409 protein-coding genes, 6 tRNA genes, 1 pseudogene and 1 riboswitch (1 of these 417 cut by a window edge) are annotated in these 424,353 nt (G+C 56.9%); of the genes and pseudogenes, 242 read left to right on the top strand and 174 right to left on the bottom strand.

Annotated features, from left to right (window positions below; translation table 11 throughout):
- Window positions 1–96: 96 nt before the first annotated feature.
- Both SADFL11_RS11965 and SADFL11_RS11960 read right to left on the bottom strand, forming a co-directional pair.
- Complete coding sequence (locus SADFL11_RS11965; protein ID WP_050776056.1) at window positions 97–837, bottom strand: hypothetical protein; 741 nt, start codon at window positions 835–837, stop codon at window positions 97–99.
- 300 nt (window positions 838–1,137) lie between these two features.
- Window positions 1,138–1,211: transfer RNA gene (locus SADFL11_RS11960), tRNA-Gly, on the bottom strand.
- A 151-nt stretch (window positions 1,212–1,362) separates the two neighbouring features.
- Between SADFL11_RS11960 and SADFL11_RS11955 the strand changes: the two genes are divergently transcribed.
- On the top strand, window positions 1,363–2,157 hold the full coding sequence (locus tag SADFL11_RS11955; protein WP_040453009.1) for an ion transporter: 795 nt from the start codon (window positions 1,363–1,365) through the stop codon (window positions 2,155–2,157).
- On the opposite strand, the gene SADFL11_RS11950 is transcribed toward SADFL11_RS11955, so the two are convergent.
- The 3 genes from SADFL11_RS11950 to SADFL11_RS11940 all read right to left on the bottom strand — a co-directional run bounded on the left by SADFL11_RS11950 (window position 2,123) and on the right by SADFL11_RS11940 (window position 5,248).
- Window positions 2,123–3,391, bottom strand: coding sequence for a glycoside hydrolase family 3 N-terminal domain-containing protein (locus SADFL11_RS11950; RefSeq protein ID WP_167578984.1), 1,269 nt, complete (start codon window positions 3,389–3,391; stop codon window positions 2,123–2,125). The genes SADFL11_RS11955 and SADFL11_RS11950 overlap by 35 nt on opposite strands.
- A gap of 146 nt (window positions 3,392–3,537) precedes the next feature.
- Entirely contained in the window at window positions 3,538–4,104 is a 567-nt protein-coding gene (locus tag SADFL11_RS11945) for an IMPACT family protein (RefSeq protein WP_008195578.1), read from the bottom strand.
- A gap of 7 nt (window positions 4,105–4,111) precedes the next feature.
- On the bottom strand, window positions 4,112–5,248 hold the full coding sequence (locus SADFL11_RS11940) for a 2'-deoxycytidine 5'-triphosphate deaminase (protein WP_050776057.1): 1,137 nt from the start codon (window positions 5,246–5,248) through the stop codon (window positions 4,112–4,114).
- Window positions 5,249–5,374: 126 nt separating this feature from the next.
- Window positions 5,375–5,454, top strand: a riboswitch (SAM riboswitch).
- Between the two features lie 43 nt (window positions 5,455–5,497).
- On the opposite strand from SADFL11_RS11940, the gene SADFL11_RS11935 reads away from it, so the two are divergent.
- Both SADFL11_RS11935 and SADFL11_RS11930 read left to right on the top strand, forming a co-directional pair.
- Window positions 5,498–6,697 carry an O-succinylhomoserine sulfhydrylase gene (locus SADFL11_RS11935; protein ID WP_008192059.1) on the top strand — a complete coding sequence of 400 codons (1,200 nt, stop codon included), beginning with the start codon at window positions 5,498–5,500 and terminating at the stop codon, window positions 6,695–6,697.
- Window positions 6,698–6,820: 123 nt separating this feature from the next.
- A complete protein-coding gene (locus SADFL11_RS11930) occupies window positions 6,821–7,138 on the top strand; it encodes an ArsR/SmtB family transcription factor (RefSeq protein ID WP_040453014.1) in 318 nt (105 codons plus the stop codon).
- Window positions 7,139–7,147: 9 nt separating this feature from the next.
- Here SADFL11_RS11930 and SADFL11_RS11925 read toward each other — a convergent pair whose 3' ends face one another.
- The gene (locus SADFL11_RS11925; protein ID WP_008189829.1) at window positions 7,148–7,759 is read right to left on the bottom strand and encodes a LysE family translocator; all 612 of its coding nucleotides are present in this window, start codon (window positions 7,757–7,759) and stop codon (window positions 7,148–7,150) included.
- A 113-nt stretch (window positions 7,760–7,872) separates the two neighbouring features.
- On the opposite strand from SADFL11_RS11925, the gene SADFL11_RS11920 reads away from it, so the two are divergent.
- The gene (locus SADFL11_RS11920; RefSeq protein WP_008189582.1) at window positions 7,873–8,730 is read left to right on the top strand and encodes a LysR family transcriptional regulator; all 858 of its coding nucleotides are present in this window, start codon (window positions 7,873–7,875) and stop codon (window positions 8,728–8,730) included.
- A gap of 32 nt (window positions 8,731–8,762) precedes the next feature.
- Here SADFL11_RS11920 and SADFL11_RS11915 read toward each other — a convergent pair whose 3' ends face one another.
- Window positions 8,763–9,374 (bottom strand): CDP-alcohol phosphatidyltransferase family protein, encoded by a 612-nt coding sequence (locus tag SADFL11_RS11915; protein ID WP_040451634.1) that lies wholly within the window; start codon window positions 9,372–9,374, stop codon window positions 8,763–8,765.
- Between the two features lie 128 nt (window positions 9,375–9,502).
- Here SADFL11_RS11915 and apaG point away from each other — a divergent pair, with 128 nt between their 5' ends.
- Window positions 9,503–9,922, top strand: coding sequence for a Co2+/Mg2+ efflux protein ApaG (apaG, locus tag SADFL11_RS11910; protein ID WP_008193645.1), 420 nt, complete (start codon window positions 9,503–9,505; stop codon window positions 9,920–9,922).
- Window positions 9,923–9,939: 17 nt separating this feature from the next.
- Here the strand turns inward: apaG and SADFL11_RS11905 are convergent, their stop codons facing one another.
- The 3 genes from SADFL11_RS11905 to SADFL11_RS11895 all read right to left on the bottom strand — a co-directional run bounded on the left by SADFL11_RS11905 (window position 9,940) and on the right by SADFL11_RS11895 (window position 11,971).
- Window positions 9,940–10,350 carry a hypothetical protein gene (locus SADFL11_RS11905; RefSeq protein ID WP_133947933.1) on the bottom strand — a complete coding sequence of 137 codons (411 nt, stop codon included), beginning with the start codon at window positions 10,348–10,350 and terminating at the stop codon, window positions 9,940–9,942.
- Window positions 10,351–10,502: 152 nt separating this feature from the next.
- Window positions 10,503–11,573, bottom strand: coding sequence for an alpha/beta hydrolase family protein (locus tag SADFL11_RS11900; RefSeq protein ID WP_134853006.1), 1,071 nt, complete (start codon window positions 11,571–11,573; stop codon window positions 10,503–10,505).
- A gap of 26 nt (window positions 11,574–11,599) precedes the next feature.
- The gene (locus SADFL11_RS11895) at window positions 11,600–11,971 is read right to left on the bottom strand and encodes a tellurite resistance TerB family protein (RefSeq protein WP_008194819.1); all 372 of its coding nucleotides are present in this window, start codon (window positions 11,969–11,971) and stop codon (window positions 11,600–11,602) included.
- A 256-nt stretch (window positions 11,972–12,227) separates the two neighbouring features.
- Between SADFL11_RS11895 and SADFL11_RS11890 the strand changes: the two genes are divergently transcribed.
- Window positions 12,228–13,886, top strand: a complete 1,659-nt coding sequence (locus SADFL11_RS11890; RefSeq protein WP_008195258.1) for a lysine--tRNA ligase — start codon at window positions 12,228–12,230, stop codon at window positions 13,884–13,886.
- 60 nt (window positions 13,887–13,946) lie between these two features.
- On the opposite strand, the gene SADFL11_RS11885 is transcribed toward SADFL11_RS11890, so the two are convergent.
- From SADFL11_RS11885 to SADFL11_RS11870, 4 genes are all read right to left on the bottom strand, one after another.
- Window positions 13,947–14,450, bottom strand: a complete 504-nt coding sequence (locus SADFL11_RS11885) for a hypothetical protein (protein WP_040453018.1) — start codon at window positions 14,448–14,450, stop codon at window positions 13,947–13,949.
- A gap of 61 nt (window positions 14,451–14,511) precedes the next feature.
- On the bottom strand, window positions 14,512–16,488 hold the full coding sequence (locus SADFL11_RS11880; RefSeq protein ID WP_081450563.1) for a methyl-accepting chemotaxis protein: 1,977 nt from the start codon (window positions 16,486–16,488) through the stop codon (window positions 14,512–14,514).
- A gap of 149 nt (window positions 16,489–16,637) precedes the next feature.
- Complete coding sequence (locus SADFL11_RS11875; RefSeq protein ID WP_008189046.1) at window positions 16,638–17,522, bottom strand: thermonuclease family protein; 885 nt, start codon at window positions 17,520–17,522, stop codon at window positions 16,638–16,640.
- Window positions 17,523–17,540: 18 nt separating this feature from the next.
- Window positions 17,541–18,179: a S24 family peptidase gene (locus SADFL11_RS11870; protein ID WP_040451637.1), complete on the bottom strand. Its 639-nt coding sequence runs from the start codon at window positions 18,177–18,179 to the stop codon at window positions 17,541–17,543.
- Between the two features lie 219 nt (window positions 18,180–18,398).
- Here SADFL11_RS11870 and SADFL11_RS11865 point away from each other — a divergent pair, with 219 nt between their 5' ends.
- Together SADFL11_RS11865 and SADFL11_RS11860 are read left to right on the top strand one after the other, a co-directional pair.
- Window positions 18,399–18,743: a DUF952 domain-containing protein gene (locus tag SADFL11_RS11865; RefSeq protein WP_040453021.1), complete on the top strand. Its 345-nt coding sequence runs from the start codon at window positions 18,399–18,401 to the stop codon at window positions 18,741–18,743.
- Complete coding sequence (locus SADFL11_RS11860) at window positions 18,740–19,834, top strand: quinone-dependent dihydroorotate dehydrogenase (protein ID WP_008194084.1); 1,095 nt, start codon at window positions 18,740–18,742, stop codon at window positions 19,832–19,834. Before SADFL11_RS11865 ends, SADFL11_RS11860 begins: the two co-directional genes overlap by 4 nt.
- Before the next feature lie 133 nt (window positions 19,835–19,967).
- Here SADFL11_RS11860 and SADFL11_RS11855 read toward each other — a convergent pair whose 3' ends face one another.
- Window positions 19,968–21,317 (bottom strand): MATE family efflux transporter, encoded by a 1,350-nt coding sequence (locus SADFL11_RS11855; RefSeq protein WP_008193311.1) that lies wholly within the window; start codon window positions 21,315–21,317, stop codon window positions 19,968–19,970.
- Between the two features lie 119 nt (window positions 21,318–21,436).
- On the opposite strand from SADFL11_RS11855, the gene SADFL11_RS11850 reads away from it, so the two are divergent.
- On the top strand, window positions 21,437–22,378 hold the full coding sequence (locus SADFL11_RS11850) for a histone deacetylase family protein (protein WP_008193752.1): 942 nt from the start codon (window positions 21,437–21,439) through the stop codon (window positions 22,376–22,378).
- A 2-nt stretch (window positions 22,379–22,380) separates the two neighbouring features.
- On the opposite strand, the gene SADFL11_RS11845 is transcribed toward SADFL11_RS11850, so the two are convergent.
- The 4 genes from SADFL11_RS11845 to SADFL11_RS11830 form a co-directional block, all read right to left on the bottom strand.
- Entirely contained in the window at window positions 22,381–23,430 is a 1,050-nt protein-coding gene (locus SADFL11_RS11845) for a hypothetical protein (RefSeq protein WP_008194818.1), read from the bottom strand.
- Between the two features lie 88 nt (window positions 23,431–23,518).
- The gene (locus SADFL11_RS11840; RefSeq protein WP_008188590.1) at window positions 23,519–23,794 is read right to left on the bottom strand and encodes a DUF6460 domain-containing protein; all 276 of its coding nucleotides are present in this window, start codon (window positions 23,792–23,794) and stop codon (window positions 23,519–23,521) included.
- A 686-nt stretch (window positions 23,795–24,480) separates the two neighbouring features.
- Window positions 24,481–25,581 carry an AraC family transcriptional regulator gene (locus SADFL11_RS11835; RefSeq protein WP_134853005.1) on the bottom strand — a complete coding sequence of 367 codons (1,101 nt, stop codon included), beginning with the start codon at window positions 25,579–25,581 and terminating at the stop codon, window positions 24,481–24,483.
- Window positions 25,582–25,746: 165 nt separating this feature from the next.
- The gene (locus tag SADFL11_RS11830; RefSeq protein WP_008195968.1) at window positions 25,747–27,957 is read right to left on the bottom strand and encodes a 3-hydroxyacyl-CoA dehydrogenase NAD-binding domain-containing protein; all 2,211 of its coding nucleotides are present in this window, start codon (window positions 27,955–27,957) and stop codon (window positions 25,747–25,749) included.
- 161 nt (window positions 27,958–28,118) lie between these two features.
- Here SADFL11_RS11830 and SADFL11_RS11825 point away from each other — a divergent pair, with 161 nt between their 5' ends.
- Window positions 28,119–28,874 (top strand): EAL domain-containing protein, encoded by a 756-nt coding sequence (locus SADFL11_RS11825; protein ID WP_040453023.1) that lies wholly within the window; start codon window positions 28,119–28,121, stop codon window positions 28,872–28,874.
- 100 nt (window positions 28,875–28,974) lie between these two features.
- Here the strand turns inward: SADFL11_RS11825 and SADFL11_RS11820 are convergent, their stop codons facing one another.
- The 4 genes from SADFL11_RS11820 to SADFL11_RS11805 all read right to left on the bottom strand — a co-directional run bounded on the left by SADFL11_RS11820 (window position 28,975) and on the right by SADFL11_RS11805 (window position 33,559).
- Window positions 28,975–30,183, bottom strand: a complete 1,209-nt coding sequence (locus tag SADFL11_RS11820) for an acetyl-CoA C-acetyltransferase (protein WP_008189118.1) — start codon at window positions 30,181–30,183, stop codon at window positions 28,975–28,977.
- Between the two features lie 27 nt (window positions 30,184–30,210).
- Window positions 30,211–30,849, bottom strand: coding sequence for a glutathione S-transferase family protein (locus SADFL11_RS11815; RefSeq protein ID WP_040451638.1), 639 nt, complete (start codon window positions 30,847–30,849; stop codon window positions 30,211–30,213).
- Window positions 30,850–30,954: 105 nt separating this feature from the next.
- Window positions 30,955–32,751: an acyl-CoA dehydrogenase C-terminal domain-containing protein gene (locus SADFL11_RS11810; RefSeq protein ID WP_040451639.1), complete on the bottom strand. Its 1,797-nt coding sequence runs from the start codon at window positions 32,749–32,751 to the stop codon at window positions 30,955–30,957.
- A 343-nt stretch (window positions 32,752–33,094) separates the two neighbouring features.
- Window positions 33,095–33,559, bottom strand: a complete 465-nt coding sequence (locus SADFL11_RS11805; protein WP_008192637.1) for a MerR family transcriptional regulator — start codon at window positions 33,557–33,559, stop codon at window positions 33,095–33,097.
- 571 nt (window positions 33,560–34,130) lie between these two features.
- On the opposite strand from SADFL11_RS11805, the gene SADFL11_RS11800 reads away from it, so the two are divergent.
- From SADFL11_RS11800 to SADFL11_RS11790, 3 genes are all read left to right on the top strand, one after another.
- Window positions 34,131–38,042, top strand: a complete 3,912-nt coding sequence (locus SADFL11_RS11800) for a peptidoglycan-binding protein (RefSeq protein ID WP_209002802.1) — start codon at window positions 34,131–34,133, stop codon at window positions 38,040–38,042.
- Between the two features lie 232 nt (window positions 38,043–38,274).
- Entirely contained in the window at window positions 38,275–39,204 is a 930-nt protein-coding gene (locus tag SADFL11_RS11795; RefSeq protein ID WP_008197010.1) for a sulfite exporter TauE/SafE family protein, read from the top strand.
- Entirely contained in the window at window positions 39,201–39,980 is a 780-nt protein-coding gene (locus tag SADFL11_RS11790; RefSeq protein WP_008193509.1) for a TIGR02186 family protein, read from the top strand. The genes SADFL11_RS11795 and SADFL11_RS11790 overlap by 4 nt, the downstream gene beginning before the upstream one ends.
- 21 nt (window positions 39,981–40,001) lie before the next feature.
- On the opposite strand, the gene SADFL11_RS11785 is transcribed toward SADFL11_RS11790, so the two are convergent.
- Entirely contained in the window at window positions 40,002–40,592 is a 591-nt protein-coding gene (locus tag SADFL11_RS11785) for a histidine phosphatase family protein (RefSeq protein WP_134853004.1), read from the bottom strand.
- Between the two features lie 25 nt (window positions 40,593–40,617).
- Here SADFL11_RS11785 and SADFL11_RS11780 point away from each other — a divergent pair, with 25 nt between their 5' ends.
- Window positions 40,618–41,754 (top strand): AI-2E family transporter, encoded by a 1,137-nt coding sequence (locus tag SADFL11_RS11780; protein WP_209002801.1) that lies wholly within the window; start codon window positions 40,618–40,620, stop codon window positions 41,752–41,754.
- A gap of 448 nt (window positions 41,755–42,202) precedes the next feature.
- Here SADFL11_RS11780 and pdeM read toward each other — a convergent pair whose 3' ends face one another.
- Both pdeM and SADFL11_RS11770 read right to left on the bottom strand, forming a co-directional pair.
- Window positions 42,203–42,940, bottom strand: a complete 738-nt coding sequence (gene pdeM, locus SADFL11_RS11775; RefSeq protein ID WP_008194325.1) for a ligase-associated DNA damage response endonuclease PdeM — start codon at window positions 42,938–42,940, stop codon at window positions 42,203–42,205.
- Window positions 42,937–45,438, bottom strand: a complete 2,502-nt coding sequence (locus SADFL11_RS11770; protein ID WP_008192643.1) for a ligase-associated DNA damage response DEXH box helicase — start codon at window positions 45,436–45,438, stop codon at window positions 42,937–42,939. The genes pdeM and SADFL11_RS11770 overlap by 4 nt, the downstream gene beginning before the upstream one ends.
- Before the next feature lie 77 nt (window positions 45,439–45,515).
- Between SADFL11_RS11770 and SADFL11_RS11765 the strand changes: the two genes are divergently transcribed.
- The 6 genes from SADFL11_RS11765 to SADFL11_RS11740 all read left to right on the top strand — a co-directional run bounded on the left by SADFL11_RS11765 (window position 45,516) and on the right by SADFL11_RS11740 (window position 51,939).
- On the top strand, window positions 45,516–46,550 hold the full coding sequence (locus SADFL11_RS11765; protein ID WP_040451641.1) for a ligase-associated DNA damage response exonuclease: 1,035 nt from the start codon (window positions 45,516–45,518) through the stop codon (window positions 46,548–46,550).
- Between the two features lie 31 nt (window positions 46,551–46,581).
- On the top strand, window positions 46,582–47,019 hold the full coding sequence (locus SADFL11_RS11760) for a DUF4440 domain-containing protein (RefSeq protein ID WP_081450640.1): 438 nt from the start codon (window positions 46,582–46,584) through the stop codon (window positions 47,017–47,019).
- A 162-nt stretch (window positions 47,020–47,181) separates the two neighbouring features.
- A complete protein-coding gene (locus SADFL11_RS11755) occupies window positions 47,182–47,577 on the top strand; it encodes a VOC family protein (protein WP_040451642.1) in 396 nt (131 codons plus the stop codon).
- Window positions 47,578–47,923: 346 nt separating this feature from the next.
- Complete coding sequence (locus tag SADFL11_RS11750; protein ID WP_008190915.1) at window positions 47,924–49,162, top strand: HlyD family secretion protein; 1,239 nt, start codon at window positions 47,924–47,926, stop codon at window positions 49,160–49,162.
- On the top strand, window positions 49,162–51,279 hold the full coding sequence (locus tag SADFL11_RS11745) for a peptidase domain-containing ABC transporter (RefSeq protein WP_008195541.1): 2,118 nt from the start codon (window positions 49,162–49,164) through the stop codon (window positions 51,277–51,279). The genes SADFL11_RS11750 and SADFL11_RS11745 overlap by 1 nt, the downstream gene beginning before the upstream one ends.
- A 120-nt stretch (window positions 51,280–51,399) precedes the next feature.
- Window positions 51,400–51,939, top strand: coding sequence for a tail fiber domain-containing protein (locus SADFL11_RS11740; protein ID WP_134853003.1), 540 nt, complete (start codon window positions 51,400–51,402; stop codon window positions 51,937–51,939).
- An 80-nt stretch (window positions 51,940–52,019) separates the two neighbouring features.
- Here the strand turns inward: SADFL11_RS11740 and SADFL11_RS11735 are convergent, their stop codons facing one another.
- Window positions 52,020–52,670: a TetR/AcrR family transcriptional regulator gene (locus SADFL11_RS11735; RefSeq protein ID WP_050776060.1), complete on the bottom strand. Its 651-nt coding sequence runs from the start codon at window positions 52,668–52,670 to the stop codon at window positions 52,020–52,022.
- Between the two features lie 265 nt (window positions 52,671–52,935).
- On the opposite strand from SADFL11_RS11735, the gene SADFL11_RS11730 reads away from it, so the two are divergent.
- Window positions 52,936–53,781, top strand: a complete 846-nt coding sequence (locus tag SADFL11_RS11730) for a MipA/OmpV family protein (protein ID WP_167578983.1) — start codon at window positions 52,936–52,938, stop codon at window positions 53,779–53,781.
- Window positions 53,782–53,839: 58 nt separating this feature from the next.
- On the opposite strand, the gene SADFL11_RS11725 is transcribed toward SADFL11_RS11730, so the two are convergent.
- Window positions 53,840–55,939, bottom strand: coding sequence for a DEAD/DEAH box helicase (locus SADFL11_RS11725; RefSeq protein WP_040453032.1), 2,100 nt, complete (start codon window positions 55,937–55,939; stop codon window positions 53,840–53,842).
- 308 nt (window positions 55,940–56,247) lie between these two features.
- On the opposite strand from SADFL11_RS11725, the gene SADFL11_RS11720 reads away from it, so the two are divergent.
- The 5 genes from SADFL11_RS11720 (at window position 56,248) to SADFL11_RS11700 (ending at window position 60,976) form a co-directional block, all read left to right on the top strand.
- Window positions 56,248–56,490 carry a hypothetical protein gene (locus SADFL11_RS11720; RefSeq protein WP_008193437.1) on the top strand — a complete coding sequence of 81 codons (243 nt, stop codon included), beginning with the start codon at window positions 56,248–56,250 and terminating at the stop codon, window positions 56,488–56,490.
- Window positions 56,465–58,231 (top strand): methyl-accepting chemotaxis protein, encoded by a 1,767-nt coding sequence (locus SADFL11_RS11715; protein WP_008197358.1) that lies wholly within the window; start codon window positions 56,465–56,467, stop codon window positions 58,229–58,231. Before SADFL11_RS11720 ends, SADFL11_RS11715 begins: the two co-directional genes overlap by 26 nt.
- On the top strand, window positions 58,207–58,566 hold the full coding sequence (locus SADFL11_RS11710) for a hypothetical protein (RefSeq protein ID WP_167578982.1): 360 nt from the start codon (window positions 58,207–58,209) through the stop codon (window positions 58,564–58,566). The genes SADFL11_RS11715 and SADFL11_RS11710 overlap by 25 nt, the downstream gene beginning before the upstream one ends.
- Window positions 58,567–58,651: 85 nt before the next feature.
- The gene (locus SADFL11_RS11705; protein ID WP_008196210.1) at window positions 58,652–60,316 is read left to right on the top strand and encodes a cisplatin damage response ATP-dependent DNA ligase; all 1,665 of its coding nucleotides are present in this window, start codon (window positions 58,652–58,654) and stop codon (window positions 60,314–60,316) included.
- Window positions 60,317–60,436: 120 nt separating this feature from the next.
- Window positions 60,437–60,976 carry a hypothetical protein gene (locus SADFL11_RS11700; protein ID WP_008190519.1) on the top strand — a complete coding sequence of 180 codons (540 nt, stop codon included), beginning with the start codon at window positions 60,437–60,439 and terminating at the stop codon, window positions 60,974–60,976.
- 37 nt (window positions 60,977–61,013) lie between these two features.
- On the opposite strand, the gene SADFL11_RS11695 is transcribed toward SADFL11_RS11700, so the two are convergent.
- Window positions 61,014–61,883, bottom strand: a complete 870-nt coding sequence (locus SADFL11_RS11695; protein WP_008197218.1) for an acyl-CoA thioesterase — start codon at window positions 61,881–61,883, stop codon at window positions 61,014–61,016.
- Window positions 61,884–62,349: 466 nt separating this feature from the next.
- Here SADFL11_RS11695 and SADFL11_RS11690 point away from each other — a divergent pair, with 466 nt between their 5' ends.
- Window positions 62,350–63,030 carry a response regulator gene (locus SADFL11_RS11690; protein ID WP_040453034.1) on the top strand — a complete coding sequence of 227 codons (681 nt, stop codon included), beginning with the start codon at window positions 62,350–62,352 and terminating at the stop codon, window positions 63,028–63,030.
- A 216-nt stretch (window positions 63,031–63,246) separates the two neighbouring features.
- Window positions 63,247–65,742 carry a putative bifunctional diguanylate cyclase/phosphodiesterase gene (locus SADFL11_RS11685; RefSeq protein ID WP_008192574.1) on the top strand — a complete coding sequence of 832 codons (2,496 nt, stop codon included), beginning with the start codon at window positions 63,247–63,249 and terminating at the stop codon, window positions 65,740–65,742.
- Window positions 65,743–65,824: 82 nt separating this feature from the next.
- On the opposite strand, the gene SADFL11_RS11680 is transcribed toward SADFL11_RS11685, so the two are convergent.
- Window positions 65,825–69,352, bottom strand: a complete 3,528-nt coding sequence (locus tag SADFL11_RS11680; protein WP_008196057.1) for a PAS domain-containing hybrid sensor histidine kinase/response regulator — start codon at window positions 69,350–69,352, stop codon at window positions 65,825–65,827.
- Window positions 69,353–69,633: 281 nt separating this feature from the next.
- Between SADFL11_RS11680 and SADFL11_RS11675 the strand changes: the two genes are divergently transcribed.
- The 6 genes from SADFL11_RS11675 to SADFL11_RS11650 all read left to right on the top strand — a co-directional run bounded on the left by SADFL11_RS11675 (window position 69,634) and on the right by SADFL11_RS11650 (window position 75,318).
- Entirely contained in the window at window positions 69,634–70,806 is a 1,173-nt protein-coding gene (locus tag SADFL11_RS11675; protein WP_008196732.1) for a pyridoxal phosphate-dependent aminotransferase, read from the top strand.
- 74 nt (window positions 70,807–70,880) lie between these two features.
- On the top strand, window positions 70,881–71,771 hold the full coding sequence (locus tag SADFL11_RS11670; protein WP_209002800.1) for a PAS domain S-box protein: 891 nt from the start codon (window positions 70,881–70,883) through the stop codon (window positions 71,769–71,771).
- Between the two features lie 298 nt (window positions 71,772–72,069).
- Window positions 72,070–72,681 (top strand): response regulator transcription factor, encoded by a 612-nt coding sequence (locus tag SADFL11_RS11665; protein WP_008192950.1) that lies wholly within the window; start codon window positions 72,070–72,072, stop codon window positions 72,679–72,681.
- Between the two features lie 134 nt (window positions 72,682–72,815).
- Complete coding sequence (locus tag SADFL11_RS11660; protein ID WP_008196920.1) at window positions 72,816–73,157, top strand: response regulator; 342 nt, start codon at window positions 72,816–72,818, stop codon at window positions 73,155–73,157.
- A 223-nt stretch (window positions 73,158–73,380) separates the two neighbouring features.
- Window positions 73,381–74,094, top strand: a complete 714-nt coding sequence (locus SADFL11_RS11655; protein WP_209002798.1) for a Crp/Fnr family transcriptional regulator — start codon at window positions 73,381–73,383, stop codon at window positions 74,092–74,094.
- A gap of 135 nt (window positions 74,095–74,229) precedes the next feature.
- A complete protein-coding gene (locus SADFL11_RS11650) occupies window positions 74,230–75,318 on the top strand; it encodes a MerR family transcriptional regulator (RefSeq protein ID WP_008195485.1) in 1,089 nt (362 codons plus the stop codon).
- 63 nt (window positions 75,319–75,381) lie between these two features.
- Here the strand turns inward: SADFL11_RS11650 and hemN are convergent, their stop codons facing one another.
- Window positions 75,382–76,758: an oxygen-independent coproporphyrinogen III oxidase gene (gene hemN / locus SADFL11_RS11645; RefSeq protein ID WP_209002796.1), complete on the bottom strand. Its 1,377-nt coding sequence runs from the start codon at window positions 76,756–76,758 to the stop codon at window positions 75,382–75,384.
- A 259-nt stretch (window positions 76,759–77,017) separates the two neighbouring features.
- Between hemN and SADFL11_RS11640 the strand changes: the two genes are divergently transcribed.
- The 11 genes from SADFL11_RS11640 to aroQ all read left to right on the top strand — a co-directional run bounded on the left by SADFL11_RS11640 (window position 77,018) and on the right by aroQ (window position 88,496).
- A complete protein-coding gene (locus SADFL11_RS11640) occupies window positions 77,018–78,121 on the top strand; it encodes an AbrB family transcriptional regulator (protein ID WP_008192034.1) in 1,104 nt (367 codons plus the stop codon).
- A 204-nt stretch (window positions 78,122–78,325) separates the two neighbouring features.
- Window positions 78,326–79,981: a cytochrome-c oxidase, cbb3-type subunit I gene (gene ccoN / locus SADFL11_RS11635; RefSeq protein ID WP_008191015.1), complete on the top strand. Its 1,656-nt coding sequence runs from the start codon at window positions 78,326–78,328 to the stop codon at window positions 79,979–79,981.
- A 14-nt stretch (window positions 79,982–79,995) separates the two neighbouring features.
- Complete coding sequence (gene ccoO / locus SADFL11_RS11630) at window positions 79,996–80,730, top strand: cytochrome-c oxidase, cbb3-type subunit II (RefSeq protein WP_008195934.1); 735 nt, start codon at window positions 79,996–79,998, stop codon at window positions 80,728–80,730.
- Window positions 80,731–80,735: 5 nt separating this feature from the next.
- Window positions 80,736–80,891 carry a cbb3-type cytochrome c oxidase subunit 3 gene (locus tag SADFL11_RS11625; RefSeq protein WP_008189268.1) on the top strand — a complete coding sequence of 52 codons (156 nt, stop codon included), beginning with the start codon at window positions 80,736–80,738 and terminating at the stop codon, window positions 80,889–80,891.
- A gap of 3 nt (window positions 80,892–80,894) precedes the next feature.
- Entirely contained in the window at window positions 80,895–81,773 is an 879-nt protein-coding gene (ccoP, locus tag SADFL11_RS11620; RefSeq protein WP_008194386.1) for a cytochrome-c oxidase, cbb3-type subunit III, read from the top strand.
- 264 nt (window positions 81,774–82,037) lie between these two features.
- The gene (gene ccoG / locus SADFL11_RS11615; protein WP_209002794.1) at window positions 82,038–83,501 is read left to right on the top strand and encodes a cytochrome c oxidase accessory protein CcoG; all 1,464 of its coding nucleotides are present in this window, start codon (window positions 82,038–82,040) and stop codon (window positions 83,499–83,501) included.
- Between the two features lie 140 nt (window positions 83,502–83,641).
- Window positions 83,642–84,154, top strand: a complete 513-nt coding sequence (locus tag SADFL11_RS11610; RefSeq protein WP_008192530.1) for a FixH family protein — start codon at window positions 83,642–83,644, stop codon at window positions 84,152–84,154.
- Window positions 84,155–84,164: 10 nt separating this feature from the next.
- Window positions 84,165–86,417: a heavy metal translocating P-type ATPase gene (locus SADFL11_RS11605; RefSeq protein ID WP_008193746.1), complete on the top strand. Its 2,253-nt coding sequence runs from the start codon at window positions 84,165–84,167 to the stop codon at window positions 86,415–86,417.
- A 1-nt stretch (window position 86,418) separates the two neighbouring features.
- The gene (gene ccoS / locus SADFL11_RS11600; protein WP_008193235.1) at window positions 86,419–86,583 is read left to right on the top strand and encodes a cbb3-type cytochrome oxidase assembly protein CcoS; all 165 of its coding nucleotides are present in this window, start codon (window positions 86,419–86,421) and stop codon (window positions 86,581–86,583) included.
- Between the two features lie 499 nt (window positions 86,584–87,082).
- Window positions 87,083–87,619, top strand: coding sequence for a response regulator (locus SADFL11_RS11595; protein WP_040451649.1), 537 nt, complete (start codon window positions 87,083–87,085; stop codon window positions 87,617–87,619).
- Window positions 87,620–88,052: 433 nt separating this feature from the next.
- The gene (gene aroQ / locus SADFL11_RS11590) at window positions 88,053–88,496 is read left to right on the top strand and encodes a type II 3-dehydroquinate dehydratase (RefSeq protein ID WP_040453040.1); all 444 of its coding nucleotides are present in this window, start codon (window positions 88,053–88,055) and stop codon (window positions 88,494–88,496) included.
- A 33-nt stretch (window positions 88,497–88,529) separates the two neighbouring features.
- Here aroQ and SADFL11_RS11585 read toward each other — a convergent pair whose 3' ends face one another.
- The 7 genes from SADFL11_RS11585 to urtA all read right to left on the bottom strand — a co-directional run bounded on the left by SADFL11_RS11585 (window position 88,530) and on the right by urtA (window position 97,120).
- Window positions 88,530–89,351, bottom strand: coding sequence for a sugar transferase (locus SADFL11_RS11585; RefSeq protein ID WP_008191075.1), 822 nt, complete (start codon window positions 89,349–89,351; stop codon window positions 88,530–88,532).
- Window positions 89,352–89,623: 272 nt separating this feature from the next.
- Window positions 89,624–90,931, bottom strand: a complete 1,308-nt coding sequence (locus SADFL11_RS11580; RefSeq protein WP_008188786.1) for a UDP-glucose dehydrogenase family protein — start codon at window positions 90,929–90,931, stop codon at window positions 89,624–89,626.
- A 242-nt stretch (window positions 90,932–91,173) separates the two neighbouring features.
- A complete protein-coding gene (gene urtE / locus SADFL11_RS11575) occupies window positions 91,174–91,869 on the bottom strand; it encodes an urea ABC transporter ATP-binding subunit UrtE (RefSeq protein ID WP_008195312.1) in 696 nt (231 codons plus the stop codon).
- A gap of 190 nt (window positions 91,870–92,059) precedes the next feature.
- Entirely contained in the window at window positions 92,060–92,806 is a 747-nt protein-coding gene (gene urtD / locus SADFL11_RS11570; RefSeq protein WP_008197300.1) for an urea ABC transporter ATP-binding protein UrtD, read from the bottom strand.
- A 3-nt stretch (window positions 92,807–92,809) separates the two neighbouring features.
- Window positions 92,810–94,042, bottom strand: coding sequence for an urea ABC transporter permease subunit UrtC (urtC, locus tag SADFL11_RS11565; protein ID WP_008195045.1), 1,233 nt, complete (start codon window positions 94,040–94,042; stop codon window positions 92,810–92,812).
- Window positions 94,039–95,658, bottom strand: a complete 1,620-nt coding sequence (urtB, locus tag SADFL11_RS11560; RefSeq protein WP_008188995.1) for an urea ABC transporter permease subunit UrtB — start codon at window positions 95,656–95,658, stop codon at window positions 94,039–94,041. The genes urtC and urtB overlap by 4 nt, the downstream gene beginning before the upstream one ends.
- Before the next feature lie 178 nt (window positions 95,659–95,836).
- On the bottom strand, window positions 95,837–97,120 hold the full coding sequence (gene urtA, locus SADFL11_RS11555) for an urea ABC transporter substrate-binding protein (protein WP_040451651.1): 1,284 nt from the start codon (window positions 97,118–97,120) through the stop codon (window positions 95,837–95,839).
- Between the two features lie 387 nt (window positions 97,121–97,507).
- On the opposite strand from urtA, the gene SADFL11_RS11550 reads away from it, so the two are divergent.
- The 4 genes from SADFL11_RS11550 to SADFL11_RS11535 all read left to right on the top strand — a co-directional run bounded on the left by SADFL11_RS11550 (window position 97,508) and on the right by SADFL11_RS11535 (window position 104,173).
- Window positions 97,508–100,900, top strand: coding sequence for a hybrid sensor histidine kinase/response regulator (locus tag SADFL11_RS11550; RefSeq protein WP_008197187.1), 3,393 nt, complete (start codon window positions 97,508–97,510; stop codon window positions 100,898–100,900).
- A complete protein-coding gene (locus tag SADFL11_RS11545) occupies window positions 100,893–101,801 on the top strand; it encodes a response regulator transcription factor (RefSeq protein WP_134853001.1) in 909 nt (302 codons plus the stop codon). The genes SADFL11_RS11550 and SADFL11_RS11545 overlap by 8 nt, the downstream gene beginning before the upstream one ends.
- Window positions 101,802–101,917: 116 nt before the next feature.
- Window positions 101,918–102,946, top strand: a complete 1,029-nt coding sequence (locus SADFL11_RS11540) for an AraC family transcriptional regulator (protein WP_040451653.1) — start codon at window positions 101,918–101,920, stop codon at window positions 102,944–102,946.
- Between the two features lie 117 nt (window positions 102,947–103,063).
- On the top strand, window positions 103,064–104,173 hold the full coding sequence (locus tag SADFL11_RS11535) for an acyl-CoA dehydrogenase family protein (RefSeq protein WP_050776202.1): 1,110 nt from the start codon (window positions 103,064–103,066) through the stop codon (window positions 104,171–104,173).
- A 70-nt stretch (window positions 104,174–104,243) separates the two neighbouring features.
- Here the strand turns inward: SADFL11_RS11535 and SADFL11_RS11530 are convergent, their stop codons facing one another.
- Window positions 104,244–104,540, bottom strand: coding sequence for an AzlD family protein (locus SADFL11_RS11530; RefSeq protein ID WP_008190141.1), 297 nt, complete (start codon window positions 104,538–104,540; stop codon window positions 104,244–104,246).
- A complete protein-coding gene (locus SADFL11_RS11525; protein WP_008194918.1) occupies window positions 104,533–105,285 on the bottom strand; it encodes an AzlC family ABC transporter permease in 753 nt (250 codons plus the stop codon). Before SADFL11_RS11525 ends, SADFL11_RS11530 begins: the two co-directional genes overlap by 8 nt.
- Window positions 105,286–105,425: 140 nt before the next feature.
- Here SADFL11_RS11525 and SADFL11_RS11520 point away from each other — a divergent pair, with 140 nt between their 5' ends.
- Complete coding sequence (locus SADFL11_RS11520) at window positions 105,426–105,974, top strand: helix-turn-helix domain-containing protein (RefSeq protein WP_008193703.1); 549 nt, start codon at window positions 105,426–105,428, stop codon at window positions 105,972–105,974.
- Window positions 105,975–106,035: 61 nt separating this feature from the next.
- On the opposite strand, the gene SADFL11_RS11515 is transcribed toward SADFL11_RS11520, so the two are convergent.
- Both SADFL11_RS11515 and SADFL11_RS11510 read right to left on the bottom strand, forming a co-directional pair.
- A complete protein-coding gene (locus tag SADFL11_RS11515) occupies window positions 106,036–107,208 on the bottom strand; it encodes a trypsin-like peptidase domain-containing protein (RefSeq protein WP_008190856.1) in 1,173 nt (390 codons plus the stop codon).
- A 376-nt stretch (window positions 107,209–107,584) separates the two neighbouring features.
- Window positions 107,585–108,559, bottom strand: coding sequence for a hypothetical protein (locus tag SADFL11_RS11510; protein WP_134853000.1), 975 nt, complete (start codon window positions 108,557–108,559; stop codon window positions 107,585–107,587).
- Window positions 108,560–109,249: 690 nt separating this feature from the next.
- Between SADFL11_RS11510 and SADFL11_RS11505 the strand changes: the two genes are divergently transcribed.
- Window positions 109,250–109,603, top strand: a complete 354-nt coding sequence (locus SADFL11_RS11505; RefSeq protein WP_134852999.1) for a Rap1a/Tai family immunity protein — start codon at window positions 109,250–109,252, stop codon at window positions 109,601–109,603.
- Between the two features lie 83 nt (window positions 109,604–109,686).
- Here SADFL11_RS11505 and SADFL11_RS25455 read toward each other — a convergent pair whose 3' ends face one another.
- The 7 genes from SADFL11_RS25455 to SADFL11_RS11470 form a co-directional block, all read right to left on the bottom strand.
- Window positions 109,687–109,929, bottom strand: coding sequence for a hypothetical protein (locus tag SADFL11_RS25455; RefSeq protein WP_008196582.1), 243 nt, complete (start codon window positions 109,927–109,929; stop codon window positions 109,687–109,689).
- A 113-nt stretch (window positions 109,930–110,042) separates the two neighbouring features.
- Window positions 110,043–111,155 (bottom strand): hypothetical protein, encoded by a 1,113-nt coding sequence (locus SADFL11_RS11495; RefSeq protein WP_134852998.1) that lies wholly within the window; start codon window positions 111,153–111,155, stop codon window positions 110,043–110,045.
- A gap of 99 nt (window positions 111,156–111,254) precedes the next feature.
- On the bottom strand, window positions 111,255–111,494 hold the full coding sequence (locus SADFL11_RS11490) for a hypothetical protein (RefSeq protein ID WP_134852997.1): 240 nt from the start codon (window positions 111,492–111,494) through the stop codon (window positions 111,255–111,257).
- Window positions 111,495–111,918: 424 nt separating this feature from the next.
- Window positions 111,919–112,611 (bottom strand): recombinase family protein, encoded by a 693-nt coding sequence (locus SADFL11_RS11485; RefSeq protein ID WP_008188860.1) that lies wholly within the window; start codon window positions 112,609–112,611, stop codon window positions 111,919–111,921.
- A 127-nt stretch (window positions 112,612–112,738) separates the two neighbouring features.
- The gene (locus SADFL11_RS11480) at window positions 112,739–115,714 is read right to left on the bottom strand and encodes a TrlF family AAA-like ATPase (protein ID WP_040453045.1); all 2,976 of its coding nucleotides are present in this window, start codon (window positions 115,712–115,714) and stop codon (window positions 112,739–112,741) included.
- A gap of 120 nt (window positions 115,715–115,834) precedes the next feature.
- Entirely contained in the window at window positions 115,835–117,442 is a 1,608-nt protein-coding gene (locus tag SADFL11_RS11475; protein ID WP_008190531.1) for a DUF6538 domain-containing protein, read from the bottom strand.
- 89 nt (window positions 117,443–117,531) lie between these two features.
- Window positions 117,532–117,606, bottom strand: a tRNA-Thr gene (locus SADFL11_RS11470).
- Between the two features lie 396 nt (window positions 117,607–118,002).
- Here SADFL11_RS11470 and SADFL11_RS11465 point away from each other — a divergent pair.
- Window positions 118,003–118,182, top strand: a complete 180-nt coding sequence (locus tag SADFL11_RS11465; protein ID WP_008188929.1) for a hypothetical protein — start codon at window positions 118,003–118,005, stop codon at window positions 118,180–118,182.
- A gap of 8 nt (window positions 118,183–118,190) precedes the next feature.
- On the opposite strand, the gene SADFL11_RS25285 is transcribed toward SADFL11_RS11465, so the two are convergent.
- Window positions 118,191–118,343, bottom strand: coding sequence for a hypothetical protein (locus SADFL11_RS25285; RefSeq protein ID WP_167578981.1), 153 nt, complete (start codon window positions 118,341–118,343; stop codon window positions 118,191–118,193).
- On the opposite strand from SADFL11_RS25285, the gene murA reads away from it, so the two are divergent.
- Window positions 118,333–119,622, top strand: a complete 1,290-nt coding sequence (murA, locus tag SADFL11_RS11460; protein WP_008190961.1) for a UDP-N-acetylglucosamine 1-carboxyvinyltransferase — start codon at window positions 118,333–118,335, stop codon at window positions 119,620–119,622. The genes SADFL11_RS25285 and murA overlap by 11 nt on opposite strands.
- A gap of 12 nt (window positions 119,623–119,634) precedes the next feature.
- Here the strand turns inward: murA and SADFL11_RS11455 are convergent, their stop codons facing one another.
- Window positions 119,635–120,114 carry a DUF3124 domain-containing protein gene (locus SADFL11_RS11455; RefSeq protein ID WP_008190771.1) on the bottom strand — a complete coding sequence of 160 codons (480 nt, stop codon included), beginning with the start codon at window positions 120,112–120,114 and terminating at the stop codon, window positions 119,635–119,637.
- Window positions 120,115–120,374: 260 nt separating this feature from the next.
- Here SADFL11_RS11455 and SADFL11_RS11450 point away from each other — a divergent pair, with 260 nt between their 5' ends.
- From SADFL11_RS11450 to SADFL11_RS11395, 12 genes are all read left to right on the top strand, one after another.
- Window positions 120,375–120,815 (top strand): DUF2948 family protein, encoded by a 441-nt coding sequence (locus SADFL11_RS11450; RefSeq protein ID WP_008195940.1) that lies wholly within the window; start codon window positions 120,375–120,377, stop codon window positions 120,813–120,815.
- Window positions 120,816–120,865: 50 nt separating this feature from the next.
- The gene (hisD, locus tag SADFL11_RS11445) at window positions 120,866–122,161 is read left to right on the top strand and encodes a histidinol dehydrogenase (protein WP_040453047.1); all 1,296 of its coding nucleotides are present in this window, start codon (window positions 120,866–120,868) and stop codon (window positions 122,159–122,161) included.
- A 30-nt stretch (window positions 122,162–122,191) separates the two neighbouring features.
- Window positions 122,192–122,695, top strand: coding sequence for a UPF0262 family protein (locus SADFL11_RS11440; protein WP_008197378.1), 504 nt, complete (start codon window positions 122,192–122,194; stop codon window positions 122,693–122,695).
- Between the two features lie 5 nt (window positions 122,696–122,700).
- Window positions 122,701–123,153 (top strand): arsenate-mycothiol transferase ArsC, encoded by a 453-nt coding sequence (locus SADFL11_RS11435; protein WP_040451664.1) that lies wholly within the window; start codon window positions 122,701–122,703, stop codon window positions 123,151–123,153.
- Window positions 123,154–123,270: 117 nt separating this feature from the next.
- A complete protein-coding gene (infA, locus tag SADFL11_RS11430; protein ID WP_006939340.1) occupies window positions 123,271–123,489 on the top strand; it encodes a translation initiation factor IF-1 in 219 nt (72 codons plus the stop codon).
- Between the two features lie 41 nt (window positions 123,490–123,530).
- Window positions 123,531–124,157: a Maf-like protein gene (locus SADFL11_RS11425; RefSeq protein ID WP_008188647.1), complete on the top strand. Its 627-nt coding sequence runs from the start codon at window positions 123,531–123,533 to the stop codon at window positions 124,155–124,157.
- A 49-nt stretch (window positions 124,158–124,206) separates the two neighbouring features.
- On the top strand, window positions 124,207–124,410 hold the full coding sequence (yacG, locus tag SADFL11_RS11420) for a DNA gyrase inhibitor YacG (protein WP_008197057.1): 204 nt from the start codon (window positions 124,207–124,209) through the stop codon (window positions 124,408–124,410).
- A 278-nt stretch (window positions 124,411–124,688) separates the two neighbouring features.
- On the top strand, window positions 124,689–126,296 hold the full coding sequence (locus SADFL11_RS11415) for a bifunctional metallophosphatase/5'-nucleotidase (protein ID WP_040451666.1): 1,608 nt from the start codon (window positions 124,689–124,691) through the stop codon (window positions 126,294–126,296).
- 198 nt (window positions 126,297–126,494) lie between these two features.
- Window positions 126,495–127,862 carry a tetratricopeptide repeat protein gene (locus tag SADFL11_RS11410; protein WP_134852996.1) on the top strand — a complete coding sequence of 456 codons (1,368 nt, stop codon included), beginning with the start codon at window positions 126,495–126,497 and terminating at the stop codon, window positions 127,860–127,862.
- A gap of 15 nt (window positions 127,863–127,877) precedes the next feature.
- Window positions 127,878–131,075 carry a FecR family protein gene (locus tag SADFL11_RS11405; protein ID WP_081450566.1) on the top strand — a complete coding sequence of 1,066 codons (3,198 nt, stop codon included), beginning with the start codon at window positions 127,878–127,880 and terminating at the stop codon, window positions 131,073–131,075.
- 301 nt (window positions 131,076–131,376) lie between these two features.
- A tRNA-Phe gene (locus SADFL11_RS11400) sits at window positions 131,377–131,452 on the top strand.
- A 326-nt stretch (window positions 131,453–131,778) separates the two neighbouring features.
- On the top strand, window positions 131,779–132,663 hold the full coding sequence (locus tag SADFL11_RS11395) for a homocysteine S-methyltransferase family protein (protein WP_008192974.1): 885 nt from the start codon (window positions 131,779–131,781) through the stop codon (window positions 132,661–132,663).
- 22 nt (window positions 132,664–132,685) lie between these two features.
- Here the strand turns inward: SADFL11_RS11395 and hypF are convergent, their stop codons facing one another.
- From hypF to hypA, 6 genes are read right to left on the bottom strand one after another with little or no spacing between them, the layout of a single operon-like run.
- Window positions 132,686–135,007 carry a carbamoyltransferase HypF gene (hypF, locus tag SADFL11_RS11390; protein WP_008190135.1) on the bottom strand — a complete coding sequence of 774 codons (2,322 nt, stop codon included), beginning with the start codon at window positions 135,005–135,007 and terminating at the stop codon, window positions 132,686–132,688.
- Window positions 135,008–135,018: 11 nt separating this feature from the next.
- On the bottom strand, window positions 135,019–136,056 hold the full coding sequence (gene hypE / locus SADFL11_RS11385; RefSeq protein WP_008194697.1) for a hydrogenase expression/formation protein HypE: 1,038 nt from the start codon (window positions 136,054–136,056) through the stop codon (window positions 135,019–135,021).
- On the bottom strand, window positions 136,053–137,207 hold the full coding sequence (gene hypD / locus SADFL11_RS11380) for a hydrogenase formation protein HypD (RefSeq protein ID WP_008191068.1): 1,155 nt from the start codon (window positions 137,205–137,207) through the stop codon (window positions 136,053–136,055). Before hypD ends, hypE begins: the two co-directional genes overlap by 4 nt.
- Window positions 137,204–137,458: a HypC/HybG/HupF family hydrogenase formation chaperone gene (locus tag SADFL11_RS11375; protein WP_008191248.1), complete on the bottom strand. Its 255-nt coding sequence runs from the start codon at window positions 137,456–137,458 to the stop codon at window positions 137,204–137,206. Before SADFL11_RS11375 ends, hypD begins: the two co-directional genes overlap by 4 nt.
- Before the next feature lie 9 nt (window positions 137,459–137,467).
- On the bottom strand, window positions 137,468–138,292 hold the full coding sequence (hypB, locus tag SADFL11_RS11370) for a hydrogenase nickel incorporation protein HypB (protein WP_008194634.1): 825 nt from the start codon (window positions 138,290–138,292) through the stop codon (window positions 137,468–137,470).
- Window positions 138,292–138,633, bottom strand: a complete 342-nt coding sequence (hypA, locus tag SADFL11_RS11365; protein WP_008193943.1) for a hydrogenase maturation nickel metallochaperone HypA — start codon at window positions 138,631–138,633, stop codon at window positions 138,292–138,294. Before hypA ends, hypB begins: the two co-directional genes overlap by 1 nt.
- Before the next feature lie 351 nt (window positions 138,634–138,984).
- Between hypA and cysQ the strand changes: the two genes are divergently transcribed.
- Window positions 138,985–139,830: a 3'(2'),5'-bisphosphate nucleotidase CysQ gene (cysQ, locus tag SADFL11_RS11360; RefSeq protein ID WP_008188629.1), complete on the top strand. Its 846-nt coding sequence runs from the start codon at window positions 138,985–138,987 to the stop codon at window positions 139,828–139,830.
- Window positions 139,831–139,925: 95 nt separating this feature from the next.
- On the top strand, window positions 139,926–140,957 hold the full coding sequence (gene galE, locus SADFL11_RS11355) for a UDP-glucose 4-epimerase GalE (RefSeq protein ID WP_008192732.1): 1,032 nt from the start codon (window positions 139,926–139,928) through the stop codon (window positions 140,955–140,957).
- Between the two features lie 3 nt (window positions 140,958–140,960).
- On the opposite strand, the gene SADFL11_RS11350 is transcribed toward galE, so the two are convergent.
- Both SADFL11_RS11350 and purB read right to left on the bottom strand, forming a co-directional pair.
- Window positions 140,961–141,710 (bottom strand): metallophosphoesterase family protein, encoded by a 750-nt coding sequence (locus SADFL11_RS11350; protein WP_040453055.1) that lies wholly within the window; start codon window positions 141,708–141,710, stop codon window positions 140,961–140,963.
- A 139-nt stretch (window positions 141,711–141,849) separates the two neighbouring features.
- Window positions 141,850–143,178, bottom strand: a complete 1,329-nt coding sequence (gene purB, locus SADFL11_RS11345) for an adenylosuccinate lyase (protein WP_008192595.1) — start codon at window positions 143,176–143,178, stop codon at window positions 141,850–141,852.
- Window positions 143,179–143,331: 153 nt separating this feature from the next.
- Here purB and SADFL11_RS11340 point away from each other — a divergent pair, with 153 nt between their 5' ends.
- Window positions 143,332–143,814 carry an NUDIX hydrolase gene (locus SADFL11_RS11340; protein ID WP_040453057.1) on the top strand — a complete coding sequence of 161 codons (483 nt, stop codon included), beginning with the start codon at window positions 143,332–143,334 and terminating at the stop codon, window positions 143,812–143,814.
- Between the two features lie 89 nt (window positions 143,815–143,903).
- Complete coding sequence (locus tag SADFL11_RS11335; protein WP_040451669.1) at window positions 143,904–145,529, top strand: L,D-transpeptidase scaffold domain-containing protein; 1,626 nt, start codon at window positions 143,904–143,906, stop codon at window positions 145,527–145,529.
- Window positions 145,530–145,560: 31 nt separating this feature from the next.
- Here SADFL11_RS11335 and SADFL11_RS11330 read toward each other — a convergent pair whose 3' ends face one another.
- The 4 genes from SADFL11_RS11330 to SADFL11_RS11315 all read right to left on the bottom strand — a co-directional run bounded on the left by SADFL11_RS11330 (window position 145,561) and on the right by SADFL11_RS11315 (window position 149,815).
- Entirely contained in the window at window positions 145,561–147,171 is a 1,611-nt protein-coding gene (locus tag SADFL11_RS11330; protein WP_008190600.1) for an APC family permease, read from the bottom strand.
- Between the two features lie 94 nt (window positions 147,172–147,265).
- Entirely contained in the window at window positions 147,266–147,937 is a 672-nt protein-coding gene (rpe, locus tag SADFL11_RS11325) for a ribulose-phosphate 3-epimerase (RefSeq protein WP_008194528.1), read from the bottom strand.
- A gap of 113 nt (window positions 147,938–148,050) precedes the next feature.
- A complete protein-coding gene (locus SADFL11_RS11320) occupies window positions 148,051–148,788 on the bottom strand; it encodes a DUF2259 domain-containing protein (RefSeq protein ID WP_040451671.1) in 738 nt (245 codons plus the stop codon).
- Between the two features lie 52 nt (window positions 148,789–148,840).
- Window positions 148,841–149,815: a sodium:proton symporter gene (locus SADFL11_RS11315; protein WP_040451673.1), complete on the bottom strand. Its 975-nt coding sequence runs from the start codon at window positions 149,813–149,815 to the stop codon at window positions 148,841–148,843.
- A 111-nt stretch (window positions 149,816–149,926) separates the two neighbouring features.
- On the opposite strand from SADFL11_RS11315, the gene SADFL11_RS11310 reads away from it, so the two are divergent.
- Complete coding sequence (locus tag SADFL11_RS11310) at window positions 149,927–151,201, top strand: NAD(P)/FAD-dependent oxidoreductase (RefSeq protein WP_134852995.1); 1,275 nt, start codon at window positions 149,927–149,929, stop codon at window positions 151,199–151,201.
- A gap of 10 nt (window positions 151,202–151,211) precedes the next feature.
- Here SADFL11_RS11310 and SADFL11_RS11305 read toward each other — a convergent pair whose 3' ends face one another.
- Window positions 151,212–151,976, bottom strand: a complete 765-nt coding sequence (locus SADFL11_RS11305) for a substrate-binding periplasmic protein (protein ID WP_040451675.1) — start codon at window positions 151,974–151,976, stop codon at window positions 151,212–151,214.
- Window positions 151,977–152,087: 111 nt separating this feature from the next.
- On the bottom strand, window positions 152,088–152,567 hold the full coding sequence (locus SADFL11_RS11300; protein ID WP_008196258.1) for an Lrp/AsnC family transcriptional regulator: 480 nt from the start codon (window positions 152,565–152,567) through the stop codon (window positions 152,088–152,090).
- A 145-nt stretch (window positions 152,568–152,712) separates the two neighbouring features.
- Between SADFL11_RS11300 and SADFL11_RS11295 the strand changes: the two genes are divergently transcribed.
- The 3 genes from SADFL11_RS11295 (at window position 152,713) to SADFL11_RS11285 (ending at window position 160,383) form a co-directional block, all read left to right on the top strand.
- Window positions 152,713–156,234, top strand: coding sequence for an indolepyruvate ferredoxin oxidoreductase family protein (locus SADFL11_RS11295; RefSeq protein ID WP_008197320.1), 3,522 nt, complete (start codon window positions 152,713–152,715; stop codon window positions 156,232–156,234).
- Window positions 156,235–156,746: 512 nt separating this feature from the next.
- On the top strand, window positions 156,747–157,832 hold the full coding sequence (locus SADFL11_RS11290; RefSeq protein WP_040453059.1) for a DUF2336 domain-containing protein: 1,086 nt from the start codon (window positions 156,747–156,749) through the stop codon (window positions 157,830–157,832).
- A gap of 196 nt (window positions 157,833–158,028) precedes the next feature.
- Window positions 158,029–160,383 (top strand): mechanosensitive ion channel domain-containing protein, encoded by a 2,355-nt coding sequence (locus SADFL11_RS11285; protein ID WP_008194803.1) that lies wholly within the window; start codon window positions 158,029–158,031, stop codon window positions 160,381–160,383.
- 93 nt (window positions 160,384–160,476) lie between these two features.
- Here SADFL11_RS11285 and SADFL11_RS11280 read toward each other — a convergent pair whose 3' ends face one another.
- Together SADFL11_RS11280 and SADFL11_RS11275 are read right to left on the bottom strand one after the other, a co-directional pair.
- Window positions 160,477–162,588 (bottom strand): PQQ-dependent dehydrogenase, methanol/ethanol family, encoded by a 2,112-nt coding sequence (locus SADFL11_RS11280; protein ID WP_008190590.1) that lies wholly within the window; start codon window positions 162,586–162,588, stop codon window positions 160,477–160,479.
- 274 nt (window positions 162,589–162,862) lie between these two features.
- Window positions 162,863–163,231, bottom strand: a complete 369-nt coding sequence (locus SADFL11_RS11275; protein WP_134852993.1) for a hypothetical protein — start codon at window positions 163,229–163,231, stop codon at window positions 162,863–162,865.
- Window positions 163,232–163,354: 123 nt separating this feature from the next.
- Here SADFL11_RS11275 and SADFL11_RS11270 point away from each other — a divergent pair, with 123 nt between their 5' ends.
- From SADFL11_RS11270 to SADFL11_RS25710, 5 genes are all read left to right on the top strand, one after another.
- Window positions 163,355–164,233, top strand: a complete 879-nt coding sequence (locus SADFL11_RS11270; RefSeq protein WP_008193201.1) for a LysR substrate-binding domain-containing protein — start codon at window positions 163,355–163,357, stop codon at window positions 164,231–164,233.
- Window positions 164,234–164,365: 132 nt separating this feature from the next.
- Window positions 164,366–165,376, top strand: coding sequence for an ArsR/SmtB family transcription factor (locus tag SADFL11_RS11265; protein WP_008194636.1), 1,011 nt, complete (start codon window positions 164,366–164,368; stop codon window positions 165,374–165,376).
- 1 nt (window position 165,377) lies between these two features.
- Window positions 165,378–166,289, top strand: coding sequence for a methylenetetrahydrofolate reductase [NAD(P)H] (gene metF / locus SADFL11_RS11260; protein ID WP_040451680.1), 912 nt, complete (start codon window positions 165,378–165,380; stop codon window positions 166,287–166,289).
- 230 nt (window positions 166,290–166,519) lie between these two features.
- A complete protein-coding gene (metH, locus tag SADFL11_RS11255) occupies window positions 166,520–170,248 on the top strand; it encodes a methionine synthase (RefSeq protein WP_008197402.1) in 3,729 nt (1,242 codons plus the stop codon).
- 246 nt (window positions 170,249–170,494) lie between these two features.
- Window positions 170,495–170,626, top strand: coding sequence for a hypothetical protein (locus SADFL11_RS25710; protein ID WP_008193079.1), 132 nt, complete (start codon window positions 170,495–170,497; stop codon window positions 170,624–170,626).
- A 151-nt stretch (window positions 170,627–170,777) separates the two neighbouring features.
- On the opposite strand, the gene SADFL11_RS11250 is transcribed toward SADFL11_RS25710, so the two are convergent.
- Complete coding sequence (locus tag SADFL11_RS11250) at window positions 170,778–171,464, bottom strand: ArsR/SmtB family transcription factor (protein WP_008195211.1); 687 nt, start codon at window positions 171,462–171,464, stop codon at window positions 170,778–170,780.
- A gap of 144 nt (window positions 171,465–171,608) precedes the next feature.
- Here SADFL11_RS11250 and SADFL11_RS11245 point away from each other — a divergent pair, with 144 nt between their 5' ends.
- Genes SADFL11_RS11245 through SADFL11_RS11225 form a run of 5 tightly spaced genes read left to right on the top strand, consistent with a single transcriptional unit; the run spans window position 171,609 to window position 174,164 of the window.
- Window positions 171,609–171,953, top strand: a complete 345-nt coding sequence (locus SADFL11_RS11245; RefSeq protein WP_008189800.1) for an NIPSNAP family protein — start codon at window positions 171,609–171,611, stop codon at window positions 171,951–171,953.
- Window positions 171,950–172,306: an antibiotic biosynthesis monooxygenase family protein gene (locus SADFL11_RS11240; RefSeq protein WP_008190702.1), complete on the top strand. Its 357-nt coding sequence runs from the start codon at window positions 171,950–171,952 to the stop codon at window positions 172,304–172,306. The genes SADFL11_RS11245 and SADFL11_RS11240 overlap by 4 nt, the downstream gene beginning before the upstream one ends.
- A complete protein-coding gene (locus SADFL11_RS11235; protein ID WP_209002790.1) occupies window positions 172,306–173,223 on the top strand; it encodes a DMT family transporter in 918 nt (305 codons plus the stop codon). The genes SADFL11_RS11240 and SADFL11_RS11235 overlap by 1 nt, the downstream gene beginning before the upstream one ends.
- Window positions 173,220–173,642, top strand: a complete 423-nt coding sequence (locus SADFL11_RS11230; RefSeq protein ID WP_050776061.1) for a (R)-mandelonitrile lyase — start codon at window positions 173,220–173,222, stop codon at window positions 173,640–173,642. The genes SADFL11_RS11235 and SADFL11_RS11230 overlap by 4 nt, the downstream gene beginning before the upstream one ends.
- 9 nt (window positions 173,643–173,651) lie before the next feature.
- Entirely contained in the window at window positions 173,652–174,164 is a 513-nt protein-coding gene (locus SADFL11_RS11225; RefSeq protein WP_008191803.1) for a GNAT family N-acetyltransferase, read from the top strand.
- A 171-nt stretch (window positions 174,165–174,335) separates the two neighbouring features.
- Here SADFL11_RS11225 and SADFL11_RS11220 read toward each other — a convergent pair whose 3' ends face one another.
- The 6 genes from SADFL11_RS11220 to SADFL11_RS11195 form a co-directional block, all read right to left on the bottom strand.
- The gene (locus SADFL11_RS11220) at window positions 174,336–174,902 is read right to left on the bottom strand and encodes a DedA family protein (protein WP_008196111.1); all 567 of its coding nucleotides are present in this window, start codon (window positions 174,900–174,902) and stop codon (window positions 174,336–174,338) included.
- A 102-nt stretch (window positions 174,903–175,004) separates the two neighbouring features.
- Window positions 175,005–175,826 carry an ABC transporter permease gene (locus tag SADFL11_RS11215; RefSeq protein WP_008195771.1) on the bottom strand — a complete coding sequence of 274 codons (822 nt, stop codon included), beginning with the start codon at window positions 175,824–175,826 and terminating at the stop codon, window positions 175,005–175,007.
- Entirely contained in the window at window positions 175,819–176,586 is a 768-nt protein-coding gene (locus SADFL11_RS11210) for an ABC transporter ATP-binding protein (protein WP_008192666.1), read from the bottom strand. The genes SADFL11_RS11215 and SADFL11_RS11210 overlap by 8 nt, the downstream gene beginning before the upstream one ends.
- 47 nt (window positions 176,587–176,633) lie before the next feature.
- Entirely contained in the window at window positions 176,634–177,656 is a 1,023-nt protein-coding gene (locus SADFL11_RS11205) for an ABC transporter substrate-binding protein (RefSeq protein WP_008192068.1), read from the bottom strand.
- A gap of 152 nt (window positions 177,657–177,808) precedes the next feature.
- Window positions 177,809–179,248, bottom strand: a complete 1,440-nt coding sequence (locus SADFL11_RS11200) for an ATP-binding protein (RefSeq protein WP_008197069.1) — start codon at window positions 179,246–179,248, stop codon at window positions 177,809–177,811.
- A complete protein-coding gene (locus SADFL11_RS11195) occupies window positions 179,245–179,973 on the bottom strand; it encodes a response regulator (protein WP_040453067.1) in 729 nt (242 codons plus the stop codon). The genes SADFL11_RS11200 and SADFL11_RS11195 overlap by 4 nt, the downstream gene beginning before the upstream one ends.
- Before the next feature lie 236 nt (window positions 179,974–180,209).
- Between SADFL11_RS11195 and SADFL11_RS11190 the strand changes: the two genes are divergently transcribed.
- Window positions 180,210–181,172, top strand: coding sequence for an EF-hand domain-containing protein (locus SADFL11_RS11190; protein WP_008190350.1), 963 nt, complete (start codon window positions 180,210–180,212; stop codon window positions 181,170–181,172).
- A gap of 191 nt (window positions 181,173–181,363) precedes the next feature.
- Window positions 181,364–182,365: a hypothetical protein gene (locus SADFL11_RS11185; RefSeq protein WP_050776206.1), complete on the top strand. Its 1,002-nt coding sequence runs from the start codon at window positions 181,364–181,366 to the stop codon at window positions 182,363–182,365.
- A gap of 9 nt (window positions 182,366–182,374) precedes the next feature.
- On the opposite strand, the gene SADFL11_RS11180 is transcribed toward SADFL11_RS11185, so the two are convergent.
- Entirely contained in the window at window positions 182,375–182,983 is a 609-nt protein-coding gene (locus SADFL11_RS11180; RefSeq protein ID WP_008190245.1) for a YceI family protein, read from the bottom strand.
- 325 nt (window positions 182,984–183,308) lie between these two features.
- On the opposite strand from SADFL11_RS11180, the gene SADFL11_RS11175 reads away from it, so the two are divergent.
- The 5 genes from SADFL11_RS11175 (at window position 183,309) to SADFL11_RS11155 (ending at window position 189,365) form a co-directional block, all read left to right on the top strand.
- On the top strand, window positions 183,309–184,121 hold the full coding sequence (locus tag SADFL11_RS11175) for an alpha/beta fold hydrolase (protein WP_040453071.1): 813 nt from the start codon (window positions 183,309–183,311) through the stop codon (window positions 184,119–184,121).
- The gene (locus SADFL11_RS11170) at window positions 184,105–185,001 is read left to right on the top strand and encodes a GGDEF domain-containing protein (RefSeq protein ID WP_008197222.1); all 897 of its coding nucleotides are present in this window, start codon (window positions 184,105–184,107) and stop codon (window positions 184,999–185,001) included. The genes SADFL11_RS11175 and SADFL11_RS11170 overlap by 17 nt, the downstream gene beginning before the upstream one ends.
- A 510-nt stretch (window positions 185,002–185,511) precedes the next feature.
- Complete coding sequence (locus tag SADFL11_RS11165; RefSeq protein ID WP_008193218.1) at window positions 185,512–186,642, top strand: type III PLP-dependent enzyme; 1,131 nt, start codon at window positions 185,512–185,514, stop codon at window positions 186,640–186,642.
- A gap of 9 nt (window positions 186,643–186,651) precedes the next feature.
- On the top strand, window positions 186,652–187,203 hold the full coding sequence (locus SADFL11_RS11160; RefSeq protein ID WP_008196713.1) for a GNAT family N-acetyltransferase: 552 nt from the start codon (window positions 186,652–186,654) through the stop codon (window positions 187,201–187,203).
- 776 nt (window positions 187,204–187,979) lie between these two features.
- Window positions 187,980–189,365 (top strand): homospermidine synthase, encoded by a 1,386-nt coding sequence (locus tag SADFL11_RS11155; RefSeq protein ID WP_008196935.1) that lies wholly within the window; start codon window positions 187,980–187,982, stop codon window positions 189,363–189,365.
- A gap of 34 nt (window positions 189,366–189,399) precedes the next feature.
- Here SADFL11_RS11155 and SADFL11_RS11150 read toward each other — a convergent pair whose 3' ends face one another.
- The 5 genes from SADFL11_RS11150 to SADFL11_RS11130 all read right to left on the bottom strand — a co-directional run bounded on the left by SADFL11_RS11150 (window position 189,400) and on the right by SADFL11_RS11130 (window position 195,996).
- The gene (locus SADFL11_RS11150) at window positions 189,400–190,062 is read right to left on the bottom strand and encodes a hypothetical protein (RefSeq protein ID WP_008193447.1); all 663 of its coding nucleotides are present in this window, start codon (window positions 190,060–190,062) and stop codon (window positions 189,400–189,402) included.
- A 9-nt stretch (window positions 190,063–190,071) separates the two neighbouring features.
- Window positions 190,072–191,472 (bottom strand): selenium-binding protein SBP56-related protein, encoded by a 1,401-nt coding sequence (locus tag SADFL11_RS11145; protein ID WP_008189957.1) that lies wholly within the window; start codon window positions 191,470–191,472, stop codon window positions 190,072–190,074.
- 177 nt (window positions 191,473–191,649) lie between these two features.
- Window positions 191,650–192,414 (bottom strand): Stf0 family sulfotransferase, encoded by a 765-nt coding sequence (locus SADFL11_RS11140; RefSeq protein ID WP_050776062.1) that lies wholly within the window; start codon window positions 192,412–192,414, stop codon window positions 191,650–191,652.
- A gap of 30 nt (window positions 192,415–192,444) precedes the next feature.
- Window positions 192,445–194,259 carry an adenylate/guanylate cyclase domain-containing protein gene (locus SADFL11_RS11135; protein WP_040453073.1) on the bottom strand — a complete coding sequence of 605 codons (1,815 nt, stop codon included), beginning with the start codon at window positions 194,257–194,259 and terminating at the stop codon, window positions 192,445–192,447.
- A gap of 138 nt (window positions 194,260–194,397) precedes the next feature.
- Window positions 194,398–195,996, bottom strand: a complete 1,599-nt coding sequence (locus SADFL11_RS11130) for a SulP family inorganic anion transporter (RefSeq protein WP_008195142.1) — start codon at window positions 195,994–195,996, stop codon at window positions 194,398–194,400.
- A 370-nt stretch (window positions 195,997–196,366) separates the two neighbouring features.
- Here SADFL11_RS11130 and SADFL11_RS11125 point away from each other — a divergent pair, with 370 nt between their 5' ends.
- Window positions 196,367–197,026 (top strand): substrate-binding periplasmic protein, encoded by a 660-nt coding sequence (locus SADFL11_RS11125; protein ID WP_167578979.1) that lies wholly within the window; start codon window positions 196,367–196,369, stop codon window positions 197,024–197,026.
- A gap of 26 nt (window positions 197,027–197,052) precedes the next feature.
- On the opposite strand, the gene SADFL11_RS11120 is transcribed toward SADFL11_RS11125, so the two are convergent.
- A complete protein-coding gene (locus SADFL11_RS11120; RefSeq protein ID WP_008194627.1) occupies window positions 197,053–198,345 on the bottom strand; it encodes an adenylate/guanylate cyclase domain-containing protein in 1,293 nt (430 codons plus the stop codon).
- A 238-nt stretch (window positions 198,346–198,583) separates the two neighbouring features.
- Window positions 198,584–200,371, bottom strand: a complete 1,788-nt coding sequence (locus SADFL11_RS11115; protein ID WP_008190213.1) for an SPFH domain-containing protein — start codon at window positions 200,369–200,371, stop codon at window positions 198,584–198,586.
- 235 nt (window positions 200,372–200,606) lie between these two features.
- On the opposite strand from SADFL11_RS11115, the gene SADFL11_RS11110 reads away from it, so the two are divergent.
- The gene (locus tag SADFL11_RS11110; protein WP_008192123.1) at window positions 200,607–201,326 is read left to right on the top strand and encodes a hypothetical protein; all 720 of its coding nucleotides are present in this window, start codon (window positions 200,607–200,609) and stop codon (window positions 201,324–201,326) included.
- A gap of 279 nt (window positions 201,327–201,605) precedes the next feature.
- Here the strand turns inward: SADFL11_RS11110 and SADFL11_RS11105 are convergent, their stop codons facing one another.
- Complete coding sequence (locus SADFL11_RS11105; protein ID WP_050776063.1) at window positions 201,606–203,072, bottom strand: alpha/beta hydrolase; 1,467 nt, start codon at window positions 203,070–203,072, stop codon at window positions 201,606–201,608.
- Window positions 203,073–203,272: 200 nt separating this feature from the next.
- Here SADFL11_RS11105 and SADFL11_RS11100 point away from each other — a divergent pair, with 200 nt between their 5' ends.
- Together SADFL11_RS11100 and SADFL11_RS11095 are read left to right on the top strand one after the other, a co-directional pair.
- Window positions 203,273–204,451 (top strand): aminotransferase, encoded by a 1,179-nt coding sequence (locus SADFL11_RS11100; protein WP_040453079.1) that lies wholly within the window; start codon window positions 203,273–203,275, stop codon window positions 204,449–204,451.
- A 38-nt stretch (window positions 204,452–204,489) separates the two neighbouring features.
- Window positions 204,490–205,524 (top strand): asparaginase, encoded by a 1,035-nt coding sequence (locus SADFL11_RS11095; protein ID WP_008190072.1) that lies wholly within the window; start codon window positions 204,490–204,492, stop codon window positions 205,522–205,524.
- 17 nt (window positions 205,525–205,541) lie between these two features.
- On the opposite strand, the gene SADFL11_RS11090 is transcribed toward SADFL11_RS11095, so the two are convergent.
- Window positions 205,542–205,991, bottom strand: a complete 450-nt coding sequence (locus SADFL11_RS11090) for a GNAT family N-acetyltransferase (RefSeq protein ID WP_008193833.1) — start codon at window positions 205,989–205,991, stop codon at window positions 205,542–205,544.
- A gap of 12 nt (window positions 205,992–206,003) precedes the next feature.
- On the opposite strand from SADFL11_RS11090, the gene SADFL11_RS11085 reads away from it, so the two are divergent.
- Together SADFL11_RS11085 and SADFL11_RS11080 are read left to right on the top strand one after the other, a co-directional pair.
- Window positions 206,004–206,810 carry a dimethylarginine dimethylaminohydrolase family protein gene (locus SADFL11_RS11085; RefSeq protein ID WP_085955876.1) on the top strand — a complete coding sequence of 269 codons (807 nt, stop codon included), beginning with the start codon at window positions 206,004–206,006 and terminating at the stop codon, window positions 206,808–206,810.
- A gap of 224 nt (window positions 206,811–207,034) precedes the next feature.
- A complete protein-coding gene (locus SADFL11_RS11080) occupies window positions 207,035–208,567 on the top strand; it encodes a sensor domain-containing diguanylate cyclase (RefSeq protein WP_040451690.1) in 1,533 nt (510 codons plus the stop codon).
- 21 nt (window positions 208,568–208,588) lie between these two features.
- Here SADFL11_RS11080 and SADFL11_RS11075 read toward each other — a convergent pair whose 3' ends face one another.
- The gene (locus SADFL11_RS11075) at window positions 208,589–209,941 is read right to left on the bottom strand and encodes a TIGR03808 family TAT-translocated repetitive protein (protein WP_040453081.1); all 1,353 of its coding nucleotides are present in this window, start codon (window positions 209,939–209,941) and stop codon (window positions 208,589–208,591) included.
- Between the two features lie 175 nt (window positions 209,942–210,116).
- Between SADFL11_RS11075 and SADFL11_RS11070 the strand changes: the two genes are divergently transcribed.
- Window positions 210,117–210,404 (top strand): hypothetical protein, encoded by a 288-nt coding sequence (locus tag SADFL11_RS11070; protein ID WP_008195792.1) that lies wholly within the window; start codon window positions 210,117–210,119, stop codon window positions 210,402–210,404.
- An 89-nt stretch (window positions 210,405–210,493) separates the two neighbouring features.
- On the opposite strand, the gene SADFL11_RS11065 is transcribed toward SADFL11_RS11070, so the two are convergent.
- Window positions 210,494–210,967 (bottom strand): YHS domain-containing (seleno)protein, encoded by a 474-nt coding sequence (locus tag SADFL11_RS11065; protein WP_040453083.1) that lies wholly within the window; start codon window positions 210,965–210,967, stop codon window positions 210,494–210,496.
- Between the two features lie 288 nt (window positions 210,968–211,255).
- Between SADFL11_RS11065 and SADFL11_RS11060 the strand changes: the two genes are divergently transcribed.
- A complete protein-coding gene (locus SADFL11_RS11060) occupies window positions 211,256–211,879 on the top strand; it encodes a TetR/AcrR family transcriptional regulator (RefSeq protein WP_008188728.1) in 624 nt (207 codons plus the stop codon).
- Here the strand turns inward: SADFL11_RS11060 and SADFL11_RS11055 are convergent.
- The 7 genes from SADFL11_RS11055 to SADFL11_RS11025 form a co-directional block, all read right to left on the bottom strand.
- Window positions 211,842–212,450 carry a pyroglutamyl-peptidase I gene (locus SADFL11_RS11055; RefSeq protein ID WP_040451691.1) on the bottom strand — a complete coding sequence of 203 codons (609 nt, stop codon included), beginning with the start codon at window positions 212,448–212,450 and terminating at the stop codon, window positions 211,842–211,844. The genes SADFL11_RS11060 and SADFL11_RS11055 overlap by 38 nt on opposite strands.
- A gap of 8 nt (window positions 212,451–212,458) precedes the next feature.
- Window positions 212,459–213,454, bottom strand: a complete 996-nt coding sequence (gene meaB / locus SADFL11_RS11050; protein WP_008192175.1) for a methylmalonyl Co-A mutase-associated GTPase MeaB — start codon at window positions 213,452–213,454, stop codon at window positions 212,459–212,461.
- A gap of 113 nt (window positions 213,455–213,567) precedes the next feature.
- Window positions 213,568–214,155: a DUF1131 family protein gene (locus tag SADFL11_RS11045; protein ID WP_008196669.1), complete on the bottom strand. Its 588-nt coding sequence runs from the start codon at window positions 214,153–214,155 to the stop codon at window positions 213,568–213,570.
- 156 nt (window positions 214,156–214,311) lie between these two features.
- A complete protein-coding gene (locus SADFL11_RS11040) occupies window positions 214,312–214,893 on the bottom strand; it encodes an LOG family protein (RefSeq protein ID WP_008191776.1) in 582 nt (193 codons plus the stop codon).
- Window positions 214,894–214,953: 60 nt separating this feature from the next.
- Window positions 214,954–216,342, bottom strand: a complete 1,389-nt coding sequence (locus SADFL11_RS11035; protein ID WP_008194175.1) for a dipeptidase — start codon at window positions 216,340–216,342, stop codon at window positions 214,954–214,956.
- Between the two features lie 105 nt (window positions 216,343–216,447).
- Entirely contained in the window at window positions 216,448–217,398 is a 951-nt protein-coding gene (locus tag SADFL11_RS11030; RefSeq protein WP_008193465.1) for a cation transporter, read from the bottom strand.
- Window positions 217,399–217,417: 19 nt separating this feature from the next.
- Complete coding sequence (locus SADFL11_RS11025; protein ID WP_008197051.1) at window positions 217,418–218,977, bottom strand: helicase HerA-like domain-containing protein; 1,560 nt, start codon at window positions 218,975–218,977, stop codon at window positions 217,418–217,420.
- 104 nt (window positions 218,978–219,081) lie between these two features.
- Here SADFL11_RS11025 and SADFL11_RS11020 point away from each other — a divergent pair, with 104 nt between their 5' ends.
- The 4 genes from SADFL11_RS11020 (at window position 219,082) to SADFL11_RS11005 (ending at window position 222,467) form a co-directional block, all read left to right on the top strand.
- Window positions 219,082–219,531, top strand: a complete 450-nt coding sequence (locus SADFL11_RS11020) for a DUF2780 domain-containing protein (RefSeq protein WP_228198286.1) — start codon at window positions 219,082–219,084, stop codon at window positions 219,529–219,531.
- A gap of 44 nt (window positions 219,532–219,575) precedes the next feature.
- Window positions 219,576–219,983, top strand: a complete 408-nt coding sequence (locus SADFL11_RS11015) for a DUF4332 domain-containing protein (RefSeq protein WP_008193820.1) — start codon at window positions 219,576–219,578, stop codon at window positions 219,981–219,983.
- A 536-nt stretch (window positions 219,984–220,519) separates the two neighbouring features.
- Window positions 220,520–221,797 carry an amidase family protein gene (locus SADFL11_RS11010; RefSeq protein WP_040451692.1) on the top strand — a complete coding sequence of 426 codons (1,278 nt, stop codon included), beginning with the start codon at window positions 220,520–220,522 and terminating at the stop codon, window positions 221,795–221,797.
- Window positions 221,798–221,801: 4 nt separating this feature from the next.
- Window positions 221,802–222,467, top strand: coding sequence for a hypothetical protein (locus SADFL11_RS11005; RefSeq protein ID WP_008194710.1), 666 nt, complete (start codon window positions 221,802–221,804; stop codon window positions 222,465–222,467).
- A 311-nt stretch (window positions 222,468–222,778) separates the two neighbouring features.
- On the opposite strand, the gene SADFL11_RS11000 is transcribed toward SADFL11_RS11005, so the two are convergent.
- Together SADFL11_RS11000 and SADFL11_RS10995 are read right to left on the bottom strand one after the other, a co-directional pair.
- Window positions 222,779–223,741 (bottom strand): DMT family transporter, encoded by a 963-nt coding sequence (locus tag SADFL11_RS11000; protein ID WP_008195359.1) that lies wholly within the window; start codon window positions 223,739–223,741, stop codon window positions 222,779–222,781.
- 203 nt (window positions 223,742–223,944) lie between these two features.
- Window positions 223,945–224,277 carry a hypothetical protein gene (locus tag SADFL11_RS10995; protein ID WP_134852991.1) on the bottom strand — a complete coding sequence of 111 codons (333 nt, stop codon included), beginning with the start codon at window positions 224,275–224,277 and terminating at the stop codon, window positions 223,945–223,947.
- A 342-nt stretch (window positions 224,278–224,619) separates the two neighbouring features.
- Here SADFL11_RS10995 and minC point away from each other — a divergent pair, with 342 nt between their 5' ends.
- From minC to minE, 3 genes are read left to right on the top strand one after another with little or no spacing between them, the layout of a single operon-like run.
- Entirely contained in the window at window positions 224,620–225,453 is an 834-nt protein-coding gene (gene minC / locus SADFL11_RS10990; protein WP_008189116.1) for a septum site-determining protein MinC, read from the top strand.
- 54 nt (window positions 225,454–225,507) lie between these two features.
- Window positions 225,508–226,329 (top strand): septum site-determining protein MinD, encoded by an 822-nt coding sequence (gene minD, locus SADFL11_RS10985; protein ID WP_008195504.1) that lies wholly within the window; start codon window positions 225,508–225,510, stop codon window positions 226,327–226,329.
- Window positions 226,326–226,592 (top strand): cell division topological specificity factor MinE, encoded by a 267-nt coding sequence (gene minE, locus SADFL11_RS10980; protein WP_008195613.1) that lies wholly within the window; start codon window positions 226,326–226,328, stop codon window positions 226,590–226,592. Before minD ends, minE begins: the two co-directional genes overlap by 4 nt.
- A 55-nt stretch (window positions 226,593–226,647) precedes the next feature.
- Here the strand turns inward: minE and SADFL11_RS10975 are convergent, their stop codons facing one another.
- Window positions 226,648–226,887 carry a CDGSH iron-sulfur domain-containing protein gene (locus SADFL11_RS10975; protein ID WP_008191849.1) on the bottom strand — a complete coding sequence of 80 codons (240 nt, stop codon included), beginning with the start codon at window positions 226,885–226,887 and terminating at the stop codon, window positions 226,648–226,650.
- A gap of 227 nt (window positions 226,888–227,114) precedes the next feature.
- Here SADFL11_RS10975 and SADFL11_RS10970 point away from each other — a divergent pair, with 227 nt between their 5' ends.
- Together SADFL11_RS10970 and SADFL11_RS10965 are read left to right on the top strand one after the other, a co-directional pair.
- Window positions 227,115–227,876 carry a methyltransferase family protein gene (locus tag SADFL11_RS10970; RefSeq protein ID WP_134852990.1) on the top strand — a complete coding sequence of 254 codons (762 nt, stop codon included), beginning with the start codon at window positions 227,115–227,117 and terminating at the stop codon, window positions 227,874–227,876.
- Window positions 227,873–228,271 carry a DUF4149 domain-containing protein gene (locus tag SADFL11_RS10965; RefSeq protein ID WP_228198263.1) on the top strand — a complete coding sequence of 133 codons (399 nt, stop codon included), beginning with the start codon at window positions 227,873–227,875 and terminating at the stop codon, window positions 228,269–228,271. The genes SADFL11_RS10970 and SADFL11_RS10965 overlap by 4 nt, the downstream gene beginning before the upstream one ends.
- An 8-nt stretch (window positions 228,272–228,279) precedes the next feature.
- Here the strand turns inward: SADFL11_RS10965 and SADFL11_RS10960 are convergent, their stop codons facing one another.
- Entirely contained in the window at window positions 228,280–228,636 is a 357-nt protein-coding gene (locus tag SADFL11_RS10960) for a winged helix-turn-helix transcriptional regulator (RefSeq protein ID WP_008194949.1), read from the bottom strand.
- Between the two features lie 66 nt (window positions 228,637–228,702).
- Between SADFL11_RS10960 and SADFL11_RS10955 the strand changes: the two genes are divergently transcribed.
- Entirely contained in the window at window positions 228,703–229,617 is a 915-nt protein-coding gene (locus tag SADFL11_RS10955) for a DMT family transporter (protein WP_008196163.1), read from the top strand.
- A 4-nt stretch (window positions 229,618–229,621) separates the two neighbouring features.
- On the opposite strand, the gene SADFL11_RS10950 is transcribed toward SADFL11_RS10955, so the two are convergent.
- Window positions 229,622–231,118, bottom strand: coding sequence for a diguanylate cyclase domain-containing protein (locus SADFL11_RS10950; protein ID WP_008193591.1), 1,497 nt, complete (start codon window positions 231,116–231,118; stop codon window positions 229,622–229,624).
- Between the two features lie 339 nt (window positions 231,119–231,457).
- Here SADFL11_RS10950 and SADFL11_RS10945 point away from each other — a divergent pair, with 339 nt between their 5' ends.
- Window positions 231,458–232,024, top strand: a complete 567-nt coding sequence (locus SADFL11_RS10945) for a cadmium resistance transporter (protein ID WP_167578978.1) — start codon at window positions 231,458–231,460, stop codon at window positions 232,022–232,024.
- A 28-nt stretch (window positions 232,025–232,052) separates the two neighbouring features.
- Here the strand turns inward: SADFL11_RS10945 and SADFL11_RS10940 are convergent, their stop codons facing one another.
- Together SADFL11_RS10940 and SADFL11_RS10935 are read right to left on the bottom strand one after the other, a co-directional pair.
- Complete coding sequence (locus SADFL11_RS10940; protein ID WP_008192971.1) at window positions 232,053–232,514, bottom strand: GNAT family N-acetyltransferase; 462 nt, start codon at window positions 232,512–232,514, stop codon at window positions 232,053–232,055.
- 22 nt (window positions 232,515–232,536) lie between these two features.
- The gene (locus SADFL11_RS10935) at window positions 232,537–234,135 is read right to left on the bottom strand and encodes a peptide chain release factor 3 (protein ID WP_008191937.1); all 1,599 of its coding nucleotides are present in this window, start codon (window positions 234,133–234,135) and stop codon (window positions 232,537–232,539) included.
- A gap of 103 nt (window positions 234,136–234,238) precedes the next feature.
- On the opposite strand from SADFL11_RS10935, the gene SADFL11_RS25275 reads away from it, so the two are divergent.
- Together SADFL11_RS25275 and SADFL11_RS10930 are read left to right on the top strand one after the other, a co-directional pair.
- Window positions 234,239–234,394 carry a hypothetical protein gene (locus tag SADFL11_RS25275; RefSeq protein ID WP_167578977.1) on the top strand — a complete coding sequence of 52 codons (156 nt, stop codon included), beginning with the start codon at window positions 234,239–234,241 and terminating at the stop codon, window positions 234,392–234,394.
- A gap of 247 nt (window positions 234,395–234,641) precedes the next feature.
- Complete coding sequence (locus tag SADFL11_RS10930; RefSeq protein WP_008188766.1) at window positions 234,642–235,196, top strand: DUF2585 family protein; 555 nt, start codon at window positions 234,642–234,644, stop codon at window positions 235,194–235,196.
- Window positions 235,197–235,211: 15 nt separating this feature from the next.
- Here SADFL11_RS10930 and SADFL11_RS10925 read toward each other — a convergent pair whose 3' ends face one another.
- A complete protein-coding gene (locus tag SADFL11_RS10925; RefSeq protein WP_008196291.1) occupies window positions 235,212–235,553 on the bottom strand; it encodes a winged helix-turn-helix transcriptional regulator in 342 nt (113 codons plus the stop codon).
- Between the two features lie 112 nt (window positions 235,554–235,665).
- Here SADFL11_RS10925 and SADFL11_RS10920 point away from each other — a divergent pair, with 112 nt between their 5' ends.
- Window positions 235,666–236,790 (top strand): oxidoreductase, encoded by a 1,125-nt coding sequence (locus SADFL11_RS10920; RefSeq protein ID WP_134852989.1) that lies wholly within the window; start codon window positions 235,666–235,668, stop codon window positions 236,788–236,790.
- A 147-nt stretch (window positions 236,791–236,937) separates the two neighbouring features.
- Here SADFL11_RS10920 and SADFL11_RS10915 read toward each other — a convergent pair whose 3' ends face one another.
- Entirely contained in the window at window positions 236,938–238,566 is a 1,629-nt protein-coding gene (locus tag SADFL11_RS10915; RefSeq protein WP_008189420.1) for a di-heme oxidoredictase family protein, read from the bottom strand.
- Between the two features lie 422 nt (window positions 238,567–238,988).
- On the opposite strand from SADFL11_RS10915, the gene SADFL11_RS10910 reads away from it, so the two are divergent.
- Complete coding sequence (locus SADFL11_RS10910; protein ID WP_008195887.1) at window positions 238,989–239,852, top strand: c-type cytochrome; 864 nt, start codon at window positions 238,989–238,991, stop codon at window positions 239,850–239,852.
- Between the two features lie 9 nt (window positions 239,853–239,861).
- On the opposite strand, the gene SADFL11_RS10905 is transcribed toward SADFL11_RS10910, so the two are convergent.
- From SADFL11_RS10905 to SADFL11_RS10890, 4 genes are all read right to left on the bottom strand, one after another.
- Window positions 239,862–241,007 (bottom strand): ABC transporter permease, encoded by a 1,146-nt coding sequence (locus SADFL11_RS10905; RefSeq protein WP_008196361.1) that lies wholly within the window; start codon window positions 241,005–241,007, stop codon window positions 239,862–239,864.
- Entirely contained in the window at window positions 241,004–241,930 is a 927-nt protein-coding gene (locus SADFL11_RS10900; protein ID WP_008189737.1) for an ABC transporter ATP-binding protein, read from the bottom strand. The genes SADFL11_RS10905 and SADFL11_RS10900 overlap by 4 nt, the downstream gene beginning before the upstream one ends.
- Before the next feature lie 8 nt (window positions 241,931–241,938).
- A complete protein-coding gene (locus tag SADFL11_RS10895) occupies window positions 241,939–242,895 on the bottom strand; it encodes an HlyD family secretion protein (protein ID WP_008189016.1) in 957 nt (318 codons plus the stop codon).
- Between the two features lie 147 nt (window positions 242,896–243,042).
- Window positions 243,043–243,747 carry a ParA family protein gene (locus SADFL11_RS10890; protein WP_008195501.1) on the bottom strand — a complete coding sequence of 235 codons (705 nt, stop codon included), beginning with the start codon at window positions 243,745–243,747 and terminating at the stop codon, window positions 243,043–243,045.
- A gap of 371 nt (window positions 243,748–244,118) precedes the next feature.
- Between SADFL11_RS10890 and SADFL11_RS10885 the strand changes: the two genes are divergently transcribed.
- On the top strand, window positions 244,119–245,027 hold the full coding sequence (locus SADFL11_RS10885) for an alpha/beta hydrolase (protein WP_008193927.1): 909 nt from the start codon (window positions 244,119–244,121) through the stop codon (window positions 245,025–245,027).
- 18 nt (window positions 245,028–245,045) lie between these two features.
- Here SADFL11_RS10885 and SADFL11_RS10880 read toward each other — a convergent pair whose 3' ends face one another.
- Together SADFL11_RS10880 and SADFL11_RS10875 are read right to left on the bottom strand one after the other, a co-directional pair.
- Window positions 245,046–247,799, bottom strand: a complete 2,754-nt coding sequence (locus tag SADFL11_RS10880) for a sensor domain-containing protein (RefSeq protein ID WP_081450568.1) — start codon at window positions 247,797–247,799, stop codon at window positions 245,046–245,048.
- 121 nt (window positions 247,800–247,920) lie between these two features.
- Window positions 247,921–248,835 (bottom strand): LysR family transcriptional regulator, encoded by a 915-nt coding sequence (locus SADFL11_RS10875; RefSeq protein WP_008191513.1) that lies wholly within the window; start codon window positions 248,833–248,835, stop codon window positions 247,921–247,923.
- 84 nt (window positions 248,836–248,919) lie between these two features.
- On the opposite strand from SADFL11_RS10875, the gene SADFL11_RS25270 reads away from it, so the two are divergent.
- The 3 genes from SADFL11_RS25270 (at window position 248,920) to SADFL11_RS10865 (ending at window position 250,524) form a co-directional block, all read left to right on the top strand.
- On the top strand, window positions 248,920–249,066 hold the full coding sequence (locus SADFL11_RS25270) for a hypothetical protein (protein ID WP_167578976.1): 147 nt from the start codon (window positions 248,920–248,922) through the stop codon (window positions 249,064–249,066).
- Entirely contained in the window at window positions 249,063–249,788 is a 726-nt protein-coding gene (locus SADFL11_RS10870; RefSeq protein ID WP_008190487.1) for a class I SAM-dependent methyltransferase, read from the top strand. Before SADFL11_RS25270 ends, SADFL11_RS10870 begins: the two co-directional genes overlap by 4 nt.
- Window positions 249,789–249,852: 64 nt before the next feature.
- Window positions 249,853–250,524, top strand: coding sequence for a class I SAM-dependent methyltransferase (locus SADFL11_RS10865; protein WP_008190156.1), 672 nt, complete (start codon window positions 249,853–249,855; stop codon window positions 250,522–250,524).
- 18 nt (window positions 250,525–250,542) lie between these two features.
- On the opposite strand, the gene SADFL11_RS10860 is transcribed toward SADFL11_RS10865, so the two are convergent.
- The gene (locus tag SADFL11_RS10860) at window positions 250,543–251,448 is read right to left on the bottom strand and encodes a hydrogen peroxide-inducible genes activator (protein WP_008192010.1); all 906 of its coding nucleotides are present in this window, start codon (window positions 251,446–251,448) and stop codon (window positions 250,543–250,545) included.
- Between the two features lie 193 nt (window positions 251,449–251,641).
- On the opposite strand from SADFL11_RS10860, the gene katG reads away from it, so the two are divergent.
- From katG to SADFL11_RS10845, 3 genes are all read left to right on the top strand, one after another.
- Complete coding sequence (gene katG / locus SADFL11_RS10855) at window positions 251,642–253,813, top strand: catalase/peroxidase HPI (RefSeq protein ID WP_008192888.1); 2,172 nt, start codon at window positions 251,642–251,644, stop codon at window positions 253,811–253,813.
- A gap of 239 nt (window positions 253,814–254,052) precedes the next feature.
- Window positions 254,053–254,817 carry an enoyl-ACP reductase FabI gene (gene fabI, locus SADFL11_RS10850; protein ID WP_008197192.1) on the top strand — a complete coding sequence of 255 codons (765 nt, stop codon included), beginning with the start codon at window positions 254,053–254,055 and terminating at the stop codon, window positions 254,815–254,817.
- 9 nt (window positions 254,818–254,826) lie between these two features.
- A complete protein-coding gene (locus SADFL11_RS10845; RefSeq protein ID WP_008195081.1) occupies window positions 254,827–257,424 on the top strand; it encodes a DUF3141 domain-containing protein in 2,598 nt (865 codons plus the stop codon).
- A 65-nt stretch (window positions 257,425–257,489) separates the two neighbouring features.
- Here SADFL11_RS10845 and SADFL11_RS10840 read toward each other — a convergent pair whose 3' ends face one another.
- From SADFL11_RS10840 to SADFL11_RS10820, 5 genes are all read right to left on the bottom strand, one after another.
- Window positions 257,490–258,068, bottom strand: a complete 579-nt coding sequence (locus SADFL11_RS10840) for a GNAT family N-acetyltransferase (protein WP_008194816.1) — start codon at window positions 258,066–258,068, stop codon at window positions 257,490–257,492.
- Entirely contained in the window at window positions 258,065–258,616 is a 552-nt protein-coding gene (locus SADFL11_RS10835; protein WP_008189618.1) for a helix-turn-helix domain-containing protein, read from the bottom strand. Before SADFL11_RS10835 ends, SADFL11_RS10840 begins: the two co-directional genes overlap by 4 nt.
- Window positions 258,617–258,751: 135 nt before the next feature.
- Window positions 258,752–259,327 (bottom strand): rhodanese-like domain-containing protein, encoded by a 576-nt coding sequence (locus SADFL11_RS10830; RefSeq protein ID WP_040453096.1) that lies wholly within the window; start codon window positions 259,325–259,327, stop codon window positions 258,752–258,754.
- A gap of 398 nt (window positions 259,328–259,725) precedes the next feature.
- Window positions 259,726–260,988: a beta-ketoacyl-ACP synthase II gene (fabF, locus tag SADFL11_RS10825; RefSeq protein WP_040451695.1), complete on the bottom strand. Its 1,263-nt coding sequence runs from the start codon at window positions 260,986–260,988 to the stop codon at window positions 259,726–259,728.
- Window positions 260,989–261,077: 89 nt separating this feature from the next.
- Entirely contained in the window at window positions 261,078–261,497 is a 420-nt protein-coding gene (locus tag SADFL11_RS10820) for a MarR family winged helix-turn-helix transcriptional regulator (RefSeq protein ID WP_008196952.1), read from the bottom strand.
- 137 nt (window positions 261,498–261,634) lie between these two features.
- On the opposite strand from SADFL11_RS10820, the gene SADFL11_RS10815 reads away from it, so the two are divergent.
- Together SADFL11_RS10815 and SADFL11_RS10810 are read left to right on the top strand one after the other, a co-directional pair.
- A complete protein-coding gene (locus SADFL11_RS10815) occupies window positions 261,635–262,198 on the top strand; it encodes an HdeD family acid-resistance protein (RefSeq protein WP_040453098.1) in 564 nt (187 codons plus the stop codon).
- 265 nt (window positions 262,199–262,463) lie between these two features.
- Window positions 262,464–263,573, top strand: coding sequence for a TauD/TfdA family dioxygenase (locus SADFL11_RS10810; RefSeq protein ID WP_040451696.1), 1,110 nt, complete (start codon window positions 262,464–262,466; stop codon window positions 263,571–263,573).
- A gap of 82 nt (window positions 263,574–263,655) precedes the next feature.
- Here SADFL11_RS10810 and SADFL11_RS10805 read toward each other — a convergent pair whose 3' ends face one another.
- Genes SADFL11_RS10805 through SADFL11_RS10790 form a run of 4 tightly spaced genes read right to left on the bottom strand, consistent with a single transcriptional unit; the run spans window position 263,656 to window position 267,380 of the window.
- On the bottom strand, window positions 263,656–264,354 hold the full coding sequence (locus SADFL11_RS10805) for a pseudouridine synthase (protein ID WP_008189570.1): 699 nt from the start codon (window positions 264,352–264,354) through the stop codon (window positions 263,656–263,658).
- A gap of 1 nt (window position 264,355) precedes the next feature.
- Window positions 264,356–265,399 (bottom strand): class I SAM-dependent methyltransferase, encoded by a 1,044-nt coding sequence (locus SADFL11_RS10800; protein ID WP_008193696.1) that lies wholly within the window; start codon window positions 265,397–265,399, stop codon window positions 264,356–264,358.
- A gap of 56 nt (window positions 265,400–265,455) precedes the next feature.
- On the bottom strand, window positions 265,456–266,034 hold the full coding sequence (locus SADFL11_RS10795; protein ID WP_008195340.1) for a GDYXXLXY domain-containing protein: 579 nt from the start codon (window positions 266,032–266,034) through the stop codon (window positions 265,456–265,458).
- A complete protein-coding gene (locus SADFL11_RS10790) occupies window positions 266,031–267,380 on the bottom strand; it encodes a DUF2157 domain-containing protein (protein ID WP_008188726.1) in 1,350 nt (449 codons plus the stop codon). Before SADFL11_RS10790 ends, SADFL11_RS10795 begins: the two co-directional genes overlap by 4 nt.
- Window positions 267,381–267,735: 355 nt before the next feature.
- Here SADFL11_RS10790 and SADFL11_RS10785 point away from each other — a divergent pair, with 355 nt between their 5' ends.
- The 3 genes from SADFL11_RS10785 to SADFL11_RS10775 all read left to right on the top strand — a co-directional run bounded on the left by SADFL11_RS10785 (window position 267,736) and on the right by SADFL11_RS10775 (window position 270,372).
- The gene (locus SADFL11_RS10785) at window positions 267,736–268,746 is read left to right on the top strand and encodes an ABC transporter substrate-binding protein (protein ID WP_134852987.1); all 1,011 of its coding nucleotides are present in this window, start codon (window positions 267,736–267,738) and stop codon (window positions 268,744–268,746) included.
- Between the two features lie 73 nt (window positions 268,747–268,819).
- Window positions 268,820–269,611: an ABC transporter ATP-binding protein gene (locus SADFL11_RS10780; protein WP_008189247.1), complete on the top strand. Its 792-nt coding sequence runs from the start codon at window positions 268,820–268,822 to the stop codon at window positions 269,609–269,611.
- Window positions 269,608–270,372: an ABC transporter permease gene (locus SADFL11_RS10775; protein ID WP_008196038.1), complete on the top strand. Its 765-nt coding sequence runs from the start codon at window positions 269,608–269,610 to the stop codon at window positions 270,370–270,372. Before SADFL11_RS10780 ends, SADFL11_RS10775 begins: the two co-directional genes overlap by 4 nt.
- Before the next feature lie 392 nt (window positions 270,373–270,764).
- Here the strand turns inward: SADFL11_RS10775 and SADFL11_RS10770 are convergent, their stop codons facing one another.
- Window positions 270,765–272,576, bottom strand: coding sequence for an ABC-F family ATP-binding cassette domain-containing protein (locus SADFL11_RS10770; protein WP_008189798.1), 1,812 nt, complete (start codon window positions 272,574–272,576; stop codon window positions 270,765–270,767).
- Window positions 272,577–272,763: 187 nt separating this feature from the next.
- Between SADFL11_RS10770 and SADFL11_RS10765 the strand changes: the two genes are divergently transcribed.
- The 7 genes from SADFL11_RS10765 (at window position 272,764) to SADFL11_RS10735 (ending at window position 280,393) form a co-directional block, all read left to right on the top strand.
- Window positions 272,764–273,294 carry a BA14K family protein gene (locus SADFL11_RS10765; protein WP_209002788.1) on the top strand — a complete coding sequence of 177 codons (531 nt, stop codon included), beginning with the start codon at window positions 272,764–272,766 and terminating at the stop codon, window positions 273,292–273,294.
- Between the two features lie 285 nt (window positions 273,295–273,579).
- Window positions 273,580–274,353 (top strand): substrate-binding periplasmic protein, encoded by a 774-nt coding sequence (locus SADFL11_RS10760; RefSeq protein WP_040451697.1) that lies wholly within the window; start codon window positions 273,580–273,582, stop codon window positions 274,351–274,353.
- 385 nt (window positions 274,354–274,738) lie between these two features.
- Window positions 274,739–276,325, top strand: a complete 1,587-nt coding sequence (locus SADFL11_RS10755) for a peptide ABC transporter substrate-binding protein (protein WP_008193646.1) — start codon at window positions 274,739–274,741, stop codon at window positions 276,323–276,325.
- Between the two features lie 15 nt (window positions 276,326–276,340).
- Window positions 276,341–276,661: a hypothetical protein gene (locus SADFL11_RS10750; protein ID WP_008195449.1), complete on the top strand. Its 321-nt coding sequence runs from the start codon at window positions 276,341–276,343 to the stop codon at window positions 276,659–276,661.
- Window positions 276,662–276,696: 35 nt separating this feature from the next.
- Window positions 276,697–277,620: an oligopeptide ABC transporter permease OppB gene (gene oppB, locus SADFL11_RS10745; protein ID WP_040451699.1), complete on the top strand. Its 924-nt coding sequence runs from the start codon at window positions 276,697–276,699 to the stop codon at window positions 277,618–277,620.
- An 11-nt stretch (window positions 277,621–277,631) separates the two neighbouring features.
- A complete protein-coding gene (locus SADFL11_RS10740; protein ID WP_008196155.1) occupies window positions 277,632–278,759 on the top strand; it encodes an ABC transporter permease subunit in 1,128 nt (375 codons plus the stop codon).
- Window positions 278,760–278,770: 11 nt separating this feature from the next.
- Window positions 278,771–280,393: an ABC transporter ATP-binding protein gene (locus SADFL11_RS10735; protein WP_008190670.1), complete on the top strand. Its 1,623-nt coding sequence runs from the start codon at window positions 278,771–278,773 to the stop codon at window positions 280,391–280,393.
- Window positions 280,394–280,472: 79 nt separating this feature from the next.
- Here the strand turns inward: SADFL11_RS10735 and SADFL11_RS10730 are convergent, their stop codons facing one another.
- Entirely contained in the window at window positions 280,473–281,186 is a 714-nt protein-coding gene (locus SADFL11_RS10730) for a GntR family transcriptional regulator (protein WP_208981393.1), read from the bottom strand.
- Between the two features lie 364 nt (window positions 281,187–281,550).
- A complete protein-coding gene (locus SADFL11_RS10725) occupies window positions 281,551–282,603 on the bottom strand; it encodes a dipeptidase (RefSeq protein ID WP_008195998.1) in 1,053 nt (350 codons plus the stop codon).
- Between the two features lie 173 nt (window positions 282,604–282,776).
- On the opposite strand from SADFL11_RS10725, the gene SADFL11_RS10720 reads away from it, so the two are divergent.
- Entirely contained in the window at window positions 282,777–283,517 is a 741-nt protein-coding gene (locus tag SADFL11_RS10720; RefSeq protein ID WP_008190659.1) for a L,D-transpeptidase, read from the top strand.
- A gap of 29 nt (window positions 283,518–283,546) precedes the next feature.
- On the opposite strand, the gene trhA is transcribed toward SADFL11_RS10720, so the two are convergent.
- Window positions 283,547–284,215 carry a PAQR family membrane homeostasis protein TrhA gene (gene trhA / locus SADFL11_RS10715; protein WP_008196927.1) on the bottom strand — a complete coding sequence of 223 codons (669 nt, stop codon included), beginning with the start codon at window positions 284,213–284,215 and terminating at the stop codon, window positions 283,547–283,549.
- A 71-nt stretch (window positions 284,216–284,286) separates the two neighbouring features.
- On the bottom strand, window positions 284,287–285,669 hold the full coding sequence (locus SADFL11_RS10710; RefSeq protein ID WP_040451700.1) for a DHA2 family efflux MFS transporter permease subunit: 1,383 nt from the start codon (window positions 285,667–285,669) through the stop codon (window positions 284,287–284,289).
- Window positions 285,670–285,884: 215 nt separating this feature from the next.
- Here SADFL11_RS10710 and SADFL11_RS10705 point away from each other — a divergent pair, with 215 nt between their 5' ends.
- On the top strand, window positions 285,885–286,487 hold the full coding sequence (locus tag SADFL11_RS10705; protein ID WP_008191995.1) for a nitroreductase family protein: 603 nt from the start codon (window positions 285,885–285,887) through the stop codon (window positions 286,485–286,487).
- On the opposite strand, the gene SADFL11_RS10700 is transcribed toward SADFL11_RS10705, so the two are convergent.
- The 3 genes from SADFL11_RS10700 to SADFL11_RS10690 all read right to left on the bottom strand — a co-directional run bounded on the left by SADFL11_RS10700 (window position 286,484) and on the right by SADFL11_RS10690 (window position 289,001).
- Window positions 286,484–287,143, bottom strand: a complete 660-nt coding sequence (locus SADFL11_RS10700) for a cupin domain-containing protein (RefSeq protein ID WP_008196262.1) — start codon at window positions 287,141–287,143, stop codon at window positions 286,484–286,486. The two genes, SADFL11_RS10705 and SADFL11_RS10700, sit on opposite strands and share 4 nt — an antisense overlap.
- A gap of 67 nt (window positions 287,144–287,210) precedes the next feature.
- Window positions 287,211–288,029, bottom strand: a complete 819-nt coding sequence (locus SADFL11_RS10695) for a substrate-binding periplasmic protein (protein WP_040451701.1) — start codon at window positions 288,027–288,029, stop codon at window positions 287,211–287,213.
- Window positions 288,030–288,152: 123 nt separating this feature from the next.
- The gene (locus tag SADFL11_RS10690; protein WP_008189477.1) at window positions 288,153–289,001 is read right to left on the bottom strand and encodes a substrate-binding periplasmic protein; all 849 of its coding nucleotides are present in this window, start codon (window positions 288,999–289,001) and stop codon (window positions 288,153–288,155) included.
- Between the two features lie 431 nt (window positions 289,002–289,432).
- Here SADFL11_RS10690 and SADFL11_RS10685 point away from each other — a divergent pair, with 431 nt between their 5' ends.
- Both SADFL11_RS10685 and SADFL11_RS10680 read left to right on the top strand, forming a co-directional pair.
- Entirely contained in the window at window positions 289,433–290,905 is a 1,473-nt protein-coding gene (locus tag SADFL11_RS10685) for a helicase HerA domain-containing protein (protein WP_008191580.1), read from the top strand.
- A 98-nt stretch (window positions 290,906–291,003) separates the two neighbouring features.
- Entirely contained in the window at window positions 291,004–291,474 is a 471-nt protein-coding gene (locus SADFL11_RS10680; RefSeq protein WP_008194983.1) for a DM13 domain-containing protein, read from the top strand.
- Between the two features lie 53 nt (window positions 291,475–291,527).
- Here the strand turns inward: SADFL11_RS10680 and SADFL11_RS10675 are convergent, their stop codons facing one another.
- The 4 genes from SADFL11_RS10675 to SADFL11_RS25450 all read right to left on the bottom strand — a co-directional run bounded on the left by SADFL11_RS10675 (window position 291,528) and on the right by SADFL11_RS25450 (window position 294,056).
- Complete coding sequence (locus tag SADFL11_RS10675) at window positions 291,528–291,719, bottom strand: hypothetical protein (protein ID WP_008197224.1); 192 nt, start codon at window positions 291,717–291,719, stop codon at window positions 291,528–291,530.
- Between the two features lie 63 nt (window positions 291,720–291,782).
- Complete coding sequence (locus SADFL11_RS10670; protein WP_008195420.1) at window positions 291,783–292,346, bottom strand: hypothetical protein; 564 nt, start codon at window positions 292,344–292,346, stop codon at window positions 291,783–291,785.
- Window positions 292,347–292,441: 95 nt separating this feature from the next.
- A complete protein-coding gene (locus tag SADFL11_RS10665; RefSeq protein WP_008195009.1) occupies window positions 292,442–293,593 on the bottom strand; it encodes an adenylate/guanylate cyclase domain-containing protein in 1,152 nt (383 codons plus the stop codon).
- Window positions 293,594–293,714: 121 nt separating this feature from the next.
- Window positions 293,715–294,056, bottom strand: coding sequence for a hypothetical protein (locus SADFL11_RS25450; RefSeq protein WP_008193918.1), 342 nt, complete (start codon window positions 294,054–294,056; stop codon window positions 293,715–293,717).
- Window positions 294,057–294,298: 242 nt separating this feature from the next.
- Between SADFL11_RS25450 and hmgA the strand changes: the two genes are divergently transcribed.
- From hmgA to SADFL11_RS10625, 7 genes are all read left to right on the top strand, one after another.
- Window positions 294,299–295,675 carry a homogentisate 1,2-dioxygenase gene (gene hmgA, locus SADFL11_RS10655; protein ID WP_167579038.1) on the top strand — a complete coding sequence of 459 codons (1,377 nt, stop codon included), beginning with the start codon at window positions 294,299–294,301 and terminating at the stop codon, window positions 295,673–295,675.
- 134 nt (window positions 295,676–295,809) lie between these two features.
- Window positions 295,810–296,661: an MBL fold metallo-hydrolase gene (locus SADFL11_RS10650; RefSeq protein WP_040453107.1), complete on the top strand. Its 852-nt coding sequence runs from the start codon at window positions 295,810–295,812 to the stop codon at window positions 296,659–296,661.
- Window positions 296,662–296,679: 18 nt separating this feature from the next.
- Window positions 296,680–297,690: a fumarylacetoacetate hydrolase family protein gene (locus tag SADFL11_RS10645; protein WP_008190686.1), complete on the top strand. Its 1,011-nt coding sequence runs from the start codon at window positions 296,680–296,682 to the stop codon at window positions 297,688–297,690.
- Window positions 297,691–297,855: 165 nt separating this feature from the next.
- The gene (locus SADFL11_RS10640; protein WP_008189115.1) at window positions 297,856–298,815 is read left to right on the top strand and encodes an MBL fold metallo-hydrolase; all 960 of its coding nucleotides are present in this window, start codon (window positions 297,856–297,858) and stop codon (window positions 298,813–298,815) included.
- Window positions 298,816–298,818: 3 nt separating this feature from the next.
- A complete protein-coding gene (locus tag SADFL11_RS10635; protein ID WP_008192478.1) occupies window positions 298,819–299,370 on the top strand; it encodes a DinB family protein in 552 nt (183 codons plus the stop codon).
- On the top strand, window positions 299,367–300,983 hold the full coding sequence (locus SADFL11_RS10630) for an FAD-dependent oxidoreductase (RefSeq protein ID WP_040451703.1): 1,617 nt from the start codon (window positions 299,367–299,369) through the stop codon (window positions 300,981–300,983). Before SADFL11_RS10635 ends, SADFL11_RS10630 begins: the two co-directional genes overlap by 4 nt.
- A complete protein-coding gene (locus SADFL11_RS10625) occupies window positions 300,983–301,186 on the top strand; it encodes a DUF2783 domain-containing protein (RefSeq protein ID WP_008196633.1) in 204 nt (67 codons plus the stop codon). The genes SADFL11_RS10630 and SADFL11_RS10625 overlap by 1 nt, the downstream gene beginning before the upstream one ends.
- Window positions 301,187–301,316: 130 nt before the next feature.
- On the opposite strand, the gene SADFL11_RS10620 is transcribed toward SADFL11_RS10625, so the two are convergent.
- A complete protein-coding gene (locus SADFL11_RS10620) occupies window positions 301,317–302,756 on the bottom strand; it encodes a helix-turn-helix domain-containing protein (protein ID WP_050776064.1) in 1,440 nt (479 codons plus the stop codon).
- Window positions 302,757–302,879: 123 nt separating this feature from the next.
- Here SADFL11_RS10620 and SADFL11_RS10615 point away from each other — a divergent pair, with 123 nt between their 5' ends.
- Window positions 302,880–303,203 (top strand): helix-turn-helix domain-containing protein, encoded by a 324-nt coding sequence (locus SADFL11_RS10615; protein ID WP_050776065.1) that lies wholly within the window; start codon window positions 302,880–302,882, stop codon window positions 303,201–303,203.
- A 226-nt stretch (window positions 303,204–303,429) separates the two neighbouring features.
- On the opposite strand, the gene SADFL11_RS10610 is transcribed toward SADFL11_RS10615, so the two are convergent.
- The 5 genes from SADFL11_RS10610 to SADFL11_RS10590 all read right to left on the bottom strand — a co-directional run bounded on the left by SADFL11_RS10610 (window position 303,430) and on the right by SADFL11_RS10590 (window position 308,703).
- A complete protein-coding gene (locus SADFL11_RS10610; protein ID WP_008196712.1) occupies window positions 303,430–304,626 on the bottom strand; it encodes an OmpP1/FadL family transporter in 1,197 nt (398 codons plus the stop codon).
- Between the two features lie 108 nt (window positions 304,627–304,734).
- Entirely contained in the window at window positions 304,735–305,535 is an 801-nt protein-coding gene (locus SADFL11_RS10605; protein WP_040451704.1) for an SDR family NAD(P)-dependent oxidoreductase, read from the bottom strand.
- Window positions 305,532–306,461, bottom strand: a complete 930-nt coding sequence (locus tag SADFL11_RS10600) for an SDR family oxidoreductase (protein WP_008192798.1) — start codon at window positions 306,459–306,461, stop codon at window positions 305,532–305,534. The genes SADFL11_RS10605 and SADFL11_RS10600 overlap by 4 nt, the downstream gene beginning before the upstream one ends.
- Window positions 306,458–307,360 (bottom strand): bile acid:sodium symporter family protein, encoded by a 903-nt coding sequence (locus tag SADFL11_RS10595; protein ID WP_008190097.1) that lies wholly within the window; start codon window positions 307,358–307,360, stop codon window positions 306,458–306,460. The genes SADFL11_RS10600 and SADFL11_RS10595 overlap by 4 nt, the downstream gene beginning before the upstream one ends.
- Window positions 307,357–308,703, bottom strand: a complete 1,347-nt coding sequence (locus SADFL11_RS10590) for a flavin-containing monooxygenase (RefSeq protein ID WP_008193937.1) — start codon at window positions 308,701–308,703, stop codon at window positions 307,357–307,359. Before SADFL11_RS10590 ends, SADFL11_RS10595 begins: the two co-directional genes overlap by 4 nt.
- A gap of 75 nt (window positions 308,704–308,778) precedes the next feature.
- On the opposite strand from SADFL11_RS10590, the gene SADFL11_RS10585 reads away from it, so the two are divergent.
- The gene (locus tag SADFL11_RS10585) at window positions 308,779–309,447 is read left to right on the top strand and encodes a TetR/AcrR family transcriptional regulator (protein ID WP_008194901.1); all 669 of its coding nucleotides are present in this window, start codon (window positions 308,779–308,781) and stop codon (window positions 309,445–309,447) included.
- Between the two features lie 160 nt (window positions 309,448–309,607).
- Window positions 309,608–310,681 (top strand): CNNM domain-containing protein, encoded by a 1,074-nt coding sequence (locus SADFL11_RS10580; protein ID WP_040451705.1) that lies wholly within the window; start codon window positions 309,608–309,610, stop codon window positions 310,679–310,681.
- Between the two features lie 202 nt (window positions 310,682–310,883).
- On the opposite strand, the gene SADFL11_RS10575 is transcribed toward SADFL11_RS10580, so the two are convergent.
- A tRNA-Pro gene (locus SADFL11_RS10575) sits at window positions 310,884–310,960 on the bottom strand.
- A 337-nt stretch (window positions 310,961–311,297) separates the two neighbouring features.
- Between SADFL11_RS10575 and SADFL11_RS10570 the strand changes: the two genes are divergently transcribed.
- Window positions 311,298–311,372 (top strand) — tRNA-Gln (locus SADFL11_RS10570).
- Between the two features lie 181 nt (window positions 311,373–311,553).
- Here SADFL11_RS10570 and SADFL11_RS10565 read toward each other — a convergent pair.
- Window positions 311,554–313,800 carry an EAL domain-containing protein gene (locus SADFL11_RS10565; protein ID WP_008194004.1) on the bottom strand — a complete coding sequence of 749 codons (2,247 nt, stop codon included), beginning with the start codon at window positions 313,798–313,800 and terminating at the stop codon, window positions 311,554–311,556.
- Window positions 313,801–314,154: 354 nt separating this feature from the next.
- Window positions 314,155–314,700 carry a PAS and helix-turn-helix domain-containing protein gene (locus tag SADFL11_RS25600; RefSeq protein ID WP_008190376.1) on the bottom strand — a complete coding sequence of 182 codons (546 nt, stop codon included), beginning with the start codon at window positions 314,698–314,700 and terminating at the stop codon, window positions 314,155–314,157.
- A gap of 83 nt (window positions 314,701–314,783) precedes the next feature.
- On the opposite strand from SADFL11_RS25600, the gene SADFL11_RS10555 reads away from it, so the two are divergent.
- The 4 genes from SADFL11_RS10555 (at window position 314,784) to SADFL11_RS10540 (ending at window position 319,273) form a co-directional block, all read left to right on the top strand.
- Entirely contained in the window at window positions 314,784–316,319 is a 1,536-nt protein-coding gene (locus tag SADFL11_RS10555; RefSeq protein ID WP_040451706.1) for a class I adenylate-forming enzyme family protein, read from the top strand.
- Complete coding sequence (locus tag SADFL11_RS10550; RefSeq protein ID WP_040451707.1) at window positions 316,312–317,115, top strand: SDR family NAD(P)-dependent oxidoreductase; 804 nt, start codon at window positions 316,312–316,314, stop codon at window positions 317,113–317,115. Before SADFL11_RS10555 ends, SADFL11_RS10550 begins: the two co-directional genes overlap by 8 nt.
- Before the next feature lie 178 nt (window positions 317,116–317,293).
- A complete protein-coding gene (locus SADFL11_RS10545) occupies window positions 317,294–317,779 on the top strand; it encodes a GNAT family N-acetyltransferase (RefSeq protein ID WP_008195183.1) in 486 nt (161 codons plus the stop codon).
- A gap of 138 nt (window positions 317,780–317,917) precedes the next feature.
- A complete protein-coding gene (locus SADFL11_RS10540) occupies window positions 317,918–319,273 on the top strand; it encodes a PP2C family protein-serine/threonine phosphatase (protein ID WP_050776067.1) in 1,356 nt (451 codons plus the stop codon).
- A 45-nt stretch (window positions 319,274–319,318) separates the two neighbouring features.
- Here the strand turns inward: SADFL11_RS10540 and SADFL11_RS10535 are convergent, their stop codons facing one another.
- Window positions 319,319–319,867, bottom strand: a complete 549-nt coding sequence (locus SADFL11_RS10535; protein ID WP_008196344.1) for a PilZ domain-containing protein — start codon at window positions 319,865–319,867, stop codon at window positions 319,319–319,321.
- A 379-nt stretch (window positions 319,868–320,246) separates the two neighbouring features.
- Between SADFL11_RS10535 and cysD the strand changes: the two genes are divergently transcribed.
- Both cysD and cysN read left to right on the top strand, forming a co-directional pair.
- Window positions 320,247–321,167, top strand: coding sequence for a sulfate adenylyltransferase subunit CysD (cysD, locus tag SADFL11_RS10530; RefSeq protein WP_008196644.1), 921 nt, complete (start codon window positions 320,247–320,249; stop codon window positions 321,165–321,167).
- Window positions 321,167–323,101 (top strand): sulfate adenylyltransferase subunit CysN, encoded by a 1,935-nt coding sequence (gene cysN, locus SADFL11_RS10525; protein WP_008190436.1) that lies wholly within the window; start codon window positions 321,167–321,169, stop codon window positions 323,099–323,101. The genes cysD and cysN overlap by 1 nt, the downstream gene beginning before the upstream one ends.
- Window positions 323,102–323,300: 199 nt before the next feature.
- Here the strand turns inward: cysN and SADFL11_RS10520 are convergent, their stop codons facing one another.
- Together SADFL11_RS10520 and SADFL11_RS10515 are read right to left on the bottom strand one after the other, a co-directional pair.
- Window positions 323,301–323,777 carry a YbaK/EbsC family protein gene (locus SADFL11_RS10520; RefSeq protein ID WP_008189943.1) on the bottom strand — a complete coding sequence of 159 codons (477 nt, stop codon included), beginning with the start codon at window positions 323,775–323,777 and terminating at the stop codon, window positions 323,301–323,303.
- A gap of 522 nt (window positions 323,778–324,299) precedes the next feature.
- Window positions 324,300–325,466, bottom strand: a complete 1,167-nt coding sequence (locus SADFL11_RS10515) for an NAD(P)/FAD-dependent oxidoreductase (RefSeq protein ID WP_008192539.1) — start codon at window positions 325,464–325,466, stop codon at window positions 324,300–324,302.
- Window positions 325,467–325,540: 74 nt separating this feature from the next.
- Here SADFL11_RS10515 and mnmD point away from each other — a divergent pair, with 74 nt between their 5' ends.
- The gene (gene mnmD, locus SADFL11_RS10510; RefSeq protein ID WP_008193887.1) at window positions 325,541–326,305 is read left to right on the top strand and encodes a tRNA (5-methylaminomethyl-2-thiouridine)(34)-methyltransferase MnmC2; all 765 of its coding nucleotides are present in this window, start codon (window positions 325,541–325,543) and stop codon (window positions 326,303–326,305) included.
- Between the two features lie 6 nt (window positions 326,306–326,311).
- Here the strand turns inward: mnmD and SADFL11_RS10505 are convergent, their stop codons facing one another.
- Window positions 326,312–329,380, bottom strand: a complete 3,069-nt coding sequence (locus SADFL11_RS10505) for an EAL domain-containing protein (RefSeq protein WP_050776068.1) — start codon at window positions 329,378–329,380, stop codon at window positions 326,312–326,314.
- Between the two features lie 370 nt (window positions 329,381–329,750).
- On the opposite strand from SADFL11_RS10505, the gene SADFL11_RS10500 reads away from it, so the two are divergent.
- Complete coding sequence (locus SADFL11_RS10500; protein ID WP_040453119.1) at window positions 329,751–330,059, top strand: EthD family reductase; 309 nt, start codon at window positions 329,751–329,753, stop codon at window positions 330,057–330,059.
- A 6-nt stretch (window positions 330,060–330,065) separates the two neighbouring features.
- Here the strand turns inward: SADFL11_RS10500 and SADFL11_RS10495 are convergent, their stop codons facing one another.
- Window positions 330,066–331,022: a 2-hydroxyacid dehydrogenase gene (locus tag SADFL11_RS10495; protein WP_040451709.1), complete on the bottom strand. Its 957-nt coding sequence runs from the start codon at window positions 331,020–331,022 to the stop codon at window positions 330,066–330,068.
- Window positions 331,023–331,247: 225 nt separating this feature from the next.
- On the opposite strand from SADFL11_RS10495, the gene SADFL11_RS10490 reads away from it, so the two are divergent.
- The 3 genes from SADFL11_RS10490 (at window position 331,248) to SADFL11_RS10480 (ending at window position 335,777) form a co-directional block, all read left to right on the top strand.
- Window positions 331,248–332,426, top strand: a complete 1,179-nt coding sequence (locus SADFL11_RS10490; RefSeq protein ID WP_008196342.1) for a sirohydrochlorin chelatase — start codon at window positions 331,248–331,250, stop codon at window positions 332,424–332,426.
- A 283-nt stretch (window positions 332,427–332,709) separates the two neighbouring features.
- The gene (ettA, locus tag SADFL11_RS10485) at window positions 332,710–334,362 is read left to right on the top strand and encodes an energy-dependent translational throttle protein EttA (RefSeq protein ID WP_040451710.1); all 1,653 of its coding nucleotides are present in this window, start codon (window positions 332,710–332,712) and stop codon (window positions 334,360–334,362) included.
- Window positions 334,363–334,634: 272 nt separating this feature from the next.
- Complete coding sequence (locus tag SADFL11_RS10480; RefSeq protein WP_008190888.1) at window positions 334,635–335,777, top strand: glycine cleavage T C-terminal barrel domain-containing protein; 1,143 nt, start codon at window positions 334,635–334,637, stop codon at window positions 335,775–335,777.
- Window positions 335,778–335,874: 97 nt separating this feature from the next.
- Here SADFL11_RS10480 and SADFL11_RS10475 read toward each other — a convergent pair whose 3' ends face one another.
- Window positions 335,875–336,441, bottom strand: a complete 567-nt coding sequence (locus SADFL11_RS10475; protein WP_134852986.1) for a hypothetical protein — start codon at window positions 336,439–336,441, stop codon at window positions 335,875–335,877.
- Between the two features lie 130 nt (window positions 336,442–336,571).
- Between SADFL11_RS10475 and SADFL11_RS10470 the strand changes: the two genes are divergently transcribed.
- From SADFL11_RS10470 to SADFL11_RS10455, 4 genes are all read left to right on the top strand, one after another.
- Window positions 336,572–337,222, top strand: a complete 651-nt coding sequence (locus tag SADFL11_RS10470; protein WP_008192681.1) for a DUF6338 family protein — start codon at window positions 336,572–336,574, stop codon at window positions 337,220–337,222.
- 3 nt (window positions 337,223–337,225) lie between these two features.
- The gene (locus tag SADFL11_RS10465; RefSeq protein WP_134852985.1) at window positions 337,226–337,441 is read left to right on the top strand and encodes a hypothetical protein; all 216 of its coding nucleotides are present in this window, start codon (window positions 337,226–337,228) and stop codon (window positions 337,439–337,441) included.
- A 224-nt stretch (window positions 337,442–337,665) separates the two neighbouring features.
- Window positions 337,666–338,469 carry a hypothetical protein gene (locus SADFL11_RS10460; protein WP_008194393.1) on the top strand — a complete coding sequence of 268 codons (804 nt, stop codon included), beginning with the start codon at window positions 337,666–337,668 and terminating at the stop codon, window positions 338,467–338,469.
- Window positions 338,470–338,621: 152 nt separating this feature from the next.
- Window positions 338,622–339,818 (top strand): alpha/beta hydrolase family protein, encoded by a 1,197-nt coding sequence (locus SADFL11_RS10455; protein WP_008192667.1) that lies wholly within the window; start codon window positions 338,622–338,624, stop codon window positions 339,816–339,818.
- Between the two features lie 41 nt (window positions 339,819–339,859).
- On the opposite strand, the gene SADFL11_RS10450 is transcribed toward SADFL11_RS10455, so the two are convergent.
- Both SADFL11_RS10450 and SADFL11_RS10445 read right to left on the bottom strand, forming a co-directional pair.
- Window positions 339,860–340,654, bottom strand: a complete 795-nt coding sequence (locus SADFL11_RS10450; RefSeq protein WP_008191067.1) for a substrate-binding periplasmic protein — start codon at window positions 340,652–340,654, stop codon at window positions 339,860–339,862.
- A 224-nt stretch (window positions 340,655–340,878) separates the two neighbouring features.
- Entirely contained in the window at window positions 340,879–341,604 is a 726-nt protein-coding gene (locus tag SADFL11_RS10445) for a substrate-binding periplasmic protein (protein ID WP_134852984.1), read from the bottom strand.
- Window positions 341,605–341,884: 280 nt separating this feature from the next.
- Here SADFL11_RS10445 and SADFL11_RS10440 point away from each other — a divergent pair, with 280 nt between their 5' ends.
- Complete coding sequence (locus SADFL11_RS10440; RefSeq protein ID WP_008191785.1) at window positions 341,885–342,502, top strand: MOSC domain-containing protein; 618 nt, start codon at window positions 341,885–341,887, stop codon at window positions 342,500–342,502.
- A gap of 77 nt (window positions 342,503–342,579) precedes the next feature.
- Window positions 342,580–342,954: a RidA family protein gene (locus tag SADFL11_RS10435; RefSeq protein ID WP_008196513.1), complete on the top strand. Its 375-nt coding sequence runs from the start codon at window positions 342,580–342,582 to the stop codon at window positions 342,952–342,954.
- Between the two features lie 6 nt (window positions 342,955–342,960).
- Here the strand turns inward: SADFL11_RS10435 and SADFL11_RS10430 are convergent, their stop codons facing one another.
- A complete protein-coding gene (locus SADFL11_RS10430; RefSeq protein ID WP_050776071.1) occupies window positions 342,961–343,743 on the bottom strand; it encodes a substrate-binding periplasmic protein in 783 nt (260 codons plus the stop codon).
- Window positions 343,744–343,877: 134 nt separating this feature from the next.
- Complete coding sequence (locus tag SADFL11_RS10425) at window positions 343,878–345,128, bottom strand: alpha/beta hydrolase family protein (RefSeq protein WP_008193449.1); 1,251 nt, start codon at window positions 345,126–345,128, stop codon at window positions 343,878–343,880.
- A 304-nt stretch (window positions 345,129–345,432) separates the two neighbouring features.
- Between SADFL11_RS10425 and SADFL11_RS10420 the strand changes: the two genes are divergently transcribed.
- The gene (locus tag SADFL11_RS10420) at window positions 345,433–345,675 is read left to right on the top strand and encodes a hypothetical protein (RefSeq protein WP_008193003.1); all 243 of its coding nucleotides are present in this window, start codon (window positions 345,433–345,435) and stop codon (window positions 345,673–345,675) included.
- 3 nt (window positions 345,676–345,678) lie between these two features.
- Here SADFL11_RS10420 and SADFL11_RS10415 read toward each other — a convergent pair whose 3' ends face one another.
- On the bottom strand, window positions 345,679–345,996 hold the full coding sequence (locus tag SADFL11_RS10415; protein WP_008195673.1) for a DUF2293 domain-containing protein: 318 nt from the start codon (window positions 345,994–345,996) through the stop codon (window positions 345,679–345,681).
- Window positions 345,997–346,103: 107 nt separating this feature from the next.
- Between SADFL11_RS10415 and SADFL11_RS10410 the strand changes: the two genes are divergently transcribed.
- The 3 genes from SADFL11_RS10410 to SADFL11_RS10405 all read left to right on the top strand — a co-directional run bounded on the left by SADFL11_RS10410 (window position 346,104) and on the right by SADFL11_RS10405 (window position 349,316).
- Window positions 346,104–346,733, top strand: coding sequence for a helix-turn-helix transcriptional regulator (locus SADFL11_RS10410; RefSeq protein WP_008191397.1), 630 nt, complete (start codon window positions 346,104–346,106; stop codon window positions 346,731–346,733).
- 282 nt (window positions 346,734–347,015) lie between these two features.
- Window positions 347,016–347,192, top strand: coding sequence for a hypothetical protein (locus tag SADFL11_RS25265; protein ID WP_008191897.1), 177 nt, complete (start codon window positions 347,016–347,018; stop codon window positions 347,190–347,192).
- A 270-nt stretch (window positions 347,193–347,462) separates the two neighbouring features.
- A complete protein-coding gene (locus SADFL11_RS10405; protein ID WP_008194105.1) occupies window positions 347,463–349,316 on the top strand; it encodes an ABC transporter ATP-binding protein in 1,854 nt (617 codons plus the stop codon).
- Here SADFL11_RS10405 and SADFL11_RS10400 read toward each other — a convergent pair.
- The gene (locus tag SADFL11_RS10400; RefSeq protein ID WP_209002784.1) at window positions 349,313–351,280 is read right to left on the bottom strand and encodes a putative bifunctional diguanylate cyclase/phosphodiesterase; all 1,968 of its coding nucleotides are present in this window, start codon (window positions 351,278–351,280) and stop codon (window positions 349,313–349,315) included. The genes SADFL11_RS10405 and SADFL11_RS10400 overlap by 4 nt on opposite strands.
- Window positions 351,281–351,728: 448 nt before the next feature.
- On the opposite strand from SADFL11_RS10400, the gene cyoA reads away from it, so the two are divergent.
- The 7 genes from cyoA to SADFL11_RS10365 all read left to right on the top strand — a co-directional run bounded on the left by cyoA (window position 351,729) and on the right by SADFL11_RS10365 (window position 358,202).
- Entirely contained in the window at window positions 351,729–352,646 is a 918-nt protein-coding gene (cyoA, locus tag SADFL11_RS10395; RefSeq protein WP_228198261.1) for a ubiquinol oxidase subunit II, read from the top strand.
- Window positions 352,646–354,688: a cytochrome o ubiquinol oxidase subunit I gene (gene cyoB / locus SADFL11_RS10390; RefSeq protein WP_008189672.1), complete on the top strand. Its 2,043-nt coding sequence runs from the start codon at window positions 352,646–352,648 to the stop codon at window positions 354,686–354,688. The genes cyoA and cyoB overlap by 1 nt, the downstream gene beginning before the upstream one ends.
- Window positions 354,685–355,299 (top strand): cytochrome o ubiquinol oxidase subunit III, encoded by a 615-nt coding sequence (cyoC, locus tag SADFL11_RS10385; RefSeq protein ID WP_008195113.1) that lies wholly within the window; start codon window positions 354,685–354,687, stop codon window positions 355,297–355,299. The genes cyoB and cyoC overlap by 4 nt, the downstream gene beginning before the upstream one ends.
- Window positions 355,300–355,308: 9 nt before the next feature.
- Window positions 355,309–355,623 carry a cytochrome o ubiquinol oxidase subunit IV gene (cyoD, locus tag SADFL11_RS10380; RefSeq protein WP_008189660.1) on the top strand — a complete coding sequence of 105 codons (315 nt, stop codon included), beginning with the start codon at window positions 355,309–355,311 and terminating at the stop codon, window positions 355,621–355,623.
- Between the two features lie 98 nt (window positions 355,624–355,721).
- The gene (locus SADFL11_RS10375; RefSeq protein WP_008189822.1) at window positions 355,722–356,567 is read left to right on the top strand and encodes a helix-turn-helix domain-containing protein; all 846 of its coding nucleotides are present in this window, start codon (window positions 355,722–355,724) and stop codon (window positions 356,565–356,567) included.
- Between the two features lie 57 nt (window positions 356,568–356,624).
- Complete coding sequence (locus tag SADFL11_RS10370) at window positions 356,625–357,266, top strand: 2-hydroxychromene-2-carboxylate isomerase (RefSeq protein ID WP_008194871.1); 642 nt, start codon at window positions 356,625–356,627, stop codon at window positions 357,264–357,266.
- Window positions 357,267–357,389: 123 nt separating this feature from the next.
- Window positions 357,390–358,202: a substrate-binding periplasmic protein gene (locus tag SADFL11_RS10365; RefSeq protein ID WP_008196799.1), complete on the top strand. Its 813-nt coding sequence runs from the start codon at window positions 357,390–357,392 to the stop codon at window positions 358,200–358,202.
- 37 nt (window positions 358,203–358,239) lie between these two features.
- Here the strand turns inward: SADFL11_RS10365 and SADFL11_RS10360 are convergent, their stop codons facing one another.
- Entirely contained in the window at window positions 358,240–359,892 is a 1,653-nt protein-coding gene (locus SADFL11_RS10360) for an FMN-binding glutamate synthase family protein (RefSeq protein ID WP_050776073.1), read from the bottom strand.
- 282 nt (window positions 359,893–360,174) lie between these two features.
- Between SADFL11_RS10360 and SADFL11_RS10355 the strand changes: the two genes are divergently transcribed.
- Window positions 360,175–360,987 (top strand): substrate-binding periplasmic protein, encoded by an 813-nt coding sequence (locus tag SADFL11_RS10355; protein WP_008196544.1) that lies wholly within the window; start codon window positions 360,175–360,177, stop codon window positions 360,985–360,987.
- 17 nt (window positions 360,988–361,004) lie between these two features.
- Here the strand turns inward: SADFL11_RS10355 and SADFL11_RS10350 are convergent, their stop codons facing one another.
- Window positions 361,005–362,312 carry a glycosyltransferase gene (locus SADFL11_RS10350; RefSeq protein ID WP_008196525.1) on the bottom strand — a complete coding sequence of 436 codons (1,308 nt, stop codon included), beginning with the start codon at window positions 362,310–362,312 and terminating at the stop codon, window positions 361,005–361,007.
- Between the two features lie 211 nt (window positions 362,313–362,523).
- Here SADFL11_RS10350 and SADFL11_RS10345 point away from each other — a divergent pair, with 211 nt between their 5' ends.
- Complete coding sequence (locus SADFL11_RS10345; RefSeq protein WP_008189447.1) at window positions 362,524–363,300, top strand: substrate-binding periplasmic protein; 777 nt, start codon at window positions 362,524–362,526, stop codon at window positions 363,298–363,300.
- 51 nt (window positions 363,301–363,351) lie between these two features.
- On the top strand, window positions 363,352–363,777 hold the full coding sequence (locus tag SADFL11_RS10340) for a secondary thiamine-phosphate synthase enzyme YjbQ (protein WP_040451713.1): 426 nt from the start codon (window positions 363,352–363,354) through the stop codon (window positions 363,775–363,777).
- 9 nt (window positions 363,778–363,786) lie between these two features.
- On the opposite strand, the gene SADFL11_RS10335 is transcribed toward SADFL11_RS10340, so the two are convergent.
- Complete coding sequence (locus SADFL11_RS10335; protein WP_008194530.1) at window positions 363,787–364,539, bottom strand: SDR family NAD(P)-dependent oxidoreductase; 753 nt, start codon at window positions 364,537–364,539, stop codon at window positions 363,787–363,789.
- A gap of 413 nt (window positions 364,540–364,952) precedes the next feature.
- Window positions 364,953–365,123 carry a hypothetical protein gene (locus tag SADFL11_RS25260; protein ID WP_167578974.1) on the bottom strand — a complete coding sequence of 57 codons (171 nt, stop codon included), beginning with the start codon at window positions 365,121–365,123 and terminating at the stop codon, window positions 364,953–364,955.
- Between SADFL11_RS25260 and SADFL11_RS10330 the strand changes: the two genes are divergently transcribed.
- The 3 genes from SADFL11_RS10330 to SADFL11_RS10320 all read left to right on the top strand — a co-directional run bounded on the left by SADFL11_RS10330 (window position 365,122) and on the right by SADFL11_RS10320 (window position 368,250).
- The gene (locus SADFL11_RS10330; RefSeq protein WP_040451714.1) at window positions 365,122–365,679 is read left to right on the top strand and encodes a hypothetical protein; all 558 of its coding nucleotides are present in this window, start codon (window positions 365,122–365,124) and stop codon (window positions 365,677–365,679) included. The genes SADFL11_RS25260 and SADFL11_RS10330 overlap by 2 nt on opposite strands.
- Before the next feature lie 713 nt (window positions 365,680–366,392).
- A complete protein-coding gene (locus SADFL11_RS10325; protein WP_040451715.1) occupies window positions 366,393–366,977 on the top strand; it encodes a hypothetical protein in 585 nt (194 codons plus the stop codon).
- Entirely contained in the window at window positions 366,946–368,250 is a 1,305-nt protein-coding gene (locus SADFL11_RS10320; RefSeq protein ID WP_040451716.1) for a DNA-packaging protein, read from the top strand. Before SADFL11_RS10325 ends, SADFL11_RS10320 begins: the two co-directional genes overlap by 32 nt.
- Before the next feature lie 7 nt (window positions 368,251–368,257).
- Here SADFL11_RS10320 and SADFL11_RS10315 read toward each other — a convergent pair whose 3' ends face one another.
- The gene (locus SADFL11_RS10315) at window positions 368,258–368,695 is read right to left on the bottom strand and encodes an SRPBCC family protein (RefSeq protein ID WP_008190314.1); all 438 of its coding nucleotides are present in this window, start codon (window positions 368,693–368,695) and stop codon (window positions 368,258–368,260) included.
- A 148-nt stretch (window positions 368,696–368,843) separates the two neighbouring features.
- Here SADFL11_RS10315 and SADFL11_RS10310 point away from each other — a divergent pair, with 148 nt between their 5' ends.
- The 5 genes from SADFL11_RS10310 to SADFL11_RS10290 are packed head-to-tail and all read left to right on the top strand — an operon-like array spanning window position 368,844 to window position 372,299.
- A complete protein-coding gene (locus SADFL11_RS10310) occupies window positions 368,844–370,058 on the top strand; it encodes a phage portal protein (protein WP_008197210.1) in 1,215 nt (404 codons plus the stop codon).
- Complete coding sequence (locus SADFL11_RS10305) at window positions 370,051–370,248, top strand: hypothetical protein (protein WP_050776074.1); 198 nt, start codon at window positions 370,051–370,053, stop codon at window positions 370,246–370,248. The genes SADFL11_RS10310 and SADFL11_RS10305 overlap by 8 nt, the downstream gene beginning before the upstream one ends.
- Window positions 370,249–370,276: 28 nt before the next feature.
- Window positions 370,277–370,489 carry a hypothetical protein gene (locus SADFL11_RS10300; protein WP_008191308.1) on the top strand — a complete coding sequence of 71 codons (213 nt, stop codon included), beginning with the start codon at window positions 370,277–370,279 and terminating at the stop codon, window positions 370,487–370,489.
- Window positions 370,489–370,977: an HK97 family phage prohead protease gene (locus tag SADFL11_RS10295; RefSeq protein ID WP_008196579.1), complete on the top strand. Its 489-nt coding sequence runs from the start codon at window positions 370,489–370,491 to the stop codon at window positions 370,975–370,977. Before SADFL11_RS10300 ends, SADFL11_RS10295 begins: the two co-directional genes overlap by 1 nt.
- Entirely contained in the window at window positions 370,977–372,299 is a 1,323-nt protein-coding gene (locus SADFL11_RS10290) for a phage major capsid protein (RefSeq protein WP_008192399.1), read from the top strand. Before SADFL11_RS10295 ends, SADFL11_RS10290 begins: the two co-directional genes overlap by 1 nt.
- A gap of 182 nt (window positions 372,300–372,481) precedes the next feature.
- On the opposite strand, the gene SADFL11_RS10285 is transcribed toward SADFL11_RS10290, so the two are convergent.
- From SADFL11_RS10285 to SADFL11_RS10270, 5 genes are read right to left on the bottom strand one after another with little or no spacing between them, the layout of a single operon-like run.
- A complete protein-coding gene (locus SADFL11_RS10285) occupies window positions 372,482–373,534 on the bottom strand; it encodes a tyrosine-type recombinase/integrase (protein WP_209002779.1) in 1,053 nt (350 codons plus the stop codon).
- Window positions 373,534–373,701 (bottom strand): hypothetical protein, encoded by a 168-nt coding sequence (locus SADFL11_RS25255; RefSeq protein ID WP_008195157.1) that lies wholly within the window; start codon window positions 373,699–373,701, stop codon window positions 373,534–373,536. Before SADFL11_RS25255 ends, SADFL11_RS10285 begins: the two co-directional genes overlap by 1 nt.
- On the bottom strand, window positions 373,698–373,970 hold the full coding sequence (locus SADFL11_RS10280) for a hypothetical protein (RefSeq protein ID WP_040451717.1): 273 nt from the start codon (window positions 373,968–373,970) through the stop codon (window positions 373,698–373,700). Before SADFL11_RS10280 ends, SADFL11_RS25255 begins: the two co-directional genes overlap by 4 nt.
- Complete coding sequence (locus SADFL11_RS10275; protein ID WP_040451718.1) at window positions 373,967–374,269, bottom strand: hypothetical protein; 303 nt, start codon at window positions 374,267–374,269, stop codon at window positions 373,967–373,969. Before SADFL11_RS10275 ends, SADFL11_RS10280 begins: the two co-directional genes overlap by 4 nt.
- Window positions 374,254–374,514, bottom strand: a complete 261-nt coding sequence (locus tag SADFL11_RS10270) for a hypothetical protein (protein ID WP_040451719.1) — start codon at window positions 374,512–374,514, stop codon at window positions 374,254–374,256. Before SADFL11_RS10270 ends, SADFL11_RS10275 begins: the two co-directional genes overlap by 16 nt.
- Before the next feature lie 23 nt (window positions 374,515–374,537).
- Between SADFL11_RS10270 and SADFL11_RS10265 the strand changes: the two genes are divergently transcribed.
- Entirely contained in the window at window positions 374,538–375,269 is a 732-nt protein-coding gene (locus tag SADFL11_RS10265) for a DUF4145 domain-containing protein (RefSeq protein ID WP_050776075.1), read from the top strand.
- Between the two features lie 92 nt (window positions 375,270–375,361).
- On the opposite strand, the gene SADFL11_RS10260 is transcribed toward SADFL11_RS10265, so the two are convergent.
- The 5 genes from SADFL11_RS10260 to SADFL11_RS10245 form a co-directional block, all read right to left on the bottom strand.
- Window positions 375,362–375,823, bottom strand: a complete 462-nt coding sequence (locus tag SADFL11_RS10260; protein WP_008192278.1) for a hypothetical protein — start codon at window positions 375,821–375,823, stop codon at window positions 375,362–375,364.
- A complete protein-coding gene (locus tag SADFL11_RS25250; protein WP_167578973.1) occupies window positions 375,820–375,963 on the bottom strand; it encodes a hypothetical protein in 144 nt (47 codons plus the stop codon). The genes SADFL11_RS10260 and SADFL11_RS25250 overlap by 4 nt, the downstream gene beginning before the upstream one ends.
- Before the next feature lie 780 nt (window positions 375,964–376,743).
- The gene (locus tag SADFL11_RS10255; RefSeq protein WP_008189571.1) at window positions 376,744–377,349 is read right to left on the bottom strand and encodes a hypothetical protein; all 606 of its coding nucleotides are present in this window, start codon (window positions 377,347–377,349) and stop codon (window positions 376,744–376,746) included.
- A complete protein-coding gene (locus SADFL11_RS10250) occupies window positions 377,346–377,609 on the bottom strand; it encodes a hypothetical protein (RefSeq protein ID WP_040451720.1) in 264 nt (87 codons plus the stop codon). The genes SADFL11_RS10255 and SADFL11_RS10250 overlap by 4 nt, the downstream gene beginning before the upstream one ends.
- A 24-nt stretch (window positions 377,610–377,633) precedes the next feature.
- Window positions 377,634–378,173, bottom strand: a complete 540-nt coding sequence (locus SADFL11_RS10245) for a helix-turn-helix domain-containing protein (protein WP_134852983.1) — start codon at window positions 378,171–378,173, stop codon at window positions 377,634–377,636.
- 15 nt (window positions 378,174–378,188) lie between these two features.
- On the opposite strand from SADFL11_RS10245, the gene SADFL11_RS10240 reads away from it, so the two are divergent.
- Window positions 378,189–378,491, top strand: a complete 303-nt coding sequence (locus SADFL11_RS10240; protein ID WP_008194525.1) for a hypothetical protein — start codon at window positions 378,189–378,191, stop codon at window positions 378,489–378,491.
- On the top strand, window positions 378,488–378,985 hold the full coding sequence (locus SADFL11_RS10235) for a phage regulatory CII family protein (RefSeq protein ID WP_008191263.1): 498 nt from the start codon (window positions 378,488–378,490) through the stop codon (window positions 378,983–378,985). The genes SADFL11_RS10240 and SADFL11_RS10235 overlap by 4 nt, the downstream gene beginning before the upstream one ends.
- A gap of 2 nt (window positions 378,986–378,987) precedes the next feature.
- Here the strand turns inward: SADFL11_RS10235 and SADFL11_RS10230 are convergent, their stop codons facing one another.
- A complete protein-coding gene (locus SADFL11_RS10230; protein ID WP_134852982.1) occupies window positions 378,988–379,605 on the bottom strand; it encodes a hypothetical protein in 618 nt (205 codons plus the stop codon).
- A gap of 68 nt (window positions 379,606–379,673) precedes the next feature.
- On the opposite strand from SADFL11_RS10230, the gene SADFL11_RS10225 reads away from it, so the two are divergent.
- From SADFL11_RS10225 to SADFL11_RS10190, 8 genes are read left to right on the top strand one after another with little or no spacing between them, the layout of a single operon-like run.
- On the top strand, window positions 379,674–380,039 hold the full coding sequence (locus tag SADFL11_RS10225) for a hypothetical protein (protein WP_008193502.1): 366 nt from the start codon (window positions 379,674–379,676) through the stop codon (window positions 380,037–380,039).
- Entirely contained in the window at window positions 380,026–380,595 is a 570-nt protein-coding gene (locus tag SADFL11_RS10220; RefSeq protein WP_008195605.1) for a helix-turn-helix domain-containing protein, read from the top strand. Before SADFL11_RS10225 ends, SADFL11_RS10220 begins: the two co-directional genes overlap by 14 nt.
- On the top strand, window positions 380,595–381,005 hold the full coding sequence (locus SADFL11_RS10215; protein ID WP_040451723.1) for a hypothetical protein: 411 nt from the start codon (window positions 380,595–380,597) through the stop codon (window positions 381,003–381,005). Before SADFL11_RS10220 ends, SADFL11_RS10215 begins: the two co-directional genes overlap by 1 nt.
- A 19-nt stretch (window positions 381,006–381,024) precedes the next feature.
- On the top strand, window positions 381,025–381,252 hold the full coding sequence (locus SADFL11_RS10210; protein ID WP_008192131.1) for a hypothetical protein: 228 nt from the start codon (window positions 381,025–381,027) through the stop codon (window positions 381,250–381,252).
- Entirely contained in the window at window positions 381,239–381,505 is a 267-nt protein-coding gene (locus SADFL11_RS10205; protein WP_008193371.1) for a helix-turn-helix domain-containing protein, read from the top strand. The genes SADFL11_RS10210 and SADFL11_RS10205 overlap by 14 nt, the downstream gene beginning before the upstream one ends.
- Complete coding sequence (locus SADFL11_RS10200; RefSeq protein ID WP_040451724.1) at window positions 381,502–381,705, top strand: hypothetical protein; 204 nt, start codon at window positions 381,502–381,504, stop codon at window positions 381,703–381,705. Before SADFL11_RS10205 ends, SADFL11_RS10200 begins: the two co-directional genes overlap by 4 nt.
- A gap of 3 nt (window positions 381,706–381,708) precedes the next feature.
- Entirely contained in the window at window positions 381,709–382,545 is an 837-nt protein-coding gene (locus tag SADFL11_RS10195) for a hypothetical protein (RefSeq protein WP_134852981.1), read from the top strand.
- Entirely contained in the window at window positions 382,542–382,871 is a 330-nt protein-coding gene (locus SADFL11_RS10190) for a DUF4326 domain-containing protein (RefSeq protein ID WP_081450571.1), read from the top strand. The genes SADFL11_RS10195 and SADFL11_RS10190 overlap by 4 nt, the downstream gene beginning before the upstream one ends.
- Here SADFL11_RS10190 and SADFL11_RS25855 read toward each other — a convergent pair.
- Window positions 382,838–383,569 (bottom strand): hypothetical protein, encoded by a 732-nt coding sequence (locus SADFL11_RS25855; protein WP_134852980.1) that lies wholly within the window; start codon window positions 383,567–383,569, stop codon window positions 382,838–382,840. The two genes, SADFL11_RS10190 and SADFL11_RS25855, sit on opposite strands and share 34 nt — an antisense overlap.
- A gap of 126 nt (window positions 383,570–383,695) precedes the next feature.
- A complete protein-coding gene (locus SADFL11_RS25850) occupies window positions 383,696–384,580 on the bottom strand; it encodes a pentapeptide repeat-containing protein (RefSeq protein ID WP_407690690.1) in 885 nt (294 codons plus the stop codon).
- Between the two features lie 548 nt (window positions 384,581–385,128).
- Here SADFL11_RS25850 and SADFL11_RS25245 point away from each other — a divergent pair.
- The 5 genes and pseudogenes from SADFL11_RS25245 to SADFL11_RS10165 all read left to right on the top strand — a co-directional run bounded on the left by SADFL11_RS25245 (window position 385,129) and on the right by SADFL11_RS10165 (window position 387,609).
- A complete protein-coding gene (locus SADFL11_RS25245; RefSeq protein ID WP_008193132.1) occupies window positions 385,129–385,461 on the top strand; it encodes a hypothetical protein in 333 nt (110 codons plus the stop codon).
- Window positions 385,458–385,646: pseudogene (locus SADFL11_RS25845) on the top strand (helix-turn-helix domain-containing protein); the annotation flags it as partial. The gene SADFL11_RS25245 and the pseudogene SADFL11_RS25845, both read left to right, overlap by 4 nt.
- Before the next feature lie 354 nt (window positions 385,647–386,000).
- A complete protein-coding gene (locus SADFL11_RS25590) occupies window positions 386,001–386,768 on the top strand; it encodes a hypothetical protein (protein ID WP_228198259.1) in 768 nt (255 codons plus the stop codon).
- Window positions 386,765–387,373, top strand: a complete 609-nt coding sequence (locus SADFL11_RS10170) for a transcription termination/antitermination NusG family protein (RefSeq protein WP_008190910.1) — start codon at window positions 386,765–386,767, stop codon at window positions 387,371–387,373. The genes SADFL11_RS25590 and SADFL11_RS10170 overlap by 4 nt, the downstream gene beginning before the upstream one ends.
- A 158-nt stretch (window positions 387,374–387,531) precedes the next feature.
- Window positions 387,532–387,609 (top strand) — tRNA-Met (locus tag SADFL11_RS10165).
- A 193-nt stretch (window positions 387,610–387,802) separates the two neighbouring features.
- Here SADFL11_RS10165 and SADFL11_RS10160 read toward each other — a convergent pair.
- Together SADFL11_RS10160 and SADFL11_RS10155 are read right to left on the bottom strand one after the other, a co-directional pair.
- Window positions 387,803–388,015, bottom strand: coding sequence for a hypothetical protein (locus SADFL11_RS10160; RefSeq protein WP_008193013.1), 213 nt, complete (start codon window positions 388,013–388,015; stop codon window positions 387,803–387,805).
- A 58-nt stretch (window positions 388,016–388,073) separates the two neighbouring features.
- The gene (locus SADFL11_RS10155; protein ID WP_008193451.1) at window positions 388,074–389,063 is read right to left on the bottom strand and encodes a hypothetical protein; all 990 of its coding nucleotides are present in this window, start codon (window positions 389,061–389,063) and stop codon (window positions 388,074–388,076) included.
- Window positions 389,064–389,228: 165 nt separating this feature from the next.
- Between SADFL11_RS10155 and SADFL11_RS10150 the strand changes: the two genes are divergently transcribed.
- From SADFL11_RS10150 to SADFL11_RS09975, 35 genes are all read left to right on the top strand, one after another.
- Window positions 389,229–389,801 (top strand): phage tail protein, encoded by a 573-nt coding sequence (locus tag SADFL11_RS10150; RefSeq protein ID WP_008189168.1) that lies wholly within the window; start codon window positions 389,229–389,231, stop codon window positions 389,799–389,801.
- A 261-nt stretch (window positions 389,802–390,062) separates the two neighbouring features.
- Window positions 390,063–392,099, top strand: a complete 2,037-nt coding sequence (locus SADFL11_RS10145; protein ID WP_167578972.1) for a glycoside hydrolase family protein — start codon at window positions 390,063–390,065, stop codon at window positions 392,097–392,099.
- Between the two features lie 241 nt (window positions 392,100–392,340).
- Complete coding sequence (locus SADFL11_RS10140) at window positions 392,341–393,009, top strand: hypothetical protein (protein ID WP_008196261.1); 669 nt, start codon at window positions 392,341–392,343, stop codon at window positions 393,007–393,009.
- 6 nt (window positions 393,010–393,015) lie between these two features.
- Window positions 393,016–394,965, top strand: coding sequence for a phage terminase large subunit family protein (locus SADFL11_RS10135; RefSeq protein ID WP_040451730.1), 1,950 nt, complete (start codon window positions 393,016–393,018; stop codon window positions 394,963–394,965).
- The gene (locus SADFL11_RS10130; RefSeq protein WP_008193492.1) at window positions 394,944–396,560 is read left to right on the top strand and encodes a phage portal protein; all 1,617 of its coding nucleotides are present in this window, start codon (window positions 394,944–394,946) and stop codon (window positions 396,558–396,560) included. Before SADFL11_RS10135 ends, SADFL11_RS10130 begins: the two co-directional genes overlap by 22 nt.
- Window positions 396,557–396,823: a hypothetical protein gene (locus SADFL11_RS10125; RefSeq protein ID WP_134852978.1), complete on the top strand. Its 267-nt coding sequence runs from the start codon at window positions 396,557–396,559 to the stop codon at window positions 396,821–396,823. Before SADFL11_RS10130 ends, SADFL11_RS10125 begins: the two co-directional genes overlap by 4 nt.
- A gap of 16 nt (window positions 396,824–396,839) precedes the next feature.
- Window positions 396,840–397,868 carry a head maturation protease, ClpP-related gene (locus SADFL11_RS10120; protein WP_008195355.1) on the top strand — a complete coding sequence of 343 codons (1,029 nt, stop codon included), beginning with the start codon at window positions 396,840–396,842 and terminating at the stop codon, window positions 397,866–397,868.
- A gap of 12 nt (window positions 397,869–397,880) precedes the next feature.
- On the top strand, window positions 397,881–398,243 hold the full coding sequence (locus tag SADFL11_RS10115; RefSeq protein WP_008194456.1) for a head decoration protein: 363 nt from the start codon (window positions 397,881–397,883) through the stop codon (window positions 398,241–398,243).
- A 12-nt stretch (window positions 398,244–398,255) separates the two neighbouring features.
- Window positions 398,256–399,269 (top strand): major capsid protein, encoded by a 1,014-nt coding sequence (locus SADFL11_RS10110; protein WP_008193295.1) that lies wholly within the window; start codon window positions 398,256–398,258, stop codon window positions 399,267–399,269.
- 55 nt (window positions 399,270–399,324) lie between these two features.
- Window positions 399,325–399,705, top strand: a complete 381-nt coding sequence (locus SADFL11_RS10105; protein ID WP_134852977.1) for a hypothetical protein — start codon at window positions 399,325–399,327, stop codon at window positions 399,703–399,705.
- 7 nt (window positions 399,706–399,712) lie between these two features.
- A complete protein-coding gene (locus tag SADFL11_RS10100; protein WP_008196275.1) occupies window positions 399,713–400,090 on the top strand; it encodes a hypothetical protein in 378 nt (125 codons plus the stop codon).
- A complete protein-coding gene (locus SADFL11_RS10095) occupies window positions 400,087–400,917 on the top strand; it encodes a hypothetical protein (protein WP_134852976.1) in 831 nt (276 codons plus the stop codon). The genes SADFL11_RS10100 and SADFL11_RS10095 overlap by 4 nt, the downstream gene beginning before the upstream one ends.
- Window positions 400,910–401,416 carry a phage baseplate assembly protein V gene (locus tag SADFL11_RS10090; protein ID WP_050776209.1) on the top strand — a complete coding sequence of 169 codons (507 nt, stop codon included), beginning with the start codon at window positions 400,910–400,912 and terminating at the stop codon, window positions 401,414–401,416. The genes SADFL11_RS10095 and SADFL11_RS10090 overlap by 8 nt, the downstream gene beginning before the upstream one ends.
- 14 nt (window positions 401,417–401,430) lie before the next feature.
- Window positions 401,431–401,646 carry a hypothetical protein gene (locus SADFL11_RS10085; protein WP_008196611.1) on the top strand — a complete coding sequence of 72 codons (216 nt, stop codon included), beginning with the start codon at window positions 401,431–401,433 and terminating at the stop codon, window positions 401,644–401,646.
- On the top strand, window positions 401,639–402,034 hold the full coding sequence (locus tag SADFL11_RS10080) for a GPW/gp25 family protein (protein WP_008195418.1): 396 nt from the start codon (window positions 401,639–401,641) through the stop codon (window positions 402,032–402,034). The genes SADFL11_RS10085 and SADFL11_RS10080 overlap by 8 nt, the downstream gene beginning before the upstream one ends.
- Window positions 402,034–403,044 carry a baseplate assembly protein gene (locus SADFL11_RS10075; protein ID WP_050776080.1) on the top strand — a complete coding sequence of 337 codons (1,011 nt, stop codon included), beginning with the start codon at window positions 402,034–402,036 and terminating at the stop codon, window positions 403,042–403,044. Before SADFL11_RS10080 ends, SADFL11_RS10075 begins: the two co-directional genes overlap by 1 nt.
- Window positions 403,041–403,667, top strand: a complete 627-nt coding sequence (locus tag SADFL11_RS10070; protein ID WP_008197209.1) for a phage tail protein I — start codon at window positions 403,041–403,043, stop codon at window positions 403,665–403,667. Before SADFL11_RS10075 ends, SADFL11_RS10070 begins: the two co-directional genes overlap by 4 nt.
- Window positions 403,668–403,670: 3 nt before the next feature.
- Complete coding sequence (locus tag SADFL11_RS10065) at window positions 403,671–404,168, top strand: phage tail protein (protein WP_050776081.1); 498 nt, start codon at window positions 403,671–403,673, stop codon at window positions 404,166–404,168.
- A 7-nt stretch (window positions 404,169–404,175) separates the two neighbouring features.
- Window positions 404,176–404,502 carry a hypothetical protein gene (locus tag SADFL11_RS10060; RefSeq protein WP_008193537.1) on the top strand — a complete coding sequence of 109 codons (327 nt, stop codon included), beginning with the start codon at window positions 404,176–404,178 and terminating at the stop codon, window positions 404,500–404,502.
- 3 nt (window positions 404,503–404,505) lie between these two features.
- Complete coding sequence (locus SADFL11_RS25440; RefSeq protein WP_008188606.1) at window positions 404,506–405,483, top strand: glycine-rich domain-containing protein; 978 nt, start codon at window positions 404,506–404,508, stop codon at window positions 405,481–405,483.
- Between the two features lie 11 nt (window positions 405,484–405,494).
- Window positions 405,495–405,947 carry a hypothetical protein gene (locus SADFL11_RS10045; protein ID WP_008195459.1) on the top strand — a complete coding sequence of 151 codons (453 nt, stop codon included), beginning with the start codon at window positions 405,495–405,497 and terminating at the stop codon, window positions 405,945–405,947.
- On the top strand, window positions 405,944–406,195 hold the full coding sequence (locus tag SADFL11_RS10040) for a hypothetical protein (protein WP_134852975.1): 252 nt from the start codon (window positions 405,944–405,946) through the stop codon (window positions 406,193–406,195). Before SADFL11_RS10045 ends, SADFL11_RS10040 begins: the two co-directional genes overlap by 4 nt.
- Window positions 406,196–406,303: 108 nt before the next feature.
- Complete coding sequence (locus tag SADFL11_RS10035) at window positions 406,304–407,536, top strand: phage tail sheath protein (RefSeq protein ID WP_040451732.1); 1,233 nt, start codon at window positions 406,304–406,306, stop codon at window positions 407,534–407,536.
- A gap of 47 nt (window positions 407,537–407,583) precedes the next feature.
- The gene (locus tag SADFL11_RS10030) at window positions 407,584–408,102 is read left to right on the top strand and encodes a phage major tail tube protein (RefSeq protein WP_040451733.1); all 519 of its coding nucleotides are present in this window, start codon (window positions 407,584–407,586) and stop codon (window positions 408,100–408,102) included.
- Between the two features lie 74 nt (window positions 408,103–408,176).
- On the top strand, window positions 408,177–408,485 hold the full coding sequence (locus tag SADFL11_RS10025) for a phage tail assembly protein (RefSeq protein ID WP_008190295.1): 309 nt from the start codon (window positions 408,177–408,179) through the stop codon (window positions 408,483–408,485).
- A gap of 181 nt (window positions 408,486–408,666) precedes the next feature.
- Window positions 408,667–411,042 (top strand): phage tail tape measure protein, encoded by a 2,376-nt coding sequence (locus SADFL11_RS10020; RefSeq protein WP_008189157.1) that lies wholly within the window; start codon window positions 408,667–408,669, stop codon window positions 411,040–411,042.
- Window positions 411,042–411,482, top strand: coding sequence for a phage tail protein (locus SADFL11_RS10015; protein ID WP_008193060.1), 441 nt, complete (start codon window positions 411,042–411,044; stop codon window positions 411,480–411,482). Before SADFL11_RS10020 ends, SADFL11_RS10015 begins: the two co-directional genes overlap by 1 nt.
- Window positions 411,483–411,487: 5 nt before the next feature.
- Window positions 411,488–411,712, top strand: a complete 225-nt coding sequence (locus SADFL11_RS10010; RefSeq protein ID WP_008188581.1) for a tail protein X — start codon at window positions 411,488–411,490, stop codon at window positions 411,710–411,712.
- Window positions 411,713–411,723: 11 nt separating this feature from the next.
- On the top strand, window positions 411,724–412,878 hold the full coding sequence (locus SADFL11_RS10005) for a phage late control D family protein (protein WP_228198258.1): 1,155 nt from the start codon (window positions 411,724–411,726) through the stop codon (window positions 412,876–412,878).
- Between the two features lie 83 nt (window positions 412,879–412,961).
- Complete coding sequence (locus SADFL11_RS10000) at window positions 412,962–413,669, top strand: NlpC/P60 family protein (protein ID WP_134852974.1); 708 nt, start codon at window positions 412,962–412,964, stop codon at window positions 413,667–413,669.
- Window positions 413,670–413,681: 12 nt separating this feature from the next.
- Window positions 413,682–413,930 (top strand): hypothetical protein, encoded by a 249-nt coding sequence (locus SADFL11_RS09995; RefSeq protein ID WP_040451734.1) that lies wholly within the window; start codon window positions 413,682–413,684, stop codon window positions 413,928–413,930.
- Window positions 413,927–414,292 (top strand): hypothetical protein, encoded by a 366-nt coding sequence (locus SADFL11_RS09990; RefSeq protein ID WP_008194315.1) that lies wholly within the window; start codon window positions 413,927–413,929, stop codon window positions 414,290–414,292. The genes SADFL11_RS09995 and SADFL11_RS09990 overlap by 4 nt, the downstream gene beginning before the upstream one ends.
- Window positions 414,231–414,527: a hypothetical protein gene (locus SADFL11_RS09985; RefSeq protein WP_228198257.1), complete on the top strand. Its 297-nt coding sequence runs from the start codon at window positions 414,231–414,233 to the stop codon at window positions 414,525–414,527. The genes SADFL11_RS09990 and SADFL11_RS09985 overlap by 62 nt, the downstream gene beginning before the upstream one ends.
- A gap of 1 nt (window position 414,528) precedes the next feature.
- Entirely contained in the window at window positions 414,529–414,831 is a 303-nt protein-coding gene (locus SADFL11_RS09980; RefSeq protein ID WP_008194081.1) for a hypothetical protein, read from the top strand.
- A gap of 230 nt (window positions 414,832–415,061) precedes the next feature.
- Window positions 415,062–416,696, top strand: a complete 1,635-nt coding sequence (locus SADFL11_RS09975; protein ID WP_008191040.1) for an arylsulfatase — start codon at window positions 415,062–415,064, stop codon at window positions 416,694–416,696.
- Window positions 416,697–416,983: 287 nt separating this feature from the next.
- Here the strand turns inward: SADFL11_RS09975 and SADFL11_RS09970 are convergent, their stop codons facing one another.
- Window positions 416,984–418,087 (bottom strand): matrixin family metalloprotease, encoded by a 1,104-nt coding sequence (locus SADFL11_RS09970; protein ID WP_134852973.1) that lies wholly within the window; start codon window positions 418,085–418,087, stop codon window positions 416,984–416,986.
- Window positions 418,088–418,459: 372 nt separating this feature from the next.
- Between SADFL11_RS09970 and SADFL11_RS09965 the strand changes: the two genes are divergently transcribed.
- Window positions 418,460–419,167: a hypothetical protein gene (locus SADFL11_RS09965; protein ID WP_040451735.1), complete on the top strand. Its 708-nt coding sequence runs from the start codon at window positions 418,460–418,462 to the stop codon at window positions 419,165–419,167.
- A 36-nt stretch (window positions 419,168–419,203) separates the two neighbouring features.
- On the opposite strand, the gene SADFL11_RS09960 is transcribed toward SADFL11_RS09965, so the two are convergent.
- On the bottom strand, window positions 419,204–419,539 hold the full coding sequence (locus SADFL11_RS09960) for a hypothetical protein (protein ID WP_134852972.1): 336 nt from the start codon (window positions 419,537–419,539) through the stop codon (window positions 419,204–419,206).
- 436 nt (window positions 419,540–419,975) lie between these two features.
- Here SADFL11_RS09960 and SADFL11_RS09955 point away from each other — a divergent pair, with 436 nt between their 5' ends.
- The 4 genes from SADFL11_RS09955 to SADFL11_RS09940 all read left to right on the top strand — a co-directional run bounded on the left by SADFL11_RS09955 (window position 419,976) and on the right by SADFL11_RS09940 (window position 423,667).
- Window positions 419,976–420,569, top strand: coding sequence for a VOC family protein (locus SADFL11_RS09955; RefSeq protein ID WP_040451739.1), 594 nt, complete (start codon window positions 419,976–419,978; stop codon window positions 420,567–420,569).
- Window positions 420,570–420,600: 31 nt separating this feature from the next.
- A complete protein-coding gene (locus SADFL11_RS09950) occupies window positions 420,601–420,786 on the top strand; it encodes a hypothetical protein (RefSeq protein WP_008190125.1) in 186 nt (61 codons plus the stop codon).
- Window positions 420,787–420,813: 27 nt separating this feature from the next.
- Window positions 420,814–422,202, top strand: coding sequence for a radical SAM protein (locus tag SADFL11_RS09945; protein ID WP_081450574.1), 1,389 nt, complete (start codon window positions 420,814–420,816; stop codon window positions 422,200–422,202).
- 70 nt (window positions 422,203–422,272) lie between these two features.
- Window positions 422,273–423,667 (top strand): phytanoyl-CoA dioxygenase family protein, encoded by a 1,395-nt coding sequence (locus SADFL11_RS09940; RefSeq protein ID WP_008194044.1) that lies wholly within the window; start codon window positions 422,273–422,275, stop codon window positions 423,665–423,667.
- On the opposite strand, the gene SADFL11_RS09935 is transcribed toward SADFL11_RS09940, so the two are convergent.
- Window positions 423,664–424,353: the 3' portion of a hypothetical protein gene (locus SADFL11_RS09935; RefSeq protein ID WP_008191884.1), read on the bottom strand. It continues 603 nt past the right edge of the window; the window shows 690 of its 1,293 coding nt (coding positions 604–1,293); its start codon lies off the right edge, out of view — the gene reads right to left on this strand; the stop codon is at window positions 423,664–423,666. The two genes, SADFL11_RS09940 and SADFL11_RS09935, sit on opposite strands and share 4 nt — an antisense overlap.

Raw genomic sequence — 424,353 nt, 5'->3', positions numbered from 1 at the left:
CCCTGACCCAAACTCCTGTTTCGGGGATTTAGCGCTAGTTCTTAAAATTTAATTCTAACGTTAAGCCGCTTCCTTAATTTTAGAGCCGCTTAAATTCTAAGGCATCCCTCGAACACGCTGCTTGCGAGTTATTCGTTCCGGCTTCGATGCAACGTCCGACATCTTCAGGCCAGCTTCTTTGCCCGATGGCCGTTGTAGTTGTTTTTCGTGCAGCGGGTGTTGCTCAAACGTAGCTGCCGACGCTGGCACCAGTTCCACGTCCACCGAACCCGCTTCGGCAACCGGCCCCCGCCTGTCCTGTTCGTCTTCGTTGTTGCCTTCAATCAGTCCCGGCACCGGGTCGTCGGTCACAGCGTCCAGAACTTCGACAGGGATGTTTTCGATCGACTTTGCCCCGGCACTGGTTGCCCAACCCCTTGCGGTGTTGGTTTTCGGTTCGGCTGCGATAAGTTCGATTTGCGTCACGTTTTGGGTGTGAAGTGCGCCACCATCGGCGCCAGTCAGTTCCCGGCGTTCGGTGTAGTCGTCCTTGAACCGCGCAGACATCGACTTTGCCCACATAGGGACGGAAAAGGATTTGTTGTCGATGTTGTCCCGCCCGAGTTCTTCCCAATGTGCTTGAGCGCATGTGACAGCGAAGCTGAGCGCCTCTGCAAAGTCCGCGTGTTCGCGTCGCCAGTTTTCCATCGTCTTGCGACAGATGCCGCAAGCGACCGCGATCTGTGACAGGCTCTTACCCTCCCTGCCGAGTTCGACCGCCAACTCGCAGAATTCCGGATCGTACTTAGAAATCCCGCCCCAATTAGGCGAATACCGCCCGTCCTTCGTCACACCCATTTTCAATCTCCATTACGCCAGATTATGATCAGCATCTAAAAAGTGGTGAGATTGCTGGCATAGTTTCAAAGCTATGCTTTGCTATTCGCTCAATCTTCCGGCGCAGACCGTGATTGTTCGGAACATCAAATATATCACAGTACCCGATAAGTATCATCGAGAAGCATAAGTAATTCTTATGAAATATCAGCGCTAAATGAAACCGGCAGCGCCAAAATGGCTGCCCCCAGCTTGCCCCCAGCAAAAATTTGGCTCTGGAGATTTGCTTGTGGATTGTATTTAAGTAATTGAAAAGATTGATGGAGCGGGTGAAGGGAATCGAACCCTCGTCTTAAGCTTGGGAAGCTTCTGCTCTACCATTGAGCTACACCCGCTGAGCCCATTCTTAGTGCGCCCAGTCCGCCGAACTGTCAAGCGGTGGAATTGTGTTATCCCGCCTGCTGCCATCTTGCCAAGACCGGCCCGAACCTCCATGTTCCGCGCGGCGCAGCGCCATTGGAATTTCTTAAGGCTCCGGAACAGATTATGCGGGAAAAAATCAAAGCCCTGGTTACCTCACGCACGTGGGAATACTGGATCATTGCGATCATCGTCGTGAATGCGATCACGCTTGGACTGGAAACCAGCCCGTTGGTCATGGACCGGTTCGGTACAGTACTGATTGCGATCGACCAGACGATCCTCGGCATATTCGTGATCGAAATCGCGCTTCGTCTGTTTGCGCATGGCTTCCGCTTTTTCAAAGACCCCTGGAGCCTCTTTGATTTTTTCATCGTTGCAATCGCATTGTTGCCGTCCAGCGGCACGCTCTCAGTCCTCCGCTCACTCCGCATCCTGCGTGTTCTGCGCCTGATTTCCGTTGTTCCGTCTCTGCGGCGGGTGATTGGCGGCTTGATTGCTGCCTTGCCGGGCATGGGGTCCATCGTTGTTCTGATGGCGCTGGTGTTCTATGTGTTCGGGGTGATGGCGACCAAACTCTTTGGCGCGTCGTTTCCCGAATGGTTCGGTGATCTTGGCGCATCGCTCTATACGCTTTTCCAGATCATGACGCTGGAAAGCTGGTCCATGGGGATCGTCAGGCCGGTCATGGAAGTCTATCCGCTCTCCTGGATCTTCTTCGTGCCGTTCATCCTGTGCACTGCTTTCACGGTTCTAAACCTCTTCATCGGTATCATCGTGTCCGCCATGCAGGAGGAGCATGAAGCGGAAGCTGATGCCAACCGCCAGGCCATTCATGACGAGACAGGCCTCATTTTGGAAGAAGTCAAAGCCTTGCGGGCCGAGCTTAAGGAGCTGCGCGAGCAGACGATAAAACTGTAGTTGCAACGGTGCGAGAACGGGACCTGTTCTCCAGTTCAAGCCTGAAAGATGCCGTCTCTTGGTTTGGCACCAGGTTCACCCGAAACCGGTGGAGGCGATGTTTTAGGGCGGCAACCCGCGCAGCAGCCTGATCAACCTGTGTTTCACTGATCCGGCCGTCGGTAACGGCGGACATAATGGCAGCGTTGACCCGGTCACCGAGCTCAGGGTCGGTCCGCTCAAAACTGGAAAAGAGCACAACGTCATTTCCGGCTGCGATCGCTTGCACCGCTGCTTCCTCGATCGAATACCTGCCGGCGACCGCATCCATCTCCAGATCGTCCGTGATGATGACAACATCCTTGCCGGCGAGGGCTCTGGCCTCCGCGATCCCCTTTTTCGAAAGAGAGGCTGGTGTTTCTGGCGTGTCGGAAAAACGCGGGTGAACCAGGTGGCCCATCATCACCATGTCCACGCGGTCCTGCCGCTTGAGAACGCGATAAGGCTCCAGTTCGCGCTCGCGCCATGACTGACTGATCACCGGCAAACTGGTGTGGCTGTCCGTCGTTGAAGATCCGTGTCCTGGAAAGTGCTTCAGCGCTGTTGCAATTCCAGCGGCCTGATGGGCCGCGATGAAACCCGCAGCACAATTGGTAACGGTAGTCGGGTCAGCGGAAAAACTTCGCTTTTTCTTGCCAATAATCGGATTGCCCGGGTTGATGTCCACATCAACAACGGGACCGAAATTGACGTTGATATTGTAGGCACCAAGCTGGGCGGCTCTGCGGGCATAATAGGCGCGGACCTTCCGCGGCGCACAATTGCCTGTGGCAGCCGGAAGATCCTTCGCCGCGCTCCAGGTCATGGGATCGCCAAGAGGCGCCAGGCGCTGCACCTGGCCGCCCTCTTGATCAACGGCGATCAACACAGAAGATCCGGAATTTTGATCAGCAAGGTGGTGGGTCAATGTGGTCAGCTGGTCCGGCGTTTGAATGTTGCGGCCAAGCAGCATAACACCGCCGATCCGGCCGCTTGCGAGTTGGCCGCTGACGGCCATGACACCCGGATCCTTCGGGTTGGTGCCGTTAAAACCAACCATGATGAGTTGACCGACTTTCCGCTCCAATGCGCTGGCTTCTGGCCCACCGGAAATGTGCCGATTAGGTCCGGCTTGAAAGAGCGCAATCCACAGTGCCGTGAGGAGAAGAGGGAAGAGCAGCAGCACGGCAGCTAGGGAAAGGGATCGTTTCGTCACTGAAAACAAGCCTTTTACTCCACTCCGCAAAACGGATGCCGATCCCCTGTTCTTGCCAAGGTAGCGCGGCGGGCGAGAGAAAGCGATCTTATCGATCGTCGGGCGAAAGTCATCGTGGCAGCGGACTGCGGCGTGGGCTTGGAGTTCTAATCATCCGCGTTGCCGCCAAGGGCATTCAGGAGATCCTCCGGCCCTTCAACGATCAGGACGACACCGGTTTCTGTATAGTCACGCGAGACCACGTCCAGTCCGAGGCCAGTGATTTTCCGTTCCAACTCGGAACTCGATGCAAAGTTTGCGCTGACACTTTTCCGGGAGAGTTTCTGGAACGGCATCAATTCAGCATGCGCAATCGCGTCTTGGGCAGCGCCTGAATAGGCGCGTGCAAGGCCCCCGCCGCCCAGCTTTGTTCCGCCGAAATACCTTACGATCAGCACCGCACAATTGATCAGGTCTGCGCCCTGCAGGACCCGCAAGGTCGGCATTCCGGACGTGCCGGCCGGCTCGCCATCGTCCTTGCCGCTTTCCTCGATCCGGTCATCATCGAGAAGCCGCCGGTGCGCCGTCACGATATGATTGGCTTTGCGGTGTTCCTTGCGAAGCTCTTCCAGCCGGTTCTCGAACTGCTCAATGGGCACCAGAAAGGCCATAAACCTGGACTTCCGGTCCTCCAAAAAGCCTTCATATTCGCGGGTAATGGTTTTCAAGGACATTAAGGGTTCAGGCGGATGCCTTGAAATGCTTCGAGAGCTTCAAAGCCTGGCCCTGATAGTTGGAGCCGATGCCCTCGCCATAAAGTGTCGCGGGGCGCTCGGCCATGTGCTCATAGACAAGACGGCCAATGGTCTGGCCATGCTCCACGATAAAGGGCACGTCGTGCGACCGGACCTCCAGAACCGCGCGTGATCCGACACCACCGGCGCCCACATGGCCGAAGCCGGGATCGAAGAAACCGGCATAATGCACCCGGAATTCACCGACCAGTGGATCGAACGGCACCATTTCTGCGGCATAATCCGGCGGGACGTGGACGGCCTCCTGGCTGACGAGTATATAGAAAGCGTCTGGATCAAGGATCAGTTCAGCGTTGTGACGGCGGTAGATCGGTTCCCAGAAATCAAGCGGGTCTTGCGCGCCGACCAGATCAACATCAATCAGCCCGGAATGGTGCTTGGCGCGGTAACCGATCAGGCTGCCCGGACCCTCGCCCTCCAGATCAATGGACAGCTGCACGCCGCCGCCGATCCGTTCATTGCCACCGCTCATCAGGGTTTCTGATTTGTGGATGCCTTGAAGATCAGCGTCCGGGATCAGCGATTGCCCCCGCCGGAACCGGACCTGGCTGAGGCGTGAGCCGGAACGCACCAGGATCGGAAAGGTGAGCGGCGAAATTTCCGCATAAAGCGGCCCGGTGTAGCCCGCAGGTATGGTGTCGAATGCCTGGCCATTGTCAGTGATCACGCGGGTGAAAACATCAAGACGCCCAGTGGAACTTTTCGGGTTCGCTGTTGCCGAAATGTCGGGCCGCAGCGCCAGGCTTTCCTGTAACGGAACAATGTAGACGCACCCCGTTTCCAGAACAGCCCCGTCCTGAAGATCGATGGTGTGCAGTTTCAACTGCTCCAGACGGTCCGCCACCTTGATGTCCGGACCTGGCAGAAAACTTGCCCGCACCCGGTAAGCAAAGGTTCCAAGGCGCAGATCGAGGCTTGCAGGCTGAATTTGGCCTTTGACAGGGGGCTGTGCGGCGGAAATTTCCTGCGCTGCGAACATCGCCTGAATGACGCGCTCGGGCAAAATTCCGCTCGCTGCGATCAATGCGCTGCCTGTGGTGGTTTGGTCCGCTGATACGTTCATCAATTCATCCTGCAATCGTCGTCTAACGTCCTTAAAGGATGCGGCTGGTCCCGCCAACTCTCTTTCTGGTCAAACTCAGGAAAACGGCGAGGTAGATTGACCGAAAGCCCATTTTCGCTTAAGTGAAAGCCACCTCGTGGTGATTTGGGCCGGCCGGCTTGCAGCCACGTTAAACAAGTCGCTAAAAAGGCCGGAGGTGCAAACCCCGGTCTTAAGGCTGGGGTTTTTTCGTTTGGAGCGAACATCGACATGACTGACACCAAGAACACCGCCGGAACCAACTGGCGCCCTGCAACCGCGCTCGTTCATGGCGGCACCACCCGCTCACCGTTCGGCGAGACGTCCGAGGCAATGTTTCTGACACAGGGTTTCGTTTACGACAGCGCGGAAGCAGCCGAAGCGCGGTTCAATGGTGAAGATCCTGGATTTGTCTATTCGCGGTATGCCAACCCAACCGTCGCGATGTTCGAAGATCGCATCAAGATGCTGGAAGGCGCAGAAGCAGCGCGGGCAACCGCCAGCGGTATGGCCGCGGTCAACCTCGCCCTGATGGCGTCGGTTAAAGCCGGGGATCATGTGGTTGCGGCGAAGGCCCTTTTCGGCTCGTGCCGGTACATCTGCGAGACCCTGTTGCCGCGCTTTGGTGTTGAGAGCACACTCATCGATGGGACGGACATTGATCAGTGGAAAGCAGCCGTCAAGCCGAACACCAAGGCTCTGTTTCTGGAAAGCCCGACTAACCCGACGCTGGAAGTCATTGACATTGCCGCGGTTGCGGAAATTGCAAAGTCGGTTGGTGCCCGCCTGATCGTCGACAACGTGTTCGCAACGCCGATGTACCAGTCCCCGCTCAGCTTGGGCGCAGATGTGGTCATCTATTCCGCCACCAAACACATTGACGGACAGGGGCGCTGTCTGGGTGGTGTGGTGTTGTCAGATGAAGAGTGGATCACCGAAAAGGTGATGCCTTTTGTCAAGCACACCGGCCCGCACATGAGCCCGTTCAGTGCCTGGGTGCTCTTGAAGGGGCTTGAGACATTGCCGCTGCGTGTGGCGCAGCAGACGAACAGCGCCGGCCAGATTGCGGACTTCCTGGCAGGTCAGTCCAAGGTGAAACGACTGATTTACCCGGGGCGGGACGATCACCCGCAGGCCGAGATTGCCAAGCGCCAGATGCGCGGTGGTGCCACGATGGTGGCGCTTGAAATCGAGGGCGGCAAGGAGGCTGCATTCCGGTTCGTGAATGCGTTGGACCTGATCCGGATCTCCAACAATCTCGGCGATGCCAAAAGCCTGATCACCCACCCGGCAACAACCACCCACCAGTCGATTGGTGAGGAAGCCCGCGCTGAGCTCGGCATTACCGACGGCATGCTACGCCTTTCTGTTGGTCTGGAAGACCCGCAGGATCTTCTGGAAGACGTCGAAAAGGCACTGGCGGCGATATAACTGGGTGGGTCGGGAACTCAGGATTGGACATGGAGAGCACCATAGGTATGGTGGTTACCGTACCTAAGGAGTGATGGGTAAGATCCAAGCCTTGCCTTGTCGCTGCGATGGATGAAGGATGCCATGGCAGAAAAGGATCGTAAGTTGGAGCCGGTCGACCTGGACTTGGGAAAGGTCCTGACCGCCTTGGCGGATCCGTATCGGCGCCGGGTGATCCGGGAATTGGCCCGGGCGGGCATGGGGACGGAGCGGACCTGTGCCTCCTTCCAGCTTCCGGTCAGCAAGGCCACTGTCACACACCATTTTCGCGTGCTGCGCGAAGCCGGACTGATCCGGCAAGTTGATCGGGGCAATTCCAGAACCACCGCATTACGCAGGGAAGAAATCGACACTCGATTTCCCGGATTGTTGCCGCTGATTGCTGAAGAGACCAGCCCCTGACATTATGGTCTAACGCGTGGACGTCAGAATTCCGGCCGCCGTCAGCAAAGTGCCGCCTGCGGTCCGGTTCAGGAGTCTTGGGTGTTGTCTCAAGAAACCGAGACACTGTTTGGCTCCGGCCGCATAAAGCATCACAAAGGCGAAATCGAGTGCAGCCATGGTCGGGCACATGATGGACAACTGAGGCAGAACCGGCGCCGCAGGGTCAATGAATTGCGGAAAGAAGGCGGTGAAAAAGACCAGAGCCTTCGGGTTGCCGAACGCAACCGCAAAGCCGCTCGCATAAAGCCGCGCCGGGTGTGACGATCGATCCGGCGCCGCTGCGTCTATTAGAGTTGGCGCTGACCGCCACATTTTTACTGCCATGTAAATTAGCACGCCAACGCCTGTCCATTTGATCGCCTGAAATCCGACAGCTGAATTAGCAATGACGATGCCAAGGCCCGCTGCGACCAGCAGCATCTGGATCATGTTGGCGGAAATGTCTCCCAAGGCCGTGTAGAGCGTGCGTTTTGTCCCGAAGCGCAAGGCATGAACCATACCCAATAGAATACTGGGGCCAGGTGTCATGGTCAGGATGAGAGAGGCGGCGACGAAGGCGAGCCAGTTTTCAAGGGGCATGATGTTGTCCAGACGAGAATTGTGCTGGAAGGTCGAATAGAGATATATATTGGTATAAGAAAATAACTTGAGGTTATATTTTGCCGTCAGATTCTCAGGATCTTCCTCTCGCAATGGTCCGGGCTCTTCGGATCATCGGGGAAACGGGAAGTGTTTCGGAGGCTGCAAGGGCCCTGGGCATATCTCAACCGGCTGTTAGCAAGGGCATTGCCCAGCTGGAAAAACGGTTTGGATTGGATTTGCTCATTCGCGGGGCCCGGCCGCTCGGGTTGACCGAAGAAGGGCAAGCGTTGGCGGTATTTGCCCGTCAGGCCGATCTTCTGCAAGACAAGGCACTCCGCCATTTGCAGGATGTCCGGCGGGACAAGATCGGGACCGTCCGTCTCGGGTCTTTTGGATCGTCCGCCTCCTTTCATATTCTCCCACGGCTACTTGGGGCGTTTGGCCGGAAGTTTCCTTGTATTGACGTTGAGATCCTTGAATTCCCGGACGCAGATCTTGAAACGGTCTTGCGCAGTGGCGGTGTGGATGCGGCGATACTGGCGGATCCGCATAAGGAGGACCTGGACATTTTCCCGCTCGTGTCGGACGAATTGGTTGCCTTGGTTCAGGACGATCATCCGTTGGCGGTACGGTCAACGGTGCGGGCAGAGGATCTTTGCCGCGATCCCTTTATCCTGACCAAAGGCGGGAGTGCGCCGTTGGTCGAAAAGTGGTTCGCGGCAGCCGGACAGACGCCGAAGGTGGCGCACACCATATTGCAGGTGAATTCGATCCTGGCACTGGTCAACGCAGGCCTTGGAGTGTCGATCATTGCAAAACTGGCTCTTCCGTCTGAGCCGGCTGGCGTGAAAGTCCTGCCGCTCACCCCGACTGCGCCAAGGTCGATTATCTTGGCTCGGATCGACAAGGCTTCGCGGTCTCGCGCTGCGCAAACATTCTGGCAATTCTGCGAGAGCACCGGGCCCTGAATGGCATGGCCCTGAGGGGTATGGCCAAGCGATCAGCGATCCTTCAAGGCGCGGAGACCGATCAGGACGCGGGCCCCGGCGGACACAAGGCAAACGCAGGCAAAAACCCAGGCAAGGACAGGGAACCAGGCTGGCAGCAGCGCCATCAGCAAAAAGAGGCCGATCGTTTCGGTGCCTTCCGCGAGGCCGCCGATGTAGTAGAGAGACTTGGCCCCCTGGTGGCTGGTCGAAAGGTTACGTTTTTCCGCCATGATGGCAAAGGCGAGAAACGCCGAGCCATTGGCATAAAAACTTGCAAGCAGAGCCGCTGCGGGCAGCGCATTGGTCTCTGGAGCCTGGATCGCAAAGGCGAGTGGAATCGCGCCGTAGAAAAAGAAGTCGAGCGTGATGTCCAGATAGCCGCCAAGATCCGTTTTCTGGCTGGCGCGCGCAACCGCACCGTCCAATCCGTCAAATAGCCGATTGAGAGCGATCAGAGCAAAGCCGGCCAGGAAATATCCAAAAGCAATTGAAACGGCAGCCAGACACCCCAGGCAAAAACCGGACACTGTCACCATATTGGCGCTGATGCCGGCATTTGCCAGCCGCACCCCGATTGCATTCAAGGGAGGATCGATCATTGGTCGAAGGCGGGCATCAAACATGAAGAAGCGGCTTTACGAAGGATTGTTTGGGCGTTAATGCGAAATCCGGTCCGATTTCACAAGCCATACTCTTTCACGGTTGCGTCAATCGCCCTATAAGCCACATGCAACTCGGCCACCCGGCCGGAATGATAAAAGGAACAATCGTGTCTGGCAGTTACCGCGCCATAACCGACAATATCGAAGTCTCCGTAGAGCCCTATTATCTGGACGATGAGTCGAAGCCGGAAGACCAGGAGTTTATCTGGGCCTATCTTGTTGAGATCCACAATGGTGGTGACAAGCCGGTACAGCTTAAGAGCCGGTATTGGATGATCACGGACGCTCTCGGCCGTCTGGAAGAGGTGCGCGGCGAAGGTGTGGTTGGTGAGCAGCCTGTGATCGAGCCGGGTGAGACCTACGAGTATTCCTCCTATTGCCCGCTGGCGACCGATTCCGGCATCATGGCTGGTTCGTACGAAATGGCGCGTCCAGACGGCACAACCTTCCAGGTTGAAGTGCCGGCATTCTCGCTGGACCTTCCCGATACGATCCGTAGCCTCAACTAGGTCGGGCACTGGCACTTTCAGACACTGTAGAGGCCGCCGGCAAACCCGATCAAGACCCACAAGATCCATTTCCGGCGGTTGAACGCGGTAAGCAGAGCAACGGCCAGGATCGCCATGACAGCATAGATCGCATGTCCGGCAAAACCGGTTCCAAGGACGAGCGCAAAAAGATCCGGGTCGCGGTTTTTGGCCAGCGGATAATGATACTCGGCGAACATCACCAGCGAGACGGCAGTGACGCCAACGATCCAGCCAACAAAGGCGATCAGCATCCGCACACCCCAGTGGGCCTTCTTCTGGGCTTTGTTGCGGGAAACCTGCCGATTGGGGCGATGGGCTTGAGCGGGGTGCCTAAGGGCGACTTGCTGCTGATGGCGCCTTAACGGATAGCGCACAGTCGCCTGATAGCCTTGTGAAGGCTTGTTCATCCCCATCTCCGCATGATGCCCCTTGGCCTTTTCGGCTCTGATCGGGTCTTAGCGGCCTCCCGGTTAGGGGCGGGTAAAGCTATTAATTCAATTTGGAACGATTTGGGCAACCAGGCGGAGTTTGTTTAATACACCCTGAACCTTGATCCAAACTAGCGCACCGTCACACTAGCAGAATGCGACTGGTCATGGACCCAGTTGGCGATAAGGTCGAGTGTTCCCGGCGCAAAGGCCTCACGCCCCAAAGCCAAAAAGGCCCATTCCACCCAAAAAGGCATTTGGTCGGGGCGCTGATAATTGAACAAATCAGAGCGCAACAAGCCATGAGTGGCACCGTCGATGATCTCGAACCGATTGGCTGGGTGTTGGTTTTCCAAAATTTGCCGGTAGGTCTGAGAATTATAGTCGGGATCAACGTTCAGGTCGTCGCTGCCATGAATGATGAACATCGGTTTTTCGGAAGTCTTCAGCGTTTCTGTTGAATTTGAACGCCAGTTCCTTTTGACGAAGTTAAACCGATCCTCCAGCATCGGGCTGGATGTGTCTTGAGCGGTAAGATAATCGGCGTAAGCCGCCTCTGGGCCCAGATACTGCTCGTTCCGACCAGCTTGGCGATCCAGTTCGCTTTTGATTGCCTCTGCTGAAGCGCCGTCAGCAGCCAGTCTTTGCCGTGTGTAATATTGCCCTTGGCGTTGCCAATCGACGGCACCTCCAATGAGCACAAGAAAGTCTGTTGGTTCGCTTTCCTGGGCCAGGTGAGGCAGCACCCATCCGGCCTGAGAAAACCCCAGAAAGCCGAATGAAGACAGTGACAGGCCGGGAAGTGTTTTCAACTGAGAAAGGGCCGTCTTCGCAAGGTCAGCCCTGTCACTCATGGAATGGTCCAGCCAATTTCCTTGGCTAGCGCCGACCCCTGGCTTGTCCCAGGAGTAAACGGCAATGCCGCTCTCAAGAAAGACCTTTATGAGCGGTAGGTATCCGCCGCCCGAGTACCGGTCCTGCGGTCCGTCGCCATGGACCAGCAGTATGACAGGAGCGTCCTGCACGCCGGGCAGGTGCAGGGTCCCGGAGATTTGTGTGTCCTGATGGCTAAACAAAACCGACCTGGCCTCGTAAGCCGAAAGGTCAAAATCATCGAGACCCGATAATACCTGCAGGCCGAGAAGCAGCAACACAGCGCCAAAAACCGATCCGGTCAGCCAGTACACCCAGCGCCGCTGCATGAAACGCAATGATCAGATACCTTCGATCAAGCGGTGCGGTGGCGGGCAATGGCTGCGCGTTCGATGGCAGCGATTGTCAACTTGTCCAGGCTGAAACGATCGCGCAACAACTGCAAGATCCGCAGTTCTTCTTTTTCGACATGCAGGTCGGCCGCGGCCACCTCAACAGCCAGGGCATAGGCAGTGTCATAGAGCTTGGCCGGGAGAATGTCGCCAACCAGTTCTAGAACCAGCGACAAGCCATTTTCTTCCTGCAGGATGTCACCGCAGCGCTGGGCTGCCGGGATGACATTGTTCGGGTTGTAATCCTTGAAGACGGGCAGTGTCTTGATCATGTCGCCGATCGTTGCCAGTTCATTGTCGGTCATGGAATTGTCCGAGGCGGCGACAATCACCATCACGTAGATGAGAGCTTCCTCGATGCTGATCGGGTCTTGTCCTGACACTTTTCAATTCTCCTTGGCCACCAATGGGCATTTCTGTTGCCCCGATGTAGCTGCTCAAACCCGCTGCTTCAAGCATGTTCCCTTTGACAATTGATTGACGGCGGCCCCGCCGTTTTCTAGTGTCGCGCCGCATCAAGCTGATCAACCCCGGGTGTTGACCTGGTTTGGCGGCTATCCCCTCAAGAACAATTGAAACGACCTTAAGAACATGACCGACCAATCCCTGCCTCCGCTTGACCTTTCGCAAGAGTTTGTCGAGGCGGCCACCAAGTCCAAAGCGTGGCCGTTCGAAGAAGCGCGAAAACTGGTCAAACGGATCGAGAAGCGGGATCCGCTAAAACCGGTACTGTTCGAAACAGGATACGGCCCGTCGGGGCTGCCGCATATCGGTACTTTCGGTGAAGTTGCCCGCACGACCATGGTGCGCACTGCGTTCCGTCTGCTGACCGAAGACAAGATCCCGACCCGGTTGATCTGCTTCTCCGACGATATGGACGGCATGCGAAAAATCCCGGAAAACGTGCCGGACCGAGCCGCGCTGGAGCCGTATTTGCAGATGCCGCTCACTGTCGTGCCGAACCCGTTTGGCGCCGACTATGAGAGCTTTGGCCACCATAACAATGCCATGTTACGCCGGTTCCTCGACACTTTCGGCTTTGACTATGAGTTCGCGAGTGCGACAGAATACTACAAGTCTGGCAAGTTCGACGACATTCTGCTGCGGGCTGCAGAACGCTATCAGAAGCTGATGGACGTCATGCTGCCGACGCTGGGCGAAGAACGCCGGGCAACGTATTCGCCGTTCTTGCCGATTTCACCGGCCTCGGGCCGGGTTCTTTATGTCCCGATGAAAGAGGTCAATGCCAAGGACGGCACCATCACCTTTGAGGATGAAGACGGTCAGGACGTGACTGTGCCGGTCACTGGCGGCAACGTGAAGCTTCAGTGGAAGCCGGACTTTGGCGCGCGCTGGGCAGCGCTTGATGTCGATTTTGAAATGTTCGGCAAGGACCATGGCCCGAACATGGCGGTCTACGACAAGATCTGTAAGGTCCTCGGTGGAACACCGCCGGAGCACTATGTTTACGAGCTGTTTCTGGACGACAAAGGCGAGAAGATATCCAAATCGAAGGGCAATGGTTTGTCCATCGACGAATGGCTCACCTACGCTCCGACGGAAAGCCTGGCGCTATACATGTTCCAGAAACCGCGGACGGCAAAACGGATGTATTTCGATGTGATCCCGAAGGCGGTCGACGAATATTATACGTTCGCCCAGAAATACGAGCAGATGCCGGTTGAGCAGAAACTGCAAAACCCGGCATGGCACATTCACTCCGGCGACATCCCAAAGATCGACATGCCGGTGCCGTTTGCCATGTTGCTCAACCTGGTGTCTGCATCCAACGCCGACAGCAAAGATGTGCTTTGGGCATTCATTTCCCGTTATGCTCCGGGCGTAACTGCTGAGACACATCCTGAGCTTGACGCGCTGGTCGGCCACGCGATCCGTTACTTCGATGATTTCGTAAAGCCGAACAAGTCCTTCAAGACACCGGACGAAACTGAGCGTCAGGCACTTGAGCAACTGGATGCGAAACTCGCGGCGCTACCGGTCGATGCCGACGGCGCGACCATACAGGATGCGGTTCTGGATGTGGCCCGGGCGATTGAGCGCTACCAGGACCACAACAAGAAGGGGCCAGATGGTGGACCGGGCGTGTCCGTTGCCTGGTTCTCAGCGCTTTATCAGCTGCTGTTGGGACAGGAAAAAGGACCGCGTTTTGGATCTTTTGTCGCGCTCTACGGGATCTCCGAAACCCGCGACATGATCTCAAAGGCGCTCGCCGGGACGATCGCGGACTAAAGCTTAGCACCATTCAAGAAAATGCCGATGACCGTGTGGCGGTCATCGGCTTTTATGTTTTCAGGAGACACAGGCGTTCATTTTGACGCTCGCGACTGCATTCGGTCCGAAAACAGCCTCTGACCGTTGGCCGTCCTGGAGTGCAACGACCTTTGCGCCGGTGATTTCGGCATCTGACACCGTGATTTCGCGGTTTTGTACGGTGTCGTCAACGTCGATCGTGAAGGAAATCCTTTGAGATTTCCCAAGGCTGGCGACAGTCAGTTGAATGCTGTTGTCGCCGTCTTTCACGGAGGGAATTGCTGTCAGATGTTCTCGGCCATCCGTGATTTCGAAAGGCTGAAACACCTGAACGCCGGCGCCGCTTGATGTCGTGTCAAAGATGAGACCGAACGGGGAGGGCTGAAGGTCGATCGTCACGGTCATCGGGCCAAGGTCGCAGCCGCCAGCGGCAGAAATTGTAAATCGGTCTTTTGGCGCGCCCTCATCGAACCGGACATCGAGGTCCGCAAGTGCCGGGCTCGACAGCGCCAACGCTATCCCACATATCGTAAACATCCGCATGCTGGTCTCCTTCATTTTGTGACCAGCTTACGTTCCCGTCGTTCGGTTGGTTTATTTGAACTCAGTCCGCATCGTCAAAGAATTGAATGCCGGTCATCCCGGCATCAGTCCAGACAACATGTCCAAGGCGTTCCTGATCATCGATCATTACGCTCACAGTCATGCCTTTTTCAACGCCGATCAGTCCCTTCAGTGCTGCGCCTGTGCGGGAAACATTTTCAATTTCGACAGTCTGTGTTCTGCCATCGACCTGGGCTTGGGTAACCGCAGTCGTATCCTTTCGTGGAGATCGCCTAGCTTCGGCATCCTGGAGCTCATTTTCCATTGCTTTGGCCAGCAGAACCAACTTGTCCAACACAGCGTTACTCGCCGTATCCAAGTCTTTGAGCGCGTCAAATGCATCCTGCCTGCGGCCTTCCTCCGCCGCCAGAAGAGCCCGATGTCCAGCGTCATGAACTTCCTTGTGCGGAGCTACGAGGGCCTTGAAAGCTGGATGGTTGCGGACGCGGTCATTTTTGATGCCATCATACCATTTGCCAAGTCGGCAATGATGGTGATCAGGCATCACAGAAGATCCCCAATCGTCATGTCCGGTCACAGTATCGACGACCCGCTTTTTGAAGAGAACATGATCAATCCGTGCCATTTCAACCAATGACCGGTCACTGTCCGCGTCGAAGAAGCGCTTTGCATTGTCACTGAAGTGGGTGTTGCAATGCTGGAGCGTGGTTTGCATTTCGCCGAGTTGCAGGTCGGTGTTGCGATTGGATTCCGCGACATTCGATACGTTTCTTGCGATCTCGTGACTGGCTTCTTTTTGCTGACGCAAAATATCCGTGATCTGGATAGCCCGCTCAGAGACATTTCCAACCATCGTGTCAATCGACTGCATGATTTCATTGGCAGACGCGATTGCGCTTTCACCGTTTTGAACGGCGCCTTCTGATCCCTGAATTGCAGTTTGGATTGTTGCCATTCCTGCAGTCAGTGCATCAATGCGCTGTGCAATGTCTTCCGTTGCCTTGCCTGTTTGCGAAGCGAGTGTCTTCACCTCGGCGGCCACAACCGCGAAGCCCTTGCCGGACTCCCCCGCACGGGCGGCCTCAATTGTTGCATTGAGTGCTAGCAAGTTCGTCTGATCGGCGATCGATTGGATGACCGACAGGAACTCGCTGATCTGGTTTGCCGCTGTGTTGAGGTCTGACAGGCTTTGTGATGTTTCTCGCGAGGTTCGGGAAATGTCGCCGATCGCCTGGGACACCGCAGACATCTTGTTGAGACCATCTTTGGCCGCTTCATTGGTTTGGGAAGCTTCCTGTGCTGCGCCTTCACTGTTTTCCGAGATCTGTTCGATGGAGGCAACCAGCTGATCAGCCGCTGCCGAAATGGATTCCCCATTTACATTCGCTTCTTGTGTGTTGCGGGACAAGAGCGCCATCGCCATGACGATTTCATTCAGTTCGACGATATTGTCAGCCGTGATTTGAAGGTTGCGCAGACCTGTAGTTTCCCGCTCATGAATGCCGTCCAGCCGCTGTTTTTCGGTTTCGAAGGCGCGTTGCGCGAGGATCATGTCCAGAAAGAAACGGGTTACGAGTTCCTGGATGGACGAGGTCATGCCGCTCTGCGAGAAGCGGTGTTTGCGAATGAGCACCGGGATGGCTTCGTTCAACATCCGGCCAAAGGCCGACATCAACCATTCTGCTTCCAAGCCGATCCGCACATGAGCCTGACCGATGCGCGCGGCCTGACCGACGAACTCCAAGTCCGGGTCATTGTTAAAGATGTAATCCCAGTGTTTGCTCTGGGCGTTCTTTAACAACTTGGGATTGGCAGCGTTGGAGCCCATTTTTGCTCGCAGCTCCTCGTTTGCGAGCATGTCATTGTAGAACCGTTCCAGCATGTCGGGCATGGCAGATTGGAGATCCTTCCAGACCTTCTTCGACGCATGCGTGCTGCTGCCCTTTGGGGTCATAAAGTCGATGAACTTGCTGAGATTGGCTGTTTCGGAAGGCTTTACGGGCTTCGGCATCGACATTTTTGACGGGTCTTTCGCACTGCTAGTTAATTAACGTCGTTAACCTAGCGTGAGCCCCGTAAAAAAAATTCTAACAATCGAATGTGTGAACATTAGTTCAACTACCTATCGCCCAAGGTATAGGTGTTGTGTGGGTATAGGTTGGTTACTTACTCCACCTCTGGCTGTTCTTCTCCCGCACCAGAGTTCTCTGTCGTGCCGTCGGTAAGTGTCCGCAGGCTCCAGTCAACGACGTTAGGAGCGAGTTGCTCCAGATCGATTTCGTTGAGGGCGCTGGGTTCAGCCCAATCTGCTTGCGGAAGGTCTGTCAGCCACTCGGTCTGCCACTGGCCGATCTCCTTGGCTTTGGCTGCTTCTGCGAGTTCCTTGAATTCATCCGGGGCAGTTTCCAGCGGCGTTGCCCAGCCAAAGCGGACTAACTGCAAACTCAGATCGATTGCGCCTCTGGTACAGACCGCCGAAATTTCCTGGGGGGCCAGGTCTTCTTGTTTGACACAGCTGACTTTCAAGCGCCGGATGAGAGCGCGCAGAAAGGTTCTGGCCCGCATGCCGCAAGGCCACGAGGCCCCCATTTCTGTCTTGCAGGTGGCTTCCAAATCCAGCGATTCAATATGAGCGAGGCGCACTGTCAGGCGCCCGGACTTCAGATGTCCTGCATCCGGGACTTCGACGCGGACCAGTTCAAGCGGACCATCCGGGACTGGTTCGACCGGCGGGTTCAGGAGTTCCAGCAGCCGTTCGGAGGGCCCGACACGGGTAAGTTCACCGGTGACCTGAGGTGCAGACACACCGTCCGGCGACACATCCCGAATGGCATCTGGAGGGGAAGCGGCAGTTTGCTCTTCCTGCGGTGGCACACTCGGAGCAAGCGGAGCTGCATCATTCTCAGGTCTGGCCGCCACCGCCGGTTCGGTTTGAGAAGAGACGGTCTCCGGCTCTAGTAGGGCTGGCGGTTCCGCGAAAACAAGCCACGCCACCGCGCCGGCGAAAGCACCGACGACTGCAAGTGGGACGACCAGTGAGCGGATTTTCATATCCGGATTTCAACCCTGTTATTGGCTCGCCCAGATGATACGGGCTGTCCACTCAATTGCCGAGTGGAGAAGCGCCGCGTTCTCCGGATTGTCCCCGATTGTCTGGACTTGCAAGGTTTTCGGTGTTCGTTTCAAAAGCGTATAGACCGCAAGACCGCCTTCTGAGGGTTTTAAAACAATCCGGTCGCCGCGCCGGACCGCAGCGGACGGCGCAACAACAATCAGGTCACCTTTACGATAAAGCGGCAGCAAGGCGTCACCGGACACCTCAAGGGCAAAGATGTTCTGGGTGTGGTCGGTTGGAAAAACAATTGTTTCCCAGTGTTCTCCCGTTGGGCGGCCCGTGGTGTCGAACGCGTTTTCCTCATGCACGTTGGAAAAGCCGGCAACCGGCAGCGCAGACAGGGTCGTGGACGGCCTTAGTTCTGGGGCTTCCACCCGCCCGGCAAAACTTTTCAGGCTTTCACCGGTGGCCTCAAGGATCTTTGCAAGAGATTCGGTCGATGGCCACCGGGGACGCCCATCACCGGCAAAGCGTTTCGAGCGGTTAAAGGTGGTCGGATCCAGTCCGGCTCTCTTCGCCAGGCCTGACGGCGTCATCTCGTTGTAAGAGGCCAATGCATCAATGGCAGCCCATACTTTTTCGTGCGACAGCATCGGGGCCCGTCTCCCACCACCAATCAAACAGGAATAAATACCTTTTTTCCGAGTATGGTGAGTGCAGTTTTTTCTGTCAAAAAGCAAGAATGGCAGCACAGACAAGAGTGCACCGCTTGTCTGTCCGGAAGAGCATGAGTAGTGTCCGCCGGAATTATCCCGGACAGCGGACTTGTCTTACTTCGATGGACCCAACCCCGCATGGAGCGAAACCAGCGCATGACAGCGATCTTCAAAATTGTGCCCAAAACCATGTGGCAGGCAGCCGAACAATCTGGCGTATTTAAAGGAGCTCCTGTGGATATGGCTGACGGTTTCATTCATTTCTCCAGCGCTGAGCAGGTCCGGGAAACTGCTGCCAAGCATTTCGCCGGCCAGAACGATTTGGTCATCGTCGCGTTCGACGACACAAACTTTGGCGACCCCCTGAAATGGGAGCCGTCGCGAGGCGGGGCCTTGTTTCCGCACCTTTATTCCTACCTCGATCCAGCGTCGGCAGTTTGGGTCAGGGATCTTCCCCTCGGCGATGATGGGGCGCACGTGTTTCCGGAGCTGGCGGTATGAGCGGGACTGTCTTTGAGACTGTGGTCCAAAAGGGCCTTCAGTTGCTGGACGCGGAAGCAGCCCACCGCGTGACAATTTTGGGCCTGAAATCCGGCTTGGTGCCTTCGAGAACAAGCCCGGTGGATGCCCGGCTCGCCGTCAACCTTTGGGATCTGACCTTCCCGAACCCTCTTGGCATGGCCGCCGGGTTTGACAAGAACGGCGAAGTGCCGGATGCACTCCTGAAACTCGGGTTCGGGTACACGGAAGCAGGTTCCGTTACGCCGCGCGCTCAACCGGGCAACCCAAAACCACGCGTGTTCCGTTTGCCGAACGATCTTGGGGTCATCAATCGGTATGGCTTCAACAACGATGGGCATGGTGCTCTGCGGGGCCGCTTGAAAGCTCGGGATGGAGCTTCTGGAATTGTTGGCATCAATGTCGGCGCCAACAAGGATTCTGAAGACCGGAACGCGGATTACGTTGCCGGTATTCGCGAATTCGCGGAATTTGCCTCATACTTCACAGTGAATATTTCTTCGCCGAATACGCCGGGTTTGCGGGACCTGCAGGCACGATCCGCGCTGGCAGATTTGCTGACCCGCGTCATGGCTGCGCGCGATGAGGCAACTGCGAAAACCGGCCGCCAGGTGCCGGTTCTTTTGAAGATTGCGCCGGACATTGTCGAGGGCGACCTCAAGGATATTGTCGAAGAAGTCTTGGACAAAAAGGTAGATGGCCTGATTGTTTCCAACACCACGATTTCGCGGGAAGGCTTGAGCGGTGAGGGGCCTTTTCGGGAGACCGGGGGCCTTTCCGGCCGCCCGTTGTTCCAAAGATCGACCATTATGCTGGCGAAGGCACGCAAGATGGCGGGAGCGGATCTTCCGATTATCGGTGTTGGCGGTATCGACAGCGCAGAAACTGCCTGGGAGAAGATCCAGGCCGGTGCCGATCTGCTCCAGCTCTATTCCGCTCTTGTTTTCAAGGGGCCGTCGCTGATCGACGAAATCCTCACGGGCCTCACTGCCAAACTTGATGAAAAGGGATTGCCGTCATTGCGGGCCGCCCGCGATGCTAGCGTTGATGATTGGGCATCCAAAGAGCCGTAAACGCAATAACCGCTAGTTTGCTGAATTTGAAATTCGCAAACCACACTAGAAACACAAACTTGCTAGTCACCCTTTTGAATCTGAAGTTCGCACCGAGAGGGCTGCACAATGAGACGAACTTCAGTTCGGGTGACTAGCCGAAGGTTTCAGCAGCGCGGCGCTGGCAAACCGCCAGAAGTGTCAGGCCGCGCAGTCCGAGAAACAGCGAGATCGCCAGCCAGAGGCCGTGGTTTCCCATCAGCGGAAACAGCGCATGATAGGCGGCGATATAGACGGCGAGTGACACCAGCATCATGTTGCGCATGGTTCCGGACCAGGTTGCACCGATGTAAACGCCGTCCATCTGATAAGCGAGAACCCCGAGAAGCGGCGCGAGGATAACCCAGATCAGGTAAACTCTGGACAGTGCCCGGACGTCCTCATTGGTGGTTAGAAGGTCAATGATCATGTGGCCGAACAGGGCAAAAAACAGGGATAGAAGCGCTGCCATTGCAAAGCTCCACAGCGCCGTCAGTTTTAGCGCGCGGTCAAAGGCCTTGCGTTTCCGAGCGCCAACGGCCCATCCAGCCAACTGTTCTGCAGCTGTCGCCAGGCCGTCGAGGAAATAGGCCGCGATCATTATGAATTTTTGCAGGACGGCATTGGCAGCAAGCACCGCGTCGCCTTGATCGGCAGAACGGGCCATGAAGAAGGCGAATGCATAAAGCAGCGCAAAGGACCGGATCATGATGTCCCGGTTCAGCGCCATCATCCGCAATAAGAGACGTTTGTCGAACACAATCTGCGGGCTCGGCCAAGTGCCTGGTCGCGGGCGCGCCAGGATGATGGTCAGGCCGAAAACAGTGGTCGCGACTTCACTGAGAACCGTGGCGAGCGCAGCGCCTTCGACACTCCAACCCAGCCCCATGACGAACCAGATGCTGAGTACAATGTTGAGGCAGTTCAAAAACAGCTGCACCATCAGCCCGGTGCCAGCGCGTCCAAGGCCAATAAACCAGCCAAGGATCGCATAGTTGGCAAGAAGGAACGGCGCGCTGTAGATCCGGATGTCGAAGTAGCGCGTCGTTGCTGCCTGAACGCCCTCGCTTCCTCCAAGAAACCATTGCCCCGCCATGAGCAGAGGGACTTGGCATATGATCACCAGCGCGCCGCCGATCCCGGCAATCACCAAGGCCCGCAAGAAAGTCGCCCGGATTTCGTATTCGTCCCGTGCGCCAAGCGCTTGGGCCGTTAGGCCGGTTGTTCCAGAGCGCAGAAAGTTGAAGGTGGTAAAAACCAGATCGAAAATGATCCCGCCAAGCGCGATGCCGCCAATCAGGGCAGCGTCTCCGAGCCTGCCGATAACAGCCATATCAACAACACCGAGAAGCGGCGTCGACAGGTAGGCGAGCGTCATCGGCACCGCGATGGCCAGGACACCGCGATGGGTCACGGTCACGTCGGCCGCTGGGGCGGCGGTTTCGGTGGAAGTTGGGGAGGACATGCAAACGCTTTCGATTCAAGCTGCAGTCATCGCCTTGGAGCGGGGGCGCGTCAAGGGCACGCACGCGCATGGCGGTCATGTGGCTTTTCGGACAAGCGCTTTTGTCTATATTTGAGCAAATGACACTTCCGATCGTGCATCACCCTGCCTATTGTGCCGACCTTCCCGCCAACCACCGGTTTCCGATGGACAAGTTCCGTGCTGTCGCCGACCTTATCCGGGCGGAAGGGTTGCTTGGAAGTGGCGACTTCTACCGTCCTCGACCCGCGCCGTTCGAGTGGGTCGCGCTTGCGCATGATCCGGTTTATGTCGACCAGGTTTTCAATGCGGAAGTACCGCAAAAGATCGCCCGGGAAATCGGCTTTCCCATGCGCGCGGATATCGCGCTGCGGGCCCGGTGTGCAACCGGAGGCTCGGTTCTAACCGGCTATCTGGCTCTGGAGCACGGCCTTGCTTGCAACACGGCGGGCGGCAGCCACCATGCCCGGCGGGCACACGGGGCGGGATTTTGTGTTTTCAATGACGTCGCAGTTGCGTTGAAAGTCCTGCAGGCTGATGGTGCAATCCGAAAGGCATTGGTGATTGATCTCGACGTGCATCAAGGCGACGGAACCGCCGATATCTTTTCAGGTGATCCGGATATCTTCACGTTTTCAATGCATTCGGCCAAAAACTATCCGGTCCGAAAGGTGCCGTCGCATCTTGACCTTGCCCTACCGGATGCAATGGAAGATGCCGCCTACCTGACGGCTCTCCAAGAAGTTCTGCCTGATCTGCTGCGCCAAGAGGCATGGGATCTTGTCTTCTATAATGCGGGTGTTGATCCATATTTTGAAGACAGGCTGGGCCGCTTGGCCCTGTCACGAGATGGCCTGAAAACACGCGACCGTTATGTCATCGAGACTGTTCGAAGCTTAGGCGTACCGTTGGCTGGTGTGCTTGGCGGTGGATACTCAAACGACATAGATGAACTGGCGGACCGCCATGTGACCTTGCACAGAACGGCGCTATCGATTTGGGAAGCCGAAAGCCGGTCCGAAAGAACAAGTGTTTTGGGGTGACGTCAGACCACAACGTTTGTTTGGACCACGGGCGTTGTGACGCCGATAGTTGACCCGGTGACAGTTGTTTCTTGAAACTGACTTGCGCTCGTTCCGGCTTCAATGGCCCTGGGGCCCAATGTTTCCACGAACTCAGGATCATTTAGGTCATCCCGGCCGGCTTTCAATTCATCCCGGATCTCGTCCAGGTCATCTTCGGTTTCGTCATCTTTTTCCGCAAGCGCCTCCAGCCGTTTGGCCAGCATTTCGATATCATCGCCCACCTTACGCAACCGATCTTGTTCATCGCGCATTCCGGCGGTGCGGCTGTCTTTGTCTGCAGTCTCCGATTTGGCCTGCTGTTCAGCATAGGCGAAAACGCCGGCTTTCAACGCTTCGGTCTGGTCTTCCCGGGTTTTGGGTCCGTGCCCAGGGGCGTTCCCGTCCTTTTTGCCAGTGTATTCAGATGGTGTGCCAGTGTCCGTATTGGTGACGGCGGGTTCTGAGAGGCGCTCTGCAGTTACGGCTTGGACAGCGCTCGAACCGACGGCAACCTGATTTGAAGCGATTGGCGGCTGGGTTGGGCTGCTGAGTGTACTGGAAATCACGGAACTGACGGCGTTGGCCGTCGCGCTCTGGGAGCTGCCTGAGCCCCCTCCCAATTCTCCGGCGGCCTTTTTAAGGCCGTTGGCAGCACTGCTGAAGTCCTTCGAAATCTGCTTGAGTTCTTTGAGCAGTCGTTTTGCCTGTTCCGGTGTTGTAAACCGAAGCAATTCCTTCAGTTGCTCAATCCGCGCTTCGATGCGGGCCAGACGTTCTTCCCGAAGTGCATCCTTGTTGTCTTGCAGGGCGCGGGACATGCTGACGCTGGTTTCAACAGCGCCCTTGAAATCCTCAAGGAGACCCTGCGCTGCCTTTTGTTCTTCTTCAGTCAGTGGCGAGGCCGTGTTGCCGATTTGGTCCAATAGCGTTTCGGCTGTCCGGACAGACCTCTGTAAGCCTGAGCCATTGCTCTGAGGCCGCAACGAAAACTGCTGCTGGCTGGAATTCGAAACGATCGAGAAAACAGACATAAACCAATCCAGTATGAAACAGGTGATAGTGTCCCTTTGGGATGGTTAATGATCGGTTAAATTTCCCGGATAAAGTGTGTTGCCGGGCTCATCTGTTTTTCCCGACGGCAAGCAGCCTCAAGAGAATCCATATTGGGATGACAACAACCGCGCCCGCCACCAGATAGCCGCCAAGGCGTCCAAGCGCATGAAAGCCCATGTTCCACAGGCGCTCGACAAACTCTATGGCCATATGGACAAGGTCGATTGGGTTCAAATTAAGCGCGGCAAGAATGATACCAACAACAAAGGACAGGAACACCAGGCGCAACACAACTTGTCCGGGCGAGCCCCCCATGAAACGGTTCAAGTTGTTGTCGGACATCAGGTTCTCCAAAAAATGCTGTTTTACTCGCAATAGACGTAAGCGCCAAGATCAAGTCTTTCAATGTAAACATTTTCACTGAATGAAACATGAGAGCGAAAAACTCGAAACTGCAAACGAAAACACATCTCCGTTAACTATATTTGGTGTCGTAAATCGCAAAAATGTGTACGTAACAAGCTAATGACAAAAGGTCTGTTTTGCTCTAACAATGCCCTTGGAAGACTTACTTGGGCGTGTACAACCCACCCACACTCGTACGCGGTCAGCTTCCACGCCGGTTTGTGAAAGACAATAATCGCAGCTGTGTTTTAACAGGTCTGCGGAGCCCAACAGGCAATCAGGCGTAGCTGGGGATTGACGATGCACTCCGATCGGAGACGATTGGCGTCGGTCCGCACCAGTGCCGGGAGCTCCATTAGGCGTTTCCAGGTAAGGGAAAGTTTTGGCGCGGTAAGCAGGAGCCCGATCTGCTGCCGCGCTTCATTCTCTGCAGTGATGAAGTCTTCGCTGAGGCGCCTGCCTCTACATCCGCACCATGTTTTCTCAATGATTTGATCAGCAGTTCCAATTGGAACCGGTTTTGCCCTAGTTACACCAAGGCATTGAATGTTGCAGGCGTATAACCAATGAATTGCGCAAGAAGTGTCGAACTGCGCCCGATGCGCGCGCATTTTTCGGGATAATCAGGTCGGTTTAACAAGAGTATCTGGTGGAACAACTGATGAAAGCGGCGTCTCCAGTGCGTCGTCTTCCTCCGCACTCCGTGTCCGGCAAGCTGCCAGTTTTTCCCGAACCTTTCTTGGAGACTCGCCAAACCATAATTTAACGGCGCGCGAAAAAGTACTGAGTTCAGAAAAGCCTAAGAGAAAAGCGATCTCCTTCATTGGAAGGTCGGTGGAGCGCAAATACCGCTCTGCTGCGGATTTTCGGATCTCTTCGTTCAATTGTCTGTATGTCGTACCTTCCTTTGCAAGAAGGCGCTGGATTGCCCGTTGCGACATGCCGATTTTCGCCGCGATCTTTGGCAAAGCAGCCCCACCTTCAGACAGGCTAGCAGCGATTTCGTTTGCCAAGCGTGAGATCGGAGAGACCATCTGCCCGAACTCATCCAACTCCTGAAGCGCTGATTTCAAAATGATTTGGTAGAGATGCGGATCCTGACGCCGCAAAGGCCTGTTGAGCAACGCCTTTGGTAAGCTGATTCGGTTCGTGGGAGCACGAAACTGGATGCGGCCCTGATACTTTTTTTGAAAGGCAGATGTCTTTTCTGGCGGGTAGGTTGCGATTTCAATGAGTATTGGCGGGACATTCATGTCGAGCGCATGTTCCAGCTGCCGGGCTGCCCAGCCTATCCGGGCAAACATGTTTTGCCGCCACTCCCCGCGTCCCTCCAGGCTGGGCCATTCGATAAAGGCCCCGGTTTCTGTTTCTTCGAACTTGATCCGGTAGGCATTCGTACGGATCTGGATGAACCGGACCCAGGCCTGACACGCATCACGCAAAGACGGCGCGCAGGCAAAAACGTAGTCGAATATGGAAAAACTGCCGACATCCAGCTTGTTGAACATGTCGAACATGATCGCGTCGTCGTTCAGAGACTTCGCGACGTACTCAAAGGTGCCATGCCAAGCCGTTATGGGAACGATACCCTGCGGATCATCCAGAGCCTGAAGGTCAAAGTTATACACTTTGGCAATATGAGCCCAGTCCAACCTGTCGTTTGGACAGACGTCCCGCAAGACACGCAGCACATCCGCGCGCGCCCACTCTCCGTCAAGCGGCATTTCCCCTCCAAGCAAACCTTAAGGTCTTTTTCTTACCTCCACTTTGCATGAGGCGGCATGTGGGATCAAGTCGCGTCGTATTTTGCAAACACGAATGTGATCGGAAAAGAAAACGCCGCTTCCCAGAGAAAGCGGCGTTGAAAGGTGCAAGACTGCTGCTTTTTATCAGGCAGCGTCTTTGACGGCGACTTCGCCTTTGGGTGGGAATCGACCATAGAAGGTTTCATTGTCTTTGGCCATTTCACGCAGCAGCTTGTTTGGCTTGAAGCGTGGTCCCCACTTGCGGGTGAACTTCTTGCAAAGTTCGACAAATGCAGTCGTGCCCATCATGTCAATGTAGCTGAGTGTGCCACCTGTGTAAGGGGCGAACCCAAAGCCGAGGATCGAGCCGACATCGGCCTCGCGCACGTCGGTGAGACAGTTTTCTTCAAAGATCCGGGCAGACTCCAGGGCCTGCATGACGAGCAGACGCTGCTTGAGTTCTTCAATATTGAAGCTGTCGGCCGATTTCGGTTGGCCAACGACGTCCGGAATGCCCGGCCACAGGCTCTTGTCCTTGCCGTTGTAGTCGTAGAAACCCTTGCCGTTCTTGCGGCCAAAGCGTTCCCGTTTGACAACCATCTCTTCCAGGATGTTGTCGAGCGGGCCTTCAACGTATTTGACGCCAAGATCCTTGCGGGTTGCCGATACGATCTTCCAGGCAAGGTCCAGTGCCACTTCGTCACCAAGAGACAGCGGACCAACCGGCATGCCGGCCATCTTGCCAGCGTTTTCGATCATTGGCGCTGGAATACCATCGGCCAGCATCATCAGGCCTTCGCGGATATAGGTCATGACAACGCGCGATGTGTAGAAACCGCGGCTGTCGTTGACGACAATCGGTGTCTTCTTGATGGCCTTGATGTAGTCGAGTGCCATGGCAAGAGCCCGGTCGGACGTCCGTTTGCCCATGATCACCTCGACCAGCATCATCTTGTCGACCGGCGAGAAGAAGTGGATGCCGATGAAGTTCTTCGGGCGCTTGGAGGCTTGCGCCAAAGACGTGATCGGTAGCGTTGAGGTGTTGGACGCATAGATTGCCCGTGACTTCATCACCGCTTCGGCTTTTTCTGTCACTGTCTTCTTGATCTCGCGATCTTCGAATACGGCCTCAATCACTAGATCACAATCGGCGAGTTCCTCGTAATCCGCGGTCGCCTGAATGCGGGACAGGATCTTTGCTTTTTTGTCTTCGGTAGAACGGCCGCGCTTGACAGCCTTGGAGAGCAGGTCTTCGGTGTGGGCCTTGCCCTTGTCAGCAGCTTCCTGGTCGCGGTCAATCAGCACCACATTAATGCCAGCTTGCGCGGTGACATAGGCAATGCCCGCTCCCATAAAGCCGGCGCCGAGGATGCCAACTTTTTTGATGTTGTTGGGGCGTTGGTCGATGGGGCGGCGTGCGCCTTTGTTCAGCTCCTGCATGGAGACGAACAGGGAGCGGATCATGTTGGCGGCTTCCGGGGTCTGCAGGACCTTCGCGAAGTAGCGGCTTTCAACCTGAAGAGCGAGATCCATCGGCAGTTGCAGGCCTTCCACGACCGCATGCAGCAGGTAGCGGGCGCCCGGGTAGTTGTCGAAGGTTTCGCGGCGGTAGATCGCGTTTGCAGCCGGCCAGAACTGGAAGCCCGCAGGGGAGTAGATGTTGCCATTGGGGAGCTTGAAGCCCTTCTTGTCCCATGGCTTGACGGGATCAATACCGGCTTTCAGCATCTTCTTGGCCGCGGCAACCAGCTTCTTGGATTGGGTCACCTCATCGACCAGCTTCAGCTGCTTTGCCTGTGGTGCGCGCAGCGTCTTGCCCTGCAACAGGAACTGCATGCCCTGCTGGCCATCGGCCATGCGCATGACACGCTGTGTGCCGCCAGCACCCGGGAACAGGCCGACCTTCACTTCCGGCAGACCCATTTTCAGATCTTCGTCGGCAACACGGGCGTGACAGGCCAAAGCCAGCTCGGTGCCGCCGCCCATGGAGGTGCTGTTCACGGCTGCAACAAACGGTTTGCCGCACGTTTCCAGCTTCCGGTAAACGAGGGTCAGTTTGCGGGAACCTTCAAACAGCGCCTTGGCGGCTGCTTCGGGGTCTTTCGCGCGCTGGACGTGGAAGTCTTTTAAAAGACCTTCCAGCATGGTCAGATCTGCGCCACCGGAAAAGGCGTTCTTTCCGGAAGTGATGACAGCGCCCTTGATAGCGTCATCGCCAACAACCTGATCGACGACTGCATCGAGTTCTTCCATGACGCTGAGATCGATGACGTTCATCGATTTCTCCGGCATGTCCCACGTGATCAGGGCAATACCGTCTTCGTCGGTTTCGATCTTGAAGTTCTTGTAATCCATCTGTCTCTCCCTAATCAGTGGAAGGTTGTTTCGTTTTTATGCGCTCTTTCCCAATGAGAAGCGCGAAAGTTCAAGCTTTTGTTCCCCGGGTAAGGATTTGGAAGTTCAAGCCCGTTAGTGTCCGCTCCAGACACTTGCGGCACGGCCGGGAAGGGGACACCATGTCTTGCGACGGATGCAGGGGCGGGAACGAAATCGATTTCGACTTCACGATGGCCTTCCAACCGATCGTGGACATCAAGGCCCAAAAAGTTTGGGGCTACGAAGCTTTGGTCCGCGGGATGTCCGGCGAACCGGCTCCCACAGTTCTTTCCCGTGTGACGGACCAGACAAAGTACAGTTTCGATCAGCGATGCCGGGTTAAAGCCATCGAGTTGGCTGCCCGCCTTATGCCCGCTGACTGCATCTTGTCGATCAACTTCATGCCGAACGCGGTGTATGAGCCGCGCGCCTGCATCAGAACAACTCTTGTTGCCGCCGCCCAAAGCGGTTTTGACTTGCGCCGGATAAACTTCGAGTTCACCGAAAGTGAACGCGTAGCCGACCCGGCGCACTTGCAAGGCATCATCGCCGAATATCAGCGGCAGGGTTTCTTGACCGCGATAGACGATTTCGGCGCTGGTTACGCCGGACTGAACCTGTTGGCGTCTTTCACTCCCGACATTGTCAAGATTGATATGGGCCTTGTCCGAGACATCGACAGCGATTTCACCAAGCGCGCCATTGTACGGGGTGTCACATCCATCTGCCGCGACCTGGGCATTTCCGTGCTCGCGGAAGGCATTGAGACCGATGGCGAATTGCATGTCCTGATGGACCTCGGCGTCAATCTTATGCAAGGTTACCTGTTCGCCCGGCCTGAGCTTGAGACGATGCCCAAGGTGGCATTTAGCGAAACGCTGGTTGCTGCCCAATAGGGTTTGACAGCCGAGCCGCCCAGATCCATCGTTGCCACGGTGGGCTGAAAGACCGCCGTGCAACCTGACGTGTGTTGGATGGAGCCGGGCGCTCATTGTGTCAGACCCGTTCGATGATGGTTGCTGTGCCCATGCCGGCACCGATGCAGAGTGTGACCAGCGCAGTGTTCAGATCGCGGCGTTCCAGCTCGTCCAGAACTGTTCCGAGGATCATCGCACCGGTCGCGCCGAGCGGGTGCCCGAGAGCAATCGCGCCGCCGTTGACGTTGACCGTTGCCGAATCGAGATCGAACGCCTGCTGGTAACGCAGAACGACGGACGCAAAGGCTTCGTTGATCTCGATGAGATCGATGTCCTTCATCTCCATCTTCGCATTCTTCAGTAGCTTCTCGGTCACGTCCACCGGTCCGGTCAGCATGAGTGCTGGTTCGGAGCCGATGTTGGCGAAGGCTTTGATGCGCGCGCGCGGCTTCATGCCGATGGAGCGGCCGGCTGTCGAAGAGCCGATAAGGACGGCCGCAGCGCCATCAACGATCCCGGAGGAGTTGCCGGCGTGGTGAACGTGTTTGACGTTTTCCACTTCCGGATGGGCCTGAATGCCAACCGCGTTGAAACCGCCCATGGCACCCATCATTTCGAAGGACGGGTTGAGAGAGGCGAGGGACTGCATGTCAGTCTCAGGACGCATGTGCTCGTCCTTGGCCAGGATCGTGATGCCGTTGATGTCCTTGACCGGAACGACGGACCTGTCGAACTTGCCGTCTTCCCAGGACTTGCCCGCACGCTTCTGGCTTTCCACGGCATAGGCATCGCAATCGTCACGGCTAAAGCCGTATTTCGTTGCGATCAGGTCAGCGGAAACGCCCTGCGGCATGAAGTAGGAGGGAATGGCAACCTGCGGCTCGATCGGCCAGGCGCCACCTGATGCGCCAAGGCCGACACGGCTCATGCTTTCCACACCACCGGCGATGACGAGCTTGTGCTGGCCGGACATGACCTGAGCGGAGGCCATGTTGACGGCATCAAGGCCTGAGGCACAGAACCGGTTGATCTGCATGCCTGGTACTGACGTGTCATAGTCCGCTGCGAACACGGCTGCACGGGCGATGTCGCCGCCGGCTTCACCGACGGGATCGACACAACCGAGAACCACGTCATCAACCTTCTTTGTGTCGATACCGTTTCGGTCCCGGATGGCTTCCAGCGCGGTGGCAGCCAAGCGAACGGCTGGCACTTCGTGCAGGGCGCCGTCCTTTTTGCCACGGCCGCGCGGGGTGCGCACGTGGTCGTAAATATAGGCTTCAGGCATCAAATCCTCCTCTAGATCAGGCGGGCCTCACGCGGCGCTTGGCAAAGGGTGGCCGGGCATGAGGTCATAAGGATGTTTCCAGCCGGGTTGGGACTTTATGCGGCCCAGCCAGGCGGTCACGTTTTGGTAGTCGTTCACGTCGATGCCGAGTTCGCCCTCGTAAAACAGGTAGCTGCAGAGGGAAAAATCGGCTGTCGTCAGTTTGGAGCCGATAGCGAAATCGTTTTTCGCCAGGTGCTTGTCCAGAATGGCCAGCGCGCTTTTGGCCCGCCCATCCAGGAACTTCACCACGTCTGTTTCACCGGTCTTGATAAGCGTGCGCATGAACCGCAGCGGGCCGATCATGCCGGACACTTTCTGATTGTCGAAAATTGTCCAGCGTAGAATTTCGCGGCGTTCTTCGTCGGTGTCCCAGCCGAACTTTCCAAACTTCTCAACGAGGTAGTCCATGATGACTGCGGACTGGGTCAGCGTCTCATTGCCATGAACAAGAACCGGAACTTCGCCCATTTCGTTCAGCGACGAGCGGAACTCTTCGCTGCGCGTTTGGCCGTTGAAGAAATCGACCCAGGACGCTTCCCAGTCGGCCCCGCACAGCTCCAGCATGAGCGCGACCTTATAGGAATGCCCGGACTGGGCCATGCAATGAAGAACGAATTCAGCCATATCGATGCTATCTCCCTGACAAATATGCTTGAGGCGGGACTATACCGCCCCAAACAGATTTTGCGCGGGTGAATGTCCGGCCCGGCTGTCACCGGGCCGTTCGGCTTAAAATGCCTCGGCGCTGACCGACATCATGGTGTCAGAACCTGTTGAAATCCGAGCAAGGTGCGCCGCGGTCTCAGGCATGGTCCGTTCCATGTAAAATGTACCGAAGGCCAACTTGTCGGAGAGCCACTGCTCCTTGCCGTTGGCGCCGTTCTTCAGTGTCTCCTTGGCCGTCTTGGCGATCTTGGCCCACATGTAGCCGAGTGCAACGAGGCCGAAGAGATGCATGTAGTCGGTCGAGCCGGCCCCGGCATTGTCCGGATTCTTCATGGCGTTGTTCATGAACCACATGGTTGCCGCCTGCAGATCATCGACGCCTTTCTTCAGCGGGCCGATGAATGCGGTCAGGTCTTCGTTGTCCTTGTTTTCTTTCAAGAACGTGTTGACCTCATTGAAGAAGCTCATGACCGCGCGGCCGCCATTTGCCGGAAGCTTGCGGCCCACGAGATCCAGCGCCTGGATGCCGTTTGCGCCCTCATAGATCATGGCGATACGGGCGTCGCGAACAAACTGCTCCATACCCCACTCGCCGATATAGCCGTGGCCACCATACATCTGTTGGGCATTGACCGCGTTTTCGAAACCGATGTCGGTCAGCACACCTTTGAGAACCGGTGTCATCAGGCCCATCATGTCGTCAGAGAACTGCTTGTCCTTGTCGTCTTCGGAGCGATGGGACACGTCGCCGTGCAGCGCGGTCCAGATGACCAGCGCGCGGGCTGCTTCATTGAAAGCCCGGATGGACATCAAGGTACGGCGGACGTCCGGATGAACGATGATCGGATCGGCGGCCTTGTCCGGGCTTTTGGGACCGGTGAGTGCACGGCCCTGAATACGGTCTTTCGCGTAAGTCACGGCGTTCTGGTAGGCAACTTCCGACTGCGACAAACCTTGAACGGCCACACCGAGGCGGGCTTCGTTCATCATGACGAACATGGCGCGCAGACCCTTGTTTTCTTCGCCAACGAGCCAGCCGGTCGCATCGTCATAGTTCATGACGCAGGTCGCATTGCCGTGGATCCCCATCTTGTGTTCGATGGAGCCGCAAGACACACCGTTGCGCGCGCCGCTTGTGCCGTCTTCGGCAATTTCGTTCCGCGGAACGACAAACAGCGAGATGCCTTTGTTGCCTTCCGGGGCACCTTCGATACGGGCCAGCACCAGGTGGATGATGTTGTCCGACATTTCGTGTTCGCCGGCCGAGATGAAGATCTTGGTGCCGGAGATCTTGTAGGAGCCATCGGCTTGCGAGACGGCTTTGGTGCGAATAAGTCCGAGGTCCGTGCCGCAATGCGGCTCGGTGAGATTCATCGTGCCGGTCCATTTGCCGGAAATCATGTTCGGCAAGTATGTCTGCTTCTGCTCATCCGTTCCATGGGTGGTCAAGGCCGCAATCGCACCGGCGGTCAGTCCCGGGTACATGGAGAAGGCCATGTTTGCAGACGAAGCAAATTCATTGAAGATCGTAGCCAGCGTGTGCGGCAAACCTTGTCCGCCGTAATCCGCATCAGCGGCAAGAGTTGCCCATCCCCCTTCGCAAAAAGCGTCGTAAGCTTCCTTAAAGCCTTTTGGAACGGAAACAGTGCCGTCGTCGTTCCGTGTGCAGCCTTCCTGATCGCCAGACTGGTTGATTGGCTGGAGGACTTCCTCTGTAAACTTTGCGCCTTCCTTAAGAATGGCTTCCACCAGATCAAGCGGTGCGTCGGAAAAACCCGGCAGGTTGGAATAGCGCTCGTATCCGAAAACGTCTTTCAAAAGGAAAAGGGTATCATCAACCGGTGCGGAGTATGTCGGCATGGAAATCCTCCCAGATTTGCCGTCAGATGCTTTGCATGACGTTTCCGTAAACGTCACCTTGGGCATCTATATACGCGCGAAATTCTAAGGCGACAAGGGGGTGTCGTTACGGAAGCATAGCCCAAAAAACGAGCTGAAAGGCATCAAAAGTTGGTTTTTTGTGGTGGTGCACGCATTAAACCGGTGCGTGACGCTACGTTTTTCAGCCTATTAGATGGCGATGGAAAATACACTCAATGAGATTAGAGATAAACATATCCCACATAGATTGCGTGAAAAAAGGCCGGCATTCCGCTCAAGAATGCCGGGCTCGATCTGCCGCTAAAGGAGAAGATTAGCCAAATCAGGCTTCTTCAGCTTCCTTTTGTTTCAGCATGCCGGAAACGATCTCGACGGTGCGTGAGAGCTCTTCAATGGCTGTTTCGATGTCCTTGCGCTGGTTCTCAAGAACCGCGATCTGCTCGTTGAAGCGGGAAAGTGCGACCCGCAGCTGCGTAACCTGTCCATCGCGCAGGTCATAAAGGTCCAGCATGTCCCGGATCTCAGAAAGCGAAAAGCCAACCTGCTTGCCCATAAGAACCAGTTTCAGACGTGCCCGGTCCCGGCGGTTATACACCCGGTTCATGCCATCGCGCTTCGGATTGATCAGACCCTTGTCTTCATAAAAGCGAAGTGTCCGCAGCGTGCAGCCAAATTCCTTCGCCAGATCGCCGATCGTGAATTGAGTCTTCTTGCTGCCGTCGTCTGAGGCTGCAACCACATCGACCAGCTCATCGTTGTTGTTCAAAATCGAAAGCGCTTCGCTCATTTTGCTTGTTCTCTTGCTTTGCTCCGCGGCCAGCGGGCTGCCGTTTCAACTTGAAAAGACCCAATGCAGACCGCGAGTTCACTCGCATAATGGACTGTCGTGCGCGTATTCCGGCGCGGGTTCTTCTTGAATTCTTGTGCACTGTTTAGCTTACGTTTGCGTCACCGTCTAGTCCGGGCCACCACGTGCTGTCAGATTTGCGGAAGGCAAGGCGAACGATTCGATATTGTTTGTGCATATCCTGAATGATCAGCCGCCGTTCAGAGCGCGGAATCGCATTTGGCAATGCGAGTTAACTGCCTGTTTACCCTAAGTCGACAAAGTCTTGGAAAATGCTGGCCCGCTTTCCGGCCTTCGTCGGACACTGTTCTCAAGCCAGCTCCTTTAAGTGGTCTCAAGACCAACAGCCCAGGGTCAGGATATGCCGGCTAGAAACAAACACCAGGCAGGACGCCGCGGCCGAGATGTGTATGACAGTCTAGATCGGAACGATTTGCCTCACCGTGAACCCGCGCGCGCCCGGATTGAAAGACTCACCCGAACTGCAACTGCTCTCGGCGGATATGATCGCATGTATTCTGGTGAACACGGGCCGGAAGGGGATCTGGATGCTGTTGCAGATGAGCTGGACCGTCTTCTGTCCGAACAAGCCGAGCGGGAAGCACCAAAACGTGGGCGCGGGCGTTCGCCCCGTCCAACTCCTCGCCGGGGCCGGGAGCGTGCGCCAGACGCTGGTATTGATGATGTCATGGGAGCGTTGGACCGTCTCGACCAGCAGGTTCAGGGGCTCGCAGGTGACGAAGACTATGCAGACGAATATGAGCGTGCGCCGTCCCGCAGCCACCGCGCTGGCCGTTATGCCATCGACGCTTTGGACGAGTCCGATGCCTACGGTGATGATGACGGCTACTATAATGATGATCCATATGCGGATGCGGATTATGGCGACGAAGATGATGTTTATTATCAGCGGGCACCCCGCCGCAGTTCGATCGCCAGCCGTAACGCGTCCATGCACGCCTACAAAGATTTGGGACGCCGCATTGATGCGCTGAGAAAGCCGCAGGAACAAGCCCTGGCGCATGTTCGCGAAGAACTTGGGTCTCTGCGGGACGCTCTCGGCGGAATTTCGCGCGGCACGAACGAGACGGTCAATCGTCAGAATACAGAGTTGCGCCGTTTGGCCGACATGGTGGACCGGCTGCGCAATGACAAAAAGAACGATCAGCTTGCAAAAGAGATCCGGAAGGAAGTCGCCGAGCTGAAGTCTCTGGTCGGCCGGACCAATGTGGAAGGCGCTCTTCAAACGCTGGAACACGGTTATGCGCACATTTTGCAGCGGCTTGACGAATTGTCCCGAGCCTCAGTTGACCCGCGTGTCCTGCGCAGCGTCACCGTTCGGCTGAATGAGATCGAAGACGCCTTTGCAGCCCTGCCGCGTTCTGAGCACATGATGGTCCTGGAGGACCGTGTCGTCTCGATTGCCGAACGTATGGAAGAACTGCTTCAGCGCAAGGATCATGCTGAGATCGAACCCTTGCGCGCGGAGCTGCGTGAAGTGCGCGGGTTTGTCCAGCAGATCGATGTAAAGGGTCTCGTTGAAAGCATCGACGACCGAATGAAGTTCGTCTCCAACCGGCTGGATGATCTGGAAACGCTGGCAAAGGAACAGCGCGGCCTCGACAACCGGCTGTCCGCAATGGAACAGCGGATGCCGGAGCCCGAGACGATCACAAGGCTTCAGGGTCGGCTTGAGGACATCGTCGGCATGATGGCCGATGACCGTTCGGCGCCTGCAGATCAGGAGCATCTCGCGCAACTGGATCACCGTCTCAATGACATCGTTGACCGCCTTGAGCGGATGGAGCAGGCCAAACCGATCCAGTCGGGCGATCCAGGCGCATTCGACGCGTTGGGAACACGGCTTGAAGCGATTTCGACAAAGATCGACGCGATTGAAAAACGTGCGGCCCGCCCGGTCATTGCGCCCGTAGCAGCTGCACAAAGCGCTTCCGGCGCGGACACCGAGTTTTTCGCGCAGATCCAGGATCGGTTGAACGATCTGACAACACGGCTCGATCAACCGAAAGACACCGTTACAACGTCGGATCTCGATAAGCTGCGTTCGGAGATCACGGCGATGCGCGAACGGGTCGCGCAGCCAGCGTCGACCGATGTGCTCGAGCAACGGATCTCCGATCTCGCACAGCTTGTGACCAAAGGTGGAGGCAAGGTCGACGACAAGGGCCTCGAAGTTCTGGGCGCCAAGGTCGCTGCTCTGGCCGAGCAGATTGAGACATCCTCCTCCAACGCTCAGAATTCGGATCAGATCTCTTCTGTTCTAGAACGCATTGAGGCGGGGCTCGCCGAAACGCGCTCTGATGTGGCTGGCATTGCGCGCAAGGCCGCCCAGGAAGCTGTGGCCAATGCACCAAAAGCAAAAAATAGCGAGTATGACGCCGCGATCTCGTCGCTGCAGAACGACCTCAAGCGTCTTTTGGATGCTGCCGAAGGCAGCGAGGAGCGGACCCGCAATACGTTCGACGGTGTAAAGTCCGTTCTTGGATCCGTTACCGAACGGTTGGACACCTTGGAGCGTGCTGAACCAGGGCCGAAACAAACATCCGACCCGTCACCGGAGCCGTCTGGTGGCTTGTTCTCGCCGATTAAGGTTGCCGAGCGTCCTCCACTCTTTGCGAAGGCCCAGCCGGACTTGGCTCAGAACAAGGCCCTGGCTGAGCCGGCTCCGCAGCCCGTTGAAGACACGCCGGAACCCCCGAGGGACCGCAAGGCCGACTTTATTGCTGCTGCCCGCCGGGCCGCCCAGGCTGCATCTGCTGAAGCGGCTCAGCTTGAGAAAAAGAAACCTGCCAAGGAAGAGGCAGAGAGCGCCGACGAAGAACGTGGCAAGGCGCGTGTCGGCTGGCTTCGCAACGTGTTGAAGCGGTCTCCGGCCGAGAAAGAAGAAGCCGTTGACGAGGCGCTGGAGCTGAATACGGCTGATATCAATCCGGCCGAAGTCGAGCAAAGCGAAGAACAGACGACTGTTCTGGCGGGAGACCGGGTTGCTCCCGAACCTGCCCAGGCGTCCGGTGGCCGCCGCCGCGCGATCCTTTACACCGCAGCAGCTGTCGTCCTGTTGATGGCCGGCTTCTACGTCACACGCGGCGCGCTCTCGCCGTCTGATACGTCGCCGCAAGTGGCTGCAGTTCCTCAAGATGAGGCCGTTGTGGGCGCGGCTGCACCTGCAAATCCCGCCGAGGAAGCTGCTTCGAATGTTGCTGCTTCTGATCCTGAAACGGTTTCCGAAGGCGAAGTGGTCTCAGACAGCCCTCCACCGGTCGCGGCGAGTGATCCAATGCCTGCGATTGAAGGCTCCGTTGCGTTGGCACCGCCTGCAACAACCCAGCCGCCCGTGGCAGTTGAAGACCCGGCCCCGACAGCAGCTGCCGCGTCCCAGTCATTGGAAGCCGAGCCTGGTGTGGCGTTTGCACCGCCAAGCGGCGTTGAAAACAGCTTCGGTGCAGCGCCTGCGGGTGTCTCCTCTGGGTTCACTGCGGCCAGAGAAGCTGAACCGGCTGCTGGCGAAGCGGGCGCAGCATTGCTGGCCAGCCTGCCGCCGGAAGGCGTTGGACCCATGGCACTGCGAAGCGCTGCTGCCAGTGGGGACGCGGCTGCAGAATTCCTGATCGGTGTGAAGTACACTGAAGGCGATGGTGTTGCTGCCGATCTGGAAAGGGCGGCCGCCTGGTATCAAAAGGCTGCCGACAAAGGGCTTGCCCCGGCGCAGTACCGGCTCGCCAGCCTCTACGAAAAGGGCCGCGGGGTCCAAAAGGATCTGCCGAAGGCAAAGGCCTGGTACACACAGTCCGCTGAGGCCGGCAATGCCAAGGCAATGCACAACCTTGCAGTCTTTTTTGCCGAAGGCGGCGGCGGACAGCCGGATTATGCGTCGGCGGCCAAGTGGTTTGAAGACGCTGCCAACTATGGCGTCAAGGACAGCCTGTTCAATCTCGGTATCCTCTATGCCGGTGGCATCGGCGTCGATAAGGATCTGATCGCCAGCTACAAGTGGTTTGCGATTGCTGCCGACCAAGGTGATCCGGAGGCTGCCAAGCGGCGCGACGATGTTGCCAACATGATGGATCAGGAAACCTTGGCGAGCGCCCGCCTGGCGGTTGAAGGCTTCAAGCTGAAAACACCGGATCCGGCCGCAAACAAGGTGACGCTGCAGCCTAGCTGGACAGAAGGGTCTGCCCTTCCGGCCAGCAATGCGTCCGTGACCGCCGTCGACAACTCGGCGCTGATCCGCGAGGCGCAGGACAAACTCAACTATCTGGGTTTTGACACCGGCACACCGGACGGCCAGATGGGCCCGCGCACACGCAGCGCGATCCGGGCTTTCCAGCGCAGTCTGGGCCTGCCGGAGACGGGTCAAGTGGACAGCCGGTTGATAGATGAGCTGAAAAGCCAGGCCATCTGACAAACCGCCGTGGACCGACCCTAGTGAAGTTCGCAATGAGCCGGAGACGCAAAGCGTTTCCGGCTTTTGTGTTTCGCGGCTTGCGGATAACTGGCACTAATCGCTCGGGGTAAGTGATAAGTCCAGTTGTGCGGAATTAAATTGCTGAGTTGACAGAGCAACTGCCACAGGTTTTTAACCATTATACATGTAAGTTCATGCAGTCTTGTCTGCAGTTTTCCGGCGAAACCCTGTGCAATTATACCTTCCGATAGCCGAGATACCGGTCAATATCTTCGTGATATTTGGCATGGGCGGGGCCGTGGGGTTTTTATCCGGATTGTTCGGCATCGGCGGTGGTTTCCTTTTGACTCCGCTTCTCATCTTTTCCGGTATCCCGCCAGCGGTCTCTGTCGCGACGGTCACGACGCAAGTTGTAGCGTCTTCTGCCTCTGCAGTCGTCACCTATTGGCGGCGCAAGGCAATTGACCTGAAACTGGCCAGCGTGTTGCTCGCGGGCGGTATATTCGGTTCTCTTATCGGTGTGATTCTGTTCGACATCTTGCAGGCGATCGGCCAGCTCGATGTGGTGATCTCCCTGTCGTATGTAACGTTTTTGGGGACAATCGGCGGGTTGATGCTGGTGGAATCGGTGCGGGCCATGCGCCGCCGCCGATCGGGTGAGCCGCCACGGGCGCGAAAGCCCGGTCAGCACAATTGGGTGCATGGGCTGCCGCTAAAGGTCCGGTTCCGGAGATCTAAGCTGTATGTCAGCGTGATACCCGTCATCGGACTAGGGGCCGTGATCGGCTTTCTCGGCACCGTCCTCGGCATCGGCGGCGGCTTCATGATGGTGCCGGCGCTGATTTATCTGCTGCGCGTTCCAACGAGCATCGTTATCGGGACATCCCTGTTCCAGATCCTCTTCACCATGGCGGCAGCGACGATCTTCCATGCCATGGGAACCAAGACCGTCGACATCGTTTTGGCGATGACACTTATGGTAGGTGGTGTGATCGGCGCACAGTTCGGAGCCCGCATGGGCCAAAACCTGCGCGGCGATCAGCTGCGCTTGCTATTGGCCTTGCTGGTTTTGGGGGTTGGTCTGCGCTTTGCGGTCGATCTCTTGCTGTTCCCCGAAGACCTCTACTCCATCGCGATCGAAAAGGGGGCCGGGTTATGATCCGCTCCGCTGCCATCGCTGCGATGACACTGTTCTTCGGCACGCTCGAGGCCACGTCCAAAAGCGATGAGAGCCTGGTGACGGAGTTGTCGTCACAAACTGTTTCGATCCAATCGAACTTCACCGGTACCGAGATTGTCATTTTCGGACAAGCCCAAGAGATCCAGTACCGCCCCGATACGGATCTCGATTATGATTTGGTCATTGTCGTCGAAGGGCCTCCACAGGACATCACGACCCGCCGCAAGGGCCGTCTCCTTGGTGTCTGGGTTAACCGGGAAGCTGAGACTTTCAGCAACGTCCCTTCGTTTTATGCTGTGGCAAGCACAGCGGACATTTCTGAAATTGCAGGCAGAGGTCTGCTGGACGAACACGCCATCGGCTTGAACCATATCAATCTTGCCGTGTCGGGCGAGTCGAATGTGTCACTCTCCGACCGGGATGATTTCCGCAGGGCCTTCGTCCGCCTTCGTCAGGATATGGGGCTCTATTCCGAGCGGGAGACATCCATAACGTTTTTGACTGAAACGATGTTCCGGACCAACATTCCGTTGCCCGCCAACATTCCAGTTGGGGACTACGTCGTCAAAAGCTTCCTCTTTCACGAAGGCGACCTGATCGCCAACACGAACGATCACCTGCGTGTCGCAAAGACCGGCTTTGAGCAGATCACGTTCGAGTTGGCGCGGGAGCATTCGTTCGTGTACGGCGTCCTTGCGGTCATTCTCGCGATCTTTACCGGTTGGCTGGCTGGGGTAATCTTCCGCAAGGATTGATTAGATCACTCACGCTACGTCTCAGATCCTCAAGCGCCCGATCACATCGATTTCGCCGTTATTGATCTGGATGACGATGCCTTCGCCGGATTGCGGAAAGATATCAGTCAGCGCGGTGATGTTAACCTGATGTGTGATGACGACCAGGGCACCATCACCCAACCATTGCTCGAGTATGCGCTGAGCTGCCCGCGTCTGCTCAGGCCCGGCGGAGCGGTTCTGAAAAAAAGAGTTAAAGACCGGCTCTTCCTCGACTTGCCCTGGAAAGGCGAGCTCGGCTGTTTCGACGCACCGGCACCATTGTGATGTCAACACACGTCCGACGTTGATGCCCTTGTCCTGAAAAGCCTGCCCGATGGCACGGGAGTCTGCGCGGCCTTTATCATTCAGGTTGCGCTGTGTGGAGCAATCGCCAAGCGTGAAGTTGGCCGGGTCGCCGGTCCCAGGCGCCAATGCGTGGCGGAAGAGAACAATACGGCCGTTTTCCAGCGCCTGCCAGGCAACGTCATCTGCGCGCGCATGCGGCATCGTCAGGAGCATTCCCCAAGCAAAAACCAATACCAGGGCAACACGTTGAAGCGAAAAACGGGATCCAATTGGTGTGAATGTCATGTAGTCTGCCGTTGCGAGAGTTCGTATGAGATTCGACACTTTCTACGGTAGGGGCAGCATGACCGATCAGTCTCCATCAGAACCATCCGGTTCTCCTCAATCCAAGCCAGAACCAACCGTTGATGCCCGGGTGATCGACATCGCCATCCGGCTGGGTGTCCTCGGTGTGTTTGCTTACTTTTCCCTGCAGCTCGTGGCGCCGTTTTTTGCGTTTCTGCTCTGGGCCGTTGTGCTGACAGTTGCGCTTTATCCCGCCTATGCCTGGCTAACGGGCAAGCTCGGCGGGCGGAAGGTGCTGTCGGCAACCATTCTGACTCTCATCGGCTTAGGCATTGTTATCGGACCGGTGGCCGTGCTGGTGGTCAGTCTCGTTGAAACGCTTCAAAGGTTTTATGAGGGTGTAACGTCAGGTGCCATTTCGGTCCCGCCTTTGCCGCCCAAATTGGCAGAGCTGCCCATGGTTGGCGAAAAAATTGCTGAATTCTGGCAGCTCGCGAGCCAGAGCCTGGAGCAGTTTCTCACAAAGATCGGCCCGATGGTGGCGCCGGCCGGCACCAAGATCCTGTCGGTTCTGGCATCCTTGAGCGGCAGCGTTCTCTTTTTCATTGTGTCGATCATTCTGTCAGGATGTCTATTCGTGCCGGGGCCGGCGCTGGCCTCCGGAGCCAAACGGTTCGCCGACCGGATCATCGCGCCGCGCGGTGGCGAATTCGTCGATCTGGCAGGCGCTACCATTCGCAATGTCTCCCGCGGTGTGATCGGTGTCGCGGTTATTCAAGGGCTGCTGACGGGCGTTATCCTGATCGCCTTTGCGGTGCCGTTGGCCGGACTACTCACCTTTGCGGCTCTCATTTTGTGCATTATCCAGATTGGACCGGCACTGGTGATCCTGCCGACAATCATCTGGACCTGGAGTTCATGGGAGTTGTTGCCAGCGCTTCTCTTCACCGTCCTGATCGTGCCGGTCATGCTGGTCGACAATGTGCTCCGCCCGATCCTGATGTCCCGCGGCCTCGATGTGCCGATGCTGGTGATCCTGATCGGCGTTCTCGGCGGCACGCTGGCCTACGGCCTCATCGGCCTGTTCCTCGGACCGGTGATCTTGTCGGTGTTCTATGAGCTGGTCATTGCCTGGGTAAAAGCCGGGGAGGGAAAAGGGTAAGTAGAACTGTCAATTTTGTTCTATATAGGACCTGCTGATGTGACTTGAAGCTAGGTTGTAGAATTGAATCGAGAACTGAACCGCTTGATATGGAAGGACCGGGCGAAAACCATCGCGGCTGTGATTGGTGTTTTGCTCGCAGTCATTGCGTTTTTTATGCTGATCTTTTCCTTGATGTTCCCGGTTTCATTGAGAGACACTGAGAAAGTCGAAGGTGTTGTGATCCATCACTCGAAACACCAGAGCAACATGGGACCAGGCGCTGTTATTCTGAGGATCCGGCTTGTTGACGGCCAAGAGGTTTCAGTCACAACAAAAAGGAAACGTACTCCGAAAATTGGAGACCGGATCCAACTGTCCCAGCATAAAAACATATGGGGGCACAGCTTCTACATGATATCTCGCGTCTTGCGAGCTTCCTCCGCGAAAACAGCGATCGAGTAGAAAATCAATCCCCGACAAGACGTGTGGCCGTGAAGGGGAACAGGCGGTCGTTACCGAGCATGAACACGGAGTATTTCCGGCGCTGGAAGATCATGCTGAAGGCCTCGTGGGTGACGTTGAGCCCACCCGTCAGTGCGCCAAAGGCCGGCAAAACCAGACGGCTGCCGTCGGTCACGAAACACGCGCGGCGGATGGATCGGCCAAACCGGCGGACGCGGGCAGCTGGATGCAGATGCCCGCAAACCTCGCCAAGCGTCTCCGTAGCGCCAATCTTTTCAACCGGCTCATGGCGGAAGGTGAGGGGACCGATCTGAATTTCATCGACGGTCTCGCCGCACAGACGCACAGGCGCCACCGGGTCGTGGTTGCCGGTCACCCAGATCCATTCCCGGTTCAGTTGCAAGGTTGTCAGCATTGCCCGGTAGGGCGCGGGCAGGCGGTCAGAACCGTCCGCGTCATGAAAACTGTCGCCGAGGCAAATGACCCGTCCAGGGTCGAAGGCATCCATGACGGCTGCCAGCTTCTCCAGCGTGGTCGCCGTGTCATAGGGCGGCAGCATGATGCCGCGGCGGGCAAAACTGGAGCCTTTTTCTAGGTGAAGATCCGCAACAATGAGCGTTGCGTCGTCCGGCCACCACAGAACACCGCTGTCATGAAGGCCGACCAGCTGACCATTGATCTGAATGTCATGACACACGGGCGCGGCAGTATATTTGCGCAGGTGCGACGTGAGTGCACTCATTCCATGGCCTCCAGCAGCAGTTCCGACGCGGCCTCCTCCAAAAGGGAATCCATTGCCTCGCCATAGACAGGTTCCTTACCGATTTCAAGAAGGACCGGCACGGCGAGTGGAGACACGTGCTCCAAAGCAGTATGCGTGATTCGTCCGCGAATTCTGGCCAGAAGATCGCCCAATCTTGAGATATCCAAAAGTCCTTCGGCCGCATCGTTCCAGGTTGCCTGCAGAAGAATGTGATCCGGTTCATGGCTTCGAAGAACATCGTAGATGAGATCCGTCGAAACGGTCACTTGCCGACCGGACTTCTCCTGACCCGGATGGCGGCGTTCAATCAGACCGGCAATCACGGCGCAATTGCGGAACGTCCGCTTCATCAGGCTGGACTCGGCGAGCCAGGCATCAAGATCATCCCCAAGAATGTCCTGATCAAAGAGCTCTTGAAGCGGAATTTTTCCGGAGGAAAACAGAAGCGACAGATCGCCAAGCCCCCAGATGGCCAGGGCATAGTCGTTGGCGACAAACCCCATTGGACGGGCGCCCATCCGCTCCAAACGTTTGGTGAGCAGCATACCAAGGGTTTGGTGCGCGAGCCGTCCCTCGAACGGATAACAGATCAGGTAATGCTTGTTGGACCTAGGGAAGGTTTCCACCAGAAGACCGTCGCGGCTCGGCAGTACGGACTTGTCCTGTTGGATCTCAAGCCAGTCTCGGACTTGACCGGGCAAGGCTTTCCAGGTGTCCGGAGCAGCAAGCATCGCACGCACGCTCTCCGCCAGATAGGTGGAGAGCGGGAACTTCCCGCCCATGTAGGAAGGGATCATCGGATTGTCTGTCTGCGCGCGTGAGACATAAGCCTCATTCTCACGAAGTCCTTCGAACCTCAGAACTTCCCCGCCGAAGATAAAGGTATCGCCCGGGGCCATCTGCTCGATGAAATACTCCTCGATCTCGCCAAGCACCCGTCCCCCGCGGCCGATCGGTGTCCGCCGGCCAGCTGCCTTGGATTTGACGAGCCGCACTTTCAGCATTGGTGCTTCGACGATGGTGCCGACATTCAGCCGGTATTGCTGAGCGATTTTCGGATGAGCGATCCGCCACAAACCATCCTTGCCTTTCCGAAGCTTGGCGTACTGCTCATAAGACTTTAGCGCATAGCCGCCGGTCGCGACGAAATCGAGGACCTTTTCAAAGGTTCCCCACTCCAGCCAGCGGTAGGTCTCCGAAGAGCGGATTTCATCAAACGCCTGTGCCGGATCAAGAGGATCGGCGCAGGCCAATCCAAGCAGGTGCTGGGCCATCACATCGAGCGCGCCTTTTCGAAGCGGCGGCGTGTCCTGATCGCCTTTTTTGGAAGCCGCGAGTGCAGCCTGGCACTCCAGAACCTCGAACCTGTTGGCCGGGACAAGGACGGCCTTGGACGGCTCGTCCATGCGGTGATTGGCCCGGCCAATCCGTTGGGCGAGACGGCTGGCGCCCTTGGGCGCGCCGATGTTGATCACCAGATCGATGTCGCCCCAGTCGATCCCCATGTCGAGGGAGGAGGTGGCAACCACCGCCCGCAGCTGGCCCGAGGCCATGGCCGCCTCGACCTTGCGCCGCTGGCCGACATCCAGTGAGCCATGGTGTAGAGCGATAGGCAGCGTGTCATCATTGATCCGCCATAGCTCCTGAAAGACGGCTTCCGCCTGACTGCGCGTATTGACGAAGAGAAGGGAGACGTTGTGCTGCTTGATCTGCTTATAGATGTCGCCGATAGCATACCGGCACGAGTGACCCGACCAAGGCAAGCGTTCTTCCGATTCCAAAATGGAGATATCTGGCTCAGCGCCACCTTTCACCTCCACCAAGGAGGACAGTGCACGAGTGCTGTCCAGCGGTTGGCCGACCAGATAAGCGCGCAGGTCATCGGGTTCTGCGACGGTCGCCGACAGACCAATCGTCCGCATCTCAGGCGCCAGTTGCCGCAGGCGCGCAAGGCCAAGCGCCAGAAGATCTCCGCGCTTTGAGGTCACGAGTGCGTGGAGTTCATCGAGGATGACCGTTCTCAGCGACGAGAACAGCTTTTCAGAAGCTGGATCTGACAACAGAAGAGCGATCTGCTCCGGAGTGGTCAGCAGAATATCCGGCGGATTTGTTTTCTGGCGCTGCCGCTTGTGGGACGGTGTGTCGCCGGTCCGGGTCTCGATGCGAAACGGCAGGCCCATTTCGGAAACGGGGGCTTCGAGGTTCCGGGCGATATCGACTGCAAGGGCTTTCAGCGGCGAAATATAGAGCGTGTGGATGCCGCCTGCCTGACCGGGTTTGCGTTTGCCGCTGTCTTCCAGTTCCACGAGGCTTGGCAGAAACCCGGCTAGCGTCTTGCCCGCTCCAGTCGGGGCAATCAGCAAGGTGGACTGCCCGTTGCGCAGATGCTCAACCAGCTGCAACTGGTGTGCCCGCGGGCTCCACCCGCGGGATAAAAACCAGTTCTGAAATCGGTTGGGAAGAAGCGCTGCGTCCATATCGACCGTTTTAGGGAGTGTCGTGTGAAATTGCGAGGGCGCTGGTCTTTCAAAATACGCGGCCTATAGTCCCGTTCATGAGCGCGCTCCTGACCCTCACCCCCGAAGGCCTCTATTGCCCGGAGGCGAAAGCCCATATCGATCCGGTACGCCCGGTCGAAAAGGCGATTATCACACATGGGCATGCCGATCATGCACGGGCCGGGCATGGCGCTGTGCTCGCAACCTGGCAGACCCTCGACATCATGGCGATCCGCTATGGCAGCGACTTTTGCGGTCAGGCACAGGCTATCGGATATGGCGAGCAGCTGAACGTCGGCGGTGTCAACGTTTCGCTGCATCCGGCAGGCCATGTGCTCGGATCAGCGCAGGTGCTGCTCGCGGCACAGGGTGAGCGCACGGTGGTGTCCGGCGATTACAAACGGCAGGCGGATTTGACATGTGCGCCGTTCGAGCTGGTGCCATGCGATACGTTTGTGACAGAGGCGACGTTCGGCCTGCCGGTTTTCCGCCATCCTCCGGCACAACAGGAAGTTGCCAAGCTTTTGACGTCTCTGGAGCTGTTTTCGGCTCAGACCCATCTGGTTGGGGCTTACGCGCTCGGAAAGGCACAGCGGGTGATCGCTGAACTCCGAGCAGCGGGATATTCAAAGACCATCTATCTGCACGGCGCGCTGGAAAAGCTATGCGCCTATTACCAGACTCAAGGGGTGGATCTTGGGCCCTTGGAACTTGTCGGACGCCGTGGCAAGGAGCTGCAGGGCGAGATTGTCATGTGCCCGCCTGGGCAGCTGAGTGATCGCTGGTCCAGGCGGTTTGGCGATCCGGTTGCCGCGATGGCATCGGGCTGGATGCGGGTGCGGGCAAGAGCGCGCCAGCGGGGGGCGGAGCTGCCACTGATCTTGTCGGACCATGCGGACTGGGACGATCTCTGCCGGACCATTTTGGAAACCGGGGCCGAGCGGATCTGGGTGACACATGGAGCGGAAGAAGCTCTTGTGCATTGGTGCGAATTGAATGGACGAAAGGCCCGTCCCCTCAATATGATAGGCTATGATGACGGCGAGGGGGCGGACGATACACAACTGGCAGCAGTTGTAAGTGCCTCCTAAGCCGTCAAGAGCCGGAGTGCAGGAGGCAGGCATGGCAGACAACAGCGACTTCCATCAGACCGGCGACGAAGATGATCCGACCCAGAATGGCAACGGTGAGGCCGAAGAGGCCATCGCGCAGCTGTTCGATGATTATCAGTCCGGGTTCAACGACTATGACATGGAGCGGATCTGTGACTGTTTCGCGCTGCCAACAATTATCTGGCAGCATGAAAAAGGCCATGTCTTCAATGATGACGAAGAGCTGATCGAGAACATCGAGGTGCTCTTGAAAGCGCTTGAAAAGGAAGGCGTCAGCCATTCCGATTTTCAGGTGGTGTCCAGCCATGTCAGCGGACTGACAGCGCTGGTGACCCTCGACTGGTCGCAGGAGAGTGCCGACGGCGAGGCTGTCTTTGAATTCACATGCCACTATCAGCTGATCCAGGACGGCCAGGACTGGATGATTGCCGGGATCGTCAACGAATAACCGCGTGCACCACTTTGCATTCGATTGAAACAAATACGCCGTCCCGGCCTTGAGCCGGGACCAAACATTCCGCATTGCCGGATTGATTGACCAGGAGGCCCAGGCGGCGAAGGCCGGGGCAGCAATTGCTGCGCACATCAGCGCGTAGATAGAAAGATTAAAATGGCAAAGATGATTCACTCGATGATCCGGGTCAGCGATGAAACCCGGTCAATAGATTTCTATGAGAAAGCCTTTGGATTGAAGATCGCCGGGCGCTACCCGTTCGACGGGTTTACCCTGATTTACCTTGCAAACGCGGAAACTGGCTTTGAGCTGGAGCTCACGACCAATGCATCCCGCACAGAGCCGTATGATCATGGCGATGCCTACGGTCATCTGGCCCTTTCGGTCGAGGATATTGACGCCGAACATCAGCGCCTCGCCGGGCTTGGATTAACGGTCGGCGACGTCAAGGATTTCGCTTTTGAAGGCAAACCGTTCGCGCGGTTCTTCTTTCTGGAAGACCCGGACGGCTACAAGATCGAAGTCCTCCACCGCTCTGGCCGGTTTCAGTAGGAGGTTTGGGGTCGAAAGTTTGTTGAGCACGTGTGTTGAAGGTGTCAGTCACACCATCGCCGCACTCGGACCTAAGGCGCCATATCCGACAGCCGGTTCATCGCTTATAAACCGCCATGTAATGCCGCGGATCAGTAAGCCGCAGGTCCGAGTCCGTGGTGGTTTTGCGGCGAGCTACAGCTCACAAAATACAACCGTGCACACTTATCAAAGGTAGTATATATGGGCGGTGATAAGCTCATTCATCGGGAAAAATAGCAGAAAATAAGAAATGTAAGCGCTTGCATAATGCACCCCTGGGTATATGCTGGTTCAAAAGAACAGGAGCCGGCATTCCGGGGAGGACATGCTCTTTCGCAAACAGGTAATCGAAGCCAAGCGAACCAGACTGTATGGCGATGTACTGATTGTCACGCCAGTCGCGTTCAAAGTCATTGCTGTCTTTTTGTTCGGAATTCTGGTCGCTGTTGGCCTGTTCCTCGGCTTTGGCAACTTCGCCCGATTGGAGACCGTGCGCGGCGCAGTCATTCCGTCCAACGGTATGATCCATGTGAGGCCCGCCAGCTCGGGCTACATCACCGATTTTGCAGCCCAAGAGGGCGAATATGTCAGAGAGGGGCAAGAGCTGGGCAGGCTGGTGGTTGCGGACGCTGCCACAGATGATGGCTCGGAAACGGCTGCCCGACTTGCAGCTCATGAGCGGCAGATCTCCAATCTTGATGATGAGATCATAAAGATGAACCAGCTCAATCGGGTGAAACTTGATGACCTGAAGGTTCGAACAAGTGACGCACAAATCGCGCTGGAAAACATCAAAAACCAGATCGCCATTCAAGAGACATTGGTTGTTGAGCTCAAAGGCTCCTATCAGCGCGCGTCCGATCTTTCTGCGCGCGGGCATGTCAGCGGAGAGACACGGGATGTTCGCAACATCCGCTTGCTCACCGGAAAGCAGGACCTGCAGCGCCTATTGAGTGATCAAAACGATCTGGAAGCAGAGCTGCGGAAGTTTGGACGGGCGCGCTCGGAATTGATTGCGCAAAATGCCCTCGATGTTGCGCGGCTGGAGGCGCAGAAGGAAAAACTGCTCGCCGAAAAAGATATCTTCAAATCCCAGAAGGTTTTCAAGATTGTCGCGCCGATCAGCGGATATGTGACCACGGTTTTGGCATCCAGAGGCGCTGCGGTTCGCAGTGAACATCCGCTCTTTTCGATTCTCCCGGAAAACAGCGTCCTGCAGGTGGAGCTGTACGTACCAAGCCGTGCAATTGGGTTTGTCGAAGAAGGACTGGCAGTCCGGATCCAGTTCGATTCATTCCCCTTTGAACGCTTCGGTGCGCAGGCGGGAACGGTCCGGTTGGTGACACGATCGGTTCTGTCAAAGAACGATCCGAGTGTCCTCGTTCAAACGGGCGAGCCTATATATCGGGTGAATGTCGATCTCGCCGCAAGTGAAGTGTCCGCTTATGGCCGATCCTATGCCATACAACCGGGAATGCTTCTGAGCGCCAATATCATTCTTGAAGATCGTTCGATCCTCTCATGGCTTCTTGAGCCAATGATAGCCGTTGCGAGGAGAAGCTGATGGCAAGCGAAGCCCTATCAAATCTCCAGTTTATCGGCGGGCGCTCCTTGCCGCTGATCCGGCAAAACGAGGTGGCAGAATGCGGCAATGCCTGCCTTGCAATGGTTGCGAGCTATTACGGCTTCAAGACAGATATTGCGTCCTTACGCCGCCGGTTTCCGACGACAGCGCAAGGTATGACGCTTCGGACGCTGGCAGACATGTCAAACAAAATCGGCTTGGCAACACGGGCGCTGAAAGCGGAAGTTCAGGACCTGAAACGTGTGCATTTGCCGGCGATTTTGCATTGGGATTTGAACCACTTTGTGGTCCTGAAAAAACTTACAAAGAACCGGGCAGTCATTCATGACCCGGCACGCGGCGACCTGACACTCGGCCTTGAGGAGTTGGGCAATCATTTCACCGGGATCGTCTTGGAGCTGATGCCCGCAACCGGGTTTCAGCGTGCAGATGAGAGAAACAAACTCGCATTTACATCTCTTTGGAGCAGTATGCAGGGGTTGGGCGGTGCCCTGACGCAGGTTTTGCTTCTGTCTCTTGTTCTGCTCGCCTATACGATTGCCGCCCCTCAATACATGCAAATTACGATCGACACTGTGCTTCCCAGTCTCGACAAGGACTTGTTGATCACTCTGGCCTTGGGGTTTGGGCTTTTCCTTGTGATCAATGTTGTCGCAAACGTGCTGCGTGATTTGGTTATCCTCTATGCGGGAAGCAAGCTGGCTTACCAGATTTCGATCAATCTGTTTCAACACCTGATACGTCTTCCGTTACCCTTTTTCGAGCGCAGGCACATCGGAGATATTGTCTCCCGGTTTTCTTCAATCGAACCAATTCGGCAGTTTTTGACCAACGGTGTTGTCGGGGGCGTGGTGGATGGAATTATGGCTCTCGTCACCCTCGGCCTGATGTTCGCCTACAGCCCCAAACTGGCAGTCATTTCCCTGGGTTCTCTCGCGCTCTATGTCGCCTTGCGCCTTGCGATGTTCCGGCCATTCCGAACGGCATCGGAGCGTGAGATCGTTTCGAGAGCTGCAGAGCATACGAATTTCATTGAGACCGTCCGCGGGATTCTCAGCATAAAGGCTTTTTCGCAGGAAGATCAGCGTCAACAACGTTGGCACAACCTGCTAGCGGACGCGGTCAATCAGAGTGTGCGCGTCCAATTCCTGACGATTGCTTTCAATTCTTCCGCAGTTTTGATCCGAGGCCTGGAGCAAGTCATTATCATTTATCTTGCAGCGATGATGGCGATTGATGCGGCCATCACGGTCGGGATGATTTTTGCGTTCATGGCCTACCGCGGCCAGTTTGCGGACAACACCGCAAGGCTTGTCGAGCTCATTATCGACTTTCGGATGCTTGACCTGCATCTCGAGCGCCTCGCAGATATCGCCCTTGAGGAAAGAACCGATGGCGGACACGGCACGTTCGAAATAAAACATGGAAAATGCGAAGCGACGAATTTGTCCTTCGCCTACGACAACAGCGCGCCACTGTTGTTTCAGGATGCTTCGTTTGTCATCGAGCCGGGCGAGAGTGTCGCTGTGGTCGGGCCATCCGGTTGCGGCAAGACAACGCTTTTGAAAATCCTTATGGGACTGTTTCAACCGGTGTCCGGTGACTTCAAAGTTGATGGAAAAACAATTCAACAGATCGGAAATCCCAACTACCGGAGCCAGATCGCTGCGGTGATGCAAGACGATCAGCTGTTTTCGGGCACGGTGGCCGAAAACATTGCCTTTTTTAGCAGCGATATTGACATGGAACGTGTGTTGAGTTGCGCGGCAAAGGCTTGCGTCCATGAAGACATAGTTCGGCTGCCCATGGGCTACGAAACCTTTATCGGAGACATGGGCGCCGTATTTTCAGCTGGCCAGCTTCAAAGGTTGATGCTCGCCAGGGCCCTTTATCAGGAGCCAAAAATTCTGTTCATGGATGAGGGGACAGCCCATCTGGATGTGGAAACAGAAAGAGCAGTCAACAACTCTACAAGCAACTTGGGCATGACGCGGATCATTGTTGCGCATCGCCCCGAAACAATCGAAATGGCAGATCGTGTATTAATGATTGAAAGTGAAACAATTATTGAAGTTGAAACTGAAAAACAGAAATAAATTTCCGAATAATAGGAATGAATTCGGTCAAAAGTGGTGCTTCAGATATTGACAACCAGATCTGAAGTTGCAAAATGTAAGCGCTTGCATGCGCGCCAATATTTCACCTGGAGTGAACAAATGACCGAAGTATCGATAATGAGAGAACTTACCGTAGAAGAGTGCGATCAGGTTTCTGGCGGTGTCGTTCTGCTTGGTGTGTCCATCGGGATAAGCAGTCTTGTGGCTCTCAAAATCGGAATTAACGTAGGATCGGCCATGGCTGGTATCATTGCGATACTGGACAATAACGGGCTCTACAACCGGGACTCTTTGGAGCAGATTGCGGGCAGCACGCAACATGCGCATAGCAACGGTGGCGGCTTCGGCTCCGATCGCCGGATTAAGACAGATGTCCAACTGATCGGTCATCTCGACCATCTCGAGTTAGATGTCTATTCTTGGGAATACACAAACGAACCAGGCGCCCGCTATGTCGGCGTGATGGCACAGGATCTTCTGGCGCGCGAAGATCTCAGCCATGCCGTGTTCATATTCGAAGATGGCCCGCACAAAGGCTTTTACGGGGTTGATTACTCAGTACTCGGATTGATCTGTGTCCGGGAAAGCGAATTCGACGGTAACGTCGATACCCTGTTGGTGACAGCGATCGCAGCCTAACGCGCAGCAAGCAGCGATTACAGTCGCCGACGGCCCCGCCGAGCAGCCCGAAAAGGACTTGGCGGGGTTTGCGGTGTTGGTCAAGTTTCCTGCGGTATGAAGCCGTTGGGCGCAGGCGCGGCAGGGCGTAAACAGCCCATGATGCTGCCGGCCAGATGGGACTTCACAAGATCCGGGTCCTGAACGATCTGACCGTCTTTGATTGCGGCGTGCAGTACAGCCGGAATGAGGTTCCGGATGACAAATCCAGCGGTTTTCAGATCCGGAGCGCTGATTTCATTTTTCCGAACCTGCAGGAACGAGGTCGCAGCCGTATCAATCTTGCGATGAAAGCCGTCTGGGTCTTCTGAAAGCGTTTGGGCCGGGGTCTGTTCTTCAAAAGCCGCGTTAAGCCGGGGGGCGTTGAGATGCACTTGGAAATTTGCGTCGACGATCTTCCGGATGGCATCTGGCAGGGGCAGGTGATCCGACGTTGCCATGGCCGTTTCAACGGTTTTGAGAACGTGCGCACGATGCGCAAATCTCAGCTCTAATATGAGCGCACCCTTGTTTGGAAAATACTGGTAAAGCGACCCGATGCTGATCCCGGCGCGCTCGGCGATCATGTTTGTGGTCGCGCCGTTATAGCCCTCTTCATCGAAGACTTGCGATGCGGCTTCCAGGATAAAGTCGACCATGAGCCGCGAGCGTTGCTGCTTTGGGCGCCGTCTGCGCGTTGGGGCCAAGTCCATAAAAATGCTCCAATGAAAACCAGCTGCCAATAAGATCTGCGGTTGGGTCAAAAGTGTGACCAAAACGCGAGCAAGTCCGATGAAAAGTCAGGCGGCAACTCGATAAGAACCTTGAAAGATCAGGGAAGTCAGTGAAATAGCTCAAAAAAACCATTAAAATTCAGCCCTTTCCAAATCCGAAAACGCGAGTTTTTCGCCAAGCACCAACGCGTCACTTTCCAGGTGCCAGCCGATCCAGAACGGCGGCTCAATGGAGGTTGTGATAGTGCGAATTTGCTTTGGACGCTCCCCGGGAGCGGTTGTCATTGTTGCGATGGTGTGTTGCGCGCCGGCAGTTGTCCATGCGGATGAAAGTGCGCGTGGTCGCTTCGATGAGCAGGCAGCGGGAGCTCTAAGTGGCATTCATGGAATATTGGCGGTTGGAGTGGCCGCAGAACCTGAATTTGAGGGCGCTGCCGAGTACCTTCCGATCCCCCAGGCTTATGCACACATCACCGCCTTTGGATTGGGTCTTGAAATTGAGGGGCCGGAGGCCCGGCTGAACCTACGGCCACACTCCGCTTTTCAGTTCGGTCCGGCCGTTGAGTACCGGATGGGCCGGGACGATGTGGCTAATGACGTGATTGACCGTTTGGAGGCAATCGACGGCGCCTTCGAAGCCGGTGGATTTGTCACCTATCAATTCAAGTCCTTGATGGCGCAATCGGATGTTTTGGAAATCTCGGCCGAGTTGATGGCAGATGTTTCTGGCGTCCATGAAGGCGTGATTGGCAAGGTGCGCGCTGGGTACTGGGTTGCACCCAGAGAGCGGCTGCGGGTTGGGCTTGAGACCGAAGTCGGTTTTGCGACGGACGATTACATGAGCACCTATTTTGGGGTGTCAGAGGCCGGCTCGGTCCGTTCGGGGCTTGCTACTTACACTGCCGAAGGCGGGCTCAAGGACATTGGTGTCCAGGCGAGCATGACCTACCAGCTCACAGACCGCTGGGGGCTTGTCGGCCGCGCGTCCTACACGCGCCTTTTGGGGGATGCTGCGAACAGTCCCATCGTTCAGGACGAAGGGTCGGCAGACCAGTTCCGCGGCGGCGTCGGCCTGTCGTTCAAGTTCTAGTTCAGTGCTTAGGTTCCGAGAGAAAAAAAAGGCCCGCTGATGCAGCGGGCCTTTGGTCTTACTGTGTCCGGTCGGCTTTTCGTTGGGCGCGGGATGGCTTGTTTTTCTTCGGAGCCTTTTTCTTCGCTCCAGATGGTTTGGCGGCCGCTTTTGGCTTGCCCTTGCGCGGCGCATCGCCGTCGGCATCGCGGGGTTTGCGAGCTTTGCGCGGTGCGTCCCCGTCCTTGGCGAGGGCTTTCATATCCAGCGGTTCGTAGGCTGGATGATGAGGTGCTGCATCGACGTCGTCGCGGCTGCGTTTTTTGCCACGCGGAGCGTCGAAGTCGCGCTTCGGTCCACGCTTTGGTTTCAGCGTGTCTTCACGGCCCATTTCTTCATAGTCGGGCGCATCACCGCGGCGCGGACGCCGGTTTTGATAGCCACCCTTATCACCCCGGTCGCCGCGATCCTTGGGGCCACGATCCCGATCACCGCGTCCACGATTGCCACCGCCCCGGAAGTTGTCCTCCTTCGGCGGTTGCGGCATCTGGCCGCCGCGTGCATCCAGCAACTTGATGGTGACGTTTTCCTCACCCGTCCCCTCGCGCTTAACGGTGCTGGCAAATTTTTCACCGTGCTTGCCGGAGATCTCGAAATAGAGCTCGTTCTGGAAAATCTTGATCGCGCCGACTTCCTTCTTGGTCACATGACCGGCCCGGCAGATCAGCGGCAGGATCCAGCGCGGTTCGGCGCGCTGGCGGTGGCCAAGCGACAGCGAGAACCAGACACCATCTTCGAAGTTGTTCTTGATTTCAGCGCTGCGCCCGCCGCGCGAACCGGCATCGCGGCCTTGCAACGCGGTCTCGTTCAGCTCGCCGACTTCTTCCGGTGCAGGCAGGCGGGACTGGCGAAGCTTGACGAAAGCAGCTGCCAGCTGTTCAGCGCTGTGAAGAGCCAGCAGTTCTCCGGCAATCACCCGTTCTTCTTCTTCCAGCTCTGCGGAGAGGACCGGGTCTGCCAAGAGCCGTTCTTTATCCTTGGCCCGGATTTCGTCTGACGTTGGTGCGCCTTTCCAGGTGGCCGTAATGTTTGCGAAATGCAGAGTTCGCTCGGCTTGACGGCGGCGTGGGAAGGGAACCATCAGCACACAGGTGCCTTTGCGCCCTGCGCGCCCGGTCCGGCCCGAACGGTGCAAAAGGGCAGCCTTGCCTGTCGGCAAATCCGCGTGGATCACGAGATCAAGGTTCGGCAAGTCGATGCCACGTGCGGCAACGTCGGTCGCGACACAAACGCGTGCCGTGCCGTTCTTCATGGCAGTCAACGCGGCTGTCCGCTGCTCCTGGCTCAGCTCACCGGAGAGTGAAACAATCCTGAAGCCCCGGTTGGCAAGGCGGGCCGTCAGGCGGCTGACACCTTCTCGTGTCTGGCAGAACACGATTGCCTTTTCTGCTTCATGCAGGCGCAACACGTTGATGATCGCGTTCTCGCGTTCATTAGGCGCGACAGGGTGCGCGATGTAATCGATATCAACGTGTTGTTCGCGGGCGTTGATCGTCGAAAGGCGGACAGCATCTTTCTGGAAGCGTTTTGCAAGTTCGGCAATCGGTTTTGGCACCGTTGCCGAGAACATGAGCGTGCGGCGGTTTTCCGGTGCGGCATCCAGAATGAATTCCAGATCTTCGCGGAAACCCATGTCCAGCATCTCGTCGGCCTCATCGAGCACGACAGCGCGAAGTTCGGAAAGGTCCAGCGCGCCACGTTCAATGTGGTCGCGCAGGCGCCCGGGCGTGCCGACCACTATGTGTACGCCGCGGTCCAGTGTCCGCCGTTCCATGCGCGGGTCCATGCCGCCGACACAAGAGGCGGTCACAGCACCGGCTTCGCCATAAAGCCAGGTCAGCTCTTCCTTGACCTGCAGCGCCAGTTCGCGGGTTGGCGCAATGGCGAGTGCGATCGGGGCACCAGGTTTTCCAAGCGTTTCTTCTTCGCCCAAAATGGTTGAGGCGAGGGCAAGGCCAAAGGCAACGGTTTTGCCGGAGCCGGTTTGCGCGGACACAAGAAGATCGGCGTTGGCGGGCGCTTCGGTCAGAACACTTTCTTGAACGGGAGTGAGGGTTTCATAGCCACGTTTCGCCAGCGCGGCTTTCAGCGCCGGGGCGAGCGACATCAATTCGGTCATTGGATTCTTTCGACTGCTCCGGATCACCTGCGTGCCAATCAGCAGTCTACCGGACCGGGCCATCACCATGCAGGCCCTTGTGGGTCGCGGCTTATACAGGCTTATCGCAGCGACGTCCACCAGAAAGAAATGCTCATATTTTGAGCGATATTGTAAGTATTGGCCGTATTGGCAGAATCGCTTCTTTCGCATCCATGTAATTAATACCGATAGTATAAAGATGTAGGGAATAACATCTTTGGGTATATGTAAATTTTTAACCTGCCTCTGCGTTAAATTTGCGTGACAGAATTTCGCTGGGGTTTGGGATGTTCAAATCAATTCGCGCGCAGATTGCGCTGCTCGCCATCGTTCCGTTGGTGGCGTTTATGATTGCCAGTGGGCTGGCCCTCAATGAGGCCATGATCGAAAGCCGGAAGGCATCAGAAATCCTTCCGACCGCACTGATTTCAGAACGCTCAGAAGCGGTTTTGCACGAGTTGCAGAAGGAACGTGGCCGAACCGCGGTGCTTATGGCTTCCGGTTATGCCGCCGGCACGCGAACTGCTTGACAATCAACGCAAGGCGACTGACGCCGCAGTGGCGGAAATGCAGGCCGCGGTAGCCGACTTTGATATCAGCAACGAAAAGCTTCTGGAGCGCGTTCGCACGACCAGCGCCGAGCTTGATCAGATCACCCAACACCGAGCCGGTGTCGACGCGAAGTCGGTTAAAGGTCCGGACAATCTGGCTTTTTATTCCGGCAAGGTGCGCAAGCTGATCACGATTGTGAACTCTGCGGTTCAGGCGAGCTCGGACAATGAATACGCCCAGCATATGACACCGTTTCTTTTGTTGACCGAAGCAATTGAAGCCGGCGGTCTGGAGCGGGCAATCGGTGGACAGTTGTTCGCAATCGTTGGCAAAGACGGTGAAATCCCCTCAGCGCGGTTCCTGGCATATTTTGACCGTCTGTCAGTCGAAACAGCCTTCTTGAAGAATTTCCAGCAAATCGCTTCTCCGCAACAACAGGCAATGTTTGAGCAAACTGTGTCCGGCCCAGCCGTGGACCAGGTGATGGAGTGGCGCAAGGTATTGCGCACACTGCCTGAAACAAAGGACGGGCAAGGCACTGAAGGGTCCGTCTGGTTCGGCAAAGCAACCGAGCGCCTGAACATGATCCGCGCAGCTTCGATCGAAATGTTGAAAGCCGGTGAGGCACGCGCGGCACAAATCTCCGAGGCTGCGAACGGGCACTTGATGCTGGTTCTTGGCGAAACGATCGCGGTCGTTCTGGTAACCTTGGCCCTGGTCGCGTGGCAGTTGCGCAATGTCACCCAAACGCTTGGTCGCCTGACGAGTAGTCTGGTCCGGATTGCTGATGGCGATATTGACTTCAAGATGCCGTTCAGTGACCGCACGGACGCGATTGGCGAACTGGCCAAGGCTGGTGAAGTGTTCCAGGAGAATGCGCGGGTGCGCGGTGTTCTGGAAACAGAAGCTGCCAAGGAGCGTGACCGCGAGCGCATGCGCCAGAATCAGATGGAAAGCCTTATCGAGAAGTTCCGCAATCTGATGGCCAGTGTCACTGGAGATGTGAACGAAAAAACCGGTCAGATGACCGACATAGCCGCACGCGTCCGCGATATCTCGCAAGGGGCGTCCAGCGCTGCAACCGAGGCCAAGAATGCCTCCTCCTCGTCGTCTGACAACGTTCAAACCGTGGCGGCAGCGGCCGAGGAAATGTCCGCGGCAATCCAGGAAATTCTCAGCCAGGCAGATCGGGCCAGCAACGTCATTGAAGATGCGACTGGCGTGGCCCAGCAAACAGACGGCAATGTTTCCAGCCTGGCGGAGGCGGTTGAAAAAATTGGCACCGTCGTTGAGATGATCCGCGCCATTGCCGAACAGACAAACCTCCTTGCGTTGAACGCGACCATTGAGGCCGCCCGGGCGGGAGATGCCGGTAAAGGTTTTGCGGTTGTTGCCGCTGAGGTGAAGGAACTCTCGACCCAGACCGCCAAGGCAACTGAAGAAATCTCAAGTCAGATTTCGTCGGTCCAAGGGCTGACGAGCGAAGCGGTTGAGTCCATTCGCAAGATCTCCGGTTCCATCGAGATGATCAGTGAAGTGGCCGGTGCGATCACGGCAGCGGTCGGCGAGCAAAGCATTGCAACACAGGAAATCTCGCAAAGCATCACCATGGCAGCCAGCGGACAGCAAACGCGGTCAACAGTGCGGAGAGCGTGGATCAGGCCATCCAGGCAACGGCCGGAGAGGCCGAGACGGTGGATCACATTGCTGTCGCAGTGAAAAACGTTGCTGACGAAATGTCGCAAGGCATTGAAGGCTTCCTCAATGAGATGGCACGGGATGTTGAAGAACGCCGGCGCGCCAACCGCAAACAAGAGCGTGGCCAGCAAATCCATCTGATTTCCGAAAGCGGCGAGCATATCCGGACCCGTTTGATGAACAGCTCGGAAGGCGGCATTGGCGTGATGAACTTTCACGGTGCGGTTGAGGGCATGCATGTCACCTATGAAGACACCAAAGGACACCAGTATCCGATGGCCGTAAAATGGGTCTATGAGGACACGGTTGGACTGCAGTACTTAACCGCAGAACGGTCAGAGGAAATTGCCGCCTAGTTCCATTGGCTTGACCTTCATTTCCTGAACAGCATCTAACCGGGATAGAGTTGCCCTCGCCCCTCTTTCCCGGTTTTTTGTGTTCATGCGTGTTTTTTCCCAATTACTTGACCGCTTGTCGTTAGAACCGAGGCGCCTTGCAAAAGAGGCGCTTCTGGTCCGGTATTTTCAGGAAACACCTGACCCGGAACGCGGCTATGCGCTGGCGGCGTTAACCGGCGAACTGAAGTTCAAACACGCAAAACCAGCTGTCTTGAAAGCGCTGATCGCAGAGCGTTCGGACGAAACGCTGTTTGCCTTGTCCTATGATTTTGTTGGCGATCTGTCTGAGACCATCGCCCTCATGTGGCCTGCGCCTTCCGACTACGGCGCGAGCGCTGTGCGTGAGCAGATTGAACTCACGGGTGTTGTCGATGCGCTTGAGACCGCGGGCAAAACTGATGCGCCGCGCTTGATCTCGACATGGCTGGATCAATTGGATGAGACAGGCCGGTGGGCCGTGCTGAAGCTGGTTACGGGCGGGCTCCGGGTCGGGGTATCTGCACGTCTTGCGAAAACCGCCCTGGCCCGACTGGGTGATCTTAGTGTTTCGGACATTGAGGAGGTTTGGTTCGGGCTGAAGCCGCCCTATGAAACCTTGTTTGCCTGGGCCGAGGGCAAAGGGGAGCGCCCGGATAATCTGGACCCGGCACCCTTTCGGCCCGTCATGCTGGCCCACCCGCTTGATGCGGACAGGGATCCGGATCAGCTTGAAGCGACTGATTTCGCGGTTGAATGGAAATGGGATGGCATCCGCATTCAAGCAGCAGCTGGTGAAACGCGGGACGAACAAAAGGTGCGCCGTCTGTTCAGCCGCACCGGTGAAGACATCTCGCGCGGCTTTCCGGATGTTCTGGATGCGCTGAACTTCAACGGCTGTATTGATGGCGAGTTGCTTGTCATGGAGGGCGGCAAGGTTCGTCCGTTCGGCGATCTTCAAAAACGCCTGAACAGAAAAACAGCTGGCCCCAAGCTTTTGAAGGAGTTTCCGGCTGCCATCCGGGCTTATGATCTTTTGTCTCTCAATGGTGAGGATTTGAGGCCGTTTCCCTTTGACGAACGCCGCCGCCGCCTTGAAGCTTTTGTGGCTGACATCGATCATCCGCGGATCGACCTGTCGCCGCTTGTACCCGCGACGACTTGGGAAGACATAACAGAGGCGCGGAACACGCCTGAAAGCCGGCTGGACAAGGAAGATGCAGCCGCCGTTGAGGGGCTCATGCTGAAACGCTGGGATACGGTCTATACCGGCGGGCGGCCAAAGGGCCTCTGGTATAAATGGAAGCGGGAGCCGCACCTGATCGATGCCGTGTTGATGTATGCCCAGCGGGGCCACGGCAAGCGCTCGTCCTTTTATTCCGACTACACATTCGGGCTGTGGCGGGCGGCAGAGACCGGCGATGAACTGGTGCCGGTCGGCAAGGCCTATTTTGGTTTTACAGACGAAGAGTTGCAGCAGATCGACAAGTTTGTCCGAGGAAACACGACCAACAGGTTCGGTCCTGTCCGGGAGGTTGCCTACAGCAAAGATCATGGCCTTGTTCTGGAGGTGGCTTTTGAGGGACTAAACAGATCCAGCCGGCACAAATCCGGTGTTGCCATGCGCTTTCCGCGCATTTCACGGCTGCGCTGGGACAAGCCTGCTGGAGAGGCGGACCGATTGGAAACGCTGGAGAAGCTGTTGAATCCTGTAAGAGTGGCATCCAGCTAATCGGCTATCTGTGGTGACAAGTTCCAAAGAGGCCGTGCTTTGGCCATGGATTTATGGCAACGGTTATTCCAACGTGCTCATCAGAGTGTCCGATTTCACGGAGCCAGGAGAACCGGCATCATGATCCGCAAGAGTATTTCAGCAGCATTCGGCATTGTGGTGTGTCTGAGTGTTTCGGTGATCGGCGCGGCGTTTGCCGAAGAGGCGGTGTCGGAAGAAACCGTAACAGCTGTGACAGACGGCACGCCGGAAAGGTATTCTCTGGTCTCCGTGGATGGTGACGTTCTGAGAGTGGATCGTCAAAATGGAACTGTCTCTGTCTGCAAACAGAAAAACGAGGCATGGCGATGCAATCCCGTGCCCTTGGCCGAAGAGGCCTATCTGGCGGAAATCAACACGCTGGCCGGTGAAGTTGAGAGACTGACCGCTCGCGTGGAAGAGCTGGAAGGCGCCGAAGCAAACGGTCAGTCCCAATTGCCGCCAGGCTCCGCCCTGGATCGCCCTGCTACCGGTACAAAACCCGGAGATCAAACCTCTGGAATGACCTCAGAGGACGAGGAAGAACTCGATCGTGTCCTCGATTTCACTGAGACAGCCATGCGCCGGTTTTTCGGCATGGTCCGCGAGCTTCAAAAGGACCTCGACGGTTCCGGAAACTGATCGAAACCGTCGCGTGGCCGAAAGACATCTTTGAATTCTAAGCAAGCACCATCTTGGAAATGGCGGTTCTCGCCTCTTCCGGCAAATCGACCGCGCGCCGGGCATCAAGATCCATTGTCAGCGCGACTACATCGAGCGTTGCGGCCAAGCGGTTGGTCCGGCTTTCGAAAACATGATGCCGCATCCCGAAGGTCTTGTTCTGGCTGCCGGTAAAACCGGAGGCCACGACAATCATGTCGCCAGACTTCAGCGGTGAATGCCAAATCAGCTTCATTTCGATAGCGACCCGACCGAGATTGTGCTGGCTTAGATAGGCTTGGGTGAGGGGGCTGCGCTCCCACACATGCGGAACGCCGTCGGTGCAGCAAGACAAAGCAAATTGATCATCTGCTTTTCCGTCCGCATTGACGTGTCTGGGCATTACGGTCCCGCGGAAGCAGAGCGCTCCGTTGTTCTGCAGGAGTTTGTCCAATGCCGGGCGGGCGCTGGCCGGGCTGGCCGACAGTCCGCGCGGTGTTGCGTCGGAGGACATGGGAGTCTGATAATCCGCAAACCTCTGGCGCAGTGATTTGACCGTGCCGGGATTTGGCTCGTATCCGTCGATAGCGGTCGCGCTCAACGCGCCGGTGCCTGAGTTGCGCATCTCGTGCACCACTGTCAGCAAATGCGGACCGTCGAAAGCGATCCCCGAGTGCACGGTGATGAGATCTCCGGTCCGCAGCTCCTTATGATAGCGTACATGGCGTACACGACGTGCCCCTGCAACGCTGTCGCTGAGGCCAGATATCAGCCGGAATTGCTGATCTGCCTCATCAAAGCGGCTGAAATAGAACTGGACGTTCAAGTGATCATTTTCATCGCATTCCCACCGGTTGGTGAAGGAATAGAGAGTTGGTGAAAGCGCCATTTTGAAGAAACTTTGATTAGGGAAAAGAACAATCAGCGACGTGAAGTTATTGTAATTAATTTGTTTTTTGAAGTTCTTATTTGTGGCTTTGTTAATCTGTGGAAAACGCAGATGGTATAAACGTTATCTGGGTTGTAGTTTTTGGAGATTAAAACTGCTTTTGAGGATGTGTCAGCTGCGTTCAGTGGCAATAGTTTCACTTCAGCGGAAGTATAGTGAATCAATCAAGTGTTGTTGCAGGGTTTCATGCTTATTTGCGAGACCGATTGTACCTTTGATAAGAACGGAGCGCCGCCGCATGGTTTGACTTGCCAACGCGCCCTGAGGCACATACTTTCAAACATTACGAACCACGTCTGCGTAAGTGTGTGATAGCCCGGCGTAAAGCCTTGTCTTTCGGAGGAGAGTGCGCAGACACCCGTTCGATAAACGGCCTGAAAAAAGAAGGCTGATCTGGGAGGAAAACGTGTCGGCGCCATCGTATCGCTTTGTCATTGCGGATGATCACCCGCTGTTCCGTGGAGCTTTGCGTCAAACGCTGGAAGCTCAATATCCGCAAGCCTCAATCGTTGAGGCGGGGGCATTGGAAGATGTAACCTCGCTTTTGGAGAAAGATGGCGAGGTCGATCTGATCCTTCTGGATCTGACGATGCCCGGCATGCGCGGCTTTTCAGGATTGATGTATCTGCGCGCGCAACACACCGGCGTACCGGTCGTTGTTGTTTCGGCAAACGAGGACCCGCAGGCGATCCGAAAGGCCATGGAATTTGGCTCATCAGGCTTTATCCCGAAATCTCACGGCATCGAGGTCATCCGGGAAGCCATCGCCGAAGTCATGCTGGGCAATGTCTGGACGCCGCCGGATGTGGATCTGTCTGCCGATGACGGCAGCGGAGACCTTGTGCAGCGGCTTTCAACGCTCACACCGCAGCAGGTTCGCGTGCTCATGATGCTGTCAGAAGGCCTCTTGAACAAGCAGATCGCCTATGAGCTCTCTGTCTCCGAGGCGACTGTGAAAGCGCACGTTTCGGCCATCCTTCAGAAGTTGGGCGTCGAAAGCCGGACACAGGCCGTCATTGCCGCCTCGAAAATCGAAGCTGGTCAGTGGCAAATGAACGGTGAAAACGTTGAAACGCCGGACGTCTAGGGGGTAATGGCGGCGGTCGGTATTCACCTGCCAGTATCGCCAATCTTCAGTTTATGGAAACAATGCCGCAGCTTCCCGTTGCGGCATTATTTGTTGAATACTGACAAATTTTTTTTGAACCTTTCTCCTTTACCGTAATTTCATGAGGGGGCAGTTAGGCTCTTTGTGCGCGAAGGTATTGGCGCGTGCATCTCGTTGCGTAGTATTGGAGTAAGCATGCGGTTGTCCGCGCACTGGAAAACGATGCTCCAGGTCATATTTCTGGCGTTTGTCCATCCAGGAAGACAGATCTGGGCGTCTGCCCGCCACAGTGCCACCGGTAAGTCTCGGCAAAGCCTGAAAACCTCAATGCAGCCGTTCCTTCTGGCATTTGGTTATCCGGTGGCGGGCGAAGATGTCATACGCAGGGTTCGGGCCGCGCAGATATCGCATGTTTTGCGTCTGACCCCCGTCATGATTGCGGGAAATCTGATCAACGCTGCTGCCCTAGCCGCAGTCGGTTTGACGATACTGCCGTCAGTATACGTGCTTGGATGGGCGTTGCTCGTTGTTGCTGTAATGGCTCAAATGGGCCTTAGATGGCACAAGAGCGGCAGATATCCAATTGAACAGGCCTCCGCAAAAGTCATCGCGCGTGCTGTCCATCATGCGACCATCTTGAGCGCACTTTGGGCCGTCGTGCCCATTGCAGCGCTTGCAGTTGGGGATGTTCAAGGCATCTGGATAGCATCCATCGTGACCATCGGAATGATCTGTGGCGGTGCCTTTGCATTGGCGACTGTTCCGCAGGCTGCGTTTCGGTGGCTGCTGGTGTTGTACACTGTGTCGGCTGTTTCTCTTGCCGCAGCGAATATTGATCAATCCTGGATCCTCATCGCTTTGTTGACAAGCTTTGCGGTTATAATTGTTGGCAGTTCCACATCGACCAGTTGGCTTTTCACATCTCATTTTCTTTCGGAAGGCGAATTGCGGCAACGCGGCGACCTCATCGCACTGATGATGAATGAAATCGAGGACAAAGACAGCGACTGGTTCTGGGAGACAAATATCGGAGGGAATCTTAAAAACGTGTCGTCCCGTTTTGTCTCCGCCAGCGGGCGTAGTGTGAACAGCCTTCAGGCGATGCGGTTAACCGATCTGGCTTTTTCTTTGTCCCATCCGGACGCACAGGATGGATATTCAGCCTTGGATGAAGCAATCACAGAAATCACAGCTTTTCGGGACCTGGAGATTGGTGTTGATGTCGATGGTGAAGCGCGTTGGTGGGCGGTTTCAGGAACACCCGCTTTTGACGAACGGGGTTATTTCACCGGGTATAGGGGCGTTGCTTCTGACATAACTGAGATGAAGGTCGCGAACGCTTTGGTCACGCAGCTGGCCGAGCAAGATGCGCTGACAGGAATTGGAAACCGCAATTGGTTCTTGAAACAGGCAGACCTGAAGCTCGCCGCACAACTTGAAAAACGCGCGAACACTCTGACCCTGTTTCTGATCGATCTCGATAACTTCAAGGTGGTCAACGACACCAGCGGGCACGCCGCTGGGGATGACCTTCTGATCCAGGTCGCCGAACGGTTCCGCTCAATCAGCGAAGGCCGCACCTTACTTGCCCGGTTTGGTGGTGACGAGTTTGCAGCGGTCGGGGAATTCGTCAGCGATCAGGCCGCTGAGGTTTTCGCGAATGAACTTGTGAAAGTTACTCGCAAGCCCTTCAAGGTTGGAAAGCGTGAATTTGCGATTGGCGCCACCGTTGGTTTTTCCCGGCTCCGTAAGACAAACTCCAGCGTGAATGATCTTATGCGCGAAGCTGACATCGCGCTTTACAAGGCCAAAGAGGGTGGACGGGGGCAGGCGCTTGCCTTTGCCGAGGAAATGGAACGGGAGGTTCGGGAGCGCCGCGAACTTGAAGCCGATCTGCGTGAAGCCTTTGAATCCGATGGCTTGACCATAGAGTTTCAGCCGATCGTTGAGGCTCGCAGCGGCCGTGTCGTTTCAAGTGAAGTCCTGGTCCGTTGGCAGCATCCAACCCGTGGAGAAGTTGTGCCTGACGTGTTTATTCCCATCGCGGAGCACGCTGGGCTCATATTGCCCATGGGGATGTGGGTTTTGAAAAAGGCCTGCAAGGTTGCCGCGCAATGGCCGGATCTTGAGACGGTCGCGGTAAACCTGTCTGCTGTTCAGTTCATGGATCCAAACCTGGTTGAAACCGTTTCCGATGTCTTGATGGAGACTGGGTTCCCGGGTGAGCGGCTCGTACTTGAAATTACGGAATCGGTCTTCTTGAAAGACATTGGCTCTGCTTCAGAGAAGCTGGATGGCCTTCGGGATATGGGTATCAAAATTGCTCTGGACGATTTTGGGACCGGCTATTCTTCGCTGCTTTACTTGCGCAATTACAACTTCGACAAGATCAAAATCGACAAGTCGTTCGTTGATGAAATTGGTGAGCAAAGCGAGGGGCTTGCCATCATTGCCGCCATCATAGCCCTTGCTCACAACCTCGGACTGGAAGTGACCGCTGAAGGTGTTGAACGCCAGTTTCAGGTTGATGCGTTGCGTACGCTAGGCTGTGATACGTTGCAGGGATACTATTTCGGCAGACCGGACCCGAATCCTATGCTTATCGGCGAGATCCGAAATGAGGATTGGAATGACCGGGCGCCGAGCACCGCTCCGGAAAAACGCAGCGCCGTTGAAGCTGCACGCGAGTGATTTTCTAGTGATTGCTTTTAGTTTTCCGCGACGGTTGGCCTTTTGCGACCGGCAATGACTGGTGCCCACCGCCTCGGGATTGTTATTCGGCCGCGGATTGATCTGTCCGGCACCGGCCTAAAGCTGCGCGCAATGCTGCCGGCTTCAGTGGTTTATTAAAAAACGAAATGTCCTTATCGGCGGCTTCTGTACGCACCGGGCGGCTTCGGTCCGCCGTGATCAGGATGGCAGGGATGTGGCTGCCGAATTTCCAGCGCAACTTCACGATCGCTTCAATCCCTGTGCCGTTGTCCAGGTGGTAGTCCGCCAGGATCACATCCGGCGTCAGGTTTTCATGGTTGAGCAGAGCGGCGGCCTGCGTGTCATCGCAAGCCGTGATGACCTTGCAGTTCCAGTTTGTCAGAAGATGGCGCATGCCGGACAAAATGTCGGGTTCATTGTCGATCGCCACGACGCAGAGGCCATCAAGCTGGCCAACAATTGCAGCCGGTTGCGGCACAGGTTCAATATCAGGCACAGGCGCGCTTCGCGGCAGTTCAACGGAAAAACAAGACCCTTTGCCAAGTGTCGAGCGCAGATTCACCTTGTGATTTAGAACGTGGCTGATCCGCTCGACGATTGACAATCCCAAGCCGAGACCTTTGGCCACGCGCATGCCGTCATCGAGGCGATGAAACTCCTGGAAAATGGCTTTCTGCTTGGTTTCAGCAATTCCGAGGCCCGTATCATGCACTTCCACGAACACCCTGTTCTCCCGAACCCGGCAGCCGACCAGCACTTTGCCTTCTCCGGTGTATTTGATGGCGTTGGAAACGAGATTTTGCAGCAAACGCCGTAAGAGGCGCCGGTCGGATCTGATCGACATAGTTGTGTGAACGATCCGAAGCTCCAATCCTTTTTCCGCAGCGATGGGCATGAATTCGAGTTCCAGGCCGCGGATCAACTCGTCCAGCCGGAAGACGGTCGGCTCCGGTTTCAAGGCTCCTGTATCGAGCCTTGAGATATCCATGACAGCCCCGAGAATGTCCTCAACCGACTCCAACGCCGACTCCACGTTCTTTACGAGTTTGCCGTTGTCACCCTCTTGGAGCTTGTCGACCAGAACGGAGGAATAGAGCCGGGCCGCATTCAGCGGCTGCATAATGTCGTGACCGGCGGCGGCCAGGAAACGGGTTTTGCCTATGTTGGCCTCTTCGGCCGCACGCGTCGCCTCCACAAGGCGGTCATTAACGTGTGTCAGTTCTTCCGTACGTTCACGCACCCGCCTCTCAAGCGTTTCGTTCGCTTTTGCCAAAGCTTCTTCGGCCATTACGCGTTCTGTAATATCGGTGTAGGTCGTCACGATGCCGCCATCGGGCATTGGGCTGATGCGGACCTCCAGAACCGTGCCGCTCTCAAACAGGCGCTCTTGATAGGTTTCCTGGATAACGACCAGTTTCTCGATCCGGTCCTGCACGATCACCTCAACCGGACCGGAGCCGTGTTCACCGCGTTCCGCATTGTACCGGAGGATGGCGTCGAGGGTTGTGCCGACCTGTCCGTATTCGGCAGGAAGGCCGAGAAGATCCCGGAACTGACGGTTCCAGCAAATCAACCGGAAGTCCCGGTCAAACACACCAATGCCCTGACGCACCTGGTTGAGCGCTGTCTGCAGAAGGTCCCGATTGTGCTGGATCGCCATAGACGCATCGTCCAGCAGTTTCACCGCGCCCTTGGTCGACGGATCATGCCGTTTCAGCATCAAGGTAAGGACGAGACGGGCGGAGGCGGCGCCAATCGCGCTTGCAAGCAGCTGCTCGGAGAACCTCAGTAGGTTCGCATCTGCGATTGTGTTTGGTTCAATCGAGATACCGCGTTCACGTGCAAATCTCTGAAATGAGCGCTCTGTTCTTTCTTCACCGAGGTAGCGGGCAACGGTTGCCTGGAGATCTCCAGCGGTGACTGACGTCCGCCAGTAAAGGAAGTTGGTCGGATTGCGAAGTTCTGACGGTACAAAGACGTTTGCCTGCAGCGTTTCTGAGGGCTGAGGTTTTCGGATCAGCGAACCTGCGATGAACAGAACGACATTTGCCGCAAGGCTCCAGAGCGTGCCGTGGATAAATGGGTCTGCCTCGATACCGAACAGGGATTCCGGCTTAAGCAGGTCGATGCCAAATGGCCCCGTGCTCATGATGGTATCGGAGATCAACCCGGACTGGGCAAAGGTCGGCAGCAACAGCGTATAGGCCCAGAGAAACAGGCCGCCACTCAGACCTGCAATCGCTCCGGTGGCTGTTGCCCGCCGCCAGTAAAGTCCGCCGAAGAAGGCCGGCGCGAATTGGGCAATCGCAGCGAACGACAACAGACCGATGGAAACGAGGGCAGCCGTATCACCAGCGGCCCGATAATAGGCGTAGGCGAGAAGTAAGATACCGAAGATAGCCAGGCGGCGAATGGTGATCAGACGCCGGCTCAAGTCCCGTCCGTCGGTGTTTACGATGTCCTCTTCGCGATGCCCTCTCAGCATCAGCGGGATGACGATGTCATTTGAGATCATGATTGCGAGGGCGACCGCAGCCACAATCACCATTGCGGTAGCTGCGGACAAGCCGCCGAGAAAGACGAAGATCGTCAGCCAGTGCTGACCAGCGTCCATTGGCAGGGCCAGAACATAGGTGTCCGGATTTACGTCCTGCCCAAACCGAAGGAGCCCGGCCGCAGCGATTGGAATGACGAACAGATTGATCAGGATGAGATAGGCCGGGAACAGCCAGGTTGCGCGTTTCAGCTCCGCATCTGAGTTGTTCTCCGTCACTGTCACGTGGAATTGGCGCGGCAGCAAAAGAACCGCAAATGCCGACAAGGTCGACATGACAACCCAGTTGCTGATCTTGATTGGCTGATCGAAGACCGCGGCAACTTCGGGCGCCTCGGAAATTGCGCGGATCAAGTCAAAAGGGCCACCGAACATGCCGTAGGTGACCCAGAAGCCGACTGCCAGGAACGCGATCAGCTTGACCACCGCCTCTGCGGCAATCGCGAGCATCAGGCCTTCCTGGTGTTCTGTCGCATCAATGTGCCGGGTCCCAAACGCCGAGCTGAAGATTGCCATGCCCAACGCAACCAGGAGCGTCAGATCGGCAAAGCCCGGATAGAGGAATTCAGGTGGCGAAAAAATCGGGCCGACCATTGTTGTGATCGACAAAGATACGGCCTTCAGCTGCAAGGCGATGTAGGGGATTACGCCGATCACGGCAATCAGGGTCGCCAACGCTGCGACGGACTGGCTCTTGCCATACCGCGCACCAATGAAATCGGCGATCGATGTGATGCTTTCCGTCTTGGAGATATGGATAATCCGGCGCAGCAGCGGGTAGCCAAGAGCAAAGACCAGAAGGGGACCGATATAGATGGTCAGAAACTCGGCGCCATTTCGGCTTGCGTTGCCGACCGAGCCGAAAAAGGTCCAAGACGTGCAATAGACCGACAAGGACAGGGCATAGATCATCGGCCGGCCACCACCGCGCAAACGCTTGGAGCGCCGGGCCATCCGGTCGCCATAACTTGCTATGGCAAACAGCAGCAGGATGTACACCGCTGCCGCCAGTATCACGAGCCAGCCATGCAGCATCGTCTTGCGGTTATCCTCCCGGGCAGTTTTTTGGGATCAGTTTCTCCTCGTGCCGAATCTCATCAAATCCCCTGTTTTTATTCCGCCTCTTTCGCGATCCGATCACAGCTTGCAGCAGATGTCTATTCGCCATGCGGCGAAGACAGATTTGTCGCTGAAACGTCCCAACGCAGTCCCGTTATTGATCAGGACTTGTGAAGCAGAGTTCAATTTCTTTCATGAAAGTATCGGAAGAATTGTGAGTATGTTGACCGCGGGTAGAGCTTTTAAGGACCACACATTTGACTGCGCTGATCGACACTCTGAGCCACGAGGCTCGCATGGCGCCGGAGAGCGGCATCGTTGAAGTCTTCAATGCCGGACAAGGACGTGATGACGTTATCCCCTTATGGGCGGGCGAAGGGGATCTGCCGACCCCTCAGTTCATCTGTGATGCTGCGAAGCGGTCCCTCGACAATGGTGAAACCTTTTACACCTACCAGCGCGGCATTCCGGAGTTGAGGTCTGCACTAGCCGGATATCATCAAAGAGTTTTCGGCAAGGCCTTTGCACCTGAGAGGTTTTTTGTCACCGGATCAGGTATGCAATCCATTCAGCTCGCCGTCCAGGCAATCGCATCCTCAGGCGACGAAGTGCTGGTACCAACACCAACATGGCCGAACATCGAGGCAGCGCTTGGGATCAGAGGCGTAAAACCGGTCTCAGTCCCAATGCGCGAAGTGCTCGAAGGATGGGAATTGGACGTCAACGATCTGGAAGCGTCGATTACGCCAAAGACCGCTGCGATATTCCTTAATTCCCCCAGCAACCCGACAGGGTGGGTCGCGTCTGAAGAGGTGTTGAGACAGGTACTTGGCCTTGCCCGCAAGCACGGACTTTGGATTATCGCGGATGAGATCTACGCACTTTTCTATTATGGCGAAGCAAACCGCGCCCCGTCCTTTTACGACATTGCGGACGAGGATGATCAGATCATTTATGTGAACTCCATGTCCAAGAATTGGGCGATGACTGGATGGCGCATAGGTTGGATTTCGGCACCTGAAGCGCTCGGCCAGGTTTTGGAGAACCTCATTCAATATTCAACGTCCGGCGTTCCGATGTTCAGCCAACGTGCGGCTGTCTCGGCTTTGAATGACGGACACACGTTTCTTGAGCAGCAAGTCGGCCTTGCCAAAGACGGGCGTGCCTGCGTGGTTCAGGGGCTTGGAGCTTTGAACCGCGTCCGGATCGCGGCCCCTCAAGGCGCGTTTTATTTGTTCTTTTCCATCGACGGTGTTGAAGACACCCGGAAGTTTGCGATGGATTGTGTCCGCGAGACCGGTGTGGGTCTTGCACCGGGAACGGCCTTCGGAAACGGCGGAGAAAACTACATTCGCTTGTGCTTTGCGCGCCAGCGCGCCCATTTGGAAGAAGCTATCCAAAGAATAAGCGTTTGGTTGCCAGAGATTTAGAACAAAGACGGGTTGCTGGAGTACGTGAAAATCCGTAAGTCTTGATGGAAGGGCGAGTTCCATCGGGGTGCGGCATGGCGGATGACAGTGTGATTGACAGCGGAGAAGTTGCCGCGACGATCTCTGACGCCCGTTTGGACAGTGTCTTTAACACCGCTGTTGATGGCATCATCGTCATCAACGCGAAATGCCAAATCCTGGCGTTCAACAAGGCCTGCGAAAAACTCTTCGGGTATTCCGCAACAGATCTGCTTGGCGAGAATGTCAATCGGATCATGCCGTCCGACTATGCGCACCATCACGATTCCTACGTTCAAAACTATCTGGATACGGGCCACAAGAAGATCATCGGCATCGGCCGGGAGGTCAAAGGCCAACACAAGGACGGGACGGTTTTTCCCTTAGAACTGTCGGTTGGCGAGGCAGCTACGTCTGAAGGCCGCCAGTTCATCGGTATCTTGCGGGACTTAAGGCCGCGCAAACAGATCGAAGAGCGTTTGAGTAAAGCGCAGTCCCAACTGTTGCACATGACGCGATTAAGTGCGCTCGACGAGATGGGTGCTGCAATTGCTCATGAATTAAACCAGCCGCTCACAGCCATTCTGCTCTATCTGCAGTCGGTCTCCCGCAAAGCCACCGCGGACGAACGTCTGACACCAGTGATGTTGGACGTCATCTCAAAGGCGGTGAAGGAAGCTGAGCGCGCCAGCGAAATTATTCAACGCATGCGCCAACTGGTGGAGCGGAAAGATCCGGAGCGCAAAGAAGTCGACGTCGATGAGTTGGTGGCCACCTGTCTGGAAATGGCAGATTTGGGGGCGATCGACGAACCGTCCATCATGGTCGCCAAGGTTGATAAGAACCTCCCACCCTTGATGGCTGATCGGTGCAAATCGGGCAAATTTCTGATCACCTTCTTTCGCACGCTCGAGAAGCTGTCGCCGGCCCAGCGCAGAGAAAAGTAACCTTGGCGGGGTGCCTAGGTGCGGATGTGCTTGAGTTTCGCGTTGAAGACACGGAACGGGCGTTTCTCAGGAAGTCGCAGACAGCCTTTTCAGAGCTTTCAGCGGCGCGAACACAAGGGGGTTGGCCTTGGGATGGCAAATTTCCAGATCATCGCGCAAATCACGGCGGTGACTTGCGCCTTGAACAATCAGCGCCAGGTGCAGGAGCGTCATTTCTTTTGACACTGCCCGTCACAATTGAAGAAACCGGGACAGAATGAACGCGGACGGTCCCGGCTCAGGACAAGGAAGTAAATCGATGAAAGCGAACGCTGATGCCATCTATATCGTAGACGATGATGCCGCTGTGCGTGACGCCCTATCCGTTTTGTTCAACATGGAGGGCTTTATCGTTGAAACCTTTACCGATGGAGACGCGTTCGTGCAGTCGGCCAGCAAAGCCGTTCCTGCCTGTATCATGTTGGATGTTCATATGCCGGGGCGGTCCGGTATCGAGATTTTGAAGGCGCTTAACGCGGAAAACTATCCCGCACCGATTTTTATCATCTCCGGCCAGGGCGATATTCCTCTGGCGGTTGAGGCGATTCGCAACGGCGCACACGACTTCATTGAAAAGCCTTTCTCAGCCGAGTCTGTTCTTGAGCGGGTCCGCGAGGGCATCAACGCCATGAAGCAACGCCAGTCTTCTGACGACGGGATGCAGTTCGAGGGCGTAGACCTGCTGACCCGCCGGGAGCTGGAAGTGTTGAAAGAGATTACGGATGGCGCCTCCAACAAGGAAGCTGGCCGGACGCTCGGTATCAGCCCGCGCACGGTAGAAGTGCACCGCGCTCGAATCATGGAAAAGCTCGGAGCACGCAATGCGGCCGAGTTGGTCCGTATTGTCCTCGGCCACGGTGCAACAGGCTGACAGGAAACGCTTGAAGGCCTCATCAGATAAGTAATCGCGCGAAAACGTAGTACTGCGTACATCTGATACGGGTTTTTTAGCGTAATTTCTCCGAAGGTTTGGCAATTCCGACCAAACCGTGAGGGCATTGCCGAGTGATTGTTCACATTGTCGAAGACGATCGGGCGGTTGCCGACGCACTTTACATAGTGCTTGGCGAGCTGGGGTATCTTCCGGCCGTTTACAGTGACGGAGAAACTTTTCTGGCCGAAGCGACCGTTTCGGCCAAAGATATCGTCTTGCTTGACCTCGGACTTCCGGGAATGAGCGGTGTGGATGTTGCCCATCAACTGAATTCCCGGGCGAGCGCTCCCCGCATCATCGCGATCTCCGGCAAGACCCGCGCCGGGTTGAACAGGCATCTCAGGGATTTGCCCGATATGCCGCTTTTGAGAAAGCCGTTGTCGATGGAAGCCTTGGCTGAAGCTGTGGCATAATCTCCTGCGTCCGAATATCTCATATGTAGTTCTTCTTACGCAGACACCCTAATTTCTCCTGCAACATCTGATAGATACAGTTTCTCCTGTGGTTGGCAGAACGTCGGACGGGACGTTTTGCAGCAACAGTCGAATGAGCGTCCTCTCCGAAGAGCGGTCAGCCCAGCCAACAGTTGCCATAACCGGACTACGCCGCACAGGTCTGTGCGCAGGAGGGATTTAAATGGCTTACTATGAAGCAGATACTTTCGGGCATGCGGTTAGAACCGGTCGTCCGGTTGCCGAGATGTGTGCATCCAAAGGGACTTCTTTTGAACATTTTGGGGCCAAACAGGCCCACTACGATAACCACGCTGTGATCTACTACGAGGGGGATCCGGCGAAGCGGCTCTATGAGTTGGCGAGCGGTACGGTGATGCTTTACAAGCTGCTGCCGGACGGCCGCCGTCAGGTCGTTGAGGTTTTACGCCCGGGCGATCTGTTTGGACTGTCTGGAGCTGAAGAGAACGATTGCACCGCTGAAACGCTGACGGATGCGAAGGTCAATGAGATCGATCTGCGCCACGTTGAAAAATCAGCTGATTTGCAGCGGCATCTGACCAAATGCCTGACCAAGCAAATGCGTGTCCTTCACGAACATGCTGTCTTGCTCGGCCGGAAATCCGCCGTAGAGCGTGTCGCAAGCTTTCTGATGCATCTGGTTCCGAACCGCGGCGGCCTCGGCTGCGTAGGTCCGGTCGACGACACTGAAGACGGCTACGATCTCCAGCTCCACATGACGCGGCAGGAAATCGCAGATTACCTCGGGCTGACGATTGAAACCGTTAGCCGTGTGGTCTCCGACATGAAGCGCCGCGGAATCATCCGTGTGGACCGCTCGGACAAAATCCACCTCAACAAGGTCTGCGGCCTGTGCCAAATGACAGGCATGCACTGAACATAGTGCGCTAGTCCAATAAAACAGCCGCAGATCCGTCTGCGGCTTTTTTCTTTTAAGGTTGGTGAAAAAACGCATTTTGCCCCTTGAGCCGGACCTATGGTCATACCTTAGAGCGACGCTCAGGAGGTTCTCATGGACAAGAAAATCCAGAACGATGTTCTACTTACCGCTGCAGAGTGCGCTGCTCGAACCGGATTGTCGGTCAAGACACTCCGGGTCTATGAAGCTCAAGGTCTGATCACACCAAAACGCACGGACAAGAACTGGCGCCTTTACGGCACTAACGAGATTGTTCGGTTGAATGAGGTCATGATCCTCAAGCAGTTGGGTCTCAGTCTTTCCAAGATCAGCGAACTTCTCTCCGGTCAGCCGGCGAATTTGGAACGGCTTCTGGAAATCCAGGCCACAACGCTGCGGACCCGCAGTGCGCAGATCGAAACCAGCCTGCGGCTGATCGGGCAATTGCAGCTGAAAGCTAAGAACGGCCTGTCCATGGAGGATCTCCTTTCACTCGCAAAGGAGACCCATATGCATGAAGCAACAGACGATATCGCTTGGCGACGGTATGAGCAGGCGCGCCCGCGGACCCAGGTTGAAATCGACCCAAAGAGTTTGACCGACTATGTCGGCGACTACAGATTTGAAGACGGACTGACTGGCAAGGTAAGGACAGACGCTGGAAAATTGTTGGGGGGGCTCTTGGGGCAGCCTGAGTTCGAGTTATTCGCCGAGGCACCGGACAAATTCTTTTTGAAGATCACGCCTGCTCAGGTGACATTTGATCGTGACGAGACTGGTCTTGTCCAAGGTTTGATTCTTCATCAGGAAGGGTTTGAACTCAAGGCAAACCGATGCGAACCCGGCACCTATCAAAAAGCTGAAGACGCTCTGCAGGATCGGGTCAAGGCCAACGAGCCGTACCCCGGAAGCGCCGACCAGCTGCGGACAGTTATTGCCGAGTGTGCTGCTGGAACGGTCAACCATGATGACTATACACCGCAGCTCGCTAGCGTTATCCGCGAGCAACTCCAAATGGTCGAGCAAGAGCTGGAACGTCTGGGACCGCTCAAATCCCTTGATTTCCGGGGAGTGGGTGCCGGTGGTTATGACCTTTACACAGTTGACTTTGAAAATGGACGGCTCGAATGGGGGCTTTCCAAAGCCGCAGATGGCCGTTTGAACGGGCTATTCATGCGCCCCGCACCTTGTGACATCGTCTAGATACAAAAGCGGATCGCCGGTTTCTTTCGGCGATCCGCTTGGTTCTTGTGTGGTTGATCTACCTTATACAGCCGCAGAATGCCGGGCTTTGCCCGCCGCTTGGCTGTCGGCCAGGTAGGCGTCAAACGCTGCGGCGGCGAGGCGCACATACGGGCGGCCTTCATCTGTCACCCGAACCACGGTGCCATTGTTTTGCTTGCGGTTGATTTCCACAAGACCGTCAGCGGCAAGTTCATCAAGAGCGTCCATGGAGGATTGCAGTTGATGAATGCCGGTATGATAAGCTGAACACACCTCATCGAGGTCGCAGGCGTAGTTGGTCATCAACTCTTCAATGATGCGGCCGCGCAGCCTGTCATCGGCGGATAGCGGCAAACCTTTGGAAACAGGCAATTTGCCCGCGTCAATGCTGCGTTGCCAGTTGCCGACATCCGGCAGGTTTTGCACGAATCCCTTGCTGAGCTTGCCAATCGAGGAAACGCCAAAGCCTATCAGCTGTTCACCCTGGTCGGTCGTGTAACCCTGGAAGTTGCGTTTGAGCGACCCGTCATCGAGCGCAACGGCCATGCTATCGTCGGGCCGTGCAAAGTGATCAAGGCCGATCGCCACATAGCCCGCCTTGAGCAACTCGCTGCGCGCAAGGTCCGCCATGGCCAACCGTTCTGCGGCAGAGGGCAGGGAGGTTTCGTCAATCAACCGCTGATGCTTTCGCATCCAGGGAACATGCGCGTAGCCGAACAGCGCAATCCGGCCCGGGTTCAAAAACAAGGTCTTTTCAACGGTGTCCAGAATGGATTCTTCCGATTGACCTGGAAGTCCATACATCAGATCGAAATTCAGCGCATCAAGCCCGGCCTTGCGCAAATACCCTGTCGTCTGCTCTACGACTTCATAAGGCTGAACGCGGCCAATTGCCTTTTGAACGTCCGGATCGAAGTCCTGAACACCGAGGCTTGCCCGGTTGATCCCGACCTGAACCAGCGTGTCCGCCAGTTCCTGTGTCACGAGGCGGGGGTCAAGTTCGATCGCGTGCTCCAGATCCGGGTCGAAATCGAACAGAACCCGCATTAATCCGGTGAGTTCCACAAGGCTCTGCCGTGGCAGCAGGCTTGGCGTGCCGCCACCCCAATGAATGTGTTTGACGGGGCCAGCTTTTTGCAGGTGAGCCGCGGTAAGCTCAAGTTCCCTGCACATTGTGTCGGCATAAGCCTTCAGCGGCGCATCCTTGCGCGTTGCCTTGGTATGGCACCCACAATAGTGGCAGATCTCCCGGCAATAGGGGACGTGCAGATAGAGAGATAACGTGTCCTGCAGACCTATTGATTGCAACCAATCAACATAAACATTTGCCGACACCCCATCATTGAAGTGAGGAGCGGTCGGATAGCTGGTGTAGCGCGGTACATTGCGCATAGCGTAGGAGAGTGTTTTCGTCATCATGAGCCAACTATTGGCCGCCGGTCCTGGTGCCGCCTTGATATCGCTCAAGCAGCTCAAACCATTTTGGTGATTTTGACTTGTTATCGAGTTGAAGGCACGCTTTGGGCTGACGAATGCAGCGTTATGATTGCGGATAAATCGTCTTTGATGATCAGGATGTATTCAAAAAATGATTACATTGATCAATGTGATCAATCATGATTGTGCTGAATGTTGAGGTTATAAGGTGTCACCCCAGGACAACCAGGTGACGTAGAATATGAACGAACTCCGGTTTGAGACACTCTGGAAGTTTCCGGCGACACTGGCGATTGCCGTGGCGGGCGGGGCTGTATTTCATCTTGCCGGTTTGCCGGCGGCATGGTTGTCCGGTGCCATGATTCTCGTTGCCGCTGCGACCCTGGCGGGCGTCCCGACTGTGATGCCGAACAAATTCCGCGACGGCCTGTTTGTTCTTCTTGGCATTTCCATGGGGGCAGGCGTCCAGCCGGAAGTTGTCGAACGGGTATCCGAGTGGCCGCTGTCCATGGCGATGTTATTGCTCGTTGTTGTTGGGGTGACCATTGCTGGGTACTGCGTTTTGAGATACGCGGCCCATTGGCAGAAGGAGACGGCTTTTTTTGGCGCAATCCCGGGCACCCTGGCTTATGTTATCGCGCTTGCGTCCGAACGGCGGGCCGATCTGCCGAGAATTGCCTCCACGCAATCGGTCCGGCTCTTCTTCCTGATAGCGCTTTTGCCTTTTGCCGTTGTTTCCACAACGGATACCGATGCCAGCATTACGGTCAGCCGTTATACATCCGATCTATGGGACTACGCGATCGGGGTGCCACTCTGCATTCTGGGCAGTCTTCTGGCCGTGAAAGTGCGGTTTCCAGGTGGATGGATGACAGGTGCCTTTTTCACAAGTGCTGGTCTGAATGCGTCTGGTGCCGTTCATCTTGTGCTGCCGGAAAGCATCGTCCTTATCTGTATGGTCGCGATGGGTGCGTTAATTGGCTGCCGGTTCAATGAAATGACCTTCCGCGAATTTGTAAGCGTCTTGAGCGCTTCCGTTTCGGCATTTGCAGCAGCGTTTTCTGTTTCCGTTGCAGGGGCAGGATTTGTCTCCTGGATGATCGACATCCCCTTTGGTCAGGCGCTTCTGGCATTTGCGCCGGGCGGGCTTGAGGTTATGACCCTGATGGCGTTCGTGCTCGATCTGGATCCGGCGTTCGTTGCGGCCCACCAGATTGTTCGCTTCACCGGAATGGTTCTTCTGTTACCCGCAATCACATTGATCACCATCGGCAGGGCACCCCAATCATCAGACGCCACCGGACACACCTCCACGATTGCAACGCCCGACAAACCAATGACCTGATTTCTCAAGACCGTCATGTCTTGAAAAAGAAGTCCGGCGTCTCCTGAAAGCCACCTTTTTCGTACCTGCGATAATCTGTCCCAAGCTTCACCGGGGGTGGGTTTCTGATTCTTGACATGAATCAACGCATCCATTCCGGAACCGTGCGCACTGTCTTGCCATCGTTGGCACCTTGTAACGATTTTAAAGACTGGGGCGCTAAATATGGCACAACAAAAGACCGGATTGGTCTCGCTCGAGGAAGGCGGCTTCGCCATCTTCCTTGTGCTACTTGCATTTGCCTGCCTTATCGTGGCGGGCAAGACCTTTGATCAGGTCATGGCATTTCACGCTAGCGTCGGCGCATTGTTCGCCGCTCTTGGCGTGTTCTATATCTTCAAGAATTACTTCGATGACGGCGGGCAAGCAATCCCGCAGGAACTCGATGGTAAACCCAACTACAATATTGGCCCCATCAAGTTTGGCGCAATCGCGGCCATGTTCTGGGGCATTGCCGGCTTCACTGTCGGTCTTGTGATCGCGCTTCAGCTGGCCTGGCCTGCGCTGAACTTTGATCTGCCCTGGACCAACTTCGGCCGCCTGCGCCCCTTGCACACCTCCGCGGTGATTTTTGCATTTGGCGGCAACGTTCTTCTGGCAACATCGATGTATGTCGTGCAGCGGACCTGCCGCGCGCGGATGCCAGGCAAGATCCTGCCCTGGTTCGTGATCCTGGGCTACAACGCCTTCATCGTCATTGCCGGAACCGGTTACTTGCTGGGTGCCACTCAGGGCAAGGAATATGCCGAACCGGAATGGTACGCTGACCTTTGGTTGACCATCGTTTGGGTGTTCTACCTGCTCCTCTTCCTGGGAACCCTGTGGAAGCGGAGAGAGCCACATATCTACGTCGCGAACTGGTTCTATCTTGCGTTCATCGTGACCATCGCGGTGCTGCACATCACCAACAACTTGACCATTCCTGTGTCAATCTATTCGACCCAGTCCGTGATCGTCTGGGCTGGTGTACAAGATGCGATGGTTCAGTGGTGGTATGGCCACAACGCGGTGGGCTTCTTCCTGACCGCGGGCTTCCTCGCCATCATGTACTACTTCATCCCGAAGCGGGCTGAACGGCCGGTCTATTCCTACCGCCTGTCGATCGTTCACTTCTGGGCTCTGATCTTCATCTACATCTGGGCTGGCCCGCACCACTTGCACTACACGGCTCTGCCGCAATGGGCGTCAACACTTGGCGCGACCTTCTCAATCATCCTGTGGATGCCGTCCTGGGGTGGCATGATCAATGGCCTGATGACCTTGTCGGGTGCGTGGGACAAGCTGCGGACCGATCCGGTTCTGCGCATGATGGTGGTTTCCGTTGCCTTCTACGGCATGTCCACCTTCGAAGGTCCTCTGATGTCCCTGCGGTCGGTCAATTCCCTGTCGCACTACACGGACTGGACCATTGGTCACGTTCACTCCGGTGCACTTGGCTGGGTTGGCTACATCTCCTTCGGCGCGATCTACTGCCTCGTTCCGTGGCTGTGGAACAAGAAGAGCCTGTATTCCCTGAAATTGGTGAACTGGCACTTCTGGCTGTCGACGCTGGGGATCGTTCTCTATATCACCGCGATGTGGGTGTCCGGCATCATGCAAGGCCTGATGTGGCGCGCATACGATAGCCTCGGCTTCCTACAGTACTCCTTCGTGGAAACCGTGGAAGCGATGCATCCCTTCTACATCATCCGTGCTCTCGGCGGTGCGCTCTTCGTGGTCGGCGCCCTGATCATGGCCTACAATCTCTGGATGACTGTCCGTCACGGCGAGGCTGAAGAAGCCGAAGCTCTACCGGCAGGCTCCCTGGCTGCGGCCGAATAAGGGGAGGGACAAAAATGTCTGCATGGAAAAAACACGAAATCTTCGAGAAGAACTCGATCATCCTTGTGATCGGTATTCTCGTGGCCATCTCTGTCGGTGGCCTGGTCGAGATCGCTCCGCTCTTTTATCTGAAGAGTACGATCGAAAAGACCGAAGGAATGCGGCCTTACACGCCGCTGGAGCTCGCAGGCCGCGAGATCTACATTCGGGAGGGGTGCTATACGTGCCACTCCCAGATGATCCGTCCGATGCGCGACGAGTTGGAGCGCTACGGCCACTTCTCACTGGCAGCGGAGTCGATGTACGACCACCCGTTCCAGTGGGGATCAAAACGGACTGGTCCAGATCTGGCCCGCGTTGGCGGCAAGTACTCCGATGACTGGCACGTCGAGCACTTGATCGATCCGCGCTCGCTGGTTCCGGCCTCGATTATGCCAGGCTATCCGTTCCTTGCCGAGACCGAGCTGTTCACCCGTGACATCCAAGGCCACGTCGGCGCCAATATGGTGGTTGGTGTTCCTTACACGGATGCACAGCACGAGTTCGCTGTCGCCGATGCCATCGGTCAGGCGTCTCCGGACACCGACGGGGCTTATGACTTCGAAGAGCGTTGGCCGAATTCGGCGGTCCGCGACTTTGACGGCAACCCGCGCAAGGTCACCGAGATGGATGCGCTCGTCGCCTATCTTCAGGTGCTCGGAACCATGGTCGACTTCTCGATCTACGACAACAAAGCCAACCTGAGGTAAGTGCGATGAACGAGACATACTCCGCCCTCGCGGCCTTCGCGCAAACCGGTGGCCTTATCTACTTCATGATCCTGTTTGGCATCGTTCTGGCCTACGCCTTGTGGCCGAAGAACCGCAAAAAGTTCGATGATGCCGCCCAGATCCCGTTTCGGGAGGACTGATCCATGTCTGATACACATCAAAAGGAAGTCGACCAGGTATCCGGGGTCGAAACCACGGGCCATGAGTGGGATGGTCTGAAGGAGCTCAACAACCCATTGCCGAAATGGTGGCTGTACCTCTTCTACATCACCATCGTTTGGGCCGTGATTTACTGGGTGCTTTACCCATCGTGGCCGCTGATTTCCAGTTACACCACGGGTGTTCTGGGATCCAGCCAGCGGGCCGAAGCCCTTGCTGCCGTTGAAGAAGGCGTTGCCGGACGCTCCCAGTTCGCTGACCAGATCGTTGCGACCCCGTTGGCGGACATCTCCAACGACCAACAGCTCCTGCAATTTGCGATGGCCAATGGCCGTGCGGCATTCGGCGACAACTGTGCACCGTGCCACGGAGCTGGTGGAACCGGATTTGAAGGCTACCCGAACCTTCAGGACGACACCTGGATCTGGGGCGGTACACTGGACGACATCCACACCACGCTGCTTCACGGCATTCGTGTCGACAACGACAATGCCCGCTTTGGCGAGATGCCAGCTTATGGCCGCGATGAACTCTTGAGCAAAGAGGAAATCAGCCAGGTTGCCAACTACGTCGCCTCCCGCACAGGCTTGGAAACCGATGAGGGTGTCGATCTTGCAGCCGGTGAGACACTCTACGTGGACAACTGCGCAGCGTGTCACGGTGACAATCTGGAGGGTATCCAGGATGTTGGTGCGCCGAGCCTGGTGTCAGCGAACTACCTTTATGGCAAGTCGCTGGACGCCATCAAGGCTCAGATCACCAACCCGCGGAATGGCGTCATGCCTGCCTGGGAAGACCGCCTAGATCCGGCAACGATCAAGTCGCTGACAGTTTATGTCCATGCCTTCGGCGGCGGTCAGTAAACTGTTCAAAATGGTGCGACAAAAGCGCCAGACTTGGCTTTGATTTGATCCGGCGCAAAGAGGATATCTTTGCGCCGGATTATCTTATGCGCATGGTGGAACTCCACTAGATCAGCGGCGGGTCAACCGGGCCCGGTTGTTCCGCCAAAGCTGATCGCTATTGAAGTGAAAGAGTATCTTTGTGCGTTCACTTGAACGCATGATGCTCTAGGCATTTGGTTGAAGATCCTATTGGGGCAGGATCGGGCAAAGAGGACGGACGGTATGTCTACCGACACCGAAACGCACGAGGGCGGCCACGACGACGAGTGGTTTGCGTCTGCCAAGAAAATTTATCCCATGGCAACCCATGGTCTGTTCCGGCGGATCAAATGGGCGCTGCTATTCATTACCCTGGGCATCTACTATTTCCTGCCCTTCATACGATACGACCGCGGCCCGAATGCGCCGAACCAGGCTGTGCTCGTGGATATGGACAACGCCCGCGGCTATTTCTTCTTCATCGAAATCTGGCCGCAGGAAGTCTATTACCTGACCGGCTTGTTGATCATTGCGGCTGTGACCTTGTTTCTCATGAACGCAGTCGCTGGCCGTATCTGGTGCGGATACCTGTGTCCGCAAACGGTTTGGACTGACCTGTTTCTCTGGGTTGAGCGCAAGATTGAGGGGGACCGGCGGGAGCGTATCGCGCTGGACAGGGAGCCTTGGTCTGCCTCGAAGGTTGGCAAACGGGCAACAAAACACTTCTTCTGGCTGATGATCGCCTGGTGGACGGGCGGCGCTTGGGTGCTTTACTTCAACGACGCGCCGACGCTGGTTTGGCAGCTTTTGACCTTCCAGGCTCCGATGGTTGCCTACATGTGGATCGGTATTTTGACCGCGACCACATATCTGCTCGCCGGTTTCATGCGGGAACAGGTGTGCATTTATATGTGCCCCTGGCCGCGTATTCAGGCGGCGCTGACCGATGAAAAAGCGCTAAACGTGACCTATCGCTGGGATCGCGGCGAGCCGCGCGGATCACTCAAGCAAAACAAGGGACTCGAAGCGCAGGGGCTTCCGGCAGGTGATTGCATCGACTGTTACCAGTGCTTCCAAGTTTGCCCGACCGGGGTTGATATCCGCAAAGGTCCCCAACTTGATTGCATTCAATGCGGTCTGTGCATTGATGCTTGCGACAACATCATGACGAAGGTCGGCAAGCCGACCGGTCTCATTGCTTACGATACGGACGAAAACATTGAGCGCCGGATCGAAGGCAAGGAGCCCGTCTATGAAATTGTTCGGGTCCGGACAGTCATCTATGCGGCTGTTATTGCTCTAGTCGGCATCATCATGCTGGCAGCGCTTTTGACCCGCGATTTTGCCGACATCAGCGTTCTGCATGATCGGAACCCGGTTTATGTAGAGCAGTCTGACGGCTCGGTCCGCAACGGCTACACTGTGCGCTTGTCCAACAAGCGGCGCCATGACCGGCACTTCATGCTGCACGTAGAGGGAATGCCGTCGAACACACAGGTCGAAGCTGTTGGTGTGACTGAGACCTTTGCCGGCCGTCCAATCGTCCAGGTCGGACCGGACACAACACGTGAAATCCGCGTTCTCGTGACTTCACCGCCTTGGGAAAAAATGCCGCATTCAACGCCGGTGACCTTCCGGATTACCGAGAGTGTGATGGGTGAGGTTATAACCGCTAAGGACACATTCAAAGCGCCTGACCCGGACTAGATCGGAGCACTGGACGCGACGAAGCGACCACTACACCGCGCCCTTGTGGCCAGATCCTGATAGGGGCGCGGTGGTAATCAGACAAACAACCTTTTGCTGAAGAGGGGCCTCCAGCAAGAGACCGCGCCGAGGAGACGGATATGGCGATGGCTGAGACAAACGGAAAAGATCCAAAGGCAATCACTGGCAAGACGGTACTTCTTTGGCTGGCCGGATTCTTTGGAGTGATTTTTCTCACAAACGGGATCTTTCTTTATTATGCGGTCGGGACCTTTCCAGGTGTCGCTGTAGAAAGTTCCTATGAGGCCGGGCAGGCGTACAATCAGGAAATTGCGGCTGCAAAAGCGCAAGAGCAGCTCAACTGGAACATCTCCAGCGAATTGACGCGACAGGCCGATGGCAGTGGTAAGCTATTGGTCCTTGCAAAGGATGCCGGGGATGCGCCTCTTTACGGGATGAATGTTGAAGCGACGCTGAAGCATCCGGCGCAGGTAAATGCCGATCTGTCACTGATCCTGACGGCAGACGGCGGCGGCCGCTATGTTTCCGAAGTGGAAGCGTTGCCGGCAGGAAACTGGACGTTGCTTCTTGAAGTGATCGAAAACGGCGAACGGAAGTTCAAGTCCGAAAATCGCATATTCATCAAGGAATGAGGCGGTAGCTGTGACGGTCCATCAGCGCGATTGGCAGGCTTTTGTAGTTCCCGCAGATGATGGCGCGGTTCATATGGATCTGGCTGTCGACGGTATCACCTGTGCGGCTTGCATGGGGGAAATCGAACGCGGGCTGAAGCGGCTTCCGGGTATCCGCAAGGCTAGGGTCAATCTGACATCACAGCGGCTGGCGGTCGACTGGGTCGAAGACCAGACCGGGGCTGATGAAATCGTCGCTGAATTGGAGCGGTTGGGGTATGCAGCTCACCCGTTTGATCCGGCAAGTCAGAAAGAACGGCAGGACAAGACCGGCAAGCAATTGCTGCGCTGTTTGGCGGTATCCGGGTTCGCCGGCATGAATATCATGTTGTTGTCGGTTTCCGTCTGGTCCGGAAACGCCAGCGATATCACGCCGGAAACCCGGGACTTCTTTCACTGGCTCTCTGCTCTGATCGCCTTGCCGACCGTTGCGTATTCCGGCCAGCCGTTTGTCAAGAGCGCGTTCCGTGCCTTGTCCGCCGGGCGTCTGAATATGGACGTGCCGATTGTTATCGGCGTTGGTTTGGCCGTTGCACTGTCGGTCGTACAAACCATCCAGCATCATCACCATGCCTATTTTGAATCGGCCGTGATGCTTCTCTTCTTCCTGCTTGTCGGGCGGTATCTCGACCACAACATGCGCGGGCGTACGCGCTCGTTTGCCGAAAACATCGCAGCTTTGAAAGCTGAAGTGGCAGCCCGGATCAACCCGGATGGGTCGGTTCGCGAAGTCCCCCTGTCCAAGATTGCAGCCGGAGACCTGGTGCTGGTTGCCGGCGGTGAGCGGGTGCCCGTGGACGGCGTTGTCTCAAGCGGCATTTCCGAAATCGACCAAAGCCTCGTGACAGGAGAGAGCGTCCTTGTCCCCGTCAAACCGGGCCAACGGGTTTATGCCGGCACTCTCAATGGGGCTGGAGCGCTGCAGATCCGAGTAGAAGCGGCTTCAGGCGCGACGCTTCTCGATGAAGTCAACCGGCTGTTAGAAACAGCTTCCCAAGCTAAATCGAAATACGTCCGGATTGCCGATCGTGCTGCACAGCTTTACGCGCCCCTGGTTCATGGCGCAGCTGGCCTCACGTTCTTAGGTTGGCTCCTGGCCGGCATGGAGTGGCAGCCGGCACTTGTGATCGCGATCTCGGTCCTGATCATTACCTGTCCATGCGCGCTTGGATTGGCAGTTCCTGCTGTCCAGGTCGTTGCCTCGGGACAATTGTTCAAGTCCGGTGTCCTGCTGAACTCCGCTGACGCGATTGAGCGGATGGCCGACATCGACACGATCCTCTTCGATAAAACCGGTACGCTGACCCTGGCCGAACCGGAGTTGGTTGGAGAGATTGACCGGCAAGATCCCGTGCTGGGTTTGGCTGGCCAGTTGGCATTGGCAAGCCGCCATCCCTTGTCCATGGCCCTGGTGAAGGCAACCGGCGCCCTAGTCCCGCTTGCTGATGTGCAGGAGGTGTCTGGTGCTGGCCTTGAAACCCATGTCGATGGGCAGCGGTTGCGGCTCGGAAGTCCGTTATTCTGCGGTGCAACGACAGAAGCAATTGAAGAACGCCTGTTGGCAGTACCGGGGGCGTCGCTGCTCGCTGTTCAATATGGCCAAGAGCCCGTGCGCTTGTTGGCGGTTCGCCAGAAACTCCGCTCCGATGCGCGGGAGGTTGTCGATCGATTGAAAGCTCAAGGGTATGCCCTTGAAATCGTATCAGGTGATACTCAGCCCTCGGTCGCGGAGTGCGCCGAGGCACTTGGAATTGAGAATTGGCAAGCAGCGATGACGCCTTCTGCGAAAATCGCCTGTCTGGAGGCCCTGCAGTCCGATGGCCGGAAAGTGCTGATGGTTGGCGACGGATTGAATGATGCCCCAGCGCTCGCCGGAGCACATGTATCCTTGTCCCCGGTGTCCGCAGTTTATCTCAGCCAGGCGGCAGCTGATGCGGTCTTTCTCGGCAAGAAACTGCAGCCGGTCTTTGATGCGCTTTGGCTCTCCATAAGGGCGCGGCGCGCCATTGAACAAAACCTCTGGATTTCGACGGTCTATAATATCATCGCGGTGCCGATCGCAGTCGCAGGGTTTGTCACGCCTTTGATGGCTGCCGTCGCCATGTCCGCCTCGTCATTGGCGGTCACAGCCAATGCACTGCGTTTGAAATGGGGCAATCGGGTTACAACTGATGCTGACGCTACGACCGCCTTCGGTTCGGCAGCGAGCCCTAAGGGAGAGTGAAATGGATGTCTTGATTTTTCTGATCCCGATTGCCCTCGTACTGGGAGGCGTGGGCCTGGTAGCTTTTCTCTGGTCTTTAAAAACTGGGCAATATGATGATCTGGAAGGGGCCAAATGGCGCATTCTGGATGACGATGATCTCCCTGAACGCAAAAACACCCAGTGACCTGTGCGCGGGGGCTTGCTCCCGTACCGGCTATGTCAGGTAAGGATGTTCGATAAGACCATTCCGGTCGCAACAATCAGCAGCCCTATTCCGGAAAGCAGTAGTATGTTCGGGCGATAGGCGCCGCTCACGTTTGATTGTAAATGATGCTCTTTGGAAACAGGCGCGCTGTCCGGAGCATTGTGTTCATCTTCGGTCATATATCGAACAATCACTTATAAGCCTGTTTTGTCTATTTCCAGCGGGCAAACGGCCCATGCAGTTGAGACAAGTCATCTGGAGAATGGCGCTGCAGTTTGAAAGTCCTGTTAATCGGATGGCCGCAAAAGTCTTAATTCTTCGCAACATTACTAAAACGTAAGGGCAGGGATTACGAATTAACCAGTTCTCCAATAAGATGGCTTAGCTTTTCAACTTGAGAGCATGTTCAATACCGGAACGCGACTAACGCATTGTTCAGAAATTCATGTCAGAGAAGACATGAACTTAGGAGGATTGGGTGAGCCTGGATCTGGCCTCGTTGACGTTTTTGCTGGTAGAAGACAGCGCGTATATGCGGACCATTCTGCGCACGATGCTGCAGGGGTTCGGAGCGCGGCGGATTGTCGAAGCCGAAGATGGCGCATCCGGGTTGGAGGCGATGGACCGTGCCAACCCGGATATCTTGATCCTTGATTGGGTCATGCCGATCCTTGATGGCGCGGACATGGTTCGGATGATCCGCAGCCCGAACAACCCTTTTGCCTACATTCCGATCATCATGGTGACCGCTCATACGGAACGCAGCCGTATTGTCGAAGCTCGCCGGCTTGGTGTTCACGAGCTCCTCTCCAAACCGATTTCCGCAAAGGCGCTATATCAGCGGGTGTCGAGTGTGATTGTGCAGCCACGTGACTTCATCAAGACCGCGACCTATTTTGGTCCGGCCCCTCGCGAGATCCGCAATCGTCAGAAAATATGGCAGGGTGGTCCTGGGGAGCAGCCTGGTGGCGATCAAGGAAACGGCGACGACGGCGCTGTCACAGCTATCGGTTAAGTCTGCTCAGACGTTACTAGGCGGCTGACTGTTTCGATTTTGCAGTATTCTGTTTGCCCGGTTTATCTGTTTGTCTAAGTGGAGCAGCCGAATCCGAAAATTGCGCAAGTAGATCTAGATCAACGGTATAATTGTCGAGCAGGAATTGTGAAAGAACATCTATGGGAAGATGTTGATACCCCTCTACAGCTTCATTGAGAGCTTCTAATGTATCTATTCTTTCACGAATTTTTATCATGACATCCCAAGTCAATCTCGAATCATGACCTCTGTTATGATGTAGGGTTAATAATAGTTAAATGTCTGGAGGGCAACAGCTGTCCGGCAAATAAGCTGCAAATGAAAAACTATCCATATTTTGTTCACACCAACGCGCACTTGTTGCTAAACAAAACGCACCTTAGGTCTACCGGTGACAACAAAGGATCCCGCAATGACGCCCGTCGTTTATGTTCTGAATGGCCCGAACCTCAATCTTCTGGGCAAGCGGCAGCCGGAGATTTATGGAGCGCAAACCCTGGGCGATGTTGAAGAGTTGTGCCGGTCCACCGCGGCGCGCTTGGGCTTGACCGCCGAGTGCCGGCAAAGCAATGCGGAACATGAACTGATTGACTGGATTCAGGAAGCGCGGGAAAAAGCCGCTGCAATCGTCATTAATCCTGCGGCTTACTCGCACACGTCTGTCGCCATTTTAGATGCCCTGAACGCTTGCGACTTTCCGGTTATCGAGGTGCATATCTCCAACATTCACAAGCGTGAAGAATTTCGTCAACACTCGTACGTTTCAAGCCGCGCAAATGCTGTAATCGCTGGCTGTGGTGTCCAGGGCTATGAGCTGGCGCTCACCCATGCCGCAGCCTTGGTGCGCGCTGGCTAGAAGCTCAAGTAAGTAGCGGGAAATTTGGGTCGGCTAAGCGCCGCTTCCCTTCACGAACTCGCGGGCGATCGTGCGTACCACGATTTTGACATCAAGCCACAGATTCACATTCTCAATGTATGCAAGATCATACTCGAGCCGCATCCGGGCCATGTCCGCATCTGATGCATCTCCGCGATACCCGTTGACTTGCGCAAGGCCTGTAATTCCCGGCAGCACCTGAAGCCGGTCATAGTAGCGATAGTCGAGGCACTCGTAGGGAACACCGCCTGCCTGCATGCCGGGGACATAAGGCCGTGGGCCCACCAGTGACATTTGCCCGCGCAACACATTCCAAAGCTGAGGCAGTTCATCAAAACTGCTCTGGCGCAGGAAACGCCCAACCCAGGTGACGCGCTGATCGCCCACAATGGTGTGCTGTAAACCTGTGTGGTCGCATTGATCGACAAACATCGTCCGGTACTTGAGAATTGAAAACGGCTGTCCGTTGATCCCAAGGCGGGTCTGACGGAAAAACACAGGACCGCGGCTGGTCAGTTTGATTGTCAGGGCAATGCCTGCCAGGAGAGGAAACAAAAACACCAGGCCGGCGACCGCTCCCGCGATATCGAAGACCCGTTTCAATGCGCGCTGCAGCGGCCTTGCTGCGTAGACTGGACGCTTCACCTCTGCGTAAGGCGAGGCAGCTTTCCGCAGTTGGCGGGCAGTTATAATACGGTTTGCGGCCCCGCCGCGAATTTTCTGCATACGGCCTGAGCTGGTGCCTCTGAACAAGCTGGAAGACGGCGTCCCAAAGCCGAAGCGATAAAGCTTTCGCGCTTCTTTCCTGTCGTCTGTCAGCGTCTCATCTGCCATGCGTTTAAAAAACCTGCTGTCCGCTTCGTCCTACCTAACTTTGCGGACCATAAATCAGAACATTTTCAGGTTCCAATTAAATATTAGTAAAGTGTTAACGCTGTGATCTAGATCACGAAGTGTATGAGATAAAATACTTATTTGCGCTACCGGAGAAAATGGCGTCAGGATTCTGCCTTACGCGAGCGTGCCGAAGGCGAAAAAGGCGAGCCTGCCAAAGCGGCGAAAAATACCTCAAATCCACAGTCTGACAACCGTAATGCAACCTATTGTCAGTAGGAGCGACCAACGCTCGTATAGTCGAAGCCGGCTTCTGCCATGTATACAGGTGTGTAGATGTTCCGAAGGTCTGCAACCTTCGGGGTTTTTACCAGCGATTTCACCCGCTCCAGGTCGAGCGCCCGGAATTGGTCCCACTCGGTTACGATCACAATCGCATCAGCACCTTCGATCGCGTGATAAGGACCGTCACAGAACATTACATCCTGCATAAGCTTGGCGGCCTCTTCCATGCTCGCCGGATCAAAGGCGCGGATCTTGGCACCTGCCGCTTGTAGCTTTTGAACGATGTCGATGCTGGGCGCTTCGCGCATGTCATCGGTGTTCGGTTTGAAGGCAAGGCCGAGAAGGGCGATTGTTTTGCCGTCAACATCACCGCCCATGAAATCAATGACCTTGTCGGCCATCTTCTTCTTCCGAGCAGCGTTCACCTCGATCACCGAATCGACGATTTTCAACCCGGATTCCGCGTCGGCCGCGATCTTGGATAGCGCAAGCGTGTCTTTCGGGAAGCAAGAGCCGCCGTAGCCGGGCCCCGCATGCAAGAACTTGGAGCCAATGCGGTTGTCCAGACCAATGCCGCGGGAGACTTCCTGAACATTACCGCCGACCTTCTCGCAAAGGTCCGCAATTTCGTTGATGAAGGTGATCTTCACCGCAAGGAAAGCATTGGCAGCATATTTGATGAGCTCGGATGTACGGCGTTTGGTGACCAGGATCGGAGTCTCATTGAGGTAGAGCGGCCGGTAGAGCTCCCGCATGACATCCACCGCCTTGCCGCTGTCTGTACCGACAACAACACGGTCCGGACGTTTGAAGTCTTCGATTGCCGCACCTTCACGCAGGAATTCCGGGTTTGAGACGACTGCAAAGTCCGCATCCGGGCGGGTCTTGCGGATAATCGCTTCCACTTCGTCCCCAGTGCCGACCGGAACGGTCGACTTCGTCACCACTACAGTGAACCCGTCAATGAGCGTGGCAATCTCTTCTGCCGCTGCATAGACGTATGTCAGGTCCGCGTGTCCGTCGCCCCGGCGGGTAGGAGTTCCAACCGCGATGAAGACAGCGTCAGCCCCTTTGACAGCTTCTTCTGCATCGGTCGAAAAAAACAGCCGCTCTTCGGCAACGTTCTTGGCGACAAGCTCTTGCAGGCCAGGCTCATAGATCGGGATCTCGCCCTTGTTCAGGGCATCGATCTTGGAGGCGTCCTTGTCAATGCAGGTTACAATGTGGCCGAAGTCGGCAAAACAGGTTCCAGATACCAGACCGACATACCCGGTCCCAATCATCGCAACGCGCATCGTCTATCCCAGTTTTTCCAGACGGGACCTTTTATCCCGTCAAAGGCGCGGCCGAGGCACGGAATACCATTAGCCGAAGAAGAAAACTCAGCGCGTTGGTACTGGCTTTCTGACAGGTGTCAATCCACGAAGGGCTGCACGGGAACCAATTGCGCCAAGCTGCGGCCCTTATGCCGCAGTTTTCGGCACACTATTATGACGGCAATGTTTCTTGCCTTGGTTTTCCTGGCAAGTTTGGACCTTCAGACCGTCAGATAACGCCTGACGTCCGCCTCAGACATGTCGTCGCTACGTCCGGAAAGAACCACTTCGCCGCGGTCCATAACCGCGTAATCATCTGCAAGATCCCGGGCGAACTCGAAATACTGCTCAACGAGAACGATCGCCATTGTCCCCTGATCCCGAAGCCAGGAAATGGCCCGGCCAATGTCCTTGATGATCGAGGGCTGAATTCCTTCGGTTGGTTCATCCAGAACCAGCAGTTTGGGGCGGGTCACCAAGGCTCTGGCGATTGCAAGTTGCTGCTGTTGCCCGCCGGACAGATCTCCGCCGCGGCGATGCAGCATGTCCTTTAACACTGGAAAGAGCTCGAAGATCGTATCTGGAATAAAGCGGTCTTTGCGTGGGATCGGCGCATAACCGGTTTCCAGGTTTTCCTTGACCGACAAAAGCGGAAACACCTCGCGCCCTTGTGGAACAATGGCGATGCCCTTCTTGGCCCGTGCATGCGGCGGCAGGTTGGAAATGTCCTCGCCGTTCCAGATAATTTGCCCAGAACTGATCGGCTGTTGGCCGGCAACTGCGCGCAATGTCGATGTCTTGCCGACCCCGTTACGGCCCATAAGGCAGGTGACCTTGCCCGTTTCTGCATTCAAGGAAACGCCCTTTAGCGCCTGAGCAGCACCATAGTGGAGATTGATGTTTTCGACTTTGAGCATCGCCTAAACCTGACTTGTTACAAAGGGCTGGACTGCAAGAACTTCAGTATCCTCGCACGTCATTACCGGGCTTGACCCGGTAATCCATTCCGTTCGGTCTCGTCCGGCACCGTTGTCCGAACGGAAAGCGGGCGGCTTGGATGCCCGGATCAAGTCCGGGCATGACAGTAGGAAGGGCATGCAAATCTCCTCACCGCCCAAGATAGACTTCAACAACCCGCTCGTCGGCGGAGACGTGATCAAGAGAGCCCTCGGCCAGAACGGAGCCTTCGTGCAGAACCGTGACCTTCACCCCGAGGGAGCGCACAAAGTCCATGTCGTGCTCGACGACGACGACGGAATGATCCTTGGCGATCTCTTTCAAGAGTTCGGCTGTTTCCGCCGTTTCTGCATCGGTCATTCCGGCGGCTGGCTCATCGACGAGCAAGAGCTTTGGATCCTGGGCCAGCAGCATGCCAATCTCCAGCCATTGTTTCTGGCCGTGGGAGAGATTTGCGGCCAGCTCATCGCGTTTTTCACCTAGGCGGATCAGCTCAAGCAGCTCTTCAATCCGCTTTTTTTCAGCGCCTGTAATAACGTGAAACAGGGTCGCGAACGGTCCCCGGGGTGCTTTGAGCGACAATTCGAGATTGTCCCAGACTGTATGACTTTCAAACACGGTCGGCTTTTGAAACTTACGGCCAATGCCGAGTTCGGCGATGGAGGCTTCATCCTCGCCGGTCAAATCGATAACGCCATTAAAGAAGACTTCGCCCGCGTCCGGCCGTGTCTTGCCTGTGATTATATCCATCATCGTTGTTTTGCCTGCACCGTTCGGGCCGATGATGGCCCGCATTTCTCCCGGATCGATGGTAAGCGACAGATCGTTGATCGCCTTGAAGCCGTCAAAGGAGACTGAGACACCGTCCAGATAAAGCTGGCTTGTTGATCTGGCCATGAGTTACTCCGCAGGCTGAGGTTCTGATGAGAGTGGTTTGGCCTTTGCGGGCCCGGCCATATTGGCTGGCGCGGCGGGACTTTGTGGCGGTGCCGTCGGCGGCGTGCCAGACCCGCTTTCCGCGTTTGCAGACACTTTGCGCTGCTTCAGCGCCGTCCACCCTTGTGAGACTGTCCCAACAATGCCTTTGGGCAGGAACAGGGTAACCACCACGAACAGGCCGCCGAGGGCGAACAACCAGATGTCCGGAAGCACAGCCGTAAACCAGGTCTTGGCGAAGTTTACCAGAACAGCCCCCAGGATAGCGCCGACCAGTGTACCACGCCCGCCAACTGCGACCCAGATCACCACTTCAATGGAGTTGGCTGGCGCGAATTCGCCCGGGTTGATGATGCCGACTTGAGGCACATAAAGCGCACCTGCAATCCCGGCCATCATCGCTGATATGGTCCAGACAAAGAGCTTGTAGTGTTCAACCCTGTAGCCGAGGAACCGTGTCCGGCTTTCCGCATCGCGCACGGCGACCAATACCTTGCCTAGTTTGGACCGCGTGATCGCCCGGCAGATGATGTAACAAAGGCCGAGCGCGATTCCTGAGGCTGCGAAGAGTGCCGCCCGGGTTGTGTCCGCCTGAATGTCGAAGCCAAGGATGTCCTTGAAATCAGTCAGCCCGTTGTTGCCGCCGAACCCCATGTCATTACGGAAGAAGGCCAGCAACAGAGCGTAGGTGAGAGCCTGCGTGATGATGGAGAGGTAAACGCCGGTGACACGGGAGCGGAAGGCGAACCAGCCGAACACGAAGGCCAGAGCGCCAGGCACCAGCACCACCATCAGTGCTGCAAACCAGAACATGTCAAAACCGTACCAGAACCAGGGCAAGACATCCCAGTTCAGGAAAACCATGAAATCGGGAAGGATCGGGTCGCCATAAACGCCCCGGCTGCCGATTTGGCGCATCAGGTACATGCCCATGGCATAACCGCCGAGCGCAAAGAAGGCGGCATGGCCGAGCGACAGGATCCCGCAGAAGCCCCACACAAGATCGACCGACAGGGCCAGCAGTGCGTAGGTCAGGTACTTGCCCATCAGCGCAACTGCATAGGTTGGAACATGGAACGGAGAGCTCTCCGGAACGAGCAGGTTCCCGGCTGGGACCAGCAGGATCACGGCGGCAAGCAGCGCCAGGAAGATACCCGCACGGGCGTCCATTGCCCGGAAGAGAAAGGACGTCATCATGCTTCGACTGCCCGGCCCTTGAGGGCAAACAGACCCCGTGGACGCTTTTGAATGAATAGAATGATGAAGACGAGCACCAGGATCTTGGCGAGAACTGCACCGGCGTAGGGTTCAAGGAATTTGTTGACCACGCCAAGGGTCATGGCGCCAACCAGCGTGCCCCAAAGGTTGCCAACACCGCCGAAGACCACAACCATGAAGCTGTCGATGATGTAGCCTTGCCCGAGGTTCGGGGAAACGTTGTCGATCTGGGAGAGAGCAACGCCAGCAATTCCGGCAATCCCTGAGCCGAGACCAAAGGTCAGGGCGTCGACCCAGGGGGTGCGAATCCCCATGGACGCCGCCATGCGCCGGTTCTGGGTAACGGCACGGGTGTAAAGTCCGAAAGGTGTTTTCTTAAGAACCAGGATCAGCCCGGCGAAGACCAGCAGGGCAAACAGGATGATCCACATCCGATTGTAGGTGACCGTCATCTGACCGATCTCAAAGGCGCCGGACATCCAGTCCGGATTGCCGACTTCGCGGTTTGTCGGTCCGAAAATTGACCGAACGGCCTGCTGCAGAATAAGCGAGATGCCCCAGGTGGCGAGAAGGGTTTCCAAGGGGCGGCCATAGAGCCAACGGATCACGCCGCGTTCGATCCCAATGCCGATGAGGCCAGAGGTCGCAAAAGCAAGCGGAAGAGCAATGAACAGGGAATAGTCGAAAAGGCCCGGCGCGGAAGTGCGGATCAGTTCCTGCACCACAAAGGTCACATAGGCACCGATCATCACCATTTCGCCGTGGGCCATGTTGATGACACCCATCACCCCGAAGGTGATCGCAAGGCCAATCGCGGCAAGCAGCAAAACGGAGCCGAGCGACAGGCCATACCAGATGTTCTGAGCGGCATCCCAGGTGGCGATGGACTTCTCGATTTTGGCAACTGCGCTTGCGGCAGCTTCTTGAACCGCGCCCGTAGAGGCGGATTGAGCAGCAATCAGAAGGGAGAGTGCATCCCGGTTGCCCATGTCGGATAGCGTTTGAACAGCCTCCAGCTTATCGCTCTCATCCAGGTCGGAATTCAGGACGGCCGCCGCTCGCGCCTGCTCCATGACTGTCCGAACCTGATCGTCTGTTTCGGCTGCGAGCGCCTCATCCAGAGCTTCGAGTTTTTCTGGATCCTGAGCTTTGAAGATCGCCTCTGCGGCCGTTAAGCGAACTTCGGGGTCTGGCGCCTGTAGTGTCAGAGATCCGAGTGCCGAACGGATCACGCGGCGCAACCGGTTGTTGACTTTGATCTTTTTGACCTCACGGCGGCCGGCAGTGCCAGCCTCTTCTCCCGTAAGTGGGTCAGTTAGATTGTAGGATTTCCCTTCCCGTTGAGCGATGAAGACCATTCCGTCGGATTTGCGGACATAAAGATCGCCCGCGCTCAGCGCTTCAAGGGTAGGCGCAACTGTCGGATCGCCGGTTGCCTTGAGCGCTTCAACCTGGCGCTGGGTCTCGTCGAATTTGCCGTTGGCCAATTCATTAACCAGCGGCCGGAGCGCGTCGTTACCGTCTTGTGCGGAGGCTGATGTGTTTGACAACACTGCAAGGCACAGAAGCACGAGGATTGATTTCAAAAAGGACATTGGTCCACCGCGGTTGGAATAAATCCGCCAATCATCCTGAGGTTCCGCATTCGCGGCGTCTCGAAGGATGAGGTTCCTTTTGGGGAGAGGGGCAACAGGGGGCACCTGTTCTTGGCAACGGAGAAGAAAACGGGACGGGCCCCCATCATCGCCCGTCCCGCATATTCCAGCCCTTACCTTAGGAGCCGGATCCACCGCATTTGCCAGTTGCGGTGTTGAAGTTGCCGCAGGACAGCGGAGCGCGCCAATCCGCGATCAGGTCCTTGGAGCCATCCAGGTAATCCGACCAGGCATCGCCAACAACGAGACCGGAGGTTTCCCAAACGGTTTCAAACTGGCCGTCATCCTGGATCTCACCAATCAGCACCGGCTTGGTGATGTGGTGGTTTGGCATCATGGCGGAGTAGCCGCCGGTCAGGTTTGGTACGGAGACGCCGACGATTGCGTCAATGACAGCGTCCGGATCTGTGGTGCCGGCCTTGGTGACAGCCTCAACCCACATGTTGAAGCCAATGTAATGGGCTTCCATCGGGTCGTTGGTGACACGCTCTTCGTCACCGACGAAGGCTTGCCAGGTTTCGATGAACTCTGCGTTTGCGTCAGTGTCGGCGGACTGGAAGTAGTTCCAGGCTGCCAAGTGACCGACGAGCGGAGCGGTATCGAGGCCGGCGAGTTCTTCTTCACCCACGGAGAACGCAACAACTGGGATGTCTTCAGCTTTGATACCGGCGTTGCCGAGTTCCTTGTAGAACGGAACGTTGGCGTCACCGTTGATGGTGGAGACCACGGCGGTCTTCTTGCCAGCTGACCCGAAGGCTTTAATGTCGGAGACGATCGTCTGCCAATCGGAATGACCGAACGGCGTGTAGTTGATCATGATGTCTTCTTCAGCAACACCCTTGGACTTCAGGTAAGCTTCCAGAATCTTGTTTGTTGTGCGCGGATAGACGTAATCGGTCCCTGCCAGAACCCAGCGCTCGACGCCTTCTTCGTTCATCAGGTAATCAACGGCCGGGATCGCCTGCTGGTTCGGAGCAGCGCCCGTGTAGAAAACGTTGCGCTGAGATTCTTCACCTTCGTATTGGACCGGGTAGAACAGCAGAGAATTCAGCTCTTCGAAGACCGGCAGAACGGATTTACGGGAAACGGATGTCCAGCAGCCGAAGACGGCATCAACGCCGTTCACTTCGATCAGCTCACGTGCCTTCTCTGCAAACAGTGGCCAGTCGGAGGCCGGATCGACAACGACGGCTTCCAGTTTTTTGCCGAGAATGCCGCCTTTTTTGTTCTGCTCTTCAATGAGCATCAGCATGGCATCTTTAAGCGTGGTTTCAGAAATTGCCATCGTGCCGGAGAGTGAGTGGAGGATACCAACCTTGATGGTTTCCTCAGCTGCAGCACCGCCGATCATAGTGGACGCCATCAGGCCGCCCAGCATCAGTTGCTTGAATGTCTTGGTCATTGAATTTCCCCTCTTGAGTGACGTCACCAGCCCCCATGCCGGTGCGAGGCGGCTGGAAGGAGTGCCGCTGTCGGACAAAGATCGTGCGGTGGTTTGTTGCGGTGCGGTATACGTCAATTGACGTAAGTTGCTGGTCTCTGTCGTCTAAGATTATGAAATTATGGGGTAATTTCGATGCGTCATCGGGTGGGCTGCTCAGAAGGGGCAAGCAAACCGATAAATGACCTTCATTTTCCTTTCGGCAGATCGGCGGCCGCAACATCGTCTCAAAGGGCTGGCGCAAAACTTGCTGTGCTTCACCAAAACGAAAAACGTGGAGCGTAAGTAGGGAATGGAGGCTCGGATCTGCCTGCAGAAGGGGCGGCTGCCTATTATTGAGGCAGCTCAGTGACGGCGCGCCAACGCATCGTGCCGATCCGGCGCCAGTACAACAAATGGGTCAACAACCAGACCCTTGAGGATTATGCGCTCCGGTTCACGGCCAAGAGCGCGCGCAAATTCTCCTCCCGCGCCATTTCCCAGACCGCCATCGGGGCCATCTCCTTTCTGGCGCTGGAAGCGATCGGCGGGGCGATCACGCTGTCGCACGGCACGGCAAACGCGTTTCTGGCGATCTTTGTCGGTAGTCTTGTTCTCTTGATTGTCGGCCTGCCGATCAGCCGGTACGCGGTGCGTTATGGGGTTGATATTGATCTTTTGACGCGCGGAGCAGGATTTGGCTATATCGGATCAACTATCACATCGCTGATCTATGCCAGTTTCACCTTTATTCTCTTCGCTATCGAAGCCTCGATCATGTCCGGGGCCTTGGAGTTCGCGTTCGGGATACCGCTTTGGCTCGGCTATATCATCAGCGCGGTTGCGGTCATTCCTCTGGTGACCCACGGGATCACCTGGATCAGCCGGTTTCAGCTGGCGACCCAGCCGTTCTGGATCATCCTGAACATCCTGCCGTTCTTCTTTATCTTCTTCACGGATTGGCAGGCGGTGGGCACCTGGTTGAGTTTTTCCGGCATTGATCCAGAGACAGGCGCGCCAAAAGTGGGGCAGACCGGCTGGGACAATGTCAGCCTGATCAGCTTTGGCGCAGCCTCCGCCGTGATCCTGGCCTTGATGGCCCAGATTGGCGAGCAAGTTGATTTCCTGAGGTTTCTGCCGGCATCCTACCACGGCCAGAAACGCCACAGGCTTGCAGTATTCCTCGCCGGGCCCGGTTGGGTTATTCTCGGAGCGCCGAAGATGATTGCTGGCTCGTTCCTGGCGGTCCTTGTCCTGTCGCATGGTGTTCCGGTAGAACATGCGGACGACCCGTCAAGAATGTACACCGTTGCCTTCGGATACATGATCCCGAACGAGACGGTAGTGCTGTTGCTGATGGCTGCGTTTGTGGTCGTGGCACAGTTGAAGATCAACGTTATGAACGCATATGCGGGCTCGCTCGCATGGTCGAACTTCTTCTCCCGTCTGACTCATTCGCATCCGGGCCGGGTTGTCTGGCTGGTGTTCAATGTCGTTATCGCGCTTCTTTTGATGGAGCTGGGCATCTACCGCATGCTGGAGGAAACGCTTGGCGTCTTTTCAATCGTTGCCATGGCCTGGCTTTCGGCTATTTCTGCCGATCTTTTCATCAACAAGCCGCTTGGTCTCTCTCCGCCAGGGATCGAGTTCAAACGGGCGCATCTTTACGACATCAACCCGGTCGGCACCGGCGCGATGGTGCTTGCCGCGGGTTTGGCGCTCGCCGCTCAGTTTGGGTATTTTGGTGAGGTGGCAGCGGCGCTCTCGACTTTCCTTGCCATGGCCATCGCGTTTGTTGCAGCACCGCTCATCGCCTGGGCGACGAAGGGCCAATACTACCTTGCGCGCAAGCCCCGGAGGAGCTGGCAGGCGCGGGAACACATTGCCTGTTCCATTTGCGAGAATCCGTTTGAGCCGGAAGACATGGCGTACTGTCCCGCCTATCAGGCACCAATATGCTCCCTGTGTTGCTCGCTGGATGCCAGATGCCATGATTCCTGCAAACCCAAGGCGCGTCTGAATTATCAGCTCGGGTCGGTGGCTGGCGCCGTTTTGCCTGTACCGGTGATGGAGATGTTCCAGACACGGCTCGGTCGGTATGCCCTGACGGCCGTCTTCGGTATCGCTGCGATTGGAGCTGTGCTCTGGATTATCTATGCTCAGGCTGTCAGCCGCCTTGGAGATCCAACTGGGGTCCTGGGCGAAATCGTCGCCCTCATCTTTTTCGTCTTCGCAATCGCGGCTGGTATCGCGTCCTGGTTCCTGGTGCTTGCGCATGACACCCGCCATGTGGCTGAAGAGGAATCCGCCCGCCAGAACGCTCTGTTGCAGAAGGAAATTGACGCTCACAGTGTCACCGATGCCGCGCTTCAAAAGGCCAAGGAAGACGCGGAAGCGGCCAATCTTGCAAAAAGCCGCTATGTGGTGGGTCTCAGCCACGAACTGCGGACACCTCTCAATGCAGTCCGTGGTTATGCTCAGGTTTTGGAACGGGATGAGGCGTTGCCGACAGCCCGCAAACCGGCCGTGACGACCATTCGCCGGAGCGCCGAACACCTTTCCGGCTTGATTGACGGATTGCTGGATATCTCACGGATTGAAGCAGGCCGACTGCAGGTCTATTCCAACGAGATCAATTGCCACGAGTTCCTGGATCAAATCGTTGACATGTTCCGAATGCAGGCGAAAGCAAAGGGACTGGACTTTCATTTCGAACGGGCTGAAAACCTGCCGGTGATCGTGCGGACAGACGAAAAGCGCTTGCGTCAGATCCTGGTCAACCTGTTGTCGAACGCCATCAAATTTACGGACGCTGGGCACGTGTCTTTCGCCGTGACCTACAGGTCGCAGGTTGCGAGTTTTGTGGTCGAAGACAGCGGACCCGGCATCCCCCTCAATGAACAGACAAAAATCTTCGAACCCTTCGCGCGCAGTGCAGCTCAGGAGACAGACAGGATCCCTGGTTTGGGACTGGGTCTCACGATTACGAAGCTGCTGACCGAAACGCTGGGCGGCGCCGTTGCCCTCTCCAGCGCAGAGGGGCAAGGCTCCAGGTTTGAAGTTCGGCTGATGCTGGCTGCAGTCGATAAGCCTGTGACTGCGGTACGCCGCGAAAAACGGATCAGCGGCTACGTGGGTCCTCGCAAGACTGTCGCGGTGATCGACGACAATCCTGATCATCGGGCCCTGGTGCGCGATATCCTCGATCCACTTGGCTTTGTCGTTCTAGAGGCGGCAAGTGCAAACCAGTGTGTTGAGGTTGTCTTGCCCCTCAAGCCGGACCTCTATCTTGTAGATATTCTAATGCCCGGGACAAACGGCTGGGAGCTGATCAAGGACCTGCGGATGAAAGGGGAAATGGCTCCGATTATCATGCTGTCGGCCAATATAGGTGATCAGGCGCTGAAACCGGAAGGCCCAGCCAATCACACTGCGTCGCTCGCCAAGCCGTTTGATATTCACCAGCTGCTCGATCTCATTCAACAGCATACGGATGTCGAATGGAGCGAACATGCTCAGGTGGAGTCAGATTTGGTACTCTCCCAAAGCTCTGGATTGACGTCGCCAGGAGGGCGTCATGTTGCCGATCTGATCAATCTCGCTGAAATTGGCTATGTTGAGGGGATTGAGGCGAAGTTGACGGAACTGACCGAAGATCCGGTCAACGAGCCCCTGGTTCGAGCGCTGCAGGACCATCTGAGCCGGTTCGATTTTGAAGGGTACAAGGGTGTGTTGAACGGATTGGAGAGGCAGGATGGATAACCGCCGCGACACCGTTCTTGTGGTTGATGACAGTCCGGACTCCCTCGGCTTTGTGACGGAAGCTCTGAAAAAGACAGGCGTTGCGGTCCTGGTTGCGACCAATGGCGAGGCGGCCTTGTCCATTTGCGAGCGGGTAACCCCGGACACCATCCTCATGGATGCGGTGATGCCGGGGCTGGACGGGTTTGAGACCTGCCGCAAGCTCAAGGAGAACCAGGGCCTTCAGCATGTTCCTGTGATCTTCATGACGGGGCTTTCGGAGACCGAGCACATCGTAAAGGCACTGGATTGCGGCGGGGTCGATTTTCTCACCAAGCCCATTGATGTTGATGAGCTGAAGGCCCGGATCAAGGTGCATTTGCGCAATGCCCGATCCGTTCAAAGTGCGCATGTTGCGCTGGATGCTGCTGGACGCCATCTCGTCGCTGTATCCTCGGAAGGTGCGATCCTTTGGACCACGCCACAGATCCACACCCTTTTGGCGCGGACGGGCGCTGCAGATGCAACGCTTTTTCAGCTGGGCCGAGCGCTCGGCGAATGGCTTGAGAGTGGTGCAGATACGCCAAAGCGTGGCAGTTTCATGTTGGGGCTGTCTGAAGAATTGGCCGTCCAGCTCTATCCTCTTGGCCGCGTTGGGCCAGATGAGAATCTCTTTCGCGTAACGGCGGAAGACGAGGAAGGGCAAGTGCGGGCGCTGCAGGTCGAGTTTCAGCTGACCCAGCGCGAAGCAGAAGTCCTGATCTGGATTGCCAAGGGCAAGTCCAACAAGGATATTGGCGAAATCCTGAACCTGAGCCCGCGCACGGTGAACAAGCACCTTGAGCAGATTTTTGTAAAGCTTGGGGTCGAGAACCGCGCTTCCGCTGCCGTCCGGGCTGCAGAGGTCATGTTCGCGCTCTAAGTTCCCGATCCGAGAACCGCGCTTAACCTGTCAATTGGAACGGCGGGATGGACATTTGTGCCAACTTCTGGCACAGAAGATGATAATTATTGACATAAACTTACAAAAATACGGTTATGACAACTGCATATTCAGGTCTGGTGAGCAATCTTCTGCAAGGGTATGCTGAGGCTGGGTACAGTCAGTCGGACGCACTCACCGCGGCTAAGCTTGAGTGTTTGTCGGATGCGCCGACAGCGCAGGATTTCATTCGCCTCAGCCGCGCAATCTCCCTTCGGATGAACGACGAGTTCGCCGGGCAGCTGGAGCGGCCTCAGCGGATTGGTACGCTGGCACTGATGGCAGAACATGCTTCCCGCGGACGGACGGTCGGTGACGCGTTCTCGCGGCTGGCGGATTTCATGAACATGCTGGACAACACGTTCACTGTGACATTTTCCACTACAGGATCAGAGTGCCGGTTTCAGCTCGATCGCACGACCCCGGCCTTTCCGAAATCAGAGTTTGGTATTGAGGCTATATTGGTTTTGATGCACCGGCTGACGGGGTGGCTCGCCGGTAAATGGGTGCCGCTGTCGTCGGTCTGGTTCGACTATCCACGGCCAGCCTGGGCGTCAGGCTGTGGCGAACTCTTCCCCGGCGCACGTCCTTCGTTTTCCTTTGAAAATAGCGGCTTTTCTATGCCGATCGATGTTCAGTCCTGGCCTTTACACCGGAGTGCGGAGGCCGCCGTTGCCTGGGCCCGGCGCACGCCTATGGATGCCTTCATGCCCGTGGCTTTGCTTCAGGGTGTGTCACAGCAAGTGGCGGGGCTGATCGAAGCTGCAATCATTGATAAAAGGCCGTTGCCATCGATGGATGAGCTTGCCAGCCTCCTTGAGATGCCGGTTTACACCTTGCGCCGACGGCTGAAAAAAGAAGGTGTCTCACTTCCCGACATCCGTCTGCAGGTCAAGCGGGATCATGCCCGTTCGATGCTGGCGGAAACAGGCGAGAGCATCGAAGCCATTGCGCTGCGTCTCGGTTTCAGCGAGACCAGTGCCTTCATTCGTGCCTTCAAGGAGTGGACGGGCGTGACACCGCGGACATACCGGCAATCAGGACGTCTTCAGGTTCCAGTGCCGGGGCATCGCACATTCAGATAGAAATTGACAAAAAGTAACAAGTGCGTCACCTTTCCATAAACGTCAGAATTGGACCCTTGGGAGGTTATCGTGTCTGTTTTTGCCGCCACCGCATCCTGGCCTCAGGAAGAGCACCGTATGTTTTACGATTCAGCGTCGCGTTTGCTGGATGATGAAATGGTGCCGAATATTGAAAAGTGGAACGACCAGGGTGTCGTTGACCGCGCGTTTTGGACCAAGACCGGCGAGGCCGGAATTCTGGGTGCGGCGCTTCCCGAAGAATTCGGCGGTGCAGGTGCCCCAATCAGCTTTGACGCGGTGACAGCTTATCTCCAAGGCCGCAAGGGCGAGAGCAGCTGGGGTTTTTCCATCCAGTCGATCGTCAATCACTATGTTGCAGCATATGGCACGGACAGCCAGAAAGAGCGCTGGCTGCCGAAGCTGGCCTCCGGTGAATATGTCGGCGCCATCGCCATGACCGAACCCGGCACTGGTTCGGACCTCAAGAGCGTAAAGACAACGGCCGAGTTGGTCGGCAACGAGTACGTGCTCAACGGGTCGAAGATTTTCATTACCAACGGTCAGACTGCGGATCTTATCATCGTTGTTGCCAAGACCGACAAGACCATGGGCACCAAGGGTGTCTCCCTTTTGGTTCTTGAAACCGAAGGCGCGGACGGCTTCACGCGGGGGCGGAACCTCAAAAAACTCGGCTGCAAGGCCAACGACACATCCGAACTGTTTTTTGAAGATGTGCGCGTCCCACCGGAAAACCTGCTTGGCGGTGAAGAAGGCCAGGGTTTTTATCAGCTTATGAAACAGCTGCCCTGGGAGCGGCTGATCATTGCATGTCTGGCGCTCGGCGTGATCGACTTCGCGATCGATGAGACGGTGCGTTATGTTCAGGACCGCAAGGCCTTTGGCCAGCGGGTGATGGACTTCCAGAACACGCGTTTCAAGCTGGCCGAGTGCAAGACCAAGGCGGAAGTGCTGCGCAGTTTTTTGAACGACTGCATTGCCCGGATGGATGAAGGGACGCTGGATGCGGCGACGGCATCCATGGCGAAGTATTGGGGCACGCAGGTTCAAAACGAGATCGCCAATGAATGCCTGCAGCTGCACGGCGGGTACGGCTACATGATGGAGTATCCGATTGCCCGCATCTATGCCGATTCCCGGGTGCAGATGATTTATGGCGGCAGCAACGAGATCATGAAGGAGCTGATCGCCCGGTCCATCGACATCTGATTGGCTGCAAGGTAACCGGATAGACAGTCAGCGGCCGGAGGGATCTGCCCTCCGGCCGGTTTTCAGTGCCTTAAAGCCCAAGGCTGCGAAGGGCCACGACACTGAGAATCCCGGCAGACACGCTGATAATCAGGGAAAAACGCAAGGTCAGAACGCCTGCCAGGATTATGGCGATGGCCTCTGCAGGGCCTTCCGTCGTTGCGGCGGGGGCAACCAGCGCAGTGAGGACGGCTACCGGAACCGCATCAAGCGCAGCTTCCGCCCGGTGATGCAGGGCGCCAAACCGCGACAGGATCAGATGCCCGCCTGTTCTTGTCAGGTAGGTGGCCAGGGCACACAGGCAGATGATCAGAACGGTGTTATCCATGGGACACCTCTCCGTTTGGACGGCTCAGTAGCGCGGCCGCAGCAAGGCCGCAAAGGCCGCCAATCGTAATGTGCCAGGGACTGCCGATTGTGTGGAAGGCGAGGGTTGAGGCGGCTGCACTGATCACAAGGATCACTCCGAACCCGCGGCGGGTGTGAAATCCGGCTACGAGGCCTGCGAAATAGACCGGAAGGATCACATCGAGACCGAAGGCGGCCGGATCTTCAATCAACGAACCGAAGGCAGCGCCGAGGCAGTTGGACGTGATCCAGACGACGTAGATGGCAGCTGCGAACGAAAAGTAATAGGCGGGCCGGAGGCCATCCCGCCCCGCGCGACGTTCGGCAGCCGCATATTGCGGATCAACCAGAACGAAAAAAGCCAGCGCCTTCTGCAAGGTCGTAAACTTGCTCAAATGCCGGCCGACGGCGGCCGAATAAAGCACATGCCGGAAGTTCACCGCAAAGACCGTTAGAACGATGGACCAAGCCGGCACGCCCTGGCCGAGCAAATCCAGCATCACGAACTGACTAGCCCCGGCGTAAATGGACATCGATGTCAGCAGGAGCTCGCCAAAGGACAGTCCGTTCTCCAGCGCAATGGCGCCAAATACGGCTGCAAATGGCGCAACGGCAAACACGATGGGCAGGGCATCGCGGATACCGTCCGAAACATCGGATCGGAAGGTACTGGTTTGTTCGCCTGCGAAGTCGGGCGTTCCGCCGTCATTGCGTGTGATGCTCATGAGTGTCGCCTGAGAGGTGCTTATTCGATGATTGTTGTTCGATATAAAGAACGTAGTTTGAATAAATGAACGATTGGCTGCTGTTTGTCAAATCGAACAAATGAGTGTTAAAACGAACACATCACAAGAGACCATGCGACATGACACCGATCACCCTGATTGCAAAAGCCATTCAACGGGAAAGATTGAAAGCGGGCATGAGCCTGTCGGCGCTTGCAAAGACGGCCGGGCTCGCAAAGTCGACCCTGTCCCAGCTGGAGGCGGGGCAGGGCAATCCAAGCGTTGAAACGCTCTGGGCAATCGCGAGCGCACTCAATGTCCCGTTCAGCTTCCTGTTTGAGACGGGGACGACGGATAAAACACTCATCCGGGCCGGGGAGGGGGAGCCGGTTGCCTCTGAAGCGGCCGGGTTTACCGCTGTTCTGCTGGCAAATTGCCCGCCTGGCCGCCGCCGAGATCTTTATCGGACCAGCCTTTCCGGCGGTGCGTTGCGTTCAGCCGAGCCGCATCCAGCCGGCACGATCGAGCATGTGTTTGTAGCAAAAGGCGAGATTCGCGTCGGCCCGGCAGAGGAGCTGGAAACACTGTCAGCAGGCGACTATTTCCGGTTCCCCGGCGACGTCGCCCACAGCTATGAGGTCCTCTCCAAAGAGGCTGTCATTCTTCTGGTGATGGAAAGCCCGGTGTGAGGGTCAGTATCTCTTTCATACAGGGCAGCCTTAGTCTCGTGGTCTGAAGCCACATTGAGCGCTAGGCAATGTCAACGTATCCGACAATTCCTTCGTAGGTGTATTGCGAGAGCGTGTTGATCACGTTGTCCCGTTCCGCCTGAACAGCTGTATAGAAATGCGTTCCCTTTTCCGTGTTGAAAAAACGATAGAGTGCAATGTCGTCGGCGTCCGCTGTACTGTGGAGGTGATAGGCAACGCCTTCATAGTTGAACTGAGGCAGAGTTGAGATCACAGAGTCGCGTTCCGCGGCGCTTGCTGTGAAGAAATGCGTGCCCGTGTCTGAGTTGTAAAACCGGTAGAACTCGGCCGCATTGGAACCGGTGCTGTCGACACTCTTATAAGCGACGCCTTCATAGCTGTATTGGGATGAGCTTGTGTTGATCGAGGTCGCCTCAGCATAAGCCGAGGTGTAAAAATGTGTCCCTGTCGAGCTGTTGTAGAACCGGTAAACTCCATCTTCGACCAAGTCGATTGTTACGGTGCCGCCACTTGACGTGGGATCAAACGTGCCACCGGACAGGGCCACATCGTTGTCGCGCATATAGTCGCGCAACCAATACTCGTGGCCGGCGATATCAACAGCTGCGATGCCTGTGGAGACGATTCCGACCACATAGGGCCCATCACCGTAGTCATAGAATATTGGGCCGCCCGAGTTGCCGCTGTTGACCTCAAGGTCTCCGTTATAGAGAAACGCATAGTCGTTGAAAGGCGCGTTGCTGACGGAGCCGGTGTCATACATTGGCTGCCGGCCATAGATGCCCGGGTAGCCCAGCACACCTACATTCCCGCCGTTGAACCCGTAGTCCATTCCCATCCAGCCATAGACGTCTCCGGCCGCTTCACTAAGAGTGAACAGGGCAATATCAAGCTCGGTTTCCCCAAGCGTCCCGGAGTTGAAATCACCCCAATACAAGCGTCCATCGGCGTCTGGATCGAAATCCGGAAAGTAGTGAACCGTCGACCATTCGACAGTGTCGTTGAAAAAGTCGTCGGGATCGTAGGACGGGTAAAGCACAATATCGTCGGCAATACCCCAAATGGGGTCATAGACGACATGGGCTGCTGTCAGGATGTCGTTGCGTCCAACGAGAACACCGCTCCCGGTATACGTTCCGTACCCGTACCAGGTCGCTTCGATGTAGATGCCGGTCGTTGCCGGATATAGGTCGTCATCAACTTCGTAGGTCATCCTAGCCTCGAACGTTCATTGATATGGCAATGAGTGAATTCGACTTCTTCAAAACAGATGGTGCGGGATCAATGGGTGCCTACCGCCTGCTTCTCCAAGCACAGTCAAGCTCATGCCAGGCAGTGTCCGTCTCTTCTGAGGTGAAATTTAGGCGGTTTGGGTGCGGTGTTGCTGCTAGCAACGCAGTCGGAATGGCCGAAGGGCATGGTCGATGGCCGGATTCGACCCGTTCTCAGCGGTTTCGCTGCCGTTCCTCTGGCGGCGCTCTGCGCTCAGCCGAGCCGAGGAGGCTGTCATTCTTCTGGTGATGGTAAGTCCGGTATGAGGCGTTGATGGTTCTAGTGCCACATTCAAGTGCCAGTGTTGGAGCAGCCGATTAAAGCAATCCCCAGTCCCGGCCTTCCGCGAGGCCGAACATCAGCATATGACTGAGAGGATCGATCCCGGCATTGGCCACATCCGTGTTTGCAGTCAAATAACGATCCCCGTCGAAGTATTCAGAGGGGCTTCTTCCCTCGCGCCACCCGTGATCAAGGTAGTGCGTGAGCGGGTTGATGTCCGCCGCGGCGACATCCGTGTTTTGTGCCAAATACCAGTCCGTATCGAACCAGCCATTGGGGTCGCGGCCCTCCCGCCAGCCAAAGGTGTTGTAGTGCGCTGATCCGTCCAGCATGGCGGCGGCCACATCATCGTTTTCCTGAAGGTAAAACACCTCATCAACACCGGCATGCAGAACAGCGGATGTTCTGATCCCTGACCCCTCAACCAGTCCCGTCTCTTCGCAGTGATTGGTGCCTTCGGGATTGGTGAAGTTAAACGCTGTGAAGCCGAGGCACTTCAGTTCAAGTTCAGCCTCTTCAAGATATTGCAGCACCGGATTGCCGTCGGTGGGGTCTGTTGCGACATAATCAAACACCTCGCCACTGGCCAGCAGCGATGTGCTGGAAGTTGTGGCGCCCAAGGTCTTGAGACCATTCAGCGTCAAGACGGCAGTCAGGAACTCCCATTCCGCACGGGATGTCTGATCGTATTGATAGAGGATCGCGTCACGGATCGGTGCCATGATCGCTAGGGTGCGAGCGTATTCAACGGTATTAGGATCTGCGATTGGGCTATCCGACAGCACAAGTCGTTCACCACCCGAGAAGGGGGCTGCGGTAGCGGACTTCACCTTGCCGCTGCTGTCGGTGACCTGATTATATCCGTAAGAGGTGAGGCTGGTATCAAGTTGGTGTTCGCCACCTTCGAAGATTAGCGGCTCGCCCGTACGGGCGCTGATCAGGCCGAAGGCCCAAAGCCCGGAAAGATCTGTCGCGGAGAGGGCGGAAACTTTAGGTTCCAACAAACTCATCTCGCGGCACTCCCGAATGATCATCTATTTGAGAGCGTTGATTAACGCCGCCCCTGCCAGGATCCTACATCATTGACGGCATGAAGCCCATGAGGTCCAGATAAAGCTGTTTCTGGAACTGCGCGGAGACTTTTTCGCAGAGGCAAGCGTGCGCAGTTGGTCGTTCCTGGAGCAGCTCCGATCACGATGCGCGTTGGTATTCTGATCGCTAGAAAATGGTGCTGCCGGAGAGATTTGAAAACTCCGGGGAGGGCCCATAATCCGCAGAAAATAGACGTTTCACTACGTGTCGCGGAGTGCGTGTGTAGGTGAATTGTGTCGGTAAATGTGTTGTGGATTAACTGGTCTTAGGGAAGTGCTTCAAAAGTCAATTTTAAGGGTCGCTGGACGGTGTTTAAGCCTGAGGTTAGGTGTTCCGCATAGCGGCCCGCAGACGCGCTCAGGCGCGCTTAAAACGGCTTGTATAGACCGATGTGGCAAACGGGAGAAGTGCGAAGCCCGAGCCTTATAGCGAGCGGCTGGGCGGTGTCGCGAGCGCTATCGTTCGCCTGACACGAAATCATCTAAAGATATTGATTCATATAGCTTACTTCCGCAAGGTCAGCTCCCATCAATCGGATACCCGCAGCTTCCATTCGCCTCGTGGATGCCGCTATAAGGAAGTCAGGAACAACCTGAACCGGAGGATCGATGTTTAAGAGTTTGATGAGCGCCATGGTGATTGCCGGCGCTTTGGTATTGCCTGGTAAAGCCTTTGCCGAAGACGGGGCCGCTGTTTACTCCGGAGCCGAGCTTTTCGAAGTCTGCCTTAACCCGAACGAGGGTCAAAATCGTGCGATATGCATGTCATACGTTTCGGCAGTCGTCGATAGTCGGAATCTGATTAAAACCGAGTCCGGGCTTCGTTTATGCGTTCCCGAGCGCACACCGATCAAACAATTGATCAAGAGCGCCTTGATCTGGATGAACGATCAACCGCGCATTGGCGGCCTGTCCGGAGCAGAAGCCGTCTTCTTCGCTCTGAAGGACAAATACCCCTGCTAACAGGAGCGCCCAATGATGAGGCCGGATGACCTACCCTTCGTCATCGAACACCTGATTGGTGACGAACTGGTTGAAATAATGATCTAACCGATCATGTCAGCCGGGTGTTCGAATGGCTGACGGTGCACACCCGTTTGTTCTTTGATTGACAAGTCATCTTGACTGGAAAAATAAGCACAAATATCAATTATTTCTTCGATATTTGGAGGAATAGAATTGAGATTTATTGCGATTTTTGCCGCGACTGTGTTTGTCGCTGGTTGCCAGACGTCTGCGGAACTGACCGCGTCATTTGATGAGGCGAAACCGGCTCCGGCATCTGTCAAATCTGCAATCGTCGATGCTGCCCGAGATTTTCTTTATGACCCTTATTCGGTCAGAGATGCTGAGATCTCTTACATGCAGCTCAACAAACGAAGCGGGCTTCATTGGCTTTGTGTCAAGGCGAACACCAAGAATCAGATGGGCGGTTACACGGGGCGCCAGGCCATCGAGGTGATCGTGAAGGACGGCAAGTTGGTCGGTAATTTGCCGAATAGCGCTGCCTGTAGAAACACGCAATTGCGATGGCAGAAGTTTCACAAGTTGGAAGCTCTTCGCAACATTTAGGCGTTGAACCCGCAGCTTTGAAAGCTGCCTCGGCATTCGGTCCACTTTGGATGTCTGCCGAGGTTGCTTGATCACAAGGTTCCTTCTTTTTGCGGGCTATTTTCTGACGTTCAGCGATGACGGCCTGGCGCGCCATTTCGAACAGCTCGACCGTCCTCTTCCTTGTCATGCGGGCCATCGTGAAACCCGGACCCTCGAAAGAAGCGCGCATGTAGAGCTTGCCGTGTTCGCGTAAATTCGATTTTCTGGCGCGTTTCTCGGTCAAATTAAGCCGCTTGGTCACATAGGTGTGCCAGCCGTAATTATTGATCTCGGTGAAATGAACTTGACGCTGCCGATTGGTGCTCCACTCCCCGGCTGCACGACGAAGAGCCCTCCGAATACGGCGCCGATCATTTTCGTCTTCCGAGGCGGATAATTCGCCATGCAGATGAAGCCTGCCACAATCTGTTTCTTCGATGCAGAACCACCAGTTCTCGCATAGTCCATCAATGGCTTTAAAATACCGGTCGATCCGTCGCCTAATATAGTCCAGAGCGCCTTTTTTGTTCGCCCTGGCAAGGCGCTCAATCTCCGAGCTCAGGTTAACGGTTACGCCTACTGCTTGTCCGGTTTCCATAATCGCCAGATGAGAGAAGAACGCTTTGGTGAGTTGGCTGGTGTCACGCCATAGTGGTGGCTTCTTCTTCTCCTTATTTGGCGTCACGTAATATGTTGAGAGGGGAGGAAGTGGAAATCGCCTGGTTCTTCCTCTTTTGAAATTGACCGGAGATGCTTTGTCTAAACCCACACCTACTAAAGACAGCAGCTCAGCAGGGCCTTGACCATGCTTAGAAAGGTGGCAGAGATCTGCGAAAAAATGCGCTTCGGTGAAGTAAGACTTCCGCCTCTTGGAATTTACTTTCTTGTCGCTCTGTTGTTTGTGTTGGCTGGCAGGCTGCATTATCTCGGCATGAGTTTGCGGGGCTGGATCGAGACCAAATGAGGTCTGGAGGGGATTTCTTCCCCTCCAGGTTTGCTATAGCGACTTTGGGCTAGGCGATTACTCATCTTCCCATGGATTGCCGTAAGTTTCTGCGAAGGTGCTGAGGTCGCATGGTTCGTCGACCTGAAGAACCGCGTGCTCGCCTTGTGACATCAGGATGACCATCGGGCGTCCTTCGTTCGATCCAAATGTGAGCTCAGCGGCCCCTACGCAGATTGTTTCTTCTTTGACGAAGTGCCGGTTGAGCTCTGTGATATCAGCAGGGGTCATGCCGACGATATTGAAGTTCGTGAACAAAGTTTTTTACCCTTTTTGCTTGATCATTTCTTTTTCGACAAGGATGCTCACCGTCTCGGCGATAGAGCGACGTTGAGACTTCGCAATTGTGCGAAGCAAATCTCGTGTCTCTTTTCTGATTGACAGGCTTGTATACTTCTTCATTTTTGATCCAATTTGTTGTTTGTAATATTTTACATTGAAAAAAGTTATTAATGAAGCATTGAATAAAAATAGTTCGTCCTTACATAAAGCATCCGGGTCAAGAAAATTGCCAGAACCTAAGACTTCGTAATTCTGTATAATTGCAGGAAAAAAGTAGTCGAAAATACAACTTATGAAAATTGACGACCTGAGCAAAAAAGCCGCTTCTTGAGCCAAATTATCGGGTTTCAAAATACTTGAAGCGATGCAAACAATGCCGCAAAGGCCAGCGGTACATGTATCATGTTTTGTCGGCAACTATGTTGTTCAGCGCATCTTTGACGCGCTTGACCTGAACGCTGCTCCATTTTCCACCGCGCGGGGTCGGGATTTCTTTGGCGTTCAATGCTTCGGCAATCTGGCGGAGCGATCGATAGCCCGCTTGTTCTGCTTCAATGATGGCCGGGTGCACATCGATCGCAAATGCCTTCGCTTTTGCCCGTTTGACTGACCGTGCCTTTTCACGGGCGGCGTTATCGGCCTTGTGTCCGCGAAAGCCCCCCAGCTTGACGCCTCTCTCCTTTGCAGCTGCAAGTGCCGCTTTTGTCCTGTCTGAGATCATTTTGCGCTCAGCCTGTGCGACGACAGCCATAATCCCGACAATCATCTCATTGGCTTCAGGCATATCGGCGGCGACAAATTTGACGTTGGCCTTTTGAAGATTAAGCAGAAATGCTGCGTCCCTCGAAAGTCGGTCGAGTTTTGCGATCACCAAAACGGCTTTGTGAAGACGGCAGGCCTTCAGTGCTGCGTCGAGCTCATCGCGTTCCGAATTGCTGCCGCTTTCTACCTCAACGAACTCTTCAATAACGCGCGCTTGCTTACCTTGAAGGAAGGCGTTCACGGCAGCTCTTTGCGCCTCTAGGCCTAGACCTGACATCCCCTGTTTTTGCGTGGAGACGCGCAGATAAGATACGTATTTTGTGTTCTGCATCGGTTGTTACATTTCTAGCAAGGTTCGTTGCTTGATATGTAACAGCTAAATTTGGCAAATTCAATGTCGAGATGATCTTTCAAAGATGGCTTGTCTCAAGATCGCAGCTGCCAGCGAGAACTTTGTCTTACCGTTCAAGTCGCACGCGAAGGCGACGTGCACGCTCGCGGAAGGCATCTTCACCACCTTCAAGGATTTTACAGACAGCCTTACGAATTGCAGCATTCTCCAGCCCGCCCGCAACGTAGCTTATGGGCGGAAGGCCTCCGGACGGATGGGGCCCAGCTTCGGCAACGATGATTTGATCAGCATCTGTGTTGATGACAAGGTTGGCGTTATGGGTGACCATAATCACCTGACGCTTTGCCTTCGCTGCGATAAAGAGCGCTACCAGCTCGTCGAAGACCGACTTCGGATCAAGGTTTTCCTCAGGTTGGTCGATGATGAGCGGTCTGTCATCAGCATCATCGAGCGCAAGATATAGCAAGAGCAAGACGATGCCACGCGTTCCAGGAGAAAGCTTCCGGATATCCACGCCGTCATAGGCGATTTCGTATCGGACGGTGATGTGATCTGTGCTGAAAAGCCAGTGGGCAAACCGCTTTGACCACTCCCGGTATTCGGCCTGCTGTGCCGGTGCAAATGGTGCGTGCGATAGTAGGTCTCGCAGATACTTGGCCATGAACGCCGTCATGGCTGACTGGACGTCTGTTGCCGATCCGGTCTCCCAGGCGGGCATTAGTGCCTCCGTCGCTGCCGCGATCAGCGAGCCGCGACCGTAAAAAGGTCCGGCTTTGCGGCGGTCGAGAAGTTCTTCCTCTGCGAAGGTGCCCCATCCCTGTACGTCGGCTATCCTACGAACCGAGAAGCTGAGCTTCTTCAGTGTGCCCGGCGATGTGGCAATTCGCGCCATCAGCGGTGCGTAGAGATCGGCAAGCGCATCCTGCTCATTGATGATTGCCTCGAAAACCCGGCCGTAGGTGTCATCGCGCTCGGTCTGGAGATCCTTACGGCGAGCGGCAGCACCGATTGAGTCGGTAAGTCTGGTTTCGAGGGTTTGAAGCGCGGAATTTTCTTGCGCGATGCGTTTAGTCAGAGCTGCATACTGATCGCGCACGAGTTTGTCAGCGCTGAACATTGCCTCCAGGCGCGTCATCTCAGCGGAGATCGGGGCGAGCGGTAGAGTTGAGACATCGACCGTGTCTGCGATTAGTGGGACGTTCGGATCACCGATAGGCGGCGGCGTGCCGTTAACCTTCGCAATTTCGCCGTCCACCCATGTGATATAGGCCCTCAGGCTATTGTCGACGTCGCCTTTATAGATCAATAGGAACTCGTCCCACTGCTCGGCTTTCATTCCGCTGTTGGCGTATCTCGCTTGAGCCTGACGGAGCATCTCTGGGGCTCCTGTCGCCCGCATGCTCTTAACTTCGTCCTGGAGGGCGACGAATGTACGGCGCTGGTTCCCGAAATTCTGAATTTGGTTGCGAAGCACTTGCGCTGTCTCAGAGAGCTGAGTGTGACGGGCGACTTGAGCTTCGGTGCCTTTGACCACTAGCTTTGCGCGATCGGCTGTGTAGTCCACGATCACCTTTTTTCTCTGTTGTACTTGGGCAGTAAGCGTGGCGATGAGGCTCTCTTTCTCAAACTCAGTGGCGATGCGATCCGAGATGTCAGAGATCGCCGCAGCTTCACGCTCGCGCGCCTGTTGAAACCGCGACGTTTTCTGATCACGCAACTCCTCGAAATTGAGCGCCCATTCACCTTCATCTTTCGAATGAGATTCAAAAATCACTCGCTCGATTTCGTCTACCAGGCCATCGGAGACGCCCTTGGCCGAGCAAAGTTCCTCTACGAATTGTTGGGAAAGATAACGAGCGCGTTCGTAAGACATGTGACCGTTGGCGTCGCTGCCATCAAGCGAGCGCGTGACCGTCTCAGCTCCGCCCCAAGTAAGTGTCGTCGTTGCGCGCCCGATTAATTGACGCGCTCGCGCCAGGAAGGACGGACTGATGTTTTCGTCAGCATCCCAGCCTGCAGGTGTGATCGCATCGCAACCCGCTGCTATGACGTCGGCAAGGGCCGTTTTCCCGGATCCTCGTGCTCCAACTATGGCGACAAGACCGGGGTTCAGAGGGATGTCGGGCGTGGCGGCCCAATCAGCATCTTCGATTTTGACATGCGAGATGACCTGAGACGGTATGGCCGAGCGGGGCGGGTGCTCTCCGACATAAGCGCGGCTTTCTGGATCAATACAGGCTTGACGAAGGGCATCGAACTCTAGCGCGCCTTTTATCCACGAGAAGCGATTGTCAACGGGCTGGCCCACGGATTTCTGATCGTGAGAGTCGCTACCGTGGAGGCAGGGTTTGCACCCGTCATATCGAGCGCGCAGGTCTTCAGTCGACATGCTACGCTGACCAATCCAGAACTCGCGCTGCGCTGGGCTACTTGAAAAGATGATGTGAGCAAACTTTTCGATCTCTTGGCGGACTGTCAGGTCGGCAGCCTGTCGAATTCCCGACGTGCCATCGCCGGAACCGCCAGCGACGGCGATTAGTATGTTGTTTGTCGCCCATTCGCTTTCGCTGATGACCTTCCTCAATTGATTGAAATTGACCTTGAATTGAGTCGCGCCATGGCGAAGAGCCGCATTGTCATCGGTTATAGTGGAATCCGCGCGCTTACCAAGCTTGATCAGTTCCTCGCGCGTGCAATCGAACCGGTCGTTGAACGCATGAAATTGTAAGCGCTTGAGGATACGCCTCGCCTCGTTCAAGTGATCAGGGTCTTCCGGGCTAACCAGGAGATGGATGTTCACAAAGCCTGACTTTGCTGCGACATCCAGGCGCAGCTCGATGTTAGGGAAGAGCAGCGCCACGTTAGGCAAACGGCCAGCGGCCTTATGTTCAAGGAATTCCTCGTAAGTGTCAGTAACGTAATAGTCAGTGACGGCGATAGCCTCGATTGTCGGCGTCAAACCTTCCAACGTCGTGATGTAGGCACTCCAAGGGTCGGCTTTACCGAATTGATTGTTGAGGACAGTCCCAGGAGCATGAATATGTGGCTCCCATCGGTGCCATTCAGAACCGCGACTGATCATGCCCATGCCTACCCGAAATCCTTAAAGCGCTGGAAATACTCTAATTCAATCTCTGGATTATTAATTCTTCTTGTTGCAACTGGCAACCGCGTCAACTTGGCAATGCGTTGATGAGCAACACTAAGCGATGGAAATATTGGGGATCTTCCCGAGTTCACGCTGCATAGCGATCAGGTCTGTATCGCCATAGGCTTCTCCTGCCGTTCTTGTCGCATGGCCCTGAATAGCGTGCATATAATCGGTAGCGATGTCATAGCGCCGGGCGAGTGTCTTGAAACCATGACGGAAACCGTGATTTGGGGATACTCCGTTTGGTACCAACCCATGTTCGCGGAGCCACTCTGAAATCTGACCAGCTACTTGGTCTGCCGCCTTGACAGGATCCCGGGTTCCGTTTTCATCGCGGAAGAAAAGCGGCCCTTCGCTAGATTTTTCAACGAATTCCAGGAAGCCTATATCTATGAGCTGCTTGTGCAGAGGCACGTCTCTATAGTGACCTGTCTTTGTTGTTCCAGCTTCAGGGGTGATGTGGATGTATCTTATTCCCTCTGGCGAAATTCGAACGTCTTCCTTGCGGAGCTGTGCGATCTCACCAATTCGCGCGCCAGAGAAATAAGCAAGCCAAGGGCACCAACGTTTAGATGCTGCTGTCTCCGGGTACTCGCGGCTGTCAGCCTGGCGCTCATAGTTTAATGCACGCTGGAGTAGCTCAGTTGCCTCTTCTTGAGTATAGCCCTTTTGCCGGTTTTTGGGTTTGCGAGGCACCTGGACAGAGGCAGTGATATCAATGTGATCGATATAGCCCTGGTTGACGGCCCATTTCAGCGTGGATCTTACGGCGGGAAGGTACCTGGAATTTAGGGTTTGCGGGTCTAGGCCCTTTTCGAACTGGAGGTGCTCCAGCCAATCATTAATCTTGCGGTTGGTAATGAGCGTCGCATCGTCAGCACCCATGAACTCAATCATGCTTCGTATTCCGCTAGCGTAGGACTTTGAAGTCGAGTCGCTAAGGCCTTCCTGGCCAGTCTTTCGCGTCCTGCATTTTTCAAACAGGGCTTGAAGAGATGTTACCTCTTGTTTCTGTCCGCCCTCAGACGTGTTCTCAAGCTCACTGAGAGCGTTTGTGATCCATTCAGGTGGTGCAGGGGCGTCTCCGTCATCATCGCGCAGAGCCGCGAGATTAAGGGCTTCATACTCTGCAGCTGCAAGTCTGCTTGCTGTATAGCGCCACTCGGTTGAGCCGGGGTCACTGTCGAGATGTCCCAGGCTTTTGAATTTCCTGAAAATCCAACCGATGGCATTTTGAATCTCATCGTTTGTTGCTGCGCCGCTGCGGATCTCTCGCAGGGTTTCAACGTAAAATTCATCGATGAAGCCATGACGCGCATAAAGATGCGTGGTGTTTCTGAGATCCTGGTCGAATTGCACTTGATCAGCGTAGTGCTTGGCCGCCATCTGATTGGGAGAGAGCGGACACGCTGCCGTGTCATCGCCCGCGTCCCCGTTTTCCGAGGCGAATCCACTTGGAAGGTTCGCCCTGGCTCGCTCTATCTCTTTCTCAAACTCGGCAATGGCGCTGGGCAGTTTACGTTCGGCTTCTCGTTTCCCGTCGCCCAGCGCTTTCATGAAGAACTCCTTGCCGATCCGACTTCTGATGTCTGTCGGCACGCGCTTGCGAGCGAAGTATCCGTTCTTGTCTTCGTGGAGGTATCTGATCTTGCCAGCCATCAGGGGCGCTTGTGTCGGTCAATGTGTCGGCACAAAGTGTCCATAATCGGCTGAAAATCAAGCTTTTATTGGAAGTTCAATGAGTTGGATGGTGCTGCCGGAGAGATTTGAACTCTCGACCTCTCCCTTACCAAGGGAGTGCTCTACCCCTGAGCTACGGCAGCATCTGGTTGGGACCGGTAATCGGTCGACCCGGCGTCGGCAAAACAAGTGTTTTGGGACGTAAGTGCTGGTCCCGAGCAGCGATGCCGCCGGGAATGAGGGGGCTTTTGCCATAACAGGTCCGGGGACGCAAGCGCCGTTTTTGTTTTTTTTCAGTCCACTCGAAACGGCGCCCCGGTGGCTGTTTGGTTTTCATCTTTGATACCGCCGATCTATTTGATTTTCGCGGTTTGCCAGCCTGTGGATATTTGAGGGAACGGCTATTTGTGACACGGTGCTGGTGCTGGATAGGGCCCTCTGCGGACACAGCGCTTCATGGTCACCTGACCTTTATGCTTTTGACCCCGCGTACTGATCCTTGATAGGTTGCGGTCCTCCTTTAATACACAAGCCAAGCCATGAGTGAAAAAGACAAGCCAAGCCAGGATGTTGCGGATGCAGGATCTGTGAAAGCCTCAACCGCGAAAACAATCGGTGCAAAGAGCGCACCTCAAAGCCGCGAGGACCGGCTTGCCGAAGCGCTGCGCGCAAATCTGCGGCGGCGGAAATCCGCTGCGCGCAAATCCAAGGCAGATTAGACCTGCCGTTACGTGGCAACAGCTTGCGCCATCGGCAAGACTGCGCCAATGACCTGCCTTGCAAGGGCCATAAGTTGCGTGTAGATCGCACCTCTTAGATAAGAATTCTTGGGAACGCCGCGGATTTGCGGCTTGGGTTCGGGGAAAGACATGGACAGCATTAAAGTCACCGGCGGCGCGGAGCTGAACGGCATCATTCCGATTTCCGGCGCAAAGAACGCTGCACTGCCTTTGATGATCGCGTCCCTGTTGACCGACGAAACCCTGACGCTGTCGAATGTGCCGCGCTTGCGCGACGTCGCCCAGCTGATGCAGATCCTCTCCAATCACGGCGTTGATTATTCGGTCAATGGCAAGCGCAGCGGTCAGGACGATCTGGCTGGCCAGACACTTAACCTGACAGCCCGTGAGATCGTGGACACGACGGCGCCCTATGAGCTTGTGTCCAAAATGCGCGCCAGCTTCTGGGTTGTCGGCCCGTTGGTTGCCCGGATGCACGAAGCCCGCGTTTCGTTGCCCGGTGGCTGTGCGATCGGCACACGGCCGGTGGACTTCTTTATCCAGGGCCTTGAGGCTCTCGGTGCGGATATTGAGATCGAGGGCGGATATGTCGTTGTGAAGGCGCCGGGCGGTTTGACCGGCGGCCGGGTCGAATTTCCACGTGTTTCCGTCGGTGCCACTCACACCATCATGATGGCGGCGACCTTGGCCAAGGGCGAGACAGAAATCGTCAATGCAGCGCGTGAGCCGGAAGTGGTCGATCTTGCCCGCTGCCTGAAGGCCATGGGCGCCAAGATCGAAGGCGAGGGCACGTCAACCATCCGCATTCAAGGCGTGCCGCGTCTTCATGGCGCGCACCATGCCGTCGTTCCGGACCGGATCGAGACCGGCACCTACGCCATGGCGGTTGCCATGACGGGCGGCGATGTGTTTTTGCAAGGTGCGCGCACCGAGCTTCTGGAAAGTGCGCTGGACACGCTGCGCCAAACAGGGGCGGAAATCACTGCGACGGACGAAGGCCTCAGGATCTATCGCAACGGCAATGGTATTCAGCCCGCCGATGTCACGACAGAGCCGTTCCCGGGCTTCCCGACCGATCTTCAGGCCCAGTTCATGGCGCTGATGACCAAGGCAGGCGGCAAGAGCCGGATCACCGAAACCATTTTCGAAAACCGCTTCATGCACGTTCAGGAGCTGGCCCGTCTTGGCGCACAGATCGCGATTGATGGCCGCACGGCCACGGTCGAGGGCGTGTCCACTCTGCGCGGCGCGCCGGTGATGGCAACGGACCTTCGCGCGTCCGTATCGCTTGTGATTGCCGGACTGGCAGCGGAAGGCGAGACCACCGTCAGCCGGGTCTATCACCTCGACCGGGGCTTTGAGCGCCTGGAAGACAAGCTCACCCGCTGCGGTGCCCAGATCCAACGGATTTCGGGTTAATTCATTTTACTACTACTCAGCCGCCGTGCGGCTGATAACGCGCCCGCGGGAGGTAAAAGATGGGCCCGGGGTTCCGGGTCCTGTCACCATGACCGCTTCGGTCAACGGGCTTAAGGCGCCTTGGTCTGCCGACCATTCCACGAGGAAATTCGCGCCGACGCCGCCGGTGGTGTCGTTGCTGGGTACAAGGAAACTGGCAGAGCCCAAGGGCTCCAGGCGCAGCGGTGCATCCAGGATGCTCTTCAGGAGCTTGCCGTCTTCACCGTGATAATCGACTTTGGTCACGGTGAGCGGATTTTGCGGATCGACATTGTGAACGGTGAGGGTGGCGGCCAGAAGCTCTGACCGGTCCGGAAAGGAAAAGATCCTGGAATAGGCCGGCACATAAATCGTCTCGCCAAGCGCCTTTGTCAGATCAAGGGCAAAAACTACAGGAGCTGGTGCCGTATTCAACAACAGGGCAAGGGCGAAGAGTTTTGCGGTGGGGCGCATGGTCCGTCCGTTCTTATCTAAATCCAGAGTATTTTGCAGGATTGGTGAGGAATGAGAAGAGGCGACTTTCAACTGAAATGGTTTCAGTGATGCTCTCTCGCTGAGGGTGGACTGTAATTCGGCAAGCCGGCTTGATGATACAGCCGTTCCTTTGTTGCCAAATTTCTTAATCCCGGATAGGTCATCAGGCTTGGAGTTGGAGCGGGAAAGCCTACATCTCACCTGCGACACCACGACAACCGGACACTTGTTTGAGCACCATGGATCAATTGAAACTTGCCGCTTTGGATGAGGAAGACCTGCAGGTCCTTTCCGCCCATGTTCAGGACGCTGTGATCACGATCGCAGATATTCGTTACCTGCCCAAAGAAAAAAGGGCGGTGTTCATCATGAACCGCTTTGTGTGGGACAAGAAGGCCGACAAGCGGACCAAGGAACATGAGCGCCGCCGGTCCGCCTTTGCCGTCTCGCGCGTGACCGGCATGAAAGCACACAAGATCCAGCAGGACGCTAAGGACGTGGTGCTGGAATTGCTGGCCGTCACGTTCAAGGCGGGGGATGAAGCGCCTAACGGTCAGATTGAGCTCGCATTTTCCGGCGGATCGAGCATCCAGCTGGACGTGGAGTGCATTGAGGCCCAATTGTCTGATCTTGGAGCTGCCTGGTCGACGCCGAACCTGCCGCAGCATGACCTTACCTAAATACGCAGAATTTGCTGGCGCTGGGAGCGCCAATCAAGATGGAGAGTTGCGTGGTTTTACGCCTCACGAATACCAGCGCTGATTTTGAAGCCCGTTTTGCCGAACTCCTTGCCGGCAAACGGGAAGCGTCAGAGGACGTCGATCAGATCGTTCGGGATATTCTTGAAGATGTTCGTAAGCGCGGCGATCAGGCCGTCCTGGAATACACTGCCAAATTCGACCGCTTGAACGCAGTTGAAATGGGGGATCTTAAGGTCTCTGCCGAGCAGATCGAGGCGGCGTTGACAGAGGTGCCGGCGGAAACGCTCGACGCGTTGCAATTGGCCCATGACCGGATTTATTCGCACCACAAACGCCAGCTCCCGGCAGATGACCGCTACACCGATCCGATCGGGGTCGAGCTCGGCTCCCGCTGGACGGCGGTCGAGGCGGTCGGGGTGTATGTTCCAGGCGGATTGGCAAGTTATCCAAGCTCTGTCTTGATGAATGTCGTCCCGGCCAAGGTCGCCGGGGTCGAGCGCATCGTCATGGTTGTGCCGAGCCCGGATGATGTGTTGAACCCGCTTGTTCTGGCAGCCGCAAAGATCGCGGGCGTTTCCGAGATCTACCGCATTGGCGGCGCGCAGGCGGTAGCAGCCCTGGCATTTGGTACTCAGACGATCAAGCCGGTTGCCAAGATTGTCGGGCCTGGCAATGCCTTTGTTGCCGCCGCCAAGCGCCGTGTGTTCGGCACGGTTGGTATCGACATGATTGCCGGCCCGTCCGAAGTTTTGGTGATTGCCGACAAGTATAGCAATCCGGACTGGATTGCTGCCGACTTGCTGGCCCAGGCTGAGCATGACCCGGTCGCCCAATCCATTTTGATCACGGACGACGCAGAGCTTGCCGATCATGTTGCCGGCGCGGTTGAGCGTCAGCTGAAGACGCTGCCACGCGAAGAGGTAGCCCGTGCCAGCTGGCAGGATTTTGGCGCGATTATCCTGGTCGACAGCCTTGATAACGCGATGCCGCTTGCGAATCGGCTGGCGCCCGAACATCTGGAACTTGCCGTTGAAGACCCGGAGCAGCTGTTGGATAAGGTGCGCAATGCAGGTGCCGTTTTCATGGGTCATCATACGCCGGAAGCGATTGGTGATTATGTGGGCGGGTCCAATCACGTCTTGCCAACAGCAAGATCAGCCCGGTTTTCCTCTGGTCTGTCAGTGTTGGAGTTCGTCAAACGCACGTCAATCCTGAAGTGCAACGCAGAAAACTTGCGTGCACTTGGTCCTGCCGCTATCGCTCTAGGTGAAGCGGAGGGCTTGTCGGCGCATGCGCGGTCTGTTTCCATCAGACTGAACATGTAGGCAGGGTGTTCTGAGAAAGGCTTTGACAGCATGAGCGATGCACAATCGGAAAGTTCTGCGCAATCAGCGGGAGGCCGTTTGGTGGATGTGGTGCTGGACGAATCCTCGATCGCCCGCTCCACGCCGGAAGTGGAACACGACCGGGCCGTCGCAATCTACGATCTGATCGAGGAAAACTGCTTTCAGCCGGTCGGGCATCCGGTAGCGAAATTCGTTTTGAACCTCTCCGTCATCGAAAAGAAACTCGTTTTCCAGATCCTGACTGAAGATGAGCAGCCGGTGGTCACCCACGTTCTATCGCTCACGCCCTTGCGCAAGATCGTCAAGGATTATGATCTCATTTGCGACAGCTATTATGAAGCGATCCGCCACGCGACTCCGAGCCAGATCGAAGCCATCGATATGGGCCGCCGCGGTGTGCACAACGAAGGCTCCACAATCCTGATGGAGCGCCTTCACGGTAAAATCGAGGTGGACATGGCAACGGCCCGGAGGTTGTTCACCCTCGTCTATGCCTTGCACTGGAAGGGCTAAGGTCTGTGGCCGGGCCGGACCTGCGTCCGACGGCGGTACTGTTTGCGTGCGGAATGAACTCCGTGCGCTCCCCCATGGCCGAAGCGTTGACGCAAAAGCTTTTCCCGGGACAGATCTATGTGAAGTCGGCCGGGGTGCGGGCCGGTAAGCTTGATCCCTTTGTGGATGCGGTGATGGCGGAGATCGGCGTCGACATGAGTGCACACCGCCCCAAGAGCTATCTCGAGCTCGAAGAGAGCGGCTTTGATCTGATTGTGACGCTCGCTCCGGAGGCGCACCACTGGGCCCTCGATCTGACCCGTACCGATGCAGTAGATGTCGAGTATTGGCCCACAATGGATCCAACCTTGGCAACCGGGTCCCGGGAGCAGATCCTCAATGAATACCGCGCTGTGCGGGACATGCTGATGATGCGGATCAAGAAACGGTTGAACTGGACACCCCCGCCCAGCGGATGATAAAGCGGCATCAAACATCGCCTTGGGACCGATGCGAAAGAATGGTTCACATTCTGAGCCTAATCGGCTAGGTTCCGCGGCACCTGCGGGCAAGGCCCGCCATAATCAGGATATCAAATGGCCAAAGAAGAAGCTCTGGAGTTCCCGGGCGTCGTGACAGAACTGTTGCCGAATGCGACGTTCCGCGTAAAACTTGAAAACGATCACGAGATCATCGCTCATACGGCTGGACGTATGCGCAAGAACCGTATCCGCGTTCTCGCGGGCGACAAGGTTCTTGTCGAAATGACCCCCTATGACTTGACCAAGGGTCGGATTACCTACCGCTTCAAGTAAGCGGCAGGTCGCCTTGCGCCGGCAGGAAAGCACGTGCATCCATGACGAATGCCCCTCAGTTGATCCTGGCGTCCGCTTCGCCGCGCCGTCTTGCGCTGCTGCAGCAAGTCGGACTGGAACCGGATCATCTGCTGCCCGCCGATATCGACGAGACCCCGAAGAAGTTCGAAACGCCGCGGGCGTTGGCCTTGCGGCTTGCTCGGGCCAAAGTCGAGGCCGTACTTGAGGTCGCCAAGAACACCGATGCCATGAACGGCGGCGTTGTGCTGGCCGCAGATACGGTGGTCAGTGTCGGACGGCGGATATTGCCCAAGGCCGAACTCACCGATCAGGCCGTGATGTGCCTGTCTCTGCTGTCTGGACGGGGCCACCGTGTTTTCACCGGCGTGGCCGTGGCGGAGCCGAACGGGAAAATACGGACGAAGCTCGTCGAAACGCGTGTCCGGTTCAAACGGTTGTCCCGCCAGGATGTGGATGACTACATTTCCTCGGGGGAATGGCGAGGTAAAGCAGGCGGTTACGCGATCCAGGGACTTGCAGGCAGCTTCGTCGTCAAGCTTGTTGGGTCCTACCCAGCTGTTGTTGGATTGCCGCTGGCGGAAACCGTGAATCTTTTGCAATCGGCAGGCTACCCAGTCCATGCAAACTGGACGACTGCGGGAGCGTAGTGCCGGGTGCGTTTCGTTAGCGGTAAATGCGCTTCAGGAGGGGACCACATTGACCGAAGAAAACGGCAAAAAACCGCAGCGCCGGATGCGTCCGTGTCCGATCTGCTCAAAGCTTTCCACCCCGGAAAATTACCCTTTCTGCTCCGATCGCTGCGCCAAGATTGATCTGAACCGGTGGTTCTCCGAAGGGTATTCCATCCCGGTCGTGGAAACCGACGATCTGGACGACGAAGACTACCCGGATCGCGGCTGAGGCTGGACAACGCTGCGGTCTGATTTTTTAGACGCTTAACCTGCAAAAATATTTATCCGGCAAAATATTTTTCACATTCCATTACGTCCTCTATTGCTCCTGTCATAAAACTGCACCAAAATTTCCAGGCACCAGCGATCCGGCTCTCGGGAAAGGGCTCCGGCGTCTGCTCATTGCTGAGTGGGCAGGTACGAATGATCATCCTGGGAAGGCACGGCAGGTGAAGGTCCGGCAAGAAGCCTGACCTCAAGAACAATCTATCCAAGGGCGAGTATCAAATGAAAAACCAACTTCTGAGCGCCGCAGTGCTGTCGCTTACGACCGCGTTGTCGACTGCGGCATTCGCCGATTATTCTCTGACCATCCTTCACACCAACGATGTTCATTCGCGCATTGAATCGATCAACAAGTACGATTCCACCTGCGATGCTGAATCCGAATCTGAGGGAAAGTGCTTTGGGGGTGTCGCCCGAATCAAGTCCATGGTGGATGAGCGCCGCGACGCGTTGTCCGACGAAGGCAAGAACTTCGTCGTTGTCGACGCTGGCGATCAGTTCCAAGGCTCGCTCTTTTATACGACCTACAAAGGGGCAGCAGCGGCCGATTTCATGAACGGTATCGGCTATGATGTCATGGCGGTCGGCAACCATGAATTTGATGATGGCCCGTCGGCACTGGCTGCTTTCCTGGACAAGGTCGAGTTCCCGGTCATTTCCGGTAATCTTGACCTTGAAAACGAACCACTGCTCAAGGACCGCATTCCAGGCACTCTGGTGCTGGAACGCGGTGGTGAGAAAATCGGTTTCGTCTCGAGCCTCGCCGAAGATACGGTAGAAACCTCATCGCCAGGTGCCGGCGTTAAATTTCAGAACTCAATTGAATCGCTGAAAGCCCAGGTCGCAGAGTTGGAAGCAGCCGGGGTGAACAAGATCATCGCGCTGACCCATGAGGGCCTGTCGATGGACGCGAAAATCGCCGCAGCTGTCCCAGGCATCGACGTCATTGTCGGAGGGCACTCGCACACATTGCTGTCCAACACTCAGGACAGAGCCTCTGGTCCCTATCCGGTGATGGTCAAAAACCAGGACGGTCAGGATGTACCAATCGTTCAGGCCTATGCCTACAGCAAATTCCTGGGCGACTTTGTTGTGACCTGGGACGATGAGGGCAACGTGATCAAGGCTGAAGGGGAACCGATCCTCCTTGATGCGTCTGTGGAACCCGATGCAGAGTTTATTGCGCGCATCGAAGAGCTGGCGCAGCCGCTGGATGAAATCCGCAATGAAGTCGTGGCTGAAGCAACCGCGGCGATCGGCGGTGAGCGCAGCGTCTGCCGGGCTGAGGTCTGCGAAATGGGCGTTCTTGTGACCGAAGCCATGCTGGACCGCGTAAAGGATCAGGGAGTTCAGATCGCAATCCAGAATGGCGGCGGTTTGCGCGCATCAATTGACGCCGGTGAAGTCACCATGGGCGAGGTCTTGACGGTTCTGCCGTTCCAGAACACGCTGGCCACATTCCAGCTCAAAGGGGCGGATGTGGTGTCGGCTCTTGAAAATGGATCCAGTCAGATTGAAGAAGGTGCAGGCCGGTTCGCTCAAGTTGCAGGCCTTAAATACACGATCGATAAATCGCAACCGGCCGGTCAGCGCATCTCAGACGTCATGGTGCTTGAAAATGATGCCTTTGCGCCAATTGATCCGGAAAAGGTCTATGGCATCGTGTCGAACAACTACATGCGTGGCGGCGGTGATGGGTATGCAATTTTCGAGTCCAACGGCATGAATGCATACGATTTCGGTCCCGATCTCGCGGATGTTGTAGCTGCCTATCTCGGAGAGAAGAAAAGCTACAAGGCCTACACGGATGACCGCATCACATTGAAGTAAGGTCGGGCGTTTTAAGGCACTTTTCGCGCCGGCTCTGGGGAATCTCAGGGCCGGCGTTTTTGTTGTTGAATTTGGGGAGTGAGGTGCCGTTGCGTTCAATAGGTTAATTGGACTTGTGGTCCGGACTCATATACGTGTGGTAACGCACTGTTAAGAATTTGAAATCGGTGTTGGAAAACCTGAACGTGGTTCCCAGGGATGCGTTTGACGTCTGATACGATATTTTGTCTGGTGATAATGGCCGGTCTTCTGTTTTCCTCTGCTGTTGCTGAGGCTCAGGAAGCGGACATTGGCGGCCAGCCGGAAGTGTCAGCAGATGCGTTGCTGGCACGGCAAACCGCGCTTCTGGCAAAAATGCTTGAGCGGCCGGCCGACCTCGATATCGCCTTCGAATATGCCACGGTCTCCGTGATGGTCGGTGACTATGAAGCTGCGATCTCAACTTTTGAACGCATGCTGATCTTTGCGCCGAACCTGCCACGCGTGAAGCTGGAACTGGGTGTTCTTTATTACCGTCTGGGATCGTTTGAAACGGCGCGCTACTATTTTCAGTCGACGCTGGAAACGCCTGATGTGCCTGAAGAGGTCCAGCAGCGTGTCGAAACATATCTTTCCGCAATTGCGTCGAAACAGCAGCCAACACAGTTTCGCGCGGATGTCATAATTGGTGCCCGCTACCAGTCCAATGCCAATGCCGCCCCCGGCGGGCGCCGCGTCACCTTGAACGGCAGGGACTTTATCCTGGACGACACCGCGACGGGCCAGGCTGATATCAATGCGTTTGTCGCTGGCCGCGCCTACGGGTCCTATGATCTTGGAACCCAAGGGGATCTCATCGAAACTGACGTGGTGTTTTATGCCGCGCGTTTTGCTGATCAGGTTCGGCTCGACACTGGTCTTGCAGAAATTACCCTTGGTCCCTCCTTCAACATGGCGCGCTTCAACTTTGATGATGTGCAACTCGGTATTTACGGAGTTGCTTCTGGTATCCGTCTGAACCACGCGAACTACAATGGCGCGCTGGGCGTTGGAACCCGGCTGGTCGCCCGGCCCGACATTCAAACGGAAATAAATGCGAAACTGGAGTGGCGCCAGCGCTGGTTCAACGACACCTCCGAGTACCCGACGGTGTCCGACCGGAACGGATATTTCGTGCAGTTTGCGTCCAAGGTCTCGCGTCAATTGACCAAGGGCTTGCAAATGCGGGTCCTGGCGCTCGCGGATTTTGAGGAAACCCGCATCAAGTCACAGCAAAGCTGGGAGGCCGGAGGCGGGGTGGGGGCGACCTACCAGTTCGCATCCCCGGTCAAACAACTGCCGCATCTATGGTCGATTGATCTGGAGGCGGGATACATCTACCGCGCCTATGATGAACCGGACCCGCTGGTGAATGCCGCCGTCAAACAACGGGACCATGAGGGATGGCTGCGCGCGGCACTGAATGTTCCGCTCAAATACAACGTGTCGGCGGGGCTCGTCGGCGAGGTCCGGAGGCAAAACTCCAACTATGACCTCAGCAGTTACTCAAACGTTTCCGCAATGTTTTCGCTGCGAAAAGCGTTCTGACCGGGAGGAAATTGCATGATGCCATCATCTAAATTCACTCCTGCCGCTCCAAAGCGCTGGGCAGTAGCGTGTGCGACCGCGATCGTTACCTTGGCGCTAAATGGGCCAGTGCAAGCAACGACTGTCGGGACGGCCGCTGCCGTCAACACGAATGCATTTGGAACGCCGCCCGGTGCCGTCCGTCAAGTGAAGCTGCTTGGCGACAACGTGGTCTACAACGAACGGATCGAAACGTCCGGCTCAGGCCTCGTTCAAGTGCTGTTGAATGACGGGTCCACCTTCACGGTCGGAGCAAACTCCGATCTCGTGATTGACGAATTTGTTTACGATCCGAATGCAGGAACAGGAAAGCTAGTCGCGTCCTTCGGCAAGGGCGTAGTCCGATTTGTCGGCGGAAAGGTCAGCAAGCAAAAAGGCGGGGTTTCGGTCAAGACACCGGTTGGCACCATTGGCATTCGTGGCGGCATGGCCAATCTCAACTTGAACGGTGGAAATCCGGTTTTTTCCCTATTGTTTGGAGACGAGCTGACCTTCACAGGCGCAGATGGAACGAACCGGCGCATTTATTCTGCAGGCTATTCCCTGCAGGTTGGAACCGGCGGTCAGGCTGGTGGTGTGCGGCGGACAACGCCTTCCGATCTGGCTTCGGCGCAAAGCGGCCTGACTGCAGGATCTGGTCAGTCCGGCGGGACACGCACGCCGCCAACTGCACGGCAGATCGCACGCTCCGGTGTTCCGAATATCAATTCACGTCTTGGTCACATACGTACTGCGCCCGTGCCCAAACCAAGAAGTGTGCAGCCGAGATCACCCGGACAGACCGAACCCGACCTGTTGCAAGTCCAAAAGGACACCCAGCAACGCACAATCAATCAGCTTGCCGATGAAATTATCGGTGGGAATGACCCTAACGGGGGCGAAGGTGGTGGGGACGGCGGAGACACGACCGGCGGAACGGGAGACACCGGTGGGGAGACTGTCGAAACGACGGACGTTGTGCGGATCCTGACTGCCGGCGTTGAATTCACACCATCCTGGGACACAACTCGCACCGTCTTGGCGCCAGGAGCGCAAGGACTGATTGGTGGCAGCAGCGGCACCGATATGCCGGTCACTTTCACGGTAGGAGAAATCACCTCCGGCACTGCGACAGCCCTTTACAAAGCGGAGGTCGAGGGCAACAAGATCTATCAGTTCGCCTTCGAGGGCGACGGGCAATACTACTATGCCCAGACCTATACAGATCAGGATGTTGTTGCACAGCTCGGTGAGGCTGACTTCATTCCGGTAGCGCCGACAGTCGACCCAGAAACTGAAGGAAACGTCACGTCGTACGCGTGGGGCGTGCAACACTATCACGAAGACTTTGCGGCCTTCGCGCATCTGCCAAATGTCACGCCCGGTGGAACCACCAAATTCGACATTGAAAATATGGTGGTCGGCGTTCGTGGAGTGGGTACTGATTTTTCAAGTTTCGGAGATGCAAGCGGAACACCGTCCATTCGGATCTATGATCTGGCGACCGACCCGACCCTGGCCTTTTCGCTTGGCACGGCGGGGAACGGCCGAACCTTCACGCCTCTCATCACCGAAGCGCTGTTCGTCAATCCATTGGCGGCCGCGGAGCTTGGTGAGAGCTTCCTCCAGGATGTCAGTTCGACCGGGCTTCTGATGATCGAAAGCGATCCTGCAACCCTGGAGAGCGCTCATTATCTGGCCGGGTCGTTCCACATTGACGGGACGGGTGAGAACCAGAAATCGTTTATATCTCTGGCGGTTGGAGAGGTTGCAGCGGATGAGGCCAGTGGCATCCTCTCGATGGAAACAGACCGGCGCGGAGGCCACCGGATTGCAAGCAGCCAGAGCGCGGGGCTTTACAGCGGTCCGGTCGGAACAATCGCCGGGCCTGATGATGGACATTTCTTTGGCAGCAATGCTCAAAGCTTTGTTTTCGGTAATTCCCTGTCGGGCGGCGCTCTCGATGATGCCTATGACGACAGCTATGTCAGTCAGCCTGACATCTTTCCAGCACCGGCGACGGTCTCGTCGAGCCTTCATGTTGCGCGGCTCAGTGGCTCCGTCGATGCCAGCATCTTGACCCGCAGTGACCGGACACTGTCCGGCTATGCCGCGGGCGTTTTGGAGAGCAGCGTCAACTTCCCGGGACAAGGCGTTGGTCCGGTTGTATTTGCCAGCGAGAGCGCTGCTGACCTTTCCGTAACGTTCAATGGCGCTGAGTATTCGCTCGGCGGCAGTTTGACCGTCCGTGACAGTCAGGACCTGGATCCGGATGTTGCGGCTTACTCGGTGCGGTTTGGTTCCAACAGCGATGGTTCCGGCACGGATCGCTCCACCTTTATTGGCAACGACCTTTATGCTGCCCGCGATGCGTCGGATCATTCAGAGACCTACCTAACGGTCGATACGGTGGAGCCTGTCGTTCCCGGTCCAGGACCAGATCCGAATCCTGATCCTTACCTATACCCAACCGGTGGCGGAGGGGGCACAGGACCTTACACAGGTCTGGCCGAGCCTCGGAATGAGGGACTTGAAGGTGTGGTACAGGCAGCCAGCAGTGTCGCGTCGGCCCTTGCCAGTGATGCGGGACACACCTTGCAGCAGGATCCGTCCCAGGATGCCAACACCTATTTCGTGCCGAACACTCTGATCGGGACCGCAGATGATGCGATCATGGCGGGAACCACCGAGTGCACCTGTGCCTTTCTGGAATGGGGCTATTGGGGCACAAAACTTTCCTATGATGACACGGGTGGTGTTCTGGACGGTGCCAATGGCCGGAAAGATGCGTTTCATCTCGGGACCTGGGTTGCTGGCGACGTGACCAATGCCGCCGATCTGCCAACCAGTGGCAGTGCAAGCTACGTCGGACATGCTGCCGGCAGCGTTGTGAACAATGGGGCGCAGTATCTTGCAGCCGGCGACTTCCGGATGACGGTCGATTTCGGTCGCCGCACCGGATCTGCCAATATTGCCAATTTCGATGGCCGTACGTTTGGAGCAGATCTCACCGAACGCGCCGTTGATATCGGAAACCAGTTTTCCGGAAATCTGGCCGGCAGTGTTGGATCGGGCTCCATCAACACCTCTATCGTCAGCGGCCCGTCATCCAACTACGAGGGCGTTATCGGCAACTTCAATGCGGTAGATGGAAGCTGGTCGGCAAGCGGCATCGTTGCTGGCGAGATGAACTGACGGCTGCAGTCAGAAGCGGCTGTTTCACCTGAGGGCACAGGACTCCTCACAACGGCATTTGGTCCGCGTTCATGCAGCATTTTGCAAAAGCGGGCCGCCGTATCCTCAGGCCTGTAATGATCCGTAAGTGACTGAAAATTTTGGTTTTCCGTTGGGTTTGGAAAGTGATGCGCAGTTTTCCGGCAGGTATTTTCCCAAGTTGTGAAAAAACTTTGCCGGGGTGCTGGACAAGGAACAAACGAGCTTCTATAAGGACCGGGCTTTCGGCGGACGGGGCATGCCTCCCGCCACATCAAAGCACGCCCAGATAGCTCAGTTGGTAGAGCAGCGGATTGAAAATCCGCGTGTCGCTGGTTCGATTCCGGCTCTGGGCACCACTTTTTTCCTTCAAAAATGAACTTACGCTCCGGGTTGCTACAACGACCAGCTCTTGCGCTGCAGAGTGCTAACTGTTGGTGCATGCGAAATGTTTGATCGCCAGTTGGCATAACCCTGTCAACAAGATGCCCTGGGCTTTTTGCTACCAACAGGTAAAAGCCTTTTTTCATCCGATCCAATCTATATTCGACTGCGTAGGACAACGCCTGCGGATAAGATCAGACTTGGATCCGCGCGGAGGTGTTGGCCGCGTGTGTATGTGCGCCTTTAAAACAAAAACCGAAAAATGCTGGCTTTTAGGCAAGGCATTTGGAAACGGACGAGAATGAGCAACATCACGATTCTCGATGGTGGCATGGGGCAGGAACTGGTTCACCGCAGCGGGCGGGTGCCGAGCGGACTTTGGTCTTGTGAGCTGATGATGGAGCGGCCGGATCTCGTCCGCGCCATTCATGACGACTTTTTTGCAGCCGGCGCGCATGTCGCGACGGTCAACAGTTATACGCTCCACAGGGACCGGTTGCGGCCCAACGGCTTGGATGATCAGTTCGAGCGGCTGCACCACCTTGCCTGTGACCTTGCCTGTCAATCCCGGGACGCGCATGGCAGCGGTCTTGTGGCAGGTTGCCTTGGTCCGCTTGGCTGGTCGTACAGCCATGACGGAGCTCCGTCAGAAGACCAATCCATCGACCTCTATGATGAAATTTGCCGAGTTCAAAAAGATCACGTCGACCTGTTTGTCATCGAAACGATCGCCTCGGTCGCGCAGGCGCGCGCGTCCCTGACCGCAGCGCTCAGGCATGACAAACCGGTCTGGATCGCTCTAACGGTGGATGATGGGGATGGGGGTGCCCTTCGATCCGGTGAGCCGCTGCAAGAGGTGGTGGAAGTTGTCAATGACCTCGGACCAGAGGCGGTTTTGATCAATTGTTCGGTGCCGGAGGCTGTGACCAGGGGCATGGCCGTTCTCGGACCGTCGGGCCTGAAGACCGGTGCTTATGCCAACGGTTTTACGGCCATCAAACCTGAATTTCTCAAGAAGGGCAGCAGCGTTTCCAAACTTACCGCGCGCACCGATATGACACCTGAAGTCTATGCGGGTCACGGGGCAGACTGGATTGATCTGGGTGCCACGATTGTTGGAGGATGTTGTGAGGTCAGCCCTTCCCACATAGCGGAACTGTCGCGCCGGTTTAACCCTGCTGTGTGATTGAGCGGAGCGCGGCCTGAGATCATGTCACCGCTGCGATCGCTGCTTGACCAAGCGACAATCCGCCATCGTTGGCGGGCAGTTTTCCGGGAACCAGAACGTCGAACCCTTGCGCGCTCAGCTGTTCGTACAGCCCGCCGGCAAGGATCGCGTTTTGCAGGACGCCGCCCGAGAGCGCGATTGTCCTGATATTCCGATCCCCTGCGATGTGAGTTGCCATCTCGCTGATTGCCTTGATCAGCCCCAAATGAAACCGGGCGGAAATCAGACCCGGTGCCGTTCCACGTTTGAGGTCGCCCAACAAAGCCTCCCACATCACCTCCCAGGACAACATCCCCGGCGTTCCGCTCGAAATGTCGACCGGGTAGGCGGTCGCTTGCGAAAGATAGGGTCGGGCGAGAGCTTCCAGCAACACGCCTGTCTGGCCTTCATAGGATTGGCGCGTGGCGCAAATCCCAAGGGCCGCGGCAACGGCATCAAACAGCCGTCCTGCAGAGGAGGCCATTGGCGTGTTGAGGCCGCTGTCGATCAAGTGCTCGATCACGCTCACGGTCTTGCCGGTAAAAATAGGACTGAGGGAGGAACTGGCGCTCGAAGGAGACCAGTCTGTACCAAACGCCGCCCGCAGATGTGCCACCAGATTGCGCCAGGGCTCGCGAGCCGCAGCTGCCCCGCCGGGCAGAGCAATGGGGAGAAAATGGCCGGCCCGCTCAAAGCCCTTGTAACCGCCAAAAAGAAATTCTCCGCCCCAGATCGTACCGTCACTGCCGAGACCCGAACCGTCCAGAACAACGCCAAGCACCGGATCGCTGTCCGGCGGCAGGCCGTGTTCAGCCATGCAAGCGGCAAGATGCGCATGATGATGCTGGACCTCGATCAGCGGAATGTGCAGGTCCGCCGCCAGCCGCCGTCCGGCTTGTGTCGAGACAAAATCGGGATGGAGATCGACTGCGATGCGGTCCGGTTCAAAATCGTAAAGCTGCCGGTAGAGGGTGAGGGTCTTTTCATAGTCCTCCAGAACCGGTCTGCTCTCCAGATCGCCCATGTGCTGGGACACGACGGCGCTTGCTTGCCTCAGCTGGCAGAACGTTGATTTGAGTTCACCGCCCATGGCAAGCACCGAAGGGCATGTTTGAAAACCGTTGTTCAGCGCCAGTGGCGCAGGGGCATGGCCTCTTGCCCGGCGCAGGATCACCGGCCCGCCTCGATCTGCGCGCATCACACTGTCATCCAGCCGGTTGACGATCTCCCGGTCATGCATGAGGAATCCGTCGGCAATCTGCCCAAGATTGCGTCGCGCATCCTCGTTGGTGATGACTTGCGGATCTTCCGAGCGATTGCCGGAAGTCATGACAAGCGGGCCCGGAACCGCTGCAATCAGAAGATGATGCAGCGGCGTTGCCGGCAGCATGAGGCCGCATTGATCAAGGCCCGGCGCAAGGTGTCCGGAAAGGGCTGGCTTCTCTGCGGACTTTGCCCGCAACCTCAGTAGGACAATGGGGGCCGCGCGGTCTTCCATCAGCGCCGCTTCCCTATCGCTGACATGGCAGATCGTCCGCGCCTGCTCCAAATCGCGCACCATCACCGCAAGCGGCTTGTGCGGCCGTTTTTTCTTCTCCCGAAGCCGGGCAACGGCCGCATCATTCGTGGCATCGACGGCCAGATGAAAACCGCCAAGGCCCTTCAGGGCAATGATCTCACCTGCCGCCAGCCGGGATGCTGCCCAGCGGATCGGGTCGGCCGTTTCAATCCGCGTTCCTTCGGCTTCGGCCCAGAGCTGCGGGCCGCAGGCCGGACAGGCATTGGGCTGCGCATGGAACCGCCGGTCCGCCGGATCGTCATATTCGCTCTGGCACTCCGGGCACATTTTGAACGCGGCCATCGAGGTGCTGGCCCGGTCATAGGGAATGGATGTCACGATGGAGAGACGCGGCCCGCAATGGGTGCAATTGGTAAAGGCATAGCCGTGGCGCCGGTTGGCCGGATCAAAGATGTCGGCAACGCAGGCAGGGCAGGTTGCCGCATCCGGGACAATGCCGGTGGTGGCAGGACCTTCAACGCTCTCGACAATTTGAAAGTCTTGCGGCGGCGGACTAAAGGGCCCAGCAAGAACTGCTGTTTCGACGCTCACAATTTCAGAAAGCGGCGGCGCTTCGCATCGGAGCCGCTCCAAAAACCGTTGTTGCCGGTCAGCTGCACCGAAGATTTCCGCGAGCACACCGTCCGCATCATTGAGAACATGACCGGTAAGGCCTTCTTCCCGTGCCAGATGCCAGACGAAGGGTCGGAAGCCAACGCCCTGCACAAGGCCTTTGATCCGGACATGTGTTGCGGTCACGGTCATCAGCCGGCCTGTCAGCAGATCCGGGGCAGCTGTTCGCCCGCAAGCCAATCGACCACACGCACGCCGCCGATTTCCGTTTCCATCTCCACCAGATGGGCATCGTCCTCGGTGACTGTCCCGATCAAGGCCGCATCCCGGCCAAGCGGATGGGCCCGCATGGCCGCCAGCACCGCATCAGCATCGCCGGGCTCGCACAAACACACCATCTTGCCCTCATTGGCGACATAAAGCGGATCAAGCCCGAGCAGCTCGCACGCGGCTTTCACATCCGCCTTTATCGGAATTGCGTTTTCTTCCAGATGGATGCCGACCTTGGCGGTGCGGGCGATCTCGTTCAAGGTTGCCGCCAGACCGCCGCGCGTCGGATCGCGCAGAACAGCGATCCCGGGTGCTGCTGAAATCATACCGGCGACAAGTGTGTGCAGCGCGGCGCTGTCGGAGCGGATTTCCGTTTCGAATTCAAGGTTCTCCCGTTTGGAAAGGATGGCAACACCGTGATCACCTAAGGAGCCGGACAGAAGGATCGCCTGGCCGGGCTCCGCGCGCTCGACCGAGACATGAACGCCGTCCGGCACAACCCCCAGGCCGGTCGTTGTGATGAAGACACCGTCGCCCTTGCCCTTTTCGACGACCTTGGTATCTCCGGTAACGATCGGAACGCCTGCCGCCTCTGCGGCCCGCGCCATCGAAATGACGATCTTTTCCAGATCGGCGAGCGGAAAGCCTTCTTCGAGAATGAAACCGACGGTGAGATAAAGCGGTTCGGCACCCGCCATGGCGACGTCATTCAAGGTGCCGTGAACGGCGAGAGACCCGATGTCGCCACCGGGGAAGAAGATCGGCGAGATGACATGACCGTCCGTCGACATGACAAGCCGCCCGGCTACCGGTGGCAGCAGCGCCGCGTCATTTCCCTGATCTAGGATCGGATTGGTCAGATGGTGTTGAAAGAGATCCGCGATCAGCTCTGCCGTTGCGCGGCCGCCGCCGCCATGGGCCATGTCGATGCTGCCCGTGCGCGCGGACAATGTCGGATCCTGAATATTCATGCCGCGGCCTCTTTTTGCGGCCGGGCCGCCTTGGTGCGGAAGCGTCCATAGGTCCAATAGGCCGCGCAGGCACCTTCCGACGACACCATGCAGGATCCCATCGGCGTGTCAGGCGTGCAGACCGTGCCGAAGAGCTTGCAGTCGGTCGGTTTTTTCACGCCGCGCAAGATGGCGGGACACTCACAGGACTTCACTTCGCGCGACTGTTTGGGTGTTATCTCGAACCGCTGTTCGGCATCGAATGCGGTAAAGGCCTCCCGGATCTTCAAGGCGCTCTTGGCAACTGTGCCGAGCCCGCGCCATTCGAACGCGTCGCGGATGTCAAATACCTCTTCGACCAGTGCCTGAGCCTTGAGATTGCCCTCACGGGTCACGACGCGCGTGTATTCGTTTTCAACCTCGAAGCGGCCCTCATTGATCTGGCGGATCAGCATCAGGGTCGATTGCATAACGTCCAGGGGTTCAAAGCCCGCGATCACCACCGGTTTGCCGAAAATCTGCGCGGCAGGCTCATAGGGCTTTGATCCAATCACCGAGCTGACATGGGAGGGGCCGAGGAACCCGTCAATCTCCACGGTGACAAGATCCTGAACATCTGGTGACTGCAGGATATGGGCAATTGCGGGGGGCGTCAGAACGTGATTGCAGAAGACAGAGAAATTACCAAGGTCTTCCTTTTTGGCCTGTTTGATTGCAACGGCGGTCGGCGGGGTCGTGGTTTCAAAGCCGATGGCAAAGAAGACGACTTCACGGTCCGGATTGTCGCGGGCAATCTTCAGGGCATCCAGAGTGGAATAGACCATGCGAATGTCTGCCCCGTCGGCCTTGGCGCGGATCAGGCTGCGCTGTTTCGTGCCCGGCACGCGCATCATGTCGCCATAGGTGCACAGGATTACATTGCGCCGCTCGGCAATCTCCACCGCGTCATCCAGCCGGCGCACGGGCAGCACACAAACCGGGCAGCCAGGTCCATGCACATAAGCCACGTTGTCCGGCATCAGGTCCTGAACGCCATAACGGAAGATAGCATGGGTGTGACCGCCGCAAAACTCCATGAAATTGTAGGTCCGGCCCGGATCAGCCTCGCGCCGGATGGCAGCGGAAACGGATTTCGCGAGATCCTTGTCGCGGAATTCGGATACATATTTCACTGGTCCGCTCCTGTCATCTCGTCGAGTTCGTCCTGAAGCACACCGGCCTCGGCCATCAGCTGAAGCGTGCGGGCCGCTTCGTCCGGGCTGACCTTGTGAAGCGCATAGCCGACATGAACCAGAACGTAGTCGCCAACGGCGAGATCCTCGACCAGCGCGGTCGAAATCCGTTTCTTGATGCCTTCAAGCGCAACGACGGCCATGTCGTCGCCGTCAAGTTCCGTGATCTTGGCAGGGATTGCGAGACACATGGGAGGCTCCTATTCCGCGGCATCTGTTGCGGCGTATCCGGCGAAAAGCCTTGCGCGGGCGTTGCCGATCCAGTCGATCCAGTCCTCAAGACCGTCTCCGGACCGCGCGGAGACCGTGAGCACCTTGATCTCCGGATTGATTTTCCGGGCGTTTTCGGTGGCAATTCCGACATCGAAATCGACGTAGGGCAGGAGATCCGTCTTGTTCAAGAGCATGACGTCAGCTGCGGCAAACATGTCCGGATATTTCAGCGGCTTGTCCTCGCCCTCGGTCACCGACAGGATCGCGACCTTGTGGGCCTCGCCAAGATCGAAGGCCGCCGGGCAGACAAGGTTTCCGACGTTTTCAATAAAGACATAAGCGCCGTCTTGCGCGGCAAGCCGCTCCAGCGCATGACCGATCATGTGACCATCCAGGTGACAGCCCTTGCCGGTGTTGATCTGAAGGGCAGGGACGCCGGTTTCGCGGATCCGGTCGGCATCATTGGTGGTTTGCTGGTCGCCCTCGATCACATAGCAGTCACGGGTCTTGCCGAGCCTCTTGAGGGTCTCCACCAGAAGCGAGGTTTTGCCCGAGCCGGGGCTTGAGACAAGGTTCAGCGCGAACATGCCGTGCTCTGCAAGATAGCGGCGATTGGCATCCGCGTAGCTGTTGTTCTTCGACAGGATATCCTGTTCCAGCTGGATCAGGCGGGACTGGCTCATTCCGGCGACCGAGGCTCCGGCATCGCCAGTTCCATAGTGATGGTGATGGTGAGCATGATGCCCATGTGCGTGTTTCGTGCCATCTTCCATCTGGGTTTCACCGCTCCCGCAGCCGCAAACCGTACACATTACGAGACCTCCAGTTCCTTGATCCGCAGTTCTTCCCCGGTCTTGACCTGCAAGACGTGCGAGCCGCAGGACGGGCAGGGATCGAAACGGTCTTGAATGACAGCTGTCGCGCCGCACGCAGCGCAAGTGGCGGTTGCTTCCGGCTCGAAGATGTCCAGCTGGGCACCGTCCGCAAGGCTGCCGCGGGTCACCACATCAAAGCCGAACCGCAGGGCCTCCGGCTCAACGCCCGACAGGGGGCCGACTTCCAGGCAAACTCGGTCAACCTTAGAGAAGTTCTGGCTGGCCGCTTCGTCTAGCAAGATCCCGAGTATGTTTTCGCATAACGACATTTCGTGCATCGATTGATCCTCAAGCCCCTCTATTGCTGATCCCAACCGCACTGCAATTTATGACAGTCTGCCAGCCCACTTTGGAAGCGGTCCACGACATGGATCAAATGGCTGAAATAAGCAGGCGCGAATGTGACCTCGGCAGTCACACATCATGGCGCCACGGCGCCCTGAGACAGCTGCGCTTTCGAGCGACGTCACTGTTGTCGTCCCGGCTCTCCGTTCTGCTGCGTCCGGGACGACATTAGCGGGGGCAACGAGGTGTGGATCTCGTAGAACGTGTCGTGGGGATCTGTGGTCTTGCGCCGGAGACGAAGCTGTTCCACAAGAGCGGCATCTTTCAATCAACACGGCGCAACGATGAGCGAACTCAAGCATATGACCGGGACCGCAGATGGCCAGGTGGAATCACTCTTGAACTTGGCAGTGGCTGCCGGGGCTGAGATCCTGAAGGTCTATGCCGAAGACTTCAGCGCGTCAGTCAAGGGGGACGGGTCCCCGGTCACCGTCGCCGATCAGGCGGCAGAGGACGTGATCCTCAAAGGACTTGCAGATCTTTTTCCGGATGTGCCGGTGGTGGCCGAAGAATCCGTCGAAGCCGGAAAGTTACCAGAGGGCGGCGCCCGGTATTTCCTTGTTGATCCTCTGGATGGCACCAAGGAATTCGTAAAGCGCAACGGTGAGTTCACGGTCAATATCGCGCTGATCGATGAGGGAACGCCGATTTTTGGCGTTGTCTACGCGCCCGCGCTGAAGGAGATCTACTGGGGCGGCACCTTGCCGGGTGGCGAAGCGCAGGGTGCCTTTCAGGGGCAGGTTTCAGACAGCGAAATCGTTGATGTTGGAAAAATCTCTGTTCGAAAGCCGCCAGAGTCGGGATTGAGTGTTTTGGCAAGCCGCTCGCATTTGTCGGAAGAAACCGAAGCGCTGATCGCAAAGCTGAAAGTCGCCGAGAAGGTCTGTGTCGGCTCGTCGTTGAAGCTGTGCTGGGTTGCTGCGGGGCGGGCGGATCTCTATCCGCGCATGGCACCGACCATGCAGTGGGACATTGCAGCCGGCGATGCGGTGGTCCGGGCTGCTGGCGGCCATGTGGTTCTGGCAGAAACGGGCGAGATCTTCGTTTACAGACTTGCCGAGGGCGCGACCAAAGACGATCTGCGCAATCCGCATTTCATGGCGGTGAGCGATCTGGCGCTCCTGCCATGATGGGCGTTGGGGCGCGTAAGGAAACGTGAAGGTCTTATCAGCAAATATGTCGTTGGCATTATAGGCGTTAGGCACGCGGGAAAGGCAACAGTGACATGACGATCCTGATCACCGGTGGCGCAGGCTACATCGGATCCCACTGCTGCGTGACCTTTCTGGAAGCAGGTCACGATGTCGTCGTGCTCGACAACTTTTCCAACTCCAGCCCGGAAAGCCTCAAACGGATTACCGCGATTACGGGCAAGGAAGTTGCCCATGAAAAGGGCGACATCCGAGACCGTGCCACGCTTGAACGAGTACTGAGGACGTACAACTGCACAGGCGTAATTCACTTTGCCGGGTTGAAAGCGGTTGGTGAGTCCACAGAGGTTCCGCTCAGCTATTATGCCAACAACATCACCGGAACCCTCGAGCTCTTGGCTGCGATGGGGGCGTGCAATGTGCGCCAGCTCATATTCTCCTCTTCGGCCACTGTTTATGGCGAGCCGAAGTTCCTGCCCTTGACGGAAGATCATCCGCTGAGCGCCACCAACCCCTATGGCCGCACAAAGCTGATGATCGAAGAAATCCTCGGTGATGTCTCTGCGAGTCACCCGAGCTGGCGATTTGGCATCTTGCGCTATTTCAATCCGGTCGGCGCCCACAAAAGCGGCCTGATCGGGGAAGACCCGCAAGGGGTTCCGAACAACCTGATGCCGTTTGTCTCGCAAGTCGCCAGCGGCCGCCGCGACAAACTGTCGGTCTTTGGCAACGACTATGATACGCGCGATGGCACCGGTGTCCGCGATTACATCCATGTGGTCGATCTGGTGGAGGGGCACCTGCGCGCCTATGAGGCGCTGGCGTCGCTCACAGACACGGACAACAGCTTCACCGTCAATCTGGGGACCGGAACCGGCTACAGCGTTCTGGAGATGGTGAAAGCCTTTGAACGGGCGTCAAACCAGGCGATCCCTTATACAATCGCTCCGAGGCGTCCCGGGGACGTCGCCGAGGTGTATGCCGACACAAACAAAGCGGCGGACAAGCTCAAGTGGACCGCGGACCGCGGCCTGGAAGACATGTGCTCCGACACCTGGAACTGGGCCTGTAAGAACCCGAAGGGCTACGACGGTTCGAGCGAATAAAACTTACGATAAAGGCCCGTAAAAGCCGCGGCGCAATGAGCGTCCCCAGCCCGGGCGCTTGTTCTTTTCCGCTTCTAGTGCCGCAGCTTCCCAGTCGTAAGGCAGGATCTTTTCCTGAAAACTCCATCCTGATGTACCTTTGGTCATCAGCGCATACCGCGCGTGCGGGCTGCCAACTTCCATTGTGTGGCGGTTCGGGTGATCATCTTCATAAGACGGCAAGCCGACGCTGCCGGGGTTAAGGATTGTCTGTCCGGACTCATGAAGATGAATGACCCGCGGAATATGGGTGTGACCACAGCAGATGATCGAGGATGATTCGCCCATGAGCTCAGCAATCAGCGTTTCTTCATCCGGCAGATGACCTTTGGGGCCCTCCACCTTTTCGGTCAAATACCGGTCGTCATTGTCCGGTGTGCCATGGCAAAGGAAAACGTCATCACTCAACCGGATGGTCGGTTGTGTCGTCTTCAGCCAGTCAAGGCTTTGGCGGGACAGCCTGTCGGCTGCAAAAGAGTCCGTCGGGCCCATCTTCTCTTTAGGACTTTCAAGGACGATCCGATCATGATTGCCGCGCACCGTTGGCCACCTGGTTTCCCGCAGGATCGCAGCGGTTTCCTCCGGCCACAGAGGACCTGACACGCAATCACCGAGATTGACGACGACATCAGGAGCTTCGCCGGTAAGATCCGCCAGCACCGCTTCCAGCGCCAGCACATTGCCGTGAATGTCCGAAACAACCGCAATTTTCATGAATGATTGCCCCATTTGCATTCTGCCGTCCCCGCGAAGGCAAGGATCCAGTAACCCGGGAAGATAGACAGGAACCCTGACAGCCGTTTGAAGGTCCTGGGCCCCTGCGTGCGCAGGGGCGGCACAGGCTCGTGCAGCGTCAGCTTTCCCCGAATACCCGCTCAAAAATTACGTCGACGTTCTTGGTGTGATAGCCAAGATCGAAGCGATTGCGAATTTCTTCTTCGGACAGGTAGTTGCGGACGTCTTTGTCGTTGAGAAGCTCGGTGAGGAAGTCGACCTTGGCGTCGCCGGACACCTGATAGCTGTCCCAGACCTTCATCGCGTTGCGCTGGACCAGACGGTAGGCGTCTTCTCGGGAGGAGCCTGCTTGCGTCAGGGCGAGCAGGATCCGCTGGGAATGGACGAGACCGCCGAGACGGTCCATGTTGCCCATCATGCGCTCCGGGTAGACCACCAGCTTGTCGATGACGCCGGTGAGGCGCGCGAGGGCAAAGTCGAGGGTGACGGTCGTGTCCGGGCCGATCATGCGCTCAACGGACGAATGCGAGATGTCACGTTCGTGCCAGAGCGCCACGTTCTCCATGGCCGGCACGGTGGACATACGCACCAGGCGGGCAAGGCCGGTCAGGTTTTCGGTCAGGACCGGGTTGCGCTTGTGCGGCATCGCCGACGAGCCTTTCTGGCCCTTGGAGAAGAATTCTTCTGCTTCCAGTACTTCCGTGCGCTGCAGGTGGCGGATTTCGGTCGCAAGACGCTCGATCGAGGAGGCGATGACGCCGAGGGTCGCGAAGTACATCGCGTGGCGGTCGCGCGGGATCACCTGAGTTGACACCGGCTCGGCCTTAAGGCCAAGCGCCTTGGCGACATGTTCTTCAACGCGCGGGTCGATGTTGGCGAAGGTGCCGACAGCACCGGAGATGGCACCGGTGGCGATTTCCTCGCGGGCATTCAAAAGACGCGCCTTGCAGCGGTCAAATTCGGCATAGGCCTGCGCCATTTTCAGGCCGAAAGTGACCGGTTCGGCGTGGATGCCGTGGGACCGGCCGATGGTGACCGTGTCTTTGTGCTCAAATGCCCGGCGCTTGATGGCCGCCAGCAGCTCGTCCATGTCCTTCAAAAGAAGGTCGGTCGCCTTGACCAGCTGGATGTTGAAGCAGGTGTCCAGAACATCCGACGAGGTCATGCCCTGGTGCACGAAGCGGGCATCCGGTCCGACGATCTCTGCAAGATGGGTCAGGAAGGCGATGACGTCATGCTTTGTCTCCCGCTCGATCTCGTCGATGCGGTCGATGTCGAAGGTGGCGCTTCCGCCTTTTTCCCAGATCGTCTTGGCAGCGTCTTCGGGGATCACGCCGAGCTCCGCCAATGCATCGCAGGCATGCGCCTCGATCTCGAACCAGATGCGGAATTTCGACTCCGGAGACCAGATATCGACCATGTCTTGGCGGGAATAGCGCGGGATCATCGCAGGTTCAGTCCTCGTCTTGGGAAGTGTTGGCTGCGGGATAGCAGAGCGCGCCCGGCCCTTCAATGGAAAGCCGCCGTTTTTGCTTGCGGCGGGCCGGGGAATATGACTGATTATCGCGCAACTCATCCATTTCTGGTGTCGGAGGCCTTCATGACCATCTGGCGACCCGCCAATTACATCACCGTCAAAGCCCTGGCGCTCATCTGGCAAGATGACGCTCTGCTCCTGACCGAGATCTATGACGATCATGGCAATATAAAGGGCATGCGCCCCTTGGGCGGAACGGTTGAATTCGGCGAAGCTTGGCGCGATACACTGCAGCGGGAGTTTTTGGAAGAACTCGGTGCGCGGATATCTTTGGGCAGCGACCATTTTGTCCTTGAAAACATCTACGAACACTATGGCCAAACCGGCCATGAGATCGTTTTCTTGTGCCACGCGCATTTTTCAGATGGGCGCTTCTACCGGCAAGATGCCATCCCGTTTCTGGAGCATGATGAAACCGAGTGTATTGCCAGGTGGATGTCGGTTGCAGAATTGAAGGCCAAACAGATCGAACTCTACCCCGAAGGCTTGATGGAGCGGCTCAATCAACCTGTCGCCGGCTCGGCTGTGAGCCGCCGATACAGCTAAAACGACGCGCGAGTGCTTGATTCTTTGTGTATCCGCCAGAAATACTGTGAGGAAGGTGTAGGCGGAGACGGAAAGGGAGGTCGATTTTGGTGGTTACACGGCGCGCAGGGCTTCCGATCGGTTTTTTAGCGGTTTTCATTGTTTGGATGAGTGTGCTTTCCGGCCCAACGTTGGCGAACGGTGGGGTAGAGGATGTCCAGCGGGTTTTGAACACGCCCGAACGCCTTTCTCTCATCGTTGAAAAACGCCGACGGGAAATCAGCGCTTATTATGGGGCTGAAGACGCGTCTCTCTTATGGCTTGGAACGGACAGGGCCCCGGCCTTCTTGGATCTCCTGAGAAATGTGCATCTCCACGGTCTTCGTCCGGAAGACTATCCGCGCGCCTATCTGGAAACCGAGCTCAAGTCAGTCGACGAAGGTCTAAGCCCTTCGGAGGCCGCATGGATTGAGCTCCTGTTCACAGGTCATTTTCTTGACTTTGCCAATGATCTCAGGGCAGGCCGGGTAACGCCGAGGGTTCTGTATCCTGGTGCCTATATGCCCGTGCACACAATCAACGGGACAGATGCCTTGAAGCGGCTGGCGGCCGCGCCCCAACTCTTGGATTTCGTGTCGATTTGGGAACCGCAGGACGATACCTATCGCTTGCTGAAGACCCACCTTGAGCGTCTGTATGCGGTCAAGGATGACGGCGGGTTTACATACCTGGATATTCAAGAGGAGCTGTCGCCCGGCGCGCAGGGTGATCAGGTTCCTGATCTACGGCGCCGGATGTTCGAAGACGGTCTTGTCGGCGAAGGCACAGGTGGAGAGCTTTTCGACAAGCGGCTTGCATTTGCAGTCGCCCAATCGAAACACAGATACGTTCTTCCGGTTTCAAGCGAGGTGACACCGCGGCTTATCCGGGCGCTGAACATTCCCATTGAGCGCCGGATCGAACAGGTCAGCAACGCCATGGAGCGCATTCGCTGGATCCCGCCGGAGTTTTCCCGGGTCAAGCTGTTCATCAATAAAGGCGAGAACCAGTTTGTATTCTCTGAGTCGGGGCGTGTGGTGATGGAAGGTCAGGCTTTCGCCAACTGTCCGGACCGAAACCATGCGAATACGGCGACAGCCATTGAAGCTGTTACCTTTCATCCAACCTGGCAGGTTCCACTGGAGTTTCTTGGTAATGAACTGCTGCCGCGGTTGAAGGACGATCCGACGGAGGTTGAGGGTGTTGGGTACTATTTGAGACGGAAAGGGGCGGATGTTCCGCTCAGTTCGCTTCCTTGGGGACAGGCAACGCCGCGCGCCATCAACCGGTTCAAGGACGAGTTCAATCTCTATCTGCCAGCTTCAGACGAAAACCCGCTTGGAAGCTACGCATTCCGGCTCCGGCAAGAACAGAAACTGGCGTTGTTCCATCTGGATTCTGCCCCGGAAGACGGCGTGTTCTGCAACCCTTATCTTCCGGCCAACGCGTTTGGTATTGTCGATGGGTTGGCGTTGCTGGAACAGGTGATCGAGCCGAGGGTGTTTCCGGCCGAGGGAATTGAAAACCGGCTCGCACGGGGGGATACGATTACCTTTCCTGCCCGGTCAGGCCTGATGGCCGTTGCAACGCACCAGTCGGTCTGGTTGCAGTATCAGGGCGCGATCCGTTTCGGTCATGATCCTTACCTTGAAGATTCACGGCTCACGGCCGCTTTGTCCGGGAGACCAAAACCCTAGGTCTCTCTCTCGCGGACTGCACTCAGTCGTGTCAGGTCTTTCGAAACGGCCCTTCATAGATGTCGTCTTCCAGGGTGCCGTATTCAGCCAATTCTTCGATCTTTTCCTGCGCCATGTAGCGAGCGAATTTTTCTTGCGGCAGCCTCAGGTGAATGGCTCCGATATAGATCACCGTTGCGAAAACTGCGATCAGAAGAATGTCCGGGCCGAGCGGCAAAATTCCGGATCCGCCCCCAAAGGAGCCTAGGTAGGAAAATACAACAATCCCGATAAGATAGGGCGCCAGCCAGGACGCCTCCCGCCAATCGAGATTGGCGTAACCGATGTGATGCCCGCGGATCATCAGAAGCACAAAACCAGCGGCAAGGCTGAGCCCCAAATGAAGCATGGTATGCCAGCCGGTCCAGTAGATGATCAGCGTTGCAACGACAAAAGCAAGACAGCCAAGGACTGGCGCGGCGGGCAATGTGAAAGCACGAGGCGCATCAGGGAGCAGCTTTCTTAAGGCGACCACAGCGATCGGTCCGACAATGAAGGATAGAACAATGGTCGAAGTGTTCAGCGCAAGCACTTCATCGAAGGGGAGCGCAAAGAAAAAGAGCGCTGCGACTACAAAATTGACCAGCAGCGAAAACAGCGGCACGCCCTTGTCCGACAACGTTTCCATGAATTTCGGGAATAGCCCGTTTTGAGCCATTGCAAGCCCCAGCCGGGCGTTGGACCCCACCGAAACGAGGCCGGAGGCAAAACTGGAAATCCTGGCTGTTGTGTCCAACAAGCTGACGACCCAAAGAGCGCCAACTGCTGTGGCTAGTGCTGCGAGTGGGCCGAGGTCGCCGCCGAAATGCAGTCCTGACCAGCCGTTTTGCAACTGGGCTGCATCTAATGCGCCAAGGAATGCAATCTGTAGTCCGCCATAGACAAATAGGCAGATCAACAGGCTCAGGATCAGGGCCAGCGGGATATTGACCTTGGGATTTTTCGCCTCACCGGCCAGGTCGATGACATGCCGGAAGCCAAGGAGAGAGAAAATCACGCCGCCGGAAGAGATGGCGGCGAGGATGCCCCTCAGACCCTCCGGTGCAAAGCCGCCATGGTTCGTGAAGTTGGACGGCTTGAAGCTGAGACTGATGATCACGACCGCCAGGAGAACCGGCACCAGGATTTTCAGCCAGGTCAATGCCGTGTTGATCCGGGCGAAGAGCTTGACGCCAAATGCGTTGATCACGGTGAAAACGGCAAGGAGCACCAGGGCGACTGCGAGCCCTCCAGTGCTAAGCTCGTTGTCGTTGGAATAAAGCCAGGGGGCCAAGGTCTTGGAATACCGAAGGATGGCCTCGACCTCGATGGTGGCTGCCGTGTTGTAGCCAACCCAAGCTGTCCATCCCATGGCCATGGAGACGACGGTTCCATGAGAAAACTGAGGCACCCGACCAATGCCGCCAGCGACCGGCAGAATTGTAGAGATCTCCGCAAATGTGATCGCAATCAACAGCATCGCAATGCCGCCGATCAACCAGGCAATCAGCGAGGCAGGACCGGCAGATTGTGCGGCGATCATTGGAACAAACAGCCAGCCTGACCCGAGAATTCCGCTGATCGCGACAAACGTCAGGCCAAGCAGACTAATGTTGCGTTGCATGTGTGCCAAACGACACCCCCCAGACTTTGAACTTCAGCTTAGCCGAAGGGGCAGGCGGATCGGAAGGTGTTTGGCGAAAGAGTTTTTACTTCTGTTAGGCGATTGCAGCCGCAGTCCGGATTGCATTGATGTTTGTCTTGTAGGCGTCGACTGTGCCGCCCTTGAAAACGGCGGATCCGGCAACGAGCACGTTGGCACCTGCCGCTGCAACCAACGGCGCTGTGTCCGGTGTGACACCGCCGTCGATCTCCAGATCGATTGGCCGGTCTCCGATCATTTGTTTGATCCGGGCTGTCTTTTCCACCATTGCCCCAATGAACTTCTGACCGCCGAAGCCCGGGTTCACCGTCATCACAAGGATCAGGTCGAGCCGGTCGAGTACGTATTCCAGAACGCTTTCCGGCGTTGCCGGGTTGAGCGACACGCCTGCCTTCTTTCCGAGGGCGCGAATGGCCTGCAGCGAACGGTCCAGGTGCTTCGTTGCTTCTGCGTGCACGGTGATAATGTCCGACCCGGCTTTGGCAAAGGCTTCCAGGTAAGGATCGCAAGGTTCTATCATCAAATGCGTGTCGAACACCTTGTCTGTGTGCGGGCGCATCTTGGCAATGACATCCGGCCCGAAGGTGATGTTCGGAACGAAATGGCCGTCCATCACGTCAAGGTGGATCCAGTCTGCTCCCGCCTCGACAACATCGCGGACTTCCTGTCCGAGCTTGGAAAAGTCAGAGGCAAGGACGGACGGTGCAATAATTATCTCGCGCGGCATTTACGGATCTCCTGAGGGTGGCTGCAAAGCCGGTCATAGACGGTTGGCGCCGCGCTAACACGTGTCCGGCAGACCGGCAAGTCAAAGAGCCCGTTCCTAATCGGTTTAACTGTTTACAGCCGTCCGGAGATGGCGAGAAACCGACCGTCAGGCCCTTCAAAGCCGTGGGCCGCCATATGAACAATCACCGTGATGACCGGTGGCTTGTCTTCCGGAAAAAAGCTCACGACCTTGTCTATCCGGTAGCCGATCGGGCAACCGCGGCTTTTCGGGAGGCTTTTGTCCAGATGCCGGACGCGCGCTTCTCCGCCATAAATCGTGTTGAGCTGGAACCCCTTGGTGGCCGCGCCATAGCTGGCACATGTGTCGTCGGGAAGGGGAAACTCCATCAACTGGATCTCCATCGACTCATCGATGGGGGGGACGACTGGCCGCAGATTGACCTTCATGTTGAAAGGATTGGCGGAAATTTCCGTGATCGGATTACTGCCGACTGTTAGTCCATGGCCGTCAATACCGAGGGACTTCAGAAGAGGGGCTGCAGCAGCTCTGTTGGCGGCCCGGGCGGCCTTCAGGAGAGCCACCGGATTGAAGCCGTTGCTGTCGTCGATTTCATCGCGGCGGCGAAACGGAGAAGGGCTCACCCATTTGTCCTCGTGGACATCGATCACGAATATCTCTGAATACGGAAAACCGGAGCCGTCCTGAATTCCTGACTGCTCAAAGGCAAAGTAACGACCGTCTTCAGAGTAGCCGAGAATATCCAATCGGGCCTGATCTCCGGCAATGGCTGCCGACATTGAGCCTGTTATGAAAACAAAAAAAGCAACAAGCAGTTGGTAGAAGCGCATGACCGGTCTCCTTATGATCTCTTCACAAGGATACCTTTGGCCTTCAGGTCTGTCAGGTCTGCGGCGTCACAGATTTCAGCTTTAGTCCGCAAAACCATCCGACAAACGGTTTCAGGACCATCGGCAAAATATAGATCGGGAATTGTCCGACTGCGAACCAAAGCCACGTGAGCTCTGGCAGCGTCCCGCCAAAGGCGGCAACCATCAGCCCCATGTTCCGTGTGCCGCAAGTGTGAGCAATGGCATAGGCATCTTCTCGGCTTGCGGGCGAAAATAGGAGCAGTGTCACCCCGATCTGTGCAAAAGCGAGGCAGAAAGTGATCGCGGTCAAGCCGAGGGTAAAGGTAGGTTTGTCTGCAAAACTCGCTGTGACGCCATCCATCGCAGCAATCGCAAAGATCAAAAGGAGGATAACATTCAAGCCGCTGATCATGTTTGCACCATTCGCAATACGCTCCAGTCCGGCAATCTTGCGGACGACCATCGCGGTGAGAAACGACCCAACCAGCAGAAATGACAATTGCGCGGCCAGGCCCCCAATACTCAGCGGCAAGGCATCTCCCAGCATCAACTCGCCGATGAAAGGTGCTGAAAGCGGCGTGATGATCAGGGCCGCAACGGAAAGCGCAAGACTAAGCGTTCCATTCAGGCCGAGGAGATAAATAAAGGCGGGTGCCGCCATGACCGGCGGGGCGGCCGTGGAGATAAATAAGGCCAGAACAAGCTCAGGTCCAAGTGTTTCCGGGCCAATTAGCTGAACGGCCGCAAAAGCAATCAGCGGCACACCGAGCATCATCCAAACGAGTGCGGTAAGGAGAAGGGTCGGTCGTTTTAAGCGCAGCTTGATGGCTTCGATATCGACCCTCAAGAAAGCCAGCACAAGCAGGCTGAATACCGAAACACCGAGATACGGGCGCAGATGTTCCGAAAGGGCTGGTAGCGCCATGCCGATGAAGATACTCACAGCCAAAGCGGCCGTACCATGCTGGCCAATCCATGCCACAGCTACCGCGAGCATCCGAATCATTTAAACTTTACTCCTGAAAAATTCGCGTGTGGGCAGGGACTTGCGGATCTTTTAAGGGAACTTAACCGGACTTGCCAATCACGATGGCGTCCTGCCGTTGAACCATGGGCCATGACAACTTCGAAACAGATGCAGACATTTGATGTGATGGTCCTGGGAGCCGGGATTGTTGGGGTTTCGACCGCGGCGCATCTACGGCGCCTTGGCCTCGATGTCGCCCTGATCGACCGGAAACATCCGGGCGGCGAAGCTTCTGCCGGCAACGCAGGTGTGGTCCAGCACAATGGTTTCGTGCCGCAAGGCCTGCCGAAAAACCCGGTGGCGTTCCTTAGGTCATCCTTCAACCTTGGTGGGCCGTTTTCGTACAGACCACTCACCCTGGCGAAGATGCTCCCGTGGATCCGGCAGTATGTGCAGGCAAGCTATGGCGAGGCGGCAGAGGCGTATTGCCGGGCCATCATGCCGCTGCGCCAACAGGCGGTCAAAGCGCATCTTGATCTTGCCGAGCAGTCAAATGCCGGCCGGTTTTACCGGAAGGGTGGCTGGCTGCACCTGTACCGAACGCCGGCCAGTTTTGATGCAGATGATGTGTCCCGGTACTACGCCCGGATCTACGGCGTCGATTACAAAGAAATGGATGGCGCAGAAGCCGGTGTTCTGGAACCTGGGTTGAAGCTTTCAGGCATGAAAGCCGTGCATTGGACCGAAAGCTGCTCGGTCTCCAACCCGGCTGCTGTCGTCGATGCGTTTTGGCGCGGATACATCCAAAATGGTGGTCATTATTTTCGGGCGGACGCCAAGAAGCTGATCCGCCAGAGGGGTGGGTGGAGCCTCGAGGGAGAACGTGGGCCCGTGTTTGCCCGCAATGTCGTCGTCTGCCTGGGCGCCTGGTCCATGGATGTCCTAAAGAAACTTGGCGAGCAATACCCGCTGGCCGTCAAGCGCGGCTATCACATGCATTATAGGCCACTCTCCGGGGCATCCTTGTCTCGGCCCGTCGTCGACATGGACAACGGGTTTGCTCTGACACCCACCGACTTCGGCATCAGGCTGACGACGGGAGTGGAGCTGTCAGGGCGCGACGCGCCGCCGAACCCGCAGATCATCAAACAGGTCCGGCGCAGGGCAGAAGAGATCTTTTCCCTCGGACGCGCGCTTCATGAGGAGCCATGGGTGGGAAGCCGGCCCTGTGTGCCGGATTCTCTTCCGGTCCTTGGACCATCCCCGTCCGTGAAGGGGCTGTGGCTCAATTTCGCCCATGGTCATGATGGTTTTACGCTCGGACCGGTCTCCGGCCAGATCATGGCCGATATGATTGCCAACAAACCTCTTGTTGCGGACGTAAACGGCGTCTCACCAGCCCGGTTTCAAACACAAAAGAAATGACGTTCCGTATTTAACTTGAAGGCCCGATATAGGTCGTCTTGATTTGGTCGATCGACCCATCGTCTTTCATGCGGCGGATGATCCGGTCGTATTCGGCCTTTAGCTTTTTCATATCCGGATGCGTCGAGGCTTTCGAGAAGACGTTGTAATAGGCCTTCGACTTCATTGGCTTTGGAAGGAAATCGATCTGGTTTCGATAGCCGCTGATGTGGGCGTGATGCAATGTCGAGATGGTGTTCATCGGAACGGCATCGATCCTGCCTGCGAGCAGCTTGTCGATCTGCAGAGAATTCTCTGAGACAAGTTGCAGCTGGAGGCCTGCGTCCCAGAATTCCGGGATGTAGGAAATTCCGTGCGTTGCACCGATCGTCATTGAGCGCAGATCATCGAACGTGGAAAACGTGAACTTGCCGCGATCTTCCGCCCTGATAAAAAAATTCCAGTCCAGATCGATGTAGCTTTCGCTTGGATATTCGAGAAATGTGCGGCGTTCTTCGTTTTGCGAATAAAGGAGGAGGACATCGATCCGTCCGGCTTTGGCCTCGACCTGCAGGCGCTGGTCGGATTCGATAAGCATCACCTCATAGTCAATCGCCAGTTCGCGCAGGATCTCGTCCATCACTTCAATGTCGATGCCGCGGACTTTTCCGTCCGCCTCATATTTGAACGGCGCTTGAGGATTGGCGGCGATGATCAGAGGACGAGCTGCAACCGATGTGTGCCACATCCCAGCCAGAAGACAGCATATACAAAACAGACCGATATTCCGCAGCACGCCTGAACCCTCTTCAAGTCACACTCTGTCAAGCAAACGGGAAGTTTTACTGTCCCATACAATAGCCAAACAAACAGTGAATTTTGAAGAGGCCGTAAGGTGCTGCGCGTCTCAATTCTCGCGAAGAGGCAGTGCAGCGGTATCCTTTACCGTGTTGACAACGATACGTGACTGAACGTCAGATACCAGTGTATTATCGAGAAGCTTCAAACGCAGGAAGTCGTCATAGGTCTTGATGTCATCGGTTACCACCTTGATGAGGTAATCGACCGCGCCTGTGATACGTTCACAAATAACGACTTCCGGCCAATGATGGACGAGCTTGTCGAACGTTTCCATGTTTTCGCGGCTGGGAACGGCAAGCTTGACGAAGGAATAGGCGACAAAGCCAAGGCCCACAGCTTCGCGGTCTATGATCGCGGTAATTTGCTTGATGATGCCTTGTTCCTTCAACCGCTTGATGCGGCGCCAGCAAGGGGTTTGGCTCATGCCTGCTTCTTTGGCGACTTCTGCGATTGAAAGGGAGGCATCCCTTTGCAAAACGCGCAATACACGGATGTCGGACGGGTCCAGAAGATTCTTTTCGGTCATTGGGTCATTTTCGGAAATTTTATGCTGCCTGGTGACGAATTGTGGTGACGATAGCACAGAAATCGCTGCTGAAAAGGACGATATTAATCGGAAAAGGAAGTTCGCCGCAGAGGGCCGCCCAGGGGGCGTAGGAGGAGAATACCGAATGGATGTGCTTGTGTCCGATATCAGCCTTGAAGACAAATACACCGCGACGGACGGTCGTGTGTATCTGACAGGCATTCAGGCGTTGGTCAGACTGGCTCTGGACCGCGCGCGCCTGGACCGGCAGGCAGGTCTCAAAACAGGCGGATTCATTTCCGGGTATCGCGGGTCGCCGCTGGCTGGATATGACACTGAGTTGGAGCGCGCCCACCGGCACCTGAAGGGCCTTGAAGTTGTTTTCAAGCCTGGCGTGAACGAAGAGCTTGGCGCGACCGCGGTCTGGGGCAGCCAGAAGCTGCGCGGTGAAGGCGGCGTCGGGCGGCCTACAGAATATGACGGTGTCTTTGGCATCTGGTACGGCAAGGCGCCAGGTGTTGACCGGGCCGGTGATGCGCTGCGTCAGGGGAACGCATCTGGCACGGACCGCAACGGCGGTGTTCTGGCTTTGGCCGGGGACGATCACCTTGCCAAATCCTCCATTCTGCCTGCGCAAAGCGAATTCTTCTTTGAACATGCTGAAATGCCGGTTCTCAACCCTGCGGACATTCAGGACGTGCTCGACTATGGTCTGCACGGGCTTGAGATGTCCCGCTTTTCCAGTCTTTGGACGGCGTTGATCTGCGTGGCCGACACGATGGATGCGTCCGCCACAATCAACGTGTCGCCAAACCGTCTGCGGATGGTTCGCCCGTTGGAAGGCGATCCGCGCAAGGATTACCATCAGAACCGCGACTTGCTGCTCGGCAACAGGCTGGAAACAGAGCGCCTGGTGCGCGAGCTGCGGATCCCGGCTGCCCAGGCTTATGTCCGCACGAATGGCCTGGATCGTGTGACCTTCGGTACCCGGCAAAATCCGAAACTCGGCATTGTTTCCTCCGGCAAAGCGTATCGCGACCTGCTTCAGGCGCTCGATCTCATGGGCGTGACCGAAGACAAGGCCAAAGCGCTGGGCCTCGGTATATACAAGGTTGCAATGACCTGGCCGATGGAACCGCTTGGCCTGCGGGACTTTGCCCGCGGAGCAGAGAAACTGCTGGTCGTGGAACACAAGCGGGCCTTCATGGAGCCGCAGATCAAGGAGATTTCCTATCACTGGCCGGACATGAGCCGTCCGGAAATTTGGGGCAAACGCCGCCCGGATGGCTCGCCGTTCCTCTCGGATGTTCTCGAGATTTCCGTTGCCGAGCTCATCGAAGGCTTGATGAAGTGGCTGCCGGCAGATGCCGTCACCGAAGAAATGCAGGCTGTTGCTGCGCGCATGACCAAGCAGGCCATGTGGGCCCAAGGCCATGCAGAACGCGCCTCCCGCGTGCCTTACTTCTGTTCCGGCTGTCCGCATTCAACCTCGACCAAGACGCCGGAAGGCTCCCGGTCGATGCCGGGCATCGGCTGTCATGCCATGACCGAAATGGCAGGCCGGACCACGGAAGGCCAGATCCAGATGGGCGGAGAGGGCGTCCTTTGGGTTGGTCAGCAGCCGTTCTCGGGCGACAGCCATGTGTTCGCAAACGTCGGCGATGGAACATATTTCCACTCCGGTATCCTTGCGATCCGTCAGGCGCTCGCGGCCAAAGTGCCGATCACCTACAAGATCCTTTACAATGATGCCGTGGCCATGACCGGTGGTCAGAAGCATGATGGACAGTTGAGTGTTCCGCAGATTACCCGTCAGCTGGAAGCAGAAGGTGTGGAACGCATTGCGGTGGTCTCCGAAAATCCGGATGCTTACGGATCATGGTCACCAATTGCAGCCGGAACAAAGGTCTATCATCGCGACGAATTGATGGATGTGCAGAAGGATCTGCAGACCTTCAACGGCGTTTCCGTAATCGTGTACGATCAAACCTGTGCAGCCGAGAAACGGCGCCGCCGGAAGCGCGGACTGTTCCCGGATCCGGATCAGCGCCTGTTTATCAACGATCGCGTCTGCGAAGGCTGCGGTGACTGCTCGGTCCAGTCCAACTGCCTGTCAGTTGAGCCGCTGGCAACGCCGTTTGGCGAAAAACGTGTGATCAACCAGTCCAGCTGCAACAAGGACTTTTCCTGCATCAAGGGTTTCTGTCCGTCCTTTGTCGAGATCGACGGTGCGGCGCTCAAAAAGCCGAAAAAGGCTGACGTGGATATCGACGCGCTCGTTGAACAGCTGCCGGAACCGGTTCTGCCGGCGCTGGACCGGACGCAGAACGCGTTGGTTGCCGGCATTGGCGGCATGGGCGTCACCACAATCAGTGCTGTTCTAGCAATGGCGGCGCATATCGATGGCAAGCAGGCCTCGACCCTGGACATGACGGGACTGGCGCAGAAGGGCGGACCGGTAACCTCCCACGTTCGCTTTGCATCCATTGACCGCGCGATTGAAGGTCCGAGGGTGCCGGCCGCAAGCCTCGATCTCTTGATCGCAAGTGATATGGTCGTTGCCACCAATGCGGAACAACTGGCACTCGCCCACCGTGGCCAGACCGTGACAGTGGCAAACACCAAGGTTGCCCCGACTGCAGAGTTTGTCCTGAAGCAGACCCTATCCTTCGATGAGAAGAAGATGGACGCCGCCTTGAAGGCAGCGTCCGGAACGTATCTCGCGATGGATGCGGCCGGAATTGCTGAAAAGCTGCTGGGCGATGCGATCTTTGCCAACATGCTGCTCGTTGGCATGGCGTATCAATCAGGTGCCCTGCCGGTTTCCGGCGATGCCATTGAAACAGCCTTGCAGCTGAACGGGGCGGCAGTGGCCGGCAACATCAAGGCGTTCCGCGCCGGCCGTGTTCTGGCTGCCGACGCTGAGCTGTTGTTGAAGGCTTTGCCAGCGAGCGAAAAACCGCGCACGTTCACATTGGATGAAAAGATTGCATTCAATGCCGACGAGCTTGTCAGGTATCAGGACGAAGCCTATGCGGCCCGTTACCGGGATCTCGTTGAAAAAGTGAAGGCAGCGGACGAAGCTCATGGCCCGGGGCAAATGCGCCTCTCCAGAACCGTTGCTGATCTGCTCTATAAAGTAATGGCTTACAAGGACGAATATGAAGTCGGCCGCCTTTATTCCGATCCGGCCTTCAAGGAAAAGATCGCGCAGCGGTTCGAAGATCCGAAGAAGCTAAAGGTCTATCTGGCCCCGCCTATGCTGGCTCACCGGAAAGACCCGAAAACCGGACGCCCGGAGAAGATGGCATTCGGACCGTGGATCTTTACCGCGTTCAAACTCCTTGCCGGGTTCAAAGGCATGCGCGGCAAATGGTACGACCCATTTGGACGGACCGCGGAGCGCCGTGCAGAGCGGGCCCTGATCGCTCAGTACGAAAAGGACATTGCGGAGATCATCACCCGTTTGCCGAATGGCAATTACGGTCTCCTCGTGGAGCTGGCACGGGTGCCGGATTTGGTCCGCGGATTTGGCCCGGTCAAGGAAGCGAACCTGGAAAAGGCCGCGGACAAACGCAGTGTGCTGCTTGAGCAACTCAATACCCGCAAAGACGGCGGGAATGATGGCGATCATCAAAGCGGCGACTTCCTCCAAGCCGCGGAGTAACGCGCGGTCTTCTTTTTGAAAAATTCAAGCCGGCGCAGCTTCTGCGCCGGTATTTCGTTTGCAGACGTGGCAGCGCACTGCGCCAGTCCGGCGCAAGACAACTCAGGCATATCTATTGGTACTGCGGAAACGGCTTGCGCCCGGAATATTTGTTGTATGCAGCGCCGCTTTCGAATCTGCCCACCAGGGCAAAGCGCATTAACACTCCGGTTTAAGAATTGGGGCATTCGGCGTGAAAACGAAGCTTGGCCAAGATAAAAATGAGCCCAGCTAACAAAAATTAATACTCGATTTTTTGACCTTCATAGAGCGCCGAAACGGGATGTCAGAGCCGATAATTTTATAAAAAACAATGGCATGTAGAGTAACTGGCAAATCTAGTTAGAATTCTTCCTAAAATTTATAAAAACACGATTACATTCTCCAAATACCTGTTTCTGTCTTCTTTAAGTCTCCAATTCATTTTGTGGCCAGAGCCGAAGACCGGCGTAAGATTCAATCTGGTAATGAAAATGAGTGAAGCGTTGAAAACAGAACTGGTGAACTTCTCGGAGCTGACCGGGGAAGCAGCAAGCGCCCGCCGGGCTGAACTGGCCCGCCATGTGGCAACGCTCTTTGCGTTGACATCCGACAGATGCTCTGACGAACAGGTCGATATCTACGACTCCGTACTGCTGCGGCTGGTGGATATGGTGGAATCGGAAGTCCGCCGTTTTGTCGCCGAGCAGATGAGTACCCTGCGCCGCGGTCCGGAAGAGACCATCCGGCGCCTTGCAAGTGATGTGATCGAGGTATCCGAACCGATCCTCGTCCGCTCGACCGTCCTGCGCGATGCCGACCTCGTTTCGATTGCCGAAGAGCAGGGCAATGACCATCGCTATGCCATTGCACAACGCGAAGTGCTTTCAGCTGATGTGACCGACATTTTGGTGCGGCGCGGTGATCTGAAGGTCAAGCGCAAGATTGCAAGCAACGACGGCGCCAGCTTGTCCGGCTCAGCCATCGAGCTTCTGATTTCCGACTCTGCTGCCGATGCAACGCTTCAATTGAGTTTGAGCGACCGCCCGGATCTTGCCGAAGCTCAGATCGCCAGCCTGATTTCCATCGCGAGCGATGAAGTACGCAAGAAACTGCAGACATCCGGCCGTTCCGGTGAAACCGCCCAATTGGATGAAGCGGCAGACATTGCAGCGCGGCGCATGTCCAACCAGTACTGGTTGGGCCGGTACGATTTTGAAACAGCCCGCAGCCGCATTCTTCTTCTTGCGAAGAAGGGCATGGTGAACGAAGCCGCACTTCGCCGGTTCGCTTCTGAAGACAGGTTCGCGGAAGCTGTTGCCACCTTCGCCTGGTTGGTTCGGTGCGGTGTTGAAGAAGCCAGCCACTGGATGGTGCGGCCGGACCCGGAGCCGTTTGTCATTCTGGCAAAAGCCTCCGGCTTTTCGTCGATCACGGTCGGATCGCTGTTGAGCATCGGCCCGTGGCGTCATCGCCTGACACCTGAGAACCGCAGCCACGCCATGAACCTATATGAGCGCATGACTGTTGCAGAAGCCAAACGCAAGATCGCCCATTGGAGCTACAACGTTCTGAAGTGATCTGACCTGGCAGATTGCGCAAGACATTGAGCCCGGCTACCGCGCCGGGCTTTTTCGTGCGCATCTAACGCGAGAGACGCCTTTTTTCCTTAGCGGAACCGTGCTTTACAGGTCGAAACAGATTCTGCAAAGAGCGGGGCCAATGGGTATGCGCAGATCCGTCCATCAACTACTGCAACATGAGTTGCCTCTGGCTATGCGCGCTTTTTTCGGCCGCGTTCCGATCCTCGCAGTTGCTGTTCTGAGCATGCTGGTTGTAAGCATAAGTGCAGGACCGGAGTATGCCCATGCCCAGGGGCCTGCGAGCTTATTGTCCGCGGTCAGCGGCGGTTCAAAGGAAAAAACTGCAGAGACAACCGCCGAACATACCGAACCTGCTTCTGAAGGGGGCGGTGTCAGCGCCGATGAGGGTGGTGGCGCCATGATGGAGTCCATGGACGAGTTTGCCGATGAAGCCGTCCGTGCCCGCGATGCCTTGAAAACAATCGTTCAGAAAATTCCGACTATTCGCGCGGCGATGGTCGATACGCTCCGCTCTCAAGGTGAGGATCAAGGGCTGGGCTGGATCTCAACCGCGCTAACAGATGTGGTGATCGCGGTTCTCTTCGGTCTTGCAGCCTCGACCTTGCTGGCGCGCTGGGGGCGGCGGCAGTTCGCAGGGATGTACAAACCCGACGTCTACACCCGTTCCGACAAGATCATCTATTTGTATCTGCGGGCGATTTTGATGATCGCCGGTGTCGTCCTCTATTTTGCTGTGGCGACGGTGGTTTATCTCCTGATTGGCACGGGCTTGGAAGCTGCGAATGAAACCGCACTCGTGGCCTTCAGCATGAGTGCCGCCTACATGGCGTTGCGGATCATTTGGATGAACCTGTTGGCCCCAGATGCGGATAGCCACCGTCTAGTCGCCTTGAGCAATCGGGAGGCGAAGGGCCTCTACCGGTTCTTGCTGGTCGGCAGCGGGATTTCCGTCGCATCATTTGCGTTCTGCCTCTGGATGGAGCGTCTCGGCCTGCCGCAAGACATTCACAAACTGGCACTCATCGCCGCGTCCGGGCTGTCGATGATTATCTTGTGTGCCATTGCAGTGGCCTATCGGAGCGTCATCGCGCGTCTGATCCGGGGAGCCGCTGGCGATCAGGCCCCCATGTGGCGCCGGGTGCTGGCCGCCGTTTGGCACCTTATCGCCGTAATCTACTTTGTGATTGCCTGGGGTATCTCAGCTCTTCGGATCCTTTTGGACTTACCGTCAGCAACAGGACTTGTGGGGGCTCCGATCCAGGTTTTGCTGGTGGCCGCCGTTGCTTATGGGCTGCTCATCCTCCTGATTGATCGCGTGTTGTTGCCGCGTCTTGATACTGCCAAAGCGGAAGCCAAGATTGCTGAGGACATTCAGCGGGCGGAAGAGAGCGAAGGCGCTGAGCAGGACCCGGAAAGCACACTGGCCCAAGCTCATGCTGAAGCTGCCGACCGCGAAGCCGATCGGTCCCCGTTCCGCGCGTTGCTTGATCGTGGCGCGGCGATTCTGGTGATCTTTGGCGGGCTGGATCTGTTGACCTCTCTTTGGGGCGTCAGCATGGCTGGCGACGGTTCGATGATCGGGTCCTTCATCGAAGTCCTGCTCGTCATGTTCCTTGGCTACATGGCCTATGAGGCGGTGAAGATCTTGATCGACCGGCAGATCGCAAAGGAATCGCCGGCTGAGAAAGACGAGGAAGCTGAGATCGGAGGGGCCGGGGAAAGCCGGATTTCGACGCTGCTGCCGATCTTCCGGAATTTCCTTTTGATCACCATTGTGGTGATTGCGGCCATGGTTGTTCTGGCCGAGCTGGGTGTGAATATCGCGCCGCTCTTCGCCGGTGCCGGTGTTGTTGGTCTGGCGGTCGGTTTCGGCGCTCAGACCCTCATTCGGGATATCTTTTCCGGTGCCTTCTACCTGATTGATGATGCTTTCCGGAAAGGTGAGTACATCGACATTGGCAGCGCTAAGGGGACTGTCGAGAAAATCTCGATCCGTTCGATGCAGCTGCGCCATCATCGCGGGGCGCTCACCACCATCCCATTTGGCGAAATCCAGCAGGTCGAGAACTTCTCGCGCGACTGGGCCATCATGAAACTCGCCTTCCGGGTCACCTATGACACGGATGTCGAAAAGATGCGCAAGATCATCAAGAAATTCGGTCAACGGCTTCTTGAGGATGAGTATTATGGGCCGATGTTCCTCGCGCCGCTGAAATCCCAGGGTATCATGTCCATGGAAGATTCGGCCATGATCGCCCGGGTGAAGTTCACCGCAAAACCCGGCAAGCAGTTTGAATTGCGGAAAGTGATCTATGCCGGCCTGCGCGATCTCTTCGAAGAAAACGGCATCAGGTTTGCCCATCGTCAGGTCACGGTCCGCGTTGCCGGCGCCGGAGATGATGAGGACGATGGCGCCAACGGCAAAATCTCACCGGAAGCGGCCAAGGCTGCTGCAGGTGCCGCGGCCATGTCGGGAATGCTCGACGAAGAAGCCAATGGGGACAGCGGTCAGGATGACCCGATCTGACGGTATATGAGCACTTACAGAAAAAGGCTCTGCGGAGACATCGGCAGAGCCGTTTTCATTTCTGGTAAGGCCTCTAGGCCGTTCACCGAAACCTTACTGCGCCTTGGTTGCCGCCGCAGCCCTTAAAGAGTCAGCTGTGCCCTGGATAAACGCCAGCACGTTTTGAACGTCGGCATCGGTCAAATGTGCATCAAAGCGCGGCATACCGTTGTGCAGTCCGGCTCCTTGCAGGACCCAGGCATCGGCATTGGTCAGGACTTCTTGTTCCGAGTAGCCAAGGTTCGGAACAGCGCCGCCATTGTTGACCCCCGGCACACCGTGACAGAAGAGACAGTTGGAGACATAGGTCGCCAGTCCTGCCGTGACCTGTTCCGGGTCATAAGGAACTCCGGAGACGAGTTCGGTGCGGGTCGACAGTTCCGCCGTTGGAATCTCTTCGCTGCCGCCGATCCGGAAGGTGAAGACCCGGCCAGGCCCAACTTTTTCGGTGGCCCGTTGCATCAGGCCATAGACCCCGCCCCAGCCGGCAGCGATCGTGACGTATTGTTCGCCGTCGTGTTCCCAGGTCATGGGCGCAGCAATGACGCCGGACGTCATGGGAACCTGCCAGAGTGCTTCTCCGTTCGTGGCATTGTAGGCAATGAACCGGCCATCAGCGGTTCCCTGAAACACAAGGTTGCCAGCCGTGGTCAGGGTGCCGCCATTCCAGGGCGAGACATATTCAGCGCGCCAGGCCTCCCGCTGGTTGACCGGATCCCAGGCCAGAAGGTGTCCGAAAGGCGTTGCTTGCGGCGCAACCACATTGAAAAGATACCCAAGGTTCCAGCCAACCCCCGACATGGTCGACATGGGCTTGTGGGAATTGAGCTCCCAGCTCGGATCGGTCGATTGCACAAGCGGAACGCCTTGCGCCGGAATGTAGACAAGCCCGGTGTCCGGATTGAAGCTCATTGGATGCCAGTTATGTGCGCCGTAAGCGGATGGTACCGGTTCGAACGGCTTGTCTTTCGAGCGGGCATCCGGGTTTTCGATGGGCCTGCCATCAGCGTCATAGGCCTTGGCCCAAGTCGTCTCAACGAATGGTTCTGCGGAAATGAACTCGCCGTTGGTGCGGTCAATCACATAGAAGAAGCCATTCTTCGGGGCCTGCATCAGTACTTGACGCGTATCGCCGTCGATCTCGAGGTCGGCAAGAATGATGTGCTGCGTGGATGTGTAGTCCCAGGTATCCCCCGGTGTGTTCTGGTAGTGCCAGACATAGTCACCGGTGTCCGGATTGAGCGCGACGATGGAGGCGAGAAACAGGTTGTCGCCCCCGGCCGGTGAACGCAGATGCTGGTTCCACGGCGATCCGTTGCCCGTCCCGATGTAAAGAAGGTTCAGCTCCTGATCATAGGCCATGGCGTCCCAAACCGTGCCGCCGCCGCCAGCCTCCCAATATTTGGCGGATGGATCCCAGGTTTCCGCCGCCATTTTCATGGCGTCATTTTCATAAGGCTTGGCCGGGTCGCCAGGCACCGTATACCAGCGCCAGACGGTGTCTCCGGTCTCCGTATCATAGGCTGAAATGTAGCCGCGCACGCCAAACTCGGCACCACCATTGCCGATGATCACCTTACCGTTGATGACCCGTGGCGCCCCGGTCACGGTGTAGGACATATCCCGGTTTTCAATGGTGTCGATCTTCCAGAGTAGCTCGCCGGTGGCAGCATCCAGGGCATGCAGATAACCGTCATAGGATCCAACGAAGACCTTGCCTTCATAGATGGCGACGCCCCGGTTGACGACGTCGCAGCATCCCTTGGCGGCGTATTCGCCGGGCACCTCCGGATCATATACCCAGAGCTTTTCTCCCGTGATGGCGTCCAGCGCATGAACAATGGACCAGGATGCGGTGACATACATGACACCATCAGCCACGATCGGTGTCGCCTGAACACCGCGGCGGGATTCCAGATTGTAGGACCAGGCCAATCCGAGTTCGCCGACGTTGTCGGCCGTGATTGTATCGAGTTGAGAGTATCGGGTTTCGGCGTAATTCAGGCCGTAATTGAGCCAGTTTTGATCTGACGCGTCGTTTTCGATGATCGTGGCCGTGTTGATGCCGCCGGTGGCAGCGCGTATGGCGTCTGCCGAAATTGGCTCGGCTGCCGCCAGATGTGGGCTGACAAGAAGTGCCAGTGCTCCGCCGATGAAGCGTTTCATGAATTGTCTCCTCCCTCACGTAATTTTTGTCGCCCGCACATGGCGCCGTCTCACGATCCAACCTCAGGCTCTCCTCCAGCCGGCTGTACACCGTGATGGGCATGCGGGATGGAACTGTGCCTCCCAGTTTTGATGTTAGTGAATAATACTAATGCGAATTAAGTTGGGCGCAACTGAATGCGCGTTTCTCGTGCTAAAGTACAAGAAGCACTTATCGCGCGTGGTGGCGGGTGTAGCGAGCGATCAAAAGGATTTGCTGACGTCTTCGGCAGGCTTAACTGCTTGATTGGTTTCTACGGAAACCAAGGCGCTTTGCAGGCATTTCAAATTGCACAATCTCAGCATTCGGCCGTGTATCATCTACACGTGTGAGCTCGGCCTTTAGAAACTTGCGTGAGCGCAACTGCGCACGGGTAAGGCCAAGATCAGCCAAAACACTATCGGGTTCCTCCCGGAGCAAGTGTTGTCTCTCCGAGGCCAATTGCAGGAATTGCTTTATTTTTGTGGTTTTGTCGTGCAACCAGCTTGTCAAACGAAATTTGTGAGAAAATCTCTTAAGGCAGTGGTTTTGATTGGGGTAGGAAATGACCAGCGCCGTCTGCGGTGGCGAGGCGCGTTTAAAAGTGAGCTTGTGTGTTTTCACGATAATTGTCCGGAATAAGAGCGGAATGGTTACACTATCGCGAAAACATATCGCCTGGTCGAAGGAGAAGTTGTCAGTCTATTGTGAGAAAAAAGAACATGTTTCGCCAGGTGAGAGATTGAGATGAAACGATTGCCGCCCTTGAATGCCTTGCCAGCTTTGGAAGCGACGGCGCGGCTCGGATCCATGAGTGCCGCTGCAGATGAGCTTGGCCGGACACATGGCGCGATCAGCAAGCAGCTCGCCCATCTGGCAGAACAGGCGGGTGTCGCCTTGTTCCGGAAGGACGGGCAGGGGGTGGCCCTGACCCCGGAAGGGGAAAAGTTTGCAAAGGCGGTCGGCGGATCGTTGCAGGAGATCGAAGCGGCTTGGCGGGGGCTCACGCAGCTTGCCGACAGTCCGACCCTCGACATCGGAATCAGCGCGACGTTTGCCATGCGCTGGTTGATGCCGCGCCTGCCGCGGTTTTATCAGCGGTATCCCGATGCACAGGTTAACTTCCGGATGACGGGTAAACACTGGCTGCCGGAAGAGCAGATGGATGCCATCCTGACGTGGGACCGTTTGCGCTGGCAGTTCGGCGGCCGAACGGACATTGAAATTCTGGGTGATGTTGCCTTCGGTATTGTCCATGCGCCCGGTCTCAGCGTTGAGTTAAAAGAGCGCGTGCTGACGGTTAAAAACCGATGCGTCCAGGAATTGCCGGGTGATGTGTGGAACGCTTATCAGACCCTGGCCGGTGTTGAAGTCGTCTCGGAAACGACAACCGCCTATCCGCACACGTTTCTGGTGATCGAGGCGGCTTTGGCCGGGTTGGGGGCTGCCCTGGTGGAAAAGCGCATTGTGGCGGAGGAGCTGGCAGATGGCCGTCTTGTGGCGCCCTTTGGGTTCACGCTGATCGAGGATGGTTTTGGCGCCATTGTATCTCAACGCAAACGGCCAAAGCGCTTGGCGCGCGCCTTTCTGGGGTGGCTGCGCGAAGAAGCGGCAGCTGCGCGATAGCAGTCCCGTTAACTGATGATTTGCCAATATTGTCGCTCAGGGACAAGAGTGTGACGCATTTGGGTCGCTGGGCTTGCATCGTCTGCGTGATTGATATAAAGATATCTTTATATTGACATTGGCGGTGAGTAAATGACCGAGCGGAACACCCTATCAGTAGACGAGACCCTGGCCGCCTTGCGGGCAGTTGGGGAAGCAACGCGGATCCGTCTGATCGCTCTGCTGGCGCAAAACGAACTAACCGTGAAGGATGCCACTGCTATCCTTGGTCAGAGTCAGCCGCGCATCTCCCGCCATCTGAAACTGCTTGCTGAAGCCGACGTCATCCAACGCTTCCCGGAAGGCTCGTGGGTCTATTACCGCCTGTCGGACGGACCCGAGGGCGCGTTGGCACGCGATGTTGTGGCTCGGATCTCAAATGAGGACGCCGTTTTGGCGGCTGATCAAGAACGCTTTCAAACCATCCGTAAAGCCAAGGCGGAAGAAGCTGCTGCCTTCTTTGCTGGCCGCGCGCTTACCTGGGACCGGGAGCGCTCCTTGCATGTGCTTGAAGCCGACGTTGAAGCGGCAATGCGCAACGCGCTTGGCGATGCGCCGTTCCAGACATTTCTTGATCTTGGAACAGGCACCGGCCGTCTATTGGAAGTCTTTGCAGATCAGTACGTCTCAGCTCTTGGTGTCGACGCGTCCCATGACATGCTGTCCGTTGCGCGGGCGAACCTATCGAAAGCAGGCCTGAACAATGCCCAGGTTCGCCATGGCGATGTTTACGCTTTGAACGTGCCGCCGAAATCCTTCGACGTGGTCGCAATCCACCAAGTGTTGCACTTCCTGGATGATCCGGCACGGGCGCTTGCAGAAGCTGCGCGGGCATTGCGCCCCGGCGGGCGTCTGCTGATTGTCGACTTTGCGCCGCATGAGCTTGAGTTCCTGCGGGACCGGCATGCGCACCGCCGCCTCGGCTTTGCCAGCGAGCAGATGGAGCGCTGGCTGGATGCGCTGGATCTCGATCTTGAAAAAACAACCGACCTCGTTCCTGGCGAGGCCGATGACAGCAAACTGACCGTTACCCTTTGGCTGGCCCGTGATCGGCGGATCATCACCGACGTGCCTGCCCAGAATTCTTCCCGAGAGGTTGCCTGATATGACTGTTTTGTCATCCCGACTGTCCCGAGGTGTTATTAAGACACCGATCACCGCATCCTTCGAGTTCTTCCCCCCGAAGTCCGAAAAGATGGGGGAGACACTTTGGGAAACGGTCCAGCGCCTCGCGCCGCTCAACCCGTCTTTTGTATCGGTCACCTATGGTGCTGGCGGATCGACCCGAGAGCGGACCCACAAGACCGTTGAGCGCATCTTGAACGAGACCGATCTCGCACCGGCGGCACACCTGACATGTGTCGGCTCTCCAAAGGCGGAAGTCGATGCGATCGTCAAAGATTATTGGGATCTTGGCGTGCGCCACCTTGTAGCATTGCGCGGTGATCCGCTTGCAGGCATCGGCGCGGTTTATGAGCCGCATCCGGAGGGCTATGCCTACGCGACCGATCTGGTTGAAGGTATCAAGAAAATCGCCAATTTTGACGTTTCGGTATCCGGCTACCCGGAAAAACATCCCGAGAGTGGTAGCTGGCAGAAAGAAATCGACAACCTGAAGCGTAAGGTTGATGCCGGTGCGGACCGGATCATCACCCAGTACTTCTTCGACAACGATCTGTTTGATGACTACCTGGACCGTATTGCGGCAGCCGGCATCAATATCCCGGTGATCCCCGGCATCCTGCCAATCCATAATTTTGAGCAGACCATGGTGTTCTCTGCAAAATGCGGCACCTCGATCCCCGAATGGGTCGCGCGGCGCTTTGCCGGTCTGCAGAACGATCCGGAAACCCGCAAGCTCGTCGGTGTGGCCATTGCCTGTGAGCAGGTAATGGACCTGGTCGACCGCGGCCTGACGGACTTCCATTTCTACACGATGAACCGTGCCGATCTGACTTACGCCATCTGCCACATGCTTGGGATGGGGCAGCATGGCACCGAGAAAGTGGCGGCTTAAAGCAAATCCTCTCGCTGCCTTTCCGGCTTCGAGCCCAGACCGCATGGTTTTTGAGATATGAGGGCCCCGGATTAGGTCCGGGGCGGCATTAGTATAACGGCTGTCCCGGTCTTGAACCGGGACCTGACGAGTTTGGAATACCGCGGCCCGGAGCAAGTCCGCTGCGGCAATGTAAAAGACAGCCGTCCCGGCCTTGAGCCGGGAGCCTGGCCAAGAGGTAGGAAACCCCCGTGACCAAGTCTGACGCCTTCGCGCGCCTTCAGGAGATCGCCAAATCCCGCATTCTGGTGCTGGACGGAGCCATGGGGACTGAAATTCAGTTGCTCAAACTGGACGAGGCAGCCTATCGCGGTGAGCGTTTCAAGGACTGGCCGTCGGATGTGAAGGGCAACAATGACCTCCTCAGCCTGACAATGCCCGACGCCATTCGCCAGATCCATGTCGACTATCTGGAAGCGGGCGCAGATATAGTCGAGACCAACACGTTTTCCTCCACCACCATCGCCCAGGCCGATTACGGCATGGAGGAACTGGCCTATGAGCTGAACGTGGAAAGTGCACGTCTGGCGCGCGAGGCCTGCGAACAGGTAACAGCCCAAGATACGTCCCGGCCCCGCTATGTCGCCGGAGCGCTCGGGCCGACCAACCGGACGGCATCCATTTCGCCAGATGTGAACAATCCCGGGTACCGGGCTGTCAGCTTTGATGATCTCAGGATTGCCTACGCAGAGGCTGTACGCGGTCTGATCGAAGGTGGTGCGGATATTTTACTTGTCGAGACAATCTTCGACACCCTGAATGCCAAGGCAGCGCTGTTTGCCATTGAAGAAGTGTTCGAGGAGATTGGCAGGGAACTGCCGGTGATGATTTCCGGCACGATCACCGATCTCTCTGGCCGGACCCTTTCCGGCCAGACACCGGAAGCCTTCTGGAACTCCGTGCGCCACACCAATCCTTTGACCATTGGCCTCAACTGTGCGCTCGGCGCGAAGGAAATGCGGGCGCATGTCGATGAGCTCGGCCGCGTCGCCGATACACTTGTCTGTGCTTATCCGAACGCGGGCCTGCCGAACGAGTTTGGCGAATATGATGAGAGCCCGGAGCATATGGCCGGCCTCATCGAGGAGTTCGCCTCGGCGGGCCTCGTGAACATGGTCGGTGGGTGCTGTGGCACCACACCTGCCCACATCAAGGCGATCGCCGAGGCGGTCGAAGGCAAAAAACCCCGAGAAATCCCGACCGTCGATCGGTACATGCGTTTGTCCGGCCTCGAGCCGTTCTCGCTGACTCCTGAAGTCAATTTTGTGAACGTCGGCGAGCGGACGAACGTGACCGGTTCGGCGCGGTTCCGCAAGCTGATCAAGGAAGGCGACTACGCGACCGCGCTCGACGTTGCCCGGAGCCAGGTCGAGAACGGCGCCCAGATCATCGACATCAACATGGACGAAGGGCTTCTGGACTCCGAAGACGCCATGGTCACCTTCCTCAATCTTGTGGCAGCTGAACCCGATATCGCCAAAGTGCCGGTGATGATTGACAGCTCCAAATGGACGGTTATCGAAGCCGGACTGAAGTGTATTCAGGGCAAGGGCGTCGTCAATTCAATCTCGATGAAGGAGGGCGAAGAGGCGTTCCTGGAGCAAGCCAAGCTGATCCGGCGCTACGGCGCTGCGGTCGTCGTCATGGCCTTTGACGAACAGGGCCAGGCCGACACGTTTGAGCGCAAGACCGAGATCTGTGCGCGGTCCTACAAGATCCTGACCGAAAAAGCGGGCTTTGCGCCTGAAGACATCGTCTTCGACCCGAACATATTTGCGGTTGCGACCGGGATCGAGGAGCACGACAACTACGGCGTCGACTTCATCGAGGCGACCGGCTGGATCCGCGAGAACCTGCCTCATGCCCATGTTTCGGGCGGGGTTTCCAACCTGTCGTTCTCGTTCCGCGGCAACGAGGCCGTGCGCGAGGCGATGCACTCCGTCTTCCTCTATCACTGCATCAAGCGCGGCATGGACATGGGCATTGTCAATGCTGGCCAGCTGGCGGTCTATAACGATCTCGATACGGAACTGCGCGAGCTTTGCGAAGACGTTGTTCTGAACCGCCGGTCTGATGCGACGGACCGCATGCTGGACGCAGCCGAGCGCTGGAAAGGCGAGGGGGGCAAGAAGAAGGAAGCCGATCTCACCTGGCGGACGTGGGACGTTGCCAAGCGTCTTGAGCATGCGCTGGTCCACGGCATTGACGACTATGTGGTGGAAGACACAGAGGAAGCCCGTCAAAGCTTCGACCGACCGCTGCACGTCATCGAAGGTCCGCTGATGGACGGCATGAACGTGGTTGGCGATCTCTTCGGATCCGGTCAGATGTTCCTGCCGCAGGTGGTCAAATCCGCCCGCGTCATGAAAAAGGCCGTCGCCTATCTGATGCCCTTCATGGAGAAGGAAAAAGAAGAGCAGGGCCTCACCGGTTATTCCTCGCAGGGCAAGATCCTGATGGCAACGGTGAAGGGTGACGTCCACGACATCGGCAAGAACATTGTCGGCGTGGTCCTTCAGTGCAACAACTTCGAGGTCATCGACCTTGGGGTCATGGTCCCGGCTGCAAAGATCCTGGAGACCGCCAAGCAGGAAAAGGTCGACATCATCGGTCTCAGCGGTCTGATCACGCCGTCGTTGGATGAAATGTGCCATGTCGCAGCCGAAATGGAGCGCGAAGGTTTGGACATTCCGCTGCTGATCGGCGGAGCCACCACGTCAAAGATCCACACGGCAGTGAAGATTCATCCCAATTACGCAAAGGGCCAGGCGATCTATGTGACCGATGCCGGCCGGGCGGTTGGCGTTGCCTCCAAGCTGATGAGTGAGGGAGGACGTGCGCCATACTATGGCGAGGTTCGCACTGAATATGCGGATATTGCCGAAAAGCATGCCGCAGGCCGGGGAGCCGCCCGCCGGGTTCAGTTGCTGGATGCCCGTGCCAATGCCTTCAAGGTTGATTTTGAAGGGAAAGCGCCCGTCAGGCCGAACCAGCTCGGCACCACGGTGTTCGACGATTTCCCGCTGGAAGAGCTGGTGCCGGTGATCGACTGGACGCCGTTCTTTGCAACCTGGGAAATCAAGGGCCGCTACCCGCAGGTTCTGACCGATGACCGGTATGGTGTTGCGGCAACGGCGCTTTTTGATGACGCCCGACGGATGCTGGACGAAATCGTTGAAAAGAAACTTCTGACAGCGCGTGGTGTTGCGAAGCTATGGCCGGCCAATGCTGTTGGCGACGACATTCTGGTCTACTCCGGTGAGAACCGCGGTGAAGTCGCGGCAACCTTCCACACGCTTCGACAGCAAATGGCCCGCACGTCCGGTGGCCGCGCCAATGTGGCGATGAGCGATTTCGTGGCGCCTCTCGACAGCGGCATCAATGACTGGATCGGCGGATTTGCCGTCACGGCGGGTCACGGTGAAGACGAGCTTGCTGGCCGTTACGCCAAGCAGGGAGACGATTACAACAAGATCCTGTCGCAGGCTCTGGCGGATCGTCTCGCAGAAGCGTTCGCCGAGAAGCTGCACCAAATCGTGCGCAAGGATCTTTGGGGCTATGCGGCTGGTGAAACACTATCCAGTGAGGAACTGATTGCAGAAAAGTATCAGGGTATCCGTCCGGCGCCAGGTTATCCCGCACAGCCGGACCACACGGAGAAGGACACGCTTTTCCGCCTGCTCGATGCGGAGAAACTGACAGGTATCCAGCTGACAGAGAGCCGGGCGATGTTGCCGGGATCCTCCGTCTCCGGGCTCTATTTTGCGCATCCCGACAGCCACTATTTCGGGGTTGGAAAGATCGAAAAGGATCAAATTGTGGATTACGCCAAAAGAAAAGGCTGGGATGTGGAGTATGCAGAGCGCTGGCTGGCACCGATCCTCAATTACGACCCGGCCCGGATGGTAGCTGCGGAATAGATCATCGCAGTCAACTAGTTACAGATCAGGAAAATCCCGCGCCTTTGGCAGCGGGATTTTTTTTGATGGCTAGTGCTAAGTCGGCTAATGAAATGCGTTCGCCTTGCAGGGTGGGCATTACGTAAGGAAATTAAGAGGAAATTCACACAATACGCACATTGTGCGCCTTGAAAAAGTGCACCTTGTGCGCTAAATTCATTTCCATAATAAAGAACCCGACCCGGTTTCCGGGCGAAGGAGATAAAAATGATTGTGCAAGTCGCTAAAACACTTCTGGTCAACCACCGTCAAGATTACAACCGTGACCGTTTGCCGTGGTTGCCCGCACGTCTCTACCGGTCGTTGCGTGAAGCCCGTCAGGGCCGCAAGGCAGGGTAAGGCGCTGAAGTTTTGGCCCCGTACCGCATCCGATCCGAACGGATAAAAGAACATCATTACTCGGATGAACTAAAACACTGAAAACCCGGCTCCGGCCGGGTTTTGTTTTGGTCCGGTCATACCAGAACTCGGGTATGGAAACGGACTCCAATCAAATTGGAAACAAGGCCTTGAGTTCAGCGTCGCCCTTCTGAGATATATGAACCACGCGGCTGTCAGGTTCGCGCCGAAGCCATTTGTTTTGCTGGAAGCGGGACAAAAGGGCGGCTCCCACTGCCCCCGCCAGATGATTGCGCCGTTCGCTCCAGTCAAGACAGGGGCGGCACATTGGTCTGCGGGCGGCCTTCAAGGGTAAAAGGTCTACGCCTATTGTTGCGAGAAACGCCTCACCAGTCTCCGTCAAAGCAATTCCACCGGCATCGGAGGACGTAGTCAAGAAGCCGCGCGTTTCGAGACTGTCATAGATCCGGACTGCCATATCGCCGGCAAGATGATCATAACAAACACGGGCCGTCCGCATAGCCGGATCGCGCGGTCCGGTGCGGGTGCGCAAATGTCCCTTGTTTGCCGCAAGCCCCATCAGGGCTTCAAGGGTTGTACCGACTTCCGGGCCGGCCAGGGTGAAGTAACGGTGCCGCCCCTGCTTTGCTTGAGTAAGCAGCCCGCCTTCCATGAGTTTTTTCAAGTGGGAGCTGGCTGTCTGGCCGGTGATCCCTGCCTCGACTGCCAATTCTGTCGCAGTAAGCGCCTTGCCGCTCATAAGCGCTGACAGAATGTTGGCTCTGGCGGGATCACCAATAAGCCCGCCGATCCGCGCTATGTCTGGTCCGTCTTTCATGGTTCGATCTCCATCAAAGTGTGGCCGTCAGGATGGCATGGGGTGGCAGGGAGCACCAGTCACAATACTTCGATCCCGGTCGAAGCATTCAAAGCGGCAACTGTGGCACATCCTTGGCCTGCTCAACGAGAGAGGACCACAACCATGATCACTTGTTTCATCCGCTATCACATCGATCCAACCAAAAAGGCTCAGTTTGAAGAATATGCGCGCAACTGGGGACAGGCGATTCCCCGCTGCGGTGCGGATCTTCTTGGCTATTTTACTCCGCATGAAGGATCGACCACTCTGGCGTATGGCGTTTATTCCATTGAAAATTTGGCGACCTACGAGGCCTACCGGGCCCGGCTTTCCGCCGATCCGATAGGGCAGGAGAACTACGCCTTTGCCATGCGCGAAAAATTCATCTTGAGAGAAGACCGGACGTTCTTGAAACTCGCCTCAACACCGCATGGCAAACTGATCGGGTTTGAGGGAGAGCACCAATGATCGCAGTCATTTTCGAGGTCATACCGCATGAGGACAAGAAACAGGATTACCTCGACATGGCCGCCGAGATGCGGCCCTTGGTCGAAGAAATCGACGGTTTCCTGTCGGTTGAGCGGTTTCAAAGCCTGACCAATCCGGAAAAGCTGCTCTCGCTGTCCTTCTTCATAGACGAAGGGGCGCTCGATCAGTGGCGTCAGCTGACCCAGCACCGCAAGGCGCAATCGGTCGGGCGGAACAGCTATTTCAAGGACTACCGTCTCCGAGTGTCGCATGTGCTGCGCGATTACGGCATGTCGGAGCGGGCTGAAGCGCCATCGGACAGCCGCGCCTTGCATGATCGGCAAGAGCGATGATGGGGCTGAGACTGGAGTTCGGCCTGCTTGGTCTGCTCGCGCTCCTTTGGGGCTCATCCTACATGTGGATCAGCCTTGCGCTGGATACCATTCCGCCGCTGACGTTGATCACTTTAAGGGTTGGGCTGGCATCTCTCGTTTTGTTTGCGATCCTGAGCATTCGTGGCCTGCACCTTCCGACTGACAAGAAAACCTGGCGCGCGCTTTTCATCCAATCAATCGTCAACAGCACAGGACCCTGGCTGCTTCTGGCCTGGGGGCAGCAGTCTGTCGAAAGCGCGGTCGCCAGTGTGTTGAATTCCACATCGCCGCTATTTGTCTTCTTCTTCTCTTTGTTCCTGATGTCCGGCAGTGACAGACCAGCGGGGCAACAACTTCTCGGCGCGCTTGCCGGGATTGCGGGAATTGTTCAGATCGTGGGGACAGGTGCTCTGGAGAGCCTGGGCGGTGCCTTTGTGCCGCAGGTGGCGGTCCTCGCGGGTGCAGCGCTCTACGGGATAGCCGCGATCCGGGGTCGCCAGTTTGCGCATATGCCGCCTCTGGTTACGGCTGCTGGGACGCTTATTTGCTCGACCATGACGCTGCTGCCGCTCAGCCTGATGATCGACCATCCCTGGACCCTGCAGATCTCGCCTCAAAGCCTTTGGGCCGCCGGTATTCTCAGTGTCTTCTGCACTGCATTTGCGTTCCTGATCTATTTCCGTCTGATCAACACGATTGGACCGATGGGGACGTCCAGTCAGGCCTATCTGCGCTCCGGAATTGGCGTTCTTCTGGGTATCGTCTTCTTGAACGAGACACTGGATCTGGAAACGATTGCCGGGATTTGCCTTGCCATATTCGGTGTTGTTCTGATCAACTGGCGGCGCCCCAAAAAACAGGCATCGAGTAAAACGGCACAGGAGAGTTCTGGATGAGTGTGTTGACGGTTTATGAGGCGGGATCCCGGCCAACAAAACGGGCAAACCCGGACTACTTCACAGGAACCGTATGGCAGGATCCGGTGATCGAGGCTCCGGCTCCGGCGCGGGTTCAAGCCGTCAAGGTGACCTTTGAGCCGGGAGCCCGCACGCACTGGCACTCACATCCACTCGGCCAGACCCTACAGATCCTGAGTGGTGCAGGCTTCGTACATTTGTGGGGGCAAGACAAGCTATCGATCATGCCGGGCGATGTGATCTGGATCCCACCTGGTATCAAACATTGGCATGGCGCAGCCCGCCATGTCTCCATGGTGCATCTCGCAATCCACGAAGCCGAGAATGGTTCCGTTGCAGAGTGGCTGGAACCTGTCGACGAGGCTACCTATCGGGGAGATCTGGAAGCGCGGCGGTGAGGAGCTTACATGGACGTTTTCATACGCAGACTGTCGGCAGCCGATGTCGCAACCTACAGGCAAATTCGGCTAGAGAGCCTGCAGCGGCACCCGGACGTGTTCGGGACCAGCTATGAAGAAGAAGCAGTTCTGCCAGATGAAGTTTTCGTACAGCAACTGACGACAAATTTAATTCTCGGCGGTGGGGCTGACGAACAGCATGTCACTGGAATTGTTGGCTTTATCGTTGGCGGCGCGTTGAAGGTCCGGCACAAGGGTATCCTCTGGGGGCTTTATGTGCAGCCGGAAGCGCGCGGGTCCGGATTGGCAAAGGCTCTGGTCAATACGCTTATTGATGCAGTGAAGGACGAAGTTGAGCAAATTCAATTGTCCGTTGGTGCTCATAACGTACCGGCGGCCAGACTGTATCAGGGGTTTGGGTTTGAACCCTACGGACTTGAAAACAGCGCCCTGAAGGTTGGGGAGCAGTACCTTGACGAAGTTCTCATGGCCCTCGATCTGCGGAAATTGAAGCAGTCTTAAGTTCAGCAAACCAAAAGCTGCCTTTCAAGACACTTGAGGACCATTCTGGCGATCACCCGAACAGGCTAAAGAGCGGAATATCCGTAGGTCGCCGGTCGATGTTGCACCTGCCGCAGAGATCTGGAAGCGCGGCGTAAAGCGAGCCTGGTGAGCTGGTATTCTCCGCAGCCTTCAATTCGCAGAGGCGAGGGGCGTCCGTCTGAGCCGCCACCAGGCAAGGCCGATCACCAGGGCCATCGCGGCGAGCAAAGCAACACTCACAAATCCCCATCCGCCCTCTACGGCCGTTTGAACCTGCGCACCAAACATGTATCCGGTGCCAACTAAAATTGTTGTCCAGAGGGCTGCCGACGCAGCATTCAGCAGCGTGAAAGTTGGCCAGGGCATTGGCCCAAGTCCCATTGGCAAGGCCCCGATGGTGCGCATGCCTTTTGGATACCGGTACATGAAGACGTAAAGCGATCCGTACCTCGTGACCAGCGAGGTGGCGGTCGCAAAAGCGCGTTGAAGACGAGGGCGGTGAGACAAGTCCGGGAGCCCATAACGGCGTACCAGACCAAACCGCAATTCATCGCCGAGATAACCGCCGAAAAACGTGGCTGTTGCGACCGGGCCGACCTCGAGGGCACCCGTTTGAGCAGCAAACCCCGCGAATAAAGGCAAAGCACCACTCTTCAGCGCGCAGTAGCCGAAAAGCAGCACATAGATCAAAGGGCCGTAAGAGCTGATCAGGTCCAAGAGCTGTTCCAGAGGGATCTCCTGCAGGGCAAGTTTCGTGATCGTAGAAGATCAAAAATAGGTCGTCGTTTGGCCGCGACCAGATCTGAAATGCCGGCAGCTCTAGACCCGCCAGACCAGAAGCCTGCGTTCCAGGAACCCGATGACCATGTTGAGGATCACGCCAAGCAAGGACAGGATCACGACGCCGGCAAAAAGACGGTCGAGGTCATAGAGCGATCCGGCCTGAAGCACATAGGCGCCGATTCCATATTCTGCGCCCAACATTTCTGCTGCCGTCAGCAAGATGATGGCGATCGCCAAGGATATGCGAAGACCCGACAGGATACCCGGCATGGCGCCCGGCAGAATGATTTTTCGCACAATAGAGAGCCAGGAGAGGCCGAAACTCTGCCCCATCCGGATCAGAGTTCGATCAACGTTGTCGACGGCCCCATAGGTCGCCACAACTGTCGGGGTAAAGGTGCCAAAGGCGATCAGCGCGTATTTCGATCCCTCATCGATGCCGAACCAAATAACAAACAGCGGCAACAGGGCGATCTTCGGCACCGGGAATAAAGCCGCGACCAGAGGCACAAGCCCTGAGCGCGCATAGCTGAACAAGCCGATGAGAATGCCGGTCCCGGTCCCGGCAACGGCGCCGAGGAACCCGCCGACCGCTAGGCGGGTCAACGAAGGCAGCATGTGAGCCGTGAACTGGCCGGATTGATAAAGCTCGACAAGGGTGCGCAGGACGTCGGATGGTTTGGGGAGCGTCAGCGCTGATATCCAGCCGGACTGGGTGCCCCACTCCATAACCAGAATGAGCACGGCAAACACGGCAATACCAGTCCACCGTCGTGGCTTTGGTGCAAAGCCACCGCCGCGAAAACGGACAGTCTGAGCCGTGTCCTTGCGGCTTTCCGAAACAGAAGCATCAGCCATCGAGCAATTCCGTATCTGCTGTTCGGGCTTCTTCCCTGAGAAGAGACCACAAGTGCTTTTGTGTCTTTTCCAGGTCGGTGTCCCCCAATTGACGGTCTTCCAGGGGCTTATCCAGCGTTACGATTTCGCGGATTTTCCCAGGCCGGCGGGACAGAACCACGATTGAGTGCCCAAGACGTACGGCTTCTGCCAGATTGTGGGTGACATAGACGGAGGTAAACGGTGTCCGCGTCCACAGTCCGACCAAGTCGTCCATCAACAGTTCGCGGGTCTGGCTGTCGAGCGCGGACAAGGGCTCGTCCATCAGCATCACAGCTGGCCGGACTGCCAAGGCTCTTGCAATTGCAACACGTTGTTTCATGCCGCCGGAGAGCTGCTTGGGCAGAGCCTTTTCGAAACCGGTGAGATTGGTCCGCGCGAGGACATCGGAAATGATCTCCCGAGTTTCCGATCCTTTGATGCCATGGTCTTCCAGGACCAGAGAAACGTTGCCTTCGACCGTTCGCCAGGGCAGGATAGCAAAATCCTGAAAAACGTAGGTCAGCGGATTGAGACTACCCGGCGGCGGCGACCCGACTTGAACAACGCGGCCCTTGGTCGGTTGTTCCAAGCCGCCGATAAACCGCAATAGCGTGGATTTTCCGCAGCCGGACGGGCCGACAATGCACACAATATGGCCGCTGGGGACGTCGAGCGTGATGTCTTCGAGCACGGTGACAGTGTCATAAGCGTGCCCGACGCCCTCAAGACGTAGGTCCATGAATTACTCCGGGAAGTGCGGGCGCTTGGCGCCCGCGCTCTTTTTGATCAGGATTTCAGGATCTCGACATAAGACGGGTCGACAAGTGTATCCAGCGTCACGTCCTTCGACACCAGATCCTCGGACTGGAACCAGGCCAGCTGGTTTTCGATCGATGTGACGTTCAGGGCTGCGCCCTCGTTCAGGTACATCGCGCCGTTGATGATTGACGGCGCGGCCTTCTCCCGCGGACGGTCCGCGTAGACGTATTTGTGAATCAGATCGACCATTTCGCTCACACCGGCGTCGCCGTTGGTCTTGGCAACAAGATCAGCATCGTAATCGGCAACACCCCTTGAGAAGGCCGTCAGGAAATCCGTGGTCATGCCTTTCTCGTCTTCAGCGTTTTTCGTCGATGTAAAGACCGTGGTGACCTGATAGTCCGGAATGTAGTCAACGACATTGCCGATGATGTGCACGGCACCGGAGCCGGACAGCGGCTTGGCGATGTGCGGAACAATGGACCAGGCATCGATCTGGCCGGACTTCAGGGCGCCAATGATCGCCCCGACTTTCTGCAATGGCTTGAACTTGAGTTCCACGCCTTCCTTCGCAGCAATGGTGGAGCCCATGTAATGGAACGACGACCCGGCCGTTGTGATGCCGAACGTCTTGCCGCCGAGATCGGCAGGGGTTTTCAGACCGCCTTGGAAAGCGGCGTCGGAGGCGAGAATTTTCTGCCCGTCGACACCTTTTCTTTCAGACAAGGCTCCGCCGATCACCTTGATCGCACCTTTGTCCGCAAGCGAAATCAGACCACCGGAAACAGCTGTCACCGCATAGTCGATATCGCCGGAAGCAATGGCGACCGCCATCGGCTGGGCCGCCTGGAAGAACTTGAATTCAACGTCGAGACCGGCATCTGCAAAATAGCCGCGCTCATAGGCAACAAAGCTTCCCGAATGCGATGTAAAGCGCAGCGCGCCGACCTTGATCTTCTTTTTGCTGGCAATTGCAGGGGCGCTCAGCGTGGTGGATGCTGCAGCAGCACCTAGCAGCGTTAGAGCCTTGCGGCGGTTCATCGAGATCATGGTGTCCTCCCTTTGGTATTAACCTCCGGCCATAAAGACATACAGGAGACGTTTTGAAAAACGCCCGGCCGGAAAATCATCAGTTTTATCAATTGTTGGACAAAATGCTTAGCATGCAGGCGTGCCTTCGGCCAGACCGTGAAACACACAGATCAGTTCCCTTTCGGGAGGCGGACTTCTACCCTCAAGCCAGTGCCGGCCACATTGGAAAGCGTGATCGTGCCGCCATGGGCGTGGATGATTGATCGCGCGATCGCAAGACCAAGGCCGATGCCACCTGTTTCTTCGCTTCGGCTTTCTTCAAGGCGCACAAAAGGTTCAAAGACATCCGCAAGACGGTCTTCGGGGATGCCGGGGCCTTGATCATGGATCTCGACGATCACATCAGCCTCCAGTGCCTTTGCCGTGATCTTGACCGAACCGCCGTAGCGGATGCCGTTTTCTATGAGATTGCGGAATGCGCGCTTCAAGGAAAGAGGACGGCACGACAGGACAATCCGTTCCTCAACATCAACCTCGCAAGCATGGCCAAGGTCTTGCTGGTCGTCCGCCAAGCTCTCCAGCAAAGCACCAAGATCCGCCTTCTCAGCCGGCTCCTGACTTGCATCGTCTTTGGCGAACCTGAGTGCCGCTTCGGCCATGGCAGCCATGTCGTCGAGGGTCTCGATCATCTTTGTCCGATTTTCTTCATCGTCGATAAACTCCGCCCGAAGGCGCAATGAGGTGATCGGTGTTCTCAAGTCATGGCTGATTGCCGCCAGCATCCGGGTGCGGTCGCGGACAAACCGAGTCAGGCGCTCCTGCATTTCATTGAAGGCGATTGTTACGGCGCGGACTTCGCTCGGCCCGGTCTCCGGCAAACTGTCGACATCTTCACCGCGCCCGAGCCGGCCTGCCGCATCTGCAAGACCGCGCAAGGGGCGGGTGACCCGGCGCACAGCAAAGGCAACGATGCCGATGATCGCCAGCCCCATAAGCGAAAGCTGCACCACCAGCGGAATGAAGGCGCCGGGCGGAGGCCGGTAACTTGTGGCCATGTTAAGCCAGCTGCCATCGTTTAGCAGGATGGACAGGGACAGATCCTCCGGCTTGTTCATGACCCGTTTCAGGTGACGCGGCCGCTCGGACTTCGGCACGTCACGCCAGCTTTCCTTGCCGCCGTCAACGCGGCTGCGCCAGGACGGGCCGCGTTTTTCATCTGAATGAAGGTTGATGTGGATCGTCCGCTCAGACCCAAGTTGCCGCGCTGCATAGTTTTGCACACGCTGTTCGAACCGGCTTTTTCCCGGCTCCTTTGCAAGCGGTACCTCGCCCGTCCAGAACGCGACATAGCGGGTACTGCTGGCTTCCAGAACCCTGCTGTGCAGATAAGGTGGTGTTTCTTCCAGGAGCTCCGCGATGGAGACCGCCCGGGCCAAGATGCTGTCGCGCGCAAGAGCGACTAGGGCAATCCGGCGCTCGTCGTGAAAAATGTAGATCGAGATCGCCTGAACAACCACAATCGCCGCCAGCAAAAGCAGGATCAGCTGGGACGCAAGGTTGCGCGGCCATAAACGCCGGAGAACTGAGAAGCGGGGAGACGATGCGCTCATTCCACCTGCTCTTTCACATCGGCTGTAAACATGTAACCGCCGCCCCAGACGGTTTTGATCAGCTTGGGATCTTTCGGGTCCTCTTCAATTTTCCGGCGCAAGCGCGAGACCTGATTGTCGATGGACCGGTCGAAAACGGCCGGCGTGCGCCCCGTGGTAAGATCCATCAGCTGATCGCGGTTCAGGACCATCTTCGGCCGTTTCAGGAACGCGCAGAGCAGTTGAAATTCTCCGCTGGAAAGGGCGACCGCAACGCCGTCCGGATCCGTCAATTCCCGGCGGGTCACATTGAGGGCCCAACCGTCGAAATGCATCCGGTCCTGTTCGATCGGGTCGCGGTCCTTTGGCACCAGCGATGTCCGCCGCAGCACAGCCCGGATGCGGGCAAGCAATTCGCGCGGGTTGAAGGGTTTGGTGACATAGTCATCGGCGCCGATCTCCAGACCGATCACCCGGTCCGTATCATCGGCCATGGCGGTGAGAAGGATCACCGGCATGGAGCCCGTTTCGACAAGATGACGGCACAGCGACAGCCCATCTTCGCCCGGCATCATGATGTCGAGGACCACCAGATCGATAGAGGCGGCCTTTAGGGCCTTGCGGGCAGCGGATGCATTTTCGCAAGCCGTCGCGCGCAGCCCGTTCTTCACCAGATACCGGGCGAGGGTTTCGCGGATATCACGGTGGTCATCGACGACTAGAATATGTGGGCTCGGATCGCTCACCTTTATCTCCACTCGGTCGCGGTGCAAGGTGCCGTTTCAGCACAAGCATTCGCGAACTGTGTTGTATCTAAAGGAAAAGTAATAACAACCGGGCCCCGGTGCGAGCGGAGTTTGTAACAAACTGTATCAAGCGCCGGACCAGAGACAGATTGCGACACTTCACCGGGTTTTGGCATGTATTCTTGCGACAAATGCCACCTACCTTGAGCCCATCAACGAACCAAGGAGTTGTTGGAATGAAACCGTTCAAGACGATTGCAATCGCCACCCTGGCCGCAAGTGTTGCCGGCACCGCTCTCACTGCGGGCCTGCCCGCTTATGCTCAGTCCGGCGCGGCAAACGCGGGCGGGGGGCAAAACAACCCAGCAGTGGCCGAGCAGAGCTTGGCGCATATGGGCGATCGCGGCGGATATGAGCGTAGCCACGGCCCGCGCGGCGGCCGCCACATGGCAAAGCGCATTTTCGAGCGTTATGACGTGGACAAGGACGGCGCCATCACGCAAGCCGAAATCGAGGAAGTCCGCACCGCCGATTTTGCCGCAGCCGACACCAACGGTGATGGCGAGATTAGCCTCGAGGAATTCAAGGCTGCTTTCCTGGACCGGTCGAATGACCGCATGGTTCGCGTGTTTCAGCGCCTCGACCGGGACGGAGACGGGATCGTAACCCAGGCCGAGGTGGATCGTATGGCCAACCGGATGTTCAACCGGCTGGACCGCGACGACAACGGTGTCGTTGAGAAGGTGCGCGGTGGCAAACGCGGTCATGACGGCGGCGGTAAGAAGGCCGAAGCCGGTAAGCGCGGCGAGCATGGCAAGCGCCATGCCCACGGACGCCGCGGTGGCCCGGCCGGCATGTTCATGGCGGTATTTGACACCGATGGAACCGGTTCTGTGACCCGCGAAGACTTTGACGCCAAACGTGCCGAATTGTTCGCCCTTGCCGACACCAACGGCAGCGGCTCTTTCACCCTGGAAGACTTCGGACCGCTGTGGCTGGCCATGAATGATGCCCGCATCGTCGATATGTTCCAGCGCGCAGATGCTGATGGCAGCCTGGGCATCACGGCGGAAGAGCAGGAACAAGCCATGTCGAAGATGCTGAACCGGGTGGACCGGAACGGCGATGGCGTGATCACCAAGTCCGACTTCAAACGCAGCCACAAGGGTAAGCACGGCAAGCACCGCGACCGTAGTTAGGCCCTAAGAAACAGCTTCCTGCGCCCGCCTGTAGGAAGCTGACCGGGTCCAAATCCCCCCGTCCCTGGAACCCGGATACAGAGAGGGAGCCGCCCGCGCGGTTCCCTTTTTTGCCGTCAAGCTGCACCGTGCGTAACCCTATCTTCAAGGTTGCTGGCAGATAGTGCGGTGCCAATTAGATGGGGGACACAATGGCAAAACCGGGCTTGGGTGAATTTCTGGACGTCAAGATTTCGGACGGTCAGTTTTCAAATGATGATGTCATTACGGTACGCCGGTACATCTATGGCGACATGCATGTCACTCTGGAAGAGGGCGCGGGTCTATTCCGGCTGAACACTGCTGGTCTCGCGATGCCTCAAACCTGGTTCGAGCTGTTTCCTGAGGCGATCGGCGATATCCTCGTCCATCAGGCAAACCCTCAAGGGTACGTTTCTGACGAAAATGCCCACTGGCTGATCGGCCAGATCACTGCGAATGGCCAGGTGTGCAGCCGCACGGAACTTGATGCCGTTCTGCATGTCCTGGAAAAGGCGCGCCAGGCGCCCCGGTTCCTGGAACAGTTCGCTCTGAAGATTGTGGCCGATTCCGTCATTTCAGGGCAGGGGGCAACCCGCTCTGGCGCAACCTTGACCCCAGGCGTGATCTTAGATGCGGAAGTGGAGATCCTTCGGCGCGTTCTGTACGCTGGGGCTGGCTGTGGGGGCATCGCCATATCCAAGGCGGAAGCTGAAATCCTGTTTGATCTGAATGATGCCACCAGTGAATCCGATAACGCTCCGGCCTGGTCGGAGCTGTTTGCCAAGGCGGTCGCCAATTACTTGATGGCGCTGTCGGGTTTCGCTTCGCCGCCGCGGGAGGTTGCACTGGCGCGCGAAGACTGGATCAACAGTCCCGGAGGCTTTGATGGCGGTATTTCCGGGTTCTTCAAATCCATGTTCGGCGGCGGTGTCAGCGGGGTCCGCGATGCCTACTCCGATCAGCCCGATCCTTTTGCCGCAAAAGGCGCTGCCATGGCAGCCGGGATTGCAGTGAATGAGTTGGTGACCGAGGATGAGGCTCAGTGGCTTGTCGATCGTATTGGCCGCGACGGTGTTCTTCATGAGAACGAAAAGGCCTTGCTGCGCTTTATCCGGCAAGAGAGCCCGGATATACACCCGGCGCTCAAGCCGTTGATGGAGAAAGTGATTTAAGTCCGGCGCTTAGTCGACCCGCCAGGCTTCCGTTTCGATGATCACCTGGACGTCATCTCCAACGAAACCGTTTTCAACGGCATAGGTCATGCCGAAGTCGCTGCGTTTGACCACGCCTTGGGCGCTGATGCCGAGCGTGAAACGGCCATGTCCAAACGGATATTTGGCGGCCTTGTTGAGGGTGACATCAAGTGTTAACGGCTGGGTTTTGCCAAGGAGGGTCAACTCACCCTCCACGACGCCGGATGTGTCATCAGCCGGTGTGCCGCTGTTAGCAGTGAAGGTCATCACAGGATGGTTGGCAACGTCCAGAAAATCCTTGTTCAGGACATGATTGTCACGGGCTTCGTTGAAGCTCTCAACGCTAGCCGTTTGAACGGTGACCTTCAGATCGCTCAGTTTCTGGGTGTCCATGTCATAGGTGAAGCTGCCCTCAAATTCCAGAAAGACACCGAGCGTGTCCGCATATCCCAGATGGTCTACCATGAACGCGATCGTGGTGTGTTCCGGATCAAGCTCATAGCGATGCGGCTCTGCTTGCGCTGCTGCAGAAATGACAAGACCTGCAGAAATCGTGGCGCCTGTGACTGCAGACTTGAAGTTACCAGCAAATGCCATTTTTCACCCTCTCTTCTCGATCTCCGGCAAACAGTCCGGACACACTCCGTGTTTAGGAAGCTCGTCGGTTCAAATAACGCTTAGACGATCCGCAGCAACCACTCGCTTTGTGATTGTTTGTTTGGTCATTGCGATTTGTGTCGAGAAAAGACCTTCTGGAACCTTTTTGTCGCAAAAGTTGAAAAACTCCGCTGTCTCACTCGGGAAAGCGTGGCGTTAGGGGAGCGCGGTAGTGCTTTCTTAATTTCAGGACTAGTCAAATAATCAGCGTCCAGTGAGGATGTCAGATGACGAACACACGGTCCACGATAGTCAAAAGGTGCCCATGCTGACTGAAGACGACATTATGCGACGCAACAACGTGCGCATGACCGGCAGTGGTGATACTACGCTTGTCTTGGCGCATGGCTTTGGTTGTGATCAAAACATGTGGCGTTTCGTGGAAGGTGATCTTGCAAAGGATCACCGGGTTGTCCTGTTCGATTATTGTGGGTCTGGTCAGTCAGATGTTTCGCTCTATGACAGGGACCGATACGCGTCTTTGGAGGGGTACGCGGAGGACGTCGTGGAAATCCATGACGCACTTGGGCTAAAGGACACGGTTCTTGTCGGCCACTCGGTGAGTTCAATGATCGGGCTTTTGGCCAGCATTTCTCGACCGGAGCTTATTTCAAAATTGGTGATGGTGTGTCCTTCACCGTGTTTTTTGAACGACCCACCCGGCTATCACGGCGGTTTTGAAAGGGCTGACTTGGAGGAACTGATCAGCCTGATGGACAAGAACTATATTGGGTGGGCCGGATACCTCGCGCCGCTGGTCATGGGACAAACAAATCCGGACGATCTTGTTCAAGAGTTAAACGACAGTTTTTGTTCAACCGATCCAGTTCTGGCCAAGAATTTTGCTATGGCGACTTTCTTCGCCGACAACAGGCAAGACTTGTCGCGTTCCAAGGCCCCTGCGTTGGTCTTACAAAGCGCTCGGGACAGTCTCGCAGCGCCAGAGATCGGGGCGTTCATCCAACAAAATATGCTGGACGCCGTTCTTCGCATCGTCGAGGCCGACGGGCATTGTCTTCACATGACACACCCAAGGGACGTCGTTCGTGAGGTGACTGCCTTTGTTTCCGCCGCCTGACCTTAACCTGTTCAATTGCGGTCTGCTCATCACGGATGCAGATCGCCGGGTTCTTTACGCAAATTCCTTTGTCTTGAATGAATATGGTCACGACGCCGATGTCATTTCAGTCGAAGGGTTGAGCGCGCTATTCACGAGATCGAGCCTGATCCTGTTCGACAGTTATCTTTACCCAATGTTGTTGCAAGAGGGCGTGTGCCAAGAGCTCCAGGTCATGGTGAAAACAGCCGATGAGGAGCGTGTGCCCGTACTGATTTCCGTAAAACAGGATACGACCGGAACGGGTCATCATTATTGGGCGCTTTTCGATGCGACGAACCGGTCCAAACTGTATGATGAGTTGATCGAGACCAGAGAAAAGCTGCAGGATCAGGCAGAATCTCTTGCCAACCTCGCCAAACGGGATGCGCTGACCGGGCTTTTGAACCGGCGCGAGTTGAGCGAACAATTTGCCATGCTTTTGTCACAGGCCAACCGGGCCGACCGTGCTCTCTCGGTGCTTCTGATCGATATTGATCATTTCAAGACAATCAATGATGAGTATGGGCATCAACGGGGTGATACGGTGCTGAGAGAGTTCGGAGGACTCCTGCAAAAGTCGTGCAGGACCGGCGATGTGGCGGCACGGTATGGCGGCGAGGAATTTGTTGTTTTATTGCCGGACACAGGGATAACAGATGCCGCAAAACGCGCCGACCGGATCCATGAAAAATTATCTGGAATTGAGGTCGGGGGGCTCAGGTTTTCCGTAAGCATCGGGATCTCGGAGAAAAAAGCCCCGGTTGCGACCGATGCAGAAAACATGATCAAAAAAGCCGATGAGGCGCTGTACCTGGCAAAAAATGCTGGACGCGGCTGTACACGACTGGCTGACGCCTGAATTGCATTCACCAAAATACAGTCATGCAAAAATTTCCTGTTGCGCAGGGGGGCAAACCGGGTCATATACCCACTGCCCAAATTCGCACGTGCCCGTGGTCGTTCATGGGATTTCGATGAAATCTCTTAAGGGGTAGCTGCCAATAAACACCGCCAAGGGGCGGGGCAGTCAATCCGGACGGCTTAAAGCAACGACGTAAGAGGGCCCTTTTGGTCTCTGCCGGGGTCTCCAACCTCCGGGGTAACAGAAGAGGCACTTGTTACATCCTTGCCCGACGTGCGGTTCGGTTTCTCCCGATCCAATCAACGGCATTCCCGACGCGGGAAAGCTTTGCGCATCCAAAACACGGTGCTGCATGGCCCAACCGTCGCTGAAGATCCTTGTACGCCCTCCGGTTCCATCCCGGGGGAAGCGCGCTCGCATCTTTGGCACCCTGCGACGTGAAACTGCAGCGCCTACCAACTTTTTTAAAAGGCGGTTGCAGCCAGACATTGGAAAGGGGTTCCCCCCATGAGCGAACGTATCCGCGAATTCCTCCGCCGACGCGACGAAGATGGTCCATGCGTCGTTGTCGATCTCGACATCGTCCGTGACAATTTCGAAGCCTTTGCCCGGTCCCTGCCGGACACGTCCGTTTATTATGCGGTGAAAGCCAACCCGGCGCCTGAAATCCTGAACCTCCTGGAAAACCTGGGTTCCTCCTTCGACTGCGCCTCTGTTGGCGAAATTGAAATGGTTCTGGCAACCGGTGCCGATGCGTCCCGCATTTCCTATGGCAATACAATCAAGAAGGAGCGGGACATTGCGCGTGCCTTTGAATTCGGTGTCCGTCTCTTCGCCGTCGATTGCGTCGAAGAAGTTGAAAAAATCGCCCGGGTCGCGCCCGGATCGCGCGTCTTCTGCCGCGTCCTGTGCGACGGCGTTGGTGCGGAGTGGCCGCTCTCCCGCAAGTTCGGTTGCGACCCTCAAATGGCGCCCGACGTCCTTGATCACGCCCACCGCCTCGGTCTCGAAGCCTATGGCGTCTCCTTCCATGTCGGCTCCCAGCAAGCCAACCTCCAAGCGTGGGATTTCGCTCTCGCCATGGCGGCAGGCGTCTTCCGGGAAATGGCGCTGCGCGGCATCGAACTGAAAATGGTCAACATGGGTGGGGGCTTCCCAACCCGCTACCTGAAAGACGTGCCGGGTGTACCGCGGTATGGGGAAGCCATCTTTCAGGCCTTGTCCAAGCATTTCGGCAACCGTTTGCCGTCGACGATCATTGAGCCGGGCCGTGGCATGGTTGGCAATGCTGGTTTGATCGAAACGGAAGTCGTTCTGATTTCCAAGAAATCCGAAACGGATGAAGTCCGCTGGGTCTATCTGGACATCGGCAAGTTCCACGGCTTGGCCGAAACAATGGACGAAGCCATCCGGTATCCGATCAAGACACCGCGTGACGGCGATCGCACGGCGCCTTGTGTGCTGGCCGGCCCGACCTGCGACAGCGTCGATGTTCTTTACGAAAAGACGCCGTATGAGTTGCCGGTGAGCCTTTCAATTGGCGACAAGGTCCTGATCGAAGCCTGTGGTGCCTACACCACGACCTATTCCTCGGTTGGGTTCAACGGCTTCGCGCCGCTGGCCTCCTACGTTATCTGACCCAAAGCCATGATCGACATTGTTGACGAGGTGCAGACGCATGTCTGCGCCCGCGAGGCGTTGCTCGACCTGAGTTTCGGCCTCGACCGGCATTTGAAGACATCGGAACGCCTGAGAGAAGGCCGTCTTCCGGTGTTCGCCTTCACAGCGCTTGATGCTAACGGGAAGCTGGTCGGCACTGTCCGGCTGTGGGCCGTGGCCGACCGCTGGGAGCACCAGTCTCTTCTGCTTGGGCCCGTTGCGGTTGACCCTCAGTGCCGCGGCCTGAAGGTTGGTGACCGGTTGATGCAGCATGCGCTCAACCAGGCGGCCCTTCATGGTCATGGTTCAGTCCTGCTCGTTGGGGATCTGCCCTATTACGAGCGCTTTGGTTTTGCCGCTGGTCTGCTGGAAGATGTCATGCTGCCGGGACCGGTGGACTACCGCCGCTTTCTTGGGCTTGAGCTTGCGCCCGGTCATCTGGCCGGACTGGATGGAACACTAATTGCAGCCGGCGTGCTCGATCCCAGTGCGTCTTTTTTCGATGCCGGCGATGGTCTTGCGCTTTCCAAGCTCGCATAACTACACTCAGTCGAATTGAAAATTTGCCCGGAGGTCTTGCGCTTCCGGGCAAAAATTGTCATGCCTACAATAGGGCGCAACCAGTGCGCTTTTTGTGTGAGGGGATATAAGAATTACCGGGCGCGAACATGCAATCGAAGCAGCGGACCGGACAATGAATGGAGCTTTGGAATATGACAGACGACCCGAAGGGCGACGCACCGAAAGCCACAGCAGCGAAACCGGCAACCCGCCGCAAACCGGCTGCAGCGAAAACGACCACCGGGAGTGCGTCCGGTTCGAGAACGTCCCGCACCAAAGCTTCTGCGAGTAAGACAACAGCCGCAGCCAAACCGGCCGCTGCCTCTGCTGCCCGCAAACCTGCAGCGTCCAAAGCTGCATCCAAACCGGCCGCCACCAAAACTGCGGCCACAAGGGCGTCCGCTGCCAAGGGGCCGGCTGCAAAGTCTGCCACCGCCAAACCTGCTACTGCCAAACCTGCTGCGGTATCCAAAACCATTGCACCGGCAACGGCCTCTGCAGCAAACCCTGCAACCGCCAAGCCCGCTGATACGAAGGCGGCACCAACGAAGCCCCGAGCAGCCAAGACAGCGGCCTCCAAACCAGCCGCTCAAAAAACAGCTGCGGCCAAAACCGCTACAGCGGCCAAGGCCTCAGCAGCAAAAACGACACCCGCTAAAACGCCTGCAAAGAAGCCTGTGACCCGCAAAGCGCCTGCGAAATCGGCCGCGAGCAAGTCCTGGCCGGTCCATGGCACGATCACGGGCCCGCTTGTGATGATCGGTCTCGGGTCGATCGGCAAGGGGACGTTGCCGCTGATCGAGCGTCATTTCAAATTCGACAAGTCCCGGTTCACCGTTATCGATCCGGTTGATACTGATGCTAAACTGGTGACGGACAAGGGCTACAAGTTCCAGAAAGTGGCGCTAACCCCGGAAAACTACGAGGAAGTGCTGACGCCTTTGCTGAGCGAAGGCGAGGGACAGGGATTTGTAGTGAACCTGTCGGTCGACACGTCCTCCCTCGACCTCATGAAGTTCTGCCGCAACCTTGGTGTGCTCTACATCGACACAGTCGTCGAGCCCTGGCCCGGCTTTTATTTCGACGACACGGCAAAGGCCGCCGACCGGACGAATTACGCGCTTCGTGAGACAGTCCGCAAGGAAAAGAAGAAGAACCCCGGCGGAACCACGGCTGTGTCGTGCTGCGGTGCCAACCCCGGCATGGTGTCTTGGTTCGTCAAGCAGGCGCTCGTCGATATCGCGACAGACACCGGTGTCAAGTTCGATGAACCGTCCAGCCAGAAGGATTGGGCGAAGCTGATGAAAAAGGTCGGCGTCAAGGGCATCCATATCGCCGAGCGCGATACCCAGCGCGCAAAAAAGCCCAAGCCGATGGACGAGTTCTGGAACACCTGGTCGGTGGAGGGCTTCCTGTCAGAAGGGTTCCAGCCGGCAGAACTCGGCTGGGGGACACACGAAACCTGGAAGCCAAAGAACGCCAAGGAGCACAAGAAGGGCTGCCGGGCCGCGATCTACCTGGAACAGCCGGGAGCCAGCACGCGGGTGCGCACCTGGTGCCCGACACCTGGCCCGCAATACGGCTTCCTTGTGACCCACAACGAGGCGATTTCGATCGCGGACTATTTCACGCTGGAGGGTGGCAAGAAACTGAAATACCGCCCGACCTGCCACTACGCCTATCATCCGGCAAATGTTGCGGTTCTGTCGTTGCATGAGCTCTTCGGATCGGCAGGCAAGATCCAGGAAAAACTGCACGTCCTTGATGAGAGTGAAATCCAGGACGGCATCGATGAACTGGGCGTTTTGCTCTACGGCCACAAGAAGAACGCCTATTGGTACGGCTCCCAATTGTCGGTTGAAGAAACCCGCAAGCTGGCGCCGTACCAGAACGCGACCGGTCTTCAGGTCACATCAGCGGTTCTCGCCGGTATGGTCTGGGCGCTGGAAAATCCGGAAGCGGGGATCGTTGAAACGGACGAAATGGACTACAAGCGCTGCCTTGAAATCCAGAAGCCGTATTTGGGGCCTGTGAAAGGGTACTACACCGATTGGACCCCGCTGGATGGCCGTCCGGGCTTTTACCCCGAAGACCTCGACACCAGCGACCCTTGGCAGTTCAAGAATATTCTTGTGCGCTAAAAAAGGGCTTACAAAACGGACGGGCGGTGCTCCTTCAAAGCGCCGCCCACAGTCCGATGCCACCGACCAGAATGAGGCTGAGAGCCCAGACCACATCCAGATTGAACCAGCTCTGGGAGACGAATTTGAGCCCCAGGATACGGTAGACCGCGTAAGCGACAGCGCCGCCCGAGAGGATCATCGCAGCGGTGTGGAGTACGGCAACGCCTAGCGCGATGCCAATGTTGAAACTCATCAGCTGAACAGGTGCACCGTAATCGGGGCCCGGGCCGCCGGGCCCGCACAAACCCAGGTAGATCGGGACAAGCATCAGTCCCGCACCGTGCGCCATGGCAACCAGAAACGACCAGAGCGCAAGGCGGGTCGGTTTGACCCGGGACAAGAACCGCGGGTGACGCCGGTTGATCACGAGGTAGAGCCCGGCCGCGATCACGAGGCACGAAGCGCCAATTCTGATTTCCCGCTGATACTCGACCAGCACAAACATCACCGCAAAGGGCAAAAGAATGCCTAGCATGGCGAGCAGGTGGCCGAAGCCGAGTGCTGCGAGCGCACGGAGCAGGGCAGTCCGCTGGCCTTCGAACAGCGCTGCAGAAACGGCAAGGGGCCAGCCCATACCGGGATTGATGCCGTGATAAATGCCCGAGGCCGCAACGACGAGCCAAAGGCCCGCCGCCGAGGTCATGAAGTCTGACAAGCTCAGTCTCTAGACGGACGGATAGCAGAAACTGTCCGTTGAGCAGTCGCCGCCCTCCAGCCGGATCTGGTGGCTGCGGTAGCCTTTCGGGAACTCGACATAGAAGTCTGGATCAAGCTCCAGTCCGCCGCCTTCCTGAGCATGGGCGACGACCATCGCAGCGCCGCGCTCGCCCGGATAAAACTGATCGTCCCATGTGGAGTAAAGCGAGTTGGTCCAAAAGACGCGTTTCCCGTCGCGGCTGATCTCGACCATCTGCGGGCCGTAGCCGAAGTCCTTTCCGTTCGGGTGTTTGGTCTTCTTGACGATGCCGCCGATTTCCACCTTGCCGGCCAGTTTCGGGTTCATCGGGTCGGAGACGTCATACTGGTGCATTTCGCCCTGGCCCCAGCAGGAGACATACAGGTACTTGTCATCCAGGCTGAGATCGATGTCTGTGACAAGCGCGGGGACCGCACCAAATCCGGCCAGAAGCGGCGGCAGGTCTTCGGCATCGGCCGGTTGGGGCGCGATGGTGACGGTCTTCTTGGCTTCAAAGGTCCCGTCTTCGTTCCGCCACCAGGTAAAGATCGCACCTTCCAGATTGGTCGTGTCGACGACGACGCCCACAAAACCATACTGTTTGACTGGATCATGGGCGGGGCGGATTTCCAGAGCCATCTGATGGTTTTCGCCCAGATCAATCGTCTGTATGTTTTTGCGGCCGCGCAGATCCCAGAAGTGGATCTTGTGGCCATATTTGTTGCTGAGCAGGTCTTCTGCAACGATCCCGTTCTCGAACTGCGGCGGCAGCCCCCATTCGGAGGAAACCATATAGTCTCGCGGCAGGTTCCACCAGAAATCATAGTGCTTGTCCTGGATACCGCGCTCGATTTCGTACCGTCCGATAATATCGAAAGTCTGGCAGTCCATGATGAAAATACCCGGGGGGCCGTCCGTGCCATCCTCGCCGCCGCCGCCGAGGGTCGAGACGTAAATCCCTTCAGGTCCGCAATGGATCGTATGAGGGCGCGAGTAACCGGTCTTCTCAAAGACTTCTTCCGGCTCGATGATCTTGTGGATCTTGGCCTTGAGCGGTTCTTTGACATCAATGACGTAAATCCGGCTCGACCGGATGCCGGGAATGATCAGATAGCGGCGCTCCAGGAATGCATGCCCTGTCAAAGGGGAGAGGGCGGAGGAACAGGCGTTCCAGCCGAAATGGTGAAACTCGTCGCCCGTGTTGGGCATCATGACGGAGTGCAAAATTTGTCCGTAAGTCTTTGACTTCGGATCGACATCAACGACGGCCAGACCGTCGGGCTGCGAAAAATCCGGGCTCAGCATCAATGTGAAGGCGAGCGTTTCCGCAGGGGCTTCCATGGCGATTTTCGGCGACGCATAAAACGTCGGATCAGGTCTGACTGTCATGCTTTCCTCCCTAAGCGCCTGTGCCTGGCCGCCTCGAAAGCGGGCGGTTTTGACCTCAGGTGACAGGCGTAATGGGAAGTAAACGCGCGGGTTTGGCAGCGGTCAAGAAAAATGCCTGCCGCAGCGTCTTCATTTGTTTATTGGGGTTCACCGCCAAAGCTTTTCGGCTGGCATCGTTCAGGAGCCTGTGGCGGTCTGGTCCTGAAACCTCTTGATCCAGTCGGCGTTGATGCTGTCTGCGAGTTTGGCAACGCCAGGCTGGACAGGATCTGCCGCGGATGGCGGAAGGTCGAGGGCGGTCAAAACCCTTTTGAGTTCGGTTTGTGGGTCGCCGCACAGATCGTCGTAGGACAGGCGAAGCGGCTTAATAGCCTGCTCGGCAAACCAGTCGTTCCAATCCCGATCGAATTGAATGAACTGATCGCAGCAGTCTTTCAATGCTGCAAAATCATAGACCGGATCTGCAGGAGGCGAGAGACGTTCCAGCTCCGAGCCGTCGGCGGCCCTGTGCCATAGGCCGCTTTGTTGTGCTTTGACGAAAGAAACCGCCTGGGAGAGCTTGTCCGGTCGTGTGAGGTGAACGAACAGCGTGCGGCCAAACACGGCCTCAAAACGTGCCTTGTCCGTTGGTTCATTCGGGCAAAGAATGCGGAGCTGGCGGAAGAAGAAGTCGAAGCTGTGCCGCTGAAGGCGCAGTCCGAACATGCCTGTGTTCGCAGTTCCCTGTTCGATCGCGGTATCAATCAAGAGCCTCAGGTACTCCAACTCGCCCATTCCAGCCGAGCGGGAGACACCGAGATAAGACGCCCAGTTCCCAAGATCAGGTTTGTGAAAGTAGGATTCCGGGTGACCGGCTACACCTGTTTCAGTGAGCATCTTGCAAAGCAGAGTGCTTCCGCTTCGAGGAGAGGTACACAAAACGTAAGACCGAAAATCTGACATCAAAATGGGCATTATAAACGTATGTTGAGCTTAAGGTAGGATCCGCAGAACGGTCACCGGTTCGTCCCGGCCTTTTACCTTGTGTGGCCCAATGGATTCAATATCCAGGTTGTGCGTTAGGGCGCCAACAACTTCGTCAGAGGCCATGACGATTACATCCGCGGCCGGGTCGATTTCCTTGCCGAGGCTTTCAAGGCGGGCGGCGATGTTTACCGTATCGCCGATCACCGTGTAATTGACCCGCTCCGGCGCGCCGATGTCGCCGACAACCAATGGGCCGATATGAAGTCCGATGCGAATGCGCACGGGTTTTTCGCCGCGTTCCACCCGCTCCACGTTGTCTTTTCGGATCGCGGACGCGATGCCGACAGCTGCCTGGGCCGCGGCCTCAGCCGGATTGTCAAGCGTTTCCGGTGCGCCCCAAAAGGCCATTACCGCGTCGCCGATATACTTGTCGATGGTGCCATTTTGTTTGGCAATTTCAGCCCCGATCAGAGACAGATGGTGGTTCACGAACGCGGCGGTTTCTGTCGCCGACATGCCCTCCGAGAGCGATGTATAGCCCGCGATATCGGTGAAGAGCACAGCGACCTCGCGTTCTTCCGGTGGGGTTTCCGTTCTGCCTTCCTGAAGAAGGCGTTTGACCAGGCTCGTTGGAACGTACCGGTTAAAGGCCTTGAGGCCAGCGACCATGGAATTGAAGCCGTGAGACAGGTCGTCCAGCTCTCGGATCAAACTGGCAGGCAGAGGTTCGACCTTTGCCAAATTCAGTTCTGCAACATCTTTTGCTGCCGCCGACGCCCGTTTCACGGGAACGACAATCCGGCGCGCCAGAAAACCGGCGCCAAGAAGAGACACGCCTAGAAGGCCGAGGCCGGTGATCGCTGCGCTGGAAAGTTGATTGATGGAGTGTTCCAGAAAATCGGAGCGGAAATGTACACCAATGCGTACTGGCAGCCCCCGAAAGCGGCTGTTTTGGTCTTCAAGCACCAGAAACCGTTTTTCACCGTTCTCGTCATAACCTGAATACAGCTTGTCGCGTGGATTCAGGTCGTAAGTCCTGTTGCCGATCTGTCGAAGTTCCGAGAAATTTGCCAAGAAATGATCCGGTACATCGTCGATGTCAACCAAGACATTGTCTGGGCTGAGTTCTTCAAAGTGATGATTGAGACCAGGGTGAGCAATGATCTCCGTCGTACCCACTTCCATAAGGAAAACTGTCACGTCATCGTCGGAGAGATACCGGGTAATATCCGACATTCTGTGAAGTGACATCCCAAGGATAATGCTGCCGAGATACTCATCCGCCTCGTGAAGCGGTTTGACATAAAGCAGGTACGTGTTGTCCCGTCTGGGCAGAAAGATCGGCCTGCTCCAGAACGAGGAGTAGGTCGAGCGCGCCCGGTTGAAGATCGGGGCAACAAGTGGTTCATCCAAGTTCACCGAAAACGTCTCGGATAAGAGCGTGCCATCGCCGGGGCCGCGATCAACCATAAGCCCCGAGCCATCGGCATCAATCAGCAGCGTGAAGGACACAAAATCCAAAGGTGCCAGCGATCCGAACAGGTACTGTTTGGCCGTGTCAGGGTCATCAAAACTGAGCGTCCCCATGTCGAGCGCGCGCGCTGTATAACGAGCAGTCTTTCGGATCGCATAAAGCTGTTCGGCAACCGCGGCTTCCAGACCGTCCATACCATTGTCGATGAGCTCACCACCCAGTTCCCGCACAACGTCTCGGGAAATGACAGCCTGGACCACAAGGACGGCACCGGCCGTCAAAAGAACGAACAGACCCAAGACAGTCGTCAGGGCCGGCGTAATGCGAAACTTTTTGGCGTGAGACACTGTGCTGGTTTGTCTTTCTTGATCGCGGGCTGCTTGTCTCATCGAGTTAGAATCAAGAAACCCCGCAAGGTCAATGACCCTGCGGGGTTTCTGTCTAACAAATGAGGCGGACCGCTCGGCAGTCCGAAGCATTGCTTCTTATTTTGCTTTTTCAGGCGTTTCAAACGTATGGCCGTAATCGACAGCGATTTCGTAGTCCGGATCTTCCAGGACGGAGACTTCCACCAGATTGCCGGCCTTGTTCAAAAGCCTCTGACAGTCCGGAGACAGATGACGGAGGTGCAGGCGTTTGCCGGCTGCCAGATACTTGGAGGCGATCGCGTCGATTGATTCCAGGCCTGAGTGGTCAACGACGCGGCTGTCCATGAAATCGACAACAACGTCTTCCGGGTCATTTTGCGGATCGAAAAGGTCAACAAAGCCGGTTGTGGAACCGAAGAACAGCGGGCCTTCCAGGCGGTAGACCTTCCAGCCTTCCTTGCTCTTGCCGATCTTTGCATTGATGCGGCTAGCGGCGTTCCAGGCGTACGCAAGCGCAGAGATGATCACACCGACCACAACGGCAACGGCAAGGTCGGCATAAACGGTGACGCCCGTGACAATGATCATGACCAGCGCGTCGGTCAGCGGGATCTTGTGCATAATTTTCAAGCTGGTCCAGGCGAACGTGCCAATGACCACCATGAACATGACGCCTACAAGGGCGGCAACCGGGATCTGCTCGATCAGCGAGGAGGCAACCACAATGAAGGACAGAAGGAACAGTGCCGCAGCAATACCGGAGATACGGGTGCGCGCACCGGATTTCACGTTGATCATTGACTGACCGATCATGGCGCAACCGCCCATGCCGCCGAAGAAACCGGTGACGATGTTTGCTGTTCCCTGAGCCAAGCACTCTTTGGAGGCGCCGCCCTTGGTGTTGGTCATATCGGCGACGAGGTTCAGCGTCAGGAGGGATTCAATCAGACCGATCGCGGCCAGGATGATCGCATAAGGCAGAATGATCTGCAGCGTTTCGAAATTCAGCGGCACCATCGGGATGTGGAAGGTCGGCAGACCGCCGGCAATAGACGAGAGATCTCCAACCGAACGGGTATCCAGGCCGAGGCCCAGGACCAAGCCGGAAACAACGAGAATGCCGGCAAGTGGTGCTGGAAACGCCTTTGTAAATCTGGGGAGCAGGTAAATCACAGCCATGGTCAGCACGATCAGGCCAAGCATCAGATAGAGCTGTGAGCCGGTCATCCATTCCTGGCCGCCAGCGCCGTCCGGAACCTTGAACTGGCCAAGCTGGGCAAGGAAAATCACGATGGCAAGGCCGTTTACGAAGCCGAGCATGACCGGGTGCGGCACCATGCGGATGAACTTGCCCCAGCGCAATACGCCAACGGCGATCTGAATGATCCCCATCAACACAACGGTGGCGAAAAGGTACTCAACTCCGTGTTGCGCAACGAGCGAGACCATCACGACGGCAAGCGCGCCGGTTGCGCCGGAGATCATGCCGGGGCGGCCGCCAATGCAGGCGGTGATCAGGCCGACGAAGAAGGCAGCGTAAAGGCCGACCAAGGGATTGACCCCTGCGACGAAGGCAAAGGCAACTGCTTCGGGAACCAGTGCAAGCGCAACAGTGAGCCCGGCAAGGAGTTCGGTTTTGATGCGCGCAGCATCGAGTTTTGTCGATTGAACAGGCGCAACGGCCTCGGCTCGTCCGGTCAAGGCGGGCTCCAACATATCTAGCGTGTGTTTGGCGGGTCTTGGGCCGCGGTTTGGCCCCCCACGGCAGACTGACCTCAGTCAAGTTGATTGTCTTTTACTGGAAATATTGCGCCGCAGCAAGGCTCGGGGTGCCGGTCAGCCATGCAACGGCGGGAACGCGCCGGTTTCAACAAATGTTCCCTGTAAGAAATGCTTAGAAATTCGGGAAGTATTTCAGCAAGAGCTTGGATTTTGAAATCATTATCTTTTTTGTGGTTTTTAATCTTATTGTACGAAACGGAAATTGGTGCGGCGGAATACGAAGTTTATGTTGTGTCGTTTCTATGCATTTTGCTTTGTGGTGTTGGTTTGGGCTTTTCCTTCTCAGGCAGAGCAGGACACGCTCGTGATTTCGACGATCGAAAACTCGCCGTTGACTAAGATCGCCGAGATCATCATGACACAAGCCTATGAGCGCTTGGGCATTCCGGTCGAGATCTATCCAACGTCTGGAAACAGGTCTCTGGTGATTTCATCGAGCGGCAAGGTTGATGGTGAGCTCGTCCGTATTGGTGCAGTCAAAGAGCACTATCCTACCTTGGTGCAAGTGCCGGTCCCTAACATGGAATTGAAAGGGGTCGTCTATGTGCGCGCCGCCGATAAAGATCAGATTGTAACTGGAAATCTTGCGAAGCTGCGTGTGGGCTATCTGGAAGGTATTGTTCAAGCGGAACAGTTCACACAAGGTTTTGAGAACTTGTGGGCCGGGCAATCGGAGACCGAGCTTTTTCGTCTCCTCGCGGCTGGCCGTCTCGATGCGGTCGTCAGTGATCAAATCGACGGTGCGCTGGCCATAGCCGAACTCGGTCTAACCGACGTAGTTCCCCTGGGGCGGCCGTTCCAAGTGGAACCGATGTTTCATTATTTGCATGAAAAACAAGCGGACCTCGTACCGCAACTCGCCGCTATTCTGGCAGAAATGCGGGGTAGCGGTGAGTTGGAGAAAATCGTGGAGACCGCTCTAGAAGCCATGATCACCGGTCAAGGCCACCCTAGCGCCGATTAGTTTTTGTTCTGCTGTCCTCCGGCGGATCAGTCCGGACGCCACGTCCAGATTGGCCAGCTGCCGGGAATACCCTTGAGTTGGTGTTCACCGGCAAGGGTCAGTTCTATTTCATCTGACGTTTGCGCAACGCCGGTATCCGCGATGATTGCTGCCTTGAGTTCTTTGCCCAAGGCCTCAAGCCGGGCCGCCCGGTTGACGGTTTCGCCGTAAACGGTGAACGCCTGGCGCTCGGAAGAGCCGACGCTGCCGGCCGCCAGCGGGCCACTGGCAAGCCCCACGCGCAATTGGAACCCTTCGGAATGGGCATGGGCAACCAGATCTCGGGCGCAAGCCAGAGCGGCGCGTTCCGGGGTTTCTATCGGAATTGGGGTATTGAAGCTTGCCAGCAATCCATCGCCGGTGAACAGAATGACCACACCGTTATGTGTGGCAACGCTCGTTGCCGCCAGATCGAGGAAGTCGTTCAATCGTCCGATCACTTCGGTCGGAGGCTTGCCGGACGCGAAGTCGGAAAACCCGGCAATGTCAGCGATCAAAACAACGCCGTGTACCTCTTGCGGGACCATCGCCTGAGTGTCGTTAACCAGGCGCATCGCCACAGCCTCCGGGACGTATTTTCCAAGAACGCTAGTTGCACGCTCTCTAGTTGCTTGCGCCTCCTCGCGCGCTTGCTCGGCTCTGAGCTGCGCAAAAAACACGCGCCGTGCCCGATAGACCGCAAGAGCCAGCACGGCTGAGGCGAGGAACAACATGCCGGCTTCCCCGGTCCGGTTTCCGGTGCCCGCAAACTCCGTCGACAGGAACAGGGTTTCGTAGTCTGCAGTGGTTGGATCGTCTGGAAAGTCACGCCATTCGATGATGCGCGGCATGTCCTGCAGGACCCACCAGTAGGCAGTGAACCAGCCTGCCAAAGCGACAAAACCGCTCCACAAAACCAGACGCCAGGACAACGAAAGACAGGCCATGGCGATCAGCGGAAAAAGGAAGTGAATGCCATAGGCCCGGAACGCGATGATTTGCGGAATGTCCTGGCCCTGGCGGAGGGGGAGGAGGGCGAAGGCTGCGCAAACGGCGAGGATGTCGATGGTGTAAATCGTATACTTGAGCCACCAGCGGTCTAGGCGCGTTCCGATGAGAAAATACGCGATCACTCCATAGATCGTGAGGCTGGCCAATATGCCCATGGCGGTGAGAGAGACCGAGGCCCCGATCAGGGTTGTTGCTGCAACCCAATAGACAGCACTGACCCCAATGACCGCGGTTCGGCACAGGACAGCAAGCTTGAGCCCGGCCCGTTCAGCGGTCTCGAGGCGCGACATCTCCTCGGCTGAAGCCTGATCCCTGCGGAAAACGGCTCTTTGTGTGTTAGGCGGCGCAGGTTCTGCCAAACAAGGTCCAGTCTAATGCGGCAACAAGAATGCTTTTGGACAATGATAGGGGCGTTTGCGGCGAAGTCGATGTCTTGAAACAAACAAGGATCATCATTCCTAGATGTGGTCAGGAGGCCAAGGCCTGAGCGTGTCAAACTAATACGCCCGGCCTCCAATCCAGCGGGCGCTATTGCGAAGGCGTCCGCGGTGTTCCCGAAGCAGAGGATTGCCCACCAATACTGGCCCCCAGAAGAGCAGCTGCTCCGGCGAGGCCCGCACCGTCACCACCCACAACAGTGTTCGGCACGAGTTTGCCGACGAGGCCGACGAGTTCCGGTTTGCGTTCCAGGGATGTCAGGAGCTTTTCAAGTGCTTGCAAGAGCGCAACCCGGTCCTGGCCGAGAACGTCAACTTGCGCGCGCTGACCGCGGGCCAGTTCCTCCAGATATTGACGTTCTGCCCGTCCGAGAGCCGCGCGTTCCTGTTCGCGCTGGTTGGCGACCTGCACAGCGATCTGGGCTTCCACCAAACGGGGTTGCTCGTCGGCGGTTGATCGGGCTTGTTCGGTCTCGATCCGTTTTTGCTGCGCGTCCGTTTCGCGTTCATAGGCGGTTGAGAGCTGGTCGGCCAATTGAACCCGGAGACGGGACACCAGAAGTTCCGGCGGGATGGCCGGTTCACCGAGCCGGATTTCACGGATGTTCACGCCGGCCTTGTTGCCTTCAATCTTGATCTGTTGCTCAATGGTCTGCTCAAGCGCATCGCGGTTTTCAATGAGGTCCAAAACCCGTGTCGGGCGCACGGTGAACTGAGCCGGTTCGACGGGCGTTCCATCAGCGTTCTTGTCCGGGACCCGGATGGAGGCGCCTGCGACGTTGCGCACGATCGACCGGATTGCTGGTGTCAAAATACGGTTCTCGATCTCGCCCAAACCGCCGACCGAGCCAACCACCACCGGAGCGTTTGTTGGGTCAACTTGCACGAGCGCGCGAAGTTCCAGTGGTATATCCCAGCCTTCGACTTTGACATAAACGGCCCGGTCAGCCGCATCATCCGGAATGCGTTCCTGAACCGAACGCTCATTCTGCTGAATGTTGCCCTGCTGGTCTACGGATAGGTCGATGATGCGTTTGGTATATCCGCCCTTGTATTCCCAGGTCTGCACCCGCGTGTCGACCAGCGTGACTTCATAGGCCTGACGGTTGAGGTAGTATGCACCAGGAAAGAGGGGTTCTTTCCAGATGCCGACGCAGCCGCGCGGAACCAGCGGAACTGTTAGGGCTTCACGCGAGGCCGTTGAGGCAGAGACTTCTTCCTCAACACAATTAATGCCGGGTTGGCTGACATTGGATTTTACCACACCGACATGTCCTGCCGGGATGATGGTTGCATTCGTGTTTTCATCAAGGCGCAGGTCAAACAGATACCGGTTGAGGCGGTATTGCCCCGGCTTCAAGACGGTTTCCTGCGGACCGCGCAGCCCCCCCTTTGTAAGGAAGCTCTCTGCCTTGAGCATGTCGCCGACCTCTGAGTCTGAGATCGCGGGCGCCATGAACATTCCCGATGGCATGGCGTCGCCGTCCAGCGCTGTGAGCTGGCCGTAGTAGCCTTCCGGGATGGAGATGACATCCCACTCCTCAAAATCATAGATAACGCGAACCAACGGGATGAAGTGGAAGCCTGGGCCAAGGATCTGGGCTTGCGGGCCCTTTTCGCCCTCAAGCGCGATTATCCGGCCTTGGGGAAGTTCCTTGAAAGCGTAGATGCGTTTGAGGTGACCGACGCTGTTGGCATCGACGAAAATGAAAGACGTCGACATCAGCATGAAGCCGCCAATTAGCACGAGAAAAACGCCGACTGGCTTCCCTGTAAGGATCTTGGACACCCGGGAACTGCCGGCAGCCGGACCGCCTCGCCTGAGCAACGCACTGGCTCCCAGCACGATGGCGACCAAGCCGATGATAACGCCAAGCATAATCTATCCTCCGGTATGAGATCCCGACAGGGGCTGCCGGTTGTGACCCATTTGAAGAAAAACATAAGAGTGGCCCATGAAGGGAATGTTAAATGAATTTTTAATGTGCGCCGAGCCTGCCGGTGGCCAACAGTGAGATATTGGAAATTTACGTAAGGTAGAAAAAATCATATACTGCAATTTAAGCGATATTATTTTAAATACTTGCCTCTGGGCTCTTTGAGAGGAGCTGCGCGTGACAAGAAATGATTGTTTGCAAAAACTTCTATGGGCCGTCTGTATTGTCCTGCCGCTGATCATAGGGCTATCAGACCGTGCCACGTCGGAGACCTATTTCAAGTTTACCGCCGTTGAGGGGATGCGCCACAATATGGAGGGGCTGAGGCTGCTCCGGGAGGCCTATGCTGCGATTGGCGTACAGTTTTCCGTGCTCTACCTTACACCCAACCGGTCCATCCAAGAGGTCGAAAGCGGCGCAGCAGATGGCGAACTGCTGAGAATCCGGCAGGTCGGGGACCACTTTACCGAGATTGTCCGGGTCGAGATCCCGGTTATTTCCCTCCCCATCTATGCTTATACAAATGATCCGCAACTGGCAGGACTGGCGCTGGACGAGATGGGCCGCTACCGGGTCGGGTATGTTGATGGTGCATTGTTCGCACAGCGCATGACCGCAAAACTCCCGGACGTCACGCCCGTTGAGAGCCCTGACATGCTGTTCAAAATGCTGGAGTTGGATCGCTTGGACATCGTAATCGCTGCCGAAAATCCCGGTGATACCGTCATGCAAACCGTTGGCAATGGGCGGATCTACAAGGGCTCAAAACAGCTTCGTTCGGTCGAATTCTATCACTACCTAAATCGGCGCCATCGCGCGCTGGTGCCACGGATCGAGTGGCTGCTGACCGAATTGAAAGAGGGGCGGATACAAATAACGCACACGATGGAACGTTAGGCCGTGTGGACGAATTGGCGACGTATTTCGTGAGACAAGTGCCAAGATATGGCGGCGGCGGTCCTGCAGAGCGTACCGATATACGGTCAAGGGACCGGCGGTGCCAGATCGCCGGCACTTGTCGCACCCTTTGGGCCGTGTTTGCATTGCTCAATTCCAGCGCAAATCCGTCTTGATGATGCACAAGCATCACCATCACCGGATTTCCTTGATCTTGAACGATGCAAATCCCGGCGAAATGCATCTCCAATTCGTCCACACGGCCTAGGTTCAACAGCTTCAATCCTCAGCGCCGAGCCCCAAGAAACTCTGTGTTTCCGACATCATGATTGAATGAAATGGGTTCCATCGCATGCGCAGCATGTCACCGGCTGGAATTTCTGAAATCCCGCGTTCCCCGCGCAGCGCAAGTGCGCCCAGCTGAAGCCTGGAAATCTCCGGCTGCGGGATTATGCCGTAGAGCGGGTCTTCTGCGGAGAAGGGGAGCGAGATGTGTGCCATCGAGAAAACGCCGCGCGGCCAGGACAGATCAAGGCGTTGCACAGCCGGGTTGTTGGTGCCGGGAACATACGTGTTCAAGACTGTCTTCCGGTCTGATGGCTCTTCGTTGGTGATAACGCGCAAGGTGTAGGTGCGGGCTGTGTCTGTCACAAGCGGGTCCAGAAAATCTGCCGCATCATCGGAGAGCAACGGACGTTTTGTGAGAAACTGATTTGTGTCGAACAAGAGCAGTTCCGATCCGTTGTCAGACAGCTTGGCATAGAGATTTGAAATCATGTCCCGGGTGATCACGGTCGCATCGACTGCAGATGAGAATCCAAGGATTGGTGGCAGAGCGGCAACCGATCTATCCGCCGTGGCCGCATCCATGCGCGATCGGATCTCCATCGTCAGCTGATGGGTGACATAGCCGGCATTGATGGCAAAGGACGTGTATTTGTAAGGGTCGTATTCCGGTCCGAGAGAACTCCAGGCAAGACGCTGGACACCCAGAATGTGCCCGAGCTGAATGGCGATTGGCGCATAGGCCGCAGCCGGTGTGACCCCGATCGCGGGGGACAAGAGGATAATCCGGTCGATTTTCGCAAGAGACGGGTCCTCCAACTGCCGGAGTGCGTGCACGACCGAAAGGGCGCCGCCATTGGAGTAGCCAACCGCATAAAGCGGTTTGTCCGGCTGCATCGCCTTCAAATGCCTGGCAGCGAGCGCGGTCGCGGAAATCATGTCCTCTGCTTTGGTTTCCAGAAGACCGGCTGGCGCCGTGCCATGTCCGGGCAGACGCAGACCGAGCACGTTGGCCCCGGCTTCATGCAAGGATTGCCCTATTTCTCGCAGGCTGTAGGGGGAATCCGACATGCCGTGGAGCAATAAGACGGACGCAGTGGGGCTTTCGGTTTCAATCATGAACGACCGGTTCCAATTCCACGGCCAGGTCAGCGGATTTGAAACACTGTCAGGCTGGAAACGATTGACTTCATCCTTGGGGCCGAAACTGAGTTTGGAAATCAACTCGTCCTGGAGTTCGGCAAACAGGCGGTCCTCCATGGCAAGGTAGTCGGGGAAGGAGCTGACGGCCCCGTCCGCCGAATAATCCTCGTTGAGGTGGACCGTGTGCCAGGGCTCCAGATCCGACAGGCTGTTCAAATAGAAGATCGCAACGGCGATGATCGCGACGATGCCGCCAAGAACCGTGAACCCGGCAAACTTGAGAACGCGCAACACAGGGCGGTGGATAAACTTCAACATTTCTACCTCAACAATCGGAAGCAACCGACCCGAGCTGCCGGGCCACCGTTTTGTGCCCGACGCGTGCCGATTCCGCTCAGAACCATCTGAAGGGGGCAGCCCAAGGCTGTCAAATATCTGCGGTGTTCGGTTTGCCCATGAAGGCCTCGACGGTTCGGCCAATTCAGACTAAACAAGCCGGAGCAAACATCGGGGATATCATGAAGTCGACCAATCCGGTTTTCACCGGCATTCAGACCACTGTTTTTGAAACCATGTCGCGCCTTGCGATGGCGCATGGGGCCGTCAATCTCGGTCAGGGCTTTCCGGATGTCGATGGACCTGAAGACATTCGAGAGACGGCCGCCAAAGCCTTGATGGATGGGCCGAACCAGTACCCGCCCATGCTCGGGCTGCCGGAGTTGCGGCAAGCGGTCGCCGATGCCAACAAACGGTTTTATGGCCTGGAGATCGATCCGCAAACCGAAGTGCTTGTGACATCAGGAGCAACCGAGGCCCTGTCAGATGCGGTCATGTCGCTTGTCTCTCCAGGGGACGAGGTGGTTTTGATCGAGCCACTTTATGATTGTTATCTTCCGCTGGTGGAACGCGCCGGTGGCATCGCGGTTCGCGTCCGTGTGACACCTCCGCACTGGCATCTGGATGAAGCCGCTCTGAAAGCTGCGTTCTCGGACAAGACCAAAGCCGTTTTGATCAACAACCCGATGAACCCGACCGCCAAGGTTTTCTCAGACGCCGAGCTTGGTCTGATTGCAGACCTCTGCAAACAGCATGATGCCTATGCAATCTGCGATGAAGTCTACGAGCATCTGGTGTTTGACGGCCACAAGCACCAGCCATTGATGACGTTTGACGGCATGCGCGAGCGGACGATCCGGATCGGGTCGGCCGGCAAGACATTCTCTTTGACGGGATGGAAAGTCGGCTACATCACCGGTCCGGCGTCTATGCTGGATCCGATTGCGAAGGCCCACCAATGGACCACATTCACCACCCCGCCAAACCTGCAAAAGGCAGTGGCTTATGGGATCGGCAAGGATGACAGCTACTATCAGGGTCTTGCGGATGATTTGAGCGCAAAGCGGGACCGCATGGCAAAAGGCCTCTCCGCGCTGGGCTTTGAGGTATTGCCTTGCGCAGCGACGTATTTCCTGACCTGCGGAATCGCAGGAACCGGGCTAGGCGACAATGATGTCGAAGCCTGTGAGATCCTGGTGAAAGATGCTGGTGTTGCTGCTGTTCCTGTGTCGGCGTTTTACGGCTCGGACGCGCCGACCGGCTTCATTCGCTTTTGTTTCTGCAAACAGGATGCGGTGATTGATGAGGCCCTGGAACGCCTGTCGCGCTTTTTGACTGCGGCACACGCCGAATCCGCATAGAATCTCAATCCAATCAGATCGAGCGAAACGAGACCTTGATGACCAATCCTGCCCTTGTGGACGTGACCCGTGGCCAGTTGACCGAAAGCCTGCATCGCGGCAGCGTTGCGGTTGTTGATGCCGGTGGCAAGTTGGTTTGCGGTGTTGGCGATTTTGACGCTCGAGTCTTTCCGCGCTCTGCAATCAAGGCCTTGCAAGCCATCCCGCTGGTGGAATCCGGTGCCGCCGAGGCCCTCGATCTCTCTGACGCCGAATTGTCGCTTGCCTGCGCATCGCATAATGGCGAGGAGGTTCATGCCAATTCTGCGCGGGTCATGCTGATGAAGGCGGGTCTCACCGAGGATGATCTGGAATGTGGGCCTCAGTGGCCCAAGCGGATGGAGGATGCCGCGAAACTCATTTTGGCCGATGAAACACCCTGTGGGCTGCACAACAACTGCTCGGGAAAACATGCCGGTTTTCTTGGCCTCGCCAAGGTCATGGGCGTCGAAACGAAAGGCTATGTTGAGCCGTCTCACCCGGTCCAGCGCGAAATCCGGAACGTGATGGAGCAAATGACCGGCGACATCGTTTCGGAAGACGTTTGCGGCACCGACGGGTGCTCGATCCCCACCTATGCTTCGCCGCTGAACAGTTTTGCCCGCGCATTTGCGGCCTTTGGAACGGGCGAGGGGCTGGAGCCGCTCCGCCAGGACGCAGCGCAACGCATATTCGACGCCTGTATCAATGAACCTTACATGGTGGCCGGTGCAGACCGCTTCTGCACCAAGGTCATGGAAGGCTTCCGCGGACGTGTCTTTGTGAAAACCGGTGCGGAAGGAGTTTTCTGCGCGTCCATCCCCGAGCTTGGTTATGGCGTTGCCTTGAAGTGTGATGACGGCGCGACCCGGGCCGCCGAAGTCATGATGGCAACAGTTCTCGAAGTGATGCTGGAGCTTGATGAGTCAGAGGCAAAGCTCCTGGATGGTCTGGTCAACCCGCCGGTCCTGACACGCCGTGGTGCGGAGGCAGGTGTGATCCGGCCGCGCCAAGAGTTTCTTCAGATGCTCAAAGGGGCCTTGCCAGCCAACTGACTGGGAAGACCAGGGCCCTAGATTGGTTTGCTCATTCGGACCTTGTTGCCAGAGCGTCCGATCTCTGACCAGCCGAGATGCGCGTAAAGTGCGACGTTTTCCGGCATTCCGACATGCGTTGCGAGCTGGATCTCTATAGCGCCCATGTCCCGAGCGTGGGTTTCGATCACCTCTATGAGTTTTCGTCCGGCGCCGCGCCCACCGTATTTCGGATCGACAGCGATGTTGACGAGCTGAGCCAGCTCGCCATCAACCGCCAAGACCGCACATCCGATGATGATTTCGTCGGTTTCGGCCACATAAACCACGTTCTTTATGATCTCAGATTCTAACCCTGCGGAAACATCGGGCAGGCCGCTGAGCCGCTTCTTTACCGGTGCATAGGCGCGATCGATGCACTGTTTCAGTGCATTCACGTCTTGCAAATTTGCTCTGCGAATGGCTGGGTCTTTGTTTGTTATTGTCATTGGAGTTCCAAAATGATGGCGCGCGCCGGTCTGTCCTATCGTTTCACTCATGCTATCACCCGCAAGCCGGCAGACAGTGTCGCGACCGGATTGCGGGCTGTGGACACAGGTGATCCCAGCGGTGACGCCTTTCGGGCAGAACATGAGCTCTACGTCAAGGCATTGCAAGATGCCGGACTGACCGTCGACGTATTACCGCAGTTGGAATCCTATCCGGACAGTTGTTTTGTCGAGGACCCGGCCTTCTGTCTACCAGAAGGCGCTATCCAATTGCGCCCGGGTACGGCAAGCCGTGAGGGCGAAGGCAAGGAAATTCGGGCAGCGCTTGACGCACGCTTCGACAAGGTCGTTGAGTTGCCGGGCAGCGGCTATGTTGATGGCGGCGACATCCTGATGCTGGACGATGTGATCCTGATCGGCCTTTCTGCGCGCACCAACCGGGAAGGCGCAGATGCGTTCGCACAGCTTCTCAAAGAATGGGGTTACAACGCGGAGGTCTGCGAAACGCCGGAGGGTGTGCTCCACTTCAAGACTGCCTGTTCCACCCTTGGTGAAGGCGTCATTCTGGCAACTGAAGTGATGGCGAAGAGCGGTTTCTTCGGCGAGCGAAAAGTCGTCGTGGTGCCGGACGGTGAAGATTATGCGGCCAACGTGATCCGTGTGAACGCCGTTGTTCTGGTGCCGGAAGGGTACCCCAAAACCCTTGCAGCCATCGAAGCCGCTGGGTTCAAGACTGTTGTTCTTCCCACGCACGAGGCGCGCAAGGTGGATGGTGGTTTGTCCTGCCTGTCCTTGCGATTCGCCAGCAAAGCAGCCTGACGCTGGATTACTGTCAGATGTGACAGTGAACAGATTCTGTTGCTCAGGGTCTGCCGCTTTCAAAAAGCCAGTGGCCAGGTCAATCAGGACCGGTGATTTCCGATTGTTTGTGAAATACGTGATTTTGCGTATGGAAAGGTTTTGGCATTCGAAAATACTGAAGGGTATTCGGGATTACGTCAGGTGGGGACCGGTGGGGGTCTTTGTCCCGGGGAGACATATGTGTGCCGACCTTTTGGTTTCGGATCAGTGAAATAGCCTTGGTGGCAGGGCTTTATGTCCTGACTGCACGGTTGGGGCAGACGCTTGCCATTCCTCCCGGGAATGTTACGCCGGTCTGGATGCCTTCCGGTTTGATGCTCACCTGGGCACTTTTGCGTGGGCCCTATATCTGGCCTGGCGTGGTCCTCGGCGCATTCCTGGGCAACGTCTGGGCTTATGCTGATTTTTCATCGTTTGGTTCAGCTGTTCAGGTGCTGCTCGCTGGCATCTCCAATGGAATTGGCGATGTATTGGCGTCGGTCGGATGCAGCATCTTGCTGCATCGCTATTTCCGCCCCTTTCGCCTCTTTCAAAGTGTTTCTTCTGCATCCGCCTTTTTGGTTGTTGGCGTGGCCTGCGGTGCGGCGGTGAGCGCCCTTATCGGCGTTTCGGGGCTGTTGGCAGCTGGTCTTATCGATGCGCAGAACTACGGCAATACATTTGCAACCTGGTTTACCGGCGATGCGATCGGCGTAGTGGCAATCACGCCGTTTGTGCTTGCAGTTTATCTATCCGACAAAACAGAACGCGTGTTGCCGGGATTTGAAACGGTTGCCAATTTCCTTTTGATGCTGTCCGCCATCTACATCGCGTTTTGGAGCGATGTCGGTGGACTGATGCAGAGTTTTGAACTCGCGGTCTTGCCGGTTCTGCTCATGTGGGCCTCTCTGCGCCTTAGCCGGATCTATATCTCCTTTGCGTTGTTGTTCTTGATTGGAGGCATCATTGTCCCGACTGCGCTGGGCCAGGGGCCTTTGCAGGGTATCGACAGGAACACCACCCTGATCAACACGCAGCTTTTGCTGGGAGTGATTGGTGTCTTGGTCCTGACCCTTCATGCAACGCGCGAACAGGTTCGCCAGCAGGTCCAGCACCTGGAACATGTCAAAGACACGCTCGATCAGAAAGTCCGTGAGCGGACTGCCGAACTGGAAGAGGCTAAAAGAAAGGCCGAAGAACTGGCGTCGACGGACGCCTTGACGGGTGCTCCGAACCGGCGCGTTTTCTTGAAACGCGGAAACGAGGAACTGAACCGCGCCATTCGCGGCGGCGAAGATGCCTGCGTGATCATGTTCGATTTGGATCACTTCAAGGAAATGAACGACACCTATGGGCACCAGATCGGGGATCGGATCCTGAAGGATTGTGCTGCGGTTACGATGGGCTTCGTTCGCAACTACGATCTGTTCGGTCGGATTGGCGGGGAAGAGTTTGCAGTATTCTTGCCCAATACCACCGTATCAGGCGGGCAGAATGTTGCGGAGAAACTGCGTCAGGCCTTTTTGGAAAGGTCGGTATCCAGTCACAAACTCAACTACACAGCCAGCTTCGGGATCAGTCCGGTTCTGGAAAAAGACCGGGCATTATCGATGGTTCTGCGCCGGGCCGATTTGGCGATGTACCGCGCAAAGGCCGATGGCCGAAACTGCGTAGTGGTCTATGAACCGTCACTAGAAGAAAAAAACATTGGAGAAGGCTCCCCAACCCCTGCGTGAAACTCCACTGTACGCTCCCGCTTAACCCCAGATCTGGTTGCTGTGCACCGTCAGATTGGAGAATTCGGACGTTCCGTTAAGTTCGCCCGTCGCGCGCTCAAGCCAGCGAAACCCGTTAATCGACCCTTGCTTGGCGCCTTGAACGATGTTGTTCGTAATGACCGCAGGCCCCACGCCGTCAGCAACGCTAACCGCAATCCCGATGTTGCAGTCCCGCAAGACATTCTGTGATGCAATGATGTTGCGCATATACGGGCCCCAGCCGAGCAGCATGCCGTATTTCGGAACGCCCTCAATGACGTTGCCGGTTATCGTCGTATCGGCTTCGGCGGCAATCCCGATCCCAAACCCGGCAACATCCGGCGGATAGGGGCCGGTGTCCTTGATGTTCCGGATAAGGTTTCCGGAGCAGACTGCCAACCTCCCGTCATCAGCGAAGTTGGCGATAGAGATGCCAATTGTGCCGCCGTCCGCGATGTTGTTGGCTATCACCGCGCCCTGGAAACCAAATTCGCTGTAAATGGCGGTCTCACCAGACCGCAAACAAGAGTTCCCGATGATCTGGATGTTTGATCCGGCATTGGAGCGGATCGCGGAAAAGGCGCAGTCGGCCAGCCTGTTGTTGGAGACAACAACACCTGCAGCCCGAAACACGTTGATGCCATTACCGAACTGACCTGTGCCGCCATAACGCGCGCCGATCCGTTCGACCCTGTTGGCGGAGACAATCGTGCCGTCTTCGCCATCTTGCCAGCGATGGATCCATATACCGCCATTGGCGCAGTCCGTAACGGTGTTTCCGATGATCGAGAGGCCGGTCGCCTCATTGGACCGGATACCGGCCTCAGCAGCCCCAGATATCCGGGAATTCTCGATCCGGCCGGAGCACCGGTCGAGCAGGAGCCCGGATTTGGTCGAGCCGGCGATCTCGCATTCGTCGATCGCCAGATTGCGGACGCCAATGAAATGCAAGAGACCATCCGTGAAGTCGCCAATCGAACGGTTCGCTCCATCAAACGTAATCCCGGTGAGGCCGATATTGCTGACCCCCTCGGCCCGGATGAGCTGGCCACCGCCGCCCTGATAAACGAGGCGGGTCCGGCCCGGAACGCCGACAATCAGTGTTCCGGAAGGCAAACGAAGGTTTGCCACCGGATAGGTGCCAGCGGGTAGAAACAGGGCCCGGCCGCGTTCGACAGCCCGGTTGACGGCATTTTGAAACTGTGCGGTTTGGTCATTCGTGGCGTTGGGAATCAGACCAAGGTCAGCGGAATCGATCGATCCGCGCAGATCCGCGACATCCATTGAGGCTCCGGCAGCTGTGCCGGAAAGACACAAAGCTGTCCCAGCAAGGAACGCCCGCCGGCTGGTCAGGACAGGCTTAGGGCATATTCTGGCGTCATTTGGCACGGATCAGCTCCAAAACGGAAAATCGGGTTGTTTTGGGTCTCAAAAGAGCAAGCAGTGTGCCGAGTGCGTGATGTTCCTGATTTTGACGCACTCTGTGCGGTTTGATAGTCTTTGGCGGCTATGGGTGGAGGATCCAACAATGATTACCATTCAGGACTGCATCGGCATGTCCGATCTGGAGGAGGCTGAAATCCTTGCGCTTGCCGAACATGAACACATCAGTGAAATCGCGGCGGCAGCTCTCGGTGCTTATCTTCTGCATCAACCAAAGGGCGCGGATAAGATTGTGCGCATGATAGAGGACGACATTCGTGACGCTCTTGATCGTGGCGACAAGGCCCATGCAAAGGAATTGTTCATGGCGCTTCGGCATTTTCTCCATGAGCACTCGGGAGAATTGAGCCGCAGGAAGTCGGCATTGAGCTGAAGAGGCTGATCGGCCGGCCGGGAAGCGCAGGGATGAGAAAGGCGGAGATGAGGCCATCTCCGCCAGCTGCGAGGTCTTGCTTGTAGTTATTACAGTTCGGACGGATCGACGTTTTCGATTTCAGTCCACTTGTCATCGCCCGTTTCGATGAACCCTGCCGTGTCCTTGTTCCAGCGTTCCTGGATGCTTTCGGACAGGTTCAGGTAAAGCTTGCCATCAACGATCTTCCAGAGGTCCGGATCGCCATCTACCTTCACGCCCATCGCGGTGCCGAAGGCACAGAACCCGCCATATTGCGGCAGATACTTCTCAGGGTTCTTTTCAAAAAGGTCTTTGTTTTCTTCAGAGGTAAACCGGTAGGTCGCACCGTTGTGGACCGACGTGATGGAAAAATCGCCATCCTTCGGAGCGCCGTTGGTGAAATAGGACACCGGGTCAACGCCGCGCAGGGCCAGGCCGGTGACGGTTGCGTTGATATCAACACCTGCAGCAAAGGCGCTGGTTACGAGAGTGCCGGCAACAACAGCAGCAGCAACGGTGCCGCGGATCAGATTAGCAAACATGTTTTTTAAACTCCAAGGAAAGACAGGGTAATCGGCAAGGGAGTTCGTTTCGGAAATAAGGAACCGAAAGGTTCCAAACATGTCAAAAAAATTTGCCCTCGCCGGTGAGCCCAAATTGGGAACTCGGGTGATCATCTGCAAAGCACGAAGCAGTGAGCGGTTTGTGAAATCGTGAGAGCACACACCTGAAAGATGATGGTGACCGGGCAATCGGTTCCCGATCATCCTTGCAAACGGCCGGAAAGGTGCCGATGTTTGTGAGGCAGCTGAAGGAGGCTGATCGAACCGATGGCAAGACCAAGGGAATTTGAGACAGATGCAGCACTGGACAGCGCCATGAGCCTGTTCTGGGACCTTGGCTATGAAGAAGCGTCTCTTGCCCGTCTCTTGAAGACCATGAAGATCACAAGGGGGTCTTTCTACAAGGCTTTTAAGGACAAGAACGCGGTCTATCTGGCAACGCTGGACCGCTACGATCGGCAGGTCGTGTCCTCGACGGTTGCTTTTTTGGGTAACCCCGCAAACGGGTCCGGCCGTGACCGGATACTCAGCCTTCTCACAAAAATCGCGGATATGGCCGAGAAAGACGGCGACCGGCTTGGCTGCTTTTTATGTAACGCCATGGCAGACAAGGCAGCGCAAGGCGGGGAGATCGAACAGAGGTTGCAGGCTATGGCCCTGCGTCTGGAAGCGGCCTTTCAAAAAGCTCTGGAAGATGATTTGACCCCGTCAGATTGTGAGAGCAACCGCGCCGGAGAAACTGCGCGGGGCCTGTTGGCGCTGTACTTCGGAATGCGTGTTTTGGGACGCGCTGGGCTTGCCGGCCGGATGGCGCGGGACTGCGTCACGCAAGCCGAAAACCTGATTGCCGGTTTTACCGCATCCGGCGGGCGAGTTCCTGCAGCAGATTAACCGCAGCGTTCTCGACCAAGGCAAGGGACGGGCGTGGATCCCATCTCGTCCGCGGCAGCGGCGGAACGTGAACGAAAATGCTCGGGATGCCGGACCCGATGGAATCCCACAGTGTGGCATTGCAAAGGTAGGTGCCCGCGTTCTGAGACACCTTTGTTGAGGCTCCCGACTGCCGCGCCGCTGTGGCCAGATGCCCGGCGGGAAGAGTTGCAGTACGCGCACGTTCGCCCTTCGGGTCGAGCTCCGGATTTCCGGGGCCTTTTCCGGCGCTGTCGAACCGGACTTGAATGGCCTTGTTGACCGCACGGTTCTCCACATTGATATCCTTCCGGGTGCCATCAACGCCGAAATGCACAATAGCATCGGGCTGGACCTCGCGGCGCAGCGGATCCGTGACGTTTGATCGGGCTTCCCAGGTCGTCGGAAGGATATCAAAGTGATAAGCGACACCGTGCTGATGCACACCGAGGCGCTTTGGGAGCCGTTTCATGAGGAGTTGCGTCGGATTGACAGGGGCTCCTGGAAAGGGGGTGAAACCGGTTACAAGTATCGTTTTTTGAGTGTTCTTCATAAATTAAATCAATCGTTTAAGCCCATGAGGGTGGACAGTTCATCAACGGCAACGGACACGGCGGTCGTACCGTCGCGCACATCGGCTTCCAGGGTCTTCAGCCGATTGGCGGTCTTCTGATTTGTTTTCAGAGATTCCATCAGGCGTTGTTGCAGTGTATCCCACATCCACGACACTTGCTGGTCTGCACGGCGTTTTTGCCATTCCCCGCTTGCGGTCATGCGCTCGCGGTAAACCATGATCTGCTCCCACATATGGTCCAGACCTTCATTGGCAAGCCCGGAGATCGTAATCACAGGAGGGCTCCAAGTCGGCGTTTTCGGAGCCAGAATATGCAATGCGGCGCGGTAATCCGAAGCTGCAGCTCTTGCCCGGATGGCACCATCGCCATCGGACTTGTTGACGGCAATCATATCTGCGATTTCCAGGACACCTTTCTTGATGCCCTGGAGCTCATCGCCAGCGCCAGGCAACATCAGCACAAGAAAGAAGTCGACCATATCGGCAACCGTTGTCTCCGACTGCCCGATGCCAACGGTTTCGACGAGAATGACATCGAATCCTGCGGCTTCGCACAGGAGCATCGTTTCCCGTGTCTTGGCGGCAACGCCGCCCAAGGTGCCGGCCGACGGCGACGGCCGGATAAATGCATTCCGGTCGACAGCCAGCTGGGCCATCCGGGTCTTGTCGCCGAGAATAGACCCCCCGGTACGCGTGGACGACGGGTCGACTGCCAGAACCGCGACCTTTTGGCCTGCTGCCGTGAGATTGGATCCGAACGTGTCGATCGTGGTCGATTTCCCGGCGCCCGGAACGCCGGTGATGCCGACGCGAAGCGCCTTGCCGGTCTGAGGCAGGACTTCCTGCACCAGTTCCCGGGCGATCTTGCGATGCTCCGGTTTTTTGGATTCAACGAGCGTGATTGCGCGGGCAAGCGCGGCCCGGTTGCCTGATATCAATTGTCCGGCAAGGTGCCTTGGATCGGGTAGGGTCCTGTGAGTCATAGGACCATGGCTTTACGCCAAGAATCAGCAAAGGTCACCAGCAACGTTTGGACGAGGAATGCCCGCTGCAAAAGCTGCAGCATTCCTCAAACCAGTTCGGTTTTGGTCAGGACCTAGGTCTTCGGTGTCCAAAGGATGCGCTGCAATTGCGCGTCAAAGAGTTCCTGGGCAGGTGGCAATACATCGAAAGGGCCCGTGTAACCAGGAATTGCAAACACGAGCTCGACATTGGGATGGCCGGTTGACTCGCAGATCGCCATACCACGCCACAAGTTGCGCCCAATGCGGCAATCAGCGCGCGCGGTGCCGATCTCGGCGAAAGTCATTCCGATGCGCTCGGCATTGGGACCCTGCAAATGGTGGGTAACGCCATGAACGGTGCGAACCTTGCCATTTTGCCCTTTGAACACCTGCAAGACTTGAAAACCGTCGGTGTTAAAGGCGGCCAATGCCCATTCTGTGTTGTTTTCAACGGCGGTTTGAATGCCCTCGGTGGTAAAGCCGGGAAGAGAGGCCTCAATCGCTTTTGGCGCATAGGCGGTTTCTGCGGTGATGCCACCAACCCGGTCTTCGGTGATTTGCAGCAGCGTGACATTGGATGTCCGGAACGCAGCTTCCGGTGCCGCAAGATTCGCAGACGGCGTACAGGCTGTGATTAGAAAAGCGGAAATCAGAAGGAACGCAACAATCGGCGAACGCATAAACAAGATACTCCATCGGCCATGGGAACAGGCAATTTCACAACGCGGGTTTTAGCACCGTCAATGGGATCGAGGAAACCATGCACTCGTCAGTTTTAACACTCTTCACAGGGCATTTTGTCTCAATCGTCCAAATCGGCAGACTGGCCCGTGAACTCAGGTTTCGTCCTTCTTGATCCACTTGGGCGTCGATGGCGGAGAATAGCGTTCAAACAGCGCAATGAGTTCGTCTGGCGCGCCCGCGATCTGCGCCATGTTCCGCATTTCTCTCTTGGTAAAGCCTTCTTGAGTCTGATGATCCAGGAAAGCAATCAGGTGGTCGTAGTAGCCATTGATGTTGAGAAATCCGCAGGGTTTTTGATGGTAGCCGAGCTGGCCCCAGGTCCAGACCTCAAAGATCTCTTCTAAAGTACCGACACCGCCGGGCAGGGCGATGAAGCCATCAGATAGGTCGGCCATCAAAGCCTTGCGCTCGTGCATGGACTTGACGAGGTGCAGTTCGGTCAATCCCTGGTGCTCGATTTCCTTTTCCTTTAGCGAGTGCGGAAGAACACCGATCACCTCGCCGCCAGCTTCGAGAGCTGCATCGGCAACGCTGCCCATCAGGCCAACACGCGCCCCGCCATAGACCAGCCGCATGCCCTTCTCAGCAATGACCTTACCGGTTGCTTTCGCCGCGTCGTTGTAGTCTCCCAGCGCGCCGTAACTTGACCCGCAGAACACGCAAATCGATTTCATGGTTCTCTCCGAACAGGGATATCCGGCCGCCACTGAGCGGCCGGAGACTTGAGCTCAACTTCAGTCCTTCGCAAGCTCATCGAGAACTCGCACCCAGGACCGGATGCCCTTGTGGAAGCTCTTCAGGTTGTATTTTTCGTTCGGCGAGTGGATCTGGTCGTCCTCAAGGCCGAACCCGATAAGCAAGGAATCCATGCCGAGCATCCGCTTGAAATCACCGACAATCGGAATGGATCCGCCCATGCCGGTGAGCGCTGCGTCCTTGCCCCACTCATCTTTCAAGGCCTTCTTGCCTTTCTCCAGAACCGGCATGGCAAAGTCGAGCCTAAGGGCTGGGCTGCCGTCTTTGGAAAGGAATTCTACCGAACAGTCTGCCGGGATCTTGGAGCGCACGTAGGCCCGGAAAGCTTCCTGGATCTTGTCCGGATCCTGATCACCAACAAGACGAAACGTGAACTTCGCATGGGCTTCAGCCGGAATGACTGTCTTTGTGCCGGCACCCTGGTAGCCGCCCCACATGCCGTTGACTTCACAGGTCGGGCGGGTCCACAGGTGTTCCAGCGGCGTGCGATCGTTTTCGCCGCGCGGATGTTTCAGCCCGACTTCGCCGAGAAACGCCTCGACATCAAAGCCGAGCTTGTCCCACATCGCGGTAACCTCTGCCGGCATGTCAATGACGTCATCATAAAAGCCCGGCAGTGTAATCTTGCCGTTCTCATCGTGGAGGCCTGCGATGATGTTGGCGACGATGTGGTTCGGGTTTTGTGCTGAACCGCCGTAGGACCCGGAGTGCAGGTCACGGCTGGCCGCCTTGACGATGATTTCGTCACCAACCATGCCGCGCAGCATGACGGAAATGGCAGGTGTCTCCGCGTCCCACTGCCCAGTGTCGCAGACCAGCGCCATGTCACAGGACAATTCGTCCTTGTTGGCTTCCAGGAACGGATGCAACGACGGTGAACCGGACTCTTCTTCACCCTCGAATAGGATCGAGACATCGACGGGCAGGTCCCCGGTTTCTGCGATGAAGGCGCGGGCCGCTTCAACGAAGGTCATCAGCTGGCCCTTGTCATCGGCCGCACCGCGCGCAACGATGATCTTGGTCCCGTCTTCCTTGGTTTCGATCGCTGGGTCGAACGGATCCCGGTTCCAAAGGTTTAGCGGATCGACCGGCTGGACATCGTAGTGGCCGTAGAACAGAACATGTGGACCAGGCTTACCGGATTTGCGGTGTCCGACGACCATCGGATGGCCTTCCGTATCGCGGACGGAGGCTTCAATCCCGATGTCGTTCAATTCCTTCTCCAGCCACTCGGCAGCTTCCTGGCACGGGGCCTTGAATTCCGGGTCGGTTGAAATGGACTTGATTTTGAGGAGTTCAAACAGGCGATCGAGACTGTTGTCCAGGTCGGCATCAATGCGCGCCAATACCTTGTCGATGGAACTCATGACATGTCCTTAAATTTAGAGACAGGGTGTGAAAGACCGGTTCGCAATCGGCCCTTAGATGGGCCTAAATGGCCACAAGATTGGGCGAGGTGCAATGCGTTTTCCTTAAGCGCTTGCCGCCGTTGGGGAAGTCTTGAGACCGTTGCGGGCGGTGACCATCACCTCCACACGGGTTGGCCCGACCACATCTTCAAGCCGCCCTGATACCTTGTCCTTGAAAACGTCGACGTCATGGGCCTCGATGGGCTTCAGCGGATCAATGTAGATGGCGGCATAGTGCATGCGCCCGGCTTGCAGCACTGCAACCCGATGCAGCTTGTAACCATGTTCTTTTGCAAGATCGCGGGCAACGCGGGATACCTTTGAGTAAGTCTTTCGTGGCGCGCTGGTGCCGGACAAATCTGCCAGTGTGGACCGGAATGAAGAGAGTGGCTGCCAAATGATCACCAGGATCAGCAGCACCACAATCACCGCGTCACCAATCGGCACATAAGGTCCAAGAGGCGTGTCTTGCAAGAAGGGCAGAGACAGGAGTGCAGCGCCAGTGCCAACGCTCAAGGCCCCGTCAATCATGGCGGCCCGGGATTCGGTTTTCAGCACCGCGCTGCGCTGGCCGGTCTTGCGGTATGCGCGGTGATAATTGAAGGCAAGGGCAAGACAGATTGCCACAATGACCACCGAGTAGATGACAATCGGTCCGAAGACCAGTTCGGGCACGTCGCCACCAGTAAAAAACGTCCAGATCTTGGTGCCCGAGACAAAGCCTGCAAACACCAGGATGCCGATCAGTATCAGACTGCGGAAGGTGACATAGAGTACCTCATCGAAGTCATGACCCCATGGGCGGCTTCGGGTGGCGGGCAGGCCTACGCGCGCGCCAATTCCTGCAGCTGCAATCGCAGAAACGAAATTGACGGCCGAATAAAGCCCATCAACGAGCATGGCATCCGACCGGGACAGCCAGGAGGCCAGAATGCCGGCAAACGCCATGAACAGGTTCGACCATTTCCCGACGGTCAGGGCACGCTGTTCGATCAACAGTTCCGGGGACGCCATCGCCGTTGCTCCGTTCCTCTCAGTTGCCGCGTTTCAACGATCCCATCAGACCGCGCACGAGGGCGCGCCCGAGCGATGTACCGAAGCTTCGGGCGGCTGACTTCAAACCGGCTTCGAAAGCCGTGTCTCGCTGGCTGCGCCGCTGCGTCCGCCTTTGGCGGCTTTGCCGGCGGGGGCGGTCGTCACGCCCAAAGTCCGGCAATTGAAACCCGGAACGAGTACGGCGTGGTTCGCCGTGTTTTTCCGCGAACTTATCATCCTTTTCCGCCTGTCTTTGCTCCATCCGCTGGGTCTCTTCGGCCCGGTTCATCAGGACTTCATAGGCAGACACCCGGTCTCTTTGACGTTCATAGAGCCCGAAGACGGGGCTGGACTGGATCAGGGTTCTTCTTTCCGCCTGGGTGACCGGCCCCAGTTGTGAACAGGGTGGCCGGATCAGTGTCCGTTGTACAATGGAGGGAATGCCTTTCCCTTCCAGCGTCGAAACCAGCGCCTCGCCGACGCCAAGTTCGGTGATAACACGCTCGGTATCGAGATCCGGGTTGGGCCGGAAGGTTTCGGCTGCCGCCCGCACCGCCTTTTGATCGCGCGGTGTGAACGCGCGAAGGGCGTGCTGGATCCGGTTGCCGAGCTGCGCCAGCACCGTCTCGGGGATGTCCAGCGGGTTCTGCGTGACGAAATAGACCCCAACCCCCTTGGAACGGATCAGGCGCACCACCTGTTCCACTTTTTCCAGAAGCGCCTTGGGAGCGCCGTTGAACAGGAGATGGGCTTCGTCGAAGAAGAAAACGAGCTTCGGCTTTTCCGGGTCGCCAACTTCGGGGAGTTCTTCAAAGAGTTCGGAAAGCAGCCAGAGCAGGAACACGGCATAAAGCCGCGGGGCCGTCATCAGCTTGTCGGCAGCCAGGATATTCACCATGCCGCGGCCGTCCGGTGCCGTGCGGATGAAGTCCCGGATGTCGAGTGCAGGCTCGCCGAAGAAGTGTTCACCACCCTGGCGCTCCAGAACCAACAGCCGCCGCTGGATGGCTCCAATCGAGGATTTCGAGACATTGCCGTAGACGGTGGAAAGCTCGGAGGCCCGCTCCGCCACATGGGTCAGCATGGCCCTCAAATCCTTGAGATCGAGCAGCAGAAGGCCTTCGTCATCTGCGAGCTCAAAGAGGACGTTGAGCACGCCTTCCTGGGTGTCGTTCAGTTCCAAAAGCCGGGCAAGGAGAAGGGGGCCGATTTCCGACACGGTCGTGCGGATCGGGTGGCCTTGTTCGCCGAGCAGATCCCAAAAGGCCGTCGGCACGGCTTCATAGCCGTAGGTCTTGTCGATGCCGACATCCTTGGCGCGTTTTTCCAGAAAATCCTTCGAGGTTCCGGCCGCGGCCAGTCCCGAGAGATCGCCTTTGATGTCTGAACAGAACACCGGCACGCCGGCTTTGGAAAATCCTTCTGCAAGAATTTGCAGAGAAACGGTTTTGCCGGTTCCGGTTGCCCCGGCGATCAGGCCGTGACGGTTGGCCAGTTTCAATGAAAGTGCTTCGTCCTTGCCGCTGAACCCAACAAAAATCTGACTGTCCTTGCTCACATTCGTCCCCCGAATCCGTCCCATACGGCAACAACCTATCCCAGTCTTTTGAAAATTGCGCGTGTTAGACCAAATGCCGTCGACGAAGCTGTCATCGAGCCTGTATAGGGAGGCAACTTCAAACTTGCCGGAGGCTTCCGGCGCAATCTTCAGGACGTGACGACATGCAAGAACTGATCAGCCGCATCATGGCAAGAGCCGGCATTGAACAGCAGCAGGCCGAGGATGGTCTCGGGATAATCCTGGGCTTTTTGAACAAGGAAGCACCGGCAGAAAAAATGCAGCAGGTGCTGGATGCTCTGCCGGGCGCTGGCGATCTTCTGGCCGCGCGCGCAGGAACAGGTGGCGGCGGTCTACTTGGCGGTATCGGCAACATGATGGGGGGCACGATGGGCGCCATGGCAGCGCTCAACGAGCTCAACAAGGCCGGGCTCGGCATGGGTGAAGTACAAGGGCTTGTCAAAGAACTCGTCTCTTATGCTAAAGAAAAAGCCGGGGATGACGTTGTTGATGAGGTTATTGCGAAAATTCCGGGACTGAGCCAGATCGTCTAACTGCCCCAGGGTTCGGCCGCCGGTGCAACGGGAGTGAATTGAGGATGTCTTATTCCATCGATGAGATCGAGGGCATCGGCCCGACATATGCGGCCAAACTCGGCGAAATCGGCATCAAGACAACGGAAGCGTATCTTGAGCGGGCAAAGGACCCGAAGGGCCGCAAGGCGCTGGAAGCCGAAACCGGCATTGACGGCAAGCGCATCCTCAAATGGGCCAATATGGCCGATCTGATGCGCATCAGCGGCGTCGGCGAAGAGTATTCGGAGCTTCTGGAAGCGGCCGGTGTGGACACCGTCAAGGAACTCAAGCACCGCAATGCGGCGAACCTTGCCGCGAAAATGAAAGAAGTGAACGACGAAAAGAGCCTCGTGCGCCAGGTGCCGAGCGAAAGCCAGGTCACCAAGTGGGTCGATCAGGCCAAGGAACTTGCGCCGATGATGACCTACTGATCGTTCCGGTCAATCCATCTGTTTTTGCAGCGGGCGCGCCATCGGTGCGCCCGTTTGGTTTCTCTGGACCAATTCAGTCTCTCGGGCGCTTTCGGCTATTCCACAGGGTGATGTCTGAGCCACACTCCCTCCGTCATTGCCGGACTTGATCCGGCAATCCATTCCGTGACTGATCCCAAATTGTCAGGCTCTTCGTGTGGAGGGCAAACGGCCTGGATGACCGGATCAAGTCCGGTCATGACGGGCAAGGGTTTTTAAGCGCAGCTCACTAATGTCATCCCCGACCCGATCGGGGCCTACTCGCCGTGCCGCTTGCCGCGACCTTCGAACACTACAGGACCGCTCTGCAAACGAGTGGGCCCCGGATCGCAGCATTGCTGCGTCCGGGGTGACATTGGGGAGGAGGCCTTTGACGGCAGAATGACCACCCTTGCGGTTTTGAATTGAAACAGCATTCAAATCAAAAGCCTGTTCCGACCCGCCAATCGTGCTATCAGGTTCAGACAATAGGAACTTTCGGCAAGGGTTGGGCGAAAATGAACGCAGCGGTTTCCTGGGATGCAGCAACGGTGGGTGAGCGGCTGGAGGTGGCCCTGGAGAAGGCAAACAGCGACCCTGCGGCGGCCCAAGTCTACATCAAGCTTTTGGAGACCCGGGCCCGCCAGCAGGCGACGAAAGTGTCCGAAAATGACGGTCCACTTGCCGGAGCGCTGGTCAGCGTCAAGGCGCTGTTCGACGTTGCCGGGGAAGTGACGACGTCGGCCACGACCGTTCTGAAAAACAGTCCGCCGGCAACGGAAGACGCCCCGGCGATTGCCCGGCTGGATGCGGCGGGCGCGGTGTTCACCGGCCTCACCAACATGTCCGAATTTGCCTATTCCGGGCTCGGTCTCAATCCCCATTACGGCACGCCGGAAAACGCGCTTTATCCAGGCTGTGCACCTGGCGGATCGACCAGCGGCGGGGCGGTCGCCGTGGCGCTGGGCCTGTGCGACATTGCGATCGGCAGCGACACCGGCGGATCCTTGCGCATCCCCGCGGCGTTCAACGGCATCACCGGTTTCAAACCGACGCAAAGCACTGTGTCGATGGCAGGCGGCAGGCCGCTTTCCGACAGTCTGGACAGTTTTGGCCCGATGGCAAAAACCGTCGCGGAATGTGAGCTCACCTGGCAGGTGATGGCAGGGCGGGAAACCATCCCGGAAGAGCCCAAGGCGGCTCGCCTCGTGGTGCCGAAAAACTTCGGCTTTAACGAGATCGAGGCGCCCGTTGCCGAGGGTTTCAAGGCCGTCGTCGAAAAACTGCGCGAGGCCGGTTTAGAGGTTGTCGAGAAGGATCTCGCCGTCATCGATCTCTACGCAAAGGTTCCGCCGTGGCACATGACGTCTGTGGAATCTCGGGCCCATTACGAGGATCATTTCCAGACATCGCCGGAGAAGTTCGACCCGCGTGTGCATGCGCGCATGGGCCGGGCGGAGGAGATTTCCGCGGTCGAGTACCGGCAGACGCTGAACCGGCGTCAAACCTTGATTGAGGCCTTTGCGGACGAGGTCGGAAGCGACATTCTCCTGCTCCCGACAACCCCCATTCTGCCGCCGAAAATCGAGGATTTAGCGGATGATGGCGATTTCAACCGGCTCAATCTTCTGGCCCTGCGCAATCCTTCGCTCGCCAATGTCTGTGACGCTTGCGGCATCGCCCTGCCGTATCAAAACGCCGGCAAAACTTTAAGCGCCATGCTGATCGCGCCGGGCGGTAAGGACGAGAAGCTTCTCGCTTGCGCCAAGGCGGTGGAGACCGTTCTGGGAGTTTAAGTCCGTGGCAGAGGAAATCTGGGTCAGCAGTGTTCGAAGCAACTATTTACTGGGAAACAAGCTCGGTATTCGTGAAAAACACTTTGGGCAGGATTGGGCGCCGCCTCAGTTTGAAATGGGAGCGCCGACCGAAGAACATAGGAAAAATGTGAATCGGGCTTCGCAAGGCGAGAAACTAAGCCGGGAAGAATTCGTAGAATCCGCATATGTGTTTGAGGCGAAGAAATGGTCTCGGGTCAAAGACTTGTTTTGGGTGGATGGATTTCTCGCCGTAAAAGGAAAACTGGCAGAACTGCTAAAGGACTTCGATCTTGGCGGCGGCGAACTGGTCGAATTCCCGATCTACGAAATGGACAAGACCACACGGCTACCCGGGCTATTTTATTTTCTGAACTTCGGGTCTCAGAAGGACTGCCTTTTGCCCGAAGATAGTCGTAACCTGTCGGCGGGGCCGGTAAACCCGAAGACCGGATTTAGGCGTTGGCGCGCAATTGAACCGAAAGACGAAGATATCGCGGTATCAGCCTCGGCTCTCGGCGGACCTGATCTCTGGGTTGATCCAAAATTTAGCGGCAAAATCTTCATGAGTGGTCGGCTTCACGACGCGATTGAGGCAGCCAAATTGAAAATCGATTTCCGTTTTGCCAAGACGCGCATTGTACCGGACTAGACCGGCGGTGTGCGGTGCGCAGGATTGGGCCATGGTGCAAGGGCCGACGTCCGCTGCGGTGCATTTGGACTATCCGGGATTTAGTGTTCATTGGATCCGCCGCCGCCATCCAAAATCTCCACCCGTCATTACCCGGCTTGAAGAGCCTGTCCCCGGCATGATTGGGGAGGTAATCCATTCCGTTTCGTTTCCGCTTGCGACCAGACGCCGAGATGTTCGGTAACGGCATGGATTGCCGGATCAAGTCCGGCAATGACGGTGGAGAGGTTTGAGAGAGTATTGTACGCCCCAGCCCCGAAGTCCCTTGCCACCTAATCCGGCTTTTCTTCGTCGTCCTTGTCCTCCGCCCGGTTGACGCTGGAGGCGTAGCCGGTGTTGAAGCGGAAGCTGGCGCTGCGGGTGACCGGGCGGCGGGCGGAGACGTTTTCCTGGGCCTCGCGCCAGACCACGAACAGGCCGGACGCGACAATGATCGTCGAGCCGAGCGCCACATAAAAATCCGGTGTTTCTGAAAAGAAGAGCGCGCCAAAAAGGGCCGCCCACAGGATCTGGCTGTATTGCAGCGGCGCGACAACGGCAGCGGGCGCGGCCCGGTAGGCGCCGATGATGGCCGATTGGGCAATCACCGACAGAAAGCCGATTGCGGCCATCAAACCGAGATCGCCGATGGCCATCGGCTGGTAGGAGCTCGGCATCAAGATGGACATCACGATCAGCATCAGGATCATCGGGTAAAGGATCAGGACCGCAGAGCGTTCTTGCCCGCCAATCTTGCGCACCAGGATCGAGGACAATGAGTTTGCGCCGGCTGACAGGAGCGCAGCCATGTGCCCGGCAGACAGCGCGCTGACGCCGGGGCGCAGAACGATCACCACGCCGATCAGCCCGACAATGACCGCGATCCAGCGTTGAAAGCGCACGGTTTCGCCAAGGAGTGGCACGGAGAGGGCGGTGACCAGCAGCGGTGTAGCAAAGAGGAGGGCATAGACTTCGGCGAGCGGCAGAACCGTGAAGGCGTAAAACCCCCCGGACATGGCAACAATCGCAAGGCTCGATCTCAAGAGCACCAATCCGGGACGCCGGGGCCGGAAATTGTCCGCCTTGCCGTCCGCCAGAATGATCAGGGAGACGGGCACAAAAGCGAACAGGACCGAAAAGAAGATGATCTGGAAGGCCGGATAGGTGCCGCCAAGCGTCTTGATGATCGCGTCATGGGTGGAAAAGATCGCAAAGCCGCTGAGAGCGAACAAAAAGCCTTTGAGCGATGCGGACATGGGCAGCGGCCTTGAAGAAGCGGTTTTTTTGAGGGTCTGGCCATCTGCCGAGTGGCAAGGTCAGGGGATTTCCTGCGGTCTGATGGAGCGCCGCACCGGCACAAGTGTTAGCAGAAAAGCCGGGTTGGCCAAAGGCGGGAATGGTCCGGAACCAGGCCGCTTTGCAAATTTTTTTAACCGGTTTAATTCTCCGCACCGCCGCCTCAGACAAACACCCGGGCAAGGGTGGCGACCGCAAGCGCCGTTGCAGCACGTTTCGGGCCGGCAAGGTCGGAGGACATCTGGCTCGGCATGGCGAGCGTAACCTTGTTGAGGTCGGACGCCTCCAGATGATCGAGATCGGCGGATTTTGCAGCTTCTTCGGCTGACCTGCGTACATCGTCGAGCATCTGCACGAGGGACTGCCAGATGTGCAGCGGCGGCGCCTCGTTCGTGTTGCGCCAGCGAACAATTTCTTCTGCGGATGTGTTGAGAACGCTCGCTGCCTCATCCTGAGACAGGCCTAGATAGTCCATTACATCGCTGAAATTACTCATTTTTGTTCCAGATTTGGTCAGCGCGTTGAGGGTTAGACAGCTTATATTGCACTGCAATATGGCAAAAGTGAAGCTTTCATCTGGAATTCGGTTAACTGGATTTGGCTGAAATCGGCAGAATCGGCGTGTATCTCGTGTGATTCCTGTCGATTTAGTCGGCAGTTTTGTCAGGTTCGCCGGTAGGGCTCCTTTGTGAAGGCTCGGCAAACCAGACAATTATCTGAAATCTCGGGAGAAATTGGATATCCGTGGAAAACGGGCCGCTGCCCAATTGTCCGGTTCGGTTAATGATAGGTTTATGCGACTAAACACTCCGATAGAGACAGATGCCGGGCCTCTTTGATGAAATTCAAGGGAAAATCCTTCATTGCGATCGTGTTATCTCCCGAACCGCCGTATCAGGACTGGTTCAAGGAGATCGACCGGATCATCGCGCGCACTCCGGGATTTTTCATCGACCGGCCGATTGTTCTGGACGTGCGCGGCACCAAGATCCCGATCGAGGAACTTGAGACCGTGCTTGAGGGCCTCAGCGCGCGCTCCATCCGTGTTTTTGGCATCGACGGGATTTCCGGAACGCGCCTCAGGCCGGGAATGCCGCCGAGTTTTGGCGGCGGGCGTCTGACAGCAGATGTCGAAATCCCGGAAACCGCTGCTGCGGACGCACCGGAGACAGCGGCGGCTGCTACAGCCGAGATTGCGGCCCAAAAGACTGCCGGCAAGACCGATACGTCCAAAAAGGTTGCGAAATCAAACATACTGGCTGCCGACCCGGCGACCAAAACTGCTGAGAAGCTGGCTGCCAGGAAAGCAGATCGGCAGCATCGGGCGGTGCCAGAGGCCAATGGGTCGTCAATCGTCATTACCGAACATGTCCGCTCCGGTCAGAGCATCCTGCATCCGGACGGCGATGTGACCATTATCGGCTCGGTCAGCTCCGGCGCCGAGATTATCGCAGGCGGGTCTATCCACGTTTACGGCGCCCTGCGCGGACGCGCTTTGGCCGGGGTTTCCGGGCGCGACGGAGCGCGGATCTTCTGCTCGAAACTGGACGCGGAACTGGTGTCCATCAACGGTCTTTACAAGGTTGCGGACGATTTCGAACCGGCTCTGCGCGATGCACCGGCGCAGATCCGTTTTGAAAACGAGAGCCTTGTTTTTGAACAACTGAATTAACACCGGTCGGGGCCGTGAAGTGTCCCCGCACCGTCAACAAGTGGGACGAACACCATGAGCAACGCAACGGTCGTTGTGGTCACGTCAGGCAAGGGTGGGGTTGGCAAGACAACCACATCCGCCGCAATTGCCTCAGCGCTGGCCAAGGAAGGTTATCAGGTCTGTGCCATCGACTTCGATGTTGGGCTCCGCAACCTGGACCTGATCATGGGTGCCGAGCGGCGCGTCGTGTTCGATCTGGTCAACGTGGTGCGCGGCGAGGCGACCATCAAACAGGCTTTGGTGCGCGACAAGAAGCTGAACAACCTGTTCCTTCTGCCGGCTTCGCAGACCCGCGACAAGGATGCGCTCACCGAAGAGGGCGTTGCCAGCGTCATCAGCGAACTGCGCCACTACTTTGACTGGATCGTCTGCGACAGTCCGGCGGGCATTGAGCGCGGCGCGACACTGGCCATGCGCCATGCCGATGAAGCCATCATCGTTTCCAACCCGGAAGTGTCCTCCGTGCGCGACTGCGACCGGATCATTGGGCTTCTGGACGCCAAGACGCAGGTTGCGGAGCAGGGCGGGCGCATGCCCAAGCACCTTCTGATTACCCGGTATGACAGCGCCCGCGCCAAAACAGGCGAGATGCTGGCAACCGACGATGTGGTGGACATCCTGTCTGTGCCGCTCATTGGCGTGATCCCGGAGAGCAAGGACGTCCTAAAGGCCTCCAACGTCGGCTTGCCAGTCACGCTGGCCGACGAAGGTTCGCCCGCTGCCCGTGCCTATATGGAAGCAACGCGCCGTCTTTTGGGGGAAAACATTCCCGTCACCATCCCGGAAGAAAAGAAGGGCTTGTTCGGCAAGATCTTCAAGGGGAGGGCGGCATGAACATCCTGAGCCTTTTTGGCAAGAGAAGCCAAAGTGCTTCGGTTGCCAAGAACCGGCTGCAGATCCTTCTCGCGCATGAACGCGCCGGCAACAGCGATGATGCAGCGCTGATTTCCAGTCTTCGCGAAGACATTCTGGCGGTCGTGGCCAAGCGGATCGATATCGATCCCGATGCCGTCCGTCTTGAAATGGACCGGGAAGGCGATGTCACCACGCTGGGTATCGACATCGAACTGCCGCCGTCCGCAGCCCGGGCGTCCTGACACAACGAAAATCTGAAGACAGCCGGATCGGGGCCTCGGTCCGGCTGTTTCGTGTTTACAGCTTGCTGTGCGTCCCATCGCAAAGCGGGGATTTGCTGCTTGCCTTGCAGCCGCAGAAGAACGCTTTGCCGTCCTTTTCAGCCGTGTATTTGACCGGCGCGAAGTCCGTACCCTTGTGGCTACCGTCGCAAAACGGCTGGTTCGCGCTCTTGCCGCACGCACACCAGAAGTAGTTTTTGCCCGCTTCAACTTCGACCGCATAGGGCGCTTTTTGCGCAACAACTGGTTCAGACATTCAGTTCTCCCTCAGCTCTCAACTGTGTAACTAGGAAGATGACTGGGGACGCCAAGGTTTCCGGCGGTTTTCGGCCGCTTCTCGTCCAACTATTTGGAGATCTCCCAGACCTCTGCGACAAACCGTCAAGTGCCACTGGCGATAAGAGCGCATGACGCTAGGTTCTGTCAGCGATGACGCTGGTTGACCTGAGACCTTTGAAAAGACTGCACCGCCTGGTGGCGGGGATGTTGTCCGTCCCGTCCGGGCGCGGCCGGATTGCGCTCGCCTGTTTATATGGTCTTGTCTGCCACACACTCTTTGCGGCTGCAGTCCTTGCGATGATCGCTGCGATGTTTTTCGGGATGAGCCGCAGCCTGGGCACGCTTCCGGATCCATGGCGGTATCTCGCCAATGCGTTCCTCTTGCTGCAGTTCCCTCTGACCCATTCGGTACTCCTGTCAGTGCGCGGGCGGAAGTGGCTATCGGCGCTCGCCCCGTCCGGACACGGCAAAACACTGGCGACCACGACCTACGCCATTATCGCCTCTTTCCAGCTGCTTTTGCTGTTCGCGTTCTGGACACCAAGCGGTGTGATCTGGTGGCAAGCGGAGGGAGCGGTTTTTTGGCTTTTGTGCGGGCTTTACACGCTCTCATGGCTGTTGTTGATCAAGGCGAGTTACGACGCAGGCGCTGAGGTGCAATCAGGCGCGCTTGGCTGGATGTCGCTGGCACAAAACATTCGCCCGATCTTCCCAGACATGCCGGAGACGGGGCTCTTCAAGATCATCCGCCAGCCAATTTATGTGTCCTTTGCCCTGACAACGTGGACGGTGCCGGTCTGGACGCCTGACCAGCTCGCTGTTGCGAGTTTTCTAACAGCGTATTGTCTGCTCGCACCGATGCTCAAGGAACGGCGTTTCGCCTCACAGTTCGGGGATCGTTTCCGGCAGTACCAGGCAGCCGTTCCCTATATTTTTCCCAATGTCACACGGAGATCGAAGAAATGATCGTCACCTCAGCCACCCTTCTTGTGACTGCGCTGTTGTTCGGTGGCATGACACTTTATTCCTTTGGCTTTGCGGCCTTCGTCTTCACAGCGCTGCCGGCGGAAACAGCGGGGCCGCTCATCCGGAAAGCCTTTCCCCACTTCTATCTGTTTGTGATCGCGGCATCCCTGGCCGCGGCGTTTGGAACCGGGTTTCTGGATGTGGTCTCTTGCGTGGTGATGGTCCTGATCGCGGCGTCCGCGATCTTTGCGCGGCAGGTCCTGATGCCGATGATCAATGCGGCGACCGATGCGGGCGAAACAAAACGTTTCAAGGTTCTACATGGCGCATCCGTCGTCATAACGCTCGCGCATATTATTGCCAGCGCAGCCGTCTTAATCCGGCTCGGTCCCTGAGTAACGAACTACTCAGATGCTTCGGAGCCGCTTTGCTCAATGCGCGCGGCCCAGACCTTCGACACTTTGGACAGTGGCAGGAGCGCTTCGTAGACCTCTTGCCCGAGCGGTGACACGCAATACCCGCCATCCCCTTGTGTGACAAACCCTGCTGCCCGGAGCTCTTTCAGCCGGGCATTCAAAACAGCTGGAGAAATGCTCTCGCAAGCCTCCTGTAATGCGCGGAAGGTGCAGGGCCCCTGTTCGCTCAACGTCCAGACCACACCCATTGCCCAGCGTCGTCCCAGCAAGTCGAACAGGGCCATGATCGGCGCGCCGCTACGCGATCCGCGGACGGCCTTTCCGGGAATGGGAATGTCGGTCATACGTCCTCCATTGCTATTGAAATAATAGCATGCTATTTCTTTCATAGCAGTTTAGAGGATAGGCCTATGCAGGCAAGAGACTTTCTATTGTGGTCGTTGCTCGCCGCGCTGTGGGGCAGCTCGTTCCTGGCGATTGGTGTTGCCGTCAAAGACATTAACCCGGCCACGTTGGTCTTTGCGCGGATGGCGATTGCAGCGCCTGTTCTGGGCTGTGTGCTGCTGCTGAGGGGAGGCGGGTTTAACCTCGGGGTTCGCGGCTGGATCATTGCGGCCATTGTCGGCCTCAGCGGGAATGTCTTGCCGTTTCTCCTGATCAGTTACGCAGAGCAGGAGGTCAACACCGGGCTTGCCGCGCTGATCATGGGCATTGCCCCGATCATCACTCTTGTTGCCGCGCCTCTGGTCCATTTTGAGGACAGCCTAACGAGACTGAAGGTGTTCGGTGCGCTGGCCGGTTTTGCCGGGGTCGCCGTGTTGGCGGCGCCGGACTTAAGTGAAGGCCGGATTGGCAGTCTTCTGCCCGAGCTTTGCCTGGTCGTAGCAGCCTGTTGTTATGCCTTCACAGCGCTTTTCTCACGCCGCTTTCCGTATCCAGAGCCCTTGAAAATGGCTGCAGCCTCGGTCTTCGTTGGACTGCTGGCGCTGGGAGGATACATGGCTCTGTTCGCATCGGAACCTGGTCTGCCCGCTGCGCCGGTACCGGCGCTGGCCGCGGTCCTTTATTTGGGGCTGGGACCGACAGCGCTCGCGGCCTTGATCTATTTTTACTTGATCCCGCGCATCGGGGCCGCCCGGCTGCAGCAAGTGAACTATGCAGTTCCTGTGATCGGCACCTTGCTGGGGATAGCTGTACTTGGCGAACAGCCTGGCTGGACCGCCTGGCCGGCTCTTGGCCTCATTGTTTTCGGTGTTTATCTGGTGACGCGGCCGGACAAGACAGAGCCGGCGCCAGCACGCCCAATGGGTGAGCCTGCTGAATAGACGGCTATAGTGTTTCGGTCGCAGGTAACCGTTGAGCTGATGTGTCGGTGGAATCCGGGATATAGACCGTGACCTGGCCGCGCCCCTTTTTCTTGGAAGCGTAAAGGGCCGTATCCGCCCGCCTTAGCAAGTTGACCGGTTCGGTCGAATAGGCAATGCCGGCGCTGGCCCCAAAGTGGCAGGAATGGCCGTTGAGGGTGACCCGTTGGGACAGGATCGCGATCGCCTCCTTCGCGACAGCCAGAACACGCTCACGGTCCGTCAAGCCGTAGACGATCACAAACTCATCCCCGCCGAGCCGGAAGACTTTGTCCTGCGGGTAGGTGAGCGAGCTTAAGGTCTCACCGACATATTTGAGAACTTCATCGCCGGTTTCGTGTCCCAAGGTGTCATTGATCGTCTTGAACCGGTCGAGGTCGAAGCAGACAAGAGCGAATTCCTTGGTGCCGTCGGCCTTGGCGGAGAGTGCGTCAAGGGTTTGCTCAAAGCTCCAGCGGTTGCCGAGGTTTGTGAGAGCATCCGTGTTTGCCTGATGCGCAAGCAGCTCCTTGGCCCGCTCGGTTCGTTTCTTGGCCGCGTCCAGAGCACTAACCATATGGGTCGCCTGCTTCAAGAACGCTCGGGCCGCGATCATCATGCCTGCATAGACGATGATCAGGCCGAGCGCCAAGGGGGGCAGCAGCCGCTGGCCTGGAAGAACCGGGTTCCAAACAAAACTGGCAAGCGTTGTGCCGTCTTCTGTTCGGATTGGCCAATGAGCCTGAAAATACGAGGGGGCTTCTGTCGTAATATGGAGACCCGGCAATTGGAATTTTTCGCCTATATCTGCCAGCGCAGCTTCATCTAGCTGGCGAACGAACACCATAACATGATCTGTGCTGGTGATCTTGTCTGTGTCGTAGGTCGTCATCCGAATTGCCGAGGCAAGATACAAATCGGAGGTCGAGCCAAGAAAGGCAGTCGCGGGAATTGGCGCTTCATTTTCCTCGGTTCTGCGTGCCCGGTTGATCAATCTGCCGGCATCCGGCCCGTAGCGCTCCATGGAACTCCTGTCGGCGCGGTAGTCTTCGAAGATGTGCAAACGGTCCGCATTCTCACCATCCAGAACGTGAACACCGATAATCCCGAGGTCAGAATAGATGTATTCGATAAACGTTGTATCGATCCAATCTTCGTCGAAACCATTGACGAGGCGGTCCACGGACTCGTCCCAATAGGCGTATTCCAACGTCAGTTCAGAAAGCCGATCCAGGCGTTCCCCAAGGATCGATCCCATGACCCGTTCACTGGACGTGATGGCTTGCCGGTCAAGTGCGTTGACCAGGAACGCTGCAAATACAAGCAGGCTCACAGCGCCAATGATAAAGGACGCCCAGAACGGGCGGGACAGCTTGTGGATCCGCTTCAGGCGCGCTTTTCCTGCCGGTGCATCAGATTGCGGATGCCCGGTTGGCGCTTTTGATGTTCCTTTCTGACTGGCCCCAATCTCCGTGGACAACACGATCCCAAACTCTCGCAAGCCATTTTTAAATATCTTGCAAGTATAAGTTTCGCTTGCTTAAAAACACGACTGTTTTTTAATAAAAACTGGCATTTTTGAGCTTCTGGAAAATAAAAAGGAAATTTGCCAAAACGATCCTTGTTAATTCTTCTTATGAAGCCAAATCTTGGCGTCCTGATTTTTTACGATGGCGCACGCCTTTTAAGTGTGGAGAAGTTATTTTCAACTCATCTCCAGATCCTTCGTCTCCATCTCATGGTGGTTTTTTCGGGACAGGGTGCCTTGGCCTGTTTATGACTGATGGTCGTACTTGAAACGCCATGGCCTTGGATCTGCTGGATGTTTTTTGCGCTCTCTGTCGCAACCACCTACATACTCACCAACATTGACGGGTTGTTCGCCTTTTTGGCGCTTGCGGCCACCGGGCGGAAACCGGCAGCCATCGCCGGTTTTTTGCTGGCACAGGTCGTCGTTATCGGCGGCGCTGTTCTGGTCGGTAGTGGCGCTGCTGTCCTTGCGCCAGCTGATCTCGGGCTACTCGGCCTCGTGCCGGTCGCTCTCGGCTTTCGCGAAGTCCTGAAAAACCGGCGTAAATCCGAACAAGTGGAAGACAGGAAACCTACGCCCGGGTCGATTATTGGCGTGGTCGCGCTTTTCCTGGCGCTCAGCACCGACACCTTCGTTTTGATGGCAACGTTTTTTGCCGACACGCGCGCCGAGCTCGATCATTTCGTGCTCTCCGGCGCGCTGATTGCCGTAGCAGTGCTGCTGGCTTTTGGAACCATCTTGAGCCGGCTCCTGAAACCAACCCCTGCCACGGAAAGGTTTTTCGAGCGTCTCGCCCCTGTTGTGATGATTGCAGCGGGAGTCTACATCCTTATGGACACCCAAACGGACGTTTTTTGAGCGGTCGTGATACCCTGGCGGCCGATCGCTATCGGATTTCCTTGGCCATCTGTGCGGTTTGCTGCCATCCGTCCCTCTCGTAGAGCGGCCGGGCCTGATCGGTCGCGGTCAGAACGGCATGGGTGATCCCGCGCGCCGTGAAGGCTTTATCGGATGCGGCCATCAGATGTTTGGCGACGCCCTTTCCCCGGTGGTCCGGTTCGACAAAAACGTTCAGCACATACCCGCGTTGCAAGACACCCGGGTGGAGATGGTGGGGAGGCCAGTCGATGACCATCAGCCCGATACCGCCGACAGCAACCCCGCCCACTTCTGCGATGAAGCCGAAATAAGCCCCGGATTGGAGTGCGTTTTGCTGCCACTCTCGATAGGCCGGGCTGAAGGCAGCTTTTGCTGCCTCTTGATCGCCAGCAGCCTGAAACATGTCGTGCCGGTGCCGGCAAATCAGATCACAATCGGATGGCGCGACAGGGCGAAGAGTGACGGTCATGTCAGACAAGACCCTTTGCTTCTCAGCCCTCGTAGACGATCTCGCGGGTTTCGCGGAAGGTGACATCGGAGAATTTTTCGGTGATGTGGCCGACTTCCCAGGCGTTCTTGAACAGGAAGACAGGCTTGTCGTCGCGGTCGTTGGCGATCGACATGCGGTGGCCTTCGATCATCTTTTGCAGGGTCTGGCTGTCGGTCTCGATCCAACGGGCGGTCGTGTAGGGAACGGCCTCAAAGCCAATTTCTGTGCCGTATTCTGCGCGCAGGCGATCTACCACAACATCGAGCTGCAGCGCGCCGACAACGCCGACGATCCAGTTGGAGCCAAGGTCCGGCTTGAAGATCTGGACTAGACCTTCTTCGGCCAGATCCTGCAGACCCTGACGCATCTGCTTGACGCGCATGGTGTCGGAAAGGCGCACGCGGCGCAGGATTTCCGGCGCAAACGCTGGCAGGCCGGTGACGTGGATGTTTTCGCCTTCGGTCAAGGTGTCGCCAACGCGCAGCTGGCCGTGGTTCGGCACACCAATCACGTCACCCGGGTAGGCGAGATCTGCGATCTCGCGTTCCTCGGCAAAGAAGAAGATCGGGGCGGAGACGGCGATTTGCTTGCCCGCGCGCACGTGCTTCAGCTTCATGCCGCGCTTAAAGGTGCCTGAACACAGCCGCACGAACGCAATGCGGTCGCGGTGCTTCGGATCCATGTTCGCCTGAACCTTGAAGACAAAGCCGGTGACCTTGTCCTCGTTCGGCATGATGGTCCGCCCGCCGGTCGCCGGCTGGGAGTGCGGCGGCGGGGCGAAATCGGCGATGAAATCAAGGATTTCCTCAATGCCATAGTCGCGCAGGGCCGAGCCGAAGAACACCGGGGTCAAATGGCCTTCCAGGAAGCTTTCCTTGTCGAACTCCGCATAGCCTTCCGCGCCGAGTTCCACGTTTTCAGTGAGCTCATCCAGGATCCGGTCGAAAACAGTGCCGGTGAGGGCCTCGTCGTCCAAACCGGACAGGGTCTTGGTGTCCGCATATGGCCCGCCGCGATCGCCGCCGGAGGTGTGGAACTGTTTCTTTTGCCAGTCATAAACGCCGAAGAAATCGGAGCCCATGCCGACTGGCCAGGTCTGCGGAGACACATCGAGTGCGAGGGCTTCCTGCACTTCGTCAAGAATCTCAAGCGCATGCCGGCCTTCACGGTCGATCTTGTTGACGAAGGTGATGATCGGGATGTCGCGCAGCCGGCAAACCTCGAAGAGCTTGCGGGTCTGGGTCTCGATGCCCTTGGCGGCATCGATGACCATCACCGCAGCATCCACGGCGGTCAGCGTGCGGTAGGTGTCTTCGGAAAAGTCTTCGTGGCCCGGCGTGTCGAGAAGGTTGTAGATGATGCCCTTGCGCTCGAACGTCATGACGGAGGAGGAAACGGAAATGCCACGTTCCTGTTCGATCTTCATCCAGTCGGAGCGGGCCCGGCGGCGTTCACCGCGCGCGCGGACCTGACCGGCGGCCCGGATCGCACCGCCCGACAGGAGCAGCTTTTCGGTTAGCGTGGTCTTACCGGCATCCGGGTGGGAAATGATCGCAAAGGTGCGCCGGGTCTGGTGTGGCGCCGCGCCGTTGGTGGCCATCTAGGTGTCTCCTGAGCAAACCGCCGGACAAGGCTATCTTCTGGGCTGCGCATCACACCGGAGATCCGGGAGCGCAAGCCGTCACAAAAGGCCGGACGGATTGATGTTTCGTTGGCGCAAGGTTCTAGAGGGATTTGCGGCAAAACTCCAGCGGGATTTGGAGGGCGTGACTTTTCCGGTCAGGTCCCGGCGCAAGGCCGGGACTGCGCCAAGTGATGCGCGCACCGATTTGGCTTCCAGTGCGCTGTCCCGGACTTGATCCGGGAACTATTCGCAGGATTGCTTGCTGGGGGCGTTGAGTTTTCTCATCAAGGCTCTGCGAACGAGTGGGCCCTGGGTCTCCGCTCTGCTGCGCCCGGGGTGACGTTCAAGACTGAACGCGGCTCTGCATAGATGACCAATCGAATGATTGCTGCTACCCACTTAGTGGAAGGATTGCCACCCAAATCCTGCATGTCCTTCGTCTCTCGGCTTTGTGGCTGAACTAAAACAAAAAGAAAGAGAAAATGACCAACCGCGCTTGCCTGATCACCGGTGTCCTCATGATTGCTGCGACTGCCGCGATCCTGCTCTTCATGGGCCGAATCCCGATCTGTGAGTGCGGATACGTGCGGTTCTGGACGCCGGCAAGCGATGTGGCCGGGTCGTCCCAGCACATCGCCGACTGGTACACCTTCAGCCACATCATCCATGGCTTTTTGTTCTATTGGCTGCTTTGGTTCGTCTTCAAACAGCGGTCTGTCGGAGAACGCGCACTCGGCGCGATCTTCATCGAGGCGGCCTGGGAAGTGGCGGAAAACAGCCCCTGGATCATCGACCGATACAGGGAAGCGACGATCGCCGTCGGGTACACCGGCGACAGCGTCCTGAACTCCGTTTTCGATATTCTCTGGATGCTCGCCGGTTTCTTCTTTGCCTGGCGGATGCCGGTCTGGGTCACGGTCGTGGTCGGCATCGTTTTTGAGTTTCTGGCGCTCTGGGTGATCCGTGACAATCTCACCTTGAATGTTCTGATGCTGATTTATCCGGTCGATGCCATCAAGGTTTGGCAAGCGGGTTGATTTTGCGTTGGTGCGTCAGCTCTCAGCCTGACGCTGTTCCAGATAGGAGCGGGACCAGTCTTCGAGTTGATCGAGAATTGGCTTCAATGCCTCTCCGTGAGTACTGAGACTGTACTCCACCTTTGGCGGGATTTGCGGGTACACTTTCCGCACAATGATTTTGTGATCTTCCAGTTCTCTCAGTTGCTTGGTCAACATGCGCTGAGAAATATCCGGGATTATCCGGTGCAACTCGTTGAAGCGCATGGTCTTGCGGCAAATGCACCACAAGATCATGCCTTTCCATTTTCCGCCGATCAATCCAAGGGCGGTTTCAGTTGGGCAAAACAGCGGATCAATTGGTTGGTTCTGAGCCATGGGAGCGCCTATTAGTTACTTTATTGTATGTATAAGCAAAAATAGTGCGTACTTGTCAAAAGATAATGTGAAATCTAACTCTCGTGCACTTCCTCAACAAAGGGCACTTCAGATGACACTTACCTTTCCGGTTCTTCAAGAAAAGACAATCAAAACAAGTACCTTCTCCAATCGGTACGTTCTGGCGCCAATGTCACGCGCCAGCGCCGGCGCAGACGGCGTGCCGACGGAAAACATGGCGGAATACTATGCCGGTTTTGCCCGCGGTGGTTATGGCCTCATCATTACGGAAGGGGCCTTTACTGATGAAAAATGGGCTCAGTGTTATTCCGGTCAGCCGGGGCTTGTGAACGATGCTCAGGAGATGGGGTGGCAACGGGTCGTCCAGGCAATCAAGGCCGAAGCCGGTAAGGTCATCTTGCAGCTCATTCATGCTGGCGCTGTCTCTCAACATATCATGGAGCCAGTCGCACCGTCTCCCGTTCGGCCAGCTGGGTCCATGCTGCACGGCTATGGCCACCGTCAGGGAGCCTACGACGTGCCAGACGAACTGAGCCTTGCCCAGATCGAGATCATCAAGCGCGGATTCTATCAGGCCGCGCTGCGGGCAGAGGCTGCAGGCTTCGATGGCGTCGAGATCCACTGTGCAAACGGGTATCTGCTCGATCAATTTCTGACAGCGGAAACAAACCTTCGCCAGGATCAATATGGCGGCACGTTGGAGAACAGGATTCGGCTGACACAGGAGATCATCCGGGAGGCACAGGGGGCCACAAAATCAGACTTCATCGTCGGGGTTCGGTTATCCCAGGCCAAGGCAAACATCCAGGACTATTTCTGGCCAAACGGATTGGCAGACGCGAAGGTCATATTTCAGGCGGTTGCGGACGCAGGCGCCGATTTCATTCACCTTGCGAGCGAAAAAGAAGGCTATGCTGTCCACAGCTACACGGAAGCCGGAGAAAACCTGACAACCTATGCTCGGGATCTGACAGGTTTACCCGTGGTCGCCAATGGTGGACTTCATGTCGTCGTGGATGCCAATGAGCTGATTGCTTCCCGCAAAGCTGATTTTGTCTCTATCGGCAAAACAGCGATGCTCAACCCCGACTTACCCAAGCGGGTCGCGGAAGGTCGAGAATTGCAAGAGTTTACATTCGACATGTTCAAATACGGTGTGACGATCGAGGCGCAGCAGCAATGGGAAGGGGAGCAGGCCGCCTTGGGACCCACGTGATCGGTTTCAATCCCGAAAACTCAACCAGTTTGTTGAAAATCCGTAGGAGATAATTTGCCGCGGTGGTCCAGGTGCGGGTGGACACTGGGCCACCGCGGCGGTTTCACGCTGCCATCAAGAAACGGCAAACCCTTCAGGCTCGAGGCATCAGGGTTTTACGGGCGGAAGGACGGTGACCAGGCGGGCAGTCCTGGTGCTGGCGTCCTCAATTGCTGCTCCTTGTGAGGCCGCAGCGTGATTTTCTTCTTCCTCTTCCTCCGGGTCGAGGTCGATGATGATCAGATTTTCCAAAAAGGCGATGATGGCCGCGCGGTCCTCGTCGCCAAGCGCTTCATAGGCAAGACGGCTGGCTTCGGCTTCACCGCCATGGGCCCGGATCGCTTCATCCAGGGTCGTCGCGTTGCCATCATGCAGCCAGGGACCGGTCGAACCGGCACCGGCGAGCGATGCCGTCGGCCAGACGGACGCACCAAAACCGTGCACATCCACCGGATCGGCGAGGTCGTCGCCCATCTCGTGCCGTTTGAAGTCGGAGTACCAGGAGACAAGCGCTCCACCGTCGCCTGCCTTCGGAAAGGCGCCAAGGTTCAGCGTTTCGCCCTTCGCGGTCACGACATGATTGTTGGGGCTGTCTTCTGTGAGGTCGAACCAGATTGGCGCGTGACCATCAAGACCGCTGTCGATCGCTTTCTGGCCAGAGGGGAAAATGTCTTCCCGAAAACCCGCCTGCAAACTCGGTTCGGAAAAGATCGGGGTCGATATCTTGAGCGTCGGCACATGACAAGTGGTGCACTGGGCTTCGGTCATCAGGCGTTCGCCGCGCTCGATCTCCAGAACCTCCCCTGCGGTCAGCTCCATCAGGCCATGTTTGGCAAGTTCGAGCTTCGAGGTTGGTCGCTCCAGAGCGGCCATATAGATGGACAAGGCGGTCAGATCGCCGACGGACAGCTCTCCGGTCACCCCATCATGGTCGCCATCATGGTTGCCCACCAGTTCATCTGCCTGCATGCCGAGTTCATTGTGGGCGGCGTGGCGGGTGAAGGCTCTCAAGGTGGCGTGCGAGCCCTTCCAGCCGAACATGCGCACCACGAGGTCTTCATCAACGCCTTCAATGCCGGACCGGTCGTATTCGGCAATGCAGATCCCGGTGAGCGGATCTTTTTCAGGCGTTGCAGAGAGCGTGCCGAAGTTGATGGTCTTTGCTTTCAGGTTCACCGAGGCATTTTCGCCCAAGGTGCAGACTTCCTTTTGAAGCAGCTCCTCCTGCGCCAGGAGTTCCGCCGTCATTTCTTCTGCAATCCGCTGCACCGCGCCAAGCGCGAAGAGATGCGGTGTGTTGCGGTGCAGATACTTGGACGGGTCGCCCGTGTGCAGCGGATCAACGATCCCGTTCAGCGGGTTTGGACCAGCCCCATTGGCATAAGGTGCTGAATGGCAGGAGATACAGGATTGGGCGACCGGGCCAGCTTCGCGCTCCGGCAGGTGCGTGGTCCACTCGCCGAAAAGTTCCAGATCTGCCCGCGGCATGCGGGTAAACATCTTGCCGTGCTGGCTGACCTTGGCCCCGACCCCGCGCTTTGCCGTGAATGTCGCCTCGGTCAGTTCATCACCGGCCTCAAATGCTTCTATGAAAGCGGCCTTCGGGTCTTTGAGGGCAGACGAATTCAAGTCCTCCTGATTGACTTTCGGCGGCTCTTCTGCAGAAGCGGCAGTAATACACAAAAGACCCGCAAGGCCGAGCGGAGCCGCTCGGCGCAAAGACTTGCGCACAGACATTGATCTTCTCCCTCTGGATCACAATGTCTTGAGCTTGGCACAGATAATTGTGGCATGTTTGGTGATTTCTGCCACAATTACATTTATTCGATTTTAAGAACATTAAATTTTATTTACGGGAATAAGCAAGTCTGTTGTGTGTTGTATAGAGTTTTTAACGCCCCGTCGGGCGCCGTGTATTCGGCAAATGATGTCGATTTGATTTTTGTCACGCCGACATGCCCGAAGCCGTCCGACACGCAAGAGGGGACTGGTTTGCGGTCAATATGGCGTCCTCGGTCTTTGCGTTTTTGGAAGTATGAACATCACGGCGGCAATGACCTGATCGCCAGGCAGTTACCGCAAATGTCAAACCTGCCCATATCCGATTGCGCAACATGGGAGTAGCATTCCCTAGCGTCACATGGTTGGGAGGCTCTACTATGCGCAATACCATCATCAATATTTTTCGAATTTTAGGCAGTTTCGCCGCTGCAGCCGTTTTCCTGGGTATCGGCGCTGCCGGCGCTGAGCCCACGCTGGAGCGCGGCAGGTATCTGGTGGAAGGGCCAGCGGGATGCGGCAATTGCCATACACCCCAAGGTCCGGATGGGCCGGTGGCGGACATGGGACTGGCCGGCATGATGGTTGAGAAGAACGACATGTTCACCGCCATCGCATCGAATATTACACCGGGCAGCCGGGTGGCCGATTGGACGGATGTGCAGCTGTCTAGAGCCATCCGCGAAGGCATCCGCCCCGATGGCAGCATTGTTGGCCCGCCCATGCCGTTCGGGCTTTACAAGGGCATTTCCGACGATGATCTGATGAGCATGGTGATGTATCTGCGCCAAGTTCCAGCTGTCGATCATGATCCGGGGCAAAGCGTTTACAATATTCCGCTTCCACCGGCTTATGGACCGCCGGTCATCAGCGTCGCAGAGGTGCCACAAGGTGTTACGCTTGAGTACGGCGCCTATCTCGCAGGTCCAATCGCCCATTGCACCGAATGCCACACGACCTTTGGTCCGAAAGGGCCGATGTTCGACACGCACCTTGGAGCAGGTGGGTTCGAATTCCACGGGCCTTGGGGTGTATCGATTGCACCGAACATCACGCCAACGCGGCTGGCACAATACAGCGATACGGAGCTGGACGGCATGATCCGCAAAGGCGTTCAGCCGGATGGAGCCCGCATGTTACCGCCAATGCCGTACGGCTATCTTGCCAAGATGACCGATGACGATGCTGCAGCCATGATCCTTTATCTGCGGTCCCTGCCGCCATTGCCCGATGGCGGACAGTAGAAAAGAGCCCTAATCCAGACGCTTCTTGAACCTCACGGCAGCGGCGATCATGCCGAGGACAAAGAAACCGCTCATCCAGATGACGTCCCGATGGACATCCATAAGCGTTGCGTCCCGGAGTACGAAGCCCCGGATCATGCGCATGAAGTGTGTCGCAGGCAGCGCTTCGGCAATGTACTGCGCCACAACTGGCATGCCCTCGTAAGGAAACATGAACCCGGACAGAAGGATCGACGGCAAAAGAACAAAGACCGTCATCTGCATGGCTTGAAGCTGGGTCTGGGCGATCGTGGAGAACACCAGACCCAGCGACAAGCTCGCTCCAATGAACAAAAGCGTCCCGACAAACAGGTCGATCATATTGCCGTCGAGCGGCACGTTGAACAGGATGTGCCCCAGACTGAGAATGATTGCCGTTTGCACAAGGCCGATGAAAATGTATGGGATGATCTTCCCAATCATCAGTTCGATCGGCCGGATGGGCGTGTTGATCAGCATCTCCATGTTGCCGCGTTCGCGCTCGCGCACAATCGCAGCAGAGGTGAACATGATCATGGTCATCGTCAGGATGGTGCCGACCAGACCCGGCACAATATTGACCGCGGTGCGCTGTTCGGGATTGTAGAAGAGCGTGACTTCGAAGGTCGGTGTCGAGCGGTTGGGGGCCTGCCGGTAGATCTCCGAGAGCGGCATGTTCCGAAGGCTCTTGATCGAGCTCGCGATCATCGTATCTGAACCGTCGACAATCCATTGAGCAACCGGACGGCTGGTCTCCTGATCTGTTGATGGCGGTGTGCCAAGACCCACAGCTGGTGACCTTGCCAGTCTCTGAGTGAGGTCGTCGGGTAGAATGAACGCGGCCCGGACGCGGGCAGAGCGGATGGCTTCTTCGGCTTCTTGCGGTGTGGTCAGCCGCTCGGTCACCGTCACGACCCGGGTTGCCTCGACCATCTGCACCAGGATCCGGCTGATGCCGGTCTGGCTTTGATCAACCACCGCGATCGGGATGTCGCGGACATTGGTGTTGATGGCGTAGCCGAACAGGATCAGCTGAATGAGCGGGATCATGACGACCATTCCAAAGGTCATCCGATCCCGGCGCAGCTGGGCGAGTTCCTTGGAAAAGACAGCTAGAATGCGCGATATCGATCTCATTGGCGGCCTTCTCCGGTTGCGGTGACAAAGACGTCTTCCAGATTGGGCCGGACCTGTTCGACAATTGTCGCGCTGGCGGTTTGCGGGTTGGATTTCAAGAAGCCTTCCGGATCGGGAATGGTGTCTTTGACAAGCACCCGCAAGCGCGCTCCAAGCTGGGCAGCTGTCACGATGCCTTCCGTGCCCAGAAGATGCCGCCGGATGTCGCGCAGGTTCGGGGCCTCTATCTCCACGACATTGGCACCCATGGCGGACATCAGCGCACCTGGCGTACCGTCAAGCCGCTTTTGACCGGCTTCCATGATCGCAATCTTGTGGCAGCGCTCGGCTTCATCCATGAAATGGGTTGTCACAACAATGGACGTGCCCTCATCGACAAGGTCGAAGAGCTGCTCCCAGAAATGCCGCCGGGATTCCGGGTCCACCGCAGAGGTTGGCTCATCCAGAAAGAGCAATTGCGGCCCGTGCAACACGGCCGCGGCGAGGGCAAGGCGCTGGCGCTGGCCCCCACTCATCTTGCCCGCGAACCGGTCACCGAGCTGCGTCAGTTCATAGCGGTCCATGACTTCGGCGATGCGTTCCTTGCGCTGGGCTCGGGTGAGGCCGTAAACGGTTCCCATGAAATTGAGGTTTTCCAGCACCGTGAGATCGCCATAAAGCGAAAAGGCCTGGGTCATGTAACCGATCTTGTATTTCAAAGCTTCAGCGTCCTTGGGCACCGAAAGTCCAAGAACTTCGACGCTTCCCTGTGTCGGTGTCAGCAGGCCGGTCAGCATGCGGATGGCAGTTGTCTTGCCGCATCCGTTGGGGCCGAGAAACCCGTAGATCATGCCACGTTCTATGGTCAGGTCGAGGCCGTCAACGGCCCGGAAGCCCTTGAAGCTTTTTACCAGCCCTTCGGCTTGGATAACGATGTCGGACATGGGCGCGGTCACGGCAGGACGGCTTGTGCCGGAACGCCGTTCGGCAGGTTGGAGGCGCTGTCGGGCAACTGGATTTCAGCGACATACATCAGCCGCGCGCGGTCCGATTGGTTGAGCGCATAGTAGGGGGTGAAGGAGGGTTCTGAGCTGATCCAGCGCACCTGGCCGTCGATTGGATCTTTCAGGCCATCAACGCGAATGGAAAGTGTGTCGCCTTCGTTGATCTTCACCCGGTGGGGTTCGGGGACATACACACGGGCATAAGGGGCATCGCCGGCCAGCATCACGGCCACCGGGCTGCCGACGGTAACGCGTTCTCCAAGGTTCCAGGGCAGGCTGTCCAGAACGCCGTCCCGCGAGGCGACGATGGTCAAGTCACTCAAGATCTTTTGCTGCGTGGCAAGACTGGCTTCGGCCGCGGCGAGTTCCGCGCGGGCCATTTCCAGGTCTTCCGGACGGGTCCCGGTGACCAGCTCAAGAAGTTGCTGCTCGGCGCTGTTCAGGCTGGCATCCGCCGCATCCCGGCTGGCCCGTGCACTGTCGAGCTGGGCCTGGCTGGTGGTGCCGCGTGTTGTGAGATCCTGGTAGCGCTCGAAGTTGTTTTCAGCCTCCACCAGTTCCGCCTTGGCACCGGCGACAGCGGCTTCTGCCTTTGCGATCTCTTCCTGCCTTGCGCCATTCTCCAGCTTTTCAAGATTGGCCCTGGATTTTTCGACTTCGGCAGCGGCTTGATTGACCACGGCTTGTTGCTGTGTCGCATCCAGACGCGCGAGCACCGTGCCTTTGGTAACGGGCGAGCCCTGCGGCACGGGAAGCGCAACCAGAACCTCCGCAGCCGTAGCTGTCAGTGCCACACGGTCACGCTCCAGCGTACCAAGGGCAACACTGCCGTCATCCTGAACGCAGGCGGACAGGGAGACGGCGAGCGCACCGGCGATCAGAAGCCTTGTCGGGGAGAGGGGCATGAAATTCTCCAGCGGGATCAGGATGATGCCTGCAAGTCAGCTTGTTCTCTCGCAAGCTTATCCCGCCTGGCCAAGAACCTCCATGAGCAGGATCAAAAAAAAGCCGGGCGCAAAGGCCCGGCGTTCAGTCAGCTGTCAATCAGGGAGCTAGCTGGCGCGTCGGAAGACGTTGTACCAGCGTTTCTTCGGAGCGCTGATTGCCCGCTCCAGAACTTCTGCCGCGTAAAGGGAGGCGTTTTCCCGGGCCTTTTCAACGCCCGAGACCATCTTCGGATCAAGGTTTGCAAGGCCGCCGCCAAACTCGAAGAGATCACGGAAAGCTGCGCGCTCGACGATCGGCGTCATCATAACATCGATGTTTTGCGCTGAGAGAAAGTCCTGCACTGCCTTCATCGCCCTTGTCGTTACGGCCGCGTTGGAGCGTGTCAGCACGACGCAGTGCCTGATGTCCTGGCGGACGATTTTTTCCAGCTTTTTGATCAGGGTTAGAATTTTTGCACCGCCCCGGGCGTCCATGGATGATCCCTGGATCGGGATCACCACCAGATCGGACACCGAAAGCGCGTTTGCTACGATCAGGTTCTCCGTGCCTTCAAGATCGACGATCACGTAATCGGACGTTTCGGAAGCTTGGGTGATTTGTTCGGTGATCGAGGCAGGGGAAATCTGGTTGACCACGGAAATCCCTTTGCAGGTCCGGGGCAGTTCATGCCATTTCGAAATCCATTTCTGCGGATCTGCGTCAAAGATAGTGACACGTTTTCCGCGGGCGGCAACTTCTGTCGCCAGCAGCAAGGCGGCTGTGGTTTTGCCGGCGCCGCCCTTTGCATTCGCGAAGGAAATGACTGGCATGAGAGTTCTCCTGAACATGCCGCCATGGATGGGGATGGCGGTCTTTTTCCTGCCTGAAGCTTCGCCAGTCTTGGAATTTTATGGTTACCAATTCCTTAAATTCGCAAAATGCGAGGAGGTTATTCAGCGCCGAAGGCGGATTGTGGATAAGTCTCTGATATTCCTAGGCACAATTTCGGAGGGTGTTGGCTTTTAGATTCGCGCGAGTATCTCGGGACTGTGTGCGTTGCTACAGGATCACGAGTGCGCATTGATGGGGATTAATGCAGATTAGGGGCGGAGGATCTGAGTAAATTGAGCTGCGGTCCATTGAAAGCTGGCGTGTGCCTGCGTAGGTTTTAGCGGTTATTGGGCCCAGCGAAGGACACAGCATGCTGAACAGTTTTCTGAAAGCCCTTCAGGCACGGTTCGCCAAACTGCCGGTGGTGTTCCTGGCCACTGTTTTTTGCAGCGTGTCGATCAACGCGCATGCAGAAACCTTGAAGCCGTACAAAGACCGCTTGTTCCGCTATAAAAAGGTCACAGAAACGCTTTACGGCGGCGACTTCACCGTCGTGGAATACATCAAACAACGCGATCTGCATGGCCGGGATCAGATCCCCGAGCGACAGGTGTATGGCAACTACGTCTCTTACAAGCCGAAACGCAGCCGTGGCAGCGGCGAGCTCAAGGTAAACGGCCGGACCGTCTCCTACATGGGGACGGGCAAGTGGAAGGGCGGCGCCAAGACGATCGTCATCTATATCCATGGCCAGGGCGGAAACCGCTTTCAGGGCATGAACGATGTGTCCTTTGGCGGCAACTTCAACCGGATCCAGAACCTGATGGTCCGCAACGGCGGAGCGTATCTCACGGTTGATATCACGCATTTCGACAAGCGCGGTACAGCCGATGTCGCGGCTCTCATCCAGCAGCAAAAACAGCTGTCTCCCGGCGCCAAGGTTGTTGTGGCATGTGGATCGATGGGCGGCATCATCTGCTGGAACCTGGTGAAAAACGGGAACTATGCGCGCCTTGTGAACGGGATCATGCTGCTCGGCTCACCAAAGGATCCGAACATCTTCTCAGCCGGGGTGCTGTCCAGAAATGTTCCGATCTATATGGGGCAAGGCACGCTGGACCGGGTTTACAACTGGGAAACCCAGGCGCAATTTTTTAAGCAGATCAAATCAAAGGCGCCAAACTATCCGATCAAGTTCACTCTGTTTGATACCGGCACCCATGGGACGCCAATCCGGATGACTGACTGGCGTCTGGTGCTGAACTGGATGCTTGGATAGGGTTTCTGACAGGCCGCGTCACGCCCGCTTCTCCCCCACCTTGAAGGGGACTGTATCGGTGCGATCGAGTTTTCGGTCGAGCAACAAGTTGTCGATTGTAATCACGCAGTCTTTGGCGAGGGCCGACAACTGGTTGGCAGCAGCAGCGGAGCACGTTTTCTGCGCGCCAAGACTACTTCCGCAATGCCATTTCGCCTGGTTCATCAGGTTCTCACACTGGGTGAGCAGCAAGGCGTAGTGATCGCTTCCAGCAAACAGTTTCGCGCCGTCGCGGTTGAGCCAGGGCCAATAGTTCGCCGCCATATCTTCTACGTTGAGGGTACAGCTTGGCCGCTCCTTGGCGTCTTTTTGACCGCTCAGAACCTTGATCCAATTCCGGAGTTCGACCTGAAGGTAAAGCAGTCTGACGCGCCGTTTCGACAGATGCTGCAACAGGCTCCAATCGGGATCGGGTGAGAAGGTCTCCGTCCAATCAAGAAACGTGCCGTAGGGCAGGGGACGGGCAATGGAGTATCCTTGCAGGATCGTTGTGCCCAGGCTGATCAATAGGTTCTGGTGCGCTTTTGTTTCCACGCCTTCGGCAATCACTTCTCTGTTGAGAGCGCCCGCAAGGCCGAGAACTGCATCCACAATCGCAAGGTCGTCGAGTGTGTCGATTGCTGCCCGCACGAAGGTCTGGTCAATCTTCACGTGGTCTGCCGGGAGGTGGCGCAGGTGCGTGAGCGTGGAATAACCGGTGCCGAAGTCATCGATAGAGAAGCTGACACCGAGCTCCTGGCACTGTTTGATTGCAAGGGCCACGGACGCGTTTCCGACGGCTGTTGCATTTTCCAGAACCTCGATATCCAGCAAGGATGGCGCGATGGAGTCGTATTTTGCCAGGAGACCCTTCAGCGTATCGTAGAGCCAGTTCGACGTGAGGTTTCGGGGATCGATATTGACACTGATCGGCACTTCCAGCCCGGCCTGGCGCCACGCAGACGCGGTCTCAAAGGCGGTCTCCAGCGCCCAGGTGTCGAGCTTCAGGGACAAGCCAATGTTTTCCGTGGCGTCCAGGAAACTGCCCGGATACCGGATACCGACCTCTGGGTGCTGCCAGCGGACGAGGGCTTCGGCACTGTGGATCCGCCCGCTGATCACATCGACCTTTGGCTGGTAGTGGAACACCAGTTCATTGTTGTCGATCGCATCGGAAAGCGCGTTGATCCTGTTGTTGAACGCAGTGATCTCAATCTCGGTTTTCGGATTGAACAGCGTGTAGCGGTTCTTGCCCTCCAGCTTGGACTGATACATCGCTGAATCGCTTTGCCGCAAAAGCTGGTCCGGTGTGGTGTCGCTGTCTGCGGAAAAGGCCGCGACGCCAACGCTCGTCGAAATGGCGACCGATTTGTCGCCGAGATCAATCGGCTTGCTGGTCTCCGCCAACACCCGTTCTGCGAGGGTTCTGTATGCGTCCGGGCTTTCGTAGTCAGACACCACGGCAATGAACTCATCGCCGCCAAGCCGCGCGACGGTATCGGTTGACCGGAACTGCGAGAGGAGCCGCCGGGAAACCGTGGTCAGCAGCTCATCGCCGAGCTCATGGCCGTAGCGGTCGTTGATTTCCTTGAAACCATCAAGATCGAAGAAGAAGACGGCGCCCCAGCAATTGTCGCGTTTGACGCGTTCGATCGCTTCACTCAAGCGTTCGCGCAAAAGCACCCGGTTGGGCAATTCCGTCAGCGGATCATAATGCGCGATGCGCTCCAGCTCATACTGATGGTTCTTCAAGTCCGTGATGTCGGAAAAAATCGAGATGTAATTTGTTAGGGTGCCGTTTTCGTCCTTGATTGCTGCAACGGAAACCCGCTGTGCATAGCGCTCACCGTCGGGGCGGACATTCCACAATTCTCCTGCCCATTCCCCGGTCTCAGCAAGCGTCCGCGACATTTGCCGCAGGATCTCGGAGCAGTCCCGATCCGAGGCGATCTTCATTGGGTTTTGGCCAATGATTTCGTCAAGGTTTTCGCCTGATATGCGCGCGACAGCCGGGTTGGCCTGGATGACGATGCCGTCTGCATCCGTTACCAGAATGCCCTCATTGGCATGGCGGAAGACCATGTCGGCAAGCATCAGGTCCTGATTGGCTTTGCGCAGGTTCTTGCGGGACTCGTGCAACCGGACTGCGTAGAAACCGACCAGACCGAGCGCCACCGTAATTGCAATCAAGAAGCCGATGAGCCAATGGGTCTGGGTTTCATAGGTGACTGCAAGTTTTTCGCGCTGCTCGCGGACTTCTTCTTCGAGACGGGTCTGGTAGTGCCAAAGCTTGTCCTGCCGGCTGCGCTCTCCTGTAATATCGCGAATGTTGGAGTGCAGCAGAACCTGTCCGCCAAAGTCGAGCGGATAGGAGCGCACCTCCACTGTCCGAATGGAGCCGTCTGCGAGTTTGTGGCGGAAGATGAAGTAGTTCCGGCTCTCTTCCTTGGCGAGCCGCCGTTCTGCGGCTACCTGCTCTGCCGTCAGCTGGTTGATCTGCTGGATCCGCATGGCTGAAAGCGCGCCGGGGCCATATCCGTAAAAGTCATGCGCGAAACTGTTTGCAAATGCGATCCGCCCAGTCTGCGGCTCAATGATGAGAACGACGTGCGGCAGAGCATTGTAAAAGACTTCAAGGGGCGGTGTCAGGTGGCGTTCAGCAGAGACCGCTGGTTTTGCTGGCGCAGTCCAAGCGATGAGCATTGCAAACAGGCAAATTGCAGCAGCCCTTAAATCCCTGTTTCTGCTCCGCATTCCCTCGTCGCTTTTCACAAATATCAAGAGTTGTAAATTGAGCTGTCTAGGATAATTCTGATTGTTTTCAAAACGATTGACGAGAAAGATTCAAAACATACACACGCGCGATAAAGTCTGTTTACTTTTCATGCGGTTGGTGCGGCTGTTTGTGCCGCAGATGTTCAACCAGGTGGTCAAAAACGATCCGAATCCGTCGGCTGGTATGCAATTCTCGGTGCGTGACCAGCCAAACCGGGAAGTAGACTTCCGTCAAATCATCAAACGCTGGAACGAGTTCCGGGCAGCAGGCGGCAATTTCGTCGGCCATGATGCCGAGCCCAAGACCGCGGCGGACATATTCCCAGGCAACGGCTCCGCTGGGAGAGCTCAGTTTTATGTTTGCTTCCGTCACAGGCAGGCCCATCGCACGCAGATGGCCGACCAGTTGCGGATTGTCGTCAAAGCCGATGAAATCGTGAGCACCGGCGTCTTTCATCGACAAACTGTCGCCGAACCGGCTCAGGTAAGATCTTGCGCCATAAACCTTGGCGGAGGCATCGTAGAGCTTGCGGGCGTAAAGATCCGGATGATCCGGTTCGACGTGACGTATTGCAATGTCCGCTTCGCGCCGGCGCAGATCGCTCAAGGAGTTTGTGCATCGGATGCGGATCTCGATCCCGGGCGCTTTTCTTCTCAAATTCCTCAAAATCTCCGGCAGCAGGTAGATCCCGAGAATGTCTGTCGTGGAGATTGTCACCATCCCCTCGATTTGCTGGGATTGCCCGGACGCGGCGAGAGAGACCCGGCTTGCTGCTTCGCCCATTGCCCGCACATGTTCGGCAAGTTCAACACCGGCTTCAGTGAGAACGAGCGATTTGGAGACCCGCTCAAACAGCGTGACGCCCAAGGTCTCCTCAAGCGCCGCCACCTGTCGGCTGAGGGTTGGCTGGGTCAGGTTGAGCGCGCGGGCCGCCGCAGACAGGGAGCCTTCCTCTGCCGTTACCAAAAAAGCGCGGGCCTGGTTCCAATCGAAAGTGATGCTCTGCCAATTCATGCAAATATGTATATCAACTCCCCGGATTTAGGCAATTTGTATTCATTTATCTTGGGTGTAGAGAAGCTGCAAAGGAGACGGGTCATGAGATTTTGCTGGCTGACCGGACCGCTTCTGACTGTGGTCTTCTCGACACTGGAATTCTTCGCATCACCGACCGGCGGCCGGGACATAGGCCGGGCGCTCCTGCGTCATGTCGGCCTGCGCGGTGGCAATGGAAAAACGAAATGAGTCTTGATTTCAACGATTTGAAGATACCGGTGTTTGAGCGCTGGTTCGGATCCTGGCAGGTCTCGGTCAACCGGCGCGGCTTTGAAGCCTCCGAACTCAGCGCGGCGTATGATGCCGAAGCCGAGCTTTGGGAAGAGAAGATCGCACGGCTCGGGTTTCCAGGCGGCTACAGAAGACTAGTGCGGGCAGTTCTTCCGGCGCTTTCTTGCGGGGGCCGGCAGCAATTGGACGTACTGGATTGCGGGATCGGAACAGGCACTCTGTCCCTGGCCTTCGCCGCGGAAGTCCGCCAACCCTATGCCTTGTCGGCTGTTGATATCTCACCCTGCATGCTGTCCGAAGCCTGCAGCAATCTTCGGGACAACGGTGTGAGCGTTGACGCGTCGGTCTCAGACATTCGCGACATGCCGCATCCCGGCAACCGGTTTGATCTGGTCATGTGCGCGCATGTAATCGAACACCTGCAGGACCCAAAGGCAGCCTTGGAAGAGATCCACCGGGTTTTGAAGCCGGGCGGACACCTGTTGCTGGTTGCGACCCGGACATCCTGGATTGGTGCGTATATTCAACTGAAGTGGCGGACGCACCGGTTGAGCCAGGACAAAATCGCCGGATGGCTGGAAGACAGCGGATTGGAAGTGCTTGAGGTCCCAGAGACCGGGCAGGGCCGCTGGATGCAGTCCTGGAGCACAGCGTTTCTCGCCCGAAAGATCAACAATTGACGGAACTGAGGCTGCCCGCCGGAGCGCTCTGTTTTCCTGACCACATGAACTGGATAGACTGACCATGACAACCACATGGACGAACGACATGACGCCCTCCAGCACCTTTTGGGACAAAGTCGCCCGCAAGTACGCCAAGAGCAAGATCGCAGATGAAGCAGCGTATCAGAAGACCTTGCAACGGGTGACCGAACACCTTGGGCCAAACGACAAGGTGCTTGAACTTGGTGCCGGGACGGGTTCAACAGCTCTGCTTCTGGCCGGCAGCGTGAAAAACTATCTGTCGACCGATTTTGCGCCTGGCATGATGGAAATCGCGGAGGAAAAACTCGCAGCGGCACACGCTGAGGGAAATGCGCTCGAAGGCTTGTCTTTCCTCGCTGCGGACGGGTTCGACCCACGCTTGACCACGGCTGCCGGCGATGAGGGGTTTGATGCTGTCTTAGCGTTCAACTTTCTTCATCTGGTGGAAGGGCCCGAGGCGCTTCTCGATCGCGTCAACGGGCTTCTCAAACCCGGCGGGCTTTTCATCTCAAAGACGGTCTGTCTCAAATCAAAAGCCTGGCTGTTTGTCCCGATGATCAAGGTGATGCAACTCTTCGGAAAGGCACCATATGTCTCGATGCTCTCGCCGGATATAGTCAACGACATGATGACGAAGGCCGGGTTTGAGATCATTGAAACCGGTCTCTATCCGGCACCGCGCAGCCACTTCGTCGTCGCTCGGAAGGTTTGATTTGGTATCCAGACTTGGTCAGCTGGCAGTGCTTTTTGATTGAGCTGCCTCCCGCACCAGATCGGCAATCTCGGTCAGCTGACCGGCGAGCGGGCTGGATTTGCGCCAGACCATGCCGAGAGTACGGGCCGGTTCCGGTGGCTCAAAACGGCTGACGGCAACGTCGGCCGAACGTGTTTCGACCGGAACTGCCATTTCCGGAATGAAGGTAACGCCCATCCCGGCATTGACCATCTGAACCAGTGTCGACAGGGAGCTGGCGTCGAGCACCTCGCGCGGACGTCCGGTCTCGATGTCGCAGAAGGAGAGGGCCTGGTCGCGAAAGCAGTGGCCTTCCTCCAACAGCAACAGCCTCATCTCCTTGAGGCTGTCCGCGCAAGGCACCGGAAGGTTGGCCTCACTGCCCGGCCGGACAAGCACGAAATTCTCCTCAAACAGTGGCGTTTCTGCAAGCCCCGGTTCAGACACGGGCAAGGCCAGGATTGCCGTATCAAGCCGGCCGTCATTCAGTTCCTGAACAAGCTTCGGTGTCACGGTCTCGCGCACATGGATATCCAGACCCGGATAGCGCGCTGTCAGGCGGCTGACGACCTGTGGCAACAAATACGGCGCGACAGTCGGAATGACGCCAATTCGCAGCCGGCCTTCCAACGTTTCCTTGGAGGCCCGGGCAAGATCTCCGAGCTCGTCCGCTGAGCGCAGGATTGCCCTCGCGCGTTCCACCGCCTCCTCGCCAAATCCGGTGAGAGACACCTGTCGAGCAGTCCGCTCAAACAACGGAGCGCCCAAAACCTCCTCCAGTTCCTTGATCTGCATGGACAGCGCTGGCTGTGAAATTGCGCAGTCTTCGGCTGCCCGGCCAAAATGCCCGTGGCGGGCGAGGGCTTCAAAATAGCGGAGCTGTTTGAGGGTTATGTTTATCATCAGAAAAACTTATCACCATTATTAGAAAATACAACTTCTCCTGATTGGTGCGCCTTGCTAGTTTAGAAACGTTCTGACATGGGTCCCAAAAATAATTGGTCGACCCTGCAATCAGACAACTGGAATTTCGATGCGTGACCGCCAATTTAGGTCATGCAGATATTTTGATGGCAGATGCCACAGGGAGATACTCATGGACGCAAAAGTGGACAATGGCGGCGGTTGCCCGGTCATGCACGGCAGCTTGACCGAGACCGGCAAGACCGTCACGGATTGGTGGCCGAAGACCCTTAACCTGGACATTCTTCATCAACACGATACCAAGTCCAACCCGCTGGGCGACGACTATGATTATCAGGAAGAATTGAAGAGCCTCGACTTCGGTGCCTTGAAAGAAGACATGAAGGCGCTGCTGGTTGACAGCCAGGACTGGTGGCCGGCCGACTTTGGCCACTACGGTGGTCTGATGATCCGCCTTGCGTGGCACTCTGCCGGGTCATACCGGATTGCCGATGGCCGCGGCGGCGGTGCTGGCGGCAACATCCGCTTTGCGCCTTTGAACTCCTGGCCGGACAATGGCAACCTCGACAAGGCGCGCCGCCTTCTGTGGCCGCTGAAGAAAAAATACGGCAACAAGATTTCCTGGGCCGACCTGATCCTCTTTGCCGGCACCGTGGCTTATGAATCCATGGGCCTGAAAACCTACGGCTTCTCCTTTGGCCGGGAAGACATCTGGCATCCGGAAAAGGACGTGTACTGGGGTGCTGAAAAAGAGTGGCTCGCACCCAGTGAAGAGCGCTACGACAACCTGGATGATCCGTCCACGCTGGAAAATCCGCTGGCCGCGGTCCACATGGGCCTCATCTATGTGAACCCGGAAGGGGTGAACGGTCAACCGGACCCGCTGAAGACCGCAGCGCAGGTGCGCGAAACCTTTGCCCGCATGGCCATGAACGACGAGGAAACCGCGGCCTTGACCGCTGGTGGCCACACTGTCGGTAAGGCGCACGGCAATGGAGACGCTGAAGCGCTTGGTCCGGAGCCGGAAGGCGGCGACGTTGCGGATCAGGGCTTCGGCTGGATGAACCCGAACATGAAGGGCGTCGCTTCTCAAGCGGTGACCTCTGGTATCGAAGGCGCCTGGACAACCAACCCGACCGTCTTCGACATGGGCTATTTCGAGCTGCTGTTCGGCTATGAGTGGGAACTCACCAAGAGCCCGGCAGGCGCAAATCAGTGGCAGCCGGTCGACATCAAGGAAGAGCACATGCCGGTCGACGCGTCGGATCCGTCCGTCCGCCGCATGCCGATGATGACCGATGCCGACATGGCTATGAAGATGGACCCGGCCTATCGCGCCATCTGTGAAAAGTTCATGGCCGATGCGGACTACTTCAAGGAAACCTTCGCACGCGCCTGGTTCAAGCTGACCCACCGCGACATGGGCCCAAATGTCCGCTACATCGGCCCGGATGCTCCGGAAGAAGAACTTATCTGGCAGGATCCGGTTCCGTTCGGCCCGTTCAACTACGACATCGGCGGTTTGAAGGCTGCGATTGCCGCAACGGATCTGAGCGTTTCCGAACTGGTCGCAACCGCTTGGGACAGCGCCCGCACGTTCCGTCAGTCGGACCTGCGGGGCGGTGCCAACGGTGCCCGCATCCGTCTTGCACCGCAGAAGGATTGGGAAGGCAACGAACCGGCCCGCCTTGCAAAGGTTCTGGGTGTTCTGGAGCCGCTCGCCGAGAAGTTTGGTGCCTCTGTTGCAGACACCATCGTTCTGGGCGGCAATGTCGGCATCGAGAAAGCAGCCAAGGCTGCCGGCTTTGACATTGAAGTGCCGTTCGAGCCGGGCCGCGGCGATGCCATCGACGAGATGACAGACGCGGACTCCTTTGAACCGCTGGAGCCGATCCATGACGGGTTCCGCAACTGGGTCAAAGAGAACTATGCCGTTGCCACGGAAGAGCTGCTGCTCGACCGCGCCCAGCTGCTGGGTCTCACCGGACCGGAAATGACAGTCCTTGTCGGCGGTATGCGTGCGCTCGGCACCAACCATGGTGGAGCCAAGCATGGTGTCTTCACCGACCGGGAAGGCGCTCTGACGACAGACTTCTTCGTCAACCTGACCGACATGGGCAACAGCTGGATCCATACCGGTGACGGCCAGTACGACATCCGTGACCGCAAGACCGGAACCACCAAATGGACCGCATCCCGCGTGGATCTGGTCTTCGGGTCCAACTCCATCCTGCGGGCCTACGCTGAAGTTTATGCCCAGGACGACAGCCACGAAAAGTTCGTCTTCGACTTCGTGGAAGCCTGGACCAAGGTCATGAATGCGGACCGGTTTGAGCTGTCTTAAGCCAATCGCCTAACCAGACTGAATGTGAGCGCCCCGGACCCAGTCCGGGGCGTTCTGTTTTTTGATGGGCAAGCCACCCCATCCGCACTAACCCTGATCCGAGGCGAATTTCATAGTTTCGTCACACCCTCTATGTTGCACTGCGATAAAGTGGTGTAGGTTACGCATTGCGACGCGTGATCTGCCGTGTCTGTCCGGTAAAAGCCCAGGGCAGGCCCTTTTTCAGGAGCCGTGCATTCATGTTCGATTTAACTGGTCAAAAAGCCCTCGTCGTCGGGGTCGCGAATGATCAATCCATTGCATACGGCTGCGCCAAGGCCTTCAAGGCACAAGGCGCAGATTTGGCCATCACCTATTTGAATGAAAAGGCGGAGCCGTTTGTCCGCCCGCTGGCTGAAGAGCTGGGCGCTGATATCATCATGCCGCTGGATGTGCGCAGTGAAGACCAGCTGGATGCCCTGTTCGGTGTGATTTCCGAAAAGTGGGGCCGGCTCGATACGATCCTGCATTCCATTGCCTTTTCAAAAAAGGAAGATTTGCATGGCCGGGTGATTGACTGCTCTGCGGACGGGTTTGGTCTGGCGATGGATATCTCCGTTCACTCGTTCCTGCGCTTGATCCGCCGGGCAGAGCCTTTGATGCCTCATGGCGGCACGTGCATGACGGTCTCTTTCATGGGGGCTCAGAAAGTCGTCGACAATTACGGCGTCATGGGCCCGGTCAAGGCTGCGTTGGAAGCCGCAGTCAGGTATGCGGCATCGGAACTCGGACCAAAAGGCATCTCCGTGCACGCGCTTTCGCCTGGACCATTGAAAACAAGGGCAGCGTCTGGAATTGCCGAGTTTGACGTACTCTTGGACGACGCTGCCAAGCGTGCGCCGACCCACCATCTTGCGACCATCGAGGATACCGGGGCCTATGCCGCGTTCCTGGCGAGCCGCGAAGCGTTTAACGTAACCGGCGGTGTTCATCCCATCGACGGCGGTTACAGCATTATCGGATAGGAGTTTCTCATGAAGGACATTTTTGACGCGTTTGAAAAAGGCCAGAACGAGTTCCTGAACTCCTTGAACGACGCCACGGCCTGGGGACCTTCCGAACGATTTACGGCACTCCAGGCGCAAGGGACAGAGCTCTCCAATCTCGCAGAGCTGATGGGGCGCGGCCTTTCCAAGCACTTTGAGAAGATCACGGCGGATCACAAGGGCCGTTGGCAGCTGGGTCTTGCCGATATGGGCAAGGCTGTTGAAGACCTGAGCAAGGGCCAGCGGAACGGCAGTCTCTTCGATGCCTGGCAGTCCTACTGGAAAGACGCCGCACAACGGGCCGTACTGACCATGGATGTCCTGCGGCAGCGGGGTGACATTTTTCTGGAGCACGAGGAAGCCGGGTGTCCACCGGTCCTGGTTTATGACTATGACGTCGTCATGGACGGTGCCGATCTGCCGCGGCCGTGTTGCTACCAGCTGCTGCGCATCAAGGCACCTGAAGATGGCGAGCACCGTGAGATTAAACCCTGGAAGCGGCCTTACGTGATCATTGATCCGCGCGCCGGACATGGGGCGGGCATCGGCGGTTTCAAGCCGGACAGTCAGGTTGGCGTTGCCCTTCGCGATGGCCATCCGGTCTATTTCATTGCCTTCAAACGCATGCCGGAAAAGGGGCAGACCCTTGCCGATGTCACCCTTGCTGAAGCAGCGTTCGTCCGCCGCATCATGGAAGAACACCCGGACGCGCCGAACCCTATCATTACCGGCAATTGCCAGGGTGGCTGGGCCACTTTGCTGTTGGCTGCCACAAACCCGGATTTGACCGGGCCCGTCGTCTTGAACGGGGCGCCTGTCTCGACCTGGGCCGGGCGGGTCGGTGAAAACCCGATGCGCTACAACGGCGGCATCCTCGGCGGTACCTACAACGCCATGTTCTATTCGGATCTTGGCCATGGCGTGTTCGACGGTGCCGACATCGTCCAGAACTTCGAGATGCTCAATCCGGCGCGTAACTATTTCGGAAAGTATTATGACCTTTATTCCAAGGTCGACACCGAGCCGCACCGGTTCCTGGAATTCGAGCGCTGGTGGGGCGGCTATTTCCTCCTCAACGAAGCGGAAATGAAGTGGATCGTCGAACAGCTTTTTGTTGGCAACAAGCTGTCCAAGAACGAAGCCCAGCTGGAGCCGGGCCGCAACATCGACATCAAGCAGATCCGCGCGCCGATCATTGCCTTTGCCAGTTTCGGCGACAACATCACGCCGCCGCAGCAAGCCCTGAACTGGATCATCGACACCTATACGGACGAGCGCGAGATCGCGATCCGGGGCCAGCGCATCATCTACATGGTGCATGACCAGGTGGGTCACCTCGGCATCTTCGTGTCCTCCAAGATTGCGAAGAAGGAACACACCGAGGTCACCTCGACCCTGAAGACAATCGAGGCGCTTGCGCCGGGTCTTTATGAGATGACCATCGATGATTACGAAGGCGGGCTGCTTGATCGGGAATTTTCCGTGTCGTTCCATGAGCGCAAGATGCAAGACCTGATGAAGATCGACGATGGCCGCGACGATGAAATTCCGTTTGCAGCAGTGGCCAGAGCCTCGGAGCAGCAGGCTGAATTCTATGATGTTGCGGTGCGCCCGTTCGTACAGGCAGGGGTGACCGAGCAAAGCGCCGAACTGCGCCGCAAAACCCATCCCTTGCGGGTGCAACGCACGATGATGTCGAGCCTCAATCCAATGTTTGGCGGTTTGCCGGGCATGGCGGAGCGGGTCAAAGAGGATCGGACGCCTGCGGACGCGAACAATCCCTTCTCCGAAATGGAGCGGGTCAGTGCTGCGATGATCGAGCAGTCGCTGGATCTCTTCCGGGACCTCCGGGACACCTGGTATGAAAATCTCTTCTATACGGTGTGGGGCTCGCCCTACATGCGCTGGTTCGGCCGGACCCATCAGCCGGGCCGGACATTGAAACGCAAGGAAGACTTGCGCAGTCTTCCGCCGGTGCAAACCGCGCTCATGCACATTGAAGAAGGCGGGTTTTGCGAGGCGGTGATCCGGATGCTGATCCTTCTGGCCGACAGCCGCGGCAATGTCCGCCGCGACCGGTTGGAACGCTCCGCACGGGTCCTCACCCAGGATGAGCCGTTCAAGTCGCTGTCACCGGATGCGCGCAGCTTCATGCTGCAGGAACAAACGCTGATCGTGGAATTTGCCCGTGAGCAAGCCATCGAAAGCCTGCCGAAACTGCTGAAGACCAAGGAAGACCGCGAAATGGCCTCCAAGGTCGTGCGCTACATCCCGGGCGCCATCGACGAGATGACGCCGCACACCCTGGAGATGGTTCAGACTTTCCAGAGTGTGCTGGGTCTGCCTCCGGTCTCTGAAGACATCACCGCCGATCCGCTGGTCTCTGGTGAAGCAGGTGCGCCGGATACAGACGGCGACACACCGAAGGTGACGGAGAAGGCAGCGTCCGCGAGCCCTGCGCCGCAGAAGGCCTCCGCGCCCAAACGGGCTGCGAAAAAGGCTCCGGCGAAATCCGCGGCTGCACGCAAACCTGGCCCCCGGAAGCCGCGCAGCACCGCTGGCAAGAAAGAGGAGCCGGCTGAATAGTCTGGCCTTCTTCCCGCACCAGTGCTTCAAAAGCATGCTGAGGGATCGGTTTCTTACCCGATCTCTCAGCTGCTCCTCAAATCCTTGTAGAACACGGTCGTGGCATCAAGATCACCGTGGCTGCCATAGGCGTAGTCCGGAATGACGCCGACTTTCTGATAGCCGCAGGTCGGGTAGAGGTGTTCTGCCCGGTCGCCCGTAACCGTATCGAGCACAAGCAGCCAGCGTCCCAGCGAGAGCGCCAGATCGTCGATCGCGGCCATGAGTTTGCGGGCAATGCCTTTCCTACGGTGATCCGGGTGAACCATGAGTTTTGCAACCTCTGCCCGGTGCGGACCGTTGTCCTGCGGGGCAAGGCAGAGCATCACCACAGCGGCAATGCTGCTCTCTGCGCGCGCAATGATCATGTAAGCTCCGCCATCTGCCATATCATCAAGGCGGGATCGCCAAAACTGTTCGGCTTTCGCTGAGCTCAATGGAAGCATGAAGCCGATCCCAGCGCCGTCTTCCACACAGCTTTTCAGGAGCGCGCCGAGTTCAGGGAGTACCGCACTCGCATCTTCTGCTGTGAGCAAATCAAGGGGTGCGTCCGGTTTAAACTGCGGCATGGTTTGTTCTGATTTTTTGGGCGTGTCTACTGTCATGGGGTAATCACCGTCAGAAGATAGCGCGCCGGCTTGGAGCCGGTCGCGTGATAGGCATTGGGGGTGTTCAGCCGGAAGCGGAGGCAGTCACCTGGGGAGAGATCATGCCGTGTGTCCCCAAGGACAACAGTGAGCGCGCCGGACAGAAGAACAAGGTGGTGCTCAAGATCAGGAAGGGGCGGGGCCGCGTAGGAAATGATGGCACCGGCTGGGAGTGTGCCCTCAATGACGCTGCCCCGGAAGCCGGATATCGCCGGTGACACACTGCGCCGTTGAAACCCGGTCTCCGGATCCCTCCAGACCGCTTGTTCGTTCTGTGCAAGCTTTGCGTCATGTGCCGCTGCACCTAAACCAAAGAGATCAGCAACAGATACGCCAAACGCGGTTGCCAAGCGCCCAAGTGCAGCTGCTGTCGGACTGGTGTCGCCGCGCTCAATACGGGACAGGGTTGCCCGGCTGATGCCGGATTTTTCCGCCAATTCATCCAGCGACAATCCCTTCGTCTTGCGCAGGCCAATTAGGCGTTGGGCGAGATCCTGATCGTTCATACTGCTTCCTCAATAATGAGAATATTCTCATATATGAGAAATTCAGAGACGCCAACAGAAAAAGCCAATGCGCTGGAGTGGCGCATTGGCTGCATGTCGATTTCACAGTTGATTTAGGCAGTTGCAGTCTTTGGCTTAGAACATGTCTTCAGCTGTAGTCAGGCCGAGAACCATCCAGTCCTGCATCCCTCCGCGGTAGTAGGAGATCTTGTCGACCGGATAACCCTCCCGGGCCATGGCCTTGATTGCGACGGGGCTTTGTGGACAGGCTGGACCATTGCAGAAGGCGATGACGTTATCAGCCGTCGCGCACTCCCAAGCGCCTTGTTCGCCCTCGCATCCGAGTTCATCAAGACGCATGGCGACTTCTGTATAAGGGATATGAATACTGCCCGGGATCGTTGCTTGAGTGCGCCACTCCAACGTCCGCATATCAACGACCTTGGTGGTCCCGGACTTCAAGGCATCGATGACTTCAAGCTCGCCAACCGGTGTAACCCCTGGAAGCGGAACCATCGGCTGCAGGACGCCGCCAATCAGCGCGGCTTCCGTTTTGGAACGAGTGATATCGACCGCGCCCTCGTCGGTTTGGATCGTGACGACTGTATCGTCGCCGGAAATCTTCAGATCGCCTTCAGCGAATGCCGGGCCGCTGCCGGTCATCGACAGCATCAAAAACGCAGCTGACAGAGATAGAAAACCCTTGCGCATAACATCCTCCCGGTTCCGTATCGAACGGACATATTTTAACATATGCGTATTTTTGAATATTTTTCGCATAGGCGCAAGCACCAAAGAAAAACCGGGCACTTTTGGTAGACGGACCGGGACGCGGATCAATCCGATTAGCCCTCCGCCGTCATCCTCGGGCTTGACCCGGGGATCCATACCGTTGCGCCTCCAAAAGGCACGACCCTGATTGAGGCACTGCAAGGGCATGGATTACCCGGTCCGGCCGGGTAACGACGATGGTGAGCGTGACAGTGGTCCTGCCATCCCTCTTGCGGGCGTGAACGTGAGAAGTTGATAACGGTGGAGAGGAATGAGGTTTGGCATCAGCTCAGCCGGGCATTATTGGTGCCCGGCTTGGCTTTGTCTCATAGCCTGTCTCAGATGCGTGAGAAGACGGCGCTGGCGTTCACACCACCAAAGCCGAAGCCGTTTGTCAGGACATGGTCGACCTGGCGGCTGATAGCCTTGTCCGGCACCAGTTCAAACTTGGTCATTGCCGCATCTGGATCGACAAGGTTTCGGGACGGAGGCAGCTGACCGGTTGTCAGCGCCTTCACGCAAGCAATGGCCTCAACCGCGCCCGCTGCGCCGAGGAGATGGCCGAACATCGATTTGGAGGACGACACGGCAAGATCCTTGCCGCGGCCTTCGAACACGGTTTTCAGTGAAGCGACTTCTGCGGCATCGCCAACCGGTGTCGATGTGGAATGGGCGTTGACATACCCAATGTCCGAGGAGTTCAGATTGGCCGCGGCAAGAGCTTGCTGCATGGCGCGCAAGCCGCCTTCTCCGTCCGGTGGAGAGGCCGTGACGTGATAGGCGTCTGCCGCCGTTCCATAGCCTGCCAGCTCCACCAGAATGTTGGCGCCGCGGGCTTTGGCGTGCTCATAGTCCTCCAGCACCAGAATGCCGGCACCTTCCCCCATGATGAAACCATCCCGATCCTGGTCGAACGGCCGGGACGCGTGTTCAGGATCATCGTTGCGCTTGGAAGACATCGCCTTGGCCGCGCAAAAGCCGGCATAGGACACGCGGTCAATACAGGCTTCCGTGCCGCCTGCGATCATCACATCTGCTTCGCCGGCTCGGATGATGCGCGCAGCATCTCCAAGAGCCTGGAGACTGGCGGCGCAGGCGGTCACCGGCGCACCGATCGGTCCCTTCAAGCCGTGGCGTATCGACACCTGGCCGGCGGCCAAGTTCGCCAGAAACGAGGGGACGAGGAAAGGTGAGGCGCGGCGCGGGCCTTTTTCATCCACAAGGCGCGTTCCGCCGGTCATGGCCGGAAATCCACCAACACCTGTTCCGATGATGATGCCCGTCCGTGTCTTTTGCAGGTCTGATACCGGTGCCCAGTCGGCTTGCGCAAGAGCTTCTCCGGTGGCCGCAAGGGCAAAGTGAATGAAGCGGTCCGTACGCCGTTGTTCTCGGGCGTCGAGTGCGGCATCAACATCAAAACCGAATTCGTCTTCATCAATTGAAGGAACTTCCCCGGCGATCTGACAGGCGAGATCATTGGCGTCGAATTTCGTGATCCGCCGGATACCATTGGCGCCTTCGATTATACGCGACCAGAATCCATCGACACCAGTTCCAATGGGGGACACGACACCCAATCCCGTTACGACCACTCGTCTCATTGCGCTCTCCTGTAGTTCCAAAGGTTTGTGTAATTACACTTTTTAAGTCGGCCTGAACCAGATCACGAGGATATTGGCAGTTGTTTCGGTTAGAGTTGTGACAGGCGTTTCATCAGCCGGACGGAAGTCAAAAAGTCTTCTTCTCCGAGCAGATCCTTGACATGCTCCTGCGCATCGCGCCAAAGCGGGAGGGCATTTTCAATCAACAAGTTGCCTTGCTCTGTGATGCTGAAGGCCTTGCCCCTGGCATCGGCGGCGGGCCGTGAGATCAGAAAGCCCTTCTTTTCCAGGAGCGCCACGTTCCGAACCAGGGTCGTGCGCTCCATGGAAAGGCGTTCCGCCAATTCTGCCGTGGTTGCGCCGTCGTGCTCCCGAACCGTTACCAGAACGGAAAACTGACCCGATGTGAATCCGGCTTTCCGGGCCATCTGATCATAGTAGCGGCTGACCGCGCGCGCAGCTTTGCGGGCGTTGGTCAACACGCACAAGGAAAAGTCATCGTCGGACATGTGTTCTTAATGTGCAATTGCACAGTTTTTGTCAAGCGCTCAAATTTCGTGATTTCGACGCCCGACGTCATCAGCGGTTTGCGAAATTGGTGCAAATGGTTATCGTCATCAGCGATGTTATTTTTAAGGAGGTTCCGATGAGCGATGCAGTTCAGTCACTTGAAGACATGAAAACCAAGATCCAGGAAAACTGGGGCTGGTTTCTGGCGTTGGGGATCGCGCTCGTTCTCGGAGGCATGATCCTGATCGCCGCTCCGCTGGCAACTTCGATTGCGGTCACGATCCTGATTGCAGCTGTCCTGTTTGTCGGCGGCCTCGTCCAGATCTATCAAGCCTTCAAGACTCAGGGCACAGCCGCATTCATCTGGAACATGATCACAGGCGTCATTGCGGTGATCGGCGGCGTTGTCATCTATGTGAACCCGCTCGCCGGGACACTTGCACTGACGCTTGTCATTGCAGCGATTTTTGCAGCTCAGGGCATCAGCCAGATTGTCATGGCTTTCAAGCTCAAGCCGCATGAAGGTTGGGTGTGGGTACTGATTGCCGGTGTTGTGTCACTGGCGGCTGGGGTCATGATCTGGATGGACCTGCCAGGTTCTGCCGCTTGGGCGCTTGGGCTGATCGCGGGTATCTCCGTGTTGATCAATGGCTGGAGCTATATCGCTATTGCTTTGGCGGCGCGGGCCTCAAAGTCCTGAAGCAGCTTCCGGATATCACAGGTAAACACCTTCGCCCGGCAAAATATCTCTTGCCGGGCGAGTGCTTTGATATAACTTGAATTAGATTGAAATCGCAGGCGGAGCCTGCAAGTTGGCTTTGAACGATGATTGCAGTTGTTGGGCGGATGCCCGGACAGCCTCATAACAAAGCGCACTGGTGGTGGCCGCCCCCCCGCCAGCCAATGACGTTTGTGCGGCCGATGCCGCAGCTCTGATTTCAATACAACGTCAGTGGACAACACTCATGACATCGATCACCTTGCGCGGCGGCGACCGCGTTCTCACTGTTGCCTGGGCGGATGGCACCAGCGCCGACTTCCCCTTTCTCTGGCTCCGGGACAATTGCCCGAGCGGCTTTCACCCGCAAACTCACGAGCGGGAATTCGATCTCACCAGTATTCCGGAAACGCTTGGAATTCTCTCCGCTGAACTCGATGGCGAAGCCATACGGATTGAATGGGACGGGGAAGAGCACCAGAGCCGGTTCGACGCCGATTGGCTGAAGGCTCACCGGCCCGGAGTTGGCCTGAATGACCCGGCGAATATTCCGCCGACCTTGTGGCGCGGCGATTTCCAGCCGGCCGGTCTGCCAAGGATCAGTGCCGCGGATCTGATGAACGATGATAAGGCCCTTTTGGGATTCTTGATCGAGACGAAGAAGACCGGTCTTGCCATCGTTGATGGTATGGCGGATGACCGGGAAGCTGGTATGGCTGCAGCCAAGCGTATTGGCTTTCTAAGGGAAACCAATTTCGGCGTGACGTTTGAAGTGCGGTCCATGCCGAACCCGAACAATCTTGCCTACACCTCGCACGCTTTGCCGCTGCATACGGATCTGGCAAATCAGGAGCTGCCGCCAGGCTTTCAGTTTCTGCATTGCCTTGCCAACGATGCGGAAGGCGGCGGGTCCACCTTCTGCGACGGCTTCGCCATTGCTGAAGACTTGCGCCTGAACGATCCGGAGGCCTTTGAACTCTTGTCAAAAACGCCGGTCCCGTTCCGGTTTCACGACGACAACTATGACATCCGCCGCCACCAGACAGTGATTGACCTGGATGCCTTCGGCAAATTGCAGGAGCTGCATTTCAACGCCCATTTGGCGGGAGTTTTCGATCTGCCCGCTGACACGATGGAAGCCTACTACCGGGCTTACCGGAAGATCATGCAGATGACGCGCTCAAGCGACTATGTCATCACCACGCGTCTTGAAGGCGGGGAAATGGTGATCTTCGACAATCGCCGGGTGCTTCATGGCCGGGCTGCGTTCGATCCCAACACCGGCTACCGGCATTTGCGCGGTTGCTATGTTGATCGGGGCGAGTTCGACAGCCGGATCCGCGTGTTGAGCCGGTAAGCCGACAGTTGCTGTCCCGGCCGCAGCACCGGGACCACCTGAACAGCTGGCCCCGGATCCAGTCCGGGGCCGCACCGTTGGTTCATGAGAAGATCAGTGCCTTGTCGTCTTCGGACAGGATTTTCCACTGACCTTCGTCAACACCTTCAAGAGTGAGGGTGCCAATCCGGCTACGGGCAAGATCAGTGACATGATTGCCCGTGGCCGCGAACATGCGCCGGACCTGATGATAGCGGCCTTCATGCAAGGTGAGGCGTGCGTGTGTCTCGTCAATCACGTCCAACTCGGCCGGTTTCAAAGGCTTCTGCTCGTTCTCCAGCATCATCTCGCCGGAGGCGAACAATGCGGCTTCGCTGCCGTTCATGGGCCGGTCGAGTGTGACCTCATAGACCTTTGGAACATTCGATTTGGGCGAGATCACCTGATGCAAAAACGTCCCGTCGTCCGTGAACAGCAAGGCGCCGGATGTTTCCTTGTCCAGCCGGCCGATGGTCGAGAGCACGGGTTTGCGCATCCGGAACCGGTCCGGCAGAAGATCATAGACCAGACGTCCCTGATCCTTGGTTGAGCAAACGTAGCCGAGCGGTTTGTTCATCAAAATGACGACGCCTTGCGCCGGGTCGAGCGGCTCATCGTCGAAGAGAATGTCTTTGTGATCCGTCTTCGCGTCGGCCTTCAGCTGGTTGCCCTTCCGGTCGGTCACCCAGCCATGGCGGATCGCCTGCTGCATTTCTTTCCGGCTGCCGTAGCCAAGGTTGGCGAGGAGTTTGACCAGTCTCATCTTACTTGCCTCCCTTGCCCTTGGTTGCCTTGATCACCTTGTAGCCGCCGGCATCGGCAAGCATTTCGACGCGGTCGAACACTTCGCCGAGCGTGCGCTCGTAAGGCAGGTGCCGATTGGCCACCAGATAAAACACCCCACCGGAACGTAGGCCCTGAGCAGCCGCCCGGATAAACCCTTGACCAACATCTGCCCGGTCGGCCTTGCCGGATTGATGGAAAGGGGGATTGGACACCAGGAAGTCGTACGGACCCTCAATTCCTTTGGTGACATCGGACCAGATGCCCGTCATTGCCTTCTTGCCCTTGAAGGGCGCGAGGTTTTGTTCGGCCAGATCCAGAGCGCGTTTTTCTGCCTCATAAAGATCGAGGGCGGCGACCTTTGGCGCCTTTTCCAGAACTTGGCGGGAGAGGTAACCAAAGCCCGCGCCGAGATCCGCGCCCCGGCCGCTCAAACTGTCGGGGAGATTCTCGGCCAAAAGCCTGGACGCCGGATCGATCCGGTCCCAGGCAAAGACGCCGGGCCGGCTGATGTAAGCGCCATCGAGAACAGGCCGTGGTGCATCCAGACCCGACCAATCTGTCATCAGCGCAGTGTCGAGGTTGCTCGCATCAACAGGGGCCCAGACAACGCGGCACTTGTTCTTCGAGAGCTTGTCAGTACTGCCGAAGAGCGCCGAAAAGTCCTGCTCCAGCGTTTTCGCGCCTTCCGTATTGGGCGCACAAGCGATGACGGTGCCACCGGGCCTCGTCTTGGTGGCCGCCCGTGCGAGCAGGGCGCGTGCCTCCTGCCGCTGGCGTCCGGGCAAGACCAGCACGGCATCAAAGCCATCTTCCTGGGTCTCCGCGTCTACCTTGAACCCGGCTTTTTGCAGAGCATCGCGATCCGGTGCGAAGCTTTGCTCACAGACGACCTCGTGTGGCTCCAGATCTTTCAGCGGGCGTCCTGCGCGGGCGCGGAGCACAAGGAACCGGGCGCGGTCCGGCAGGCCCACGTCACCGGACGAGATTGGCAGCACCAGTGTTTCAAGAGCAGGATCGGACATAAGTGGCCTTTGCGAAGAATATCATAGCGCGCTCATACTCTCCGATAGCGGCTCCGTCAAAAGGCTGCGTCGTTTTTGAAGGGTTTTCCGTCGACCAGAAGGCGCAGCGGCAATGACCGGCCATCTTCAGTCACGGCCACCACCAGATTGACGCGCTCCGTATCCAGGTCCTCGATGATGAGGCCGTCGCCTTCGGGCAAGAAGAACGCATCTATACCGTAGTAGATGCGAATGTCGCTGCCGCCGACGGACTGGACGGTCCCGGCCATGGCGGCAGTACCGGAAGCATCCGGTGCCTTGCCAACGGAGGCCGCACGCATAACGCCGTCAGTCCCGGGCGCCAGACGGACATAGACCCGGTCTCCCTCCTTGGCCTCGTTTGCGCCGGGCAAATCAACGGACACACGGGCGATGGCCAAGTTGATGATCACATAATCGCCGCGCAGAAGGTCTCGCGGATCAACCGGGACCAGCGCCAGGGTCACCTCCTTGCCGCTCATCTGAACATCGAGACGGTCGATCAGAGGGAGAGCAATGAGGGTCAGCTGCACAAGCGCGATCAAGCCCCACTTCAAGAATGGAGATAGTTTGCGTGAGCGGGTGGCTGGCTGCTGATCGAGCGCTTCGGCGGTCATGAGCGAGCCTCCGCTTTGTCTGCCGGTCCTGATTTTCGTTTGAACAAACGGGCCAGCCAGAGCGCCATGCCAAGAAGGACAAGGCCGGCGATCAGGAAAAAGACTGACTGTCCCAAAAGGGAGCCGATGGTGACCTGAAGCAGCCAAAGTCCAACACCCGTCAGAGCGAGATAGGCACAGAGCATCCAGAAGCGGTTGTTGAACCAGGTTCCAAGGGTGCAAAGCCCGATCAACGAAGCGAGTGCGAGGGCCGACACCAACAATACGTTCTCAACAACCAAGGGCGCCAGACACGTGAGCAAGGCTAGCCCGACGGCGGCGAAAAGGGCAAGTGCCTTTTCCGTCTTGAACGACATCACAAGGCCAATGACACACAGCGCAACCGCTGACAGCAGGGGCAGCGCGACCGGTAGCGAGAAGACCCGCATCAGCGGAACACCGTCATCAAACTCCTGAACCGCAATCAGGCTGACGAACACAAGTGCGCACAGCATCATGAAGCCGATGTCCTGCAGGGCGCGCAGCATAAGCCAGTGTGCATGCGTCTTGACCGGTTTGTAGCTCGACCATTTCACATAAAGATCGCCGATCGGGCCAAGTTGGATCATGGTCGCGAACAGGCCGCCAAACCCTGCAAGGATCATGGCGCCAACGGCATCATCTCCACCCAGCATCCGGTCGGCCACCTCTCCAAACCAGCGTCCGTACGTAACGAGCAAGACAGCAATCGCTGCAAACCGGCTGAGCCGGGCAGGGTGGAAGAAGGGATGCAGGAAAATCGCGGCTAGAAACACGATGCTGATCACGGCGTCCGCCCCGCCTGCATGCTCTGTAAACATCCTCGACGACTGCCAGGTAACGGCAGCAATTGCAGCCACCGTCAGGGATGTGATGGATCCGGACAGCCAGGCAGCAGCAAGGGCGCCCATGCAAACCAGGAACGCGCCCCCGGACCAATCGGCGGGCATATGGAAAATCTGTCCGACCAGCGCCATCCCACCGACAAACACCAAGGTGGCAAAACCCGTCGCCAAATCCGAAAGACCTTTCTTGCCGGCCCGGGAGGCGAGGGCTGCCAAAAGGTGCGCGCCAAGGATCAAGGCGGCAATGCCTGCCAGCTTGATGGATTTCGGGATTGCACCCCAATTCGCGGCAATAAAGGCAAACAACGCCAAAGCAACGCAGACGACACCAATACCGGCCAGGGCCATGGGCAGTCTGGAGCGTCCGTCGTCCTGATCCTGGTCTTCCAGAATGGCTGCTGCGCCTTCCGGGGTCAGCCAGCCTTTGCCGACCCATGTCTCCAGATCGTCCCGCAGCCGTTTCTTGTAGGCCCAATCGAACATTGCCACTCCGCAAAATTGCCGTGTCACTTGTCTTTATCTCAGCGGGCCCGCTCCTGCCAGCCTTGCGTAATGCGCCTGGATATCCGCGTGTCTTGACCGCTTGGTCTAATTATGGCGCGGATATTCTGAGCACCTGACGTCGCTCATCATGATCTGTTTCGGCTTATCTTAAGGCCAAATGAAGGCTGGCAGCCAACGGAAAGTCAGCAAACTCAGTCACTTGTTGCCCTGGAAACACGCAGCAAAACTATTGGGCACGCCCTGCGTAGATGATGAGCAGTCGAAAGTACTGCTTGATTTTTGAGCATATTGATTTCAACGTCATCCAAACCTTCTTGAAATGCAGGGGAAATATATGCGTCTTCTCACAGGGGTGGCCCTCGCTTTGGCCCTAACATCGTCCACGGCTCTTGCAGCCACGGACATCAAATTCACGCTTGATTGGAAATTCGAAGGACCGGCAGCGCCGTTCTTCATCGCGCTCGACAAAGGGTACTTCGCCGACGAAGATCTGAACGTGACGATCGACACCGGAGCGGGCTCCCGCGAGTCGATCCCGCGTGTTGCGACCGGCACTTACGACATGGGCTTTGGCGACATAAACGCTCTGATAAAGGTTCTGGACGATCAGCCGGATCTCAAGGTGAAGGCCGTGATGATGGCCTATGAAACGCCGCCTTTCGCCGTGATTGGCCGCAAAAGCCAGGGTGTCACGGAAGATCCGAAGTCTCTGGAAGGCAAGACCCTTGGCGCCCCGCCGCCGGATGCGGCCTTTGGTCAGTGGCCGGCCTTCGTTGATGTCACAGGCATCGACACCTCCGGCATCAAAATCGAAAGTGTCGGCTTTCCGGTGCGCGAGCCGATGCTGGCGCAAGGCCAGGTCGATGCGATCTTCGGGTTCTCCTTCTCCTCGGTCATCAACCTGAAAGCCCAAGGGGTTCCGGAAGACGACATCTCCCTGATCCTGATGGGTGAGAACGGTCTGGGTCTTTATGGCAACGTGGTGATTACCAACACGGACTTTGCCGAGGAAAACCCGGAGGCCGTGAAAGGCTTCCTGAAGGCTCTGACCAAAGGCTATCTGGATGCAATTGCCGATCCGGCTGCTGCTATCCCTTACGTCATGAAGCGCAACGAAATCCTCGATGAAGCCGTCGAGATCGAGCGTCTGACGATGGCCGTTGAAGGCTCCATCGCGACACCGGCCGTGAAGGAAAACGGTTTTGGCGGTGTCGATGTGGATAAGCTGACGAAATCCATGGAATATCTCCAGGGCTCCATGGGTGTCAGCGCAACGCCTCCGGCACCGGAGCGGGTCTTTGATGCCAGCTATCTGCCGCCCAAAGAAGAGCGCATGCTGAAGTAGGTTTGTCGCTCCACGATGCTATGGCCGCAGCCGATCCGGCTGCGGTCTCCTTCCTTTTCCAACGGATCATTCAGTGACCGGATTTGTAGATTTAAGAGATGTCCGCCTGACCTATGGCGGCGCAGCAGATGGGACGCTCGCCCTCGATGGGCTCACCATGAGCGTCAAGAAGGGTGAATTTGCCGCTGTGGTCGGCCCGTCCGGATGTGGCAAGTCGACATTGATGAAGCTGGCCACCGGCCTGATCGCGCCGCAAAACGGCACCATCGAAGTCGCAGGGCATGAAGTGGACGGCCCTGTATCCGTTGCCGGCATGGCCTTCCAGAACCCGTCCATGCTGCCCTGGCGCTCCTCACTTGCCAACGTCATGCTGCCACTTGAGATCGTTCAGCCGCACCGATCCAAGTTCCGCTCTGAAAAACAAGCCTATACGGCCAAGGCGGAGGCTCTTTTGGAGCTGGTCGGGCTTAAGGGGTTTGGCGACAAATATCCATGGCAACTGTCCGGCGGCATGCAGCAAAGGGCCAATCTGTGCCGTGCGCTCATTCATGACCCAGCCCTGTTGATGCTGGACGAGCCTTTCGGCGCGCTCGACGCCTTCACCCGGGAAGAACTTTGGCAGGTCATGCGCGATCTGCACGCGGAAAAAGGGTTTACAACCATTTTGGTGACGCATGATTTGCGCGAAGCGGTGTTTCTCGCAGACAAGGTGTTCGTCATGAGCGCACGTCCCGGAACCATCATCCGTGAGCGCGAAGTCCCTTTTGAGCGTCCCCGTCCGATTGAATTGACCTATGAAAGCGCCTTCAACGACATTGTTCATGAACTGCGCGACCTGATCGCCAATGCGAGGGCTGCCGCATGACCTCATCCCGCTGGATCACCGCTGCGCCGTGGCTTTGGGCGATTGGTCTGTTTGTACTCTGGGAAGGCTCTGTCCAGGTTTTCGACATCCCGGTGATCATCTTGCCGGCACCGTCAGATATCTGGGCGGCAACCGTGAAGTACTGGTCGCCGATTTGGAAAAACTCCGTCCAGACGCTGTATACGACTGTTGTGGGTTTCGTCATGGCCGTTGTTGGCGGCATGGCGCTTGGCCTTGCAATCGGCTGGAGCCGGTCGATTTACGCCGGACTTTACCCGATCATGATTGGTTTCAACTCGATCCCGAAGGTCGCAGTCGTTCCGATCCTCGTCATCTGGTTCGGCATCGGGACCATTCCCGCCGTTATCACCGCATTCCTGATCGCCTTCTTTCCAATCGTTGTGAATGTGGCCACAGGTCTTGCGACGATTGAGCCGGAGATGGAAGACGTTTTGCGCGCGTTGGGGGCCAAGAAGCACGACATCATGCTGAAGGTCGGTATTCCACGAGCGATGCCTTATCTGTTCGGCTCGATGAAGGTGGCGATCACGCTGGCCTTCGTCGGATCGGTGATTTCTGAATCCATCGCGGCCAACTCAGGCCTTGGCTACATGATGCAGCTGGCCCAGTCCCAGTTTAACGTCCCGCTCGTTTGGGCAGGGCTTGTCGCTCTCGCTGTTCTGGGTATTATTATGTACGCACTAATGGCATGGCTGGAAATGCGAATGACGGGATGGGCACATCGCGGCAACCGCAATTAAGCCGGCAAAATTGAAATACTGAGATCAGAGCCAAACTCAATACCAATCCAGAGGGGGCTCTGAGGGGCGTCCGAGAGGCCCGGACGCCCTTTTTCATGGGCGCGAGGTCGCCTGAGCTCGCGACGCTCCGATCTCGACCAATCCATCCTATGACCGTACCCAAAACAGGTCTGATCGAGTTGACAGGAGGCTGAGTGGATCTCCGCTCGGCGGCGGGAATGACGTTGGGAAGACGGGCGCTTTCCCGGACGCAGCGCAAGCGGAGATCCGGGATCTACCCGTTCGCAGGGGCTGGTACGTATCGCGTGAAAGCTTCAGCGCGCTGGTGGGAGAGTAGATCCCGGCACAGGGCCGGGACGGCGCCGGCTGTTCTCCGCGCCACACACCACTGCTCAGCCCTCGTTGAGCATTTCCAGCTCCAGCCACTGTTCTTCCATGGCGTCTTTTTTGGTTGAAAGATCAGTGATTTGTGCGGACAACTTGGCAAACTTGTCCGGGTTCTTCGCGTAGAGCTCCGGGTCGTTCATGTCGCTTTGAAGTTTTTCAAGCTGCGCTTCAATTTTCTCGATGTCTTCAGGCAAAGATTTAAGCAGGTGCTGCTGGGTGAAGCTGAGTTTCGATTTCTTCTTCGGTTTTTCCTCTGAAGGCGTTGACCCTTGCGCCTTTTCCTTCCTGGACGGTGCTGACTTTTCCGCCTTGCGTGCGCTGACGCCTTCGCCGCGCTGGGCGAGCATGTCGGTGTAGCCGCCCGCATACTCCCGCCACACACCGTTGCCCTCTGAGACAATGACGGATGTCGCCACCCGGTCGAGGAAATCACGGTCGTGGCTGACGATCAGTGCCGTGCCCTTGTAATCGGCAAGCAACTCCTGCAGAAGATCGAGCGTTTCCAGATCAAGATCGTTGGTCGGCTCGTCGAGCACCATCATGTTGGATGTCGATGCCAGCGCCCGCGCAAGCAGGGCGCGCGCCCGCTCGCCGCCTGACAGCACGCCGACGGGCGTCCGGGCCTGTTCGGGCGAAAACAGGAAGTCCTTCATGTAGGACATGACATGTTTGGTTTCGTCGCCAATGACGACGGTGTCGCCGCGCCCGCCGGTCAGGACGGAGGATAGGTTGTCCTGTGGGTTGAGGTTTTCCCGCTTTTGGTCCAGCGTCACCATCTCCAGATTGGTGCCAAGGCGCACCGAGCCGGTGTCTGGAGTCAGCTCGCCTGTCAGCATCTTCAAGAGCGTTGTTTTGCCCGCTCCATTCGGGCCAACGAGGCCGATGCGGTCGCCGCGCTGGATGCGGGACGAGAAGTCCTGGACGATCGACCTGTCGCCATAGGTTTTCGAAATCCCCTTGGCCTCGATCACCAGCTTGCCGGAGGTTTCGCCTTCAGCTGCAGAAAGTTTGGCGGTGCCCTGCGGGCCGCGGTGTTCGCGCTTTTGCTTGCGCAGATCGGCCAGCTCGCGCACCCGGCGCATGTTCCGCTTGCGCCGCGCGGTGACCCCATAGGTCATCCAGTGTTCTTCGCGCTTGATCTTCTGCGCCAGCTTTTGCTGATCGACCTCTTCTTGCTCAAAGACCTCATCGCGCCAGGCTTCAAAATGCGCAAAGCCCTTGTCGAGGCGGCGCGAGATGCCCCGGTCGATCCAGACCGTTGCACGCGACAGGTTTTCCAGGAAGCGGCGGTCGTGGGAGATCAGAACGATGGCGGATTTCAGGCTCCGCAGCTCTTCTTCCAGCCACTCGATGGCCGGGAGATCGAGGTGGTTGGTCGGCTCATCGAGAAGGATAATATCCGGTTCGGGTGCCAGCGTGCGGGCAAGGGCCGCTCTGCGGGCTTCCCCGCCCGATAGCGAATTTGGATCTTCCTGACCGGTGAGGCCCAGAACTTCCAGTAGATAGGCCCCGCGATACGGATCGTCGCCGTCTGTCAGCCCTTCATTGACGTAGTCCAGTGTGGAGGTATACGCGGACAGGTCCGGTTCCTGCGGCAGGTAGCGGATTGTGCGGCCCGGCTGAAAAAACCGTTCGCCGGTGTCCATTTCCACCATGCCGGCGGCGATCTTCAACAGTGTCGATTTGCCCGAGCCGTTGCGCCCGACAAGGCACAGCCGTTCCCCTTCCGCTACGGAAAGTTCGGCGCCGGTCAAAAGCGGGGTGCCACCGAAGGTCAGGTGAACATCGCGAAGGGTCAAAAGCGGAGGAGGGGCCATGTGTGTCCGGTCTGGGAATTGAGGGTCTGGCGCCGGGTTTTACGGGCGCGGGGAGCGGCTTGCAAGCTCGGCTGGAAACGGCTTTGAAAGAATTGATCATCAGGCGGACGATTTTGGCCAAGAAAGCATGTATAGTGATTGCTGAAGGCAGGGGCAGAGCAACCGGGCAAACGTGGAGGCGTCAACGGTGACTGGTCGCAGCTTGAAAGAAATAACTGACCGTATGCGTCTGCAGACGCGCGCAGCGATGAGACTTGCAGCGGCTGGAGTGTTCGGCCTTGCAGTGATTGCAGGGACGGCGCTGGTAAGCGGATCGGGAGCCGCGAAAGCTGATTCCATCTACATCGGCAGCGGCGGCATTGGCTTTTCCTTCGGAACCGGTGGATATCGTGGCGGTGCCTATTACGGCGGTCGTGGCTACTATGGCGGCCGAGGGTATTATGGCGGCGGTTACTATAGACCGCACCGGCCTTACTATCGTCCGTACTACAAGCGCCCTTATCGCTACCGGTCACGAGTTCGGATCAATCCGCCCCTCTACATTGCGCCGCCGGTCGTTGTCCACCCGGGCGCCCCGCAGCGGGTCCCGTATACCAAGACCGGACTCGCGCCGTTCACGCCGGAGTACTACGCGTATTGTGCCCGCAAATTTAAGTCCTTTAACCCAAATACGGGCACGTATCTGGCTTACAGCGGGAAATACCGGTTCTGCCGGTGAGCCTCGTTTGTTCGTGTGTGGGTCCAAACTGATCGCACCGGCGCGCTGACCGCGCGTCGGTCTTCCTTGCCGCGAATTGCAGAGTCTTTTTGGAGGGCAAGGTCTTCGTGCCCAAGAGGCATTCCCTGCGTCAATCAGTAGTTAGAGTTTTCGAAATTTCGAATTAAGTTTGAATTACTTAGTAGTAATCACAGTGCGATAAATACAGCAAGCCGGATTAAGCTGTTTTTCATAGCTATCGATTTGGATGGTGTTCTAATTGGCCTCCAGATACTGGGAAATTCGATGAAAAAAACAGCCCTCTTTTCTGTCCTCCTGACAATGGTTCTGCAACCGGCTACGTCATGGGCGGACGAGATCACCGTAATGGCGGGCAACTTGCCACCCATGTTTCTTGACGGCGGCGGCGGCCGCGAGGCCGAGCTGATCACCGCGGCCCTTGAGAAATGCGGTCACACGGTCAAATTCAACATTCAGCCCTTCACACGCCACTGGGAAAGCTTCAAGAACGGGCAGGGCGATGCCGTCGCGACCGTTCCGATGGGCATGCCGATCGATGGCACTGCGACCGGTGTCTATATCCACTATCAGAACGGCGTCTCGTTTCTGACTGACAGTGGTGCCAGCTACGACGGTTTGCCGGATCTTTCTGGCAAGAAGGTCATCGGCTTCAAAGGTGCTGAAAGCATCATTCCGGGCCTTGCCGACCACACCGGTTCGTTTGCGGACTACAGGGAAGTTACCGACCAGATTACCCAGAGCCGGTCGTTGTTCGGCGGGCGTGTCGATGCGATCATCGGCGACGGCATGCTATTTGCGGAGTACAATCAGCAGCTTCGCGGCCAAAGCGATCTGCGGTTCGACCCCAATCAGTCTGTTTCCTTCAAGGCCGTGTTTGACTCCAGCCCGTACACCATGGCGTTCCGGGATGCGAAGATTGCGGCCGACTTTGACCGTTGTTTCAAAGAGCTTGAAGCCGACGGCACCGTGAAGGCGATCAACACAAAATGGGTCGATAAGTACCGTGACAGCCTGGGCTCCTCGTATCTCGGTTACTGATACTCAGAAGACTTGCTGACCAAGCCGGCCGGCTCCGGACCGGACGTGTCGAACAGTGTGCGCACATGTTCGGGCGTTCTGTTTGGGCTGGCCGGTTTTGTTTGTGACGCCAAGAAGGTGTAGCATCGGTGCTCCAGGCAACGCCGCAACACCCCTGATGCAACTATAGATAGTTATTTGGCTGCTTTTGCCGAGCGCAGCTTCTTTAGCTTGGCTTGATATTATCGGAAAATATTTCCCTTCCACGGTGATTTATAGGAAAAATATCGCCTTTTTGGATTCTTGGTGGAAACATATTCAGGCGATGCTTGAATGCACGTTATGGGCGTGGAATGTATATCGCCATCGTTTCTTAAATTGACAAAAATCCTGAGGGGAGAACGATATGATCAAGTCCTTGCGCGTCACCGCGCTCGCCGCCGCGCTGATGGCGGCAACATCGCTCACGGCCATGGCCGAAGTGGTTTATCACCGTGGGAACACAGGTGATCCGGAAACGCTGGACCAGCACAAGACGTCCACCGTCTATGAGGCGCACATTCTGCGCGATCTTTACGAAGGTCTCGTCGCTTACAACGCAAAAGGGGAAATTATCCCGGGTGTTGCCGAAAGCTGGACGGTCTCGAACGACGGCACTGTTTATACTTTCACGCTCCGCGAAGATGCCAAGTGGTCGAATGGCGACCCGGTGGTTGCTGGCGATTTCGTTTATTCGCTGCGCCGGATCATGAATCCGGAAACAGGCGCAAAATATGCAAACATCCTGTACCCGATAAAGAACGCCGAAGCCGTCAACACCGGTGATTTGGCGGTGGAGGAACTGGCCGTCAAAGCCATTGATGACCGCACGCTCGAAATCGCCTTGGAAGCGCCCACCCCGTATTTCATTGACTTGTTAGGTCACCAGACAGGACTGCCTGTGCACCCGGCCACCGTTGAGGCTCATGGCACGGATTTCGTGAAGCCGGAAAACATCGTTTCGAACGGGCCGTTCACGCTGGTCGAGTTCACACCGAACGCCCAGCTGAAGGCCAACAAGAACCCGCAGTTTCACGATGCGGACAATGTTCAGATTGATACGGTGATCTTCTATCCGACCGAAGACCGGGGCGCTGCCCTGCGCCGGTTCCAGGCCGGCGAGCTGCACACAAACAATGATGCGCCGACTGAGCAGGTCGCCTTCATGAAGGAGGAACTCGGGCCGCAGTTCCGCGTCGCGCCGTATCTTGGCAACTACTATTACGCTCTCAACCATGAGGACGAAGCGCTGTCCAACCCGGACGTGCGCCGGGCGCTCTCCATGGCGATCGACCGGGAGTTCCTTGCCGAGGAAATCTGGGGCAGCGTTATGGTTCCGGCTTATTCCTTCGTTCCGCCTGGCATCGGCAACTACGGTGAACCGGCTTATGCGGACTACAAGGACATGTCCTTGATTGACCGTGAAGATAAGGCGATCGAGTTGCTCGCAAGCGCAGGCTTTTCTCTGGACGATCCGCTGCAGCTGGAGATCCGTTACAACACTTCCGAAAACCACAAGAACACGGCCGTTGCGATTGCCGACATGTGGAAGCCGCTGGGTGTTGAAGTGTCCATGCTCAACACGGATGTCGCAACCCACTATGCGCATTTGCGGGACCGGGGTGACTTCGATGTCGCGCGCGCAGGCTGGATCGGCGATTACTCCGATCCGCAGAACTTCCTGTTTATGGTGGAAAGCGACAACACGGGTTTCAACTACGCGCGGTACAACAATCCGGAATACGACGCGCTGATGGATGAGGCTGCAAAGACCGTTGATCTGGAAAAGCGTGCCCAACTCCTGCAGCAGGCCGAAGCCCTGTTCATGCGCGACCTGCCGTTCATCCCGTTGATGTACTACGGTTCCATGAACCTCGTCTCCGACACGGTCACTGGATTTGAAGACAATCTTCAAAATATCCATCCGACACGCTGGATGAGCATCGCCCAATAACGGTAACGTTCGAAATTGGCGGCGGCGGATCTTCCGCTGCTGCCGGTTTTGCAAGATGGCGGCCTGAATGGTTTAGGGTCAGGACCCATTAATTTGGATGAATTGGTAGGGATGAATTTGTTCGGATACGAGGTGCAATGCTGCAGGAAACCGTCCGGTTTTCAAAGGTTTGCAACAACGTTGGCGGGCAAATTCGCTCTATTCTTCGGGAACGCAAAAACGGCTTCGATCCGCTACGTCAAACCGCTCAACCGGGCAGAAAGCCCGCTTATCGTGCTTTTCGTTGCAGCTCATCGCCGTTTGCGGCGCCAATTCAATCCAATTAATGGGTCCTGACCCTAAGATCATCGTGGAACGAGAAGGGCAAGCTGATGACCCGCTACGTGTTCGGTCGATTGCTGGGCGCAATCCCGACGATTTTTCTGATTGTAACAATCTCCTTCTTTTTGATCCGGATCGCGCCGGGCGGGCCGTTCGACCTCGAACGCCCGCTTGAGGCCAAGGTGATGGAAAATCTGAACAAGATTTATCACTTGGATGAGCCGCTCTGGACACAGTACCTGCTCTATCTGAAATCCATTTCGCAGCTCGATTTTGGCCCGAGCTTTTACTTTCGCGACTTCACCATCAATGAGCTCTTTGCCGCCAGCTTGCCGATCTCGATTCAGCTCGGTTTGAGCGCTCTTGCCCTGGCGCTGGTTGTCGGTGGTCTAATGGGGGTTGTGGCGGCGCTCCGGCAAAATGGTCCGGCAGATTACTCTGTCATGGCCGCTGCGACCCTTGGTGTGACCATACCGAACTTTGTCGTGGCTCCCGTGCTCACGCTCTTGCTCGGTGTCTGGCTCGGTTGGCTGCCTGTGGGCGGCTGGGGCGATGGGGCATTCGTCAACAAGATCCTGCCCGTGGTGACCCTGGCATTACCGCAGATTGCGGTGATTGCCCGATTGACCCGCGGATCCATGATCGAGGCCTTGCGCTCCAACCACGTTCGGACTGCCAGGGCCTATGGTTTAACGAACTACCTCGTGATCGTGGTTCACACCTTGCGCGGCGCGATCCTGCCGGTGGTGTCTTATATGGGGCCGGCCGCGGCTGCCCTGTTGACCGGATCCGTGGTGGTGGAGACCATCTTCGGTATTCCCGGCATTGGCCGCTATTTCGTGCAAGGCGCGCTGAACCGCGACTACACGCTGGTTATGGGTACCGTGGTCGTCGTGGCGTGTTTCGTCATCATCTTCAACCTGGTCGTGGATCTGCTTTATGCGCTTCTTGATCCGCGCGTGCGCTACGACTGAGAAAAACACACATGTCTGTCACGACACCCGATACCATCGGCGTTCCGCAACGCGGGCGCTCGCTCTGGGATGATGCCCGGGACCGGCTTTTGGCGAACAAGGCGGCTGTTGCCAGCATGATTGTTCTGGCCACCATCGCGCTGTTGTCGGCCCTTGGCCCGATCCTGTCGCCGCATGACTATGACACCGTTTACAGGGACTATGTGAAGGTACCCTCAAGCCTTGTTGCTTACCCGAAACCGGATCAGGTTGAACCGGCATTTGAAGCCCTTGTGAAACGGGCGCGCTTGAACCTTGAAAGCTATGAGCGGGTTGGTGATCAGGTGGTTGCGGAAGTGACCTCCCGCCGGGCCATTGATCCCCGATCAACCCGGTACATCGACCGAAGCGACCTGTTCAAAAACGCGGCCTTGAGCGACCTTGCGGATGAAGACAAGCGCGCGACGCTGACTGCCGACATCAACTATCTGCATTTCTACTTTGGCACCGATGCCAATGGCCGGGATCTGATGACCCGGACGTTCATTGCCGGCCGTGTTTCTCTGACGATCGGTCTTCTCGCGACGGTCGTAGCCATCACCATCGGTGTTCTTTACGGGGCGACGTCCGGATATCTCGGCGGACGGGCCGATCAGCTGATGATGCGGGTGGTCGACATCCTCTATTCGCTCCCCTTCATCTTCTTCGTGATCATGCTGGTGGTGTTCTTCGGCCGGAATTTCATTTTGATGTTTATCGCAGTTGGAGCAGTCGAATGGCTGGACATGGCCAGGATCGTGCGCGGTCAGACGTTGACCATAAAGCGGCAGGAATTCGTGCAGGCAGCCGAGGCGATGGGCGTTGGGGACGGCGGCATCGTTCGCCGGCACATTATCCCGAACACGCTCGGCCCGGTGGTTGTCTACATGACCCTGCTCGTGCCGAAGGTGATTCTTCTTGAAAGTTTCCTGTCGTTCCTCGGTCTTGGCATCCAGGAACCGATGACGAGTTGGGGCGTTCTGATTTCCGAAGGCGCCCGAAATCTGCAAGGGTCAGCCTGGATGCTGATCTTCCCATCCATCTTCCTGACATCGACGCTGTTCGCGCTGAACTTTATCGGCGACGGCTTGCGCGATGCGCTGGATCCCAAGGACCGATAGGAGGGAGACCCATGCAAGACCCAAAACACCCGGTCCTGGCGATCAAGGACCTGAAAGTCGACTTTAAGACCGCCACCGGTCCGGTCAATGCCGTACGCGGCGTTGATATCAACGTGAAGCCCGGAGAAACCGTCGCCATCGTCGGCGAGAGCGGCTCCGGAAAAAGCCAGACACTGATGGCTGCGATGGGGCTTCTTGCCTCCAATGGCCTGACGCAAGGCGAAGTCCTGTACGAGGATACCAACATCCTGGGATTGCCGGCGCACCAGTTGAACAAGGTGCGCGGCAAGAAGATCACCATGATCTTTCAGGAGCCCATGACCTCGCTGGACCCGCTTTACACAATCGGGCGCCAGCTCGCCGAGCCGATGGTCGTACACGGCGGCCTCAGCTGGAAACAGGCGAAGGCGAAAGCCTTGGAGCTTTTGAAGCTCGTCAACATTCCGGACCCGGAGCGCAAGATCAAGGCGTATCCATACGAGATGTCCGGAGGCCAGCGCCAGCGTGTAATGATCGCCATGGCGCTTGCCAATGACCCCGATGTCCTGATCGCAGACGAGCCGACGACGGCGCTCGATGTGACCACCCAGGCGCAGATCCTGGATCTTCTGGCTGATCTGCAAAAACGTCTGGGCATGGCCGTGATCTTCATCACTCATGATCTCGGCATTGTCCGTCGGATCGCCGACCGGGTCTATGTGATGAAGACCGGCGAGGTGGTGGAAAGCGGCGAGACAGCTCGCATCTTCACCCAGCCGGAACACCCGTACACCAGGATGCTGCTCGACGCGGAACCGACGGGTCATAAGCCTCCTGTACCCGACAACACACCGGTGCTTCTGGAAGCGCAGAAAGTGGATGTGGAGTTTGTTCTGGAGGCAGGGCTTTTTGGTCCGGCCCATATCTTGAGGGCTGTCGACAATATCAGCTTCTCCCTGCGCCAGGGCCAGACGCTGGGCATCGTCGGTGAGAGCGGATCCGGCAAGTCCACGCTCGGCCGCGCCGTTTTAAACTTGCTGCCGGCCGGTGGGCGGGTTGTCTTTCAAGGGGAGGTGGTCTCGGGCAAGGACCGGGCCGCCATGCAGGCTTTGCGCAAGGACATGCAGCTGATCTTTCAGGATCCATTTGGGTCCTTGAGCCCGCGGATGACTGTCGGGCAGATCATCTCCGAAGGTCTTTTGGTGCATGAGCCTTCCTCAAGCGCTCGGGACAGGGATCAAAGAGCCTGCCAGGCGCTGGAGGAAGTCTCGCTCGATCCTGAGATGCGCAACCGCTATCCGCACGAGTTTTCCGGTGGTCAGCGTCAGCGCATTGCAATTGCGCGGACAATGGTTCTAAAGCCGCAGTTTGTCGTTCTGGACGAGCCGACATCCGCGCTCGACCGGACCATTCAAAAACAGGTGGTGGAGCTTTTGCGCGGCCTGCAGAAGGCGCATGATCTGACCTATCTCTTCATCAGCCACGATCTTGCGGTTGTGCGGGCACTGTCGGACACCGTGATGGTGATGCAGCGGGGCAAGGTGGTCGAGGCGGGAAGCGTGGACGACATCTTCCAGGCACCACAAAACGCCTACACCAAAGAGCTCATTGGCGCCGCGATGCTGACCCAGCAGCAGATGATGGAAACAGCTTAAGTAGCGTTTGGCAAAACATGGAGCCGGTCACCAAAACGGTGGCCGGAGCTTGTCGGTATCATTGCGGCGCCTGTGCCGCTCAGATCTTTGCGAAGACTTCCGTCCGCACCTCGTCGGTGACTTCAATCGTGTTTGTCGTCGCGTGCTGGATAGCCATTTTTCGAGCATGATCAGGATCTTTGGTGGCAATCGCCTCGATCAGTTCGTGATGGGAGGCTTTGATCTTGTCGATCCAGATCAGATTGCTCGTGTGCCGGGTGATAATAAACCGGTGCAAGTGAAGCAGCGTGCGCAAAAGCACCGGCTCGAGTACTGGCATATCGGCGAAGCGCAACATGGTCATATGGAAGGCGATATCTGCCTCGGAGATGCCGATCTTGTCGCGTTTGGCCCGGATATCGTCATAGCGGGCTGCCAATTGGCGAAGGGTGTCCAGCTGATCTTCTGTGATGTCTGGCGTAATCCGGTCCACGGCTGCTGTTTCGATGTTGAGGCGCAGCCGGAAAAGGATGATCGCTTCTTTATTGGTGGTTTGGGTGACAAACGTGCCCTGATACCCGCGCCGGATCACCAAACCGTCTTCCTGAAGAGTTAAAAGCGCTTCGCGGATCGTACTTTGCGAACAGCTATAGGACTGCGCGAGTGATTGTTCCGTGATTGGGCTGGCCGGCGTCAGTTCTCCCAAAAGGATCTGACGCTTCATATTGTCATAGACAGTGTCAGCCTTGCGTCTGCGGCGCTCGCCTTGAAAGCCCGCAGCCTGCGGATCTGTTGCCCCAACATCGAATACCAAGTCAGCCCCCATTACCGACGTGAATTGCGAACTGTCACAGCAGTTACAGGCGCCGGACGTCGTGTCCGGCCCTGAAGCTTCTTCCCGAGTTATGCCGCAGGTCTGGAGACAGCGGCCGATGGGGCGTGCCAGTTCGCACGCAGATGTTCTTGATTAATTGGATTTTTTGGTTTCCGGACCCGGATCAGCCGTTTGGTGTTTTTCTTATTGTCGGCGGTTCGGCAAACCGATGCACATTTCAAGAAACATCTGCAAAATTTGCAATGTATGCATCCTCGAATGGACCGCTTCGAAAAACAATCGCTAAATCGCGATCAGTGGTCACAAGTTCGCGAGAATGTTGAATTAATGTGGCTAGATTTGTCTATTTCGCTGTTGTTTTCAAAGCGTTGATCCAATTCCGGAAAAACACTTTCTCTAGAGTTTGTTTCGAAAACCCGCGCGCATCCAGGACCTCGGCCAGACGCGGCAGTCCTGTGACGTCGCTGAGGTCCCTCGGCGGGGCGCAGCCGTCAAAATCCGACCCCAAGGCAACGCCGTCTTCGCCCAGCCTGTCAACGAGATAGGCGGCATGATCGGCCACAACATCAAGCGGCGTGTCCTGGTTGAAGTTGCCGTCAGGACGCAGAAAGCCGACGAAGAAGTTGATGCCGACGAGGCCGCCACTTTCCTTGATGGCGTCCAGCTGCTTATCGGTCAGGTTCCGGCTGTTGGCGCAGATAGCGTGCACATTTGAATGACTGGCGATGATTGGCTTGTCTGTTATGCGTGCGACATCCCAGAAGCCTTTTTCGTTCAGATGAGATACATCCACCAGAATACCCATCTGATTACAGGCGCGCACCAGATCGCGGCCGGCACCGGTCAGGCCCGGCCCAATATCCGGGCTGTGGGGATGCGCCATCGGCACGCCATAACCAAAGGCGTTTTCCCGGCTCCAAACAAGACCGAGGGAGCGAAGGCCGCGCTGGTAGAAAGCCTCAAGCTCATAGAAATTGGTGTCGATGGCCTCTGCACCTTCAATATGCAGGCTGATGGACAGCTGGTCCTTTTCCATGGCGCTTTCGATCGCATCCGGCGACCGGCAAATGGCAACGGCTCCGTCCGAATCCGCTTCCAGCCGTTCAGCTCGTTCCAGCATCCTTTTGGTAAAGCTGAGGGCCAGCTTTTGATCAACAGGGAGGAAGTTCCGTTTGTCGCTGGGCGAAAAGGGCTTGGAAAAGTCCTGTTCCGGATTAGATGGAACGAACATGGCAAAAAGGCCGCCTGCAAAGCCGCCTTCCTTGGCACGCGGCAAGTCGATATGGCCGCGATCGGATCGTTCGAAGAAGTCGCGAGTCTTTCCGCGGATCGCGTCAATCTCCAGCTTCAAAAGCGTGTCATTGTGTCCGTCAAAAGCCGGGATATGCGAAGTCATATGGATGGGTGCCGTTGTTTTTATTGGAAGCTGGAAAATGGTGAGGCAGGCGGGCTGCTTTCAAGAGGCGTCTACTTTAGCCGCAAATTCTGGAAATGTAAGCGCCTGAAGGCAATGTGACTTGCACTCCTTGCGATGCTCGACTTATGAAGAGACCGGATTTTGGAGGTTTCATGACGCGCCGGACATTTGAAAGCACCGAGGCACCCCTTGCGCTGAGCAAAGGTCTCAGCCGGAGAAGCCTGATGGCGGGCGGGCTGGTTTTGGCGGCGGGAACACTCGCTGGATGCCAGACCTATGAACAGGTCGTCGGCTTGCCCGATCAGCCACCGCTGCCGGACGAAGAGTTCGATTATGCATCCGCCTACGCGGCATTGCCGGATGGCGATTTCACCTGGCCCGCCATCAACTACAAGGCGTTTGATGAGCAGTACTTGCGTCAAGTCGTTGAGTATAAGACCCGCGAGCGGCCCGGCACGATCATTGTAGACCCTTACAACAACTACCTCTACTGGGTGCTGCCGGGCGGCAAGGCGCTGCGCTACGGCATCGGTGTCGGGCGGGCCGGGTTCGCCTGGTCGGGTGAAGCCTTGATCCGGGTCAAGCGGCCGCACCCGATCTGGCGCCCTCCACGGGAGATGATTGCCCGCAAGCCGTCACTTGAGCGCTATTGGGAGAAAGGCTTTCCGCCGGGGCTGCGCAATCCGCTTGGCGCGCGCGCCATGGATCTGTGGCAAGGCAGTGTGGACACGCTGTACCGGATCCACGGCACCAACAAGCCGTCATCCATCGGCAAGAGCGTGTCGTCCGGCTGCATCCGCATGTGGCAACAGGATGTGATCGATCTGTTTGACCGGGTGCCGCTGCGCACCAAAGTGGTTGTCCTGACCAAGGACGAGGACATTTCCACTTAAAAGGTTGAGTTCAGCTGTTCCGGTGCCTGTCAAGGCATCGGAGCTGCGAGCGCGACATCATGCAGGACCGCTGCGAAGTGGCAGACGGCTGCCGCCAGAACAAACGCATGCCAGATTGCGTTCTGGAACAGCAGGTTCTTCCAAGCATAGAACACGGTTCCGATCGTGTAGAGCAAACCGCCCGCCACAATCATCCAGAAGCCAAAGGCCGACGCATTCTCCATGAGTGGTTTGACAACGAAAACCACCACCCAGCCAAGGCCGAGGCAGATTGGCACCGTCAAGCGGTCCATGCCTTGCAGGTTTAAAAGTTTCACGATTGCTCCGGTCAGAGCGCCGCTCCAGACAACGGCCAGCAGAACACCGCCGGTCCAGCCGCCGATGATCATGGCTGCGAGCGGCGTGTACGTGCCCGCAATCATCAGGAAGATCGCCGCGTGATCCAAGCGGCGCAACACACCGGCTTTGTGATCTTTTGCAAACATGTTGTAGAGCGCCGAGCAAATCAGCATGGCCATCAGGCAGGCGGTATAGACCAGAACACTGACCTGGCGGGCGAGATCACCACTGTTCCAGAGTGTGAGTGTCAGGATAATCGTTGCCGCAACACCGAGGCCAATTCCAATCACATGGATCGTTCCGTCGGCGATCAACTCGCCGAGCGTCTGGTGTCTGGGCTGGGGGCGGTTTTGCGCCATGTTCTACTCCGTTGCGGCAATCGTTTCAGTTTGCCTCCCCGAACGGTATCACCGACCGTGGGATCAAAGTGTCAATATCCGGTTAGGATGCCGTCATGATGCAGCCTGCTGTTCCGGGCGGATGGCAAGCCAGCAAAAGGCCGTGCAGCCCACAAAATGACCCCGACCGTACAAAAAACAGCCGGGAAACCCGCGCCGATCGCCAGGAATACGCTGCCGAGCGTGACACCCAGCGTTGCACCGATCAACCGGAAGGTGATCAACAAGCCGCTCACTTCCCCTTGTTTTTCTGCCGGCACCGCGTTGGCCGTGATCCTGCCTGCCGGGATCATGGCAAAGGGAAGGGCGATGCCCCAGATCAGAAGAAAGGGAGCGAGGTAAAGGTAATTGTCCAGGAGCATCGCAGCTCCGATGCACAAATTGGCTGCAATCAAAACGATCAGCCCGCCAAGAACGGGCCGGCGGGATCCAGATTTATCGGCAATCGTTCCGGCAGGCGCTGACAGGAAGGGGATTGGCAAGACGGCGATTACGGTCGCTGCACCGGCCCAAAGAGCCGAATAGGATAGATCGAGCTGGAGATATTGCGGCACGAGCACAGCGACGACAATCTTGCTCATCTGGGTCAGCAGGAAAACAAGAACGCCTGCCGTGAAGGCCGGGGACTGGAACAAGCGCACGTCAATAAGCGGGGACGCCTGGCGGACTTCCCAGATCACAAAAGCGCTCAACCCGACGATGCCGCCGGCAAGGCTGAGATAGATCAGCCGTGTTCCCCAGCCTGCATCCGGTCCTTCCATCAATCCGAAAATCAAAGCTGTCAGGCCGACGAGCAGAAGAATGAGGCCAATGCGGTCGATGTCCGGCCGGGCACTTTTGGCATCCGGCGCGCGCCAGAGCATACAGGCAAGTACGCCGGCCGTCCCAACAACCGGAATGTTGATCCAAAACACCCATCGCCAGGAGAGCAGGTCGGTCAAGACACCGCCAATCAGCGGCCCCGCAGCCAAGAACAAGGTTGCGGTCGCACCGAGAACACCGAGCGCGCGGCCACGCTCGTCCGATTCGAAGGTCAGAGTTGCAGCAGCGAAGGTGATCGGAAACATGATCGCGGCGCACAATCCTTGCACCACACGCATCATGATCAAGAGCGCCGCATTGTCCGCGAACCCGGCTATCAGACAGGCGACGGCGAAGAGCGAGCAGCTGGCAATCAGCGCTGGACGGAGGCCAAACAGATCAATGGCCTTGCCGCCGATCGCAGCGAAACAGGTGAACGCCAGCATGTAGGCGTTGAGGATCCAGTGTGCGGTTGTTGCCGATAATCCGAGGTCTGTTTGGATCGCAGGCAGAGAAACACCCAAAACCGTCTCGTCCAGCATCACGAGCCCGCCGAGACCGCCCATGGCGAAAACCAGGCCGCGCCGGCGGTTGTGCTCTGAAAGTCCTGCCATGTGCACTCTTCTGGCGAAAGGTCCGTTGGCCTCAGCCTAGTGCGGGCACGGCGGGTCGTACAGGCTGTTTTCTGACCAAGAGGCACGTCTGCAGTCAAAGCTCGCGACCATGAATCTTGATTTAAAATATCTTTTTAATAAGTATCTTGATATAAAGATAATTGTCGGCTATCTGATGTGCATCGCCACAGTTCCTGGGTTTAAGGAGTTTTGAAATGACCCGTGTTGCAGACCATCCGGTTGATGATCTTTTTTTGAAGCGCTGGTCCCCGCGCGCGTTCGATGGGGCTCCGATGCCCGAAGCGGAATTGAAAACCATTCTGGAAGCCGCAAGGTGGGCGCCGTCAGCTTTCAATACGCAGCCTTGGCGGTTCATTTACGCAATGCGCGGAGATGCTGAATTTGAACGGCTTTACGCCTTGCTGGACGATTTCAACGGGAGCTGGGCCGTTGGCGCCTCAGCGCTGGTCTTTGTGATTTCAGATTCCTTGGTCGACGGCGTCAGTGAAGACGGACCGGTTCCGGCAATTTTTCACGCGTTTGATGCCGGTGGTGCATGGGCCCAGGCTGCGCTGCAAGCCACGCTGCTCGGCTACCATACGCACGCCATGGCAGGCTTGCGCAGAGACCAGGCCCATGAGGTTCTCGGCTTGCCGGAACGGTTGAAGGTCCATGTCGCCTTTGCCATCGGCCGCCGCGGAGATGCTGAGCAGTTGACGCCAGAGCTTCAGCAGCAAGAACGTCCAAGCGGCCGGCGGCCCTTGAGCGAGATTGCCTTTCACGGCCGCTTTGGGCTGCCTTTGGACGCAGCCGCTTAGCCAGCAGAAAGGTGCCCGGTTTTTCGCCAGACCCGGGCACCGTTGTCTGTCTTGATCGTCTGACTGCTGCCTGCCGGCAAACGCAGCCAGGTGCCTTGATCATAGCGGCCGTTTTCGTCGTCAAAGGCACCTTCAACGACAAAATACTCCGCGCCGCCGGGGAAGGATTGCTCGCCAAAAGCCGCGCCGCTCTCCCAGTGAAGCATCACCACCTCTTCTTCGGGGCGCACAAAGAGGGGAAGAATGTGTTCGCCCGTGCGGCCCGCCTGCCACCCCGCCGGATCCAGCGTGTCGACGCGCACAAACGTGTCGTCGTCTGTCTGCATCTGTCGCAACTTGACGAGGATCACCGCTCCAGGTTCGCTGGATGGAATATGCCGTGAGCCTGGCGGGTTGCGGACATACATGCCTTTCGGAAAGTCGCCGGTCTCATCGGTAAAGACGCCGTCGAGCACCAGAAACTCTTCGCCGAGATCATGGGAATGCGCTGAAAAAGAAGATCCTGGAGCATAGCGAACCAAGCTGGTTGCCCGCGCGACCTCTTCGCCGTCGCGTTCCAGCATACGCCGCTCCACACCAGCCATTGGGGAGGCGATCCAATCGAGGGTCGCGCTATCTACCTGGGCCCGTTTCGACAAATCGGCGTGGATCTTCATCCAGTCAGCTCCTGCTTAACATGTATTTGTATTTGATGTGGTGTTTGGCAACGCAAAGGGAAGAGCTTCAATCCATGAGGGGAGCTGACGGATCGCCGGTGTTTGGAATGGGTAGAGCAAGGTGCCCGAACGCCACCTTGTAGTCTTCCGTCCGTCTGACCTCCCTAATTGCTGCACTCACAGCATCGACAAGTTGGACCGGCACAGTCTGTTGGCTGAACATGAAATGCACCGGCTCCTCCCAAACGGGAAAGGGATGCACTTCAAAGGCCCCTTCCAGGCCCATCCGGTTCGCAACGCCCATGACGGCGCTGGGCATTTCGACCAAGGCATCTATCCGGCCGGTTTCCAGCATGCGGATGCCTTCGGTGGTGGTCGTTGTGTGGAAGACATGATGCTGCCCGGCGTCGCTTCTCATGAAATTGTCAAAGAGCATTCCGCGATAAGAAGCGCGCTCGTGACCGACGATCAGCTGATGGTCAATGATGTCGTTGATCTCTGAGATAGGATGGGTTTCGGCCTCACCCTTTCGAAAGATCAGCCGGGCGAGTTCGTTCCGGTAAGGGGCGGAATAGTGGGCGAACTTGGACCGGTGCTCCGTGATGGACGCAAAGGGGACCATGTCGATGTTGCCTTGCGACAATTCCACGATTGCACGCTTGAACGGCATGATTTCCAGTTCGATCGGGCAATCGATGAGATCAAAGACAGCTCGAACCAGCTCGACATCTGTGCCGATGAGCTTGCCGCCAGGTGCTTTGTGGCTGAATGGGAAGTAGTCGCCGGACGCCCGCACACGCAACGGCTCGGAACACAAGGCGTTCTGTGTTGCGGCGGTAGAAAATGGAGCAACAGGCGCTACGAAGACGAGAGGCAGAAGCAGCACGCAAAGACAGTTGCCACACTTTTTGAGGCTACTTCGGTGTATGCCCGCAAATCGGAAACGAAAGCGGGACTTGAAGATCTGAAGGTATGGCGCTGGCGGCATTGACGCTCCCTTTATGCATCCTCAATTGGTCTCGGAACCCGCATTTGCAGGGCTGCCGACACTCATGGACCCGAACTGTGATGTATACTCGGGCGTCTGCACCGCATCGGCCAATAAGGCATCGATTTGGGCGACGAAATCTGGAGAAACGGTCTTCCGGCTGAACATGAAGTGGACCGGTTCGCTCCAGAGCAAAAAGGGATGTTCGGCAATCTGGTCACGGACCCCAAGTGTTTCTGCAAGGGCGAACACGGCAGCTGGTGTTTCAACGATGGCGTTGATGCGCCCTTTTACCAGCATGTTCAGGCTTTGGCGGGAGCTGCTGACTTGAATTATGTTTTTCTTGGCCGCCGGGTTTGCCATGAACGTTTCAAATAAATCGCCGCGATAGGTTCCAACATCATGGGCCAATAGGAGTTTGAGCTTGAGAAGATCCCCAACCTCAGTGATTGGATACCTGCCCTGATCACGGGCACGGATGATCAATCCGGCTGTTTCGTTTCTATAGGGGGCGGAAAACAAAGCAAAATTCTGTCGCTCTGCAGTGACGGAGGCGAACATCATCATGTCGATCCGCCCGGCTGCCAGCTCCACCACAGCGCGGGGGAATGGCAAATCCAGGAATTGTGGGGTGCACCCTGCCTCTCCGAGGATTTGTTGGACGAACCGGAGATCAAGACCCGTCAGTTTGCCGTCAGCACCGATATAGCTGAATGGTTCGTAATCATCGGAAGCACCAACGCGAAAGTTGTCTGGACAGTCTTCTGCGTGGACGAAAGCAGACGGGAATATTGTCCAGAGGACAGCAAGAACGCCAATGGCAGGCCGGAAGAGGGCGTTGAACAGTTTTCTGAGTGACATGACAATCATTTCGCTGCTGCTCCTCGCGTGTGATGCCGGCCGATGTCGGGATCAAACGGCGTATCTTACTTCAAAATTACCTCGTATGAATCCTGCTGCGCTTAAGTTTGGCAAAGTAGTCATCTAAGTTTTATATTATTTCTGATTGTGTATTTTGTATTATGCACCTCTTTTATTGAATGGTATCTGATAGCCGCATGATAAAAAACTTAATTCCCGCAGCTTGGTAAAACGTTGTGGGTGTTTGCTGTTTGTCGGGTCTGATGCAAAGCGTCCAGTGCGGCCAGCATATTTGCCTGAAACCCGCGTTCCAGGGTGGATTTCAGGGATAACCTCTGCTAATCGCAACAGCCGCTTTTCATGATCCGAGGAATCGTTTTCACTCGCGTCTCGTAGACAGCTGAGAAAGGGTGGTGGCGCTGGTTTGCGCCCGGTTGTGCATGACCGTTCAGATCGACATTGGTGACATGGCTGGAGGCAAACGCGCCGGGCTCGATTTGGAAGAGCTTCTGGCAACCCGTTTGCTCGTTCAGGGCAACTCGGGATCCGGCAAATCGCACCTGTTGCGCCGGCTTCTGGAGCAGTCCGCCCAGTGGGTGCAGCAGGCCATTATTGACCCGGAAGGGGACTTTGTGACCCTTGCCGACAAATACGGCCATGTGGTCGTTGATGCGGTCGGGACTGAGAAAGACCTCAAGATGATTGCTGGGCGCGTGCGCCAGCACCGCGTATCCGTTGTGCTTAATCTGGAGGGTCTGGATGCGGACCGTCAGATGAAGGCAGCAGCCACTTTCCTGGACGGTCTTTTTGATGCGGACCGGGACCTTTGGTATCCGATGCTCGTGGTGGTGGACGAAGCGCAGCTCTTTGCGCCGGCCGCAGCCGGGGAAGTCACCGAAGAAGCGCGCCGCAGATCGCTTGGCGCGATGACGGATCTGATGTGCCGGGGGCGGAAACGCGGGCTTGCAGGGATCATTGCGACGCAGCGCCTTGCAAAGCTCGCCAAGAATGTCGCTGCAGAAGCGTCCAACTTCCTGATGGGCCGGACATTCCTCGATATCGACATGGCCCGGGCGGCGGACTTGCTCGGGATGGAGCGGCGTCAGGCGGAAAGCTTCCGCAATCTGGATCGGGGCCATTTCATCGCGCTCGGCCCGGCAGTTTCACGCCGTCCGATCCCGGTCAAGATCGGCCCGGTTGAAACGGCTGGCCGCGGCGGCGGACCAAAGCTGATGCCGCTTCCTGAACAGCCGAAGGAAGAAGCCAAGGATCTGATTTTTACCCGGTCCCCCGACGAGATCCCGGTACGGCCGAGGATCGCCGAACCGGTTGCCTCGACCGATGATGTTCTGAACCAATTGACCAGTGCCGGGGATGCGGCAGAAGCCCACATCCCGCAAGCCGACAATTTGTTTGAGCACGGCGAGCGCGAAGAAAAGATCGATCAGATCATCACCGAAATTCTGGATGAGGATGAGGCAGCGTTTCAGCCGATTGCCTCGCTCTACCAGGATTTCCAGGTCCGCTGCCGGATCGCCAAACTCACCGGCGGAACGCCTGATCTCCAGACTTTCCGGGAAAAACTGTCGGTTGCCCGCGCCGGTGTTGAAAAGGGCGAGGTGGATGACAGTGCCTGGCAGCAGGCCGAGCTGATCGCAGCCGAGCTTCCGGAGGACATGCGCGGGGTCTATCTGCTGCTTGCAAAGGCGGCGCTCGCGAAAGCGCCGTGCCCAGGCAACATCGAAATTGCAACGGCTTACGGTACCCGGTCCCCGGGGCGGGCCCGCTGGCTCTTGTCCCACATGGAAGAGCGCGGGTTTTTAGTCTGTGCGACCGATCTGCGCGGCAACCGGATTGTGACGCTGACGGATCTTGGGTGGCGAACAGAGCCGGGCGACGAAGCCGCCGCCTGACGGACCGGCCACAAAACTGTTAAGCGGACTTGATTGCAGGCGCGTATTTGCTGCTTATCTCTTCGGAACCGGAGCGAACAGTCTTTAGGAGATGCACCATGATACGTTGGCTTGTGCTGCTGGTTTCGCATGGCGGAATGCTGGCCATCGGGTTTGCGCTGGGGGTCTATTTTCTACCCATTCTGACAGCGCCCAAAGGGCCGGATGCGGCCGTTCTCGCAGAAGCCAGCCAGTCTGCTGAGTACCAAGCCGCGCTCACCCGCGATCTCAAGGGAAGTGACTTTCTGCATTGGGGCGAAGGGTCCATCAGTCTGTCTCAGGACAAGATTGTGCATACCGGCGCGCTCTCACCCGGCCCGGACTACAAGCTTTATTTGGTCAAGGAGTTCGTCGAAGACGAAGCGGGGTTTGAAGCAGTTCGGGAAAGCGCTGTTCAAATCGCCGACATCAACACTTTCGATGGTTTCATTGCCGACGTTCCAGATGGGGTGAACATTGAGGATTACACCACAGTCCTTGTGTGGTGTGAGGCATTCAGCGAGTTCATCACCGCCGCGAAATACCGGTGAGCAAAAACGAATATCAGCCGGACAAAGGAACCTGATCAAGTCGGGATGGCCCACTACTTCTTGTGTCTTGCGTTATCAAACAAGACCATTGCGAGGTTCAAGACAACAATGACAAGAATGGCTCCAAAGACGTAGGCGCCAAATCGTTTGGGCGACATGCCGACCGGAACGTCGAACATCATCACGATCATGCCGAACAAAGCCGTCAACATGATAAGTGGCATGACTGTGTTCTGGAATTTCATGTCTTGGCTCCAAAATCCTGATGCTGCTGATGCAGTCCGGTTTTTGTTTTGTTTTGGTTGGTATCAGATCCTGAAAGACAGGCCTGTTTGCTTGTCGGCCAGCATATTAAAATGCAGTCCGAGTACCTTGTGATCGTCTTCGGCAGATGTTTGAAAACTCCGGCGGTCCGTGTCTTTGACAATCAGGAATGCAGCAGCCCAAATCCCGATCAGAAAACCGGTGTTATCCCGGAGCTCCAGCCGATGCCCAATCAAATCGCTGGTGTCAAATCCCTTTTCATCCTTGCTGGCACAAATTTCCAGGCAGATTAGCTTGTTGCTGTAAAACCGCCAGGAGACCTTGTGCAGGATGCAGTCCTTTATGACTTGGTCCGAATTCCAGACAAATTCGCACCAGGTAATGGGGCCATCCTTGCCTTCGATCGAGCCAGTGTTGAACATGTCTGACTGGGTCTGCGTATGTGTCGAAAAGTCGAGTGTTGCCGATGGGCGCGACAACGGGATCCACGCGGTCCCTGTATCTCCGGTCACCGCCTTTTGCAGGGCGACAAACCGCTCCTTGGCCTCATCGGTTACGCCGAACTTGTCGAGCACCGGTTTTGCGAAAATCGAAGCAATTTGTATCAAGTTCGCCTCCAGACCTGAATGTCGAGCGCCTTTTGACCTAGAGTTCAATCACACTGGGGATATGATTTCTAGAGGTGGTGAAAATAAGTTGGGTGTCAGGTCGTCGGGGCAAAGACTTCGAGAGGTTCGCAGACACCTTTCAACTGATGTTTGCCGTGTGATTGCCAGGGCCGTGTGGACATGCCGACGAATTCTGCAGAGGCAAGAAGGGGCATGTTGAGGCTGGAACATAGCCCCTCGATACGGCTGGCAATGTTCACCGAGTTGCCGATAACGGTGAAATCGAGCCGGTTGCCACCGCCGACATTGCCATAAAACACAGTTCCGGTGTGCAGGCCGATCCCGAACTCGATGTCATTTTGAAATGCGTCAGCGTTAACAACTTTGAGAGCCGCTGCCTCGGCTTTTGCGATTGCGTGGTGGACATCGTCCTCGTACGGGAAAATCGCCAGAATCGCATCGCCGATGAATTTCAGAACTTCGCCGGACTGATCTTCGATTGCCTCTGTCACGGTCCCGAAATAGCCGTTCAGGATCTTCAGAACGTCGCTTTCGCTGCGGGATTGCGCAAGGGCGGTGAACCCCCGCAGATCAGAAAACCAGATCACGGCATCGATGGAGCTCCCGTCACCGCGTGCGATTTCCCCGTCAAGTACCCGCAGACCGGCGCGCTGTCCGACATAAGTTTCCATCAACGTTCGTGCGGTGTTGCGCGCAATGAAGCCTTCAAACACAAGAGTAAGAGCCGGAACAGTGGCCTCGATCAGTCTTTGGTTCGTTTCCGAAAAGCCGTCGGGTGATTTCGTTGCGAGCGTCAGGACCTTATAGGTGTCATCTGAGAACTTGAGTGGCAACGCCTCGTACTGATAGTAGCCTTCCGCCCAGAGATCTGCGCCGATTGGATAAAGGTCCCGCTGATGTTGCTGGTCGAGCCGGAGGGAGGACGGCTCGCCCAGGGTGTAGATCTTGTGAATGGGGCTTGCCTTCAGCATTTCCAGCTGATCCGGCGCATATGTGAACCACCGCTCGTGTGTGCCCGTCTCGCTGTCCCAGAACACGAAGGATGATTTGGCGACCGGGTGCAGGATCGGGGCGCCCAGTGTGGACCGGTCGACGCGAACACCGGCTTCGCACATTTTCAGACAGAAACTGTGAAGCAGGCCGGATGGAGAGCTTTGGCGCGGTCCCTCGGTCATGATCCAGTTGATCAGTTGCGCTTGCGCTTTTTGATCGTCTGTCGCCGTCAAGCCGCAAGCCCCCGAAGTTCCGAACGCCCCAAGTGAAATGGGGCATTTCCTAAATGTTTCCCAGTTAGCTCATCACAAGTCTCCCAAAAAGACCAACACTCGTTTTGGGTGTTTTAATGTTCTAGATCGCCGGGCGCATCCGAGTCGGGGATGGTTTTTGCAGATCGCTCCTGGTGAGAAGATAATTGAGTTGGGCCAGCTCCTGATCAATGCCGAGGATCGTCCGGTGCAGAACGCTCTCCAGATAGCTTCCGGCCGGCGCATTTTCTCGGATTACGACAGCCCGGTCGCGTGCGCGCCGCAGAAACAGCATCATGGTTTCCAGTTCGCCGGCTGTCTGTTGGGTGAGCTGCGCAGATGTTTTTGGAGGCGGTGCCCCCACCTGCTCCTGTGGCTCATACCCATCTGCTGCCAGATGTGGCGCGGACGTTTTTGGCTCAAAATACGTGTCCTGAAATGGCATCAGAATCCCCAATGTTCCTATTTTGTTCTAATTTAATTCAACGCCCCGGCAGATGCAAGGCATTCGAACTCGCGGTCACGGAATGCTGGGGCAGGGTGGTGGTGCCGCGCGCCTCAGAACTGGCATTCCGGCCAAGCTAAACGGCGAATGTGTCACGGCCAGTTCGGAAGTCTCTTGACCGCACTTGCCTAGATAGTTACAAGTGCAACTAATTTGGCAGGGCATGATCCCGGGAGGATGCGATTATGAACAAGGTCGATCACAAGCAAGTTTCCGGCGACGGCGGCAAGCCGCTTTCCAACGAGCTCCAGTATATGCCGGGTTTCGGCAACGATTTTGAGACCGAAGTCCTGCCGGGCGCGCTGCCGCAAGGCATGAACAGCCCGCAGAAATGCGCTTATGGGCTTTATGGCGAACAGTTGTCCGGTACCGCCTTTACCGCGCCAAGCCATCAAAACGAGCGGACATGGTGTTATCGCATCCGGCCATCGGTTAAGCACACCAGCCGGTTTCAGAAAATCGATCTGCCCTATTGGAAAAGCGCGCCGAACGTCTGCGAAGATGTCATTTCGCTCGGCCAATACCGCTGGGATCCGGTGCCGCACGCCGATGAGGGGCTGAATTGGCTGACCGGCATGCGCTCGATGACGACGGCCGGGGATGTGAACACCCAGGTCGGCATGGCAACGCATATCTACCTTGCGACGAAGTCGATGGAAGATGAGTACTTCTTCTCCGCCGACAGCGAGCTTCTGGTCGTGCCGCAGGAGGGCATTCTCCGCTTCTACACCGAGCTTGGTATTATCGAGCTGGAGCCGAAGGAAATCGCCATTCTGCCGCGCGGTCTTGTCTACCGGGTCGAGGTTGTTGAAGGCCCGGCACGCGGGTTCGTCTGCGAAAACTATGGCCAGAAATTCGAGCTGCCGGGCCGCGGCCCGATTGGGGCCAACTGCATGGCCAACCGCCGGGACTTCAAGACACCGGTCGCCTGGTATGAAGACAAGGAAGTGCCAAGTAAAGTCACGGTGAAATGGTGTGGCCAGTTCCACGAGACCAAGATCGGTCACTCGCCGCTCGATGTGGTTGCCTGGCACGGCAACTACGCACCGGTGAAATATGACCTCAGAACCTATTGCCCGGTCGGGGCGATCCTGTTCGACCATCCGGACCCGTCGATCTTCACTGTCTTGACCGCGCCGTCTGGTGTGCCTGGAACGGCCAACATCGACTTCGTTCTGTTCCGTGAGCGCTGGATGGTGGCCGAAAATACTTTCCGCCCGCCCTGGTATCACAAGAACATCATGTCCGAGCTGATGGGCAACATCTATGGTCAGTATGACGCCAAACCACAAGGCTTCGTGCCGGGTGGTATGAGCCTTCACAACATGATGCTGCCGCATGGACCGGACAACGATGCCTTTGAGGGGGCATCCAATGCGGACCTGAAGGCCGAAAAGCTCGACAACACGATGTCCTTCATGTTTGAGACCCGGTTTCCGCAGCACCTGACCGAATATGCCGCGAAGGACGCGCCGTTGCAGGACAATTACATCGACTGCTGGGACAGCCTGGAGAAGAAGTTCGACGGCACGCCGGAAGGCACCTGGGATAAGAAGTAACTGACACTGTTTGCCGCCCCGAATATGATCCGGGGCCTTCAGGGTTGGTCCCGGATCACATCCGGGACAGCTTTTTAGGAAAAGCGCAGTTGTCGATGCTGGCAAGGAGTGTGTGGGTGCAGGGCAAAGCGGACATGGATGACCGTCTCGTCATTTTGGGCTCCAAAGGTGGGCCGGCGATCCGGCCGGGCGGGCCGTCGCCAACGAGTTCCCTGATCGAGATTGGCGGCCGGCGCTGTGTCATCGATTGTGGTCTCGGGGTGACCCGGGGCCTGGTCGACGCCGGGGTCTCCTTGAAAGAGCTGGACCTCATCTTCATCACGCACATGCATTCCGATCATGTTCTGGAGCTCGGACCTTTGTTGCATACAGCCTGGACCAGCGGGCTGGCGCATAAGGTCAAGGTGTTCGGCCCGGTTGACCTGATGGAGTATTTGGACGGGTTCCTTGCTTCCATGCGCTACGACATCGATCTGCGGATTGATGATGAAGGCCGACCGGATCTGCGGGATCTCGTCGAAATTCACCTGTTGGCAGAGGGTGAGGTACCGCTTGAAGAAAGTGGCTTGGCGCTAAAGGCGCTGCGTGTCGATCACCCGCCGGTGGTCGATTGTTTCGCCTTGCGGTTCGATACGAAGGACTGGTCGGTGGTCTTTTCCGCTGACACTGCCTTCTTCCCGCCGCTCGCCGTCTTTGCCAAGGATTGCGATGTTCTGGTGCACGAGGCCATGCTTCAGCGCGGTGTCGACAAAATCGTCGAGATCACGGGCAATGGCGACCGGCTGCGCGCGCATTTGTGGGCAAGCCACACGATGGCGCCGGATGCTGCCAAGATTGCCGAGATGGCCCAAGCCAAAACCCTTCTCCTCAACCACCTGATCCCGGCAGATTTACCCGGTTTCGAAGGGCAGGAGTGGTTGGAGGCAACAGAAACCTTTTCCGGGCAGACAATTGTCGGTCATGATGGATTGGTCATAACAAAATAGGCTTGGGGAGATGCATTCATGAAACTGGCGAGTTTGAAAGACGGCAGCCGGGACGGAAAACTGGTGGTGGTCAACGAGCGGCTGACCTATTGCACGGATGCCAGCCACATTGCACCGACCCTGCAGGCGGCGCTGGACGATTGGGATCATGTTGCACCCAAGCTGCAAGTGCTTGCCGAAAGCCTCTCCCATGACGCCGTGCCAACCCTGCGCTTTCACGAACACGATGCCTTGTCGCCGTTGCCGCGCGCCTATCAGTGGGCCGACGGATCCGCTTATGTGAACCACGTCGAGCTGGTGCGCAAAGCCCGCCGCGCAAAAATGCCGGAGAGCTTTTGGACAGACCCGCTGATGTATCAAGGCGGCTCAGATACGTTTATCGCGCCCCGCGATCCGATCAAAATGCGCGACGAAGCCTATGGCATCGACATGGAAGGTGAGATCGCGGTCATCACCGGCGATGTGCCGATGGGCGTGAGCGCTGAAGAGGCCCTGTCTCATGTCAAGCTGGTGCTGCTCGTCAACGATGTCTCTTTGCGGGGTCTGATCCCGGGCGAGCTGGGCAAAGGCTTTGGCTTCTTCCAGTCAAAACCGTCCTCGGCCTTTTCGCCTGTTGCTGTGACGCCCGATGAATTGGGTGAGGCCTGGAGAAACGGGAAGCTGCATCTGCCGCTGCATGTCGACCTCAATGGTCAGCCCTTTGGCCGGGCGGAAGGGGGCGTCGACATGACCTTTGATTTCGGCCAGTTGATCGCCCATGCGGCCAAGACACGGACGCTCAGCGCGGGCACGATCATCGGGTCCGGCACGGTCTCCAACAAAATGGGCGGTGGTCCGGGCAAATCACTTGCCGACGGTGGGGCCGGATATTCCTGCATCGCGGAGCTGCGCGTGATCGAGACAATCGAAAACGGCGAGGCAACAACGCCGTTCCTCAAATTCGGCGACACGATCCGCATCGAGATGCTGGACGGGGAAGGGCATTCCATTTTCGGCGCTATTGAACAGACAGTACAACAGGCTCTGTGATGGCGCACCAATCAATATCAATAAACGTCATACCCGGGCTCGCCACGGGTATCCATGCCGTGAACGGACCGCACAGTATCGCCCTGGGGTGAGGCACGGCTACGGAATGGATTGCCGGATCAAGTCCGGCAATGACGCGAACCTCGTGAACGACGGGAAAACAGCATGAGCAAGCAATTCGCCTCTGTCGGCGACATGGAAGAAAAGAAGATCACGTTTGAAGAGATTGGCAAGGATCTTTGGGCCTTTACCGCCGAGGGTGACCCGAACACCGGCGTGATCATCGGTGACGACAGTGTCATGATCATCGAGGCGCAGGCGACACCGGCGCTGGCGGGCAAGGTCATCGAAAAGGTCCGGTCCGTCACTGACAAGCCGATCAGCCACCTGGTCTTGACCCACTATCATGCTGTTCGGGTCCTGGGAGCTGCGGCCTATCAGGCACCGAACATCATCATGAGCCAGAAGGCGCGGTCCATGGTTGTGGAGCGCGGTGCGGAAGACAGGGAATCGGAATTCATGCGTTTTCCGCGCCTGTTCATGGGCTATGATGACGTCAGCAAAATCCCGCCGCTGACCTGGCCGACGACCACTTTCAACGACAGCATGACCGTTTATCTGGGCAAGCGCCGTGTGGATCTCAGCTTCCTGGGACGGGCGCATACAGCTGGCGACATCGTCATTCATGTGCCGGACGAAAACGTCATGTTCACCGGCGACATCGTTGAATATCACTCGGCGTGTTATTGCGGAGACGGTCATTTCAACGACTGGCCGAAAACACTGGAAGCGATCCGCGCCTATGACGTTGAAGCGATTGCACCGGGCCGTGGCGATGCACTGGTCGGCAAGGAAATGGTCGGCAAAGCGCTGACGAACACCGCCGACTTCGTAACCTCCACCTACAAGCCGGTTGCCCGGGTAGCGCAGGGTGGCGGAACCTTGAAAGAGGCTTGGGACGCCTGCCGCGCCGAATGCGATCCGAAGTTCAAGGACTATGCGATCTACGAACACTGCCTGCCGTTCAACGTGGCGCGCGCCTACGACGAGGCGCTGGGCATCGACACGCCGCGCATCTGGACCGCAGAACGCGATGCAAAGATGTGGGCGGACCTGCAGGGCTGAGTGATGAGTGCAGCCCTCGATCATCTGCGCTTGATGGCGCGCAACAATGCCTACGCCAATGAGCGGCTCTACGAGGCGTGTTGCAAGCTCAGCCAGGTCGAGTTTGAGGCGGAGAGAACCAATTTCTTTCCGTCCCTTCTCGAAACGCTGAACCACAACTGGGAAGTCGACCGGTATTATCTGGACGCGCTGACCGAGGGCGGTGAGGGGCTGGCGGTTTTTGAGGTGCCGTTTCTTCGGGACGCGAATGACCTAGCTATGGCCCAAGCCGGTTTGGACCGGCAGTTGATCGCGTTTTGTGATGGATTGCGCGCATCGGATCTGGAGCGCGAAATTGCCCAGGATCGTGGGGCGAAGGGTACGGTCAAGGAAACGATCGCAGCCACATTGATGCATCTGTTTCAGCACCAGATCCATCACCGTGGGCAGGCTCATGCGATGTTGGCTGGAACAAGCGTTGCCCCGCCGCAGCTGGATGAATTCTTTCTCAACTTTGAGCGCCATCCGGCAGCTCAACGACATATCGACACGTTCAGCAGGGAGGAGAACCTGTGACCAAATTGTTCGAAGTGCCGCTGTATCCCTACAAGTGGTCCCCCGATCAGGAGACAACCGCGCCGGTGCGCCATCCGGTGGTGATTATTGGCGCCGGCCCGGTCGGCCTTGCGATGGCGATCGATCTGGCCCAGCAGGATATCCCGGTTGTCATCCTCGACGACAATGACAAGGTCAGCGTTGGATCCCGCGCGATCTGTTTTTCCAAGAGGTCCCTGGAGATCCTAGACCGCTACGGCTGCGGCGATCAGATGGTCGAGAAGGGTGTGGTCTGGAGCCATGGCCGGGTCTTTTTTGGCGACCGTCAGGTCTACAATTTCGACCTCTTGCCGGAGGAAGGACACAAGCGCCCGGCCTTCATCAATCTTCAGCAATATTACTGCGAACTCTATCTGGTGGAGCGTCTGCGCGCCCTTCAGCAGGAAGGCAAGCCGGTCGACATTCGCGGCGGCAACAAGGTCGCCTCCATCGATCAGATGGACGATCACGCCTCGCTGATCATCGACACTCAGGATGGTGCCTACCGGATCGAGGCTGACTGGTTGATCGCTTGTGACGGCGCCGGTTCTCCGTCTCGCCGGATGCTGGATCTGGATTTTGTCGGCCGGGTGTTTGAGGACAACTTCCTGATTGCAGACGTGATCATGAAGGCGGACTTCCCGACCGAGCGCTGGTTCTGGTTCGATCCGCCGTTCAACAAGGACCAGTCAGCGCTCTTGCACAAGCAGCCGGACGGCGTTTGGCGTATCGATTTGCAGCTCGGCTGGGACATCGACAAGGAAGAAGAGAAGAAGCCGGAAAACGTCATTCCGCGTCTGAAGCAGATGCTCGGCGAAGACGTGGAGTTCGATCTGGAGTGGGTGTCGATTTACACCTTCCAGTGCCGCCGCATGGAAAAGTTCCGCCATGGCCGCGTGATCTTTGCCGGGGACGCCGCGCACCAGGTCTCGCCGTTCGGTGCGCGCGGCGCAAACTCGGGCTTTCAGGACACCGACAATCTCGGCTGGAAATTGAAACTTGTTCTGGAAGGCCAGGCGCCGGAAAGCCTTTTGGACAGTTATGGGCTGGAGCGCGAATGGGCAGCGGATGAAAACATCCTGCAAAGTTCCCGTTCGACCGACTTCATCACGCCAAAATCGGAGATGAGCCGGATCTTCCGCGATGCGGTTCTGGATCTGTCCGAAACGTACGAATTCGCCCGGCCACTGGTGAATTCCGGGCGCCTGTCAGTGCCGTGCGTCTATGAAACGTCACCGTTGAACAGCGACGATGTAGACGGCCTGCCGGTCCGCACGCGGCCGGGCAGTCCGGCGGCGGACACGCCGGTTGGCGGGGAGTGGCTGTCGGATCGGCTGGGCGATGGGTTCAAGTTGCTCGCGCTGGGCCTGGAGATCCCGGAACGGGCCGACATTGCCGGACTTTCCGTTGAGGGGATTTTTGTTGCGGACGGCGACATCGGCGCAGAGCTTCGGTCTCGGTATCTGGGCGATGCCGGCGCCGCGATTTATCTGGTGCGGCCGGACCAGCATGTGGCTGCGCGCTGGACAGCGCTTGATTGGGTACAGATTGAAACAGCCTTGAACCGGGCGATCGGAAAAGGGGAGGCGGCCTGATGACAGCGCATATCACCAAGGCGCAACTGCGCCACCCGGACGACTTTTACGCAGACCTTTTGGAGGCCCATGAGGGGCTCTCAAAGGCCGAAAGCGATGCCTTCAATGCCCGGCTCATCCTGTTGATGGCCAACCGCATCGGCGATCCGGGCGAGCTGAAAACCCTGCTTGAGGCGGCTGCCAGAACGAAACATCCAGAATAACTGGATCTGCAACGGCCTGGCCATACTGCCGCCCCGGCCTTGCGCCGGGGCCTTTGCAATAGAGGTCCCGGATCAGGCCCGGGACGGCACCGCGATTAAGGCCTTGCGATGCTCTTCTTTAAAGGAAAGCCTACCGCGCCGCCTTAGCGCGGTATGGAACAATGCCGCGTTCACGGCTATCGATAAACGGGGTCGTGTTGATGGCCGGGAAGGCACGTTGATCGCAATTATCGCGCGGGCAAATCCGGCAGTTGACACCCAGAGGCTCCGGTTCCGCGCGATCGTCCAGCGCCAGACCATCCGCATAGACAATTGCATCGGCATATTGGGCTTCACAGCCAAAGCCGAGCGCGTAGCGCCGGGCCTGCGTTTTATAGTCCGTGGTGTGTTTCGTGACACTGGTCGCGACACACAGGTACTTCACACCATCCGGCATCTGGGCAATTTGCGAGATGAATTTGTCAGTCGTTTGCTCAAACGCCTGATGCACATTCCAGCGCGGGCAGGATCCGCCAAAGCGCGCGAATTGAAACCGCGTCGCGCTGTGGCGTTTGACGACATTTCCGGCCCGGTCGATCTTGACGAAATAGAACGGGATGCCCTTGGAACCGGCCCGCTGCAGGGTTGAAAGCCGGTGACAGATTTGCTCGATGCTGGCGTCCATCTGGTGCGACAAGCGCTGGATGTCATGACGGCTTGCTGCGGCCGCCTCCAGAAAGGCCTCGTAGGGTAAGAGCAGCGATCCGGCGAAAAAATTGCGGAGGGCCAGCCGGGCGATGCTTTCCGCCGATTGGGTCCGGAAACGGGCATCCGCCACTTCTGACGTTAAGATGTCCTTGGCATAGAGCTCCGCGATGACAGAGCCGAGCAGGAAGGATTTTGAGCTGTCCGGCACGGACCGGTGGATTGAAATCCGGCGCTCGAATTCATTGTGCCGGATGAGCGCAGCATCTTCTGCACCATGCTGTTCCACGGTGATGCTGTAGGTGTCAGAGAGCCAGTTGGTGAGGGCAGTGAGTTTCGGCGCGTCCGCAAGAAGATTGATCTTGATGGCGAGCTGTTCTGCGGCCCGGTCGATCGCATCAACATAATTGTCCTGATAGTGGAAATAGTCCCGGACTTCCTCGTAGGCCGATTTGTTGATGCTGCCGGTACCATCGTCGGACGCGTTCATCTGCAGAAGGTCGTCCTCACCGGCATCTTTTTCATGATAGGCGCGCATGGTGCCGTACATGTCCATGATGGCGCGGGCAGCTTCCGGGGCCCGGGTCGCCAGTTCATGCAGGTCCTGTTTGCTGATGCGCGTGCCATGAAAACGGGTGTCCGCAAAAATTTCTTCCAGATCCTGCGTCATCCGGTCGAGGTCGTTTTCCTCAAACGCGGCAAGATCGGTGCCAAACACCCGGTAGATGGCCAGGAGCACAGACGCGGTCACGGGCCGGTTGTTGTTTTCAATCTGGTTTATGTAGGGGGTTGAAAGGCCGAGCTTTTTTGCGAACTCCACTTGCGAAAGGCCGGTGTCCGCGCGGACCTGGCGCAGGGTGTGGCCGGAGTAGAGGTTCTTCTGCAAAACACGCTTCCTCAAATTGCAAATAATTAGCTATTAGCAATACTCAAGTTAACATTTTACAATTCGCTTGTCCTGCACAAAACTGCGTCCAACCTCTTAGCCAGAGAAGAAGTGGACCCAGACATGACAGCCCATTTTGCGCTCCATACGACCCGCGACCTGTTGCGCCGCGCACGGCCGCTCCCAAGCACTCTCGAGCCGACAGAAAACATCCTGGACGGCGTCACGCCGCGCCAGCTGGAAATCATGATGAAGCTCTGTGAGGGCAAGGTGAATAAACAGATCGCTTATGAGCTGGGTGTCACCACCGCGACGGTCAAGGCGCATATCCGCTTTGCCATCAAGCGTCTGGGCGCCAAGAACCGCGTCCACGCTGTTGCCATGGTCGCCGCCAACGCAGCGTTGCACCGCCCGCAGCAAGCTGCCGAAATGGGCCTCTGCGCTTAAGTCGGTTCGGCAATTTGCAGGTTTTGCCTGCAGGTATAAAAGCCGCATTTCCCGAAGTGCGGCCATAGACCGGTTCACTCTGTATTGCCGTCCCGGAGGCAGCACTGCTGCGATCTGGGAGCCTCTCGTTCTCAGAGCTTTTGAAAAAAAACGCAATGGCTGCGGCCAGTTGCCATGACAGTGGATCCCCGCATAAAGCGGGGATGACGATCGTGGATTTGCGCGTCTAGAACGAAAACTTGAGCTTTGTCTGAAGCGTGTAGTTCCAGGAATCCCCATACTTGTATTGCGTCGTCGCGCCGGATGTGGACGCTAGATTGGTGAGATCTCCGGTGCCGGAGGCCTTGTAGGTCGCAGCCGTGCCGATGGTGAGTTCAGCATGTCTGTCGAGCTGAATGGCCGTTCCGACCCCAAAGGAATAGGTATCGGAATAGGATCGCCCGATGCCCCGGTCCCACTGGATCGTTGACCCCAGTTTCAGCCAGTCATTGACCTTGTGGGCGAGCCCGGCACGCACTGTCCAGCCGTCGTCATACCCAAGGAAACGGTTGACCACCGTGCTGCCTGCCGGGTTCTGAACCGTCAGATCCTGCAGTTTGGACCAGTCCACCCACTTGACGCCGAAGGTTGCCAGCCAGTCCGGCGCGATCCCGGTTTGCAAATTGAATTCCAGCGACTGCGGCATGGTCACCGAGGCAAAACTGTCGAAGCTTGTCACTCCGGTGACTTCTGTTCCCCCGGCAAGGTCGACATCAATGGCGGAATCGTAGATCAGGCTCGCCCGAATTGCATATTGCGGGATCTCGTAAGAGGCCCCGACCCGCCAGCCAAAGCCGGGGTCGTTCGAGCTCACATCCAGCCGGGTCGGAAAATCGACATAGGTGGAGGGAGGGATGAACGCGCCATACGACAGATTGTCGGTCCGGTACCTCAGATATAGCAGGTTTGCCCCGGCAATTGCCCGGACATAATGCCCATCGCGGACCTGAAACTTGTAGGCACAGGTTCCGTTGAAACCCCTGCCGGCAGCAGAGGTCCTGGTCAGCGAGAACCGGCCCTGCCACTCCTGATTAAGGTCCTCCTCAATCTGGTAGGGGTCATTGGTCCGCGCCATGCAGTCCAGCTGATCGGTCAGCCGGAGTTTTGCTGCAAACTGGTAATTCCAGATGTTCGGGGTCGCCCGGCTTTTAACTGGCCCGCCGACCACCGGGCGTCCTGCCACTTCAGCGTTGGTCACTTCATAGTCGACGTTGCGGTCAACTGCCTTGGTGGTTGCCTCGAATGCAAACCGGCTGTCGTCGAACAACAGCTCGTTCGAGCCGACGCCAAGCGTGTCCCAGCCGCCGGCATATGCTGGCGAAAGACAACAGAGAACCGTTCCGCCAATCATGAGATTGGCGGCCAATACTTTGAGAGTGCCCATTATTTCCCCTCCACGAGTGATGCACACGCCCGGTTTGGCTGTTGTTTCAGGGCGTTGCCTTGTGCGCCGCGCCTCTGCGGCTGTGGTTTTGCTGTGGTCACAAACCGGTCAGTGTGGCGCGCCTCCCTCAGCTTTTGCCGGAGACGGCAGGATCGTGCGTTCCATCAGGTGGCGGTAAAGCCGGGGCGACAGACGGTTGATAAGGTGTGACAGGCGCGCCACCCGGCCGATCGGAATGAAGGTCTTCCGCCGGGCAAACCCGCGGTAAAGAATGCGCGCTGCGTCCTCCGGCGCGAGCGCATCGACCTGATCCGACGCCGAACCAGGGCGCGCGAGACCGTCTTTGGGGGCGCTGTCGGCCCCGGTGTTGGTGGCAATGAAACTTGGCGCGGCGATCAGGCATGCAACCCCATGTGCGGCTTCCTCAGAACGCAGCGACTTGAAAAAGCCCTCCAGCGCATGCTTGCTGCCGGCATAGGCTGTGCGCAGTGCCAGCGGGCAAAAACCGGCCACAGATGAAATCGCCAAATGAGTGCCTTTGGAGCGCCGCAAATCCGGGCCGAACGCCTTGGCCATGGCCACGGCGCCGAAATAGTTCACCTCGAACACCTTGCGGTGATCCTCAAGCGCTTGCGTGGTGAACGGGCCGATATGGGTGACCCCTGCGTTGTAGACAACCAGATCGATGGACGGGCGTTCGGACCGGATCTGCCAGGCCGCTTCGGTCAGCTGACCGGTATCTGTGATGTCACAAGACAATGCGAGCGTGTCTGGAACAAAGGACAAGGCGTCCAGATCCGGTCCGGGCAGGTTGAGCATGACTGTAAACCAGCCGTGTTCGCGCAAAATGGCCCCAAAGGCTTGGCCCAAACCGCCGGCACCTCCCGATATGACCGCCGTCGGCTTCATAATCCGGCCTCCCGGCTCCAAAGGTCAAATACCTCCGCGCTGGTCATTTGCGGCGTGTAACCGAAATCGGTTTTGAGCGCGGTGTTGTCGAGAACCGGGCGGAATTGCAGAAACCGGACCTGTTCTGCGCCAAACCGGGAGAGACCCAATGGCTGCGCAATTGTGAGCGCTGCTTTAACGAGCGCCGCCGGAACGCGGATCAGCGGCTTTTTCAAATGCGCTGCCAGTTCGGTCATGGAGAGGGCGCCATCGCCCGCCACGTTGTAGATACCCGGCGGGCCATCGGTGGCCGCCCGTTCCAGGATGCGTGCAAGATCCTCGGTCCAGATGAAAACAAACGGGCTGTCACTGCCGGAAAGACCCAAAAGGCGCGCATTGCGGAAGAGCGATGTGATCTGGTTTTCAACACCGGTTCCAAGAACGGTGCAGACCCTCAGGATCACCTGTTCCAGCTGCGGTGCGTTTCTGCGGGCCTCGGCCAGCACCTGTTCGGCCTGGCGCTTGTGGTCGGAGTAGGCAAATTCCGGATTGCCGCGCAAAGGGTCCGTTTCCGTCAGCCAGTCCGGATTGTCCGCGTGATAGCCATAGGCCGCGCCGGAGGACGTGACGACCAGCCGCCTGACCTTCGCCGCAATGCAGGCATCGACCACATTGCGTGTGCCAATGACATCCACCTCATAGGCCAATTGCCGGTCCTTCGGCTCAAGAATCGATGCGAGGTGAATGACGGCGTCGGGTCTGTCTTCTGTGATGACCTGCTCCGGGTCGCGGCCGCGCACATCCATTTTGCGCCAGATGGCTCCATTCGGCAGCGACGGCCTTGGCCCGATGTCCGTCGCAATCACTTCGTGTCCGCTGCGCACGAGCAACTGGACCAGCCTCTGGCCGATCATGCCCGCAGCGCCCGTGATCAGGATCCGGCTCATCTTGCGGCCACCGTGCGGGAAAACCACTTGGCGAGCGCCAGCCCTGAGACCGCATGCCAGATGCCCCAGAAGGCAGCAACAACCGCCATGCCGCCGAGGCCTTGAAAAAAGCCGAAGATCAGGATCAGGCCGAGGCCGGAGTTTTGGATGCCGGTTTCGATGGATATCGCCCGCCGGTCATAGGGGGATAGCCCGGCAATGGTGGCAACCATGTACCCCCCAAGAAGGGCAATGCCATTGTGGGCTATGACCAGCGGGACGATATCCGGCCCGAATGCGCCCAGAAAATCCCAGTTTCCATAAAGCGCAATTCCGATGAACGAGATGAAAATCGTCATGGACAGCATCTGCAACGGTTTGCGCAAATGCCAGGCGAGTTGCGGCAGGTTGCGGTTGACCAGCATGCCGAGCGCAAGCGGTAAAACCAGCATCAGGCTGACCGTGGCTGCAACCTGCACCGGGTCGATCGCAACGGAAGTCATGAAGGCGCGGCTTGGGCCGTACAGACTTCCCCAGAAGGCGATGTTGAGCGGTGTGAAAAGAACCGTCCCAATGGTGGTAAAGGCTGTCAGCGAGACCGCGAGCGCCGCGTTGCCGCCCGCCCTGTGCGTGATGTAATTGGAGATGTTTCCGCCCGGACACGCGGCGACCAGGATCAACCCGAGCGCGACCGATCCTTGCGGCCGGACGGCCAGCACCAGCAAAAAGGTGAGGGCCGGAAGAACGACGAACTGTGACAGGATCCCGGTTAGGAAAGGTTTTGGCGTGCGCAAAAGCGCCCGGAAATCGTTGGGGGTGATGTCGAGTGCGACCGCAAACATCACGATCGCCAAGACGCCATTGAGGATCAGCATGCTGTCCGGGGAAAAGTTCAGAACAGCTGCGTCGATGTTGGTCATCGGGCAGCCTCTTTCAGGGCCGCAATCCTTTGTGTGACGGATTTGCGGTAGGTTTTCTTGTCGACGTAATAGGCCATCCGGGCAAGCTTCAGGTAATTGACCCCGCCAGTTGCCCGCTGAAAGCCGTTGGCCTTGTAGCGTTTGATGTTGTCCGCTTCCCGGTTTCCGGTCTGAAGCCCCGTGATGTAACGCGCGACGAGTTCGGCCTGTTCATGCCGCCCCTGCCAACCAAGGCCCGTCGCCTCGACCATGCCGAGCACGAACAGATCGTCGCGCTGCGGGTGCATGCAGTTGAGATAAAGGCTCGGCGCCGCATCCGTCCAGTTGAGCAAGTCTTTTGAAATGAACGGGTAATCGAGCACATAGCCGGTTGCGGTGACAATCATGTCGTAATCCGCAGCGCTGCCGTCGGCAAAATGGACCGTGTTGCCGTCCAGACGGTCGATGTCGGGACGGATTTTCAAGTCGCCATGACCGGCATGGAACAGGATCAGCGAATTTACTACCGGATGGCTTTCATAAAGCCTGTAATCCGGTTTCGGGAACCCGTAGCGCTGCGGGTTTCCGGCAAACCAATTGAGCACGACACCATCGATCTTGCGGCGGAGCCACATCGGCAGGTTCGCTGTTTTTCCCAGAGTGTCTGCCGGTTTGCCGAAGACGTATTTCGGCACAAAGTAATAGCCCCGGCGCAAGGAAAGGTCCGTGCTTTTTGCATGATGGATGGCATCGACTGCGATGTCGCAGCCCGAGTTTCCGGCACCGACGATCAGCACCCGCTTGCCGTCGAACTGGGTGGCGGACTTGTACTTGGCCGCGTGAATGAGCTCGCCGGAAAAGTCACCCTTGAAGTTCGGCATATTGGGGGTCGAGAGTGTGCCGTTCGCGATCAGAAGTCCCTTGAAGATGGCTTCTTCTTGCCGGCCATCCGGGCCCCGCCAGACCACACGCCAACCCTTGCCCGACGGCCCAATCGGCTGGGCTTTCACAACTTCGGTTTGGAAGCGGTAGGACCGGTAGAGATCAAAGTGACGGGCAAAGGCCTGGAAGTACTGCCGCATGTCGCGATGAGAAGGATAGTCGGGTGTGTCCGGCGGCATCGGAAAATCGGCAAACTCCGTCATCGTTTTGGACGAAATCAGATGCGCGCTTTCATACATGGTCGAGCGCGGGCCGGTCATGTCCCAGACACCGCCGACATCTGAATGCAGCTCAAACCCTTGAAAGGGAATTCCCTGTTCGCGCAAGACCTTGGCCATCGCAAGGCCCATGGGGCCTGCGCCAATCAGGGCATAGCTTTCCTGTGTGCTGGCGCATGGCGCCGCACCTGCTACTTGTGGCATGTTTCCTCCCAACCACGTCAGTGGTATCGTTATATTGAACGAATGTTCAAAATAAGCAAGAGGCTCCTGTAAAAAATGACAGATGTGGCTGCGCCCCGGAAGCGGGCACCCAGCAAAAAGTCTTTAGAAACAAAGGCCCGGATCCTGGATGCGGCAGAAGATCTGTTTTCCAAACGCGGTTTTGACGGCACATCGATTCGCGACATCGCTAAACAGGCGGGAGCCCAGGTGGCGCTGGTGCATCATCACGGAGGGCCGAAGGAAGAGCTGTTTCATATGGTGGTTGCCCGCCGGGCAAAGCCGCTCGCCGAACTTCGCCTCCAGGCGCTGGAAGAAAAGAGGGCTGTTGCCGAACAGGAAGGACGTAGCAAGCTGACCTTGCGCGAAATCCTGGCGAGTTTCGTTCAGCCGTTTCTAGAGATGACCTTGTCTGACGGCGCGCCGTGGCCCGCCTATGGCCGACTGATCGCGCTGGTGTCGGCGGATGAGCGCTGGCGGGACATCGCGGCGGAGTGTTTTGATCCGACCGCAGCCGTCTTTGTGGATGAGATCGCTGACCTGCTGCCGGGCGCCTCCCGGACAGCACTGAGCGCCGCCTTCGTCTTTACCGTGTCGGGCATGCTGGCGCTCACCGCCAGCAGCTGGCGTATCGGCGCTGTGGCCCGCGAACAAGAAGAAGCGGATCTCGCCGAAACCTTGCTCGACTACAGCGAGGCCGGGTTTTTTAAACTCTGTCAGTCCTAAGCACATCGGCGCTTGAGGCCAGCACCGTCTGCAAAAGCCGCTGAAGAAAAATTGTGCAACCAGGAAACGCGTGAAGCGGAAAAGTCATGGACCCGTGTTTATGCAACGGGCACTCTTGTGTTTTCTTACACTTTGAACCGGGCATGCGACGGAGAAGAATTTGACCCTATTGATCCTATTCGTGGTGCTTGCCATCGGAGTGTCGTTTCTCTGCTCGATACTCGAAGCAGTGTTGTTGTCGATCACGCCGTCCTTTGTGGAATCTGCAAACGAGGATCGGCCAAAGCTCGCCGAAAGTCTCAGAAAACTCCGCTCGGACATTGAACGGCCGCTCGCCGCCATTCTTTCTCTCAACACGATCGCGCACACCGTGGGAGCGACAGGAGCCGGGGCTCAGGCCGCCCTTGTCTTTGATGATGCCGGGGTCGGCGTGTTTTCAGCCGTTTTGACGCTTACCATCCTGGTTCTGTCGGAAATCATTCCAAAGACCTTGGGCGCGACCTATTGGCGGGCATTGGCTCCCTTCGCGGTTCGGGTGCTGCCGTGGTTGATCGCTGCCCAATTGCCGCTGGTCTGGATGAGCCAGGGAATTACACGGTTTCTCACCAAAGGCGATCCCAAACACGAAGTGTCCCGGGAGGAGATCTCGGCTTTGGCGACCGTCGGCAACCGTTTGGGGATCGTGGAGGAAGATGAGACACGTGTGGTCACCAATCTTTTCCAGCTTCCGGAAATCTCCGCGCGGGAGGTGATGACGCCCCGAACGGTCATTGAGCATGTCGCAGAAGCGATGAGCGTTGGAGAGGTGGTCAAGTCACGGGAGAACTATCCGTTTTCCCGCATGCTTGTGACCGGGGCGTCAATCGACGAAGTGTCCGGCTTCCTGCTGACACGGGATCTTCTTCTCACCGCGGTCAACGGGCGCAACGATGCCAGCATATCGACGTTGCGCCGGGATATTCTTCGAATTTCCGAAAACGAGGATCTCGATTCCCTGCTCGAAAAGCTGATGGGAAATGACGCGCACATTGCCCTGGTTCAGGACGACTATGGCGGCACGGCCGGCTTGATCACCATGGAGGATGTGCTGGAAACCCTTCTGGGCGCTGAAATCGTGGACGAGCACGATGAAGTTGAGGACCTTCAAAAACTGGCCAGGCAGCGCAGCGAGCAGACACTGGCAGATCGCGTCAAGAGTGCGAAAGACCAGAGTGAGCCGACGAAAGCGGGCTAAGAGCAGAGGGCGCGGACCTGGTTTGGAGCTTCCGGACAGGATGGATATATATAATGAGCGAGCGCCGCGTTCATTCGCTCTGCCGCAGAGCTGCCGCTTTCAAGATGGTCGAAGGAAATCAGCCCCGGGACCGACCGGTCATGGGTTGGCCGTCCGCCAAGCTGTAAGGCGGATGAAGTCAAAAAATATCTGGAAGGAAAAATGGTCGGAGTGAGAGGATTCGAACCTCCGACCCCCTCGTCCCGAACGAGGTGCGCTACCAGGCTGCGCTACACTCCGACTAGAATTTGGATTTCATTTAAATCCATCGGGAACAGCGGGGCAAGCCCGCGCCGCGTGGACGGTCATTTAGCAAAGCTTCTCCGTCCTCGCAAGGACTTTGCCTGCGACGGGTCCACTTTTTTAAAACTGTGAACAATTCCAGCCGGTTCGCGGAGGTTCTGAGAAAATTACCGGCGCTGGGGCGGGGGCTGGAAGGTCCGGTCGGGGCAGAAGTCCGGAGTGTTTGACGACTGTTTTACCGAGTTGGGGAAAACTATCCTTACCAATCAAAAGAAACGCACTTGGGAGGCTTGCGCTTGTCTGGCGAGATGGGTATACACCCTTCCCACGGCATTGGGGTGTAGCCAAGCGGTAAGGCACCGGTTTTTGGTACCGGCATGCGAAGGTTCGAATCCTTCCACCCCAGCCATTTTTCCTTCCGAAAAACTGAATAATTTTGGTTCTGAGCGAACGAAGACGTCGCCGGTACAGCAGCAATATACGTCTGGCGCGCAATAACTCAGCTTGGCGTTCTCACGCGGGAAATGGATGTGCCGTAGCTACAGGAATGATGCCCTGTGGTGTCTAGCTTTACACGTATTCCAGCTCGCTTATGCCACCGATTGTGTGCGGCGGGCCGGTGCCTTGATCTTCTTCATTTCGTCCAAAGCGGCGGTCAACGGCGCATGCAGCTGTGCATTCTGGATGTAATAGGTCACGAAGTCATCTGCCGCTAAGGGGCGGCTGAACAGAAAACCTTGGAAGCTGGTGCAACCGGACTGTGAGAACCAAGCTTTTTCCTCATCTGTTTCAATGCCTTCAACCACAGTCGCAAAGCCCAAAGACGCGCTGAGATCAAAAATCGACTTCAAGATGTGTCCATTGATCTCGCTATGGCATGACCGGGTCAAGGACCGGTCGATTTTCACTGTATCTATGGGAAAGGCTTGCATGTACCTGAGAGAGGTGTGTCCCATTCCAAAATCGTCGAGTGCAAACCGAACACCTACGGCCCTGAGGGCTTCGATCGCCTCAAAGACTTTATCATCCGGCAAGAGGACCGTGCTCTCGGTGATTTCAAGTTCGACAGCCGACGGGTCTAGTGCATACCGCGCGAGTGTCTGTTTCACCACATCTGCGAAATCGTGCTGAAGAACCTGGGACGGCGTTACGTTGACCGACATTTTGAAATTGGCCGCCACGAAACCGGTCCAGTCGGCTCGGGTGCGGCACGCCAAGTCGAGAATGTGCTCGCCAAGTTGCGGCATGATCTCCATATCCTCCGCCAGCTGGATAATCACCGGCGGAGCGATGCGGCCGTATATCGGATGATTCCAGCGCAGCAGAGCTTCAACACCGCACACGCTGCCATCGCAGGCGTTTATCTGTGGCTGATACTCAAGGTGCAGTCCCTGCATTTTATCCAGAACCGTTTCCAAATCGATGGCAAGGGCGCGGGCCACCCGGCCGACAACACCGGTCCGTTGCAACAATCTTGTCGAAGTACTTGCAGTTTCTGTTTCGGTTGAAAACCGCAAAAGGTCAGTCAGAGACTCTCGTATCGTCAGCGTGCTGACGGTGTCGGTCAGCCGGACAAACGGGGCATAGATGAGGACCGACAGCACGAGGCAGACGGCTTGAACTCCTGCCCCGGAGAAAGAGCCTGTGACAGCATATGCGTTGATTATCGGCGGCGTCGTCCAGGCAACGCCGTAGCTCGTGAAGGGCATCCACTCCAGAAGCATCGCACCATAAAGGACGCCGGTATTTACAAGCGGTGCAAGCAGAAAGGGCAGCGCATACAAAGGATTGAGGACGATCGGGATGCCGTAAATGATCGGTTCGTTCACGTTGAACAACGCGGGTATGAGCGCCAGCAGGGCAAAGCGCTTCACCACGGTCAACTTGCTGAAAACCAGCATGGCGATGATCATGCCAAGCGTTGCGCCGGAGCCTCCGACGTGGACAAGGTCGAACACTTGAGACGTGATGATGTTGGTGGGCTGCAAGCCCGCAGCGACATGCGCGATATTTTCGTTGGCCGCAGGGATCAACTGCAAATCCGAAACACCGTTGAGCATGTTCCGGCCATGAATGCCAAACAGCCAAAGCACCTGTGACAGCAGAACATATTTGAGGCCGCCCCAGAGCGAATTGTCGATGTTTCCGACCATGCCATTCAGTTGCGCCTGAAGCTCGGCGGTTACATGCTCGGATCCGATTGTGAGCAGAAAGCCTTTCAGGCCTGCGAACACAATCAGGGTTGTGAGTGCGGCGGGCAGGACGCCGTAGATATCACCGAGCATCGCCTCATTGCTGAGCGCCCGGGTCTGGAAACGGCAGATCCTTTTTTGGCACAGGAAAAGAAACAGGCTGGTGCTTGTGACAGCAACGAACAGGGCCGTAGGCAAACCCTGGCTTATGGAGAGAGAAGCCAGGAGTTGAGAGCTGTCTGCCTGTGCGATCAAGATGAAAAAGCTGGTGAGTGCAACCAGAATTGTCAGAAGCGGGTGCGCAACAGGGCGGCGCTTCTGGCTGTTCAAGCTGTTTGTGAAAATGTAGGCGTAGCTCACGATCACGATGAGTGACGCGATGCCGAAGGTCGAGTTAATCACCGCATCCAGCACAACTTCCACATCTTGTCCGAAATGAAAGTTGTGACCGGTGCCTGTTTGAACAAAAGGCGGGTATTTGATCAAAAGGGCGAAGGCGCCGAGCAATATAGCGGGCAAGGTAATGCAAAGGCTGCGTTGCAATGCAGAGAAGGCAGAATTGTTTGAGAGTTGCTTGCTGAATAAAAGAGGTGCTGCGCAGAGCCTATTCAACACATCCCGTGTGTCGCTGGCATATTTCCCCATAGCTTCCCTCGATGAACGTGCCCTTCTACTGCAAGAAATGACAGAAGATTATTAAATTAGACTTATTAATTCCGATGTGATTTTTGATTGAAGAGCGGTGATACAAGGTACTTTAAATTGAAAATAGCAATCGACTTGTAGGGCATGATATTATTGCATGCATTAATTTATTCATTACTTGCTATCGCTTGAAGCGGATAATCTGGAAGGGGTGTACAGGCGATCGTTCCTCAGTGCGATGAGTAAACCACACCTGAACAGAACGCGGTGTTGAACGCCTCTAGTGTGGAGCCGCATCTGTTTTGGTGGAATGAACTCAACAGGCCGTGCAGCTGACGTTTCACATGCGGCGTCCTACACCGGCACGCCGGCAATGTGCGCGATCAGCTCCAGACTGTTACGGGCGTTGAACTTTTTCATCAAGCGGGCTCTGTGAACCTCTACCGTGCGGTGGGAGATGTCGAGCGCGCGGGCGATCTCCTTGGACGTCAGACCCTCGGCGAGCATGGTCGCCACCTGACGCTCGCGCACGCTCATGTCGGCCAGCGGCCGGTCCTCCGAAATATCGGCAAAACTCCACACGGCCTTGGCGAAGGGATGATCTGGGTCCAGCGACTGGCCGCGCACCCGGCACCAGAACAAGGTGCCGGATTTCCGGCGCATGATCCGTTCGTCCTGATACGTGCCGCCGCCCAGCATCTTGCTGACACCGATCTTGCCGATGCGCAGAAACTCTTCGGACGAGGGATAAAGCACTGACAGGGAGACACCGGTCAGCGCGCCGGTGTCATATTCAAACATCGCCGCAAACCGCGGATTGCATTTCCGGATGGTCCTGTCTTCTGAGTAAACCAGTCCGATCGGCGCATGCTCAAAGGCAACGGCAGCCAGCTCCTCCATTCGATCTCCATTACGTGTTTTGCCGGAATATCCAGATAAAGCGCGCAAATAGTATCCGGAAGGGACAAAAGGGAGGCAAGGGCATGAACCCGGCAGAATGGCTGAAACGCACAGCGGCAAAATCACCAGAGGCACCGGCACTCTTCACCGGTGTGCGCCAGGTGGCCGATTATGCGGCATTTGCGGAGACTGCCGGGGCGATTGCGCGCGCGCTTCAAGGCCGCGGTGTTGCCAAAGGCGACCGGGTGGCTGTCTTCATGGCAAACAGCACATCCTATCTTGAAGCGCTCTATGGCATTTGGTGGGCCGGCGCGGCTGCCGTGCCGATCAATACCAAGTTGCACGGGCGGGAAGCTGCCTGGATGGTCGAGGATGCCGGCGCAAAACTGGTGTTCTGCGATGAGAAATCAGCCAACGCCCTGTCTGGTCTTCTATCTGGCGATGCACAGATCCTTGTGACCGGCAGCGGGGCCTTTGACGCCATGCGATCGGAAACCCCGTTTTCAGAGCCCGTGCCGCTGGATGAGGATGATCTCGCCTGGCTGTTCTACACCTCCGGCACCACGGGACGGCCGAAGGGCGTTATGATCACCTGCGGCAACATCGCGTCAATGACATACAACTTCTTTGTCGATGTGGACGAGGTCAAGTCGGGAGGGGCTATTCTTTATGCAGCTCCCATGAGCCATGGCGCCGGGCTTTACAACTTCATGCATGTCTTGCGCGGTGCGCGGCATGTTGTTCCGGAAAGCGGCGGATTTGATGCCGAAGAAGTCCTCCGGATCGCGCCAAACTTAAAATGTGTCAGCATGTTCGCAGCGCCCACCATGGTGCGCCGGATGGTGGATGTTGCCAAGGCCCAGGGGCTCAACGGCATGGGGCTGCGCACCATCGTTTATGCCGGAGGGCCGATGTATGAGGCCGATATTCTGGAGGCGGTCGAGGTGATGGGAACCCGGTTCGTCCAGATCTACGGCCAGGGGGAATGCCCGATGGGGATCACCGCGCTTTCGCGGGCCGATGTCTCCGATCGCAGCCATCCAAGATGGCGGGACCGGCTGAATTCCGTTGGAACAGCACAATCTTCCGTTCGGGTGCGCGTTGTTGATGAAAACGGCGCAGATGTTCCAGCTGGTGAGGTGGGCGAGATCGTTGTGCGCGGGGCAACGGTCATGAAAGGCTATTGGCAGAACCCGGCCGCGACCGAAGACACACTGCGAAACGGCTGGCTGTGGACCGGCGACATGGGGCGGCTCGATCCGGACGGCTATCTGACGCTTCAGGACCGCTCAAAGGATGTGATCATTTCCGGCGGAACAAACATCTACCCAAGGGAAGTGGAGGAGGTGCTGCTCAGCCATCCGGCGGTTCATGAGGTCTCCGTGATTGGACAGGCAGACCCGGAGTGGGGCGAGATCGTCGTTGCCTTTGTTGTGCGTTTGGACGGGCAATACGTGGAGGCAGCAGAACTCGATGCCTTGTGCCTGGAGCAGATCGCCCGGTTCAAACGGCCGAAGACCTACCGCTTCGTCGAGGCGCTGCCGAAGAACAATTACGGCAAGGTCCTGAAGACCGAATTGAGACAACAGCTGATGGATGGAGGAAACGAACATGAGTGATTTGACGGGAAAAACCGCCCTGGTGACCGGGTCTGTTCAAGGCATCGGTTTGGCGATTGCAAAGAGCCTTGCAGGCGCCGGCGCCCGGGTGGGCGTACATGGTCTTGCGACAGCGGACCAGGCAGCAGAGGTTGTGGCCGCTGTTAAGGAGGCGGGTGCGCCCGAAGCCCATTTTTTTGATGCCAACATGCGGGACGTAGCGGCCATCGAGGCGATGATGCAGGAGGTGTCTGACTGGGGCGGCGCGGACATTCTGGTGAACAACGCTGGAATTCAGAAAACCGCCAGCTACGCAGAGCTCGATGCGGCGACCTGGGAGGCCATCATCGATGTCAATCTGTCCGGCGCTTTTCACACGATGCGAAAGGCGCTGCCCGTCATGGCTGAACGGGGATATGGCCGGGTGATCAACATTGCCTCGGTCCACGGCCTCGTCGCGTCGGTGAACAAGGCGCCCTATGTGGCCTCAAAGTTCGGCCTGGTCGGCATGAGCAAGGTCGCCGCGCTGGAATATGCCGCCGCCGGCACCAAGGCCAAAGGCGGTGTCACGGTCAACTGCATCGCGCCGGGCTGGACCGAAACCGCGATCATCGAGCCGCAGGTTGCCGCCCGCGCCGCCCTTCACGGCGGAGACCGGGATCTTGGGATTGCCGATCTTCTTGCCGAAAAACAACCGACCCGCCGGACCTCCGACCCATCGGAGATTGGTGCCTTGGCGCTGTGGCTGTGTCATCCGGTTGCCCACAATGTCACCGGCACGACCATCCCTGTCGACGGCGGCTGGACGGCGCAATAGACGGGGATCTCAGGCAGTCTCAATAGTGGCGGAGATCTTGCCAAACAACGGTACTTGTAAGGTTACACTGCAAGCACACGGACTGTTGATCGCTTTGGAGCCCGCCGGCCTTGACCCGGCCCAGGTTATCTCGTTCTAACCCGGAAACGACCAACAGACTTATGGATCCCGGGTTACCATGTCTCCCGCCAACATCAGCTTTGTACGCCTGACATCAATTTCCCTTGCGGAGTTGACCGCGCATATGAATGACCCGCGTCTTGCAGCGCATATGCCGCTGCTGACAAAGGCTTGGGATGACGAAACGGCTGCTCAGTTCCTCGCAGCCAAAGAAGCGTGCTGGCAGCGCGATGGGCTGGGGCATTGGGCATTTCTCAATCATGGCCGGTATGCAGGCTGGGGCGGGTTTCAGAAAGAGGGAGACGAGTGGGACTTCGGTCTTGTTCTGAAGCCCGACTGCTTTGGCCTCGGGATAGCCATTACTCGAAAGGCGCTTGCCTTCGCCCAGGCCGATGACCGGATGCCGTTCGTGACCTTTCTTTTGCCGCCGTCCCGAAAGAAATTGGGAGCTCTCAAGCGAATGGGAGCAAGTTTCATTGGCGATGTCGACTATGGCGGCGAGATATTCGGCAAATACCAGTTGGTGACAGACATACCAGGCTGAGGCCAGCGCTGTTTGCCGAAGGACGGTTTGGCGTTTCCGGATGCCGGGCGGGATGTGAGTTGCCCCTTGTGCTGTTTGCTTCGGAATGGTTCAACTCAGAAGCAACGCGGGCTTAAGCAACAACCTGAAAGGCATCAAATGGATCCGTCCGGTGAACGGTTCTCAAGCGCAAGTGCTGACCTTGGAACGCTGGTCGCGCTTTTAAAGACGCACGACATTTTTGCCTCCATGGACGAGCAGCACCTGCAAAACATTGCAGAAGCCTGTCCGATTGAAGATGCCGCCGCTGGCACTGTTCTGTTTCGCCAGGGCGACCCGGGGTCTTTTGCCTATCTTCTGGTGTCCGGTGAATTGTCGGTGGATGTTGACACGCCGCATGGCGACGTCACCCTGGCGGTGCTGACGGCACCGGACATGGTCGGTGAGATTTCCGTCTTCGCCCGCAGTCCCCGGACCGCGACTGTTCGCACGCGCAGCGCGGTGCAGCTTCTGAGACTGGACCGCGATGTTGTCCGCGGTCTCTTGATCGACCATCCGGATGCCATCCTGACGATAATTGGCGCGCTGGGGAACCGGCTGCAAGGAATGAATGGCGCGATTGCGACGCTGACCCAGGCTGCAGAATCGCTCGGAAACGACGCCTTTCAGCCGGCCATGCTGGAAACCTTGAAGGCGGAGGCGGGACGGCTCGGCCAGTTTGCACACGTCTTTGACAAGATGGCCCGCGAAATTCGTGAAAAAAGCGCGCAGCGCGAAGAAATGCGTATGGCGGCCAAGGTACAGTGCTCGTTCCTGCCGTCCGGAATTGACCCGGGGGCGTTTGGAGACAATTTCGAAATTGCCGCTTCCATGACCCCGGCCAAGGACGTTGGCGGGGATTTTTATGACTACTTCATGGTCGGGGAGAGCAAGCTTGGCTTTGCCATTGGGGATGTCTGCGGAAAGGGCATGCCAGCTGCCATGTTCATGAGCGTTTCGCGGATGATCCTGAAAACACTTGCCCGGGAAGGGCATCCGCCAGGCACTGTGATCACCCGCCTGAACGATGTGCTTGCCGATGACAATCCGGAATGCATGTTCGTAACGCTGTTCTATGGGTGTCTGGACCTCGAAACGGGTATGCTTTCCTATTCCAGCGCCGGACACGAAGACGTTTATTGGCTAGGCAGCTGCGGGAACTGTGAGCGGGTCGAAAGCCTCGGACCGATCGCGGGTGTTTTTGAAAACACGGACTATCCAACCCGGACTCGCCAGATCGCGCCCGGCGATGGTGTGCTGTTGGTGACCGACGGTGTGACGGAAGCCCTCAATCCGAACGGGGAGCTTTACGGCCATGACCGGCTGAAGCGCTTTCTTGAGACCTCAAAAAACGCGAGCGCTTTAGATTGGATCGAGACGTTGACTGCGGAAGTTTCAAGGTTTGCCGCCGAGGCAGCTCAATCAGACGACATCACCTGTCTTGCGATGATCTTCAAAGGATCTGAAGCAGAGTAGCCAATAACGTCCTTATAGAGCCAATCGTTCGGACTACATTTCGGATCAGCGCCGCTTGCCGAAGGCTGGTTTTCCAGAGCCGGCCTGACGGGCACGCCGCACAGGCTGCTGAACGCGTTTGGTATCATCCATCATGTGCTGACGAGTGAAAAAATTGTCCGGGCTGTCGTGCAAGAGATCAATTTCCGACTTCAGCGCTTCCTCTGACGTTTTGAGGGACTGGGCACGCTGTGCGCCGACAATACGTTTTTCGCCAATGAACTGGACACCCATCTTCAGCCCGTCTTCCCAGCGCTTTTCGCAAGTGACTTCAAAGTTTTCCAGATCAATCTGCAGCTCGAATTGCGGCGGCGCCAAGAATGCGGTCTCAAACTGCAGCATCGCCCCGCCATCAGAGAGATTGCGCACGATGCAGGGGAAGGACCTCAGGCCGCCTTGGAAAATGATCTTGCCTTTTTTCAAGACACGGGTCCGCCGCGGGCGGTCTTCTGCCGTCTGGGTTTCCTGGCCGCTCACTGGCGCCTGTTCCTGTTTGTCTTCGGACATGACTGTTTGAACCGGTACTTCAAGGATCACATGCACATCGGGGGACATACTATTAATGAATGCTTTCCAATCGGTGAATCAGCCGACTGCCGCTAAGAGGTTTGCACTGAAGCCGCTGAAGTCTCCTGAAACCTAACCGCTGAAAAAAGAGACAGATTTTATTATTGGCCGGAATCGTGGAATGCCATTCCTTGAATTGATTACCCCCCATTCTCTATCTCTAACGGATCACAAACGGGCATGAATTGATGAGTTTCAATGAGTTGCCTGACAAGGCTTGCAAGGCTGAGCACTTCAGAAATGGAGAATTGATCCACTCCATTTCGCGTGTCGGCCAGTTAATGGCATTTCCGGATAATCGTCTGGTTTGAACCATCAGACAGAGTCACGGTAAACCGGTTTTGGGAAAACAACGGTTATGAACATTATGTCGGCAGACCTGACGCCAGAACGCCTGAGCAATTTGCGGCGGTTGGAAGCGGAAAGCATCCATATCATCCGCGAGGTGGCGGCTGAGTTTTCAAACCCGGTGATGCTCTATTCCATCGGCAAAGACAGTGGCGTCATGCTGCACCTGGCGATGAAGGCGTTTTATCCTTCAAAACCGCCGTTTCCGCTGCTTCACGTGGACACCACCTGGAAGTTCCGCGACATGATCACCTTCCGGGACGAGACGGCGAAGCAGCTGGGGCTCGAGCTTCTGGTGCACACGAACCAGGAAGGCGTGGAGAAGGGCATCAACCCGTTCGACCACGGCTCGTCGGTGCACACGCACATCATGAAGACCGAGGCGCTCAAACAGGCGCTTAACAAATATGGCTTTGATGCGGCCTTCGGCGGTGCGCGGCGCGATGAGGAAAAGTCCCGTGCCAAGGAACGGGTGTTCTCGTTCCGCAATTCTTCTCACGGCTGGGACCCGAAGAACCAGCGGCCCGAGCTGTGGAACTTGTACAACGCCCGGGTCGCCAAGGGCGAGAGCATCCGCGCCTTTCCGCTCTCCAACTGGACCGAGCTCGACATCTGGCAATACATCCTGACGGAAAACATCCCGATGGTGCCGCTCTACCTTGCCGCCAAGCGCCCGGTGGTGGAGCGCGACGGCATGCTGATCATGGTTGACGATGAGCGGATGACCTTGCAGCCCGGCGAGGTTGTCGAGGAAAAGATGATCCGCTTCCGCACGCTCGGCTGTTACCCGCTGACCGGTGCGATTGAATCAGACGCCACGACCTTGCCCGGCATCGTCAAGGAAATGTTGATTGCCCGCACGTCCGAGCGCCAGGGCCGCCTGATCGACAAGGACGAAAGCGCCTCGATGGAAAAGAAAAAGCGTGAGGGGTATTTCTGATGAGCGTTCTTGAAGACACCCTGACGAGTTCCGAAGCTGTTGCCGCCTATGTGGCTGCCCAGGAGCAAAAGGACCAGCTGCGGTTCCTGACCTGCGGCTCGGTGGATGACGGCAAGTCGACGCTTATCGGCCGGCTGCTCTATGACACCAAGCTGATCTTCGAGGACCAGTTGGCGGCTCTTGAGCGGGACAGCAAGAAACACGGCACGGTCGGCGAAGACATTGATCTGGCGCTTCTGGTCGACGGGCTGGAAGCAGAGCGCGAGCAGGGCATCACCATTGATGTGGCCTACCGCTTCTTTGCCACCGACAAGCGCAAGTTCATCGTGGCGGACACACCGGGCCATGAGCAATACACCCGGAACATGGCAACCGGCGCCTCGACTGCCGATCTTGCCGTGCTTCTCGTCGATGCCCGCCATGGCCTGCAGGTCCAGACCCGCCGCCATGCCTTCATTGCCTCGCTGCTCGGCATCCGCCATGTGGTGTTGGCGGTGAACAAGATCGATCTCGTCGATTACTCCCAAGAGCGTTTTGACGAAATCCGGAAGGATTTTGAGACCTTCGCCAGCGGCTTTGACTTTGAAAGCCTGGTGGCAATCCCGATGTCGGCCCGCTTTGGCGACAATGTCACCGCCAAGGGCGGGAACATGGACTGGTTCACCGGTCCAACGCTTCTGGAACATCTGGAAACGGTCGAGGTGGGCGAGCACGAACTGGACGCCCCGTTCCGTTTCCCCGTGCAATGGGTGAACCGGCCGAACCTCGACTTCCGCGGCTATTCGGGAACAATCGCCAGCGGCCGGGTGGCCGTCGGGGACGAAATCGTCGTGGCAGGCCCCGCCAAAACCAGCCGGGTCAAGCAGATCATCGCGCCGACCGGCGAGGTGGAAGAAGCGCGCGCGGGCGAAGCCGTCACGCTGACCCTTCAGGACGAGATCGACATCTCGCGCGGGGATCTGCTCAGCACACCGTCAGCCCGTCCCGATGTCGCGGACCAGATGGCCGCGCACCTCATCTGGATGTCGGATGAGCCGCTTCTGCCGGGCCGGTCTTACATGCTCAAGATCGGCGCCAAGACGGTCAATGCGACTGTCACGGATATCAAGCACAAGATCAACGTCAATACGTTCGAGCATATGGCCGGCAAGACGCTGGATCTGAATGAGATCGCGTTCTGCAACTTGAGCTTATCTTCAGATGTTGCCTTTGATCCCTATGAGGCCAACCGGACGACCGGGTCATTCATCCTGATCGACCGGATGACCAATCAGACGGTTGGGGCGGGTATGGTGTGGTTTGCACTGCGCCGCGCGACGAACATCCATTGGCAAGCTCTGGATATTGACCGCAAGGCGCGGGCCGACAAGATGGGCCAGCAACCGGCGGTGTTGTGGTTCACCGGGCTGTCAGGGTCCGGCAAGTCGACCATTGCTTCGCTGGTCGAAAAGCGTCTGCACGCGGAAGGCCGGCACACCTATACGCTTGACGGCGACAACGTGCGCCACGGGCTAAACCGGGATCTCGGCTTTACCGACGCCGACCGGGTGGAGAACATCCGCCGGGTGGGCGAGGTCGCCACACTGATGTCCGATGCCGGGCTGATCACGTTGGTCTCCTTCATCTCGCCGTTCCGCTCCGAGCGGCAGATGGCACGGGACCTGATGGGCGAGGGCGAGTTCATCGAGGTGTTTGTCGACACGCCGATCGAGGAGTGCAAGAAGCGCGATCCAAAGGGCCTTTATGCCAAGGCGGAAGCAGGTGAGATCAAGAACTTCACTGGCATCGACAGTCCTTATGAGGCCCCGGAAAACCCGGAGATCCGCATCCACAATGTCGGCCGGCCGCCGGAAGAGGTGGCGGATGAGATCGTTGCGTATCTGAGGGCGCGCGGGTTCCTGAGTGTTCTAGGCATGGATGGTGACGGGATCTGATTTCCCGGTATTGAAGTCATGTGCGTCAGGGCAAAAGACCGGTCCGGGATCAAGTCCGGGGCAGCGCTCAGAATTATGGCGCTCTCTTGCATGTTCAGAATTCAACTTCGCCGTCCCGGACTTGATCCGGGACCGATCTCCCCACAGTAAATAACTCCGCAGTCCCGGCCACCGAGCCGGGACCGGCATCTCAAAAAAATCAGCCGGTAGCCAGCGGCGGTTGGAGAACATCCACCCACTCGGCGCTCGTGATCTCCGCCATCCGGTCCGGCGCGATGCGGACAGCTGCATTGGTCGCGCCTGCGGCCGGAATGACAACATCATAGGCCTTCAGCGAGACATCGCAGTACACTTTGAGCGGTGAGGGCAGGCCGAACGGGCAGACGCCACCGACCGGATGGCTTGTGATCTCGACCACTTCCCCGGCGCTGAGCATCTTTGCCTTGCCGCCGAAGGCCGCCTTGGCCTTTTTGTTGTCGAGCCGCGCATCGCCGCGGGCAACCAGCAAAAACACCTCATCCTTGACCCTGAACGAGAGCGTTTTGGCGATCTGACCCGGTTCGACGCCATGCGCAGCCGCCGCCAGATCAACTGTCGCGCTGCTGTCCTCCGTGACCAGAACCTCAAGATCCGGGGCGGCCTTGGCCAGATGAGCACGGACAGATTCAAGCGACATGCGCAGCCTTTCTCAAGAAGATGCGAAAATACAAACGAAGATCAAAACTTTCCAATGTTGACATCAGTCCTACATTGTCTGTGTGTAAAGCTTTCAATCTTGTGGAGATTGTAAACAAAACGTTCACTATGTTTCCATAATTTGGACAGTGTCCTGTGGGAAGAAGGTTATCGTGACTGGTGGTTGTTATCCCGTGGCTATTAAGTGCCGGATGACTCTGAACAAATAGGATAAGCAAATGGCAAAAGCTATGCCTGCTGCAACTGAAGAGCGTAGCCGCCGACAAGGTCCAGGCGCCGCACGCGGGCCTAATCCAGCCAGCGCGCCGGACGGCCTCGGCTTCCTTATTGTCAAGAACGGTCTCTTTTGGGGCTCGATCGCCCTCTCTGGTGCCGTTCTTTACGGCACAGCCTCGATTTTTTTCTAACCGCAGCGCTGGACGGCGGCATCGCTAAATACTTTTGGACAGACCACGGTCTGCTGTGCGGCGTATCGCCAGTGTAATTCCGGTTTTCTGAGCTTTTATCGGCGGACGGTCCGGTCCGCATCCAGTCGGTTCAACCCAAAATGATGATCTGGGCGGAACGTTTCCGGCAATGGGATGCGTGGCGAGCCCCCGGAAATCTCGGCAATCATCGCTTTGGCGATCAAGTGCGCTATTCCATAGGAAATCTTGAAGCCGCCTGTGGCCGCAAAAGTCCGCTCCAGGCCGGGCAGGGCGCCCACCAACGGGTCGCGCTTGTTGCATCTTGGCCGGATCCCGGCCCATTCGGTTAGAACCTTGCGCCCGTTCAAGGACGGACAGAAGGCAGTGGCTCGCCGGATCAAATCTGTGGAGCGGTCCTGGTCGACCTCCGTATCCTGCGCAGTCCGGTCTGACGTGCTGCCAATCGCAACGGTGCCATCGTCATGCGGCACCACATAGAGCCCGTCGCAATAGATGGCTGGCCGGTTTTCCAGGCCGCGACCGTCCATCAAAAGGGCCTGTCCCTTTTCTCCCCGGCCGATTGCCTCACCTGTGAGGGTTTCGATGAGATCAAAAGCACCATGCCCTCCCGCAATGACTAAACTCCTAGCATTTAGCGTCTGCCCGTCGCTCAGATGAACCGCATCCTTTGCCTCATCGAACCCGGCGACGCCTGTTTCTTCCAATAAGAGACCATGTGTTGCCACGAAGCTGGCCAATGCTTTTAAGTAAAGTCGTGGAGCAACCCGGGCCGCCAGTGTCTCAAAGACAATGCCGTAAGGGGCTGCGTCTGCACTCAGCCAATCCGACCGGCTGCCCTGCGGTTCAACAACATAGGAAAAACCGGTGTCTTCCGGATGCCAGCGCTGCTTGCTCTCCTCGGCGCGCTCCAGATGGTGGTCCAGTTTGTCCTGTGTGGTCAGTGGCAGGATCCGCCCCAGGCGCTTGTAGCCGCAGGTGACGCCAGAGAGCTGTTCCAGTTCTGTGATATGGCCGGAAAGGCTTGAGAGCGCCTGAAACTGGAACTCTTTCTTCGGGTTCCAGCGGGCTGGCATGTGCGGCATCAATGCGCCAAGCAATCCGCCGCTGGCCCCCGCGCCAACATGACGGGTTTCCACGACAGCAACCTTCAAGCCAGCCTTGAGCCCTGCATAGGCAATCGACAGGCCGAAAATACCGGCACCTGCAATAACCAGGTCATATCGCTCTGAAGTGCTTGCCACGTTGGTCCCCGCGCTTGATCGGCTCTCTGGGCTCCCTTATGAGGAGCTGAGAATTAGGGGCTTGGTTTAGTGGCGTGACGGACGAAGAGCAAAGAAAAACCGCTGCGGCGTTTGGCCCGCCGGAACTTGAGTGGCTGGACGGGGACGTGCCGCGCGCCGAAGGGTTCGGAGATACCTATTTCTCAAAAGCCGGCGGGCTTGACGAAACCCGGCATGTGTTCTTGTCCGGCAATGGCCTGCCTGAGCGTTTTGAGGGGCGCGAGATCTTCACCATTGCCGAGTTCGGCTTTGGCACCGGTCTTAACTTTCTTGCGGCGGTTCAAGCACTGGAGAGTGTCGCAAATCCGCCGGAGCTGACGTTCATCTCGTTTGAACTCCATCCCATGACCAGCGCACAACTCCGAAGGGCGCTGGCCGCGTTCCCAGAGTTGACTGATTGGGCAGAAAAACTGACGGCGATTTGGTCTCCGCAGCCAGGCTGGAACATCCTGCAACTCGGGCGGGTGAGGTTGGTGCTCGGCGTGGGGGATGCCCGCGTGTTGATCGCGGAGCTTCAAAACGTGCCCCAAGTGTTAGAACAAGCGGGCTTCGATGCCTTGCAAGTAGATGCTTGGTTTTTGGATGGGTTCAGTCCGGCAAAAAACCCGGAGCTTTGGGACGGAACGCTTCTTGGGGCTGCGGCAAACCTCACCGCCTCAGATGGGACCCTCGCGACCTACACATCTGCAGGATGGGTGCGCCGGAACCTGCAAGCAGCGGGGTTCGACATTGGAAAGGTCAAAGGTTACGCCGGTAAGCGCGAAATGGTGATCGGCCAGAAGGCGGCATTGCGCACCTGAATCCGATTAACTGCCGGTGAGCGCCCGCGGCATGGCTGACTGGGTCAACCGGTGCTCGATCCAATTGCTGTGCCAATCCAAAACGTCGTCTGCGGGCATTGGACGCGCAAAAGCATACCCTTGTGCATACCGGCAGCCGTAGGTGTGCAACAATTCTGCATGTGCAGGCGTCTCGACGCCCTCTGCCAAAACGTCGATGTTGTACACCCGGCCCAGGGAAATAATGAGTTTGAGCAATTCCTGGTCCTGGGCATTGTTCAGGCTGTCATGCACAAAGCCCTGATCGATCTTCAAGGTATCAATTGGCAACTGTTTCAGGTAGGCGAGCGACGAGTAGCCGGTCCCAAAATCGTCCAGTGCAAAGCGGACTGACGAGAGGCGGCAATTCCGGATGATCTTCGAAACACGCTCAATGTCACTGAGGGCATCAGTTTCCAAAATTTCGATTTCGAGCTGACACGGTTCGGCAGCCGGATGCTTCTGAAGATGTTTGTTCAGTGTTTCTTCGAAATCGCTCGAGGTGAGCTGGAGGGCGCTCACATTGACACTGACGGTCGTGTCGAGGCCGACTTCATTCCACCGCTCAATCTGTTCAAGGGCATTGTCCAACACCCAGTTGCCAAGCTCGATGGCCACATCAGGGTGCCGTTCGATTGGCGGCAGGAACGCGCCTGGCATCAAAAGACCCTTCTCGGGATGTTGCCAGCGTATCAGCGCTTCGTAGCCAATGACTTCTTTCGTGGCGAGCCGGATTTTTGGTTGATAGTGCAGGCGGAAAGCATCTGTTTTTAGGGCCTTTTTGGCATCCGCTACCTGAGCATAATACTCGGTGAGCCTGCGGTCCTGTTCCGGGTCGAAGAACTTATACTGGTTCCTGCCGGAGATTTTCGCCTCATACATTGCCTGATCGGCTTGCCGCTCCAGTTGGTCGCCATCAATCTCTTCCGTTTGCGGGTAGAAGGTGACGCCGATGCTGGCGGAAACGGATGCTGTTGCCGCGCCGAGCTTGAACTCCTTGGACGCAGCATCAAGGATCCGGTTCAGCGTGCTGACGCAGCTCTTCTCATCCGGCAGATCGGTGATGATGGCAACAAATTCATCGCCCCCGATGCGCGCCAGCGTATCCTCCGTCCGCAGCACTTTGGTGAGACGGTGTGCGACCGAGACCAGCAACTCGTCGCCGGCAGCGTGGCCATAGGTGTCGTTGACGGCCTTGAAGCCGTCGAGATCAATGAAGGCGATGGCAAGGGTATGCCCATGCCGGCGCGCACGCGCCATAGCCTGTTGCATATTGTCTGCCAGAAGGACGCGGTTTGGGAGGCCGGTCAAGCGATCATAGCGCGCTAGGTGTTCCAACTGGCGTTCGTGGGCCTTCATTTTCGTAATGTCGACGAACAGGCCGATGTAATTGGTGGTGTTGCCGCTTTCATCTTCAATTGCGCTGATGGTCAGGCGTTCTGCGAAGACGTCGCCGTCTTTCCGTTTGTTCCAGATCTCGCCCTGCCAAACGCCGTCTTTCCGGAGCTTGGACCACATCGTCTGATAGAAGTCCGCGTCATGCTTGCCAGAACTGAGAATGCTCGGGTTGTTGCCCAGGATTTCGTCCCGTTCATAGCCGGTAATGTCAGTAAAGGCCTCGTTGATGTCGACAATCGCGCCATTAATGTCGGTGATGATGATGCCTTCATCTGAGTGCGTGAAGACGTTCGCCGCCAGCTTCAGGGCATTCTCGGCCTTCTTTTGCTCGGTGATGTTTTGCGCAACGGCATAGATCAGCTGCCGGTCGACATCTGACCGCGCGGACCAACGCAGGTATTTGGCGGCACCGCACGCACAGACATATCTGTTTTCAAACCCGTCAATGCCGTCTCCCACCAGAAGTGCTGTAAACGCGGCTTCGGTCATCGCCCGGTCCTCGGGATGCACAAATTCGATAAAGGGGCGTTCAGCGACTTCCTTTAGCTCGTAACCCAGAAAGTCTTCCCAGGAATCATTGAGGCGCAGTATTCGGCCTTTGAAATCCACGATCAGATTGAGGGACTGTGACTGGTTGAAGAACGTCTCTAAGTCCCGTTGGCTGCGTTTGCGCTCTTCGACCTCTTCTGACAGTTCGCGCGTCCGGTTGCGGACCCTGGTTTCAAGAGTTTCGTTCAGATTGATGAGCTGGAGTTTTGAAAGGCGAAGCCGATTGTTGAAACTGCTTAAGGTGAAATAGCGCCACACAAGGAAAACAACGGTCAGTGTCGCCAGAATGGCCAGCATTCCGCCGAATACCCGCTTCGTTGTCCAAAAGGGATCAGGCGCGCCGTACCACCGTTTGTAGATATTTTTGTAGTCAGGCGAATTCACAAAGGATGCGACTGCAGCACTGAACAAGACATGCAGATCAGAGCGGTCGTTTCGAAAGCGCAGCCCGCGTGGTATCTCTTTCAACGCCGTCCCGGTGATGCGGATTTGGTCTTCGACGCCGATGTTCCGCGCAAGGGCTTGAAACACTGTGTCGGGGTAGACAACGGCATCCACAGCGCCGGAGAGAAGGCCCAGGAGAGCTTTCTCACCGGTCGGGTAGATCTCAAGCTCTACGTCTCTGCGGTCGCGCAGAAGAAACAATCCAACATTCCGCTCCACCACGCCAACCTTCTTCTGGTGCAATGCACTGATCAGGGTTGGAACAACATCCCCCTCCCGGATAAAGGCCACGATCCGGAAGGTTTCGACGGGAGGGGTGAACAGGTTGTTGGACTTGCGCTCGGACACAATGCCACTGTTCGGGATGAGATCAGCTTCGCCCGCTTCGAGCAGTTGGATGGCTTCGACGAAGTTTGGAGCAACCTTGTATCTGACCGTCAAGTTCAGTTCTTTGGCGAGATGGTTCAAAACGTCGATTGCAAATCCGGTTGGATTGCCATCCTCGTCCAGGCTGTATTGCGGCGGCCAATTGGCCGGGACGACTGCAATAATTTCGGTGCCTGCCGTTTGCGCGCCGAGATGGCCTTTGCCCGGAGGCGCGGCATCCGTAACGGTTGAAAACACCAGAGCGCCGGCAAAAGCCAAAAGAAGGAACAGCACTCTCATACGTTCGATTGCCCCACCGTTACACACGTCGCCCGAAGGCCGCCGCCAGAAAGATTTGGCTGGCGTTCTGTCACATGGGACAACATGTTTGAAGCAAACAAATGATCCATGTCCCGACTTCTGCAAAGGCTATATTTGAACAAGTGAATATTCGGATAAAATACTCACATATATGTAGAAATACGATCAAAACACTTTGTTGAATTGCTTTGATAAATCCGTATTTTTGTCAGTATCTAGGATTGTCCGCTGCCGGTGCGGCCGGTAAGCTTGCTCACGGATTGTCCTTTGCCGTTCTGAACACTCCAAAGTTTGGCAGGTGTCACTGCCGATGACAGTTCTGAACGGCACGGCGGCCAGGGAGGATTTTATGGCATTTTCACTGCAGGTTCTTTATCCGGTCCGCCCGGATACGACATTCGATTATGGGTATTATGCGGAAAAGCATATGGCGCTTGTGGCCGAGCACATGGGGCCGCATGCCAGCCAGGTTCAGGCCACAAAAGGCATGGCAGGCGGACCGGATGCACCGCCGGAATTTTATGCGGTCGCGACCATGGTGTTTGAGACCAAAGGCCAACTGGAGGCCGCACTCGCAGCGGCAGGGCCGGTGACGGCAGACATCCCGAATTACACGAACACCCGGCCGCAATTGCTGATCGGTGAAGTGATCGGATAGGCCGGGTTACGCACCCATTTCCGGAACCGGGGTGATTGCCGCCCCGGTTTCGAACCAGCTCCTGATGTTGTTGGCCACCAGCATCGCCATTGCATTGCGGGTGGCCTGACTGGCCGAACCGACATGCGGAAGCACGGTGACTTTCGGCAGTGCCAGCAAGGCTTCCGGCACGTTCGGTTCGTCTTCAAAGACATCGAGCCCGGCGCCGTAAATCGTACCGTCTTCCAGCGCTTTTATCAGGGCCGCCTCGTCAATCACCGACCCGCGGCCGACATTGATCACGACCCCGTCCGGACCAAGGGCTTCAAGGACCCCGGCATTGACCGCGTGATGGGTCGACGGGCCACCCGGCGCGACCACCATCAACGTGTCGCAGGCCTCTGCAAGACCGGTCAGAGTTGCGTGGTACGGATAAGTGACGCCGTTCTGTTTTGTGCGCCCGTGATAGTGGACGTCCAGTCCGAAGGCTTCCGCGCGTTTTGCGATTGCCTTGCCGATCCGTCCGAGCCCGAAGATGCCGAGCGTGCGGCCGCGCAGCGTCGCTGCGGTGGTCGGATAAGGCTTTTTCGCCGCCCAATGCCCATCGCGGACCCACTGTTCGGCCTGGCCGAGTTCGCGGATCGCCATGATCATCAGGCCGATCGCCGTATCCGCGACCTCTTCATTCAAGACATCGGGCGTGTGCGTGACCATGACCTTGGCAGCAAGGCACGCTGGCACATTGATGTGGTCATAGCCAACGCCAAACCCGGCAACAATTTCAAGGTTCGGCAGCTGATCCAAAAGTGCCTGATTGAAAGGCCCGAACCCGAGTGCAACCCCGCGCACTTTTGGACCAACCTCGGCGAGCAACGCCTGCCGGTCCTCCGCCTCGTGCAGCTTGTGCACGGTAAAGCGCTTTGCGAGCTCCTCTTCCGCGATCGGCAACAGGCGGTAAGGCATCAGGATGTCGGGCTTGGTCATGATGGAATCCGGAATAGGGAAGGGAGCATTGAGCAAACTTGTTAGAAGAATTCTTCTCCGCCGTCGAGCCCGGTTGAGGCCGGTTGCCGCACTGCGGCCTTCGTTTTTTGGCCGGGAAACTTCGGCATCAGGACACAGCTTTGGGCAAATTGCCGCCAAACCATTTTCTGCATTCACCCGGCCGGGTTTAGGCGCTATCTACAGCGCAACAAGGAGAGGCCGCACATGTCAAAGACGGGCATCATGATTTGCGGGCACGGCAGCCGCGCCAAAATTGCCGAAGAAGAATTCGCACTCCTCGCCAAGGGTTTGCGGGACCGCTATCCGGAGACGCCGGTGGAATACGGCTTTCTGGAATATTCTGCGCCGAACATTCACATGGGGCTCGATTCCCTGCGCGATCAGGGCGTGAAACATATTCTGGCGGTGCCCGGCATGCTGTTTGCCGCCACCCACGCCAAGAACGACATCCCGTCCGTTCTCACCACCTATCAGGAAAAGAACCCGGGCCTCACTGTCAGCTATGGCCGCGAGTTGGGTTTGCACACGCAGATGATCGCCGCCTTCGAGGCAAGGATCCTTGAGGCGTTGGGCCTTACCCATGTTCATGACGGCGATCTCTACGACACCATGCTGGTGGTTGTCGGCCGCGGCACATCTGACACGCTGGCCAATGCGGAAGCGGCGCGTCTGACCCGGATCGTCACTGAAAACCTCGGCTTCGGCTGGTCGGAAACTGTCTATTCCGGCGTGACTTTCCCGTCGGTCGGACGCGGGCTCGAGATGGCCCTGAAGCTGGGCTACAAAAAGATTGTTGTCGCCCCGTATTTCCTGTTCTCCGGCCGTCTGATCGACCGGATCTACAACTACGTCGACCGGGTCGCGGAAGACCAGCCGGACGTGACCTTCTACAAGGCGCATTACCTTGCTGATCAGGCGCATGTGATCGACACCTTCGTGGAACGGATCACGGAAGCCGCCGACGGCTCCCTCGTTGAGACCACCGACCTGATGGCCTCCTTCAAGGAACGGCTTGCCCGCGGCGAGGTCGATGTGCATCACCACCATGCTGAATACCGCGATCCGCAGGATGATGAGGCTGGCGGCAGCGATCACGATCACGTGCATGCCCACGACCACGACCATAGCCACGGGCATGGCCATCACCACCATCACGGACACGGGCATGATCACAGCCATGGCCACAGCCACGGCGTCTACAAGCACATTGCCCACCCGAACGGCCCGCGCACCATGATCGATCAGGGCGTCTGCTGCTGCTTCATGGGCCAATTCCCGCAAGAGGTGATCGACGAGGAACGCGAGCTGCGCAAAGGCCTCGGGATCGACCCGATCGTCCCCGAAAAGCTTCCTGCCTGCGCTCCAAAACGTAAAACCGCATAAGCACGGGGCGTTTCTTAATTTCCAGGTGTATCCCCGGACTTGATCCGGGGATACACGCCGTTCCGTTTCCACCCGGTCAGGCGTGCCTTACGCTCAGGTCGCGGCATGGATAGCTGGGTCAGGCCCGGCAGTGACAGAGAAGCGGGTGCGGCTTTTGAGGATCAACGGGCTTGTTAGGCCGGGATGCATTCCCCCATTGCCCCATCGGCCAAATTCCCGTAAAACGGCGCCAGTTTTTACAAAAAGAATCCCGACATTCCAACCTGCGGAGACGACGAGCCCCATGGCGCGCCAGTTCATCTATCACATGCACGGACTGTCCAAGTCCTACACCGGGGGCAAGAAGGTCCTCGACAACGTTCACCTGTCTTTCTACCCGGACGCCAAGATCGGTATTCTGGGACCCAACGGCGCTGGTAAATCGACGCTCTTGAAGATCATGGCCGGTCTGGACAAGGAGTTCCAGGGCGAAGCCTGGGCGGCCGAGGGCGCCAAGGTCGGGTATCTGCCGCAGGAACCGCAGCTCGACGAGACTAAGACGGTCATGGAAAACGTCATGGAAGGCGTTGCCCACAAGCAGGCCAAGCTCGACCGCTACAACGAGCTGATGATGAACTACTCGGACGAGACGGCCGAGGAAGGTGCGCAGCTTCAGGACGAGATCGACGCAGCTGATCTGTGGAACCTGGAAAGCCAAGTGGAAATGGCCATGGAAGCGCTGCGGTGCCCGCCCGGCGACAGCCCGGTCGACAACCTGTCCGGCGGTGAACGCCGCCGTGTGGCGCTTTGCAAATTGCTGCTTTCCGAGCCGGATCTTCTGCTGCTTGATGAGCCGACCAACCACCTGGACGCTGAAACAGTGCATTGGCTGGAACGCCACCTGCGCGAGTTCAAGGGCTCCGTGCTGATCATCACCCACGATCGCTACTTCCTGGACAACGTCACCGGCTGGATTCTGGAGCTCGACCGCGGTCAGGGCATCCCGTATGAGGGCAACTACTCGGTCTATCTGGAAAAGAAATCCAAGCGGATGGAGCAGGAAGGCCGCGAAGACATGGCGCGTAACCGTGCCATCGCCCGCGAACGCGAATGGATGGGCATGAGCCCGAAAGGCCGCCAGACCAAGTCGAAAGCGCGTATCAAGGCGTTTGATGATCTTCTGTCCGCCCAGGAAGAGCGCCAGCCGTCCATTGAACAGATCCTGATCCCGGTTGGCGAGCGCCTCGGCGCGAATGTCATCGAGGTCAAAGGCGTCTCCAAGGGTTTTGAAGACCGCTTGTTGATCGATGATTTGTCCTTCAAACTGCCGCGCGGCGGCATTGTTGGTGTCATCGGTCCGAACGGTGCGGGTAAATCAACGCTCTTCAAGATGCTGACAGGGCAGGAAAAGCCGGACAGCGGCGAAGTGATCACGGGTGACAGCGTCCGGCTTGGCTATGTCGACCAGTCGCGGGACGCGCTCAACCCGGACAACAACGTTTGGGAAGAGATCTCCGGCGGTGCGGAAGTCATCTATCTGGATGACAAGGAGATCAACTCCCGCGCCTACTGCTCGTCCTTCAACTTCAAGGGCCCGGCTCAGCAGGCCAAGGTTGGCGATCTCTCAGGTGGTCAGCGCAACCGTGTGCATCTGGCGAAGGTCCTGAAACAGGGCGCCAACGTTCTGCTGCTCGATGAGCCGACCAACGATCTCGACACCGAGACATTGGCGGCCCTCGAAGACGCGCTGGAAAACTACGCCGGCTGCGCCGTGGTGATCTCGCACGATCGTATGTTCCTCGACCGTCTGGCAACGCACATGCTCGCCTTTGAAGGCGACAGCCATGTGGAGTGGTTCGAAGGCAACTTCGAGGACTACGAGAAGGACAAGGTCCGCCGCCTCGGTGCCCACGCCGCCGACCCGCGCCGCATCAAGTACAAGCCGCTGACGCGGTAGGTTCTATCTTTGAGACGTTAGAAAAAGGCGGTCCTTCGGGCCGCCTTTTTTCATGTCTGCGGTTGATCCCCGGTATCGAAAAATGCGTAAGGGTTTTTACGATGTCGCACTTGAGACAGAGTGTGACCTCTGTGGAATTTCAGACCAGTAGTCTGGGGCTTACTTAAGGTTATGCAAGTCCGAAGTCTGACGCCCGAGAGTTCCGGGAGCAAGCCGTCGACAACGATCTGCCGAAGTTCAAAAAAATATCCTATAATGCCTGGGAGGCGCATATGACCGCAGCCGCTGAATTCGGTTTTGGAACACAGATCAGGAAGTCGCCCTATTTTGAGGCAACGGTTCGTTGGGGCGCCAAGGCTTTCTCCGTCTACAATCACATGTATATTCCGCGCGATTTTGGCGACCCGGAACAGAACTTCTGGAATCTGGTCCATGACGCTATTTTGTGCGACGTGGCCGTGGAGCGGCAGGTCGAGATCACCGGTCCGGATGCCGCAGCCTTTGTCCAGATGCTAACGCCGCGCAACTTGTCCAAAATGGCCGTTGGTCAGTGCAAATACATCCTGATTACAAATGCTGCTGGCGGGCTCATCAATGATCCGATCCTGCTGCGCCTCGGCGAGAACCATTTCTGGATCTCCATCTCCGACAGCGATGTCCTTTTGTGGGCGCAAGGGGTCGCAATTAACTCAGGGATGGACGTCACGATTGGAGAGCCTGACGTTTCGCCATTGCAGTTGCAGGGCCCGAAATCCGGAATGATTATGCAGGTGCTCTTCGGTCAAGAGATCATGGACCTGCGGTATTATTGGCATCGCGAAGTCGAGTTGGATGGGATTCCGCTGATTGTGTCCCGCACAGGCTGGTCCAGTGAGCTGGGCTACGAACTTTACCTGCGTGATGGCAGCCGTGGCGACGAGCTGTGGGAAAAAATCATGGCTGCCGGCGTGCCACTTGGCCTTCAACCGGGCCACACATCCTCGATCCGCCGAATTGAGGGCGGCATGCTGTCGTATCATGCCGATGCGGATATGCAGACAAATCCATTTGAATTGTGCATGGATCGCTTGGTGGACCTTTCGATGGACGCTGATTTCATTGGCAAAGCCGCCTTGCAACGGATCCGTGAGGCCGGTGTGTCACGCAAACAGGTAGGCCTTCTTATCGGCGGTGCACCCCTGCGCGGACCGAACACCACCTTCTGGACAGTCCGCAAGGACGGGGCTGCGATCGGTAAAGTTACGTCAGCGGTTTATTCTCCCCGTCTACAGCAGAACATTGCGCTCGCGATGGTTTCCGCCGACTGTGACGGTCTAGGCACAGAGCTCCAGGTCGACATACCCGAGGGCCAGGAAGTCGCGGTCATTGTCGAAAAGCCTTTCTACGATCCGCGCAAGATGATTGCCGCGGCCTGACGCTGAATTCAGACTGCAAGAGGTCGGCGCGCTGGCTGTGCGTCGGCTTTTCTTTGATATAAGGTCAAACAGTTTCAGGTGATCGCGCGCTGATAGTTTACTCCCATTCGCATTCCGGTGGCGCCATGTCCGCGCGCCATTTTGTTACGGGCACTGATCTGAAATTGGTGCGGAACGGATGGCTGTCCTTGAAGCCCTTGCCAGTCAAAAGATTGACGTCGCACTCGCCGGTCAAGACATCGCCATTCGCATCAACAGCCAGCGTGTCGTAAAAGGAATAAGTGTATCCGGCGACCACGTACTGGCCATCGCGGTGAACAACGGTGAGCGTCTGCTGCCACCGGTTCCGCCCAATGGCAATATTTTCGGAATGGACCCTCAGGGCGCCATTCTCTGCCGTTGACAAGGACGCGTCCGTGCCGCCGATCCCGGTCACCACAATTCCGCGGGCATATGCTTCCAGATTGAGATCCCAGCCGTCCCGGCTGAAGAGATACAGATCTGCATCTTCTTCGCCCTTCACCAGCACAGCCTTGTAGTAGTTGCCGTCTTGATACCCGCTGACCGCGGAAAGGATACTCGCAACGCTCACGCTTGGCGCGTCTGCAGAAGCCCTGATGACGAGGAGTAACGTTAAAAGGATAGCCGCTGATAGCTTGGCCATGGTGTTTCTCCGATTGAGGCTGCAGCAGTCTAATCTGCAAAACCCAAAAACGAAGCGTCGTTTTTCAGTGTCCATAAATCCTTAAAATTGTTATCGTCATTTCAAATCTTCCCTGGGTTGCGGGGTCGGCATGATTGACAGTTTCGAGGCGTTTTCCGTTCTGCTCCTGATCCTTCCGGGCATTCTGGGGTTTTTCGTCTACAATCAGGTGTCTGATTTCAAGGTGAAGGACACGTTGCCGTCGGTGTCCTGGGTGATCTTCTTTCTGCTGGCAACGCAGATCACATCCATCGGATTGTTCGGCCAGAGTTTCTTTCCCGATCTTGGCGCGGAAACACAATCCGGCGCACATCAGAAGATTACAGCTTATCTCGGCGACATCTCGGCAACGCCGCTGATCGTTGCCGCTGCTTACGGCATCCTGTTCGGGTTCTTGAAAAACTATTCCGTCAGCCACCGCATCCTCAAAACCTTGAAATTTTCAAAGCGGATCAGCAGCCGGCAGCCTTGGAATGAGGTGTTTCACGAAAGGCGGGGTATTTGGGTTGTGGTGCGCTTCAAGGACGGCACGGCGCTCTCCGGCTGGCCGCATTATTACGCCGACGACCAAGGCGGGGAGACACAGCAACTCTATTTGAAGCAAGCCGTCTGGTTTGTGCCGGTGGGCGAGAGCAAGACATTCGTCCCCTCAGCCGGCACGCAAGTTCAGCAAGTTCCGGCTGGTGAAGTTCTGTTGCCGGACATGTCGAATGTCGTCGCGATCGAGTTGGAGGAGGACTAGGCCATGGTGGATCGCAAGAAGCCGAAGGATGATCAAAAGAGGGGCGTGAACGCGCCATTTCCGGGTGGTGTTTTACCTGGGCTCGGTGGCGGGCATGGGCCGTCGCATGACGATGTGGCGCCCTTGAGTGTGAGTCAGGGAGATGCACCGAAGGGACCCAGAAAAGTGCCCGGCGGCGGGACGCCCTATACGCCGCCATCCGGACCATCGACCGAATAAGGCGTGAGAATTCTCTCTGCTGAGGACCGGCCAAGACGTAAGTAAGGAGCACGCTCTCCTGTGTCTCCTGCTGTGGGGAGCCTTTGGCCGACCTTACGAAATCTTCATCGCAGCGCCGTCTTTTCGGTGCAATTGGCGCAAAGAGTGTTCTCCATCACATGTACGCCAAAAGGCATTTGCCATTCTGCTGGCAGGAACCAAGGGTGTTTCGATAGGAGGGTTACATGAAATTTGCTTTGCCCATATCTGCCATGCTGGCGGGAAGTCTCTTTTGCGGTTTTGCGTTTGCCCAGCCCCAGACCGCAGCGCCTGTTCAAGGCGATCCGGCACCGCCACCAGCTTACGATTATGTCCAGCAAGCCGGCACCATGACCTTTGACGGGTCAACCCTGACCCTGAACGATGCGAGCACGGGCGTCCTGTTCTTTTCCGAGCGCCCGTACCGCCTCGGTGGCCAGGTCAGCAACGCTGATTTTTCTGAATACTGGAACGCTGGCAACACGTTTGCTGACGTGCCACCGAATGCGGTGGTCAGTGTCTTGAGCCAAACCGGCACGGCACCGGCGCTTGTTGAACTGACATCGGCGAAGACCGAAGGCTCAAGCGTTGTCTATGACGTGAAAGTGCTGCGCGGAGACTTGCCGGAAAGTGCAACCGGCGTGGCGCTCTTTATCGATCACGGACCGCGGCCGCATCACCATGGCGCAACCGCAGCGGCCCCCGGCGCTGCGCCTGGCAGCGTTGGTTTTGAGCCCTATGGCCCTTATTGCTATCACGCACCTCAAGATCCACGCTGCCGCGGCTGGCATCACCCGGTTCACCCCTACCATCCGTATTATCCGCCCTACGGTCCCTATTATCATCCGGGCGCAGCCTATGCGGCCGGTGTTGCAACAGGGGCTGCGATTGCGAATGCCAACAAGCAGCCGGCCTACTACTATTACCCGATCCCGACAGGCGCCTTGCCGCCCAATTGCTGGATCAACTCGCAGCACACACAAATGGTTTGCACCGTTCCGATCCAGTAACTCGGACTTTGTGACCTGACCAGATCGCCCCGCGGTAGATTCCGTGGGGCGTTCAATTTATGCGCTGCACAAATATATTGTGCACTGCCGTTGCGTAAGGGTCTTCGTCCTGTTAGCGTTCAATTACTGATTGAGCGCGTCAGGAGGATACAATGTTGAAGTCCGTCTGCCGGTCCAAATTCCCTGCACTGTCTTTGCCGATCTTTCTCGCTCTCGGTTCGGCGGCGTTTGTAACGCCGTTCATGAGTTCTACGGCAATTGCAGAACCGCTTCCCAAACTGACCCTGGCTGTGCAAGAGACGACAGTTTCGGGGCTGTCCAGCGGCGCATTCATGAGTGTGCAGCTGCAAACCGCTTTCTCCAGCAACATCTCCGGTGCAGGCATTGTCGCAGGCGGGCCTTATGGTTGCGCCGTAGTCCAGTCCTGGTGGAATGCGTTTGTCTATTATCGCGCGCTGAAGGCGGTCGGGGTCTGCATGGACAATGCCCCGTCAGCACCCGACCCGGCCGAGTCCCTGGACGTCATGCGGGAGAATTCCGGAAACATCGATCCGATTGCCGGCATTGCCGATGACCGTATTTATCTGTTTCACGGTGATGCCGATGAGACGGTGCATGGCCCGACGATGGACGCCTTGCGGCAAGTCTACGCGGATCTCAATGTGCCGGCAGAAAGCATTCGCTATGTCGATGATATCAATGCGGGGCATGGATTTCTGACAGCCGCCGACGCTGAAAACGCCTGTCCGGCCGACCCTGACGCCGCAAAGGCGGACATGACCTGCGGTGTGGTGGCCTGTTCCACGACCGCGCCCGACTACCTAAACAGCTGTGAAGCGCCCCAGGGAGCAACAGAGAAGATCGAGCAGGCGAGGGATATTCTCAACTGGCTATACGGTCCGCTCGCCCCGGCAACGGCACCCGTCAACGCCAACTTCAAGACATTCGATCAGAGGCTGTATACCAACGGCGCAGTGGGAATGGGGGACACCGGATTTGCCTATGTTCCAACAGCCTGCGCTGAAGGCGATCCCTGCCGCTTGCACATCGCGCTGCATGGCTGCGAGCAGACCAGCGGCCAGATTGGCGAGAAATACGCGCGGCTCACCCAGTTCAACCGCTGGGCCGAGAGCAACCGAATTGTTGTGCTTTATCCGCAGGCGGAGGTCATTCCGGGTGATTTTTTCAACGGGTTCGGTCTTGCGGGCGGCAACCCAAAAGGGTGTTGGGATTGGTGGGGCTACAGCAGTTCCGATTTCTTGACCAAGGACGCTCCCCAAATGGCCGCGATCGCCAACATGGCGGAGGCGCTTGGCGCGCCGATTGCAAAAAGCTCGCCGTTGAATTGAGGTTTGCGGAACAGTGGGGCTTTGGTCAGGCCGGGACAGTGCTATATTGTACCGTCAGTCCAGTTCATGATGATCTTCCGGATCGTGCCATCGGCAGTCATTTGTTTCAGGACACTGTCCATGTCGGCAATGAAGGTATCGCCGTCTTCCGCGCTCCAATGCTGGCTGTAGCCGATATGGGCGGTTTCCGTGTGGACTTCCCGGATCGGTTTGATCTTGTCGAAGTTGTTGGACTGGATGGAGAGTTCGACTGCCTCTTGTTGTTGCACATAACAATCGGCGCGGCCTATTTGCAAAAGACGCAAATTGGCATCGGTCGTCTGTTCTTCAATAAGCTGGATTTTGCCATTCAATACCATCTTAAAAAACTCCGCGCCCGGAGTTGAGAAACCGGCATTGTTGCTGAAGAGCAGCCCCGCATAATCCTTCGGGTATTCCCAGTGGTCCTGGGCTACGCCTTCCCGGCAATAAACATAAATCGTTTCTGTCGCCATGGGCGTTGAAAAATGGCGGATCCACGGCCTGCGGATTGGCTTGTGATAGGTGCCGATCAGGCCATTCACCTTGCCGCTTTGCACGAGGAACTTGGCCCGTGTCCAGGGCGCAGACGTCAGCTCGATCGTATAACCCGGCAGCCGTTTGTCGGCCTCTTTGATGATTTCCGCATAGATCCCGGCAGGCCCGGACTCTTCGGCCGTCATGAAGGGCGCATAGTCCGCGTCTTGAACGAGCGTGACGAGACGCACGTGTTCATCGGCATCAGCCAGCGCGGCGCCTGCGCACACCGCCGTGACAGCGGCACAAATCGTCAGAAGGCATTTCCGTACGGTTTTCATAGGTCTTTTGTGATCTGTGGAGCGCACGCTGGTGTCATTCTGGAGGTTCTCACTGGCTTTTTGTTGTTTTGACGTTCCAAAATTGCCGAGCCTGTCCCGGATGTCGATCAGTGTGATTACGTAACGATAGTTTTGATTTCAAGAAATTACGAAACATCGAAAGTGTCAATTATCCATAAACACAAGCGGTTGCTTATCGTGACATTCCGACGATGCCAGTAGTGTCAACTTCCAATGAACTTTGCGATGATACGGTCAATCGTACCGTCAGCCTTCATGTCCGTTAGCGTTTCATCCATGGCCTTGATAAAGGCATCAGCATTCGGCCCGGTCCACTTGTCGGAATACCCGATATAGGCAGCTTCCAAGGAGGCAGTCCCGGCAATCCGAACATTCTTGATGTTCTTTTCGCGGATGAGGACTTCCGTGGCGATGCGCTCCACGACATAACAATCAATCCGCCCGAGCGCGAGTTTGTCCAGGTTCTGTTCGGTTGTCTGAGCTTCTTCCAGCTTAATCACTCCCTGCTCGACGAGCTCAAAGAACCGGTCTCCGGGCGCTTTGTAGCCAGCAACATTGCCGAACAGGAGGCCTTTATAGTCGTCCGGGTATATCCACCCGGGCTGCGCGATCCCGGACCGGCAAAAGATGCTGACTTCTTCAAAAAAGATGGGCACGGACCAATGACGGATCCACGGTCTGTCTGTCGGCTTGTAGTAGCTGCCAACCAGACCTTGTGCATACCCGTTTTCCACCAGAACCGTTGCGCGCGTCCAGGGAACCGCCTGAACCGAAAGGTTGCTTGCGTCCATCCGGCGTTGCGCTTCGAAAAGGATCTCGGCATAGAGCCCCGCCGGCATGCCGTTTTCGACGGTCATGTAGGGGGCGTAGGCATTGTCCTGCAAAAAAAGCACCTGATCCGCGGCGAGCGCCGGCGGCAAAGTGGCCAACAAGAAGCCCAACCCACAAATGAGAGCGCGGAAGAGATTTCTGCCGGATCGGCGGCAATGCAAGACGAGCAACAACAGCAGTTCCTTTCAGTTCGTTCCAGAAAACCACGGCGGTCTTATTTGTTCGTTACTTTCGCAAGTAGGTCAAAAATTTCTACCTGTGCAAGGCTGACCGTCGGCTTCCATCAATCATTTGCATGAACTCATCACAGGCTTTTGCTGGCGGTCAACGTCCCATTCCAGTACGTAGCTGGCAACACATGATCTGAGGACTGACACCATGGCCGACCAAGACACCTGCCTTGCCGATACACTGGACGTTACCCGCAAATTCAAGATCGCAGGGCACGTGGAGGGCGTTTTCGGTACCCCGGTGACGGAGGACTTTCAGACCGAACCGGTCGAGCGTCTGGACCTGACATTTGAGGGGGTTCCGGGGGATCGGCATGCCGGGTTCACCCGCAAGTCCGGGGGGCGCGAGCCGTGGTACCCGCGCGGAACCGAAATGTGCAACGAGCGGCAGATCTCCATCCTGTCGGTAGAAGAATTGGCAATCATTGCTGAGCGCATGGAACTCCCCGAACTCAAGTCCGAATGGATTGGCGGCAACATCACGCTCTCCGGCATTCCCAATCTCTCGCTGATCCCTCCGCGCACACGTCTTGAATTTGAGGGCGGTGTGGTGATCCGGGTCGATGGCGACAATGCCCCGTGCCGCTTTGCCGGATCCGCAATCGATCGCCAGTTCCCTGACCGCAGCGGGCTTGATCTGCTGTTCCCGCAAAAGGCCCGAAGGCTGCGTGGCTTGGTAGGTTTTGTCGAAAAGCCGGGTACGGTTGCTGCGGGCGAGGCAGTAACCGCGCACATTCCCGAGCAATGGATTTATCCAAAGACTTGAGTCTCGGTTGGCAATCCGCTTGTCTTCTCATTCCAGCCAACAATCAGGGAAGATAAGCCGTGCTGCCAATTCATCACATGATCGACCAAGGCCCGCGGCCTGTTGCGCCGTTCTCGCATGCCGTGGAAGCCGACGGATGGGTCTTTGTCACGGGTCAGATGCCAACCGATCCAGATGCCCCGGATGCGCCACTGCCAGCCGGCATTGGGGCACAGACCGCCCGGGTGATGGACAATCTGAAAATCGTGTTGGAAGGGCTCGGACTGGGGCTGGGGAATGTGACCTTCGCCCGGGTCTATCTAACCGAATTCGAACGCGATTATGCACAGATGAACGAAACCTACCGTTCCTACTTCGAGGAGGGGAAGTTGCCGGGACGGACCTGCATCGGTGTGACCGCGCTTGCTGTCAGTGCCCTGGTGGAGATCGACCTGGTCGCGCGCCGTCCTTAGTTGTCTTTATGAGTTGATGTCGCCGGAGGCCGCCTCAGCATCGCGGCAGTCCGGCACCGCCGCATCGAACTCGGCCAGGAAACCCGGGTTGAGTTGAAGGAAATCATTCGAAAAATAGACCGAAAGCGGTTTGTCCTGCTGAACCTCTGAGCGGATTTCGCTCAATACTCCGCGGGTGTCCAAAATGCTCTCAATAACCAGGTTGTTGGCGAGCACAGCGTCCACACGGCCGGCCAGCAACATTTCCAGAAGGGCATTCGTGTCTCTGGGCGGAAAATCCGTTGTGCGATACCCGTTCCGGCGGAGCCACGTTTGCATGTTCGCGCCGAGAAAGCTCGACGTCAGCATGGACAAGCGATTGGCGGGGTCTTTCGGACTTAGGATTTGATTCTCGAGGAGATACCACGTCCATGTCTGCCGGGCGATGATCGCGCTGGCCGTTGCATAGGCATCGCGCCGAGCATTTTGGGACGCCGCGAAAAAGCCGTCCGCATACCCGTTTTGAACCTCCAGCTGTGCGCGTTTCCAAGGCAGCACGTGGATTTCAAACGCACGATCAATTGCATCGAGAGCGCAGGAAACGACACGAACCGCGATCCCATCAAAGCTTCCATCGGGCTGAACTGATCCGTAAGGCGGAAGGTCGTGCGTCGTTAAAATGACCGGTCCGGTTTCGGCTGCCAATGGCCGCGGCATGACACAGAAAGCAACCGCGCTGGTGAGCGAAAGCACCAAGGCCGAAAAGCAAGCCCAGTAGATTTTGGCCCAAGTCCGGTAAGATCGGAACACAAAGTTCCCCAACGTTCGAATCTTCAAAAACCAAAGGATTTTTATCCTGATTGAACGTCAGAGTAAAAGGGGCGCTTGCATGTCAGGTTAACAAGCGGCGGCCTGTTCCGCGCGCCGCTTGTGAAATTAAGATGTTATTCGCCTTTTGAGCGGGTTTCGAACATCAAGCCCTTTGCGGACCTGTCAGGGAAGCCGCGCCAGTAGGTATGCTCTGGCTTGTCCATGCCATCGTCATTGCGGGCGAAAACACCATCTTCTGCCGTCTCGATCAGGTCTAGATAGGCGGCCTTGTCCGTGTCGTTCTTCAGGTGGAGATCCATAAAGGCGGTTGCAAAGTGCTGCGTGATGTTGTTCATCCGCACCGTGTCCCACACCGCATCTGCATAGTGTTCAAACGGTGCCCAGCCGAGTTCGTCGCTGAAGGGATAGGATTCCATCGGCGCAGGCATGGGAGCTGCAGCGTTATGATTGGCGCTGATGAAGGTCAAAAGATGCCGGTCGGTTCCACTGCTTTCTTCCCAGATCTTGCGGATGCCGGTTTCATACTGGGAAACATCGTCAACGCTGCCGGCCATATAAAGCGCAGGGACGCGCACACCGGACAGGCCCTCAGCGTCCCAAAAATCCCGGTTTCTACCCCAGGGGCCAATGGCGACAATCGCCTTGAGACGGGGATCAATCAAAGTTTCATGATCTGTGCTGCCAGCCTTGTGCATACCCAAAAGCCCGTCCGGCGCCCCCCACTCATATCCGATGGATTTGTCGGTTACACCGCCGCCGGCAGAGATGATCGCGCCATAGCCGCCCATGGAGTAACCGATGAGACCGGTGCGGCTGGTGTCGATCAGGCCGGCAAGTGGCGAGTTATCGTCCTTGCTGAGCCGGTCCATTTCATTCAACACGAACATCTGATCAAGCGGACGGTTCACCAGCGTGGATCCGAAGGCCGCCTTGTCATGATACATGCTGTCAGTGTGGTCGATGGAGACCGCGACATACCCCTTGGTGGCCAGATTTTCCGCCAGATGGCTCATCAGGAAACGGTTGCCCGGATAGCCGTGTGAGATCAGTACGAGCGGGTAGGGGGCAGAGGCCTTGGCAGGCGTGGCATCCGGTTTGGAGAGTCCGTGAATGTCGACCTCACGCTGTCCGTCCCGCAGGATGACCCGCATCGGTTCTGGCGCAACATGCGCTTCAGCCGGATAAAAGATTTCCACCGTCAATGGGCGGTCATACCGCTCCGGCGTTTCATCAGCCGCAATCCGGACGATGTCGTATTGGTTGGGATTGGTGAGCTGCATCGTCATCCGACCGACCCCATGCTCGCCATGAGCTGCAAGCTCTGGTGCATCTGGGCGGACGAGATCGATTCTGTTTTCAGACATGGCTTCAGCCGAAACAAGATTTGTGAGAGTGGCGGCAACCAAAAGGAATTTTGGGGAAAATCGGGGCACGGCGCGGGGTCTCCGGAGCATCGTAATAACTGACAATTTGCAACTTAAAGTCTCCGCGATGAATGGCAAGGGTCATCAGCGTGCGGATAGTTCGCAGGCGATAAAAGTTCATGGCGAAGAGAAACGTCGCAAATGCCAGAATGCCGCAGCCAACGGGCGTTTTGTCACAGTGCGGGATCCATTCTCCGAGCTTACGTGAAACCACGTACATAAAATCAAATAAAGGCCTGATCGCGTGTCTGCAAAAACTGCCGAGCAAGAGCTGCTTATCATCCGCCTGTTGCTGATCATTCCAGTGCTGAACTGGTTTGTGAAGGACGCGATCTATGGTGAGGACGATGCCAAATACTGGTTCGTCGGAAACCTGGCGATGGTCTGGGCCGTCTGCATCTTTCTGTTTGGTTATCCGGCCATCATTCTCCCGGCACTGGCGATGGTTCCAATGGCGTTCCTCTGGATCCTCGACGTCTGCCGGTAGGAGCTAAACCTGGTCGTCCGCTTCCGCAGAGACACGCTTCTGACTTCCCCAGGTCTCCAGCATGTCGTTCATGGCATCCAGTACGAAAAACCGGGCGGCATCCCGGTCATACCCGTCGTCGAGCAAGTCGTCATAGTCCGTATGCTCATGCCGGATACGGCTGGTGGCCGCTTGCCAAACGGCAATGGATGGCGGCAGGTGCCGCAGATGACCGGCGAGGGCGCCTTCAAGGATCGCCTCCGCATCTGCCATCGGCACACGTGGCAGCAGTAGGCGCAGCGCCTTGCGCATGTCTTTCTGTCGTTTTGTCCCAGCCACCATGCATGTCCGGTAGCACGTTTGGCCAAATACGAAAACGTGCGATCCGGTTTGAAAGTTAGATAAGAGATCCTTTTCTTTATCTGAGCGCTGACTATATTCATGCCATCATGTCAGACCGCACCCGCATAAGACTGCTGAATGCATTAAAAGCTGCCGGACCCCAAACGGCAGCGGAGCTTGCCGAGGAACTCAACGTCACATCCGTTGCAGTCCGCCAGCATCTGGACGGCTTGCTGGAGGCGGAGCTTGTTGAATTTGAGGACCTGAAAGGCTCGGTCGGCCGCCCGAAACGGGTCTGGTCCTTGAGCGCAAAGGGCCACGGCCAGTTCCCCGACAATCATGCGGGGCTTGTTTCGGGTCTTTTGTCCGGGGTGACCGACATCTATGGCCCGGATGGTCTTGAAAAGCTCATCGCCCACCGCGAAGACCAAAGCCGCAAACTCTATTCCGAGGTTCTCGGCCAGGAACAGGAGCTTCGGGGAAAAGTTGCTGCACTTGCCGATTTGCGGAGCAAGGAAGGCTACATGGCCGAGGTGCAGCGGGATGGCGATGCGTTTCTATTGATCGAGAACCACTGTTCGATCTGTGCAGCGGCAACAGCCTGTCAGGTATTCTGCCGCTCAGAGCTCAATCTGTTTCAGTCGATCCTTGGAGACGGCGTTCACGTCGAGCGCCAGGAGCATCTCCTCTCCGGCGGCCGCCGCTGCGTCTACCGGATTGCGGCTGAGGGGTCCTGACCCAAGGCAAGTCAAAAAAATATGGGCAGCGCCCCCGTCCGGGTTGCAGTGTTCAACTTGAAGAGAATTGCATCAGTTGTCGCTTCAGACACAAACTGGTACGATTCGTCGATAGTACAGTCGTCCATCGAAACCCCTGAATAGGAGGACTTCGCCTTCAACTGGAGCAAACGGGAAAAACAGTTCAAGGAATGGCGCCGCAAGCTGGATGAACTGTCCTCACTTTCAAACACTGCGGCTCGAGAAGCTGCCGCCGAACTGTCCAAACAGTACGACGGCGTCATGGCGGTCTACACCAAGGCAAAGGCCGACTTTGAGGCGGACAAAATCGTGGATAAAGCCACGGTCAAGGCTGAACTCCAAGCTGCTTTCGGCCCTGTTGAGCGGTCTTTTGAGCGCGCGACCAAGCGGTTTCGTTTATCAGAATCTGATGCCGAGCGGGCACCAGAGGCCGTTTAGGCGCGACTCCGTACTCATCGCCGCCTGAATGAGAAAATTACCAAGTAGTTTTTGAGTGTAACCGGCAGGTGCGGCAAACCCCGCATCTGCCGGTCTGCTCTGAAAGTGGTTCGGTTAAACCGGACCGCTCTGATTTGTCGGCCATTGGCTCGGGTTGGGGTAGGAGTTCAACAAGACAGAGATGCTGTTTCAAACTGCTGATTCCATTGACAATTTGACCTCGTTTGACTGCGAGATACCAAAGGTCATACCTGCTACTGAGTTTATTTAATGTCTTCCAAACGGCAGCAATTCGATAAAGAAACGCGGAGCATCCCTGGGCTTGTTGATCCGTTTGAGGACTACCCCGACAAAACACCGCCCAATGAGCTGTGGCCTTTTCTCCGCTGGGCTTTGGCGGATGCCCGTCTACCGCTGATACTGCTCGTTGCGTTTTCCTTCTGCTTTGGTGCGGTGGATGCGGCCTTTGCCTATTTCATTGGCGAACTTGTAGATCGGGCCACATCGGTCGGCCCTGCTGGCCTGTTCGTACATGAATGGCTGTTCCTTCTCTTTTTGGTAATTTTCGTGGTTCTGGCAATGCCGATCGCTCAGCTGGGCGGCAGCGCAATACAGCTTCTGGCAGTCAGTCCGGGAATTTATCCGCGTATAGCCTGGCGCCTTCATCGCCATACGCTTGGACACTCCATGCGGTACTTTGAAGGGGATTTCGCGGGCCGGATTGTCCAGAAGCAGATGCAGACTGCTCAAGCAGTCACCGATCTTACGTCAGATACCTTGACGGCAGCCGGGCTGCTCCTTGCCTACATCATCGCCATGATTGCCCTTCTTGGCAGCGCAAATCCCTGGCTTGCCATCATTGTTTTGGTGTGGGTTACCGGTTTTGTGGCCATATTGCACTGGTGCGTTCCGCATATTCAAAGGCGCGCAAAGGATCAGGCAGAAGCGCGCGGGCAGTTGACTGGTCAATTTGTGGATTCCCTGTCGCACATGAAGACGGTCAAACTCTTCGCTCATGGTGCGTGTGAAGAGACTGCAGCGAAAGACGTTCTTTCGAATTACCGCGAAGCGGCTTTGGCCTTTGGTCGCGATATGCTGAACATGCGCGTTGCCATCACCATTTTGAATGCACTCGTCATTGTGGTCATGATTGGATCCTCGCTGTTGCTCTTCTCTCAAGGTTCGGCTTCGGTCGGGGTCATAGCGCTCGCGACGATCCTGACGCTTCGCCTGACCCAAATGTCACGCTGGATCTCTCAGACTGCGATGGCAATTTTCAATGCGCTCGGCACGATCCAGGATGGCGCCTCAACGCTTTCGGACGCAAATATTGATGAAAAGACCGGAGCATCGGTCGAGACGCATGCGGCTGAAGGTTCAATATCGTTCGAAAAGGTGACGTTCGGATATGATGGCCACGTTGGGGCCGTCCGGGACTTGTCTTTTCGCATTTGGCCGGGAGAAAAGGTGGGCCTCGTCGGCCGCTCTGGCGCAGGGAAATCGACCGCGCTCTCGCTGCTACTTCGCCTTTATGATCCACAGTCCGGCCGGATTGCGATTGATGGAATTGATACGCGAGCATTTGCGGTCGATGATATGCGCCGCAGCATTGCGATGGTGTCGCAAGAGCCGGAACTGTTCAATCGCAGCGCCATGTCGAACATTCAGTATGGTAAACCTGATGCGTCCCTTGAGGAGGTCGTTTCAGCGGCGCGTCTAGCCCGTGCGCATGATTTCATTGAGGCCATGAAGGACGGCAGCGGGAGAACCGGGTATGATGCTCACCTGGGCGAAAACGGCGTGAAACTGTCCGGTGGACAACGCCAGCGCGTGGCGCTTGCGCGGGCCATTCTCAAGGACGCACCGATCTTCATTCTCGATGAAGCGACCAGTGCTCTGGATTCTGAAGTGGAGGAAGAAATACAGAGCGCACTTCTGGATTTCATGGAAAACAAAACGGTGATCGCGGTCGCGCATAGGCTCTCTACATTGACAGCCATGGATCGGATTCTCGTGATTGATGAAGGGCATGTCATTGAGCAGGGCACCCATACCGAACTGCTCGGAAAAAGCGGGCTATACACTGCGTTGTGGCAGCGGCAATCCGGAAAGCTTGATGGCTAATTTGCGCTGGAACGCAGCAGGTCGTTGTGATCGGCGCTGATTATCGGAAGGCCGGCGATCGTGCCAGTCTCGTCAATGCTTTGCTTGATGTCGGCAAAGGGCTTCGGTGGGCAGAAGTGATAGCCTTGCGCGAACCGGCATTGCAGTTGCTGAAGAGCATCAACCTGAGCCGCCTCTTCAACGCCCTCGGCAACACAGGTGATCTGCATAGACCGGCACAGGTTCAGGATCGAGGCGACAACGCCGCCCGTCATCGGATCATCGAGACAGGAGATGAAGCTCCGGTCGATCTTGACGCAATCAATCGGCAAACGGTGCAGATACCCCAGGCTTGAGTACCCGGTTCCGAAATCATCCAGAGCCAAGCGGCACCCGGCATCCTGCAAGCGTTTCAGGCAGGCTTCTGCAGCTTCGTAGCTGCCGATGACAGATGTTTCGGTGATTTCGAACGTTATCCGTTTTGGGTCGAATTTGCGCTCTGAAATGATGTCTAGGATCCTGGAGACCGTTTCATGCGATGTGATGTCATGCGCAGACAAATTGAAGGACATGCGCAACGTGTCCGGGAGTGTTTCGATCTGTCTGATCGCCTTACAAAACAGCTGGATGGTCAGTCTCTGGATCTGACCGGTTCGCTCGGCCACCTGTATGAAGACGTCCGGCGGGATGCGGCCAAGTTCCGGACTGTTCCAACGCGCCAGGGCCTCAAAGCCAATGATCGTCTGTTTCGAAAGAGCAACAAACGGCTGGAAGTGGACCTCGAACTCGGCTGCGATGTCGGCGCATTGCAGGGCACTTTCGATGGCACGTTCAGACCGGATACGGGCTTCATGATCGGCTGAGTAGACAGTGACCGAGCCGCGGGCCGTCGTTTTGGAGTTGTAGAGTGCGTAGTCGGAGCGGTCGAATAGCATATGGGTCGTCGTGCCGGCATCCGGATAAAATGCGATGCCGCAGGAAGCTCCGATCGCAACGGAAATCTCGCCAATCTTGAACGGCTGTTGCAGGCTCTCGCACAGGGCCTTTGCAACATCGGCAGCTGTTTCCGGAGGCCCGAGAAACAAAAGACCGAATTCATCTCCGCCGAGCCGGCTGATCTCCAGATCCTGTACCCCCAACGCTTCCATGCGGTCGCCAACAGCCATCAGCAGCTGGTCGCCGACCTGGTGTCCATAGGTGTCGTTGACCGGCTTGAACTGATCCAGGTCGATTACACCGACGGCAAAGACGGCGTCCGTACCGGCAACGGTCTCGATCTGGCGGTCGAGCCTGTTGAAGAAGTACCGGCGGTTGGGCAGGTTTGTGAGGAAATCGGTCTGCGAAAGGCGCTCGTTCTCAGCATTCAGGCGTTCCGTTTCCTGATGTTTTGCTGCCAGTTCGGAGCGGGATTTGATCAGGTTCGAGAAGGCCTCGTAACCGTTGAGCAGCACTTTCAAAATAACCAGGCACACCAGAAAGATGTTCATGGCAATCGCCGTATAAACGTCCTGGCCTTTGCTCAGGTAATAGACCAGATAAGGCGCCGTCACGATGAGCATCACCATGATGGCCGCTTGCGGCAAATGCATCAGGCAGAAGATGCAGCCAATCACGGTAATTGCGATGAACAGCGCAACATGGCCCTGTTCAACTGGCGTACCATATCCTTCCAGGCTCAAGGACCAGGTGATGTAGACAACGGAGACCATACTTCCCAGAAGAACGGTTTGACGTAACTTGCGAACGGCCTGTTTCGGTCCAAGATCGACACCACGGGACCGGAGCCAGGAGATCAGCCTGAATGTTGTCAAAAGGAGCATCGGCACAAGGACGCCGATGGTCAGGTAGCCTGGCGCAACGTCGCGATGGGTGTAGGCGACGGCAATCGCGTTGACCATCAACAGTAGATATAGCAGCGGAATTTGGGAGTTCAGCTCCCGGCACTGCGCCTGCGCAAGTTCGGTGTCCCGCGGATCAATGATCATCCATCGGGCAAAATCCTGAAGTTTTTTCGTTATCGCCCGCAATGCATCGAAATCCTTGTTTCTGAAAAACAGCTCAAACGGTCTCTTAGTAAAAACACACATACCAACCGTTATTCAGAAATGATTGATATAACGTAACGGTACTGATTCGATTATGCTTGATGAAATTGGAAGTTCAACGTCAAAGGCTCGTTTGGCAAGAAAAACTGTAAAAATTACTTATATGTACTTGGGTTTGATTTTCTCAGGTGCTTAAGATTTTGTTGATCCGGTTGCCATGACGTTCGCCCGGAAATCGAAAAGGTCCCTTCGCTCGCGTCAACGCCTTGCGCTGGAAAAATCTGCGGCATAGTGTTTTCAAATCAAATCGTTTTGCCTCAAGTCGTTGGTGCGGCATTCATTCATCTGCCCGCCCACGGACCTGGCAATACCTGCGGGGGATGTTGGTGTGATTGGATCTGGAACGCCTCTGCATTGGGTCCGGCAATTGGGTGCCGCGGCCGCTATCGCGTTCCTTGTTTCCGGTTGCGCGCTTTCCGAAGCCCCCATCCTTTACCCGCAAGGGCCGATCGCTCTCGCTCAGCGCGATCTTTTGTTCACGGCCTTCTGGCTGATGATGATTGTGGCGATTCCGGCCATTTTGCTCACGCTCTTGTTTGTTTACCGATATCGGTCGCGGCATCACAGCACTGCGGCCTATACGCCAGAGTGGGAGGGGTCTTGGAAAATCGAGACCGTTGTCTGGCTCGTTCCGGCCGCGATCATCATAGTTCTGGGTACGCTGGTCTGGCGCGACACGCACAAGCTTGATCCTTACAAGGAGCTTGCCTCGGACAAGCCGCCTTTTGAAGTTCAGGCAATCGCACTCGATTGGAAATGGCTCTTTGTCTATCCCGAGTTGGGCGTTGCCAGTGTCAATGAACTGGCCTTTCCGGCCGATCGGCCCCTGTCCATCAAAATCACCTCCGACACCGTGATGAACTCGCTGATGATCCCGGCGCTGGGTGGTCAGATTTATGCAATGGCCGGCATGCGGACGGAAATGAACTTGCTTGCCGATGGTCCGGGCACCTTCAAGGGCCGCAACACCATGTATTCCGGCGACGGTTTCTCGGACCAGAACTTTCTGGCGCATGCTTTGACAGAGGCGGACTTCACGGCCTGGAAAGAGAAGGTGACCGGTTCGCCGGATGCCCTTGATGCCAAGACCTATCTCGAAGTCACCAAACAGAGTGTTGCAAACCCGGTTGCCTACTACTCGAGTGTCGAGCCGAATTTGTTTGGCCTGATCTTGCGCAAATACGCGCCGATTGTCGGCCCGCTGGAAAGCAAAGCTGCGGAACTGATTTGCCGGGGGGCTGCCTGATGCTGGGACGTTTGACGATTGACGCGCTGCCCCTTTACAGCTGGGTGGCCATGGGCGGTGCGGCCGTGACTGTTGGCGGCGGGATCGCGGCTTTCCTGCTGATCACATACCTGCGCGCTTGGAAGGTTCTGTGGACCGACTGGCTGACAAGTGTCGATCACAAGAAGATCGGCATCATGTACGTCGTGCTCGCGCTCATCATGCTGGTGCGGGGCTTTGTTGATGCGCTGATGATGCGCGCCCAGCAGGCGATTTCGCTCAACAGCGAAGGCTATCTGCCGCCCGAGCATTTTGAGCAGATCTTCTCCTCTCACGGCACCATCATGATCTTCTTCGTGGCGATGCCGTTTCTGACCGGTCTGATCAACCTGATCGTTCCGCAGCAGATTGGTGCTCGGGACGTTTCCTTTCCCTTTCTGAATTCCGTCAGTCTCTGGCTAACGGCAGCAGGGGCCGCGCTGGTCCTTATCTCGCTTGTGGTGGGCAAGTTCTCCCAGGCCGGCTGGACGGGATATCCGCCGTATTCCGGCATCGAATACAGTCCGGGTGTTGGCGTCGACTATTGGATCTGGGCGCTGACCCTGAGTGGCGTCGGAACAACCATGTCCGGGATCAACTTCATCGTCACCATTGTGAAGAACCGCTGCCCGGGCATGACCTATATGCGCATGCCCATGTTCACATGGACGGCATTGTGCATCTCGATCCTGATTGTCTTTGCCTTCCCGGCACTGACCGTGGTTGCCTTGCAGCTCTGGCTGGACCGGACCCTCGGCTTTCATTTCTTCACAAATGGGGACGGCGGCAACATGATGATGTTCGCCAACCTGCTTTGGATCTGGGGACACCCGGAGGTCTACATCCTGATCCTGCCGGCCTTTGGCATTTTTTCCGAGGTGGTGGCGACCTTCTCCAGAAAACGGCTCTTCGGTTACACCTCGCTGGTCTATGCGACCGCTTGTATCGCCTTGCTCTCCTTCACGGTCTGGCTGCACCACTTCTTCACGATGGGGGCGTCGGCCAATGTGAATGCCATCTTCGGCATAGCCACGATGATCATTGCCGTGCCCACCGGCGTGAAGATCTTCGACTGGATGTTCACGATGTACCGGGGGCGGATCGAGTTCCATCCCGCGATGGTGTTCACCATCGGTTTCATGGTGACGTTTGTCATCGGCGGGGTGACAGGCGTGTTGCTGGCTTTGCCGCCCGCCGATTACCTGATGCACAATTCCACGTTCCTGGTGGCGCACTTCCATAACATGCTCATTCCCGGCGCTCTGTTCGGTTATTTCGCAGGGCTGAACTACTGGTTCCCGAAGGCCTTCGGATTCAAACTGGACGCCAAATGGGGCATCCGGTCTTTCTGGTTCTGGTTTATCGGGTTTTATCTCGCCTTCATGCCGCTTTATGCCCTTGGGTTCATGGGCATGTCCCGTCGGATGGAGCATTACGCGGATCCCTCTTGGCAACCCTTTCTGGTGGTTGCCGCGCTGGGCGCGGTCTTCGTGCTCTGCGGCATTATCTGCATCGGCATCCAGCTCTATGTTTCCGTGCGCCAGTGGGGATCGTCCCGAGATATCACCGGGGACCCGTGGAACGGCCGGACCTTGGAATGGGCAACGTCGTCGCCGGCCGCGCCTTATAACTTTGCGGTTGTTCCAACGGTCACCGACATCGATGCATTCCATGAGATGAAGATGCGCGGCACCGCCTATCAGAGGCCGGAGCGCTACGAGCCTATTGTCATGCCGAAAAGCACGGGCCTCGGTGTCATTTTGGGCGGGCTCTCCTTCGTGATGGGCTTTGCTGCTGTCTGGTACATCTGGTGGCTGGCGGTGCTGATGCTGGTTTTGTGTCTGGTGTGCATCGGCATCCGGGCCTGTGACGACAACAGCGAATATGTTCTGTCCGCTGCTGACGTGGAAGCGATCGAAAACAAGTGGCTTGGCGGGATCACCCCGGCCGACCTGCACGACATGCGTGATTTTGATCCGCGCGGCGCCGCGTCCGGAATGGCGCTTTCGGGGAGAGCGCTATGAGTGAGATGCTGACCATACGAAACCACGCCGACCTCCTGGAGGAGGAAGAGCATCATTCGCTTCGCGGACGGGAATTCGGCTTCTGGCTGTTCCTGATGGGCGATGCCGTCATTTTTGCGCTGCTGTTTGCGACCTACGTGGTGTTGTCCGGAAATTCGGCGGCCGGCCCGACCTCGCAACAGGTTTTCGACCTCAGCCACACAGCCATCGAGACCGCGTTGCTGTTGGTCTCCAGCCTGACCTTCGGCGTTGCCAGCCTGGCCATGGACAAGGGGCATGGTCGCGCTGTCATACTTTGGCTACTGATTACACTTGGACTTGGTCTTGGGTTTCTTGCCATGGAGGTTCTGGAATTCCGCGGCATGATCCTGCAAGGGGCAGGGCCGGACGTCAGCGGGTTCTTCTCGGCATTCTTCACGCTCGTCGGGATGCATGGCGCACATGTTGCCATGGGATCGATCGGCATCCTTGTGATGATCGGGCAGGTCATGACCAAGGGCCTGACCTTGCCGGTCCGCTCCCGGCTCAACCGCTTGGGGTTGTTCTGGCATTTTCTTGATATCGTCTGGATCGGGATCTTCTCGGTCGTCTATTTGCCCGGTGTGATGTAGGAGGCTGACATGGACCACACGGACCACACAGAACATCGCAGCCTTGGCACCTATCTGACAGGCTTTGCACTCGCGATTGTGCTGACCGCTATCCCTTTCGGCCTGGTCTGGACGGGCGCGCTCACCGGGCCAGCCGTTTACGGTGTGATTGCAGCGGCCGCTGTCATCCAGGTGCTGGTCCACTTGGTGTTTTTCCTGCACCTGAATTTCAAGTCGACGCCGGGCGAGAACCTCTTCTTTTTGGCCTTCGCAGCCGTTCTGATTTGCATCATGGTCGGCGGCAGTCTCTGGATCATGTTCGACCTGCATCACCGGATGATGTGAAAAACCAAGCCCCTTTTTGCAAACTTGCCGCGCCTGAGTGCTTGTTGGTTTTCGCAGCAGGTGTGGTTTTGCCTCAACAGCTGTGATATTCCCGCTGCATGGACAAACGAGACCGGGCCGAACTGTTTCGCGAGCGTTTGAGCGCAGCGCTCAGGGAGCGGGAGCTGAACCGCTCAGACCTCGCCCGCGCAGCTGAGCTCGACCGGTCAACGGTTTCCCAGCTGTTGTCAGAAGAGAGCCCACGCCTGCCCAACGGCCAGGCGCTCGCAGCCATCGCATCCGCACTGGGCGTGTCCGCCGATTGGCTTCTGGGCTTGTCGACCCACAAGGGGGCGGCGGCGGACATCCTCGATCAAGCAGTTCAAATGGCCGAAACCGAACGTCATCCGGTCGATGTGCATTTGCTCGCCTGGTACCGGGACGCGGTTGGCGCCAAGATCCGCCATGTTCCTGCGAACCTGCCTGATGTCTTGAAGACAGAGGCGGTTCTGGCTCACGAATATGCGGGCGAAACCTTTCGGACACCCGGGCAGGCCATCACCGGCACACGCGATCAGCAGGCGTTGTTGAACCGTGCAGAATCCGACATGGAAATCTGTGTTTCGAAAGAGGCTTTGGAAGCGTTTGCCCGGGGCGAAGGCATGTGGTCGGATTTGCCGGACGCCGCACGCCAGGAGCAGCTTATGGTCATGGGCGAAACCCTGGATAGATTTTACCCGTCTCTCAGACTTCATTTGTTTGGTGCGAACGACCGGTTCTCCGCCCCGTTTACGGTGTTTGGTCAAAAATGGGCCGCGCTGTATTTGGGACAGCGCTATCTGACCTTTTCCAACACTCGTCACGTGCAGCTGTTTTCCCGGCATTTCGATGATCTGGTCCGCCATGCTCTCGTGCGGTCCCACGAGGCCAGCGACTTTGCTACGAAACTGTCGCGCGGGATCTGATCCCCAAAGTCACTCCAGATTTTCGAACCGCCTATTGCGAAAGAAAGAACCTACGGCATGGCAACTATCGAATATGTCTATTCCGCGCATTCCGCATTTGCGTATCTCGGTTCCTTGGAGATCATGCGGATTTGCGCTCATCACAACGCGGTTTTGGTCCATCGGCCGGTGCTTTTGTCGCCTGTTGTCGTGGCTCAAAGAAGTCCGGCCTTCCGCCAGCGCACACAGGCGCATGTCGACTATTTCTTCGGGCGCGAAATTGAGCGCTGGGCGGAGTACCGGTCCGTGCCGATCATCCGCAAGCGCCCGACCTTTCATGATGCGGACTACAGCCTGGCCTCGGGCATGATCATCGCGCTGGGCGAGACCGGCGAAGACACCGATCGGATGGCTCACGGACTTCTGGAGGCGCATTGGAATGAGGATTTGGACCTTTCAGACCGTACGGCCCTTGAGGCTATGGCTGTAAAACTGGGGTTTGCCGCCAAGGAATTGCTGGAAGAAGCTGCAAGCCCGAGCGTTCAGAACAAGCTCGTGGAAAACTCCGGGTGGGCCAAAGAGAAGCAGGTTTTCGGATCCCCGACCTACATCGTCGATGGTGATCCGTTTTACGGTCAGGACCATCTTCCGCTGGTGGAACGTGCCCTTGAAAAACCCTTTGCACCATCGAACTGGGTCAATCCGCCTGTTGATGGGTAGGGCATCAGCCAGACGAAAACTCTTTCGTAAATTTGCGCCGTGTTAAGTGTTTTGCCGTAACGTAAGTTTCTTGCGGTCGTCACTTTTGCTTTAGTACATGCGATCCTTACTGCGGAGACTGTCATGGTTTCGGTCCGGCTCGGGCTGGTTCTTGTATTTGCAAGCATATCCGGTGCATTGGCATCCGATCCAAACTGCACACGCGTTACCGCGTCCGCACATCCCGATTATCCACCCTACCATTGGCGCGAAGGCGGACGGATCGTTGGGGCAAGCGTTGATCTCAACAAAATGATCTTTCAGGAAATCGGTGTCTCGTTTGATGCGGTCTTCACCGGGCCTTGGAAACGCGTACTGAAGACCGCTGAAAACGGCGATATCGATTTCTTGATGTCGCTGAAAAAAACGGATGAGCGATCAGCGTTTCTGGACTTTACCGACACACCCGCGTTCGAGAACCCGTTTACGGTGTTCACGTTGGAAAACCGCCGTTTCCCCTTGGGGGGGTGGAACGATCTGAAGGGCAGGTATGGCGCCAAGAATGCCGGTGACCGGTATGGGGAGCCTTTTGATGCCTATGTCGCCAATGTCTTGAAATTGTCGGACAATTTCTCTTTCCAGGACAATGTGAACCAGTTGCTGGTCGGCCGGATCGACTACATTATCCATGGCCGCTACGTCGGGCAGGCGCAATTTGGCGCGATCCAAGGCGGTGAAGACATAGTGCCGGTGGACTGGAACGTAATGAACGGGTTTGTGCACAGTGGCTTTTCGCTCAATTCTCCATGCCGGCATCTGAAGGGCAGGGTGAGCAAGCGGTATGGCGAACTGCTGGCCGACGGGACAGCGGATCGGATCATCTCTGAAAACATCGGCCGATGGATTCTCCAAAGCCGGAATTACGAGTTGCGAAAGAAAGTCGTCGATATCGACTAAAATATCCGGCTAGCCATGTGTCGGTCCCACTGTCTCTTTAGTGGTGACCGAGGTGATGGTGATACTGCGCCTTGGCAACTTCCAGGGATTTCGCGGGCTCAAAACTGCCGGCATCTGCCATCGCCCAATAGGTGGAATATCCTGCAATATCGTGGGCCGGGTCGAGCAATGCGCCCGGTTTCACCCAGGTCAGCGCAGCGCTGGCCGGCAGGATTTCCCGCAAACCTGCTCGAAGATAGAAATGCTCCGGCTTGAAATCCCTTGGATGAGAGAGCCCAGCTGCAGCAGTGAACTCAACGAGCGACTTGATGGTATTGCGATGAAAGTTCGCAACCCGGGTGGCCTTGTCCGGAACATCCAAAGCCTGCTGGCGTTTCGGGTCCTGGGTCGCGACACCTGTCGGGCATTTGTTGGTGTGGCAGCTCTGCGATTGAATGCAGCCGACCGCGAACATGAACCCGCGGGCCGAGTTCACCCAGTCCGCGCCAAGTGCCATGGTTCCGGCGATGTCAAATGCGCTGATCAGTTTGCCGCTCGCGCCAATGCGTATGTCGTCCCGCAATCCGGCCCCGATAAGGCTGTTATGAACGAACGCCAACCCCTGGCGCAGTGGCGTGCCAAGGCGGTTGGCAAACTCGACGGGGGCCGCGCCCGTACCACCTTCGGCACCGTCCACAACGATGAAATCCGGTTTGATCCCGGATTTGAGCATTGCCTTGACGATCGCCATGAATTCCCACCGGTGTCCGATGCACAGTTTGAAGCCGACCGGTTTGCCTCCGGAAAGCTCGCGCAAGGTCTTGATGAAGCCCAGCAATTCCATGGGTGTCGAAAACGCAGAATGGCTCGCTGGCGAAATGCATTCCTTGCCGATGGGAATACCGCGCGCTTCCGCGATTTCCTCAGTCACCTTGGCGCCGGGCAGAACCCCGCCGTGGCCGGGTTTTGCACCCTGGCTCATCTTGATTTCGATCATCTTGATCTGCGGGTCGGCCGCCTGTTTCTTGAACTTTTCCGGATCAAAGCCGCCATCGTCGGCGCGGCAGCCAAAATAGCCGCTGCCCAGCTCCCAAACCAGATCTCCGCCGCCTTCGCGGTGGTAGCGGGAAACGCTGCCTTCACCGGTATCGTGGTAGAAGCCGCCCGCCTTGGCCCCCTTGTTCAGTGCAAGGATCGCGTTGCCGGAAAGTGAACCAAAACTCATGGCGGAGATGTTGAAAATCGACGCGGAGTAAGGCTGTTGGCAGTCCGGACCGCCGATTTCGACGCGCAGTTCCTCGACCTTCCCGTGGGACTGAGGACAGACCGAATGGTTCACCCAGCCGTAGTTGATGTCATAGACGTCAAGCTCGGTGCCGAAGGGAAGCACGCCTTCAATGTCCTTGGCCCGGTCATAGACCATGGTCCGGCGCTCCCGGGAGAACGGCCGGCCATCCTGATTGCTTTCAAAGAAATATTGCCGGAGTTCCGGACGGATGGCTTCGAACATGAAGCGGAAATGGCCGGCGACCGGATAATTCCTCAAAATCGCATGTTTGGTCTGGGTAACGTCCAGTATGCCGACAATGGTCAGCGCGGCAAAAACCCCAAAAACCCAAAGGATATGAGGGTTGACTGCGAAGCTGAGGATGAAGGTCACAACTGCGGCTGCACTACAAAGCGCAAACACCGAATAGCGGGCTGGAAACAAGAGACATTCTCCCTCTGGCAATCCTGAGGGGCAGTCTAGTCAGTCTCCTTGTAAAAAGAAAAGGGGGCATCTGATCTTTGATGAGCTTTGCCGCACGATTCAGGACATGCATCGCGCTGCAGGACGTATGTATTTAATGTCATTGATATATATGCCGATTGCAGGCCCTTGGCCACGTCCCAAATAATCACAGAACAAATTTGAGCCCGGAAGCGGTGACCCTTTCATTGGCAGTCCGGCACTCTGAATGCCGGTTTCGGGCAACGTCTGCGATGAGGTGACATGAAACGAGTGTTGGGCGCGATAACCGCAGCCATGTTGGCCGTCAGTGCGTGGCAAGCCTCGGCGCAAACACTTGTTTTGGGCCTCGAAAACGTAGAGTACTTTCCCTGGCAACTGCCAGATGGGACCGGGGCCGACATTTTCCTGATAGAGACGGCTGCACGAAACTTGGGTTATGCGGTTGATTTCCGGCCCGTGCCTTGGAGGCGGTGCCTCAACGAGGCCGGTTCAAATGCCATCGACGGTTGTTTTTCGGCCAGCTTCGAAGTGAGCCGCATGGACCTCGGGGTCTATCCGATGGCGGACAACCGTCCGGATACCTCAAAAGCTCTGCACACTGACAGTTATTCGCTCTACGTTCCAACAGGATCGGATGTCCGCTGGACTGGGTCAGAGTTCGATAATCTGTCCGGAGATATTGGAGCCATCTACGGCTATTCGATTGTGACAACGCTTCAAAATCAGGGCGTTGGGGTTTTCAAGGCCGACCGGCTCGGTCAACTGTTCCAGCTGCTTCTGCGCGACCGCCTGGATGGAGTGGCGGCGCTGACCGCACATGCCGATCACCTGATCGAACAAACACCGGAGCTGAGTGGAAGGGTTCAAAAGGTTGGGCCGCCTTTGGAAGAAAAGCATTTCTACCTGTTGTTTTCACATAGCTTTGCCAAGAACAACCCGGAGGTCGTTTCAGCCCTTTATGATGAGATCAACCGGGTTCGGAAATCCCCTGAATATCGGGAAAACTATGAGCATATCCGGCGCACGCATATTGAGCCGCACACTTTGAATTACGACCCTCCCGGTGGGCTTTAGGCCGGGAAACACGGAAGTCAGGCGCTTTTTGCCGATGCACGAACGGCAGGAATACGGGACATGATTTCCTTTGCCGCGCCCTCCGCTCCAGGCTCGAGCGCCATGATGCCGGCGGCGGCCTTGGCACCCATTGCGTAGGCCGGAGCATCCAGCGCATAGAGCGCCTTCACCAGCAAATCTGTCGTGAGTTTCTTTTGGCTAATCGGCGCCGGACCAGCGCCAGCGGCATGAACGCGTTGCCCCCAGAAAGGCTGATCGGCAAAAACCGGGCAGACAAGGGAGGGTTTGCCCCAGCGCAAGGCTTCATGGGTTGTTCCGGCACCGCCATGGTGAATGATGCTGCTGCATTTTGGAAACAGCCAGCTGTGCGGGGCCTTGTCGATCAAAAACACCTTGTCCTTCAAGACCTCCGGCAAGGTGTGCCCGGTGAGGCCGCCCCAGCCGCGCGCCAAAATGGCCCTCAGTCCGGTCTGGGTGAGTGAGCGCATGATCAGCCCGGTCAGATCTTCCGGGTTCCGGCTCGGCATGGAGCCAAAGCCGATATAGACCGGCGCCGGGCCGTCCTCCAGAAACTGCATCAGCTCGCGGTCGGGCATGTAGGTGTTTGCGGGCCGCATGAACCAGTAGCCGCTCAGCCAGGACGTTTCAGGCCAGTCTTTCGGTCTCGGCACCAGCGCAGATGAAAACCCTTGCAGGCACAGCGCTTTGGAGCCATCCGGCATATGCCCGTCGATCATTTCGCCGGGGTGTTCGAATTCCGCGGTTGCTTCGGCGCGCAGCGGTTTCAACATGGGAGACAGACCCAGCGCCATAAGTTTGCGGGCAGCCAGATAACTGAGACGGTTTCCCAGTTTACCGAGTGCGGGCAATCCAAACAGGGAGACCGGAAAATCCCCTGTGGACGTCACGACCGGTTGAAGCGCGGTCGGCAAGGCCGGGACATTCAGCCGCCGGGCCACCAGTGTCATCACCGTGGCCTTGAGATTGAAGAGGATCAGATCCGGTTTTTCTTCCAGACCGATCCTCCACAAACACCGGACGACCTTCTTCTGATCTTCCATGGTGGTGCGGGCGACCTTGATCTTGCCGCGGAAGGTGAACATCGCCTCGCGCGTCACCGGGTCACCCAAAAGGGCTTCAAAATCAATTGGAACCGCGCGCGGCTGTGCGCCCACCTTGCCGATCATCGTGTCAAAGCCGCGGCCCGTCGCCACAACGACGTCGGCACCAAGACGCACCAGTTCACCGGCAAGCGCCACATAGGGCTGGACGTCGCCGCGGGTTCCGAGCGTGGCAATCAGGATCTTCGGCTTTGAAGCGCTCATTGGTGAAATTCCCAATAGGAAGGTGCCTCTTTTGGATGTTTTTTGGCCATTCTGCAATCAGGAAGAGGTGTAAAATCTTCAAAATATCTGGAAAGTGTCAGCTACCGTTGGGGCAATATCAAATCAATGACATGTTGAGGAATGAATTTCCGGTTTTGTTAAGGGCAGGGGATTTAGGGGTTCTCTGAAGGACAAGCAGAAAAGGCAATGCATGGCCCTGGAACTGAGTTCGATGACAGCGCTGCACTTGGTCCGGCGCGCAGTGGCTGCCGTTGCGGTCGTGAGCGGTCTTGCTTTTGCTGTGTCCGGTCCGGCACTGGCAACGCCGCGCATCGACATTGTCACCGAAGATTATCCGCCCTATGAAATGGCTGCAGAGCAGGACGGTCTGCGCGGTTTCGATTATGAGGTCGCCACCGAAGCCTTCCGCCGCATGGGCTATGAAGCCAACATCCTGTTCCTGCCCTGGAAGCGGGCGCTGAACGAAGCGGAGACGGGCCGGGCCGCCGGTATTCTGACCTGTGCCCATCATCCCGACCGGGAGCGGTTCATTCTCTTCTCAGACCCGATCAGTGTCTTCACCAACGGTTTTTTCGTAAGACAAGCGCATGAGGGGCCGGACATCCAGAGGGTTGAAGATGTGGTCGGCCAGCCGGTGGCCTCCATGGCGGGGTATGAAAGCTTGGCGGTTCTGCAGAACCTGGGTGCCACGCCAATAGAAGCGCAGACGACCGAGCTTGGCCTCAAGATGCTGGCGGCCGGCCGGTTCGACTATCTGATGGGCGCCCTGGAGCCGACGGAGTACATCATCCGCCGCGAGGGGATGACCGACGAGTTCGAATTCATCACTCTGACCACCCGGGACTTTCACTTCTGTTTTTCCAAAAAATACCCGGGCGTCGAGGAATTGATCAGTCCGTTCAATGAAGCCTTGGCAGAAATGCGCGCTGATGGCACCTATGACGCCATCCACGACAAATACCGGTAGGGTCGGTCAACGGTTCCGGCCACACCTCATTTGAAGACTTTGAAGGCTTCCATGCAAACGCTGTTTTCCCTGAATACCTCCGGCCAGGGGCTGTATGAGTTCACCCGGTCCGTCAGCAGCTGGCTTGTCGAGGAAGGCGCGGCCGACGGATTGCTGACCCTTTTTGTCCGGCACACGTCCTGCTCGCTTTTGATCCAGGAGAACGCCGATCCGGATGTGCAGGTGGACTTAAACGCCTATTTCAGCCGCCTTGTGCCACCGGCGAGCGATCCCTCAATGCGCTATCTCACGCACACGCTGGAAGGCCCGGACGACATGCCGGCGCATATCAAGGCCGCGGTTTTGCCTGTCAGCCTGTCGATCCCGGTCGCAGGCGGCGAAATGCGGCTTGGCACCTGGCAGGGGATTTATCTGTTTGAACACCGCGACCGGCCGCACCAAAGACAAGTGGCGGCGCATTTCCTGAGCGACCGATAACCGGATGTCCTATGTCCGAAGCGCGGGCAGACCGACACCGGTGCTGTCAAACCCGCCGTCGGATGCAATCACCTGACCGGTGACATAGCTCGCCTCTTCGGAACACAAGAAGGCGATGACAGAGGCAATTTCAGCCTCCGATCCGTAGCGGTTCAGCGGGATCGCATCGTGATAGGCGTCGATGATCTCCTGGGTGTGCACGGCCATCGCGAGCTTGGTGCGGACCGGGCCGGGACAGACGCAATTGGCGCGGATGCCGTATTCGCCGAGTTCGGCTGCCTGCTGCTTGGTCAGGTGAATGACCGCCGCCTTCGACGTGCCGTAGGCAACCCGCAAGGTGGAGGCCCGGAGGCCGGAAATCGAGCCGATATTGACGATCGCCCCGCGTGTTTTTTTCAGGTGCGGAACGGCGGCCTGCGAGACCATGAACACCCCGTCCAGATTGGTCGCCATCACCGCGCGCCACAGGCTCAAATCCGCCTCTTCGATCCGCCCGAAGTTGGCAACGCCCGCGTTGTTGACCACCGCATCCAGCCGCCCGAAGTGTTCGATGATCTTGGTCATCATTTCATCGACGTCATCGGGGATAGAAACATCATAGATAAAGGCCGACCCCGCGTTGATCCCGGCGGACGCGGACTTCAGCTCCACCCCGTCCCGGTCGACCATCGCCACCTTCCAGCCCTTCTCGATCAGGAGCTTCGTGGTCGCCAAACCAATCCCGCGCGCCGCGCCGGTCACAAGGGCAATTTTTGAGGTCATTTTTCTGGGACTTGGTTTTTGGGCTGCGGGTAGGGTGGTGGACGAACGCTAGCGATGAAGAACGAAGTGGTCAAACCGCTAATCATAGGCGCGCATCAAACGGCCGGCCTGCAGACGGATTGACGAAGCCGCAAACGCCTAAGCAGAAGCCTCGCAGGTTTATAAACAGGCCCAAATCAAAGAAACTCGACAATGAATAGCGCCAGCGGCACAATTTTCTCTGGTACGGCGATTCGTCACCACACCTAACGTGCACGCCTTTAAGCGCGGGCCACTGCCCGTGAAAGGAGGTGACGCAAATGAGCACGACCAAAATCGGTCGCAGCGCGATTACGGGGCGCTTCACAACGGTGAAAACCGCCAAAGGCAATCCCCGTACTCACATCGTTGAGACCATCAAGAAAAAGTAGGGCTTAGCGGTCTTCTTCCGGGTGGCGAATCTTTGCCGAGGAACCACCCGGTTTCTTCTTTGCAATCGAACTAGTTAATGAATTCTTAACTTTCGGTTCGGGCGGCGTCTTGAGCATTCGCTTTAGGATCTCATCGCCCTTTTCTTGATCTGGCTTTTTATCGGTGTCTGACATGAATAATGAAATCTCATATGATGGCGACAACAGAGCTTATATTGCCTTGGGCCGCTTTATCTCCGTATTTGCAAACATGGACTTTCAACTCACTATTCACCTCAGTCTAATGACAAATTTAGGCGAGCAAAGTGCGAATGTCCTTCTCCAGGGTATGCGCATGTCCGTAAAGCTGCAAAAGTTAAAACAGGCCGCAAAGCTCGCTGATCCTGTTTTCAGAGAATATGCCCCGATCTATAATAAGTTCTCAGAATACAATGAGTTCCGAAATAAGATTGTTCATTGGTCTCACATTTTTGAGCAAGAAGGGCAGAGTTTTGACATTACGGACCCAACAAGAAACGCTCAAAAAACCCTTACCGCACATCGGATATCTGTTAATCCAGATGATCTAGTTTTAATCGCTGAATGGATCTGGCAGTCTCTCAGCTTCTTTTACCCCTTCGTCTCTGGGAAGAAAGAACTGCTTCCAGAAGGTTATGATGTAGAGCGTCTGCTTCGGGAAGCCCCTCCGGTCCCGAAAGACCGAGATACCAGTCTTCGTACGCTTCTATAAAAGCTTCTGCGATTTCGTCCTTCGAGTATTTTCGATCTGGCTATTGTGCCTGTTTTTCTTCGTTTGCCATGTTTCTAGTACGGCACGTTTATAAATAGGAAAATATTCCTTGACACCGTAACGGTGATGTGGCATTGTTTTGTCATGATCCCAAAGTTGCGGATCAGATAAGGCTTCCGGCGATTGCGTGGAGGCCTTTTTTGTTGGCCGCATCAGCCGAATGGGCTGAGGGAGCGAAGCAAGCGGAGAGGGTTAGAGGATGGGTGATTTTCTAAGTCCCGCTGCCGCAAGGCCGGTTTCAGTCGTATGGGCCGCAGTATCTCACAAGCGCGCTGGGCGTGGATAAGTATTTGAGAGTAGCCCTGCTGGCTGCCGTTCCGGCCCCCGAGCCGGGACCTGTGCCGGGACCAGAGGATGGGCCGGGAAAGCGACGAGGGCCCCGGATCAAGTCCGGGGCGGCACAGTGATCGCAGCGGGTGATGTTCCTGGGAGGAAATTGGGCCTGATTCAATGAGTTAGAATCTGACAGTTCAATCGGCTGACGAAGTCCGATTTTTCCTCCTGCGTCATGTTCGGACTTGTTCCGAACATCCATAACATATTGAAAAATATGGATCCTCAGCACAAGGCCGAGGGTGATACCTGAGAGGGATGGGCCCTATCATCAAACTCAACCGGCATTCGCCGGTTTTTTTGTGCCTGGAGGAAGCTGAGTGAGCGAGTGCGGGGGATCGAACGTGAAGGCGCAGTTTTCAGGTCAGGGCCTTGCCGACACGCTGAAGCGCGAAAAGGCTCTGAAGCAGAAACGCAAGAGGCAGTCGAAACAGCAGGTGTGCAACGTCTCGGCGGTCTCCGGAGAAGAGGTCGGACACTCAGGTCGAGAAGAGGCGGAGAAGTCCGGGCCCCCCGATCAAGGATCTTCATGCTGTTCCGTCCGGGAGGGCGCAATGGACGGGGCAGTGCCGGACGGAGATGTGGGTCAGCAGAAAACGCCGGAAAGCCCGAAGGATATGGCCGCGCGGCTCTACCGGGCTTTCGCCGGACAGATGGATCAGCTGGAAGCGCGGCTCGCGGACCTGTTTGAGGAGGCTGGCGCGGGGACACCCTCTGGCGGGCTTCAGGAAATCGACAAGACGGTCAAGACGCTGGCAAGCCTTGCCAAGACCTTGACCGCCCTGATGGACTTGAAAACGGATGCGGAGCCGGACGGGGAGGACGAAAACCTTGACGACCGGGAGGAGTTGCGCGCGGCACTTGCGCGCCGTCTTGAGCGATTGTGCGAAGCTGGGGCGGATTGAGGCGGTCCTTGCCGCCTTGAGCCCGGAGGATCTGAAATTCCTGACCTTCGACTGGCCGGTCTTTGCCCATGCGCACCAGTTACCGCCGGAAACAAACTGGGCGGTCTGGTTGTTGATGGGCGGGCGCGGCGCCGGAAAGACACGGGCCGGGGCGGAATGGATCCGGGCGCGGGCGCTCGGGCACGGCTGGTGTGAACCGGGCTTTGCCGGGCGGATCGCGCTTGTCGGCGAAACCTATGCGGATGTCCGCGAGGTGATGGTGGAAGGGGTCTCCGGACTTCTGGCCGTACATCCCGGCGGGGAGCGGCCGCAATGGACCCCGAGCCGCCGCCGGCTGGAATGGCCGAACGGCGCGGTGGCGCAGACCTTTTCCGCCGAAGACCCGGAGGCCTTGAGGGGGCCGCAATTCGACATCGCCTGGTGCGATGAACTTGCTAAATGGACCTATGCCGAGGAGACCTTCGACATGTTGCAGTTCGGGCTGAGGCTGGGCAGCAAACCCCGCCAGCTGATCACGACGACGCCGCGGCCGGTGCCGCTCCTAAAACGCCTGATGAAACAGGCGGGGACCGCCATCACCCATGCTCCGACCAAGGCCAATGCGCTGTTTCTGGCGCCGGGTTTTCTGGAGGCCGTGGTCGGCCGATATGGCGGCACGCGCCTTGGCCGGCAGGAACTGGACGGTGAACTGATCGAGGACCGGCCGGACGCGCTCTGGTCGCGGGATGGATTGGAGGCTGCAAGGGTTGCGGCCGCGCCGGAGGATCTGACGCGCATTGTCATTGCCATCGACCCGCCGGTGACGGCAACGGCCAAGTCCGACGCTTGCGGCATTGTTGCCGCCGGGCTCGGCAGCGACGGCAAGGCTTATGTTCTGGCCGACCGCAGCCGCCGCCCGGCCAAACCCGCCGACTGGGCCGAGGCTGCCATCGGCCTCTGGCACGGATTGAAGGCCGATTGCCTGATCGCCGAGGTCAACCAGGGCGGCGACATGGTCGCGCAAGTGATTGCGAGCGCGGATCCGTCCGTGCCGGTGAAACAGGTGCGGGCCACCCGGGGAAAATTCTCCCGGGCCGAGCCCGTCGCCATGCTCTACGACCAGGGCAAGGTACACCATGCAGGCACATTTCCCGAGCTCGAAGACGAGATGGCCGATTTCGGCCCCGGCGGTCTCTCCGGCAGGCGCTCCCCCGATCGGTTGGACGCCCTCGTCTGGGCGGTCTCGGACCTGATGCTGGGCCCTAAGGCGGAACCAAAGGTGCGTGGGCTTTAGAGAAGCCTCACTTGCCGAGCAGCGTCAGGCAATAGCGTTCCAGGTTGGTCAGATGCATGGTCCATCCGGACGCGTGGGCATCGCGCAGAGAACCGGACGCGTTTTCTGCAAGATCGTGCCAGCCGCTGTGGATGAGGGTGAGACGCGCGCCGTTGCGTTCAGCAACGATCGACAGCGTGAGGAGCGTTGCCCCAGACCAGTCATCATCGGCCCACGTCCAGGCGAGGGTCGTGGGCGGATCGAAGGTAACGATGGTGCCGGAGGTGACAGTCTGGCGGCCATCGTTGGTCCAGACTTCGCGGAACGCACCGCCCGCACTTGGCTCTAAAGAGACGTGAGGTCCGAACCAGGCTGACAGATGTTGGTCCTCGGTCCAGAGTGACCAGAGAACAGCGGGGGCGACCGGAAAACCGCGTTCGATCTGAATCACGTTCTGATTGGTCATCTCACGTCCTGCCTCCTGGAGGCGTAAAGAATAACAGCTTTGCTGGGCGTGCGAAGCGGCGCGTTTGAATCAGTTTGCCAAGACACTGAATCGGTTTCTCAAAGCCTTGACTCGGCGCTTTAACGGGCGCGGAAAGGATTGATATTTCATGCGCTTAAAAAAGGCACTTGAATCACTCTGGGGCGCAGATCCCGCAGCGGAACTTGAGGAAAAAGCCTCCCGCACCGGACCTCTTCTCGCGATCCAGGGGACGGCGCAGCCGGTCTGGAGCCCGCGCGACTATGCGGCTCTGGCCCAGGAAGGTTTTGCAAAGAACCCGGTCGTGCACCGGGCGGTCCGGTTGCTGTCGGAGACGGCCGCCGCTGTGCCTCTGCTGCTCTTTAAAGGCGATCGGGAGCTGTCGGAACATCCATTGCTGGCACTGCTCGCCCGGCCGAATACCCATGAAACCGGCGCTGATTTTCTGGAGGCGCTTTACGGTTACCTGTTGGTCTCCGGCAATGCCTATCTTGAGCAGGTGCCGGTGGATGGTGTCCCGCGGGAGCTTTATGCACTCCGGCCGGACAGGGTGAAGGTCGTGCCGGGACCGCATGGCTGGCCGGAGGCCTTCGACTACACCGCCGCGGGCCGCACCGTGCGCCTGGCTGCAGAAGCGGAAGACGGAGAAGAGGCAGCTCCCCTCCGGCATCTGAAGCTGTTTCATCCACTGAATGATCATTATGGATTCGCGCCGGTTGAAGCTGCACAGATGGCCCTCGACATTCACAATGCGGCGGCAAGCTGGAACAAGGCGCTGCTCGACAATGCCGCCCGGCCCTCCGGAGCGCTGATCTATGGTGCCGGCGATGCGCTTAATCTGACAAGCGATCAGTTCGACCGGCTAAAGGCCGAGTTGGAAGACGGCTATCAAGGCGCGCGTAACGCCGGCCGGCCCCTGTTGCTGGAAGGCGGGCTCGACTGGAAGCCGATGGGGCTGACCCCGAAGGATATGGATTTCATAGAGGCCAAGAACCAGGCCGCCCGGGAGATCGCACTCGCTTTTGGGGTGCCGCCCATGCTGCTCGGCATACCGGGAGACAACACCTACGCCAATTATCAGGAGGCCGGCCGGGCGCTTTGGCGCGGGGCTGTCCTGCCGCTGGTGCGGCGGACGGCGGGCCATCTTGCCAGCTGGCTGGGACCAGCCTTCGGCCAAGGTTTACATCTGGAGCCGGATCTTGATGCGATCGAGGCCTTGTCGTCGGAGCGGGAGGCCCTGTGGCGGCGCGTCGGTGTGGCTTCGTTCCTGTCGGACGACGAAAAGCGTCAGGCTGTCGGCTACGGCGCGCGGGGCGGCACGTTAGGGGAGGCGCAGGATGATTGAAGACTTAACAGCCCATGTCATGGCGCGCGGGGATCTGGCCCATCTCGCGCTGTTTCTGTGGGCCGCAACGGCCACACTGATCGGGCTTGTGCTGATCCGCGAGCTTGCCATTTCCAATCAGCGGTTTTCCGACTTCGTCAGCGAGGTTGCCCGGCTGAACCGTTATCTCGCTGAGCTCGGAACGCTTTAAGGCCAATTTATCTTGAAAGGAGGGCGGAATGAGCCTTCAAAGCAACTCCCTGGACAGCGGGAGAACGCATAGCCGTGCGCGCCGCGGCACGAAAACAACGCTGCTTCAGCGGTTTGGCGTCAAGGCATCCGGTCACCGGACCGAGCATTTGCCGGTTTTTCGGGATTTTTCGGGCCGTCTATATCACTTGGCGATTCAGGTGAGAGAAGACGTCAAACCTTCTCACGGGGACCGGACCTGATGGCCGGAACGGCAGGTGCCGCAGTTCGGATTGCCGGTTATGCCAGCGTTTTCGGAAAGGCTGACGGGGCTGGCGATACGGTTTTGCCCGGAGCCTTCAGGCGCAGCCTCCGCCAGCGTCCGCCGGCACGTGTTGCGCTGTTGTGGCAACACGATCCGGCACGCCCACTCGGACGCTGGACGCGGCTGATGGAAACAAAACACGGTCTATGGGCCGAAGGGGAACTCGCCCCGGGCGTTGTTGCAGCCTTCGAGGCGTCGAGCCTTATTCGGGCAGGGGCTCTTTCCGGGCTTTCCATCGGCTTCAAGGCGCGCACCGCCCGTAGACCGCACCGCGGATCGGGCCGAATCCTGCAAGACATCGATCTTTGGGAGATTTCCCTCGTCACCTTCCCGCAAGTCGACGAGGCACGGGTCCGGCTTTTGACATCGCCTTCGAACACGCCAACCCCACGTACACCGCACATTGGATCAAGGGAGTATGCATAATGACAAGACTTTCAGACTGGACGCCCGATGACCTGCCGCTGGAAACCAAGGCGGACATGCCTGGTGGATTGCCGCCGGTTCCGGCTGCTCCAACCACCGATGCAACAGGCGGAGATGACGTTGCCCGGACCTTCGACGCGTTCTTCCGGACCTTTGAAAGCTACCGGGCCGTCAACGACGCGCGCCTAGCGGAAATTGAAAGCCGGGGCAGCGCGGATATTGTGTCGCTGGAAAAACTCGACCGGCTGGATGCGGCTCTCGATGCAACACAAAGACGTCTGGACGATCTGACCCTGAAAAGCCGCCGTCCTCAGATCGGCAGGCAGGGCCAGCGGCAGATGACATCGGCAGCCTTGGAACACAAAGCGGCCTTTGAGACCTATGTGCGGTCCGGCCGGGAACAGCCCTTGCGTCCGCTGGAAGTCAAAGCCCTGTCGGCCGGATCTGATCCGGATGGTGGCTATCTGGTGCCGGAGGAAACGGAAGCCGGGATCATGCGGCGCTTGTCGCAAGTTTCTCCCATCCGGGCCATTTCCGGCATCCGGCAGGTCTCATCCTCGACCTACAAGAAGCCCTTCGCGGTGACCGGCCCGCAATCCGGATGGGTTGGTGAAACCGCCGCCCGGCCGCAGACGAACAGCCCGCAACTGGCGGAGCTGACATTTCCGGCGATGGAGCTTTATGCGATGCCCGCAGCTACATCGACGCTGCTGGATGATGCGGCGGTCGACATGGATCAGTGGATCGCAGAAGAGGTGGAGGCCGCCTTTGCCGAGCAGGAGGGAGCGGCCTTTGTCAATGGTGATGGCGTCAACAAGCCGCTCGGTTTCCTTCAGGCACCGCGTGTTGCTGAGAACAGCTGGGCCTGGGGCTCGCTTGGCACGATGGCCACCGGCGCGGCCGGAGCGTTTCCGGCATCGGATGCTGGCGATACGTTGATCGACCTCATCTATTCCTTGAAGAGCGGCTACCGGCAAAACGGCCGGTTCGTCATGAACCGGAAGACCCAGAGCGAAATCCGCAAGCTGAAGGACGGCGACGGGACCTATCTGTGGCAGCCGCCTGCCGGTGTGGACGGGGCGGCGACCTTGCTGAATTTCCCGATTACGGAAGCTGAGGACATGCCGGACATTGCCAATGACGCCCCCGCGGTTGCCTTCGGCGACTTCCGGCGCGGCTATTTGGTGGTCGACCGGATGGGCGTACGCCTGCTGCGCGATCCATATTCCGCAAAGCCCTATGTGCTGTTCTACACCACAAAACGGGTTGGCGGCGGTGTGCAGGACTATGATGCAATTAAGCTTTTGACGTTCGCTGCATAAATCTTTTCACGCAAGCCTCACGTTATCTTGCCTTGCAAGTCTTAACAAGCAGACCCACATCTGTTCATGAACGATGAGGGTCGTTCCTCCCCAGACTGTCCCCAAGGGCTGCGACGCCGCAGTTTCCTTGGGGTTTTTCTTTAGGTGCGGCGGATTTTGACGCAGGGTGCGGCGGAATCTGTTCATTTTCTGTCCAGAAGCTCGCCGTGTTCCAAGCTGATTTTCTTCCGGTTTGCCTTGCGGGTGTAGTGGATTGCCATGCGCTCGCTGTCCCATCCGAAGATGGCCATCATCTGGTGAACCGTTGCGCCGCGCTCGGCCACCAGTGTTGCCGCGGCTTTGCGCATACCGTGCGCGCGGCCAGGCACCTCCGCGCGTTCGCAGGCCTTGCCAAACCACTTGCCGAAAGCCTTGGCGTTCAAGTGCGGTTGCCCTTTTGTGTTGAGCAACAGCGTCAATTCGCCTGTCTTGGTGGCGTCGATTGATTCCTGCAGCGCCGGCAGAACAGGCAGATAGATCCAGCCGCCCGTCTTACTGGCGCGGACATGGATTTCGCCGCCTTTGATGTGCTGCCGGCCGATCTGGTAGACATCTTCCCGGCGCAAGCCCGTGCAGGCCAAAAGATCCAGGGCCAACCGTTCCATCGTGCCAAGAGGCCAACGCGCTTCATACCGTTCGATTTCTTCGACGGTCCAGGTGTGGTGACCCTCGGTCTTGATGTCGATGCGTTTGACTTCTTTTGCCGGGTCGCGGTCGATGACATCGTCAAGAAGGCCGGATTCCATCCCCCAGGCAAAGGCGACTTTCATGACTTTCAAGAACGCATTCGCCGCGTTGGGCGTAGCCGCTCTGGCCTCTCGCGCGCGGCGGATCGAGCGCTCCGTGATATCGATCAATCGCACGCTGCCGCTTTTTTCCCGGATCGCTTTTATTTGGTAGCCGTAACTTTGCCGCGTGGCTTTTGCCAGTGCAGCGAATTTGGCGCTCTGTTCATACTGGTCCAGTAGCCAACCGAGGGTGTTTTGCGGGTATCGTGATCGCGGTTTTTTCGGAACGTCTGATCCGGTCAGTGCGGCCTGGTAAGCCTGCATGAAGCCTGAGGCCGGATCGAGATCGTAGTCATCCGGCAAGCGAATGCGCGGGCCGTCGCCAAGGCGGAAGAACCACTTGACGCGGCCGTGTCTTGATTTCTCACGGCGGAGGTGTGGAAGGCGGCGTTTGGGCATGGCTGCCATTAGAGGTCAGGCTCCGGTCCCTTTGCAAGGCTGTTGTCGTTGTTGACGATGATGCGGATCGTGCCTTCGGACGTGATCTCGATCTCTTGCACGGGTTGCCCGGCATCGACCACGGCCTTGATCGCGCGTTTAACGTCCACCTGCTTGAACTTGGCGCGCGTGTTCATGGTGCTGTGCCCTCATGTGTGGGATGCCCGGCGGGTGTCTTCACCTTCGCCGGGCCCGGTCCGCCGACTGAACCGATGGGGCCGTGCGGATTGAGGCGCAGCTCGGCAGCGTTTTTCAGGGCATTGGCGATCGCGCAAACATCGCGCGCCAAAAGCGTATCGCCACGCCTTTTTGCATCGTGTGCCGCGTTTTCCAGTTCGATCAGGGCCTTCCTGATCGTCAGGCGAATGCGCGCCACGTGCGCCGGGGGCTGTGCAGATTTGCTCATGCCCGGCGGTCCTTCCCGTCAAAGAAAAGCGGCCCTGCCGCCCTCGAGGGGCAGTCAGGGCCGAGTGTCACCTGCGCATCTTTTGCGGCTGGGAGGAACGAGCCGGCGCCGGTGAGCCTTGTGTCGGTGTTGTCCTCGTCCGGCCAGTTGCCGAAAGACGGGATGCGGGAAGATCTTTGATCACCAGATTTCTGGTGGCGGGAGACTGCTAAATAGGTTGCGGCGAGGCAAAGACCAGCGATGAGCAGCAAGAGAAAGGGGGCTGCAGCCTGGAGAGGCGTGATTACGGTGCTTGGCATCGGTCCGGCTCCCCATTTGTGACCTTCGGCGGCTTGTTGTCCAAAGCCAGTGCAGACTGTGTGTGGAAGTGCAGCAAAGCCCAGGCGCTGTAGTATTCAGCAGCACTGTGCATCAGTGCCTGAATGACCAGACCATCTCCAGCTTTCCCGCGCAGCGCCCTGATCTCGGCATCAAGTGCAATCGGATTTGCAGCGTTTGTTCGCAAACTTGCAAGAATCTCGGTATGGAGTTGAAGGTACGTCACTGCACAACTCCGAGGTGTTTCAAATGATGGTTGTTACGCAGCAGTGTGGCCGATGCGGTCAACTGGTTGATTTCTCTTTCATTGCGGCATTTGAACACACGCAAAAATCGCCTGAGGAGGTGAAAGCAAAATCGGATGCAACCCGGCGCATGGCGGGGCACGGGATGCCGGGACACTACATGCATGACACCCCGAAAGGTAAGGCGCGCGGGGGTGCCATGGCCCATTGCCCGCGCTGTAGTGGGCCGAGCTTGTTTGTTTTTGAGGCTGAGGCCGCTCACATTGAAAATATCATTGCGAGCGCTGACCCGAAGAAGCCGCAACTTTTTGGGGGCTCTGGTTTGCTGACCGTGCTCGAGGTGCATCCGCCAGTCAAAACCCCGCACTCTGATCCCGCATGGCCGGAGAAGGTCACAGAGTTGTTTCAAAGTGTGCAATCCGCGTTCGATCAACGCATGGCGCCGCAGATGGTTTTGCCGACCTGCCGGGCGGTTCTGGAGCTTGCTTTGAAAAAACTCGACGAGTCTGGCGAAAATCGAAAATTGATCAGCCGGATCAACGATTTGCGGGATCAAGGCGTCATTACGCAAGGTTTGGCCGACTGGGCGCATCATATCCGGATCGACGGAAACCTTGCTGCCCACGAAGGTGTTGGCGATCAAGAAGCGGTCCGGGAATACATCGGGTTCCTGCGGCTCTTTTTGGATATCGTCTTTGCGCTTCCTGAACGCATTGCCGCACGCCGCGTGAGCTGAATTCCCAATTGCAAGCAGCGTCCAAAGAGCCGCAGAAGGATAACCGACCCTCAGGAGCCGGTGAAAGGGGGCAGCAGCGTGGAGAGGCGTGATTACCGTGCTTGGCATCGGTCCGGCTCCTTTGGGTCGTTGACCGCCTCTCTAGCGAGCTGTGTTGCGAGATCGTGCAAGGGCGCCGGGCCGTTTGACGGCCAGCCGCGGCCTGCTAGGGCCGTTGCGACGGCGCGCAGCGCGTCCGGCTTGCCATAGATGACAAAATCCTGTTCCAGGTTCGGTAGCGGCAGGCGCAGGGCCTCAAGGTCGAGGCCGGAAACATAGTCGTCGCCGCCGTCTTCTCGGCGCACGGCAATCGCGCGTGTGGTCGCCTTGGCGCTGTTATAAAAGCGCACCTGGGCTGAGAGGCTCGCTAAGCATTTCTTCACCGAGTCCATCAAGGTCGCCAGATGGAAGCCCTTGGTCAAAACCGTGGGCGCATCCGGGTATTTCTGGAATTCGTCTATGGTCCGTTCCAGGATCGCTATGGCGCTGTTGGTGTTTTGAATGCTGGCGGTCATGGTGTCATCCCCCGGTTGTTTTTCACCGGGAATGCTACCGCGCAGAAATCAGAATAGCCCGCAATCAAAAATTGAAATACGCAGCTGCGCACGTCTTTTTCGGCAATCGGGGAGACTGGGTGGTGCAATTTGTTTTGCATGGTCTGTCTCCCTTCTCCTGGTGGCTGCGGGCGCCGGCTCTGGGGCCGGTCGCCCGCTTTTTTCCCCGGTGGCGGGCTTGGGGAACTTTCCAATCTATCCAATATGGAAACTTCCATAATGGAAATATGTTCGAAATTCGCACCGTTTGTCAACGGCAATGACAACAAGAAAATGCGATGATAGTGGTTAGGCGACCAATTTATTGAGAGGGCAGTCGCGATTTATGGCGACATTAGACACATACCGGCTCCGCGAGGCGTGGGGCATTTCGAAGCGTTTGTTGGATGAAAATGGTTTTTTGCTGCGGCGTGGTGTGGATTTCGAATTTCTTGAAAAGAGGATTTCCGTTTCCGAAAAATCGTCACTTACCGAGCACTTCAGTACCGAAAAGAATACCTATACACCGTCACAAGCCTTCTGGATCCTTGTGGAGACGCCTGGTGGAGAACTGGTGGCGCGCGCAGCGGCGCGGCTCGATCGCTTGGCCGGCATGTCTTTGGAGGAGTATTGGCGGCGATATTGGCGCCGTTGCTACCCGGGCGTCCATGAAGGTGAGGCGGAAATGGCGGACGAACAGCCTTGCTTCGCGTCGAGAATTCGCGGAAATGTCGCCTATGTCGGTGATCTGTTCGTTGAAAAGCCTTATCGCAACGCGGGGCTAGCAGGTGCTTTGGTTAGGATTTTACAGATTGATGCGCTCGACGAGTGGCGGCCGGATTACCTTTATGGGTGGATGACGCCAGAGCATGTGGCCAGCCAATTGTTCCCTGACTATGGTTTCAGGCAGTCGCATCCGAACGGAATAATCTGGAAGAATCCACCTTCGACGATAGGTGGAAATCTGACGTGTGTGGGGAATTCTTTTGAAAATCTTCTGGATCTTCTTTTGCAGATAACCACCTCACGTCGCGCTTGATGCTGTAGCTGACAAGGTAGCTGCCGATTTTTTTATCAAATCGGAGGATCAGCCGATCGTAAATGATTTCAGGTTTGTGCGCGCCGAGCAGGTTCCCAGTTCCAACTGTCTCGAAAACCGGCTCGCCTTGAAGCGCGTCCTGATAGCCTTGACTTACCTTTTGCCGGTATAGAGTGCCGAGAAGTGATTTCGGTGTTAAATCAACCTCTTCTTCAGCCTCTGGGAAATGCTTTGCAAACAGCGTTTGGCCGCCGTGGAAAAGAATGTCTGGAGTATCGCCATCATAGCAAAAGTCTTCAAACACGACCAAGAACGGCGACAGTGCGTTCAGGGCGCGGTTGTTTGGCATTTTGCCGAGCTCTGTTTGCCATAAACGAAGCAGGTATTGTGCTGTTTCGTCAGCGCCGCCGCGTTCGATAATATCCACGTTTTCGCGCACCACAAAGTCTTTGCCGAGACCGTTTCTCATTGTACGCGGTCCGTGTCTGGCGGGCGATAACCTGCGCGAAAGGCACGCCTTGCAACTTTGCCACGGCAGGTTTCGACGATGTAACGTTCTTGGAACGGGTCGAGTTTCAGCAGTTCATCGTGCCCAAACTTCTTGATGGACTCCCATTCGAGGATGTCTATGCAATCGAATTTACAGGCTTGAAAAATTAAGTCGACCAAACTGTCTTCATCATTGTCGGTTGCTACAGTTGAAAGTGCCGGAAAATCGGTGTTTTGCATGGCTGCTAATAACTCAGAGAACTATCACTCGTGTCGACGTGATAGAGTGTTATACAACTTTATGATGCGGTCAATGAATTCTTCGTTCGTAAATTTAATCCCGCGTTTATTCTCTTCGTCCTTAACTTTCTGCTCAGCGAGGTTCCAAAGTTCGTCTTCGTCACTGTCGGAAAAGGCTATTTGCCCTTCCAAATTATCGTTGGACCGTTTGGCAATGCGTGCATGACCATAGCCAGGTATGATCGGGAGGTCTGCGTCAAAATAGGCGGCAACAATCAAAAGCTCGTCCGCTTTCAAGTTTCGACTACCGGAAACAGTCTTGTTTATTTGTGAAGTCGAAAGGCCGAGAAGCTTCGCAAGCCCGGCTTGCGTTTCTTCTTTTTCTTCAATGACTTTTGCCAGCCATTGTTTAATGATGTCTTGTTTATCTGTAGCCATAGCATGCGAATAATGCACGCTTTCTAGCAACCTGTCTGTTGCTATTTCCGCACAATAATTTCCATTATGGATATTGCTAAAATCGAAATCTGATGCAATATCTGCCTGACGATTTGGAATTGTCATGAGCGGATAACTCCCATGCATTTAGAACCGGCAGCATCTGTCATCAATGAATTGGGCGGTGTTGCAGTCGTTGCCGAGCGGCTAAAAGTGGACCCGACAACGGTGCGCCGGTTCCGGTATGCGGCAAGCAATTCGGGAACTGGCGGTTTTTTTCCGGCTCGGTACATCTTTCAGCTTCTCCTATTTTCTCATGAACTCGGGCGGCCGTTACCGTTGGAGCGCTTTGTGCTGACGCCGGAGCAGCGTGAACACCTGGCGCAATCATTTCCCAAAACGTGGACCGCGTCATCGCGTAAATCCGAGGGGTTTACGCCATGAGCTTCCGGCCAACCACCGAGCATGATCGCGCAAGCCTGAAATCGGCTGTCCGCCGCCTTCTGCGGGGTATTGGGGGGCAAGACGAAGCGGCAGGTGCTACGCGTGTCGGGCAGCAGACGTTGTCCAAATACGCATCACCATCCAGCGCGCATGACCGGGATCACATTCCAGTCGATGTCTTGATGGACCTGACAATCGACGGGGATGACCCGGCGGTCGTGCGCACGCTTTGTCGGTTGGCAAATGGGGTTTTTGTTCCGCTGCCGCGCTCGCGCGAGGCGATCACCAATTGGCCATCGGCCGTTGGTGTAGCGGTCAAGCGCGGTGCGGATGCGGCCGAGGCGATCTGCAGCGCGCTCAGCGATGACGGCCAGATCACCCGCCAGGAAATCGAAGATCTTGAAATCGCCGACAAGCTCAGCCGGGCCATTGAGGCACTGATCGTCCTGCAGACCCATGCGCGCTCGGTGCTCGATCAGGAGGCGGCGGAATGAGCTTACCTGTCGCGCAAGATAGCTTCCAACGCATGTATGACACGTTCCTCGTCGCTCTTTCCCTGTGTGTAGAGCGAAAGCTGGCCTGTTTCGTCAAAGTGGATGAACGCATTAGTGAAGATTTCGGAGCTGGTTTCTTCAATATCGCCGTAAAGGGTATCAAAAGACTCTGCAAACTTGTCACGTTGACGATCAAGGGCGTCGGAAAAGTAGACGCCGTTGTTGATGTCCAGATTCTCTATATCAGTATGGGCTTTGGCCGCCTGTTCGCTTGCCCCTTCTATTTCTGCGAGAAGGGTCAGCAGCTTCTCTGCCTTCGCTTTGGTGATTTTCGTGTTTTCATCATTTGCGGCAAGGAATCTCTTCGCCTTTTGATGCGTTTTCCGGATGTTCTTTTTCAAGTCTTTGAAAGGGGCGACCAGGCTTTCGTAGTCCTCTTTGGTCACGCAGTGGGTGAGTTCGGCCGACCGAGCTTGGGTCTCCACGGCAAAGCCTTGAATCCTGGTGTCGTGCGCGGTGTTTGCGATGTGCTGTTCAGCACCCTGTGTTTGGTTGCTCTTTTTGCGGAAAAAAAATCGCCAGCCGAAATAGAGGCAAGCCGCCAACAAGATCCATTCCACGCCAATTCTCCAAAAAATTGCACCTGCATCAAAAAACACCTTCGCGCAAAAGTCGAGGGGGCGGTGTCATGAAAACCCCTCCAACGCTTGCAGACTGGCAGCGCGATCCCGCCTGCATTGACCGCTATCTCGCCGGGCTCGACACGCTGGAGGTCCTTGAGATGGGCGAGGGGACGCTGCGGTGTCTGTCCGACTTCCTGTTCGACGCGGCGCGCAAGAAAGTCCTGTCGTCTATCTCCCTGACCGCGTCCTCCGTGCGGAGTGCCTCCGGTGGCGACAGAAAAACGCTGGACGCCTTGCGCGCTCAGTTTCTTGCCGAAGCGGCCTTGTTTGAAACCGCTGGCCGGTTCTTCCGCGCGGAAGTCAACCGGCGCGATGGTCCCGGCCTTTCCCAAACCTCTGAACCACAGGAGCCCGCTCATGAGTCTGGCTGAAACCTTCGAGCCGATCACCTGGGATGCGCTGACCGTTAGCCAAAAGCGCGAAGCGGTGCTGGATCTCTTGATCTGCGGACGCAATGTGCCGGAAATCGCCGAGGCGTTGTCGATCACCTATGGCACGATTGGCGCGAACCATGTGCGCGGCGTGATCGACCGGCACAAGCTGGATGATGACCGCCTGGTGATCGATGCGCGCCAGCGGCGGCGGACCCAAGAGCGCGCGGCCTCACTCGCGCGGGCGCGGGCGCGCAGGCCGGTTGCCCTGCCGAAACCAGCGGCCTTGCCCAAAATGCCGCTCGCGCCGATCTCCGGCCGGAAGGGCGGCGGCGTGACGTTGTTTGACCTGAAAAATGGGATGTGCCGGGCGCCGCTCTGGAATGACAGCGCCACCGGCGTTGAGACCAAGTTCTATTGCGGTGCGCCGGTCAGGACCGGGCAGAGCTATTGCGCGGCGTGCTGCGAGCGCCTGCATGCGCCCGCACGCGAACGGATCGTCTTTCACACACCGGCAGCGGCCAATGCCGCGGGCGGACGGCAGCGGGCGCGGTGATGATGTCTTTCCGGCAAAACCTGCGGCTCTTCTTGTGGGCGCGCGCGCAGCACCGTCTGCGCCAAACGGGCCGTCCGGTGAAATTCAGCGCGGCGGCAGAGCTGATTGCAGGCGCAACAGGCGTTGATCTGCACAAGGTGCGCGCCGCGCTCGGCGGCGGTTTTTCCAGCCGGGCCACACAAGACCAGCTGGCGCGGTGGTGCGGGCTGCGGTGCGCCACCAAACACGGCGCGCCGGTTCTGGTTGCCGACCTTTCCGAAACCTTCGAGCGCGGTCCAGATCGTGTTTATGGCCCGGTCGCTGGCTCGATCCCTGGCATGGCGGCTGGCGGGGGCATCGCGCCTTTCCAACCGGAAGAGCTGCGGCGGCGCCTGACGGCCGTTGTGTCCAAAAAAATACGCGCGGCCTGACCGCTCAAAGGAGACTGACATGTCGAAGAGTGAAGAGAGCGCAGCGCGGGACATCCGCCTTGCCCGGCAGATCGAGGCCTATTGGGAGGCGCGCGGCTTTGAGGTCATTTGCCACCGGGTGGATGAGCATGCCGGGGCTGACAGCCGCGCGCTGGTGCCGGGCCTGCGCTCCGACATGAACAACGGCCTGCCGAAGCCGGGCGCGCGCCAGATCCCGGTGAAAGGGGTTCGTCATGAGCGCGCTTGACCGGAAAAAACTCGGTGCGGCGTTTCTGGCAGCGCGCGAAAAGCGGGCCTTGTCGCTGCGCCAGGTGGAAGAGCGGACGGGCGTTTCCAGGTCCACGATTGGCCGGGCCGAGCGCGGCCATGCGGACGGCTATGTGACCGCCGATGCGGTGGTGATCCTGGGCGCGTTCTACCAGATCGATCCGCGCGACTTCGTCTGCCTGTTTCACGGGAACACCCCCTCGGGACAAACGTTAATGGAGCCTGCCGGATGACCTGGTTTTTCCTTTTTCCGGCCGCGTCGGCGGCTGTCGCGTCCTTTTCCGGCATTTGGGCGCTGGTCTACCTGATGCAGCTGCCAGGACTTTCCGGTGCTGGCCGCCGGGCGGAGATCGCGCGGTGCCTGCGGGCCTGTCGGTGGTGCTGTGTGTCGAGCCTGCCGGTCGCCTGGGTGTTTTTGGCGGGGGAGGTTTAGGGGATGGGGGAGCGCGGCTACCTGAATAACTTAAAACACAGGAGAGATAACGGCGGAAACAAGTTAAAGACTGGGCAATCTGGTCCTATCATATCGATAAAGACCGTTTGTATCTTTCCAGATTACAAAGCCGACTCTCCGCAAGTCCATTGCTATTGGCTCGATAAACTCATTCTCAAGCTGCGCTATAGTCTCGTCGATTTTTCGAAGGGCGCCTTCAATCATAGTTGCATCTTCAGATGTGAGTATTTGCGGTGTTTGAACCTGTTTTATAAGTCTCAAGACTGTCTGTATTACCACCCAAGTTTCTCTAACAATGTCATGGAAATAGGGATCAACATCTTGTGGGACACTTGTACCTTCCCACGACAAGAATTCCAGATGGCCTCGAGGTATGGGCGTTCTGTTGGCCCCTATCTGTTGATACACTTCCTCTATGCTCGCTCGATTGCTGCGGAGGCTTCGAATAGTCGCTTGGGCATGACCTATTGCCTGTACTGCACGCAAAACTCCCTTTTTTCGCTGGCTATGTCTCATTTGGCGGACAGTAATAGCCGCGCCAGTAAATGCGACTATGCCAGCGATCAAGGTTTGCCAAGCGTAGGCATAGCACCAAAGGCTTCGACCGTCTGGTTCCCTGCAAACGGCTTCGCTGACATAAGGGATGCCGCCGGTGTCGATCACAATTGTGATCAAAAGCAAGGCGCCGCCAACAATTCCGGCGCGTATCCAGTCGCGCCTGTTTCCGTTGCTCATAACTCAGTTGGTCCCTTTGCTTCCTGCAACCGAGCAGGTTTCGGCCGTCAGAGCAAGCCTTTCTGGCTGAAGGAGGCGGCATGAGCCCGAAGCGAATTCAAATGCGGCGGGACCGGCCTTGGCGGTGTGACGCACCAGGCGCGGTGAAAATCGACCGCAGCACCAAATGGGGCAATCCGTTCAAGGCCGGCGCGGATCTGCCCGGCATGCCGGGCCAGAAAATGGACGCGGAAGACGCGTGCCAGTGTTTCGAGTTTTTCACGATTCCAACGCTTCCCGTTCATGAGCTCATCGGCAAGGACGTTGCCTGCTGGTGCGCATTGGATGCGCCCTGCCATGGCGATGTTTTGCTGAAATATGCCGCGCAGCTAAAGCCTTATTCAGACGAAGGCGTGGAGGGGCAATTATGACTTTCTTCATCGGTTTCCGAAAGTTCATAACGCAGCAGATCGGCAATTCGTTTTTGGGTCCAGCCAGCTTTCAGGAGCACCTCAAAGCGCGGCTCCATCAATTCCTCATCTATTCTGGAACTGAGCTTTTCTATCTGTTCGACGGTTGTTTTGAGCGATTGCGTCATTTCTCCTATGTCTGGACCCGGTCCCTCAACGAGTTCCAACCACTCATTATAACTAGAAATGGAGTTGTTCACCAGCTCCATCCAAGTGTGAACGTCCGGGTCTATAGTTTCTGGGAACACTACCGGATGAAACCATACTGGCCTCAGAGCTTCGAAGTTTGGTGGTTGTCGGCTAAGATGGGATCGGTGAGTTTTGAGCGGATCAAGCAGTATTTTCAAGGCTCTATCAGCGGCCCCACACCACTTCAATTCATATATCGTTTGAACGACGTCGCGCTTGTTTTCCAGCGCCGTCTGAAGTGCAATCTGTTTTCGGATCTGCCAGACGGTCACGCTGGCACCGGCAAGTGCCAGCAGCCCGGCAATCAGTGTTTGCCAACTGTAGAGAAAGCAATTGAAGTCGGCGGCAACGCAGCTCTTGTCGAGCGAAATGGAGAAACTTCCCTCGGACACTTGCAGGAGCAGCATACAAACAATTGCAGCGGTCGAGCAGACGATGACAATTACCGGTTTGGTGTCGCGATCTATCACTCAGTTGTTCCTTTGTCTCTGCACAACCTGGCAGGTGCCCGGCATGGATTTCAAGCCTTTCGGTGGGAAAAAGGCGTCAGAACTTATTGGCCCATCTGTTCTGCAGTTAAGGTTGACAGCTTTCACTTAGACGTAAGTGATCGCGGCGGCCACCTCTGGCCGGACGTTCGTTGGTTTGTTCGTTTGATTAGCCCATATACCGGTCAAATTGGTGGCTGCACTCAAGGTTATTTGGTTCAGGTTCGAACCGGAGAGATTTGCACCGGTGAAATTGGCGTTAGTGAGGTCCGCCGCAGTCAAGTCCGCGTTTGTGAGGTCGGCGCCGGTAAGGTCGGCCTCGGCGAGAAGGGCACCAGTGAGGTCGACGCCTCTGAGGTTGACGCCCGCCAGTTTGGCTCCTGTGAAGTCTGCGCTGGTAAGGACGGACCCGGTACAATCAGCTTCGCCGAAATTTGCGTGCCGAGCTGTTGTGTAAGAGAGATCTGCGTTTGTTATGAACGCAAACGAGAAATTTGCGCGGACAAGATTTGCCGCTTTAAGATCTGCATCGTCAAATTTCGCGCCGGTACAGACGGTCCCCGCCATCTTTGCATTCTTGAAAATTGCTTCTTGAAAGCTGCCCTCGGTCAAATCGGCCTTTGCCATCTTAGCATCGGAAAAATCGGCCTCATTGCAATCGGCGTTCGCGAGGATTGCTTCTATAAGGACTGCCTCCTTAAGCACAGCCTTATGCAAGTAGGTCCCGGTCATGTCGGCTCTGTGGAGGTGGGCCTTAGAAAGCTTGCCGTTAAACAAAAGTGCCTTGGAAAGGCAGGCGGTCTCCAATTTCGCCTCGCTGAGGTCGGCTCCGCTAAAATCAACGCCAGACATATTGGCGCCTTCAAGGTCCGCTTTTCGCAAATCAGTGTTTTTGAGATGTGGTGCCCAACCCGCTTCCAAACTGACGATCCTATCAACCGTATTTCTGAGGTACGTTATGGTCGTGACCGCCTGGTAGGTGACCTCATCCATAAATGGGGGCTGGTGGTTCGGGCTTTTGACTGTTTTTTGCCGCAAATGGCGGTTCTTTTCACGAATGTAAGCAAAGAAAAGCTCCAGAACATTCAGGTAATTTTCCTCCGGCTTTGCAGTGGCCAGTCCGCGCAGCGTTTGGATCCCGGCTATTCGGACATATGGGTGATCGCTGACAAGCAGCTCCGCGCCCTTCTGATGACGGTCGACGTCTTGGCCGCGCTCGGTCAACTCGGTTTGCGTTTTGGCAGCCTTTGCCTGTTGGTCAGCGATGATCGCCCGCCAAATGAGAATAGGGGCACCACCTACAGCCGCTGCAATAAGCACTGCATTTCTGATCACCTCGGAGGCATCTTTGAGGTTATCGATGCCGATGATTACAGAAACCGCAATCCCGCTAACAGTCCCAAAAAACAAAGAAGCGACGCACAGCCAGAGGATGTGTGTCCAAAGCGAATTAAAAAAATTCATAAAGTTGTTCTCCAAAATCGCTGCAACCAACCAGATTTATCTCTGAATTTCAAGCCGTTCTGGCAAAGTGAGGCCTCATGAGCGCCGCGGCGGAAGAATGGGCCGTGCGCGCGGCGGATGCGCTGGTGTGGCCGGATCCGTGTTTGCGGCGGCAGGTGCTGCTGGCGCTGGCCGCGCGCCATGTGGGCGGTGCGTTTCAGCTGGTGTTTGCCGAGCTGGCCGATCACCTGGAGCTGAACGCAATATCGCTCTGGATGGCGCTGATGGAGCTGCGCCGTAAGGGCCTGATCGATGCCCGCTTCGGCCCGGTGATGACCATCACCCTGGCAATTGATTTTCCAACTGACGAACTCAATCAGCCGGCAGAAGTGTCTGCGTTGCCGCGCATGTCCATGGAGGGCGCTGAATGAGCCATAGGGCGACAAATTGGGCTGTAGAGCAGCGCAGTTTGAAACCGGCGACCAAGATAGTGCTTTGGCATCTGGCGGATCGGCACAATCCCGATCATGGCTGTTTTCCAAGTCAGCGGCAGCTTGCCGAAGATTGTGAAATGAGCCGGTCCAGTATCAACAATCACCTGACGATACTGGAGGAGCGAGGGCTTGTTCACCGGGTTCAATCGCGCAACGAAAAGACCTATCAGCAGGAAAACACGCGCTATCTTTTGGCATTTGAAGACGGGTTTCCGGTGAAACGGTCTGTCTGCCAAAACGGCGGAAAACCGCCAAAGCCATGTCCAGAAATTGGACACGGGAATTCAGCCGAGCCCGTGTCCAAAAACGCGGAAATCCCGTGTCCAAAAAACGGCCAATCCCGTGTCCAGAATTTGGACACTAACCCTGTAAGGGAACCAGTAAGAGAACCAGTAAGTGAGAGAGCGCGCGCGAGCGGGGGTGCCCAGACGGGTGATGGCGCAGGTGAGTGCGCGGCCAGGTCCGAAAACGAGCCCATGGATGCGCCGGAGGCTGAAACCGTGACCCGGGACACCTGGAAACGGCGTTTGAAAAAAGCCCACAAGGATTGGCCAACCTTTGTCAGTGACAGCGAAGACGCGGCGGAAAAGGAATGGTTTGCGCTTGCGGAGGCCGATCGGGAGAAGGCGGCCAGCCTGATGGCGGTTTATGTCCACGAAGTGAAGGCCAGCGGGCGCAAGATGTTTTGCACCTTTGCCGTCTACCTGCGGGAAAAGCTCTCCGAAAAGGCTTTGCGGTCAAGCGGCGCATCGAGCGTCTTGGCGCGGCCTTACGGCAAGGCCTGGGGCGCATTGCGGTTCGCCGATCTGATGCGCGAGCCCTATGGCCATTTCCCGCCGCCGACCCGGTATTTGCAGCAGCTTCTGGCCGCGGGCGGCGAGATGGCCGAGGCCGAGCGGCGCCGGCGCACGGCCGAATATGGCTGGCCAAAGGTCAACACGCTGCACCTTGATGCGCGCAACCGCCACAAGGGCGCGCCGGCGGATCCGGAATTGGCGGAACTCTTGCAGGCCTTCGACAAGGTGGCCAAGGGATCTGCGCTTTATCTCGCCTGGAAGGCGCTCCATGAGCGGCGCGGCTGGCCTTGGTTCGGCGCGGACCGGGATCTGCCGGATTGGATCTACATGCCCGCTCCATCAGATCCGTTCGAGAACTATGAAAGCCTGGACGAGGCGGTGAATGCCGCGCTTGCCCGCATTGAAAATGCCCATGCTGAACTCCAGAAAAACGAGGCCGCCGAATGAGCAAGCTGCACAGGATCCCCGTCACGGACGCCTTGAAGGTGAACTATGATTTGTTGCGCTCATTGGTCGGTGTTCAGGGCATAGACTGGATTGTCGTGCGCTCCAATCCCAATTGCGAGAGCCGGGCGGCCGAAAGCCTGTCTGCGGCCGGGCTGATTGCCTGGCTGCCGATGCTTCCCGTCCTGCGTAAGAACAGCCGCACGCGCAATGAATTCGACAAGTCTCGGCCGCTCTGTACGCGTTATCTGTTCGTTGCGCTTGACCGGTACAAGGGACAATCCACAAGTGAAGTTGTGGTTTGTGACGGCGTTGAAAAGGTGCTGTCGTTCGATGAGGAAAACCGGCCGCACATCGTGCCGAAGGCGCAAATGCGGGTGATTGTCGAGCAATGCTGGAATGCGATCACGGAAGGAAATTTGAGCAAAGTCAAACACTTCGACATCGGCGCGGTGTTTGGATTGCTGGCCGATGAGTTTGACGGCGTGACGGGAACGGTGACCGGATACGATGAGGCGAAGGGGATTGTCGAAGGGCTCGTTCCCATGTTCGGACGCGAGATGGCGGTGAAGGTGGCGGTTGACAAGGTGAAGGCGGTTCACGGATAGTCTGCCGCAGGATGACCCGCTGGATCCTATGGGCCTGGACTGTCCCCCTGGACGTCACACCAAACAGAGCGACCAAGCAGCGGACCCAGCCAACGAAGACGCCGGATCGGGCGGAGTTGGCGCGAAGGGCATCTATGGGAAAACATCACATTCGTTTTTGTCTGGGTGGAGCAGTCCGGTAGCTCGTCAGGCTCATAACCTGAAGGTCGCAGGTTCGAATCCTGCCCCAGCAACCAAATCAAGCCCGCTTCAGAGCGGGTTTTTTCATGTGGGGTGACGTGTGGTGGATCATATCAGCGGCAGGATGGGCGAGGATTTACCGTGCAGTATTCCACACCGGGCACAAGAAGATTACGGAAGGCACGGAAGACTGTCAGTGGCCAGCGCTGATGACAGCAGTAGTGTTCTGGAGCGATGGGTCTGTGGCGGTCAGTTGCCAGAAACCGCTTTCTTAAACGCGAAGGATCTTGGCGATGTCAGAACAACCGTTGACGAATTGGCCGGAGCTCCAACAACCTTGACTTCGAATGCACCAATCCCGAACGCAGAGTCTGCCTTTTTGACAGAGAGCTGCAATTTCTCGTTGCTGTCGCTGGTCTTTCTGTTCGCCATTGTTTCCACCGGGCTTTCAACTTCACTCATCGTTTGACCCCCGTCTCATATAGACACTCTAATCTTGGCATCAATAAGTTTTCAAATCCTAACCAGGAGGGTTGCTTTTTAACGTTTCGGCAACTTGTTGAACTGTCAGTATCTTTCGCAGTGGCCAGTACAGGGCGTCTGCCACTGAAAAAACGATCTCCTTGTCCCATGTCTCTTTGAAAACGTTTCGGGATTCGCTGTCTACGGACAAGAAGCCAATCACGGTTTCCGGGCGGACCTGACCGCTTACTGTTGGACCCTGGCGAATGACGCATGTGAGACAACTTTTGTAGGGCAGGGGCCAACCTCGACCGTTCAAGAAGTTGAAAATCGAGTACTTCCAGCGGTTTCCATACTGGCTGTCATAAGCCGTCATGCTCGTGGTCTTGAAGTTGTCCTCCTTCAGGAGGTCGTTTGAAAAGAAATGCCAACGATCTGGGCTGGCATCATCGCAGATAGCCGCGAATTGCGGGTTCTTCTCATGTGGATCGTGGTTGGCCGTTATGCGCTTTTGATCGTGATCGTGCAGCGACCTGGCAGAAGCGGTGTCCCGCTGAAACGTGTAGAAATACAGCTTTTGTTCGCCATCGTCTGATACGAGTGAGTAGATCAATTTGATACAGGACCGGCATCGTGTACCGGTCAATGATGTGAAGGTGACGGACATTTGGTCCAGAATGGAGCAGAACTTTTCCCGTACGTGTTCCAAAAACATCTCGTACTGATCGATTGAGGCGTGTTCTTTGGGCCCCCATTCGTCGATGTAGGTTTCAAGATCCCTGAGTTGATGAGAGATGCTGTGCAGGTAGCCTGTTATATTGGCGTATTTTTCCTTTCGCATCGTCTGGAGCTGCCGGAAAATCGCAAACAGGATGATGATCAACGTCAAGAACAGAACATAAATGGTCGGCCAGACGGAGACAGCGTTTTGTTCGCCGACGAAGATCTCAAGCAATGACCACCCTGATATGTAAGTGGCGATAATGCCGGCAAATCCGAATACCCAGCCGATGAACCTGGCCAGTCTCGTATTAAAAAACTCAACCATATTAGCATCGTCACATTCAAAAGGACCAAGGTCGCTTTGCAGCGGCCATCAATCAATCACCTGAATATCCATCTGAAAGAAAAGAGATCCCCGGTGCCCCTGCGGCATATCAGCAAAGGTTGCATTTGGAGTCAATACGCGGATGCGGTGTCAATGGGGTGAGACATGCACATATCTTGGTCAGACAGCTCCGGAATAGATCATCTGGATCGCGCTTTGTCGAAACTCTCCGGCAAAATGATCCGGCAGATCGGATCACGAGCATTGAACCGGGCTGGCAGTCAGGGCCGCACGAAGGCAGGCCGGGCGCTGGCCAAGCAAACCGGGCTGAAGGCGCGCACGATCCGCCAGGCCATGAAACCGATCCGGGCATCGGCGTTCAATCTGGAATATCAGATCAAGGCGTTTGGGGGTGATGTTGCCCTGAAACACTTTGCCGCCCGCGAAACGCGGCGCGGCGTGAGCGCTGCCCCGTTCGGGCGGCGGCAAGTCTTTACCGGCACGTTCATGAAAGGCGGCCGTTTCCCGTCGCGTGTTGATCTGGGCCTTGGCGGTCAAGTTTTTGCTCGGGTCGGAAGTTCCAAATTCCCGATCGAGAAACAAAGGTCCGGGGTGGTTATCCCGGCGGAGATGATCAAGGGCGAAAGCGCCAAGGCGTGGCAGTCCACGGTCGGCAAGGTGTTGCCGCGCCGCGTTGTTCACGAGATCAAGCGCGCAACGGGCAAAGCTTTCGGGTGATGAGCAGAAGGCGAGGGCGATAAAATCAAGCATGCGGACTCACACCAACCGAAAAAGTGGTTGACTAAAAAGAAATGACAATTTTTAGTAGAAATGACGTAGATGTTGTTAAGGTCTTTTTAGATCGTTTTCGTCTTTGTATTTTGGAATAAGCGCATTCAGTAAACAAGCGCTGATTTCATTTTGCAAACGAGGCTGTTAGCCGGTTTGATTTCTCCGGAACGATCATTTCATTAGCAATTGAGCGTATTGGAGGGCATCTTGAACACATACTCTATTTCCGCACAAGGCACGAATTTCATAAAGCAATTTGAAACGGGATTGGATTCTAATGGAAATTTACTTCCTCAGGGTCAGCCGGCACTTGTAGCGTACTTGGACGATAGCAATGTTTGGACAATCGGCTGGGGTCATACAAGAGGTGTTCAGCCTGGAGACACAATTACATTAAGTCAGGCAGAGGACTTATTGAGTCAAGATATCGAAAGCATCGTCGGGCCAGAACTTACGCTGCTTGCGAACGCGCATGACGCCATTGGATGCACGCTGCAACAGCACCAAATCGATGCTGTTGCATCGTTGATTTTTAATGCGGGTTCACTTCGAGCAAATGGCCCCGGGTCATGGCAGGCGCTGCTCGAGGGCAATTTCGATACATTTCTTATTGAAGCTTCTGAAATTCGAAACGGTCGGAAAGATGGTGAATTGGTTCCGTTTTCGGGGCTTGAAGATCGGCGGGCAGACGAAGCGGAGATGTTTGTTAAGGCCGACTACTCGAGAACGTTTGACAATTCGGCTGGCAATCCCGGATCGAAGGGAAACCCTTATGCCCCGGGAAACTATCTAGGAAACAAGAGCAACCCTCAGGGGATTCCAGCAGATTGGCAGGTGAGTGACTGCCAGGGTCAGAGCGTTGCTCTCGTAATCGATCTGAGCGGTTCAATGGGCAATGATCTTGCCAGCGTGAAGTCATCTGCTCTTGAGCTGATCAACGCAATTTTCGGAACTGACGCTGCTCCAGTCGCAAGCCGGTTAGGCATAGTTACTTTCAACAATACAGATTCCATCCAAATCGTGCTGCCGTTCACGGAACAAGCAAACATCTCAGATCGCAAAAGCGCAGCAATCGACGCGATCAACGGTCTTGCGATTCTGGGGGGAGGAGCGGAGCCGTTGAACGGCGCTCTATTAACAGCATTGCGCGGTGATATCGGCTCATGGCGGACAGGAACCAACAAGATTATTGTTTTTACTGACGAGCCTGCTGCGGATCCGGAACTTCGGGACGATGTTATTACGCTTGCCAACGATCTCGGGGTTCAGATCCCACAACAGCAAGCGCTTCCAATTGATCTGGCGCCGGCGGCGAATGACGGTTCTGTTGTATCGGTTCAGATCCTGCCGGTATTGATCGGGGGTGGGTCGAGCGCACGTTCAGACTTGGAAGAACTGGCTAGCCGCACGGGCGGACAATTGTTTCAATCAACAAACGCTGCAGAGTCAGCCGCTGTTCTTATTGGTGCAATCCAATCCACGTCCACGGTAACTGACGGCGATGATATCTTTACCATCGTAACAGGTATTGCCCGTTTAGACGGTCAGAAGGGAACTGATGTTGTCACGATATCCAGCAATCTGGCTGATGTTTCGCTTTCAACTAACAGGATTGGTGAAATCGTTCTCGAAGACAATGATGGGACGTCTGTCATACTGGAGAATATCGAGTTTGTTCTCGCGAACGACGGGATGATTATGGTCGCTCCGCCGGAAAGAGCGTCCTTCGATGAGGCTTTCTATTTGTCGCTGTACAGCGATGTTGCTAGCGCGGTGGGAACGAGTGGCGGTTTTGAATCCGGCCTGGCTCACTACTTGCAGTTGGGCATTTTTGAGGGGCGTCTGGGGGCTTTTCCTTTCAACGAAGAGTTCTACCTTAACGAGAACGAGGACATATTGGCAGCGGTGCAAGCGGGTTCGTTTTCGTCTGGAAAAGAGCATTTCATTCTGCACGGAATGTTTGAGGGCAGAGATCCCGTGTCTCTGTTTGACACAGAGTACTACCTAGATCAGAACTCGGATGTTGAAGCGGCAGTAACTGCGGGTGCAATCACCGCATACCAACACTATCTTTTGAGTGGCTCCCAAGAAGGGCGGCGACCGTCAAATCTGTTCTCTGAGGGTGACTACTACAGCGTAAATCAGGATGTTGCGGTTGTTGGGATCGATGCGTTCATCCATTTTTATGGCATGGGCGTCGCCGAGGGCCGGTCGATCTCGGATCCAGATCTACTTGGTCTGTAACTTTTCAGCTGTATTGGTTGAATAAATCGCTGTTTCTAAGAGTTGATAACTGAGCAGTGATCAACAGCCGTTTTATGCGCTGAGACAGAAACGTAGCGAATTTGCTTAGGGACCGTTCTCGTTAGACTTACCGCTGCGGGCGAAAAGCTCCCGGGATTTCATCAGTCTGACCCTAAATTTGAAGCCTAAAGTCTAAAGTCCTGACTAAAGAACTAAAGTTGAGAACTTGAGGAGCGGGCCGGTGGAACAAGCCGTACCGGAACTCATGAGCAAAGGTGACTTTGCGAAACTGATCAACGTGTCTGCCGGGCGCGTTTCCCAATACATCTCTGAGGGCAAGCTCTCGGGCGATGCGATTGAGGGAGAGGGGCGCCGCGCAAAAATTCGCACCGGCCCGGCACTTAGGCAACTTCAGCTCAAGCTCGACATCTCGCAGATGCTCGGGAACGGCTTGGACACGCGGCTTGATCCGCAAACTATGCCGGCGGCAGCGTCAGACAATGCCTCATACGCTTTGCCGCTTGGGGCGCCGAAAGCTCCGACAGTGTCGCCCGACAATCGGGATCGTGCTCCGACAGTCGAGGAACGTCTAAAAAACGAGAAGCTGTTCCAGGCTCAGATACGAAGCCGCAAGGAAGCGGAAGAGGACGAGAAACGGAAAGGCCGGTTCACTGAAACCGATAAGGTCGAGGCGCAGATGGCGCGTCTTTTGTCCAAGATGATCCAGACCTACGAGGGCTCCTTGCCTGACCTTGCGAATGCCATTGCGGAGAACTTTGAGGTGCCTGCACGTGATGTTCTCCATTTGCTGCGCGGTGAATTCCGGAGCGTTCGGGAAAGAGCTGCGGAGCAGGCACGACGCGAAGCCGAAGAGCTTCCGTCAACCGTTGAAACAGAAATCGCGCAGTAGGTCGGCATGACCTCTATGATTGTTCACACCGCTAACGCTGAGCGTTTGGCGGAAAAGGTATTTGCTGTGGTTGTCAAACCGGCGCCACCGGTCGATTACCTTAAATACGCTGAGGAGAAGGTATCCTTTTCGGAGCGGGAAAGCCCGTTCCCGGGCCCCTATAATCGAGAGATATTCGTCTATTTTGATGAAATTCTCCGGGCTCTGTCACCTGATGACCCCTGCAGGATTGTAACACTTTCCAAGTCCGCTCAGCTGGGTGGCACCGTCCTCGCCAACATCTTCATTTGTGGATCGTTGGAGTTGGATCCCGGCGACATCATGATGACGCATCCCACCGAAGGGAATGCGAAACGCTGGTCGCGGATGAAATTTGCGCCGATGTTGCGCAACTCGGTTTCACTGCGCGCTCTATTTCCGGTTGGTGGGGGAGACGGCGCAGACAGTGTTCTTTACAAGGAGCGGAATGACGGTCGGGGTGCAATCCAGATTTCGGGCGCAAACTCCTCCTCCGCTCTGTCTCAGGTTTCTATGAAACGTCAGGTCCAAGATGACCTGGCCAAATGGGAAACGAACACCGGTGGTGATCCGGAAAGCCAGGCAGATAGCCGCTCGCAAGCGTTCGAATTTGCCAAGATATTCAAGATCTCGACACCGCTGGTTATGCCGGGGTGCCGGATCACTCGATCCTTTGAAGAAGGCAGTCAGGAACTCCCTTATGTGCCGTGTCCGCATTGCGGGCATATGCAGGTGTTGGAATGGGAGAATATGCTTGCCCATCTGGATGAGGATCATCCGGAGAAAGCTTGTTTCCATTGCATAGACTGTGGCGCTGCGATCCAAGAGCACCATCGTCCGAAAATGCTAAAGGGAATTGATTGGGTTGCACAAAACCCGAAGGCAAAGCGCCACCACCGTTCGTTTTGGATCTGGAGCGCCTACAGTTATCTACAAACGTTTGAGCGAATTGCTCGCGCATGGATAAAGGCCAAAGGCGATCCAGCTTCCGAGCAGACATTCTTAAACGACACCGTTGGCAAGGCCTACCAAACACAGGGTGAGGCACCGCCTTGGGAGAAGCTCAGGGACCGTGGTGCAACATCAGACTATCCCCGCGGTCGTATTCCAGCCGGGGCGTTGGCCATTACCATTGGCATTGACTGTCAGGAAGATCGTGTTGAATGGCAAGCAGTCGGTTGGGGACGGAACCGCGAGCGGTATGTGATCCAGTACGGCGTTTTCCCCGGCCACATTTCGGAAGACGCTTGCCGGGAAAAGCTGGATGCGCTGATCAAGCAAAGATGGCCGAACGCCTATGGCCGAAAGATCGCCGTCGATCGGGTTGGAATCGACGGAAACGCATACACAGAAGATGTTTGGGATTGGGTGAAGAAGCACCCGGCGAGCCTGGTGATGATGGTTCGCGGGAACAATTCTGACAACGCTCCGCTGATCATGCCGGTCAAAAAGGAGCGGCACAAAAAGACCGGCAAGATCCTGAAGTGGTCGAAGCGTTTCTATTCATTCAACGCATCGGTCATGAAGATGGCGCTTTATCGAAACTGCCGGAAAGAAGATCCGCTCGAAACTGGTTATGTGTCCTTTCCGTCGGGATTGGACGATGAGTACTACCGGCAGCTGACTGCTGAGCGCCGGGTTGCCAAGAAAAACAAAGACGGTTTCGACGTTTACAACTGGGAAAAAGATCCCACCCAAGCCAACGAGGCACTAGACACCATGAACCAGGCGGAGGCTGCGGCCGTCCGGTTCGGTGTTCGCGATATGCCGGATGCGTTGTGGGTCAAGTACGAAAGCGATCGCGAAACCTATCCGGAAGAAGCACAGGGCGACTTGGAAGACCTGTTCAGCCAACCGACTGAGCAGGCGACCCCAGAGCCGACCCAAAAACCGAAATCTGACACCAGGCGCAACAAATGGCGAAAACGAACGGGCTGATCGATACGCAGGGCAATCCTCTGCGTGCTCGCGCAAGCCAAAGGCCTGTCGCCCGCTACATGCGTGACACCAGTTCGGGCGTTATTGCATCGCGTATGGTCCCGCTGATCGAGAGCCGGGATGATATTCGCGCGTCCTGGCAGAGGTCCGCGGCTCTCGCTCTTGACCTGATCAAGAACTCGGGCCGGCTTCGAGGTGCTGCCGATCAGGTCATTGCGGACACCGTTGGCACCGGTTTGAAACTATCGCCAACTCCAGATTTTACCGGCATGGGGTGGTCTGATGACCAGATCCTGGACTGGAAGAAGATCGTCAAAAAACGTTGGGCGCGTTACCGGGCGAGTGCCAAAGAAGTCGATTTTCGCGGCAAGTTCTCTCTCAGCCAACTGACTGACATTGCCCTGCGTTACAACATGGCATACGGCGAAGTCACCGGGCTTCTGGAGTATATGCCTGCGAGTTTTCGTCGTCGTTACGGGATCAAGACCGGCACCAAACTATGCCTGATCCCGCCGCACAGGCTGGTGCAGGACACCAATGAGACGGAAAATCTGTTCCAGGGTGTCTATCAAGACGAGAACGGGCGGCCGATCGGTTATCTGTTCCAGGAGCGGCTAAACGGGTTCACGTCGAAGACCCGTTATGATGCATTCGATCGAAGAGGCCGTGCAGCGGTTTTGCATGTCTTTGACCCGCAGGACGCCTTGGATGTGAGAGGCATTTCCGTGCTGGCATCAGCGTTTCGCTCGCACATCCAGCATGAGAAACTCAATGACGTGACGCTGCAAACGTCCATTTTACAGAACATTTTTGCCATTACGCTCACAAGCGACAAGCCGACAATGGAAGCGTTTGAAGCGTTGGAAACGCTAAAGAGCGAAAATGTCAAAGGCGCTGACGACTACGCGGAGCAGTATGTCGATTATCTAAAAAGCAATTTGGAGTCAGCGGCGGAACAGGAGATCATGGTTGGAGACAGTCCGCAGATCTCGCAGCTAGTGCATGGCGAGGAACTGAAGTTCCAAACCTCCGGCATACCAGGTCCCCAATACTTTCCGCTTTCCAGCGATCTTTCGCGGATAACGGCTCGGGCCATAGGCATCACACACGGATCATTCACACTCGACCATAGTTCTGCGACTTACTCGTCCGTGCGTATGGATAACTCTTCGATTTGGCCGGTGGTCGAGCGTCGTCGCGATCGGTGCGCTGTTCCGGTGGAACGCCCGGTCTATGAAGGTTGGCTGGACGAGGAGATTTTCACCGGCAACATCCCGTTCAAAGACGGTTACCGAGCCTTCGATGCCAATCGTGAAGCTATCCTTCCGGCAAGCCTTCATGGCCCAGCGAAGCCGACTGCTGACGATGGCAAAAGCGCAAAAGCGGCCACCGAACGTTTGGAAAACGGTACAAGCTCCGTGGAGCTGGAGTCTGCTGATCTTGGAATAGATTCTGAGGACCTGTTCGATCAGCGGTTAGATTTGCACCGGCGATACATTGATGCTGGCATGGACTCGCCGTACGCAAGACGTGGACGGGGTGCGAACGAGCCAAAGAGCGGAACCGCACCTGATCAAGAGGATCCGCAATCATGACGGTTTCCACGATGATTGATATCGGCGGGGAGCTTGTCGATCTCACCAAGCCTTGTGACATGGTGTTGGCGCTCAAAAAACAGCGGCTTCTCGTCTCACTCGGAAAATCCGTGCTCATCATTCGACTGGGCAGTGAAGAGGTTACCTACAACCGGGCAAATCTCGCAAAACTCGACGCTCTGATCGCCGAATATCAGACGGGATGCGATCGCGCGTCAGGCAACATAAAGCGCGGTCGCGCCCGCAGTATTCGCTGGGTTTAACCAAGGAAATCAAATCATGCCGGTCTACGAAAACGGCGAACTCGTGCTTTACGGGTTCGTTGGAGAAAACCTGTGGGATGAGGGCTTTACAGCGCGTGAAGTGATCACTGCACTTGCTGAGCACGGCTCCCAAAATGATCTAACGGTTCGCCTTAATTCCGGAGGTGGCTACGTTGATGATGGCCGGAGCATCTACAACGCCTTGAAGGTCCATGGGGGCGACGTCACTGTCTTTGTCGACGGCGTTGCGGCCTCTTCTGCCAGCCTGATTGCCATGGCTGGTGACAAGATCGTTATGCGGTCCGGCGCTCTCATGATGATCCATGACCCGGCAACGATCACAGTCGGAACAGCTGATGATCATGATGTTTCAAAACAAGCCTTAGAGCGAACAGCAGAGTCGTTTGCGGACACCTATGCGGCACGATCCGGCAATGACGCAAAAGACGTTCGTGCTGCCATGAAAGCCACGACCTGGATGACCGCCGATGAGGCGGTTGCGGCCGGATATGCAGATGAGGCTGATGCTGAAACGGCAAAACTCGCAGCGTCATTCGATTACAGATTCTATGCCGGCGCGCCGGAAGACCTCACACAACTAGCGAAGAGCAACGGTTGGTCGCTCAAGGCCACCGAACCGGCGGCGTCCGCTGCCACAACCGGCCAAAAGGAGACAGATATGGCTGATCCAAAACCGGCGGACGGCAAATCCGCCGACACCGACAATGAAGTTTCCGATGCCGTTGCGAAGGCAACGGCTCGGATCCAGGCGATCCTCGGTTGCGAAGAGGCTGCTGGTCGAGAGGCGCTCGCACAGGAGTTTGCCTATCGAACAGAGTTGACCGCAGAGCAGGCGATCAAGGCTTTGGCGACCGCGGCGAAAACTTCCAACAGTGATGTTGCTGGAGGCGGTGGCATCGATGAAGAAGCCTACGAACGTGAACGGCTTCTTGGAAGCGGTCAGGGCAATCCTGGCGGCCAGGCGCCACCAGCCAAAGCGGCTTGGTCAACTGCCGTTGCAAATACCAACAAGCGTTTCAAGTAAGGAGCTGTTTAGATGACTGTCCTCACCGAAAAGGCAGGGCCTGGCTCCTGCATCATTATGGAAGGTGAACACGGTTACAGCCGTGACACCGGCACGGTCATTGTGCCGAACGAGCAAACATATCTCGCCAACACAGTTCTTGGGCAGGTCACGGCCAATAAGAACTATGTCCAGTGGGCTCCGGGGGCAGCTGACGGATCGGAGAGCGTCGCAGCAATCCTGATCTATCCGGCTTCCGGTACTTCTGAAAAATCGCTTCTGGTTCGCTTGAGCCAGGTGAAATCGCAAGATCTGGTGATGCCCGAAGGTGCAACGCCCGCTCAAATCGAAACTGCGCATGCCGAGCTCGAAGTTCTCGGCATCATTGTTCGCTAAGGAGACCCACCCATGGCATCCATGGATATTTTCAACAATGATGCGTTCCGCATGATTGAGCTGTCTGAGGCTGTGCGTGAAATCGAGTATGTTCCGCAGCTGCTTGCGACGATTGGTTTGTTTGAGGAAAAAGGTGTCTATGTGCGTGACATAGGCATTGAAAAGAAGGGCCAGACCCTCAGCCTGATTCCGACATCAACGGATGGTGAGGCGCCTCGCCAAAACTCAGCCAACAAGGCGAACATTCGTAATTTCCGCACGCAGCGTTTGACGGATGCCTTCACCTTGACAGTCTCAGAAGTGGCTGGGATGCGGGCTTTTGGCACCGAAAGCGAGCTTCAGGTCGTTATGAACGAATACGCCGAGCGCATGGGCGAAGTCCGGGACAACATGGATCTTACCCACGAGTTCCACCGCCTCGGCGCCCTTCAGGGCAAGCTCCTTGATGCCGATGGCACGTCGATCATCTACGACTACTTCGATGAATTTGGCATCAGCGAACCAACACCAATCAACTTCGAGCTCGGTACCGCATCGACCAAGGTCCGCCTGAAATGCGCGGAACTCAAACGGAAGATGGTCCGGGCGGCCAAAGGCGCTATGACTCCAGCAACAAGCATTCACGCTCTTTGTGGTGATGAATGGTATGACCAGCTCATCGAGCATGATGCTGTCAAGCGAACCTATGAAAACTGGGCAGCTGCCGCCGATCTTCGTGCTGACCGCACTTTTGAGTCGTTCCCGTTCGGCGGCATTGTGTTCCACAATTATCGCGGGACAGATGACAACAGCGAAGTTGCGATCCCGGTGGGAGAGGCAAAGTTCTTTCCTCGAGGGGCTCGCGGGGTGTTCAAGAAATACCTGTCACCGGCAAATGAATTTGCGCCTTTCGTAAATACGAAGGGGCAAGAGACCTACGCCCTCAATATTGAGGACAAGGATCGCCAATCCTGGGTGAAAGGAGAGTTGTACTCCTATCCGCTCTACATGTGCGCGCGGCCGGAAGTTCTGCAAAAAGCCGCCTAACCCTTCTTCGAAGAACGGCTCCAGTGGGGCCGTTCTTAACCTTAGGATGAGCGACATGAAATACTCAGTTTCGCATAAGGGCGAAATTGCCCAAGCAGTTAAGATCTTTGGTGGAACGAAGACAGTTAAGCCGGGAACCAAGAACCTGGTTGTGGATCTTCCAAAGCAGCTGACCGAGGAACAGGTCGAGCACTATAAAGCGCGCGGTGTGACCTTCCAAAAAGGGGCGGCGAAGGCCAAGGCCAATCAATCGACCACCAAAAACGGGAAGACCAAAACAGGGCAATCTGACCAGAACATCACAGCTTTGAAAGCCAAAGTGGAGCAAGCTGAGAAGGCTGTTGCAGCTGCGAAGACGGATGAGACGAAGGCCAAAGCGCAGGAGTTCCTGGACGAGGCAAACAAAGCACTGACTAACGCACAGTCTGGCTCATAAGGTTGTCATGAGCAGTCCGTTCGACGGTTTGCGAGACGCGGTCACGGCAGAGGTTGACCTCGTCTTTGCCGAGACCCTTCGCATTACCTTCATCAAGGACGGTCGGTCTGATCCGGACCGCCCCGCTGTTGAAATTTCTGCAGTGTTGCGAACGCATGACCAGGAAAGCCGGTCGTTCAGCGGCGGTGCATCCAGGGACTTTCAAAGCGAACACGCTTCCGGTGGTGCGGTCCTTCGTATCGATCGCGCAAAGTTTCCAGATCTTCCCTTTAGAAAGCGGGATCTCGTCCAGGCGCTGGATCGTCCAGGCACACCGAAGTTTAGCGTTTTAAGTGTCGACACGCGCAACCATGTGCGTCTTATCGTGGAGCTTGGTGAAGCATGAGCCTTTGCAGAATTGCTATTCGGCGGGCCTGTGTGCTGGCTTTGAAGGGGCGCACACTGGCTGGCGACAATGTGCTTGATAGCGAAATCGGGGCAGTGGACACCGACCCGGCCGGCAATTTGTCGGTTTCGGGTGAGGGTAGGTTCATCGCCGTTTACACCGATCAGGCTCAAGGTGGTTCTGGCATGCCTGGCGCGCTCTATGAAAATGGCGAGCTGCTGGTAAGGATTGAGTTCGGCATAACTGAGCGGATGGTGGTCGAAGAAGAAGACCCGGACAATCCGGGAGAGATGATCCGTTCTGTCGTATCCGGGATCCCGTTCACAAGTGCCGCTGCGGAGACCTATCTCGATCTTGTTGGCCGGCAAGTTATCAGTGCGTTGTCTCATCCAGAAAACGAGGCTGCTGATGTTTTTCGCGGGCTGTTCCAATCTGATGTCCGGATTGATCGCCGCCGTGAAAGCGATGACAAGGGGCAGGCGGTTGCTGCACAGCAAATCGCACTGACGGGCACCCTCTTACCGGATCCAATCAGCCTGGACGATGTTCCGGTAGAAGCGCCATTTGCCCGGTTGTTGGCTCTATTGGACGCCGGCACAGGTGATGATCAGCGCATTGCAGCGTTGATGCGCGATGAATTGAAGGCTGAGACAGAGCCTTGGGAGTTGGCGCAGGAGCGGCTTGGCCGAACAATGCGCGAGCTTCTCGGCGTTGGTCTTGGTCCGATTGCTGGTGATGTCGATCGAGCAACACCGGAAATGACCGAGGCTGTGTTTGATATCCCTGGTCATGGAGAAACCGTCCTGGTGGAGCCATCAAGTGTTTGATGTCATCCTGGCCATGAAAACCGATCTTGAGATGCTCAAGACGGCTTTTGGTAATGCGCTGAAAGTTGGGCCAATCGCGGAGCTTGACGCCCGAAAAGGGTATCGGCTGAAACTCGGTGAAGAGGACGGCGAGCCCTATCTGTCACCATGGTATCCCCACCCTGAATCGGGCGGCCAGACGTTGAGCTGGGTGCCACTTTCCAAAGGTCAGATCGTAGGCGTCCTGAACCCTGGGGGCGACCCCAATCAAGGGATCCTACTACGGGGTGGTTTCAGTGGTGAAAATGGCCCGCCAAGCGAAGACCTTTTGGCAAATGTGTTCAAGGCGTTGGGTATCGAGATTTCCATGAAAGACGGTCTTTTGAAGGTTGTCGGAAACGTTCTTGTCGAAGGGAACGCCGACTTCAACCAGGGGCATTTGAAGGCTCAAGGCAAGAATGTTGGCCACGACCACGGCCACGTAACGGCGCCACCCGGGCCGCCAGGACCACCGGTCTAAAACTAGGAGAAATCATGGACAAGATCGAATACCGGGTCCGCGCCGGTGTGGACTGGGTCAACGGCACGCGCGTGCCTGATGACCGAAGAGTAAAACTGACCGCTTCCGAGGCCCTTTATGATCAGGGACTTGGACGCATCGAGCCGGTTGCGGAAAAGTCGAAATCCCGCAGAAAAAAGTCGGCAGATCCAGAAGACGTTTCAGTCCCTGAAGCGGGTTCTGATGGCTGATATTGACCGGAGAACCGGTCAAGTGATCGACAACCTGGCATCAGCCTTTCAGTCGGTTGAGATCATTTTGTCCACCCGCATCGGCAGCCGGTTGATCCCCAGCCGCAGTTTTGGTGCGGGCGTTGTCGAGTTGTTGGGACGCTTGGTGACACCAGCTTTGTTCGCAGCGTTTCGGCAGCTCATCGGGACTGCAATTGACCTTTATGAGCCCCGTTTCAAAGTCAATCGGGTCGGGGTTGATGGGACTGCCGAGGAGCTTCGCCTTGGAACCGCCAGTCTGCTGATCGAGGTTGATTACCGCCCTCGTGGTCAGTTTGGCGATTTCACCGTTGAGCGGACTCTGGGTTTTTCGGTTTCCTTTGCAAATGGTTTGGTGCGGGTGGTTTGATGAACAGGTTTGTTGATATTGATCTGTCCCGTCTTCCGGTACCAGATGCATTGACGCCGCTGGACCATGATGGAACCCTAACCGGCCGCATATCGGATCTGAAGTACAGGTTTGATCAAGCGGAGATCCCTTGGCAAGTCGGTGGGCTTAAAGCCAACCCGTTGGTGATCGTCGAAGAACATGCAACGACTTATGACTTGAACCATGTTGCAATGGTCAATGACGCGGTGCGCGGCACCTTATTGGCGTCTGCCGGTGGCGCAGATCTTGAGCATAAGGCGGCCGAGTTCGGCGTGGTTCGTCAGGTTTTGGTTCCGGCCGATCCGGACGCAAATCCCCCAACAGATGCTGTTATGGAGTCAGATGAAAGTCTGCGCCGGAGACGGCAACTTGCCGTCGAAGCCCTTTCAACAGCCGGGCCGGAGGGTGCATATAAGTTTTTCGGATTGGCCGCACATCCGCATGTGTCAGATGTCGCTGTATTCGATCCACATTCTGAGCTTTGCGGTGATGGTGAAGCGCTTCTGGTCATTGCTTCCAACCAGGGAGATGCGATCCCTACTGATCAGGTTCTGGATAGCGTTGCTGACTTTCTTGATGCGCGCATCATAAACTACGCCGTCACGCCGAAAAGGACGCGAGCAATCGACCGACGTCAAAAGCTTCGGCCCCTGACTGACAAGGTGATTGTCGAAGCGTGTACCGGTCTTGATTACCAAGTGACTGCTGTTCTCAAGGTGCCGTATGGCCCCGGAGTCGACGTTATTCGGGCGGCAGCGGAAGAGCGGCTTTTGGCTTATCTGGAGAGCCGCCGCAAGATAGGCTTTATCGTTTCCGACAGTGCCATTGCTGCGGCCGTCCACGTTGCTGACAGCAATGGTGTTGCCTTGGTCGAAGACGCTGACATCACGATTGAAGTTGAAGGAAGCCATGTTGCTGATGTCATTCCAGAACCCAAGCAACTGGCCCGCGTTACCAGCGTTGTCGTGACGGTTGAGGTGCTTTCGTGAATGCGCCGGTCCTCATTCCTGATCCAACGGCAGTCGAATTCGCCCTTGCGCAGATCGATGCAAACCGCATTTCAGGAATTGACGTCGATATCATCCGGCGGATCCACTCCATTGACAAAACGCCGGAAAGCTTCCTGCCAATCCTCGCTTGGGAATATTCAGTTGACGAGTGGGAACCGGCTTGGCCTATCACCACCAAACGCGCAGTCATCAAGGCGTCTTTTGAGGTTCATCGTTACAAGGGCACTGCCTATGCCGTGGAAACTGCGATCGAGGCGCTTGGTCTGGGTGCCAGGGTCGAAGAGTGGTTTGAATATGGCGGGTCTGCATATCGTTTCCGCTTAACCGTGGACCTCCAACCGGAGGAGCCCTGGACTTCTCAGAGCAGCGACATGCTGGTGCGGACGGGGTTGCGGGCCAAGAACGTCCGGTCTCGGCTGGAGACCATCCGGCTTCGCCGGACAACAGCATCTGATGGTCCGTTCATCGCCGCATTTATACGTGTTCGCCACCTGGCACGAGTTGCGCCGTTTGTGCCGCGTGAAATTGAAATGCGGCCGCACACCTATGTCGCAGCAGCGGCGCGGGTGAAGCAAACCATTCGCCTGCATCCGGAGACCTAATTTATGAGCGTTATCACTACAATCACCGGCCAAAACAAGCTGGCGGCGTCCGCAGCACAGGGTGGGACACCCTTGAGTTTGACGCATATGGCTTTCGGTGATGGCAGCGGGTTTGAAATCACCCCTGTCGAGACAGCGACATCATTGAACAACGAGGTTTACCGAACAGGTCTCCAGAGCGTTGCGGTCGATCCGGAAAATCCAAATTGGCTGGTGTGCAGTGCCGTGGTGCCCAACGAGGCGGGGCCGTTCACGATCCGCGAAATCGGGTTGTTTGACGCTGATGGTGATTTGATTGCCATCGGGTCTTATCCGGCTACTGAGAAGCTGGTGGCAGCGCAAGGGGTTTCAACTTCTTTGGAAGTTGAGATCATCTTGATTGTAAGCGAAACCGCGAACGTGACCATCACACTGTCTGACGACACGTTCGCCACGCAGGTTTGGGTGGCGCAAAACTTCGTGCGCAAGCCCGGTCCCTTTCTTTTCCATGCAATGATCTGAGGTCACGATGGCTGACTATTCAACGCTCACAGCGGCCGAGTTGGTCGCTGATACGCAAACCGCTTTGCCCGGTGCATCAGGCGTGCCTGCGGATAACGCCGGTACGTACATCCTGAATATTTGCAACGACACAGGCGCCGATATCGGTTTTACGGCGATCTATGTGACGGACGGTCCTGCGCCGACAAATGCGCACAAGATCCGCCCGGCGTTTTCTGTCGAGGCGGGCGGTTGGTTGCACATTCAGCCGATTGTCCTGGGCGAAGGCTGGAAGGTCTTTGTGGAAGCGGATGCGGCTTGCGCGGTTCAACTCATCGGAAAGAAGGAGGGCTGATCAATGCGGGAGTATTCGTCAAAGCAGAACGCCGCGCTCAACAGCAGCGGCGGCGGAGCCGGTGTCCTGGCAAGCGGCTCTCCGGTTGGTCCGGGCTCAAATGGTTTTGTGCGCAGAAAGCTGTTCGTGACCGCCGGCGCATACAGTTGGACCGCTCCCCAAACCGGGAAAATCAAGGTCTATGCTATCGGCCCAGGTGGCGGCGGTGGCCAGCGCCGCCCAGGAGCCGGGGGCGGTCTGGCTGAAACTGAAATAGCTGTTGATGCTGGCGATGTCCTATCCGTAACCGTTGGTGCGGGTGGCCCTGGAGCGATCCATAACGTGGATGGCAACAGCGGCGGAACAACGACGGTTGTTTGCGCGGCTCAAGGCTTAAACCTTGTCGCAAACGGTGGAGAGGGCGGAAAAGCCGCTGGTGCTGCGGGTGGCACGGCCACGGGCGGCGATGTCAACCGCACCGGAGGCGCTGGATCTGCAACTGTGGTGCTTGGTGGCGGCTCATCCGGTGGCCCGAGATCTGACGGGTTCGAGGCCGTTGGTGAAGGTGGGTCCGGATGGGGCGGGCCGTCCAACAATGGCACCGGTGCGTCCAGTCATTTCCCCGGCCGCAGTGCGGCATTTACCGAAACAGCAGCGTCGGGCCTAACCGCCCGAGGCGGGATCACCTATGACACAACGTATGGCTATGCCGATCCGTTTGGTCACAGCGCTGACTGGTGGGATCTCCATGACATAGACGGCGGCGGTGGCGCGCGCTCCAAAACGCTTGGTGCCGATGGCGGTACCGGTGCAGGCGGCGGTGGTTTCAGCAGCTTTCAGCAAGGCGGCAATGGCGGCTTTGGCGGCGGTGGTGGCGCGGCCCAAATCGGCGGCCATGGCGGCAATGGCGGTGGCGGCGGTGCGGGAGCCGGAACCACTGGCGGGGCTACTGGTGGCAACGGCGGAGACGGTGCCGTCATCATCTACTTCAATCCGATCTAAGGACGAACACAATGAAGTTTGCACGAATTGCCAGCGGGATTGCGGTTGAAGTCATTTCCTGGGACCCGTCCGGCCGCTATCCAGCCGACTGGGTCTGGGTCGAGTGCCCTGAGAATACGGTGCAAGGTGCGGCCTATGACGGCAACACTTTCACCAATCCGCCGGAGCCGGTCGTAGCCGAACCGGAAACGGAAAGCCGCCGCGAAGTGTCCCCGGTCGAATTCAAGATGCTCTTTACGAGCGCAGAACGCATCGCCATCAACAACAAGCGCAAAGACACCAGCACCGAGAATGAAACCGTCAAGGCAGTCCTTGATGACTGGTACAGCATCGTGGATGATCCGCGCCTGTCCGCGGTCAATCTCCAGCTTCAAAGCACAATTGATGGCGTGAATTTTCTCGTGACTATTGGCATCCTGACGGCGGAACGGGCAGTCCAGGTCTTGGCCGGAGAAATCCAGTGACTTTCCGCTGGCACGCAATGCAGATTGGCCGGGCTTTGTCCCGGCTTTTTAATGCAGTGACGGGCGGCGAGGGCGATACGACTACCTCCGCTTATGTCTACCGGCTGGCGATTCATCGCGGCCGCAAGCTTGGCCTGCCGGGCAGCTGGTGGGTAGCGGTTGTCGATTGGCTCCTACGCGAACCGGGCCACTGCCAGGACGCATACTACTGGCATCTGAAGCGGGATCTCTTTCAAGACGATCTCTGACCAACTTCCAACCAGTCCTGACCTTCATCCCTCCGCCCGCATGGCGGTTTTTTTGTGCCCGCAGCTGCGCCTTGGGCAAGCGCCTTTCTGTGAACTGGAGACAATCTCATGAGTGCACCGACATTCGGTATGCAGTTTTCGCGTCCGCAAGACGAGCCGGTACCGGCGCTTGGTGCGGACTTTTCAAAATGCGTGATCATTGAGACATCTGAAGACGCTTCGCCGACGGAGTTTCCGATTGATGATCCCAAGCGTTTTTCCAGCAGCGATACTGATGCGGTCGAAGCCCTTGGAACGGGGCTTCTCAGGGCGGAAGTCCAGGGGATCAACGACCAGCTGAACAGCGTCAATGCTGGTGCTGATATCACGGTGTTTCGTGTTGCTGAGGGGGCGAACGTTGCTGCGACTGCAGCGGCTATTGCCGAGGTTGTCAATTCGATCACAGACATACCGTCCGCAGTCAATTGCACACCGCGTATTGTCCGGGCCGGACGGACTGCGTGGCGCGTTGATCTTGATACGACCAACCCGGTTGTTGCGGCCCTTGAAGCCAATCTCGGCAAGATCCTGGCCTTTGCGCCGGTGGATGTCGATGACACATCCAGCGCCCTTGCGATCGATGCCCGTGAAACCATGGGGTCGGAGCGTGTCATGCCGATCGGTGTCGCTGCCCGTGTTTGGGAAGGCGAGAACATCGTCACCCGGCCGATGGGATCCCGGGTCGCCGGCATCATGATGCGCGTTGACAACGAGAATGAAGGGCTGCCGTTCAACCCGTTTGCCAACCAGCCGATTTTCGGTCTGGCCGGTTTGTCCCGGAAGATCCCGTTCTCGATGTTGGACGGCTCTGTTGAAGGTCAGCAAATGCTGGCCGCCAACGTGGCGATTGTCGCCGAAGGCGAGGCCGGAGTGGACGGGGCGGTCGCAGATGGCGGTTATCGTTTCATCGGTACCGACAATGCGATGACCGGCGAGCTTTGGGAACAAGCGCACCAGGTCCGCGGCACAGACTACATCGTGACCCAATTCATGCAGATCACGCGTGAGAAGCTGGGCAAGCGGATCACCGCTGACGGTGTTGAGGCGTGGATCAATTCGTTGGCCTTCGCGCTGCGCGATCACAAGGCTGCAGACAATATTCTCGGCTACACGCCCCGCGATCAGATGTTCAAGGCCAATCAGAACTCACCTGAGAAAATCCGTCTGGGTTCGTTGAAGGTCGATATCGGCATTGAACCGGCTCCGGTCTTCAAACTCGCCAGCCATGAGATCCGCCGTTACCGCCCGGCTGTTGAGGGGCTTGTCAACGACATCATCGCCCGCCTCAGCCAGGCCGCCTGATCAGCACTCGATGAGAATTCGTCCTCTCCAGTAACAAAGGAAAGACAATGAATCCCGCACTAACTTTGACAATGATGGATGTGCGCCTTGCCGAGCGTGCCGGATCGAGCCGTCCGTTGAAAGTGTCCAAAATCACCCTGCCGCCTGTCAAATTCATGACGGTCAATCGAAACCCGGGCGGTGGTGCCATGTCCATTGACACGAGCATGCCAAGGATTGAGCCGCTCGCCCCGGGCTTTGACACCTATGGGCCTGACGATGAATTTTTCAGCGTATTGGGTCTAACGGACCGGTGGACCTTCGGCTGTTCGTACAAGAAGCACAACACCCATGAGGTGATCCCTGCAAGGGTCATTATCGAAGGTGTCTTGAACGAATGGGCAATGGGGGATCTGGACACGGGTGAGGCCCAGATCGCCGCGCACGTCTTCACCGAGGTCACCCATTATGAATTCTCTCTCGATGGTGTTGAGCGGTTTTATGCCGATGAAGAAGAGATCGAGATCCGCAAGGACGGCATCTCCTTGACAGCGCCGCACAAGCGCGCGGCCGGGCTGCCAACCTAACCGGGCCAACCCACCAAACCAATCCCGCAATCGGTAGGCCTCGACCTGCCTTTTTTCATTGAAAGACCATCTGAATGTCTTCGAACCAGAACCAAAACACCGCCGCTGTGACCACCTCTGTAGATGAGGGCGCCCAGTTTTCCCATACTCTCATTGTGCCAATTCAAAAGGATGGGGGCGGTACGATCAGCACCCTGACGTTTGATGAGCCGACGATCGACGACATGATCCTCGCCGAGGAGACCTCAACCGGTACCAACGCCCATGTTGTCGCAACGCTTTCTCGCAGCTGCGGGATCACTCAAGGCGATTTTCGCAAGATCAAGGCGCGGGATTACAACGTGATTTTGCGTAAAGCCGGACCCTGGCTGGGAAACGGCTAACCAGCTGGAGCCAGCTGGCCGAGATCAAGTTTGAAAAGGCAGGATGGCGGGAACTCGCCGTCCTGATCGCGCATTTCACCTCAACGCCGCGCGCTGACGTTGCCCGCTACACGATGAGTGAAGCGCTGCGCGAGCAAGAGGCGATCCATCGTGTCATGACCTGGATGAAGGGCAACGCCGAATGAGCGTTCAAAAGAGCAGCCTGATTGCGACCTTGCATGATCGCATTTCAGGCCCGGCCAAGAATGCAAGGGGTGAGCTTGGGCGGTTGAACCGTGCGGGCCGCGGGTTTGGCGCGACGCAGGCACGGATCAGTGCGCCGGTCCTGGGGGCCACACGCAACCTCGTTGCGATGGGTGCGGCTTACATTGGCGTGCGGGAGGGATATGACCAGTCGATCGGCGGAGCGCTGCGGCTGGAAACCGTCATGGCGGATGTTGCCAAGAAGACAACGTTGACCGCGCATGAACTTGCCGGGGTGGAAAAGCAGATCATTAGGCTTTCCAATATGAAGGGCGGTATGGCCGCGACAGAGATCGGCAAGCTCTATGCGCAGGCCGGTCAGTTTGGCATTGCAAACAATGAGCTGGAGCGGTTTGTTGTTCTTGGAAACAAGGCCGGCATCGCATTCGACATGGCGGCAACAGAGACCGCCAACAGCCTGTCAAAACTCAAAAACGCCTTTGCCCTGGATATGCCTGGTCTTGAGGGTCTGGCAGATTCCATCAACTATACGGCGGACAGTGCCGGCACGTCCGAAAAGAGCCTGATTGATTTCCTGCTGCGCACGGCAGCATCTGCCAAGACCTTTGGCATCACCGGTCAGGAAATGGCTGCCTTTGGTGCTACGCTGAATGAGATCGGCATAGAATCGTCCAAGGCCGGTACCGGCATGAACGCCATGATGGCAAAGCTGGCAGGCTTGAGCAAAAGCAAGAAGGCCGTTGCAGCGCTGGATCGCTTTGCAGGCAAGGGGTACTCCAAGGAACTGCAGGCGAAGTTTTTCGAGACGCCTGTCGTTGCGATGAAGGAGTTCTTCCAGGTCGTCAAAAAAATGGATGCGCAGAGCCGGTCCGGCTTGCTGATTGACTTCTTTGGTCTTGAATACCAGGACGATGCCGCAGCCATTGCCAACAATATCGACAAGATTGTTGGCCGGTTGGAAAAGCTGGGTGATGCCAGCAAATATGTCGGCTCGGTTGACAGGACATTCGAGATCTTCGCCAACACCAGCGAAGAAAAACTCAAGCGCCTCGGCCGCGTGTTCTCAAACCTCGGTGCGCAATTCGGCGCAAATGTTCTCCCTCCGATCACGGATTTCGCTGAGAAGCTCTCCGATACCTTTGCCACGCTCGACAGCCGGGTGACGGTGTTCGATACGATCGGAGCCAAGGCGCAGGGTTTTGTCACCGGTTTGGGCTTCACAGGCGATACCAACGTTGCGGATGCCTTTAACAGCATGTGGGATTCGGTGTTCGGCCGCGCCGATGAGCTGACATCCGATGTTGAGCGGATGGGTGCCAGCTTTGAAAAGTTCCGCCAGATGGGCGCAGACCTTCGAAGTTTTGGGGCTGATGTCGGCTGGGCCGTTGGCGAAATCGAAGTGTTCTTTGGGCTGGACCCGGGCAGTGCCGGGACCCTGGTCACCAGCCTGGCTGGATGGGGCGCGACATTGGGTGCGGCTGCTGTCGGCTTTGCGCTGATTGCCGGGTCGGTGAGGGCGGTTGGAAAAGCGGTTCTGTTCCTCTCCGGGATCAAGCCTGCATGGGGATTGCTGCGCTTCTTGGGACGGCTCGTCAAACTCGGGGGCAGTGCTGCGAGTGTTGCAGCCCTTGCAAGCGCGACAGGTGCTCTTGGGAAATCGGCAAAGGATCTGCCCCAGAAGGCAGCTGGTGCGCCTGGCGGCAAGCATAAGCCTGTAGGGAAGCCGGGGGCGACTGCGCCGGGCAAAGGCGCCTCTGGCCCGCGCCTCATGGGCTGGGGTGGTGTTCTGTCGTTGTGGAACGCTTATCAGCTGATCGATTCCATCCCTCAGAACGAGCAAGACCTTTTGGCGTTTGTCAAACAAGGTCAAGGGCGGGGCGATGCCTTCAACGGTTGGCTTGAAAGCACTGTCGGATCTCCGAAGTCCTGGCTGAAATCGCTGACAGGTCCGGACCTTGGTCCGGTTCAAGGGCCGCCGACGCGCCCTGACGCCGCTCAGCAACTCATCGACAAGAAAGAGACGGACGCGCGCTTCCACCCGATGAAACCCTTCAACGTCCTCGGAGATCTTGAGAAACGATTGAATGCCAATGGGGATCAGAGTGGCAACAGCGGTGTCAAATTGCTCGGAACGCCGCCGGTCAAATTGTCCGGTGAGCCGGTCGTGACGACAAAGCCGTCCGGGGTTCAGGAGGTGCGCGTTACCAATCCGAACCCGCCGCAAATCAACATGGATATCTCGGTTGTCGTGCATGAAGCCTCGAACGCTGATGCGATTGTTCAGCAACTCGGCAGCCAGATGAAGCAAGAGATGCAAGGCCTTCAGGCCGACTTCGAAACAGCGGGGCCCTGATGCTCTACCTGATCGGAACATTGGCTATGGACACCCGTCCGTTCAATGCGGACGAGGTGACCCGCAACAGCACAGCAGATCTTGCCGAGAAGCCCGTAATCGGCGGGCTCGCGCCTTCGGAGTTCACAGGTGAGGGCAAAGACGAAATATCCCTGTCAGGGCTGCTGATACCTTCGAAAATCGGCGGCTTGACCGAACTGGAGACAGCCCACCAGATGCGCATGTCCGGAGCACGTGTTCCGGTCATGCGTGGGGACGGGTTCCGGCTGGGTACCTTTTCAATCACCAAGATGAGCGAAACGCACCAGGATCTGTTGCGCAATGGTGTCGGCTTTTCTGTCAAATACACCATCACCTTGAAGAAGGTTCAGCCGGATAACGATGAGGCATCGTCCGTGATTTCCGGGCTTCTGAACCTGTTCGATGCATTCAGGAACTGATTGTCATGCCGCAAACGGTCAAAGTAAGAGGCGACAATCTGCCCGCCGATCTTTTGTTGTGGCGCATCCACGGTGTGCGCGGGCAAGAGCTGCTGGAAGAGATGCTGGAACTCAATCCGGGGCTTGCGGCCAAAGGCGTTCTCTTGGTTCCGGGCGACAGCGTGATTGTGCCGGATCTCCCTCTTGAAGAACCTTTTGCGACCCGTGAAGTCGTCACGTTGTTCGGGTAGGAGCTGACCAGGTGGCTCATTGGAAAACGCACTGGAAGGTGCTCGTTAATGGTCAGGATATGACCATATCGATGCGCCCGTTCCTGATTGACATCACTGTTACAGACAAGGAGGGCAGCGCATCTGACACATGCGCGCTCACCCTTGATGATACGGGCGGGCAATTGGCCCTGCCGTCGGAAGGTGCATCTCTGCTCGTTTTTCTGAACGGTGTTCTGGTGTTCAGCGGTGTTGTCGATACCGTTCGCTCAAGCGGATCGCGGGGTGGTGGCCGGTTGTTGCGGGTGTCTGCGAAGGGGTTTGACAGCCGCGGCAAGATCAAGCAGCCAATGCAGATCCATCAGGATGATGGCACGATTGGCGATTTCCTGAAAAAGCTCGGCAGCAAGGTCGGGCTTGATGTCAAGGTGGACCCGGCTTTTGCATCGATCGCCCGCACCTATCTGGCTGCCGATGGTGAAAGTTTCCTGCACGTCGGGCAACGGCTCGCCCGGGAGCTTGGTGCAACCTTCAAAATCCGCAACACGAAGGCCGTTTTCGCCAAGCGCGGCGCGGAGGCCGGATTGCCCACTGTGACCGGCCAGGCGGGCGCAAAACAGCCGGGCAATGTCATCAATTGGGACATTGCACCTTTTGCCGGAAGACGCAGTTTTACCAAGGCAAAGGTTCAGTATTTTGATCGGGAAGCCGCAGAATTCAAAACCGAAGAGGTGGATATTGAGCTTGATCGTGGCCTGCCCGAGGCCGTCAATTTTGTTCGCTCGAAAGCGGCAACGAAATCCCAGGCCAAGAACATCGCAGAAGCCCGCAAGCGGGAAGCGGAACGCGAAGGCGGAGAGGGCAACGTGCTGCTGGATTTGACGCCGGAAGCGCAGGCTGAGGCGATGTTTGCGCTCAAAGGGGCGCGCCCCGGTGTCGATGGCACTTACCGGATCGTAACGGTCACGCACAAGGCGGATCGCAACGGTGGGTCGACAACAGCTCTTGAGCTTAAGCAGCCTGGCGGCGGTGCCGGTAAAGACAGCCGGAAATCGAAAAACGCACCCGGCACACCGACCGGCGCACAGGATACCTCGGGAGCTGCCGGCGCTGATGGGGCAGCTGGCGGTGGCAGCGGGCTGAACCTGGACAACGTTGGCTCCAATCCGGGCGACGGGCCGGAGTAGGTCGTTGCAATAATTGAGTGTTCATAACCCGCCTTTTTGGCGGGTTTTTTCATGGTTTTTCAAAAAGCCGACAGGAGGCTGAAATGACTTTTGAAACCTGGCTGCAGATGCGGTTGAACGTTCATGGCGCGCAGATCACCGAAGATGGTGTCATCGGAAACGAGACCACGGCCGCACTGAAGGCTTTTCAGATCGCGCGGCACATCAAGCCGACCGGCATTGCCGATGCTGCGACGGTGAAAGCCTTGCGCATCAGTTCAGATCAAAGGCGCCGGGTGCCGACGCGGGATGTTCCGACGCAGACCATGCCGCCCTGGCTTTTGGAGATGAACCGGCGCATGGGCTTGCATGAAGGCCGGGACAATCGGGCCTTGTCGGCCTGGTTGCGGTTTGGCAGCTTTCTTGGTGATCCGGCAAAACTGCCCTGGTGCGGCGATGCTGTTGAAACCGCGATCGTGAAAACCCTTCCAGATGAGCCGGTGCCGTCTAACCCGTTCTGGGCGCAGGCTTGGAAGACCTTCGGGATTGATGCCGGTGGGCCGCTCGTCGCATCGATCGGGGTTATCCGCTGGTCTCCAAGAGCGGGGCATGTGGGGATTGTCGTTGGCTATGACGCCAAGCGCCGCCGGGTGCACCTGATGGGCGGCAATCAGCAAAACGCTGTGACGATCAGCTCGTTTCCGGAAGACAAGTTCATCGCCTACCGATGGCCGAAAACCTTCCCGTTCCGCCAGTATCCGGCGCTCCGCGCAGGCAGTGTCGCACCTGCCGACTTCGCTGCGACCCGCTAGGAGATCGTGAAAATGACCAAGACTTTCAAGCGGGAAGTGGCCGTCACCCTATTCGGCTTTCTCATGCTGCTTTGCATCTTCGATCTGCTGACGGGTGGCGAGACGACCGCCTATCAGTGGGCGGAGCTGTTGGCCTTGCCAATCTTCGGGTTTGGCGTTGCCGCCTTCGGCCTCGATGCGGCGGCAAAACAGCTGCCGATCGGCGGGCAGGGGATGCGTGACACCGATCCAAACATTCCACCGAAGGGATATGCCGAATGATCTGGATGGCTGTTTCAACCTTCATCACTCAAACCATCGGCTGGCGCCGGGCGGCGATCGCGCTCGCGGTTCTGGCTCTGGCGATTGGCCTTTATGGGTTTCATGTCCTCGACAAGCGATGGGCGGTGAAAGCCGCCAGGGAGGGGCTTGTGTCCCGGGTGGAGCTGTCGGCCGCTAAGGCGGAGCTGAAAGTGCTCAAGGACCGCGCTGCGGCCCTTGAAGCCGCAAACTTTCAATTTCAAAGGCAGCTGCAGGAAGCCGAGGCCTTGCAGACACTACAGGCACAGGAGTTGGAAGACTATGAATCGACCGTGGATGCTGTTGTGGATCGCGCTCTTCTTGAGCGGCTGCGCAACCGTTGAGGACCGTGCGAACTCGGCCGGCGACCGGCTGGGCAAAGCGGCGGCGGAGGCGCGGCCGGATCCGGCCTTGCCGGGCGACTGCCGGCGCAAAGAGCGTTCGGGCGTTCGCGAAGGCGAGCCGCTGGATGTGGCCCTGATCAAGACCGACCAGGCGCTCGGCCGCGCCAATGCGCGCGTCCGCCGATGTACCGCCTGGCATGACAACTACCGGGCAGATTTGAAAACGGGGAATTGATATGAGCGACACACAAGATCGCCGGCCAAGGTTCCGGGCAGATATTTCGCTCGGCAATATCCTGACGATTGTCGGCATGGTCGTTGCCGGAACGGGTGCATGGATTGAGGTCCGGACGACGCAGGCCGAGATAAAGGCATTGCAGGTCCAGTTTGAGCGCCGGATTGTTGACCTGGAACGATCGGAGCTGGAGCGTCGAGCCGACCGGCTCAACCAGGTAACACTGGTCACCGAGATACGGGCGGACATCAAGTATCTGCGTGAAGCCTTTTCAAGGATCGAGAAAGATCGCGGGGATCGCTAAAAGTCAGGGCCGTAGAGTTGGAGCGGACATTGGTTCACGATGCAGCAAACGTCGGCTCCGAGCTCCATCCAAGACCTTCGGTGCGGTGCGCTGAGCTCGAAACTCGGGCGGAATTCGGTCGTTCGCTGCAGAGAGAACGAACGATTAGTTCTGATATACATCAATGCCAACGGTGCCTACTCCACGCGATCCTCACATCACTCCAGAAGACTGCGGCAGGAAAGGAGATTATGGTGTCAATCCGATTTCAAACAATCAATATTCTGCTCTGCGCCTTGGTCTGCCTAGCGGACTCTGCGATCGCTGACGACAGGCCAAACATCCTGTTGGTCATGGCTGATGATCTGGGATGGACGGACATCGGCCCCTACGGTGGAGAGATCGAGACACCAAATCTAGAGGCTCTGGCGGCGGAAGGTATACTTTTCACGGACTTCCATGCCTCGGTCTCCTGCTCTCCGACCCGCGCGATGCTCATGTCTGGCAATGACAACCATATCGCGGGGTTGGGAACAATGGGCGAAATCCTAGCCCCCAACCAGGTTGGGCAACCTGGCTACGAAGGACATCTGAATAACCGCGTGGCTTCCATAGCCGAAGTTCTCGGCGCCGCCGGTTACCACACCTACATGGCTGGCAAATGGCATCTAGGCCATTCAGAGGGGACACTTCCGTTCGACCGCGGGTTTGATAGTACATTCACGCTGCTTGTCGGTGGCGCCAGCCACTGGGGCGATCGGTTGGGCATCTTGCCGATGGACGATCCCGCGCTCTATGCTGAGAACGGCAAATTAATCGAGACACTTCCCGAAGATTTCTATTCCAGCCAAACTTATGTCGACCTGTTGATCGAAGCAATTAGGAGCAATCACGGAGACGGCGTTCCCTTCTTCGGCTACCTCGCCTTTACCGCCCCTCATGATCCACTGCAGGTGCCGGAGCCATGGCTCTCGAAATACTCTGGTCGCTACGACCGCGGATACGAGGCTCTAAGAGAGGAACGCTGGTCGAGCGCGAAAGCGCTCGGTCTTGTACCAGAGAACGCGCCGCCGCCAAACTTCCTGTCAATGATCGAACCATGGAACAAACTCAGCGAGGAAGATCGCACGACGGAGGCGCGGGGGATGGAAATCTACGCCGGTATGGTCGATGCGATGGATTATCACTTCGGCCGGGTTGTGGATTTCCTTGGAGATATCGGGGAACTTGAAAACACCATAATCGTATTTCTCTCCGACAACGGCTCGAACCCCTTCTACTCAGCGGATTACCCTGATGCTGACGATCCCGAATTTGTATCGAAATTCGACCATAGTTTCCAAAACCTCGGTCATCCCGGATCGAATTACGCCTACGGCCCCGGCTTCGCCAGCGCATCGAGTGGCCCTATTGATCGGTTCAAGCTAACGGTCGGAGAAGGTGGCATTCGAGTTCCGCTGATCTTATCTGGACCCGGTATTCCAGAAGGTGCGAAGGCCCATGCCTTCGCTTATGTCTGGGACATCCTGCCGACGCTATTGGATCTCACAGGCGTAGAATATCCAGACAGCATAGACGGCCGTCCCATCCTACCCCTGCGTGGACGTACGATGAAGCCATTGCTTAACGGATCTTCTAAGGTTCTCTATCAGCCTGACGAGTTTGTCGGTGGGGAAATGAATGGCGATAAGTGGATGCGGCAGGGCGGTTACAAGGCAATGCTGGTTACCCCGCCCTACGGTGACGGGGTATGGCGGCTCTACAACGTGGTTGAGGACCCTGGAGAAACACGCGACCTTGCAGTGGAGATGCCCGATCTGCTCGAAAAGCTTAGGGTGGCATGGGATGACTATGCCGAAGAGGTCGGAGTAGTCGCAGCCGAGTAGTCAAAAAGGCAAGACTTTTCAATATTGACGCTTAGCTGCTCCCGGTCATTCGCCGCAACCAGAATGAATGCCCGCTTTGGGCCGTTGTTCCCACTCGGCGAAAGGTCCGAAAGGTCCGCATATCGGCCATTGACGCAAAGTCCGGCGAATGTCCGCTGTTATTGTTTGTAAACTGAATACAACAATAACGGAGCCGTCCAGCCGACTGTTTCACCAATAGACAACGGTCCATCGCGCAGGGTTATTAGTTCGCGCGATGTGGTTGTCGCAGTCCAGGCACCCACAAACTAAGCCATATCGACGTAATAGGCGACACCCTCGTAGTTTAAGTGACCAAGCGTGTTAATGACGTAGTCTCGCTCAGCTTCTGAGGCCGTGTAAAAGTGGGTTCCATTTTGCGTATTGTAAAACCTGAAGAGAGCAGTCTCGCCTGCATCCGCTGTTTCATACGCGTGATAGGCCACACCTTCAAAGAGATAGGAGGGGAGGTTCTCTAAGACGCTGTCGCGCTCCGCTTCCGCCGCGGTATAAAAGTGCGTTCCAGTGGATTGGTTCAGGAAGCGATAGACAGCAATGCCGCTTTCGGCAGTGGCGTTGGTGTCGAACATATTTCCTTCAAATATGTAATCTTCCAAATAAGCTAGGACCTGATCGCGCTCGTCGGCGTTTGCTGTGTAAAAATGGGTTTCCGTTTTTGTGTTGTAAAAGCGCATGACGTTCTGAGCGCTATCCTGGTTGCCGTTGTTTGTGCCCCAAAACTGCTGAAGAGCCATTATGTCATAGAATTTCAGCCGATCCGGTTCGATATCAGTGGATGGATCCGGATTGTAGGACATTACTGTCCATCGCTCGTTGTCTTCATCCGCAGGCAGAAATGGTCCTGCCGGATTGTTTCCGCCGCGATCGTAGTCGCCAGGGTGCTTCAAACCCAAGGTATGACCAATTTCATGAAGCACCAAATCGAACTCGCTCTGCGAAGACAGATCCCGGTTTGCGTTGAATACAGCGGCACCATCCCAGTCATCGCCTGAATAGCTTCCGCGTCCGCGGCCGCCACCGGTCACAGACAGGTCCGTGTAGAGATCATCTGCCTTGTAAAAGCTGAGGACAGCGTCTTGGCTGCTGTTATCCTCTACAAAGTTGATATTGATGTGCTTGTTGTATTCCTGAAGGGCAGACCGGATCGCCGATTTCTCTGCTTCCGTAAAGCCGGTAGTGTTTCCAACGTTTGTCCATGGGAAATCAGCAGCCTTGCTGGTTTCAAATCGGTAAGTGAACGTAACTTGTTCACCGTTGTAGGAAGACCAATGACTTAGGCCGTAATCATCAGCCCGCAAAAGCGCGTCGATTCTTGCTGCCGTTTCTTCTTCGGTGAATTGCAATCGTGCCATGCCGAAAATGCCTCTGTTAAAAAACGAAACAATCAACGCACGCGATATGCGCTTTGCTATTGCAATTTTAAATATGCTTTGGTTTGTTTCAAGCGCAAGCGCAAGCGCAAGCGCAAGCGCAAGCGCATTTTCACTGTATTCCGTGATTATAAAACCAAGCCATCCGGTTTTCAGCGGAGAGCCGTTAAGATGCAATTCTTTGTCTTGATCTGCTAATTCAAGAAATGGGGCCGGTCATGGCTGACGATAGATCGGGAAAGCAAAAAATTGAAAACGGTGATTGGGCTGATTGCTTCATCTGTGAAGCCGTCTTCCGCCGCCAACGAGGAACTATGAGGTATTGCAGTAGGTGTCACAACGGCTACTGCGAGGGTGAACACGGCACCTTCGCAGTTGGTCGCCAAGCTCAATGCATCATTTGCAGCACTGGCGGCGATCCTGGCGTTCTGGAAAAGTATAAATAACGGAGCCGGTGACGTGGATGTTTTTTTGCTGTTGGTTGGGCTTGTGTTTGGCGGAACAGTCTCGTGGGCCATATCTCACCACTTTGCATCGCAAAGTAATGAAGAGCGAAACAACGAAGTTACATTTTTGGTTCGTGTGCCATGCAAGATAGAAACTGCATGGGAATTTATTTCCAATCCAGGAAATTTTCACAATTTTCTACACAATCGTTCAGAAAGGTTCCAGCACGAGATAATTCGCCCAGGTGTGCCCTTTAAAACGTATACCAATCAAAGTGTTGCGTACGATCAGTTCGTTGTAGATTGGGATCCTCCTCACCGTTTTGCCTGGGGACACTTACCGGACCGATGGTCCTACAAGCTAGATCTGAATGAGCGTGGAGCTGAGACTGACATTACGCTAACCAGGGCTTTTCGAAAACTATCTTGGTACGAGGTCATCTGGTTCAAGATTATCCCGAGCGCTGGAATTAATGCCGACAGTCCGCCTAATCTGACAGAAGGCACAATTGCTCGGCTTAAAAAGTCATTACACGAAATATGCGTTTCAGAGACGGGCTTTGCTCCACACGGAAAGGAAGATGAAGCTAAGCCTTATTCGGCGCCTCAAGATTAGCGAGCGAATCTATTTTTGACCTCAAAGCACTGAGGCCTAGTAGAAGCGACATATCGCCAGATGAAGAAATTTATTTTCTATTTTTATGTCTTGTTTTTCTTTTTTCTTGTCTGATGATGCCGCTTTTTCTTGTTTCAGACGCAGGGGTCGGGTTGGCGATATCAATTCCACTTTTCTTCGCCTTGTTTTTAACTCTCTTTTACATTGGAAACGAACCGATGGAGGATTTGAGGTACCGGCTTTACCAATGGCAAGAAAAGAAAAGACTGAAGCAATTTGATGCACGCAAAACCAAGAAAGATCAGAAAACGTCACAGAAACCTTCAAAAAATCTTGAAGGCAAATAAGAGCCGCAATCGTACGGCTCTGCATCGACCCCACACCCCTTCGTACAACGCTTTTCCGTCACCTTAACAATCAATGGTGCAACTGCTGCCCGTACAATCACATGTGGCGGATGTGGAGGAACTGTCGCAAGTCTTGCTCGCGGTGTCTTTCGCGCACGAACACGTACATGTCTTTGTGCCGAGGGTTCCATCACTGAACTTCAGGTATTGGATGGTGGTGGCTCCCATACCGTCTTTGTGTTCGTTGATTTCAACGATTAGTTCGGTTCCCCCCGTTAGGGAAAAGGTTTGGACGTCCATGAATACCTCCGCGAGAAATTTACAATCAGCAATTATAAGGCGCAACATAGCGTGTTTTATCGTACAATAGGTTTTATAAATTTGTAAATATAAGATTGACACTGCGGCATTTTACAATCAATATTTGTATATTGGTATTTATTTCTTCTTAGGGGGTAAATATGTCACACGATTTCGTGCGTTTTGTTGAGCTTCAGCATCTGCAAGTGTTTGTCTATGATCTGGATTATGCGAGCGATTTCTATCGTGAGGTCTTTGGGTTCATAGAAATGCAGACCCATCGTGGCCTGCATGATGAAAGCTTCGCCGCCTGGTTTGGTATGCAAGGACGAGCCAAGGAATTCGGCCTAGATTTCCGATTTATGTTCTATCCGGACGTGCTGTCTCTGAAGTTGGTATCGGTCGCTGACGACGAGACACCGAAACGACATCGCGCTTTCCGTGCGGAGGAGTACCGTCTATCCCGCCGAACCGAGGCGCTCGGCCCAGTATCGATGGTCGTCGAGGACATTGACGAGACCTTCAAACTGCTCAAGCGGGTTGAGGAAGAACGCAAATATCCGATCACACTGTTCGGTGACCCGAAATCCTGCGACACCATCGAGGACTCTCAGATTGAGGCCTCTGCTAACAGCGCGCTCTCCGGCCAGGACGAAATCCTCGAGGACATTCGCAAGGCGTTTCCGACACGCGCGAATTTCGGAATGCTCGATCCGTTTGGCGTGAACTGGATCATGTGCAAGGACGTCATCTGATTTCGCCCAACGAACAAAGGGGGACACCGTCATGGGTTGGACACATCGTGCAGCACCGGTCATGCTTCGCCGCTATCCCGGTTATCAAAACATCCCTGTCCTGATGGAACGCTGGCCGGCGCTGCGTGAGGCCGTCGAACAATTGCGCGGTGAACAAGGCACACCGCCAGGTGGCGGCACGCCACCGAGCGACGACACACCGCCCCGCGCTGAGTAGCAGCTTTATCCGAAAGGAACGTCCCACGTGTTCAGGGAACTGAGTACGGACACAGTCTACGCCTATCCAAACGCCGCACTTTTGGGAAATACCGCCTGCTTGAGAGCACTGAGCGACAGCAGGGCGGACACCGGATGGGGCGGGAGCACAGCGGTGTATGTGCACGTCCCATTCTGTGCCTCACTTTGCCAGTTTTGCGGTTTTGCCAAGTCCACAGACTTGCGGCGGGAAGTCCTCAATCGCTTCGTTGATCAGATCTGCGCCGAGATTGACCTAACGGCTGCGCAGCTCCACTTTACTGGCAGACGCATATCTGCGCTCTACTTCGGCGGCGGCACGGCCAGCGTTCTCACACCGGCGATGATAGAGCGAATCCTGACGAAGCTCACCGACACCTTCCGCTTTGAAGCAGACGCGGAAATGACCTTTGAGGGCGAGTGCCGCTCCCTGTCCCGAAGGGGCTATCTGGAGGAAGTCCGCAATTTCGGTTTCCGTCGCGTTTCCTTCGGTGTCCAGACGATGGACGAAACCTTCCGCGAAATCCTCAATTTGAAGCCCAGTGTGGCCGATTTGGGGCTTTTGAGGGGTCGGGCCGAAGCCCTTTTCGATGAAGTTTGCATCGATTTCATTTATGGTTGGCCGGGCCTTGGCCGCGGCCATCTTGCGGCGGATATTAGAGCGCTCCTAGATGTAATCGCGCCCACAAGTATCGAACTCTTTCGCTTCGAGAAGCTTGAGGCGTCGCCGAAATTTCTGCAATGCCTCTACGAGACAGGATTGCGTGATCTTGATACCGCGACGCTGCTGGCGCAGTATGCCGATGCACAGAAATGCTTTGTTGAAGCTGGTCTACCGCAAGTGAGCTACAGCAAATTCTCCCGCGATGGCCATAGCCTTAACTATGATGAATCCTACAGCGCCCATTTCTATGGCTTCGACAACGCCAACGTGCTCGGTTTTGGCCGCGGTGCTCAGTCCTTCGTCGACGGCAGGATGTGGTCATTCGGCCTGCAGGAACATGAGCACGCCCAGCTGCTGCAGCAAGGTGTGCTGCCGATCGGTATTTTCGCCACCTACCGGCGAGACGAACGCGAGGCGGTTTCTTGGCCGCGCCGTGGCCACATCGGCGCTGACGTCGTCGCGCGTTACCGGGATCCGGAATACCCGGCTCGCCTACAGGCGCTACTGCGCGCTGGCTATATCATGCGCAACGAGGACGCTTATCAGCTGACCGAGCGCGGGTGGCTGTGGGTGCCCAACCTACTTCACTATCTTATGCCACGGACACAGCGCCGTCATTTCCGCCGGGATGAGTTGCAAGGCCTTATCGAAGGCCGCCACGAGGCTTCCTCTGATCCAGCGGCGTTGATGCCACTGGTGCGGATGCGCGGCCAATATAAGGCCGTCTATGTCTGAGCAGCCGGCCTTTTGGCCCGGCCAGACCGCCGTCAATTAGCTGCAATCATCGCCGATCAGGGAGAAGCGAATGACACTGGACCTGCAAGCTCTCGTTCCCGAGGCCGACACGGCGGACATGGTCACCGGTGTCGACCATGCCGACCGCACCGCGGCCAGGGCTCTGGCGTTGCTTGATCAGGGCGACTTCGCCGCCGCGAGCAATGCCTGCGACCCAGCTATTAGGGCATTGCCGCTGTGGCACATGCCCTACTTCATCAAGGCACTCGCATTGCATGGACTTGGCGATTGCCTCACCGCGGTCGACCTATTCCTGCAAAGCGCCCGGTGCAACCCCTATTTCGGCGCCGCCTACGACAACGCCGCGCAGATCTGCCTCGATCGCGGCTTACGCGCGCAGGCGCTGGAAATCGCCTTGGCGATGGAGCGTCACGCCCCCGGGCAGGCCGACAACCGTTTCCGCATCGGTAGCCTCTACTTGCTCGACGGAGACTACAAAACTGCCCAAGGCTGGATGGACGCCGGACTTAACAGTCCGGTGCCGCAGAGGCTCAGCCGCATGCTCGACTATGGCGTTGTCAGCCGGTCACGGCTAGAACTCGACCGCAACCAGATTGCGCATCTGTGCAATGCTGGCCAGCTGCACGAAGACTATCAAACCGTCGAGCTTTCCTTTGCGCAGGCGTTGCGCGACTATCCCGAGGAACGCACTGGCACCATTGCGGCCGACGACTGGGACCTGCCCGACAATATCCTGTCGCGGCTCGCACCTTACTATCGTCGCATGCTACATCTGGCGCCCTGTCCGCGGCTGGCAGGTCCAGCGGTGAATCCGGCGCTCGAAATCAACAGTATAGTCGACGCGTATTTTGAGAAGCCGGAGCCTTTCAATTATGTGGTGGTCGACGACCTACTCACCGCGGACGCGGTGGCGATTTTGATCCGTTATTTCAATCTGTCGACGATCTGGCACAACGACAGCCAAAAGGGCCGCAACTATATCGGTGCCTATCGCGACATGGGCTTGATGACGCCGTTGGTGGATCAGATAATCGGAGAACTGCAGGATACGTTCGACGCTATCGTCGGGGCGCTGCGGCTGCGCGAAATCTGGGCCTATCGGCTGGTAGGAGGCGCCACGGCGATTGGCGCCCACGCCGATTTCTCGGAAACCAACATTAATGTCTGGTTGACACCTGACGCGGCCAATCTCCGCCCGGGCACCGGGGGACTGACGTTGTACGAGGCGCAAAGTCCGGGAGACTGGGGTTTCAAAGATTACAATGACGACCCCGACAAGATCGCCAAGCGGATTGCCAACGCCCGAAAGATCGATATTCCGTACCGTCTCAATCGGGCAACTATATTCAATTCAGCGATGTTCCACGCCTCGCAGCCGACGTATTTTGCAAATGGCTTCACGAACAACCGGATTAATCTCACCTTTCTTTACGGCGAGCGCTAGAGGTGGCAGCTTTTCAGGTCTATGAGGAAATTGCGCAGCGCTGCGGCATCGACAAAATCCCCGGACGTGGCGCACTTTTCCGCTAGGTCTGGGATCTCATGAATGCCGCCGTCATTCAATAGCGCGATAGCAGCGAGATGGGCTGCGGTGTTAGGCGCCTGCAGGAGGTGGCCGTTGGCCGCGACTGTGAGATGCTCACCCGTTGCGCGATAGAGAATGGGGAAACGTGGATTGACACTGATTTCCTCAGCATCCTCTGGCACGCGCGACCGCGGTGGAATGCGCCGGAAGCCGCCAGCCGAAACCCGTTGCAGCCAGCGCTCGGCCATCGCGTGTTCAACCATCTCGCCTATGCCGGGTGCTGACAGTAAACGCGCCGCTTCGGCCTCCTGCCCCGGCAAGCCAGTTGCCATTTGCTGCGCCTGTTCCCTGGAGAAAGTGTAGGTGTCGCCCCACTGGAAACGGTCATCGAAATATGAGCCCACCAGCTCGTCGAACACCGAACCAAACATCGGCGCTGGCTTCTGACTGAAGAACAGACCAATATTGAGAACCAGGGAAAACGCGTCGGATACGTTCGGTACGGAGATGTGCCAAGCCGTCGACGGCCAATAGAGGACGTCCCCGGGCCCGCCGACGAGCTCAGTAGCGTCATCCATAAATGCGCCATAGTCGCTGTCGACGAT

Origin of the sequence: Roseibium alexandrii DFL-11 (assembly GCF_000158095.2) — a bacterium.
Classification (GTDB): Bacteria; Pseudomonadota; Alphaproteobacteria; order Rhizobiales; family Stappiaceae; genus Roseibium; species Roseibium alexandrii.
The sequence above is the reverse complement of the archived record's forward strand: the minus strand, read 5'-3'. Positions and strand labels throughout refer to the sequence as shown.

What these genes read in the sequence shown, in the direction of transcription:
- SADFL11_RS11965 (WP_050776056.1), bottom strand. Translation starts at nt 837, where the DNA reads ATGGGTGTGACGAAGGACGGGCGGTATTCGCCTAATTGGGGCGGGATT.
- SADFL11_RS11955 (WP_040453009.1), top strand. Translation starts at nt 1,363, where the DNA reads ATGCGGGAAAAAATCAAAGCCCTGGTTACCTCACGCACGTGGGAATAC.
- SADFL11_RS11945 (WP_008195578.1), bottom strand. Translation starts at nt 4,104, where the DNA reads ATGTCCTTGAAAACCATTACCCGCGAATATGAAGGCTTTTTGGAGGAC.
- SADFL11_RS11940 (WP_050776057.1), bottom strand. Translation starts at nt 5,248, where the DNA reads ATGAACGTATCAGCGGACCAAACCACCACAGGCAGCGCATTGATCGCA.
- SADFL11_RS11935 (WP_008192059.1), top strand. Translation starts at nt 5,498, where the DNA reads ATGACTGACACCAAGAACACCGCCGGAACCAACTGGCGCCCTGCAACC.
- SADFL11_RS11930 (WP_040453014.1), top strand. Translation starts at nt 6,821, where the DNA reads ATGGCAGAAAAGGATCGTAAGTTGGAGCCGGTCGACCTGGACTTGGGA.
- SADFL11_RS11925 (WP_008189829.1), bottom strand. Translation starts at nt 7,759, where the DNA reads ATGCCCCTTGAAAACTGGCTCGCCTTCGTCGCCGCCTCTCTCATCCTG.
- SADFL11_RS11920 (WP_008189582.1), top strand. Translation starts at nt 7,873, where the DNA reads ATGGTCCGGGCTCTTCGGATCATCGGGGAAACGGGAAGTGTTTCGGAG.
- SADFL11_RS11915 (WP_040451634.1), bottom strand. Translation starts at nt 9,374, where the DNA reads ATGTTTGATGCCCGCCTTCGACCAATGATCGATCCTCCCTTGAATGCA.
- apaG (WP_008193645.1), top strand. Translation starts at nt 9,503, where the DNA reads ATGATAAAAGGAACAATCGTGTCTGGCAGTTACCGCGCCATAACCGAC.
- SADFL11_RS11905 (WP_133947933.1), bottom strand. Translation starts at nt 10,350, where the DNA reads ATGAACAAGCCTTCACAAGGCTATCAGGCGACTGTGCGCTATCCGTTA.
- SADFL11_RS11900 (WP_134853006.1), bottom strand. Translation starts at nt 11,573, where the DNA reads ATGCAGCGGCGCTGGGTGTACTGGCTGACCGGATCGGTTTTTGGCGCT.
- SADFL11_RS11895 (WP_008194819.1), bottom strand. Translation starts at nt 11,971, where the DNA reads ATGGTGATTGTCGCCGCCTCGGACAATTCCATGACCGACAATGAACTG.
- SADFL11_RS11890 (WP_008195258.1), top strand. Translation starts at nt 12,228, where the DNA reads ATGACCGACCAATCCCTGCCTCCGCTTGACCTTTCGCAAGAGTTTGTC.
- SADFL11_RS11885 (WP_040453018.1), bottom strand. Translation starts at nt 14,450, where the DNA reads ATGCGGATGTTTACGATATGTGGGATAGCGTTGGCGCTGTCGAGCCCG.
- SADFL11_RS11880 (WP_081450563.1), bottom strand. Translation starts at nt 16,488, where the DNA reads ATGTCGATGCCGAAGCCCGTAAAGCCTTCCGAAACAGCCAATCTCAGC.
- SADFL11_RS11875 (WP_008189046.1), bottom strand. Translation starts at nt 17,522, where the DNA reads ATGAAAATCCGCTCACTGGTCGTCCCACTTGCAGTCGTCGGTGCTTTC.
- SADFL11_RS11870 (WP_040451637.1), bottom strand. Translation starts at nt 18,179, where the DNA reads ATGCTGTCGCACGAAAAAGTATGGGCTGCCATTGATGCATTGGCCTCT.
- SADFL11_RS11865 (WP_040453021.1), top strand. Translation starts at nt 18,399, where the DNA reads ATGACAGCGATCTTCAAAATTGTGCCCAAAACCATGTGGCAGGCAGCC.
- SADFL11_RS11860 (WP_008194084.1), top strand. Translation starts at nt 18,740, where the DNA reads ATGAGCGGGACTGTCTTTGAGACTGTGGTCCAAAAGGGCCTTCAGTTG.
- SADFL11_RS11855 (WP_008193311.1), bottom strand. Translation starts at nt 21,317, where the DNA reads ATGTCCTCCCCAACTTCCACCGAAACCGCCGCCCCAGCGGCCGACGTG.
- SADFL11_RS11850 (WP_008193752.1), top strand. Translation starts at nt 21,437, where the DNA reads ATGACACTTCCGATCGTGCATCACCCTGCCTATTGTGCCGACCTTCCC.
- SADFL11_RS11845 (WP_008194818.1), bottom strand. Translation starts at nt 23,430, where the DNA reads ATGTCTGTTTTCTCGATCGTTTCGAATTCCAGCCAGCAGCAGTTTTCG.
- SADFL11_RS11840 (WP_008188590.1), bottom strand. Translation starts at nt 23,794, where the DNA reads ATGTCCGACAACAACTTGAACCGTTTCATGGGGGGCTCGCCCGGACAA.
- SADFL11_RS11835 (WP_134853005.1), bottom strand. Translation starts at nt 25,581, where the DNA reads ATGCCGCTTGACGGAGAGTGGGCGCGCGCGGATGTGCTGCGTGTCTTG.
- SADFL11_RS11830 (WP_008195968.1), bottom strand. Translation starts at nt 27,957, where the DNA reads ATGGATTACAAGAACTTCAAGATCGAAACCGACGAAGACGGTATTGCC.
- SADFL11_RS11825 (WP_040453023.1), top strand. Translation starts at nt 28,119, where the DNA reads ATGTCTTGCGACGGATGCAGGGGCGGGAACGAAATCGATTTCGACTTC.
- SADFL11_RS11820 (WP_008189118.1), bottom strand. Translation starts at nt 30,183, where the DNA reads ATGCCTGAAGCCTATATTTACGACCACGTGCGCACCCCGCGCGGCCGT.
- SADFL11_RS11815 (WP_040451638.1), bottom strand. Translation starts at nt 30,849, where the DNA reads ATGGCTGAATTCGTTCTTCATTGCATGGCCCAGTCCGGGCATTCCTAT.
- SADFL11_RS11810 (WP_040451639.1), bottom strand. Translation starts at nt 32,751, where the DNA reads ATGCCGACATACTCCGCACCGGTTGATGATACCCTTTTCCTTTTGAAA.
- SADFL11_RS11805 (WP_008192637.1), bottom strand. Translation starts at nt 33,559, where the DNA reads ATGAGCGAAGCGCTTTCGATTTTGAACAACAACGATGAGCTGGTCGAT.
- SADFL11_RS11800 (WP_209002802.1), top strand. Translation starts at nt 34,131, where the DNA reads ATGTATTCTGGTGAACACGGGCCGGAAGGGGATCTGGATGCTGTTGCA.
- SADFL11_RS11790 (WP_008193509.1), top strand. Translation starts at nt 39,201, where the DNA reads ATGATCCGCTCCGCTGCCATCGCTGCGATGACACTGTTCTTCGGCACG.
- SADFL11_RS11785 (WP_134853004.1), bottom strand. Translation starts at nt 40,592, where the DNA reads ATGACATTCACACCAATTGGATCCCGTTTTTCGCTTCAACGTGTTGCC.
- SADFL11_RS11780 (WP_209002801.1), top strand. Translation starts at nt 40,618, where the DNA reads ATGAGATTCGACACTTTCTACGGTAGGGGCAGCATGACCGATCAGTCT.
- pdeM (WP_008194325.1), bottom strand. Translation starts at nt 42,940, where the DNA reads ATGAGTGCACTCACGTCGCACCTGCGCAAATATACTGCCGCGCCCGTG.
- SADFL11_RS11770 (WP_008192643.1), bottom strand. Translation starts at nt 45,438, where the DNA reads ATGGACGCAGCGCTTCTTCCCAACCGATTTCAGAACTGGTTTTTATCC.
- SADFL11_RS11765 (WP_040451641.1), top strand. Translation starts at nt 45,516, where the DNA reads ATGAGCGCGCTCCTGACCCTCACCCCCGAAGGCCTCTATTGCCCGGAG.
- SADFL11_RS11760 (WP_081450640.1), top strand. Translation starts at nt 46,582, where the DNA reads ATGGCAGACAACAGCGACTTCCATCAGACCGGCGACGAAGATGATCCG.
- SADFL11_RS11755 (WP_040451642.1), top strand. Translation starts at nt 47,182, where the DNA reads ATGGCAAAGATGATTCACTCGATGATCCGGGTCAGCGATGAAACCCGG.
- SADFL11_RS11750 (WP_008190915.1), top strand. Translation starts at nt 47,924, where the DNA reads ATGCTCTTTCGCAAACAGGTAATCGAAGCCAAGCGAACCAGACTGTAT.
- SADFL11_RS11745 (WP_008195541.1), top strand. Translation starts at nt 49,162, where the DNA reads ATGGCAAGCGAAGCCCTATCAAATCTCCAGTTTATCGGCGGGCGCTCC.
- SADFL11_RS11740 (WP_134853003.1), top strand. Translation starts at nt 51,400, where the DNA reads ATGACCGAAGTATCGATAATGAGAGAACTTACCGTAGAAGAGTGCGAT.
- SADFL11_RS11735 (WP_050776060.1), bottom strand. Translation starts at nt 52,670, where the DNA reads ATGGACTTGGCCCCAACGCGCAGACGGCGCCCAAAGCAGCAACGCTCG.
- SADFL11_RS11725 (WP_040453032.1), bottom strand. Translation starts at nt 55,939, where the DNA reads ATGACCGAATTGATGTCGCTCGCCCCGGCGCTGAAAGCCGCGCTGGCG.
- SADFL11_RS11720 (WP_008193437.1), top strand. Translation starts at nt 56,248, where the DNA reads ATGTTCAAATCAATTCGCGCGCAGATTGCGCTGCTCGCCATCGTTCCG.
- SADFL11_RS11715 (WP_008197358.1), top strand. Translation starts at nt 56,465, where the DNA reads ATGCCGCCGGCACGCGAACTGCTTGACAATCAACGCAAGGCGACTGAC.
- SADFL11_RS11705 (WP_008196210.1), top strand. Translation starts at nt 58,652, where the DNA reads ATGCGTGTTTTTTCCCAATTACTTGACCGCTTGTCGTTAGAACCGAGG.
- SADFL11_RS11700 (WP_008190519.1), top strand. Translation starts at nt 60,437, where the DNA reads ATGATCCGCAAGAGTATTTCAGCAGCATTCGGCATTGTGGTGTGTCTG.
- SADFL11_RS11695 (WP_008197218.1), bottom strand. Translation starts at nt 61,883, where the DNA reads ATGGCGCTTTCACCAACTCTCTATTCCTTCACCAACCGGTGGGAATGC.
- SADFL11_RS11685 (WP_008192574.1), top strand. Translation starts at nt 63,247, where the DNA reads ATGCGGTTGTCCGCGCACTGGAAAACGATGCTCCAGGTCATATTTCTG.
- SADFL11_RS11680 (WP_008196057.1), bottom strand. Translation starts at nt 69,352, where the DNA reads ATGCTGCATGGCTGGCTCGTGATACTGGCGGCAGCGGTGTACATCCTG.
- SADFL11_RS11670 (WP_209002800.1), top strand. Translation starts at nt 70,881, where the DNA reads ATGGCGGATGACAGTGTGATTGACAGCGGAGAAGTTGCCGCGACGATC.
- SADFL11_RS11665 (WP_008192950.1), top strand. Translation starts at nt 72,070, where the DNA reads ATGAAAGCGAACGCTGATGCCATCTATATCGTAGACGATGATGCCGCT.
- SADFL11_RS11655 (WP_209002798.1), top strand. Translation starts at nt 73,381, where the DNA reads ATGGCTTACTATGAAGCAGATACTTTCGGGCATGCGGTTAGAACCGGT.
- SADFL11_RS11650 (WP_008195485.1), top strand. Translation starts at nt 74,230, where the DNA reads ATGGACAAGAAAATCCAGAACGATGTTCTACTTACCGCTGCAGAGTGC.
- hemN (WP_209002796.1), bottom strand. Translation starts at nt 76,758, where the DNA reads ATGATGACGAAAACACTCTCCTACGCTATGCGCAATGTACCGCGCTAC.
- SADFL11_RS11640 (WP_008192034.1), top strand. Translation starts at nt 77,018, where the DNA reads ATGAACGAACTCCGGTTTGAGACACTCTGGAAGTTTCCGGCGACACTG.
- ccoN (WP_008191015.1), top strand. Translation starts at nt 78,326, where the DNA reads ATGGCACAACAAAAGACCGGATTGGTCTCGCTCGAGGAAGGCGGCTTC.
- ccoO (WP_008195934.1), top strand. Translation starts at nt 79,996, where the DNA reads ATGTCTGCATGGAAAAAACACGAAATCTTCGAGAAGAACTCGATCATC.
- SADFL11_RS11625 (WP_008189268.1), top strand. Translation starts at nt 80,736, where the DNA reads ATGAACGAGACATACTCCGCCCTCGCGGCCTTCGCGCAAACCGGTGGC.
- ccoP (WP_008194386.1), top strand. Translation starts at nt 80,895, where the DNA reads ATGTCTGATACACATCAAAAGGAAGTCGACCAGGTATCCGGGGTCGAA.
- ccoG (WP_209002794.1), top strand. Translation starts at nt 82,038, where the DNA reads ATGTCTACCGACACCGAAACGCACGAGGGCGGCCACGACGACGAGTGG.
- SADFL11_RS11610 (WP_008192530.1), top strand. Translation starts at nt 83,642, where the DNA reads ATGGCGATGGCTGAGACAAACGGAAAAGATCCAAAGGCAATCACTGGC.
- ccoS (WP_008193235.1), top strand. Translation starts at nt 86,419, where the DNA reads ATGGATGTCTTGATTTTTCTGATCCCGATTGCCCTCGTACTGGGAGGC.
- aroQ (WP_040453040.1), top strand. Translation starts at nt 88,053, where the DNA reads ATGACGCCCGTCGTTTATGTTCTGAATGGCCCGAACCTCAATCTTCTG.
- SADFL11_RS11585 (WP_008191075.1), bottom strand. Translation starts at nt 89,351, where the DNA reads ATGGCAGATGAGACGCTGACAGACGACAGGAAAGAAGCGCGAAAGCTT.
- SADFL11_RS11580 (WP_008188786.1), bottom strand. Translation starts at nt 90,931, where the DNA reads ATGCGCGTTGCGATGATTGGGACCGGGTATGTCGGTCTGGTATCTGGA.
- urtE (WP_008195312.1), bottom strand. Translation starts at nt 91,869, where the DNA reads ATGCTCAAAGTCGAAAACATCAATCTCCACTATGGTGCTGCTCAGGCG.
- urtD (WP_008197300.1), bottom strand. Translation starts at nt 92,806, where the DNA reads ATGGCCAGATCAACAAGCCAGCTTTATCTGGACGGTGTCTCAGTCTCC.
- urtC (WP_008195045.1), bottom strand. Translation starts at nt 94,042, where the DNA reads ATGATGACGTCCTTTCTCTTCCGGGCAATGGACGCCCGTGCGGGTATC.
- urtB (WP_008188995.1), bottom strand. Translation starts at nt 95,658, where the DNA reads ATGTCCTTTTTGAAATCAATCCTCGTGCTTCTGTGCCTTGCAGTGTTG.
- urtA (WP_040451651.1), bottom strand. Translation starts at nt 97,120, where the DNA reads ATGACCAAGACATTCAAGCAACTGATGCTGGGCGGCCTGATGGCGTCC.
- SADFL11_RS11545 (WP_134853001.1), top strand. Translation starts at nt 100,893, where the DNA reads ATGGATAACCGCCGCGACACCGTTCTTGTGGTTGATGACAGTCCGGAC.
- SADFL11_RS11540 (WP_040451653.1), top strand. Translation starts at nt 101,918, where the DNA reads ATGACAACTGCATATTCAGGTCTGGTGAGCAATCTTCTGCAAGGGTAT.
- SADFL11_RS11535 (WP_050776202.1), top strand. Translation starts at nt 103,064, where the DNA reads ATGTTTTACGATTCAGCGTCGCGTTTGCTGGATGATGAAATGGTGCCG.
- SADFL11_RS11530 (WP_008190141.1), bottom strand. Translation starts at nt 104,540, where the DNA reads ATGGATAACACCGTTCTGATCATCTGCCTGTGTGCCCTGGCCACCTAC.
- SADFL11_RS11525 (WP_008194918.1), bottom strand. Translation starts at nt 105,285, where the DNA reads ATGAGCATCACACGCAATGACGGCGGAACGCCCGACTTCGCAGGCGAA.
- SADFL11_RS11520 (WP_008193703.1), top strand. Translation starts at nt 105,426, where the DNA reads ATGACACCGATCACCCTGATTGCAAAAGCCATTCAACGGGAAAGATTG.
- SADFL11_RS11515 (WP_008190856.1), bottom strand. Translation starts at nt 107,208, where the DNA reads ATGACCTACGAAGTTGATGACGACCTATATCCGGCAACGACCGGCATC.
- SADFL11_RS11510 (WP_134853000.1), bottom strand. Translation starts at nt 108,559, where the DNA reads ATGAGTTTGTTGGAACCTAAAGTTTCCGCCCTCTCCGCGACAGATCTT.
- SADFL11_RS11505 (WP_134852999.1), top strand. Translation starts at nt 109,250, where the DNA reads ATGTTTAAGAGTTTGATGAGCGCCATGGTGATTGCCGGCGCTTTGGTA.
- SADFL11_RS11495 (WP_134852998.1), bottom strand. Translation starts at nt 111,155, where the DNA reads ATGCAGCCTGCCAGCCAACACAAACAACAGAGCGACAAGAAAGTAAAT.
- SADFL11_RS11485 (WP_008188860.1), bottom strand. Translation starts at nt 112,611, where the DNA reads ATGCAGAACACAAAATACGTATCTTATCTGCGCGTCTCCACGCAAAAA.
- SADFL11_RS11480 (WP_040453045.1), bottom strand. Translation starts at nt 115,714, where the DNA reads ATGATCAGTCGCGGTTCTGAATGGCACCGATGGGAGCCACATATTCAT.
- SADFL11_RS11475 (WP_008190531.1), bottom strand. Translation starts at nt 117,442, where the DNA reads ATGGCTGGCAAGATCAGATACCTCCACGAAGACAAGAACGGATACTTC.
- SADFL11_RS11465 (WP_008188929.1), top strand. Translation starts at nt 118,003, where the DNA reads ATGAGTGAAAAAGACAAGCCAAGCCAGGATGTTGCGGATGCAGGATCT.
- murA (WP_008190961.1), top strand. Translation starts at nt 118,333, where the DNA reads ATGGACAGCATTAAAGTCACCGGCGGCGCGGAGCTGAACGGCATCATT.
- SADFL11_RS25285 (WP_167578981.1), bottom strand. Translation starts at nt 118,343, where the DNA reads ATGCTGTCCATGTCTTTCCCCGAACCCAAGCCGCAAATCCGCGGCGTT.
- SADFL11_RS11455 (WP_008190771.1), bottom strand. Translation starts at nt 120,114, where the DNA reads ATGCGCCCCACCGCAAAACTCTTCGCCCTTGCCCTGTTGTTGAATACG.
- SADFL11_RS11450 (WP_008195940.1), top strand. Translation starts at nt 120,375, where the DNA reads ATGGATCAATTGAAACTTGCCGCTTTGGATGAGGAAGACCTGCAGGTC.
- SADFL11_RS11440 (WP_008197378.1), top strand. Translation starts at nt 122,192, where the DNA reads ATGAGCGATGCACAATCGGAAAGTTCTGCGCAATCAGCGGGAGGCCGT.
- infA (WP_006939340.1), top strand. Translation starts at nt 123,271, where the DNA reads ATGGCCAAAGAAGAAGCTCTGGAGTTCCCGGGCGTCGTGACAGAACTG.
- SADFL11_RS11425 (WP_008188647.1), top strand. Translation starts at nt 123,531, where the DNA reads ATGACGAATGCCCCTCAGTTGATCCTGGCGTCCGCTTCGCCGCGCCGT.
- SADFL11_RS11415 (WP_040451666.1), top strand. Translation starts at nt 124,689, where the DNA reads ATGAAAAACCAACTTCTGAGCGCCGCAGTGCTGTCGCTTACGACCGCG.
- SADFL11_RS11410 (WP_134852996.1), top strand. Translation starts at nt 126,495, where the DNA reads ATGCGTTTGACGTCTGATACGATATTTTGTCTGGTGATAATGGCCGGT.
- SADFL11_RS11405 (WP_081450566.1), top strand. Translation starts at nt 127,878, where the DNA reads ATGATGCCATCATCTAAATTCACTCCTGCCGCTCCAAAGCGCTGGGCA.
- SADFL11_RS11395 (WP_008192974.1), top strand. Translation starts at nt 131,779, where the DNA reads ATGAGCAACATCACGATTCTCGATGGTGGCATGGGGCAGGAACTGGTT.
- hypF (WP_008190135.1), bottom strand. Translation starts at nt 135,007, where the DNA reads ATGACCGTGACCGCAACACATGTCCGGATCAAAGGCCTTGTGCAGGGC.
- hypE (WP_008194697.1), bottom strand. Translation starts at nt 136,056, where the DNA reads ATGAATATTCAGGATCCGACATTGTCCGCGCGCACGGGCAGCATCGAC.
- SADFL11_RS11375 (WP_008191248.1), bottom strand. Translation starts at nt 137,458, where the DNA reads ATGTGTCTCGCAATCCCTGCCAAGATCACGGAACTTGACGGCGACGAC.
- hypB (WP_008194634.1), bottom strand. Translation starts at nt 138,292, where the DNA reads ATGTGTACGGTTTGCGGCTGCGGGAGCGGTGAAACCCAGATGGAAGAT.
- hypA (WP_008193943.1), bottom strand. Translation starts at nt 138,633, where the DNA reads ATGCACGAAATGTCGTTATGCGAAAACATACTCGGGATCTTGCTAGAC.
- cysQ (WP_008188629.1), top strand. Translation starts at nt 138,985, where the DNA reads ATGAGCGAACTCAAGCATATGACCGGGACCGCAGATGGCCAGGTGGAA.
- galE (WP_008192732.1), top strand. Translation starts at nt 139,926, where the DNA reads ATGACGATCCTGATCACCGGTGGCGCAGGCTACATCGGATCCCACTGC.
- SADFL11_RS11350 (WP_040453055.1), bottom strand. Translation starts at nt 141,710, where the DNA reads ATGAAAATTGCGGTTGTTTCGGACATTCACGGCAATGTGCTGGCGCTG.
- purB (WP_008192595.1), bottom strand. Translation starts at nt 143,178, where the DNA reads ATGATCCCGCGCTATTCCCGCCAAGACATGGTCGATATCTGGTCTCCG.
- SADFL11_RS11340 (WP_040453057.1), top strand. Translation starts at nt 143,332, where the DNA reads ATGACCATCTGGCGACCCGCCAATTACATCACCGTCAAAGCCCTGGCG.
- SADFL11_RS11330 (WP_008190600.1), bottom strand. Translation starts at nt 147,171, where the DNA reads ATGCAACGCAACATTAGTCTGCTTGGCCTGACGTTTGTCGCGATCAGC.
- rpe (WP_008194528.1), bottom strand. Translation starts at nt 147,937, where the DNA reads ATGCCGCGCGAGATAATTATTGCACCGTCCGTCCTTGCCTCTGACTTT.
- SADFL11_RS11320 (WP_040451671.1), bottom strand. Translation starts at nt 148,788, where the DNA reads ATGCGCTTCTACCAACTGCTTGTTGCTTTTTTTGTTTTCATAACAGGC.
- SADFL11_RS11315 (WP_040451673.1), bottom strand. Translation starts at nt 149,815, where the DNA reads ATGATTCGGATGCTCGCGGTAGCTGTGGCATGGATTGGCCAGCATGGT.
- SADFL11_RS11310 (WP_134852995.1), top strand. Translation starts at nt 149,927, where the DNA reads ATGACAACTTCGAAACAGATGCAGACATTTGATGTGATGGTCCTGGGA.
- SADFL11_RS11300 (WP_008196258.1), bottom strand. Translation starts at nt 152,567, where the DNA reads ATGACCGAAAAGAATCTTCTGGACCCGTCCGACATCCGTGTATTGCGC.
- SADFL11_RS11295 (WP_008197320.1), top strand. Translation starts at nt 152,713, where the DNA reads ATGGATGTGCTTGTGTCCGATATCAGCCTTGAAGACAAATACACCGCG.
- SADFL11_RS11290 (WP_040453059.1), top strand. Translation starts at nt 156,747, where the DNA reads ATGAGTGAAGCGTTGAAAACAGAACTGGTGAACTTCTCGGAGCTGACC.
- SADFL11_RS11285 (WP_008194803.1), top strand. Translation starts at nt 158,029, where the DNA reads ATGCGCGCTTTTTTCGGCCGCGTTCCGATCCTCGCAGTTGCTGTTCTG.
- SADFL11_RS11280 (WP_008190590.1), bottom strand. Translation starts at nt 162,588, where the DNA reads ATGAAACGCTTCATCGGCGGAGCACTGGCACTTCTTGTCAGCCCACAT.
- SADFL11_RS11270 (WP_008193201.1), top strand. Translation starts at nt 163,355, where the DNA reads ATGAAACGATTGCCGCCCTTGAATGCCTTGCCAGCTTTGGAAGCGACG.
- SADFL11_RS11265 (WP_008194636.1), top strand. Translation starts at nt 164,366, where the DNA reads ATGACCGAGCGGAACACCCTATCAGTAGACGAGACCCTGGCCGCCTTG.
- metF (WP_040451680.1), top strand. Translation starts at nt 165,378, where the DNA reads ATGACTGTTTTGTCATCCCGACTGTCCCGAGGTGTTATTAAGACACCG.
- SADFL11_RS25710 (WP_008193079.1), top strand. Translation starts at nt 170,495, where the DNA reads ATGATTGTGCAAGTCGCTAAAACACTTCTGGTCAACCACCGTCAAGAT.
- SADFL11_RS11250 (WP_008195211.1), bottom strand. Translation starts at nt 171,464, where the DNA reads ATGAAAGACGGACCAGACATAGCGCGGATCGGCGGGCTTATTGGTGAT.
- SADFL11_RS11245 (WP_008189800.1), top strand. Translation starts at nt 171,609, where the DNA reads ATGATCACTTGTTTCATCCGCTATCACATCGATCCAACCAAAAAGGCT.
- SADFL11_RS11240 (WP_008190702.1), top strand. Translation starts at nt 171,950, where the DNA reads ATGATCGCAGTCATTTTCGAGGTCATACCGCATGAGGACAAGAAACAG.
- SADFL11_RS11235 (WP_209002790.1), top strand. Translation starts at nt 172,306, where the DNA reads ATGGGGCTGAGACTGGAGTTCGGCCTGCTTGGTCTGCTCGCGCTCCTT.
- SADFL11_RS11230 (WP_050776061.1), top strand. Translation starts at nt 173,220, where the DNA reads ATGAGTGTGTTGACGGTTTATGAGGCGGGATCCCGGCCAACAAAACGG.
- SADFL11_RS11225 (WP_008191803.1), top strand. Translation starts at nt 173,652, where the DNA reads ATGGACGTTTTCATACGCAGACTGTCGGCAGCCGATGTCGCAACCTAC.
- SADFL11_RS11215 (WP_008195771.1), bottom strand. Translation starts at nt 175,826, where the DNA reads ATGGCTGATGCTTCTGTTTCGGAAAGCCGCAAGGACACGGCTCAGACT.
- SADFL11_RS11210 (WP_008192666.1), bottom strand. Translation starts at nt 176,586, where the DNA reads ATGGACCTACGTCTTGAGGGCGTCGGGCACGCTTATGACACTGTCACC.
- SADFL11_RS11205 (WP_008192068.1), bottom strand. Translation starts at nt 177,656, where the DNA reads ATGATCTCGATGAACCGCCGCAAGGCTCTAACGCTGCTAGGTGCTGCT.
- SADFL11_RS11200 (WP_008197069.1), bottom strand. Translation starts at nt 179,248, where the DNA reads ATGAGCGCATCGTCTCCCCGCTTCTCAGTTCTCCGGCGTTTATGGCCG.
- SADFL11_RS11190 (WP_008190350.1), top strand. Translation starts at nt 180,210, where the DNA reads ATGAAACCGTTCAAGACGATTGCAATCGCCACCCTGGCCGCAAGTGTT.
- SADFL11_RS11185 (WP_050776206.1), top strand. Translation starts at nt 181,364, where the DNA reads ATGGCAAAACCGGGCTTGGGTGAATTTCTGGACGTCAAGATTTCGGAC.
- SADFL11_RS11180 (WP_008190245.1), bottom strand. Translation starts at nt 182,983, where the DNA reads ATGGCATTTGCTGGTAACTTCAAGTCTGCAGTCACAGGCGCCACGATT.
- SADFL11_RS11175 (WP_040453071.1), top strand. Translation starts at nt 183,309, where the DNA reads ATGCTGACTGAAGACGACATTATGCGACGCAACAACGTGCGCATGACC.
- SADFL11_RS11165 (WP_008193218.1), top strand. Translation starts at nt 185,512, where the DNA reads ATGAGCGAACGTATCCGCGAATTCCTCCGCCGACGCGACGAAGATGGT.
- SADFL11_RS11160 (WP_008196713.1), top strand. Translation starts at nt 186,652, where the DNA reads ATGATCGACATTGTTGACGAGGTGCAGACGCATGTCTGCGCCCGCGAG.
- SADFL11_RS11155 (WP_008196935.1), top strand. Translation starts at nt 187,980, where the DNA reads ATGATCGGTCTCGGGTCGATCGGCAAGGGGACGTTGCCGCTGATCGAG.
- SADFL11_RS11145 (WP_008189957.1), bottom strand. Translation starts at nt 191,472, where the DNA reads ATGACAGTCAGACCTGATCCGACGTTTTATGCGTCGCCGAAAATCGCC.
- SADFL11_RS11140 (WP_050776062.1), bottom strand. Translation starts at nt 192,414, where the DNA reads ATGTCAGATTTTCGGTCTTACGTTTTGTGTACCTCTCCTCGAAGCGGA.
- SADFL11_RS11130 (WP_008195142.1), bottom strand. Translation starts at nt 195,996, where the DNA reads ATGTTGGAGCCCGCCTTGACCGGACGAGCCGAGGCCGTTGCGCCTGTT.
- SADFL11_RS11120 (WP_008194627.1), bottom strand. Translation starts at nt 198,345, where the DNA reads ATGTCGCGCCTCGAGACCGCTGAACGGGCCGGGCTCAAGCTTGCTGTC.
- SADFL11_RS11115 (WP_008190213.1), bottom strand. Translation starts at nt 200,371, where the DNA reads ATGCTTGGCGTTATCATCGGCTTGGTCGCCATCGTGCTGGGAGCCAGT.
- SADFL11_RS11105 (WP_050776063.1), bottom strand. Translation starts at nt 203,072, where the DNA reads ATGTTGAAGTTTATCCACCGCCCTGTGTTGCGCGTTCTCAAGTTTGCC.
- SADFL11_RS11100 (WP_040453079.1), top strand. Translation starts at nt 203,273, where the DNA reads ATGAAGTCGACCAATCCGGTTTTCACCGGCATTCAGACCACTGTTTTT.
- SADFL11_RS11095 (WP_008190072.1), top strand. Translation starts at nt 204,490, where the DNA reads ATGACCAATCCTGCCCTTGTGGACGTGACCCGTGGCCAGTTGACCGAA.
- SADFL11_RS11090 (WP_008193833.1), bottom strand. Translation starts at nt 205,991, where the DNA reads ATGACAATAACAAACAAAGACCCAGCCATTCGCAGAGCAAATTTGCAA.
- SADFL11_RS11085 (WP_085955876.1), top strand. Translation starts at nt 206,004, where the DNA reads ATGATGGCGCGCGCCGGTCTGTCCTATCGTTTCACTCATGCTATCACC.
- SADFL11_RS11070 (WP_008195792.1), top strand. Translation starts at nt 210,117, where the DNA reads ATGATTACCATTCAGGACTGCATCGGCATGTCCGATCTGGAGGAGGCT.
- SADFL11_RS11065 (WP_040453083.1), bottom strand. Translation starts at nt 210,967, where the DNA reads ATGTTTGCTAATCTGATCCGCGGCACCGTTGCTGCTGCTGTTGTTGCC.
- SADFL11_RS11060 (WP_008188728.1), top strand. Translation starts at nt 211,256, where the DNA reads ATGGCAAGACCAAGGGAATTTGAGACAGATGCAGCACTGGACAGCGCC.
- SADFL11_RS11055 (WP_040451691.1), bottom strand. Translation starts at nt 212,450, where the DNA reads ATGAAGAACACTCAAAAAACGATACTTGTAACCGGTTTCACCCCCTTT.
- meaB (WP_008192175.1), bottom strand. Translation starts at nt 213,454, where the DNA reads ATGACTCACAGGACCCTACCCGATCCAAGGCACCTTGCCGGACAATTG.
- SADFL11_RS11045 (WP_008196669.1), bottom strand. Translation starts at nt 214,155, where the DNA reads ATGCGTTCGCCGATTGTTGCGTTCCTTCTGATTTCCGCTTTTCTAATC.
- SADFL11_RS11040 (WP_008191776.1), bottom strand. Translation starts at nt 214,893, where the DNA reads ATGAAATCGATTTGCGTGTTCTGCGGGTCAAGTTACGGCGCGCTGGGA.
- SADFL11_RS11035 (WP_008194175.1), bottom strand. Translation starts at nt 216,342, where the DNA reads ATGAGTTCCATCGACAAGGTATTGGCGCGCATTGATGCCGACCTGGAC.
- SADFL11_RS11030 (WP_008193465.1), bottom strand. Translation starts at nt 217,398, where the DNA reads ATGGCGTCCCCGGAACTGTTGATCGAACAGCGTGCCCTGACCGTCGGG.
- SADFL11_RS11015 (WP_008193820.1), top strand. Translation starts at nt 219,576, where the DNA reads ATGTCTTATTCCATCGATGAGATCGAGGGCATCGGCCCGACATATGCG.
- SADFL11_RS11010 (WP_040451692.1), top strand. Translation starts at nt 220,520, where the DNA reads ATGAACGCAGCGGTTTCCTGGGATGCAGCAACGGTGGGTGAGCGGCTG.
- SADFL11_RS11000 (WP_008195359.1), bottom strand. Translation starts at nt 223,741, where the DNA reads ATGTCCGCATCGCTCAAAGGCTTTTTGTTCGCTCTCAGCGGCTTTGCG.
- SADFL11_RS10995 (WP_134852991.1), bottom strand. Translation starts at nt 224,277, where the DNA reads ATGAGTAATTTCAGCGATGTAATGGACTATCTAGGCCTGTCTCAGGAT.
- minC (WP_008189116.1), top strand. Translation starts at nt 224,620, where the DNA reads ATGAAATTCAAGGGAAAATCCTTCATTGCGATCGTGTTATCTCCCGAA.
- minD (WP_008195504.1), top strand. Translation starts at nt 225,508, where the DNA reads ATGAGCAACGCAACGGTCGTTGTGGTCACGTCAGGCAAGGGTGGGGTT.
- minE (WP_008195613.1), top strand. Translation starts at nt 226,326, where the DNA reads ATGAACATCCTGAGCCTTTTTGGCAAGAGAAGCCAAAGTGCTTCGGTT.
- SADFL11_RS10975 (WP_008191849.1), bottom strand. Translation starts at nt 226,887, where the DNA reads ATGTCTGAACCAGTTGTTGCGCAAAAAGCGCCCTATGCGGTCGAAGTT.
- SADFL11_RS10970 (WP_134852990.1), top strand. Translation starts at nt 227,115, where the DNA reads ATGTTGTCCGTCCCGTCCGGGCGCGGCCGGATTGCGCTCGCCTGTTTA.
- SADFL11_RS10965 (WP_228198263.1), top strand. Translation starts at nt 227,873, where the DNA reads ATGATCGTCACCTCAGCCACCCTTCTTGTGACTGCGCTGTTGTTCGGT.
- SADFL11_RS10960 (WP_008194949.1), bottom strand. Translation starts at nt 228,636, where the DNA reads ATGACCGACATTCCCATTCCCGGAAAGGCCGTCCGCGGATCGCGTAGC.
- SADFL11_RS10955 (WP_008196163.1), top strand. Translation starts at nt 228,703, where the DNA reads ATGCAGGCAAGAGACTTTCTATTGTGGTCGTTGCTCGCCGCGCTGTGG.
- SADFL11_RS10945 (WP_167578978.1), top strand. Translation starts at nt 231,458, where the DNA reads ATGTTTTTTGCGCTCTCTGTCGCAACCACCTACATACTCACCAACATT.
- SADFL11_RS10940 (WP_008192971.1), bottom strand. Translation starts at nt 232,514, where the DNA reads ATGACCGTCACTCTTCGCCCTGTCGCGCCATCCGATTGTGATCTGATT.
- SADFL11_RS10935 (WP_008191937.1), bottom strand. Translation starts at nt 234,135, where the DNA reads ATGGCCACCAACGGCGCGGCGCCACACCAGACCCGGCGCACCTTTGCG.
- SADFL11_RS25275 (WP_167578977.1), top strand. Translation starts at nt 234,239, where the DNA reads ATGTTTCGTTGGCGCAAGGTTCTAGAGGGATTTGCGGCAAAACTCCAG.
- SADFL11_RS10930 (WP_008188766.1), top strand. Translation starts at nt 234,642, where the DNA reads ATGACCAACCGCGCTTGCCTGATCACCGGTGTCCTCATGATTGCTGCG.
- SADFL11_RS10925 (WP_008196291.1), bottom strand. Translation starts at nt 235,553, where the DNA reads ATGGCTCAGAACCAACCAATTGATCCGCTGTTTTGCCCAACTGAAACC.
- SADFL11_RS10920 (WP_134852989.1), top strand. Translation starts at nt 235,666, where the DNA reads ATGACACTTACCTTTCCGGTTCTTCAAGAAAAGACAATCAAAACAAGT.
- SADFL11_RS10915 (WP_008189420.1), bottom strand. Translation starts at nt 238,566, where the DNA reads ATGTCTGTGCGCAAGTCTTTGCGCCGAGCGGCTCCGCTCGGCCTTGCG.
- SADFL11_RS10910 (WP_008195887.1), top strand. Translation starts at nt 238,989, where the DNA reads ATGCGCAATACCATCATCAATATTTTTCGAATTTTAGGCAGTTTCGCC.
- SADFL11_RS10905 (WP_008196361.1), bottom strand. Translation starts at nt 241,007, where the DNA reads ATGAGATCGATATCGCGCATTCTAGCTGTCTTTTCCAAGGAACTCGCC.
- SADFL11_RS10900 (WP_008189737.1), bottom strand. Translation starts at nt 241,930, where the DNA reads ATGTCCGACATCGTTATCCAAGCCGAAGGGCTGGTAAAAAGCTTCAAG.
- SADFL11_RS10895 (WP_008189016.1), bottom strand. Translation starts at nt 242,895, where the DNA reads ATGCCCCTCTCCCCGACAAGGCTTCTGATCGCCGGTGCGCTCGCCGTC.
- SADFL11_RS10890 (WP_008195501.1), bottom strand. Translation starts at nt 243,747, where the DNA reads ATGCCAGTCATTTCCTTCGCGAATGCAAAGGGCGGCGCCGGCAAAACC.
- SADFL11_RS10885 (WP_008193927.1), top strand. Translation starts at nt 244,119, where the DNA reads ATGCTGAACAGTTTTCTGAAAGCCCTTCAGGCACGGTTCGCCAAACTG.
- SADFL11_RS10880 (WP_081450568.1), bottom strand. Translation starts at nt 247,799, where the DNA reads ATGCGGAGCAGAAACAGGGATTTAAGGGCTGCTGCAATTTGCCTGTTT.
- SADFL11_RS10875 (WP_008191513.1), bottom strand. Translation starts at nt 248,835, where the DNA reads ATGAATTGGCAGAGCATCACTTTCGATTGGAACCAGGCCCGCGCTTTT.
- SADFL11_RS25270 (WP_167578976.1), top strand. Translation starts at nt 248,920, where the DNA reads ATGAGATTTTGCTGGCTGACCGGACCGCTTCTGACTGTGGTCTTCTCG.
- SADFL11_RS10870 (WP_008190487.1), top strand. Translation starts at nt 249,063, where the DNA reads ATGAGTCTTGATTTCAACGATTTGAAGATACCGGTGTTTGAGCGCTGG.
- SADFL11_RS10865 (WP_008190156.1), top strand. Translation starts at nt 249,853, where the DNA reads ATGACAACCACATGGACGAACGACATGACGCCCTCCAGCACCTTTTGG.
- SADFL11_RS10860 (WP_008192010.1), bottom strand. Translation starts at nt 251,448, where the DNA reads ATGATAAACATAACCCTCAAACAGCTCCGCTATTTTGAAGCCCTCGCC.
- katG (WP_008192888.1), top strand. Translation starts at nt 251,642, where the DNA reads ATGGACGCAAAAGTGGACAATGGCGGCGGTTGCCCGGTCATGCACGGC.
- fabI (WP_008197192.1), top strand. Translation starts at nt 254,053, where the DNA reads ATGTTCGATTTAACTGGTCAAAAAGCCCTCGTCGTCGGGGTCGCGAAT.
- SADFL11_RS10845 (WP_008195081.1), top strand. Translation starts at nt 254,827, where the DNA reads ATGAAGGACATTTTTGACGCGTTTGAAAAAGGCCAGAACGAGTTCCTG.
- SADFL11_RS10840 (WP_008194816.1), bottom strand. Translation starts at nt 258,068, where the DNA reads ATGACAGTAGACACGCCCAAAAAATCAGAACAAACCATGCCGCAGTTT.
- SADFL11_RS10835 (WP_008189618.1), bottom strand. Translation starts at nt 258,616, where the DNA reads ATGAACGATCAGGATCTCGCCCAACGCCTAATTGGCCTGCGCAAGACG.
- SADFL11_RS10830 (WP_040453096.1), bottom strand. Translation starts at nt 259,327, where the DNA reads ATGCGCAAGGGTTTTCTATCTCTGTCAGCTGCGTTTTTGATGCTGTCG.
- fabF (WP_040451695.1), bottom strand. Translation starts at nt 260,988, where the DNA reads ATGAGACGAGTGGTCGTAACGGGATTGGGTGTCGTGTCCCCCATTGGA.
- SADFL11_RS10820 (WP_008196952.1), bottom strand. Translation starts at nt 261,497, where the DNA reads ATGTCCGACGATGACTTTTCCTTGTGCGTGTTGACCAACGCCCGCAAA.
- SADFL11_RS10815 (WP_040453098.1), top strand. Translation starts at nt 261,635, where the DNA reads ATGAGCGATGCAGTTCAGTCACTTGAAGACATGAAAACCAAGATCCAG.
- SADFL11_RS10810 (WP_040451696.1), top strand. Translation starts at nt 262,464, where the DNA reads ATGACATCGATCACCTTGCGCGGCGGCGACCGCGTTCTCACTGTTGCC.
- SADFL11_RS10805 (WP_008189570.1), bottom strand. Translation starts at nt 264,354, where the DNA reads ATGAGACTGGTCAAACTCCTCGCCAACCTTGGCTACGGCAGCCGGAAA.
- SADFL11_RS10800 (WP_008193696.1), bottom strand. Translation starts at nt 265,399, where the DNA reads ATGTCCGATCCTGCTCTTGAAACACTGGTGCTGCCAATCTCGTCCGGT.
- SADFL11_RS10795 (WP_008195340.1), bottom strand. Translation starts at nt 266,034, where the DNA reads ATGACCGCCGAAGCGCTCGATCAGCAGCCAGCCACCCGCTCACGCAAA.
- SADFL11_RS10790 (WP_008188726.1), bottom strand. Translation starts at nt 267,380, where the DNA reads ATGTTCGATTGGGCCTACAAGAAACGGCTGCGGGACGATCTGGAGACA.
- SADFL11_RS10785 (WP_134852987.1), top strand. Translation starts at nt 267,736, where the DNA reads ATGCGTCTTCTCACAGGGGTGGCCCTCGCTTTGGCCCTAACATCGTCC.
- SADFL11_RS10775 (WP_008196038.1), top strand. Translation starts at nt 269,608, where the DNA reads ATGACCTCATCCCGCTGGATCACCGCTGCGCCGTGGCTTTGGGCGATT.
- SADFL11_RS10770 (WP_008189798.1), bottom strand. Translation starts at nt 272,576, where the DNA reads ATGGCCCCTCCTCCGCTTTTGACCCTTCGCGATGTTCACCTGACCTTC.
- SADFL11_RS10760 (WP_040451697.1), top strand. Translation starts at nt 273,580, where the DNA reads ATGAAAAAAACAGCCCTCTTTTCTGTCCTCCTGACAATGGTTCTGCAA.
- SADFL11_RS10755 (WP_008193646.1), top strand. Translation starts at nt 274,739, where the DNA reads ATGATCAAGTCCTTGCGCGTCACCGCGCTCGCCGCCGCGCTGATGGCG.
- oppB (WP_040451699.1), top strand. Translation starts at nt 276,697, where the DNA reads ATGACCCGCTACGTGTTCGGTCGATTGCTGGGCGCAATCCCGACGATT.
- SADFL11_RS10740 (WP_008196155.1), top strand. Translation starts at nt 277,632, where the DNA reads ATGTCTGTCACGACACCCGATACCATCGGCGTTCCGCAACGCGGGCGC.
- SADFL11_RS10735 (WP_008190670.1), top strand. Translation starts at nt 278,771, where the DNA reads ATGCAAGACCCAAAACACCCGGTCCTGGCGATCAAGGACCTGAAAGTC.
- SADFL11_RS10725 (WP_008195998.1), bottom strand. Translation starts at nt 282,603, where the DNA reads ATGACTTCGCATATCCCGGCTTTTGACGGACACAATGACACGCTTTTG.
- SADFL11_RS10720 (WP_008190659.1), top strand. Translation starts at nt 282,777, where the DNA reads ATGACGCGCCGGACATTTGAAAGCACCGAGGCACCCCTTGCGCTGAGC.
- trhA (WP_008196927.1), bottom strand. Translation starts at nt 284,215, where the DNA reads ATGGCGCAAAACCGCCCCCAGCCCAGACACCAGACGCTCGGCGAGTTG.
- SADFL11_RS10710 (WP_040451700.1), bottom strand. Translation starts at nt 285,669, where the DNA reads ATGGCAGGACTTTCAGAGCACAACCGCCGGCGCGGCCTGGTTTTCGCC.
- SADFL11_RS10705 (WP_008191995.1), top strand. Translation starts at nt 285,885, where the DNA reads ATGACCCGTGTTGCAGACCATCCGGTTGATGATCTTTTTTTGAAGCGC.
- SADFL11_RS10700 (WP_008196262.1), bottom strand. Translation starts at nt 287,143, where the DNA reads ATGAAGATCCACGCCGATTTGTCGAAACGGGCCCAGGTAGATAGCGCG.
- SADFL11_RS10690 (WP_008189477.1), bottom strand. Translation starts at nt 289,001, where the DNA reads ATGATTGTCATGTCACTCAGAAAACTGTTCAACGCCCTCTTCCGGCCT.
- SADFL11_RS10685 (WP_008191580.1), top strand. Translation starts at nt 289,433, where the DNA reads ATGACCGTTCAGATCGACATTGGTGACATGGCTGGAGGCAAACGCGCC.
- SADFL11_RS10680 (WP_008194983.1), top strand. Translation starts at nt 291,004, where the DNA reads ATGATACGTTGGCTTGTGCTGCTGGTTTCGCATGGCGGAATGCTGGCC.
- SADFL11_RS10675 (WP_008197224.1), bottom strand. Translation starts at nt 291,719, where the DNA reads ATGAAATTCCAGAACACAGTCATGCCACTTATCATGTTGACGGCTTTG.
- SADFL11_RS25450 (WP_008193918.1), bottom strand. Translation starts at nt 294,056, where the DNA reads ATGCCATTTCAGGACACGTATTTTGAGCCAAAAACGTCCGCGCCACAT.
- SADFL11_RS10650 (WP_040453107.1), top strand. Translation starts at nt 295,810, where the DNA reads ATGGATGACCGTCTCGTCATTTTGGGCTCCAAAGGTGGGCCGGCGATC.
- SADFL11_RS10645 (WP_008190686.1), top strand. Translation starts at nt 296,680, where the DNA reads ATGAAACTGGCGAGTTTGAAAGACGGCAGCCGGGACGGAAAACTGGTG.
- SADFL11_RS10640 (WP_008189115.1), top strand. Translation starts at nt 297,856, where the DNA reads ATGAGCAAGCAATTCGCCTCTGTCGGCGACATGGAAGAAAAGAAGATC.
- SADFL11_RS10635 (WP_008192478.1), top strand. Translation starts at nt 298,819, where the DNA reads ATGAGTGCAGCCCTCGATCATCTGCGCTTGATGGCGCGCAACAATGCC.
- SADFL11_RS10625 (WP_008196633.1), top strand. Translation starts at nt 300,983, where the DNA reads ATGACAGCGCATATCACCAAGGCGCAACTGCGCCACCCGGACGACTTT.
- SADFL11_RS10615 (WP_050776065.1), top strand. Translation starts at nt 302,880, where the DNA reads ATGACAGCCCATTTTGCGCTCCATACGACCCGCGACCTGTTGCGCCGC.
- SADFL11_RS10610 (WP_008196712.1), bottom strand. Translation starts at nt 304,626, where the DNA reads ATGGGCACTCTCAAAGTATTGGCCGCCAATCTCATGATTGGCGGAACG.
- SADFL11_RS10605 (WP_040451704.1), bottom strand. Translation starts at nt 305,535, where the DNA reads ATGAAGCCGACGGCGGTCATATCGGGAGGTGCCGGCGGTTTGGGCCAA.
- SADFL11_RS10600 (WP_008192798.1), bottom strand. Translation starts at nt 306,461, where the DNA reads ATGAGCCGGATCCTGATCACGGGCGCTGCGGGCATGATCGGCCAGAGG.
- SADFL11_RS10595 (WP_008190097.1), bottom strand. Translation starts at nt 307,360, where the DNA reads ATGACCAACATCGACGCAGCTGTTCTGAACTTTTCCCCGGACAGCATG.
- SADFL11_RS10590 (WP_008193937.1), bottom strand. Translation starts at nt 308,703, where the DNA reads ATGCCACAAGTAGCAGGTGCGGCGCCATGCGCCAGCACACAGGAAAGC.
- SADFL11_RS10585 (WP_008194901.1), top strand. Translation starts at nt 308,779, where the DNA reads ATGACAGATGTGGCTGCGCCCCGGAAGCGGGCACCCAGCAAAAAGTCT.
- SADFL11_RS10565 (WP_008194004.1), bottom strand. Translation starts at nt 313,800, where the DNA reads ATGGGGAAATATGCCAGCGACACACGGGATGTGTTGAATAGGCTCTGC.
- SADFL11_RS25600 (WP_008190376.1), bottom strand. Translation starts at nt 314,700, where the DNA reads ATGGAGGAGCTGGCTGCCGTTGCCTTTGAGCATGCGCCGATCGGACTG.
- SADFL11_RS10555 (WP_040451706.1), top strand. Translation starts at nt 314,784, where the DNA reads ATGAACCCGGCAGAATGGCTGAAACGCACAGCGGCAAAATCACCAGAG.
- SADFL11_RS10550 (WP_040451707.1), top strand. Translation starts at nt 316,312, where the DNA reads ATGAGTGATTTGACGGGAAAAACCGCCCTGGTGACCGGGTCTGTTCAA.
- SADFL11_RS10545 (WP_008195183.1), top strand. Translation starts at nt 317,294, where the DNA reads ATGTCTCCCGCCAACATCAGCTTTGTACGCCTGACATCAATTTCCCTT.
- SADFL11_RS10540 (WP_050776067.1), top strand. Translation starts at nt 317,918, where the DNA reads ATGGATCCGTCCGGTGAACGGTTCTCAAGCGCAAGTGCTGACCTTGGA.
- SADFL11_RS10535 (WP_008196344.1), bottom strand. Translation starts at nt 319,867, where the DNA reads ATGTCCCCCGATGTGCATGTGATCCTTGAAGTACCGGTTCAAACAGTC.
- cysD (WP_008196644.1), top strand. Translation starts at nt 320,247, where the DNA reads ATGTCGGCAGACCTGACGCCAGAACGCCTGAGCAATTTGCGGCGGTTG.
- cysN (WP_008190436.1), top strand. Translation starts at nt 321,167, where the DNA reads ATGAGCGTTCTTGAAGACACCCTGACGAGTTCCGAAGCTGTTGCCGCC.
- SADFL11_RS10520 (WP_008189943.1), bottom strand. Translation starts at nt 323,777, where the DNA reads ATGTCGCTTGAATCTGTCCGTGCTCATCTGGCCAAGGCCGCCCCGGAT.
- SADFL11_RS10505 (WP_050776068.1), bottom strand. Translation starts at nt 329,380, where the DNA reads ATGAGAGTGCTGTTCCTTCTTTTGGCTTTTGCCGGCGCTCTGGTGTTT.
- SADFL11_RS10500 (WP_040453119.1), top strand. Translation starts at nt 329,751, where the DNA reads ATGGCATTTTCACTGCAGGTTCTTTATCCGGTCCGCCCGGATACGACA.
- SADFL11_RS10495 (WP_040451709.1), bottom strand. Translation starts at nt 331,022, where the DNA reads ATGACCAAGCCCGACATCCTGATGCCTTACCGCCTGTTGCCGATCGCG.
- SADFL11_RS10490 (WP_008196342.1), top strand. Translation starts at nt 331,248, where the DNA reads ATGTCAAAGACGGGCATCATGATTTGCGGGCACGGCAGCCGCGCCAAA.
- ettA (WP_040451710.1), top strand. Translation starts at nt 332,710, where the DNA reads ATGGCGCGCCAGTTCATCTATCACATGCACGGACTGTCCAAGTCCTAC.
- SADFL11_RS10480 (WP_008190888.1), top strand. Translation starts at nt 334,635, where the DNA reads ATGACCGCAGCCGCTGAATTCGGTTTTGGAACACAGATCAGGAAGTCG.
- SADFL11_RS10475 (WP_134852986.1), bottom strand. Translation starts at nt 336,441, where the DNA reads ATGGCCAAGCTATCAGCGGCTATCCTTTTAACGTTACTCCTCGTCATC.
- SADFL11_RS10470 (WP_008192681.1), top strand. Translation starts at nt 336,572, where the DNA reads ATGATTGACAGTTTCGAGGCGTTTTCCGTTCTGCTCCTGATCCTTCCG.
- SADFL11_RS10465 (WP_134852985.1), top strand. Translation starts at nt 337,226, where the DNA reads ATGGTGGATCGCAAGAAGCCGAAGGATGATCAAAAGAGGGGCGTGAAC.
- SADFL11_RS10460 (WP_008194393.1), top strand. Translation starts at nt 337,666, where the DNA reads ATGAAATTTGCTTTGCCCATATCTGCCATGCTGGCGGGAAGTCTCTTT.
- SADFL11_RS10455 (WP_008192667.1), top strand. Translation starts at nt 338,622, where the DNA reads ATGTTGAAGTCCGTCTGCCGGTCCAAATTCCCTGCACTGTCTTTGCCG.
- SADFL11_RS10450 (WP_008191067.1), bottom strand. Translation starts at nt 340,654, where the DNA reads ATGAAAACCGTACGGAAATGCCTTCTGACGATTTGTGCCGCTGTCACG.
- SADFL11_RS10440 (WP_008191785.1), top strand. Translation starts at nt 341,885, where the DNA reads ATGGCCGACCAAGACACCTGCCTTGCCGATACACTGGACGTTACCCGC.
- SADFL11_RS10435 (WP_008196513.1), top strand. Translation starts at nt 342,580, where the DNA reads ATGATCGACCAAGGCCCGCGGCCTGTTGCGCCGTTCTCGCATGCCGTG.
- SADFL11_RS10425 (WP_008193449.1), bottom strand. Translation starts at nt 345,128, where the DNA reads ATGTCTGAAAACAGAATCGATCTCGTCCGCCCAGATGCACCAGAGCTT.
- SADFL11_RS10415 (WP_008195673.1), bottom strand. Translation starts at nt 345,996, where the DNA reads ATGGTGGCTGGGACAAAACGACAGAAAGACATGCGCAAGGCGCTGCGC.
- SADFL11_RS10410 (WP_008191397.1), top strand. Translation starts at nt 346,104, where the DNA reads ATGTCAGACCGCACCCGCATAAGACTGCTGAATGCATTAAAAGCTGCC.
- SADFL11_RS25265 (WP_008191897.1), top strand. Translation starts at nt 347,016, where the DNA reads ATGGCGGTCTACACCAAGGCAAAGGCCGACTTTGAGGCGGACAAAATC.
- SADFL11_RS10405 (WP_008194105.1), top strand. Translation starts at nt 347,463, where the DNA reads ATGTCTTCCAAACGGCAGCAATTCGATAAAGAAACGCGGAGCATCCCT.
- SADFL11_RS10400 (WP_209002784.1), bottom strand. Translation starts at nt 351,280, where the DNA reads ATGATCATTGATCCGCGGGACACCGAACTTGCGCAGGCGCAGTGCCGG.
- cyoB (WP_008189672.1), top strand. Translation starts at nt 352,646, where the DNA reads ATGCTGGGACGTTTGACGATTGACGCGCTGCCCCTTTACAGCTGGGTG.
- cyoC (WP_008195113.1), top strand. Translation starts at nt 354,685, where the DNA reads ATGAGTGAGATGCTGACCATACGAAACCACGCCGACCTCCTGGAGGAG.
- cyoD (WP_008189660.1), top strand. Translation starts at nt 355,309, where the DNA reads ATGGACCACACGGACCACACAGAACATCGCAGCCTTGGCACCTATCTG.
- SADFL11_RS10375 (WP_008189822.1), top strand. Translation starts at nt 355,722, where the DNA reads ATGGACAAACGAGACCGGGCCGAACTGTTTCGCGAGCGTTTGAGCGCA.
- SADFL11_RS10370 (WP_008194871.1), top strand. Translation starts at nt 356,625, where the DNA reads ATGGCAACTATCGAATATGTCTATTCCGCGCATTCCGCATTTGCGTAT.
- SADFL11_RS10365 (WP_008196799.1), top strand. Translation starts at nt 357,390, where the DNA reads ATGGTTTCGGTCCGGCTCGGGCTGGTTCTTGTATTTGCAAGCATATCC.
- SADFL11_RS10355 (WP_008196544.1), top strand. Translation starts at nt 360,175, where the DNA reads ATGAAACGAGTGTTGGGCGCGATAACCGCAGCCATGTTGGCCGTCAGT.
- SADFL11_RS10350 (WP_008196525.1), bottom strand. Translation starts at nt 362,312, where the DNA reads ATGAGCGCTTCAAAGCCGAAGATCCTGATTGCCACGCTCGGAACCCGC.
- SADFL11_RS10345 (WP_008189447.1), top strand. Translation starts at nt 362,524, where the DNA reads ATGGCCCTGGAACTGAGTTCGATGACAGCGCTGCACTTGGTCCGGCGC.
- SADFL11_RS10340 (WP_040451713.1), top strand. Translation starts at nt 363,352, where the DNA reads ATGCAAACGCTGTTTTCCCTGAATACCTCCGGCCAGGGGCTGTATGAG.
- SADFL11_RS10335 (WP_008194530.1), bottom strand. Translation starts at nt 364,539, where the DNA reads ATGACCTCAAAAATTGCCCTTGTGACCGGCGCGGCGCGCGGGATTGGT.
- SADFL11_RS10330 (WP_040451714.1), top strand. Translation starts at nt 365,122, where the DNA reads ATGAATAATGAAATCTCATATGATGGCGACAACAGAGCTTATATTGCC.
- SADFL11_RS25260 (WP_167578974.1), bottom strand. Translation starts at nt 365,123, where the DNA reads ATGTCAGACACCGATAAAAAGCCAGATCAAGAAAAGGGCGATGAGATC.
- SADFL11_RS10315 (WP_008190314.1), bottom strand. Translation starts at nt 368,695, where the DNA reads ATGACCAATCAGAACGTGATTCAGATCGAACGCGGTTTTCCGGTCGCC.
- SADFL11_RS10310 (WP_008197210.1), top strand. Translation starts at nt 368,844, where the DNA reads ATGCGCTTAAAAAAGGCACTTGAATCACTCTGGGGCGCAGATCCCGCA.
- SADFL11_RS10305 (WP_050776074.1), top strand. Translation starts at nt 370,051, where the DNA reads ATGATTGAAGACTTAACAGCCCATGTCATGGCGCGCGGGGATCTGGCC.
- SADFL11_RS10300 (WP_008191308.1), top strand. Translation starts at nt 370,277, where the DNA reads ATGAGCCTTCAAAGCAACTCCCTGGACAGCGGGAGAACGCATAGCCGT.
- SADFL11_RS10295 (WP_008196579.1), top strand. Translation starts at nt 370,489, where the DNA reads ATGGCCGGAACGGCAGGTGCCGCAGTTCGGATTGCCGGTTATGCCAGC.
- SADFL11_RS10290 (WP_008192399.1), top strand. Translation starts at nt 370,977, where the DNA reads ATGACAAGACTTTCAGACTGGACGCCCGATGACCTGCCGCTGGAAACC.
- SADFL11_RS10285 (WP_209002779.1), bottom strand. Translation starts at nt 373,534, where the DNA reads ATGGCAGCCATGCCCAAACGCCGCCTTCCACACCTCCGCCGTGAGAAA.
- SADFL11_RS25255 (WP_008195157.1), bottom strand. Translation starts at nt 373,701, where the DNA reads ATGAACACGCGCGCCAAGTTCAAGCAGGTGGACGTTAAACGCGCGATC.
- SADFL11_RS10280 (WP_040451717.1), bottom strand. Translation starts at nt 373,970, where the DNA reads ATGAGCAAATCTGCACAGCCCCCGGCGCACGTGGCGCGCATTCGCCTG.
- SADFL11_RS10275 (WP_040451718.1), bottom strand. Translation starts at nt 374,269, where the DNA reads ATGCCAAGCACCGTAATCACGCCTCTCCAGGCTGCAGCCCCCTTTCTC.
- SADFL11_RS10265 (WP_050776075.1), top strand. Translation starts at nt 374,538, where the DNA reads ATGATGGTTGTTACGCAGCAGTGTGGCCGATGCGGTCAACTGGTTGAT.
- SADFL11_RS10260 (WP_008192278.1), bottom strand. Translation starts at nt 375,823, where the DNA reads ATGACCGCCAGCATTCAAAACACCAACAGCGCCATAGCGATCCTGGAA.
- SADFL11_RS25250 (WP_167578973.1), bottom strand. Translation starts at nt 375,963, where the DNA reads ATGCAAAACAAATTGCACCACCCAGTCTCCCCGATTGCCGAAAAAGAC.
- SADFL11_RS10255 (WP_008189571.1), bottom strand. Translation starts at nt 377,349, where the DNA reads ATGAGAAACGGTCTCGGCAAAGACTTTGTGGTGCGCGAAAACGTGGAT.
- SADFL11_RS10250 (WP_040451720.1), bottom strand. Translation starts at nt 377,609, where the DNA reads ATGCAAAACACCGATTTTCCGGCACTTTCAACTGTAGCAACCGACAAT.
- SADFL11_RS10245 (WP_134852983.1), bottom strand. Translation starts at nt 378,173, where the DNA reads ATGACAATTCCAAATCGTCAGGCAGATATTGCATCAGATTTCGATTTT.
- SADFL11_RS10240 (WP_008194525.1), top strand. Translation starts at nt 378,189, where the DNA reads ATGCATTTAGAACCGGCAGCATCTGTCATCAATGAATTGGGCGGTGTT.
- SADFL11_RS10235 (WP_008191263.1), top strand. Translation starts at nt 378,488, where the DNA reads ATGAGCTTCCGGCCAACCACCGAGCATGATCGCGCAAGCCTGAAATCG.
- SADFL11_RS10225 (WP_008193502.1), top strand. Translation starts at nt 379,674, where the DNA reads ATGAAAACCCCTCCAACGCTTGCAGACTGGCAGCGCGATCCCGCCTGC.
- SADFL11_RS10220 (WP_008195605.1), top strand. Translation starts at nt 380,026, where the DNA reads ATGAGTCTGGCTGAAACCTTCGAGCCGATCACCTGGGATGCGCTGACC.
- SADFL11_RS10215 (WP_040451723.1), top strand. Translation starts at nt 380,595, where the DNA reads ATGATGTCTTTCCGGCAAAACCTGCGGCTCTTCTTGTGGGCGCGCGCG.
- SADFL11_RS10210 (WP_008192131.1), top strand. Translation starts at nt 381,025, where the DNA reads ATGTCGAAGAGTGAAGAGAGCGCAGCGCGGGACATCCGCCTTGCCCGG.
- SADFL11_RS10205 (WP_008193371.1), top strand. Translation starts at nt 381,239, where the DNA reads ATGAGCGCGCTTGACCGGAAAAAACTCGGTGCGGCGTTTCTGGCAGCG.
- SADFL11_RS10200 (WP_040451724.1), top strand. Translation starts at nt 381,502, where the DNA reads ATGACCTGGTTTTTCCTTTTTCCGGCCGCGTCGGCGGCTGTCGCGTCC.
- SADFL11_RS10195 (WP_134852981.1), top strand. Translation starts at nt 381,709, where the DNA reads ATGGGGGAGCGCGGCTACCTGAATAACTTAAAACACAGGAGAGATAAC.
- SADFL11_RS10190 (WP_081450571.1), top strand. Translation starts at nt 382,542, where the DNA reads ATGAGCCCGAAGCGAATTCAAATGCGGCGGGACCGGCCTTGGCGGTGT.
- SADFL11_RS25850 (WP_407690690.1), bottom strand. Translation starts at nt 384,580, where the DNA reads ATGGATGAGGTCACCTACCAGGCGGTCACGACCATAACGTACCTCAGA.
- SADFL11_RS25245 (WP_008193132.1), top strand. Translation starts at nt 385,129, where the DNA reads ATGAGCGCCGCGGCGGAAGAATGGGCCGTGCGCGCGGCGGATGCGCTG.
- SADFL11_RS25590 (WP_228198259.1), top strand. Translation starts at nt 386,001, where the DNA reads ATGGATGCGCCGGAGGCTGAAACCGTGACCCGGGACACCTGGAAACGG.
- SADFL11_RS10170 (WP_008190910.1), top strand. Translation starts at nt 386,765, where the DNA reads ATGAGCAAGCTGCACAGGATCCCCGTCACGGACGCCTTGAAGGTGAAC.
- SADFL11_RS10160 (WP_008193013.1), bottom strand. Translation starts at nt 388,015, where the DNA reads ATGAGTGAAGTTGAAAGCCCGGTGGAAACAATGGCGAACAGAAAGACC.
- SADFL11_RS10155 (WP_008193451.1), bottom strand. Translation starts at nt 389,063, where the DNA reads ATGGTTGAGTTTTTTAATACGAGACTGGCCAGGTTCATCGGCTGGGTA.
- SADFL11_RS10150 (WP_008189168.1), top strand. Translation starts at nt 389,229, where the DNA reads ATGCACATATCTTGGTCAGACAGCTCCGGAATAGATCATCTGGATCGC.
- SADFL11_RS10135 (WP_040451730.1), top strand. Translation starts at nt 393,016, where the DNA reads ATGACCTCTATGATTGTTCACACCGCTAACGCTGAGCGTTTGGCGGAA.
- SADFL11_RS10130 (WP_008193492.1), top strand. Translation starts at nt 394,944, where the DNA reads ATGGCGAAAACGAACGGGCTGATCGATACGCAGGGCAATCCTCTGCGT.
- SADFL11_RS10125 (WP_134852978.1), top strand. Translation starts at nt 396,557, where the DNA reads ATGACGGTTTCCACGATGATTGATATCGGCGGGGAGCTTGTCGATCTC.
- SADFL11_RS10120 (WP_008195355.1), top strand. Translation starts at nt 396,840, where the DNA reads ATGCCGGTCTACGAAAACGGCGAACTCGTGCTTTACGGGTTCGTTGGA.
- SADFL11_RS10115 (WP_008194456.1), top strand. Translation starts at nt 397,881, where the DNA reads ATGACTGTCCTCACCGAAAAGGCAGGGCCTGGCTCCTGCATCATTATG.
- SADFL11_RS10110 (WP_008193295.1), top strand. Translation starts at nt 398,256, where the DNA reads ATGGCATCCATGGATATTTTCAACAATGATGCGTTCCGCATGATTGAG.
- SADFL11_RS10105 (WP_134852977.1), top strand. Translation starts at nt 399,325, where the DNA reads ATGAAATACTCAGTTTCGCATAAGGGCGAAATTGCCCAAGCAGTTAAG.
- SADFL11_RS10100 (WP_008196275.1), top strand. Translation starts at nt 399,713, where the DNA reads ATGAGCAGTCCGTTCGACGGTTTGCGAGACGCGGTCACGGCAGAGGTT.
- SADFL11_RS10095 (WP_134852976.1), top strand. Translation starts at nt 400,087, where the DNA reads ATGAGCCTTTGCAGAATTGCTATTCGGCGGGCCTGTGTGCTGGCTTTG.
- SADFL11_RS10085 (WP_008196611.1), top strand. Translation starts at nt 401,431, where the DNA reads ATGGACAAGATCGAATACCGGGTCCGCGCCGGTGTGGACTGGGTCAAC.
- SADFL11_RS10080 (WP_008195418.1), top strand. Translation starts at nt 401,639, where the DNA reads ATGGCTGATATTGACCGGAGAACCGGTCAAGTGATCGACAACCTGGCA.
- SADFL11_RS10075 (WP_050776080.1), top strand. Translation starts at nt 402,034, where the DNA reads ATGAACAGGTTTGTTGATATTGATCTGTCCCGTCTTCCGGTACCAGAT.
- SADFL11_RS10065 (WP_050776081.1), top strand. Translation starts at nt 403,671, where the DNA reads ATGAGCGTTATCACTACAATCACCGGCCAAAACAAGCTGGCGGCGTCC.
- SADFL11_RS10060 (WP_008193537.1), top strand. Translation starts at nt 404,176, where the DNA reads ATGGCTGACTATTCAACGCTCACAGCGGCCGAGTTGGTCGCTGATACG.
- SADFL11_RS25440 (WP_008188606.1), top strand. Translation starts at nt 404,506, where the DNA reads ATGCGGGAGTATTCGTCAAAGCAGAACGCCGCGCTCAACAGCAGCGGC.
- SADFL11_RS10045 (WP_008195459.1), top strand. Translation starts at nt 405,495, where the DNA reads ATGAAGTTTGCACGAATTGCCAGCGGGATTGCGGTTGAAGTCATTTCC.
- SADFL11_RS10035 (WP_040451732.1), top strand. Translation starts at nt 406,304, where the DNA reads ATGAGTGCACCGACATTCGGTATGCAGTTTTCGCGTCCGCAAGACGAG.
- SADFL11_RS10030 (WP_040451733.1), top strand. Translation starts at nt 407,584, where the DNA reads ATGAATCCCGCACTAACTTTGACAATGATGGATGTGCGCCTTGCCGAG.
- SADFL11_RS10025 (WP_008190295.1), top strand. Translation starts at nt 408,177, where the DNA reads ATGTCTTCGAACCAGAACCAAAACACCGCCGCTGTGACCACCTCTGTA.
- SADFL11_RS10020 (WP_008189157.1), top strand. Translation starts at nt 408,667, where the DNA reads ATGAGCGTTCAAAAGAGCAGCCTGATTGCGACCTTGCATGATCGCATT.
- SADFL11_RS10015 (WP_008193060.1), top strand. Translation starts at nt 411,042, where the DNA reads ATGCTCTACCTGATCGGAACATTGGCTATGGACACCCGTCCGTTCAAT.
- SADFL11_RS10010 (WP_008188581.1), top strand. Translation starts at nt 411,488, where the DNA reads ATGCCGCAAACGGTCAAAGTAAGAGGCGACAATCTGCCCGCCGATCTT.
- SADFL11_RS10000 (WP_134852974.1), top strand. Translation starts at nt 412,962, where the DNA reads ATGACTTTTGAAACCTGGCTGCAGATGCGGTTGAACGTTCATGGCGCG.
- SADFL11_RS09995 (WP_040451734.1), top strand. Translation starts at nt 413,682, where the DNA reads ATGACCAAGACTTTCAAGCGGGAAGTGGCCGTCACCCTATTCGGCTTT.
- SADFL11_RS09990 (WP_008194315.1), top strand. Translation starts at nt 413,927, where the DNA reads ATGATCTGGATGGCTGTTTCAACCTTCATCACTCAAACCATCGGCTGG.
- SADFL11_RS09985 (WP_228198257.1), top strand. Translation starts at nt 414,231, where the DNA reads ATGAATCGACCGTGGATGCTGTTGTGGATCGCGCTCTTCTTGAGCGGC.
- SADFL11_RS09980 (WP_008194081.1), top strand. Translation starts at nt 414,529, where the DNA reads ATGAGCGACACACAAGATCGCCGGCCAAGGTTCCGGGCAGATATTTCG.
- SADFL11_RS09975 (WP_008191040.1), top strand. Translation starts at nt 415,062, where the DNA reads ATGGTGTCAATCCGATTTCAAACAATCAATATTCTGCTCTGCGCCTTG.
- SADFL11_RS09970 (WP_134852973.1), bottom strand. Translation starts at nt 418,087, where the DNA reads ATGGCACGATTGCAATTCACCGAAGAAGAAACGGCAGCAAGAATCGAC.
- SADFL11_RS09960 (WP_134852972.1), bottom strand. Translation starts at nt 419,539, where the DNA reads ATGCAGAGCCGTACGATTGCGGCTCTTATTTGCCTTCAAGATTTTTTG.
- SADFL11_RS09955 (WP_040451739.1), top strand. Translation starts at nt 419,976, where the DNA reads ATGTCACACGATTTCGTGCGTTTTGTTGAGCTTCAGCATCTGCAAGTG.
- SADFL11_RS09950 (WP_008190125.1), top strand. Translation starts at nt 420,601, where the DNA reads ATGGGTTGGACACATCGTGCAGCACCGGTCATGCTTCGCCGCTATCCC.
- SADFL11_RS09940 (WP_008194044.1), top strand. Translation starts at nt 422,273, where the DNA reads ATGACACTGGACCTGCAAGCTCTCGTTCCCGAGGCCGACACGGCGGAC.